This window comes from Gaetbulibacter sp. S0825 (assembly GCF_011777505.1).
Taxonomy (GTDB): domain Bacteria; phylum Bacteroidota; class Bacteroidia; order Flavobacteriales; family Flavobacteriaceae; genus Pontimicrobium.
The window spans coordinates 173,015-634,387 of record NZ_JAATJT010000001.1; the positions used below are offsets into that span (position 1 = coordinate 173,015).

429 protein-coding genes and 12 tRNA genes (2 of these 441 only partly in view) are annotated in these 461,373 nt (G+C 32.8%); 194 read left to right on the plus strand and 247 right to left on the minus strand.

Annotation, left to right across the window (positions count from 1 at the left end; translation table 11 throughout):
* The 4 genes in view from HB672_RS00795 to galK are tightly spaced (at most 5 nt apart) and all read left to right on the plus strand, a layout consistent with a single transcriptional unit that may run on beyond the window.
* A protein-coding gene (locus HB672_RS00795; protein ID WP_167606150.1) for a glycoside hydrolase family 2 TIM barrel-domain containing protein crosses the window boundary here: on the plus strand, positions 1-2,164 show its 3' portion. Its footprint begins 1,121 nt before the window's first position; 2,164 of the gene's 3,285 nt are visible here — the last part of the coding sequence; its start codon lies off the left edge, out of view; it ends in the stop codon at positions 2,162-2,164.
* A gap of 5 nt (positions 2,165-2,169) precedes the next feature.
* Positions 2,170-5,202 (plus strand): aminotransferase class III-fold pyridoxal phosphate-dependent enzyme, encoded by a 3,033-nt coding sequence (locus tag HB672_RS00800; RefSeq protein ID WP_167606154.1) that lies wholly within the window; start codon positions 2,170-2,172, stop codon positions 5,200-5,202.
* Positions 5,199-8,309 (plus strand): glycoside hydrolase family 2 TIM barrel-domain containing protein, encoded by a 3,111-nt coding sequence (locus HB672_RS00805; protein WP_167606158.1) that lies wholly within the window; start codon positions 5,199-5,201, stop codon positions 8,307-8,309. Before HB672_RS00800 ends, HB672_RS00805 begins: the two co-directional genes overlap by 4 nt.
* The gene (gene galK / locus HB672_RS00810) at positions 8,306-9,454 is read left to right on the plus strand and encodes a galactokinase (RefSeq protein WP_167606161.1); all 1,149 of its coding nucleotides are present in this window, start codon (positions 8,306-8,308) and stop codon (positions 9,452-9,454) included. The genes HB672_RS00805 and galK overlap by 4 nt, the downstream gene beginning before the upstream one ends.
* An 18-nt stretch (positions 9,455-9,472) precedes the next feature.
* On the opposite strand, the gene HB672_RS00815 is transcribed toward galK, so the two are convergent.
* Positions 9,473-9,751 (minus strand): hypothetical protein, encoded by a 279-nt coding sequence (locus HB672_RS00815; RefSeq protein WP_167606165.1) that lies wholly within the window; start codon positions 9,749-9,751, stop codon positions 9,473-9,475.
* Positions 9,752-9,902: 151 nt separating this feature from the next.
* Here HB672_RS00815 and HB672_RS00820 point away from each other — a divergent pair, with 151 nt between their 5' ends.
* Entirely contained in the window at positions 9,903-10,367 is a 465-nt protein-coding gene (locus HB672_RS00820) for a GNAT family N-acetyltransferase (RefSeq protein ID WP_167606168.1), read from the plus strand.
* Here the strand turns inward: HB672_RS00820 and HB672_RS00825 are convergent.
* From HB672_RS00825 to HB672_RS00850, 6 genes are read right to left on the minus strand one after another with little or no spacing between them, the layout of a single operon-like run.
* The gene (locus tag HB672_RS00825) at positions 10,364-11,611 is read right to left on the minus strand and encodes an FAD-dependent oxidoreductase (RefSeq protein ID WP_167606178.1); all 1,248 of its coding nucleotides are present in this window, start codon (positions 11,609-11,611) and stop codon (positions 10,364-10,366) included. The genes HB672_RS00820 and HB672_RS00825 overlap by 4 nt on opposite strands.
* Positions 11,612-11,663: 52 nt before the next feature.
* Complete coding sequence (locus HB672_RS00830; RefSeq protein WP_167606192.1) at positions 11,664-12,674, minus strand: 4-hydroxyproline epimerase; 1,011 nt, start codon at positions 12,672-12,674, stop codon at positions 11,664-11,666.
* Positions 12,667-14,388, minus strand: a complete 1,722-nt coding sequence (locus HB672_RS00835; RefSeq protein WP_167606196.1) for a DUF885 domain-containing protein — start codon at positions 14,386-14,388, stop codon at positions 12,667-12,669. The genes HB672_RS00830 and HB672_RS00835 overlap by 8 nt, the downstream gene beginning before the upstream one ends.
* A gap of 11 nt (positions 14,389-14,399) precedes the next feature.
* On the minus strand, positions 14,400-15,983 hold the full coding sequence (locus tag HB672_RS00840) for an aldehyde dehydrogenase (NADP(+)) (RefSeq protein WP_167606205.1): 1,584 nt from the start codon (positions 15,981-15,983) through the stop codon (positions 14,400-14,402).
* Positions 15,980-16,246, minus strand: coding sequence for a DUF1272 domain-containing protein (locus tag HB672_RS00845; RefSeq protein ID WP_167606211.1), 267 nt, complete (start codon positions 16,244-16,246; stop codon positions 15,980-15,982). Before HB672_RS00845 ends, HB672_RS00840 begins: the two co-directional genes overlap by 4 nt.
* 11 nt (positions 16,247-16,257) lie before the next feature.
* Entirely contained in the window at positions 16,258-17,184 is a 927-nt protein-coding gene (locus HB672_RS00850) for a dihydrodipicolinate synthase family protein (RefSeq protein WP_167606215.1), read from the minus strand.
* Between the two features lie 138 nt (positions 17,185-17,322).
* Here HB672_RS00850 and HB672_RS00855 point away from each other — a divergent pair, with 138 nt between their 5' ends.
* Complete coding sequence (locus HB672_RS00855) at positions 17,323-18,171, plus strand: AraC family transcriptional regulator (protein ID WP_167606218.1); 849 nt, start codon at positions 17,323-17,325, stop codon at positions 18,169-18,171.
* 2 nt (positions 18,172-18,173) lie between these two features.
* On the opposite strand, the gene HB672_RS00860 is transcribed toward HB672_RS00855, so the two are convergent.
* From HB672_RS00860 to HB672_RS00890, 7 genes are read right to left on the minus strand one after another with little or no spacing between them, the layout of a single operon-like run.
* On the minus strand, positions 18,174-18,752 hold the full coding sequence (locus tag HB672_RS00860; RefSeq protein WP_167606223.1) for an alkylphosphonate utilization protein: 579 nt from the start codon (positions 18,750-18,752) through the stop codon (positions 18,174-18,176).
* A 47-nt stretch (positions 18,753-18,799) separates the two neighbouring features.
* A complete protein-coding gene (locus HB672_RS00865; RefSeq protein WP_167606228.1) occupies positions 18,800-19,168 on the minus strand; it encodes an MmcQ/YjbR family DNA-binding protein in 369 nt (122 codons plus the stop codon).
* A complete protein-coding gene (locus HB672_RS00870; protein ID WP_167606231.1) occupies positions 19,168-19,776 on the minus strand; it encodes a DUF4230 domain-containing protein in 609 nt (202 codons plus the stop codon). The genes HB672_RS00865 and HB672_RS00870 overlap by 1 nt, the downstream gene beginning before the upstream one ends.
* A 1-nt stretch (position 19,777) precedes the next feature.
* The gene (locus tag HB672_RS00875; protein WP_167606234.1) at positions 19,778-20,527 is read right to left on the minus strand and encodes a cyclase family protein; all 750 of its coding nucleotides are present in this window, start codon (positions 20,525-20,527) and stop codon (positions 19,778-19,780) included.
* A gap of 31 nt (positions 20,528-20,558) precedes the next feature.
* Positions 20,559-21,707, minus strand: coding sequence for a radical SAM family heme chaperone HemW (gene hemW / locus HB672_RS00880; RefSeq protein ID WP_167610158.1), 1,149 nt, complete (start codon positions 21,705-21,707; stop codon positions 20,559-20,561).
* 58 nt (positions 21,708-21,765) lie between these two features.
* On the minus strand, positions 21,766-22,323 hold the full coding sequence (gene ruvC, locus HB672_RS00885; RefSeq protein WP_167606237.1) for a crossover junction endodeoxyribonuclease RuvC: 558 nt from the start codon (positions 22,321-22,323) through the stop codon (positions 21,766-21,768).
* Positions 22,323-22,967: an outer membrane beta-barrel protein gene (locus HB672_RS00890; RefSeq protein WP_167606239.1), complete on the minus strand. Its 645-nt coding sequence runs from the start codon at positions 22,965-22,967 to the stop codon at positions 22,323-22,325. Before HB672_RS00890 ends, ruvC begins: the two co-directional genes overlap by 1 nt.
* Positions 22,968-22,996: 29 nt before the next feature.
* On the opposite strand from HB672_RS00890, the gene HB672_RS00895 reads away from it, so the two are divergent.
* From HB672_RS00895 to HB672_RS00905, 3 genes are read left to right on the plus strand one after another with little or no spacing between them, the layout of a single operon-like run.
* Positions 22,997-23,974 (plus strand): lysylphosphatidylglycerol synthase domain-containing protein, encoded by a 978-nt coding sequence (locus HB672_RS00895; protein WP_167606242.1) that lies wholly within the window; start codon positions 22,997-22,999, stop codon positions 23,972-23,974.
* Positions 23,975-25,099 carry a glycosyltransferase gene (locus HB672_RS00900; protein ID WP_167606244.1) on the plus strand — a complete coding sequence of 375 codons (1,125 nt, stop codon included), beginning with the start codon at positions 23,975-23,977 and terminating at the stop codon, positions 25,097-25,099.
* Positions 25,100-25,116: 17 nt separating this feature from the next.
* A complete protein-coding gene (locus HB672_RS00905; protein ID WP_167606247.1) occupies positions 25,117-25,857 on the plus strand; it encodes a Bax inhibitor-1/YccA family protein in 741 nt (246 codons plus the stop codon).
* Here the strand turns inward: HB672_RS00905 and HB672_RS00910 are convergent, their stop codons facing one another.
* The 4 genes from HB672_RS00910 to HB672_RS00925 form a co-directional block, all read right to left on the minus strand.
* The gene (locus HB672_RS00910; protein WP_167606250.1) at positions 25,858-26,334 is read right to left on the minus strand and encodes a hypothetical protein; all 477 of its coding nucleotides are present in this window, start codon (positions 26,332-26,334) and stop codon (positions 25,858-25,860) included.
* Between the two features lie 39 nt (positions 26,335-26,373).
* Positions 26,374-27,507: a tetratricopeptide repeat protein gene (locus HB672_RS00915; protein ID WP_167606254.1), complete on the minus strand. Its 1,134-nt coding sequence runs from the start codon at positions 27,505-27,507 to the stop codon at positions 26,374-26,376.
* A 95-nt stretch (positions 27,508-27,602) separates the two neighbouring features.
* The gene (locus HB672_RS00920) at positions 27,603-30,260 is read right to left on the minus strand and encodes a M56 family metallopeptidase (RefSeq protein ID WP_167606257.1); all 2,658 of its coding nucleotides are present in this window, start codon (positions 30,258-30,260) and stop codon (positions 27,603-27,605) included.
* Positions 30,261-30,262: 2 nt separating this feature from the next.
* Complete coding sequence (locus HB672_RS00925) at positions 30,263-30,622, minus strand: BlaI/MecI/CopY family transcriptional regulator (RefSeq protein WP_167606260.1); 360 nt, start codon at positions 30,620-30,622, stop codon at positions 30,263-30,265.
* A 134-nt stretch (positions 30,623-30,756) separates the two neighbouring features.
* On the opposite strand from HB672_RS00925, the gene HB672_RS00930 reads away from it, so the two are divergent.
* Positions 30,757-31,254 carry a DUF456 domain-containing protein gene (locus HB672_RS00930; RefSeq protein ID WP_167606264.1) on the plus strand — a complete coding sequence of 166 codons (498 nt, stop codon included), beginning with the start codon at positions 30,757-30,759 and terminating at the stop codon, positions 31,252-31,254.
* Positions 31,255-31,513: 259 nt separating this feature from the next.
* On the opposite strand, the gene HB672_RS00935 is transcribed toward HB672_RS00930, so the two are convergent.
* The 4 genes from HB672_RS00935 to HB672_RS00950 all read right to left on the minus strand — a co-directional run bounded on the left by HB672_RS00935 (position 31,514) and on the right by HB672_RS00950 (position 37,928).
* Positions 31,514-32,185 carry a response regulator transcription factor gene (locus HB672_RS00935; protein ID WP_167606267.1) on the minus strand — a complete coding sequence of 224 codons (672 nt, stop codon included), beginning with the start codon at positions 32,183-32,185 and terminating at the stop codon, positions 31,514-31,516.
* A 5-nt stretch (positions 32,186-32,190) separates the two neighbouring features.
* Positions 32,191-34,215: a tetratricopeptide repeat-containing sensor histidine kinase gene (locus HB672_RS00940; protein ID WP_208864162.1), complete on the minus strand. Its 2,025-nt coding sequence runs from the start codon at positions 34,213-34,215 to the stop codon at positions 32,191-32,193.
* Between the two features lie 137 nt (positions 34,216-34,352).
* Complete coding sequence (locus HB672_RS00945) at positions 34,353-34,550, minus strand: hypothetical protein (RefSeq protein WP_167606270.1); 198 nt, start codon at positions 34,548-34,550, stop codon at positions 34,353-34,355.
* A 390-nt stretch (positions 34,551-34,940) separates the two neighbouring features.
* Entirely contained in the window at positions 34,941-37,928 is a 2,988-nt protein-coding gene (locus tag HB672_RS00950; RefSeq protein WP_167606276.1) for an FAD-binding and (Fe-S)-binding domain-containing protein, read from the minus strand.
* Here HB672_RS00950 and HB672_RS00955 point away from each other — a divergent pair.
* Positions 37,927-39,501, plus strand: coding sequence for a D-aminoacylase (locus tag HB672_RS00955; RefSeq protein WP_167606279.1), 1,575 nt, complete (start codon positions 37,927-37,929; stop codon positions 39,499-39,501). The two genes, HB672_RS00950 and HB672_RS00955, sit on opposite strands and share 2 nt — an antisense overlap.
* A 66-nt stretch (positions 39,502-39,567) precedes the next feature.
* Here the strand turns inward: HB672_RS00955 and HB672_RS00960 are convergent, their stop codons facing one another.
* Positions 39,568-44,556 (minus strand): LamG-like jellyroll fold domain-containing protein, encoded by a 4,989-nt coding sequence (locus HB672_RS00960; RefSeq protein WP_167606283.1) that lies wholly within the window; start codon positions 44,554-44,556, stop codon positions 39,568-39,570.
* A gap of 146 nt (positions 44,557-44,702) precedes the next feature.
* On the minus strand, positions 44,703-46,184 hold the full coding sequence (locus tag HB672_RS00965; RefSeq protein ID WP_167606286.1) for a PLP-dependent aminotransferase family protein: 1,482 nt from the start codon (positions 46,182-46,184) through the stop codon (positions 44,703-44,705).
* Between the two features lie 92 nt (positions 46,185-46,276).
* Here HB672_RS00965 and HB672_RS00970 point away from each other — a divergent pair, with 92 nt between their 5' ends.
* The 6 genes from HB672_RS00970 to HB672_RS00995 all read left to right on the plus strand — a co-directional run bounded on the left by HB672_RS00970 (position 46,277) and on the right by HB672_RS00995 (position 55,995).
* Positions 46,277-47,530: a M14 family metallopeptidase gene (locus HB672_RS00970; RefSeq protein ID WP_167606289.1), complete on the plus strand. Its 1,254-nt coding sequence runs from the start codon at positions 46,277-46,279 to the stop codon at positions 47,528-47,530.
* A 6-nt stretch (positions 47,531-47,536) separates the two neighbouring features.
* A complete protein-coding gene (locus HB672_RS00975) occupies positions 47,537-50,776 on the plus strand; it encodes a SusC/RagA family TonB-linked outer membrane protein (RefSeq protein ID WP_167606292.1) in 3,240 nt (1,079 codons plus the stop codon).
* A gap of 10 nt (positions 50,777-50,786) precedes the next feature.
* Positions 50,787-52,205, plus strand: coding sequence for a SusD/RagB family nutrient-binding outer membrane lipoprotein (locus HB672_RS00980; RefSeq protein ID WP_167606296.1), 1,419 nt, complete (start codon positions 50,787-50,789; stop codon positions 52,203-52,205).
* Between the two features lie 133 nt (positions 52,206-52,338).
* Complete coding sequence (locus HB672_RS00985; RefSeq protein ID WP_167606299.1) at positions 52,339-53,043, plus strand: hypothetical protein; 705 nt, start codon at positions 52,339-52,341, stop codon at positions 53,041-53,043.
* A 43-nt stretch (positions 53,044-53,086) separates the two neighbouring features.
* Complete coding sequence (locus HB672_RS00990) at positions 53,087-54,652, plus strand: amidohydrolase family protein (RefSeq protein WP_167606303.1); 1,566 nt, start codon at positions 53,087-53,089, stop codon at positions 54,650-54,652.
* Between the two features lie 11 nt (positions 54,653-54,663).
* Positions 54,664-55,995, plus strand: a complete 1,332-nt coding sequence (locus HB672_RS00995) for a fibronectin type III domain-containing protein (RefSeq protein WP_167606309.1) — start codon at positions 54,664-54,666, stop codon at positions 55,993-55,995.
* Here the strand turns inward: HB672_RS00995 and HB672_RS01000 are convergent.
* Both HB672_RS01000 and HB672_RS01005 read right to left on the minus strand, forming a co-directional pair.
* A complete protein-coding gene (locus HB672_RS01000; RefSeq protein WP_208864163.1) occupies positions 55,992-57,128 on the minus strand; it encodes a DUF819 family protein in 1,137 nt (378 codons plus the stop codon). The genes HB672_RS00995 and HB672_RS01000 overlap by 4 nt on opposite strands.
* Before the next feature lie 4 nt (positions 57,129-57,132).
* Positions 57,133-58,173, minus strand: coding sequence for a succinylglutamate desuccinylase/aspartoacylase family protein (locus tag HB672_RS01005; protein ID WP_167606312.1), 1,041 nt, complete (start codon positions 58,171-58,173; stop codon positions 57,133-57,135).
* A gap of 422 nt (positions 58,174-58,595) precedes the next feature.
* On the opposite strand from HB672_RS01005, the gene HB672_RS01010 reads away from it, so the two are divergent.
* Positions 58,596-59,852 carry a tyrosine-type recombinase/integrase gene (locus tag HB672_RS01010; RefSeq protein ID WP_167606316.1) on the plus strand — a complete coding sequence of 419 codons (1,257 nt, stop codon included), beginning with the start codon at positions 58,596-58,598 and terminating at the stop codon, positions 59,850-59,852.
* A gap of 197 nt (positions 59,853-60,049) precedes the next feature.
* On the opposite strand, the gene HB672_RS01015 is transcribed toward HB672_RS01010, so the two are convergent.
* The 33 genes from HB672_RS01015 to HB672_RS01180 form a co-directional block, all read right to left on the minus strand.
* The gene (locus HB672_RS01015; RefSeq protein WP_167606319.1) at positions 60,050-60,391 is read right to left on the minus strand and encodes a hypothetical protein; all 342 of its coding nucleotides are present in this window, start codon (positions 60,389-60,391) and stop codon (positions 60,050-60,052) included.
* Positions 60,392-60,907: 516 nt separating this feature from the next.
* Positions 60,908-61,486: a YceI family protein gene (locus tag HB672_RS01020; RefSeq protein ID WP_167606322.1), complete on the minus strand. Its 579-nt coding sequence runs from the start codon at positions 61,484-61,486 to the stop codon at positions 60,908-60,910.
* A gap of 15 nt (positions 61,487-61,501) precedes the next feature.
* Positions 61,502-61,855: a nuclear transport factor 2 family protein gene (locus HB672_RS01025; RefSeq protein ID WP_167606325.1), complete on the minus strand. Its 354-nt coding sequence runs from the start codon at positions 61,853-61,855 to the stop codon at positions 61,502-61,504.
* Positions 61,856-61,950: 95 nt separating this feature from the next.
* Positions 61,951-62,535: a Crp/Fnr family transcriptional regulator gene (locus HB672_RS01030; protein ID WP_167606328.1), complete on the minus strand. Its 585-nt coding sequence runs from the start codon at positions 62,533-62,535 to the stop codon at positions 61,951-61,953.
* Positions 62,536-62,695: 160 nt separating this feature from the next.
* Complete coding sequence (locus HB672_RS01035; RefSeq protein WP_167606330.1) at positions 62,696-63,508, minus strand: alpha/beta fold hydrolase; 813 nt, start codon at positions 63,506-63,508, stop codon at positions 62,696-62,698.
* 8 nt (positions 63,509-63,516) lie between these two features.
* Complete coding sequence (locus HB672_RS01040; protein WP_167606333.1) at positions 63,517-63,972, minus strand: GNAT family N-acetyltransferase; 456 nt, start codon at positions 63,970-63,972, stop codon at positions 63,517-63,519.
* Between the two features lie 18 nt (positions 63,973-63,990).
* Positions 63,991-64,389: a hypothetical protein gene (locus HB672_RS01045; protein WP_167606336.1), complete on the minus strand. Its 399-nt coding sequence runs from the start codon at positions 64,387-64,389 to the stop codon at positions 63,991-63,993.
* Between the two features lie 21 nt (positions 64,390-64,410).
* A complete protein-coding gene (locus tag HB672_RS01050) occupies positions 64,411-65,907 on the minus strand; it encodes a serine hydrolase (RefSeq protein ID WP_167606339.1) in 1,497 nt (498 codons plus the stop codon).
* 18 nt (positions 65,908-65,925) lie between these two features.
* Positions 65,926-66,222 carry a hypothetical protein gene (locus tag HB672_RS01055; protein ID WP_167606342.1) on the minus strand — a complete coding sequence of 99 codons (297 nt, stop codon included), beginning with the start codon at positions 66,220-66,222 and terminating at the stop codon, positions 65,926-65,928.
* The gene (locus HB672_RS01060) at positions 66,209-67,468 is read right to left on the minus strand and encodes an alpha/beta hydrolase-fold protein (RefSeq protein ID WP_167606345.1); all 1,260 of its coding nucleotides are present in this window, start codon (positions 67,466-67,468) and stop codon (positions 66,209-66,211) included. Before HB672_RS01060 ends, HB672_RS01055 begins: the two co-directional genes overlap by 14 nt.
* A gap of 7 nt (positions 67,469-67,475) precedes the next feature.
* Positions 67,476-68,591, minus strand: a complete 1,116-nt coding sequence (locus HB672_RS01065; RefSeq protein WP_208864164.1) for a hypothetical protein — start codon at positions 68,589-68,591, stop codon at positions 67,476-67,478.
* A 210-nt stretch (positions 68,592-68,801) separates the two neighbouring features.
* Entirely contained in the window at positions 68,802-70,148 is a 1,347-nt protein-coding gene (locus HB672_RS01070) for a serine hydrolase domain-containing protein (RefSeq protein ID WP_167606348.1), read from the minus strand.
* Positions 70,145-70,582: a MarR family transcriptional regulator gene (locus HB672_RS01075; protein WP_167606351.1), complete on the minus strand. Its 438-nt coding sequence runs from the start codon at positions 70,580-70,582 to the stop codon at positions 70,145-70,147. The genes HB672_RS01070 and HB672_RS01075 overlap by 4 nt, the downstream gene beginning before the upstream one ends.
* A 294-nt stretch (positions 70,583-70,876) precedes the next feature.
* Positions 70,877-71,860: a M1 family aminopeptidase gene (locus HB672_RS01080; RefSeq protein ID WP_167606353.1), complete on the minus strand. Its 984-nt coding sequence runs from the start codon at positions 71,858-71,860 to the stop codon at positions 70,877-70,879.
* A 171-nt stretch (positions 71,861-72,031) separates the two neighbouring features.
* Positions 72,032-72,835, minus strand: a complete 804-nt coding sequence (locus tag HB672_RS14670; protein ID WP_244306556.1) for a nuclear transport factor 2 family protein — start codon at positions 72,833-72,835, stop codon at positions 72,032-72,034.
* Between the two features lie 168 nt (positions 72,836-73,003).
* Complete coding sequence (locus tag HB672_RS01095) at positions 73,004-73,933, minus strand: PD40 domain-containing protein (protein ID WP_167606356.1); 930 nt, start codon at positions 73,931-73,933, stop codon at positions 73,004-73,006.
* A gap of 142 nt (positions 73,934-74,075) precedes the next feature.
* Complete coding sequence (locus HB672_RS01100; protein WP_244306557.1) at positions 74,076-74,462, minus strand: nuclear transport factor 2 family protein; 387 nt, start codon at positions 74,460-74,462, stop codon at positions 74,076-74,078.
* Positions 74,463-74,538: 76 nt separating this feature from the next.
* The gene (locus HB672_RS01105) at positions 74,539-75,723 is read right to left on the minus strand and encodes an alpha/beta hydrolase-fold protein (protein WP_167606362.1); all 1,185 of its coding nucleotides are present in this window, start codon (positions 75,721-75,723) and stop codon (positions 74,539-74,541) included.
* 29 nt (positions 75,724-75,752) lie between these two features.
* Positions 75,753-76,685: a PD40 domain-containing protein gene (locus HB672_RS01110; RefSeq protein ID WP_167606364.1), complete on the minus strand. Its 933-nt coding sequence runs from the start codon at positions 76,683-76,685 to the stop codon at positions 75,753-75,755.
* Between the two features lie 150 nt (positions 76,686-76,835).
* Complete coding sequence (locus HB672_RS01115; RefSeq protein WP_167606367.1) at positions 76,836-77,276, minus strand: acyltransferase; 441 nt, start codon at positions 77,274-77,276, stop codon at positions 76,836-76,838.
* Positions 77,277-77,621, minus strand: a complete 345-nt coding sequence (locus tag HB672_RS01120) for a 5-carboxymethyl-2-hydroxymuconate Delta-isomerase (RefSeq protein WP_167606370.1) — start codon at positions 77,619-77,621, stop codon at positions 77,277-77,279.
* Between the two features lie 105 nt (positions 77,622-77,726).
* Positions 77,727-78,944 carry an MFS transporter gene (locus tag HB672_RS01125; protein ID WP_167606372.1) on the minus strand — a complete coding sequence of 406 codons (1,218 nt, stop codon included), beginning with the start codon at positions 78,942-78,944 and terminating at the stop codon, positions 77,727-77,729.
* A gap of 62 nt (positions 78,945-79,006) precedes the next feature.
* On the minus strand, positions 79,007-79,510 hold the full coding sequence (locus tag HB672_RS01130; RefSeq protein WP_167606376.1) for a GNAT family N-acetyltransferase: 504 nt from the start codon (positions 79,508-79,510) through the stop codon (positions 79,007-79,009).
* Positions 79,511-79,514: 4 nt separating this feature from the next.
* Positions 79,515-80,540 (minus strand): hypothetical protein, encoded by a 1,026-nt coding sequence (locus HB672_RS01135; protein ID WP_167606379.1) that lies wholly within the window; start codon positions 80,538-80,540, stop codon positions 79,515-79,517.
* Between the two features lie 17 nt (positions 80,541-80,557).
* Positions 80,558-81,406, minus strand: coding sequence for an NAD(P)H-binding protein (locus HB672_RS01140; RefSeq protein ID WP_167606381.1), 849 nt, complete (start codon positions 81,404-81,406; stop codon positions 80,558-80,560).
* 23 nt (positions 81,407-81,429) lie between these two features.
* On the minus strand, positions 81,430-81,936 hold the full coding sequence (locus tag HB672_RS01145; RefSeq protein ID WP_167606384.1) for a DUF1772 domain-containing protein: 507 nt from the start codon (positions 81,934-81,936) through the stop codon (positions 81,430-81,432).
* A gap of 4 nt (positions 81,937-81,940) precedes the next feature.
* On the minus strand, positions 81,941-82,342 hold the full coding sequence (locus tag HB672_RS01150; RefSeq protein ID WP_167606387.1) for a DUF5367 family protein: 402 nt from the start codon (positions 82,340-82,342) through the stop codon (positions 81,941-81,943).
* Positions 82,343-82,434: 92 nt separating this feature from the next.
* The gene (locus tag HB672_RS01155) at positions 82,435-83,289 is read right to left on the minus strand and encodes a helix-turn-helix domain-containing protein (protein ID WP_167606390.1); all 855 of its coding nucleotides are present in this window, start codon (positions 83,287-83,289) and stop codon (positions 82,435-82,437) included.
* A 16-nt stretch (positions 83,290-83,305) separates the two neighbouring features.
* Complete coding sequence (locus HB672_RS01160; RefSeq protein ID WP_167606393.1) at positions 83,306-83,851, minus strand: hypothetical protein; 546 nt, start codon at positions 83,849-83,851, stop codon at positions 83,306-83,308.
* Positions 83,852-84,056: 205 nt separating this feature from the next.
* On the minus strand, positions 84,057-84,374 hold the full coding sequence (trxA, locus tag HB672_RS01165) for a thioredoxin (RefSeq protein WP_167606396.1): 318 nt from the start codon (positions 84,372-84,374) through the stop codon (positions 84,057-84,059).
* A gap of 235 nt (positions 84,375-84,609) precedes the next feature.
* Entirely contained in the window at positions 84,610-85,431 is an 822-nt protein-coding gene (locus HB672_RS01170; RefSeq protein WP_167606399.1) for a helix-turn-helix transcriptional regulator, read from the minus strand.
* A 211-nt stretch (positions 85,432-85,642) separates the two neighbouring features.
* The gene (locus HB672_RS01175; protein ID WP_244306558.1) at positions 85,643-86,218 is read right to left on the minus strand and encodes a carboxymuconolactone decarboxylase family protein; all 576 of its coding nucleotides are present in this window, start codon (positions 86,216-86,218) and stop codon (positions 85,643-85,645) included.
* 30 nt (positions 86,219-86,248) lie between these two features.
* On the minus strand, positions 86,249-86,968 hold the full coding sequence (locus HB672_RS01180; RefSeq protein ID WP_167606402.1) for a cysteine hydrolase: 720 nt from the start codon (positions 86,966-86,968) through the stop codon (positions 86,249-86,251).
* Between the two features lie 200 nt (positions 86,969-87,168).
* On the opposite strand from HB672_RS01180, the gene HB672_RS01185 reads away from it, so the two are divergent.
* From HB672_RS01185 to HB672_RS01220, 8 genes are all read left to right on the plus strand, one after another.
* A complete protein-coding gene (locus HB672_RS01185; protein ID WP_167606405.1) occupies positions 87,169-87,846 on the plus strand; it encodes a glyoxalase in 678 nt (225 codons plus the stop codon).
* Positions 87,847-87,858: 12 nt separating this feature from the next.
* A complete protein-coding gene (locus HB672_RS01190) occupies positions 87,859-88,449 on the plus strand; it encodes a Crp/Fnr family transcriptional regulator (RefSeq protein WP_167606408.1) in 591 nt (196 codons plus the stop codon).
* A gap of 76 nt (positions 88,450-88,525) precedes the next feature.
* Positions 88,526-89,146 (plus strand): hypothetical protein, encoded by a 621-nt coding sequence (locus HB672_RS01195; RefSeq protein WP_167606411.1) that lies wholly within the window; start codon positions 88,526-88,528, stop codon positions 89,144-89,146.
* Positions 89,147-89,158: 12 nt separating this feature from the next.
* Positions 89,159-89,560, plus strand: a complete 402-nt coding sequence (locus tag HB672_RS01200) for a DoxX family protein (protein WP_167606414.1) — start codon at positions 89,159-89,161, stop codon at positions 89,558-89,560.
* A gap of 10 nt (positions 89,561-89,570) precedes the next feature.
* A complete protein-coding gene (locus HB672_RS01205) occupies positions 89,571-90,020 on the plus strand; it encodes a DMT family transporter (RefSeq protein ID WP_167606417.1) in 450 nt (149 codons plus the stop codon).
* Between the two features lie 6 nt (positions 90,021-90,026).
* Positions 90,027-90,758 (plus strand): GNAT family N-acetyltransferase, encoded by a 732-nt coding sequence (locus HB672_RS01210; RefSeq protein ID WP_167606420.1) that lies wholly within the window; start codon positions 90,027-90,029, stop codon positions 90,756-90,758.
* A 2-nt stretch (positions 90,759-90,760) separates the two neighbouring features.
* Complete coding sequence (locus HB672_RS01215) at positions 90,761-91,390, plus strand: NAD(P)H-dependent oxidoreductase (protein WP_167606423.1); 630 nt, start codon at positions 90,761-90,763, stop codon at positions 91,388-91,390.
* 84 nt (positions 91,391-91,474) lie between these two features.
* The gene (locus HB672_RS01220) at positions 91,475-92,050 is read left to right on the plus strand and encodes a Crp/Fnr family transcriptional regulator (RefSeq protein ID WP_167606426.1); all 576 of its coding nucleotides are present in this window, start codon (positions 91,475-91,477) and stop codon (positions 92,048-92,050) included.
* A 114-nt stretch (positions 92,051-92,164) separates the two neighbouring features.
* Here the strand turns inward: HB672_RS01220 and HB672_RS01225 are convergent, their stop codons facing one another.
* The 22 genes from HB672_RS01225 to HB672_RS01325 all read right to left on the minus strand — a co-directional run bounded on the left by HB672_RS01225 (position 92,165) and on the right by HB672_RS01325 (position 116,262).
* On the minus strand, positions 92,165-93,058 hold the full coding sequence (locus HB672_RS01225; protein ID WP_167606429.1) for a hypothetical protein: 894 nt from the start codon (positions 93,056-93,058) through the stop codon (positions 92,165-92,167).
* Positions 93,059-93,110: 52 nt separating this feature from the next.
* Positions 93,111-94,634 (minus strand): serine hydrolase, encoded by a 1,524-nt coding sequence (locus tag HB672_RS01230; protein ID WP_167606432.1) that lies wholly within the window; start codon positions 94,632-94,634, stop codon positions 93,111-93,113.
* A gap of 86 nt (positions 94,635-94,720) precedes the next feature.
* Complete coding sequence (locus tag HB672_RS01235; RefSeq protein ID WP_244306559.1) at positions 94,721-95,392, minus strand: SDR family NAD(P)-dependent oxidoreductase; 672 nt, start codon at positions 95,390-95,392, stop codon at positions 94,721-94,723.
* Positions 95,377-95,832, minus strand: a complete 456-nt coding sequence (locus HB672_RS01240; protein WP_167606435.1) for a GNAT family N-acetyltransferase — start codon at positions 95,830-95,832, stop codon at positions 95,377-95,379. The genes HB672_RS01235 and HB672_RS01240 overlap by 16 nt, the downstream gene beginning before the upstream one ends.
* 3 nt (positions 95,833-95,835) lie before the next feature.
* Positions 95,836-96,294 (minus strand): nuclear transport factor 2 family protein, encoded by a 459-nt coding sequence (locus HB672_RS01245; protein ID WP_167606439.1) that lies wholly within the window; start codon positions 96,292-96,294, stop codon positions 95,836-95,838.
* A 149-nt stretch (positions 96,295-96,443) separates the two neighbouring features.
* Positions 96,444-96,989, minus strand: coding sequence for an NAD(P)H-dependent oxidoreductase (locus HB672_RS01250; RefSeq protein ID WP_167606442.1), 546 nt, complete (start codon positions 96,987-96,989; stop codon positions 96,444-96,446).
* 8 nt (positions 96,990-96,997) lie between these two features.
* The gene (locus HB672_RS01255) at positions 96,998-97,447 is read right to left on the minus strand and encodes a DoxX family protein (RefSeq protein WP_167606450.1); all 450 of its coding nucleotides are present in this window, start codon (positions 97,445-97,447) and stop codon (positions 96,998-97,000) included.
* A gap of 22 nt (positions 97,448-97,469) precedes the next feature.
* Positions 97,470-98,114: a hypothetical protein gene (locus HB672_RS01260; RefSeq protein WP_167606456.1), complete on the minus strand. Its 645-nt coding sequence runs from the start codon at positions 98,112-98,114 to the stop codon at positions 97,470-97,472.
* Positions 98,115-98,167: 53 nt separating this feature from the next.
* Positions 98,168-98,755, minus strand: coding sequence for a Crp/Fnr family transcriptional regulator (locus HB672_RS01265; RefSeq protein WP_244306560.1), 588 nt, complete (start codon positions 98,753-98,755; stop codon positions 98,168-98,170).
* A 32-nt stretch (positions 98,756-98,787) separates the two neighbouring features.
* Positions 98,788-98,916 carry a hypothetical protein gene (locus HB672_RS14745; protein WP_280115276.1) on the minus strand — a complete coding sequence of 43 codons (129 nt, stop codon included), beginning with the start codon at positions 98,914-98,916 and terminating at the stop codon, positions 98,788-98,790.
* Between the two features lie 128 nt (positions 98,917-99,044).
* Positions 99,045-102,215, minus strand: a complete 3,171-nt coding sequence (locus HB672_RS01270; RefSeq protein WP_244306561.1) for a M1 family aminopeptidase — start codon at positions 102,213-102,215, stop codon at positions 99,045-99,047.
* A gap of 2 nt (positions 102,216-102,217) precedes the next feature.
* The gene (locus tag HB672_RS01275; RefSeq protein WP_167606466.1) at positions 102,218-103,090 is read right to left on the minus strand and encodes an ABC transporter ATP-binding protein; all 873 of its coding nucleotides are present in this window, start codon (positions 103,088-103,090) and stop codon (positions 102,218-102,220) included.
* Positions 103,087-104,226, minus strand: coding sequence for an alpha/beta hydrolase-fold protein (locus HB672_RS01280; protein ID WP_167606473.1), 1,140 nt, complete (start codon positions 104,224-104,226; stop codon positions 103,087-103,089). Before HB672_RS01280 ends, HB672_RS01275 begins: the two co-directional genes overlap by 4 nt.
* A 10-nt stretch (positions 104,227-104,236) precedes the next feature.
* Positions 104,237-104,581 carry a 5-carboxymethyl-2-hydroxymuconate Delta-isomerase gene (locus HB672_RS01285; protein WP_167606476.1) on the minus strand — a complete coding sequence of 115 codons (345 nt, stop codon included), beginning with the start codon at positions 104,579-104,581 and terminating at the stop codon, positions 104,237-104,239.
* A gap of 20 nt (positions 104,582-104,601) precedes the next feature.
* Positions 104,602-105,681 carry a serine hydrolase domain-containing protein gene (locus HB672_RS01290; protein ID WP_167606479.1) on the minus strand — a complete coding sequence of 360 codons (1,080 nt, stop codon included), beginning with the start codon at positions 105,679-105,681 and terminating at the stop codon, positions 104,602-104,604.
* Positions 105,682-105,818: 137 nt separating this feature from the next.
* Positions 105,819-106,511, minus strand: a complete 693-nt coding sequence (locus HB672_RS01295; RefSeq protein WP_167606482.1) for a DUF4386 domain-containing protein — start codon at positions 106,509-106,511, stop codon at positions 105,819-105,821.
* 535 nt (positions 106,512-107,046) lie between these two features.
* Positions 107,047-107,120: transfer RNA gene (locus tag HB672_RS01300), tRNA-Asp, on the minus strand.
* An 80-nt stretch (positions 107,121-107,200) separates the two neighbouring features.
* Positions 107,201-108,130, minus strand: coding sequence for a DUF58 domain-containing protein (locus HB672_RS01305; protein ID WP_167606485.1), 930 nt, complete (start codon positions 108,128-108,130; stop codon positions 107,201-107,203).
* Positions 108,130-110,706, minus strand: a complete 2,577-nt coding sequence (locus tag HB672_RS01310; protein WP_167606488.1) for a M1 family aminopeptidase — start codon at positions 110,704-110,706, stop codon at positions 108,130-108,132. The genes HB672_RS01305 and HB672_RS01310 overlap by 1 nt, the downstream gene beginning before the upstream one ends.
* 89 nt (positions 110,707-110,795) lie before the next feature.
* The gene (gene trxA / locus HB672_RS01315) at positions 110,796-111,113 is read right to left on the minus strand and encodes a thioredoxin (RefSeq protein WP_167606491.1); all 318 of its coding nucleotides are present in this window, start codon (positions 111,111-111,113) and stop codon (positions 110,796-110,798) included.
* 122 nt (positions 111,114-111,235) lie between these two features.
* Positions 111,236-115,615 carry a DNA polymerase III subunit alpha gene (gene dnaE / locus HB672_RS01320; protein WP_167606494.1) on the minus strand — a complete coding sequence of 1,460 codons (4,380 nt, stop codon included), beginning with the start codon at positions 115,613-115,615 and terminating at the stop codon, positions 111,236-111,238.
* A 155-nt stretch (positions 115,616-115,770) separates the two neighbouring features.
* Entirely contained in the window at positions 115,771-116,262 is a 492-nt protein-coding gene (locus tag HB672_RS01325; protein ID WP_167606497.1) for a DUF6252 family protein, read from the minus strand.
* Between the two features lie 130 nt (positions 116,263-116,392).
* On the opposite strand from HB672_RS01325, the gene HB672_RS01330 reads away from it, so the two are divergent.
* Both HB672_RS01330 and rimM read left to right on the plus strand, forming a co-directional pair.
* On the plus strand, positions 116,393-116,905 hold the full coding sequence (locus tag HB672_RS01330) for a 30S ribosomal protein S16 (RefSeq protein WP_167606501.1): 513 nt from the start codon (positions 116,393-116,395) through the stop codon (positions 116,903-116,905).
* 60 nt (positions 116,906-116,965) lie between these two features.
* Entirely contained in the window at positions 116,966-117,490 is a 525-nt protein-coding gene (gene rimM, locus HB672_RS01335) for a ribosome maturation factor RimM (protein ID WP_167606504.1), read from the plus strand.
* Here the strand turns inward: rimM and HB672_RS01340 are convergent.
* On the minus strand, positions 117,479-117,943 hold the full coding sequence (locus HB672_RS01340; RefSeq protein WP_167606507.1) for a DUF2383 domain-containing protein: 465 nt from the start codon (positions 117,941-117,943) through the stop codon (positions 117,479-117,481). The two genes, rimM and HB672_RS01340, sit on opposite strands and share 12 nt — an antisense overlap.
* Before the next feature lie 159 nt (positions 117,944-118,102).
* Between HB672_RS01340 and HB672_RS01345 the strand changes: the two genes are divergently transcribed.
* Together HB672_RS01345 and HB672_RS01350 are read left to right on the plus strand one after the other, a co-directional pair.
* Positions 118,103-118,819 (plus strand): methyltransferase, encoded by a 717-nt coding sequence (locus HB672_RS01345; protein ID WP_167606509.1) that lies wholly within the window; start codon positions 118,103-118,105, stop codon positions 118,817-118,819.
* A 98-nt stretch (positions 118,820-118,917) separates the two neighbouring features.
* Positions 118,918-120,663, plus strand: coding sequence for a gamma-glutamyltransferase (locus HB672_RS01350; RefSeq protein WP_167606512.1), 1,746 nt, complete (start codon positions 118,918-118,920; stop codon positions 120,661-120,663).
* Here the strand turns inward: HB672_RS01350 and HB672_RS01355 are convergent.
* On the minus strand, positions 120,660-121,538 hold the full coding sequence (locus tag HB672_RS01355; protein ID WP_167606515.1) for an arginine deiminase family protein: 879 nt from the start codon (positions 121,536-121,538) through the stop codon (positions 120,660-120,662). The two genes, HB672_RS01350 and HB672_RS01355, sit on opposite strands and share 4 nt — an antisense overlap.
* Positions 121,539-122,846: an amino acid permease gene (locus tag HB672_RS01360; protein ID WP_167606518.1), complete on the minus strand. Its 1,308-nt coding sequence runs from the start codon at positions 122,844-122,846 to the stop codon at positions 121,539-121,541.
* Positions 122,847-122,923: 77 nt separating this feature from the next.
* Here HB672_RS01360 and HB672_RS01365 point away from each other — a divergent pair, with 77 nt between their 5' ends.
* From HB672_RS01365 to HB672_RS01375, 3 genes are all read left to right on the plus strand, one after another.
* Positions 122,924-124,012, plus strand: a complete 1,089-nt coding sequence (locus HB672_RS01365; protein WP_208864165.1) for an aromatic ring-hydroxylating dioxygenase subunit alpha — start codon at positions 122,924-122,926, stop codon at positions 124,010-124,012.
* 161 nt (positions 124,013-124,173) lie between these two features.
* Positions 124,174-125,352, plus strand: coding sequence for an acyl-CoA dehydrogenase family protein (locus HB672_RS01370; protein ID WP_167606521.1), 1,179 nt, complete (start codon positions 124,174-124,176; stop codon positions 125,350-125,352).
* Positions 125,353-125,417: 65 nt separating this feature from the next.
* Positions 125,418-126,314, plus strand: coding sequence for a metallophosphoesterase family protein (locus HB672_RS01375; protein ID WP_167606524.1), 897 nt, complete (start codon positions 125,418-125,420; stop codon positions 126,312-126,314).
* Here the strand turns inward: HB672_RS01375 and HB672_RS01380 are convergent.
* From HB672_RS01380 to trmB, 7 genes are all read right to left on the minus strand, one after another.
* Complete coding sequence (locus HB672_RS01380) at positions 126,311-126,643, minus strand: 2Fe-2S iron-sulfur cluster-binding protein (protein ID WP_167606527.1); 333 nt, start codon at positions 126,641-126,643, stop codon at positions 126,311-126,313. The two genes, HB672_RS01375 and HB672_RS01380, sit on opposite strands and share 4 nt — an antisense overlap.
* A 37-nt stretch (positions 126,644-126,680) precedes the next feature.
* Entirely contained in the window at positions 126,681-127,742 is a 1,062-nt protein-coding gene (locus HB672_RS01385; protein WP_167606530.1) for an NAD(P)/FAD-dependent oxidoreductase, read from the minus strand.
* Between the two features lie 71 nt (positions 127,743-127,813).
* On the minus strand, positions 127,814-128,056 hold the full coding sequence (locus HB672_RS01390) for a NifU family protein (RefSeq protein WP_167606533.1): 243 nt from the start codon (positions 128,054-128,056) through the stop codon (positions 127,814-127,816).
* 3 nt (positions 128,057-128,059) lie between these two features.
* Complete coding sequence (locus tag HB672_RS01395) at positions 128,060-129,196, minus strand: Mrp/NBP35 family ATP-binding protein (RefSeq protein ID WP_167606536.1); 1,137 nt, start codon at positions 129,194-129,196, stop codon at positions 128,060-128,062.
* Between the two features lie 153 nt (positions 129,197-129,349).
* Positions 129,350-129,679 (minus strand): MGMT family protein, encoded by a 330-nt coding sequence (locus tag HB672_RS01400; protein WP_167606539.1) that lies wholly within the window; start codon positions 129,677-129,679, stop codon positions 129,350-129,352.
* A gap of 3 nt (positions 129,680-129,682) precedes the next feature.
* Complete coding sequence (locus tag HB672_RS01405) at positions 129,683-130,312, minus strand: LysE family transporter (RefSeq protein ID WP_167606542.1); 630 nt, start codon at positions 130,310-130,312, stop codon at positions 129,683-129,685.
* A 3-nt stretch (positions 130,313-130,315) separates the two neighbouring features.
* Positions 130,316-130,990 (minus strand): tRNA (guanosine(46)-N7)-methyltransferase TrmB, encoded by a 675-nt coding sequence (trmB, locus tag HB672_RS01410; protein WP_167606544.1) that lies wholly within the window; start codon positions 130,988-130,990, stop codon positions 130,316-130,318.
* A 72-nt stretch (positions 130,991-131,062) separates the two neighbouring features.
* On the opposite strand from trmB, the gene HB672_RS01415 reads away from it, so the two are divergent.
* On the plus strand, positions 131,063-132,118 hold the full coding sequence (locus HB672_RS01415) for a glycosyltransferase (protein ID WP_167606547.1): 1,056 nt from the start codon (positions 131,063-131,065) through the stop codon (positions 132,116-132,118).
* On the opposite strand, the gene HB672_RS01420 is transcribed toward HB672_RS01415, so the two are convergent.
* Both HB672_RS01420 and HB672_RS01425 read right to left on the minus strand, forming a co-directional pair.
* Positions 132,092-133,135, minus strand: coding sequence for an ATP-binding protein (locus tag HB672_RS01420; RefSeq protein ID WP_167606550.1), 1,044 nt, complete (start codon positions 133,133-133,135; stop codon positions 132,092-132,094). The genes HB672_RS01415 and HB672_RS01420 overlap by 27 nt on opposite strands.
* Positions 133,135-133,818 carry a response regulator transcription factor gene (locus HB672_RS01425; protein ID WP_167606553.1) on the minus strand — a complete coding sequence of 228 codons (684 nt, stop codon included), beginning with the start codon at positions 133,816-133,818 and terminating at the stop codon, positions 133,135-133,137. Before HB672_RS01425 ends, HB672_RS01420 begins: the two co-directional genes overlap by 1 nt.
* Before the next feature lie 210 nt (positions 133,819-134,028).
* Between HB672_RS01425 and HB672_RS01430 the strand changes: the two genes are divergently transcribed.
* From HB672_RS01430 to HB672_RS01440, 3 genes are all read left to right on the plus strand, one after another.
* Positions 134,029-134,370 carry a T9SS type A sorting domain-containing protein gene (locus HB672_RS01430; protein WP_167606556.1) on the plus strand — a complete coding sequence of 114 codons (342 nt, stop codon included), beginning with the start codon at positions 134,029-134,031 and terminating at the stop codon, positions 134,368-134,370.
* Between the two features lie 113 nt (positions 134,371-134,483).
* Complete coding sequence (locus HB672_RS01435) at positions 134,484-136,295, plus strand: T9SS type A sorting domain-containing protein (RefSeq protein ID WP_167606559.1); 1,812 nt, start codon at positions 134,484-134,486, stop codon at positions 136,293-136,295.
* Between the two features lie 117 nt (positions 136,296-136,412).
* The gene (locus HB672_RS01440) at positions 136,413-137,393 is read left to right on the plus strand and encodes an acyl transferase (protein ID WP_167606562.1); all 981 of its coding nucleotides are present in this window, start codon (positions 136,413-136,415) and stop codon (positions 137,391-137,393) included.
* A 145-nt stretch (positions 137,394-137,538) separates the two neighbouring features.
* On the opposite strand, the gene tyrS is transcribed toward HB672_RS01440, so the two are convergent.
* Positions 137,539-138,834, minus strand: coding sequence for a tyrosine--tRNA ligase (gene tyrS / locus HB672_RS01445; protein WP_208864166.1), 1,296 nt, complete (start codon positions 138,832-138,834; stop codon positions 137,539-137,541).
* A 72-nt stretch (positions 138,835-138,906) separates the two neighbouring features.
* On the opposite strand from tyrS, the gene HB672_RS01450 reads away from it, so the two are divergent.
* Entirely contained in the window at positions 138,907-139,917 is a 1,011-nt protein-coding gene (locus HB672_RS01450; RefSeq protein WP_167606568.1) for an NAD-dependent epimerase/dehydratase family protein, read from the plus strand.
* On the opposite strand, the gene HB672_RS01455 is transcribed toward HB672_RS01450, so the two are convergent.
* The 3 genes from HB672_RS01455 to HB672_RS01465 are packed head-to-tail and all read right to left on the minus strand — an operon-like array spanning position 139,865 to position 142,423.
* Positions 139,865-140,356, minus strand: coding sequence for a DUF4296 domain-containing protein (locus HB672_RS01455; protein ID WP_167606570.1), 492 nt, complete (start codon positions 140,354-140,356; stop codon positions 139,865-139,867). The genes HB672_RS01450 and HB672_RS01455 overlap by 53 nt on opposite strands.
* Positions 140,356-141,696 (minus strand): dihydroorotase, encoded by a 1,341-nt coding sequence (locus HB672_RS01460; protein WP_167606573.1) that lies wholly within the window; start codon positions 141,694-141,696, stop codon positions 140,356-140,358. The genes HB672_RS01455 and HB672_RS01460 overlap by 1 nt, the downstream gene beginning before the upstream one ends.
* 1 nt (position 141,697) lies before the next feature.
* The gene (locus HB672_RS01465) at positions 141,698-142,423 is read right to left on the minus strand and encodes a polyprenol monophosphomannose synthase (RefSeq protein ID WP_167606576.1); all 726 of its coding nucleotides are present in this window, start codon (positions 142,421-142,423) and stop codon (positions 141,698-141,700) included.
* Between the two features lie 76 nt (positions 142,424-142,499).
* Here HB672_RS01465 and HB672_RS01470 point away from each other — a divergent pair, with 76 nt between their 5' ends.
* Together HB672_RS01470 and HB672_RS01475 are read left to right on the plus strand one after the other, a co-directional pair.
* Entirely contained in the window at positions 142,500-143,147 is a 648-nt protein-coding gene (locus HB672_RS01470) for a DUF4271 domain-containing protein (RefSeq protein WP_167606579.1), read from the plus strand.
* 24 nt (positions 143,148-143,171) lie between these two features.
* Positions 143,172-143,918: a uroporphyrinogen-III synthase gene (locus HB672_RS01475; protein ID WP_167606582.1), complete on the plus strand. Its 747-nt coding sequence runs from the start codon at positions 143,172-143,174 to the stop codon at positions 143,916-143,918.
* A gap of 78 nt (positions 143,919-143,996) precedes the next feature.
* Here HB672_RS01475 and pckA read toward each other — a convergent pair whose 3' ends face one another.
* A complete protein-coding gene (pckA, locus tag HB672_RS01480) occupies positions 143,997-145,610 on the minus strand; it encodes a phosphoenolpyruvate carboxykinase (ATP) (protein ID WP_167606585.1) in 1,614 nt (537 codons plus the stop codon).
* A gap of 67 nt (positions 145,611-145,677) precedes the next feature.
* Entirely contained in the window at positions 145,678-146,067 is a 390-nt protein-coding gene (locus HB672_RS01485; protein WP_167606588.1) for a DUF423 domain-containing protein, read from the minus strand.
* A gap of 88 nt (positions 146,068-146,155) precedes the next feature.
* On the opposite strand from HB672_RS01485, the gene HB672_RS01490 reads away from it, so the two are divergent.
* Positions 146,156-147,520, plus strand: coding sequence for a saccharopine dehydrogenase C-terminal domain-containing protein (locus HB672_RS01490; protein WP_167606591.1), 1,365 nt, complete (start codon positions 146,156-146,158; stop codon positions 147,518-147,520).
* Positions 147,521-147,579: 59 nt separating this feature from the next.
* Positions 147,580-148,050, plus strand: coding sequence for an Lrp/AsnC ligand binding domain-containing protein (locus HB672_RS01495; RefSeq protein WP_167606594.1), 471 nt, complete (start codon positions 147,580-147,582; stop codon positions 148,048-148,050).
* Positions 148,051-148,214: 164 nt separating this feature from the next.
* Here HB672_RS01495 and HB672_RS01500 read toward each other — a convergent pair whose 3' ends face one another.
* From HB672_RS01500 to HB672_RS01510, 3 genes are all read right to left on the minus strand, one after another.
* Complete coding sequence (locus HB672_RS01500; RefSeq protein WP_167606597.1) at positions 148,215-148,910, minus strand: zinc metallopeptidase; 696 nt, start codon at positions 148,908-148,910, stop codon at positions 148,215-148,217.
* Positions 148,911-149,007: 97 nt separating this feature from the next.
* Positions 149,008-149,484, minus strand: a complete 477-nt coding sequence (locus HB672_RS01505) for a hypothetical protein (protein ID WP_167606600.1) — start codon at positions 149,482-149,484, stop codon at positions 149,008-149,010.
* Between the two features lie 13 nt (positions 149,485-149,497).
* On the minus strand, positions 149,498-152,431 hold the full coding sequence (locus tag HB672_RS01510) for a class I tRNA ligase family protein (RefSeq protein ID WP_167606604.1): 2,934 nt from the start codon (positions 152,429-152,431) through the stop codon (positions 149,498-149,500).
* 157 nt (positions 152,432-152,588) lie between these two features.
* Between HB672_RS01510 and HB672_RS01515 the strand changes: the two genes are divergently transcribed.
* The gene (locus HB672_RS01515; RefSeq protein ID WP_167606607.1) at positions 152,589-153,497 is read left to right on the plus strand and encodes a DMT family transporter; all 909 of its coding nucleotides are present in this window, start codon (positions 152,589-152,591) and stop codon (positions 153,495-153,497) included.
* Here the strand turns inward: HB672_RS01515 and HB672_RS01520 are convergent.
* Entirely contained in the window at positions 153,489-154,415 is a 927-nt protein-coding gene (locus HB672_RS01520) for a 2-dehydropantoate 2-reductase (RefSeq protein WP_167606610.1), read from the minus strand. The two genes, HB672_RS01515 and HB672_RS01520, sit on opposite strands and share 9 nt — an antisense overlap.
* A 67-nt stretch (positions 154,416-154,482) precedes the next feature.
* Here HB672_RS01520 and HB672_RS01525 point away from each other — a divergent pair, with 67 nt between their 5' ends.
* From HB672_RS01525 to HB672_RS01560, 8 genes are all read left to right on the plus strand, one after another.
* A complete protein-coding gene (locus tag HB672_RS01525; protein ID WP_167606613.1) occupies positions 154,483-155,361 on the plus strand; it encodes a permease-like cell division protein FtsX in 879 nt (292 codons plus the stop codon).
* Positions 155,362-155,394: 33 nt separating this feature from the next.
* Positions 155,395-155,853 carry a hypothetical protein gene (locus HB672_RS01530; protein WP_167606616.1) on the plus strand — a complete coding sequence of 153 codons (459 nt, stop codon included), beginning with the start codon at positions 155,395-155,397 and terminating at the stop codon, positions 155,851-155,853.
* A 95-nt stretch (positions 155,854-155,948) separates the two neighbouring features.
* Positions 155,949-156,296, plus strand: a complete 348-nt coding sequence (locus HB672_RS01535; protein ID WP_167606619.1) for a hypothetical protein — start codon at positions 155,949-155,951, stop codon at positions 156,294-156,296.
* Positions 156,297-156,298: 2 nt separating this feature from the next.
* Positions 156,299-156,565, plus strand: a complete 267-nt coding sequence (locus tag HB672_RS01540; protein ID WP_167606622.1) for a DUF3098 domain-containing protein — start codon at positions 156,299-156,301, stop codon at positions 156,563-156,565.
* Positions 156,566-156,613: 48 nt separating this feature from the next.
* A complete protein-coding gene (locus HB672_RS01545; protein WP_167606625.1) occupies positions 156,614-157,408 on the plus strand; it encodes an undecaprenyl-diphosphate phosphatase in 795 nt (264 codons plus the stop codon).
* Positions 157,409-158,104: a tRNA pseudouridine(55) synthase TruB gene (truB, locus tag HB672_RS01550; RefSeq protein ID WP_167606628.1), complete on the plus strand. Its 696-nt coding sequence runs from the start codon at positions 157,409-157,411 to the stop codon at positions 158,102-158,104. It abuts the gene before it with no gap.
* 37 nt (positions 158,105-158,141) lie between these two features.
* Positions 158,142-158,684, plus strand: a complete 543-nt coding sequence (locus tag HB672_RS01555; RefSeq protein WP_167606631.1) for a hypothetical protein — start codon at positions 158,142-158,144, stop codon at positions 158,682-158,684.
* Positions 158,685-158,736: 52 nt separating this feature from the next.
* The gene (locus HB672_RS01560) at positions 158,737-159,480 is read left to right on the plus strand and encodes a hypothetical protein (protein ID WP_167606634.1); all 744 of its coding nucleotides are present in this window, start codon (positions 158,737-158,739) and stop codon (positions 159,478-159,480) included.
* On the opposite strand, the gene HB672_RS01565 is transcribed toward HB672_RS01560, so the two are convergent.
* Entirely contained in the window at positions 159,464-160,087 is a 624-nt protein-coding gene (locus tag HB672_RS01565) for a thioredoxin family protein (RefSeq protein WP_167606637.1), read from the minus strand. The two genes, HB672_RS01560 and HB672_RS01565, sit on opposite strands and share 17 nt — an antisense overlap.
* Before the next feature lie 97 nt (positions 160,088-160,184).
* On the opposite strand from HB672_RS01565, the gene HB672_RS01570 reads away from it, so the two are divergent.
* Complete coding sequence (locus HB672_RS01570; protein WP_167606640.1) at positions 160,185-160,748, plus strand: DNA-3-methyladenine glycosylase I; 564 nt, start codon at positions 160,185-160,187, stop codon at positions 160,746-160,748.
* Here the strand turns inward: HB672_RS01570 and ppk2 (HB672_RS01575) are convergent.
* From ppk2 (HB672_RS01575) to HB672_RS01595, 5 genes are all read right to left on the minus strand, one after another.
* On the minus strand, positions 160,745-161,539 hold the full coding sequence (gene ppk2 / locus HB672_RS01575; protein WP_167606643.1) for a polyphosphate kinase 2: 795 nt from the start codon (positions 161,537-161,539) through the stop codon (positions 160,745-160,747). The two genes, HB672_RS01570 and ppk2 (HB672_RS01575), sit on opposite strands and share 4 nt — an antisense overlap.
* A complete protein-coding gene (gene ppk2 / locus HB672_RS01580; protein WP_167606646.1) occupies positions 161,539-162,390 on the minus strand; it encodes a polyphosphate kinase 2 in 852 nt (283 codons plus the stop codon). Before ppk2 (HB672_RS01580) ends, ppk2 (HB672_RS01575) begins: the two co-directional genes overlap by 1 nt.
* Positions 162,391-162,448: 58 nt before the next feature.
* The gene (aat, locus tag HB672_RS01585; protein WP_167606649.1) at positions 162,449-163,075 is read right to left on the minus strand and encodes a leucyl/phenylalanyl-tRNA--protein transferase; all 627 of its coding nucleotides are present in this window, start codon (positions 163,073-163,075) and stop codon (positions 162,449-162,451) included.
* Between the two features lie 101 nt (positions 163,076-163,176).
* Positions 163,177-163,554 (minus strand): DUF3127 domain-containing protein, encoded by a 378-nt coding sequence (locus HB672_RS01590; protein WP_167606652.1) that lies wholly within the window; start codon positions 163,552-163,554, stop codon positions 163,177-163,179.
* A gap of 44 nt (positions 163,555-163,598) precedes the next feature.
* Positions 163,599-164,474, minus strand: coding sequence for a flavin reductase family protein (locus HB672_RS01595; protein ID WP_167606655.1), 876 nt, complete (start codon positions 164,472-164,474; stop codon positions 163,599-163,601).
* 127 nt (positions 164,475-164,601) lie between these two features.
* On the opposite strand from HB672_RS01595, the gene HB672_RS01600 reads away from it, so the two are divergent.
* Together HB672_RS01600 and HB672_RS01605 are read left to right on the plus strand one after the other, a co-directional pair.
* Positions 164,602-165,762 carry a HAMP domain-containing sensor histidine kinase gene (locus HB672_RS01600; protein WP_208864167.1) on the plus strand — a complete coding sequence of 387 codons (1,161 nt, stop codon included), beginning with the start codon at positions 164,602-164,604 and terminating at the stop codon, positions 165,760-165,762.
* 10 nt (positions 165,763-165,772) lie between these two features.
* Positions 165,773-166,126, plus strand: coding sequence for a hypothetical protein (locus HB672_RS01605; RefSeq protein WP_167606658.1), 354 nt, complete (start codon positions 165,773-165,775; stop codon positions 166,124-166,126).
* Here the strand turns inward: HB672_RS01605 and HB672_RS01610 are convergent.
* Both HB672_RS01610 and greA read right to left on the minus strand, forming a co-directional pair.
* A complete protein-coding gene (locus HB672_RS01610; protein WP_167606661.1) occupies positions 166,123-166,512 on the minus strand; it encodes an HIT family protein in 390 nt (129 codons plus the stop codon). The two genes, HB672_RS01605 and HB672_RS01610, sit on opposite strands and share 4 nt — an antisense overlap.
* Positions 166,512-166,988 (minus strand): transcription elongation factor GreA, encoded by a 477-nt coding sequence (gene greA / locus HB672_RS01615; protein ID WP_167606664.1) that lies wholly within the window; start codon positions 166,986-166,988, stop codon positions 166,512-166,514. Before greA ends, HB672_RS01610 begins: the two co-directional genes overlap by 1 nt.
* 260 nt (positions 166,989-167,248) lie before the next feature.
* Here greA and HB672_RS01620 point away from each other — a divergent pair, with 260 nt between their 5' ends.
* Complete coding sequence (locus HB672_RS01620; RefSeq protein WP_167606667.1) at positions 167,249-167,560, plus strand: hypothetical protein; 312 nt, start codon at positions 167,249-167,251, stop codon at positions 167,558-167,560.
* Between the two features lie 53 nt (positions 167,561-167,613).
* Here HB672_RS01620 and HB672_RS01625 read toward each other — a convergent pair whose 3' ends face one another.
* The 7 genes from HB672_RS01625 to HB672_RS01655 form a co-directional block, all read right to left on the minus strand.
* Entirely contained in the window at positions 167,614-169,971 is a 2,358-nt protein-coding gene (locus tag HB672_RS01625) for a TonB-dependent receptor (protein WP_167606670.1), read from the minus strand.
* A 265-nt stretch (positions 169,972-170,236) separates the two neighbouring features.
* Positions 170,237-170,641 (minus strand): alternative ribosome rescue aminoacyl-tRNA hydrolase ArfB, encoded by a 405-nt coding sequence (arfB, locus tag HB672_RS01630; RefSeq protein WP_167606673.1) that lies wholly within the window; start codon positions 170,639-170,641, stop codon positions 170,237-170,239.
* 1 nt (position 170,642) lies between these two features.
* On the minus strand, positions 170,643-172,193 hold the full coding sequence (locus HB672_RS01635) for a DUF4301 family protein (protein WP_167606679.1): 1,551 nt from the start codon (positions 172,191-172,193) through the stop codon (positions 170,643-170,645).
* Positions 172,190-172,759 carry an ATP-binding protein gene (locus tag HB672_RS01640; protein ID WP_167606681.1) on the minus strand — a complete coding sequence of 190 codons (570 nt, stop codon included), beginning with the start codon at positions 172,757-172,759 and terminating at the stop codon, positions 172,190-172,192. The genes HB672_RS01635 and HB672_RS01640 overlap by 4 nt, the downstream gene beginning before the upstream one ends.
* Positions 172,720-173,349 (minus strand): nicotinamide riboside transporter PnuC, encoded by a 630-nt coding sequence (gene pnuC, locus HB672_RS01645; RefSeq protein WP_167606684.1) that lies wholly within the window; start codon positions 173,347-173,349, stop codon positions 172,720-172,722. Before pnuC ends, HB672_RS01640 begins: the two co-directional genes overlap by 40 nt.
* A complete protein-coding gene (locus tag HB672_RS01650; RefSeq protein ID WP_167606687.1) occupies positions 173,346-174,068 on the minus strand; it encodes a geranylgeranylglyceryl/heptaprenylglyceryl phosphate synthase in 723 nt (240 codons plus the stop codon). The genes pnuC and HB672_RS01650 overlap by 4 nt, the downstream gene beginning before the upstream one ends.
* Positions 174,069-174,695, minus strand: a complete 627-nt coding sequence (locus tag HB672_RS01655) for a 4'-phosphopantetheinyl transferase superfamily protein (RefSeq protein ID WP_167606691.1) — start codon at positions 174,693-174,695, stop codon at positions 174,069-174,071.
* 135 nt (positions 174,696-174,830) lie between these two features.
* Between HB672_RS01655 and ahcY the strand changes: the two genes are divergently transcribed.
* Entirely contained in the window at positions 174,831-176,147 is a 1,317-nt protein-coding gene (ahcY, locus tag HB672_RS01660) for an adenosylhomocysteinase (protein WP_167606698.1), read from the plus strand.
* Positions 176,148-176,225: 78 nt separating this feature from the next.
* Complete coding sequence (locus HB672_RS01665) at positions 176,226-176,696, plus strand: DUF1569 domain-containing protein (RefSeq protein WP_167606702.1); 471 nt, start codon at positions 176,226-176,228, stop codon at positions 176,694-176,696.
* Between the two features lie 178 nt (positions 176,697-176,874).
* On the opposite strand, the gene rpmA is transcribed toward HB672_RS01665, so the two are convergent.
* The 3 genes from rpmA to HB672_RS01680 form a co-directional block, all read right to left on the minus strand.
* Positions 176,875-177,135, minus strand: a complete 261-nt coding sequence (gene rpmA / locus HB672_RS01670) for a 50S ribosomal protein L27 (RefSeq protein WP_013869859.1) — start codon at positions 177,133-177,135, stop codon at positions 176,875-176,877.
* A 26-nt stretch (positions 177,136-177,161) separates the two neighbouring features.
* On the minus strand, positions 177,162-177,710 hold the full coding sequence (gene rplU / locus HB672_RS01675; RefSeq protein ID WP_167606712.1) for a 50S ribosomal protein L21: 549 nt from the start codon (positions 177,708-177,710) through the stop codon (positions 177,162-177,164).
* A gap of 109 nt (positions 177,711-177,819) precedes the next feature.
* Positions 177,820-178,695: a DMT family transporter gene (locus HB672_RS01680; protein WP_167606716.1), complete on the minus strand. Its 876-nt coding sequence runs from the start codon at positions 178,693-178,695 to the stop codon at positions 177,820-177,822.
* Between the two features lie 89 nt (positions 178,696-178,784).
* Here HB672_RS01680 and HB672_RS01685 point away from each other — a divergent pair, with 89 nt between their 5' ends.
* A complete protein-coding gene (locus HB672_RS01685) occupies positions 178,785-179,300 on the plus strand; it encodes a heavy metal-associated domain-containing protein (RefSeq protein ID WP_167606719.1) in 516 nt (171 codons plus the stop codon).
* A gap of 54 nt (positions 179,301-179,354) precedes the next feature.
* Here the strand turns inward: HB672_RS01685 and HB672_RS01690 are convergent, their stop codons facing one another.
* Entirely contained in the window at positions 179,355-180,647 is a 1,293-nt protein-coding gene (locus HB672_RS01690; RefSeq protein WP_167606722.1) for an aminopeptidase P family protein, read from the minus strand.
* A 249-nt stretch (positions 180,648-180,896) separates the two neighbouring features.
* Between HB672_RS01690 and HB672_RS01695 the strand changes: the two genes are divergently transcribed.
* Positions 180,897-182,348: a M20/M25/M40 family metallo-hydrolase gene (locus HB672_RS01695; protein WP_167606725.1), complete on the plus strand. Its 1,452-nt coding sequence runs from the start codon at positions 180,897-180,899 to the stop codon at positions 182,346-182,348.
* A gap of 11 nt (positions 182,349-182,359) precedes the next feature.
* Here the strand turns inward: HB672_RS01695 and HB672_RS01700 are convergent, their stop codons facing one another.
* Positions 182,360-182,947, minus strand: a complete 588-nt coding sequence (locus HB672_RS01700) for a peptidylprolyl isomerase (RefSeq protein WP_167606728.1) — start codon at positions 182,945-182,947, stop codon at positions 182,360-182,362.
* A gap of 132 nt (positions 182,948-183,079) precedes the next feature.
* Here HB672_RS01700 and HB672_RS01705 point away from each other — a divergent pair, with 132 nt between their 5' ends.
* Positions 183,080-185,833: a sialidase family protein gene (locus HB672_RS01705; RefSeq protein WP_167606731.1), complete on the plus strand. Its 2,754-nt coding sequence runs from the start codon at positions 183,080-183,082 to the stop codon at positions 185,831-185,833.
* Between the two features lie 78 nt (positions 185,834-185,911).
* Here the strand turns inward: HB672_RS01705 and HB672_RS01710 are convergent, their stop codons facing one another.
* Positions 185,912-186,868 (minus strand): sterol desaturase family protein, encoded by a 957-nt coding sequence (locus HB672_RS01710; RefSeq protein WP_167606734.1) that lies wholly within the window; start codon positions 186,866-186,868, stop codon positions 185,912-185,914.
* Positions 186,869-187,143: 275 nt separating this feature from the next.
* Between HB672_RS01710 and HB672_RS01715 the strand changes: the two genes are divergently transcribed.
* The 7 genes from HB672_RS01715 to HB672_RS01745 all read left to right on the plus strand — a co-directional run bounded on the left by HB672_RS01715 (position 187,144) and on the right by HB672_RS01745 (position 195,263).
* Positions 187,144-188,403 carry a hypothetical protein gene (locus HB672_RS01715; RefSeq protein ID WP_167606737.1) on the plus strand — a complete coding sequence of 420 codons (1,260 nt, stop codon included), beginning with the start codon at positions 187,144-187,146 and terminating at the stop codon, positions 188,401-188,403.
* A 97-nt stretch (positions 188,404-188,500) separates the two neighbouring features.
* Complete coding sequence (locus HB672_RS01720; RefSeq protein WP_167606740.1) at positions 188,501-189,181, plus strand: succinate dehydrogenase cytochrome b subunit; 681 nt, start codon at positions 188,501-188,503, stop codon at positions 189,179-189,181.
* A gap of 12 nt (positions 189,182-189,193) precedes the next feature.
* Entirely contained in the window at positions 189,194-191,209 is a 2,016-nt protein-coding gene (locus tag HB672_RS01725; protein ID WP_167606744.1) for a fumarate reductase/succinate dehydrogenase flavoprotein subunit, read from the plus strand.
* 8 nt (positions 191,210-191,217) lie between these two features.
* The gene (locus HB672_RS01730; protein WP_167606747.1) at positions 191,218-191,961 is read left to right on the plus strand and encodes a succinate dehydrogenase/fumarate reductase iron-sulfur subunit; all 744 of its coding nucleotides are present in this window, start codon (positions 191,218-191,220) and stop codon (positions 191,959-191,961) included.
* Between the two features lie 86 nt (positions 191,962-192,047).
* A complete protein-coding gene (locus tag HB672_RS01735) occupies positions 192,048-193,007 on the plus strand; it encodes a M28 family peptidase (protein ID WP_167606750.1) in 960 nt (319 codons plus the stop codon).
* Complete coding sequence (locus tag HB672_RS01740) at positions 193,000-193,458, plus strand: DUF5063 domain-containing protein (RefSeq protein ID WP_167606753.1); 459 nt, start codon at positions 193,000-193,002, stop codon at positions 193,456-193,458. Before HB672_RS01735 ends, HB672_RS01740 begins: the two co-directional genes overlap by 8 nt.
* A 35-nt stretch (positions 193,459-193,493) precedes the next feature.
* Positions 193,494-195,263, plus strand: coding sequence for a DNA mismatch repair protein MutS (locus tag HB672_RS01745; protein WP_167606755.1), 1,770 nt, complete (start codon positions 193,494-193,496; stop codon positions 195,261-195,263).
* Here HB672_RS01745 and HB672_RS01750 read toward each other — a convergent pair.
* Positions 195,260-195,838 carry a thioredoxin family protein gene (locus HB672_RS01750; RefSeq protein WP_167606758.1) on the minus strand — a complete coding sequence of 193 codons (579 nt, stop codon included), beginning with the start codon at positions 195,836-195,838 and terminating at the stop codon, positions 195,260-195,262. The two genes, HB672_RS01745 and HB672_RS01750, sit on opposite strands and share 4 nt — an antisense overlap.
* Before the next feature lie 195 nt (positions 195,839-196,033).
* Here HB672_RS01750 and HB672_RS01755 point away from each other — a divergent pair, with 195 nt between their 5' ends.
* The 5 genes from HB672_RS01755 to HB672_RS01775 all read left to right on the plus strand — a co-directional run bounded on the left by HB672_RS01755 (position 196,034) and on the right by HB672_RS01775 (position 200,212).
* Positions 196,034-197,005, plus strand: coding sequence for a histidine kinase (locus HB672_RS01755; protein ID WP_244306562.1), 972 nt, complete (start codon positions 196,034-196,036; stop codon positions 197,003-197,005).
* Positions 197,006-197,088: 83 nt separating this feature from the next.
* Entirely contained in the window at positions 197,089-197,784 is a 696-nt protein-coding gene (locus HB672_RS01760) for a LytTR family DNA-binding domain-containing protein (RefSeq protein ID WP_167606761.1), read from the plus strand.
* A gap of 55 nt (positions 197,785-197,839) precedes the next feature.
* Positions 197,840-198,511 (plus strand): DUF4304 domain-containing protein, encoded by a 672-nt coding sequence (locus tag HB672_RS01765; protein WP_167606764.1) that lies wholly within the window; start codon positions 197,840-197,842, stop codon positions 198,509-198,511.
* Between the two features lie 25 nt (positions 198,512-198,536).
* A complete protein-coding gene (locus HB672_RS01770) occupies positions 198,537-199,679 on the plus strand; it encodes a methionine aminotransferase (protein WP_167606767.1) in 1,143 nt (380 codons plus the stop codon).
* Between the two features lie 56 nt (positions 199,680-199,735).
* Positions 199,736-200,212, plus strand: a complete 477-nt coding sequence (locus HB672_RS01775; RefSeq protein ID WP_167606771.1) for a hypothetical protein — start codon at positions 199,736-199,738, stop codon at positions 200,210-200,212.
* Here the strand turns inward: HB672_RS01775 and HB672_RS01780 are convergent.
* Complete coding sequence (locus HB672_RS01780; protein ID WP_167606774.1) at positions 200,209-201,366, minus strand: serine hydrolase; 1,158 nt, start codon at positions 201,364-201,366, stop codon at positions 200,209-200,211. The genes HB672_RS01775 and HB672_RS01780 overlap by 4 nt on opposite strands.
* 88 nt (positions 201,367-201,454) lie before the next feature.
* Between HB672_RS01780 and HB672_RS01785 the strand changes: the two genes are divergently transcribed.
* Entirely contained in the window at positions 201,455-202,234 is a 780-nt protein-coding gene (locus HB672_RS01785) for a nitrilase family protein (protein ID WP_167606778.1), read from the plus strand.
* Here the strand turns inward: HB672_RS01785 and HB672_RS01790 are convergent.
* Together HB672_RS01790 and HB672_RS01795 are read right to left on the minus strand one after the other, a co-directional pair.
* Positions 202,221-203,828, minus strand: coding sequence for an Ig-like domain-containing protein (locus HB672_RS01790; RefSeq protein ID WP_167606781.1), 1,608 nt, complete (start codon positions 203,826-203,828; stop codon positions 202,221-202,223). The genes HB672_RS01785 and HB672_RS01790 overlap by 14 nt on opposite strands.
* A 215-nt stretch (positions 203,829-204,043) precedes the next feature.
* Entirely contained in the window at positions 204,044-204,721 is a 678-nt protein-coding gene (locus HB672_RS01795) for a phosphoribosyltransferase family protein (protein WP_167606784.1), read from the minus strand.
* 83 nt (positions 204,722-204,804) lie between these two features.
* On the opposite strand from HB672_RS01795, the gene HB672_RS01800 reads away from it, so the two are divergent.
* Together HB672_RS01800 and HB672_RS01805 are read left to right on the plus strand one after the other, a co-directional pair.
* Complete coding sequence (locus HB672_RS01800; protein ID WP_167606787.1) at positions 204,805-205,683, plus strand: hypothetical protein; 879 nt, start codon at positions 204,805-204,807, stop codon at positions 205,681-205,683.
* A 62-nt stretch (positions 205,684-205,745) separates the two neighbouring features.
* Positions 205,746-207,287 (plus strand): glycine--tRNA ligase, encoded by a 1,542-nt coding sequence (locus HB672_RS01805; RefSeq protein ID WP_167606790.1) that lies wholly within the window; start codon positions 205,746-205,748, stop codon positions 207,285-207,287.
* Between the two features lie 66 nt (positions 207,288-207,353).
* On the opposite strand, the gene HB672_RS01810 is transcribed toward HB672_RS01805, so the two are convergent.
* The 5 genes from HB672_RS01810 to HB672_RS01830 form a co-directional block, all read right to left on the minus strand.
* The gene (locus HB672_RS01810) at positions 207,354-207,902 is read right to left on the minus strand and encodes a DUF3575 domain-containing protein (RefSeq protein WP_244306563.1); all 549 of its coding nucleotides are present in this window, start codon (positions 207,900-207,902) and stop codon (positions 207,354-207,356) included.
* A 106-nt stretch (positions 207,903-208,008) separates the two neighbouring features.
* Positions 208,009-209,139: an efflux RND transporter periplasmic adaptor subunit gene (locus HB672_RS01815; protein WP_167606793.1), complete on the minus strand. Its 1,131-nt coding sequence runs from the start codon at positions 209,137-209,139 to the stop codon at positions 208,009-208,011.
* A gap of 9 nt (positions 209,140-209,148) precedes the next feature.
* Entirely contained in the window at positions 209,149-213,465 is a 4,317-nt protein-coding gene (locus HB672_RS01820; RefSeq protein WP_167606795.1) for a CusA/CzcA family heavy metal efflux RND transporter, read from the minus strand.
* Between the two features lie 71 nt (positions 213,466-213,536).
* Positions 213,537-213,926, minus strand: coding sequence for a hypothetical protein (locus tag HB672_RS01825; protein ID WP_167606798.1), 390 nt, complete (start codon positions 213,924-213,926; stop codon positions 213,537-213,539).
* Between the two features lie 71 nt (positions 213,927-213,997).
* Complete coding sequence (locus HB672_RS01830) at positions 213,998-217,408, minus strand: DUF2460 domain-containing protein (protein ID WP_167606801.1); 3,411 nt, start codon at positions 217,406-217,408, stop codon at positions 213,998-214,000.
* A 118-nt stretch (positions 217,409-217,526) separates the two neighbouring features.
* On the opposite strand from HB672_RS01830, the gene HB672_RS01835 reads away from it, so the two are divergent.
* From HB672_RS01835 to HB672_RS01845, 3 genes are all read left to right on the plus strand, one after another.
* A complete protein-coding gene (locus HB672_RS01835; protein ID WP_167606804.1) occupies positions 217,527-218,288 on the plus strand; it encodes an exodeoxyribonuclease III in 762 nt (253 codons plus the stop codon).
* 40 nt (positions 218,289-218,328) lie between these two features.
* A complete protein-coding gene (locus tag HB672_RS01840; protein ID WP_167606808.1) occupies positions 218,329-219,288 on the plus strand; it encodes an OmpA family protein in 960 nt (319 codons plus the stop codon).
* 151 nt (positions 219,289-219,439) lie between these two features.
* A complete protein-coding gene (locus HB672_RS01845; RefSeq protein ID WP_167606811.1) occupies positions 219,440-220,474 on the plus strand; it encodes an aldo/keto reductase in 1,035 nt (344 codons plus the stop codon).
* A gap of 52 nt (positions 220,475-220,526) precedes the next feature.
* Here HB672_RS01845 and HB672_RS01850 read toward each other — a convergent pair whose 3' ends face one another.
* Both HB672_RS01850 and HB672_RS01855 read right to left on the minus strand, forming a co-directional pair.
* Entirely contained in the window at positions 220,527-222,074 is a 1,548-nt protein-coding gene (locus HB672_RS01850) for a ribonuclease E/G (protein ID WP_167606814.1), read from the minus strand.
* A gap of 323 nt (positions 222,075-222,397) precedes the next feature.
* On the minus strand, positions 222,398-222,688 hold the full coding sequence (locus HB672_RS01855; protein ID WP_167606817.1) for an HU family DNA-binding protein: 291 nt from the start codon (positions 222,686-222,688) through the stop codon (positions 222,398-222,400).
* Between the two features lie 135 nt (positions 222,689-222,823).
* Between HB672_RS01855 and mutY the strand changes: the two genes are divergently transcribed.
* The 4 genes from mutY (at position 222,824) to gldD (ending at position 226,275) form a co-directional block, all read left to right on the plus strand.
* Positions 222,824-223,864 carry an A/G-specific adenine glycosylase gene (mutY, locus tag HB672_RS01860; RefSeq protein ID WP_167606820.1) on the plus strand — a complete coding sequence of 347 codons (1,041 nt, stop codon included), beginning with the start codon at positions 222,824-222,826 and terminating at the stop codon, positions 223,862-223,864.
* A gap of 68 nt (positions 223,865-223,932) precedes the next feature.
* A complete protein-coding gene (gene ssb, locus HB672_RS01865; protein WP_167606823.1) occupies positions 223,933-224,376 on the plus strand; it encodes a single-stranded DNA-binding protein in 444 nt (147 codons plus the stop codon).
* A 21-nt stretch (positions 224,377-224,397) separates the two neighbouring features.
* A complete protein-coding gene (locus tag HB672_RS01870) occupies positions 224,398-225,699 on the plus strand; it encodes a gliding motility-associated protein GldE (protein WP_167606826.1) in 1,302 nt (433 codons plus the stop codon).
* Positions 225,700-226,275 carry a gliding motility lipoprotein GldD gene (gene gldD / locus HB672_RS01875; RefSeq protein WP_167606829.1) on the plus strand — a complete coding sequence of 192 codons (576 nt, stop codon included), beginning with the start codon at positions 225,700-225,702 and terminating at the stop codon, positions 226,273-226,275. It abuts the gene before it with no gap.
* Between the two features lie 49 nt (positions 226,276-226,324).
* On the opposite strand, the gene HB672_RS01880 is transcribed toward gldD, so the two are convergent.
* Complete coding sequence (locus tag HB672_RS01880) at positions 226,325-226,978, minus strand: T9SS type A sorting domain-containing protein (RefSeq protein ID WP_167606832.1); 654 nt, start codon at positions 226,976-226,978, stop codon at positions 226,325-226,327.
* A gap of 136 nt (positions 226,979-227,114) precedes the next feature.
* Between HB672_RS01880 and HB672_RS01885 the strand changes: the two genes are divergently transcribed.
* Together HB672_RS01885 and HB672_RS01890 are read left to right on the plus strand one after the other, a co-directional pair.
* Positions 227,115-227,771: a hypothetical protein gene (locus tag HB672_RS01885; protein WP_167606835.1), complete on the plus strand. Its 657-nt coding sequence runs from the start codon at positions 227,115-227,117 to the stop codon at positions 227,769-227,771.
* A 135-nt stretch (positions 227,772-227,906) separates the two neighbouring features.
* Positions 227,907-228,890, plus strand: a complete 984-nt coding sequence (locus HB672_RS01890; protein WP_167606838.1) for a hypothetical protein — start codon at positions 227,907-227,909, stop codon at positions 228,888-228,890.
* Between the two features lie 80 nt (positions 228,891-228,970).
* Here HB672_RS01890 and brnQ read toward each other — a convergent pair whose 3' ends face one another.
* Positions 228,971-230,254 carry a branched-chain amino acid transport system II carrier protein gene (gene brnQ / locus HB672_RS01895; protein WP_167606841.1) on the minus strand — a complete coding sequence of 428 codons (1,284 nt, stop codon included), beginning with the start codon at positions 230,252-230,254 and terminating at the stop codon, positions 228,971-228,973.
* 36 nt (positions 230,255-230,290) lie between these two features.
* Between brnQ and HB672_RS01900 the strand changes: the two genes are divergently transcribed.
* From HB672_RS01900 to HB672_RS01910, 3 genes are all read left to right on the plus strand, one after another.
* A complete protein-coding gene (locus HB672_RS01900) occupies positions 230,291-231,076 on the plus strand; it encodes an alpha/beta hydrolase (RefSeq protein WP_167606844.1) in 786 nt (261 codons plus the stop codon).
* Between the two features lie 59 nt (positions 231,077-231,135).
* Entirely contained in the window at positions 231,136-231,417 is a 282-nt protein-coding gene (locus HB672_RS01905) for a hypothetical protein (RefSeq protein WP_167606847.1), read from the plus strand.
* Positions 231,418-231,661: 244 nt separating this feature from the next.
* A complete protein-coding gene (locus HB672_RS01910; protein ID WP_167606850.1) occupies positions 231,662-231,919 on the plus strand; it encodes a hypothetical protein in 258 nt (85 codons plus the stop codon).
* Here HB672_RS01910 and thiL read toward each other — a convergent pair.
* Together thiL and HB672_RS01920 are read right to left on the minus strand one after the other, a co-directional pair.
* Positions 231,899-232,951 (minus strand): thiamine-phosphate kinase, encoded by a 1,053-nt coding sequence (gene thiL, locus HB672_RS01915; RefSeq protein ID WP_167606854.1) that lies wholly within the window; start codon positions 232,949-232,951, stop codon positions 231,899-231,901. The genes HB672_RS01910 and thiL overlap by 21 nt on opposite strands.
* Positions 232,952-233,148: 197 nt before the next feature.
* Positions 233,149-234,771: a M14 family metallopeptidase gene (locus HB672_RS01920; protein ID WP_167606857.1), complete on the minus strand. Its 1,623-nt coding sequence runs from the start codon at positions 234,769-234,771 to the stop codon at positions 233,149-233,151.
* Positions 234,772-234,929: 158 nt separating this feature from the next.
* Here HB672_RS01920 and HB672_RS01925 point away from each other — a divergent pair, with 158 nt between their 5' ends.
* The 14 genes from HB672_RS01925 to HB672_RS01990 all read left to right on the plus strand — a co-directional run bounded on the left by HB672_RS01925 (position 234,930) and on the right by HB672_RS01990 (position 247,274).
* Positions 234,930-236,162, plus strand: coding sequence for a choice-of-anchor B family protein (locus HB672_RS01925; RefSeq protein WP_167606860.1), 1,233 nt, complete (start codon positions 234,930-234,932; stop codon positions 236,160-236,162).
* A 1-nt stretch (position 236,163) separates the two neighbouring features.
* Positions 236,164-237,498: a hypothetical protein gene (locus HB672_RS01930; RefSeq protein ID WP_167606863.1), complete on the plus strand. Its 1,335-nt coding sequence runs from the start codon at positions 236,164-236,166 to the stop codon at positions 237,496-237,498.
* A gap of 118 nt (positions 237,499-237,616) precedes the next feature.
* Complete coding sequence (locus HB672_RS01935; RefSeq protein WP_167606866.1) at positions 237,617-237,946, plus strand: iron-sulfur cluster assembly accessory protein; 330 nt, start codon at positions 237,617-237,619, stop codon at positions 237,944-237,946.
* Positions 237,947-237,955: 9 nt separating this feature from the next.
* Positions 237,956-239,404 (plus strand): Fe-S cluster assembly protein SufB, encoded by a 1,449-nt coding sequence (gene sufB / locus HB672_RS01940; protein WP_167606869.1) that lies wholly within the window; start codon positions 237,956-237,958, stop codon positions 239,402-239,404.
* Between the two features lie 13 nt (positions 239,405-239,417).
* A complete protein-coding gene (locus HB672_RS01945) occupies positions 239,418-239,840 on the plus strand; it encodes a hypothetical protein (RefSeq protein WP_167606872.1) in 423 nt (140 codons plus the stop codon).
* 1 nt (position 239,841) lies between these two features.
* On the plus strand, positions 239,842-240,594 hold the full coding sequence (sufC, locus tag HB672_RS01950) for a Fe-S cluster assembly ATPase SufC (protein WP_167606875.1): 753 nt from the start codon (positions 239,842-239,844) through the stop codon (positions 240,592-240,594).
* Between the two features lie 72 nt (positions 240,595-240,666).
* Positions 240,667-241,980, plus strand: a complete 1,314-nt coding sequence (gene sufD, locus HB672_RS01955; protein WP_167606878.1) for a Fe-S cluster assembly protein SufD — start codon at positions 240,667-240,669, stop codon at positions 241,978-241,980.
* A 29-nt stretch (positions 241,981-242,009) separates the two neighbouring features.
* Complete coding sequence (locus HB672_RS01960; protein ID WP_167606881.1) at positions 242,010-243,224, plus strand: cysteine desulfurase; 1,215 nt, start codon at positions 242,010-242,012, stop codon at positions 243,222-243,224.
* A gap of 162 nt (positions 243,225-243,386) precedes the next feature.
* On the plus strand, positions 243,387-244,445 hold the full coding sequence (locus HB672_RS01965; protein ID WP_167606884.1) for a zinc metalloprotease: 1,059 nt from the start codon (positions 243,387-243,389) through the stop codon (positions 244,443-244,445).
* A gap of 84 nt (positions 244,446-244,529) precedes the next feature.
* Positions 244,530-244,988, plus strand: coding sequence for a hypothetical protein (locus HB672_RS01970; protein WP_167606887.1), 459 nt, complete (start codon positions 244,530-244,532; stop codon positions 244,986-244,988).
* 31 nt (positions 244,989-245,019) lie between these two features.
* Positions 245,020-245,442, plus strand: coding sequence for a SufE family protein (locus HB672_RS01975; RefSeq protein ID WP_167606890.1), 423 nt, complete (start codon positions 245,020-245,022; stop codon positions 245,440-245,442).
* Entirely contained in the window at positions 245,442-245,768 is a 327-nt protein-coding gene (locus tag HB672_RS01980) for a DUF59 domain-containing protein (protein ID WP_167606893.1), read from the plus strand. The genes HB672_RS01975 and HB672_RS01980 overlap by 1 nt, the downstream gene beginning before the upstream one ends.
* A 3-nt stretch (positions 245,769-245,771) precedes the next feature.
* Complete coding sequence (locus tag HB672_RS01985; protein WP_167606896.1) at positions 245,772-246,284, plus strand: DUF2480 family protein; 513 nt, start codon at positions 245,772-245,774, stop codon at positions 246,282-246,284.
* Between the two features lie 84 nt (positions 246,285-246,368).
* Positions 246,369-247,274, plus strand: a complete 906-nt coding sequence (locus HB672_RS01990) for a DUF3078 domain-containing protein (RefSeq protein ID WP_167606899.1) — start codon at positions 246,369-246,371, stop codon at positions 247,272-247,274.
* Between the two features lie 50 nt (positions 247,275-247,324).
* Here the strand turns inward: HB672_RS01990 and hflX are convergent, their stop codons facing one another.
* Entirely contained in the window at positions 247,325-248,539 is a 1,215-nt protein-coding gene (hflX, locus tag HB672_RS01995) for a GTPase HflX (protein ID WP_167606902.1), read from the minus strand.
* Positions 248,540-248,631: 92 nt separating this feature from the next.
* Between hflX and HB672_RS02000 the strand changes: the two genes are divergently transcribed.
* Entirely contained in the window at positions 248,632-249,576 is a 945-nt protein-coding gene (locus tag HB672_RS02000) for an endonuclease (RefSeq protein ID WP_167606905.1), read from the plus strand.
* Here the strand turns inward: HB672_RS02000 and HB672_RS02005 are convergent.
* From HB672_RS02005 to HB672_RS02015, 3 genes are all read right to left on the minus strand, one after another.
* Positions 249,573-249,947, minus strand: coding sequence for a hypothetical protein (locus tag HB672_RS02005; protein ID WP_167606908.1), 375 nt, complete (start codon positions 249,945-249,947; stop codon positions 249,573-249,575). The two genes, HB672_RS02000 and HB672_RS02005, sit on opposite strands and share 4 nt — an antisense overlap.
* Before the next feature lie 68 nt (positions 249,948-250,015).
* Positions 250,016-251,449, minus strand: coding sequence for a DUF5689 domain-containing protein (locus HB672_RS02010; protein WP_244306564.1), 1,434 nt, complete (start codon positions 251,447-251,449; stop codon positions 250,016-250,018).
* An 11-nt stretch (positions 251,450-251,460) separates the two neighbouring features.
* Positions 251,461-254,208 carry a TonB-dependent receptor gene (locus HB672_RS02015; RefSeq protein ID WP_167606912.1) on the minus strand — a complete coding sequence of 916 codons (2,748 nt, stop codon included), beginning with the start codon at positions 254,206-254,208 and terminating at the stop codon, positions 251,461-251,463.
* 138 nt (positions 254,209-254,346) lie between these two features.
* Between HB672_RS02015 and HB672_RS02020 the strand changes: the two genes are divergently transcribed.
* Entirely contained in the window at positions 254,347-255,399 is a 1,053-nt protein-coding gene (locus HB672_RS02020) for an endonuclease/exonuclease/phosphatase family protein (RefSeq protein WP_167606915.1), read from the plus strand.
* A 59-nt stretch (positions 255,400-255,458) separates the two neighbouring features.
* Here the strand turns inward: HB672_RS02020 and HB672_RS02025 are convergent, their stop codons facing one another.
* From HB672_RS02025 to uvrC, 10 genes are all read right to left on the minus strand, one after another.
* Positions 255,459-255,896, minus strand: a complete 438-nt coding sequence (locus HB672_RS02025; protein ID WP_167606918.1) for a hypothetical protein — start codon at positions 255,894-255,896, stop codon at positions 255,459-255,461.
* A gap of 96 nt (positions 255,897-255,992) precedes the next feature.
* Positions 255,993-258,677 carry a carboxypeptidase-like regulatory domain-containing protein gene (locus HB672_RS02030; RefSeq protein WP_167606921.1) on the minus strand — a complete coding sequence of 895 codons (2,685 nt, stop codon included), beginning with the start codon at positions 258,675-258,677 and terminating at the stop codon, positions 255,993-255,995.
* 162 nt (positions 258,678-258,839) lie between these two features.
* Entirely contained in the window at positions 258,840-260,486 is a 1,647-nt protein-coding gene (gene pgi / locus HB672_RS02035) for a glucose-6-phosphate isomerase (protein WP_167606924.1), read from the minus strand.
* A complete protein-coding gene (locus HB672_RS02040) occupies positions 260,486-261,796 on the minus strand; it encodes a peptidoglycan DD-metalloendopeptidase family protein (protein ID WP_244306565.1) in 1,311 nt (436 codons plus the stop codon). The genes pgi and HB672_RS02040 overlap by 1 nt, the downstream gene beginning before the upstream one ends.
* A gap of 40 nt (positions 261,797-261,836) precedes the next feature.
* On the minus strand, positions 261,837-262,769 hold the full coding sequence (locus HB672_RS02045) for a tryptophan 2,3-dioxygenase family protein (protein WP_167606930.1): 933 nt from the start codon (positions 262,767-262,769) through the stop codon (positions 261,837-261,839).
* A 5-nt stretch (positions 262,770-262,774) separates the two neighbouring features.
* The gene (locus HB672_RS02050; RefSeq protein WP_167606933.1) at positions 262,775-263,578 is read right to left on the minus strand and encodes a DUF3108 domain-containing protein; all 804 of its coding nucleotides are present in this window, start codon (positions 263,576-263,578) and stop codon (positions 262,775-262,777) included.
* A 148-nt stretch (positions 263,579-263,726) separates the two neighbouring features.
* Positions 263,727-264,887, minus strand: a complete 1,161-nt coding sequence (hppD, locus tag HB672_RS02055; RefSeq protein WP_167606936.1) for a 4-hydroxyphenylpyruvate dioxygenase — start codon at positions 264,885-264,887, stop codon at positions 263,727-263,729.
* 51 nt (positions 264,888-264,938) lie between these two features.
* Entirely contained in the window at positions 264,939-266,096 is a 1,158-nt protein-coding gene (locus tag HB672_RS02060; protein WP_167606939.1) for a homogentisate 1,2-dioxygenase, read from the minus strand.
* 182 nt (positions 266,097-266,278) lie between these two features.
* The gene (locus HB672_RS02065) at positions 266,279-268,513 is read right to left on the minus strand and encodes a patatin-like phospholipase family protein (RefSeq protein WP_208864168.1); all 2,235 of its coding nucleotides are present in this window, start codon (positions 268,511-268,513) and stop codon (positions 266,279-266,281) included.
* 1 nt (position 268,514) lies between these two features.
* The gene (gene uvrC / locus HB672_RS02070) at positions 268,515-270,311 is read right to left on the minus strand and encodes an excinuclease ABC subunit UvrC (RefSeq protein ID WP_167606942.1); all 1,797 of its coding nucleotides are present in this window, start codon (positions 270,309-270,311) and stop codon (positions 268,515-268,517) included.
* An 88-nt stretch (positions 270,312-270,399) separates the two neighbouring features.
* Between uvrC and rimK the strand changes: the two genes are divergently transcribed.
* The 3 genes from rimK to HB672_RS02085 are packed head-to-tail and all read left to right on the plus strand — an operon-like array spanning position 270,400 to position 272,808.
* Positions 270,400-271,275, plus strand: a complete 876-nt coding sequence (gene rimK, locus HB672_RS02075) for a 30S ribosomal protein S6--L-glutamate ligase (RefSeq protein ID WP_167606945.1) — start codon at positions 270,400-270,402, stop codon at positions 271,273-271,275.
* 4 nt (positions 271,276-271,279) lie between these two features.
* Entirely contained in the window at positions 271,280-272,248 is a 969-nt protein-coding gene (locus HB672_RS02080; RefSeq protein WP_167606948.1) for a succinylglutamate desuccinylase/aspartoacylase family protein, read from the plus strand.
* Positions 272,245-272,808 (plus strand): 5-formyltetrahydrofolate cyclo-ligase, encoded by a 564-nt coding sequence (locus HB672_RS02085; protein WP_167606951.1) that lies wholly within the window; start codon positions 272,245-272,247, stop codon positions 272,806-272,808. The genes HB672_RS02080 and HB672_RS02085 overlap by 4 nt, the downstream gene beginning before the upstream one ends.
* Here HB672_RS02085 and HB672_RS02090 read toward each other — a convergent pair.
* The 9 genes from HB672_RS02090 to panC form a co-directional block, all read right to left on the minus strand.
* Positions 272,768-273,436: a lipoprotein signal peptidase gene (locus tag HB672_RS02090; protein WP_167610199.1), complete on the minus strand. Its 669-nt coding sequence runs from the start codon at positions 273,434-273,436 to the stop codon at positions 272,768-272,770. The genes HB672_RS02085 and HB672_RS02090 overlap by 41 nt on opposite strands.
* Before the next feature lie 81 nt (positions 273,437-273,517).
* Entirely contained in the window at positions 273,518-273,901 is a 384-nt protein-coding gene (locus tag HB672_RS02095; RefSeq protein ID WP_167606954.1) for a TraR/DksA C4-type zinc finger protein, read from the minus strand.
* 4 nt (positions 273,902-273,905) lie between these two features.
* Complete coding sequence (gene ileS, locus HB672_RS02100; protein ID WP_167606957.1) at positions 273,906-277,310, minus strand: isoleucine--tRNA ligase; 3,405 nt, start codon at positions 277,308-277,310, stop codon at positions 273,906-273,908.
* Positions 277,311-277,511: 201 nt separating this feature from the next.
* Positions 277,512-278,102, minus strand: coding sequence for a hypothetical protein (locus tag HB672_RS02105; RefSeq protein ID WP_167606960.1), 591 nt, complete (start codon positions 278,100-278,102; stop codon positions 277,512-277,514).
* Positions 278,103-278,112: 10 nt separating this feature from the next.
* Positions 278,113-279,471, minus strand: a complete 1,359-nt coding sequence (gene radA, locus HB672_RS02110; RefSeq protein WP_167606963.1) for a DNA repair protein RadA — start codon at positions 279,469-279,471, stop codon at positions 278,113-278,115.
* On the minus strand, positions 279,472-280,620 hold the full coding sequence (locus HB672_RS02115) for an alpha/beta hydrolase-fold protein (protein ID WP_167606966.1): 1,149 nt from the start codon (positions 280,618-280,620) through the stop codon (positions 279,472-279,474).
* A 67-nt stretch (positions 280,621-280,687) separates the two neighbouring features.
* Positions 280,688-281,659, minus strand: coding sequence for a lysylphosphatidylglycerol synthase transmembrane domain-containing protein (locus HB672_RS02120; protein ID WP_167606969.1), 972 nt, complete (start codon positions 281,657-281,659; stop codon positions 280,688-280,690).
* 4 nt (positions 281,660-281,663) lie between these two features.
* The gene (gene panD / locus HB672_RS02125) at positions 281,664-282,014 is read right to left on the minus strand and encodes an aspartate 1-decarboxylase (protein ID WP_167606972.1); all 351 of its coding nucleotides are present in this window, start codon (positions 282,012-282,014) and stop codon (positions 281,664-281,666) included.
* A gap of 13 nt (positions 282,015-282,027) precedes the next feature.
* The gene (gene panC, locus HB672_RS02130; RefSeq protein ID WP_167606975.1) at positions 282,028-282,879 is read right to left on the minus strand and encodes a pantoate--beta-alanine ligase; all 852 of its coding nucleotides are present in this window, start codon (positions 282,877-282,879) and stop codon (positions 282,028-282,030) included.
* 106 nt (positions 282,880-282,985) lie between these two features.
* Here panC and HB672_RS02135 point away from each other — a divergent pair, with 106 nt between their 5' ends.
* The 7 genes from HB672_RS02135 to HB672_RS02165 all read left to right on the plus strand — a co-directional run bounded on the left by HB672_RS02135 (position 282,986) and on the right by HB672_RS02165 (position 293,957).
* Positions 282,986-283,795: a glycogen/starch synthase gene (locus HB672_RS02135; protein WP_167606978.1), complete on the plus strand. Its 810-nt coding sequence runs from the start codon at positions 282,986-282,988 to the stop codon at positions 283,793-283,795.
* Between the two features lie 7 nt (positions 283,796-283,802).
* Positions 283,803-285,593 (plus strand): DUF4270 domain-containing protein, encoded by a 1,791-nt coding sequence (locus tag HB672_RS02140; RefSeq protein ID WP_167606981.1) that lies wholly within the window; start codon positions 283,803-283,805, stop codon positions 285,591-285,593.
* Between the two features lie 5 nt (positions 285,594-285,598).
* Positions 285,599-287,446, plus strand: coding sequence for a glutamine--fructose-6-phosphate transaminase (isomerizing) (gene glmS / locus HB672_RS02145; protein ID WP_167606985.1), 1,848 nt, complete (start codon positions 285,599-285,601; stop codon positions 287,444-287,446).
* Positions 287,447-287,609: 163 nt separating this feature from the next.
* On the plus strand, positions 287,610-290,375 hold the full coding sequence (locus tag HB672_RS02150; protein WP_167606988.1) for a TonB-dependent receptor: 2,766 nt from the start codon (positions 287,610-287,612) through the stop codon (positions 290,373-290,375).
* Position 290,376: 1 nt separating this feature from the next.
* Positions 290,377-291,936 carry a G-D-S-L family lipolytic protein gene (locus HB672_RS02155; protein WP_244306566.1) on the plus strand — a complete coding sequence of 520 codons (1,560 nt, stop codon included), beginning with the start codon at positions 290,377-290,379 and terminating at the stop codon, positions 291,934-291,936.
* 219 nt (positions 291,937-292,155) lie between these two features.
* Entirely contained in the window at positions 292,156-293,664 is a 1,509-nt protein-coding gene (atpD, locus tag HB672_RS02160; RefSeq protein WP_167606991.1) for a F0F1 ATP synthase subunit beta, read from the plus strand.
* Positions 293,665-293,681: 17 nt separating this feature from the next.
* Complete coding sequence (locus HB672_RS02165) at positions 293,682-293,957, plus strand: hypothetical protein (protein WP_167606994.1); 276 nt, start codon at positions 293,682-293,684, stop codon at positions 293,955-293,957.
* 55 nt (positions 293,958-294,012) lie between these two features.
* On the opposite strand, the gene HB672_RS02170 is transcribed toward HB672_RS02165, so the two are convergent.
* The 9 genes from HB672_RS02170 to HB672_RS02210 form a co-directional block, all read right to left on the minus strand.
* The gene (locus HB672_RS02170; RefSeq protein WP_167606997.1) at positions 294,013-295,110 is read right to left on the minus strand and encodes a heparan-alpha-glucosaminide N-acetyltransferase domain-containing protein; all 1,098 of its coding nucleotides are present in this window, start codon (positions 295,108-295,110) and stop codon (positions 294,013-294,015) included.
* Between the two features lie 7 nt (positions 295,111-295,117).
* Entirely contained in the window at positions 295,118-296,929 is a 1,812-nt protein-coding gene (locus tag HB672_RS02175) for a sodium:solute symporter family protein (protein ID WP_167607000.1), read from the minus strand.
* A gap of 30 nt (positions 296,930-296,959) precedes the next feature.
* On the minus strand, positions 296,960-297,397 hold the full coding sequence (gene umuD / locus HB672_RS02180; RefSeq protein ID WP_167607003.1) for a translesion error-prone DNA polymerase V autoproteolytic subunit: 438 nt from the start codon (positions 297,395-297,397) through the stop codon (positions 296,960-296,962).
* Positions 297,397-298,653, minus strand: a complete 1,257-nt coding sequence (locus HB672_RS02185; protein WP_167607006.1) for a Y-family DNA polymerase — start codon at positions 298,651-298,653, stop codon at positions 297,397-297,399. Before HB672_RS02185 ends, umuD begins: the two co-directional genes overlap by 1 nt.
* 52 nt (positions 298,654-298,705) lie before the next feature.
* A complete protein-coding gene (locus tag HB672_RS02190; protein ID WP_167607009.1) occupies positions 298,706-300,505 on the minus strand; it encodes a PDZ domain-containing protein in 1,800 nt (599 codons plus the stop codon).
* 84 nt (positions 300,506-300,589) lie between these two features.
* Positions 300,590-300,796 (minus strand): helix-turn-helix transcriptional regulator, encoded by a 207-nt coding sequence (locus tag HB672_RS02195; RefSeq protein ID WP_167607012.1) that lies wholly within the window; start codon positions 300,794-300,796, stop codon positions 300,590-300,592.
* Between the two features lie 3 nt (positions 300,797-300,799).
* Positions 300,800-301,324, minus strand: a complete 525-nt coding sequence (locus tag HB672_RS02200) for a DUF2975 domain-containing protein (protein WP_167607014.1) — start codon at positions 301,322-301,324, stop codon at positions 300,800-300,802.
* A gap of 3 nt (positions 301,325-301,327) precedes the next feature.
* A complete protein-coding gene (locus tag HB672_RS02205) occupies positions 301,328-302,578 on the minus strand; it encodes a DoxX family protein (protein WP_167607017.1) in 1,251 nt (416 codons plus the stop codon).
* A gap of 118 nt (positions 302,579-302,696) precedes the next feature.
* The gene (locus HB672_RS02210; protein ID WP_167607020.1) at positions 302,697-303,212 is read right to left on the minus strand and encodes a DUF2975 domain-containing protein; all 516 of its coding nucleotides are present in this window, start codon (positions 303,210-303,212) and stop codon (positions 302,697-302,699) included.
* 387 nt (positions 303,213-303,599) lie between these two features.
* On the opposite strand from HB672_RS02210, the gene HB672_RS02215 reads away from it, so the two are divergent.
* From HB672_RS02215 to HB672_RS02240, 6 genes are all read left to right on the plus strand, one after another.
* A complete protein-coding gene (locus HB672_RS02215; protein WP_167607023.1) occupies positions 303,600-305,429 on the plus strand; it encodes a TonB-dependent receptor in 1,830 nt (609 codons plus the stop codon).
* 197 nt (positions 305,430-305,626) lie between these two features.
* Positions 305,627-306,259, plus strand: a complete 633-nt coding sequence (locus HB672_RS02220) for a hypothetical protein (RefSeq protein WP_208864169.1) — start codon at positions 305,627-305,629, stop codon at positions 306,257-306,259.
* Positions 306,228-307,640 (plus strand): flotillin family protein, encoded by a 1,413-nt coding sequence (locus HB672_RS02225; RefSeq protein WP_167607026.1) that lies wholly within the window; start codon positions 306,228-306,230, stop codon positions 307,638-307,640. The genes HB672_RS02220 and HB672_RS02225 overlap by 32 nt, the downstream gene beginning before the upstream one ends.
* Positions 307,641-307,683: 43 nt before the next feature.
* Complete coding sequence (locus HB672_RS02230; RefSeq protein WP_167607029.1) at positions 307,684-308,814, plus strand: hypothetical protein; 1,131 nt, start codon at positions 307,684-307,686, stop codon at positions 308,812-308,814.
* Positions 308,815-308,919: 105 nt separating this feature from the next.
* A complete protein-coding gene (locus HB672_RS02235; RefSeq protein ID WP_167607032.1) occupies positions 308,920-309,798 on the plus strand; it encodes a cupin-like domain-containing protein in 879 nt (292 codons plus the stop codon).
* A gap of 34 nt (positions 309,799-309,832) precedes the next feature.
* Positions 309,833-310,324 carry a DUF6646 family protein gene (locus tag HB672_RS02240; RefSeq protein ID WP_167607035.1) on the plus strand — a complete coding sequence of 164 codons (492 nt, stop codon included), beginning with the start codon at positions 309,833-309,835 and terminating at the stop codon, positions 310,322-310,324.
* 18 nt (positions 310,325-310,342) lie between these two features.
* Here HB672_RS02240 and HB672_RS02245 read toward each other — a convergent pair whose 3' ends face one another.
* Positions 310,343-310,906 carry a hypothetical protein gene (locus tag HB672_RS02245; protein WP_167607038.1) on the minus strand — a complete coding sequence of 188 codons (564 nt, stop codon included), beginning with the start codon at positions 310,904-310,906 and terminating at the stop codon, positions 310,343-310,345.
* 28 nt (positions 310,907-310,934) lie between these two features.
* Positions 310,935-311,408, minus strand: a complete 474-nt coding sequence (locus HB672_RS02250; RefSeq protein WP_167607041.1) for a regulatory protein RecX — start codon at positions 311,406-311,408, stop codon at positions 310,935-310,937.
* A gap of 202 nt (positions 311,409-311,610) precedes the next feature.
* On the opposite strand from HB672_RS02250, the gene HB672_RS02255 reads away from it, so the two are divergent.
* Positions 311,611-313,980 carry a T9SS type A sorting domain-containing protein gene (locus tag HB672_RS02255; protein WP_167607044.1) on the plus strand — a complete coding sequence of 790 codons (2,370 nt, stop codon included), beginning with the start codon at positions 311,611-311,613 and terminating at the stop codon, positions 313,978-313,980.
* A gap of 347 nt (positions 313,981-314,327) precedes the next feature.
* On the plus strand, positions 314,328-316,670 hold the full coding sequence (locus tag HB672_RS02260; RefSeq protein ID WP_167607047.1) for a T9SS type A sorting domain-containing protein: 2,343 nt from the start codon (positions 314,328-314,330) through the stop codon (positions 316,668-316,670).
* 26 nt (positions 316,671-316,696) lie between these two features.
* On the opposite strand, the gene HB672_RS02265 is transcribed toward HB672_RS02260, so the two are convergent.
* The 4 genes from HB672_RS02265 to gdhA all read right to left on the minus strand — a co-directional run bounded on the left by HB672_RS02265 (position 316,697) and on the right by gdhA (position 323,640).
* Positions 316,697-319,096, minus strand: a complete 2,400-nt coding sequence (locus HB672_RS02265; RefSeq protein ID WP_167607050.1) for a TonB-dependent receptor — start codon at positions 319,094-319,096, stop codon at positions 316,697-316,699.
* A gap of 3 nt (positions 319,097-319,099) precedes the next feature.
* Entirely contained in the window at positions 319,100-319,822 is a 723-nt protein-coding gene (gene recO / locus HB672_RS02270) for a DNA repair protein RecO (protein WP_167607053.1), read from the minus strand.
* Positions 319,819-322,173, minus strand: coding sequence for a two-component regulator propeller domain-containing protein (locus tag HB672_RS02275; RefSeq protein ID WP_167607055.1), 2,355 nt, complete (start codon positions 322,171-322,173; stop codon positions 319,819-319,821). Before HB672_RS02275 ends, recO begins: the two co-directional genes overlap by 4 nt.
* Positions 322,174-322,296: 123 nt before the next feature.
* Positions 322,297-323,640: an NADP-specific glutamate dehydrogenase gene (gene gdhA, locus HB672_RS02280; protein WP_167607058.1), complete on the minus strand. Its 1,344-nt coding sequence runs from the start codon at positions 323,638-323,640 to the stop codon at positions 322,297-322,299.
* 230 nt (positions 323,641-323,870) lie between these two features.
* Between gdhA and HB672_RS02285 the strand changes: the two genes are divergently transcribed.
* Positions 323,871-324,656 carry a glutamate dehydrogenase gene (locus HB672_RS02285; protein ID WP_167607061.1) on the plus strand — a complete coding sequence of 262 codons (786 nt, stop codon included), beginning with the start codon at positions 323,871-323,873 and terminating at the stop codon, positions 324,654-324,656.
* Here the strand turns inward: HB672_RS02285 and HB672_RS02290 are convergent.
* On the minus strand, positions 324,648-325,793 hold the full coding sequence (locus HB672_RS02290; RefSeq protein WP_167607063.1) for a cystathionine gamma-synthase: 1,146 nt from the start codon (positions 325,791-325,793) through the stop codon (positions 324,648-324,650). The genes HB672_RS02285 and HB672_RS02290 overlap by 9 nt on opposite strands.
* An 89-nt stretch (positions 325,794-325,882) precedes the next feature.
* Here HB672_RS02290 and HB672_RS02295 point away from each other — a divergent pair, with 89 nt between their 5' ends.
* Complete coding sequence (locus tag HB672_RS02295) at positions 325,883-326,590, plus strand: DUF3298 and DUF4163 domain-containing protein (protein ID WP_167607066.1); 708 nt, start codon at positions 325,883-325,885, stop codon at positions 326,588-326,590.
* On the opposite strand, the gene HB672_RS02300 is transcribed toward HB672_RS02295, so the two are convergent.
* Both HB672_RS02300 and HB672_RS02305 read right to left on the minus strand, forming a co-directional pair.
* Complete coding sequence (locus tag HB672_RS02300) at positions 326,587-327,834, minus strand: sodium:proton antiporter (RefSeq protein WP_167610208.1); 1,248 nt, start codon at positions 327,832-327,834, stop codon at positions 326,587-326,589. The two genes, HB672_RS02295 and HB672_RS02300, sit on opposite strands and share 4 nt — an antisense overlap.
* Positions 327,835-327,836: 2 nt before the next feature.
* Positions 327,837-328,304 (minus strand): DinB family protein, encoded by a 468-nt coding sequence (locus tag HB672_RS02305; RefSeq protein ID WP_167607069.1) that lies wholly within the window; start codon positions 328,302-328,304, stop codon positions 327,837-327,839.
* Between the two features lie 68 nt (positions 328,305-328,372).
* Between HB672_RS02305 and HB672_RS02310 the strand changes: the two genes are divergently transcribed.
* Entirely contained in the window at positions 328,373-328,729 is a 357-nt protein-coding gene (locus HB672_RS02310; protein WP_167607072.1) for an ArsC/Spx/MgsR family protein, read from the plus strand.
* A gap of 37 nt (positions 328,730-328,766) precedes the next feature.
* A complete protein-coding gene (locus HB672_RS02315; RefSeq protein ID WP_167607075.1) occupies positions 328,767-329,930 on the plus strand; it encodes a hypothetical protein in 1,164 nt (387 codons plus the stop codon).
* 18 nt (positions 329,931-329,948) lie between these two features.
* Here the strand turns inward: HB672_RS02315 and HB672_RS02320 are convergent, their stop codons facing one another.
* Positions 329,949-330,389 (minus strand): DUF1761 domain-containing protein, encoded by a 441-nt coding sequence (locus HB672_RS02320; RefSeq protein WP_167607078.1) that lies wholly within the window; start codon positions 330,387-330,389, stop codon positions 329,949-329,951.
* A 52-nt stretch (positions 330,390-330,441) separates the two neighbouring features.
* Positions 330,442-330,930 carry a thioesterase family protein gene (locus HB672_RS02325; protein WP_167607082.1) on the minus strand — a complete coding sequence of 163 codons (489 nt, stop codon included), beginning with the start codon at positions 330,928-330,930 and terminating at the stop codon, positions 330,442-330,444.
* Between the two features lie 106 nt (positions 330,931-331,036).
* Between HB672_RS02325 and HB672_RS02330 the strand changes: the two genes are divergently transcribed.
* From HB672_RS02330 to HB672_RS02350, 5 genes are all read left to right on the plus strand, one after another.
* Positions 331,037-331,894 carry a YicC/YloC family endoribonuclease gene (locus HB672_RS02330; protein ID WP_167607085.1) on the plus strand — a complete coding sequence of 286 codons (858 nt, stop codon included), beginning with the start codon at positions 331,037-331,039 and terminating at the stop codon, positions 331,892-331,894.
* A gap of 2 nt (positions 331,895-331,896) precedes the next feature.
* Entirely contained in the window at positions 331,897-332,475 is a 579-nt protein-coding gene (gene gmk / locus HB672_RS02335; RefSeq protein ID WP_167607088.1) for a guanylate kinase, read from the plus strand.
* A 2-nt stretch (positions 332,476-332,477) separates the two neighbouring features.
* The gene (nadD, locus tag HB672_RS02340; protein WP_167607091.1) at positions 332,478-333,056 is read left to right on the plus strand and encodes a nicotinate (nicotinamide) nucleotide adenylyltransferase; all 579 of its coding nucleotides are present in this window, start codon (positions 332,478-332,480) and stop codon (positions 333,054-333,056) included.
* An 89-nt stretch (positions 333,057-333,145) separates the two neighbouring features.
* Positions 333,146-333,379 carry a thioredoxin family protein gene (locus HB672_RS02345; protein ID WP_167607094.1) on the plus strand — a complete coding sequence of 78 codons (234 nt, stop codon included), beginning with the start codon at positions 333,146-333,148 and terminating at the stop codon, positions 333,377-333,379.
* 67 nt (positions 333,380-333,446) lie between these two features.
* Positions 333,447-334,052 (plus strand): MarR family winged helix-turn-helix transcriptional regulator, encoded by a 606-nt coding sequence (locus tag HB672_RS02350; protein ID WP_167607097.1) that lies wholly within the window; start codon positions 333,447-333,449, stop codon positions 334,050-334,052.
* Between the two features lie 48 nt (positions 334,053-334,100).
* On the opposite strand, the gene HB672_RS02355 is transcribed toward HB672_RS02350, so the two are convergent.
* From HB672_RS02355 to HB672_RS02365, 3 genes are all read right to left on the minus strand, one after another.
* Entirely contained in the window at positions 334,101-334,703 is a 603-nt protein-coding gene (locus HB672_RS02355) for a hypothetical protein (protein ID WP_167607100.1), read from the minus strand.
* A 165-nt stretch (positions 334,704-334,868) separates the two neighbouring features.
* The gene (gene lysM, locus HB672_RS02360) at positions 334,869-335,357 is read right to left on the minus strand and encodes a peptidoglycan-binding protein LysM (RefSeq protein ID WP_167607102.1); all 489 of its coding nucleotides are present in this window, start codon (positions 335,355-335,357) and stop codon (positions 334,869-334,871) included.
* A 187-nt stretch (positions 335,358-335,544) separates the two neighbouring features.
* On the minus strand, positions 335,545-336,468 hold the full coding sequence (locus HB672_RS02365; RefSeq protein WP_167607105.1) for a nicotinic acid mononucleotide adenyltransferase: 924 nt from the start codon (positions 336,466-336,468) through the stop codon (positions 335,545-335,547).
* Positions 336,469-336,597: 129 nt separating this feature from the next.
* On the opposite strand from HB672_RS02365, the gene HB672_RS02370 reads away from it, so the two are divergent.
* Both HB672_RS02370 and HB672_RS02375 read left to right on the plus strand, forming a co-directional pair.
* Positions 336,598-337,599 (plus strand): NAD(P)H-dependent glycerol-3-phosphate dehydrogenase, encoded by a 1,002-nt coding sequence (locus HB672_RS02370; protein ID WP_167607108.1) that lies wholly within the window; start codon positions 336,598-336,600, stop codon positions 337,597-337,599.
* An 11-nt stretch (positions 337,600-337,610) separates the two neighbouring features.
* Complete coding sequence (locus tag HB672_RS02375; protein WP_167607111.1) at positions 337,611-338,300, plus strand: hypothetical protein; 690 nt, start codon at positions 337,611-337,613, stop codon at positions 338,298-338,300.
* On the opposite strand, the gene HB672_RS02380 is transcribed toward HB672_RS02375, so the two are convergent.
* From HB672_RS02380 to HB672_RS02395, 4 genes are all read right to left on the minus strand, one after another.
* Entirely contained in the window at positions 338,289-338,684 is a 396-nt protein-coding gene (locus HB672_RS02380) for a hypothetical protein (RefSeq protein WP_167607115.1), read from the minus strand. The two genes, HB672_RS02375 and HB672_RS02380, sit on opposite strands and share 12 nt — an antisense overlap.
* A 6-nt stretch (positions 338,685-338,690) precedes the next feature.
* Positions 338,691-339,143 (minus strand): hypothetical protein, encoded by a 453-nt coding sequence (locus HB672_RS02385; protein WP_167607118.1) that lies wholly within the window; start codon positions 339,141-339,143, stop codon positions 338,691-338,693.
* A 57-nt stretch (positions 339,144-339,200) separates the two neighbouring features.
* Positions 339,201-340,220, minus strand: a complete 1,020-nt coding sequence (gene pheS / locus HB672_RS02390; RefSeq protein WP_167607120.1) for a phenylalanine--tRNA ligase subunit alpha — start codon at positions 340,218-340,220, stop codon at positions 339,201-339,203.
* A 61-nt stretch (positions 340,221-340,281) separates the two neighbouring features.
* The gene (locus HB672_RS02395) at positions 340,282-340,638 is read right to left on the minus strand and encodes a hypothetical protein (RefSeq protein ID WP_167607123.1); all 357 of its coding nucleotides are present in this window, start codon (positions 340,636-340,638) and stop codon (positions 340,282-340,284) included.
* A 156-nt stretch (positions 340,639-340,794) separates the two neighbouring features.
* Between HB672_RS02395 and HB672_RS02400 the strand changes: the two genes are divergently transcribed.
* The gene (locus HB672_RS02400; protein WP_167607127.1) at positions 340,795-341,313 is read left to right on the plus strand and encodes a CvpA family protein; all 519 of its coding nucleotides are present in this window, start codon (positions 340,795-340,797) and stop codon (positions 341,311-341,313) included.
* On the opposite strand, the gene HB672_RS02405 is transcribed toward HB672_RS02400, so the two are convergent.
* Complete coding sequence (locus HB672_RS02405) at positions 341,314-342,192, minus strand: AraC family transcriptional regulator (RefSeq protein ID WP_167607131.1); 879 nt, start codon at positions 342,190-342,192, stop codon at positions 341,314-341,316. It abuts the gene before it with no gap.
* Between the two features lie 175 nt (positions 342,193-342,367).
* On the opposite strand from HB672_RS02405, the gene HB672_RS02410 reads away from it, so the two are divergent.
* Genes HB672_RS02410 through HB672_RS02420 form a run of 3 tightly spaced genes read left to right on the plus strand, consistent with a single transcriptional unit; the run spans position 342,368 to position 345,850 of the window.
* Positions 342,368-344,473: a TonB-dependent receptor gene (locus tag HB672_RS02410; RefSeq protein ID WP_167607135.1), complete on the plus strand. Its 2,106-nt coding sequence runs from the start codon at positions 342,368-342,370 to the stop codon at positions 344,471-344,473.
* Positions 344,474-344,531: 58 nt separating this feature from the next.
* On the plus strand, positions 344,532-345,146 hold the full coding sequence (locus HB672_RS02415) for an HmuY family protein (protein ID WP_167607141.1): 615 nt from the start codon (positions 344,532-344,534) through the stop codon (positions 345,144-345,146).
* Positions 345,146-345,850 carry a hypothetical protein gene (locus HB672_RS02420; protein WP_167607144.1) on the plus strand — a complete coding sequence of 235 codons (705 nt, stop codon included), beginning with the start codon at positions 345,146-345,148 and terminating at the stop codon, positions 345,848-345,850. Before HB672_RS02415 ends, HB672_RS02420 begins: the two co-directional genes overlap by 1 nt.
* Before the next feature lie 48 nt (positions 345,851-345,898).
* On the opposite strand, the gene HB672_RS02425 is transcribed toward HB672_RS02420, so the two are convergent.
* The 13 genes from HB672_RS02425 to HB672_RS02485 all read right to left on the minus strand — a co-directional run bounded on the left by HB672_RS02425 (position 345,899) and on the right by HB672_RS02485 (position 359,765).
* On the minus strand, positions 345,899-346,528 hold the full coding sequence (locus HB672_RS02425; protein WP_167610211.1) for a carbonic anhydrase family protein: 630 nt from the start codon (positions 346,526-346,528) through the stop codon (positions 345,899-345,901).
* A 25-nt stretch (positions 346,529-346,553) separates the two neighbouring features.
* A complete protein-coding gene (locus HB672_RS02430; RefSeq protein ID WP_167607147.1) occupies positions 346,554-348,416 on the minus strand; it encodes a SulP family inorganic anion transporter in 1,863 nt (620 codons plus the stop codon).
* Positions 348,417-348,446: 30 nt separating this feature from the next.
* Positions 348,447-349,094, minus strand: coding sequence for a DUF2490 domain-containing protein (locus tag HB672_RS02435; RefSeq protein WP_167610213.1), 648 nt, complete (start codon positions 349,092-349,094; stop codon positions 348,447-348,449).
* Between the two features lie 139 nt (positions 349,095-349,233).
* Entirely contained in the window at positions 349,234-349,491 is a 258-nt protein-coding gene (locus HB672_RS02440) for a hypothetical protein (protein ID WP_167607151.1), read from the minus strand.
* 99 nt (positions 349,492-349,590) lie between these two features.
* Complete coding sequence (locus tag HB672_RS02445; protein WP_167607169.1) at positions 349,591-350,355, minus strand: tetratricopeptide repeat protein; 765 nt, start codon at positions 350,353-350,355, stop codon at positions 349,591-349,593.
* Between the two features lie 4 nt (positions 350,356-350,359).
* Positions 350,360-352,117, minus strand: a complete 1,758-nt coding sequence (locus tag HB672_RS02450) for a BatD family protein (protein ID WP_167607173.1) — start codon at positions 352,115-352,117, stop codon at positions 350,360-350,362.
* A 2-nt stretch (positions 352,118-352,119) separates the two neighbouring features.
* Entirely contained in the window at positions 352,120-353,004 is an 885-nt protein-coding gene (locus HB672_RS02455) for a tetratricopeptide repeat protein (protein ID WP_348272537.1), read from the minus strand.
* A complete protein-coding gene (locus HB672_RS02460) occupies positions 353,001-354,038 on the minus strand; it encodes a VWA domain-containing protein (RefSeq protein WP_167607178.1) in 1,038 nt (345 codons plus the stop codon). The genes HB672_RS02455 and HB672_RS02460 overlap by 4 nt, the downstream gene beginning before the upstream one ends.
* A gap of 95 nt (positions 354,039-354,133) precedes the next feature.
* Positions 354,134-355,141 carry a VWA domain-containing protein gene (locus HB672_RS02465; protein WP_167607182.1) on the minus strand — a complete coding sequence of 336 codons (1,008 nt, stop codon included), beginning with the start codon at positions 355,139-355,141 and terminating at the stop codon, positions 354,134-354,136.
* Complete coding sequence (locus HB672_RS02470; RefSeq protein WP_167607186.1) at positions 355,141-356,844, minus strand: hypothetical protein; 1,704 nt, start codon at positions 356,842-356,844, stop codon at positions 355,141-355,143. Before HB672_RS02470 ends, HB672_RS02465 begins: the two co-directional genes overlap by 1 nt.
* 7 nt (positions 356,845-356,851) lie before the next feature.
* Complete coding sequence (locus HB672_RS02475; RefSeq protein ID WP_167607190.1) at positions 356,852-357,718, minus strand: DUF58 domain-containing protein; 867 nt, start codon at positions 357,716-357,718, stop codon at positions 356,852-356,854.
* A gap of 96 nt (positions 357,719-357,814) precedes the next feature.
* On the minus strand, positions 357,815-358,819 hold the full coding sequence (locus HB672_RS02480) for a MoxR family ATPase (RefSeq protein WP_208864173.1): 1,005 nt from the start codon (positions 358,817-358,819) through the stop codon (positions 357,815-357,817).
* Between the two features lie 148 nt (positions 358,820-358,967).
* On the minus strand, positions 358,968-359,765 hold the full coding sequence (locus HB672_RS02485) for a DUF4382 domain-containing protein (RefSeq protein WP_167607193.1): 798 nt from the start codon (positions 359,763-359,765) through the stop codon (positions 358,968-358,970).
* A 201-nt stretch (positions 359,766-359,966) separates the two neighbouring features.
* Between HB672_RS02485 and HB672_RS02490 the strand changes: the two genes are divergently transcribed.
* Positions 359,967-360,728 carry an SDR family NAD(P)-dependent oxidoreductase gene (locus tag HB672_RS02490; RefSeq protein WP_167607196.1) on the plus strand — a complete coding sequence of 254 codons (762 nt, stop codon included), beginning with the start codon at positions 359,967-359,969 and terminating at the stop codon, positions 360,726-360,728.
* A gap of 29 nt (positions 360,729-360,757) precedes the next feature.
* The gene (locus HB672_RS02495; RefSeq protein WP_167610222.1) at positions 360,758-361,891 is read left to right on the plus strand and encodes an ATP-binding protein; all 1,134 of its coding nucleotides are present in this window, start codon (positions 360,758-360,760) and stop codon (positions 361,889-361,891) included.
* A 50-nt stretch (positions 361,892-361,941) separates the two neighbouring features.
* Here HB672_RS02495 and HB672_RS02500 read toward each other — a convergent pair whose 3' ends face one another.
* On the minus strand, positions 361,942-363,495 hold the full coding sequence (locus HB672_RS02500; protein WP_167607199.1) for an aldehyde dehydrogenase family protein: 1,554 nt from the start codon (positions 363,493-363,495) through the stop codon (positions 361,942-361,944).
* A gap of 220 nt (positions 363,496-363,715) precedes the next feature.
* On the opposite strand from HB672_RS02500, the gene HB672_RS02505 reads away from it, so the two are divergent.
* From HB672_RS02505 to HB672_RS02525, 5 genes are all read left to right on the plus strand, one after another.
* Complete coding sequence (locus HB672_RS02505; protein ID WP_167607202.1) at positions 363,716-369,277, plus strand: Ig-like domain-containing alpha-2-macroglobulin family protein; 5,562 nt, start codon at positions 363,716-363,718, stop codon at positions 369,275-369,277.
* A gap of 84 nt (positions 369,278-369,361) precedes the next feature.
* A complete protein-coding gene (locus HB672_RS02510) occupies positions 369,362-370,261 on the plus strand; it encodes an SH3 domain-containing protein (protein ID WP_167607205.1) in 900 nt (299 codons plus the stop codon).
* Entirely contained in the window at positions 370,248-370,556 is a 309-nt protein-coding gene (locus HB672_RS02515) for an antibiotic biosynthesis monooxygenase (protein ID WP_167607207.1), read from the plus strand. The genes HB672_RS02510 and HB672_RS02515 overlap by 14 nt, the downstream gene beginning before the upstream one ends.
* Positions 370,553-372,901 (plus strand): penicillin-binding protein 1C, encoded by a 2,349-nt coding sequence (pbpC, locus tag HB672_RS02520; RefSeq protein ID WP_167607210.1) that lies wholly within the window; start codon positions 370,553-370,555, stop codon positions 372,899-372,901. Before HB672_RS02515 ends, pbpC begins: the two co-directional genes overlap by 4 nt.
* Before the next feature lie 35 nt (positions 372,902-372,936).
* Positions 372,937-373,875 (plus strand): endonuclease/exonuclease/phosphatase family protein, encoded by a 939-nt coding sequence (locus HB672_RS02525; RefSeq protein ID WP_167607213.1) that lies wholly within the window; start codon positions 372,937-372,939, stop codon positions 373,873-373,875.
* Here the strand turns inward: HB672_RS02525 and HB672_RS02530 are convergent, their stop codons facing one another.
* Together HB672_RS02530 and HB672_RS02535 are read right to left on the minus strand one after the other, a co-directional pair.
* Positions 373,876-374,373, minus strand: coding sequence for a YciI family protein (locus HB672_RS02530; RefSeq protein WP_167607217.1), 498 nt, complete (start codon positions 374,371-374,373; stop codon positions 373,876-373,878).
* Positions 374,373-374,843: a CYTH domain-containing protein gene (locus HB672_RS02535; protein ID WP_167607220.1), complete on the minus strand. Its 471-nt coding sequence runs from the start codon at positions 374,841-374,843 to the stop codon at positions 374,373-374,375. The genes HB672_RS02530 and HB672_RS02535 overlap by 1 nt, the downstream gene beginning before the upstream one ends.
* 91 nt (positions 374,844-374,934) lie before the next feature.
* Between HB672_RS02535 and dinB the strand changes: the two genes are divergently transcribed.
* The 4 genes from dinB to HB672_RS02555 all read left to right on the plus strand — a co-directional run bounded on the left by dinB (position 374,935) and on the right by HB672_RS02555 (position 377,538).
* Positions 374,935-376,032 carry a DNA polymerase IV gene (dinB, locus tag HB672_RS02540; RefSeq protein WP_167607224.1) on the plus strand — a complete coding sequence of 366 codons (1,098 nt, stop codon included), beginning with the start codon at positions 374,935-374,937 and terminating at the stop codon, positions 376,030-376,032.
* A 123-nt stretch (positions 376,033-376,155) separates the two neighbouring features.
* Positions 376,156-376,782 (plus strand): Crp/Fnr family transcriptional regulator, encoded by a 627-nt coding sequence (locus HB672_RS02545; RefSeq protein ID WP_167607228.1) that lies wholly within the window; start codon positions 376,156-376,158, stop codon positions 376,780-376,782.
* Positions 376,783-376,858: 76 nt separating this feature from the next.
* The gene (locus HB672_RS02550; RefSeq protein WP_167607231.1) at positions 376,859-377,071 is read left to right on the plus strand and encodes a DUF2892 domain-containing protein; all 213 of its coding nucleotides are present in this window, start codon (positions 376,859-376,861) and stop codon (positions 377,069-377,071) included.
* Between the two features lie 2 nt (positions 377,072-377,073).
* Positions 377,074-377,538, plus strand: coding sequence for a hypothetical protein (locus HB672_RS02555; protein ID WP_244306567.1), 465 nt, complete (start codon positions 377,074-377,076; stop codon positions 377,536-377,538).
* Positions 377,539-377,665: 127 nt separating this feature from the next.
* On the opposite strand, the gene pyk is transcribed toward HB672_RS02555, so the two are convergent.
* The 5 genes from pyk to HB672_RS02580 all read right to left on the minus strand — a co-directional run bounded on the left by pyk (position 377,666) and on the right by HB672_RS02580 (position 381,952).
* Positions 377,666-379,111, minus strand: coding sequence for a pyruvate kinase (gene pyk, locus HB672_RS02560; RefSeq protein ID WP_167607234.1), 1,446 nt, complete (start codon positions 379,109-379,111; stop codon positions 377,666-377,668).
* Positions 379,111-379,590, minus strand: a complete 480-nt coding sequence (locus HB672_RS02565) for an IPExxxVDY family protein (protein WP_167607238.1) — start codon at positions 379,588-379,590, stop codon at positions 379,111-379,113. The genes pyk and HB672_RS02565 overlap by 1 nt, the downstream gene beginning before the upstream one ends.
* Before the next feature lie 110 nt (positions 379,591-379,700).
* A complete protein-coding gene (rnc, locus tag HB672_RS02570; RefSeq protein ID WP_167607241.1) occupies positions 379,701-380,447 on the minus strand; it encodes a ribonuclease III in 747 nt (248 codons plus the stop codon).
* A gap of 7 nt (positions 380,448-380,454) precedes the next feature.
* Positions 380,455-381,705: a beta-ketoacyl-ACP synthase II gene (gene fabF / locus HB672_RS02575; protein WP_167607244.1), complete on the minus strand. Its 1,251-nt coding sequence runs from the start codon at positions 381,703-381,705 to the stop codon at positions 380,455-380,457.
* Between the two features lie 13 nt (positions 381,706-381,718).
* Positions 381,719-381,952, minus strand: coding sequence for an acyl carrier protein (locus HB672_RS02580; protein ID WP_136840785.1), 234 nt, complete (start codon positions 381,950-381,952; stop codon positions 381,719-381,721).
* 181 nt (positions 381,953-382,133) lie between these two features.
* On the opposite strand from HB672_RS02580, the gene HB672_RS02585 reads away from it, so the two are divergent.
* Entirely contained in the window at positions 382,134-382,700 is a 567-nt protein-coding gene (locus HB672_RS02585) for a phosphoribosylglycinamide formyltransferase (RefSeq protein WP_167607247.1), read from the plus strand.
* Entirely contained in the window at positions 382,693-383,334 is a 642-nt protein-coding gene (locus HB672_RS02590; protein WP_167607250.1) for a ribonuclease H family protein, read from the plus strand. The genes HB672_RS02585 and HB672_RS02590 overlap by 8 nt, the downstream gene beginning before the upstream one ends.
* 2 nt (positions 383,335-383,336) lie before the next feature.
* Here HB672_RS02590 and HB672_RS02595 read toward each other — a convergent pair whose 3' ends face one another.
* The gene (locus HB672_RS02595; RefSeq protein ID WP_167607253.1) at positions 383,337-383,882 is read right to left on the minus strand and encodes a hypothetical protein; all 546 of its coding nucleotides are present in this window, start codon (positions 383,880-383,882) and stop codon (positions 383,337-383,339) included.
* A 193-nt stretch (positions 383,883-384,075) separates the two neighbouring features.
* Here HB672_RS02595 and HB672_RS02600 point away from each other — a divergent pair, with 193 nt between their 5' ends.
* Both HB672_RS02600 and HB672_RS02605 read left to right on the plus strand, forming a co-directional pair.
* Positions 384,076-385,002, plus strand: a complete 927-nt coding sequence (locus HB672_RS02600) for a PfkB family carbohydrate kinase (protein ID WP_167607256.1) — start codon at positions 384,076-384,078, stop codon at positions 385,000-385,002.
* 50 nt (positions 385,003-385,052) lie between these two features.
* On the plus strand, positions 385,053-386,951 hold the full coding sequence (locus HB672_RS02605; RefSeq protein WP_167607259.1) for an amidophosphoribosyltransferase: 1,899 nt from the start codon (positions 385,053-385,055) through the stop codon (positions 386,949-386,951).
* A gap of 518 nt (positions 386,952-387,469) precedes the next feature.
* Here the strand turns inward: HB672_RS02605 and HB672_RS02610 are convergent.
* Complete coding sequence (locus HB672_RS02610; protein ID WP_167607262.1) at positions 387,470-388,078, minus strand: superoxide dismutase; 609 nt, start codon at positions 388,076-388,078, stop codon at positions 387,470-387,472.
* 114 nt (positions 388,079-388,192) lie between these two features.
* On the opposite strand from HB672_RS02610, the gene HB672_RS02615 reads away from it, so the two are divergent.
* The 5 genes from HB672_RS02615 (at position 388,193) to HB672_RS02635 (ending at position 397,697) form a co-directional block, all read left to right on the plus strand.
* A complete protein-coding gene (locus HB672_RS02615; RefSeq protein ID WP_167607265.1) occupies positions 388,193-391,327 on the plus strand; it encodes a UvrD-helicase domain-containing protein in 3,135 nt (1,044 codons plus the stop codon).
* A 20-nt stretch (positions 391,328-391,347) separates the two neighbouring features.
* Complete coding sequence (gene kbl, locus HB672_RS02620) at positions 391,348-392,541, plus strand: glycine C-acetyltransferase (RefSeq protein WP_167607268.1); 1,194 nt, start codon at positions 391,348-391,350, stop codon at positions 392,539-392,541.
* Between the two features lie 125 nt (positions 392,542-392,666).
* A complete protein-coding gene (locus tag HB672_RS02625) occupies positions 392,667-394,034 on the plus strand; it encodes an OmpA family protein (RefSeq protein WP_167607271.1) in 1,368 nt (455 codons plus the stop codon).
* A gap of 67 nt (positions 394,035-394,101) precedes the next feature.
* A complete protein-coding gene (locus HB672_RS02630) occupies positions 394,102-396,861 on the plus strand; it encodes a PD-(D/E)XK nuclease family protein (RefSeq protein WP_167607274.1) in 2,760 nt (919 codons plus the stop codon).
* Entirely contained in the window at positions 396,861-397,697 is an 837-nt protein-coding gene (locus HB672_RS02635) for an alpha/beta fold hydrolase (protein WP_167607276.1), read from the plus strand. Before HB672_RS02630 ends, HB672_RS02635 begins: the two co-directional genes overlap by 1 nt.
* Here the strand turns inward: HB672_RS02635 and HB672_RS02640 are convergent.
* Together HB672_RS02640 and HB672_RS02645 are read right to left on the minus strand one after the other, a co-directional pair.
* Positions 397,698-397,771, minus strand: a tRNA-Ala gene (locus tag HB672_RS02640).
* Between the two features lie 5 nt (positions 397,772-397,776).
* Positions 397,777-398,571 (minus strand): universal stress protein, encoded by a 795-nt coding sequence (locus HB672_RS02645; RefSeq protein WP_167607279.1) that lies wholly within the window; start codon positions 398,569-398,571, stop codon positions 397,777-397,779.
* Between the two features lie 81 nt (positions 398,572-398,652).
* Here HB672_RS02645 and HB672_RS02650 point away from each other — a divergent pair, with 81 nt between their 5' ends.
* The 4 genes from HB672_RS02650 (at position 398,653) to HB672_RS02665 (ending at position 401,505) form a co-directional block, all read left to right on the plus strand.
* Positions 398,653-399,987 carry an MATE family efflux transporter gene (locus HB672_RS02650; RefSeq protein ID WP_167607282.1) on the plus strand — a complete coding sequence of 445 codons (1,335 nt, stop codon included), beginning with the start codon at positions 398,653-398,655 and terminating at the stop codon, positions 399,985-399,987.
* Positions 399,988-400,009: 22 nt separating this feature from the next.
* Positions 400,010-400,189, plus strand: a complete 180-nt coding sequence (locus tag HB672_RS02655) for a hypothetical protein (protein ID WP_167607285.1) — start codon at positions 400,010-400,012, stop codon at positions 400,187-400,189.
* Between the two features lie 100 nt (positions 400,190-400,289).
* Positions 400,290-400,742 carry a 6-carboxytetrahydropterin synthase gene (locus HB672_RS02660; RefSeq protein ID WP_167607288.1) on the plus strand — a complete coding sequence of 151 codons (453 nt, stop codon included), beginning with the start codon at positions 400,290-400,292 and terminating at the stop codon, positions 400,740-400,742.
* 10 nt (positions 400,743-400,752) lie between these two features.
* Entirely contained in the window at positions 400,753-401,505 is a 753-nt protein-coding gene (locus tag HB672_RS02665; protein WP_167610229.1) for a UDP-2,3-diacylglucosamine diphosphatase, read from the plus strand.
* On the opposite strand, the gene HB672_RS02670 is transcribed toward HB672_RS02665, so the two are convergent.
* From HB672_RS02670 to HB672_RS02680, 3 genes are read right to left on the minus strand one after another with little or no spacing between them, the layout of a single operon-like run.
* A complete protein-coding gene (locus tag HB672_RS02670; protein WP_167607291.1) occupies positions 401,502-402,770 on the minus strand; it encodes an MFS transporter in 1,269 nt (422 codons plus the stop codon). The two genes, HB672_RS02665 and HB672_RS02670, sit on opposite strands and share 4 nt — an antisense overlap.
* A 29-nt stretch (positions 402,771-402,799) precedes the next feature.
* Positions 402,800-404,488 (minus strand): single-stranded-DNA-specific exonuclease RecJ, encoded by a 1,689-nt coding sequence (gene recJ, locus HB672_RS02675; RefSeq protein WP_167607294.1) that lies wholly within the window; start codon positions 404,486-404,488, stop codon positions 402,800-402,802.
* A 21-nt stretch (positions 404,489-404,509) separates the two neighbouring features.
* Complete coding sequence (locus HB672_RS02680; protein ID WP_167607297.1) at positions 404,510-404,932, minus strand: OsmC family protein; 423 nt, start codon at positions 404,930-404,932, stop codon at positions 404,510-404,512.
* Between the two features lie 54 nt (positions 404,933-404,986).
* Between HB672_RS02680 and HB672_RS02685 the strand changes: the two genes are divergently transcribed.
* From HB672_RS02685 to HB672_RS02740, 12 genes are all read left to right on the plus strand, one after another.
* The gene (locus HB672_RS02685) at positions 404,987-405,589 is read left to right on the plus strand and encodes a carboxymuconolactone decarboxylase family protein (RefSeq protein WP_167607300.1); all 603 of its coding nucleotides are present in this window, start codon (positions 404,987-404,989) and stop codon (positions 405,587-405,589) included.
* A gap of 723 nt (positions 405,590-406,312) precedes the next feature.
* Positions 406,313-406,894, plus strand: a complete 582-nt coding sequence (locus tag HB672_RS02690) for a hypothetical protein (protein WP_167607303.1) — start codon at positions 406,313-406,315, stop codon at positions 406,892-406,894.
* Positions 406,895-407,029: 135 nt separating this feature from the next.
* Positions 407,030-407,102 (plus strand) — tRNA-Asp (locus tag HB672_RS02695).
* Between the two features lie 5 nt (positions 407,103-407,107).
* Positions 407,108-407,179: transfer RNA gene (locus HB672_RS02700), tRNA-Pro, on the plus strand.
* A 7-nt stretch (positions 407,180-407,186) separates the two neighbouring features.
* Positions 407,187-407,258, plus strand: a tRNA-Glu gene (locus HB672_RS02705).
* Positions 407,259-407,263: 5 nt separating this feature from the next.
* Positions 407,264-407,336 (plus strand) — tRNA-Met (locus tag HB672_RS02710).
* Between the two features lie 5 nt (positions 407,337-407,341).
* Positions 407,342-407,414 (plus strand) — tRNA-Leu (locus HB672_RS02715).
* A gap of 4 nt (positions 407,415-407,418) precedes the next feature.
* A tRNA-Leu gene (locus tag HB672_RS02720) sits at positions 407,419-407,492 on the plus strand.
* A gap of 6 nt (positions 407,493-407,498) precedes the next feature.
* Positions 407,499-407,570, plus strand: a tRNA-Arg gene (locus tag HB672_RS02725).
* 6 nt (positions 407,571-407,576) lie between these two features.
* A tRNA-Gln gene (locus HB672_RS02730) sits at positions 407,577-407,647 on the plus strand.
* 8 nt (positions 407,648-407,655) lie between these two features.
* A tRNA-Phe gene (locus tag HB672_RS02735) sits at positions 407,656-407,728 on the plus strand.
* A gap of 759 nt (positions 407,729-408,487) precedes the next feature.
* Complete coding sequence (locus HB672_RS02740; RefSeq protein WP_348272538.1) at positions 408,488-409,588, plus strand: slipin family protein; 1,101 nt, start codon at positions 408,488-408,490, stop codon at positions 409,586-409,588.
* 40 nt (positions 409,589-409,628) lie between these two features.
* Here the strand turns inward: HB672_RS02740 and HB672_RS02745 are convergent, their stop codons facing one another.
* From HB672_RS02745 to HB672_RS02760, 4 genes are read right to left on the minus strand one after another with little or no spacing between them, the layout of a single operon-like run.
* On the minus strand, positions 409,629-411,350 hold the full coding sequence (locus HB672_RS02745; RefSeq protein WP_167607306.1) for a M28 family peptidase: 1,722 nt from the start codon (positions 411,348-411,350) through the stop codon (positions 409,629-409,631).
* A gap of 34 nt (positions 411,351-411,384) precedes the next feature.
* The gene (locus HB672_RS02750) at positions 411,385-411,957 is read right to left on the minus strand and encodes a uracil-DNA glycosylase family protein (protein ID WP_167607309.1); all 573 of its coding nucleotides are present in this window, start codon (positions 411,955-411,957) and stop codon (positions 411,385-411,387) included.
* On the minus strand, positions 411,957-412,628 hold the full coding sequence (rsmI, locus tag HB672_RS02755; protein WP_167607312.1) for a 16S rRNA (cytidine(1402)-2'-O)-methyltransferase: 672 nt from the start codon (positions 412,626-412,628) through the stop codon (positions 411,957-411,959). The genes HB672_RS02750 and rsmI overlap by 1 nt, the downstream gene beginning before the upstream one ends.
* Positions 412,629-413,363, minus strand: a complete 735-nt coding sequence (locus HB672_RS02760) for a hypothetical protein (protein ID WP_167607315.1) — start codon at positions 413,361-413,363, stop codon at positions 412,629-412,631.
* 101 nt (positions 413,364-413,464) lie between these two features.
* Here HB672_RS02760 and HB672_RS02765 point away from each other — a divergent pair, with 101 nt between their 5' ends.
* The 7 genes from HB672_RS02765 (at position 413,465) to HB672_RS02795 (ending at position 421,095) form a co-directional block, all read left to right on the plus strand.
* On the plus strand, positions 413,465-414,112 hold the full coding sequence (locus tag HB672_RS02765; RefSeq protein WP_167607318.1) for a thymidine kinase: 648 nt from the start codon (positions 413,465-413,467) through the stop codon (positions 414,110-414,112).
* Entirely contained in the window at positions 414,105-415,211 is a 1,107-nt protein-coding gene (gene alr, locus HB672_RS02770; RefSeq protein ID WP_167607321.1) for an alanine racemase, read from the plus strand. Before HB672_RS02765 ends, alr begins: the two co-directional genes overlap by 8 nt.
* Before the next feature lie 70 nt (positions 415,212-415,281).
* Entirely contained in the window at positions 415,282-415,683 is a 402-nt protein-coding gene (mscL, locus tag HB672_RS02775; protein ID WP_167607324.1) for a large conductance mechanosensitive channel protein MscL, read from the plus strand.
* A gap of 118 nt (positions 415,684-415,801) precedes the next feature.
* Positions 415,802-416,791 (plus strand): aspartate-semialdehyde dehydrogenase, encoded by a 990-nt coding sequence (locus tag HB672_RS02780; RefSeq protein ID WP_167607329.1) that lies wholly within the window; start codon positions 415,802-415,804, stop codon positions 416,789-416,791.
* A gap of 127 nt (positions 416,792-416,918) precedes the next feature.
* Positions 416,919-418,013, plus strand: a complete 1,095-nt coding sequence (locus HB672_RS02785; RefSeq protein WP_167607332.1) for a hypothetical protein — start codon at positions 416,919-416,921, stop codon at positions 418,011-418,013.
* A gap of 23 nt (positions 418,014-418,036) precedes the next feature.
* Positions 418,037-420,097, plus strand: a complete 2,061-nt coding sequence (locus HB672_RS02790) for an FG-GAP-like repeat-containing protein (RefSeq protein WP_167607338.1) — start codon at positions 418,037-418,039, stop codon at positions 420,095-420,097.
* Between the two features lie 80 nt (positions 420,098-420,177).
* The gene (locus HB672_RS02795) at positions 420,178-421,095 is read left to right on the plus strand and encodes an ABC transporter ATP-binding protein (protein ID WP_167607341.1); all 918 of its coding nucleotides are present in this window, start codon (positions 420,178-420,180) and stop codon (positions 421,093-421,095) included.
* On the opposite strand, the gene HB672_RS02800 is transcribed toward HB672_RS02795, so the two are convergent.
* The 8 genes from HB672_RS02800 to pdxA form a co-directional block, all read right to left on the minus strand.
* Complete coding sequence (locus HB672_RS02800) at positions 421,096-421,545, minus strand: 3-oxoacyl-ACP synthase (protein WP_167607344.1); 450 nt, start codon at positions 421,543-421,545, stop codon at positions 421,096-421,098.
* Positions 421,542-422,684, minus strand: a complete 1,143-nt coding sequence (locus HB672_RS02805) for a saccharopine dehydrogenase C-terminal domain-containing protein (protein WP_167607347.1) — start codon at positions 422,682-422,684, stop codon at positions 421,542-421,544. Before HB672_RS02805 ends, HB672_RS02800 begins: the two co-directional genes overlap by 4 nt.
* Before the next feature lie 190 nt (positions 422,685-422,874).
* On the minus strand, positions 422,875-424,227 hold the full coding sequence (gene accC, locus HB672_RS02810) for an acetyl-CoA carboxylase biotin carboxylase subunit (protein ID WP_167607353.1): 1,353 nt from the start codon (positions 424,225-424,227) through the stop codon (positions 422,875-422,877).
* A gap of 97 nt (positions 424,228-424,324) precedes the next feature.
* Positions 424,325-424,801 carry an acetyl-CoA carboxylase biotin carboxyl carrier protein gene (gene accB / locus HB672_RS02815; protein ID WP_167607357.1) on the minus strand — a complete coding sequence of 159 codons (477 nt, stop codon included), beginning with the start codon at positions 424,799-424,801 and terminating at the stop codon, positions 424,325-424,327.
* A gap of 28 nt (positions 424,802-424,829) precedes the next feature.
* The gene (locus HB672_RS02820; RefSeq protein ID WP_167607362.1) at positions 424,830-425,825 is read right to left on the minus strand and encodes a beta-ketoacyl-ACP synthase III; all 996 of its coding nucleotides are present in this window, start codon (positions 425,823-425,825) and stop codon (positions 424,830-424,832) included.
* 180 nt (positions 425,826-426,005) lie between these two features.
* Entirely contained in the window at positions 426,006-426,206 is a 201-nt protein-coding gene (gene rpmF, locus HB672_RS02825; RefSeq protein ID WP_167607365.1) for a 50S ribosomal protein L32, read from the minus strand.
* Between the two features lie 8 nt (positions 426,207-426,214).
* Entirely contained in the window at positions 426,215-426,754 is a 540-nt protein-coding gene (locus HB672_RS02830) for a DUF177 domain-containing protein (protein WP_167607368.1), read from the minus strand.
* Between the two features lie 73 nt (positions 426,755-426,827).
* Positions 426,828-427,874, minus strand: coding sequence for a 4-hydroxythreonine-4-phosphate dehydrogenase PdxA (pdxA, locus tag HB672_RS02835; protein WP_167607371.1), 1,047 nt, complete (start codon positions 427,872-427,874; stop codon positions 426,828-426,830).
* Between the two features lie 61 nt (positions 427,875-427,935).
* On the opposite strand from pdxA, the gene HB672_RS02840 reads away from it, so the two are divergent.
* A complete protein-coding gene (locus HB672_RS02840) occupies positions 427,936-428,526 on the plus strand; it encodes a riboflavin synthase (protein ID WP_167607382.1) in 591 nt (196 codons plus the stop codon).
* Here HB672_RS02840 and HB672_RS02845 read toward each other — a convergent pair.
* The 3 genes from HB672_RS02845 to HB672_RS02855 all read right to left on the minus strand — a co-directional run bounded on the left by HB672_RS02845 (position 428,523) and on the right by HB672_RS02855 (position 432,178).
* Entirely contained in the window at positions 428,523-428,717 is a 195-nt protein-coding gene (locus tag HB672_RS02845) for a hypothetical protein (protein WP_167607385.1), read from the minus strand. The genes HB672_RS02840 and HB672_RS02845 overlap by 4 nt on opposite strands.
* Before the next feature lie 379 nt (positions 428,718-429,096).
* On the minus strand, positions 429,097-431,151 hold the full coding sequence (locus tag HB672_RS02850; RefSeq protein ID WP_167607389.1) for a TonB-dependent receptor: 2,055 nt from the start codon (positions 431,149-431,151) through the stop codon (positions 429,097-429,099).
* Between the two features lie 118 nt (positions 431,152-431,269).
* Positions 431,270-432,178, minus strand: a complete 909-nt coding sequence (locus tag HB672_RS02855) for a hypothetical protein (RefSeq protein ID WP_167607392.1) — start codon at positions 432,176-432,178, stop codon at positions 431,270-431,272.
* A 281-nt stretch (positions 432,179-432,459) separates the two neighbouring features.
* Here HB672_RS02855 and HB672_RS14750 point away from each other — a divergent pair, with 281 nt between their 5' ends.
* The 4 genes from HB672_RS14750 (at position 432,460) to HB672_RS02870 (ending at position 435,602) form a co-directional block, all read left to right on the plus strand.
* The gene (locus tag HB672_RS14750; RefSeq protein ID WP_280115280.1) at positions 432,460-432,588 is read left to right on the plus strand and encodes a hypothetical protein; all 129 of its coding nucleotides are present in this window, start codon (positions 432,460-432,462) and stop codon (positions 432,586-432,588) included.
* 185 nt (positions 432,589-432,773) lie between these two features.
* Positions 432,774-434,006: a site-specific integrase gene (locus tag HB672_RS02860; RefSeq protein ID WP_167607395.1), complete on the plus strand. Its 1,233-nt coding sequence runs from the start codon at positions 432,774-432,776 to the stop codon at positions 434,004-434,006.
* Positions 434,007-434,132: 126 nt separating this feature from the next.
* Entirely contained in the window at positions 434,133-434,444 is a 312-nt protein-coding gene (locus HB672_RS02865) for a helix-turn-helix domain-containing protein (protein ID WP_167607399.1), read from the plus strand.
* 309 nt (positions 434,445-434,753) lie between these two features.
* Positions 434,754-435,602 carry a hypothetical protein gene (locus tag HB672_RS02870; protein ID WP_167607402.1) on the plus strand — a complete coding sequence of 283 codons (849 nt, stop codon included), beginning with the start codon at positions 434,754-434,756 and terminating at the stop codon, positions 435,600-435,602.
* A 142-nt stretch (positions 435,603-435,744) separates the two neighbouring features.
* Here the strand turns inward: HB672_RS02870 and HB672_RS02875 are convergent, their stop codons facing one another.
* From HB672_RS02875 to mce, 7 genes are all read right to left on the minus strand, one after another.
* The gene (locus tag HB672_RS02875; RefSeq protein WP_167607405.1) at positions 435,745-436,830 is read right to left on the minus strand and encodes a DUF262 domain-containing protein; all 1,086 of its coding nucleotides are present in this window, start codon (positions 436,828-436,830) and stop codon (positions 435,745-435,747) included.
* Positions 436,831-436,832: 2 nt separating this feature from the next.
* On the minus strand, positions 436,833-437,933 hold the full coding sequence (locus tag HB672_RS02880; RefSeq protein WP_167607408.1) for an adenine-specific methyltransferase EcoRI family protein: 1,101 nt from the start codon (positions 437,931-437,933) through the stop codon (positions 436,833-436,835).
* Between the two features lie 82 nt (positions 437,934-438,015).
* Positions 438,016-438,252, minus strand: a complete 237-nt coding sequence (locus HB672_RS02885; RefSeq protein ID WP_167607411.1) for a hypothetical protein — start codon at positions 438,250-438,252, stop codon at positions 438,016-438,018.
* Complete coding sequence (locus HB672_RS02890; RefSeq protein WP_167607414.1) at positions 438,224-438,574, minus strand: hypothetical protein; 351 nt, start codon at positions 438,572-438,574, stop codon at positions 438,224-438,226. Before HB672_RS02890 ends, HB672_RS02885 begins: the two co-directional genes overlap by 29 nt.
* Positions 438,574-439,398 carry a hypothetical protein gene (locus HB672_RS02895; protein ID WP_167607417.1) on the minus strand — a complete coding sequence of 275 codons (825 nt, stop codon included), beginning with the start codon at positions 439,396-439,398 and terminating at the stop codon, positions 438,574-438,576. The genes HB672_RS02890 and HB672_RS02895 overlap by 1 nt, the downstream gene beginning before the upstream one ends.
* A gap of 186 nt (positions 439,399-439,584) precedes the next feature.
* Positions 439,585-439,658, minus strand: a tRNA-Ile gene (locus tag HB672_RS02900).
* Positions 439,659-439,705: 47 nt separating this feature from the next.
* A complete protein-coding gene (gene mce, locus HB672_RS02905; RefSeq protein WP_167610235.1) occupies positions 439,706-440,116 on the minus strand; it encodes a methylmalonyl-CoA epimerase in 411 nt (136 codons plus the stop codon).
* Between the two features lie 71 nt (positions 440,117-440,187).
* Between mce and rbfA the strand changes: the two genes are divergently transcribed.
* The gene (rbfA, locus tag HB672_RS02910; protein WP_167610237.1) at positions 440,188-440,580 is read left to right on the plus strand and encodes a 30S ribosome-binding factor RbfA; all 393 of its coding nucleotides are present in this window, start codon (positions 440,188-440,190) and stop codon (positions 440,578-440,580) included.
* Between the two features lie 75 nt (positions 440,581-440,655).
* Entirely contained in the window at positions 440,656-441,792 is a 1,137-nt protein-coding gene (locus tag HB672_RS02915; protein WP_348272539.1) for an FtsX-like permease family protein, read from the plus strand.
* Here HB672_RS02915 and dusB read toward each other — a convergent pair.
* Together dusB and HB672_RS02925 are read right to left on the minus strand one after the other, a co-directional pair.
* Positions 441,789-442,781 carry a tRNA dihydrouridine synthase DusB gene (gene dusB, locus HB672_RS02920; protein WP_167607426.1) on the minus strand — a complete coding sequence of 331 codons (993 nt, stop codon included), beginning with the start codon at positions 442,779-442,781 and terminating at the stop codon, positions 441,789-441,791. The genes HB672_RS02915 and dusB overlap by 4 nt on opposite strands.
* Positions 442,782-442,802: 21 nt before the next feature.
* Positions 442,803-444,029, minus strand: a complete 1,227-nt coding sequence (locus HB672_RS02925) for a M28 family peptidase (protein ID WP_167607429.1) — start codon at positions 444,027-444,029, stop codon at positions 442,803-442,805.
* A gap of 58 nt (positions 444,030-444,087) precedes the next feature.
* Here HB672_RS02925 and HB672_RS02930 point away from each other — a divergent pair, with 58 nt between their 5' ends.
* Positions 444,088-445,197, plus strand: a complete 1,110-nt coding sequence (locus HB672_RS02930) for a PD40 domain-containing protein (protein ID WP_167607432.1) — start codon at positions 444,088-444,090, stop codon at positions 445,195-445,197.
* Between the two features lie 60 nt (positions 445,198-445,257).
* Here the strand turns inward: HB672_RS02930 and HB672_RS02935 are convergent, their stop codons facing one another.
* Entirely contained in the window at positions 445,258-445,653 is a 396-nt protein-coding gene (locus HB672_RS02935) for a hypothetical protein (RefSeq protein ID WP_167607435.1), read from the minus strand.
* 17 nt (positions 445,654-445,670) lie between these two features.
* The gene (locus HB672_RS02940) at positions 445,671-448,079 is read right to left on the minus strand and encodes an outer membrane beta-barrel family protein (RefSeq protein WP_167607438.1); all 2,409 of its coding nucleotides are present in this window, start codon (positions 448,077-448,079) and stop codon (positions 445,671-445,673) included.
* A gap of 162 nt (positions 448,080-448,241) precedes the next feature.
* Here HB672_RS02940 and lepA point away from each other — a divergent pair, with 162 nt between their 5' ends.
* Complete coding sequence (gene lepA / locus HB672_RS02945; RefSeq protein WP_167607442.1) at positions 448,242-450,038, plus strand: translation elongation factor 4; 1,797 nt, start codon at positions 448,242-448,244, stop codon at positions 450,036-450,038.
* A 2-nt stretch (positions 450,039-450,040) separates the two neighbouring features.
* Positions 450,041-450,196 (plus strand): hypothetical protein, encoded by a 156-nt coding sequence (locus tag HB672_RS02950; RefSeq protein ID WP_167607446.1) that lies wholly within the window; start codon positions 450,041-450,043, stop codon positions 450,194-450,196.
* Here HB672_RS02950 and HB672_RS02955 read toward each other — a convergent pair.
* Positions 450,193-452,037 (minus strand): sodium:proton antiporter, encoded by a 1,845-nt coding sequence (locus tag HB672_RS02955; RefSeq protein WP_167607449.1) that lies wholly within the window; start codon positions 452,035-452,037, stop codon positions 450,193-450,195. The genes HB672_RS02950 and HB672_RS02955 overlap by 4 nt on opposite strands.
* 125 nt (positions 452,038-452,162) lie before the next feature.
* Here HB672_RS02955 and HB672_RS02960 point away from each other — a divergent pair, with 125 nt between their 5' ends.
* The 5 genes from HB672_RS02960 to HB672_RS02980 are packed head-to-tail and all read left to right on the plus strand — an operon-like array spanning position 452,163 to position 459,659.
* Complete coding sequence (locus HB672_RS02960) at positions 452,163-453,011, plus strand: universal stress protein (protein WP_167607452.1); 849 nt, start codon at positions 452,163-452,165, stop codon at positions 453,009-453,011.
* Entirely contained in the window at positions 453,008-455,200 is a 2,193-nt protein-coding gene (locus HB672_RS02965; RefSeq protein WP_167607455.1) for a SulP family inorganic anion transporter, read from the plus strand. The genes HB672_RS02960 and HB672_RS02965 overlap by 4 nt, the downstream gene beginning before the upstream one ends.
* A 54-nt stretch (positions 455,201-455,254) precedes the next feature.
* Positions 455,255-456,109 (plus strand): MBL fold metallo-hydrolase, encoded by an 855-nt coding sequence (locus tag HB672_RS02970; protein ID WP_167607458.1) that lies wholly within the window; start codon positions 455,255-455,257, stop codon positions 456,107-456,109.
* A 3-nt stretch (positions 456,110-456,112) separates the two neighbouring features.
* Positions 456,113-457,723 (plus strand): S8 family peptidase, encoded by a 1,611-nt coding sequence (locus HB672_RS02975; protein ID WP_167607461.1) that lies wholly within the window; start codon positions 456,113-456,115, stop codon positions 457,721-457,723.
* A 16-nt stretch (positions 457,724-457,739) separates the two neighbouring features.
* Positions 457,740-459,659: a M1 family metallopeptidase gene (locus HB672_RS02980; protein WP_167607464.1), complete on the plus strand. Its 1,920-nt coding sequence runs from the start codon at positions 457,740-457,742 to the stop codon at positions 459,657-459,659.
* Between the two features lie 42 nt (positions 459,660-459,701).
* On the opposite strand, the gene HB672_RS02985 is transcribed toward HB672_RS02980, so the two are convergent.
* Together HB672_RS02985 and HB672_RS02990 are read right to left on the minus strand one after the other, a co-directional pair.
* Positions 459,702-460,904 (minus strand): succinylglutamate desuccinylase/aspartoacylase family protein, encoded by a 1,203-nt coding sequence (locus HB672_RS02985; protein WP_167607467.1) that lies wholly within the window; start codon positions 460,902-460,904, stop codon positions 459,702-459,704.
* 8 nt (positions 460,905-460,912) lie between these two features.
* A protein-coding gene (locus tag HB672_RS02990) for a CBS domain-containing protein (RefSeq protein ID WP_167607470.1) crosses the window boundary here: on the minus strand, positions 460,913-461,373 show its final stretch. Its footprint extends 1,390 nt past the window's final position; 461 of the gene's 1,851 nt are visible here — the last part of the coding sequence; the start codon falls outside the window, past its right edge; the stop codon is at positions 460,913-460,915.

Genomic DNA, 461,373 nt, shown 5'->3' on the forward strand with positions numbered 1-461,373 from the left:
TTTGATTAATGGACAACGCATTACATTAAAAGGCGTCAATGCACATGAAGTTGACCCAGAAACTGGTCACGTCATGTCTGAGGAGCTCATAAAAAAAGACATTCAACTTTGGAAAGAAAATAACATCAATGCAGTTCGATTAGCACATTATCCAAGAGGCAGACGCTTCTATGAATTATGCGATAAATATGGAATCTACGTCATCGATGAAGCTAATATTGAATCTCATGGCATGTACTATGGTAAGTATTCCTTGGCAAAATTTCCATCTTGGGAAAATGCTCATGTAGATAGAATGTTGAGAATGGTAGAGCGCGATAAAAATCATCCTTCTGTGATTATTTGGTCCATGGGAAATGAAGCAGGAAATGGTGTTAATTTCTTTAAAGGTTATGATGCTATAAAAGCAACCGACAACACAAAGCGTCCTGTGCAATACGAACGTCCATATAAAGATTACGATGGTAGTTTGTACGATATGGATTCTAATACAGATATTATTGTGCCTCAATATCCAAGTCCTGCACGCTTTGAAGAAGTAGGAAAATCCAAAACCGACAGACCATATATTCCGAGTGAGTACGCTCATGCTATGGGAAACAGCACAGGTAATTTTAAAGATTATTGGGACATTATTGAGTTATACGACAATCTACAAGGCGGATTTATTTGGGATTGGGTTGACCAATCCATCTGGAAAACCAACGAAAAGGGCGAACGCTATTATGCTTATGGCGGCGATTTTGGCGAAAACATGCCAAGTGATAACACGTTTTTAAATAATGGCATTGTGTTTCCCGACAGAACACCTCAGCCAGCTTTGTATGAAGTTAAAAAGGCTCATGAATTTATCAATTTTAAAGATAAAGGCATTAATCGCCATGATGAATTAAGAGTACTCGTTGAAAATTTATACGACTTTACCAACCTTAATCAATTTGATTTTAAAGTGGACATAAAGGCTGATGGAAAAGTGCTAAAGACCATCAATATTGATGACATTTCAGTTGAAACACATACGGGGAAATTGATTCGTATTCCCTTAAAAGATATTGCATTTCAACACAATACTGAATATTTTGTTCACTTCGCAGCAACCACAAAAGAAGATTGGGGAATATTGCCAAAAGGCTTTGAGGTGGCTAGAGAACAAATTCAGTTAACAAATAAATTCAAAGAAGTAAAAACTGAAGTTAGAGAAAGTTCTAATGTAAATATTGCTGAAAATCGAGGTAAGATTATCTTCTCAAATAGCATCCTAAATATAGTATTTAACAAAAACGAAGGTCGAATCACTTCTTACAACATTAACGGGACTGAATTATTAAAAGACGAAAAAGGGCCAAAACCTAACTTTTGGCGTGCCGTAACTGATAACGATTTTGGCAACAAAATGCAAAATAGAAACATTGAGTGGAAACGTGCTTCTTTAGAACTAAAAGTTTCTGATGTTGATTATAAAACACTAGAAAGTGGTGCAATTTCAATGACAGTAAATTATAGTTTGCCAGGCGTTGAAACGACCTTTGTTTCTAATTACACTATATACGGAAATGGCATTATTCGTATTGAAAATACATTGAATGAAACTAATTATGAAGGTGATATCCCAAGGATTGGCATGCGTTTACAACTGTCAAAAGACTATGACAATTTAAGTTACTTTGGTCGTGGTCCTCATGAAAATTATCAAGACAGAAAAGCTTCGGCCTTTGTCGATTTATATGCATCAAAAGTAAGCGAACAATACGTGCCATATATTCGTCCACAAGACAATGGTTACAAAACTGACACACGTTGGTTAGCACTTGCAAATCAACAAAACAAGGGGTTACTTTTCGTATCAGGTTCCGAAAATTATGTGAGTTTTAGTGCATTACACATGGAAAATAAAGATTTTGATACCACTTCTGGGTTGGATTATGAAAATTCTAATAAAAGTAAACATACCATCGACATCAAAGAAAAAGATTTAGTGCAACTCAACATCGATTTAGGACAACGAGGTCTTGCTGGTGATGATAGTTGGTGGTCTAAACCTCAAGAAAAATATCAATTCAAAGGAAATAAAAAACACAGTTATAGTTTTTATATGTTTCCTTTTGAAAATAAAACTGAAACCGACTTCATTAAACTCAGTAAACAATACCAAAGTCAACATTAAAACTAATGAATTACACTGATACCAAAATTTCAATTCAAGAAGCCGAAAAAATACTTTTTGAGCAGTACAATATAAAGGGCACTGCGCATCCTTTACCTGGTTATGAAGACTATAATTTTAGAATAAAAGTTGACAATGAAGATGGTTATGTATTAAAAATTTCACGTCAAAACGTTAACAAAAATGCCATTTCATTTCTTAGAGATATCTTATTATATCTTGAAAAAAACTCAGAAGATTTAATTACCCCTAAAATAATTGCAGACACAAAAGGCGATTATATTTCTGAAGTTTTAGATAATGATAAAAATAGAAGAAGTGTTAGGCTTTTAACTTGGATTTCAGGACGTGTTTGGCATGAAGTAAATCCAAGGCTTAATAATCTTCATTTTAGTTTAGGAGAGACAAGTGGGAAAATCACAAAGACCCTTCAAGGATTTCATCATGAATCAATTGAATCTGATTTTGATTGGGATATTGCACATTCACTTTGGACAAAAAAACACATTCATCTTTTTCCAAAGGAAGAGCAAGAAATAGTCAATTATTTTCAAAACCGTTTTGAGAATGAATTGAGTACTTATACTCGACTTCGAAAATCCATAGTACATAACGACGTCAATGATTACAATATTTTGGTTTCAGATAATCTAATTAATCCTAAAGTAAAAGCTGTTATAGATTATGGAGATGCAATGCAAACACAAATAATCAATGATGTTGGCATTTGTTGTGCTTATGCCATTATGGGACAAAACGATTCTTTAGAACCAGCTTTACAAATAGTTTCTGGGTATCACTCAGTTTTTCCACTTCAAGAAGAGGAATTAGACCATTTGTACACTATAATTGCAATGCGTTTAATCGTATCTTATACTTCAGCTCTAATAAACTTAAAAAAAGAACCTAAAAACACTTACTTGCAAGTCAGTGCAAAACCTGCCTCAAAAGCTCTTAAAAAATGGTTCAACATAAGTTCTGATTTTGCACATTATAGTTTTAGAGTGGCTTGTGGTTATACAGCGCATCCTGACACCGAAAAATTCAATAGATGGGCTTCAACTTATCAATTTAAAGTAACAGAACTATTTCCAACTGCTCCAAGTGATGAATTTCACCATATCGATTTAAGTGTGTCTAGCAAATGGATTGGTCATCAAGAAAATTTCAACGATTTGGACTTGTTTCAATTTAAAATTGACAGATTACAAGCTGAATATCCTAACAAAGTACTTGCTGGAGGCTATTTAGAACCTCGACCAATTTATACTTCAACCGCATATGACAAAATAGGCAATAATGGCAGTGAGAGTAGAACCATTCACTTAGGAATCGATTTTTGGTTTCACGCCAACACTCCTGTTCATGCTTTATTTGATGGTGAAGTGGTCACTGCTTGCAATGATGCTGGTGATAAAGAATATGGTGGATTAGTCATCTTAAAACATCACCTGGAAGATTTCGAATTTTACACACTTTATGGTCATAACACAGTTGAAAGTGCTACAAAACATCAAATTGGTGACCTCATCAAAAAAGGTGAGAAAATTGCAGAACTAGGTAATTATCCTGAAAATGGAAACTGGGCTCCACATCTTCATTTCCAAGTTATGATGTCCATGTTAGATTATGAAGTTGATTTTCCTGGAGTTACTTATTTTAAACAACTCAATGTTTGGAAAGGCTTATGTCCAGATCCGAATCTACTGTTTAAGTCTGAGGCTCTTAAAAATTCAAATAATATAACCAACGACGAACTCATTGCCTACAGAAAACAGCATCTCGGTAAAAGCTTAAATCTTCAATACAAAACACCAATAAAAATGGTGAGAGGTGCTGGAGTTTACCTCATGGATCAGTATGCGCAAAAATATTTGGACACAGTAAACAACGTGGCTCACGTTGGTCATGAACATTTTAGTGTTGTGAAAGCTGGTCAAGAACAAATGGCTTTGATTAATACCAATTCGCGCTACTTGCATGATAATATTAATAAACTTGCTAAAGAACTCATTGAAACTTTACCTCCAGAATTAAACGTTTTACATTTTGTTAATTCAGGTAGTGAAGCGAACGAGTTAGCTATTAGAATGGCAAAAGCCTATTCTGGAGAAAAAGACATCATAGCTAGTGAGGTTGGTTATCATGGCAATACGAATATGTGTGTAGACATTTCTTCGTACAAGTTTGATGGAAAAGGTGGACAAGGTGCACCTGAACACACGCATATTTTTCCAATTCCTAATGCATTTAGAGGAAAATATCGAGGCGAAAATACAGCAGATAAATATGCTGAAGAAGTTAAACAATGTATTGCTAACATTCAAAGCAAAGGACGTAATGTTGCTGCCTTTATCATTGAACCGATAATTAGTTGTGGTGGTCAAGTAGAATTACCTCAAGGGTTTTTACCAAAAGCATACAAATTAATTCAAGAAGCTGGAGGTATTTGTATTTCTGATGAAGTTCAAACTGGTTGTGGTAGAATGGGAAAAACATTTTGGGGATTTCAACTTCATAATGTAGTTCCAGATATTGTTACTATTGGGAAACCTCTAGGTAATGGTCATCCTGTTGCAGCTGTGGCTTGCACAAAAGAAGTCGCAGAAAAATTTGCCAATGGCATGGAGTATTTCAACACCTTTGGTGGTAATCCTGTGTCATGTGCAATAGCCACTGAAGTGTTGTGTGTTGTAAAACGTGAAAAGCTTCAAGAAAACGCTTATGAAGTTGGTGAGTTTTTAAAAGAAGAACTGAAGAAGCTGTCAAAAGAGTTTCCTGTTATTGGAGATGTTCGAGGTCAAGGTTTGTTTTTAGGAATTGAATTGGTGGATAATAATTTAAATCCATTAGCCAAACAAACTGATTATCTGGCAAACAGAATGAAAGACCATGGCATTTTAATGAGTGTTGATGGTCCAGACTATAATGTTCTAAAAATTAAACCTCCAATAGTTTTCAATATGGAAAATGCCAAAGAATTATTATTCTATTTAAAAAAGATTTTATCTGAAGATTTTATGACATCAACCATATGAAAAAAGTCCTTCTTTTATTATTTGCTTTGATTATCTTAGGCTGTAAACAAGAACCTTTACAAACTATTGCTGAACAAACATTTCATTACAATCATGAAATTTTTGAGGACAATAAACTGAAACCCAGAGCAACATTTTTCATATTTGAAAACGACACAATTAAAGAAAAAGAAAGCTCAAAACGATTTTTAAGTTTAAATGGTGAGTGGAAATTCCATTGGGTGAAAGATCCTAAACAACGACCTAGTACCTTTCAAAACAACAATTACGACGATTCAAACTGGACAACTATTCCAGTGCCAGCCAATTGGGAAGTTGAAGGATTTGGAAACCCCATTTATTTGGACGAACGCTATCCTTTTACCACCAAATGGCCTGATGCTCCAACCGATTATAATCCAGTTGGCACCTATAGAAAATTCATCGATATAGATTCTGAATTTCTCTCTGAAGATGTCATCCTCCACTTTGCAGGCGCAAAATCTGCCATGTATGTGTATATAAATGGCACGTATGTTGGCTATTCGCAAGGCAGTAAAACGCCAGCTGAGTTTAATATTACGGATTATTTAAACGATGGTAAAAACCTTATCGCGCTACAAATGTTTCGTTGGAGTGACGCCAGTTATTTAGAAAGTCAAGATATGTTACGAATGAGTGGTATTGAACGTGAGGTTTATTTATATTCTCGACCTAAAGTTCATGTTTCTGATTTTCACGCCAACACCAATTTAGATGATTCTTTTACCAATGGCGTTTTCAAGGGGACATTTTCTATATCAAATACTAATTCAGAAAATATTTCAAAAATCATTTCTGTTGAAATTTTAGATGGTAAAAATTCAATCTTTAAAACTTCAGAAGATATCGACATACCAGCAAATTCGATAAAAGAATTTAACGCGAACACAATTATTAATGAGGTAAAACCATGGTCTGCTGAAATTCCGAATTTATATACCTTAAAAATATCATTAGATGACAATCAATTCATCACAAAACATATTGGTTTTAAACGCGTAGAAATTAAAAACAGTCAAGTACTCATTAATGGAAAAGCGGTTTACTTTAAAGGTGTTGACAGACATGAAACAGACCCTTTTTCAGGTCATGTGGTATCAAAAGCATCAATGAAAAAAGATATTAAATTGATGAAACAAAATAACATTAATGCTGTACGTTCAGCTCATTATCCTAACGACCCTTATTGGTTGGACTTATGTGACAAATATGGCTTATATGTTATTGATGAAGCCAACATTGAAAGTCATCCATTAGCTATTTCTGAAGACACTCAAATAGGTAATGAAATGCCTTGGTTGCCAGCACATATGATGCGTACACAACGCATGTACTATCGTGATAGAAATCATCCTTCCATTTATTCTTGGTCTTTAGGAAATGAAGCTGGAGAAGGTGATGTTTTTAGAGCGACCTACAAATGGCTTAAAGAACAAGATGACAATAGAATTGTACAATACGAACCTGCAGGAAAAGAAGATTATACAGATGTGTATTGTCCAATGTATCCAAAACCAGAATATCTAATCAATCATGGAAAATCAGATTCCGATAAACCATCTATCATGATTGAATATGCGCATGCCATGGGAAATTCTGTCGGAAATTTGCAAGATTATTGGGATATCATTGAAACATACCCAAATTTACAAGGAGGCTATATTTGGGATTGGGTAGACCAAAGTTTGGAGTATAAAGACGAAAATGGAAAACCTTATTTAGCTTATGGACACGATTACCATCCAGATTTACCAACAGATGGAAACTTTTTAAACAATGGTTTGGTGGACCCTTATAGAAATCCGCATCCTCATTTAACTGAAGTCAAAAAAGTGTATGAGCCAGTTCAGTTTAACTATTTAGGAAATGGAGTAATTGAAATTGAAAATAAGAATTTCTTTGCTGATTTTTCAGATAAAACACTTCAATTAAAACTATTGGTCGATGGCAAAGAAACAATACTAAAAAATGATGTTGAGCTTAATATTAAGCCACAAACCAAAGTAATAATGACTTTTCCTAAAATTCCTGAAATGTTTATTCCAGAGAGCGAGTTCATTTTAGAAGTAAGCTTAATTCAAAAAGGAGAAAATGAACTAATTCCAAAAGGACATGAAATAGCTTGGGACCAATTTGTTTTACAAGAAGGGAAAAGTTTTAATTTTCCAAAAATCGGCAAAGATTTAGAAATAATTTCTGCAGAAACTATTCAAATAAAAAATGATGTTATTGATTTAAACATCGACTCAAAATCTGGAGAAATCATATCCTGGAAACATGAGGGGAAAGAGGTAACCAATCAACCAATTCGTCCAAATTTCTGGCGTCCACCAACAGACAATGACTTAGGAAATGGTATGGACAAATGGGCTAAAGTATGGCAAGAAGCAACGTATAATTACAAAGCAGAACTAACAAGAAAACCTCAGGTTATAAAAAAACACATCACTTATGATGTGCAATACAAGTTACCAAACGATGAAGCGAAAGTTATTGCATCTTATATGATTGGTAAAAATGGGCTTATGCAAGTTACCTTAAGCTTTAAACCAAACAATAAGGAGTTGCCAAATATTCCACGGCTAGGTATGTATATGACTTTAGAAAATACATTTACTGATGCTTCATGGTACGGAAAAGGTCCCGAAGAAACCTATTGGGATAGAAAAACAGGACAAAAAACTGGTTTGTATTTAGGTGAAATTGAAAATCAATTTCATCGGTATTCTCGTCCTCAAGAAACAGGAAACAAAACAGATGTGAGATGGATGGAAGTTTCATCAAAAGATTTAAAGCTTAAAGTTTCAAGTCAAAAATTATTGAATTCGAGTGTCTGGCCTTTTGATATGAAAGAGTTGGATTTCAGCAGTGATGATGGCGCTGAATCGGCTTCAGGATTAGTACCTGTAACGACAAAACATGGTGCAGATATTAAAATTGGAAATACGGTTCAATGGAATATTGATTATCTTCAAATGGGCGTTGGAGGCGATACGTCTTGGGGACGATTGGTACATCCAGAATATACTATTCCAGCAAATAAAAACTATTCGTATTCATTTACTTTAACCCCAAGCAGCAAATGAATCAGCAACTTATAAATACTGTAAAATCTGAATTTATTAAAACCTTTAATTCTAATCCATTAATGGTTTTTTCTCCAGGCCGTATTAACCTCATCGGAGAACATACTGATTACAATAACGGTTTTGTGTTTCCTGCTGCCATAGATAAAGGTATAGTTGCAGCCATTTCTAAAAGTAATTCAGAAAAATCAACAATAATTGCTTTAAGCACTAACGAACGATTTGAGTTTTCAGTAAATAACATTGCTCCTCTTGAAAATGGAAGTTGGCAAAATTATATTTTAGGAGTTATCTCAGAGATTCAAAAAACTGAGAAACAACTTGATAATTTTAATCTTATCTTTAGTGGAGATATCCCTATTGGTGCAGGTTTATCTTCTTCAGCTGCATTAGAAAATAGTGTCGTATTCGCTTTAAACGAACTTTTTAGCTTAGGGTTTACTAAAAAAGAAATGATTTTTATTTCACAAAAAGCAGAGCATAATTATGTTGGTGTAAAATGTGGTATCATGGATCAATATGCTAGCATGTTTGGAAAAAAAGGCACTGTTTTTTTATTAGATTGTGAAAGTTTAGAGGCAAAAACTGTCATATTAAATCTTCAAGATTATTGCTTGCTTTTAATTAACACGAATGTTAAGCACAGTCTAGCAGAAAGCGCCTATAATGAGAGACGGAAAGTGTGCGAAAATGCAGCTTTAAAACTCGGTCTTAGTAGCTTAAGAGAAGTATCCTTAAACGGCTTACAAAGTATAAAAGAATCTCTTTCAGAATCTGAATATCAAAAAGCTTTATATGTAATTCAAGAAAATAGTCGTGTACTTGAAGCGTTTGAAGCAGTTAAACAAAATGACATTTCCAAACTTGGCGAATTGCTTTTTGCTTCCCACAACGGTTTACAAAACCAATACAAAGTAAGTTGTGAAGAACTTGATTTTTTAGTTGAATTTGCCAAAAACTCCAATGCAGTCATAGGTGCTCGAATGATGGGAGGAGGTTTTGGAGGATGTACAATAAATATTATTAAAAGAAACCAAATAGAAGAATTTAAAAAAGCTATTGCAAAGCAATACAAACAAAGATTTAACAACAAATGTTCATTCTATAAAGTAAACCTCTCAAATGGTACTAGTTTGTTAAATTAAACTGTCAATCCCTTAATTCTAAGCCGCACTAAATGTTTTTATATGCTGATAAAGTTCTTTACAACCTAAACCAACAATTGTTAGTTTTTTGTTGTTCGTAATAGCATTATTATGAAGCCTTGTGATAGCACTTACTCCATCCCTATCAATACTATCCAACTTTTCAATATTGATTGTAAGCTCATTTACTTTGGAGAAAATATTTTTAAAAGTATGCTGAAAAACACTGAGATTTTCTTTGGTAAGATTACCTTTAATATTGTAACAGTTATCGCAATTAGAAATTTCCAGAACCATAGGTTAGTGTTTTAGATGTATAGCTGCTGAAAATCAAATATTTAATCTAAATTCGGAAAAATAATTCTATATCTATATATTTTTCGATGAAAGGAATAAATTTTAGATTTGAATGCTGTTACAAATTAAATAATATCATCTATTAAGAAATATGACTCCAATTGTTAGGAAAGCAACATTAGAAGATCTTCCAGTTTTAATGGAATTCATGGATGGATTGGTTAATGCTGAAAAACCAATGGACCCAACTATTAAGGAAGGAAAAGTAATATACTACGACCTTTCTAAAATTATGGCAAATAAAGAATCAGATTTGTATGTTGTTGAATTAAACAACGAATTAGTTGCTTCAGGTTATGCTAAAATCAAAGATGACAGGCCTTATTTAAAACACAAAAAACAAGGGTATCTAGGTTTCATGTTTGTTCCAGAGAAGCATCGTGGAAACGGCTATAACAAACTCATTATGGATGCTTTATTGAAATGGTGTGAAGACAGAAATATCTTTGAAATTCGTTTAGACGTTTACCAAGATAATCCATCAGCTATTAAAGCTTATGAAAAAGCTGGCTTAAAAAAGCACCTTATCACTATGCGTATGAATCTGAAAGATTAAAACTTTCTATCAGGGTGAAAAGGGTTAATATCCAAAGATAGGTTTTGTTCAGAAATTATCTCAGACACCAATTTACCAGTTGCTGTAGCCATACTCCAACCCATCATTGCATGTCCAGCAGCAATGGTTAAATTATTGCATTTTTTAGATTTCCCAATATAAGGTAATCCATCTGGTGATACAGGTCGTAAACCACAAGCTGCATTATTTTTCTCCTCTTCTGTTAAATCAATATTTGGATAATATCGTTTTGCAGCATTTGCTATAGCTTCTACTCTTACTTTATTAATATTTTGATTAATTCCAGCAATTTCCATAGTACCTGCAAACCTTGTAAATCCGTTCATTGGTGTTATTGCGACCTTTGCTTCAGCTAATATTGCAGGAATAGTGATTCCTGTTTCTCTTTCAGAATTTACTCGATATCCTTTTCCTGCCTGTAACAGTAATTTAATGCCTAATTTTTTACTTAACATATTACTCCATGAGCCTGCAGCAAGTACAAATTCATCAGCTTCTATAAGCTGCTTATCAGTTTTAATTGATTGAATGATGCAATTTTTTACTTCAAGATCGACAACTCTTTCATTTGCATAAAACTGTACGCCTTTATTTTTGAGTACGTCTTTTAGCCCAGTCATAAATTCGTGTGGTGTAGTATGATGGTCACATTTAAAATACGCAGCACCAATAGCATTTATCTCAACATTTGGTTCTAATTTTTTAATCTCGGTAGCACTCACTTCTCTGGCTTCCAAGCCTAATTTATTAGCATAATGAGCAATATTTACTTCTGTTTCAAGTGCTTTTTCAGTTTGACAAAGCATAAACAATCCTTTTGTCACATAATGGGAATCTATATTTTCTCTTTCTGAAATATCTCTATAAAGATCTTGACTTAATACTGCAATATCTTTAATTACTGGTGCAGCTTTTTCTACATGGTTTTTATTACAAGATTTATTAAACGCCAATGTCCATCTTAAAAAATCTGAATCTAATCGAGGTTTTATATATAAAGGACTGGATTTATCAAACATCCATTTTATACCTTTTCGCATAACTCCAGGTGCAGAGAGTGGTATGATATGACTTGGTGATAAGTAGCCTGCATTTACATAAGATGCACCAGCATCCATATTGGACTGATCAATAACTGTAACCTGATGACCTTCATTTTGAAGGTAATAAGCAGAGGATAATCCCATTATTCCTCCTCCAATAACTACAATGTTTTTACTCATTACTATTTACTTTGAGATCTATATATTTGATAAATCTACAATAAAAAACTAATTATATCACCTGAAACCCATGTGCATAAGGATCATCTTCATCATCAATAAAGATAGTATTATATCCATAAATTTTTGCCCAACCTTGAATGCTAGGAATAATTGCTAATTTGCCATCTAAACTTGTTTCTTTTTCAACTCTTCCTATAAACTTACTTCCAATAAAACTTTCGTGAATAAATGGTTCTCCAACTTTTAGTTTTCCTTTTGCATATAGCTGTGCTAATCTTGCAGAAGTTCCAGTACCACAAGGCGAACGATCAATAGCTTTATCTCCATAAAAGACTGCATTTCTACCTGACGATGTTGGGTCGATAGGATTTCCTGTCCACAACATGTGTGTCACATCACGAATGGTTTCATTTTCTGGATGAATAAATAGGTTTGGGTATTTTTCATTAATTCGTTCTCTAACTACTTGTGAATATTGCACAATTTTGCTTGCTGTAAAATCATGCACTCCTGAAAAGTTTTGCTGAGGGTCTACAATAGCATAATAATTTCCACCATAAGCCACATCAAACATAATTTTACCTAATTCCGGACATTCAACAGTTAAACTTTCGGCAGCTAAATAGCTTTTTACGTTAGTGAGTTTTACCCAATCTACTTTTCCATTGGTTTGCTGATACTCAATTTCAACTAAACCAGCAGGCGCTTCCATTCTAATTTTTCCAGGAATTTTTGGAGTCACTAAACCTTCCTCAATGGCAATGGTAATAGTTCCAATAGTACCATGACCACACATTGGTAAACAACCTGATGTTTCAATAAATAGAATTGCAAAATCGTTTTCTGGATTGTGAGGAGGAAATAAAAAACTACCACTCATCATATCATGACCACGTGGCTCAAACATGAGTCCTTTACGAATCCAATCGAATTCTTTTAAAAAATGCTGGCGCTTTTCGCTCATGGTTGCACCAACCAAATTTGGATGCCCTTCGGTTACTACACGAACTGGATTTCCGCAAGTGTGAGCATCAATGCAAACGAACTTTGTTCTACTCATTTAATTTATTCTGAATATAACCATCCATTCGTTTTTCCATAATAGAAAGTGTCACGGTTCCTTCTTCAAGAATTACTTCATGAAATTCACGAATGTTAAATTTTTCCCCAAGAGATTCTTCAGCCTTTTTACGAAGTTCTCTTATTTTTATTTCTCCTATTTTATACGATAATGCTTGTCCAGGCCAAGAAATATATCGGTCTGTTTCGGTAGTTACTTCATGAATGGATAAGGCTGTGTTTTCAGCCATATAATCCAACATTTGTTGTCTAGTCCATCCTTTTGCATGCACGCCTGTATCAACCACTAATCTACATGCTCTCCACATTTCGTAAGTTAACTGGCCAAATTTTTCGTATGGCGTGGTGTAAATGCCCATTTCTTCAGCCAAATATTCAGAGTACAATCCCCAGCCTTCACCATAAGCCGATAAATATAGGTTTCTTCTAAATTGTGGAATGGTTTCGGGTAATTCGTTGTTCAAAGACATTTGTAAATGATGACCTGGAACTGCTTCGTGAGCTGTTAAAGCTGGAATTGTATATAACGTTCTGCTTGGTAAATTGTAAGTGTTTACCCAATAAAAACCTGCTGTTGTATCACTGTAAGATCCCGAATATCTTCCTCCTGTATAGTTAGGTGCAATTGCCGCAGGAACTGGGACAACACCATATGGTTTTCTTGGTAACGTAATAAAATACTTTGGTAGTTCAGCATCAATTCTCTTTGAAATATCACGCGCAAACATTAATAATTCTTTGGCTGTTTTTGGATAAAATTGCTCATCTGTACGAAGAAATTTTAAAAAATCTGCAAAGCTTCCTTCAAATTCTAAATCATCAATAATTTTTTGCATTTCTGCTTTAATTCTAGCTACTTCATTTAATCCAATTTGATGAATATCATCTGCTGTATATTTAGTGCTTGTAGTATAATAATTGATTCTATTTTGATAAAATGCTTCTCCATTAGGTGTAGTAGAAACCCCTAATCCTTTTCGGGTATTTGAAAAATAGTCATTCTCAAAATAGCTTTTTATTTTTTTATACTGATTTACCGCATTTTTCTGAACACTCTCTTTTGCAACTTTAATAATAGAGTCTTTTAATGCTTTTGAAAATGATTCTGGAAGTTTATGAAACGGTTTATAAAATTCGCTTTTAGTAACATCTGAAACGATGTGCTTATCATACGTAATTTCATAATTATTAAATACTGCTTTTGGTTGTGAAATACCTTCTTTAACTCCTGCTCTTAATAAATCTAAATTATAATCAACTCGTTGTGGCAACTCTTCAAGCTGTTCTAAATATTCAATTACTTGCTCTTTGTTTTTAAACCCCCTATTAGCCATTCTACTTAAATTCAAATGGAAAGCTCTCTCATTTGTAATTGGGTTCAGGTACATTTTAAACGTATGCGTATCTATTTTATCTTGTAAGACAAATAAAAGGAGCTCTCTTGAAATTTGTTCAGATTCTGATAAGCCTTCAACACTAACTTTTTCTAACTCTGCTTTAAGTGTTTTTGCAAAATCCGATTCTGCTTGATAGTATTTAATAGTGTTTTCTACAGATTCATTGCGTTTGAAATCATAATTTCTTTCTGCTTCATATTTTGCAATAATGTCATTCAATTTATCAGAACTTGAAGAGGTTTTAAAAGCTAAAATTCCAAATAAAACGAAGACAACTAAATACTTGAGCAATTTCATAATTATTCTTTTTAAATTTTTTGGCTAGTTAGTTTACCATTAACGTTTCGAGTAATTCCTAATGGATTTTCGTTCTTTAACTCGTCTGGAAGTAAGTCATTTGGCCAATCTTGAAAACTAAATGGTCTTACAAATCGTTTAATCGAATCTACACCAACCGCGGTAAATCTCGAATCTGTTGATGCTGGATAAGGACCTCCATGAAGCATTGAAGGACAAACCTCAACACCAGTTGGAACTCCATTAAATATAATGCGTCCAACTCTATTTTGAAGCGCATTAACAACGTTAGAGTATTCTGCTACTTCATTATCATCTGAAATAATAGTTCCAGTCAATTGTCCTTCTAAATTAGAAATGATTTTTTCTAATTGTTGTTTATCTTCACACTGCACAACTAACGAAAATGGTCCAAATACTTCGTGATGTAATGTTGGATTATTTAAAAAAGTATCCCCTTCAACTGTTGTCACAACTTGTCTTGCATAATTAGGTTCTACATCATTTTCATAACCAGCTAATACTTTTATTCCGCTTTGTGATAATGCTTTAGATTTATTAGTCTCGTATGCTCCAGCAATATTTGGATGCAACATACAAGACGGTTCAACTTTTACGATTTCTTCAGCTAAAGTATTCACAAAACTGGTCAACCCTTCAGATTTCACACCAATAATCAAACCTGGATTTGTACAAAACTGCCCTGTTCCTAAAGTAATTGAGCCTGCATACGTTTTAGCGATTGCTTCAGCTCTATTATTTAATGCTTGTGGCAAAATAACAACTGGATTAATACTTCCCATTTCAGCAAATACTGGAATTGGTTCATCTCGTTTTGCAGCTAAATCGTATAATGCTCGACCACCATGAATACTGCCTGTAAAACCAACTGCCTTCACTTTAGGATGCTGTACTAATTGTTGTCCAACTTTTATTCCGCTAGAATTAAGGTTAGAAAATACACCATTAGGCATACCAGTTTTTTCTGCAGCCTTAATCACTGCACTACTAACCATTTCGCCTGTTGCTGCATGCATTGGATGCGATTTTACAATTACAGGGCATCCTGCTGCAAGGGCTGCTGCTGTATCTCCTCCTGCTGTTGAAAATGCGAATGGAAAGTTTGATGCTCCAAAAACAACAACTGACCCTAAAGGCACATTCATTTTTCGTAAATCTACTTTGGGTAGTGGTTTTCTATCTGGTTGTGCAGTATCTATAGATGCATCTACCCAATTACCTTCTTCTACATGATTCGCAAAAGCATGTAATTGCCCAAGCGTTCTTCCTCTTTCTCCCATAGCTCTTCCATTTGGTAATCCGCTTTCTGAAGAATAAACCTGTAATAACTCATCGCCTAATGCCTCTATTTCGTCTGCAATAGCTCTAAGAAATTGTGCTTTTTTTGCTCCTGAAGTTTTGGAATATGTTTTGAAAGCTTCGGCAGCTAATTCTGCTGCTTGATTAACCTCATCTTGAGAAGCCTCAGTTATTTCCCATTGGTTTTCTATGTTCAACAAAGGATTAAACGTTTTAAACGTTTTACTCCCTTTGGCTGATAGTTGATTTCCTATATAATTTTTTCCTGTTATCATTGATTTTCAATTCTTTTTAGGTGAGTTTCAACATCGACAGGTTTATGTACTATTTTGGTTGAAACCGGATATTTTTCTAATAAATTTTTTGGTCTAATTGGTCGTTTTTCAAAACCACCTCCACAATTAGAACATACATGCTGTAATACACTCTCAACACAATCTTTACAGTAGGTACATTCAAACGTACAAATCATTGCCTCACTAGAATCGTTTGGCAATGATTTGTTGCAATGTTCGCATGTTGGTCTTATTTCTAACATATATTACATAACTATACTAGCTCTTGTAAATTCTTATATTCTGGAAGTGTTGGTCTGGTTCTCATTCCTTTTGCAATAATTGCTAATACTTTTGTTCTTTCTTCTCCAAAGAGAGGTAAACGAGGTGCACGCACATTTTCGGTTCCTATTCCAGTAGCTACTTCAGCAAGTTTAATATTTTGCACTAATTTAGGGTTAATATCTAACTCTAGCAACGGTAAAAACCATCTATAAATTTCTATTGCTTCTTTTATTCTACCTGCTTTTTGCAGTTCATAAATCGCAACTGTTTCTCTTGGAAAAGCACAAACTAAACCAGCTATCCATCCATCGGCTCCCATTAATAGACTCTCAAGAGCAACAGTATCGACTCCTGTCATTATTTTAAGCCTATCTCCAAATCTGTTTTTTATTCTCGTTACATTAGATATATCTCTAGTTGATTCTTTTACAGCTTCAATATTATCACATTTTAAGAGCTCATCAAACATATCTAAAGTCACTTCAATTTTGTAATCTACAGGATTATTATACACCATAATTGGCAACGAAGTATTATTGGCAACAGCTTTAAAATATTCTACGGTTTCTCTATCTCCAGCTTTATATCTCATTGGAGGCAACATCATTAAACCTTTTGCACCATCATCTTCTGCTTTTTTCGCCGCTGCAATAGCACCTTTAGTTGATTGCTCAGCTACATTCATTAACACAGGAACTTTTCCATTTACTATTTTGACTGTTTCTTGCGTTAGAATGCTTTTTTCCTCATCTAATAATGTACTTGCTTCTCCTAAGGTTCCTCCTAAAACAATACCATGAACTCCAGCATCTAATTGTGCTTTGATATTGGTTTCAAACATCTGTAAATCTAAAGTATCATCATTTGTGAACTTTGTTGTTACTGCTGGTATTACGCCTTCCCATTTTAAACTCATTGTAATTAATTTTGTTTTGATAAAATTACACTAGAAATCAAATAAAAAATAATGTCGTTTTATCCAAAATACATACAATATTATCCTCAATAAATAATTAAAATTATATATTGAATATTATTTGCATATTTTAGCGTTATGAAAGTATTACCATTTCAAATACCTAAACCTGAAAATAATGCCTTGATTTATCAAGAAGACAAAGAATTGATATTCTATGACAAGCTTCACCAACATGAAGAGATACAGGTGAGTTATATTGCTAAAGGCGAAGGTACACTTGTTGTTGGAGACACCATTAATTATTACAAAAAAGGAGATGTTTTGGCAATTGGGAGCAATTTGCCACATGTGTTTAAAAGTGAGGCAAGTACTAATATTCAATCAGAAATGTTAACCTTATTTTTTTCAAAAGATGCTTTTGGAAAAACCTTTTTTCAATTAGAAGAATTAAGAGAATTGAAACCGTTTTTTAAAAAAGTAGATTATGGTTTTAAAGTATCACCTAAATCAAAAATACTAGAAACTTATTTTTTGCAATTAGCTAAAAGTAGTAAACTAACACGTTTTATAATATTATTGGAAATCTTAAAAACGCTTTCCAAGTCTAAAACCCAAGCTTTGTCTTCTTTTATTTATGACAAAAAATATACGGATAGTGAAGGGAAACGTATGAGAAATGTTTTAGATTTTACCATGCAAAACTATCATCAACAAATTAGTTTGGACGACATAGCTCAAGTGTCGGCTATGACTAAAAATGCATTTTGTAAATACTTTAAAAAGCGCACCAACAAATCCTATTTCACTTTTTTAAACGAGTTGCGTATTGAGAACGCTTGTAAATTACTCTTATCTAAAGAAGGTTTTTCAATTGCCGAAATTGCCGAAAAATCTGGGTTTAATAATATTTCAAATTTTAATAGGCAGTTTAAATCGATAAAAAAAAGGGCACCTTCAGAATATCGAAAAGCTAAAACTATTTAAACTTATATCTTTTTAACGTAATCTGTAATAATAACGATTTGCGTTGGACCTACTTTTCCTTCGATGTATTTTTCGTTATCTCTATCTAAACGGATATTTCGAACAGCAGTTCCTTGCTTTGCCACCATACTAGAGCCTTTTACTTTAAGATCTTTTATAAGCACCACAGAATCTCCAACCTCTAAAATTACGCCATTAACATCACGATGTATTACCTTATTTGGGTCGTCTTCACCTTCACCTGTTGCTTTTGCAAACTCAAGTGTTTCTTCATCCAAATACATCATGTCTAACAAGTCCTGCGGCCAACCCTCTTTTCGTAACCTAGAAAGCATTCTCCATGCAACTACTTGAACAGCTTTATGTTCGCTCCACATACTATCGTTTAAACATCGCCAATGGTTTGCTTCTGTAGCTTCTGGATTTTCAATTTGTTCAGCACATATTTTACACGCCATAAGTGCGTTTTCTAAATTCTCGTCTTTTGATGGAGGCACTACATACACTTGAAGATTTTCATCACTTGAACATAACTCACAAACTGAATTACTTCGTTTTTTTAACTCTCTTTCTAAACTCATTTTTGAATGCTATTTTACTTTGCAATGATACATTTATATAGTTGCTTCTACAAGTTGTTCAGTTCTTCTCTTAACTTCTTTGTCATTCCTTTTACAACCATATCGTAACTATGGTCTATGAGTTCAAAAACTAATTTAGGTGATAATTCATTTTTATGAATTGCCAAAGTATTCCAATGTTTATTACTTACGTAAGGGCCTGCATAAACGCTCTCGTATTGCTCCCTAAGTTCAATTGTATATTCTGGATCGCATTTTACTGTTACTGAAGCTTCTCCTTTCTCAAACTTATCTAAAGGCGCCATTAAGAACATTTTGTTCATTACTTTAAATACAAGCGTGTTTTCGTCAAACGGAAAACTCTCAGTCGCAGCTTTTTTAGATAAACAATGGTCTCTAATTTGATCTATGTGCATTAATCTATAAGTTTTTGGTCTTTATCTTCAATTTTTAAAGATCCATAATCCAGTTTCCATCCAATAGTTTGTACAATATTCTCTATTAGCAAAATAGCCTCTAAGGCTTCTTTTTGTGCAGCTTGATATAGTCCGCTTTCTGGAATTTTATCCTTTATATGAATCTTAGCTTCGTTCTGTAAGTCTGTAAGGTCGTTTGCTTCAAATCTATTGAAATAACCATCTTTTTTATCGTAATAATCTAAAGTGGTTTCGATTGATAATACTTCTGCTTCAGGAAAATTTTGTAATACAAGTGTTTTAGTATTCGAATTTGCTTTCATTTCAACTTTAGACAAATCAAAACCAATATAGGCTTTAGCGTTAACTACGACTAGAGCTTTCTTCTTACTAGTTATAAGTTTTAAGAATTTTTGCTTGACATCTTGATAATGATAAATTTCAGCAAAATCCCCTTCAACTGTTATGAATTTGCAAACGCTTTTTACTTTATCCAATAGGATAACAGATTGTGAATTAGCCAATTTTTTTGATTGCAGATATTTGATGTAAGTAATAGCTCCAATACTTAATAAAATTCCAAAAATAGTTCCTAAAAATACTTCCATACTATTCGTATAACTTATATAACACAGGTTTACTTGGTGTCGCATCGTTTTCAAATGGTGCTATTTGAAGATTGAGAATGTATTTACCATCTTCAATATTATTTGGCACAAAAATAAACTCTGTAATGGTAGCTTCAGTACGTATTTTTCCATCGGTATTCCAAAAGGCATTGTGTGCTAGCAATTCGCCATCATCTCTTTCTCTATCAACACTTGGCAAATCAATAAGTAAGTGTTTTACACCTTTACTTTTTAAGTAAACAGCTGCTTCTTCTAATAAATATGGTGGATTTGTATTTGAGTAATGTTGCGTTAATTTTTCGGTAGTATTTGGCAATGTTCTTATAATAACTGCTTCACGCTTTTTATTTCCAATGGCAAAACGTAATTGCTTTGCCGAAATCACAAAATCATCTCCTAATTTTTCAGGTGCCACGGTTATTACCTCAGCAACAAAAAAGAACTGTTTTAAACATTGGTTAATACTGTACTTTTTTTCTGTGATATGTCCAACGCATTCGGTATGTGTACCGTGAGCATGCGGATTAAACTGAATGTTATTAAAATTTACTGGAGCTCCATGTTCAACGCTTACAATAAAATCATCCATTTTTACTGGTTCTATAATAGGCTCATCAATATACCAAGCATTTACGTTGCTTTTTGTGGCTCGCAGAGGAATGGAAATATCTAAAGGTTTATCTATATATATAGCGTAGGTACGACTGTTTACGTTTATAACTGCTTTCATGTAATATGGTTGTTAAGCGTAAATTTAAGGATTATATAAGAAAAAGACTTGATGAAATTCCATCAATTAAAAATTTCCCTTTTTGGGTTGCTTGTAGCTTCTCGATACAATTGCTATCGCAATCACTCGAAGTGACAACAAGTAATTGTTGATTAATAAATTCTTTAGAGGCTGTTAGCAAATGCTCTTTAAAATCGAGTCCGAAATCTTTTTCGATTTTCTTTAATGAAACTCCCCAAATAGTACGCAAACCTGTCATAATATACTCATTAAACCTATCCTTTTTAGAGAGCATTTCCACAGTTGAAGGTAATTCGTTTTGCTGAATAGATTTAATATATTTTGTGTTATTTGACACATTCCAACTTCGTTGATTATTATTAAACGAATGGGCTGATGGGCCAATTCCTAAATAAGATTTCCCTTGCCAATAGCTTGTGTTGTGTTTAGAGAAATAATCAAGTTTTCCAAAATTAGAAATCTCGTATTGTACAAAGCCGTGTTTCTCGGTTTCTGTTATTAAATGATTAAAATGCTCTAGTGCCAATTCTTCATCAATTGGTGGATAAGTTCCTTTTTCAATGAAGCTGTCTAAGGCTGTTTTTGGCTCAACTGTTAAGGCATAACTAGAAATATGATTAACTCCAAAATTAAAAACTATCTGTAGATTTTGATTCCACTTATCTAAACTCATGTTTGGAATACCGTAAATTAAGTCAATGGTAATGTTATCGAAATGACGAGTCGCTTCCTTCAAACATTCTTTTGCTTCTGTTGCATTATGCGCACGATTCATGCTTTTTAAATCGTCTTCGAAAAAGGATTGAATGCCAATACTTAAACGGTTAATTGGACTTTTAGATAATTGGATTATTCGATCTTTAGATAAATCATCTGGATTAGCTTCTAATGTAATTTCTGGGTTTTCTACAACTTGATAGCTTTTATAAACAGCATCAATCAACAATTTTAATTCTTCATTCGATAATAATGAAGGTGTGCCTCCACCAAAATAAATGGTTTCAATAGATTGGTTTTGAAGTTCGCTTTTACGAATCTCCAATTCTTTTACAAGTGCTTGGAGTAATTCATCTTTCTTCTTTAATGACGTCGAAAAATGAAAATCGCAGTAGTAGCATGCTTGCTTACAAAATGGTATGTGGATGTAGATTCCTCCGATGATTTAAAATTTAAGGTTAAAAATGTGGATTCCTACCTTCGCAGGAATGACAATAAAGCTACTTTTTTATTCTTTTTTCATTGTTTTTTACAAAGCTTTCCCAGCCAGAATAACTTTTACCAACCGTTACTTTTCCCGAATTATAAAAATGACACACAGCAGCTGCTAAACCATCGGTTGCATCTAGGTTTTTTGGTAGTGTTTTTAATCCTAATGTGCTTTGCAGCATTTTTGCGACTTGTTCTTTACTTGCGTTACCATTTCCAGTAATGGCCATCTTAATTTTTTTTGGTAAATATTCGGTAATTGGAATTTGTCGTGATAATCCTGCTGCCATGGCAACACCTTGCGCTCTTCCTAATTTGAGCATACTTTGTACGTTCTTTCCAAAGAAAGGCGCTTCAATTGCTATCTCATCTGGATGATGTGTATCGATAAGTTCTATGGTACGTTCAAAAATGAGTTTTAGTTTTAAATAATGATCATCATATTTTTTCAAACTGAGTTCATTAAGTTGCATAAACTGCATTTTTTTACCAACCACTTTTATGAGCCCAAAACCCATAATGGTTGTTCCAGGGTCAATACCCAATATAATTCGTTCTTTATTATCCATTAATCACAATATCTACAACCACTTAAAGCTACTGAAAGTCCTACAGTCGCATACACTAAATCTCCGTTAAATGAGAAACCATCTGCAACCGCATCATATTTGTTTTTACTTGTAAAGCTTTTTGCATAAGCAACATCTACAAAAAGAGACAACTTACGCGATAAACTAAAGTAAACATCCAACCCTACTAATCCATTTAAATAGGTGTACGTGTTTTCAGAATCATTTAATAAGGGTTTTGTAAAGCTTATTCCTGGTCCAGCATGTGCTTGAATAGTCATTTCTTGTGGCAAGAAATTCAATAAATCATAAAAATCGTACACAATCTGTGCATTAACGCGTGTGTAATTAAGTTTAAAATCTAAAGACCCTACATCGCTTTTTGACCTATTATACCCAACATCAAGTTTTGCTCCCAATTTGTTAGGCTTAAACATATATCTAATCCCAAAGTTAATGGTTGGCAAGTTAATATCTTTAGCATAATAACCATCGTTTTCACCATTATCAATTGGGTTGTTTACACCTAATGCTAGTTGTAATCGGATTTTTTCAGTATCTCCTTGAGCAAAACTAAAGGACATCACACTAAATAGGAATAAACAAAGTAAAGGTCTTTTATATTTATTTTTTATAAAGGTCATTTACAATAATAGTTTTAATTTGTGACAAAATGATTAGCGGACTTCCATACAAAACTAAGCAATTCTTTTTTGTACTTATTAAGTTAAGTATAGTTGTTGGTGCTGCCTATTTTATTTATAATAAACTTACAAATAATGATGAATTAGATTTTTCCTCATTTCTTGATTTTTTATCCAAAAACAGTGTTTTTTCGCTTAAAAACATCATTTTTCTATTGTTTTTAACCTTTTTTAATTGGTTTTTTGAAATTATAAAATGGCAAAATCTAGTGAATTCTATCTCTAAAATTTCTTTTTTTGAAGCGCAAAAACAAAGTTTAGCTTCGCATACAGCGTCTTTATTTACTCCTAATAGAATTGGAGATTACGCCGCTAAAACTATCTATTTTGGTGGACACCTAAGAAAAAAAGTAGTCCTCTTAAATTTAATTGGGAATATGTCTCAAATGCTTATGACACTTTTGTTCGGAATCGTTGGTGTTTTTATGATTACTTCTCAATATGAGGTCGATATTTCTTATTACAAATTAGTGCGATTACTCACTTACACTTTAATAGGTATTGTTGCTATTGGTTTTGGTGTGTCATATAAGCGATTTCAAATTAAAGGGTTTTCATTTTCAAAAATATGGGCTTTTGTTAAAGGGTTGCCTGCAAAAATGCATATTAAAAATATAATGTTATCACTCCTTCGATATGTAATTTTTTCATTTCAATTTTATTATTTGTTTGTGTTGTTTGGAATAGACATCGCATATATAGATGCTATGGTTTTAATAAGCACCATGTATGTAGTGGTTTCCATAATACCAACCATATTTATTTTTGATGTTGTCGTTAAGGGAAGTGTTGCTTTGTACGTCTTTGGTTTTGCCGACATCAATAATATTACCATTTTGAGCGTTACTACATTAATGTGGCTATTAAATTTTGTGCTTCCAAGTATTTTTGGAAGTTACTATGTGCTTAATTTTAATTTGCCAACAGCTTCTAACTTTGATGACTAAATGATTTTTATCATTATAATTACAACCATTTTATATGCCCTATTAATAGGCTTTTTTGTTATTGGATTTAACAGAGTCAAAACTTTCGAGGAGACATTTTTAAGGAATCAAACACGTTTTACTATTATTGTTCCTTTTAGAAATGAAGAAGAAAATCTGCCAGATTTAATCAAGTCGCTAGAGAATTTAAACTACTCCAAGAATCATTTTGAAGTGATTTTTGTGGATGATGATTCTACTGATAATTCGGTAGAATTATGCTCACGATTGTTGAGTTATTCGCAATTAGATTTTAAAATCATTAAAAACAAACGCAAATCTAATTCACCAAAAAAAGATGCTATTACTACAGCTATTAATAAAGCTAAATACTACTGGATTTCAACCACAGATGCCGATTGTGAAGTTCCAAACAGATGGCTTGAAACATGCAATTCCTTTATAAACAGTGAGGATGTTGCTATGATTGTTGCTCCAGTAACATACACATCGACAGAGACTTTTTTCAAGCAATTTCAAACCTTGGATATTTTAAGTCTTCAGGCGGCTACCATTGCTGGTTTTGGGCTTTCAGTGCCTTTTTTATGTAATGGTGCCAATTTTTTGTATCGAAAAGATCTATTTGAAGAACTTAATGGCTTTGATAATAATAACGATATTGCTAGTGGCGATGATATTTTCTTGCTTGAAAAAGCGGTGAAAAAATATCCTAGATTAGTAAAGTACCTAAAATCTGAAAACGCCATTGTACAATCTAAAGCTGAAAATTCTTTGTCTAATCTTATTCAACAGCGTATTCGTTGGGCAGCCAAAACAAGCAATTACAAAAACACTTTTGGAAAATTTGTTGGTTCATTAGTTTTATTAATGAATGCTTTAATTGTCATTACCCTCTTTTTAAGTGTCTTTGGATTATTTAACTGGGTTTATTTTGTTGGGTTTTTAATACTCAAATTATCTGTTGACTATGTGCTAATAGCTAAATCAGCAAAGTTCTTTAGCCAAACTAGTCTTTTAAGTAGTTATTTTTTTAGTGGTCTACTATATCCATTTTTTTCTGTATTTATTGCTTTTAAAGCGATGTTCTCAAAATATAAATGGAAAGGCAGAAGTTTTAAAAAATAAGTATCTTTCCAATCGATATGCAAAAACTATCCAACTACAAAACATCTAATCCTGCATTCTCAAATTATTTCTGGGAAAACAGCCCTGATACTTCAAAAACCATGAGTGTTCGTGGCATTATTGTTAAATCAATGGTTTGTATTTTAATTATTTCTATAATAACAGCTTTTGTTTGGAAATTATACGACAATGGCACTAATGTTAGGTGGTTTACAATTGGTGGTATGTTGGCTGCCATAGTCATAAGTATCGTTATTTCGGTTAGGCAGCATTGGGCAAATTTTTTAGTGCCTTTATATGCCGTTGCAAAAGGCTGTTTTTTAGGTGGCTTTAGTGCTTTTATTAAAGCTAAATTTCCTGAATTACCATTTCAAGCCATTGGCGTCACTATTGTTACTTTTTTTACCATTTTAGTGTTATACCAAACACGAATTATTATAGTTACCAAAAAGCTTAGAAGTGTTATTGTAACTGCTGCTTTTTCGATTATGATTGTTTATTTGATATCTTTTGTATTGAGCTTATTTGGCATTAAAACATTTATTTGGGGAACTTCTTGGGTAGCGATAGTGTTTAATATTATTGCTGCTATTGTTGCTACATTTACATTGCTATTGGACTTTGATTATATTGAAAAACATAAGAACAAAGCCGACAAATACAAAGAGTGGATTGCAACTTGGGGGTTATTGGTGTCGCTGGTTTGGTTATACACAGAAATTTTAAGACTCATGCGAACTTTCGCTATTAAGTTCTAATTACTCTACCTTAATTATTATTGGAATTTTAAACTCCGATTTAACCTGTTGTCCTCGTTTTATTGCTGGAGAAATTTGCGGCAAATTATTTAGACTTTCGGTTAAAAATGTGTTTATTTCTGGGATTTGAGAAGTGATTTTTGGATTATTTTTAATATTTAAAACGCTTAAGTTTCCTTTCTCAGAAATAACAAAAGACATCTCTATAGTATCATTTAAATCTTCTGTAACTACAATTTTTCTTAATGCTAATTGCGAAGTGATATGGTTGGCAAGTATCGTTTGAAAACATTGTTTACGAAGCGCCTTGGTGTCTGATGAACTACAATCATCAAACGAAGGATATTCATCTACCTCGTTCCAGTTAAATGTTTCAAGCTCTTCTTTAACAATGTCTTTAGAATTCACTTTTTTCTTGTCGAAATAATCGCAAGATGACAAGCAAACAATAAGAATTAAAAACTTTAGATACTTCATTGTTAGAAACTGAAGTGGAAAAGTACGATTTTTTTAAAATTAATCGGTCTTCATAAATTTCTCTTTTTTCAATTCGTCTATTTTATGGTTGACAAGCGTCTTGAATTTACTCTGCGGAAATCTGCTATTAAAGTTCTCAAATAGTTTAATGCGAGCATCAATATCTTCATAATATTGGTCTTTAACATAAATTGACAAAAAGTGTGCTCGCTCATTTTTTGGATTTTCATCAATCGCTTTTTTATAAGCGTCTATCGATTCTTTATATTTTTTTTGCCGACTGTAAACACCTGCTAGTTTAATGTATTCTTCATCTAAAGCTATGTCTTGTAAAATCAAAGATTGCAGCATGTATTTCTCGGCATTTTTAAAATCTTCGATACGTTGATGTAATTCGCCTTGAATAAACAGATTCTCTGTATTCTGCGAATCGAATTCTAAAACTATTTTACCGTGTTCTATGGCCTTCTCAAACTCATATTGTAACATATAACAATTACGTAATTTCTCATGTATAAACAGTAATGACTCATTAAGTGCTACTAGTTTTTCAAACCATGTAGCAGCATTTTTATAGTCTTGCTGCCTGTAAAAATTTTGAGCTTTTAAGCTAATGAGTTCCTTATTATTGGCATACGAGTTTAAACCAATATCTATGTATCTATCAACCACTTGATGGTTTCGTTTTGTTAAATGATGTTTCGCAATTTGAAAAATGGCTTTTTGATGTGTGCTATCTAAATCAAACGCTGTTTTAAATCTGTTTTGGTCTGTTGAATCTCCCAATTTTTGTAATATCAAACCGCTTTCATAGTGATAATTTGGATTTCTATAATCAATATCGATAAGCTTATAAAACACCTTTAAAGCTTCTTTGTGTTTTTTAACTCTGGTTAATAGTTTAGCATAATCAAACAAGGTTAAAGCATCCTTTGGATTATCCTTCAGGCTATTTTCATAATTAATTAAAGCCTCATCATAATTCCCTAAAGCTATATATGCCTTGGCCATTTTGTTGTAAACCTCATCTTGATTTTCATAGCTTTTATATGCTTCAATCGCTTTGGTGTAATTACCACGCAAATACAAACTATCAGCTAGATGCAATGTGGATGTTTGCGCATTTATTGTTGCAAAGCAAATTAAAATCAATATTTTGAATAGAAATTTCATATTATTTATACCTTAAAAATAAACAACGAAAAGCCAAAGTTTACACTAAGGCTTTTCAATTTACACCAATAATTTTCAAATAAACTTATAACCAACTAATTTTTCTTTTCTCCTAACTCATACATTATTGGTAAAGAATAAGGTACAATTACCGTAACTCCTTTGTGTTTTCCGGGAGTCATTTTTGGCAATGCTTTTAATACTCTTATGGCTTCTTTTTCTAATTCTGGATGTTTGGCCCTAACTCTAATAGATTCAATATATCCTGTTTTGTCTATCTTAAACATAGCCAATATTTTTTGTCTTGGTTCTATCTCGGAGTCTATATTTTTTTGTAAATTTTTGCCAAATTCTTTAGAGATGAAATTAGCTAAACTGTTTTTAAAGCATTCTTTTAGTTTATCGCTAGAAGAGGTCACATCACAACCTGGATAAATTGGTGATTCATCGAGAGCTACTAAAGGTACTTCCTTAGAGTCTTGTTTTTCTACATCCTTTTTAGAATTTGAGTTTTCCGTTGTCAAATAACTAATAATCGCATTAGGGCTCTCTTTTACTTCAAAAACAATAGGCAACGAAAAAGGCACTACCACTCTTTTACCTTTTTGTTTTCCAGGAATCATTTTTGGGAGGCTTTTAATCACTCTTATGGCTTCTTCTTCTAATTTTGGGTGTGGAGCTCTCGCTTTTATATTAACAATTCTACCTTTTTCATCTATTTTAAACATAGTTATAATTGTTTGTCTTCCTAACAAGCCTAAATCTCCAGCTAAATTTGTATTAAAGTTTTTAACCACATGCTTTTGAACAGCTTGAGACGTACACTTTCTTTGCTCTTCTGCAGAATTGAGCATTTTACATTCTTTAGACATAGGTGGTTGTTCTATATGTGAGTAAGGGACTTCAATATCTTGATTTTTATTAGGAACTTCTTCATGTTTGATTTTGTTGTTAGAAGGTTTATCATCTGTTTTGTCGGCTACTTGAAAAATAATTGGTAAGGAATAAGGTACCACTACTGTTTTACCTTTTTGTTTTCCTGGAATCATTTTTGGCAGGCTTTTAATGACTCTTTTGGTTTCTTCTTCTAGTTTAGGATGTGGAGCTCTCACCATAACATCTACAATATTTCCTTCCTTGTTTATTTTAAACATGGCTCTAATGGTTTGTCTTCCTACTAAGCCTAAATCATTAGCAAGCTTGGTATTAAAATTTTTCTGAACATGTTTTGATATAGCGTCAGACGTACATTTTCTTTGGCCTTCTTCTGGTAGCGTTTCACAATCTTCAAACATTGGTGGTTGCTCTATTGAAGCGTAAGGGACTTCTACCTCATTTAGCATTCTTAATTCACCTTCTTTTTGTTTATCACTTTCTGGACTTGAAAAAGTTGCTGTAAAATATTCAGATGCTATAACTAACTTTTCATAAAAGTCATTGTTTTTGAGTAATTCCATCTTTTCGTCATGTTCTTTTCTTTCTTCATCTGTTAAATTACTATAATCATCAATTACCATCCTAATTGTATTTGGTGTGGCTCTTTCTTCCCATTCTTTTTTTGCTTTTTCTGTTTTTTTATATGCTAAAAAAGCATCAAAGTCACCCTTAATTATTCCAAAACCATTATGAATTTTCTCTGCCAATCCATCTACAGCATCTAATGGCAATCTTCTAGGGTCTTCATCAATAAATTTCTGAAACGCCATGAACTTATAATATTCTTCTTTTGTATATATGTACTTATTATAATTTGGTAAGCACTCATCAGCTATTTTCTTCAGTGAAACGCCTTCTTTTTCTTTTTGTACTAGCTCTTTATAAAACTTTTCTTTTAGGTTTTCACTAGATACTTCTTGCAAGTTTGTATTTGAAACCGAAGTTGTTTGTGCATTTGTTGTAAACACCAACATGACAAATACTACTGGAATCAACAAAGCATATTTAAACTTTACTATTTGTTTTGATTTTGATTTTGATAACATCATGATTCGTTTTTTAATTAATGATTTCTTAAAAAATGCATTTATAAAAGATACATTTTGCGTGTCGAAAACCTGTGTTAATAAATTTTGATAATAGTCCGACTTATTTTGAGTCTTTAACGCCTCTTGGTCGGCAATAAATTCGTGTAGTGAGCGTATTCGAGCTTGATACATATACACTAATGGATTAAACCAAAATACAATACGTTGTATCTCGAAAAACAAAAGGTCTAACGTATGTTTTTGAGTAACATGTACTAACTCGTGCTTTATGATGACTTTTTGTTCTTCTTCTTTCAGGTTAGCACCTAAAAACACATAATGGAAAAATGAAAATGCCGATGTACTGTTTATTAATTTTACTAATAACACATTGCCTTTCCATTGCTTAGGATTTTTATAAATAAGTAGAAAAATATGGATGATTTTAAAAAGGAACAACAGGCTAGCAAGTACAACTCCTACGTAAAATAATGTTTCGAGATTCCAAGAAAATGCTTGTTTTGTTATTTCAACTTCAGGTAGTATTACTGCTGTTTTACTTACTGTCTGGTTTCCTATAAATACTTCTGGTAAGCTTACAATATAATCTTTAGGTACTATTTCTTTAAAAGCTGAAACTTTAACAAATGGAAGTATTAAGGATAATAATGATGTGCCAATTAAGTAAAACCTGTTCCAATTAAAAAACGTTTCCTTTTTTAAGAATACATCGTACACTAATAAAAAGAATATTTGAAAAGCCACAATTTGAATAATATACTGCATCATAACTATTCCTTTTTATTGATTTCCTTTAACACCGATTCGAGCTCGTTTAAATTGATATCATTCTTTTTTACAAAGAAAGATACCATGCTCTTAAAAGACCCTTGAAAGTAATTATCTACCAATTTATTAAGTGATTGGTTGCTATAATCTTGCTGTTGCACAAGAGGAAAGTATATATGTCCTTTGCCTTTCTTCTCATAATCCACAAAGCCTTTACTTTCAAGAATTCTAACAATTGTTGATACTGTGTTGTAAGCTGGCTTAGGTTCTGGAAGCACATCTATAATGGCTTTTACATTGGCCTTTTTTAATTGCCATAGCACTTGCATAATGTCTTCTTCGGCTTTTGTTAATTGCTTCATTTGTAACTAAGTTTTTAGTTGAATAATAAACAAATATAACTAAATATTTAGTTTGAACTAATTTTTTAGTTAAAAAATGTAACAATTAGGGTGTATCTTCGTCATACATTCAGTATTAATGACATAGATAATTAATGGATATATTATTAGTTTTTGTAGCTGCTCTATTTATGCTATTAGGCATTATAGGTAGTTTTTTACCCATATTACCAGGGCCTTTAACCAGTTGGTTTGGGCTTTTAATTTTACACCTCACAGATGCCATACCTATGAATTGGACGTTTCTTGGGATATGGCTAGCAGTTGCTATTATAATTTGGTTACTCGATTATTTTATTCCTGCCATGGGAACCAAAAGGTTTGGAGGTAGTAGGTATGGTATGATTGGTACTACCATTGGGCTTCTAGTTGGGTTGTTTTCACCTATTCCATTTGGAATTATTATTGGTGCTTTTGTAGGTGCTTTAATTGGAGAACTCATCAATAAGAATGATAAAGACGTTGCATTAAAAGCTGCTTTTGGGTCTTTTCTTGGGTTTTTAACCTCTACTTTTCTAAAATTTATTTTTGCAGTGATTTATTTAGGACTCTTCTTTATGAAAGTCTGGGAATACAAAAGTGACTTGTTTTAAAACAAAAACCTTATGACCAACAGAGTTAGTCATAAGGCGTGTCAATTGCTATTAATTCAACAAATAAATTAGAGGGATAATTTTAATTCTTCGTTGTCTTTTCAAATATAAGTAAGAGTACAAAAAATTTGTTGCGGTTTTACCGTAGACTTACTACGGTAAAACCGTAATATTCAACAATGACTAGTGTTTAAGGAAAAAAAATTTACGCAGCAAAAGTAAATTTTAACATTTAAGTGCGAATAGGTTTACGCACTTATTACAAAAAGCCTTTTTGTCTTGCTTCTTTTAATAGAGTTTCGTCTTTACCATCTTCAACGTCAAACAATAATTTTAAGTGTTTTTTACGTTTTTCAATGGCGCTCATAGATAAATCTATATGCTCTTTAAGAGATTTTGTTTTTATTCCTTGAGATAATAAATGAAGGATTTTTCTATTTGTTTCATCTAAATAGATGTCACTTGTTATAGCTGTGTTTAAAAAAGTATTGACCGTACTACTATAATATGGAGGACTAGATAATATATGTTGAAATGCTTCTGCTAATTCGCTAGACGTTAAATCGCTTTTAATTAGTAAACCTTCTGGATTTATACCTTTAATGATGTTTAAAATTCTGAAAGACTCATTAAACATAGTGAGTATAATCACTTTCGCATCTGGTAAATAGACTCTAGCTATTTTGGCTAAATCTTCTCCAGATGTAATTAAACCATCTTTTGAAGCTGGTAAGCTTATATCAAAAAAGCATATATCATAAGGTTCGTTTTTTGCTGCCTTTAATATTAGCTCATTTGCTATATCGCAATCGTGCGCAATATCTATATCTAAATGCTGATGCGGTTTTTTTGTAGCAACCAAAGTCATTTGGTAGCCTTCAATAATCATTGGGTGATCATCGACCATTAGTATTTTTAAATGTTGCTCCATAATAGCTATTTGACTGGAATAAATATTTTAATAGTTGTCCCACTATCAATTTTAGAAAATATTTCGGCTTTCCCTTCTATTTCTTTAACTCTAGAGTCAATATTTTTTAAGCCTATTCCTTTTCTGGCCTTATTGACGTTAAAGCCGGAACCATTGTCTTCAATGGCACATAAAATTACGTTATTTTTTAGTTGGAAACTAATTTTTACAAGGCTTGCATTAGCATGTTTGTAAATATTTTGCATCGTTTCCTGTAACATTCTGTATATGTGAATTTTAGTTTTGTTCGGCATTTCCTCCCAATCTATGGTATCATCATTAGAGAACTCAAACTCTAAATTATAGGCTGTGGTTTGGGTTTCTATTAATGCTTTTATGATGTCTATAAAACTTGAATCTGATACAAAATCGGAATTTAAATCATGAGATATTTTTCTAATTTCGGTTTCTATAGTCTTTAGTTGGTCTATATAATGGCTTCTATTTTTAGCAGCTTCTTCTGTTTGCACTAAGTTTAGGCTGTCTAGACTTAATCTGGTACCAAAAAGCTTACCTAAAATACCGTCGTGTAACTCTTCGGAAATTCGTTTTTTCTCATGGGTTCTCCCTTCTTCAATTTTGTCTTGTTGCGCTAACATTAAATTATAAATCTCTTCGTTTGCTTCTTGCTGTTTTTGAATAAACTGTAATTTTCTATTTCTCGCTCTTTGGGTAATAATTATGTAAATAAACACTATACTAAAAAGCAGTGCTATGGTTACTATTGTTAAAATCAATGTCTGTCTTGAAAGCTGTTCATTATCTTCTTCTAACTGGTCAGTTTCATATTCTATTCGAGCAAATTTATCTCTAATTGCTCTTTCATTCTTAAGAAGACTATCATTAAGCTTTATATGCTCATACAAATATTCTTTTCCTTTTTCCCCTTCTTCCGTGAAAGAAAGTATTTTTAAAGATCTTAATATCTCTTCTGTTAGGTTTATTTCTCTAGCGGCATTCAGGGTTTTTTTTGTGTAAAATTCAGCTAAATCTGTATTGTTATTATCTAAATAAAATTCAGCTATGTCATTACCTATATGCAAAAGGCCATATGGATCATCTAAGCTATCTGTTACCTTAAATGCTTCTAAGAAAATCCTCTCAACCTCTTTTTTATTATCTGGCTGTAATTTTATTTTTGCCAAAGCTTCATTGCCCTTTGCCATAACATACAGGCTAGGGTCTAATTCAATAAATTCTTTATTCTGAGAAATTTCAATAAAAATCTTGAGTGCTTCATTATACTTTCCAATCTGTAACAAAGAGTAACCAATATTATTTTTGCTATTAGTTAAATACCATAAATTGTCCTCTATATCTTCCCCAACTTTAAGAGCTTGTGTTTGATAATCAATAGCTTGATCATAATTTTCTAATCTAACAGATATCACAGCTAGTAAATTCAATAAATCATACGTATAAATTAAGCCTCTTTCGGAAGTTGGTAATGATCTAATTAATTTAAGCCCTTCAATAGCATTTTTCTCACTACCAATATAATCTCTCTCAGTTTCTTGAATATTTGCCATATTAAATAAGGTTTCTCCCTTATTTCTGACATCACCTATTCTGTCAAATATTTTTACTGCGTTATAATAATAATAATATGCGCTATCATTCTTTATCTGAGTTAAATGGTACCAGCCTAAATTTTGATAAGTAAGTGCAATATAAGTTGTATCCTTTAGTTTTTTTGCTAATTCCAGATTAGATTTATTTATTTCACCAAATGGAATATTCATGTCAAAATTTAAATACAAGCCAGTCAAATTCCAATTACTTTTTAGAAGGGTTGAATCGATAGATAATTTTTTGGAGTGCTCGACTGCTAAACTTGCTAATCTAATTCTTTCATCAGAACTGAGTTCAACGTTATTTGATAGTTTTCTTAACTTAATGATACTATCAAGTTGAACTTGTTGCTCAATAGACTGAGCTGTGAGAAATAAAACACTAAAAAAAGATAGTAATACAAAAATATTTTTTTTCAAACCTTATAAATTGTTGTCATTCAAATTTAAGTTAAAAAACAATAACTTATACTTAATCTAAAAGTCGCAATTATAATAATAAAAAAAGCCCATAGTAATTTATTCTATGGGCTTTTATAATTTTATTGTTTTTATTTTTACAAAACTTCTTGACCAGGCTTATTTCCTTTCTTTTTTCCAACAGAAGCAATAAATTTCGAATCTTTTTTCAACTCTTTATAGTTTTGAACTTGAGATTTAGAGAAATCTAACTCTGTTTTCGTGTCTTCACTTGTTCCAGAAATAGTTAAGCAAAATACTGCTGCTATCAATAATGTAATTTTTAGGGGCTTCATAGTTATTGTTGTTTAGGGTTTATAAATCGTCTATTTTATTAATATTATTTAAAAATTAAATACAAAATCTATCTGTAATTAAAACTACAGAGAGGGATAATAAAATGGATTAATAAATACTAAACACACTAAGTGCCTAATTGAGGGAATACAATTTTAAATACAAAAATTGCACTATAAAGGATTAATTAAATTTTCTTTAAAAGCAGAGGGAATTGTTTTGGGGCTTTTAAGAACTGTAAATTTAGAGGCAGGTACGACGAAGTATGAAAATATACGATGAAATGTATAAAATAATCGATGAAATGCTGTTGAAAGGTATTTTTCCTACAAATATTATGAGTTTATCAGAATTATTTGTTCTGTAAATATATACATTATAAAGTGATTTTATAGTATTGCCTTTTTTAATACCGAAATTGGGTGTTCTGAAACTCTACTAACACCATCGTTTATTTGATGCCTACAACTTGTTCCAGATGCAACAATAATAGTTTCACCATCTAGATGGCGAAGTTTATCAAATAAAGAATCCTCACCAATTTGCATACTTAACTCATAATGCTCCTTCTCATACCCAAACGATCCAGCCATTCCACAACAACCCGAGTTTATAATAGTAATCTTATAGTTTTCTGGTAAAGACAACATATTAAATGTATGGGACATGTTACTTAATGCTTTTTGATGACAATGGCCATGTATTTTAATAGTCTTTGTCTCTTTACTAAAACTACTTGATGTGATTTCTCCTTGTTTAATTTGTTTGTCAATAAACTCTTCTATAGTAAACGTGTTTTTAGAAATGCTTTGCGCAGATTGTTCATCATCAGCTAATCGCAAATACTCATCCCTAAATGTTAGTATTGCCGAAGGCTCAATACCAACTAAAGGCACATCTTCATTAATTTTGTCTTTAAAAATTTTAACATTCTTGTTAGCAATATCCTTTGCTTTATCTAAAATACCTTTTGAAATATAACTTCTACCACTTTCTTGGTGATTAATAACATGGACTTTATAACCAAGTTTAGTTAATAGGGTAATTGCATCTACGCCTACTTCAACATCATAATAATTTGTAAACTCATCAATAAATAAATAGAGTTCGCCTTTTTTAAATTCATTTTGTCTAAACTGCTCCTTATTCTTTTTGCACCACTTAAAAAAAGACGTTTTATACAACTTTGGAATACTTCTTCCTATAGAAACGCCCATTATTTTTTTGGCAATTGAGGTATTTAACATTGCATTAGTAACCTCTGGAAATATACTTCCTAGCCTGTTCCATTTATTATTCGAAACAAATAATTTAGTCCTAAATGGAATACCATGCGTTTTGTAATATTGATACTGAAACTCAGCCTTTAAAGCGGCAACATCCACATTACTTGGACATTCACTTGCACAAGCTTTACAACTTAAACATAAATCAAAAACTTGTTTAAGTTCTTCACTATCAAATTTATTGACTTTCTGGTTAGTTGTTAAAACTTCTCTTAAAGCATTAGCGCGAGCCCTTGTAGTATCTTTCTCGTTTTTAGTTGCTCTGTAACTCGGACACATCGTTCCGCCAGCAAAGGATGGCTTTCTGCAATCACCTGAGCCATTACATTTTTCTGCAGCTCGAAGAATTCCTAGGCTATCGGTAAAATCGGTTAAGGTTTCTATGTCTGGTTCAACTCTATCTATTTCATATCTAAGATTTTTATCCATTGGAAACGGATTTACAATCTTACCTTGATTAAAAATATTATATGGATCGAAAGTAGACTTAACTTTTTTTACTAACTCATAGTTCTTTTCGCCAATCATTATTGGAATAAACTCTGCTCTTACAATACCATCTCCATGTTCACCACTAAATGACCCTCCATATTTTTTAACTAGAAGTGCTGTTTGGTGAGTAATTTGCCGAAATAGCTTTATATCTTCTCCTTTTTTTAGATTCAAAATTGGACGCAAATGCAATTCACCAGCTCCTGCATGTGCATAATACACTGCCTTTTGACCAAATTCATCCATCATTGTTGTAAATTCTTCAATATAGTCCGGAAGGTCTGCCACTTCAACCGCTGTATCTTCAATACAAGGCACTGCTTTTTTATCACCAACAATGTTTCCTAACAACCCTAAACCTGCTTTTCGTAAACTAATGGCTTTATCAATATCATCATTAAAAAGTATTGGAAAAGCATATCCTAAATTGTGTTCTTTTAAAATATCAATTACATTATTAGCAAGTGCTTCAGTATTTTCTAAATTGTTTGCTCTTAACTCCAACATTAAAATAGCTTCAGGATCGCCTTCAATAAAAAACCTATTTTTAAGTTGTTTACGGTTGTTTTTAGTGCAATCTAAAATGGTTTTATCCATGAGTTCACACATATACAAATTATGTTTCATAGCATGAACCACGGCTCGTAAACTTTCATTAACACTTGTAAAATGGGCTGCTATTAACACGCTATTTTTAGGAGGAAGTTCATCTAACTTAAGTGTAATTTCAGTTGTAAAAGCAAGTGTTCCTTCGCTTCCACATAACAATTTAGCTACGTTTATGTGCTTTTTAGAATCACCTAATATCTCTGAATCTATTATAGTATCTAGTGCGTATCCTGTATTTCTCCGATGAATATTAGGTTTAGGAAACTCTTTGATTATTTCTATTTGAGCGTCTTTATTCGATAACTCATCATAAAGCATGTTATAAATACTACCCTCTAAATTGTTTTGCTTCAACTTTTCTTGAAAGTCATTTTTTGAAAGAGAGCCAAATGTAGCTTCAGTTCCATCGCTTAAAACAGTGTTAAGCGATAAGACCTTGTCTCTTGTTACTCCATACTGAATTGACGTTGTTCCTGATGAATTATTACCAACCATTCCTCCAATCATACAACGATTACTTGTAGATGTATTTGGTCCAAAAAATAATCCGTGAGGTTTTAAAAATTCGTTAAGTTCATCACGAATAACTCCAGGCTGCACTCGTATAGTTTTTTCTTCCTTATTAAAGTCTAGAATTTTATTGAAGTATTTTGACACATCTACAACTATGCCTTTTCCAACACATTGTCCTGCTAAAGAAGTACCAGCTGCTCTAGGAATAAGTGTGATATTGTTTTCTTTGGCAAAGTTGATTAACAGTCTTACATCATTAATAGTTTTTGGCAATGCTACTGCTTCAGGTAGCATTCTATAAGCTGATGCATCCGTTGCATAAATAGTGCGATGAAGGGCATCAAAATAAAGTTCACCAGAAAATTCTTCTTCTAACTTAATATATCTTAGATTATCTATTTGCAACACGGAATTAATTATGATGTAAATATAAGCAAGGTTTTTTGTAATTTTCTGTAAACTAAAAAACACTATCATGAATCGTCAATTACTTCTCTCTTTTTCTATTATTGCTCTTTTTGTAATTAGTTGTGCAAAAGACATTACTTACGACATTGTTATTATAAATGGACAAGTGTTTGATGGCACTGGTAGCGAAGCTGTTTCAACAGATATAGGTATAATAGATGACATTATTATAAAAATTGGCGATTTATCTAAAGCTAAATCTAATCACATCATAGATGCGAAAGGTCTTGCAGTTACTCCTGGTTTTATTGATGCACATGCACATTTAGAACCAATTTTTGAATTATCAAATTGTGAAAGCCATGTTAGGCAAGGTGTTACTACAAGCCTTGGAGGTCCAGATGGTTCTAGCCCTTGGCCTTTTGGTAAGTATTTAGATAGTTTACAGCAAGTGGGTGTTGGAATGAATGTAGCCTATTTAATTGGTCATAATACTGTTAGAAGAAATATTATGAAGCTGGACAATAGACCACCAACAGATGAAGAGTTAGAACAAATGAAAGCTCAAATATCTCAATCTATGGATGAAGGTGCTTTTGGCATTTCTACTGGATTAAAATATTTACCAGGTAGTTTTTCTGAAGTTGAGGAAGTCATTGAGTTGTCAAAAGAAGCTTCTGCCAAAGGAGGTATTTACACCTCACATTTAAGAGATGAAGGCTTAGGTTTATTTGATGCTGTTAATGAAGCTATTATTATTTCCGATAAAGCTGATATTCCTGTGGTACTTACCCATCACAAAGTAATAGGTAAACCAATGTGGGGAAGAAGTCTTGAATCTTTAGCACTTGTAGATTCAGCTAGAGTTGCTGGTTTAAATATTATGGTAGACCAATATCCTTACAATGCTAGTTATACAGGAATTTCTGTATTAATCCCTGGATGGGCAAGAGCTGGCGGAAATAAAGCTTTTATTGAAAGAGTCTCAAACAAAAAACTTAGAGATAGCATAAAAGCAGGCATTGTTTTTAATATTTTAAATGATCGTGGAGGTGATGATTTAGATAGAGTCCAATTTGCAAAAGTAAGTTGGATGCCAGAATTAGAAGGAAAAACTTTAAAATATTGGTGTGAGCAAAAAGGTTTAGAACCAACAGTTGAAAATGGTGCTGACCTTGTTATAGAAGCTCAAGTAAATGGAGGAGCATCTTGTGTGTTTCACGCTATGGATGAACGGGATGTTGAAAATATATTAAAGCACCCACAAACTATGGTTGCTTCTGATGGCAGGTTGGTTAAACCAGGTGATGGTCATCCTCATCCTAGATGGTATGGAACTTTTCCAAGAGTGCTAGGTCATTATGTTCGTGAAAAGAAAGTCATTACACTAAGTGAAGCCATTTATAAGATGACTGCATTACCAGCAAAAAACATAGGTCTAAAAGATAGAGGTGTTTTAAATGAAGGCATGAAAGCAGACGTAACAATATTTAATCCTGAAACAATTATTGATAAAGGCACTTTTGAAAAACCACATCAATACCCTGAAGGCATTCATTACGTTTTAGTTAATGGCCAAATCGCTATTGATAATAAAGAATTTAAAAATATAAAAGCTGGCAAAGTTTTAAGAAAGAACTAGAAAAAATTAGGCTTCACTATTCAACCAACCAAGAATAGCGAAGCCTTTAATTAAGTTTTAGGATTACTACTTAACTATAATTTTTTTGTTAATAATTCCATGAGAAAGTGAATTGAATTTTAAAAGGTAAACGCCATCACTTACACTAATAGCTATCTCATTAGTAGATGCATTAATATTATGGATTGAAATTTCTTGACCAGCTAAATTGTATATCGATAAATTATTTAAATCTATATTATTAGTATTGACTATTTTAATTTTTGATACATTAGAATCGTAATATGCTAATAAACCATGATTTATTTCTGTTTCACTACTTTCAACTGTAATTTCTTGTTGGAATACCAAAGAAAATCTATCATTATAAACACCAGTTTCAAGGTTTAAACTAAATACCTCATTGTTAATTTTAAAGGTTTCTTCTGTCTCTTTATCTTTTACATAAATCGACATACTTGGGTCTATATTTTTAAGTTCTTCAATTCTAATACTAATCACTCCGTTTTCGGCAACAACCAATCCCAATGGAAATTCTTGAGCATTATTTAAGGCATCTACACCTTGAATTACAAATTTGCCATTATTAATATTCCAATACATATCCTCTTCATTAACATCAACCATAAATGCATCATACCCTAAATCAAATCCTTTAGAGGCATTATTATTAACACCTAATAATAATTGTCGATGATAGCCTTTTGGTGAATCGTAAATTATTCTTATTGATGATTGTTCCACAACCTCATTACCACTTCTATTTATAGTCTTTAATTTCTTTTTGCCTGACGTTCTTAAAAAAGTAGATTCGACATCTTGTTCTGTTACAAAAACTCGTTGGCTATTCTTGAATACGATATTGCCACCTACTACATTTGTTATAGCTGCAGCTGGGTCATTATCGTTAAAATGACCATCAAGAGCAGTAGATACAAAAAATCCTTGGTTTACTGGAATATATTGTCCTGGTATTTTTGTCCCTAGTGCTGGGCCTCCAGCATTAGAGGTGTTATTAATTAACACATCATTAGAAATTGCTGCTGTACCTCCTGTTAAATTATAAGTAGCGTAACCACCAACGTAATCTCTTAAGTAGTGTGAGTTTTCTTCACCAAAATGATCCCAAAAATATAATGCTCCATTAATTACATTCACAGCATTGTTACCTCCATCAGCAACACTTAAGTTATCTAAAATAAAATCTGCTGCATCAATCGCAGATGGGTAAGGGTTTCCAATCAATCGTTCTACATCACCTGAGCTTTTATCAAGTGGCAATGTAATATCCCCATTATTTGGCAAGCCCTTAAATACATAATTTTGATTTGTAGCTATTGTTATGGACCCAGAAGTCCCTTTCATTGTGAACCCTTCTCCTGGAAGCAATGATGAAGTTTCATCAATAGAAGTCCATGCATAGTAATCATCTTGAGGGCCGTAAAATGTATACATCCAGTATGTACTAATTGTTCTTGGAGTTGTAGGTGTGTTAGAGTCAGCAGCAGTATAAGCTGTATCAAATGTTAAACTTGTATAAGCAGATGACGTAGTACCATCATTTAAAACACCAGAGATGGTTTGATTAGCATTAGTACTTGTAATTCCAATTCCTCTGGTTCCAGTATTTCCAGTTATTGGACCTACCGAAGAAGACCAATAGTTATAATTAAATCCATTAGCTGTTCCCTGTTGATCTCGCTCTATAAATCCACCACTATCTGCATCAATAATACTTCCTTCGTCTTGAACTAATTGTGACTCACCAACCAAATCTATTATACCATCTATTTCTAAATAATGTGAGATGGTGAGAGCTTGACCCAAATTAGTTTCGTCTTGAGTGCTTCCTGGATCTGCCATTGTTAGTGTTCCTGCTGTTTGTTTTAAACCTAGAAGTGAAATATCTCTGTCTCCAGAAGTAATGTCATGTCCTATTTCGACAATATTCCAATCAATAATAGTTGTTCCATCCAAGCTTAATGAATTTGGCACTACTTGATCTGTATTATTACTCCAAGTAGTAGCGGTATCCCAGGCACCATTCACTGCAGAGACATAAGGCAATGGTGTTGTTTGCGAAACAGCTAACTCCTTATCTTTATCTAAATATTTTAAACGCAGAAAATTTCTCTCATCTGTTAAACCTTCTACCGTAGAACCATAGAATGAATTAAAATCATAATATGCTTTTAAATTGCTCCATGGAATAGTAGCAACTTCATTACTTGAGCTTGCTGAAGGAATTATTTTTCCACTAACAAAATCTCCTGTTACTTTTTCGATTTCTTGATTCATTAAGTACCGAACTTGAACTTCTGTTAACTCTTGGTCCCAAACATAAATCTCATCTATTTCTCCTAAAAAGGGGTTAATAATTGTGTTCTTATCAATATACACAGCACCAACAGAAAAACGATTAAAATTTGGTGTAGGTGGTTCTACGTTTTGTTCAGATTTATCTAAAACACCATCGACGTATAAAAAGATTGTTCCACTTTTATATACAAAAGTAACCTGATGCCATTTTCCGTCATTTAGTGCCATAGATGATGTAAATCTAGGAGTTATGTCATTATCTACCATCACTTCAATTTGATCAGATGCATTTAATCTTAATTGTAATTTAGTGCCTTTAGCCATTATAGTTCTTGTATTGGCACTAGAGACACTCTTTACCCATGCAGAAATTGTAAATGCATCAATATTTAAATTCAAGGCATATTCACCTACCAAATAATCTGTGGCAGTAATAGTCACTGAGCGATTACCAGCTAATTTAGATACTTTTCCAAATGTAAAATACTTTATACCATCAAAATCATACCAGGTTTGTAGATTGGACCCACCATCAGATTTCAAAGGAATAACATCAATAATATCAGCATTTCCAAAAGTATCTGAATCTGCTACTACTAAGGCATATTCTTCATCAGTTGCTAATGTAAATCCACTAAAAGCAGCTGAAGGGATGCTCACAAATACATTTCCTACATCACCATTAACATCATCTTTAGATTCTACAATTTTCCATTGTCTTAAAATTCTCGTTAAAGATGTCGTGATTCCTGTTGTAATAGTAACTGTATTAGATCCACTTGCAGTATAGGCAGCATCGTTGCTTCCCCAAACCAAGAAATCTCCATCCTCTAAAAATTCATTAGTATTTGCAGTATTAGTTCCAAAAATACCTCCTAATCCAATAGTAACTTCATTAATTTGGTTTATTGTTTTAGACTGTTTCTGGTTTAAATCAGAAATTGAATCTTTACCAATTCCTGCTACATGATAATTATATCCTGCATTAGTAGAAATATCCCAAACGGATGTTCCAAATGAATTAATATAGTCCTTTTGTGCTTCAGTTGAAGTCCCTAATGTAATGCCATATTTAATTCCTAAATAGGATTCTATTTTTTGTCTATCTGCATCAGAAACACGCTCAGCAAATGTAAAAATTTCAGCGACTCTTCCATTAAGATTCCCTAATGTAGCATTTCTATTTCGTCCAATATTATAAGGTGTTCCTAAAACCACATCTGGATCAGGTACTGTATCAACTGACCCTACATTCTCAAAAGTAGTTATAGTTTCGGTAGATGTAACAGCGTCGTCTACACTATTGTATAGAATACGCATGCCATCAGATACTGTTGTTGTACTATTTCCAGCATTAATAATACTTGCAGCACTATATGCCCTAGTTGTAGAGCCTGGTAAAGCATAATATGGGTTTGATGTAGATGAACCTTGATTATACCATAATCTTTCACCAGTTAAATTAGTTGTGTAATTGCCTAAACCAACTCCAGTAACATCGTCAGCATCATCTATATAATTTTCTGGAGTTAAAATATCAGAAATGGATCCAGAAAAAATGGTCATCCCGTTAGAAGTTGCGACATCGACATCAGACTCCATCACTATAAATATGTCTTGGCTATAAAAGCCATTATCGTTATTATATAGATATTGACTTATTGTACTTCCATTGTTTTCAAATTCTATAACAGGATTAAAGTTAATGTTTGAAGTAGCATCATCTATATAAGTTGGTTGATTTGCAGGTGTTGCCTGTGCTGCATCTTTCCCATTTGTTCCAATATCTGCCCAGTTAGAAACCTTATCACTACCATCTTTAGTAACACCCCTTGTCGCTTTAAGCCAAAGTCTAAAATCTGCTGTAATACCTCCAGGTCCAGGAATATTATAATCAAACATTTCAGCACTAACATCAAAGGTATATGTTGTATTGTCATTGTTAGATATACTAATAGTAGATGTTAACGTCCCAGAACCAGCAATAGGCCCAGTAAATATAACTCTAAAGATTGCATAAGATCCTGGATCAATACTAGCAGTGTATGGCAATGGAGTAAAGGTCGGGGAAAACATCACTCCATCTAAGGAAAACCCATTAGATGGAACACTAGTACTAGCTGTTATGCTAGAAATTTCTAATGGACAACTTCCAGTATTACTTACAATAAAATTTCTAATTACTGTAGCACCTTCATCTACAATACCATAATAAGTTCCATTGGCTGCAGATGTATTAGTTGACCCATTAATTATATCAGCTGATGGCGTCCCTCCTAAAACTGAAATCACAGGCGACGAATTTACTACTAAAGTAAAGGTGAAGTCTGGTTGATTTCTTATTTCTATTATTACATCTGTTATTGCAGATGTACCGCAAATAGCATTTATGTTTTCTATTTCAAAATCTAAATTTTTATTCCCATTACCATTACAAGAAACTTGTTTAATATTTTTTCTGGGGTTATTTGGAGAAATATCAAAATCTGTAGTATTCGTGATATCTACATCTCTAATTCTTAATCTTTTATTATTTTTACAACTAGAAGCATCAATATTTGTAATTCTAAAATCGAGGCTTGCTCCAGCATTTATAGTAATTGTAGAGCCTTGAGTAACAACAGCACCTCCAACAACTTCTAGTTGCATAGTTTGAGAAAATGCAGATGAACCAATTAGTAGTATAAATACTAATAGTCTTAAAGCCATTTTGCTAGGGATTTGGGCTTTTTCCATTTTTATTATTTAGGGCGAATAACAACTTAAAAAATCGTTTAAGTGTGTTAAACTCTCGATAAAGATACATTTTTTTCTTAAAATTTAAAAATCATAACAAATTAAATCTCATAAGAGGATATTAAAAAGTATTCTATTTTTTATAATTATGAAAGAGAACGATAATCATCATAAGCTCCTTTCATTTTTATAATAGTCTCTTTAATTGTTTTATTATTTACCGAACAATATCCCATAACTAACCCATTTTGAGGTTTTGTTCCAAGGTAATAATTGCTTAATGGATGCGCTATAATATCTTTACTTCTCAAAAGTTTAGCCAGTTTTTTATCATCAATTGAATTGAGTAGAAATCCTGTTATATGCATTCCTGGATTTAAACTATCTAAAGAAATTTCGCTATCAAAATAGGAATTAAAAGTATCTACAAATATTTTTTTTCGTTCAATTGACACTTCTATTAATCTTCTTAAATGCTTGTTTAAAAAATCTCTTTCTATAAATTCACTTAACACTTGTTGTTGAGAAGGAGAGACAAACCTACTTGATTGTTCATATAATGATACCACCGTATCTATCAAATATTTTGGAACTATCATATAACCCAATCTAACAGATGGATGCAGTAACTTATTAAAAGTTCCTAGGTAAACCACTCTATTATCATCAAGACTATGAATAGCCGAAATTGGATTCTCCCAATTACTAAATTCATGATTATAATCATCTTCTATAATCAAAGCTCCTTTTTTGGAAGCCCATTTTAAAACTTCCATCCTCCTATCTAAAGTCATTTTAACGCCTGTTGGATATTGATTAGAAGGTGTTGTATAAATTAATTTAGGTTTTGAAGTTTTAATACTTTTAATATTAATTCCTTGAGGATCTAAATTTGCTGTTATTATTTTCGCCTTTAAGCTACTAAATAAGCTAAAAGCATGTGGGTATGTAGGGTTTTCAATTACTACTTCATCTTTAGGGTTAATTAATGCATCTCCAATTAAAGACAATGAATGTAGAGAGCCAGTAGTAATAATGATTTGATCTAAATTACAGTTAATATTTCTATTAATCTTTAAGTAATAACGAATATTTTCCCTGAGTGATTTCAACCCAACAGTATTAGAATATGATAATTGAGAAGGTTTTACATTCTTCCAATACTTATTGGTTAAAGACTTCCATTGAGAGACAGGAAAAATATCTAATGGTGGTAATCCAGGTCTAAACGCAATGCCTTTTTCACTTTCGTTATTAATAATTTGCAAGTTTTGTCTAAATGAGTTTCCTCGTCTAGATATAATAGGGTAATTTCCTTTGTCTAGTTGATTATATAATCTATGCTTTATTTTCTTTGCTTTTGAAGAAGTAATAAAATAACCAGATCCCGGTTTAGATTTTATATACTTTTCCAATAGTAATAACTCATATGCTTTAATAACTGTACTTCTTGACAATTCCAAATCCTTAGCCAATACTCTTGTAGGAGGAAGTTTAAAATTATCACTTAATGTTTTGCTAATAATTGCATTTTTAATAGATTTATAAAGATTAAAGTATTTACTTTTCTCAATAGTCCCTCTATTGTACCCATGATTTTTTAGAATGTTGCTAATGTTATAGTTCAAAATTGGTATGCGCTAATTTTTATTAATTGGTATGCATAATATACAATAATAAAGAACTAGTTTTATACTATTTCCTTTTAAAAATTAGAGCATTGAAAAAACAAACGCCATTCCTTCTTATTTTAATCATATTCCTTTTACTATTGGTAGGATGTACAGGTGCGAAAAAAGTGGCTTTTAAAACACCCGTAGATACAACTACTAAACCAATTCAAAATCAAGTAAAAAAAACATATACGATAAGTGAACTAGGTGTTTTTGCTTCAAATGAGTTCGACGGCGCTCGACTTAATGGTTTTGAAAAACTAAACGATACAACTGCAACTGTTTTTATTTCTCCTGAAAATGGACCAATAAACAATAGCCCTTATTATGCTTTTAAAACTTGGTCAAATACCCCAAAATCTTTTTATTTTAAATTTAAATATCCTAAAGGCTATAAGCATAGGTATGTTTCAAAAATCAACGAGGGAGGTAATTGGCGAATTATTGATTCTAGTAATGTTTTTACAAATGACAGTTTAGTCACTATCAAACTAGATATTGGCAAAGACCCAGTTACTGTTGCTGCTCAAAAAATACAATCGTCTACACATGTTGAGGAATGGTATACCGATTTAACTAACAAAAACTCTCAATATGTTACTCTAAAAACCATTGGCAAGACTACTTTGGGCAAAAACATACCAGCTTTAGACATTCATAATGGTGAAACCAATAACAAGGACATTATAGTTCTAATTACAAGACAGCATCCTCCAGAAGTTACAGGGTATTTTGCATTTCAAAGCTTTTTAGAAACAATTCTTAGCAATTCTAAACTTTCTAAATCTTTTTTAGACAAGTATCATATTATTGCATTTCCTATAATGAATCCTGATGGAGTCGACTTAGGTCATTGGAGGCATAATGCTGGAGGCATTGATACAAATAGAGATTGGTCTAAATACAATCAACCAGAAATAAAACAAGTAGTTAACTTTATTACAAAATCACTTAAAAAAAATAAAGCAAAACTTGTTTTAGGGTTAGACTTTCATTCTACTTGGTATGATGTGTTTTACACTAATAAAAAAAGAGAAGGGACTTCATTACCAAATTTTGTTAGTAATTGGTTCACTGCTCTAGAAGAGAATATACCTAATTATAAAGTAAACGAAGCCGCAGGAAATAGCACAAAACCAGTTTCTAAAGGTTGGTTTTTATATGGCCATAATGCTGTTGGCATTACTTATGAAATTGGAGACACAACACCAAAAAAGAATATTGAAGAAATTGGAAAAGCATCAGCCAATCAAATGATGCGTATTTTATTAAATACAAAAATGAATTTATTAACTAATTAAGAAAGTATGAACAAAAAATTATTTTATTTGACGCTTGTCTTCCTGTTTTCAAGTGCTGTAATATTTGCGCAAAAAACAGTTACAGGTACCGTTAATGACAACAATGGAGTTCCTTTACCTGGAGCAACAGTCATTGTAGAAAACACAACACAAGGAGTAAGCACTGATTTTGATGGAAACTTTGAAATAAGTGTTTCTGAAGGTGCTGTCTTAATTGTAAGCTACGTTGGTTTTAAAAACGCTAGAGTACAAATTGGAGCACAAAATAATTACGTAGTCACTCTTGAACTCGACAACACCCTTGAAACCGTTGTAGTTACAGCTCTTGGTTTTACCGAAAATAGAGATGAACAAGGGTCAACATCATCTGTAGTTGAAACAGATCAAGTTGTCCGCTCTGGAGAAACCACAATAGCAAACGCGCTTAGTGGTAAAGCTTCGGGTGTAAAAATTACACGTTCTAATGGAGATCCTGGTGCAGGAAGTGCTATTAGAATTCGTGGAGCCAATACAATTTCTGGTGCAAGTGACCCACTAATTATTGTAGATGGTGTGCCATTAAACAATACCACATCCTATGCAGGTGGAAACGCATTAACAGGTGGTCGATCTGGAGGTATTACTCAAGGTTCTCGTCTTAATGATATTAATCCAGCAGATATTGCATCAATAACAGTTCTAAAAGGCGCCTCTGCTGCTGCTATTTGGGGAAGTAGAGCATCTAATGGTGTTGTAGTAATTACTACAAAAAAGGGACAAAGTGGTGAAGCAAAAATAACTTATTCATCAACATATTCATTTGATGAGGTTTCAGAGAAAATCCCTATGCAAAATACTTATGGACGAGGAAGAAGTGGTAGCCCTGCTTTAGGCACATCAACAACTGCTGAGTCTTGGGGAGATTATATTCCTGACCGTTCTGGTGGTGCTGATATCTTTGATACTTCTGGCCAATTCTTTACAGCAAAAGATGGTACAGTATATTATCCTGTCACAGCTAAAAACTCTAGAGAAACCTTTGTAGATTCAAACTGGGATTCAGTATTCCAAACTGGAGATTTCTGGCAAAATGATTTAACAATAAGTGGTGGTGCTGATAATAACACCTATTTCTTCAGCCTCTCCAATTTACAACAAAATGGAATTATTAGAGGTGCTGATTATGATCGTACTAATTTGAGGTTAAATTATAACGCTAAACTAAACGATATCATTTCACTATCTGCTAAAACAAGTTACACATATACAGATTCCAATAGAATACAGCAAAGTTCAAATACGGCTGGTGTGATGCTAGGTTTATTAAGAACATCTCCAGATTTTGATCAAAGAGATTATATTGGTACTTACACAAATAGTAGTGGTCAAGAGTTTACTAGAAGACATCGCTCTTACAGAAGACAAATTGGTAATAGCTCTAACCCAAGCTATAATAATCCACTTTGGACTGTACATGAACAGGTAGCACAAACTATCGTTAATCGTTTTACCATGACACCCGAAATTACTATTAGACCAACAAACTGGCTTCAGGTAATTACTCGTGCAAATGCCGATGTAAGTGATGATAGAAGAATTTACTTCTTCCCAATTGGAAGTGCTGGTAGTGATCGTTTAAATGGTGCATATCAAGAAGATGAAATTGCTACTCGTGATTTAAATCTTGATGTATTAGGTAGAGCAAATCTTGATATTACAGACAACTTAAACTTAACTGCAACACTTGGATGGAATCTTAATGATAGGAAGTATAATAGAAACTCTGGTCTTATACAAGGGTTTTTAGTAAACTCTACAAAACAGACAACATCTTTGAACACATCAGCCGAGGCATCTTCTTTTGATGGTTTTAAAACACATAGAAGGTCAAATCGTGGTTATGGAATTTTAAACTTTGATTTTGCTGATGAACTATTCCTAACTGTTTCAGGTGGACTTGAAGCGTCATCAACAGTTAATGGAAGTTTCTTTTATCCAGCCGTTGATGCGGCATGGAATTTCACACAAACTGCTGTAGAGTCTGATGTACTTTCTTTTGGAAAGATAAGAGCTTCTTGGGGTCAAGTAGGTGTACAACCTGGGCCTCACAATTTTGAAACTTTAGCTGAAGGCGGGTTTACATATTCTACTTACAGCGATGGCATTAGTATTGATGGTTTTGGTGGTGGATTTAGATTGGATAATAACTTAGGAAATCCAAACTTAAGTCCAGAAATTAAAACTGAGTGGGAAATTGGAGCTGATCTTCGATTTTTTGAAGACGATCTTTCATTTGGAATCACTTATTATAATAACAAAATAGAGGATATTCTATTAAATGTTAGTTTATCTCCATCTTCAGGATTTGCAACACAGTACGGAAATTTTGGAGCAATGAAAAACAATGGGCTTGAAATTGATCTTGGTTGGAAAGCTATTAAGAAAGATGACTTTACAGTTTCAGCAAGCTTAAACTGGTCTAAAAATAATAATGAAGTAACCGATTTGTTTGGAACGGAAAGCATCAACTTATCTCCAGGAGCATCTGTGAGTTCTAGAGCTGTTGTTGGACATCCTCTAGGAGTATTATTTGGAACTGGTTCACAAAAAAATCCAGATGGAAGCTATCTTTTAGATGCTAATGGATTCCCTCAAATTACAGCAAGTCCAGAAGTTTTAGGCGATCCTAATCCAGATTGGAGAGGTGGTCTAGGATTAGACGTGAGTTATAAAAAATTCAATCTTAACGTTGTTGTAGAACATTCTCAAGGAGGCGATTTCTCACCAAGAACATTATGGGTGTTACGCCGTTTTGGTACAACTCAAGAAACTGCAGGTCGTTTAACTTTAAATCAAGATCTTGTAAATTATGCAGGTAATACAATTACTTCTGGCACTACAGTTCGAGGTAGAATAAAAGATTTTGGTGGCGGCCCAGTTTTACTAGACGAAACCTGGTATAGGACTGGAATTGGCGGAGGATTTGGTGACAATCAAGCCTATAACTTCTCCCTATTTGACGCCACTTTTACTAAGGTAAGAGAACTTTCATTAAGTTACACGTTAGATTCGCCATGGTTGAAAAACAATGTTGGGTTAAGCAGTATCATTTTTACAGCTACAGGAAGAAACTTAATTAACATAAATAAGATTCCTGGTATTGACCCTGAGGTTAACCAGTATGGTGTTGGAAATGCTTTAGGTCTAGACTATTTTACTAATCCACAGACTCAATCAGTATTATTTAAGGTAGCGTTTAATTATTAAAAAAATCATTATGAAAAAAATATCTTATATATTAACAATAGCAATAGCTTTACTGACCACTGTCTCATGTGAAGATATTGTTGATGGAATCAATGATAATCCAAATGACATTATTATATCTGACGTTGAAGAAAGATTATTTCTTACAGGTAGTATGCTCGCAAACGTCCAATTAAATTGTGGTCATTTAAATAGAATTGGTGGAATGTACACTGGTCAATTAATTGGCTATTCATCGCTATACTCAAATATTTATGGGTATAACCTTTCTACTGCAGAATCTAACGGTGAATGGAATGCCATTTATGTTGGAGTATTAACTAATACAAATCATATTATTAATAATTCTAATAATGAATTATTAGTTGGAATTGCTAAGGTTGTTAAAGCTCATGCATTTGGTACTGCAGCGTCACTTTTTGGAGATGTTCCGTTTTCAGAAGCTGGTGACCCTGAAATTTCTGATCCAGTTTTTGACGGTCAAATTTCAGTTTATACAAATGTAATTGCATTATTAGATGATGCAATTAGCACTTTAGGTTCAGCAGGTTCAGGAAGTATCCCTGAAGATATATACTATGGTGGAGATAAAGACAAATGGATAGCAGCTGCAAATACATTAAAAGCTCGTTTTTATTTACATCAAAAAAATTATCCTGCGGCATTATCTGCAGCACAAAACGGTATTTCTTCTGCCAGCGATGACATGCAATATCATCCTATTGGAACAACAGATAATAACAATTTATTTTGGACAATTTTAGAAGGCGCAAGAGCTGGTGACATAGGAAACAATGAAGGTGGTAGCGAAAGTTACTTACTTCAAATTTTAGATGGTACAAATCCTTTATCAAGGAATCATGCCAAAACAGATGAAACTGCAAGACGTGGTTATTATACGATTGATTCTTCGGGAGGTAGTGCCAACGATGGTATTATTGAGCAAGTTGAAGCGCAAAACATGGTAACTTATTTTGAAAACCAATTAATTATGGCTGAAGCTGCTGCCAGAGGTGGTACACTAAACGATGGTTTACCATATTTAAATGCTGTGAGAGCATGGATGAATACAGGCGCTCATGTAAATAGTAATTATCAAGGTATGACATATTTATATGATGCTTTTGTTGCAACTGATTTTGACAACGGTGGAATCGAAAACTCAGATAATATCGATCCAAAAACTGCATTTTTACGCGAGGTTATAGAGGAAAGATATGTGTCAGGGTTTGGTATGCATATGCCATATAATGATGCTAGAAGACTTAGAAAGAGTGATGGTGCTTTTGCGGTGCCTTATTTCTTACAAGATGGTCCAGCTGCACCATATCCAGAAAGAATGCCATATTCCACTAATGAATTGAACTCTAATTCAAATGCTCCTAGTGATGACCCGGGAATATTTGTAAAAACTTCTGTAAACCAGTGATTTAGTCAATTATATTTATAAACAAGGGAGGAGATTTTTTCTCCCTTGTTTTATTTCTATTCTAATGAAGATTTATAAATTAAGTTTAATATTCTTGATATTTTTTCTTTTCTCAATTGATGTAACAAGTCAAGTGAAAAAAGATACTATAAACGTGTTATTTGTTGGAAATAGTTTTACATTCTATAATAACATGCCTCAAATGGTACAATCGATGAGTGATGAAGGCAGCATATATCTTAAAACAAGCCAATCTACTGTTGGAGGTAGTAGTTTAAAAGATCATTGGGAAGAAACAAGAGGTACAAAAACAAGAGAATTGCTAAACAATTCTAAATGGGATTATGTCGTATTCAATAATCATAGTTTAGTAACCATAAATGATTTTGACAACTTTGTTAAATACACCAAACTTTTTGACTCCTTAGTTAAAAAGCTAGGTGCTAAGCCCATTATAATGATGACATGGCCCTATTTATCTAACCCTTTGATGCAAGAACATATATCAAAATCTTATATTGATATTGGTAAAGATTTAAATACTCTAGTCCTTCCAGTTGGAGATATATTTATGAAAGCGAGAAAGCTTCGTCCTCAAATAAATTTTTATGCTGATGATAAGCATCCCTCAGAAGATTTCTCATACCTTATTGCTTTAATTTTTTACAAATCATTTACACAAAATTCTTTAGACGAAATATCTCACCGATTAACTACTAAAGACCTCTATGGTGAAAAAACATATCTAACATTTCTATCAAAAGAAATGAGCCTTTTTCTAAAGCAATTAGTAAACAAAAGTAGCATTGTAGCATCTGAAGAATTTTATAAAAACTAGACAGCCATCGCTATTAAGTTAACCGTATATTTTATCTAATTCGATGAAAATTATAAAAAGTAACATACAACTATCACTATCATTCTTCCTCTTTTTTATCATTTTAATTTCTTGTAGCAAGAAGCCAATAGTTGCAGATATCATGATAATAAATGGAAAAGTTTATGATGGCATTTCAACAAATGCAATTGAAACTACTATTGCAATAAAAGATGATAAAATCATTTATGTTGGTACAGATTATTCATCAATTAATGCAAAAAAAACAATTAATGCCAATGGTTCAATAGTTTCTCCAGGGTTTATTGACCCTCACACACATGCAGATAGTGATTTAAGCAACCCCAAACTGTCACATAATTTGCCTTTTTTAATGCAAGGCGTAACGACTGTTGTTACTGGAAACGATGGAAATAGTTTATATCCAACTTCTAAATATATAAAGTCATACAAATCTCATGGAATTGGCACAAATATAGTGCCATTGGTTGGGCATGGAACTATTAGAAAACAAGTCATGGGAACTAGTGACAAGAAAGCAACTTTAGATGAAATTACTAAGATGCAATCCTTAATACAGCAAGAGATGGATGCTGGAGCTTTTGGAATGTCTACAGGGCTGTTTTATTCTCCTGGAAGTTATTCAAACACTGAAGAAGTTATAGCTTTAGCAAAAATAGTTTCAAAAAGCAATGGTATTTACGACACTCATTTACGAGATGAAAGCTCCTATACCGTTGGATTAATTCCAGCAATAGAGGAGGCTATTGAAATAGGTAGACAAGCTAAATTACCAATTCATTTGTCACATATTAAATGTTTAGGAGTAGATGTTTGGCATCAAAGCGACTCCATAATTGGTATTGTGGAAAATGCTCAAAAAGAAGGTATTGAGGTTACTGCCAATCAATATCCCTATAATGCTTCTTCAACAAGTTTAAAAGCTGCTACCGTTCCTCGTTGGGCAGAAAGCGGAGGTTTAGATTCTCTATTTATTCGCTATAAAAACACTGCTTCAAAAGCAAAAATTTTAAAAGAAACAAAACGAAACATAACACGTCGTGGTGGCCCAGAAAAATTATTAATATCCAAAGCAGATGATTCTACTTTGGTTGGACTAAATTTACTAGAAATATCGAAAAAATATAATCTATCCGCAGAAGAATCAGTCTATAAAGCTCTAAGTACAGGTTTTGTTAAAGTGGTCTCATTTAATATGCATGATGATGACTTAGCAAATTTTATGAAACAAAGCTGGGTGGTAACAGGTTCTGATGGAGGTTCTGGTCACCCTAGAAAATATGGCTCTTTCCCTAAAAAATATGCTCATTATGTAAAAAAGGAGAACGTAATAGATTTGGGAGAATTTGTTAATAATAGTACCTCTAAAACAGCTGAGATTCTTCAAATCTCTAAAAGAGGAAAACTAGAAGTAGGTTACTTTGCTGACATTATTATTTTTAACCCAGAAGAGTTTAAAGACATAGCTAATTACAATGATGCTTTTCAACTTGCAGAAGGTTTAGAATATAGTATAATTAATGGGGAATTATCAATTGAAAATGGTGAATTCTCTAACCGTTTAAACGGTAAAGTACTCGTCAAATAACAAGAAATATTATGTTAGGCTTAAAAATAGAACTCCTGAAAATTCATAAAGTAATTATTGCTACTACTTATATTTTACTTTTTGTTTTTAGTTGTTCCTCAGGAGGAAGTGACGATGGTCCAACTACAACAGCCGATACTATAAAACCAACTGTTCCAACAAATCTAACCTCTTCTCAAACAACGGAGACTAGCACAATGCTTTCTTGGAATACATCTACAGACAATGTAGGTGTTAAGGACTATAGTGTATTTAAAGATGATACGGTAATTGGCACATCGGTTTCAACATCATATACAGCTACAGGTTTAACTTCAGGAACTAGTTACTCATTTAAAATTAGAGCTAGCGATAACGCTGGAAACATCTCCGGTTTTAGTAACACCATTAATGTAACTACAACTAGCAATAACCAATTACAAACAGCTTCTGGTGATATTGAGAACTATATTGGAAATATTATAGATAATGCTCCTAGCAGTGGAGGAGATGATTATTCAGCACCTTCTAACTCGCAATTAGAAGTTTGTAATGATATCATCAATGCCATTCTAGCTGATGATATTAATTTAGCCGTAACTAAATCTGGTGAAATCGGATATCAAATAACTGAGTTTACGGATACTTCTTTATCTCCAAACAAGATATTTTATATTGTTGAAAAGAAAGCCCAGACATCCAATTTTTGGGGAACATACGTGTTTAATAAAACTCCAGATAGAGGTGATTTAGTAATTATGGCACCCCATTCTAAGTACGACACCAATACAGGAAAAGAAGCCATTTATTGTTTTAAAAATACACTTGCAAGAGCAGTATTTATTAACGGTACACATCGTTGTAATAGTGGAGATTTATCTTCGTGTTCAGGAACTACTAGTGCTTGTGGGACAAGTGAACCTTTTAGAATTTCAGATATGGCTCACACAACAACTTCCATGTTTCAAAGTGTGACTAAAACTGTTTTTAACTCGGTTTCAAGTTCGGTTTTCATACAACTACATGGTTTTAGCAAGCAAGCTTCTGATCCTTATGTTATCATGAGTAATGGCACAAGAGAAACACCAACCACAGATTATGCTACATTAATAAAAGATGCGCTATTATTAGAGGACAATTCGCTTACTTTTAAATTAGCGCATATTGATACTAATTGGACACGATTAATTGGGTTTACAAATACACAAGGACGTTTCATAAATAACTCTTCAGATGCTTGTAATACTTCTGCAACTAGCACTTCAGGACGCTTTGTACATATCGAACAAGAAAAATCTAAACTTAGAGATAATGCGGCAGACTGGAATAAAATGAGTAATGCTCTAAAAAGTGTTTTTAATTAAAATAACCCAAACAAATACATTGTAACCATTCCCCAGAATGTTCCAGAAACCATACTTAAGATTGCTAATAAAATCGCGTGAGGCATCCACTCTTTATTATAGGCAGCTGTTACTGCTGGAGCGGTTGAGATTCCTCCTAAATTAGCCATACTAGCAATAGGCACCCAAGCCATATGCAGTTTCATTTTTTTGGCAACTAACATCATAATAACAAAATGAGAAATCAACCATATAACAACGAACAATACTAAATTAAGGGGTATTGAGAGGTTGTTGAAGTTTAACTTTAATCCCAATATTGCCATAATACATATAATACTTAACCCACCTAGTTTTAAAACTAACGCATGATTCCATTTAGGAACAAAATTACCTATTACTAATCCTAAAATACTGAATATTACAATTTTCCATAAAAAAGAATCAACAAGTAAACTAAAAACAATAATTATAAGAAAACTAAAAATAAGAGTTAATACAATTGACTTTATTGAAAAGCTTTTAAACTCATTTTCATCTTTTACAAAATCTGGGACTTTATCTGTTATCCCAAAAAAGTTATTTAACCAATCGCTTTTCTTAATAAGCTGAAACATTAAAATAGTCCATATATTAACTAAAATATTATCAAGTACTAGTATGGTTAAAAACAGTCCCTCAGGACAACCAACCAATTCTTTAAGTACTAATTGACTTGTGCTTCCACCTATCCAACTACCAACAATAGGTACTAAGCCTTTCCAGTTTTCATTATCTATTAAAAGTGTCTGAAATTCTGGTGTAAACAGATTAATAACTAAAAGAATCACTGGTGCTAAAACAGCAATAGCAAGAGACCCAATTGCAAAAAGAATAATAGGACGAATACCAATAATTCGCAATTGTTTAAACGACAAAGCACTCATCACCATCAATATCGCGAATGGAATAATATAATCTTTACTCCAACTATGCAATTCGACTTTGCTTAAATCTAAATTAAAACTGTGAGTTACAATGGCAGGAATAACATAGGCAAATAATATTGCTGGAAACCAATTTAAGATTGTTTGAATCCATCTTCTCTTGCTCTTTTCTAATAAAAGGACTGATATAATGGTAAACAGAACAAGAACAATGGCTTTTATTAACATAAAGCTAGTCTTCTAAAATTCCTAAATGAATAATTCGACCTCCACTCATATTGACAGGGTTAGTACTCTTACCAATAACAATCCCTTTTTCTGGAGACTTGTAAGTTTTAATTATATCTCCAAATGGGTTTCTCAATATCCCTATTACATCATCTTTTTCAATAATTTGATTGAGTTTTACTGGAATTTCAAGTAAGCCTCCTTGATCAACATAAATCCAATACGACTTAGTGCAAATCTTTGCTTTATTTAATTCAGGTATTTCAAATGATTGCATATCTAACCAATTAAGTACATTTTTAATTCCAACAACACCTCTAGAAATCATTTCTGGTTGGTATATTTGAGGGTTTCCATATTCCACAGTAATAGTTGGAATTCCTTTTAACATTGCCTCAGCTCTCATCGTTCTGGTAGCTGAACTGTTTGCTCCAGCACTTGGTACGCCTTTATTTTTTAATATTATATCTGCATCTTGTAATAAAGTCATTTGTTTTATTTTGGGATTAGCCATATCACCTCTAACATATAAAGTGTTTACCCTCCCAAAACTTGCTGTATGCATATCAATTAAGTAATCCAGCTTAGATAAAATTTTATGGGTTATTTGCCAAACATATTGCTGGCTTCTATTACCTGAAGCCTTCCCTGGGAACTGCCTATTTAAATCTTCATCATCAAAAAAACGTCTTCTATCTTGAGTGATACTTACTTGATTAAGTCCAGGAATAGCGATTATTGTGCCTTTAAGGTTTTTTACATCAATGTCATCAAATACTTCTTGAATGACTTTTATCCCATTCAGTTCATTACCATGTATGGCTGCTATTAAACCTAATACTGGACCAGAAGTATCACCTTTGGCAATAATAACTGGAACAGATATTGGTTGAGACATGCCATCATCGATTATCTGCAGCCAATATTTATTGATACTATTTGAGGGAATACTATCTAAATCAATTTCGGTTATAGTTTTAGTTTCATTTTGAGATGAAACCATGACACAAAACAACAAACTCAATAAGGTAATTAAGTGTTTCATTTTCTTTTTATAAGGAAATTAAATGTAGTGAAAATATAGTATATATTTATTCCTAAAAAACAAAAAAGCCTCTCCAATAAAGGAAAAGCTTCTCAAAGGTCTGTTTCCAGACTACTGTCACATTTCTGTGACACAACACAACTTTTTTAGTTTGCTTAAAAAAAGCCTCAACTAGGTTAAGGCTTTTAGCAATCTTGCGGTCTGGACGGGACTTTGTATTTTTGTTATACAATTGACTAACAGTCATTTGAGTCAAAATAATATTGTTTTATATAATAATATTTATTCTTTACAATAATTTTTTAATAATCTTATTATCAGTTTATTATGTTAAAACACAATTTTTATTTTATTTTGCATACAATAAAAACATCCCCTGAAACGTCCCCTATTTTTTTATATATTTGTAGTAAAAAAAAGCCATGAGCAAAGTTAGCTTTTATTTAAGGAATCCTAACGCCAGTTTTAGCACGAACATTCAACTGGTTTGTCATTTTAACGGAATGAGAATTAAAATGAGTACTGGTATGAGTATTAAGCCTTCAATGTGGATTTCAAACGCAATGCGCGCTCGTATTCATAAAACTTTTAAAGAGGCAAAGGACATAAATGAAAAGTTGGATAAATTTGAAGGTGCTGTAAATAAAATTATTTATGACTTAAAAGATAAAAACCTGTTCATTTCGACGCCCAATTTCAAAGAACGTATTCATCGAGAAGTATCTTTGAATAGCTACACTAAAAATGGAAAATCCTTTTGGTTCTATTTTGACGAGTTTGTTGCACATCAAAAACTTCATTTTAGTGCTTCAATATATAAGGACTATAATAACTCCTTAAGAAAACATTTAACGGCTACTGAAAAAATTCATGACACTACGATTACTTTTTCTTCACTTAAACAATCTTCTGACAGCTTGTTTCATAAGTTCTATAATTATTTAGCCTATGAAGCCTTAAATAAAGATAATGAACCTGGTCTAGCTATTAACACCATTGGGAAAAATGTTAAATGTCTTAAAGCCTTCTTACATTATTGCTTTGAAAGAGATATATGTATTCCATTTCCCCTAAAGCACATGGTAGTTGAACAAATAGATGCTGACAAGGTTTACCTAACTGAAGAGGAGATTGAAAGGCTTTTTGACTTAAAGGAATTAGAGCCAAAAGAAAAACAAGTAAGAGACCTTTTTATTATTGGATGCGAAACAGGTATGCGTTTTGCAAACTTTATAAATATTCATAAAGATAGTTACCAAACTGGAAATCTTGTTTTTCACCAAGTAAAATCTAACGGTTTAAAAGCCAAAATAATTACTCCCTTGAGTGATAGACATATCTCTATTGCGGAATCATACAAATATGTGCTACCAAATCCGAAAATGAGTTGTCTCGAATTTAATAAGATTCTGCGCTCCCTATGTATTCAAGCAGGTATCAACGATATAATTTTAATTCAGAAGGTCACTAAAACGCAAACCTCTAAGGTCAGCTATAAAAAATTTGAATTAGTTTCTTCGCATACAGCCCGCAGGTCGTTTTGTACTAATAAATTCCTGAACGGCATGCCTGTTCCTGCCATTATGAAGTTCTCAGGGCACAAAACCGAACGTTCATTCTTCAAATATTTAAAACTGGATGCTGAGATTACTGCCGCTAAATTTAAAGAGTACTTTTAAGGAAAGTAACTAGTTTTTACTTTCGATAAAGTAAATAAAGCGTAATACTTTGATTATATAGACTATGGTCGAAAATTAGAAAAGCAATAGTTAGCCATTTCTCAATGATGAAAAAAGCCTACCTCCATTAATCTCTTTACAAAAAGCAAGGCGAGCTTCTGAACATGTCTTTTTTAACTAGTCTACTTAATAAATTTTTATTCAAAAGGAATTGATCTTTTCATTTTTTGCAGCTGAGATAAATCTTTGTGAAGCTTTAACAATTGATGTTGATATTCTACATTGAGATAAGAATTTGAATCCATTTTATCCAATTTTCTCATGATTTTTAGTTTTTCAGAAGTAAACACCTCTATTCTGGCATCAATATAGTTTAATAGCTGCTCCTTATTTTCTTGATAAAACTCGTACAACTGTTTTCTTAAACCGTTTTTGTTATGATATTCATTGTGACATGCTGTCGCACAAAATATTTTATCGCTTCGCCCTTTTAAGATTGCTTCATTACAATTTTTACACTTTTTTAGTTCTTTTTCCATTATATAGAATTTAAATTATACTGCAAGAAAAGTTGGAAAAAATTAAAATCAAAACGTTACACTAAGTATAAAAGATATGAAGCCTGAAAATCAATATTAAGACCCAAAAAAACCATTTTAAGCTAAAAACTAAGGTAAATAGTAACTTAGCAATAAGAAAATCACATGTAGAATCAAAATTGATTGAGTACCTAAAAAACATATATAGGTGGAGCCAGGATATATGGAGACAAATAATCGTTTCATTCCCATTAAACGTTTTACACCTCTATTAAGTGCGTTACACTCTTATTAAACATTTTACACACTTATTAAGCGTATTACTCGTCTCTATTTCGCCTTAAAATTTCTGTTTACTTTTGAAGTTTCTAAAATTAGTTAGAGAATAACAGGTTCGTTTTTAGTTCTACTTAATAATAAAGCAAATTATCACATTTAATATTACATAATCGCAAGAAAAAAGCGCAAGTTAAATGACTTGCGCTTTTTTTAGCTATTAATTATACAAGGTTTGTATTAAAATTCTAAATCGGCAACGAGGTCAAAATCATCGTAAATGGCTTTGTCTTTTAATCCATCAAAAAAACTTGTTGAACCATATCTTACATCGAATTTTGTTCTATCAATTTTTAGCGATGCATTTGCTTTGTTTCCATAAATAGAAATATCAAATGTAACTATATCTGTTTTTCCTTTAATAGTTATATCTCCTGTCACTTCATATGAATTTTTCCCCGTTGATTTAACTTTGGTAAAAACTAAAGTCGCTATCGGAAAATTATTTACTCCAAAGAAATCATCAGATTTTAAATGACCCTCTAATTTTTCTTTGTATTCGCCTTCTAAATCTGTATTTGAGATAGTAGACATATCTATCGTAAAATCCCCACCAGTTAGTCTGTCTTCATTGAAGGTTAGTTGTCCAGATTTAATGGCAATGACACCTTGATGAGATCCAGTAACTTTATATCCTTTCCATACTACTTTACTGTTTTCTGTTTTTATTTCTTTTCTATCTCCTTCTACTGAAGTAAAAGAAAATGTTATAAAAGCAACAAACACAACAGTTGCTAAATTTTTAATTGAATTTTTCATTTTTATTATTTTTAATTATGCTCCGTAGTAAAATTTTTCCTTAATTATTTTTCCGTCTTTCCAGTCTTGTACTGCAACTTGCGTGTAATTTTTAACTCCCCAATCTTTGTGAGTGTAGTCAAAGTGCCATTCTACCATTGTTGTGTTTTCTCCAATAGTTACTTTTAAAGGTTGAGCGCCTCTAAATTCTGTAATTGCTCCAAAAAAATCTTCTTCACGTTGTCTATTGGCTGCTTTTCCTTCGATAATTGGGTTATCATTTTCTTGCATTACGACATCGTCATGATAGAATTGATCAAAAGCTTCTAAGGCTTTTCCTTGAAGAATCATGTCATTAATTGTACTAATTTTTTCTAATAATGTGTTCATTTTTATATGTTTTAATATTATGGTACAAATGTCCCAAACATTAAAATTTTAAGAAATGAAGTAGATTATGAAATGATGTTAATCTAGATTAATATCTATTGGTCGTGAATGAGTTGACTTTTAATTTTACTTAAAAACTCTTTAGTAATGCCAAGATATGAAGCTATCATATATTGAGGGACTCGCTGCTCAATTTTTGGATATGTCCTTTTAAAAATTTGATAGCGTTCTTTCGCAGTAAGACTAAAATTTCTAATAATTCTTTTTTGTGAAGCCACAAAAGCACGTTCTACAATCTTTCTAAAAAGACGTTCCAATTTAGGAATCGCTTTATATAAATATTCCAAATTTTCGTAAGTAAATTGAATGAGTTCGGTATTCTCTATGCATTGTAAATTGAAATCGGCAGGAGTCTGTGTAATAAAACTACCTAAATCAGAAGTCCACCAATCTTCAATGGAGAACATTACTATATGTTCTTGACCTTCTAGATCCATATAAAATGCTTTTGTACTTCCAGATATTATAAAATTGACACTTTTGCAAATATCACCTTGCTGAACTATGTATTGATTTTTGAGATACTTTCTATGGACTGTTTTGGAAAGTAAAATAGTTTCTTCTTCATCAGTTAATTTGATAAAGTTCTTTATGTAATCTAAAAAAGGCTTATTATCCATAGGCTATCATTTTTGGTGTCATCTATTATCAAACACTATTTACTCTACCATTATAATTTAAACAATATTACTTAACTGCAGATCATTACAACTATTTATATTGAGATAAGTAAAGTTCTGATGCAACTTAAAGTTAATTTATTCTTCCTTAATATGTAAATCATTTTATTGATAATAGACCCTCTAAAATAAACTTTAACTCATCCGACCATAAAATTGAATAATGACCTTTATTTTCAAGTTCAATAATTTCACTTTGCATAAAGGATTGATTAACTTCTCTAGCTCCTTCAATAGGTAATACTTTATCTGATTTTGAATGAACAATCACTACTTTTTTTACATTGGAAAGTTCACTACAATAAGTTACCATATTTAGATTCTCGATACTTTCGCTAACATCTTCCTCGATTTTAGATATTAATTTTCCTGTGACACTATGGTTTAAGTTAAATTTTGTAGCTATTTCGTCAATTCGACTTTTAAAATTATTTGGAGTTGTAACCATTAGCCATAGCTTAAGATTAATATCTGGACACAACCTTAATACTCTTGCCACATTAACACTGCCAAAGGAATGGCTAATTATTAAATCTGGCTTTTCTTGGTTAAAATGATGTTTTAAGATATTTGCAAACTCAAACATTGTAGTTGTTCCAATTGAGCTTTTGCCATGTGAAGGTGCATCGATGGAAATAACTCTATAATCAGCTTTTAATAAAACAGGGATTAAGGATGCAAAATTACCTGTTTGTCCTTCCCATCCATGAACAAGAAAAGCTGTTTTACTATTCTCTTTTTCCCATTCATAACGCACTAATGAAAACCCTTTATATTCAAAAAACTCTTTGTCAGCATAATTTAGCATTAATTCTTCATGCTTAATTAACTTGCGCCCCTTTGGATGAGACATGTGATTATAAATTTTCCTTGCAACTAAACCTGGAAAAACATATTGGAGATACTTTGTCATTTTATTTTTTAATTAAAATGTAATTTCATTCCTTCATGAGAATCTATAAATCCCAATTTCTTATAAAAACTTAAGGCCTTAGGTCTTTTTTTATCAGTAGTTAATTGCAAAACATGAGCGTTTCTTGCTTTTACTCTTTCAATAGCCCATTCAAACATTTTGGTACCTAAACCTGTGCCTCTTTGATCTTTGTGTATTCTTACAGCTTCAATTTGTGCTCTTATGCCTCCTTGATAGGTTAAATACTGAATGAATGATAATTGCATAGTGCCTACAATCTTCGACGCATCATCTTCTATAACTATTAGTTCTTGGTTATTATCATTTTTTATGCTTTCAAATGCGCTATAGTATTCTTTAGGAAGCGGTTTTTTAAAATTCTCTCTTGTTTTTCCTAGCTCATCATCTGCAATCATTTCTACAATTGAAATAACATCTTTTTTTGTTGCTCTTCTAAATATCATGATATTACTATTTATACATTAATTTTTTGATTTTGTTGATTTGGCTATAAGTGTAAACACTAGCAATAAAAAAGCTATTCCAAATCCTAAAACACCTATATTAATTCCCAACAATGTTTTCTCACTTCCATCTAAGTACTTCATAGATCCTCCATAAAAATCTTGAATTATATAAGCTAGCAAAAACCCTCCTGTGATTAACATACTTAAAATAGTACTGATTTTAGTGTCTTTTTTAACCCAAACTAACCATAGGCATAAAATTCCAATACTTGAATTTGTAATTAATTGCCATACTTCATGTATCCTTACATGAGGCGTCCAGTCTGGGTTAAAAACATGGGTTGTATTAATTTCCAGAAAGGGAACTACAACTGCATAAAGTATGATACTAAATGTGATTATTGATTTTTTCATTTCTAGATATTTTAATAACTATTAATTTTTTAATTGATTAATCTTATTATTGGAATTTTTACACCAGTGACAATTATCTATTGGTTTTAATTCCAAAGCCCTAGTAAAAGCTTGAATTGCATTTTCTTTCTGATTATATTCAAAATAAGCATCGCCAAGAGAATCATAAAGATTGCCATCATCTGGAAATAATTTCACATTTAATTTTAATAACTCCAATCCCCAAGCAGCTTCTTTTTCTTTTGCCATAAGTTTGAAACCAATACGGTTGAATACAGCTTTATCATTAAATTTTGAATTTAAATTTTTATCTAAAAAAGCAGTTAACAAAATAGCATCTTCTAATTTTTTATTCCTAACAAAATCATAGACTAATTCATAGGATAATTTTGTAACGGGTTTTGGCGTGTAATTAGAATCAAAAATCATCTTTCCAATATTCCAAGACACATCTTCAGAATCTCTATTTAAAATGGAATTTGACAATACAATTACAACAGCATCGTCATCAATATATCTTATGAAATTTGCAAAATAAATACCGTTACTACCATTGTGAGTTACAATTTTAGTATCACGTTTGCTTATAAATGTTGCCCATCCATATCCATAATGAGATGTTTCTTCTTCATTCTCAGCCACAAAAGGAGTAGCAAGTAATTCTCTAGATTTTGCACTTAGCACTTTATTAGTATTCAAAGCTAGGTGCCATTTATAAAGATCTTCTACAGTAGAATGAATATCGCCTTTGCCAATACTATACCAATGTTTATTATTATAAGGTAAATGCTCTTGAGTTGTTCCCCAATCTTTCCATATACCATCTGTATAATAAAAATAATAGCCATGAGCTAATTGCTCGCTATTAAAGGAAATACTTTTATAGCCTGTATGATTCATTTTTAAAGGCTTCCAAAAATTTTCTTGTAAAAAAGAGGTGTAATCCTGATTAGAAACTAATTCAATAATAGCTGTAAGCATGATATAGTTTGCATTTGCATATCTATGATTTGTTCCAGGTGTTGATTGCAATTCTGCCTCAAAGAATTCTTTCAAGAACTGATCCTTACTCGCTTCATCATATCTAAATCCACCAGTTCTTGGTGAAACGCCTGATGTATGCGTAAGTAGCTGATGAATAGTAATATCCTTTTTATCTATTGGTGCTTCATTATAAAATAGACCAATTTTATCTGAAGTATTAAGTTTTCCCAGTTCCACAAGTTTTAAGATAGCTGCGGCTGTAAATTGCTTAGTTACAGATCCAATATTGAAAACTGATGACACTGTATTGAGAACCTTTTTTTTTCTATTAGACCAACCATAGCCTTTTGATAAAATAACCTCTCCTCTTTTAGCAACTAAGACGGATGCTGAATAGCCATTAGTTATACTATTATTTAAATAGGTGTCAATTTTAGCTTTAAGCTCATTATTGTTCATCTCTTGCCCAAATAAGGTGCTAATTCCTATTACTATTTGGATAAAAACGAGGATGAAGAATCGTCTTTTTTTCATGATTTTGATTGAATTATATTACTTATCACTTGCGTACAGTTTTTCAGTTGCCTTTTTTAGATTAGCCAATGGTAAAAATTGATCTGCTATTGTTAAGATAGCATGCAAGTTATCGCGTAATCTATCTAACTTAATTTCTTCTGGATTAATCGATGTTTGCAAAAGGTGAAGTGCCATATCTGCTAGAAGGATGCGTTGTTTTTCTAACCATTCATTGTCATCTTTATTAGCAGGATTATTCAAGTAACTAGTTTCAACTAAGCTATGTAATTCCCAGCTGGTTTTTAACATTTTTAATTTCTCATCTTCCGTCATCTTTTTTAATTTTAAGCATTTTTAGTTCTTTATCTAACCCCTCTATAGCTTTTCGATATTCATTAAAATTAGCATGCATATCAACTAACTCTAACAAGTTAATAGCTTTTTCGTAAGATTTTTTAGCCGCTCTAATATTATTATTCACTTTTTGTGCACGACCTAGATATGAATATGCTAAGTGTGATTTTGGATATAACTCTATCCAATATTGGTATAATTCAACCGCTTCATCAACTCTTTTTTGCCCCAAAAGTCTCCTTCCAATATTTTTAATACAACTCATGCTGTACAATCTGTCCATAGTAGGATAGATACTAAAGCCATACTCCTTAGAAAGTCCTTTATAAAACATATTAATGTTTTCTTTAGCATTACCTGATTGAGAAATTAGATCTTGGTAATTAACAATCCATTTCTCTTTAGGAAAAATGAAATTAAAAGCAGAAATTAGTCCTGGTAGTGCAACATCAGTATGGCCTTCACCTTTAATTATTTCGGCTATTGTTTTAAAATTAATAGAGTTTAACTTTGATAATCTTTGATTGAAATTATGAACATTGTCTTCAATATCTGGTTGATCTTCTAAATCTTTTCCCCCTGAAACGATGTAAAGAAATCCATTACGAGATGTGTTTTTAGCAGATACCTTTTCAATTACATCAATAAGTGTTTCTCCTTTTTCATATCCATCTCCAATAATGTTACCTGAGGCTAGTGCAATGTGTGCTTGAAAAAGATCTGGGTTATTAGAAAACATATGTAACGTAAATACCGACGAAGGAGAGAAGCCAATTAATGTTTTAAAATCCGCTAATCTATATCTGTTCTCTAATTCAGGTAGTAACTCATCGCTCAAAAATTGAGTAAACTCATCTTGGTGATTGCCATAGCCGTAATTACGATTCTTTATATTATCATAAAGATTTGGAGCATAGAATGCTCTATGCATTTTCCCTTCTTCAATTGTTACAATAATAGATTCTGGCATTCTTGAGATTGCACTTAACTGATTTACCAAAGCCGTAACCGTAGAAAAAAGGAATTGATTATCTAAAACAACAATTATAGGATAAGATTTAGTTGAGTGATCATACCCAACAGGTAACGCTACTTTTATTGTTCTAGTTTCATCTAATGATTTAGAATCAATGTCGAAAGAGGCAATTTTATTTTGAGCCTCTATTTGAAGAACAGTGGTTATAGTAAAAATTATTATAACTATAGAGATAAAGTTCTTTTTCATTATTTTTTTATTTGTATAAAAATTCTCCAGCTGCATCTCCCATCAACCTGTAATTATGACCAATTCCTGCAATTATTTTAAGTTCCCAGTTAAATTCTGCGTCAAGTCTTTTTGCTGTTTCTTTGACTTGTTCAAAAAAGAATTTTCCCCTTTCTAGTCTATGGTATCCTTGTTTATCAGCACTTTTTGATTGTAAAAAACTTCCCCCAGTTTCATTTTCATTGTCGAGTTCTCCCAGAAAAACAACCAAATTTTTCTTAAATGCTATTTTCAATGCTTCTTCATCCATTGGTGTGTCGTTTAATCCAAAAGGATAATTTTGATCAAAATCAAGTAAGGTGTAGAAACTTGCATTGGAGGCTAAAATTTTGTCAGCTTTAGAATTCTTATGAAAAATCGCAAGTCTGTGTAAAATATGTCCTCCAGCAGAGTGTCCAAAAAGATTATATGATGTTTGGTTAGACTTAAGTACTTTAACAGCGGTATCAAATATGCGGTCAAAATCATTAAAAATCCATTCGTTTGCATTTGGATTAGAATCGAACGTTAATTTTTCTTCAAAGAGTTTTATTTTATTAGTGTTTTCAACGCGTTCAATGCAGTCATTTAAATTGGAATTTTTTATTAGCCCACCTAAATGATACTCATCAAAGCTGTACTCCTCTTTTGGGTACATTGGTGATAGGATTAAAAGGCTATGTTTTTCAGATGCTTCAACCCACGAGTCTCTATAGGTATTGGCGTTTCTTCCAGCTCCCGGAATTACTAGTAAAATTCCTGAACCTGTTGTGAAACTTTCCGGTTTATGATAATATACTTCGATGGTTTTCTCTACTTTACCTTGTCCTCCTTCAACAACAAAGTATCCTGAACCAGTTTTAATGTCTATATTATTTATGGCTAATTCTTTTTCAGGAACGAGATTGTTCTTTTTTATGAGTTCCATACTACAATGAGGGCAATTTCCAGATTCTGAAAATATTAACTCATCGCATTCTAAATCACAAGGTGTGCAAACGTACTCTTCCTTTTCAGTTTTGCAGGAATAAAATATTAATATAAAAAATAGCAGAAATAAATATTTAATCTGCCATTTTTTAAAAATTGAATCATTTGTTTTCATAATCCTCATTTTTTAATACCCTCGCTTTATTTTAAAAACTTAACTTAAGTATATTAAACAAAGCTATTACTCATCATTTGTATCTATTTGTTCTAAATGAAATACAATTTGTTCGAAAAGGATTTTTTAAAAAAATCAGCTGTTATGATCTAATATCAATTATTTTTTGCCGTTCTTCTTTAGTCATCACTACAATTTAAATCAGCATAGTTATTCTTTATTCCGAGGTCTACCTTTATCTCCCCCTTGTTCCAGTGTAACCTGTTTACCATCTTCTGAAAAAATAAATGATATAGACTCCGCATACATCTGTTCTAAAACAAAGCGATTTTCTCCTCTATAAATTAAAGGAGCTTTAAATTCGTTTTTTATAAAATTAATTAGAGTATTATTTTCTTGTATAAATACAGACTTATCGTTTGGATCACTTTGAGAAACATAAACACCAACAAATTTCTTCAACTCATCTTCTGATATTGCTACAGGTGCATCTCCTAGAAACAATTTTAGTATTTCAGTATATATTTCGTTAATATCCATTTTCGAACCGTTTGAAATTAATGTAAAAGACAAATTCTCCTTAGAAAAATAGATTGAAGTCGCTCTAAATTCATCAATACGTCCTCGATGCCCAAATCCCTGTCTGTCATTAGTTGTATACCTAAAAAGCCCCATTCCATACCTATCTTTTATAGTTTTCATTAAAGTTAGACTTTCTGTTGAGAGCATTTTTCCAGTAAGCAAGCCTTCAAAAAAACTATTTAAATCTTTTGGTGTTGAAACTATTGAGCCAGTTCCTGTGGCAGTAGACAAATCCGTTTCAGGAAATTCAGTCCATTTTTCATTATAGTTGTATGAATAGGCTTCATTATTATTTATATTAATTTCTTTTCCTGAATATGTGTTTTTTAAATTAAGTGGCTTACAAATTTTCTCTTGCAAAAGGTTTTCATAAGAAGTGTTATACGTTTTCTCAAGAATTAGTGCCAATAAAAAATAATTAGAATTGCTATATTCTCCTTTACTATTTGGTTCAAAGTCACTTTCATACTTAGAAATTTTAGATAGCATTTCTGTAGATGATATATACTTGGTACGATTGTCAAAAAACCATTTATCTTTTGTAAAACTATGGATACCACTTCTGTGCTGTAATAACTGAGCAATGGTAATCTTATTCGCATTTTTCACATTCGGAAAATAGCTTTCTATAGTTTTGTTTATATCTAGCTTATTTTCTTCAATAGCCTTAAAAATTAGTGTCGCTGTAAAAGATTTAGTAACAGAGCCTATACGGTATTTTGTATTGGCACTAGCTTTCTTTTTTGATTTAATATCACTAAAACCAACAGTGTTTTCGTATACTGTTTTTCCATTTTGAGAGAGTATAATACTTCCCATAAATTCATTGTTTTTATCATAAGCTTCTAATAAGCTGTCGATTTTAACTTGATAGGTGTCTGGTTTTTGCTTTTCCGATTGAACAGATTTATTATTTTCTGAACAAGAAAATAGTAGTGCGATGAATGCTACTATTAGTAAAGTTTGTTTTTTCATTTTTTACAGTTTTGATTGATTTTATTTAATATGTGTTTTAGATTATTTATATCTTCGATTGTTAGATTATTTAATGCCGTTTCTCTATTCTGGTTTATAATAGGTATAAGTTGCTTTAAAGCCAATTCTCCTTTAGGTGAAGTTTTTAAAACAGATGCTCGCCTGTCATTTTCGTTAGTAGTTTTTATTAGGTAATTTTTTTTAACCATTAATCCGATAATCCTCGTCATTGAAGCATAGTCTTTAAATATTAAATCGGCAATTTCTGTTTGGGTTAGTTGTTTGTCATTTATCATTTGAAGTATTAAGGCTTGGTCAACAGTAATGTCTGATATCGCGTTTTTAATTTCTTTTAGACTTAATTTTCGATAAGCTTTTATTGTTTCTTCTATCGAGTAGAAAATTGTGTCAAAAGGAGTGTGTGAAATCTTCATTTGTTAGTGTCTTTACAAGCGAAAAAATAATAATACTTGATATATCAAGCAAAACTATTACTTGCCATCTATATCAATTTGTTCTAAATGGAGAACAATTTGTTCGAAAAGGAGTGTTTCATAAAGATTAATCCTAACCTATTTGCAATATGAAAAATGTTATGATAAAAAAATTGATATTTTAATACTTGGTGTTAATTCCCAAAGCTTTATAAAAAAAAAGGTGTTTTGGACGTCCCTTTTTTTTCCATTTAAAATCCCATAAAGCTTTTCCTGGATCGAAATATTTAGATACTAGTATGGTCTCAGAGTTATATATATATATGTATTAAAAAACTCAGTATAATCAATACCTGAGGTGATTTTTATGCCATTAATAATATCGGTAGTGTCATACAATTTTTCTGTACGTAGAAAATTTTCATATAACCACTTCATCAAATCATCCAAACTTTTTTCATTATTTGTTTTAGATCTAATATCGACATCTAAAACCATAGCTGTTATCCAACCTCCGTGATATACCAAAAAGAAGTTTTCAAATTTTGTTTTATCATCAACTCCTGCAGTACGCATTGAAATATTCCCTAACCCTTTTGATCCCGTGTAATACCCTAAAGAAAGGGCTGAAGTTGACAACATTTCTTCTGGCGAAACAATTCCCATTCTAACAGCTGTTTGAAATGTGTAAAATTCAGAAAACCCTTCATTAAACCAATGTTCTTCTCCATTTTTATAACGGATCGTTTCACCATTCCATAAATGAAAAAGCTCGTGCATTAACACCGTTTTCCATGATCCATATCCTAAAGTGTTGTTCTCAGACCAATTGAACATAATAGATTTAGCGTCAGCTTCTCCGCCGGAATCATTTGTTTTTTTAACCTTAATTGTGAAATCTGCATATGTAGCATCTAATGTATCTCTTGGATTCCCACCAAATAAATCTTTATAAAAAGTGAATGACTTAGTAATGATCTCTGTAAATTCAGCTTCTTTTTCTAATGACTCTTCATCTAAAAACTTATAGTTAATTTTTAAATCGCCAGAAATTATGGTTTGGTTCATTTTTTCTAAATCGCTTTTTTTAATGAGCGCCATATTACAGTGAGGACAAATTCCAGGTTCTGAAAATATTAACTCATCACATTCTAAATCACAAGGTGTACAAACATAGTCTTCTGTTTCAGATTTACAAGAGAAGACTATAATGGTAAAAAAGAGTAGAATACTAAACTGTTTCTTCAATGATTGATAGCTTGATTTTAATGTCTTCATAATTTTAATTTTAATAACTCTGCACTAATAGAGTTTAACTAATACTACGATTCAAAGATAAAATGAAAAATGAGCAGTAATTAATTCGAAGCGTATTAAAATTTATTCGAAAAGGATTGTTCTATATTTTCTTTGTCCATAATAGTTCTTTATGAGCAACTACCTTTACTTTTAATAGCTTTTGGATGTGAAGGATTTATGAATTATTTTCCATTCATTTTTAATTTTCAATAACAATAAATAATCAATTGCTATCCTATTTCGGTCAGGCATTATAACTTGTACTTTGGCAAGACCTGCATTATTTTCATAATCCAATGATAAAACATTCCCTAATCGGTTGTTTTTTTTGCCTTCTTTAAAGTTTCCGATGTATTGATTTCCTGGAATGATGCTCAGATTGTCATCTTTTATATAGTATAAATTGAAATCTTGGTGAAATGCCTTTCTTAATTTATTGGGTTCTCCGTTTGCTGTTCCGACAATGTAGTTTGACAAGGTTTCTTTGATTTCTTCTAACCCCTCTTTTTCAATAGAAACTAAATCTTCTACTTTATGATAATTTTTAAGGTTTATAATCTTGTGTAATATTTTCCACTGCCCTTTTATTTTTAGAAGCAAAAGATAATCCGTTGCTATTCTTTTTGTGTCAGGAAAATAAACTTCAACTTTTACAGAAGCGGCATCGTTTTCATAATCAATAGATATGATTCGTCCTATTCTGTTATATTTTTTCCCCTTTTCAACTCTTTCAATATAACCATTCCCATCTATAACCCTTAATGTGTCTCCCTGTACTATAAATAGATTAAAATCTTTATGAAATGCTTCTCGTACTTCGTCAGGATTGCCATTTGCTGTACCCTCTATATATTTCATCACAGTAGAATTAATTTGCTCTACTTCTGTTTGTGAATTTAGTTTTAATATTAAAATAAAATTAAATGCTAAAAATATTATTAATGCTTTTTTCATGTTTATTCTTTTTGTTTATTGTTTTTCTTATTACTAACGGTCTCGTGTATAATAGTAGCGGATTTCTTCTCACGAACCTTTCGGTTTTGCACTGACCTTTGTTTTATGTTTATACTTTCGCTTTATTGCTTAAACCGCTATTACTTATTCACATTGTTAGCAAATGTTTTATTCTATTTTTGCATTGAAGAGTACATCAGCGTTTACCCAATAAACTTCCCCTTTTTCAACACCTGCCCATCCTTTTTTTGCAGGGTTATTATATCTTCTGGAGTAGATAAAATATTTTCCGTCAGAAGACATATACGGACAATAATAGCGCCAGTTACTTTCATATTTTAATGGTATTTCTTTCGGTTTTGTCCATTCACCATTATCATTAAACGTTATTTGAAATTTACCTTGTCCATTAGTAATGGCATACCGCTCATCTGGTGAAACATAGGTTATTAGTTCCTTTTTCTTTGTCTTAGTGTTTACGATAACAGGTGTTTCAAATTTTTCATTTCCTAAATATTGTGCACGATATGTGTTCATTCCTCCTTCATCACTTGGTCTATTTGAGCGAAAATATAAACTCCCATCCGCCGTAACAACAGGATAGGTTTCTAAATATTCGGTGGAAACCAAAAAATCCACTTTAGAGGCTAATTCCCATTTACCGTCCACTTTTTTACTTTTATAAATGTCTGGTGGTATCGTGTAAAGTTCTTCTCGGGTAACATCATTTTCATAAAGCTTAGGGTCTACACCGAGAAAATACATTGTCTTTCCATCTTTGGTAATTGTGGGGTCACAAGCAACTGAAACTAAGACATTATCGTCATACATTTTAATGGGTTTAATGTCAGACCACTTGTCATTAATTAATTCAGAATGGTGAATAACAAAGCTGTTGTCCACAATTCTTGAAAAGAACATTTCTGTATTGTCATAATTAAAAACTACATTAAGTTCGATATTGCTAGTATTAACAATAGATGGTGCAAATAATTTAGGAATTGTAGAAGGAGGTTCTTGGTCGAAATATGAAATAGTGTTGTTCTTACAACTAAAAAATGTTACAATGATTAAGAAAAGTGATAAAAATTTATTCATTACTGTTAAAATGTTTATTAACTATTGTATAACCGTTACTTATATGCTGATACTTATAACCCTATTTTAATCAACTTGTAATAATACCCTGGTTGAAGTGTCTATCCATTTAAATGCTATATTGTAAAGCTCATAATTTTGTCTACCAGTATTCTTTAATCTTAATAATCTTACCGTCTTTAAATTCAAAAACAGCCATTTGTTCTTTTCCTTCAACAGTTTTTCCGTCTTCTTTTCTTATAAATCGCTTAGTAACCGCAATAGCATTTAGCCCTATAATCTTACTGGTCACCTTTATATCAACTGTTTTACCATTATAAGAGCCTTTTTCTTGGTTACGTTTATAGCCGTTGTAAAGATTCTCTCTCGTATAAACACCTCCACATTTAGGGTGTACATAGGTAAAGTCGTCCGTAAAAAGGTTGAATATATTATCTATGTCCTTGATAGTCGAACCTGACTGAAATACTTTAAGATTTAGTTCATAGTATTTATCTAGTATCGTATTTAAAGAATCTTTATGGCTCATCTTTACTTCTTGGGCATTAATTTGCCCAATTGAAAAAAGAACTAATACAATTGAAGAAATATTTATTACAGTTTTTTTAATCATTGTTCTTATTTTTTGAGAGTTCAATGGATTTTTTTTCAGAAAGCTCAGCTTTTATAAGCTCATTAATACTTATATATGCTTCAGAAAGTCTTTTATGTACAATTGAAGAGTTCGGGTAATAACTAACAGCTAATTCTAGGAGTTCAACCAGTTCTGGATAACGCTTACTGCTTTTTAACCGACGTCCTATACCTAATATATTTCCAATAAAATAAAAAGAGTCTTCGTTAGGAATAATATCGAAGCCATATTGTTTAGACAACTTTTCAAAATAGTGTTTTATCGTTTTTGCAGGGTTTTCTGCATTTCTAAATGATTTATAAGGAATGTTCCAAACATTTTTAGGGTAAATGGTCTCTAATCCGTGCTGTATCCCTGGAACAGACATTCCATAATGATCTTCCTCTTCTAAAACTTCTATTTTATACTTGAAATTTTGAGGATTCAATTTTTCTAATGCCTTATTTAAATTAGTATATGCTTGGTTTTCTTCTATAGGCCTATTCAATAAATCTCGTGATGCTTTCCCTATATATAAAGAGTTTCCTGAATGTTTTCCAGATTGTATTGAAGCAAAGATTTGATCTTCAATTGTTTTCCCATTACTCGTATACTGTGCCAATTCAGATGCCAAAACAATATACCCTTTAAACAACGTTGGATCACTCCAAAATGCATCTAAAACAGGTCCAAAAGTTGGTGACATTCCAATAATAGTACGATGTGAATTAGCACGATACTTTTTTTCAATAAAAGAAATAACCTCATCTTTTAAAAATGCTACATGTTCTTTGGACTTACCTCCATAGCCACCAAAAAACTCGCGCCCTTCTTTATTTTTTAAAATAAACGCCATGTCATTTCTTTTACCAGTGTTATTAGTAATCCCAACAATAATACTTCTAGGCATGTAATTTCTTTCTGCCCTTATTTTTACAATGGACTGAGTTAGGTCAAATAAAAATTCGGCATCCATGACATATATAACAGGATAGTCATGAATGTTTCTATCGTAATTTACTGGTAGAGAAATAAGTAATTGCCTCTCTTCATTAAGGATTTCAGATTTTATAAAAAGTTGTTTTCCTTTAATATAATCTGCCTCTGTTACCTGAGCAGTGGCATTACTTATTATTAGGTAATTAAGTAATAATAAGCATATTTTAATATACTTCATTTTTTATGATTTCTTTTAAGTAAAGGTTTTTAGTTATTGCTTCTATTCTCTAGTAGTTCTTTTTTTAAATGCATAAATTCTACCCAATAAATATCTCCATAATCATCTTCTCCTCTGTGAAAAAATAAATACTTCCCATCGGGTGACACACTTGGAGTCATTTCAGTTTGATCAGTATTTATTTTAGGGCCCAAATTATAAGCTTCTGTCCAAGTACCGTTATTATTGAAACTGATGTACAAATCATTATCCCCATATCCTGAATTGCTTTCACCATCATAAATAATATAGCTTTCGTCTGGTGCAATATATGGGTGAGCGATGTACTTTCCAGAGAAGTTTATTTCATTCCCCATTCTCTTAGCACTTCTATATTGACCTTCTTCCTTAACCGACTTATAAATAACCCAATCTTCTGGTTTATCTCCTTTCTCCCCAGAAGTATAATAGAGATTGCCATTCTCTGAAGATGTTAAGTACATTACAAACCTATCTACTAAGGGTTTTTCTATGGGTATTGGTTGACTCCAACCGCTTTTGTTCTTTTCGCTATACCACTGATGCAATCCACTTGGTTGAATCGTATCATTAAAAGGTCTTGTACTTCCAAAATAGAGTCTATTACCTTTAGGGTTGATATGAGGTTCAAAATCCCATCCTTGTTTTGCTGAAAAAAAAGCCAATTCAGGTTTTGTCCATTGACCATCAATTAATTTCATGGCATAAATTTCATTGTTCTCTTCTGGTTTACGGCGTGTGTAATATATTTCGTCCATTTCTGGATTGAAGGTGATTGCGAACTCATAATCGTCAGTTGAAATAACACCTTGCCCAAAAACTAAGGGAATATCTGTTGGGATTTGATCGCTGAATAAGGTAAGGTTTGATTTTTTACTGTCCTGACAAGAAATAATAAAGACTAGCAGGAAAGTCAAAACGGATGGAATTTTTACTTGTTTCATATTCTTAGTTTTCATTGACTATTGAACATTTGAGAATTTATTCAATTTAAAACAATTTCTAAAGCAAAGATGGGTTATAAAACGGGATTCGTTTAGTTCGAAAAGGAGTAGTATTTGTTCTAAAAGGATATTAAAATTTTGAAGTCACTCCTATTTGAATAGAAGAGTATTAAAAAGAATAGTAAGACTTAAACAAAACCCAATAATGGATACATTAATTAATGCACGAACGCTCCAAGTTTTTTCTTTAAAATCATGGTTTAAATATTGAGTTGTCATTACTGCTATTGCCATAAATAAAAACCAAACTGAAAAGAAAATTGAAATACTTCCCCTAATTATTGTAGTCACTACATCATGTAGAAAACCACAAAAAATAAAAGTAAGTACTAAGGCTAGTGATGCTGGGAAATATATCTTTAGGGGTTTGAAAACCCTTTTTCCTAAATAATAACCGAAGATTGGATTCCAGAAATTCCAAAATATGGTGAAACTTTTAGCACCTAAAGAACGATATAGATTGTTTTTTAAGGAACTAGAATGTCCTATAGGTACTCCGTTTCTTTTTTCTACATATTCCCTTAAAGTCATTTAAACCATTGATTTGTTACAGTAAGTTGCCTTCTCAAAATCTCTAATATTAATTGAGATAATTGGAACATCGGGAAGCATATTCTTAAGTTCTGTTATTATTGATTTTGAAAGTTGTGCTTTTTGAGAGATTGTTCTTCCTTCCATAATATTTGCAAATATGTGAATAAAATCATCTTTAGTGTTTCCAATATTATAATGTTTAAAAGGGTTGATTCTTACCTTAATATCTCCTTTGGAAAAAAGTTGTGTTGTTTCTGCTGTATCATATACTTTTTGCATAATCTCATTTGGAGACTTTAATGCAATAATATTTTCTGAACAGTCTATTATAAAATGTGGCATAATTATTATTTTCTTAAACTTTGATTAAATTAAAATTTAATCAAAGATATTTTTTTTATGCAAAGAACATTTGTTTGAAAAGGAGCAGTATTTGTTCGAAGAGAATTATCGTTTTAATGAATAATTAGTGAGTAATGCTACTTTTTTTAAATTTAGATTAGGTAAAAAAAGACAAACTATTCCTACCAAAGGAAGAAACGAACATATTTTATATACAAAATCAATTGAAGTATTATCGGCTAGAATTCCTATCAAAGCAGACCCAATAGCTGCAACTCCAAAAGCAAAACCATAAAACATCCCCGAAATCACTCCAAGTTTATTAGGTAGTAATTCTTGGGCATATGACATAATTGCCGGAAAAGCAGATGCCATTATCAGTCCTATAACTATCATAAACATATCAGTGTAAAACAGATTAACATAAGGCAGCATTAATATAAAAGGGGTTGCTCCTAAAACTGAAAACCATATAACATATAGTCTCCCATATTTGTCGCCAAGTGGACCACCAATAACTGTTCCCAACATATAGGAAAATAGATAGATAAAAAGATGTATTTGTGATTGTTCAATAGTAAGATCAAATTTTTCAATTAAATAAAAACTGTAATAATTTGATAGGCTTGCTGCGTATATAAATTTTGAAAATATTATTACTAACAGGATGCCTATTATGAGTTTTATTTTTCTTCTGGAAAAGGTAATATTGGATTTTGGTATGACACTTTTTTTCAAATTTATATTTGATAAATGCTTTTTGTACCAAGTAGCCACTTCTCTTAAAACAAAAAAGCCAATAACTAGAGGTATAACAAACAAAACAATCAACACTTGAGAGTTTGGCAATACTATTAGAGCTACTAATAAAGGCGCAATTGCTGTACCTAAATTACCCCCTACCTGAAATATTGATTGTGCTACTCCAATTTTTCCTCCAGAAGCAAGGTTTGCAATTCTACTAGATTCTGGATGAAAAATAGCCGATGCTATACCAATTAAAATACAGGATAGGATTAATGAATTAAAACCATTTGCATAAGATAAAAATACAACTCCAAAGGCTGATAATATTAACCCATAAATTTGTGCATATATTTTAGGTTTTTTATCAGTATAATGGCCAACCAATGGTTGCAAAATGGAAGCAGTAAACTGAAAAGCAAAAGTTATTAAACCTATTTGTATAAAAGATAGCTCATATTTTTCTTTTAATAAAGGATAAACTGATGGAATAACACCTTGAATTAAATCATTTATAAGATGAGAAAAGCTTATTAAGTATAGGATATGGAAATTAGTTCTAGTTAAAATTCTCTTCATCTTCTGATTTTAACTTAACTTCAAGTAAGCTTGATGCAAATTAAATGTATACGTTTCTTAAGCTAGACCAATTCGTATTTTCGCTCAACCAATTCTTTACCAAAGGAATTGGTTGAGATTTCTTTTGTGATTGTAAAGCCATACTTTGTGTACAATACAGCTGCAGTGTCAAGTTCGTCAGTAGTCCACAGATATGATGAAATATAGCCTCGTTCTTTGTAGAAATCGATAAAGAGATTCATAAGTGATTTTCCTAGTCCAACACCTCTATAATCCTTTTCTAAATAGAAATACCTTAATTGTGCTTTTCTGTTTTCTCTATGTTGAAGAAATAAGCTGCCAATTACCTTTCCATTATGCTCACAAATCCAAACTCTATCTTTTTTTGAGTCATAATTTTGATAAAACTCACAAATCCCTTTTGCAACATAAACTTCAAAAGAAACACCATGATTATACTCTTTTGCATACATAGCTCCGTGTCTATGGATTATATAACCAAAATCTCCTGGTTTAATATCTGTTCTAACATTTATATCTTCTATTGTAAATGTTTTATCTGTCATTTTTTTATTTTAAATGTATAATTATTCTATCTGCTATTTGTTTAGCTGATGTAACTTGAGATAAGTCCTTATATAACTCTCCATCTTTACCAGAATAGTGACCATGGCCAATAAGCTTCATGAGCTTATAAGTGTTTACATCAAAATCGTTAGAGGATATTTCTGTAGAATAAATTAATGATGGTTGTCCTACTTGCCCAGAGCCAGAATAAATTTTATCCTCAGGGAATTTATCTTTTGTGTAATATTCATTCCAATCGTAAGATTGATTTAGCTCAACTAATATTTTATAGTTCCCCTTTGAAATATTTATGCTTGAATTGATTATAAAGTTGCCTGTTGGCGTAGCTCCTGAAACAACATCGATATCATTAGAATTTCCTAATGGCATATAAAGTCCATCTTCGGCTTTAACACCACGCTTGTGAGACCAATAAGGTAACGCTTCAGGTCTTCTTATTGTAGCTGGCTCCCATTGACCATCTTTTTTCTTTCCAAAATCAAATGTACTGGAAGAAATGACTCTTGAAATGTATAAGGTTTGAATATAATTTCCATGAATATCTTCTATCCAAATTGCAAACAATGGATATTGAAACGCACTTCCCTTTTTTAATTCAACACTAACAAGTTTATCTCCTTCGGGTTTCTTTAAATCTATAATCTGATAATCAAAATTTACTTCTTTTTTACCAAGTTGTTCATTGCGGATTTGATTTCCAAAAGCATATAATTTGTTTAATATAGGAAGTTCAAAATAGACACCAAGCGTTAATATAATTCCTGCTATTATTATTAGTGGGCTTTGCAATTTTTTAAACTTTGATAATCGCTTGCCAAAAATGTAGTTTTTTAAAGGTAATTTATTATTGATAATATGAAAAACCATCGCCAACATAAACAATAAAGCAAAAAATGTGTGTAATGATGCTATATATTTTTTAAAAGGCAAAAAATACATTAAGATACCTGATCCTATTAAAACCAATAATAAAATCAATAAAATATTACCTAATAGTCGTCTATCCATTTAAAATAACTTAAATGTTAGTTAGCATTAACTTTAGGGTTCCAAACGTCTAATCGAGCAGTTTCTTTAACATACTCTGAAAAATCTTTAGGCTTTCTTCCTAGTACCTTTTCAATGTCGTTGGTAATTTCAGAATTATTAGGATTTCCTAGTACTTCAGAGAACAAATATTCAATTAACCAAATATAATCCGCTGGGACTCCTTGTTGCTTCATAACACTAGTATAAGCAGGCAAAGCAATAGGTGTAAACGCAATGTCTCTTCCAGTTGCTTCAGCTATGTCTTGAACTACTTCTTTAAAAGTTAGTTGTCTTGGCCCAGTGAGTTGATATATTTTATCATTGTGTTTTTCATGTAATAATGCTTCAACTGCCACATCAGCAATATCATTTGTGTCAACATAAGGTACTTTTGCCTCAGCTTGTGGCAAGGCAACAAAACCTTCTAATATTGGTTCTAAGAAAGCACCTTCCTCACTAAAATTTTGGTTGAACCAACTTGCGCGAACAATAGTATAATCTATTCCTGAATGAATAATTACTTGTTCACACAGTTCTGCCTCTCTTTCACCCTTTCCAGATAAAAGCACTAATTTCTTTACTTTACTTTTCTTTGCAACTTTTGTGAGTTCTTCAATAGCTTCCAATGCTCCTGGAACAGCCAAATCTGGTTGAAAAGTTATATAAACTTTATCCATTCCTCGAAGTGCTCGAGCCCATGTTTTAGAATCATTCCAATCAAAAACAGGGTCAACAAATCTAGAACCAATTCTAACGTTGTGTCCAGCTTCTATAAGCTTACCTGCTACTTTACGGCCTGTTTTTCCTGTGCCTCCGATTACTAAAATGCTACTTTTATTTTCCATTCGTTTTTGTGATTTATTATTTTTTAAATATTATTTTTTGTGATTTGTATAAGACTAATTATCAATATTATAAAAGAAGTGATTGACGATAATGTTCTAATTAAATGAAGACGATTCCATTTAACTTCAAACTTTTCTCTTAAGCTTTTTAAATCTTCACTACTTGCTGAACTTAAATCTGTTTTGTCCAATATTTCATTTAATGGAACATTCCCAAAAATGGTCACCATTAAAACTCCAAAAAGGTAGGCTCCTATTGCTAAAATTAATAATCCAATTATTGGGTTTGATGTGTTTTTAAAGACATATAAGTTGATTAGTCCGAGAAATAAAGGCCCAAAGAAAACAATGAAAAATACTGGATTTAATATTGTTCTATTCATTTGTTGAAAAGATGCTAAATACCCAAAGTCATTTAACCTTCCAATTCCTGGTGTAATACTATTAGACCAAGTGAAACACAATCCTGCAGATAACCCAGTTAATACTAGAAGTGCAATAATCCCTATATTTTCTATAGTTAAACCCATAGCTTTATTGTTTTGATTGGATTTTATGAGGATATACACGGATATACCAGTATAATGTGGCTACTATTAAAAATTCAAAAGCTATAATCCAGAATCCTAAAGATGTAAAAAAACTATAATGATTCCCTCCGTTAGGAACGACAAATACTGGAACAGTTATTAATGCATCCAAAGCAACAGCAGTTAACAACATTGTCTGACCAACTTTAAACCCATGTATTGTGTTTTCTCTTTTATAATAATAAGAACAGCCTAACCATACCAATGGCATAACTACAACAAACAATACAATATTTGCCTGTGAATTAGGATTTTCCAAAATGGGAACATAATAAGATGTTGAATAAAAAAGTATAGCAATAATCCATATGGCTACACCTATTAAAATGGCTCGTTTAGCTTTCATGTCTTTTCTATTTAAAAGTTACATGGCAAAACTATGGCCAAGAAGAAATTTTGGTTTGTCTTAAAAGAAATAAGATTTGTTCGAAAAGTAGTTTACTTGATTTGGCTTGGTCTATATCCAAATTTTTTGGCAAAAGCATTGGAGAAAGAACTTAAACTATCGTAACCAACATGCCATGCAGCTTCTTGAACTGTAGCTTCTTGCTTTCTTATCAATTTATGAGCTATGGTTAGACGCTCATTTTGAAGATATTTAAAAACTGGTACACCAAATAGCTCTTTAAAATCTTTCTTCAATTTAAAAGTATTTAACCCTATTTCCTTTGAAAGCTCTGTTAAAGAAGGAGGATTATCTAAGTTTTCTGAAAGAATTGTTTTTGCTTTAATTAGTTTTTCACGTTCTGAAGTTTTAATTTTTTCAGTTTTCATTGTTGCAAGCTGACCGAAAAAATGAGAGAGTAATGCTGTAATTTGACTCCTAAAAAACATCATTTTAGTTTTTCCTTCATATTGAATATTGAAAATAGAATCAACAATCGTTTGCATTTCAGGAGTCATATAAAATGCTGGTCCTTCTACATAATGATCAGAAGGATTTACTAATTGATTAAGCATTTCACTAAATAACTCACCTTCATCATTAGGCAGTGCTTCAATAGCACTAATAGATGTTGCAATTACCAAACATTCCAACTGTTTTGATGCTGAAACCGTATGTATAAACTCAACGTTATCGTCGGCATAAAATGACAGTGCTAGTCCTTTTGTATAACTAAACTCTTTCTGCTTATCGCCATATTTTACAGATAAATCTACATTACCAGAACCATAAAATGCTACTGCTATAATGGGCTCATCAAAAAAACAAGAATCAATAGTTACTTTTTCTGCTTTGGCTTCCTCGACTAAAATTATAAAATCATTTATATTAATAACATCTCTAGTCATGATTCCTTTTTTTAATTTATAATTTTCTTCTTTTTAATATAAACAAAGTAATCAAATAAATTAAGACAATAGCAAAAGGTATTGCTACAAATTTATATTCTGGTAACATATACCAAAGCACTAGTATAACTATGGTTCTTAAGACTGCATGAAAAATTCCAACCCAATGCTTAATAATCCATGAAAAGGGAATCCACATGGTTCCTGTTAATATGCCAACAGTTAAAGGCAGTGATGAATAATCTAAAATAAAAAAAGGTATAGCAATTGAATAGATTAAAACAGATTGTAAAACTGTAAATAAAAACAACCTATCAAATACATTCTTTGGTTTATTTTTATCAATAAATCGTTCGCCAGTAAATTGTGAAATAAATATTGCTAGATAGGCAATACTTCCTGTTCCCAGAAATAAGACCCATACGGCCGTTCTTACAGGAAGAAAAAGTCCAGCTATTCCAACAATTAACCAAATAATTAAGCCCGCCAACGGTGTAGCAAGAAATGGCCTATTTGTGAATTCTATTCTTTGTTCTTCAAGTGTTCTATTAATGTGATCCATTTATTTTATCGTTTCTTCCTTAAATACAAATGTATTTTTTTTAACCTTACAAATTAAGTTTTCATTAAGTCAATGACTTTTTCAAAGGATGCCTAAACCTTCAGATTAATCTATAAGTCTACCCTTTTATTAAAAATCTTCATAAAAAAAGACTAATCTATTTTGAGATTAGCCTTTTTAAGGATTATCTAATTAAATCTATGAATTAATCTAGTAAGGCGTCCAATTTTTCTCTCAAAACAGATTCGAGTTGCAAGCCATTCGTTCTATCAACTATTTTCGAGTTTTTTAGAAAGAATAATGCAGGAATACTTCGAACACCAAATTGAGCCGCCAATTCTCTGTTTTGATCAATATTTACTTTTTGCACTTCAACTTTTCCTTCGTACTCTTTAGATAGTTTATCTATAGTTGGTAATAGTGTCTGACAAGGCCCACACCAATCCGCGAAAAAATCTAAAAGTATTGGCTTATCTAGTGCTATTAATTGGCTGTAATCATCTTTGTTTTCAATAGTTTTCATATTAATCCGTTTTAATTAAATTTAAATCGAGTGATGTAAGAATTACGTCGTCTACTATTCCATAAAAAACTTTTCGTGTTTGTCATCAAATCGAAGCTTGAAATACTTGATCTCTTTTTGTTTTGTTTTACTGTTTCCATAATATATATTGTTGTGTTATTATGAAGCAAAGATCTGAAGTTAAGCCTGTTAATTGCTAGGCAAGGTTTCCCTAGTCGTTGGCAATTTTTCCCAACTACAAGTTTTCTTTGAATAAAGACGGAGATACGCCTTCTTGTTTTTTGAAAAAGCGACTAAATGCTTGAATATCTTCATAGCCAATTTCATATGCGATTTCTTGAATTTGCATATTGGTGTAGCGTAAACGGCGACGTGCCTCTAACATTTTGCGATCATGAATATATTGCAATGGAGTTTTTGAGCCTAGTTTAGAGAAAATATTCGATAAGGTTTTTGGTGATTTGTTTAATAATTCAGCATATTCAGCAACAGTATGTTTTGTTTTGAAATACTGTTCAACCAAGAAGTTAAATTCTCTAACTATATCAGTTTCCATCTTTTCCTCTGGATATTGAAATTGGGCCTTAAATAAGCGTGTGCATAAAATTAAATAACGTTTTAACATCATTTGTAACATATCAATTTGTAAGTTATCTTTAGATTGCATTTCTATACTAAACATAGTCCAAAGTGTCTCAAATTGAAGGTGATCCTTTTCTGGAATTGTTATTATTGGTAATTGTGATGCACCAAAAAATAATAATCCTTTACAGCCAACTTCAGTGTCATGATCGATGACACAATAAAATGGTCTGTTGAATCTTAAGAAACGTGTAGATTCTAAATGATTTACTGCCACCTTGTGAAACTCCGTAAGAAAAACTATTTGGTTTTTATTGAAAGTATATATCTTCCCATCTATAACCAGTTCATTGACATCACCTTGAAACCATAAAATTGTAAGACTCCCTTCAATAATTTCTGAAAACACAGTACATTCGTGTTTTTCAAGAGTCATAAACTGAAGGTATTCATTAGTGTTTCCTATAAATTTCATAGTCGTAAACGCAAAAGCAATGATTTGTTATCAAATATTGTATGCCAAGATACTAAACTTTAGATGTAACTACAGAGCAAAAAAAAGCATCAACCATAAAATGATTGATACTTTTTCGCTATTAATCAACACTTAAACTCTACAATATTTTAGATAATTGTTAAATTTTCTTCCGTCATCTGTCTAGCTGTTCATAATAACATCTAGTTTGTTAATTAGGCTTCACCCATTTTCTACTTGAAAATGCTATATCTACAGGAGTATCAAACACGTGGTTAAAATAATTACTCATTGTTTTTACACCAATTCCAGCAATCACACCTAAAATGTGATTTTCAGTATAACCAGCTGCAAAAAATGCCTCAATGTCTTCATGAGATGGATTTCCTCGTTTAGCAGTCATCACACGACTAAAAATACTTAGTGCTTTATACTTAGCATCCTCAATTTCGATATTGTTTCTAATGGCATTGGTAACACTTATTGGTACTTTACTCATTTTATCTGCTACAAAACTATGAGCCGACATACAGTAATCACATTCATTTTCAAAAGCAATAGATAAGAAAATAATTTCTTGCTCTTGTGATGTAAATCCCGCATTCTCTCTAAAAGTTTTATAAGAATGGCTGTATGCATCAAAAAGTGCTGTATTGTTTGCCATAGTAGCATACATGTTAGGAATCATTCCCATTCCTTTTTTCGCAGCTTCTAAAATTTTAGCAGAAATAAAATCTGCAGTTTCTATGGTTTTTGGCTCTAAAGCCAGTTTTGAGATGTTACTCATAATTTTTAATATTATGATTAATGATTTTTTTTACTTGTTCAATTTATCAGCTAGTTCTTTGGTGCTGTATACATGACTTGCAATAAAACGGAAGTTTGTTTGTGCTGCAGCATTACCATCATGCCCAGGTATAATTGCTGACGCTGTAGCATCACCAACTACTGCTACTTCAAAACCATCCTCGATAAGTTCTCTCATATGTGCTTCCACACATAAGTTACCAGACATACCTGCTAAAATGACTTTATCAATTTTTTGCTTTCTTAATTGCAAGCTCAAATCATTTTGCTCTGGACCAAATACTTTATGAGGTCCAACAACGGTTACAAAATCTTTTTCGATGTACTTTTTGTAAGGCTCTAAAAAATCGGCTCCTGAACCTTCAAAACCTTCTGTACTTAATTGGTCACCACGATCAAACATATTAATGTTGTGCATTAATTTTTCTAATGCGCCTTCAAATTTCCAATTATGATCATGCTTGTAATAATAGTGAGGTGAGATAAATACTTTAATACCATTTTCCTCAGCTAGTTTAAAAAGCGTTTCTAAATTCTCTACAGTGTTATTTGCTTTAACACTTTCACCAACCACTCCCCAAGTAACACCTTGTGGACTTAAGAAATCGTTTTGTGGATCTGTGATTACGATAGCTGTTACACCATCGATATCAAATTCGTTGTCGGGAAGTTGTGCAAATGCATTTGTTATTCCCATAAGTATTGTTAATGTTACAATTACTCTTTTCATGTGTTTATTTTTTATTGTTTATAAAATTTTGATACCGCAAAGATGAGATAAGAAAGAAATGATTTGCTAGGTAGAGTTTCCCGATGAGTTGGCAATTTTTCCCTTAGTCAATTTTTAAACAACTTATTAGCAAAACACTTGATTGACTCTTTAAAAAAATAGGAAATCGTTATTTTTGATATTAATTAAATTACCAAATAATGAAAATAAAAGATTTGTTTTTATATACAAATAAATTTGAATCGGAAAAAAGATTTTATTCTGAAATCCTTGGATTTAAAATCCACAAAGAAACCATTGATAGTTTTACCTTAAAAATTGGCTGGAGTAAATTAACGTTTATAAAATCTGATAAAGCTTATAAATATCATTACTGCTTTTTGATTCCTTCCAACAAATTAGAATCAGCTATGCAATGGATGGAAAAAAGAACTCGTGTAATAGATATAGAAAATGGCAGAAAAACACAGCGTTTTGAAACTTGGAATGCAGATTCATTTTACTTTTTTGATGCTAGCGGAAATATTGCAGAGTTTATTGTAAGACATGATTTAAAAAACCAATCTTTAAAATCTTTTAGTATAGAAGATGTTGTTTGTGTCAATGAAATCGGATTGCCAACAACATCAATTGAAACATCCAACACCTTTTTAGAAAAAGAATTAGATTCTTACTTTTGGAAAGGAGATAAATTAAACTTTGGAACTAACGGAACGCAAGAAGGTTTGTTCTTATTACCTAATTACAAAACTAGAACCAAGTGGTTTCCAACTAATTTGCGTGTAGAGCCATCTCCTTTTAAAGCCGTTATTGAAAGTAATAGTGTTTTATATGATTTTGAGTTTTTAAATGAAGATATTATAATTAAAAAGAAATAGTCTTTAGAACCTGTGGATAATACTCAACAACATATACAATTACTTATTAATCACATCAATCAAGATGTATCTCTTGATGAGTATGCTATTAATAAACTATCTTCTTTTCTAGTATTCAATGAGCTGAACAAGAAAGAGTTTTTAATTAAGCCGGGAGAAACCGCTAATTCCATGAATTTTATTGTGCAAGGATGTATGCGTAGTTATTACTTAGATGAAAATGCACAAGAACACACCTTACAATTAGGTATTGAGGAATGGTGGATTAATGACTTGTACAGTTATTTAAGTAGAAAACAATCTAGAATGTATGTGCAAGCCTTAGAAAAAACATTACTTATACAACTACCAAGACTAGAATTAGAGAAACTTTACATTGAAGTTCCTGAAATCTCACATTTCTTTCGGATTAAAATACAAAATGCCTATGTGGCTGTTCAAGAACGTGTCATTGATAGTATGAGTGATGATGCCTACGAACGTTACGACAACTTCAGAAAAGCATATCGCGACATTGAACAACGTGTTCCACAATACATCATTGCTTCTTACCTTGGAGTAACCCCAGAGTTCTTAAGTTATTTACGCAAAAAACACTCCTAAAACCGGTTCTTAAGATACCTTAAGTTTTTTCTTTTAGCCACTATGTAGTTTTGACCCATAGAATAACAAATGGGTTATGTTACGATTTATATATTTTTTATTTTTTATCACGTTTGGGTCTTTAACATCAAATGCCCAAAGTGTTAGTTTCTCTCCTGAAATAGTGATTGGAAATCGCTCTGCTGTGTATCAGCATTTTGTTGGATACAAATTTAATAACTCCTGGTCTATTAATAATGTGTCCTTATTTGACACAGAATATATTAATAATAAAAACAACATGTTTTTTATAAGAAACATGTTGTCTTATAATCTTAACAAAAATTTTAAAGCCAACGCTGCTATAGGACTTAAAAACCCTGGAGCATTTGCAACATTAACATCTCAATACCAATACAATACACCGAACTTTAAAATAAGTTATGCTATTGGCAGCACCTATCAAAACGGATTTACCCTAGAGCAAACATTAATACTCAATTACACTCCTAAGCTAAGTAAAACCATTCAAGGCTATATAAACCTTTTTGCAGTGGTTAACACCAATTTAAAAGTGCTTGATAGAGGTATTCAACAACTACGCATAGGAATTAAAAAAGAAAAGCTCATAACAGGAATAGCTGCAAATCTAGATCAGTTTAATAAAGCAGAAAAAACACTAGAAAACTTCGGGGTATTTATAAAATATAACTTTTAAACTTTACAAATTATGAACACAAAACAACACATCGGATTATTAGTATTAAGAGTAAGTATTGCATTTACGATGCTCATATATGGCATTAGCAAATTAACTTTTGGAATCGACTATATTAAAAATTTAGTCCATGAATATGGCCTGCCATCATTTATTAGCTATGGTGTATTTGTTGGTGAACTTATAGCACCATTACTCATTATTATAGGGTATAGAACCAGATTAGCAGCACTTGTTTTTGCAATAAATTGCTTTGTAGCGATTGTTATGGATAGGATTCCTGACCTGTTTAGTTTAAATGCACATGGTGGTTGGGCAATAGGTCTCATATTCATCTACATGATGTTTGGCATAGCAATGTTTTTTATAGGTGGAGGCAAGTACGCTTTATCAACCAATAACAAATGGGATTAACACTGTAGCTATGAGACTATTTTTTTTATCAGTATTAGGATTAGCAGGAGGCGTTTTTTTAGCGGTTCAAGCTGGATTTAACTCTCAATTGGGCAGCACTCTAAAACAACCTGTTCTTGCTGTGATTGCAAGTTCAATTAGTAGTGTGCTATTTGGAAGCCTGCTTTTGCTAATTATAAGCAGAGATAGCATTCAAAACATTACAACAACCCAAGTACCATGGTACTTATGGTTTATTGGCGGACTGTTTAGTGTTATCGGCATTGCTATTTATTTCTATAACATTCCAAAAATTGGAATTTCAAAAATGATAGCCCTTGGACTCTGTGGGCAGCTTTTATTTTCATTAATAGCAGGGAAATATGGATGGTTAAACTTACCTGTTGAACCTTTAACTACCAAAAGACTTGCAGGAACCATAGCGATGGTAGCAGGTATTATACTCTTTAACATTAAATAATTAACTATGAATACAATACAATCAAATATTATAAACTTAACTTCTTTATGGAGAAGTGCAACTCAACCGTTTAACACTTATAATGAAGATAAAAACATAGGTTACTGTTTTATACCCAACTCACAATGGCCTAATAAAATTTGGCTAAAAAAGGAGCATAATCCAGAGATTCTAAATGAAATTAAATTGCTTTTAAAATCAGAATTGGATGGTCTCACATTCACTTATTTTGATTTAGGGACTAATGGAGAAAACAAGATTTTCGATTATCATGATTTTGACGAAACCTCTATACAATTTGGAATGTCATTAAAGCTTTCTAAAAAAGTAAAAATCTCAAAGCAATTAAAGTTTAAACTAGTTACTAACATCAATGATTCTCAAATATGGAGTCAATCATTTTACAAGGCCTTTGGGTATATAATTTCAGAAGAAACCCTTAATAAAACTTTTCATCATATAAACTACTATCTAATATATGATCAAGAAAACATTATTGGAACTGTTATTAGTCATCAAACAAATTCAACCATTGGCATTCATAGTCTTGGCATATTACCCAATATGCGTGGTAATGGATATGCAACACAAATAATGCATCAGCTCCTTAATAATGGACTAGAACAGGGATGCAATCTAGCTACTTTACAAGCATCCAAAATGGCTAAATCCATGTATGAAAAAATGGGCTTTACAACGGAACTTATAATGAGAAACTATAAACTCAAAACACAATAAAAATGGAACTTATAGAAAATTTAAAATGGCGTTATGCCACAAAAAAATTCGATACTTCAAAAAAAGTATCATCTAATGACCTTCAAAAGTTAAAAGAAGCTGTGCAATTATCAGTTTCGTCTTATGGATTACAATTGTACAAAGTTTTAATTATTGAAAACTCAGAGATCAGAGAGCAATTAAAACCTGTTTCTTGGAATCAAAGTCAAATTACGGATGCTTCTCATTTATTTGTTTTTTGTAATTATACAGATGCGACTCCAGATGCTATTGACGATTTCATTAAACAAACAGCTGAAACTCGAAATCTTGATTTAGAACGACTTAATGGCTATGGTGATTTTATCAAAGAAAAGCTTAATGAGAAAATACCTGAAGAAAAAACAGGTTGGTTAAAATCACAAACTTATCTAGCACTTGGAAACCTCTTAAATGCTTGTGCCGAATTAAAAATTGATGCTTGCCCAATGGAAGGCTTTGAGCCAGAAGCCTATAATAAAATTCTAGGGTTAGAACAACAAGGACTTAATGCAGCAGTGATCGCACCAATAGGTTACAGACATGATAAAGACCATACAATTGGGCAACAAAAAGTACGCAAGCCTATGGATGTACTTTTTGAAACTGTTTAAATTAATTTTTTTTTAATTTAAAGGTTTGGGTTAGTTCCCAAACCTTTTTTAATTTAGTCATGTTTTATATCATTAACGCCATTAATGGAAAACGAAATAGTAAAATTAATATCTAGGTACCTAGAACTTACTAATGAAGAAGCTTCTGCTTTTGCTGAATGCATTCCAATCAAAACATTCAAAAAAGGCGACCTGCTTTTAAGTGAAGGGCAGGTTTCAAGAGATTCTTATTTTGTTATTGAAGGCTGCGTTAGAAAATATTATATTATAGAGGGTGAAGAACGTACCACTGAGTTTTATGTTGAAGATGAATCTATTGCTTCATTACAGAGCTATCAAAACAAAACACCAGCCAATCACTATTTTGAATGTGTTGAAGATTGCAGACTAGCGGTTTTAAACTATGAAAAAGAACAGGAATTATTTAAACGTGTTCCTAAATATGAAGCTTTATGCCGAATGTCTATGGAAAGTGATTTTGGTGAGCAACAGGAAGCTTTAGCTAAGTTTATTACTTCTAGCCCTGAAGAACGCTACAAAAATCTTTTAGAAACCAGATCTGATTTGCTACAGCGTGTACCACAATATCATTTGGCCAGCTATTTAGGTGTGAAACCTGAGTCTTTAAGTAGAATACGAAAAAGATTGACTAAAAAATGAGAAGAATGCTCCAGAAATAAATTCCAGAGCATCACAATTAACTGCTATTAACCGAGGGATTTTTATACATTGTAGGAGGCAGTAATTTTATTATAATGCAATCTTTCCAATAAACTATTGTTGGAGTCTGAGATTCTCAATAATTTTAGAATCAACCCAATATTTTGTTGATTCCCAATATGTACTTCCATTTTCACTTTCTTTTTCTTCTGACCTTGAAAAAAGCAAATATTTTCCGTCAAGTGTTAATCTCGCACCATTTTCTACTAGTTCTGAATTTATCTTTTCTCCCATATTAATGGCAGGACCCCATGAACCATCTTGCTGTTGAAAACTGATATAATTATCAGACATTCCATATCCATCGTCTCGCTCGCTACCCCATATTAAGAAGGATTCATCTGGAGCTATAAATGGGTGGGCTGTCCATTTTCCTGTATTAATATGTTTACCAAGTAATTTTGGTTCTTCACGTTTACCATCTATAATCCTTGATATTCGAATTTCGTCATTGCTTTTATAGTCATCAAAAACCATAGTCCCTTTAGAAGATACTGACATCACCATAATGCCCCAATCTTCCCTATCAAACATGGAGCCTAGACTTTTAATTTTTGACCATCCAGAATCTGTACGCTCTATGTAGTTCCATCTGGAGTATAAGATGTTACTATCGCTAGGATTATGTTTAAAGCTATACTTATTAACCCTGTAATAACTACCTTCATTCCGATAAACAACTACTTGATCCTCAAAGGGGTCGTTCCCTGAGTAAGTAAAGTAAAACTCTTGCATATCCAAAGAGTCCTTGTTCCCTAATTTCCAATCTTCAGAAGTACTCTTTTTAGGAACAAAAATTTCAGGAGTTAATCCTGGTGGCTTATACCCAAAGTATAGATTTTCCTCTATTGAATAATCATTCTTTTTTGTTTCTGATTTCTCAGTTTTACAAGCACTTAAAAATGCACAAAATACGAGTACTGAGAATTTAATAATAAGATTTTTCAATGTTCAATTTGTTTTAATTACCGACAACATAAAAATATTACTCTAAGCAGTTTTAATTATTGACTTTAGTTAATAATGAAAGCTTTTCTGAAGAATTGTCACACCAAAAGCAGTCGTCATTTTTTGGTTGTAGTTCTAAGGCTTTTGTATAGGCTTTAATAGCGTTATCGTTTACATTTGCTTTGTAATAGGCATCACCAAGCGAATCCCAACTATTGCCATCTTCAGGAAATAGTTGTGTGTTAAGCTTATAGATGGTAATGGCTTTTTCCATTTTATTTTTTCTGTAATACGTGCCTCCTAAACGATTTAAATGTCTTGGTGAGTCGATGGTATTTTTAAATTTCAGTTTTAATTGTTTTACTAAATTATCAATACTACCCTTATATGCTTCAGTAAATTTGTAAAGCTCACTAACCATATACTTTGGTAATTCTTCAGGAACATAGGCCTTATCAAATAACATCTTTTCAATTTCCATGGTCATTCTTCTTATAGGTCTAATATATGCATTAGAGGCAAATAGTATCACAACATCTTCTTCTGGAAACCATACAAATTCATTATATGAAACTCCATTAAACCCATTGTGTGTGATGACTTTAGTATTTCTTTTTGATGTAAAAACAGTCCAACCATAAGTATAGTGGCTCGACTCATCTTCATATTCAGCTACATAGGGTTTTGTGAGTGTTTCAAAGGACTCCTGAGATAATATTTTATTAGACTTTAATGCTTGATACCATTTATACATGTCATTGTTTGTGGAATGTATGCCACCATTAGCCAGTACAGTCCTTGCTATTTCTCCATCTTTTTTATACTGAGCGATATATGAACCTTCATTGGAAACATTAAGCAGATATTCATTGGCAATAGTTGTGCTATCCCATTCTGGTAACAAATAACCTGTTTGATGCATTCCTGATGGTTGAAATAAGTGTTCATTCAGATATGTTTCATAATCCTGACCAGAAACAAGCTCGATAATCCTCCCTAAAATACTGTAGCCTGAATTCGAATATGAATATTCTGAGCCTGGAGTAAATAATAGCTTCTCTTGAAACAGGTTTGAAAAATAAATATCCATTGATGTGAGATCAAAATCATCTGTACTACCATGACTAAAACCAGCTGAATGGGTTAATAACTGATGTATGGTGATGCCTTTTTTATCCTCTGGTAAATTATCAAAGAAGGTACTGATAGGGCTCTCCAGTTTTAATTTGTTGTCTTCCGCTAACTTGACAATAGCAGCACCTGTAAACTGTTTTGACACCGAACAAATATCATACACCGTATTAGGGTTATTGAATACATTATTTTCTTTGTCGGCGAACCCGAATCCTTTATTAATAATAATAGAATCGTTTTTAGCAACTAAAACAGCTCCTGAAAACCCATTAGTTTCACTTTGTTTTAAATAATTACTGATGCGATTACTCAACAAATCAGATTCATCTGTCGTTGTTTTATTCGATTGGCAGGCAACACTTAAAATAGCATTTAAACAACCTAACACAAGGAATATGCTATGTTTAACTTTTGGAATAGTTAATTGTAATTTGTTGTTCATAATAATCATTTTCATAGTTTATGATAAAAATATTGTTCTAAGTAGTTTTAATAATTGACTTTAGTTAAGAAACATTTTCTATTCAACTACCATTCTCTTATTTTTCCTTGATGCCAAAACTGTCCGCTTATAACATCAGTATGTAGTAAGTTTAAAATGTCAATAGCCACATCTTTAGGTAAGCGAGGTGCGATTTTGCCTCCCATATCGGTTTGTGTCCATCCTGGATCTAGAGACGATACTATAATATCCTTTTCCTCTAATCGTTTTGCCAACAACTTGGTGTACATATTTAAGACCGCTTTAGACATCTTGTAATGTGGCTGAAAGGCATCAAAGTTCTGCTCGCTAAAAGAGCCCCAATCAGACGTGATATTTATAATATGTGCATTAGGAGCCAAAAGTGGTAGTAGTTTTTCGGTGAGTTCAATAGTGCCAAAAACATTGATATTGAATGTTTTTTTCAATTGTTCCATATTGATTTCTGACGTATCCCATTTTTCCAGTAATACACCTGCATTATTTATTAAAAAGTTGAGCTTTATATTTTCTAAATTCTCAACGAATTTGTCAATAGAATCATTATTGGATAAATCGAGTTTTAAGCATTTAAAATTAGAATGTTCTAATAGATTATTTCCTGAGGTGGAAGACCCAATCACGTTAAAATGGGGCTGCTTTGTCAACAACTCAACCGTTGCCAAACCAATACCTCTACTGCTTCCTGTAACTATTCCATGTTTCATGTTGTATGCCATTTTACTATTGATTTATTATGTATTTGAGCTCCTAGCTTTTTATAAAACCTAATGGCTTTTTCGTTATTACTTTCAACCTCCCATTTTATGAGTTTAATATTGTTTGAAACACAAATGTCTTTTGCATGTTGCATCAATTTTTGCCCAATGTTGTTCCCTCTAAATGGTTTGCATACAAACAGGTCATCTATAGCCATGTATGTACTTCCATTCCAAATAGAATAGTTCCACATATATGTAACATAACCTATTAAAACACCTTTGTGTTCTGCTATGATAGCTTCGAATTTTTGAGGCTGAACATTTGAAAACCCTGATTCAGTTATTTGGTCTAAATCTGTTTTTAGGTATTGTAGTTGACCTTCATATATAGCAAGTCCCTTAATTAAACCTAACAACGCTTTAGCGTCTTTCTGGCTTGCTTTTCTTATGATTATCATATTTTACCAATATTCTTTAATCATAAAAATCTTTCCATCCTTAAATTCAAAAAGGGCCATTTGCTTATCACCTTTAACCACTTTACCTTCTTCTTTTGTGATGAAGCGTTTACTTACTGTAATGGCATTTAAGCCATAAATAATGTTCTCGATTTTTATATCAACAACACTTCCGTCGTAGCCTCCATTATTTTGATTACGTTTATAACCATTGTAAAGATCTTCTCTTGTATAAACACCACCATATTTTGGGTGCGCATAGGTGAAATCGTCTGTAAACAAGGTAAAAATGTTATCTATGTCTTTTAAAGTTGAGTTTTGTTGAAATACTTTTAGGTTTAGTTTATAATACTGATTTAGTGTATAGTTTAGCGAATCTTTATGAGTAAGATTATTTTGTTGGGCTTGAGCCAAATTAAGGGCACTAAACAAAAACGTGATAATTATTAGTTTTAGTTTCATATTTTTAATCTTCTGCTAAGGCATTTAAATTTTCTCTTTTTCTGTTCAAAAATCCAACAGAATCTGGCTGTCTTTTTTAAAACCCAACATATTATTTACAAGCAAATTTATAGCTTTATGGAATTAACTTCATTGACTTTAGTTAAGAATTAATATTTTGGAAAATTGATTATTGTCTGAAATTTATTAACCTTAGATTGAATTTCTGCTTTCAAACTTTCATCATTGATTTCTCCGCAATTGAAATTATCGTAGAATGAGGGTAATGAAAATGTATCTGTGATACTGGCTCCCATAAACGGAAAGTAAGCACTTGCAGATTGTAATACGCTTTCACCACCTCTACCTCCTGGTGAGGTTGCCATTAATAGCATAGGTTTTTCTCTCCATATTTTCATATTTACACGAGATAACCAGTCTATAATATTTTTAAATACCGCTGCATAAGACCCATTATGTTCTGCGAGAGATACTATAAATCCATCGGCAGTATCAAATAACTCGTCTAGTCTTTTTACCGCAGTCGGAATACCATTTTCAGTTTCAAAATCAGCACCATAAATTGGCAATACATAATCATTTAAATCAATTGAAATAATTTCTACTTTTTCTAATAAATTAGCGGTATAGGTTATTAAACTATTGTTTATAGATTTTTGACTATTACTACCTGCTATTGTGATTATTTTTTTCATAATTACTGTTATTTAGAGATTAAGTTATCTATTGACCATTTGCCACTACCATTAACTATTATCGTTAAGGCAAGACCGATTATTAAGAGCGAATATTCGTAACCTTCACCACCCTGATTACCAAACCAATTCATAAAAAAGCCATGTTCTAATTGTGTTGTATATATGATACCTATAAACATTCCTGCTAGTGATAATGACCAAAACCTACTCAAGAATCCTAGAATTAGTGAAATTGAGCCAAAGAATTCAATCATAATTATTGAGAAGGCTACAATGCTTGGTAATGCCATTTGTGTTGTAAAAAATTCTATGGTTGCCGTATAACCATTACCGCCAAAAAGACCTAATAATTTCTGTGCGCCATGCGGAAATATGACTAACCCAAGTGTTAATCGTGCAATGCTAAATCCAATATTTGGATGTGTCGTTAAAAGTGTTTTTACTAAATTTTTCATAATGTTTTAGATTTAAAATTGTTTATAAAGTTTTTCGGTAATACACACCGAAAGATGATTGTTCTAAATGTGTTTGCCCATATTGGTCAAAGTCTAAACCAATACCCAATTGGTGCCCTTTGTAAGACACACCTGCACGCAATTGCTGAAAACTCCTTGAGTGCGTTTTAAAATCGTCCCAGACTGTTAAAAACTGACAATTGAACCAAAAAGAGATTTTATCATTTATGGGTTTGTTGAATTGAAACTGTGCAAATGCTTCAGCATAGCTGTGATTGGTTTGCTCAGAATGGGCTATGGTAGGTATAATTACAAATACTATACGTGAATTTTTTAGTGTAATCTTTGCTGACAAACGTTCTGAATACCCAGCAACACTGTTGTAATATAAAGATGGCCCAATTGTAATATTCTTATTAATACTCCAAAATAGTGTTGGTTGAATTCCTACTTCATCAAAATCCTCATACTCTTTATCATTGAATTTTTGAAAGAAAGCCAACGTATTAATGTTTAGAGTCTTGCTCTCATTAATAGCATAACTTGAATATAATGTAAAATCTGTTTTATTATAACCAGAAAACAGTTCTACTTGTGTAAATTGTGCTTGCAAATAGTTGGCAAACCCAATTGTTAAAAACGATGTAATGATTATTATTTTTTTCATGCTTCAAAATTCCGATAGGAACACATGAAAAAAAATGAACTAGTTTAAGACTTTTACATTCTATTGACTTTCGATATAATTTTACTCATAAACTCTGGCGTAATACCAATGTACCCTGCCAAGTCTTTCTGGGTAATTCTATTAACAATATTTGGATATTTCTTTTTGAACTCGATATATCTTTCTTCTGCTGTTAAGGATATACCATGGTTAGAACGCCTAATGTAGCTTATGAGTGATCTTTGATAAAGTATTCGGTAAAACCTTTCAAATTTTGGTATTTCTTGAAAAAGTAAATCATAATTAGCTCTAGAAATACCTAACAACTCTGAATCTTCAGTAGCTTTAATAAAATAACGTGATGGTTGTTTGGTTATAAAACTTGCAATGTCTCCTGTCCAATAATCTTCAACCGCAAACATTGAGATATGTGGTACGCCATCTACATCTAAAGTATATGCCTTTAAGCAACCTTTAGTTATAAAATACTCGTATTTAGTAATTTCTCCCGCTTGCATTAAATAAGCCCTCCTTTTTACTTTTACTTCTGTAAGCAAAGAAATATACTTCTGCTTTTCAAGCTCGGTTAAATCAATAAATCTACTAACATTATCAATAATTAGTTTATGTGAGTCCTTCAATTTCAAAATGATTCTATATACTTTCTTTAAAATTAAGCATTTAATCCTTTTTGCTGAAAAACTTTGCTCATTTTTTCATTAGCATTAATACATCCAATTATTATAGGTTTAGATGTATAGAACCAAAGAGCCAATGGATGATAATGTTGAACTATAATCATCTCTTTCAGACCAAATTTTGAGATACAGTAAGTGAATATGACTTGTTTAAGTTTTTACAGATGCTTCCCAAACATCTACAACTTTATTATATTCAAAACTATCTATTCAGTCTATTCTATGATCCATTTTATATTGCCCTAAATAATTTATCAATTTCAGATTTGACTGCCTCATTTGGTGCTACTTTATAAAATTCCTCAAGCAAATCTAAAGTTGTAGGCTTTTTTGGGTATTTGTTATTGGCTAAAAAACTTCTTAGCGCTTGATTTACTTTATCTTCACCAATTGATTCAGATAATTCCACCATTACAATAGCGCCTTTTGAGTAAGCTATATGTGTTGCATCATAAGGCACTTTGTATAAAGGTGGATCTCCATAAAGTCCTTTTTCATTATCATAAATTTGTTGATGTACTTTAACACGTTCCATCATGCGCTCTTTCCCATACAACTTTTTGTAAATCATCATTTCAGTATACATAGCCAAAGACTCTGTGAGCATTGAAGCACCTTCTCTTTCATCTGGATTTATTTGACTATTTCCCCACCATATATGAGCCAACTCATGACCTGCTAACTCATTTATGACATCTTTGCTTGGATCACTATCTATATTAGCATGAAATATCATGTTTTCGGTCATAAAAATGGTGGCTGGATATGCTGTAGCTGCAAACCCACTCGTAAAAGATGAGATCTCAACAAAGCTTATTTTTTCAAATGGGTAAGCATTAAAATTATCTATACAATAATCTAAACTTAAAACCGCATTATTCAGTAGTCGATCTACATTTTCAAAATGCATGTCATGATAAAGTACTTCAATCTCTATGTTACGATGCTTGATAGATTGCTTTTGGTACTTAGCAGATGCAACTGCAAATCGAAATGGAATACTATCGGCTTTGTATTGGGTATTTGCCCTATCTTTTTCAGTCCAGGTTTTAACTACATCCCCAATTCCCAAAGGCGTTTGATTGCTTTCAGTGGTTACTACCATATTTAAATTTATAAAATCCTTTTTAAAGACTTTTGGTGCTTCAAGCTTCTTTAAATTTGTTGGATTACCAAGTTCATGTTCTTCTCGTTTTTGTTGATTCTCTATCTCTTTATGTGATTGGTATCCCAACAAAGGATAATGATTACTAATCCTCATGAACGAACCATTATCAACGATGGCATTAAAAGATTGATGCCCATTGACAGCGAACCATTTGTATGATAAATTAAACTCCAGAGTCGCTGTATCACTTGGCATAAAAGGTTCATCAAGTTTTACCTCTGAAACAATCTCATCAACTGAAATATCTTTATTATGCATTCTAAATGTTGCTTCATTTAATTCTAAGTCGGAATGAAAATTCAATAGAATCTTATTTATTGGTTTATCTGTTAGATTTTGAATTCTATATTTTCCTTGAATTTTATAAGAATTTTCAGAAGGATACAAGTCTATTTTTGTGTCTACATCTATAATTGTTGGTTGCGATATATTTTGATAATGACGGTAATTTTTTTCATAATTAACTGCTTCAATTATTTGTACATCTTCATTTTTTGGTAAATAGCCATTCATAAAATTAAAGCCTCCAAAAACGCCTAATGCAAAGAAAACAATGGCAATAAAAGATTTCAACTTGGTCCATTGTTTAAATTTTAAAAATGAATTTAAAACCCATATTAAGCCCAATAGGCTTATTCCAAAAAACAATCTGTTTGAAAAGGCCGACAGATAAGCACCATATCCATTTAAGTCGCTAAACACACCATTGAACCCTGAGAAAATGTGTAACAATGGATATGGCAACAACATCTTAAATAATGGTGTTGCAAAAACTACAACCGCTAATATTGAAACACCTAAGGCTACATATTTGCTATTTATAATAGTATTGACAAGAAGTAATAATGCCCCGAAAAGGAAAAGCGGAATTGTATTAAATATAATAACCCCAAAATAAGCCAACCAATCAATTTGGGTATATCCATAACTTATTTGTAACACTAATGCTAATACTATAAGTAGCGTAGTTAAGAATACCAATAGCACAGCTAATGACATTAAGTGCCCTTTTAATTTCGCTTTTGAAAAAAATGTACTGTCTTCAATTAAATAAAAATTGGCTGTAGTACTTCGCCAATACATATCATTTATAAAATACACTAAAACAAATGCTCCTATTAAGTGAAAGCTTTGAGAAATAGAAGTAGCCAAAAGTCCTGAACTGGCATAATAATTTGGTAAACGTATGCCTTTATCTATATCAGAATACATCTCTATACCAACATAGAATACTAACAGCATTGAAACGGCAACTATGGTTACGCTTTTAAAGAGGTAAACTATATCAACCTTTGCAAAGGAAATAATTGAACTGAACTCTGACTTAAAACTAAAATTAAGAGCTGGTGTTTTAACTTTTGTTAATCTTACTTTTACATCCTTAACCTTATGCTGAATACGCTTTAATTCCTTTTTACTTGTCGCTTTATTGAACACATAAAAACGATAAGAAATTACCAAAAACAATATTGACAACAACATATAAGCTATACGATTGATAGCCAAAAAGCCTTTTAATGGAACGATGAACTGATTTTTATCGGTAACACTAAAGTCTTTAGCTTCAAAGAAATATGCTGATACTCCAAAAGGATCTAATAATGATGATAGTTGCTGGGTTTCAATAGATTGTGGTATGCTTCCTGCCATAAATGGCGAATTAGAAAACACCAGTAATACCATGTAAAGCACATACAATAGTAAACCTCCAATAACCACTAATAACTTCTTGCGTGAAGTATAAGCAATCATAAACAAGAAGCTACAAACAAAAAAGCAGTTTAAAACTCCAAAGATCAAAAAAGGATAGAGATACGACCAAAAACTAAACCCTAACTGCATTTCATTTCCAGTACGCGAGTTTTGACCAATGACAAAACCTAAAATTAAGATTAAAAAACTTAGAAAAGTTTTTAAAGTAAACACTGAGAATTTTCCTATTAAATAGTTTTTAAGCGTAATTGGATATGAGAACAACATGATATCAAATTTTGTATCCCATTCCTTAAATAGAATCTCCAAGGCAAATAAAATAGCCATAAAAATTATTGATAGACTCAACAAAGCCATCATAAAGCCAATTGTGTAAGGAGAATTAAGATAAATTCCTTCACCAGCAGTTAGGTTAAACTTATAACCGCAAAACCATCCTATAAACAGTAATATGACACTTGTTAAACCTAAGACATAACGATTTCCGCTATGCTTTAATTGAAATTGAAGTATAGCATTCATAATTAATTGTTTTGAGAAAGAACATTAAAGTAAACGTGCTCTAGTATTGGTTCAACTGATGAAAATGCTTCAGGTTGTGTAGGTGAAAACACTGTGATTTGAAGTTGACGCTCTATAAGTTGTTGACTAATAACTTTTAGATTTGATTGGTAAATTTCTAGTTCATCATTATTAATAAATTTTGACCAGATTTTACCTTCTAAATCTTCAATTAAGTCTTTTGGCTTACCAGTTTTAAGAATTCTACCTTTATTCATTATGGTCATTTCAGAACATAGGTTTTTCACATCTTCAACTAAATGAGTAGATAAAATCACAACTACTTCACTACTAATATCACTTAAAAGCGTGTTAAAGCGGTTACGCTCCTCTGGGTCTAGTCCTGCTGTTGGCTCGTCTACAATGATGATTTTCGGGTTACCAAGTAAAGCTTGGGCAACGCCAAAGCGCTGTTTCATACCGCCAGAAAAGGTATGTACCTCTTTATCTCTAAAATCCCAAAGGTTGACTTTTTCTAACAAATATTGAATCTGTTTCTGACGTTCAACTTTATTATTAACACCTTTTAAAAAAGCTATATGGTTTAATAAGTCGTATGCATTTACCTTAGGGTACACTCCAAAATCTTGTGGCAAAAATCCTAGATTTTTTTTGATATAATCTGTGTCTTGTACTACATTTATATCATTAAACATAATAGAACCTGAAGTTGGTCTCTGTAATCCCACAATCGTTTTCATTAAGGAGGATTTACCAGCACCATTTGGGCCTAACAATCCAAACATTCCATTCTTTATCTCTAATGAAATATTTTTTATGGCTTCATGACCGTTTTTATAGGTAAGATTTAGATTCTTAATCTTTAGTGAGTTCATATTTTAATCTTTTTAATTGCTTTTGTCTTCTCTTTTAATAATTTTTCCGAATCTGGATACTTTTCTAATAAAACATCATACAATTCAACCGCCTCTTTAAAACGATTACTTTTTACATAAAAGTTAGCAAAGTGAGAAACGGCATACTCCATATTACCACTCATCAGTCCATCAATTATTTTCTCTTTATCTAAAGCATTGAGTAATGTTTCAAAATGATAAAAATCTTCTGCTCTCATGGCACTTCTAATGATGGTAAATTTAGACCAGAGAGAAAGTTCTGGAGAAAACCCATATCTGTTTGCTCTTTCTTTGGCATAACGATTAGCATAGTCTAAACCACCAGCATTGATAAATTTTTGAAGATTATTGGTTTCAAATTCCTGATAGTATTTATAATAGTTTCTAAGTCCATGATATAAGGTTGGGTAACCAGTTGAACGGTGTTTTTCTATATAAAGGTTTAAGAAAGTCCATTGTAATCCTTCAATATTTTTTTGAGATAATAAGGAATCTAATTTAACGGCACTGTGTTTTCCATCATACTCGTCTGGACTTATAGAAAAATAGAGGTTTGTTGGTAATGTTGAAACACCGTTTAACTTATCTATGGCTTCCATTATAGGATACGCACTTGCCATGATATGTGCATCAAACAATGTTGGGTTTGACAACATCGTGTTAAAAACTAAACTTGCACCAAACTCCCATCCAAAAAATAATTTTTCATTATTGGTTCTAAAGTTAGTATCTATATATGGTATAAGTTCAGTACTAACAAACTCAATAAATTTTTCCTTTCCTTCTCCTAAATCCTGAAATCGTTTTGGGTAATCAGTATTTATTCCAACAACTATAAACTCTGGCGTTAATTGGAACTGTTTAAAAGATTGATTTAAGCTTACTGAGTATAGAAAAAATCGCTGTCCATCCAACACATACACCACAGGATATTTTTCATTAGAATGTGCATAATTTTGAGGAAGATAAACCTGAATCTGTCTCTCCTCGCCCAACGCTTTTGATTTAATAAAATGGTTTGTCCCTATAGTATTATTAGTAGGACTATTTTGAGCGTTTACACTTACTACTAATAAGCAACTTATAAACGTTGAAAAAACTATTCTTTTTATCATATTTAAGAAATTATATCATAGCTTTATTACAATAGGTTGCTTTCTCAAAATCCCTTATGTTGATAGAGATAATAGGCACTTCAGGAAACATAGCTTTAAGCTCTGTCACAATTTGCTTTGACAGTTTTGCTTTTTGTTCCGTATTTCGCCCTTGCATGATATTAGCAAATACATGAATAAAATCAGCTTTAGTATTCCCAACAGTATAATGTTGAAAAGAATTAATCCTTACTTTAATATCGTCAGGAGCAAACAATCCTGTTGATTCTGCTGTATCATATACTTTTTGCATGATATTTTCAGGTGATTTTAGTTCTATGATCTGTTGCGAACAGTCTATTACAAAGTGTGGCATATCGTTTTATTTTAAAATTTTTACTTTTTAAACTTTTTGATTACTAAGGCCGTGATTTGCCTTGTTGCCTGCGTTGGCGAATTACAATCACAATTACTAAACCCAACAACATAAATATCTAAACTTGGCACATAAACGCCCATAGATTTAAAGCCAAATACACTTCCTCCATGTTCTCTCGTTGGCACACCATCAATATCTTTTAAACGCCAACCATAACCATAGGTAAATTGCTCTCCATTGTTTAATGTGTTTTTTCGAAATACTTTATCAATTGTACTCTGAGAAATTAACAGATTATTGTTAATGGCTTCTTGCCATTTTAACATATCGTCAACGGTTGACATTAAAGAACCAGAAGCATACGGAATACTTAAACTCACAAACATTTTGTTTGTAAACGCTCCTCTGTTATGATAGCCATAGGCTCTATTTTTTACAATCTCTCTATCACTCGCATAACGAGAATTGTTCATTGCAAGTTTTTCGAAGATGTTTGTTTCTATAAAATCTTCGTATGTTTCTCCAGAGACCAATTCTATTATATATCCTAATACTACATAACCAGAATTATTATACTCAAATTTTTCACCTGGCTTAAATTCTACAGGTTCATCTTTAAAAAAGTCAACTAGCTCTTTTGGTGCCATATCTTTTCTTGCAATTCTCAAAATGGATTTCATCTTAGTAAAATCCTTAATACCAGACGTATGCGTCAATAAATGATGAATAGTGATATTGTTTCCATTAAGGTAATCTGGAATAAATTTTGAAACAGCATCATTTACATTTAATTCCCCTTGTTCTTGGAGCATCATGATAGCAATAGCTGTAAATTGTTTGGTCGTAGAACCTATTTGAAAAACATTTTCTGGCATCATATCTACATCGAGTTCAATGTTAGATTTACCAAATGCTTTTCTGTATATTGACTCACCATTTTTTGCTACTAAAAACACACCTCCTGGTTCATCCTTCTTTTTGAACACAGTAGTTAAAACACTATCTATTTGAGTTTCTAAAGTTTGTGAATATGTGTATTGTAGAACCAAAATAGTACTGACAAAAAACAGGCTTCGTTTTAATAGTTTTAATTTCATTGTGTTCGTTTTTTATTGATTATGTATTAGATGTTCTTATTATTAATCCAAATTTAATTGGTCAGCTTATTAATAATCTTAAGGTATCTTAAGAAAATTTACCAATCTCGAATTATGACTAAAAGAGCTTCTTGGGGTTACACAAATTTTGCATTTTGTAGTCCCCTTTGTTTTTTAAACCCTTTAATTAGTAGCCAAACTGTAAAAGAAAACTCTCCAATTACTGATGGCATAATCACGATAACTTCAAAAACATCTTTATAATCAATATAATTTGGCATAAATAGTTTAGCCATACCATCTATAATGTAACCTATAGCTGCTAGAAGCAATAACAGACCTAGAGCTTTCGGGATATATTGTGATTTTAAGGCTAGATATCCTAAAACAATTAAATGGATACCAAAAAACAATAATCCAACAGTCCAAAGTGTGTCAAAATCTAATAATAGCTTCATTACACGATGCTGTAAGGTTACAGAATTACTTGCATTAAATGTTAGCTGATAAATATTCCATAGCTTAAATAAGGCAATACCAAAAAACAGGGCGTGCAATAACCTAAAAAATGAAGCTAAATAAGTGATGTTTTTACTTATTGATTTTGTTAAACCAAAAAGTGACCAAACCAGAAGTGCATCAAAAAACAACATCATAACAAACCCAAGTAATCCGTTTCCGAATTGTGAATGATTATTAATAAAGTTTGCAGTTGTAATTGACGGATTATTAATATCTAGGAGGCTTTCAAGCACGGCAAAATTGGCATAAAAGCCAGATATAAAAATCATTAAATAAGCTATTCCCGAAATTTTTGCAATTTCTTTCATAATTCTACATATTATATTCTATGCAAAATTATTGGCTCACAAAATAGATTTCATTGACTTTCGTTAAGAAAAGTATTTACTCTTGCTTTTTAACAAAAGCTAAACGAGTTGAATCTAACTACTAATATGTTTAACCCTCAATATGGTTCATAGTAACAAAATTCAATTCAAAACCATGTACGCTAACAAAGTGTTTTAACGAATCAAACTGAAAACAAAAACCCCACAGTTAAAGGAACTGTGGGGTAATGAATTTTATTGAACCCATATTTGTGACCTTAACAAGGTTAAGTTTTAAACAATGTCGAAATATATAATTGTATTAAAAAATAATTTTTATTTTTTAATACAATAGGACAAACCGTCCCCTTAAACATCCCCTCAAACAAAAAAGCATCCCAATCTTCTATAAAGAAAAAAGGAAAGCTTTCCATCGGTTTAACTACATAAACCACCCTATTTTACTAGGGACAACACAACTTCTTTAGTTTGCTTAAAAAAAGCCTCAACTAGGTTAAGGCTTTTAGCAATCTTGCGGTCTGGACGGGACTCGAACCCGCGACCCCCTGCGTGACAGGCAGGTATTCTAACCAACTGAACTACCAAACCGTTGCATTATTGCGGTTGCAAATATACATTGCATTTTTTATAACACAAATGTTTTTTAATAATTTTTCAATAAAATCGACCTAAACAAACTTTTGTCGTTCTAACATATAGGTAGTGAGTATTTTATTGAAACTTTCATTTATATCAGCCTCAACGTATTTTATTTGATACTGCGCACACTTTAATTGAATTGTCTCAAAATAGTTTGCAACTGCTTTTTCATAGTTCTCTTTAATGTTTTCGGCATATAAATCTATACGCTCGCCTGTTTCAACATCTACAAAGCGTTTAGGCGCATTATCAAAATCAAAATTGAATTCCTTTTCTTTATCCATCACATGAAACAAAATAACTTCATGCTTATTATACTTTAAATGTCTTAAAGCATCAAAAAGCTTCACCTCATCAATACCATCTTGAAACATATCTGTAAACAAAAAAATCAGCGAACGTCTATGAATTTTTTCGGCTATTTGATGAAGATATTCGTAAGTATTGGTGGTTTTTTGAACAGATTTTGAAACCACCATATTTGCTAACTGATCTAACAGCATTCTATGATGACGCTCACTCCCTTTTTCAGGTGAATAATAATCGTAAATATCACTATAAATACTTAGCCCAACAGCATCTCGTTGTTTTTTTAAAATGTGCATGATTGATGCGGCGGCTAATGCTGAAAAACCAATTTTGTTCAACGAATCGATTGAAAATTGCTTTAGCTCAGGATAGTGCATTGAGCTACTGTTATCGACTATAATATGACACCGTAAATTTGTTTCTTCATCATAACGTTTTGTGAAAAGCTTATCTGTTTTTGCAAATAATTTCCAATCTATATGACGTGTACTTTCACCACGATTGTATATTTTATGTTCAGCAAATTCTGCAGAAAATCCATGAAATGGACTTTTGTGCATCCCTGCAATAAAGCCTTCAACCACTTCCTTTGCTAGTAATTCAAGGTTTTTAAATCCTGATGTTTTATTTACTTCGTCTCTTAAATTCATTATTCTTTGGTGCTTTCAAAAATAGTTTGCGCTCTAAAAATTGGATCTGCTGCTTGAAACAATTTGTTTTTTAATATAGGACTAAAATCAGGGTTTTCTCTTAAAAACGTTTCAATAACTTCTTTTGCATACGCTGAATTATACCTTCCTACAGTGCTACTAAGCCATCTTTTGGGAAAAAATATATCTCCTGTTAGTTGAATTTCTTCTAACAACTCCAAACTCGTGTTTAAATGTTTTTGACCACTTGCTTGACGTAATGGATGGTGAATATTACCCAAGGCTCTTAACACCCAAGACTCTTTTGCTCTGTTATCAGCATCTTTAAACGATTCGAATAACTTATCGCGAGTTGCTTCATTATTTGATAAGGATGGCAATAAAAACTGAAACCTCTCAAGCTTATCTTGATTGGTAATTTCTGTTTCGGCAGTTTTTAAAATATTTTGTGTTTCTGGATGATTATATAACGCTAATGTTGAAGCTAAATTGGTATAATCATCTTTATTTAATTTTAAATTAGAAATGGTTTTAGTTTTATTCCAAATAGCATATAAAAAGTCTCGTCCTTTATCTGAATAAGCTATCGACCTATACAATCCAAAAAGTGTTTTTTTAATTCCTGATTCTTCAGTTCCTTCCAAACGTTGCCTTACATCAGTTTCTAATGTTTCTTGTATGCTTTCTCGTTGTGTTTGAGTTAAATATGTCCAGAATATACTTTGCAATTTTCCTGAAACCAATCGAACAAGTACTTCTTCTTGTTCTTCCAAAATAGCACGCTTAAATAGATTAAAAGCTACTATTGTAGACACATCATTATTCAATGTTTTCTCATATAAATTAATATATGAGTAACCTCTTGCAACTTCATTTTCAAGATTTAGAAAAGCATCCAGATTTTCTTGCTGAACTGGGAAAACACCATATCCAAATCCATTGAAATTATAAATAATATTAAGTGGTTTTGGCAACCCAACGGCTTCTTCAACAATAACATCTTGCTTTTGCATTCCCACGTTTATCACGTGTATAGAATCTGTATACACGAGCCCAATTTCAAATTGTTGCGGCCATATTTTGTCACTTTTATCCTCTGCTTTTTGAACTATTTTAAATTTAGAAATTGTATTATTTGAATCATAGGTTACATTATCAGTGATTATTGGTCTTCCAGATTGATTTACCCAAACATCACTCCAAGCTTTCATATCAATATCTGTTTTCTTATCAAGAATTGCTACTAATTCATTCCAATCGGCATTGCCATTGGCATACGTTTTTATATACTCTTGTATGCCTTCTTGAAAAGCTTGTTTACCCATGGTAGCTTCTAATTGGCGCATCATAATTGGTGCTTTGTTGTAAATAATGTTTCCATATAAAGAACCTGCGTTTTTCAAATTATCTAAATGTTGGCGGATAGATGTAGCACCTTTTGTACGATCTTCGGCGTAAGCACTAGAATAATGCGACAAAACAAACTGTAAGTCGTGGTTAAGCTCCGGAAAACTAGGATTGGCAATTTTATCTGCCATAAAGTTGGCAAATACTTCTTTCATCCAAACATCGTTAAACCATTTCATGGTCACTAAATCTCCAAACCACATGTGAGAAACCTCATGGGCTATCAATTTTCCTCTACCTAACTCAGAACTTTTTGTTGCTGTTTCATCTAAAAACAACGTAGATTCTCTATATTGAATAGCGCCTACATGCTCCATACCTCCATATTGAAATCCTGGAATGGTTGCAAAATCTAATTTTTGAAACGGAAATTTATAATCGGTATAATCTTCTAAAAAACGTACTGCTTCATAATGTAGTCTAAAGATTTCTGGAATGCTTGCAGTAACTTTTGTCGAATCGGTTTCTCTATATAACAGATTCATTTTAAAATCATCGATAGTTTTTTGAGTCGTCTCAAAAGCACCTGCAACAAAAGAAAATAAATAGGTGCTCATTTTATCGGTAGGGTTATATATGTGCTTTGTTTTATTTTCCTCTTCAATAGTGTCTTTTAATAATGCGCCACATAATACGTTCCACTCTTTAGGTGCTGCAATATTTAAATGGTAAACTGCTTTTAAATCTGGTTGGTCAAAACATGGAAACAATGTACTTGCTCTATCTGGCACAAGTAAAGTATATAAATATTCCTTATTTCTGTTTAGAGATAATTCGCCAGCATTAAAAGCAACTCCAATGGTGTTTTTACCTTGTTTTAAGTAAGTAGTATCAATTATTAAATGCTCATTTTCATGCTTAATATCAATATTGCTTCCATTGGCATTAACGCTTAAAAGCAAGGACTTGTCTGCGTTGAAATCTAAAATAAGTGGTTGTTGCAAGTTAAGAATATTGGCTTCTAGTTTCAATTTAGAAACTACAGGTGCATCTAACGATTCTGGAATATCAAAGGTTAAATGATACTCGATATTTGAAAGTTGTTCTGCTCTAAATTCTGCTAAATCCAACGATATACCTTTAGCTAATAAAGCAGATTCTGTAACTTTATCATTATTATTACATGCTACCAAAAAAAGGGCTAAAAGCCCTAAATATATTTGCTTCATAATACAACTATAAAAGTAAGAGGTACTAAAAATAGAAAAGGTTTGGCGCATTGCCAAACCTTTTCTATAAGCTTATTTGTTAAATTAATTTATAACAATGAGTCTATTGCTTCTGTGTAAGCATTTTTTGGAGCTACGCCTACTTGTCTTCCTACAACTTCTCCATCTTTAAATACTAAAACTGTTGGTATGTTTCTAACACCATATTTCGCTGCAAATTCTTGATTTGCATCTACATCCACTTTTCCAACAACAGCCTTGTCTGCATATTCTTCACTTATTTGGTCAATGATTGGTCCAACCATTCTACATGGTCCACACCAGGCAGCCCAAAAATCTACCATTACTGGCTTGTCGCTTTTTAAAACCGTTTCTTCAAACGTTGCATCTGTTATTTCTAATGCCATAATATTTTAATTTAATTGTGTATTACTACTAATTTATATGCAAAATTAGTCAAAAATTTTGCCAAAGCTTACAACTACACTATTTGTTTTGCTTATTTGGAAATTGATTGATGTTATAAGAGCTAATTTAATTTATAAAACACTTGCTGACTCTCTAATTCTTCAAGTAATTCTTGTGAGATTTTTACTTTTTGCTTTCTACTAGGCATTTGCAATTTTATTTGCTCTTTATTATCGTAAATCACAAAATTTAAATGATGATTACCTTCGTGCATTCTCAACAATTCTTTAATGCTTTTTATACGCTCTTCTTGAATGTCTTTAATATCGAATTGGATAGATAGTTTCTTTGCATAACTATCCATTACATCATGTAATAACTGGAAACTATTATATTGAATTCTTGGTTCTCCTTTCTTTCCTGTATCTCTATTTACCCACCCTTCTTTAATATAAGCTCTCACATACACAAAATTACTAACCATTAAAAAATGCCTGAATTTCAAATATTCTTCTCCAAAAATCCTAAACTCATAAGATTCCACGTAATCTTCGATAGTAAATAACGCCCAACCTTTTCCTTGTTTACTAACACGATGTTGTACATCTGTCACTACGCCACCAAAAGTCAACTCTCTATTTACATAATTTTCAAGGTCTTTAAATAAAGATACTTCAGCATTACAGAATGTGGTCATTTCAATTTTGAAATCGTCTAATGGATGACCAGAAATGTAAATACCAACTACTTCTTTTTCTCGCGCCAGTTTTTCCATAGTTCCCCATTCTTCACAAGGAGGCACTTCAGGTTCTGGAATTTGAACATCACTAGATTCTCCAAACAAACTTACTTGCGCTGAATTCTCATTTTCTTGATACTTATTTGCATATTTAATTGTTTTTTCTAGAAATGTTATACCATCTCCTTCATCAATAAAATATTGTGCTCGATGTGTTTCTTTAAAGCAATCAAAACCACCTGCATTAGCCAGATTTTCAAATGCTTTTTTATTGGCTGCACGCAAATCAATGCGTTTTGCTAAATCAAAAATGGATTTATATGGTCCATCTTTTTTCCGGTTTTCTACAATGGTTTTTACAGCACCATGACCAACACCTTTAATCGCTCCCATACCAAAACGAACTGCATTATCTTGGTTTACTGAGAACTTATAATAAGATTCGTTCACATCTGGACCAAGTACGTTCAATTTCATGCGCTTGCATTCTTCCATGAAAAAGGTCACTTGCTTAATATCGTTCATGTTATTTGATAACACTGCAGCCATATATTCGGCTGGATAATGTGCTTTTAAATAAGCAGTTTGATAAGCTATCCAAGCATAACATGTTGAGTGCGATTTGTTGAAGGCATAACTTGCAAAAGCTTCCCAATCTTTCCAGATTTTTTCAAGCTTCTCCTTGTCCATCCCTTTTGCAGCAGCTTGTTCAATAAACTTAGGTTTCATTTTATCAAGAACCGCTTTCTGCTTTTTCCCCATGGCTTTACGCAATACATCTGCTTCACCTTTGGTGAAATCTGCCAACTTCTGCGACAATAACATTACTTGCTCTTGATAGACTGTAATACCGTAGGTTTCCTTGAGGTATTCTTCCATTTCTGGGAGATCATATTCAATCTCTTCATCGCCGTGTTTACGTGCAATAAAACTTGGAATGTATTCCATTGGCCCTGGACGATACAAGGCGTTCATTGCAATAAGGTCATCAAAAACAGTTGGTTTTAAATCTTTCATGTGTTTTTGCATCCCTGGAGATTCGTATTGAAAAATCCCTACAGTTTCACCTCTTTGGAACAACTCATACGTCTTTTCATCATCTATTGGAAAATTGTCAGGATCTAAATCTACATTATGTTTGGCTTTTACAATTTTTACGGTATCCTTTATAAGAGTCAAGGTCTTTAAACCAAGAAAATCCATCTTCAACAATCCAGCATCTTCCACAACCGAGTTATCAAATTGTGTGACATACAAATCCGAATCTTTGGCTGTTGCCACTGGAACATAGTTTGTAATATCACTTGGTGTTATAATAACGCCGCAAGCGTGAATTCCTGTGTTTCTAACTGATCCTTCTAAAATTCTTGCAAGATTTACCGTTTCGGCCTCAAGATCCTCACCATCAGCTATATTTAATAGCTGATTAACTTTTTCTAAATCTTCAGCACGAAACATCCCTTTAAGTTTCTTTTCGTCTGCTCCAAAAATCTTTCCGAGTTTAGACATGGTAGGAATGAGTTTCGCTATTCTGTCAGCATCAAATAATGGTAAATCCAATACTCTTGCAGTATCACGAATGGAAGACTTTGCAGCCATGGTCCCATAAGTAATAATTTGCGCTACTTGATTAGCTCCATATTTATTAATTACATAGTCCATAACGCGTCCACGACCTTCATCATCAAAATCGATATCAATATCAGGCATACTTACACGATCTGGATTTAAGAAACGCTCAAAAAGTAAATCGTACTTTAAAGGATCAATATTTGTAATCCATAAACAATAAGCCACTACAGAACCAGCTGCTGAACCACGTCCTGGTCCAACAGACACATCCATATTTCTTGCTTCTCGAATAAAGTCTTCAACAATTAAGAAATATCCTGGATACCCAGTGTTTTCAATAGTTACGAGCTCAAAATCTAGTCGTTCTTCTATTTCTTTTGTGATTTCTCCGTAACGTTTTCTAGCACCCTCATAAGTAATATGCCTTAAATAAGCATTCTCTCCTCGTTTGCCTCCATCTTCTAAATCTTGCTCATCCTTGAATTCATCAGGAATACCAAATTCTGGCAGTAATACATCTCTAGCTAGTTCAAAAGCTTCCACTTTGTCCACAACTTCTTGAATATTAACAATAGCTTCAGGAATATCTTTAAACAACGCTTTCATTTCTTCAGAAGACTTAAAAAAGTATTCTTGATTTGGTAAGCCATAACGATAGCCTCGACCTCTTCCTATTGGAGTCCCTTGCTTTTCACCATCTTTTACACACAATAAAATGTCATGTGCATTGGCATCTTCTTGCTCACAATAATAATTGTTATTTGTTGCGACTAACTTGACATTATGTTTATTTGCGAACTCTTTTAATACTTGATTAACACGTCTTTCATCCTCTTGATTGTGTTGCATAATCTCAAGATAGAAATCATCTTTAAATTGGTCTTTCCACCAAACCAAGGCTTCTTCAGCTTGTTTTTCACCAACATTAAGAATCTTACTCGACACTTCTCCATAGAGATTTCCTGAGAGAACTATAATGTCATCTTTGTATTGTTCTACTATTTTTTTGTCAATTCTTGGTACATAATAAAAGCCATCTGTATAGGCAATGGATGCCATTTTTACCAAATTTTGATAACCGTTTTTATTTTTGGCTAACAACACAATTTGGTAACCATAATCTTTGTGTGACTTGTTTAAATGGTCTTCACAAACAAAAAATTCACAGCCAATAATTGGTTTAATTTCTTCACCAACTGCAGCTTCTCCTTTTTCAAGAGCTTCTTCGTTTTGCTCCTTGATAATTCTATTATGGTTTTTCACTTCTTTTACAAAATGAAATGCTCCCATCATGTTAGCATGGTCTGTTAATGCTACAGCATTCATGTTGTGTTTAGCTGTAGAAGCAACCAAATCTTTAATACTAATGGTGGACTGTAATACCGAAAACTGCGAGTGATTATGAAGATGTACAAAATTGGCATTTTCTAACTCTGAAACATCAACAGAGCTTTCAATGTTTTCAATCTCTTGTGTCTCCTGTAATTGCTCATGAATTTTGGCAGATGCTTTCTGGAGATTGATGTGCTTTAATCCAATAAGTTGAATTTCCTTAGGATTAGCTTCAGTAAACTTTTCAAAATAATCTGGCTGCACATCCAGTTGCTCTTTGGTGTACTGTTTTCTTCTAATTAATTCCAAAAAACAACGTGTAGTTGCCTCTACATCTGCTGTGGCATTATGAGCTTCGTTAAAAGCTTCTCCAAATAAATATTCGTGTAACTCTGTAAGTGTTGGTAATTTAAATTTACCTCCACGACCTCCTGGGAGTTTACATAATTCGGCAGTATGTTCCGTACACGTATCTAAAACAGAAAGTTCCAACAATTTAGTTGCAGTATCTTCTCGAAAAAACTCACAACCCATGATATTTAAATCAAAACCAACATTTTGTCCGACAACAAATTTCGATTTATTAAGTGCTTCGTTGAATTTTTCTAAAACCTCAGTTAATGGTAAACCTTGCTCCTGTGCCAATTCGGTAGAAATACCATGAATTTTTTCGGCATCATACGGAATATTAAATCCGTTAGGTTGTATTAAATAATCTTGATGCTCGATACAATTTCCCATAACATCATGCAGTTGCCATGCTATTTGAACAGCTCTTGGCCAATTATTAGTATCAGTAATTGGTGCATTCCAACGCTTTGGCAAACCTGTTGTTTCTGTATCGAATATTAAGTACATAAAAGCCTTTTTTAATTTACGTTTAGCAAAAAAAGTAAGACGATAAAATTACGTAGAAATAATCCTTTTTTAAAGTGAAGTTATGAACAGTTTTAAACAACAAAAGCAATCATAGATTATTGCCCTTTGCTAATGGGTTTATAAATTTTTAAATTCTATTCAATTTGCTGTAATCCACCAAGCAAAGGTACTTTGTAGAACACACCTTTATTAAAATTAATTACTTTTAAACCATCCGCAGTGTATGCATAAAACCAAAACGTCCCATAGAGATTTTTTGGGTCCTCATTATCTATGTCTTCAACAATAATTTCACCACTTGTTGGGTAAGTCCCCAAACTTGGGTCTGGGGCATTCTTGGTAGAATACCTAGTTCCGTCAGCAGCAACAAAAACGGCAACATTATCACTATTTAAATCAAGATTAAATATCTCTCTGGAGTCTGTTGTAGTGATTAACTGAATTATTTCACCAGAGTTTCTCCCCTCAATAACAAAACCTCCGTTATCAATATCTGCTGCAAAAAAATCTGAACGCCACAACTCATTATTCTTATTTGCTTGCATAGCGGGTGAATTAAATCTAATTTCATCACTACAACTTAACATTGTGAGAATAACGATAAGGACTACATTTAACTTTTTCATAACTAAGTAACGATTATAAGCCATCAAAAGTATAATAAAAAAGTAAACTAAATAATTGTGAATTAGAAAAATATAGTATCTTTGCGCACTCATTAATAATCGAGGTCGTGAACCTCACTAATTAATTTTTATGGCAGTTAAATTAAGACTACAAAGACACGGTAAAAAAGGAAAACCTTTTTACTGGATTGTTGCAGCAGATGCAAGATCAAAAAGAGATGGTAAATTTTTAGAGAAATTAGGAATTTATAATCCAAACGTAAACCCAGCACATATAGAATTAGATGTTGACGGTGCTGTACAATGGCTTCAAAATGGAGCGCAACCTACTGATACAGCTAGAGCAATTCTATCTTATAAAGGTGCTATGTTAAAAAATCATTTAGCAGGAGGAGTACGTAAAGGCGCTTTAACAGAAGAAGAAGCTGAGAAGAAATTCCAAGCTTGGTTAGACGAAAAAGCAGCTAAAGTTGACGCTAAAAAAGATGGTTTAGCTAAAGTAGATGCTGAAGCTAAGGCTAAAGCTTTTGAAGCTGAAAAAGCAGCAAACGAAGCTCGTATAGCAGCAGCAGCTCCAGTTGTAGAAGAAACAACAGAAGAGGCTCCAGCTGAAGAAGCACAAGCTACAAACGAAGAAGAATAAAAAATTATTTTTTATACTTTTAAACCCAGACCTTTGTGTCTGGGTTTTTTATTTAATAATATGAAGAAAGAAGATTGTTTTTATTTAGGTAAGATTGTTAAAAAGTACAGCTTTAAAGGAGAACTTTTAGCTAAACTAGATACAGACCAACCTGAACTATATGAGCATTTGGATGCTATGTTTGTTCAAGTAAGAAATAACTTAATTCCTTTTTTTATTGAAAGTTCGCAACTTCATAAATCTGAATTATTACGCATTAAATTTGAAGAAGTCGATACTGAAGCGGATGCTGATGCCTTACTAAAAAGCGAATTGTATTTACCATTAGAATTCTTACCAAAATTAGAAGGCAATAAATTTTACTTTCATGAAGTGATTGGATTTAAAATTACTGATAAAAACTTTGGAGAAGTTGGAACTGTTAAAGCTATAAATGATTCCACAGCACAAGCACTTTTTGAAGTAGATCGCGATGGTATTGAGATTTTAATTCCAATGAATGACGAGTTTATCGTAGAAGTAAATAGAGAAACAAAAACTATTTTAGTTGAAACTCCAGAGGGATTAATAGATTTATACTTCTAAGGTTTCCCTTACCTTTAGGCTATTCATTTTATAATGAAGTAAATCTCGCTGCTCTACCAACAGTTTACATAAAGATAAAGACAAATTAAACTCCTGTAGTAAGTCATTGTAATTATCAATACCCCATTCTTTCATACTGCATATTTGGCCAATCAATTCTGAAGTATTATTTTCCTTAAGCAAAGGCCTTAAATTTTTCCAAAAAATATAATAAGCTCTACTTAATTTGTTTAACCCTTCAAAACTTTTGGGCTTCTCTCCTAGGTTAATAGTTTCTCTTCGTAATGCTCTAACAAATTCATTTCTTTCGAAAGCGAGCTCCCTAAAAAAAGATTTTAAATTATCATCATCAACAATATCATGGGCGTCTAAATAAATTTTTTCAGCCTCATAGTTCATCATTAATAAATTATTTGCCTTAGTTATAACTTTTTCTGAATGCTTTATTTTCATATTCCTGCTTCTAAACATTTATATAAATATAACTCAAAAAGAAGGCTTAAATTATAAACTTTCACATGATTTAATAATAAGTTTTCAACATTTAAATAATTGTCCTTTCAATAAAATTGAAGTCGAAATTATTAATACATTTAACCTCAAAAACTTAACATGTCTTTTAAGCCTTTTCTTTTTAAAAAATTTAGTGTTAATCAAGATAAATGCGCCATGAAAATAGGCACTGATGGTCCATTACTTGGGGCTTGGGCATCCATAAGTCAAGATCCCTTTTCTGCTTTAGATATTGGCTCTGGAACAGGTGTTGTAGCACTAATGTTAGCTCAAAGATGTCACGCAGAACTTATTGATGCTATTGAAATTGATGCTGATGCTTATGAACAGTGTACAGAGAATTTTGAAAATTCACCATGGAACGACAGATTGTTTTGTTATCATGCCTCATTAGAAGAATTCGTTGAAGAAATCGATGATAAGTATGATTTAATTGTATCCAACCCTCCCTTTTATTCGGATGATTACAAAAGTGAAAACAATCAACGCAATATAGCTCGCTTTCAAGATGCATTACCTTTTAAACATCTTTTAGAAAGTGTCTCTACATTGCTATCTGAAACAGGAATATTTTCTGTTATTATTCCATATAATGAAGAAACAACTTTTATTAGCTTAGCAACGAATTTCAATCTATTTCCAAAAAAGATTTTAAGAGTTAAAGGCAATCCAACTTCAGAAATAAAAAGATGTCTTATAGAATTTTCGTTTACTAAAGGTCGTATTGAAACAAATGAACTTATTATAGAGACCGAACGGCATCAATACACACAAGAGTATATAAATCTTACTAAAGATTTCTATTTAAAAATGTGACTGTAATCCATTCAACAGAAAAAGTTTTATGTTTTTTTATTAACTTACAAATAGAATTTATGGCTATTATATATTTACTGCAACCAACACAAAAAAACATGAAAACTCTAAAAACAGTATTGATTCTATTTACCTTAATATTTGTATCGTGCAAAAAAAATAATGAGAATACCTCTTTATTAGTTGACGATGGAAATCCACAATTTGCAACTTCGGTTAACGGAATGGTCGCTGCTGCACAACCATTGGCTACGCAAGCAGGTTTAGAAATATTAGAAGCTGGTGGAAATGCTGCTGATGCAGCTTTAGCGACAGCATTTGTTTTATCGGTTGTTGAGCCAACTATGAATGGTATCGGAGGAAGAAATTTAATTTTAGTGAGAAAATTAGATGGGACTTTCCAAGGTTATAATGGAATGACTGAGGTACCAATCAATTATACACCTCCAGAAGTTGCAGTTAACTCAGGTCATGAAACGGTTGCTACTCCAGGTGTGGTCGCTTCATTAATGAGGCTATATAAAGAGCATGGTTCTTTACCTTTGCCTCAAATCATGGCAGCTTCAATTAAACATGCCTCAAACGGATTTGAAGTGCTTCCAGGTGAAGCCACAAGACATAAAATTGCTCACAAAAGCATGTTAGAGAATCTAGGGTTTCGTATGCATATGCTTAAAAATGATTCAATTTCATACAAATCTGGAGAGCTACTAAAACAGCCTACTCTAGCTAAAACATTACAACTAATTGCAGATACTGAAGGTGAAGATTTTTATAAAGGTGAAATTGCTAAAAAAATTGCTTCGGATATGGAAGCAAATGGAGGTTATGTAACATTAGAGGATTTAAAGAATTACCAAGCAACAGATATGAGATATGTTACGACAAACTATCGAGGTTATCAAATTCATACAATGCCAGCTCCTTCAGGAGGAGGACTTTTAGTTAAAACTTTAAACATCCTTGAAAATTTTGACTTAAGTAATATCAATGATATGCAATGGGCTGCCATAATGAATCAAGCTCTTGCTTTATCTATTAACACCATGGAAACTGATTATAAAGAAGAAAACTTAAATTTGGTTCAAAGTAAAGATTGGGCTAAAAAACAAGCTACTTCAATAGTAATTCCTAACCCAAAAACTACTAGTAATAATTTTACAAAAACTACTATATCAGAATTACTAGCCAACAATACTGACTGGAGCGGAAATTCTTGGGGAAAAGACAGTCACCATACAACACACTTTGTAACGGCAGATTGTAAAGGAATGGTAGTATCAATTACCCAAACCGTAGGCCCTTTATTTGGTTCAAAAGTTATTACCCCAGATTTAGGTTTTGTATATGCCTCAACAATGGGAACTTATTTATCAAACTCAGATCAAGCTCCAGGTTCAAGACCAAGAACAACAATAGCTCCAACAATAGTTACTAAAGACGGAAAAACTGTTATGGTTTTAGGTGCTGCTGGAGGTTTGAGGATACTTTCAGGGATTGCTCAAACTATTTCAAGGTATATAGATAGAGGTTTAGAATTAAAAGAAGCTGTGGCTGCTCCACGTATCCATCCCGAAATGGTAGTCAATAAAGAGACAGGGAAACGGAAATTTGATGGCATGCAATTTAGTGCAGAATTTACGCCAAGTAATGGGTGGACAGCAAAAGATTCAATAGCATGGAAGCATGCAGGTTTTGATATAAAAAGCATTGAGCGTTATGGAGCTTTTGCAAGAGTCCATGCTGTTACTTTTAACCCTGAAACAAATGAGTGGACAGGTATTGCTGATCCTGATTGGGAAGGCACTGCTGAAGGGCCTAAAAAATCAGATTGTGAATATTAATTACCTCTTAGCATTGGTCTTGTTAAGCAAGTTGGTCCACCACCACCCTTGACGCTAATATCCTCGCCTTTATAAGTCGTCACATTACATCCAGCTTGCTCTAATAATAGTTTAGTTTTTGGATTTCCAGCAACCATTAAACATTGTCTTGGTGCAGTTGCTAGCACATTACAACCCATAGATTCGAATTCAGCATCTGGAACTTCAATTAATTGAAAACCTCTATTTAATAATTCATTTCTAAATTTAATTGGCATTAATGGTGAATATACCACTGCCAAATCTTTATCAACAGGGCTCAAAATACTCATTAAATGAAACACGTCGCTTTTCCCTTTATAATGAGGTAATTCAGCAACAACAACATCAATGCCTTTAGGCTCTAATAAATCTTTAAGCTGCTCGATACCTTCAAGATTGGTTCGGTAAGTATGGCCAACAGCCAAGGTTGTTGAATCTAACCAAGCCACATCACCTCCTTCTAAAGTTCCAGGCGCTTCAATAGTTCCTAATATTGGAATATTATTGGCTTTATAAATCTCTAAATGTGATTGAGGCTCATTAATACGGCCTCCTTTTCCCATATTACAAATTATCATTCCAAAATCTGTAGCAATTGAGGCGTCTCTACAATACATAGAATCAATTTGTACTTTTTCATCATAAGGGAAAGTATGTGTTTTAATATTTCTATCTAAAAAATAATTCTGAAACACTTTATATTCATCCAAAGCGTTGTCAAAATTTGGACGAGATAAATAATTAAGCGCTTTCCATTGTTCACTTATATTAATATCAGAAACAAATGCATCTTTTACTGGTTTTATATAAACCTCTTGCAGTTTTAAATATTCAGAATGATAAGTTGTTTTCATTTATTCATTTCTTCGGTTCCATTTCATAATAACATACATTGGGACTCCGCACAATAATAATAAAAATCCATAAAAAACAGTATCATTACCAGAACCATAAATTGCCCATAGTGAATAAGCAATTCCAAGCATTCCAAGTGCTATTGTTTTAACCCAACTTTTTATATGAATTTTTCTTTCAATAAGAACTAATATATATGCTGCAGCCACAAATAAATAAGGTATTAAATTAGAAAACACCACAATACCAGCAATAAACTCAAATTGCTTTACAAGGCCATCCGATAAATTCATTAACATTATGAAAGAGGTTAATAACCCTCCTATAATCAACCCTTTTGCTGGCGCTCCATTTTTATTTTCCTTTCCAAATATTTTTGGAAACAGCTTATCCTGTGAGGCTGCCATCGGTATTTGGCCTGAAAATAAAATCCATCCATTTAGACAACCTATTGCAGATATTGCTATTCCACCTGCAACAAAGTATCCTCCAAAGTCACCTCCAATTAATATTGCTGCATCGGCAAAAGGTGATGGAGAAGCAGCCAATACATCCATGGGTAAAATTCCAAAGAGTACAAATGTGCCCAAAATATAAACCAAAGCAACAATTATTGTCCCTAACAATGTGGCTTTAGGAATTGTTTTTTCTGGGTTTTCAATATTAGCTGCAGGTATAGAAGCTGATTCAAGTCCTAAAAAGGCATATAATGTAGCAGCCGCAACTACTGGGAATATCGCAAAATTACTTTCAGTCGTTAAATTAAAGGCAGGGAAATTATTAATATCAAATAAAAATAATCCTGCTATAATCACAAATGCTAATGGCAGCAATTTTAAAAAAGTGGTTATAACCTGTATTTTACCGGACTCTTTAATTCCTCTAGTATTAATCCATATAAACAGCCAAATAAAGGATAGCCCTGTCAACACCCTAATTATTGGGTCATTATCAAGAATAGGGAAAAAGAAACTCAATGCACCTACTATGGTTATTGCCAATGCTGCATTGCTCACCCAAATTGAAATCCAATACCCCCAAGCTACTAAAAACCCAATAAAATCTCCAAAACCAGCCCTAGAGTAGGCATAAGGACCTCCACTTTTATTGACAATTATTTTGCTAAAATTACCAAATATTTTTGCTAAAATTAATGCTCCTATAGCCGTAAAAATCCAACCTAAAAAGCTTATACTACCGTATGATGCAAGGGTGGCAGGCAATAAAAAAATCCCTGCTCCAATCATACCACCTACAACATATGAAGTAGATGTAATTAATCCAATTTTTTGTGGTTTAGATGCCATTTATTGAGTTTAAAAAAGAGGTAACGTTTAATTGCGTAAATTAGGAGCAACCTTACGAATGTACAACTATATTATTTATGATGAAGACATATCATATCCATCCAGATATTAAAAAAGCTGAAACACTTCCTGCTAAATTTTATAAAGATGCTGAAACTTTTGAAGCTTTAAAAGAAGATGTGTTTCTAAAGTCATGGCAATTCATCGGTGATGAAAACTTGGTAAGACTTCCACAATCAGTTTATCCATTTGTACTACTGGACTCTTTTTTAACCGAACCAATGTTGTTGACTCGTGATAAAGATGAAGAGATTAGTTGCTTAACAAATGTGTGTACGCACCGTGGTAATGTTGTGGCTTTACATTCAGGGAAATCAAAAAAATTGACATGTATGTATCACGGTAGACGCTTTAATTTAAAAGGCGAATTTGAGCATATGCCAGAGTTTAATGATGCTGAAGATTTCCCCAGACCATGTGATAATTTACATACGTTTCCATTACGTAAATTTGGACCATTGTTGTTTGCTGGATTGAATCCTTCGTTCGATTTTCAACAAGTGATAGACAAAATGAACGAACGTGTTGGTTTTTTGCCTTTGGATGAATTTAGCTTAGACAATTCTCTTTCTAAAGATTTTTTAGTCCATGCTCATTGGGCTTTGTATTGCGATAATTATCTTGAAGGATTTCATGTGCCTTTTGTTCATGAAGATTTGAATGCAGTACTAGATTATGGAAGCTACAAAACCGAAGTTTACGACTATTGTAATCTTCAAATTGGTTATACAGATGAAGCTACTGAAGTTTTTGACTTACCTAAAGACCATATTGATTATGGTAAAAATGTAGCGGCATACTATTATTGGGTGTTCCCGAATATGATGTTCAATTTTTACCCTTGGGGACTCTCGATAAACGTTGTTAAACCCCTGGACATGAATCGTACCAAAGTTTCATTTATCTCTTATGTGTATGACCCTTCAAAACTTGATAAGGGTGCAGGAAGTGGTCTTGAGAAAGTAGAACGTGAAGACGAGTTTGTAGTCGAACATGTTCAAAAAGGTGTACGCTCTTCTTTTTACAAAGCTGGACGATTTTCTCCAACTCGTGAGCAAGGTGTTCATCATTTTCATACTTTAATTAGTAAGTTTATGAACGCATAAATTTCTTCTTAAAATCCTTAATGATTTGTTTTGCTTTAGTTAAATTTGGCATATTATTATGCCTAATAAAAATAAAGGTTAATTATAAATGAAATGAGGGACTAATGAAATGAGCATTTATGCGAATTACATCTGACCTCTAAAACAATATTATCTATCAGATGAAACCAGATTTATTTGAAGCTCCAGATTACTATAATATCGATGAGCTTTTATCAGAAGAACATAAATTAGTACGTGATGCAGCAAGAGAATGGGTAAAACGTGATGTGTCACCAATTATAGAAGAGTATGCTCAAAAAGCAGAGTTCCCTAATCAAATTATAAATGGATTAGCTGAAATTGGTGCTTTTGGACCATACATTCCTATGGAATATGGTGGTGCTGGTTTAGACCAAATTTCTTATGGCTTAATCATGCAAGAAATTGAACGTGGTGATTCTGGAGTTAGAAGTACAGCTTCAGTACAATCATCATTAGTGATGTATCCAATATGGAAATATGGAACCGAAGAACAACGCCAAAAATACTTGCCAAAATTAGCCTCAGGTGAATGGATGGGTTGTTTCGGATTAACAGAGCCTGATCATGGCAGTAATCCTGCTGGAATGACTACTAATTTTAAAGATAAAGGCGATCATTATTTATTAAATGGTGCAAAAATGTGGATTTCAAATGCACCTTTTGCACAAGTTGCTGTAGTTTGGGCTAAAGATGAAAGTGGACGTATTCATGGTTTAGTTGTAGAACGTGGAATGGAAGGTTTTTCAACGCCAGAAACCCATAACAAATGGTCACTTAGAGCTTCAGCTACTGGAGAACTTATTTTTGACAATGTAAAAGTTCCAAAGGAAAACTTATTACCAAATAAATCAGGATTGGGAGCACCACTAGGATGTTTAGATTCTGCACGTTATGGTATTGCTTGGGGAGCTATAGGTGCAGCCATGGATTGCTATGATACTGCTCTTAGATATAGTAAAGAGCGTATACAATTCGGTAAGCCAATTGGTCAATTTCAATTACAACAAAAGAAATTAGCCGAAATGATTACTGAAATCACTAAAGCACAATTATTAACTTGGCGATTAGGTGTTTTACGTAATGAAGATAAAGCAACCTCTGCGCAAATTTCTATGGCAAAACGTAATAATGTAGATATGGCCATTAATATTGCTCGTGAAGCGAGACAAATGTTAGGAGGCATGGGGATTACTGGTGAGTATAGTATCATGCGTCACTCTATGAACTTAGAAAGTGTTATTACTTATGAAGGTACTCACGATATTCACTTACTCATCACTGGTTTAGACATTACAGGTTTAAATGCATTTAAGTAGAAACCAAAACATATATATTCTAAAAGCGAGTTTTAAAACTCGCTTTTTTTATTGATATTTACATCATGTCTTCCAAAAAACGATTAGATAGAGCTTATAAAAATGCTAAAGTTGTCAACTTTGACGACTCTAGTAAGTTCATTCTATTTAGCGATTGTCACAGAGGTGATAACAGTTTTGCTGATGACTTTGCTAATAACCGTAACATCTACTTTCATGCGTTAAAACATTACTACACTGAAGGGTTTCAATATTGTGAACTTGGTGATGGTGACGAGCTATGGGAAAATATCTCTTTCCAACCTATTCTAGAAGCACATAAAAATGTGTATATGCTTATGAAACAATTTCATGAGCAAGAACGTTTACACATGATTTGGGGAAATCATGATATGGTATATAGAAATCCTAATTATGTAGAAAAGCACTTATCTACTTACTTTGATCCTAAAATTGGTGAAGCTGTCGAGTTGTTTTGCAACTTGCAATATCATGAAGGCATTGTTTTAAAACATTCAGAAACTAGTCAAGAATTATTTTTAACTCATGGCCATCAAGCAGATTGGTGGAATTACACCTTCTGGAGATGGAGTCGTTTTTTGGTTCGTGTACTTTGGAAACCATTGAATGTCATGGGAATTGCAGACCCAACAAGTCCAGCAAAAAACTACAAAGAGCTTATAAAAGTAGAGCGCAGAACTAAAAGATGGATTATTGAAAATAAAAATCTTTTAACTATTGTTGGCCATACACACAGACCTCGATTTCCTGAACCTGGTGATATTGCTTATTTCAATGATGGCAGTTGTGTGCATCCACGAAGCATTACAGGAATTGAAATTGAAAACGGTGCTATTTCATTAATTAAATGGCAAATTGCCACAACGGATAGTGGTACACTAAAAATTGTAAAGGTGTTGTTGGAAGGTCCTCAAAAATTGATTGATTATAAAACTGATTAACTCTCAGGAGCCAACTCTACTTCTAAACCATCCATTTCTGGTGTCATTTGAATTTGGCAACCTAAACGTGAATTATCTTTTACATAAAAAGCTTCATATAGCATAGCTTCTTCATCATCTTGCATTTCAGGAAGTTTATGATTAGAGTTTACGTAACACTGACATGAAGCACACATTGCCATACCTCCACAAATACCAATAGTTCCTTCTGGTGCAAGCTCGTAGGCACGAACTACTTCCATGAGGTTCATTGCCATATCTGTTGGCGCATCTATTGTATGAGACACTCCATCTCGGTCAATTATTGTTACTTTTATATCTTCTTGCATCAAAAAACCTTTCGACTGTGCTCAAGGTGACTTTAAGTTAATTAATCTTTTTTACAACAGCCTTTGGTGCTTCTTTCCTTGTACCATCAAAACCATCTACTCCACTTACGGTTGTATATTTTAATACATATTTCTTACCTGGATTGATAATTTGATATGCTGCTTGACACATTAGTGTAGCTTCATGGAAACCACATAAAATCAATTTTAATTTTCCTGGATAGGTATTCACATCACCAATAGCAAAAACCCCCGGAATATTGGTTTGATAGTCTAAGGCATTGTTAACTTTAATCGCATTTTTCTCAATTTCCAATCCCCAATTTGCAATTGGTCCAAGTTTAGGAGACAAACCAAATAGAGGTATAAAATGATCGCATTCAATATTAAATTCTTTGTCTTCTTCACCAGATTGCTTTACAGCAACCCCATTTACATGTCCATTACCAATAATTCCAATCACCTCAGCTGGTGTTACAAGACTAATTTTTCCTAGATTTTTTAATTCTTGAACTTTTTCAACAGAATCTAAATGACCTCTAAATTCATTTCTTCTATGGATTAAGGTTACTTCTTTTGCCACATCAGCTAAAAAAATACTCCAATCGAGAGCTGAATCTCCACCTCCAGCAATTACTACTTTTTTATCTCTATAGATTTCTGGGTCTTTAATGATATACTCTACTCCTTTATCTTCAAAATCTGCAATATTTGGAATTAAAGGCTTACGTGGTTCAAAACTTCCTAAACCACCTGCAATTGCTACTACTGGCGCTTGGTGTTTTGTTCCTTTATTTGTGGTTACAATAAACGTACCATCTTCTTGTCTTTCTATAGTTTCAGCGCGTTCTCCTAAAGTAAATCCTGGCTCAAACTGTTTACATTGTTCTAGCAACTTATCTGTTAAATCTCCTGCAAGAATTTCAGGATAAGCAGGAATATCGTAGATAGGTTTTTTAGGATATATTTCTGAACACTGACCGCCAGGTTGAGGTAACGCATCAATTAAGTGACATTTTAGTTTTAGTAATCCAGCCTCAAAAACGGTAAATAATCCTGTAGGTCCAGCTCCAATAATAAGTATATCAGTAGAAATCATTAAAAAATCAAATTTATTAAGCGCAAAAATAAAAATTATAAGTGTGGTAAAATGTGATAAAAGTCACATTCTTAGGCTTCAATATTAATAACACTCTCTATTTGAGGTGCATACTTTTTTATAGTCATTTCTACTCCCGATTTAAGTGTCATCTGGTTGACGCTACAACTTGTACAAGCGCCTTCTAACTGCACTTTTACAAATCTATCATCTTCTATGGATAAGAGTGAAATATCGCCTCCATCACTTTGCAAAAACGGACGAATTTCATCTAACGCTTTTTCAATATTTAACCTAAGTTCTTCTGTAGTCATAACTTACTTATTTACTGCTGAGCATCCAGCCATTGTGGTTATTTGTATGGCTTCAGTTGGAGGCAAATCTGTATTTCTATTTACTACTTCTTGAACCACATTTCTAGTTAAATTTTCAAAAGCTTCCTCTATAGGAGTCGCTGTTTGTAATGCTGCTGGTCTTCCAATATCACCCGCTTCCCTTACACTTTGTACTAAAGGAATTTCACCTAAGAATGGCACTCCTAAATCTTCAGCTAAATTTTTAGCGCCTTCTTGTCCAAAAATATAATATTTATTGTCAGGCAACTCTTTTGGTGTAAAATAAGACATGTTTTCTACCATTCCCAATACTGGAACATTGATGTTTTCTTGCTGAAACATTGCCACACCTTTTTTAGCATCTGCCAATGCTACGTTTTGCGGTGTACTCACTACAACTGCTCCAGTAATTGGAAGCGATTGCATGATACTTAAATGAATATCACCAGTACCTGGAGGTAAGTCTATTAATAGAAAATCAAGCTCTCCCCAAGCCGCATCAAAAATCATTTGATTTAATGCTTTTGCAGCCATTGGTCCTCGCCAAATTACTGCTTGATTTGGTTGGGTAAAAAATCCGATAGATAAAATTTTAACTCCATAATTTTCAACAGGTTTCATCTTAGATTTTCCATCAATATTTACAGCTAAAGGTCGAGCATCAGCAACGTCAAACATAATTGGAATAGAAGGGCCATAAATATCTGCATCTAGAATTCCAACTTTGAATCCCATTTTAGACAAGGTCGCTGCCATATTTGAGGTAACTGTAGATTTTCCAACGCCACCCTTACCAGATGCAACAGCTACAATATTTTTAATTCCTGGTATTGGATTACCCTTTATTTGATTTACTGAGTCCGTTTTTGGAGCATCTACCTTAACATTCACTTTAACCTTTGCTTTTTCATACACTAAATCGTGAATGGTTTTCATTATGTCAACCTCAGTACGTTTTTTTGCTTGTAAACTTGGGTTTTTAATCGTGATATCTACAATAACTTCATCTGCAAATGTCATCACGTTTTTAACTGCGCCACTTTCAACCATGTTTTGTCCTTCACCAGGTACAGTAATTGATTCTAATGCTTTTAATATGTCTTGTTTGCTTAACTTCACTATTTCTTATTTAGATTAATTCTAAGATACAAATATACAGCGAAATGTTGAAAATGAGAAGTACTTATATTGAAATGATTTATAAGTGAATTATGATTTGTTATAAACCTATTTTTGTAATTATTTGTAAATATTAAAGAGATTAATAAATAACTACAACTCCTTTGAAGGGTCCCAATACACTTTATCCAAGTTTTGAATTTGATTGTCAACGACCTCAACGCCTTCGCTTTCCAAAAGCTGTTGCATAAGGTTTGTGCCATCAAAATGATGTTTTCCAGTTAATAGTCCTTTTCTATTAACAACACGATGTGCAGGTACATCTTTACCTCCTGAACCATTCATTGCATAACCAACCATTCGTGCACTTCTAGCTGCTCCTAAATAAGTAGCGATAGCTCCATAACTTGTAACTCTTCCATAAGGAATACGTTTTGCCACTTCATACACTTTATCAAAAAAATTAAGAGTTTCAGGTTTCATTAATTATATTTCTTTGATAATATTAATTAGTGTGAAAATAGCAATGATTCCAGTGATGGTACCAATAATATAATTCATACTCTTTTGGGAAGTCAATTTTTCATTTTTAATCTTATCGAAAAAGAAAATGTATATGTAAAGCATTACAAATGTCCCTGTTGCGGCTCCTGCTACGTAGGCTATAATACTATAAATTTCAAATGTTAACCAACCAAATGAGGCTAATGTTAAGGTCATGTATGCTTGGTAGGGAATTGGAAACACATTCAAAGCAGACAGAAGCATACCTTGAAAAAATCGTCGATGCTTGCTTCGTACATTTGCTTCAACATCTGGTTTGGGTTGTTTCCTGGCTAGTAATAAAAAATAGATGGTTATTAAAACGAATATGACAAAGGCTACTCGCTGAAGAATAGTAATCACCTCGGAATGATTGCTTAAATATTTCGCAAAAATAGCTGCAAGATACGTTTGTAAACATACAATAACACAAACACCGATAGAAAATAAAATGCCTCGATTAGCATCTTCTTTTAAACTGATTTTTGCAGCTGTCATATTAAGTAAGCCTGGAGGAATTACACCAACAAATGCAATAACTAAACCTAAAAAGAAGATAAAAGTAATGTCCAACGTTTACTTAATTTTGAACCTAATATACGTAATTGGTTTGTTTTGCTCTAAATATTGGCTTTCATAAAAGGTTTGAATACTTGTAACTTCCTCAGGACTACCTTCTTGTTTATACACATTATTGTTTGCATAAATCACTTCATGGCCTTCGCCATGTAATAATCCTAGCGTATAACCATGCATAAATTCGCTATCCGTTTTAAGGTTAACAATACCTTCTGGTTTTAAAATAGATTTATAGCGTTTTAAGAACTCTGAATTGGTCATTCTGTGTTTAGTACGCTTATATTTTATTTGAGGGTCTGGAAAAGTTATCCAAATTTCGTCTACTTCATTTTTTGCAAACACATATTCAACTAATTCAATTTGTGTACGAATAAATGCCACATTTTCAATTTGCTCTTCAATAGCTGTTTTGGCACCTCTCCAAAAACGAGCACCTTTAATATCAATACCGATAAAATTCTTATTAGGATATTTTTTTGCAAGTTCAACACTATATTCACCTTTTCCACAGCCTAATTCTAAAACTAATGGATTATCATTTTTAAAAAACTCTTGCCTCCAATTGCCTTTTAATTTATAATCGCCTTCAACCAAATCTGCTCTAGATGGCTGAAAAACATTTTTAAAGGTTTCGTTTTCTTTAAATCTTTTAAGCTTATTCTTACTTCCCACGTATTATTGATATTTTGGCAAAAATAATGAAATAAATGAGAGTGTTATTATAGTTATCTTTGACTTTCAATTATGAGCAAACGAATTTTAATAGCGCCTTTAAATTGGGGATTAGGTCATGCCACACGTTGCATACCAATTATTAATGCTTTACTAATTAATGGTTTTGTGCCAATAATTGCAAGTGATGGCAATGCTCTATCGCTCTTGAAAAAAGAGTTTCCTGAATTAGAATTCATAGAGTTACCTTCTTATAATATTGAATATTCAAAGAAAGGGAGTCGCTTAAAATTTAAATTACTAAAAGATGCTCCAAAGATATTGAGAGCCATTAAAAAAGAACATCATATCATTCAAGATTTGGTGGTAAAAAATAAGATTGTAGGTATTATCTCAGATAACCGATTCGGGGTGTATTCAAAAAAGATTCCTTCGGTTTACCTAACGCATCAATTGAATGTTTTAAGCGGAAATACCACATTGCTAAGCACCAAACTTCATCAAAAAACCATCAAAAAATTTGATGAGTGTTGGATTCCAGATTATAGAGGACATAATAATTTGAGTGGTGTATTAAGCCATTCCGAAAACAGTTTGATTACAATAAAACGCATTGGTGCTTTAAGTAGATTAAACAAAATAGATTTGCAACAAAAGTATGACCTTATGGTCTTATTGTCTGGTCCAGAGCCTCAGCGAACATTATTGGAAGAGAAGCTGCTTTTAGAGTTGAATGATTACAATGGAAAAGTAATTTTTATAAAAGGAGTTGTTGAATCCGAACAAAAAGTAACCACTCAAAACAATATTATTATTTATAACTACATGATATCAACTCAGCTAGAAACAGCTATCAATGAAAGTAAACTAGTATTGTCACGATCTGGCTATACAACTATTATGGATTTAGCTAAATTGGAGAAAAAAGCATTTTTTATTCCTACACCTGGACAGTTTGAACAAGAATATTTAGCTAAATATTTAGCAGAAAAACACATTACTCCTTTTAGTAATCAAAAAGACTTTACTATAGAAAAACTAAATGATGTGATACAATACCAGGGCTTTTCAGATATTGAAAACAAGACAAACTACAAAGAATTATTTGCTCTTTTCGAGCGTAAATGAGAATTCGCTTCCAATACCATATTCACTTTCTACATATAACTTTTCCTCATGTGCTTCAATAATATGTTTTACAATGGCGAGCCCTAATCCAGAACCTCCTTCTTTTCGCGAACCACTTTTATCAACTCTGTAAAAACGCTCAAACAATCTTGGTATATGTACTTTTTCGATGCCTTCACCATTATCGGTTACCCTTACAATTACCTTGTTTTTAATTAGGTTTTCAATACTTACTTCGGTAGTTCCATTTGTTTCGCCATACTTGATAGAATTCACTATTAAATTTGATAGTACTTGTTGTAAGCGTTCCCTATCTCCATTAACCATAATGGGATTGTTATAATCCATATCAAAAGTAAGCGCAATTTTCTTTTTTGCAGCTTTCATTTCCAACAGTTCGAAAACATTTTTGACAAGTTCTACAATATCAAATGATTCAATTTCTAATCTCAAATCACCAGCTTCAAACTTGGTAATCATGTCTAAATCTTTAATAATATATATTAAACGCTCAACACCTTTATCTGCTCTTTTTAAATACTTTTCTCTTAAGGTTTCATCGTCTGCTGCACCATCAATTAAAGTAGAAACATAGCCTTGTACCATAAATAATGGTGTTTTTAGTTCATGAGACACATTCCCTATAAATTCTTTTCGGTACTGTTCTCGTATTTTAAGTGCTTCAATTTCTATTTTTTTATTCTTGGCATATTTATCAATTTCTTGAGTAAGTGTAGCCATATCTGTAGTGATTTTGCTCCTGTCGAATGTACTAGACTCTAACAAGGTAAGATCATCATAAATCTTTTTAACCCTTTTGTATATAAATTGCTGAACTCGGTACTGAATAATTAAAAACGATACCAAAAAACATACAAAAGCAAAGGTTGCAATGGCCAAAATGTCAAGGGAATAAAATGCATATAAAAAAACACTCACTAAGAGTGTTAAAATTGCGGTAATAAATAATGAAGATTTAAACGCAAATTTATACGATCTTTTAAAAGTTTTTGCCATTAATTTACAAACTTATACCCAACTCCTTTTACAGTTTTAAATGTATTGTCCCCAATTTTTTCTCTAAGCTTTCTAATGTGTACATCTATGGTTCTTCCACCAACAACAACTTCATTTCCCCAAACTTTATCTAATATTTCGTCCCTTTTAAACACCTTTCCAGGCTTAGAGGTCAATAAAGATAGTAATTCAAATTCTTTTCGTGGTAATGCAATCTCTTTGCCTTTTAACAAAATTTTATAGGCCTCTCTGTCAATAGTCAAATCACCAATTTTTAAAACATTCTCCTGTTTGTCTTCTTCCTTGTAACGACGTAATAAAGCTTTAACCTTACTAACTAATACTTTAGGCTTAATAGGTTTTGTAATATAATCGTCGGCTCCTGCATCAAATCCTGCTACTTGTGAATAATCTTCACCTCTTGCGGTTAAAAAAGTAATGATTACATCTTTAAGGTTTGGAATGGCTCTAATTTGCTCACAGGCTTCAATACCATCCATCTCAGGCATCATTACATCTAAAATAATAAGCTGTGGTTTTTCTTTCTTTGCTTTTTTTACAGCTTCTATTCCATTCTCAGCTTTAATAACCTTGTATCCTTCAGATGATAGATTATAGCCAACAATTTCTAAAATATCTGGTTCATCATCAACAAGAAGTATTTTAATGCTTTTTTTGTCCATTAATTATTGTATCGTAATTAGATGACACAAAGATAAAATTAAACAAAAAGAATAAGACCAAAACGCCGTTTAATAACATTTTGGTAATGTAGCAATGACATTATTTTAACTTTTCGATAAAAAGCAGGTTTTTTTAACACCTCTTTGGTATAACCTTTGCAACTGTTTTAGTAGTTTTACAAGGAATGATTAATAGCTGAACCCAATTTTATGAAAAAAAACTACATTTTTAAACTTTTATTTTTAATGATGCTATTTGCATCTGTGTTTACTTATGCGCAATCTAATGATGATATTGCTGCTAAGAACACCATCGAAAATATTGAGGGTTTAACCATTTTCCCTAACCCAGTTAATAATGGAAAAGTATATATAAGTACTAAGTATAACCTTGCCAAAAACATTGAAATTTTTGATGTTTTAGGAAAAAAAGTAGTTTCACAAGTACTTTATGGTAAAGAACTTAAAATACAAGACCTAAATCCAGGTGTGTATATTTTAAAAATTAAGGAAGGAAAACTCTCTGCTACACGTAAGTTGGTGGTAAGATAACTTCATAGAACGTTATATTTATGTAAAAAGCAGCCTTTTTAGGGTTGCTTTTTTGCGTTTAAACGTAAAATTCTTAGTATATTAGGTGTCTTAATTAATTAAATCCTCGTTTTATGAAAAAACTTTACTTTTTATTTAGTGCCCTTTTTATAACTTCTTTGTCTTTTGGACAATTACTCCTTAATGAAAATTTTGACTATGGAGCTTCAGCTGGAGATTTAACGACTGTGAGTGGTGGCAATTGGGCTAATCACTCTGGAAGTGGAAGTGTTTTGTATACTACTACTAGTTTATCTATGACTGGTTATCCTTCTACAGGAGTAGGAGGCTCTGCTACAATTTCATCTTCTTCAGGTGAAGATATTAATAGAACCTTCGCAGCTCAATCTACTGGAACAGTTTACTTTGGTGGTCTTATAAACATTAGCGCTATTTCTTCTGGATCTTATTTTTTCCATTTAAAAGATGCTGCCTTTAATTTTAGAGCTCGTATTGGAGCAAAAGATGATGGTTCAGGAGGTGTATTATTTGGAATTGGAGCTTCTTCGAGTACATTAACATATGGAACTACTTCTTTTAGTACAAATACCACATACTTAGTTATTGGTACTTATAATATTGGTACTGGAGAATCAAAACTATACATTTCTACGACAGTTCCCGCAACTGAACCTGGATCTCCAGAAGCATCCAATACTGGAACTTCTGGAACTACTATTAGTGCAGTAGCACTTAGACAAGCTTCTGGAGTCCCTAATGCCACTATAGATGGTGTACGTATTGGAACTTCATGGAATGATATTGTAACTGTATCTTCAAGTCCTCTTATCGAAGTTAGTGCTGCTGTAAATGATTTAGATTATGAATTTGATTCAGGTCCTTCAGCTGAAGGTTCTTTTACTGTACAAGGAAGTAATCTTACAAATGATATAACTGTTACTGCTCCCACAGATTTTGAGATTTCTGAAACATCTGGAGGCACTTTTGGAGCTTCAGTAACATTAATGGAAAGTGGAGGTAGTGTTAGCTCTACAACTATTTATGCACGTCTTAAATCTGGTTTAGCAATTAACACATATTCAGGTGATGTAACAGCTTCTTCAACTGGTGCTACTTCACAAACTGTTGCTTTATCAGGAAGTGTTTATGCAACTCTAACAAATTCTTTAGTTATCGCTGGAGTTTTTGATAGTGATTTAAGTCATGCTCCTAGAGGTATTGAAATATATGTGTTAGAAGATGTTGCTGATTTAAGTGTTTTTGGCTTAGGTTCTGCTAACAATGGCAATGGTGGCGGAGATCAAGAATTTACTTTTCCAGCTAGTGCTGCCTCTATTGGTGATAGAATTTTTATAGCGTCTGAATCTACTCACTTTACTTCTTTCTTTGGCTTTGCGCCAGATCACACGAGTGGTGTAGCTCAAATAAACGGTGATGATGCAATAGAATTATTTGAAAATGGGCAGATAATAGATACTTTTGGAGATGTCGATACTGATGGGTCTGGTCAAGCTTGGGAATATACAGATGGATGGGCGTACAGAAATAGTACTACAGGTCCTGATGGTACTACTTTTACTATTGGCAACTGGACATTTAGTGGTCCTGATGCTTTAGATGGTGAAACTACTAATGCTGGAGCTACTACACCTTATCCTAACAGCACTTATAACTTATCAACAAGAAACAACTCTATCGAAGGATTCAATTTATACCCTAACCCAACATCTGATGCGTTTGTAAACATTTCTAGTGATAATCGTGCATCTATAAAAGTAAGTGTATTTGATATTCTTGGTAAGCAAGTAATACGAAGAGAAGTTACGAATAACCGTTTAAACGTGTCTAATTTAAACCCAGGTGTGTATATTTTAAGAGCAGAACAAAACAATGCTTTTACAACAAGAAAACTAATAATTAACTAATCGTAATTAAATAGAATTAAAAAAGCGTTGCCAATGGTAACGCTTTTTTATTTTATATACTTTTGTTCTCGATATATCCAGACGTATGCGTCTGGACTCTCGAACTGATAATTTTGTATGATAGATAAAGAAGCTGTTTTTAATATTAAATCAAAACTGCAATTTGAACAATTGGCTCTTCAAGTTTTCAAGCATCAGTTTAAAAATAATAGGGTGTACCGTTCGTTTTGTGATTTATTATATATGCATCCTAGTGATGTAAAAACCATTAAGAATATTCCTTTTCTTCCTATTCAGTTTTTTAAATCGCATACAGTTATTAGCTCAAAAGAAAAAGCTCAAGAAACATTTACAAGCAGTGGCACTACAGGACAAACAACGAGTAAACATTTTGTAACTGACATCTCATTATACGAACAGAGTTTTAGAAACGGATTTAAACACTTTTATGGTAACATTGAAGATTATGTAGTGTTAGCCTTATTACCATCTTATTTAGAGCGTGATGGCTCCTCATTAATCTATATGGTTAATGATATGATTAGCAACTCCAAACAGCCTGAAAGTGGCTTTTATTTGGATGATTTAGATTCTTTAAAAAACATATTGATCGACTTAGAGTCTCAAAATAAAAAAACAATACTCATAGGCGTATCTTTTGCGTTGTTGGATTTTGTAGAGAGGTATAAATTGAAGCTCAAAAACACCATTGTTATGGAAACCGGTGGTATGAAAGGCAAACGAAAAGAACTTATTAGAACTGAATTACATGAGATTTTAAAACAAGGCTTTGGAGTAAACACCATACATAGCGAATATGGTATGACCGAATTACTATCTCAAGCATATTCCAAAGACAACAGTCTCTTTAAAACACCTCCTTGGATGCAAGTTCTAACTCGTGATACTGAGGATGCTTTAACAATTCAGTCACACGGAAAAACTGGTGGTATTAACATCATCGATTTAGCAAATATGAACTCTTGTGCTTTTATCGCCACTCAAGACTTAGGTAAAGTTTATAAAGATGGTAGTTTTGAAGTTTTAGGACGCTTTGACAACTCCGATATTAGAGGCTGTAATCTTATGGTAATTTAATTTCGAAATTATTTCTCTAAAGACTGTAAGGTGCAATTAATAAGTACGACTACAACAAGGTAGTCAAGTAAAATTGCTGCGAAAAAGAAAAATTAGGTTGGTTAGTTTTTCGAAGTCTGGTTGTAAAACAACCAGACTTCTTCTTTTATATAACTTTAAGAATATACGTATTTCGCTTTCCTTTGTTTAAAATCACATACGTATCGTTAATTAAATCTTCTCTAGTGATTTTATAATCTTCGGTTACTTTTTCTTTATTAACTGATACCGAGTTTTCTTTTAAAGCACGTCTTGCTTCTCCATTGGATGCCAAAAAGTTTGTTTTAGCGGCTAATGCACCAATCATGTCTAATCCTTCTTCAATATCAGACTTTGTGATTTCTGCTTGAGGCACACCTTCAAACACATCTAAAAACGTAGCTTCATCTAAGGTTTTAATATCTTCTTTAAAACTCTTGCTGAATAAAATGTTTGATGCTTTTTCGGCATTTTCAAAATCCTCATCTGAGTGTACCATAGACGTGATTTCTTTGGCTAAACACTTTTGCAACACTCGTAAATGTGGTGCTTCTTGATGTTCTTTTACTAAAGCATCAATGTCTTCTTTAGTTAAAAACGTGAATATTTTAATGTATTTAACAGCGTCTTCGTCGCTAGAGTTTAACCAATATTGGTAGAATTTATATGGCGATGTTCTTTTGGCATCTAACCATACATTTCCGCCTTCGGATTTTCCGAACTTTGAACCGTCGGATTTTGTGATTAATGGACAGGTAATCGCATAACCTTTTCCGCTGCCTATTCTTCTAATTAACTCAGTTCCAGTAGTGATATTTCCCCATTGATCACTTCCTCCCATTTGTATAGTACAACTGTTTGCTCTATATAAATGCAAAAAATCATAGCCTTGAACTAATTGATAGGTGAACTCTGTAAAGCTCATTCCTTCGGAAGCTTCAGAAGAAATTCTATTTTTTACAGAATCTTTACTCATCATATAATTTACAGTAATGTGCTTCCCAACATCACGAATGAAATCTAGAAAAGAGAATTCTTTCATCCAATCGTAATTATTCACTAGAACTGCGGCATTTGCTTCATCACTTTCAAAATCCAAAAAGTGTGCTAACTGATTTTTAATAGCGTCTTGATTATGACGCAATGTTTTTTCATCTAATAAATTACGTTCACTCGACTTTCCCGAAGGATCACCAATCATTCCAGTCGCACCACCAACTAAAGCCACTGGTTTGTGTCCACAGCGCTGATAATGTGCCAAAAGCATTATTGGTACTAAGTTTCCAATGTGCAAAGAATCGGCCGTTGGATCAAAACCAACATAAGCACTACGCATGCTTTCCATTAAATGCTCTTCAACTCCAGGCATGGTGTCGTGTACCATTCCTCTCCATGCTAATTCTTCAATAAAATTCTTTGCCATTTGATTTAAAAATTTGAACAAAGATAATTTTTTACATAATGATGAGAAAAGAAAAAACACTAATTTAGTTGTATGATATTAGTTACAGGCGGAACAGGTTTAGTTGGCAGTCATTTACTCTACAATTTAATTGAACGTGGAGAAAAAGTAAAAGCTATTTACCGAACAAAAGAAAAAATTAAAGCTGTTAAACGCGTTTTTTCTTATTATTCATCAAATTATGAAACCCTTTTTTCAAAAATTGAGTGGATTGAAGCTACTTTGAATGATATTCCTAGTTTAGAAGTTGCTTTTAAAAATGTGACACTGGTCTACCATTGTGCTGCCTTTATTTCGTTTGACACAAAAGACTACCAAGCCTTGAGACGTATTAATATTGAAGGAACGGCAAACATTGTTAACCTTGGTGTTTCAAATAATATTAAGAAGCTTTGCTACGTAAGTTCTATTGCTACTATTGGCAAGGAAGTGAATAACCAGCTAATTACAGAAGAAACCCATTGGAATCCTGAAGAAGACCAAGGCGTTTACTCTATAACTAAATATGGTGCTGAAATGGAAGTATGGCGTGGCACCCAAGAAGGTTTAGATACCGTCGTTGTAAATCCTGGTGTTATAATTGGTCCTGGATTTTGGAGAGGTGGTGGCAGTGGTAGTTTGATAAAAATGGTTTACAAAGGAATGTCCAGATACACAAAAGGTGTTGTTGGTTATGTAGATGTAAATGATGTTGTTAAACCTATGATTCTATTAATGGAAAAGGACATTTTTAATGAGCGTTTTATACTCATATCTGAAAATTTATCGTATCAAGATTTTTTTACAAAAACAGCTGTTCACTTAAATGTACAGACACCTAAAAAATTAGCTTCAAAAACGCTATTAAGTTTGGCTTGGAGGCTAGATTGGATGCGAAGTTTTTTATTAAACAAAAGACGAAGGCTAATGAAACAGACTACAAAAACAATTACAACAAAAGCATATTACAGTAATAAAAAAATAAAAGATGCAACTGACTATAAATTTAAGCCTATTGACGAGTCTCTAGCTGAGACGTGTCAATTTTTCTTGAAGGAATTATAGTTCCTTTAACTCCTCTTTCTTCTTTATTAATCTTATTTAGCGAATCTCTTTGATCGCGCATTTTTTTTCTTTCCTCGGCCTCTATATTGTTAAGGGAATCCAAATGCTTTTTTTCTTTAGTCAAGCGTTCTTTAACACTATTAAAAATGGCCTCATAAGTATCTAGGTCATAGGTATAATATTCATTGCTTAAAACAAATTGTAAACTATCGATTCCATATTTGTCAAAAACAAAATCTTGAGGCATAATACCGTTATTTTCAAGCAACTCACTATTAACTCCTTTTGAAGCGGTTAAAATTGCCATATCATACAATATGTTTACCATATCCTGTTTTTTAATCAAGTTTTTTGGCTTCTTTGGTTTTTCAATGCGATTGGAATTACATCCAAACCCAACCAAAACACATAGTATCGTGAGAATTTTAATATACTTCATTATCTACTAAAAGTTAATTGTTTTGCAGCATTCACTTCATAAAAATTTGAGTTTTCATATACTAGCTGTCCATTTACTAGTGTATGTGTCACTCTCGATTTAAAAGTAGTACCTTCAAAAGGTGACCATTTACATTTATACAAAACATTGTCTTTACTAACTGTCCATGGATTATTGTCATCAACAATTACAATATCGGCAAAATAGCCTTCTTTAATATAGCCTCTTTTTTCAACTTGAAATAATATTGCTGGGTTATGACACATTTTTTCTACCAATTTCTCAACAGATATTTTTCCTTTATGATATGCTTCAAACATAGCCACAAGCGCATGTTGTACCAACGGACCTCCAGAAGGTGCTTTAGCATAAACGTTATTTTTTTCTTCTAAAGTATGTGGTGCATGGTCGGTTGCAATTACATCCAGCCTATCATCCAATAACGCTTCCCACAATTGAGAACGATCTGCTTCTGTCTTTACGGCTGGATTCCACTTTATATGTGTTCCTTTTTCTTCATAATCTTTATCTGAAAACCATAAATGATGTATACAAACCTCGGCCGTTATTTTTTTGTCTTTTAATGGAATTTTATTCGTAAACAGATTAGTTTCTTTTCCAGTAGATAAATGAAAAACGTGTAGTCTTGCTCCAGTTTTCTTAGCAAGTTCAATCGCTTTGGAAGATGACAAATAGCATGCTTCTTCGCTTCTAATGATTGGATGGTATTTTATTGGAATATCATCGCCATATTTATCAGTATATAGCTTAGTGTTTTTTCTAATAGTAGCTTCATCTTCACAATGCACACTAATTAATAAGTTAGTGCTTGAAAATATCTTTTCTAACACTTCTGGGTTATCTACTAACATATTTCCTGTAGATGAACCAAGAAATAATTTTAAACCTGCTACGTTCTTTGAGTCTACTTTTAAAATCTCATCTAAATTGTCATTGGTTCCACCAAACATGAACGAATAGTTCACGAACGATGTTTTTGAAGCAACCTCGAATTTATCTTCTAACTTATCAATAGTGGTTGTTTGAGGATTTGTATTTGGCATTTCTATAAACGAGGTAATTCCACCTGCTGCAGCTGCTCTAGACTCAGTTGCAATAGTTGCTTTATGAGTTAGTCCAGGTTCTCTAAAATGTACTTGGTCGTCAATAACCCCTGGAAGTACGTACTTGTTTTTGGCGTCAATAATTTGCGCTTCTGGGCTACTTATAGATTTTTCAATTTGAACTATAAGCTCATCTTCGATTAAAATATCTCCTTTGGTAATGCATCCTTCATTTACAATTCTAGCATTTTTAATAAGTACTTTTTTCTTGCTCATGTTATCTTTTTCTAAATAAACTTTTAAATTTCATGGAAATAACTCCGAATATTGCTTCAGAAATTATGCCACCACTTAATTTAGATTCACCTTTTGTTCTATCTGTAAAAATTACTGGGACTTCGGTGATTTTATATTTTTGCAAATACGCTTTAAATTTCATTTCAATTTGAAATGCATATCCTACAAATTTTACTTTATTTAAGTCGATACTCTCCAAAACGCCTCTTTTGTAACACACAAATCCAGCTGTGGTGTCATGAATTTTCATCCCTGTAATTATCCTAACATATTTTGATGCCAAATAAGACAACAACACTCTAGACATTGGCCAATTAACCACATTTACCCCTTTTACATAGCGTGAACCAATGGACATATCGGCGCCATCAACATGACATGCATTATACAATTTAGGAAGATCATTTGGGTTATGTGAGAAATCGGCATCCATTTCAAAAATATACTCATAACCTTTTTCCAAACACCATTTAAAACCATGAATATAGGCAGTTCCTAAACCAGATTTTTCTTTGCGAACTTCTAGAAAGAGTCTTTCTTTAAACTCTTCTTGCAGTTCCTTTACTTTTAATGCTGTTAAATCCGGAGAGTTATCGTCAACAACCAAAATATCAAATTGCTTTTCTAAAGAAAATGTTGCTCTTATAATAGCCTCAATATTCTCAATTTCATTAAAAGTTGGTATGATGACAATTGCGTCCTGCATTAAAAAACTAATTTTAGCAAAAGTAAGTTTTTTACAGCATTAATTTTATAGAAATATTCTTCATAATTTAGCAATCATGTTACGCGAAATAATCTCAAACGAGTGGTACGTTATTTTCTTTGTTTTATGCCTATCAATTTTGGCATTAGCTAAACGATCTTTTTCGACAAGGTTTAATGATTTTTTGTTACTAGTAGGAAAATCAAAGTATTTGAAAATATATGCTCGTGATCAAAAATTTATTGATCAATTTGATGCCTTATTGTTTATTAATTTAATGATTTCATTATCGTTATTTTGTTTTTTAGGCTATAGCACATTTATAGATAGTATTCCTTTTAATCTAGGTACTTTTCTAAAGATTCTGTTAGGTATCGGTTCTATAATCCTAATTAAAATTTTATTAGAGCGCCTTATAGGCAGCCTTTTTGGGATAGATACACTGATGGATTCATATCTTTTTCAAAAAACTAATTACAAGAATTATACTGGGTTATTGCTGCTCCCAATTAATATATTGTTAGTATTCACTATCCCTTTAAGTGTCAATGTATTTTATGTAATATTTGGATTAATATTTATTATAAACCTAATAGGCTTTATTACATCTATTAAAACACATCAAAAAACAATAATAAATAACATTTTCTATTTTATTTTGTATCTTTGCGCTCTTGAAATTGCACCTTATGTGATTTTATATAAGCTATTTATTAATAGTTAATTAGTGTAAAAGTTAAGTCGACCTATGAAAGTGAAAACAATTTTGGTTTCCCAACCAGAGCCTAAAGTAGAAAATTCTCCTTATTTCGATTTGCAAGAAAAGCAACGTGTAAAAATTGACTTTAGACCATTTATTCATGTTGAAGGTGTTTCTGCCAAAGAAATAAGATTACAAAAAGTAGATCTTAGCAGCTATACAGCAATTATTTTAACTAGTAGAAATGCTGTAGACCACTTTTTTAGAGTAGCCGATGAAATGCGTTTTAAAGTGCCAGATGCTATGAAATATTTTTGCCAATCGGAAGCTGTTGCTTTCTATTTACAGAAATATGTAGTGTATAGAAAAAGAAAAATTTATGTTGGAAAACGTAATTTCTCAGATCTAACGCCTTTAATCAAGAAGTATAAAGACGAGAAATTTTTACTTCCTACAACAGACAAACTAAAACCTTTAGTTCCAGAAACGCTAAATAATTTAGGTGTAGATTGGAAACAAGCCACTTTTTATAAAACTGTAATTAGTGATTTATCTGATTTGGCCAATGTATATTACGATGTGTTAGTGTTCTTTAGCCCTTCAGGTATAGATTCTTTATTTCATAATTTTCCGGATTTTCAACAAAAAGATACTCGAATTGCTGTATTTGGGAATACTACTATTAAAGCAGTAGAAAACAAAGGGTTGAGAGTAGATATTGCAGCTCCAACACCTGAAACGCCTTCAATGACAATGGCTTTAGAAAAATATATCCAAACGGTTAACAAAAAATAATTTTACTGTTTTTATTAATATAAAAAAAGCGTGATTCTTTCGAATCACGCTTTTTATTTAAATTTATTTGAGATATTGCTATCTTACTTTAGGTGCACCAGCCATAATTTCATCATTAGCATAATCTTCAAATTTCTTGAAATTCTCTTTAAAAGATTTTGCTAATTTATCTGCCATTTGGTAATAGCCTTCATCATTGTTCCAAGTCGATCTTGGGCTTAACACTTGGGAAGGTACATTAGGACATATTCTTGGTTGTTGTACTCCAAATATTGAATGTGTATGGTAATTTCCTTTATTTGCTTCTTCTAAACTTCCGTTCATTGCAGCAGTAATCATTGCTCGCGTGTACTTAAGTTTCATCCTTGTTCCAACACCATAAGGTCCTCCTGTCCAGCCAGTATTAACCAACCAAACATTTACACCAGCTTCCTGCATCTTTTTACTTAACATCTCAGCATACTTTGTTGGATGTAATGGCATAAAAGGCTCTCCAAAACATGCTGAAAATGATGGAACTGGTTCATCTATTCCTGCTTCTGTTCCAGCGACCTTTGCTGTATATCCAGAAATAAAGTGATAAGCAGCTTGTCCTGGTAATAACTTTGAAATAGGAGGTAATACACCAAAAGCATCAGCAGTTAAAAAGAAAATGTTTTTCGGATTTTTAGCATATGATGGCTGCTGAATATTATCTATATGATAAATTGGGTAACTCACACGAGTGTTTTGTGTAATGCTACTATCTTCATAATCCACTTCTCCATTATCTTTAAAAACAACATTCTCTAAAATTGCACCTGGCTTAATAGCTCTAAAAATGTCTGGTTCTTTTTCTTCCGTTAAGTCAATTACTTTGGCGTAACATCCACCTTCAAAATTAAAGATGCTATTTTCAGCAGTCCAACCATGTTCATCATCACCTATTAACTTTCTATTAGGGTCAGCAGATAAAGTGGTTTTTCCTGTACCAGAAAGGCCAAAGAAAATAGCTGTATCGCCATCTTTTCCAACATTAGCAGAACAATGCATTGGAAGTACGTTTTTATCTACTGGTAAAATCATGTTCAAAGCAGAGAAAATACCCTTTTTCATTTCGCCTGTGTAGGCCGAACCCCCAACTAGTGCAATTTTCTTTGTGAAATTTAAAATTGAAAAGTTGCCTTGCCTTAAACCATGATTTTCTGGTTCTGGACATTCATATCCTGGAGCACAAAGCACTAACCATTCTTCTTCAAAATTTTCAAGTTCTTCAGCGTCTGGTCTCAAGAACATATTATATATAAACATATTAGACCAAGGATATTCTGTAATGGTTCTAACATTCATTTTATATTTTGGGTCCGCGCATACGTAACCATCTCTTACATAAATTTCTTTCCCGCTTAAATAATTTTCAACTTCAGATTGTAGGAAGTCAAAATTCTCAGGCGAAATAGCCTTATTGGTTTTTCCCCACCATACACGATCTTTTGTATAATCATCTTCTACCAAAAAACGGTCTTGAGGAGAACGCCCAGTATATTTCCCTGTATTAATGGCTAATGTGCCATTGGCAGTTTCCTTTCCCATTCCTTTTTCTACAGTAATGGCTTGCAATTGTTTGGGAGTTAGTTGATAGTTTACTTTGGCATTTTTAATTCCGTATTGATCCAACGAAATCGATTTCGAAGTTTGGGTGTTATCCACCATAATTTTGTGTGTTGTTTAGAGTACAAAAATATAAATTTTTATAAAATCATGTTTTAAAAACTTGATATTATTCTTCCTTATTTTTAACAAAGCCTATAAGCATGACTATCCATGACAAAATAAGCAATAAACCGCCTATTGGAGTTATGAAAGCAATAGACTTAAAATCAAATGATGTTAATACATTTGTTGCCAAGCCATAAATAGATCCTGAAAATAATAGTACTCCTGCAATTACAAGATAAAGTATTACTTTTTTAACATTCATTCTTAAATATGATGTTTGCGCTACAAACAAAAGTAACAATGCATGATACATTTGGTATCTCACACCTGTTTGAAAAGTTTCGATAGCATCTTCTGTCACTTTATTTTCTAGACCGTGAGCTGCAAAAGCACCCAATATTACTGCCAACATTCCTAGGATACTTGCAGAGATTAGTATTTTTTTGTTCATATTATTTATTGGTTTTAAGTTTCAAAAACAATTTCATTTGTTACATTCGTGAAACATTTAATCACAAAACTACTCAACTAATTTCACTATGCGAAACATATTGGTTATAGGTTCAGGGAAATCTGCATCGTACTTAATAAAATATTTTTTAGATAAATCAGAGTCAGAAAATTTACATATTACTATTGGTGATATAAATATTGAAAACGCTAAAAAACTGATTAACAATCACCCTAATGCGAATGCCATAACTTTAGATGTTTTTGATAAAGGCTCTCGCCAAAAAGCAATTGAAAACGCCGATATTGTTGTATCTATGCTTCCCGCACGTTTTCATATTGAAGTTGCTAAAGATTGCATTACTTACGGAACAAACATGGTAACGGCTTCTTATGTAAGTCCTGAAATGCAAGCTTTGGACTCGGCTGCAAAATCAAAAGACCTTGTTTTTATGAACGAAATTGGTGTTGATCCAGGAATTGACCACATGAGTGCCATGCAAGTCATTGATGAAATTAGGGATAAAGGAGGTGAAATTATTCTGTTCGAATCTTTTACAGGTGGTTTGGTAGCTCCTGAGAGTGATAATAATCTTTGGAATTACAAATTTACCTGGAACCCAAGAAATGTCGTAGTTGCTGGACAAGGAGGTGCCGCCAAATTTTTACAGGAGGGCACTTACAAATACATTCCTTACCATCGTTTATTTAGGCGTACCGAGTTTTTGAATGTAGATGATTATGGTCGTTTTGAAGCTTATGCTAATCGTGATTCTTTAAAATACCAAAGCGCCTATGGACTCGATAGTGCAAAAACCTTGTATCGTGGTACTATGCGTCGTGTTGGGTTTAGTCGTGCGTGGCAAATGTTTGTGTTATTAGGAATGACTGATGATAGCTACACAATTGATGACAGCGAAAATATGAGTTATCGCGACTTTATAAATGCTTTTTTACCTTACAGTCCAACAGATTCTGTTGAGCTAAAATTTAGGCATCAATTAAAAATTGATCAAGATGATATAGTTTGGGAGAAGTTAGAAGAATTAGATGTATTTAATCCTAATAAAATGGTAGAACTTAAAAAAGCAACACCTGCTCAAATTCTACAAAAAATACTTATGGATAGTTGGACTCTAGATGAAGATGATAAAGACATGATTGTAATGTATCATAAGTTTGGATATGTGTTAAAAGGAGAAAAACACCAAATAGACTCTACTATGGTAGCTATTGGAGAAGACCAAACCTATACAGCCATGGCAAAAACTGTTGGGCTCCCTGTGGCTATTGCGACACTTGCCATTTTAAACGGTAAAATAACTACTCCAGGTGTGCAAATTCCTATTTCAAAAGAAGTATATGAACCTATTTTAAAGGAGCTTGAAACTTATGATATTGCCTTTACCGAAAAAGAAGTGCCCTATTTAGGATATAACCCTTTAACAACTTAGTCTTTCAGTTTGATCTACTTTTAGTACTTTTATATTGTATTATGAAAGCCATTTAATAAATGAAGTTTATAAATCAAAACTTACATATAGACGGTATCGATAAAAAGATACTTCGTGCATTAATGAGTGATGCTCGAACACCTATTTTAGAAATAGCAAGACAAGTTGGTATTTCTGGAGCAGCCATACATCAACGATTACGAAAACTTGAAAAATCTGGTTTATTGGCTGGATCGAAATTTGTGATAAACCCTAAAGTTTTGGGCTATACCACCATGGCATTTGTTGGCATATTTTTAGACAAAGCAATGAATAATCCAGACGCAGTAAGGCAACTTAAAAAGATCCCTGAAGTGTTAGAATGTCACTATACAACTGGCAATTGGAGTGTTTTAGTGAAAATTTTATGTAAAGACAATGAGCATTTAATGCACGTTTTGAATAAAGATATTCAAACTATTACAGGTGTGTCTAGAACCGAAACTTTTATCTCATTAGATCAACAAATAGATAGACAAATTAAAATATAATGTCACTTCGAGTAATTTTTTGTGTTTCAAAAAATTGTATCGAGAAGGCTTACATAGAACCTGTTCTCGATACAAAATTGTTTCACAATTTCACTCGAACTGACAAGAATTAAAAAAGCCAGATATTTTTTATCTGGCTTTAATTATATTATAAAAATCTTGTGTTAATCTCGTCCACCAAACACTTGAAGCGCCCAATATAGTAAGGATGCTAAAGCACCAATAGCAGCAACCAAATAGGTTCTTGCAGCCCATTTAAGTGCATCTTCCGAGCCTTTATACTCTTCTTGAGAAACCATGTTTTTATTTTTTAGCCATGCTAACGCTCTATTACTAGCATCATACTCTACTGGAAGTGTAATAAAACTAAACAAAGTAGCAAAGCCCATAAATACTAGACCTGCCACAGCGACCCAATATCCCATTCCGACACCAGCAGCTCCGCCCAGAATAAGTCCTCCAATAACCAGCCATTGTGACATCCCAGAGGTTACACTAACAATAGGCACTAAAGCAGAACGCATTCCTAAAGCATTATATGCTTGTGCATGTTGCACTGCATGTCCACATTCGTGAGCCGCAACTGCTGCGGCTGCAGCATTACGTTGATTATAAACCGCCTCACTTAAATTGACGGTTTTGTTTTTAGGATTATAATGGTCTGTTAATTGTCCAGGAACCGAAATTACCTCAACATCAAAAATACCATTGTCTGCCAGCATTTTTTCAGCAATCTCTTTACCAGTCATGCCATTGCGTAATTGAACTTTAGAGTATTGCGCAAACTTTTGCTTTAATTTATTACTAACTAACCAACTTACTAGAGCTATCGCTCCAATTAATATATAATATCCTATCATTTTCTTTAATGTTTTTGTTATGTAAATTTAGACAATGTACAGCAAAAAATAAGCCAAATATTCGTTAAGAAATTTTGTCAGTTTAAGTTTCTAAAAACTAGTCAAACTCGTCATAAGGGTCGTATGGGACTCCAGTTATTTCCACTTCATCTTCATTACCATCCTCATCAACATCGAAGAAACGTTTATATCTTATTAAACTATCACTCACCTCAAGAATTTCATATTGTGCAACCAATTGTTCTCCAAAATAAAGGTCTATTTTTTTTCCAATTAATTCCCATTTTAGATTTGTAGAGCTAATCGCGCATTCTGCACAAATATCACAATTAGAAACATAATCTTCTTCAAAATCAAATAGCTTTCCTTCTTCGTTATAAAACTGAAACATGTCTTTTACACAACCTTCAGTATGCTGATACATATAAAACTCGCCATTAATTGTAACTGTATCATATGCCCAAGAGCCAATAATAGCCTCCAAAATATAAGGGTCTGGAGCTTTATCTATATCATCATCTTTTGAACAAGATGTTAAAATTATGAGCATTAAAAACCCAACTAAGTACCTCATAATTATATTTTTATTATCCAACAATATTCACAATTTTACCAGGTACTACAATGACTTTTTTAGGTTCGCGACCTTGTAATTGTTCTTTGGTTTTGTCGTTTGCTAATACAGCTTTTTCAATGTCATCTTTACTTAAGTCTAATGCCAATTCCATTGTGAAACGCATTTTACCATTAAACGAAATTGGATAATTTTTAGTGCTTTCCACCAAATGACTTTCATCAAATTTTGGAAAATCAGCTAATGAAATCGATGAGTCATGACCTAACTGATTCCATAACTCCTCAGCGATATGTGGCGCATAAGGTGAGATTAACACTAATAATGGTTCTAATATTTGCTTGCTTGTACACTTTTGAGCAGTGAGTTCATTACATGCAATCATAAAGGTAGATACAGACGTGTTGAATGAAAAGTTCTCAATATCTTCTTCTACTTTTTTTATGGTTTTATGAAGTGTTTTCAGGTTGTCTTTAGTTGGTGCAGCATCTGTAACTTTTAAACCATTGTCGTCGTTATACAACTTCCATAATTTTTTAAGGAAACTATGTACGCCTGTAATTCCAGCAGTATTCCAAGGTTTATATTGCTCTAAAGGCCCAAGGAACATTTCATAGAGACGTAAACTGTCTGCACCATAATCAATACAAATTTGGTCTGGATTTACCACGTTGTATTTGGATTTGGACATTTTTTCGACGTCTCGATTAACCTTAACAATATCTTTTTCTTGTTCTTCTTTAGTTGTTATAAATTTTATATGTTCATATTTGAATTCTTTCATCCAATTTCTAAAAGATGGAACATCTATTTCATTTGATGCATTAACGTATTTTACATCTACGTGAATTTCATCTAATTGTATTGACTCCAAAGACAATCCAGTGAATTCCTGAATAAAATTAAGAGTTTCTATTCTCTTTTCAGAATCGTTATAATTATTGAATACCTCTCCGGAAACAAAAAATTCAGGCTTCTCATTTATTCTATAAACAAAAGCACTCGTTCCAAGAATCATCCCTTGGTTAATCAGCTTTTTAGCAAACTCATCATAAGGTACTAATCCTAAATCAAACATAAATTTTTGCCAGAAACGAGAATATAATAAATGTCCTGTTGCATGCTCGCTTCCACCAATATATAAATCTACTTGTTGCCAGTAGTTAATGGCATCTTGCGAGAAGATTTCCTTATCATTTTGAGGGTCCATATAACGGTTAAAATACTGTGAACTTCCAGCCCAACCAGGCATAGTGTTTAATTCTAATGGAAAGATGGTTTTATTATCAATCTTATCATTATCAACCACAGTATTAGTCTCAGTGCACCAAGCCCAAACCGTTGCGTTTCCTAAAGGTGGTTCGCCAGTTTCGGTTGGTAAATATTTTTCTACTTCTGGAAGCTCAATTGGCAAATGCTTCGCATCAATCATTTGCGGCATGCCATTTACATAATACACTGGAAATGGTTCGCCCCAATAACGCTGACGAGAAAACACAGCATCACGTAATCTGTAGTTGGTTTTCCCTTTACCTTGACCTAGTTTTTCTAATTCGTAAATGGCTGTTTTTACAGCTTTTTTATACGTCAACCCATTTAAAAAATCACTATTAGCAATAATGGTGTTGTCTTTATCTGCAAAGGCTTCTTCAGAAATATCGACGCCTTCAAAAATATTAGGAATAGGAATATTAAAGTGTTTTGCAAAATCGTAATCACGTTGATCACCACAAGGCACAGACATGACTGCTCCTGTTCCGTAACCAGCCAAGACGTAATCGCCAATCCAGATTGGAATTGGTTTTTTGCTAAAAGGATGTTCAGCATAAGCTCCTGTAAACGCACCAGAAATGGTTTTTACATCTGCCATTCTATCACGTTCACTGCGTTTTGCAGTTGCTTCAATATAAGCCTCAACCTCAGCTTTTTGTTCTGGTGTTGTGATTTTTGATACCAACTCGTGTTCTGGAGCCAAGGTCATGAAGGACACACCAAAAATGGTATCAGGACGTGTGGTGAACACGTCAATTTTATGAGACCCTTCGACTGCGCTCAGGGTGACATTTGGCAAAACATTAAAAGTAACAGAAGCACCAACAGATTTTCCAATCCAGTTACGCTGACTCTCCTTTAAAGAATCTGTCCAATCAATAGTCTCTAATCCTTGAAGCAAACGCTCGGCATAAGCCGAAATTCGCATACTCCATTGTGTCATCTTCTTTCTAATTACAGGATGCCCACCACGTTCAGACACACCGTTTACTATTTCGTCGTTTGCTAAAACAGTTCCTAAAGCTGGACACCAGTTTACTTCTGTTTCAGCTAAATAGGTTAATCTGTATTTTAGTAAAATTTCTTGTTTTTTTTCTGATGAATAACAATTCCATTCTTCAACAGTAAACGCTTCTATATCATCATCACATTCTGCATTGACATTTGTATTTCCCTCAGCTTCAAAAATTTTAATCAGTTCTGAAATATTTTCAGCTTTATCAGAATTGTTGTTATACCACGAATTAAATAGTTGAATGAAAATCCACTGTGTCCACTTGTAATAAGAAGGGTCAGACGTTCTAACTTCACGAGACCAATCGAATGAAAAACCAATTTGATCTAATTGTCGTCTGTATGTTTTAATATTTTCGGCAGTAGTAATTGCAGGATGTTGCCCTGTTTGAATAGCGTATTGTTCCGCAGGTAATCCAAAACTATCATACCCTTGAGGATGCAACACATTAAACCCTTTATGACGCTTGTAACGCGCATAAATATCACTGGCAATATAACCTAATGGATGCCCAACATGCAAACCTGCACCACTTGGATAAGGGAACATATCCAACACATAATACTTTGGTTTGTCTGAATAATTTTCGGCTTTAAACGTTTGGTTTTCTGCCCAATATTTTTGCCATTTGGCTTCTATCTCGTTGAAATGGTATTTCATCGTATTGCTTTCGGTAATTAAAAGCGCAAATTTACGGTTTATAAACAAACTGTAAAACCTTTACATTTAATAAATACGCTAGTTTTCATAACTAAAATCAAAATAATAGATTTACTTTTGAATACATCTAACAAAAACAACAACAAACTAACCTCTATTGCTAACCAACACTCACAAAGCACACTTAGCACTTCTTGGAGCCAATGTTATTTATGGTGCTAATTACCTAATTGCAAAAGGCATTATGCCTAACAAAATTGGCCCTTCAGCTTTTGTGTTTATTAGATTGTTTTGTGGAGTAATTTTATTTTGGATTATAAAATTTTTTATAAAAGAACGCATTGCAAAAAAAGACATGCTTCGATTGGCGCTTTGCGGTTTACTTGGCGCAGCGGCAAATCAGTTATTATTTTTTAATGGTTTAAACCTAACTTCTCCTATTGATGCTTCCATTATTATTACCTCAATTCCTGTGATGGTACTTATCTTTAGCGCATTTATTCTAAAAGAAAAAATAACTTTAAATAAACTTTTAGGAATTACAATTGGAGGTATTGGGGCAGTTTTACTTATTTGGTATGGAAATACCGCCGAAGGAACTAGCTCGTTTTTAGGTAACTTATTAGTATTCCTAAATGCTTGCTGTTATGGGTTATACTTAGTTATTGTAAAACCATTAATGAAAAAATATAACTCTATTACCTTAATTAGTTGGGTCTTTTTGTTTGGGTTTGTGTTCATGTTTCCTTTTGGAATAAGTGATTTATTATCAACAGATTTTTCTTCATTTGATTTAAACACCTATTTAGTAATTACTTTTGTGGTTATTTTCACCACATTTTTTGCATACCTCTTCAATATTTATGCATTGAACTATGTTTCTCCTTCAGTGAACAGTAGCTATGTATATTTACAACCAGCTGTTAGCTTTATTATGGTGAGTATTTATGCTTATGTGCTTATGCACGATGAATATGCACAAGACATTAATCTAATAAAAATATTAAGTTCTCTATTGGTAGTTTCTGGCGTATATTTAATAAGCCGAAAAGCAAAACTAACTTAATCCACGAGCTTTTCTTTCTTGGGGCAATAAACAATGATAAATAAATGAGTTTGCTGGAGTTAAAACATGAAGTTCTTTTCCTTGTTTTACGATATAGCCATTAAAATTTTCGAGCTCACTTGGTCGTCCAGCCATAAAATCTCGTTGCATAGATGCTGTGGTTCCGTGATTAAAATTATCTATAATTTTTAATGTCATTTCAATATCACTATTTGTTAACGCAACACCTTTTGCATTCGCTATTGCTACAATTTCATTAGCTGTTTGATACATAATTTGTCTCAAATAATCATCCTTTCTAATCTCTCCATAAACCACTCGTGTGATAGCTCCAATACCACTTATTGTTGTAATAAAAAGAAACTTTTTCCAAATATCTAATTGGATGTTTTCTGAAATAGTGCTTTTAAATCCTGCTTTATCAAAAGCTGATTTCACTTTTTTTGCTCGAGACGTAAGCTTACCATCATATTCTCCAAAAACAATTTCTGGTTCAAAAGCAAAATGATTGATAACACCTGGTGCTTCAATTTTACTCACTATTTTGCACAGTCCTGCGAGTACGTTTTCATGCGGAAGTATATTTCGTAATCTATCGGCATTATCAGCACCATTTTGCAATGGTAATATCATCGTTTGTTTAGAAATCACATCTTTTAACTCTTTAGCAATAGCTTCAACTTGCCACGATTTTACACCAAGAATCACTAAGTCTGAATTTTTTAGCTCTTTAATATCATCTGTAACTTTAGGATGTACCACAAAATCGCCATTGACACTTTTTACTTTTAATCCGTTAAGTTTTATTGCCTGAAGCGTTTTACCTCTAGCTATAAACGTGACGTCAAAGCCAGCATGTGCTAATTTTCCACCAAAATAGCCTCCTACGCCTCCAGCACCTACAACAACAATGTTCATATGTTTTAGTTATTATAATTATAGATTAAAGATACTTTTATATTTTTACGCTAACAAGAAAAAATTTATGAGTTCAGCATTTGAAAAACATCAAAAACGTCGATTGATATCTTCCTATTTTTCAGTAGTGATAAGCATTGCTTTGGTGTTGTTTTTATTAGGATTGTTAGGCATGTTAGTCTTAAATGCTAAAACTATTTCCAACAATTTTAAGGAGCGTGTCGTAATGACCATTTACTTGAATGATACTGCTAAGGAGGTTGAAATTAATCAGCTAGAAAAAAGTTTAACACTTGCTAGTTACATAAAGGAAACCAAATATATTTCTAAAGAAGATGCTGCCGATTTTATGAAAGGCGAATATGGTGAAGATTTTTTGGATGATATTGGACACAACCCACTACAAAACTCTATTGAAGTTAATTTAAAAGCAGATTTTGTAACCGAGCAACGCTTGGATAGTATTTCGCAAGCTACGTTAACTAAAAAATTTGTAGATGATGTACGTTATGATAAAGATTTGGTCTCAATGATGAATAGCAACGTAAAACGTATTAGTCTTTGGGTGTTAATTATAAGTGCCTTATTCACCTTAATTGCGGTATTACTTATTAATAGTTCCATTAGACTGTCTGTATATTCTAAACGTTTTACTATAAAAACCATGCAAATGGTTGGTGCAACCAAGCAATTTATTAGACGTCCTTTTATTTGGAAAAGTATTAAACTAGGCATCATTGGTGCTGTGATTGCCTTAATTGGGATGGCAGTTGTGCTCTATTATATTGATAAAACATTTGCCGATTTAGAGTTGTTAAGCAACCCACTATTAATTACTGGATTGTTTTTAGGCGTGTTTGTACTTGGTATTGTAATAACTTGGATAAGCACATATATTGCCACGCAACGATTCTTGAATTTAAAGACGGATCAGTTGTATTATTAATGGTTGTATCCAAACTACAAGTGAAATTATAAAATGAGCAAAATTTCGTTTTTAGAAATCATTAAAGAAGAGTTTAATGTGCAATTGAATCCTTCGGAGTTGAAAAGTTTTATTGATAAAAAAAATAAAAAGAAATTCTTTGTAAAATGGTTAACCGAAAATCAATTTATGATTAGCTTAAATTTTTCGTTTGGTACTAATTATGCATTTGATATTGACTATAAATCTAAAAGTGCGATTTGTGCTAGCGTAACTATGTGTGAATTAACTGAAAACAAAACACATATTAAAATTGAGACAAAAAATAAATATGGGTTATTAGTTATACTAATTTTACCCATAATCATGATGATTTTCCAATTTGTGTTCGATTTAGAAATTCCTTTGTTTTCCTATTTTATTCCCTTAATTTTTTTCGTCTTTATCTCTTCGATTTTTAAAAGTGAAGAAAAAAGGTTAATTAGATATTTTAAAGAGTATCTCAGTCATTGAAAAAAGTACATTATAAATAGTAATCTTTCGTTATACACTTAGAAAAAATAAATTTCAATCAATTACGTTATCATAGAACTAACCAACAATTCAACATGAAACGAAAAACGCCTTTTTTTGTCCTTGCCCTTTTTCTTTCAGTATTTCTAGTATTTAAATCGTGTGTGATTAACAATCCGCAACCTGAAGATTGTGAAGTTGTAGAGGTAACTATTAAGAAAATAACCGAAGGATCGTCGTACGATATCGTGTTTCATGACACTGGAACAGACTATTATTACATTAATAGAGGTTTAGAACAAGGATTAAATTTAGAAACTCTTAACGCAAAAGTTTTAAATAAAACCGTTACTTTGCACTTACCAAAGCTATTATTAGGTACATCAGAGCATATTGCACAAATAGCCATTGGAGATGACATTATTTTTACCGAGTTTGATTAATTATGGGAGAACAAAAGCGCAAACAAGACACAAAAAGTAATTTCCTATTTGGAAAGAAGAACTATAAATTCATGCTCATTGGTATTGCTTTTATTGCCTTAGGCTTTATTTTAATGTCTGGTGGTGGTAGTGACGACCCAAATGTGTTTGACGAAAGTATTTTTAGTTGGAGACGTATTAGGTTAGCACCAACACTTGTATTAATTGGATTTGGTATTCAGGTTTATGCCATTCTACTGAATCCTGATAAATCTGATTCTCAAAAATAAAATTCTTATTCCTATTTTAAGGTCGCCCTATTTTGATACATTTGCCTCATGGAAGTAATTGACGCCATTTTATTAGGAATTATACAAGGACTTACCGAGTTTTTACCTGTATCATCCAGTGGTCATTTAGAACTTGGAAAAGCCATCTTAGGAGATAATTCAGTTCCAGAGGAAAGTCTATTATTTACAGTCGTTTTACACTTTGCGACTGCATTAAGTACTATTGTGGTTTTTAGAAAAGACATTTTCGATATTATTAAAGGCCTTTTTGCTTTTAAATGGAATGAAGACACCCAATTTGTAGCAAAAATTGCAGTGTCAATGCTACCTGCTGCCATTATTGGCTTTACGTTCGAAAGTGAATTATCGGCACTTTTTGGAGGTAACATAAAACTAGTTGGTTTTATGCTCATCATTACAGCATTGTTACTTTACTTAACCGATAAAGCAAAAAACACCAACAAAAAAGTATCGTTTTCTAACGCTTTAGTTATTGGTTTTTCGCAAGCCATTGCGATGCTACCAGGAATTTCACGTTCGGGAGCTACTATATCGACTTCAGTACTTTTAGGAAACGATAAAACCAAAGCAGCACGTTTTTCATTTTTAATGGTCGTGCCCTTAATTTTTGGAAAGATAGCTAAAGACATTTTAAGCGGCGAATTGACTTATGATAGTCAGAATTTCACTGCCTTATCTATAGGTTTTGTAGCAGCATTTATTTCTGGATTGTTTGCTTGTACATGGATGATTGCTTTAGTAAAGAAAAGTAAGCTTAAATACTTTGCCTATTACTGTGTAATTGTAGGTTTAATTGCCATTGGCGTTTCATTTTACAACTAGATGAAAACCTTAGAAGATTTCAAAAACGGTCAAGTTTTATTAATTGACAAGCCTCTAAATTGGACCTCTTTTCAGGTGGTTAATAAGTTACGATGGCATATTAGAAAGACCTTTGGCATAAAAAAAATTAAGGTTGGTCATGCAGGCACTTTAGACCCTCTAGCCACAGGATTACTAGTAATTTGTACTGGGAAAATGACAAAGCAAATCAATGAATTTCAAGCGCAAGTAAAAGAATACACTGGAACCATAACCTTAGGAAGTACCACACCATCGTTCGATTTGGAAACAGACATAGACAAAACCTACCCAACAGAGCATATTACTGAAAAGCTTGTTCACGAAACAACCAAACAATTTATTGGAGATATCGAACAATATCCTCCAGTATTTTCAGCCATTAAAAAAGATGGAAAGCGTCTGTATGAATTTGCTAGAGCTGGAGAATCTGTAGAAATTAAATCAAGAACCATTAATATTTCAGAATTTGAAATTACGCGATTTCAAAATAATGAGGTGGATTTTAGAGTGGTTTGCAGTAAAGGCACTTACATTCGTTCGCTTGCAAACGATTTTGGAAAAGCATTACAATCTGGAGGGCACTTAACAGCTTTGAGGCGTACCAAAATTGGTGATTTTCATGTAGACAATGCACTTTCTATTCAAAATTTTATAGAAAGTTTGCCTTCGGAATAATTCTTGATAATCATTTTGCTTCTAACAAAACCAATCAATGAAGCAATTACTCACAATACTTTTTCTATTTATATCACTCACCGTATTTTCTCAAGAAGATGAAGAAATCAACGGATTTTACTATAAAATATCTTTAGCAACTACCTTAACTATTAATGAAGACTACACCATTACTCAAGATGATGATACAGGCCCATTAATTCTTCCAAGCGCCTTTTTTATTAATAATACATTTGGTTATAGATTTGACGAACGCTCTGCTATTGGGCTTAATTTAGAGTATAATTGGCATTCGGAAAGTGGTTTACATTTCTTTCCCGCTCATTTAAGTTTTAGATACAATATTATTGCCGATGATGACAATGTATTTGTTAGGTCTGGTTATGGTCGCCTATTAAATTTAGGAAAATCTTTTGAGTCTGGAACTATGTATAAAGTGGGCGCTGGGGTAGAAATTTTTAATGAAGATTACACAAATTCGTTTCTAATTGGGTTGGATTTTTCAAGAAAACGGTTTGGATATAAACAGCTGGATAAACTATCAAGTATCGCTGTTTTTTTTGAATTTATGCTGTTTTAAACTATTTTCGAGAACTCTACGTATATAATAATGCGTAATTTATTACAAGAAAATGTCTGTTTCTAACACATATAAAGCCCTAATTATAACTGCACTGTTATCTACTGCGGTGATACTTCTTGGATTTACAATTCATATAAAAAAGAAATCTAAACTGGTTGCAGAAACCTTTTATGAAATGGATGCCGAGGCTGTTGAAGAAGAAGAAAAAGAAGAACTAGAAGACATTTTAAAAAGTCTTGATAATTTAATGGCAACTCCAGCAACAAATCAAGCTTTTAATGAAACAAAAACTTACGAAAATGATAAGGCTGTCGATGAGGCATTTGAAGAGCAAATGGAAGCCATTAAAAATCGCACAAGTATTGAAGAATTAAAGGCTGCCAATCAAGATAATAATGTATTAACTGCCTCTAATAGTGGTAGTAAGAAAGACAAGTCTTCTGCGTTTGGCAGCATTAATGATATAGTAAGTAAGCGTCTTGAAAGTCAGAAAAATGCCGACAATAGTGCCAATAAAAATAGCTCGGTAAGTTACTCTTTGGTAGATAGACTGCATACTTTTTTACCAACACCAATATACTTATGCGAACAAGGTGGAAAAATAGTAGTTAATATAACAGTAAATCATGAAGGCAATGTTGTGGATGCCTATATTAATGCCTCATCATCATCTGAAAATGGTTGTTTAATTGATCATGCCTTGGAATATGCCAAAGAATCTAAGTTTAATAAAAATCCGAAAAAAACTTCACAACTAGGAACTATTACGTTCTTGTTTAGAGGCAAGAACTAGGTTGTAATTCGCAAAGTAATTCCGTTAGGTCTTCTAATGTACTCTGCCCTTTATCTTTATTATACCACACTTGTAAATCCTGTTTAAAATCAGCCGTTAATACACCATGCTTCTTTTTAAAATCGTTTACCATTTGCGTTACAGTATTTGGTCTTGGACCATACGTTGAAACAATTTCATTTGTTGTATCATCAATCATTATTAACTTTGGAATAGACTTACTACCATTAGTTAAAAACTGATTCATCAATGCCTCATTTTCATCTCTAAGAACCACCTTAAAGTTTATATTTTTATTTAATTCTGCTACTTTATTTATTACAGGCATTACATGAGCTGCATCACCACACCAACTTTCGGTAATGACCAACCAAGTAGCTCTAGAGTCAATAGATATGATTTTTTCCTCAAGATTTACAGGAATTTTTAACGTTTTGTCCCAGCGCTTCATTCTCCTATCGTTTAGCTTGGTATATTCAATAAGAGCTTCCGTTTTAGAGTCTCCTGTAGTTGATTTTTCTTCAACTAATTGCTCTACTAATTTTGTGTATTTTGGATAAGAAATTGCTTTTTTTAGGCTTTCTTCAATTATATGGTTGTTCATCATATTAGCTTAGTAATTCTTTACAAATTTAATAATTATACTACTACCGTTTTGGTAACAATCATTACATTAGTAGCGCTAATTTAATAACCTTACAAATATGGAAAAACATAGATGTGGTTGGTGTGTTGGAGATTCTTTATATGAAGCTTATCACGACGAAGAATGGGGTGTTCCTGTTTATGATGATGCTAAGTTGTTCGAGTTTTTAATTCTTGAAACGTTTCAAGCTGGTTTAAGTTGGATTACCGTATTACGCAAGCGTGAAAATTTTAGAAATGCTTTTGACAACTTTGACTATAAAAAAATTGCAAATTATAATGAAAAAAAAATAGAGTCCCTGTTAAAAGATGCTGGAATCATAAGAAATAAATTAAAGGTAAATGCCACCGTAAGTAATGCGCAAGCCTTTATGAAAATTCAAGATGAATTTGGCAGTTTTAGTCATTATATATGGAAATTCACCAATGGAAAACCCATAAAAAACACCATTGTCAATTATAAAGATGCGCCTGCAAATACTGAGTTAAGCAATACAATTAGCAAGGACTTAAAAAAACGTGGTTTTAAATTTGTTGGCACTACAGTAGTATATGCTCACATGCAAGCTACTGGAATGGTCAATGACCACGAAGTATCGTGTTTTAGATATAATCAAGTTTAATGATAATAACTATCTATTTCTTGATGATTATAAGGAATAATATTTAACAAATGCTTTATAGCTTCTAATCTAGCCTTACTTTTTCTGTTAGCCTTAACAATAATCCAAGGTGCTAATTCGGTATTTGTTTTATCAAACATTGTAGTTTTATAGCCAGTATATTTATCCCAAAGTCTTTGCGCTTTCTGGTCTACAGTACTAAATTTCCATTTTTTAATTGGACTAGCCTTAATCTCTCTAAAACGCTTAGCTTGCTCAATTTTAGTTATTGAAAAATAGAATTTAACCAATCTAATTCCAGACTCTATTATCATTCTCTCAAAATCATTAACCTGATTCATAAAAATGTTATACTCCTCTTGAGTACAGAATCCGTTTACTGGTTCTACTACTGCACGATTATACCAACTTCTATCAAAAAATACAATTTTTCCTTCTCTTGGTAACTGATTTATATAACGCTGAAAATACCATTCTCCCTTTTCCTCTTCAGTTGGCTTAGGCAATGCTACAACCCTAAATTCACGAGGGTTTAAATGTTGTGTAATCCTCCTAATTGCTCCACCTTTTCCTGCAGCATCTCTTCCTTCGAATATAACGACAACTTTTTCATTGTTCCTTTTTACCCAATGTTGCAGTTGAATTAATTCTTCTTGTAATCTTTTAAGTCGAACTTCATGATTAACAATCCTTACTGCTTTGGCAGTAGTCATATTTTCTTCTGTAAGGAATAGCTTTATTCCTTTTTTAGAATTTAATCTCTTTAAACTTTTATCTGATAAACCTCTCATTAATTATCTATTTGTTTTACCATTCTATGATAGCGTTGTACAACATTTGGGTCTGGCAATATGGTTGTATTTGATTTACCTTTACCTTCATAATTAAAGCGTGATAGTACGTACCTAATACTTTCTAAACGCGCTTCTCTTTTTTCGTTAGTTTTTACAATAATCCAAGGACTAAATGTGGTGTGTGTTTTACTAAACATTTGCTCTTTATAAAATGTATATTTATCCCACAAACGTTGCCCTTCTTTATCAACTTCACTAAACTTCCAACGTTTTAATGGATTTTTTAATCGTGCATCAAAACGTTTGACTTGCTCTTCCTTTGAAATGGAGAACCAAAATTTAATAATCTCGACACCATCTTCATAAAGCATGTGTTCAAATTCTGGTACTTGCACCATAAATTTATTATACTCCTCATCATTACAAAATCCCATAACAGGTTCTACGACTGCACGATTATACCAACTACGATCAAACAGCACAATTTCTCCAGGGTTAGGTAATGCTTTAATATAGCGTCTAAAATACCATTGCCCCTTTTCTACATCTGTTGGTTTAGTTAAAGCTACAACGCGCATGGAACGTGGATTTAAATGCTCAGCAAAGCGACGAATAGCTCCACCTTTTCCTGCAGCATCTCTACCTTCAAAAATAATACATACTCGTTTTTTGTGTTTTGCAACCCATTGTTGTAAATCAACAAGTTCGGCTTGAAGTTTTATTAACTCTTTTTCATAATTTACAGCATACATGATGTCATCATAACGACCTCCATCCAGCTTTTCTTTAAGTGTTTGAAGAAATTCTTCTCTATTTGTATGTTTTTCAAAATCTTGTTGTGTTAACATAGGCATTTTTATATTTTACAAAGATTTATATATATATTTTTTTAATCTATGACTTTTGTCAATTTATGAAATTAATAAATTCTTTTCTTGATATATATTCTGCTCCTAGGCTTTCTAGATGCCTTGTATATACTTGGCAATCTATTAAATTATAATTGGAATTTTTTAAAAATGCTATTAAACCCACCTTACTTGCATTACTTTTTTTAGTAAACATGCTTTCGCCACAAAATACTTTTTCGTTTAAATCTATTCCATAAAGTCCTGCAACTAATTCTTTACCTTCCCAAACCTCTACAGATTTAGCATATCCCAAGTCATGCAAATTGCAATAGGCCTCTATCATTTCATCAGTAATCCAAGTATTGGATTGTCCTTCTCTTTTAATTTTGGCACATTCATTAATTACTTGTCTAAAATCTTTATTTATAGTTACTAAATAGTTGCAGTTTTTTAATATTTGCCTCATACTTTTTGAGACTTTCAATTTATTGGGGAAAAGCACAAATCTAGGGTCTGGAGACCACCATAAAATAGGCTGACCAGCTTCATACCATGGGAAAATCCCTTTTTTGTAGGCATCTATTAAGCGATTAACCGTTAAATCACCTCCTATAGCAAGTAAACCTTCTTCATTGGCTTCTGTAACCTCTGGAAAATCTAGATTATTTGTTAAAAAGTGCATCAAATTTATTTGTTTAATAGAACAATTAAGATAGTATAATTTAAGTCAATAAAAAAGCCTCAGTTAATAAACTGAGGCCTTGTTTTCTTTTTTGATTATACTTAAAAAGGAAGGTCGTCGTGCTCGTCTTCATTTAAACTATCAACAGGCTCAAAAGCTTCTGCTGGTGGTACTGGAGGTACATTCTCGTTTGAAGCGTCTTGTTGTACATTTTCTATTCTCCAACCTTGAATAGAGTTGAAATATTTAGTTTCACCTTGAGGATTTACCCATTCTCTTCCTCTAAGGTTTATGTTAATTTTAACTTGCTGTCCAACTTGATAATTATTTAATAAATCTGTTTTATCTTGAACAAATTCAATCATTATATGTTGTGGGTATTGCTCTTCGGTAGTGACAACTACTTCTCTCTTTCTAAACCCATTTGTCCCAAACGTTTGAGTTTCTCCAATTACTTTAATTTTACCTTGTACTTCCATCGGTTCTTACTTAATTATTTATTTCTGTTAATTTTATTTCTAATTTATTTTTCGGTTAATAAAAGTTTCCATGCGCTTTCTACATCACCATAACTCAAATAGTTTTGAGCAATTTTATGCCTTTCTCTGTGCGACATATCTCTAACATTTGGATAACGCTCACTCACATCTTTTAAAAACTCTTCTATCTCTTTATCACTTGGTAAAGCTTCAACATTTCCTAACACACCAAGATCATTTCCTGTTAAAATCATACTGTTTTTAACATGCTCAGGCATTGCATCTACACCAATACCTAGAGTAGATAGTGGCTTTGGTATTTCAAAAAACCCTTTATTGGCTCTACTGTAATAACTTCCACCAGCTCTAGCTACCAAATCTAATTGTTCTTGATTAATAGTATCATCTTCATTGAGGACTTCACTTGTTATGTGAAATTTCACCACTTCACAGATTATTAAATTTCCTGCACCTCCTTCATTTCCCAATTTAATAATATCGTTAACCTTACATTCGAATTGAATTGGCGATTCGGCTACTCTAAATGGTTTTACCAAATCGGACTCCAACATGGCTAATCCTGCTTTTTTAAATTCATTCACATTTTCAGGATATTCTGTACTAGCTAAGGACATTTGCTGAACAATGTCAAAATTCACCACATTAATAACCACTTCCTTTACCTGTTCTACATTATTTAAGGTGTGTTTTGTTGTATTCCCTCTAACGCGTCTAGCAGGTGAAAATACCATAATTGGTGGATTTGCGCTAAAGATATTAAAGAAACTAAATGGTGATAAATTAGGGTTCCCTTCAGCATCAATTGTGCTAGCAAAAGCAATAGGTCTAGGCGCAACTGCACTTAGCAAATAGCTATGTAATTTTCCTGTCGATAAGTCTTTTGGCTCTAACGAAAGCATCTCTAAAATTTTGAGTCACAAAGTTAACAATCTAAGTAGTAACTAAAAACCATTTTACTAACAACTAGAACAATAATATTAACATATTTACATTATATTTAAAATTGAAAAATCAAACTTATCTTTTTTGAGTAACAGAAACATTTTACGTTGGGTTATTACAGTAGCATCTTTTGCTATTATTTCATTAATTCTTTGGAATACTTACACATTTTTTCAACATTTTAAGGCTGAAGAACGTGTAAAAATGGAAAATTGGGCTAATGCTCAAAGAGAGATTAATAGAACTCTTGATTTAAATGCCGATTTAGGTGATCTTCCTCTTCAAATACTTTCAAGCAACAAAACAACTCCTATGATAAGGTATAATGTTGATGGAAGTTATAATTATAATAACATTGATGAAGAAAAAGCAAAGGATTCTTCATATATAAAGAAGTTGATAATACAATTCGAAAAAGAAAATGAGCCAATAGAAATGGTTTATACTGACCCCGTAACTAACGAAACAGAAAGCGCAGGCATTCTCTATTATGGAAACTCTCCTTTACTTGAAAAATTAAAATACTACCCATTAGCTTTAATTCTAATTATATTGTTATTTGGCGCAGTAGCTTTTTTCTTTTACAAAAGTTCAAAGGTAGCTACGCAAAACAAGTTATGGACAGGAATGGCAAAAGAAACTGCCCATCAAATTGGCACACCTTTATCGTCCTTAATTGGTTGGACAGAAATATTAAAAATGGAAAATGTAGATCCTAATCATATTCTTGAAATTGAAAAAGACATCAATAGACTTCAAACCATTACAGATAGATTTAGTAAAATTGGCTCTATTCCAAAGCTTGAAATTTCAAATATTGTTAATGAAACCAAAGAGTCTTTCAATTATTTAAAAACACGTTCTTCAAAACTTGTTGATTTTGAATTTACAGCTACAAATGAAATTGTTAACGTCAACCTAAACAAACAACTTTATAGCTGGACTATAGAAAACCTTGTAAAAAATGCTATTGATGCCATGAAGGGAAAAGGGCAAATAAAAATTGAAGTTGTTCCTAATGACAAATATGTTCATGTACGAGTGTCAGATACTGGAAAAGGCATACCTAAAGCGAGATTTAAAAAAATATTTGAACCTGGTTTTACTAGTAAAAAACGTGGTTGGGGATTAGGATTATCGCTTGCAAAACGTATTGTAGAGGATTATCATGATGGAAAAATTAAGGTAATTTCATCCGAAATAGGTAAAGGCACGACTATACAAGTTTCTTTAAAAAAAGTTTAGATTTAACATATTGAAAAACCAATATATACATATAAAAACAGAATCTCTAAACAATCATTGTCCTGAATGTTTTTCTACTGAAGGCTTGCAATTGTCCTTCAAACAAAAACACAATGAAACTCGTTTTTATAAGGCAATGACCAACGATATTACCTATGAATTAAAGTGCGAGACTTGTAATAGTGAGATTTTCCCTGTGCGCTGGACCAATGATATTGAACGCGTAGTAGATTACAAGAAAAAAGCATTTACACCTAAACCAAAATCCTTTAAATTAAAACGATTGGCTTGGATACTTTTAATAAGCTTAGACGCTTTAATTTTACTAGGGATATTATTTGCAGTTGGAGTAATAAAAATTTAAAGATTACTTTTAATAGCTTTTGCAATAGCTTCAAACTCTTCTTTAGTTAAAGATTCTTTACTTGTAAACCGCGCATCTTCCATTGAATTTAAAGGAATTAAATGCACATGTACATGAGGTACTTCTAACCCAATTACAGACATCCCAACACGCTTACAATCTATTGTTCTTTGAATAGCAATAGCTACTTTTCTTGAAAAATTCATTAATCCATTGTAGACAGATTCATCAAGGTCGAAAATCTTATCTACTTCTTTTTTAGTAATGCATAAGGTATGTCCTTTTGCATTAGGGTTTATGTCTAAAAAGGCCAAGAAATCGTCTGTTTCTGCTACCTTGTAACAAGGTATGTCTCCGTTTATTATTTTAGTGAAAATAGATGCCATTAGGATCTTGATATTTCTAGAATTTCAAAATTTATGATGCCATTTGGCACTTGAATTGCTGCAACATCACCAACAGATTTCCCTAACAATCCTTTACCTATTGGAGAGTTTATGGATATTTTTCCTGCTGCTAAATCTGCTTCACCATCAGCCACTAAAGTATAGGTCATTTCCATACCATTAGCTTGATTCTTTATTTTAACAATAGAAAGAGCCAATACTTTTGATACATCCAATTGAGATTCGTCTATAAGTCTTGCTCCAGCTAGTGCTTCTTCGAGTTTCGCAATTTTCATTTCAAGCATTCCTTGTGCTTCCTTAGCTGCATCGTATTCTGCATTTTCGCTTAAATCGCCTTTATCTCTTGCTTCAGCAATGGCATTTGATGCTTTTGGACGTTCAATATCTTTTAATTGTCGTAACTCTTCTCTTAATTTCTTTAATCCCTCAGCAGTGTAATAAGATACGTTGCTCATAATTCCTCTTTTAATTAAAAAAGTGCTCATAGATTATCTACAAACACAGTACATCTCATCTACGTGAAATTGTAGTACAAATATACAAAATATTACATTAATAACGTTTTTATTGTAAATTGCAACTGAATTGAATCTCTATGAAAAAGCCTATATATTGCTTCCTTTTTACTTTGCTATTAGTTTCTTGTAGTAAGAGTAATATTAATGACCGTAACTGTAGATTCCTATTAAATATAGGTGTTAACACTACTATAAACATGAGTGTTTTTCCATATAGCTCTTTAGAGTTTGTAAGTAATTCGGTATATGTACCTAATGCTGGAAATGGTGGTATAATTGTAACCAATTCTGGTACTGGATTTTTAGCCTGGGATGCAAGCGATCCAAACCATTCGCCTAACACATGCTCAAGGTTAGAAATAAACGGATTGGAAGGTACTTGTGGTTGTAGTGATGCTAACGTATATAGTTTAATTACTGGGCAACCATTAAGTGACCCTGATTTAAACTGTGGCTTAAAAGCCTATCGTGTTGAGCAAAATGGAAACGAATTAATTATAAGTAATTAATAAAAAAAGCGACTCCTAAAAGTCGCTTCTTTGGTTAAGTTTAAGGCGGAAATTTAAAATTTTAATGTCACTCCAATTAAAAAGTTAATTGTTGCTTGCGGATAATACCCTTGTTCTTCAATAGCTGTTGGTCCGCTCCAAGTATTTAAATACGTATAGCCTCTATCAACATATTCTTTACTAAATAGATTATTAACTAGTCCTTTAAAAACAATTGATTTAAAAATGTTATTCATTTTTAGTTCGTACATCGCATTGAAATCACTCACAAAATATCCATCAATTTTTGATGCTTCAGTATCAGTATTACTTAAGTATTGAGAGCTTACATATTTACCTAATAATGTCAATTGTAAGTTTTGATTTGGTTTGTAAGTGACAGAATTTCCTGAGATAAAGCTTGGTGAAAATGCAATATTTGTTTTTCCAAAGTTGTTTAAACCTCCATCTCTATCAATTATAAGTTCATTAATTTTATTCTCACTTATCGCAATGTTTGAATTAAATATCCAGTTTTCTGAAATATTCAAATTTGCATCAACTTCTATACCTAATCGATAGCTTTTATCAATATTTTCCCTTAAGTATTCTCCTGAATTATCTAAAGCTCCAGTAAGCACTAATTGGTTTTTATAATTCATATAATATACATTGGTGTTGAAACTTAGCTTATCATTAGCAAATCGCCAGCCTAATTCAAAATCGTTTAAAGTTTCGTGTTTTACTTGGTATGCATTACTCTCAAAATCATTTCTATTTGGTTCTTTATTTGCTTTGGCGTAGGATGCATACAAACTATGATGGTTATTAATTTTATAAGTTAATCCTAGTTTAGGATTGAAGAAGCTATAGGTTTCATCTACATCAATAGGTGCTCTATTGGATGTTAGTCCAACCGTTTTGTAATTAACAAATCGCCCTTGCAAATCCACAAACGCTTTTAAGTTACTAGATACTCTAAAATTAAATTTTGAAAATATGCTCCAATCGGTTTTATCAGAGGTACTAAAATAATATCTATCATTAATATTGGTATTTGGCGCTAAATCACTTCCCCAAATTAGCTCTCCAAAGTGGTCATTTTTATAAATACTAACAGATGCTCCTGAGATAATTTCTGTGGCATTTTCTTTATAAGTTACAGTCCCATTCATAACATAAAAATGATTATCTAACCAACGACGTACAATAACATCACTACCATCATTAATTAAATTATTATAATCTGCTGCATCCCTATCGTCTTTAAACTGCTCAAAATATCCTTCGCCTTTTGTGTAATTCAAGCCAAGGTTTGTTGACCATCGATTATTTAGTTTTTCATTCCAATGTAATTGATAATGGTTTTGCCAGTAATTATCAGTTTCATTGTCATAAGTATAAGGATTTTGTCGTCTATCTTCTTCTAATTCACTTGCCGATAGACCATACCAAGCTTGATATGTGTGCTCTTCACCACCAAAAGCAAGTGCTTTTATTAAAGTATTCTCGTCAAAATAACTTCCTTGTAAAAAATAAGATTTTAAATCGGTAAATGCTCTATCTACATAACCATCAGAATAAATATTAGAGAGTCTTCCAGCAAATTCAAACTGGTCGCTAATTTTGCCTGTAGTAAATTTTACTGTATGTTTTCTAGTTCCATAAGAGCCAAATGAATTTGAAATTTCTCCTCCAGCGTCATTAGAAACAGCATCAGTTAAAATATTTAAGCTCGCGCCAAAAGCTCCAGAACCATTTGTGGAAGTTCCAACACCTCTTTGTAATTGTAAACTTTGAGTTGACGATGCAAAATCACCTAAGTTTACCCAGAATGTTCCTTGACTTTCACTATCGTTATATGATATTCCATTTATGGTAATATTTATTCGAGTAGCATCCGAACCACGAACACGAAGATATGTATAACCAATTCCTGCACCAGCATCAGAAGAGGTTACTACTGAGGGTAAATAATTTAAAAGCGCTGGAATATCTTGCCCTAAATTTCGTTTTTCAAAATCTTCTTTTTTAACGTTAGAGTGGGTAATTGGGGATGTTGCTTGGGCACGAACGGCTTTTACCAGAACTTCATCCAGAAGTTCTGGTTCTTTTCCTATTTGGACATTTAATTCTAAATCTGAATCTAGATAAAAAGATCTTTCAATTACTTGTGGTGCAAGAAAGCTATAAACTAAAGTGTATTGACCTTTTGGAAGTTCTAAAGTATATTTCCCATCAAAATCTGTTTGGGTTCCAGTTGTAGTGCCTTTTACTAATACATTTACTCCTGGCAAAGGCTCTCCTGTATCATCTGTAAATATTCCATATACTTTGAATGTTTCTTGTCCTACACTTGAAAACGAAAACAATAAGACAAACAGCACAAAAGTGGATTCCTGCCTACGCAGGAATGACAATAAATTTTTCATATCGATTACATAAAATTATAATCGAATAAAAAGAGGTAATTATTCTTTTTGTTGTTTTTAAAATTTGCTTTTGAAAATGATCCTTCAACTAAGTTCAAGGTAACAGAATCAAAAAATAATTAATTGGCGATTATCGCCTTCCTAAACAGCATTACCTGTTCTAGGTTCAATGGGTATGATCTCAGCCACTTATTGGCACCCCTTTATGAGAACGCTGCAAATATAATTATGAATTAGGAATTATAGATGATTAATTGAACAAAAATTACTCAACATCTGGTTTTTTTCTATTTGCTTTTATTTCAGCTTTTTGTTTTTTGGCTTTTAATCGTTTTCGCTTTACTGATTTAGGTGTTTTTGTTGGAATACGTTTTTTTTGTTCTTTAAGTCCTTCTTCAATTAAATCTAAAAACTTAACAATTACTAATTGCTTATTTTTAAATTGACTTCTAGTTTTAGAGCTTTGAAGTATTAAAATACAATCCTTGTTAAGCTTTTTGCTTAAAGATTTTTTTAGTTTAGTTTTTTCTTCTTCGGTAAAACTTTGTGAGTTTTCTAAGTCAAAGTACAATTCAACTTTAGTCGCAACCTTGTTCACATTTTGCCCTCCACTTCCAGAGCTACGTACTGCTTTAAAACTGAGTTCGGATATGAGCTGTTCTTTTTCCAATTTATTTAATTTGATGCGGCGCTTTTAGAAGATCGTTAACTGTTTTTACTGGATTAAACGTGATTAGCGGCACTTCAACAAAAATAGTGTTCCAATACGCCATACTTCCATTCCATAAACCAGGTAGCTCCAACGCCTTTAAATCTTTTCCTGTTTTAGTTTTCATGGTAATAAATGCAGTGTTTGAGTCTACATATTTTGTAAGGTCAAATTTTTCTCCTTTATGATTTTTTACGCTGCATACTAAATCTACAGGGTTAAAATGAGTAGCATTTTTAAGAATAGTATTTTGATCTGGATTTTTTTTATCGATTTGTGCAGACTCCACAATTTGCAAAGATATATTATCAGAACTATTTTTAACCCAAAAAGGGCCTCCACCTGGTTCTCCTTCATTTTTCACCATACCACAAACTCGAATTGGTCTATTTAGCTTGTTTTTTAAATAGACTTTCTTTTCATGAAGGCTTAGATTATTGAAATTAACATCTAAAACAATATTCATTTTCGATGATAAAAAATCAGCTATCTCTAAGAGCTTTTCATTAGTAATCTCATAATTTAGAGATTCTTCATATTCAAACGCATTTTTTTGAATCTTTAAAATTACACCAGCAAGCATTTTTTTGTACTTAGCAACCTCTCCTTTATATTTATTAACAACTACGTTATCTATATTTTTAATAAAAATAATATCGGTATCAATCTCGTTAAGATTTTCAATTAAAGCACCATGACCAGAAGGTCTAAAAACCAACATGCCATTATCATCCCTAAATGGCTCGTTTGTTGTCGTTACTGCAATGGTATCGGTGGCATGTTTTTGATATGAAAATGTGATATTAAATTTTGTTTGAGTTTTTTCTTCAACATCTTCCTCAATGTATTTAAACTCTTCATCGAATTTGTCTTTATGTTTTTCTGAAATTGTAAAATGCAAATTTGCATCCCTATTAGACGATGCATATTCAGCTGCTTCAAATAAATGTTCCTCAAATGCTGTTGATGAATGCTCTCTATAACGATGAAATGGTAGCAATCCTTTAGGGAAAGAAGAATAATTTAATAGATTCTCATCCAACATTGTTTTTACAAATAATAAACGTTGCTCATCATAGGAAAGTTCATTGTAATTAGGATGTGATTTATGAATTTTGGTGACTACTTCTTCAAAAAACGGGAGCTTTTCTAATCCTACAAAAAAAACTGAAAGCTCTTTTTCCTTATTTTTATTTATATAAGAATTTATACTCTCTTTTTGTGGATTATACTCTTTCAAAAACGTAAAAAGTGTTTTAAACATCCTTGTTGCTGCACCTGAAGCAGGAACAAATTTCATAATAGAAATTGTGTCTCTTTTATTATCGAATAGTTTAATTAAGTCTTCTCTTTCTCTTTCATTGAATGCTAAAATTCCATTCCCAATTGTAGCAGTACTTTTAAGGTTAACAAATGGCACTCCCTTTTTAAAGAGTGCTATTTGAGATAAAACTTTATCTACAGTTAATCCTTTTTTTTCTATTTGATTTATGTCGTTTTGGGTAAAATTCAATGCTTATCTTTAATTAATTTGTCTATGTGTTTTACGGCTTGGTCTAGTCGTTCTTTTTTACTCCCTTTAAGCAATACATAAGGTCTATTATACTTTATTAATGCGTCTTCGAAGGCTTTAAACATGCGTTCTCTCTCATTGGGTTTGTCTCGCAAATCGTCGGCTTCCCATGGCACATCAATATAGGTTAAAAAATATAAATCGTAAGTATTTTCAACTGCGTATTTATCTAAAATTGGGTCGCAAGTCCCTGAGTAATATGCTTCGGAATACACTTTGGTTTCCAATAAATCGGTATCGCAAATTAATACAGAGTCTGTTTTTTTAGCAAGCCCGTTTTCCAATGCCATTTGACCAATAGCAATTGGTAACAAATCTTTTGCTTCGCAAGTTCGTCGTTCATTATTCCAAACATCTTGTAAATATGCTCTAGCATATTCTGGCACCCAAACAGAATTGTAGTATCTAGCCAAATGTCTAGACAATGTTGTTTTTCCTGTAGATTCGGGACCAAACAAAACTACTTTTATGCAGTTTGCTGGTTGTTGTTTAAGTTCTTTTTCCATTCAATGTATCCTAAAATAGCTAGCACTAAAAATATGGTAAATTGAATTCCTGAGAAACCCAATCCTTTTATAAAGTATAACGGAATTGAAATAATGTTACCTCCAATCCATAATAGCCAATGTTCAATTTTTTTGTTTGCCATCATCCACATAGCAGCAAAGAAAATGCCTGTGGTAAATGTGTCAAAATAATCGGTAATTCTATCAAATCTATTAAAATACAAGTAAACACAAACTACAAATACCGCTGTGCTTATAAAAATACCAATAGCTTTTAGTATATCTTTTTTTGAAGATTTCGTGATTTCAATATGTTCTCCTTGTATGAGTTTTGTCCACATATACCAACCATAAATGCTCATTAATGTATAGTAAATATTAATTATTAAGTCGCCATAAAGGGTGAACTGATAACATATATACACATAAATGGCTGTGCTAATAATACCTGTTGGATACACCCAAATACTTTCTTTTTTAGCAAACCACACACTCGCCACACCAAAAATAACAGCTAAAATTTCTAAGCTAATATCTAGAGCTGTAGCTGTTCTATAAGGTTCTAAAAAAAAATCTATGATTTCGTTCATACTAACTCATTAAAAAATGATTCATCTTCTTCAAAAGCTGTACCAATTACTACCATGTCTGCACCAGCTTGATAAGCATTGTTTAATTGTTCATTACTCCTAATGCCTCCTCCAACAATTAGTGGAATGTTTAATTCTTGTTTTACTGAAGAAATAATATCTTCAGTAATTGGATGTAATGCTCCACTTCCTGCTTCTAAATATATGAGTTTCATTCCTAGTAACTCTCCAGCCTTTGCTGTATCCACAATCTCTTGAATATTATTTCTTAGCATTGGTGTTGTTGCAGTAACTTTTTGCACAGTCGTTTCCTTGCCATTTTCAATTAACAAATAACCTGTTGGAATTACCTCAAGAATTGTTTGACGTAATTTTGAAACCGCTTCAACTTGCTTTCCTATTAAATAGTCTGGATTTCTCCCTGAGATTAAAGATAAAAACAATAGTGCATCTGCCTTTTGTGTAATTTGCGATACATCTCCTGGAAATATAATTACAGGCAAATCTGTAAGGTTTTTGATTATCGAGACTAATTTCTCAGTAACGTTCACATCAACTTCGCTACCTCCAACAAAAATATGACTCGTCATTGAGGCATTCACTTTTTTCATAAAGCCAAATACGTTTTCAGGCTTCGTTTTATCTGGGTCTATTAAAACGGCTAATAGCTTTTTATTCTTAGAAATCGAAACAAGTATGTCTTGGTAGATGCTTTTCATTTAGGCAATGACATAAGCACATGTAAATCCTTCAAACTCAATAAAAGTAGTATTGTAGCGATACTTCTTATTTTCATAATCTATCCAAGCAACAGTTTCATTATCATTTATCATAAATGGAATCACTAAAAAATGGTCTTTAAAAATCATTCCAGGCGTTGCAAATAATTTGTATAACGACTCTTTTATGCACCAAATAATAGTCAATTCGTTTATATAGGTTTCCGATTCATTTTTTAAATAGTTGAATTCATAATCTATAAACTTTGGTGCAATTCGAGCAATTTTATCTCGCTGCATTTCTATATCAATCCCAACTTCGGCATCACTCACAATTACCCCAGAATATAAAAACGAATGTGTAATTGAAATACACTTACCATCTTTTAAATGCGGTTTCCCATTGTCATCATAAAATAAATCTTGGTCTGTGTATCCTAAATCTCTAAGAATGTGCCTCACACTCAAAAATCCACGCTGATGCCATTCACTTTTCATATCTAAAACACGTTCTAAACTATTTGGTTTTAAATCTAATGGCTTTAGTAATTCATCATAAGATTCGGTAATCTTCCAGATTTTAACAGTAGTTTGTGAGTTTGGAGTAAAGGTTTTATAAAGTGGCATTTACTTTTCTGAAAGTTAATAGTTATCTTTGCAGCGCAAAGGCGCATTTGGCATTTTTAACATAGCGAATTTAACTAATTTTAAGTTCCAAACCCAAAGTTGACGCCTTTAAAATAAATAGATAAACATACTTATATGAACACAAAAACAATTCCTTACGTAGCTAACAAAGTTAAAGATATGTCGCTTGCGGCTTGGGGAAGAAAAGAAATTGAATTAGCTGAAGCTGAAATGCCTGGATTAATGAGTCTTCGTGAAGAATATAAAGATTCGCAACCATTAAAAGGTGCACGTATTGCTGGTTGTTTACACATGACTATTCAAACAGCAGTGCTAATTGAAACTTTACAAGCTTTAGGAGCAGAAGTTACTTGGAGTTCTTGCAATATTTTCTCAACGCAAGACCAAGCGGCTGCTGCAATTGCTGATGCTGGAACTGCTGTATATGCATGGAAAGATATGACTGAAGAAGAATTTGATTGGTGTATCGAACAAACCTTGTTTTTTGGTGAAGACCGTAAACCATTAAATATGATTCTTGATGATGGTGGTGATTTAACTAATATGGTTTTAGATAAATATCCTGAATTAGTTGATGGTATTAACGGTTTAAGTGAAGAAACTACTACTGGAGTTCATAGATTATATGAACGAATGGAAAATGGAACATTACCAATGCCTGCAATTAATGTAAACGATAGTGTTACAAAGTCTAAATTCGATAACAAATATGGTTGCAAGGAAAGTGCTGTAGATGCAATTAGACGTGCTACAGATATTATGCTAGCTGGAAAACGAGTCGTTGTTTGTGGCTATGGCGATGTTGGTAAAGGTACTGCTGCCTCATTTAAAGGTGCTGGAAGTATTGTAACCGTTACAGAAATTGATCCAATTTGTGCTCTACAAGCTGCTATGGATGGTTTTGAAGTGAAGAAACTTGAAACCGTAGTTGGTAATGCAGATATCGTTATTACAACAACTGGTAATAAAGATATCGTTCAAGGACAACATTTTGAGGCCATGAAAGACAAAACCATTGTTTGCAACATTGGCCATTTTGATAATGAAATTGATATGGCTTGGTTAAACAAGAATCATGGTCATACCAAAGATGTCATTAAACCTCAAGTTGACAAATACACTGTAAACGGTAAAGATGTGATTATTTTAGCACAAGGTCGTTTGGTTAATTTAGGTTGTGCCACTGGTCATCCAAGTTTTGTAATGAGTAACTCATTTACAAACCAAACCTTAGCTCAAATTGAACTTTGGACAAACAGAGATGCTTACGAAAACAAAGTATATATGCTACCGAAGCATTTAGATGAAAAAGTAGCAAAATTACATTTAGCCAAAATTGGTGTTGAGCTTACAGAATTACGTAAGGACCAAGCTGATTATATTGGTGTTAAACAAGAAGGACCTTATAAGCCTGAGTATTATAGATACTAAGAAATTTCTGCGAAGGCAGGAATCTCATTTTAATTTAAACCCTTGCAGAAATGTGAGGGTTTTTTGTTAGCTTAGAGCATGTTTAAACGAAAACCTGAAATTCTTATTCCTATAATTAAAGAATTAGAAAGCTATATTACTGTAAAAGACAAAAGGAACGATGCTGTTTCAACCTCAGACGTGGCGTGGCAAATAGACCATTCATTAAAAGTATTTAATTTAGTTTCTGAAACTTTGCTAAAATCTGATTCTGAATTACATTCAAGTAAATTTAACAAATGGCGCTTACTGTGTTTTACTATAGGTTATTTCCCCAGAGGAAGGGTAAAGGCTCCAAAATTTGTTAGACCACCAGAAATAATTTCTATTGAAGATTTAAATTCTCAACTTAAAATGGCCTATCAAAATATCGAGAAGCTAAAATCAGCACATAAACATGCACATTTTAAACATTTTATTTTTGGTGTATTACATAAAAAACGAACTATTCGGTTTTTGCAATTGCATACCACTCACCATTTAAAAATAATTAGGGATATTTTAAAGTAATTCATCTTATTGTCACTTCGAGTGATTCCGAAACATGAGGAATTGTATCGAGAAGTATTATTAAAAAGTTCTCGATACAAAATTCTTGAAAAAGAATTTTACTCGAACTGACTTGACTGAACACAAAAAACCCTCACATTTCTGCAAGGGTTTATATATTATTTAAAGAATACGCTTCTTAAGCCTCAAAAGGCTCAATAGAAACATAAGATTTATTATCTTTTTTCTTTGTAAATTTTACAAGCCCATCAACTTTAGCATGTAAAGTATGATCTTTTCCTTGGTATACATTCTCACCTGGGTGGTGTGTATTCCCTCTTTGTCTAATGATAATGTTTCCAGCTATTGCAGCTTGACCACCAAATATCTTTACACCTAAGCGTTTCGATTCTGATTCTCTACCATTCTTCGAACTTCCGACTCCTTTTTTATGTGCCATTTTATTTCGATTTTAGATTATTAAAATTAACTTAAAGCAGCAATTAAATCGGCTTTCTTCATTCCAGAAATGCCTGTAACTCCTTTTGCTTTAGCCATCTCTTTTAATTCAGCAACAGTCATTTTGCTTAAATCTTGAGTAGCTTCTACTTTTTTAGCAGCTGGTTTTGCTGCTGCCTTTGGGGCAGCTTTTGCTTTTGGTTCAGCTTTTTTAACTTCTTTTTTTACTGGAGCAGCTTTTTCAGCCTTAGCTGGTTTTGCTCCTGAAGCAACAATTCCTTCAATTTGAATTTCAGTCAAAGATTGTCTGTGTCCATTTTTAACACGGTAACCCTTACGTCTTTTCTTTTTGAAAACTATTACTTTATCACCTTTAAGGTGCTTTAAGACTTTTGCACTTACTTGTGCTCCGCCTATAGCTGGGGCGCCTACAGTAACTTTGTCACCATCACTTAACAAAAGTACGTTGTCGAAAGAAACTTTCTTACCTTCTTCTGTTTTTAAACGATGAACAAAGACTTTTTGGTCTTTTTCAACTTTAAATTGTTGCCCTGCTATCTCTACAATTGCGTACATAGCGTAACGTTTATATTAATTAATTTTGTTCAAAAATGAGTGCAAATATACTGCTAAATAATTAATCTGCAAACGTTTTAAAGCATTTAATACACTAAAAATCTAAAGCTTAATTTCGTCTATTGGCAAGATAAATGCCTAATAAAATTAAAATTGTTGCCAACGCCTGTAAAACGCTAAAATTTTCACCATCTAAAATCCCCCACATTAAAGCGACCAAAGGCATAGAGTAAGTGACTGATGATGCAAAAACTGGCGTCGCCATTTGCACTAATTTATTGAACAACACTTTTGCTAAAGCAGTTCCAAAAGCCGATAGAATGACGATATAAAGCATCGACATAGCAAAATCTTCATTACTAAAATCTGCTTTCTCAAAAAAATCGGTTGATAATAATACAATTATTGCTGGAATTATTATCGCAGTAAAATTTCCAACTGCAATTGTAATGGCTTTTACATCTTGTAAATGTTTCTTTATAATATTGACATTTATACCATACATAACAGACGAAATCACCACAAGTCCAGCGTATAAATAATTTTGGTCTGGATTTAAATCTGCTCCTTTTATAATCAACAAAGCAGTACCAATAAAACCAATAATCACTCCCATTATTTGTCTTTTAGATGACGCTATTTTAAAAATGGCAAAACCAAGCAAAATAGTATTTAATGGTGTGAGTGAATTTAAAATTGAGGCTACCGCACTATCTATTTCGGTCTCAGCATAAGCAAATAAAAATACTGGAAAGAAGGTTCCTAAAAGTCCTGAAATTACTAACCATTTCCATTGGGTTCTGGTTACATTTTTAATTGTATAAAACCCAAAAATAAAAATAAAGCATCCAGAAATAATTATCCGTAGAGCTCCTAATTGCAATGGCGTCAACCCAATTAAACTTTTTTTAATGAGTATAAATGAACTTCCCCAAATTAGAGATAGAATTACAAGGTAAAGCCACTTTTTATTTCCTGAGTGCATTGATTATTAATTGTCTATAAAATTTTCAATTTAAGTGCAAATAACAGCAATTATTAGTAATTTTGTAGTCAAATCAATATTTAAAACCTATGAAGACATTTAAAAACATTTTAGCGCTCGTTATGGTAATGGCTCTAATAATTTCATGTAAAAACGAAACAAGCCCTGAAGTAAAAACTATTGAAGCTGATATAGCTGTAAAAACAGAAAAAGTATTAAATCTTGATGCTAATTTTGTAAAGTCTGAATTCACAATCGAAGGTATGACTTGCGAAATTGGATGCGCTAAGCTTATCGAAAAAAATATTAATAAAATGGATGGTGTGAAATCTGCTAAGGTAGATTTTAACAATAAACTAGCAATGGTTGAATATGATGAAGCTATGGTTAACCATACTTCGTTAGAGGAAACAGTAACAAAATCGGCTGATGTTTATAAAGTGAGTGAAATGAAAACTGTAAAGGAGTTTTCAGCTAAGAAAGACAAAGAATGCGATGAAAATTGTACTATGGCTTGCTGTAAAGACAAAACCGAAGTTGAGAAAAAAGAATGTGCTGAAAATTGCACTAAGGCATGTTGTGCTGAAAAGAAAGGAAAAGCTTAGTTCTTTAATTTAGAATTAAAAAAAAAGCCCACTTTGAAGTGGGCTTTTTTTTATCTATTTATTCATCAAATCTTCAATCTCATCTGCTTCAATTGGAATATTTTTCATAAGGTTAATTGGCTCCCCTTTTTCTTGAATTACAACATCATCCTCCAATCTAATTCCCATACTTTCTTTTTGAATATATATTCCAGGTTCTACAGTAAATACCATATTTGCTTTCATTGGTGTTTTTAATTCGCCATAATCATGAGTGTCTAATCCCATGTGATGGGATGTTCCGTGCATAAAGTATTTTTTATATGCTGGCCATTTTGGGTCCTCGTTCTGTACATCAGCCTTATCTAATAATCCTAAGCCTAATAATTCTGAGGTCATTAATTTTCCAACCTCAACATGGTAGTCCGCCCAAATTGTTCCAGGAACCAACATTTTAGTAGCTTCATCTTTTACACGATTCACAGCATTATATACTGCTCTTTGTCTATCTGTAAATCGTCCATTCACTGGAATGGTGCGTGTCATATCACTAGAATAGTTAGCATACTCTGCACCAACATCCATCAATAACATATCGCCATCTTTACAAGCTTGATTATTCTCAATATAATGCAACACACATGCATTGAATCCAGAACCAATTATTGGTGTATATGCAAAACCTTTAGATCTATTTCTTAGGAATTCATGCATAAATTCTGCTTCAATTTCGTATTCCATTACACCAGGTTTTACAAAATCAAGTATTCGTCTAAATCCATTTTCGGTAATATTGCAAGCCGTTTGCAAAAGCTCTATTTCTTCAGGTTCTTTTACACCGCGAATATTCTGTAAAATAGGGAAGCTTTTTGCCCAACTATGCGCTGGAAATTTGTCTTTAACTGTTTTTATAAAACGAACTTCACGAGATTCTAATTCGACCGCTTGACGGTAATGTTCGTTTGTATTAAAGTAAATGGTTTCAGCTTCAGTCATTAAATCAAAAAACACTTTGTCAAAATCACTTAGCCAATACACTGTTTCTACTCCAGAAGTTTGTGTTGCTTGTTCTTTAGTAAGTTTTGCGCCTTCCCAAATAGCTATATGGTCGTTAGTTTCTCTTACAAAAAGTACTTCACGATGTGCCTTGTCCATGGCATCTGGAAATAACAGTAAAATACTTTCTTCTTGGTCAACACCACTTAAATAAAAAATATCACTATGTTGCTCAAAAGGCATTGTGCTATCTGCACCAGTTGTAAAAATATCATTGGAATTAAAAACTGCAATAGCTTTTGGTTTCATTTGAGCTACAAATTTTGCTCTATTTTTTATAAAAAGTTTGTTGGATATTGGATGGTATTTCATGTGCAAATATTTATTGTTTTTAAATGGTCAGAAGTAACATCTATAAAATTATTTTCTTGGATATCGAAAATTTTAATTGTTGATGTTTCATGTTCAAATATTTAATGAGTAACAAATGTAACCATTACCTAATAGAAATAAAAAACATACTTTAACCAAGTGTTATTTTAATTAAATACTTGGCAGTTACTATTGATTTAATTAATTTCCACTTTCTTTTTAACCAACCAAAAAAAACACTATTCAAAAATGAAAAAATTAGGAATTCTTTTAATAATTGCTTTCATCACGTTTTCTTGTGCTAAGGAAGAAAAAGCGCTTAGCAATGCCGAATTATTTGCAAAAATAGACACTGAAATTAAAGCAAATTCTCAAGCATATAAAGATTTAAAAGTAGCTTCAGAAACTATTGGTCACCGACTTACAGGGTCTGAAAATGGTGCTAAAGCAGAAACTTTTGCTTATAACAAGTTTAAGGAATATGGTTTTGACGATGTCGTATATCAACCTTTCGCAGTAGAAGCGTGGTCACGTGGTGATGTGTCATTAGAAATTGACGGAAACGACACTAAGGTTGTGACGTTAGGACATTCTCCTGTTGAAGCTAAAGTTACTGGAAACATTGTCGATATGGGAAATGGATTAGAAGCTGATTACGCAGCAAATCCTGATGCTGTTAAAGGCAAAATAGCCTTAATGTACATTGGAATTCTTCCTGATAGTGGAGAAGGACTAACCAATCTTCATCGAAGTGAGAAATCTGCCATCGCTATAAAATATGGTGCCATAGGTATTATCATCATTAATCAAGTAGATAATGGTGTTTTGCTTACTGGAACAGCATCAGTAACTGGTGCCTTATTACCTATTCCTGCTATGTGTATTGGTAAAGAAGATGGTATGGCATTAAAAGAAAAACTAAAAACATCTTCATCAACAGCAACTATTAGTATGACTAATAACAGTAGTATGATAAATGCTAGAAATGTGGTAGCAACGATTAAAGGAAGTGAGATTCCTGAAGAAGAAATTGTTATTGGAGGTCATTTAGATTCTTGGGACTTAGCAACAGGAGCGATAGATAATGGTATTGGCTCGTTTGCAGTCATTGATATTGCTCGCGCATTTCAAGCTAATAACTTAAAGCCAAAACGCACAGTAAAATTCGTGATGTTTATGGGCGAAGAACAAGGGTTATTTGGTTCTCGTCACATGGTTGCTGAAGCTGTAAAAGAAGGTAGTATTGACAAAATCAAATATATGATGAATCTTGACATGGCAGGAAATCCTGTTGGGATGAATGCTGGCGGACAATTAAACGATGAAAAATTCTTTACCGAACTAGGAGCTACCATACAGCAACAAGACAGTATTTTTAAAAATAGTTTTTCAAACAGGTCTGGACTGCATAGCGATCACCAACCGTTTATGTTAGAAGGTGTGCCAATTCTTTCGGTTCATAGCAATTTAGACCGTTCCATTTATGGATGTTATCATTCCGATTGTGATGATTTCGACTTAGTAAACGAAGAGCACATTACAAACACAGCGCGTTTTGGAACGATGATACTTTATGGACTTGCTAATGCTGAAACATTGCCAGCCACAAAAATGGACAGCGAAACCACAAAAGAGTTTATGATTAAAAATAACCTAAAGGAAAAATTAATAATTGGTGGTGATTGGAAGTGGGAGGAATAACTCTTTTCTTTTTATTCTCGTTGTTTCTGAAATTCAGGATACAAGGCTTTAAGTTCTGTTTCAGACATTGAAATCATATTTACATCTAAAGTAATTTTTGAAAGAGGCTCATCAATCGAGTCTCTTTCTACATTAACAATAGTGTCAACAACATCCATTCCTTTAATAACTTTACCAAAAATCATATAGTCTCCATCCAAACGATGCAAGCCTTCTTTGTTATGAACAATATAAAACTGGCAACGTGCAGATAGTTTTTCGGCGTTACCATCACGTCCAGCTCCAAAAGCTCCATAAGTATGTGTCAAAGAATCTACAAATTCTGGTTCTAGTAAATATTCAGGGTCGTTAAATCCTTCTGGTGTGTCTGGACACCCTCCTTGCGCTACAAAATTTGGAATCACTCTGTTAAAAGATAAAGTGTCCCAATAACCATTGTTTGCTAACTCAATAAAACTAGCTTTATGGTTAGGCGTTTCATCATACAACCAAACTAATATCTCACCTTTAGGTGTTTTTATTTGACCAATGTCATACGTTTTTTCAGTCGCACAAGAAACTATTAGGAAAACTATAAATAGTGTTGTTATTTTTTTCATTTTGGTAAGTTTAAGTCTAAAAATAGCAAATAAATGCTTCATAATGTTAAAAACATGATTTTTTCATAAGCAGTATTTGACCGTTTATGAAGTTTTAATTACTTTCATCACTTCTTAAAACAACCAACCAAAATGAAAAATTTCAAACTATTTCTAATCCTAAATCTTGCATTCATTCTTTCTATTAATGCGCAAGAATCTATTGTAAAAAATGTACCCTTCACCAATATTGGACCAACAATCATGAGTGGTCGTATTGTTGACTTTGATGTAAATCCTAATAATCCAATCGAGTTTTACGCAGCTTATGCATCAGGAGGATTGTGGTACACCAATAATAATGGCACTTCGTTTACGCCAGTTGCCGACAATGCACCAACGCAAAATATGGGAGATATTGCTGTAGATTGGAACAGTGGTACTATTTGGATAGGCACAGGAGAAAGTAATTCTTCGCGTTCATCCTATTCTGGAATTGGTATTTTAAAAAGTACTGATAAAGGTAAAACATGGACGAATGTTGGCTTACCAAATTCACAACATATTGGTAGAATAGTAATTAACCCAAATAATCCTGATGACGTTACAGTAGCTGCAGTCGGTAATTTATATACCCCAAGTTCAGATAGAGGTATTTACAAAACTACTGATGGTGGAAAAACTTGGAAAAATGTATTGTTTATAAACGATGGTACAGGAGCAATCGACTTAAGTGTATCTCCAACAAATCCTAATGTCTTGTTTGCTGCTATGTGGGAACGCGAAAGAAAAGCATGGGACTTTGATGGTGATGGTGAAAATTCAGGCATTTATAAAAGTACAGATGGAGGAAACACCTGGACAAATATGACACCTGAAGGTAGTGGTTTCCCAACAGGAACTGGTGTTGGTCGTATAGGTGTATCAGTATTTAACGACAATGTTATTTATGCTCTTTTAGATAATCAATTTAGACGTCCTGCAGGAGAACCTAGAACGTCTCAAGGGTTACAAAAAGACGATTTTAAGACCATGAGTAATGCCGATTTTTTAAAATTAGATGATAAAAGTTTAAATGGTTATTTACGTAATAATCGTTTCCCAAGTAAATACAGTGCTAAAAGCGTAAAAGCATCAGTAAGAGATGGGAAAGTAAAACCTGGTGATTTAGCATTATACTTAGAAAATGCTAATGCAGCATTATTTAATTCGCCAGTTATTGGTGCCGAAGTTTATAAATCTACAAATGGCGGAAAAACTTGGAAAAAAACACACGATGGTTATATAGATGGCATGTATAGCTCTTATGGATATTATTTTGGTGTGATTGCTGTTCATCCTTCAAATGAAAATAAGATTTATATGTTAGGTGTTCCTTTATTAAAATCTGATGATGGCGGAAAAACGTTCACTCGTATTGGGAAAGAAAATGTACATAGTGACCATCAAGCGATTTGGTTAAACCCTAAAAAAGAAGGACACATTATTAACGGAAATGATGGTGGTGTAAATATTACCTATGATGATGGTGACAACTGGACAAAAAACAATTCAACATCTGTTGGTCAATTCTATTATATAAATGTCGATAACCAAAAACCATATAATGTTTATGGCGGTTTGCAAGATAATGGTGTATGGTTTGGACCAAGTAATTATAGAGCTTCCAAAGGTTGGGAAGGTGGAGGCAGATACCCTTACCGAAGAATTGGTGGTGGCGATGGTATGCAAGTACAAATAGATAGTAGAGATAATAACATAGTTTATTCTGGATCGCAATTTGGGTTTTATTCAAGACAAAATCTAGAAACTGGAGAACGTATTAGCATCAATCCTAAGCACGAATTAGGAGATTCTCCTTACAGATATAATTGGCAAACACCTATTTTATTATCGCCTCATAATCAAGATATTTTGTACATGGGCTCTAATAAGTTATTACGCTCTATGAATCAAGGTGAAACGTTTAGTGTTATTTCGGATGATTTAACCACAGGCGGTAAAAAAGGCAACGTCCCTTACGGAACACTTACCGCTATTTCTGAAAGTCCTTTCCAATTCGGAATGATTTACACAGGAAGTGACGACGGTTATATTAACTTAACCACCAATGGAGGTAGTTCTTGGACGAGAGTGTCTGATAATTTACCTCAAGGACTCTGGGTGTCTAGAGTGATTGCCTCACAACACAAACAAGAACGTGTGTATGCAACGCTTAATGGTTATAGAAATGACGACTTTAAAGTCTATGCATATGTAAGTGAGGATATGGGAAAAACGTGGAAATCTATTACTAACGGTATTTCCAATTCGCCAGTTAATGTGATTAAAGAAGATACTAAAGATGAGAATATTTTATACCTAGGAACAGACAACGGTGTATATGCTTCTTTTGATAGAGGTAATAGTTGGCACGAATTTACAAATGGATTAACCAAAGCTGCAGTGCACGATTTAGTGGTGCATCCAGAAGCAAATGATTTAGTAGTAGGTACTCACGGACGCTCTATTTACAAAGCTGATATTTCAGACTTACAAAAATACAGTACTATTGGTACAAAGGCCATTACCGTTTTTAAACCCTCTCCTGTGCAAATGCCTAGATTTAGAGGAAGATCGTTCGAGCCTTCAGTAACAATATCATTTTATTCTAAAGCAAAAGCCACTCAAGGAATTAACATTTTATCTAAGGGAGGTGCATTGCTAAACTCCATAAAAGTAAACGCAGATAAAGGCTTTAACTATGCGAATTATGATTTAACCATGTCTAGTGGAGGCAGAAAAGACTTAATGAAAGAAGATAGCAAACTAAACATTCCAAAAGCTCAAAACGGTAAATACTATTTACCAAAAGGCACTTATACTATAGAAATTGGTAGCCAAAAAACTACTTTAGAAATAAAGTAAAAATTTTAAAACTTATTAAAAAGCTCTATGACGATCGTCATAGAGCTTTTTTTGTGGTTTATTAATAGTATAACAACGCTAATTTGGTCTTTCAAAAGTTACCTTGGCATTTTGAGATTTTTGTTTTTTATATAAACGCTGTTGTTGTTTTACGGTCATAGTACTATTATCGTGACTCCATCCTGGAGGCCCAAATACATACATTAACTTGTGTGCTAATTTTGAGGTTTTTTTGGTATCGTTCCAAATATCTTTGAATTCATGAGTCAGTATAACCATAGGGTTATACGATTGAGGAGCATGAATAACCCCATATTTTATATCTATGTTATCATCCAATTCTTTCCAAGTGCCAAAAAGTTTGTCAAAAATATTGAGAAAGCCACCATGGTTTTTATCTAAATATTCCACATTCTGGGCATGGTGAACTTGATGCATAGTATGTGTGTTAAATATCTTTTCTATAATTCCCATTTTAGGAATATACACTGAGTGCAATTGAAATTGCCATAAAGCTTCAATACCTAAACAAACAACAACCATTTCGGGAGGGAATCCAACAGCTGGCATCCACATATAAAAAAGAGGTTTATATAAAATTGTAAACCATCCATTTCTAATAGCTGTGCCTAAATTGAAATTATTAGATGAATGATGCACAATATGTGCAGCCCAGAGAATACGTATTTCATGATTTGCTCTATGAAACCAATAGTATGTAAAATCATCTGCTATTTGGCAAAAAAACCAGATGTACCAAACATATCCAAAGGACTCGTAACCAAAAATATTGGTGCGCACGCCATTTTCCACCACATTAAATAGGTCATAGGTAAAATTAAAGATAACAATAGCTGAAATAACTTTAATTAGTGGCGCAATAATAACTGAGCCTATTCCCATTACACCGCTAGCCATGAGGTCTTTCCACTCATAAAGATTATCATGTCCATGTGTTTTGCTATAGGTTAACTCTAATAAAATAAAAGCAATAAAGCTAGGTACTCCGTAAACCAAGGGGTTGGTAAAATCCATAAAGTGATTTAAAATTTTGTTAAAGGTATTAATATTAAGAACGTAAAATGTAGTATAAGTGTTTTAACTGTTCTTATTATTTAAAAATCTTTCTAAAACATACTATTACTTTTTAACAACTCTTGACACTTCTTTTGCACTTTTTTAACATTACTTCTTTTAAATCAAGGTAGTTTTACAAATAAATAAATTCTTACAAAATAAAATTCACTCTTTTTTGTTTTGGAATGGTATTTGTTGCAAAAAGGCTATTTAACTAACTAAACCATCAATCAATGTCAAAATCATCTTTAGCACTAATTTTAGTGTGTGTATTCTTTTCTTTTCAATCCTATTCTCAAGAAACAATACAAGACACTCAAACGGAAGATCTTAAAATATATTTAGATTGTAGATTTTGTGATAATAATTTTTTAAAACAAAACCTAGGTAACGTACAGTTTGTACGTGATCAAGCTCAAGGTGATGTCCATTTGTTTTTTCTTGCCCAAGGCACTGGTAGTGGTGGTAGACGTTACGATGTTGACTTTATTGGAAAAAACAGCTTTGAGGCTATTAACTATAAGCTATCGTTTACGACCGATTCTAATATGACAGGTGACGATGTTAGAAAACGCATTCTTGAGTACATCAAACTTGGTTTAGTACGTTTTTGGATAGAAAAAGGCACTTTAGAAGGTGTTTCGGTGTCAGCTCCAACTCCTGAAATAGAAGAAGAGTTGAAAAAAGTAGAAGTAAAAGACCCATGGAATTCTTGGTTTTTTAGACTTGGTGCTAATGGCTGGTTTAATGGTCAAGAAACAAATAATTCAAGTAATATAAATTTTAATATGTCGGCAAGACGAGTTACAGAAAAGAACAAGTTCTTTATGCGTGTTGGCTTTAATGAAAGTAAATCTACATTTACATACGATGGAGATGACATTGTATCTATAAATAACGGTAAATCTTTGTATGTTAATGATGTATTAAGCATAAACGACCATTGGTCTTATGGTTTTTTTGGAGGGCTAGGAACATCTACTTTTGGCAATTATGCTTTATACTGGAATTTTAAACCAGCACTTGAATACAATTTTTTTAAATACGACGAATCAGCAAACAAACAACTGGTTTTAAGTTATAGCAACGGTATTAGGTATAACGATTATATGGTGAGAACAGTATTCCTTAAAGATTCTGAATATCTATGGGAACATTCTCTTTCATTTGGTGGTAGTGTAAGGCAAGAATGGGGTGATGTAAATGGAGAAGTGTCTTTTGACCAATATTTACATGACACCACACTAAATGCCCTAAATTTCAATCTTAGAACAAATATAAGATTGTTCAAAGGCTTTAATTTTAATATTGGTGGTGGTTATAGCATTACTAGAAATCAAATTAACATCTCTTCTGGAGGTGCATCGCTTGAAGATATTCTATTGCGTCAACAACAATTGCAATCAGGTTATAATTACTTCTTTAATGTTGGAATAAGTTACTCATTTGGATCTATCTATAATACTATTGTCAACCCAAGGTTTAATTTTTAAATTAAAACCATTCTAAATAGTAAAAACATGACAAATGTTTTTGCTAGAACCTCTGCCCTGAAGTATTTTTGTGTCAACTTATAAACTACTATACATTATGAGTGGATTTTTTAAATCTTCGATTGGAAGAAAAGTAGCTATGGCTTTGTCTGCTTTCTTCTTAATGTTTTTCTTAATAATACATTTAGCTGTTAATATCACTTCACTTTTCAGTGTTGAACTTTTTAACCAATTATCTCACTTCATGGGAACCAATCCATTAATACAATTGGCTTTGCAGCCTGTTTTAATTTTTGGTGTTGTTTTTCATTTTGTAATGGGATTTGTTTTAGAAATTAAAAACAAAAATGCACGTCAAATTAGCTATGCTAAAAACAATGGTGCTGCAAATTCTACTTGGATAAGTAGAAACATGATTTACAGTGGGCTTGTTATTTTAGCCTTTTTAGTATTACACTTTATAGATTTCTGGTTTCCAGAAATGAAAGTGAAATATATTGAAGGAGACATGACAGGAATGATTGCTGGAACACAAGAGTTTAGATACTTTGATGAGCTACAACACAAGTTTCTAGAACCTTGGAGAGTAGGCGCTTATGTATTAGCATTTGTATTTTTAGCATTGCACCTATTACATGGTTTTACTTCAGCATTCCAATCAATGGGTTCTACTGCTGGACGCAAAAAAGCTTTACAAACCTTTGGGAAAATATATGCTTATGCAATTCCACTAGGATTTATAATCATCGCTGTTTGGCATCATTTTAATCACCTATAACATTTTATAACTATGAGTGTTTTAAATTCAAAAGTACCTAAGGGATCCATTAAAGATAAGTGGACAACTTATAAAGATAAAATAGATTTAGTTAATCCCGCCAACAAGCGCCATATAGATGTTATTGTTGTTGGAACTGGATTAGCAGGAGGTTCAGCTGCGGCAACATTGGCAGAATTAGGCTACAACGTTAAGGCTTTTTGCTATCAAGATTCGCCAAGACGTGCGCACTCTATTGCTGCACAAGGAGGAATTAACGCTGCGAAAAACTATCAAGGTGATGGTGATTCAACCTACAGGTTATTTTATGATACTGTAAAAGGTGGTGATTATCGTTCACGTGAAGCCAACGTATATCGTTTGGCGGAAGTATCGGCGAACATCATTGATCAATGTGTGGCTCAAGGTGTTCCTTTTGCTCGCGACTATGGAGGATTGTTAGATAACCGTTCTTTTGGAGGTGTGTTAGTTTCTAGAACGTTTTATGCCAAAGGACAAACAGGACAACAGTTATTGCTTGGAGCTTATTCGGCAATGAACCGTCAAATTGCACGTGGAAAAATTCAAATGTACAACCGTCACGAAATGTTAGACGTTGTAAAAGTTGATGGCAAAGCTAGAGGAATTATTGCACGTGATTTAATTACTGGAAAGATAGAAAGACATTCGGCTCATGCCGTTGTAATTGCTTCTGGAGGATATGGAAATGTGTATTTCCTATCTACCAACGCAATGGGGAGTAATGCTACAGCCGCATGGAAAATACATAAAAAAGGAGCGTTTTTTGCAAACCCTTGTTACACACAAATTCATCCAACTTGTATACCGCGTTCGGGAGATTATCAGTCAAAATTAACATTGATGTCTGAGTCACTTCGTAACGATGGGCGTATTTGGGTGCCAAAAAATATGGATGATGTCATAGCAATTCGTGAGGGTCGTAAAAAACCTACCGAGTTATCTGAAGACGAAAGAGATTACTATTTAGAGCGTCGTTATCCAGCATTTGGAAACTTAGTACCTCGTGATGTAGCGTCTCGTGCTGCAAAAGAACGTTGTGATGCTGGTTATGGTGTGAATGCAACAGGAGAAGCTGTATATTTAGATTTCGCAGCAGCTATAGAGCGTTATGGAAAAGAGCAAGCAAAAATTCATAATATACAGAACCCTTCAAAAGAAAAAATTACTGAGTTAGGAGAAGCTATTGTTGAAGCTAAATATGGGAACTTATTCCAAATGTATGAGAAAATTGTAGATCAAAATCCATACAAAACACCAATGATGATTTATCCTGCTGTACATTATACAATGGGTGGTGTTTGGGTAGATTACAATTTAATGACAACCATTCCTGGTTGCTATTGTATTGGTGAAGCTAACTTTTCAGACCATGGCGCCAATAGATTAGGTGCATCAGCATTAATGCAAGGATTGGCTGATGGTTATTTTGTATTACCATATACAATTGGCGATTATCTTTCGGATGATATTAGAACAGGTCCAATTCCTACAGACACAAAAGAATTTGATGACGTAGAAAAAGAAGTAAATGATAGAATTAACTTCTTTATGAACAATAAAGGCACAAAATCTGTAGATTATTTCCATAAGAAATTAGGGAAAATAATGTGGGATAAGGCAGGTATGTCAAGGAATGCACAAGGATTAAAAGAAGCGATGGCAGAAATAAAAGCCATTCGTGAAGAGTTTTGGAAAGATGTAAAAGTTCCTGGTAGTGCAAATGAAATGAATCCAGAATTAGAAAAAGCTGGTCGTGTTGCCGATTTCCTTGAGTTAGGTGAATTATTTGCAAAAGATGCTTTAATGCGTGAGGAGTCTTGTGGAGGACATTTTAGAGAAGAATCTGCTGAAGAAGATGGACCTCAAAAAGGAGAAGCAAAACGTGATGATAAAAACTTTGCCTTTGTTGCTGCTTGGGAACATAAAGGAGAGCCTGCTAATGCAGTGCTTCATAAAGAAGAATTAGAGTTTAAAGACATCGAATTAAAACAACGTTCATACAAATAAGAAAGATTATGAATTTAACATTAAAGATCTGGAGACAAAAAGACTCAAATACAAAGGGTCAAATGGTCGATTATAAGGTAAATGATATTTCAGAACATATGTCTTTCTTGGAAATGATGGATGTTTTGAACGAACAATTAGTAAACTCTGGAGAAGAACCTGTAGCCTTCGATCATGATTGTCGCGAAGGAATTTGCGGAATGTGTTCTTTATATATCAATGGTGAAGCACATGGTCCAGACAGGGCTATTACAACGTGCCAGTTACACATGCGTATGTTTAAAGATGGTGATACTATTACTATTGAGCCATGGAGAGCAAAAGCATTTCCAGTGATAAAAGATTTAGTTGTTGATAGAACTGCTTTTGAGCGCATTCAACAAGCTGGAGGTTATATTTCTGTAAACACATCTGGAAACACACAAGACGCAAATGCCATTCCTATTTCAAAACATGCAGCCGATGAGGCCATGGACGCAGCCGCTTGTATTGGTTGCGGTGCTTGTGTAGCCACTTGCAAAAACTCTTCGGCAATGTTATTTGTTGGTGCAAAAGTGAGTCAATATGCTTTATTACCTCAAGGACAAATAGAGGCTGCCGACCGAGTTAGAAACATGGTAGAGCAAATGGATGCGGAAGGTTTTGGAAACTGTACCAATACTGGAGCATGCGAAGTTGAGTGCCCTAAAGGGATTTCTTTAGATACTATTGCTCGTATGAATCGAGAACTAATGAAAGCCAATTTAAAATAGAACAAACAATTTTATATAATTAACAAAAAACCTAAGTTCTCACTTAGGTTTTTTTATTAGCTTTGGTTCCCTAATAAAATAAAAAAATGAAATTTAGACTTTATTCCCTAGCATTACTTGCCTTATTGACGTTTTCTTGTAAAGGCCAAACAAGCGAAGCAACTCAAGAGGTTGAAGTAACAGAAACAATTGAAAAAACAGCCGATTTATTTGACGCTGACGCACTTTTAGAACGTGTTAGATATTTATCATTAGATTCTCTAGAAGGCAGGCAAACTGGCACAAAAGGCAATTTAATTGCGAGAGAATATGTTATTAATCAATTTAAAAAATACGGTATTGCTCCTTTGTTGGAAGATTATACACAGCCTTTTAGTTTTGAAGGTCGTCGTGATAAAAAAACCTATGAAGGTGCTAACGTGTTAGGTGTTATTAAAGGCACAGAACATACCGAAAAATATATTGTAATATCTGCACATTACGACCATGTTGGTGTGAGAGATGGAAAAGTGTATAATGGCGCTGATGACGATGCTTCAGGGACCAGTGCTATAATTGCCATGGCTGAATATTTTAAAAACAATCCACCAAAACACTCAGTAGTTATTGCTGCTTTTGATGCCGAAGAAATGGGATTACAGGGTGCTAGTCACTTTGTAAAAGCCAACACATTACCTAAAGAGCAAATTGCCATGAATGTGAATTTAGACATGGTAGGTCGTAACGATAATAACGAGTTGTATGTTGTTGGAACCAATTTATACACACAATTACAACCAGCCATTGAAGGCTTGGAATTACCTGAAGATTTTAAACTTTCGGTAGGTCATGATGGGTTAGATGGCAAACAAAGTTGGGTGTTCTCATCAGACCATGGACCGTTTCACAGAGCAGAAATCCCATTTTTATATTTTGGTGTAGAAGACCATAAAGATTACCACAAACCAACCGATGATTTTGAAAATATCCAGCCAGAATTTTACGCAAAAGCAGTGACTGCTGTGATTGCTGTGTTTGAGAAGTTGGATGAGATGAAGTTTGAATAGACTAAATGAAATAATAGACAGAATTACTGAGTTTGGGACAAATCCTAATGTTACTTCAGAAAATAAAGAACTTGAAATCACTAAGCTTCTTGTAGATTTGTATTCAGAATATTTAGGCTTGAGTGATATAGAGTTAGATGACAAAGATTATGATGATGAACCAAGTTTTCCTTACAAAAAAATAAGAGCAAACGTAGTAGCAAATTTCCCTAGTTTTGGTTGGTATCATGAAGTTTGGGAAAGTCATAAAATAATTCCTGATGCAGATTTAGTTACTGGAGATGCTATTGATGATTTAACCGATATTATAATAGACATGCTAGCTGTAAAATGGAGAATCGTGAATACTAGTATAAATGATGCTTTATGGCATTTTAGTTTTTCCATGAAGATTCATTCAGAACAACATCTTGTTAATTTCTTAAAATATCTGAAAGATAAAAAAGGGTAATAATTTTTCGTTTCTTTATACTATAAAACCGCCTCATGAACAACCCATTACAATTTTATAATTCACAAATAGCCTTATACCAAGACCAAATCGCTGCTTTAAAAAAGAAGCTCTTGGTGTTGAGTCTATCCAGAGTGGTTATTTACCTCGCTGGTGTTATGGGAATTTACATTTGCTTTCATAATATTCCTGTGGCTGTGGTTATTGCTATTGTTGCGATTGGGCTGTTTTTATTTTTTGTGTCAAAACACACAGATGCCAAAGCGCAACGCGATTTATTCAAAGCCTTATTAAACATTAACAACCAAGAGTTAGAGATAGCTAAAGGTAACTTTCATAAACGGTTTAGCGGTAATCAGTTTCAAAATCCTGAGCACCCTTATAGTTTAGATATTGATTTGTTTGGTCGCGGGTCTTTTTTCCAATACCTCGATAGAACAGCTATAAACGAAGGTACACACGCACTTGCAGAGGTGCTAAAAGCCAACGACATTACTAATATCCCTAATCGTCAAGATGCCATTAAAGAGCTTTCTAAAAAACCTGAATGGCGACAATTATTTACTGCTAAAGCATCCTTAATAGAAACCGAAACACCAACAAATGTTATTATTGATTGGTTAAACAACTACCAACCCTTTGTGCCTAAAATAATGCGTTGGTTACCTTATGTTTTTGGAGCACTTTCAACTGTAATTATTGTTTGTAGCGTGTTACAAATTATTCCATTAGCTTATTTGGCGTATTGGTTAATCTTTGGAATTTTTATCATAGGTTTTGTATTTAAAAAAGTAAATATGTTGTCTATGCATACCTCCAAAATTAAGGATACGTTTAGGCAATATGCTTTGTTATTAGACCAAATAGAAACGGAAACGTTCACCTCAACATTACTTAAAGACAAACAACTTCAAATCGCTTCTGAAAACGAAAAAGCATCAGATATTTTGAAATCGTTTTCAAAAGCATTAGACGCTTTAGACAATAGAAACAATATCTTTTTTATCTTTTTTGGAAATGGATTTTTTCTCTGGGATTTAATTCAAAGCTATAAAATAGAACAATGGATAAAAACGTATGCTCACAAAGTTGAAGATTGGTTTGACGTCGTTGCCTTTTTTGATGCTTATAATTCCTTAAGCAACTTTTCGTTTAATCACACTGAATTTGTATATCCTAAAATTACAGCAAACAACACCGTTATAAACGCCAAAGAGTTAGGGCATCCTTTATTAGATAAAACCAAGCGTATCGCTAGTGACTTAAACATCAATAAAGAACAGTTTTTTATTGTAACAGGTGCTAATATGGCTGGGAAAAGTACTTTTTTACGAACGGTTTCCTTACACATTGTTATGGCGAATGTTGGCTTACCAGTTTGTGCAGCGTCAAGCGAATACACACCAATAAAACTCATCACGAGTATGCGTACTAGCGATTCGTTGACTGATAATAGTTCGTATTTCTTTTCGGAGCTTACACGACTTAAGTTTATTGTAGACACCATAAAAACTGAACCTTATTTTATAGTGTTAGATGAAATTTTAAAAGGTACTAATAGTACCGACAAGGCTCAAGGTTCTAGAAAATTTGTAGAAAAATTAGTGGCTGGAAACGCCACAGGCATTATTGCCACCCACGACCTTAGTTTATGTGAAATTGAAAAAGAATTAGACGACGTAAAGAACTACTATTTTGATGCAGACATCGTAAATGATGAGCTCTATTTTGACTACAAATTAAAGAAAGGTATTTGCCAGAACATGAACGCTAGTTTCCTGTTAAAAAAGATGGAGATTGTTTAATCTATTTCTTTTATAGTTTTCTCAGCTAAGTTTGTCTTTGTGTATTTTGGTATATACGCTCCTTCCAATATCGCTTTAATATCTTGTTCAAGCGTCACTTGTGGTGACTCTACAATTCTATTAACCTCTTTTCCATCTTTATAAAAAATAAACGTAGGTACTTTGATAATATTTAAGCCTTCCTCTTCGCCTGTTGGGCTTTTTTTATAGGCTTCTGGAGTTCTATCTACAGCAATTACTTCAAGTTGGTCTTCAGGGTAACTTGCTGTGTCTAGTATTTTATAAAATCGTGGCACTTCACGTTTGCTATCGCCACACCAAGTGCCTAAAAATAATTTTATGTTATAGTCCTTAAGTGACTCTTTTAAAGTAGTTATTAGCATTTCGTTGGCGATATAATTATCATAATTTTTATCAAACCAATTTTTAAAACTGTTCGATGTTAACCCTTCTCGATTAATTTGTCCAAGTAATTTCTCTTTGCCTTTGTTATCAACAACTAATTGATTGTAGGTTTGAGAGTAACTTATTGAAAGGCAAAAAAGGAGGCTTAAAATTGTAACTGTTCGTTTCATGATGTATAGATTTTAGTATCTCGAAACTAGTAGTAAAACCATGCACAGAAAACTTAGTTGGACACAATACATGCTTGATATTGCAACCAATCCATTTAAATTAACAAACAGCATAAATGACGTTTGTCACTACAAAATTGGTTTTCGTACATAATTTTTGACGTTATTCGTAATTCTAGTTACTTTTCCAAACGAATGACAATCGTAAATAAAAACATATCGCAAATTTTGGTACACATCCTGTTTTGGATGCTTTTTGTATTTGTGTCTTTGTTTGTTTTTTCAGATTATTATTGGGCGCAAAATCCGTTTTTACAATACCTTTTCATTTTGGTGGTTATTGTCTACTCAAACAACTTTTTTTTACTGCCTTATTTTGTAAAACGAAAACTGTACGTACTATACATTTTTGTGTTTGTTGCCATTTCTTTTCTTGCCACACAATTATACTGTAATGTATTTGCTCAATGTGGTTGCTCGTTTATGAAATGCTTGAGTGACTATTTATGGCAAACCTTAGTCCCTTTGATTTTCTTCTCATTTATTTGGATGCTCTACCGTTTTATCGCTGAACAAGAAGACCTTGAAAAGGTAAAAAAAGAACATACAGAAATGGAATTGAAGTTTCTAAAATCACAAATTAATCCGCATGTATTATTCAATAATTTGAATACGATCTATTCATATTCCATTGAGAACCCAAAAGAAACACCAGAGCTTATTTTAATGCTGTCGGACAATCTTAAACATGTTTTATATGAAAGTAATTCTGAGACCATTTCAATTGAAAAAGAACTACATTTTTTAGATAATTATATCAAGTTTCAAAAAATTAGAACCGAAGGCGTTAAGCATATAAATTACAATAAAAACATAGATTCAGAAGAGTATCAAATTGCTCCTTTAATGCTTATTACCATTATTGAAAATGCCTTTAAACACAGTACGCTTAATAGCTCTATCGATATTAGTATTATTATTAAGAATGGTGTTTTAGATTTTAATTGTAGTAATGATTATGATAGTAAAAAAATTGATGAAGACACTTTTAAAATCGGACTTCAAAATCTTGAAAAACGCTTAGAGCTTATTTATAAAGACAAGTATGAATTTACCATTACAAAAAACGGTATGTTTAAAGTCGTTTTGAAGTTAAAATTAAAATAAAGCTGTCATCTTGAGCGCAGTCGAAAGGTCTTTAACTAGGTCTCGACTGCGCTCGACCAGACATTAACTTTATATTTATTACAATGAATTGCATCATTATAGAAGACGAAATACCTGCGCAAAAAATCTTGCAAAGTTTTATTGGTAAAATTCCTTACCTCACCTTGCAAAACACTTTTAAGGCTGCGATTGAAGCCAATGGATATCTTAACTCCAATACTGTAGATATTATCTTTCTAGACGTGAATTTGCCAGATATATCTGGAATCGATTTTATAAAAACAGTAAAGAATCCACCAGCAATTATCATGACAACTGCATATTCAGAGTATGCAGCAAATAGTTTTGAATTAGAAAGCATTGTGGATTATTTAGTAAAGCCTTTTTCGTTCGATAGGTTTTTAAAAGCTATCAATAGAGTAAAAATTAAATCTGAAATCGCAACAGACACTACTCATGAAGATGAAAAAAAATCCATTTTTATCAACGTAGATAAAACACATCATAAAATAATTTTAGAAGATATTATTTATATAGAATCTGATAGAAATTATTTAACTGTGATTACAACTACTCAAAAACTCACCTATATAGACTCGCTTAAAAACTGGACAGAAAAACTTTGTGATGAGCAGTTTGTACAAGTTCATAAATCGTTCATCATTAATAGCAAAAAAGTCGATAAGGTTTCAGGTAATCAAGTATATATAAACGATTTAAAAATTCCTGTTGGTAGAACTTATAAGCAAGAGCTATTAAAGCAGTTAAAAATTATGTAATTTCCAGTTCACAACTTATAGTTGTTGGATATTTTAAACAAATCGCTTAAAAACAATGAATGCAGCTGAGTTTAGAAAATTAGTAGCTGAACATTTTTCACCTAAAATTCGTGAATTAGGTTGGAAAGGTTCTGGATTTCATTTCAGAAAAAAGCCTGAAAACCATATTGGAAATCTTTTTGGAATTCAAGGAAGTTGGTATGGTGGTTCCGTTTGTTGTGAAACAGCAATCTATTTTGACTTCATACCTGATTTAGCTGGTTTAAACTTTGAAAAAAGCACTTATGCAAGTTCTTTAATTAGAAAAAGGTTATCGCCAAAAGGAGATGGAGATTATCATTGGAATTTTAGTAATGACCTTGAAAAGAATATTGAATCCGTAAAATCAATTTGGAATGCTTTCGAAGAACACGGAATTAAGTTTTATAACGATTTTGGTGACTTCCCTCATCCTTTTGATAAAATAAATCCAAATGATTTAAGAAAAAGTGACAATTATTTTATTCTTGGAAAATATAATATTGGTAATAATGTTGAGGTAGCCAACCTTCTAAAAGAAGTGAATACCATAATTGGTCGTCGAGAAATAGCTCAAGAGTTTTCAGAGATAGGAATTGAAAGAGTAAATATCCTTGCAGAAAGACTATTGGTTGGTAGAAAAACTAAAACTTACAGAAAAAATGAAAGATTTATAGAAATGCAAATTGAAAAATTAAGAGTTAAATAAAATATCCATAGACAACACCAATAGCATGAACCACCAATCAAAACTTCCAAATTTAGAAACCACCATTTTTTCGGTGATGAGTGCATTGGCGCAAAAACACAAGGCTATTAATTTATCTCAAGGCTTTCCAGATTTTAAAGGCGACCAGAAATTAATAGATTTAGTAAGTGCCAATATGAACGCTGGCTATAATTATTATGCGCCAATGCCTGGAGTTTTAAAATTACGTGAAGCCATTGCAAAAAAATACGATGACCTTTATAGCTCAACATACCATCCAGATAATGAAATAACGGTTACAGCAGGTGCAACTCAAGCTATTTATACTGCTATCACAGCGTTTATTAGACCTAGAGATGAAGTGATTGTATTTCGTCCAGCGTACGATTGTTACATTCCATCGATTGAGCTTAATGGTGGAAAAGCCATTTCTATTCAATTGCATAAACCTGATTATAAAATTGATTGGAACAACGTTGCTAAGGTGATTAATAATAATACCAAAATGATTATTATTAACACACCTCACAATCCAAGTGGTACTGTGTTTTCTAAAGAAGATATGTTACAATTACAAAAACTAACCAATAACACAAACATTATTGTGTTAAGTGACGAGGTATATGAGCATATTATTTTTGATGACGAACAACATCAAAGCGTGTGCTTATTTCCTGAGTTAAAATCGCGTAGTTTTATCACAGCGTCTTTTGGTAAAACATTCCATAATACTGGCTGGAAAACTGGGTATTGTTGCGCGCCTAAAGACTTAATGGATGAGTTTGTAAAAGTGCATCAATTTAATGTGTTTAGTGTAAATCATCCTATACAATTGGCACTTGCTGAGTATTTAGAAGAGCCAAATCATTATTTAGAATTATCTGGATTATTCCAAGAAAAAAGAGATTTGTTTTTAAATTTAATTAAAGAATCGAGGTTTACGTTTACACCATCAAAAGGCACTTATTTTCAAGCCTTGGATTATTCAAATGTTTCTAATGAAAACGATTACGATTTAGCAATAAGACTTACAGAAGAACATGGTATTGCATCCATTCCTATTTCAGTATTTAACGAGAATAAGCTAGATGAAAAAATGCTACGCTTTTGCTTTGCTAAAACCGATGATACTTTAAAGCGTGGTGCTGACATTTTAAATTCAATATAAATTGTGACTTTTTATATAGAATAGAGTCCAAATAAAAGAGATAAAAAATTATAAAAATGAGATATCTATTAATACTACTATTTTTAGGAATAGGCTTTTTTGGCAATGCTCAAGAAGTAGAAAGAAACGGAAAAACATATGTTGTAAAAAAAGGTAAAATTATGCATGACGGTAACGATGTTACTTCAACATTTTCCTTAGAAGAACAAACAGCCATTAAAAAAGAGTTTTCCAAACTTGTCAACGAGTTAAAACAGAAAGAAAAAGAAGAAAAAAGGCAAAAAAAGCTTAAAAAAGACAAGAAAAGAGCCGAAAACAAACAAAAAAAGGTAGAAAAGGAGCTAAAACGTAAAAAGAACGCCGAGAAGAATTTTAGTAATGCTCAGAAAAAATTTAGCAGAGAAAAAGATAAATTTCAGAAACTTGAAGCTAAGGGTAAATTATCTCCAGAAGATTATGAAAAATGGGAGAAGAAACTTGAAAAACTGAAAGCAAGTATTAGTAAAGCTGAGAAAAAACTAAAGCGTTCTTAGTTTAAACTCTTTTCAACTTTGGTCATAAACTCTTTAATTTTAGAAGGCTCTAACCATCTTGTTACAACTACTAAGTTTTTTTCTTTATCTATTACGATAAAGTTGCCTCCAAATCCAGCTGCATAGTAGATATTTTCAGAGAGGTTTTCCCAATGTCTGCTCCCTTGTTTATTTAACCACCACATATACCCATAATTAGCATTTGGTTGAGATGGTGTAGTGGCTTTTTTAATCCAAGATTCACTAATAAGCTGTTTGTTTTTCCACTTACCATTATTTAAAAATAATAGTCCAAATCTTGCCATATCTTCTGCTGAAATAAATATGCCTCCTCCTGAGTGACCTCCTCCTGTAACAGACTTCATTTTAATGCCATCTATAACTGTCCAAGCATTATCATAACCAAACCACCTCCATGTTGTAGATGCTCCAATTGGGTCCATTATATGTTCTTTTAAAACTTGAGGAACTGGTTGTCTCCAAATATGGGTTAAGGAATACGCTAGCACATTTACACGAACATCATTATACTCCATAACTGTACCTGGTTCTTTTAGCTCTCTGTATTTCCAATCGTCAATATCGCCTTTTCTTGGTGGTCTGTCTGCCCAATCTTTTCCTCCCCAAAGCTCTCCAGACCAATCTGAGTTTTGCTGTAACAAATGCTCCCAAGTAATCTTACTGTTATGGTTGCCTCTAAAAGTGCCATCCCAAACATAGTTGGCCACTTTATCATCAGCACTATTAATTAATTTGTTATCATAAGCCAAACCAGCTACTGTAGATAAAAAACTTTTGGTGACGCTAAAGGTCATATCAACTCGCTTAATATCTCCCCATTTTGCAACAATGTAACCATTTTTAAGTATTACTCCAGCTGGACCTCCTCTCTTTTTGGTTGGCCCAGAAATTTCATGAAACGGTTCTCTAGCAAATCCTTTTAAAATGGCTATTCTTAAATCTCTTGAACCTGAATATTCATTATCGTTTGCAAATTTTACAGCCTCGTCTAAAAGCTGAGAATTTATATTTAGCTCATTTGGTGTTTTTTCTTGCCATTTAGCATGTCGTTCAGGGAAATAGGTTGTTTCTTGAGAAAAAGCATTACTAACAAATGTAATGGCAAAAACAAAAATGAGGAAACGAGTTTTCATGACTAGATTATTATGAATTGACTCTAAAAATAACTAAAATAAAAATCATTAGTATTTAAAAAATAGTTTAAATCACTACTTTTGAAATATGCAAGACGAATTAAAAATAGCCATTTTACAATCCGATTTAATTTGGGAAAACCCCGAAGGCAATAGAGCGCATTTTATAAATAAAATCGCATCGATTAAAGAGCCTATTGATATAATACTTTTACCAGAAATGTTTACTTCTGGATTTACTATGTATCCTGAGAATGTTTATGAGACTATGGATGGACCAACAATAAAGTGGTTACAAAAAATTAGTCAAGAAAAGCAAACAGCCATTGGAGGAAGTTTAGTTATTAAAGAAAATAATCATTTTTACAATCGTTTTGTTTTTGTAACGTCTGATGGGTTGATTGAAACTTACGATAAACGCCACACCTTCACCTTAGCTGGAGAAGATAAAGTCTATAAAGCTGGGACAAAAAAAATTGTTATAGATTATAAAGGCTGGAAAATTTGTCCTTTAATATGTTATGATTTGCGTTTTCCTGTTTGGGCTAGAAATGTAGAAAATTATGATGTGCTTTTTTATGTCGCTAATTGGCCAAAACCTCGAATTGATGCTTGGGATACCTTACTTAAAGCACGTGCTATAGAAAACATGAGTTATTGTATTGGTGTTAATCGTGTTGGAAATGACGATAATAACCATGAATATTCTGGACATTCGGCTGCTTATGATGGCTTAGGAACACAACTAACATCTCTGGAAGATGATGATGAAGGTATAGAGATAGTTACTTTAGATAAAAAACATATATCCACAATTAGAAATAAGCTGAGGTTTTTAGATGACAGAGACAGTTTTACTGTAAAATAAACGTTACTATTTGCTCAGAAAAAGCTCTGACTTCAATCTCTTTTGTATCGTGACTAACACGTTCTGGTTGTAATTTCTTTAAATAATTTCCTGAATCGTATTTTCTGTTTTTGTTAGAATCAAAAATAACTCTAAGAAAATAGTTTCCAGGATTTAGGCTTAAAAAATCTATTGGTTTTGAAGCGTCTTCTGCGTATTGTTCGGCTTCAATTTCACCTCTTTGGTCAACCAATTGCACAATTACTGGGTAAGTAGCATTTTGCAAATTAACACGTATTTCACCATAATCTATTTCAGCTTTCGTACGAACATTAAAGTTGAGTGTGTCGTTTCTATCCTCAAAGAAATCGGTAAATGCACCTGGAAGCAATTTAAAACTATAAGCGTTATCTTCAGTTTTATCAAAGCTAAAGTTATAGATATTGTTTAATGCGTCTAATTTTGTAGAAAAAGCAACATTGGTAGAGTCTTTATCAAGAATGGTAATCTTACTTTCATCTATTGCCGCAAATGGTGTTGTTCCTTGTAATTGAAAATCTTCTACTAATTTCAATGTTCTAGCTTCGATTGGTTTAATTATCAAAGTGTCCTTTTTTAGGTCCCTTATATTTACTTTAAAGGTGTCTTCATAGCCTTTATTCAACACTCTAAACATTAAGGAATCTACTTCAAAATTAGGTTTATACCAATAATTAAGTGTGTCTTTATCTGTTTCTTTGGTAATAACAGTTTTAAAATCTGAAGGTGCTTGAGATAATAACTCAATGGTCATTTTTTTTGCATCGCCTTCGTATCCAAAAGCAATCTTATTTCCAGAAACAAGACTAGGTCTTACTGCTTTAAAATCTGGTATTTCCTTGAATAAATTGAGTTCATAAATAGAATCAGACGGCACAGTAATAAATTCTTTTTTAAAAGCTATTTTATCTGTTTTTTGCTGAAAAGTATAGTTCCCATTTTCTTCTTTTAAAGCAATCATTAAATACTTACCAGCTTTTAAATTCTCCAATTTAAAAGTAGTAACACTATCGAGTGTATTGGTAATATACTTTGGCTTTTCTTTGTAAATAATGGAATCGTTAAAGGTCTCATTCACTTCATAAAGCATAACCGAAACAAAATCGTCTGGCTCTCTTTCAAATGAGTTTTTTACAAATCCACCAATACTCAAAGAGTCTATATAACTCCCCGTTGAAAATACATAACGATAATACGGATAAGGATTGCCTTCGTTATTATCAACTATACTTGTTCCAAAATTAATGGCATAAGTTGTGTTTTCTTGTAAAGTGTCTAGAATTTTAATAGTAATATATTTACTTGCTGAACCCAAAGGTGTAATCTCTGGTGCAGGCTCCATTGGAGGCGAAATAATTAACTGCTTCTGTAAGTCGTTAAGCTTAATATACTCGTCAAAATATATCTTAATTTCTTTAGCATTAAAGTTTATTGAGTTATTATCAGGAACAGACTTTTCAATTTCTGGTGGTGTTACATCTTTTTCTCCACCTGAAGGAGTGCCTCGGTTTGCGCAATTAAATAGCACCAAACAAATAACAAGCGAAAGAGATAAATTCGAGAAAAAACTGCGCATTAAATCAATTATTTAGGCAAATTAACGACTTATTTATATAAACGAAAAAAGTTATACCTAAAACATATAGCTTTTAAGTTTTTTCAGTTGTTCTTTTTTCCTTTCTCTGTGTTAAAACTCTAAACCGTAGCTTAGGCTATGCTTGAAAGTTTTTCCTTGATAAAGAAAAAAAATCCTGCCTCAAAATTCCCCAAAAGCTATATGTTTTAGGTATATTAAGCAATTGCCATAGTGGCAAGACTTATTTTAACATTGCTAGCTTTTACTAACTCCGTTGTACAAGCTTCAATTGTTGCTCCTGTGGTAATAATATCGTCCACCAATAATATATGTTTGTTAGTAATGATGTCAAGATTAGTGATACTAAAAACTTCGTTGTTATTATTCCATCGTGCTATACGTTCTTTAAATACTTGAGTTTTAGTAGAGGTTGTTTTTAAAAGTACGGAATCAATATATGGTACATTTAATGCTTGAGCTATTTCTTGTCCAAATTTTTCAACCTGATTATAGCCTCTCTTTTTAAGTTTCTTTTTATGTAAAGGCACTGGAATTACAGCATCAACTTGTTTATAAGCTTCAATGGTTTTTAGCTCATTACCAAGCCACTTTCCTAAAAAAACACCAATATCTTCATAACCTCTATATTTTAAACCATGCAATAAATGTTGTACCATTCCCTTTTTATGGAAATGTAAAAGTGCTGTTGCATTTTCTAATTCTACACGTCCATAAAGTACTTTTTTTACATCATCTTCAGCTTTAAAATGATAATTGGTTACAGGCAAATTATGTCTGCATTCAGTACAAACATACGCTTCATTATCGGCTAACAAATTATTGCAAGCGTAACATACTTTTGGGAAAAACAAGTTTAACAAGTTTTTTACCATTTGAACGATTAAAATTAGTTACTACAAACTTAATATATATTTTCGCATCAATTAATTAACCCTCCAACCAATAATAGTGTATAATGATAGTTAACCCTCAAGTATTTAACTATAGATTTACTATAGGAACCTTAGTGGTTGCTTTTACAGTTTTAGCTGCTTACAGTTACACTAGCTATACGTCTGCACAATCTAAAGAAGATTTTTTAAATCAAGAAAAAAAGCTTTTGGAAAATCAAATTTCTAAAGTCATATCTGGTTATGATGAACTTGACGATGCTAATAAAAATTTGAAATCGGAATTAGACAACACAAAAAACATCATTGCCCAAACTCAAGATTCTTTAAAAGAATTACAAGCTGACATGTTTTTGATTCATAAGTATCGTGATGAGTTGCTATCGCTAAAAAAACAACAATCAAACTTGATTAAGAAAGGTGACTCTTTTTTGGCTATTAATGCAGAATTATCTAAACAAAACACTTCTATTTCAAGACTATTAGATAAGCAAATTGATGTTATTTCTAATTTAAAAGAAGATAAGAAAAAACTAGATAACAATATTAAATTAGGAGCTTTAGTTACAGCAAATTCGTTTGAGGCAAACGCTTTTTCAATAAAAAACTCTGGAGAGATTGTAAAAACAACAAAAGCTAGTAAAACTAAAAATATTAGTGTGGCCTTTGTCTTAGCAGAAAACCCATTAGCAACACCTCAAGAAAAAGAATTTTATATTCAAATTATTGGCCCAGACAATAATGTAGTTGCAGATAAAGGTGCTATCGAATTTGATACATCATCTTTAATCTATAGCCACAAAACAAATGTTTTATATAATAAAGCGACTTTAGAAGTATCGGCTAATATTGAAACCAATAAAACGCTAGAATCTGGACGTTATATTGTAAATATTTTTGACAATAATAGACGAATAGGAGCTACTGAAATAATTTTACTATAATTCAATAAATAATTTTTAAGTAACCGTTCCATTTGTTTGGAACGGTTTTTTATTTTTGCACCATGGCACATCAAGACGATAAATTCAAAAAAGTAATATCTCACGCAAAAGAGTACGGTTATGTATTTCAGAGTAGCGAAATATATGATGGTTTAAGTGCAGTTTACGATTATGCACAAAATGGCGTTGAGCTCAAAAAAAATATACGTGATTATTGGTGGAAAGCCATGGTACAAATGCATGATAATATTGTAGGATTGGATGCTGCCATATTTATGCATCCAACCACTTGGAAAGCATCTGGACACGTTGATGCTTTTAACGATCCTTTAATTGATAACAAAGATTCTAAAAAACGATATCGTGCCGATGTGTTGATTGAAGACTACTGTGCCAAAATTGAAGCTAAAATTGAAAAAGAAGTCAAAAAGGCTGAAAAACGTTTTGGTGATGCTTTTAATAAAGAAGAATTTGTATCAACAAACGGCAGAGTATTAGGTTATCAAGAAAAAATAAATACCATTCTATCAAGAATGGCAAAGTCTTTAGAAAATGAAGATTTAGCAGATGTAAAAGCCTTAATTGAAGAACTAGAAATTGCCGACCCTTTAACAGGAAGTAAAAATTGGACTGATGTAAAGCAGTTTAATTTAATGTTTGGAACTAAACTTGGTGCTTCTGCTGATAGTGCTATGGATTTATACTTACGTCCTGAAACTGCCCAAGGTATTTTCGTGAATTTTTTGAATGTTCAAAAAACTGGACGTATGAAAATTCCGTTTGGAATTGCTCAAACAGGAAAAGCCTTTAGAAACGAAATCGTAGCGCGCCAATTTATTTTTAGAATGCGTGAATTTGAGCAAATGGAAATGCAGTTTTTTGTAAAACCAGGCACTCAAAAAGAATGGTATGAAAAATGGAAAGAAACGAGGCTTAAATGGCATCTTTCTCTTGGTTTAGGTGCAGAAAACTACCGTTTTCACGACCATGAAAAATTAGCGCACTATGCTGATGCAGCAGCAGATATTGAGTTTAAATTCCCATTTGGATTTAAAGAATTAGAAGGAATTCATTCACGTACAGATTTCGATTTAAAAGCTCATGAAGAACATTCTGGAAAGAAGCTACAGTATTTTGACCATGAAGACAACAAGAGTTATGTGCCTTATGTGGTAGAAACATCTATTGGTTTAGATAGAATGTTCCTTGCTGTATTCTCAAACTCATTACAAGAAGAAGAGCTAGAGAATGGTACTACAAGAACTGTATTGAAATTACCTGCGGTTTTAGCACCAACAAAAGCAGCTGTTTTACCTCTGATTAAAAGAGATGGACTACCAGAAGTGGCTCGTAAAATTGTAGAAGATTTAAAATGGGATTTCTCTGTTGATTATGATGAAAAGGATGCCGTTGGAAGACGCTACAGACGACAAGATGCTAACGGAACCCCATTTTGTATTACAGTAGATCATGACACCTTAGAAGACAACTCGGTAACTATAAGACATCGTGACACAATGGAGCAAAAGCGTGTGAAGATTGAAGAGCTACGAGATATTATTAAACAAGAAGTAGATGTGAAATCTTGGTTGATGAAGATGTAAACTTCATAAAGCAATAACAAAAAAAAGCCTCAAATTATATTGAGGCTTTTTTTATATGGTATGTTCTTAAAACCTATATCCAATAGCAATACCTCCACGACCAACAACTTCAATATCACTATTACCAAGTAAATCTCTTCCTATTCCTAAATATATTTCGGCAATAAAACCTCGTTTGGTGACAAACTTTGCACCTGCAGAAATACCAACTGCAAAATCGGTGTATTTTTCTTCAACATAAGTATCAAAAGGACCTTCATTGCTATAATAAAATTCATCTTTCCCAGAATGTAACATTGTAAATGCTTCCACAAAAAAACCTTGTGCATACTTTTTAGAAAAAAAATGTCTGTAATACGGTGTGATTGAAAACGTTCTATATTCATCTAATCCAGTATCATAATCATCCCCTAAACTAATAAGTGTCCCGACACCAAATGATGATTCTTCATTAATGATTCTTTCATAACCAAAATCTAGCCATTTAAAGCCTATTAAATTGGTCATGTTTAATTTTAATTCATCTCTTTTCGAAGTATCGAAATCATTGTTTGTTTCTTGTGAAAAAGACATCAATGTACAAAGTAATGTGATTAAGAGAATTGGTTCTTTCATTTAGTTTAGTTTTTAGTTCAACAAGATTTATCAATAATCATGCCTTTGTAAGATGTTTCTTTAATTAAAAGGTTGCGTATTATTTTTAAAGAATATTCAAGTTCTTTTATTCGCCACTAGACAAAAGCATAAAAGCACCTTTAGCAAGCACTTGCTTACCTCTAAAATCTTCAATGTTTAAAACTTCAATAAAATCTTCAGTTTGTTTTCCAACCTCAACCTTTGTTTTTTCAAAAATGTAATCGTCTTGTTGTTTTTCTAGAACTAGTGCATAAAAATCCCCATCAATTTCTGCTACTGCTCCTTTTGGGAAAGCATTCCCTTTAGAAGCATCTGTGATAATTTGAGCTTCTACAAACATGCCTGTAACAAAAGACGAGTTTTCATCATCTTCAATATGTCCATGTATTTTTATGGTTCTATTTGCTGTGTCGATTGAAGTTCCGACCAAATAAACTTCGGCAGTAAAAATATCATTGGTTGCTTCTGGAATTTTAAAACTAATTGGTTGCTCTTTCTTTATTTTTAAAATATCTTTCTCAAAAACCATTAGCTCCAAATGAATATGGTCAGTATTCACTATTTCTAGTATTTCATTTGATGCAGATACATAAGAACCATTACTTACATTTACTTTAGTAATAGATCCTGCAATTGGTGCATACAAATTTATGGTCGATGAAATTTTATCGTTCTCAACATTTTGTGGATTAATATTAAGCATTTTTAACTTTTGTTTTAAACCATTGTAATGTGCCAAATTACTTTTGTAATCACTCTCAGCTTTTAGGTAGTTTTTTTGAGAAGTGATATTCTCTTTATACAAAGTGGATTGTCTTTCAAACTCCGACTTTAAATAGGCGAGTTGATTAGAAACTTCTAAATAGTTTTGTTGCAACTCTACAAATTCTGGATTTTCTAGTGTCACTAACAATTGCCCTTTTTTAACTTCATCACCAATTAAAAGTGGCGTATTTTTAATATACCCTTCCATAAATGTAGTGATACTTGCTCTACTAGATGGAGGTACGTCTATAAAACCTGTAGCAGTTATTGTTTGATTAAAATCTTGCATGGATAGTTCACCTAGAGCCATGTTTTCTGATTCAAACTGAGATGCTGAAATAACAACCTCCTCCTGATGACTTTGACTTTCAATGCTAACTTCTGTTTCTTTTTCATTATTCCCACAAGACAAAATGACTAGTAAAAATAAAATGCTATATATATGTTTCATGTTATTATTTTATAATATTAAGTGATTAATGGCTATGACTGTTTGATTGTATTGATTTAAATTATCTAAATAACTAAGCTCAATCTCTTTTGCATTTTCAATACTTTGGATGAATTGAAAAAAGTCTATTTCTCCGTGCTTAAAGCTTTGTTCGGCTGTTTTTATAATCTCCTCGGAAAGATGCTTGCCTTGAGTTTCATAATATATAAGTGCTTCATCAAGTTGCTCTAATTTTGCTAATAGTGTACTAAACTCTGCTTCATAACTTAAACTGTAATTTTTTTGCTGTTCTTCAGCAACTTTAAGAGCCAGTTTAGAAGCTTTAATTTTTGATGAATTTCCGCTAAACAACAATGGTATTTTAAGTCCTATTTGATAACCATTTATGCTTGAGTTTAAAGTACTGTTTGTGCCTTGAAAATACTCGAAACTTACATCTGGCAATAAATTTTGCGATTCTAAATTGATTGCTGAATTGTAGTAATCTTTAGAGCTTTCAAAATATGTTAACCCAACATTAGGGCTGTTAAGTGTTCTTTCTAATTCTAGCCTATTAGGAGCTTGAGTTTTAAATGAAGATACATCAGATTGCACTACTTTATTAAGCTGATGTTGGGCAGCAATAATTTCCTTTGATGCTTGCCCTAATAACATTTCTATTTGACGTTGTTTTGATTTAGCTGAAATCATTTCTAGATAATTGGTTTCGCCTAGTTCGAAACGTCTTTCAGAAGCTTTTGCAAAATCTTTATACAAACTATCTAAATATTGAATAGTTGCAACTTTTTCGTTGGTATATACTAATTGATAATAAGCTGAATACACATCTCTTTTAACCTTTAACAATTGAATGTTGTACTCTGCTTCTGCTATGCTTTGTGCTGCCTTATTAAGCTTTTTTTGAGCAAAATACACCGTTGGAAATTTGAAATCTTGTGAAACTCCAAAGACTTTTAATGGTTCATTGTTTATGGCTAGATTGCTCTCATCATAATTATAATAAACATTTGTTTTATCAAAACTAAACGCACTGCTTACCAAAGCTTCTTTCTCTTCAACCGTTAATGCTGATGCTTTTAAAGATGCATTGTTTTCTATTGCTTTGGCTAACACTTCATCAATAGTTATTGGCTTTGTTTGTGCGTTCATTTGAAATGCAAACAATAATAGCAAAGTGCTTATTATTGTATTTTTATTCGTCTTCTTAATCTTAATAGTTTCAAACCAAGAATACAATACAGGCAACACGACAAGGGTTAGTATTGTTGCTGTAATTAAGCCTCCAATAACAACTGTTGCTAATGGACGTTGTACCTCAGCTCCAGCACTCGTAGAAACTGCCATCGGCAAAAACCCCAACGCTGCTGCCATTGCTGTAAGCAGTACAGGTCTTAATCGTTCGGTGGTGCCTTTAATAATTAGTTCTTTCATATTCGTAATTCCAGATTCTTTTAAAGATTTAAAATGCTCAATAAGCACAATACCATTTAATACTGCAATACCGAAAAGCGCTATAAAACCAACACCTGCCGATATACTAAAAGGCAAATCTCTAGCCCAAAGTAATAATACACCTCCAACTGCAGCAAGTGGAATTGCAGAATAAACCATTAATGCTTCTCTTACTGAGCCAAAAGCAAAATACAAGAGAATAAAAATTAGAAATAAGGCTACTGGAACAGCTACTTTTAATCTAGCTGTCGCATTTTGCAGATTTTCAAATTGTCCTCCATAGGTAATGCTATAACCAGCTGGTAATTTTAAGTTGGCATCTATTAGTTGACTTACATCATCTACAACCGATTGCAAGTCACGATTCCTAACATTAATACCAACAACAATACGTCGTTTGGTGTCATCTCTAGAAATTTGAGCAGGACCTTTGGTATATTTAATCTCTGCTAATTCACTAAGTGGAATTTTCAATCCATTGGGTGTGTCGACATATAAATTTTGGAGGTTTTCAATCCCTTTACGTTGCGATTGGTCAAGACGCAATACCAAATCGAAGCGTTTTTCTCCTTCAAAAACACTTCCTATAGCTTCTCCTGCAAATCCCATTGAAATAATTTGATTCAGGTCAGAAATATTTAAACCATACCTTGCAATTTTACTTCTATTATATATTACGCTCATTTGTGGTAATCCTTCAACTTTTTCAACTGTAATATCCGAAGCACCTTCAACATCATTAATTAAACTTCTAATCTCATTCGCTTTATCTGCTAGAATTTCTAAATCTTCACCAAAAATTTTAATGGCCACATCTGCTCTCACTCCAGTAACCAATTCATTAAAACGCATTTCAATGGGTTGCGTAAACTCAACTTCCATATTTGGAATTATGGCAAGTGCTTCTTTAAACTTATCTGCCAATTCATCTTTTGTGGATGCTGAAACCCATTCTTTTTTAGGCTTTAGTTTTATTATCACATCACTTTCCTCCATAGACATTGGATCTGTTGGGACTTCGGCTGCACCAATTCTTGTTACTACTTGTTCTACTTCTGGGAATTGCTCTAATAACGTGTTTTCAATTTTTGTTGTGATTTCAATAGTTTTTGTTAGTGATGTTCCTGTTTTTAAAACTGGTTGAATAACAAAATCCCCTTCATCTAACGTTGGCACAAATTCGCCTCCCATTCTAGTAAAAATCCAAGAGCTAAAAACTAAAAGAATGGTTGCTAAACCTATAACTATTTTTTTATTATTTAAGGCCCAATTTATTGTTGGCTTATACCAAGAAGTTATTTTTTTCATTAACCTATAAGAAAAATTTGTTGAGGATTTTTTAGAAGGTTTTAAAAACATAGAAGCTATAACAGGAACATAGGTTAAACACAAAATCATGGCTCCAATCAACGCAAAACTAAAAGTAAGCGCCATTGGTTTAAACATCTTGCCTTCAATACCACTTAATGACAAAATTGGAATAAAAACTATAAGGATAATCAGCTGACCAAAAATGGCCGAGTTCATCATTTTAGATGCGCTATTTAAGGTGACATTATCTATTTCTTCTTGTCTTGCAACACCGCTTAGGCTAGAAATCTTATCACTTTGCCTTACAATTTGAAACGCTATAAACTCAACAATAATCACAGCTCCATCGATAATAATACCAAAATCAATAGCTCCCATACTCATTAAGTTGGCATCAATTTTAAATATGTTCATTAAGGTAATGGCAAACAATAAACTTAACGGAATTACTGAAGCAACAACTAATCCAGAGCGTAAATTACCAAGTAATAAAACCACTATAAAAATGACTATTAAAGAGCCCAAAATTAAATTTTCGGCAACGGTCGTGGTCGTTTTTTTAATAAGTTCGCTTCGCTCCAAAAATCCATTAATATAAACACCTTCTGGCAAGGTTTTTTGGATTGATGCCACACGTTCTTTAACTGCATCAATAATTTGTTTGGAGTTTCCGTGCTTAATCATCATGATTTGTCCAAGCACTTTTTCACCTTCTCCATTTCCAGTAATAGCACCAAATCGAGTAGCACTTCCAAAGCCTACATTAGCAATGTCCTTTATATAAATTGGTAAGCCATTATTATTTTTTACTACAATATTTTCAATATCATTTAGCTTTGATATTAACCCTTCGCCTCGAATAAAAAAGGCTTCATTAGCTTTCTCAATATAGCCTCCACCTGCAACACTATTGTTTTTCTCTAAAGCTGTATATATATCAGAAATGGCAATATTCATTGCCTTAAGTTTTTGCGGATTAATGGCCACTTCGTACTGCTTTAAATGCCCTCCCCAAGTATTCACCTCAACAACTCCTGGAATACCAGACAACTGTCGTTTTACTATCCAATCTTGAATGGTTCGTAAATCGGATGTTGTGAATTTGTCTTTAAATTCAGGTTTTACATCCAATGTGTATTGATATATTTCACCCAAACCTGTAGTTATTGGTCCCATTTCAGGTGAGCCGAAGCCTTTAGGAATTTTTTCGGAAGCTGATTTAATTTTTTCTGCAATTAATTGTCTCGGCAAATACGTTCCTAAATCGTCATCAAAAACAATAGTAACAACAGATAGTCCGAACTTTGAAACCGACCTTATTTCATTAACTCCAGGTAAATTAGCCATTTCCAGTTCTACTGGATAGGTTATAAATTGTTCAACATCTAAAGTTGATAGGTTTCTGGATGTAGTTAATACCTGTACTTGGTTATTGGTAATATCAGGAACAGCTCCAATAGATATTCTTGTTAGGGAAAAAATTCCAAAACCAATAAGTATTGCTGTAAAAAGTAATATAATCAGCTTATTTTTTAAACTAAATCGAATAATATTTTCTAACATAATTCATTGTAAAATGTGATGTAAGCTATATGAAAATAGCTTATAAATAAATGATTTTAATCAGTAATGAATTATGTTAACCGTGGTGGTTGAAAAACAGAATGCTTTTCAAATAAAGAATAAGAATCTTTATAAAAGAAGGTTTTTGAAGCATCAACAAATGCATATTCTTTTAGTTCAAATGCTGTAGAATGCTGCATAAAAATAGTAGGTGAATGGTGACATGTTTGCTGATCATGCTTAAACGGAAGGTCTTCGTGTTCTTTATGTTCCTTGCTATGGTTTTTGAATTCTTCGCCATAATGTTCTGCTATGAACTCAAAAAAACTATCTCCATATTGTTCTTGATGAAAAGAAGCATGCTCCAAAAGTGTATTTAGCTTTGAAATATCATCAAAACCAATATTGAAACTTTGAAAAAGTATCAGATTTGCAAATATTATGGAAAATAACTTTGTCATATCGTTCATCAAAAGTAAACAAAAAACTGAAAACTATTGATACCTAGGTTACATTCAATCTAATTGAAGATTTAAAAATAGGCTTTTAATTGTATGGTTCCTGTATGAATGGTTTTACTCAATTCGCTTTTTCTTCCAAAATAATTAATATTTAAATCTAGAAATTTTGTTAATTTTTTTTGAGCTAGCAAGTTCCATGTGAAGTTTTTTCCTGGTTGTAAACCTTCCATCATTTGATAACCGACTGGCGAATTTGAATTGCCCTGAAACTTGTTTGAAAAGTAATTTACTTCGGCAGTTATTGCAGCCTTTTGGCTATTAGCTAGTGCAAATGACACGCCATATTTTTGTTGAGTTAATGTTTCTAAATTTCCTATAGTATTTTCTTTATTTGCATATTGGTAAAACACATCAAATCGAGTAGTGTCATTAAATAAATAGGAGAGTTTTGGATTTAGTTTTGTTTCATCAATATTATAGTTTTTACTCACAAAATTCTCACTTATACTTTCGTTGTTATTGAATGCTGAATCTAAGTTTAGTAACCATGTATTAGCAATTTTATGGTTAAAATTAAATTGGTGGCTCTTCAAATTATTTTCAATAAAACCAAACGATAATACATTTCTAGATTTGTTCGATAAATATGCATACGAAGAAGTATAATGCTGTTTCCCTCTATTGAAGAAAAATACATTTCTAAAATTTAATTGCAACCCTAATTGATTTTCTGCTTCACTCTCAAAAGGGTTTAAATTGAAATTATTGCCTTCTCTTTTTATTTTTCTATCAATTAAATAAGAGGTTTGATTATAAAAATGAGACCAAAATTTTTGGCTTGCATTTTCAGAAGACGACCAAACCGAAGGATTAATAGTTAACGTTTGACTCAGCCTATTTTGGTGTGTTTTTAAGAATACTTGATTTGGCAATAAAACTCTAATATATTGTCCTTGGTCTTGAAATTGTGCCAATTCAAATTCTTCTAATTCTTGAATCCCATTGTTGTTATAATCAATCCAAGTGTAAGCTCCTTGTCCTGGTTCTACCTCAACATAAGTAAATTGTTGTTGAGGCAAGGTTCCTGAGTTGGTTTCAAAAATGGTATTCCATAATACAATTTGCTTAAATAGTTTTTGGTTGAACTGAATTCTTGAATTTAGAGATGGCGAATCATCAATAGAATTATCCTCGCTTTTTAAAACTCGATAATTTGCGTAAATGCCTAAATTGGTGTTATTATTCTGAATAAGTTTTGAACGCACATAATATGTATTAGAGGTATTTACTTTTTGAAGCTGACCATTTTTAATACTGTCATTTACCCTGTTTTTATAACCAACTTCTACAAATACGTTGGTACTATCACCAATTCCTGTAAACACTTCATAAGATGAGAATTTTTGACTTAATGACGTTAATGTATTCGTTGCTTTTTCTTTTTGCTCGTTATCTTCAATAGCTACTTTAGTACCTACCCAACCATTTTTTAAATTATAGGCAATTCTATTAAAAGACCTTGAGAATTCAGAAGTATTTAAACTTGAGTTAGCTGTTAAAAAACTTGAATTTGAAAAGATGTTGAACCTTCCTAATCTTAAATCAACTAAAACAACATGACGATTTCCATTAAAGTTTTCAGAATATCCTAAATGCTCAAATTGATAGGTAGCTATACCTTTATTACCATGAACTAGCTGCAACCCTGTTTTAAATAATTGTTGATTCCCTAAAGGCATATCCAAGTTCCAATCTCTATTAAATTCAGCATTGTATAATCGCTCAATGGTTTTAAAGTCTTTTTGAATATAATCGCCATCTACAAAAGCGTTTAAATTCCACAGACTATCATTTTTAATAATGCTTTGCGTGATTTTTAACTTTCCAGCAAATCCATTATTGTCAGCATCATCTAATGTCGAAAATAAATTAAGGTCGTTTTTACTTGCTGAAATTTCAAAATCAATACTCGTTTTTTCTGAAGGCGTATAGGAGCCATTAACTACAGCCATTTGTAGTTTTGTCGGTGCAATTAACTGGACAACTGGCTCATAATTTCCTTGAGGTACGCCTAAAATTGGTGCTACATATTCGTAAATTGTTGTAATAGCATTGGTATTACTCACCACATAATTCCCTTGGTTTTCGCCAACTAATGAAAACCTTACATTAAATAATTCATCGTTTGGGTCATTAGAAAACACGAATGCTTCAACGCCACTTATAATTTCTTTCTTGTAAAGAATTCTATTTTCATTAAAAGCTTCTGGTACTGCTGAAGGTGCTACCATCAACCCATTATCGTCTCCAGCATCTTTTAAAACCTGTACTTGATCAGTAGATAAGTTTTGCTGTAAGGGCTGATTTTTAGCATCGTTTTCGGTGTAAACTGAAGCGCCTATTTTTAGTTTCTCACTTTGGTAATTTCCTCCTCCATAACCAACAAACCTAGAATAATTTCTATCACTAAATTGATAATCTATTACTATACGCATTTCGGAAGTAATAGGATAAGTTGCATTGAAAATAATTTCACCAGCATTGTAGTCTATGATATAGTCCTTATTTTCTCCTCGCTCTAAAGCAATCCCATTTACATAAACAGTTTCACTTCCAGATACAATTAACACAAATAATTCGCCATTTTGCCCTTGTAATTTATAGGGTCCTTGATTGCCTTCTTGCCCATTAAATTTACTACTACTAAATTGTCCTCGCACCAATGCACCAGCTGCAAAAATATTCGACTTAGAATCGTCTCCGTTTAGATTAGCATTAATGGATAGGCCTTGAACACGTTTAGAAAATCGCCCAAAATAAGACCCTGTGTTTTGTAAATCAATATCTCCAGCGCGAATGTTCCATGTGTCACTATATAACTCAATAAATATTTGATCAAACTCGTCCAATCGTTGTGAATAACCACTTTCTTGTAGCGGAATATTGGCGTCTTGTATAGAAGCCCTTAAAGAGACTTTATCATTTAACTTCCCTGAAATTTGTAAATCTAATTCACTGTTTAAAACCGAATTTTGATTATTCCCAACAGTAATACCTCTGGAAATACTTCCTGATGTTGTCAACCCATCAAAAGGAATAAAACCATTGGTTTCGCTTGGTTGTGATAACTTATATAGTTTATCTAGATTATCTGTGTTTTCAACAATAATGCTCTCATCTAATTGCTTGTACGTTTTCGTTAAAAAATCTGGATAGCGTAAATACTCAATAATAATGGAGTCTGTTTCTATGGGTTTTTTAAACGTTAAAAGTGCTTTTGAAAAATCAATACTATAGAAAGTTGAATCTAAAGTAATTCCATTTTTAAGTTTTACTAAAAATTTACTAGAATTAATACTTACACTATCAACCAAAATAGAATCCTTTACAATAACTTTTTTAGTCTTGTAATTAGAGGTTTGCTCTTGAGAAAAACTCAAAAAGCAAAAGAAAAAAAAGAAAAAAGGTAATGTTACTTTCATCTAGTATGATAAACTAAAAAGCTTGTGAAATATTTTGTTGATAGTTTTAGTTAAAACTCCTTTAAAATTATAGTGTAAAAGTACAGCATTATTTATTTTAGCTGAAACCAATATTTTAATGAAAATCATTTCTTATAACGTCAACGGAATTCGCGCAGCAATTAACAAAGGTTTTATAGATTGGTTACAAAGTGCAAATCCAGATGTAATCTGCTTACAAGAAATAAAAGCTTTAGAAGAACAGCTAGATTTATCAGTTTTTGAAGATGTTGGATACAAGCATAATTATTGGTTCAGTGCTCAAAAAAAAGGATATAGTGGTGTTGCTATTTTAAGTAAAACCGAGCCTGATCATGTAGAATATGGTACTGGAATACCAACTATGGATTTTGAAGGACGAAATATTCGTGCCGATTTTGGTGACCTTTCGGTAATGAGTATGTACTTACCTTCTGGAACTAATATGGAAAGGCTTGAGTTTAAGTTTAATTACATGGACGAAATTAAAGAGTATTTAACTTCTTTAAGGCAAAGTAAACCCAATTTAGTTGTTTGTGGTGATTATAATATTTGCCACGAAGAAATTGATATTCACAACCCTAAAATGAAAAATGTTTCAGGCTTCTTACCTGAAGAACGTGAATGGTTAGGAAGATTTATCAATAGCGGATTTATAGACTCTTTTAGGTACTTAAATAACGATTTACAACAATATAGTTGGTGGAGTTATCGTGCTAATGCTAGAGCAAATAATAAAGGTTGGCGTCTAGATTACGCAATGGTTACAGAGCCATTACAAGAAAATATTAAAAGAGCCGTTATACTCACTGAAGCAGTGCATAGCGATCACTGTCCAATTTTAGTAGAAATAAAAAAATAATCAAATCTATAAATAACCTAATAACAAAAAAACCACAGTTATGATTAAAAAAATGTCATTAATAGTAATAATAACAACTCTTGCGATTTCTTGTGTGTCTCCGAAAGTTTATAAAGAACTTGAAGATAAATACTCAAACTTAAAAAAAGAGCACAGACAATTATCGGATGATAATGAAACACTTCAAAATGCTAAAACCAAATTAGAAAATAGTCTAAAAGACCTTCAGAAAAACTATGACGATGCTGTTTCTACTCGCGATAAATTGCTAAGTGAATACAATGCGTTAAAGGCTAATTATGATAATTTAACTGCGTCGTATGATGCTTTAGAAAAAAATAGTTCGGCTGCCATAGCAGATAACGTAAAAAAGAACAGAGAATTATTAGCACAGTTAGAAGCTAAAGAGCAAGCACTTGCTGCTGAAAACTCACGATTGGAAGCACTTAAAAAACAATTAGAAGACAGATCTAATCGTGTAGCTGAATTAGAAAGTGTTATTGCGGCAAAAGACAAAGCCATGACCGATTTAAAAAATGCCATTTCAAGAGCATTAACCGATTTTGAAGGTAAAGGCTTAACCGTTGAGCAGCGTGATGGGAAAGTATATGTTTCTATGGAAAATAAACTTTTGTTTAGTTCAGGAAGTTGGGCGGTAGGAACAGAAGGAAGAAGAGCAGTACAGCAACTTGGTGCTGTATTAGCAGACAATCCTGAAATTGCCATTTTAATTGAAGGACATACCGATAATGTACCATACAAAGGCAACTCTCAACTAAGTGGCAACTGGGATTTATCAACTAAACGAGCTACTGCTATTGTTAATATTCTAAGAGAAAATGCCAATATAAATCCAGAAAACTTAACAGCAGCTGGACGTGGTGAATATGCTCCTATTGCAACCAATGATACTGCTGAAGGAAAAGCAAAAAATAGACGTATTGAAGTTATTTTAACGCCTAAGTTAGATGAACTTTCAAAATTGTTAAGCGATATATAACTAATAACGTCATTGCGAGAAGTGAGCGACGAAGCAATCTGCCAGTCATGTTCTAATACTTTGAGAGAGATTGCCACATCAAACAAGTTTGCTTCGCAATGACGGAAAACAATAATAATTAAAAAGAAGCTCCCACTTTTTGGGAAGAACTATGAAATACACCAACTTACCAAACACAAATATAAAAGTCAGTAAAATATGCTTAGGCTCTATGACTTGGGGCAACCAAAATACCGAAGCCGAGGGTCATGCACAACTAGACTATGCCTTTGACAATGGCGTTAATTTTATTGATACTGCCGAGTTATATCCTGTTCCAGCTGAAGCAAAAACTAGCGGAAGAACAAGTGAAATAATTGGCACATGGTTACAAAAAACAAGAAATCGTGATAAAGTAATTTTAGCAAGTAAAATTGCTGGAGGTGGTGACTATACGGCACATATTAGAACTACTGGCTTTGTAAAAGGAATTAAAGATGCTGTAAACAATGAGTTAAAACGTTTACAAACCGATTATATAGATTTATTTCAACTACATTGGCCAGAACGTGAAACCAATACGTTTGGCGTAAGAGATTACACTCATAATCCAAACGATTCTTGGCAAGATAATTTTAATGAAGTACTTCATGTATTGGATGATGTTATTAAGGAAGGTAAAATTAGACACATTGGCTTATCAAACGAAAAAGCTTGGGGAACCATGCGTTATTTAGAAGAATCTAAAACTCATAATTTACCAAGAATGATAACCATTCAAAATGCCTATTCGTTATTAAACAGAGTGTTTGAAGGCGATATGGCAGAAATAGCCATGAGAGAAAACATTAAATTATTAGCCTATTCACCGTTGGCATTTGGTGTGTTATCTGGAAAATATATTAAAGGTATTGCTGCTGATAATTCTCGATTAAAATTGTTCCCAAGGTTTGCACGATATAGTAGCGAGCAATCTACCGAAGCAACAAAGCAATACTTACAGTTAGCTGAAGAGAATAATTTAAGTTTAACGCAAATGTCATTAGCATTTGTTAACCAAAGACCTTTTATTGCTAGTAATATTATTGGAGCAACAACAGTTGAACAATTAAAGGAAAACATAGATAGCATTAATGTAGAATTAAGCGATGAGCTTTTAGAAAAGATTAATGCTATTCATGCAGCTATACCTAATCCTGCTCCTTAATTGAAAAAAAAATGAAACAAAAAAGCCTTACTCAATGCGAGTAAGGCTTTTTTTATAATGTAATTACGTTACCATCTTTATCTTTAAAGTGGTACTCTAGATATGTGTAAGCATCTCTTGGCAATATTTTTACCCATTTTTTATGTTCAAAATACCATTTTGAACGTTGTGATGGAAAACCTTTTGTTAAAAAGGCTGCTATAAAAGGATGTGTGTTTAATGTCACCTTTTTATAGTCTTTTTTAATAATTAAGTCCAGATCATGCTTGATTTTTTCAACAATCTTAATTGGTGCTTCCACTTCTTTGCCATTAATACCATTAGGATCTTCCTCTCTGGTTTTAATTTTCATTTCAGGTCGTACACGCTGTCTGGTTATTTGTATCAATCCAAATTTACTTGGAGGTAAAATTTTATGTTTTGCTCTATCATCTTTCATTTCCTCGCGAAGATGATTAAAGAGCTTCCTTCTATGGTCAGCCGTATTCATGTCGATAAAATCGATAACAATAATGCCTCCCATATCACGTAAACGTAACTGTCTTGCTACTTCTGTTGCCGAAATTAAATTAACTTCTAGCGCTGTATCCTCTTGGTTTCTAGCTTTATTAGAGCGGTTTCCACTATTCACGTCTATAACATGAAGTGCTTCGGTGTGTTCTATCACCAAATATGCTCCTTTCGCCATAGAAACTGTTTTTCCAAAGGATGTTTTAATTTGTCTTTCTATTCCAAACTTTTCAAAAATTGGAACTTTAGACTGATACAACTTAACTATTGATTCTTTTTTTGGTGCAATTTCTTGCACGTAATCTTTAATTTGAATGTAAAGCGATTCGTCATCTACTACTATTGAGGAAAAAGAATCATTAAATATGTCTCTTAAAATTGAAGAGGCTTTATTCATTTCTCCTAATACTTTACTTGGATGACTTGCTCTTTGTAGCTTTTTACACATTGCGACCCAACGGTCATACAAATTTTGTAAATCTTTATCTAGTTCTGCTACTTTTTTGCCTTCTGCTACAGTACGTACTATTACACCGAATCCTTTTGGTGTAATACTTTTTAATAATCGTTTTAATCTATCTTTTTCTTCTTTGCTTTCAATTTTTTGAGAAATTGAAATACGATCAGAAAAAGGGACCAACACCAAATATCTACCTGCAATGGATATTTCCGAGCTAATTCTCGGTCCTTTTGTAGAAATTGGTTCTTTAACTATTTGCACTAATGCAGATTGATTTGATTTTAAGGCGTCATTAATTTTGCCGTCTTTATCAATATCTTTTTCAAATGGGAAATCTTTTAAAGAGTAATCTTTAAGTTTACCTGTGCTTACACGTTTTATGAATTTTAAAAGGGAAGGGAGTTTAGGTCCTAAATCATGATAGTGCAAAAATGCATCTTTTTCATAGCCTACATTAACAAATGCAGCATTTAAACCTGGTACAGATTTTCGGATTTTGGCTAAAAACACATCACCAACCGAGAAATTACTGTCATCCTCATCCTTTTGTAATTCAATAAGTTTTCCATCTTTTAATAAGGCAAAATCAACATTGTTTGAACTAGATCTAATGATCAATTCTTTATTCATTTTGTTAATTTTTATCCATCACGACCATTTTAATGTCACGACAGATGGATTAAACATATTATTTGATTCACAGGATTTTAATCCAGAAAATTCATGATTATGTTAGGTAGTAACATAATTAATACATGAATTTGATATCAAAGAACGATTTTTAAATAAAACTGAAAAAGTAGTTTTGCAACTACTTTTTCAAATTATTTTTTCTTGTGACGATTAGCGCGTCTTCTCTTTTTACGCTTATGCGTCGCTACCTTGTGTCTTTTACGTTTTTTACCACTTGGCATAAATAATGTTTTTTTTAATTAATACTTTTTTTTAATGTCTTATTTAACTTCAACATTTGCTTTTACACCTTCTACAAATACTTTTGCAGGCTTAAATGCTGGAATGTTGTGTGCTGGAATTTTAATAGTCGTATTTTTTGAAATATTTCTACCTGTTTTCTCTGCTCTTGTTTTTACGATGAAACTACCAAATCCTCTTAAGTAAACGTTATCTCCTCCTTCTAAAGAGTTTTTAACTTCCGTCATAAAAGTTTCTACTGTTGCTTGTACATCTCCTTTTTCAATTCCTAATTTCTCAGAAATTTTAGCTACTATATCAGCCTTCGTCATTGTTAATTATTTTTTAGGGTTATCTATTAATTCTAAGGGATGCAAATATATGTATTTTATATTCAATATTTCAAGCCTAAATCATTAAATTTTAACCCAATAAACGTTTATTTTTGCAGCTCATATAATTTTAAAATGATTTTTAATAAAATTTTAATTGATTGGTTCTCAGTACATAAACGTGAGTTGCCTTGGAGAAAAACTAAAAATCCTTATTTAATATGGCTATCTGAAATCATTTTACAACAAACGCAGATTAAACAAGGGTTGCCATATTATGAAGCTTTTGTGAGCAAATTTCCAACTGTAAATACACTTGCAAATGCTGAAGAATCAGTGGTCTTAAAGTTATGGCAGGGTTTAGGGTATTATTCTAGAGCTAGAAATTTACATTTTTCAGCTAAATACATTTTAAATGAATTACAAGGTGAGTTTCCCAAAACTTATAAAGAACTCCTTAACCTAAAAGGTGTTGGTGATTATACCGCAAGCGCCATTGCTTCTATTTGCTACAACGAAGCAACTGCTGTGGTTGACGGAAATGTGTACAGGGTTTTATCAAGATATTTTAATATCGATACGCCAATTAATTCTACAAAAGGGATTAAAGAGTTTAAAGCTTTAGCGCAGCAGCTTCTCCCAAAAACCAATATTGGTGATTACAACCAAGCTATTATGGAATTTGGTGCTGTACAATGTAAACCAGCGAATCCAAATTGTAATGAATGCCCTCTACAAAATAGTTGTAAAGCTTTTGAACTAGATAAGATTAATTTGCTTCCTGTAAAGCTCAAAAAAACAAAGGTTAGTAAAAAGTTTTTTAATTTTTTAGTATTCCTTTCTAACGATGGAAAAACTATTATCGAACAACGAACCGAAAAAGGTATTTGGAAAAACTTATATCAGTTTCCTTTAATCGAGTCAGAAAAAAGTTTAACAATAGATGAGCTAAAATCACATTCTGAAATTAAGGCTTTATTAAATGGTAATACATATGAACTCAGTTTATATAACAACAACGCAATAATCCATAAACTATCACATCAACATTTGCATACAAAATTCTGGATTATTGAAACTCATAAGCTTCCAAAAGAGAGTATTCCAAAGTCTAAAATTAGACAATATCCAGTTCCTATATTAATTGGAAATTTTATTGAGCAATTTAATTTTTAAAAGCTTTTTTATTACCTTTAAATAAATCAATTAAAAACCACTAATTTAGTAGTCTAAAACAAATTATTATGTCTGGAACATTAAACAAAGTAATGCTGATTGGGCATTTGGGAGATGAAGTGAAAATGCATTATTTTGATGATAAGAATTGTGTTGGTCGTTTTCCGTTAGCAACCAACGAGACTTATACAAACAAGCAAACCAATGAACGTGTCACCAATACCGAATGGCACAACATTGTTGTACGTAATAAAGCTGCCGAAATTTGTGAAAAATACTTAAGCAAAGGCGACAAGGTCTATATTGAAGGTAGAATTAAAACACGTAAATGGCAAGATGACAAAGGTAATGATCGCTATTCAACTGAAATTTATTGTAACGATTTTACATTTTTAACAACCAAAAACGAAAGTGGTAATACTCAAGGTGCTCCACAACCTGAGGCTAAACAGCAAACACAAAATCAAGTAAGTGAACCTATTGGAGACGATAATGACGATTTGCCATTTTAATATTAACCAAAACGTATAAATTTGGATCCTGATCCCATTAGTTTAACAATATCTTTAACTGCCATTGATACCTCAACCGTATCTGGAATTATATTGTTTTTTATACTATTAATCTGTTCTGCTCTAATTTCTGGAGCCGAAGTAGCATTGTTTTCGTTAACACAATCAGATTTCGATAATTCAACCGAAGAATCCAAACCTCTGGAAATTATTTATAAGTTATTAGAAAAACCTAAAAAACTTCTAGCAACAATTTTAGTAGCAAATAACTTTATAAATATTGCCATAGTTATTTTGTTTGCTTATTTAAGTGAATTCTATTTTGCCAATCTATCTCCAACTTGGTTTAAGTTTTTAGTTGAAGTTGGAGTAGTAACCTTTTTAATTCTATTGTTTGGTGAAATTTTGCCTAAAATTTATGCCAGTAGAAATAGTGTGAAATTTGCCAAATTTATGGCATACCCTTTACGCTTTTTAGATGTAATTATTTCCCCTCTAAGTTTACCTATGCGCAGTATTACTATCGCTATGCATAATAAATTAGGAAAGCAAAAATCTAACATAAGTGTGGATCAATTATCACAAGCACTAGAGTTAACTAGCGAAGAAGACACAACAAAAGAAGAGCACAAAATATTAAAAGGCATTGTGTCGTTTGGAAATACCGACACCAAACAGGTTATGCGTCCGCGTATTGACATTTTTGCGCTAGATAACAATTTAAAATATAGCGATATTGTTCCAGATATTATTAAAAATGGCTATTCTCGAATCCCTGTCTTTCAAGATAATGTCGATAATGTTGTTGGTGTTTTATATGTAAAAGATTTGTTGCCACATTTAGGTAAAAAACAGTTTGATTGGACCTCTTTATTACGTGATCCATTTTTTGTTCCCGAGAATAAAAAGCTAGACGATTTAATGCAAGAGTTTCAAGAGAAAAAGGTGCATTTAGCAGTTGTGGTAGATGAGTATGGAGGCACATCTGGGATTGTATCGTTAGAAGATGTTATTGAGGAAATTGTTGGAGATATTAGTGATGAATTTGATGACGACGACCTTATTTATTCTAAATTAGATAATAACAACTTTGTGTTTGATGGTAAAACAACTTTAAAAGATTTTTACCGTATTATTAAAATTGAGGACGAAGCTATTTTTGAAGACAATAAAGGAGAGGCAGAAACTATTGCAGGATTTGTATTAGAAATTTCTGGAAATTTTCCAAAATTGGACAGTAAAATAAATTTTGAGAATTACGTTTTTACTATAGAGTCTTTAGATAAAAAACGTATTAAACAAGTAAAAATCACCATTAATTAAATGAGAAGCATTTTTCTATTAGTAATCATTGCCTTTTGTATATCGTGTGGAAACGACCCAACACCAAAACCAAAAGCTTTTTTAAGATTAAACTACCCTAAACACCAATATGTTCAAATTCAACAAGAGCTTCCTTTTACCTTCGAGAAAAATCTGTTTGCTAAAGATATTAGCAATATTAAAGTATCTGGTGACCAAAAATCATATAGTTTAGACATTTCTTATCCATCATTAAAAGGCACTATTTATATTACCTACAAAGAGATTATTAATAACAACCTAGAACCCTACTTAATAGATGCACAAAATATTACTCAAAAACATTCTCAAAGAGCCGATGAAATTATTGAGCAACCTTATTTAAATTTTGAAAATAGAGTCTTTGGAATGTTTTATGAAGTTGGTGGTAACGCTGCCTCACAATCGCAATTTTATGTTACCGATAGTGTCAAGCATTTTTTAACTGGCTCTTTATACTTTTACGCCAAACCTAACTACGATTCTATTCTTCCAGCTGCTGACTATTTAAAGAAAGATATTCAGCATATTATGGAAACCATTCGATGGAAACAATAAAAAAACCTGGAATTAACCAGGTTTTTAATAGTAATTGACACTGCTATATCTATTGATTAAGTATTTTTTTTGTTGCTACTCTATCAACAGAATTTAACCTAATAATATACATCCCTTTACTTAAGTTATTAGTTCTTAATTCAAAAACTGCTTTGTTAGGTGTTTCTTGTAAAACCAATCTTCCGCCTAAATCATAAATACTAACTTTGGTAACTGGCTCTAAAGACGTCACTTGAATTAAGTCTGTTGAAGGGTTTGGGTACAATGAAAACTCTAATAGAGAATCCTCATTATTTGAAAGCACGTAAAAGTCACAAGTTCCAGCAACTTCGTTCCAAGTTAAAGCATCCGTTTGTTTCCAAATACGGTTGGCGTAGTTTGCACCATCAGTATTTATATTTCCATTTGTATTCCTAGTAGCACATTCTCCATTTGTATAGTTATCAAGAATGTCTTCATAAACACCATCTATTATAAATTTATACTCCATATCTGCTGTAGGGGCAGGAGAAAATATGAATTGAAAACTACCATTTCCCATATCAGTTCCAATAGGTCCAGAACTAGGATCCCATCCATTCCACCAAGGGCCTCCAATTCTGCAAGAAGTTGTTCCTGGAGGAGCAACCACATTTACAACTAAATCTTGAGCAAACAAAGTCGTTGCAAAAAGTAATGTAATTAAAATGTAAAGTTTTTTCATTTTATATGTATTATAATTAAGGGTTGAATATACTTCTTTGAAAACCTCATCCCAAAAATTGCACCTATACAAAAACCATACAAACCTATAATTAATTAAAAACTTACATTTGCACAAAATGTTAATTATATAACAAATGAAAACAATTGCAAGTTGTGTAGAAGATGTGCTAATTACCCAACCATACTTAGAAGAAGCGCTGTCACGAGGTATTATTAACTATAGTGCCTTAGCCGAAGAACTCCAACAACCAATTAGCGGCATACTAAAAAAGCCTGTGAAATCGGCTGCTATAATGATGGCATTAAGGCGCTATAACTCTCCTCTTGTCCCAGGGCATTCCTTAAAGATGAAAAAAATCATCAATAACTTGGGAGATATCACGGTGCGCTCTAACCTTACCGATTTTACAGTTAAAAACTCTCATACATTAATACAAAACCACTCTAAAATACTTGAAAAAGTAAAAGGGCAATCCAAATTGTTTTACACCTTTACAAGAGGCATTCATGAAAGTAATATTATTATTTCCAGCAGTTTAAAGCCTTTTATTATGGAATGTTTTAAAGGCGAAACGTTTATAGCTATACAAGATGGGCTTTCCGCAATTAGTATTAATTTACCCGAAGAAAACTCTAAAATAGCTGGTTTGTATTATCATTTTTTTAAACGTTTGGCTTGGGAAGGTATTATTTTATACGAAGTAGTTTCAACCACTAATGAGTTTACTATTTTGGTTGAAGATGATTTTGTTGATAAAGCATTTTCGGCTGTTAAAAGGCTTAAGAAATAGATAATTCATTGTTTGATTATGGCTCAATTGGAAATTCATTCTGAATTTCCTCTGGTTCGTTTTCTTTTGCTAACTTAGTTCCAGCCAACGCAACTAACCATACTCGAACACGTTGTGCGTAATTAGGATAAAAATATGAACAAATTTCTCAGAAGGGTTTCATTTTTAATTTTTCTATCGAGTTTCTGTAATATTTCCTTTGCACAAAATATTATACAAGAATACGAACCAGTAAAAAACGATAGCATAAGAATTGGAAAAGGAGAAAACGATTTCTTGCCTTTAATCCAAAGCGGTTATACCTTAATGCTTCCAGAAGATAAGGCAATTAATGGTGTACTCATTTTTCTCGAAGATTCTGGGTATGACAAAAAAAATATGAATGCGAAACAGGTTTATAATCAAGCTTATAAAAAAGGATTTGCCGTTTTGTCTGTTTCAACCGAAATTCCTTTTGACTTTTACTTTTCTAAAACATCTATCCGTTCTACACATAATTTAATTCGCGAAGCTTTTCTCAAACATAATTTACCAAATAAAAATATTATCTTTTTAGGAGCAAGTTTAGTTGGGCATAGAGCAATGCGATATATTAAATTTATGAAAGAGATTGCTTTCCAGTTTCAACTCAATATAAAAGGTATTGTCATTTGCAATTTTACGTTGGATTGGACAAGAAAATGGTATCAACATAATCGCGATATAAGAATCAACCAAATTGACCTATGGGAACCAACTTTCATAAATTATTTGTTGGAAACTCATTTAAATGGTACACCCAAAACAAATCCAGAGAGTTATCACAATTTTTCATCGTATAGCTACTTTGATGAAAAAAATAGAAACATTTCAGTTTACAAAAATTATGCTGTAAGAGCCTATATAGAGCCAGCAATAAAATATAAATTAAAAAATCAATTAAGAACATTGTATGAAAACAATTCGACAGATATCGTTGGGTTTTTAGCTGAGCTAGAACTTGCAGGAAATGAAAACACTGAATTAATTGTAATACAACCAAAGGATAATCCAGCTCCTGTAAAGAATACACAGTCAACTTGGGATGCAATAAACAAAGACGAACTGATGGATTGGATTCTGAAGCAAGTTGAAAAATAAACTACGCAAACAACGTATACAGTTTATTGCTTCTTTTTAGCTTTGCCAAAAAGCCGTTCAAAACGGCTTATTATCTATTATTAAGCGTCTCGTTGTTTAAGAGATTGAATCAAATTAATCACAATAAAAGTAACCAATGCAGGAAGTGCCCAACCTAAATTCTCCTTTGCAAAAGGTATTATTTCTTTAACATTTTGTAACCAATCGGCTTCTATTAAAAAGCCTAAAAAATCGGGAATGCTAAAAATAAAGGTTACTAAAACAACTGTCTTAAACACTAGTTTAGTTGCATATTTCTTTGGAATCACATTTAATAAAATAAGTACAATCGTTAAAGGGTATATAAACATTAAAGCTGGTAATGCCACTACAATAATATAATGAACGTCGAATTGACCAACTAAAACACCTATAATACAGGATATAATGGCTGTAATGGTATATGCTAATTGTGATTCTTTAAATAGGCCTTTAAAGAAATCGGCAGTTCCAACAATAACACTTACTGCAGTTGTAAAACATGCTAAAGAAATAAGTACACTTAAGAATAGATTACCAATATTCCCTAAAGTTTTTAAGCTTAAACCTGAAAGTAATTCTGGTCGTGTAATTGAGGCTTCAAACTCCGTATTATGTAAAGCTCCAACAGCTATCATTCCTGCATATATTATAAACAAACCCGTCGCAGCTACTAATCCAGATTTACCAATTATGGTTTTTTTATCTTCAAAAGAAATACCTCCTTCCAGATTTAGTGAAATTATCACAACGCCTCCAATTAAAATGCCTCCAAGTGCATCATAAGTTTGATACCCTTCCAATAATCCTGCAACTAAAGCTGGTGCTTCTAAAGTTGAAGTATTCATGCTTTCAGGTGACGTGAAAAGACCAATAATTATTATAGCCAATAAAATAAGAACTATTAAAGGCGTTAAAAATTTACCAAGGATGCTCAGTATACTATCTCTTTTCATTATAAAGATAAAAGCAATACCAAAGTATAAGCTACTAGTTAAAAGCGAAGGCGTATTAAAAAAAGGCTGAATTGCCATTTCATGAGTTACAGCTGCAGTTCGAGGTATTGGCAAGGTAATAGCAATTGTATATACACATAAACAATATACTAAACTAAATAATGGTGATACCTTATTACCAAAGTCCAACATGGTTCCTTGCAATCTAGCATGACCAAATAAAGCCAGTAAAGGAATAACTGTTGCCGAAGTTACAAACCCAAGAGTCACAAGCCACCAATCTGGCCCAGAATTAAACCCTAAAAAAGGTGGCAAAATTAAATTTCCTGCGCCAAAAAAACTTGCAAACAATGCAAAACCAATTATTAATATCGTTTTCTTATTATTCATCTTATAAAATTATCTTTGTGGAAGATAATAAATTTGATGAATACTTTTGTTTTATTTAAAAATGCTAGAGTCCATTATAACGTCTATGGACAAGGAGACGTTGTGGTTTTACTGCATGGGTTTTTAGAAAACTCAACTATGTGGCATGATTTTATTTCTAAATGGTCTAAAAACAATCGCATAGTAACTATTGATCTTTTAGGTCATGGGCAAAGCGAGAGTATTGGCTATGTTCATTCTATGGAACTTATGGCAGAAGCAGTTAATAGAGTATTATCTCACTTAAAAATCCAAAAAGCTACGTTTATTGGTCACTCCATGGGAGGCTATGTGGCATTGGCATATGCAAAATCATTTTCTTCTAAAATTTCAGGACTCTGTTTAATGAATTCGACTTATAAAGCGGATGATGAAGAACTAAAGTTATTACGTGCTCGGGCTAATGAATTAGTGAAAAGTAATTTCAAGAATATGGTACAGCTGTCTTTTACCAATTTGTTTGCACCTCAAAGCAGAATCGAATACAAAGAAGCTGTTAAATCTGCTTTATCTGAAGCATTAAAAACTTCGGTTAATGGGTATATTGCAGCTCAAGAAGGTATGAGAATTAGGTTAGATAGCAAAAATGTATTTAAACAACTTAAATGCAAAAAACTAATTATTATTGGCAAAAAAGATGCTGTTATTGACGGTCATGTTTTAATAAAAGAAGCTAATGAATTACAAACAGAAACTGTTGAATTACCTGATGGGCACATGAGTCATATTGAAAATAAAGAATCTTTTTCTTACAATATTATGCATTTCATCGAAAATTTATAGTCTTTTAGCGTTTATTTGTATTTTTTTTCTAAGTTTATCTCCCCAATAACCGATAGCTTATGAAAACAACTACTTCTACCTCTCAAACTAATTATTCTAATCCAGTTTCAAAATTTTATTGTAATATCTTCGGTCATCAATACGATGTATCAAAATTAGTTACTAAACACGTAAAAGAATATACCTGTAAATGTTGCAAAAAACAGTTAACAACAAATGGCAATGGTCATTTAACCGAACTTACGCCAACATTTCAAGAAATAAATTCAATTTTAGAATATATTCACACTAGAAGAAAGACAAGACTTAAGCAAAAAATGTATTCTACAACTGCTGCTTAATTATTACTACAAGACAGTTAATTTATAGGTTTTGAAACCAACTACTTAGCTAAAATATATTTAGCTCTATTCTTCATGTCAAATAAAGAATTTGACTTTTCTAAGTTTCATTTTTAATAAAAAATGTTGCGTTCAAAGAAAAAAAGAAACTCTTTAACGAATACTTCTCGTTAAATCCTTTTATTTTTGCAAAAAAAATTACTTTTAATGATCCCTCATTATTAATTAGCTAAAACTAAAAGGTTTGAAACATTTATATTGTTCATTTTTTGGTCATGATTACACGGTAACAAAGAACGTTACATATCATGTAAAAGAATACACTTGCAAACATTGTAAAGAGCAAGTGACTACAAACGGTAACGGTAAATTAACTTTATTAACTCCAAAGTATAAAGAAATTAACGCTGTACTAGAAAGAATCCATAATAACAGACTTAGGAAAAAGAATATCCCTGTAATTGATTTAAGCGATAACTCGTTATTCCGATTGGCTAAGTGAGTTCCAACCTTGAGCTTTTAAAGGTATTTTTTCTTCTGCCCTTGTTACCAAATGCATTCCTGCATTCTTATCAGTAATATAACCTATAACCGTTAAGTTAGGATTAGCTTTTATTTTAGGAAAATCTTCTTGAGAAATAGTCATAAGCAATTCATAGTCCTCACCTCCATTTAATGCAATAGTCGTACTATCAATATTAAACTCCTCACAAGTAGTAATTACTTCAGGGTCTAGTGGAATTTTATTTTCATATATATCGCAGCCAACTTCGCTATGCTTACATAAATGAATCATTTCAGAAGATAAGCCATCGCTAATATCAATCATAGATGTTGGTTTTACATCAAGCTCTTTTAAAAGTGTTACAATATCTCTTCGAGCTTCTGGCTTTAATTGACGCTGAACGATATAAGTGTATTTATCTAAATCTGGTTGATTATTGGGGTTTACTTTGAACACTTCCTTTTCACGTTCCAACACTTGAAGTCCCATATATGCGCCTCCCAAATCTCCCGTTACTACTAACAAATCATTTGGCTTAGCACCTTTTCTATAAACTATATCTTTTTCGTTTGCTTCACCAATAGCAGTTATTGAAATTATTAGCCCTGATGTTGACGAAGTAGTATCTCCTCCTACCACATCTACCTTATATATCTTAGCGGCAGTTTCAATTCCTGCATACAATTCTTCAAGGGCTTCTAATGGAAATCTATTGGATACAGCAATAGACACAGTTATTTGAGTTGCTGTAGCATTCATTGCATAAATATCTGATAGATTTACCATAACTGCCTTATAGCCTAAATGCTTTAGAGGCATATAACTCAAATCAAAATGAACACCTTCAACCAACAAATCTGTTGAAACCACTACTTTTTTATTATTAAAGCTTAGAACAGCAGCATCATCACCAATGCCTTTAAGCGTGCTTTTATGGCTTATCTTAAAGTTTTTTGTTAAATGATCAATGAGTTTGAATTCTCCTAAATCACTTAGTGGTGTTCTTGTTTGGTTTTTATCTTCTATCATGCTGCAAAGATATGGCAATTCCTTTTATTTACTCGATAATCGAGGTTTAAATACACCAAATTTTGTCACGAAATCAAAATTAATTTCCTGTAAATACCTCATGCTCATGTACCAAGTTAGTTTACTAATAAATCATATTCTGTAAAACAAAAAAAGCACCCTATTTAAAGGTGCTTCTTCTTTCTTTAAACAAGAGATTATCGCAATTTGTAATATTTAAAAACTGGATAGGCTACAGGTTTCTTCTCAATACCCTTTTCATTAAAATAATCGTCAAAGAAATTCCAAGTTACCAAACCATCATCCGATTGTGGTTCGAGCATATAAAAAATAAGGTTAGATAACGGTTGTGCCATATCTATCCAATAATCGCCTTTTTTGAATTTCTTTGTTTTAGCAACAAATTCTCCTTTAGCATTTGCCATAAAATGTCCTTCAAATTTACGCTTTGAGAGGCTTAAATCAGACATTATAAACTCTTCGCCTACTGCTCTTTTTGATACCTTTAATTCAGTTACCATAACACCTTGTTTTCTCAAATGATCTACAATATGCTTCATGGATTTAGGCAAAAAATAACCTCTTGGCAACGTACTTTCCACCTCAGCTTCAAATTTTGAATGATTTTGAACATTAGGTATCTCGATAATCTTCCCTGAACGCGAATATCTTTGTTTTCCTTCTTTATTATAAGCAATATAATCGTATGCTCTTAAGGTAAACGTATCGTCTAAAGGCACCATTTTAAAACGCACGCCTTTTTTGACTTTCCCTGCATTTTGTTTTACATTATCAATAGCATCTTGAGTTGCTTTAGCATTAATCTCTGCCATTTCCCTTCCATTATTATGAGTAAACTCTAAAATTTCAGCTACAAAACCATAAGTGCCATTCATACGTTTGTAAAAACGATCATGTGCAAAAGCTTCACTTAAAATACCAACTTTATTTCTTAAACCCATTTGGTTTACAATATATCTTGGGTGATGATTGTATGTGTAAATAGCTTTTGTTGGCCAACCTTGACGTAACGAGTATCCTCCATAAGGCCCTAATTTTACACCATAATTCTCATCAATAGATTTAACAATACTTGGCAGCATAGTATTCCAAGTGAAATCGTAAGGTGCTTTTTGGCCTGCATAATGATAGCTTGGTGCATAAGTGACTCCGTAACCATGCCAAGTACCATTGGTAGTATGTAAATCGACCAACATTTCAGGGTCCCATTTTAATATAACATTTTGAACTAATCCTTCTGTTTCAAAAGCTTCCATTTTAACGCCATCCCTATTTAAATCAAACCCTTGACTATTGGCTCTAATCCCAACTTCAACAGGACTGTCTTCTTGCGATGGGCGCCTTCCTTTTTCCATTTTATCATTAGAATCTGTATTATATATTGGTGCAAAAATGATAATTTGATTATCTAACAAATGCTTTTTATCTCCTAATAAAATATCTCGCATTAATTGTTGCAATACTTCTTTCCCTTCAACTTCTCCAGAATGAATATTTCCTTGAACATAAATGACTGGTTTTCCTGAATCTTTCGCTTCTTGAGGTGAGTTAATTTTTGGATTTGCCATAACAACAACAGGAATTTCTTTTCCTTCCATACTTTTCCCCATAAATTCAAGATGCATTAAACTTGATTTGGCTTGAATCGCTTTTATAAAATCCATTACATCAGCATATGTTGATGTTTTTTGGTAATTAGACTTTTCTGGTGTTGTCATCAAGTCTTCACTCCAAGGTGTGTTTTGGGCTGTTAATTGGAGGCTTAGCAGAAAAACTACTAATCTTAAAAATGATTTCATATTCAATTTGGTTGGTTTATAAATTACTTTGCATAAAAATACTTTATTAAGCCACAACTATGCAATTATTTTGAGTACAAATTATCTTGTAGCTATTTTTTGTGAAGCTGACTATTAAACTATCTCGTTTTTCTTGTATTTTAGTAAAAAAGAATTGCATGAAAAATATCAAAACACAGCTTCTAGCTGTTTTATTGGGAGCTCTTATATTGTTTCTTGAACAAAGTTGCTCAAAGAATAATACATTCATTGACGAACCTACTCCCACCAGTTCTAATGCAACATGTGAAAACGGATTTGCAGGAGTGTTTCCTTGCAACGATTACGATTTGCTAGCACACATCACATTAGAAGAACTTAGAGGGGGTAGTGACGGAAACGACTCTTGGGGTTGGACAGATCCTGTTTCGGGAAAGGAATATGCCTTAATGTGTACGTCCATTGGTGTCTCTTTTGTTGATATTTCAAATCCTATAGATCCAATATTAGTGGGTAACCTCCCAACTGCCACAAGCAATAGTTTATGGCGAGATGTGAAAGTTTATAATGATTATGCGTTTGTAGTTAGTGAGGCTTCTGGACATGGTATGCAAGTATTTGATTTATCACGTTTGCGAAATGTAACTTCTCCGCCTGAGGTGTTTACTGATGATGTTCATTATACACAATTTGGTAATGCACATAATATTGTAATTAATGAAGATAGTGGTTTTGCTTATGCTGTAGGAACCAATACTTTTGGTGGAGGCCCACATTTTGTGAATATTCAAGACCCACTAAATCCTACACCAGCAGGTGGATATAGTAATGATTCTTATTCACACGATGCTCAAGTGGTTACTTATAATGGTCCTGATGCCGATTATAGTGGTAGTGAAATTTTAATTGGAAGCAACGAAAATGAAGTAGTTATTGTAGATGTAACCGATAAAAACAACCCAACTAACATATCTAGTATTTCTTACTCTAACATTGGTTTTACCCATCAAGGATGGTTTACTGAAGACCAAAAATATTTTATTCTTGGGGATGAAACAGATGAAATTAATTACAATACAAGAACTAGAACTTTGGTATTTGATTTTACAGATTTAGACAACCCAATATTTCACATGCAACATTTAGGGCCAACAACATCAATAGATCACAATGTGTATGTTAAAGGTAATTTATTGTATCAGGCAAATTATACGTCTGGTATTAGAATCATTGATATTTCTAATTTAGAAACCAACACAATGACCGAAATTGGTTTTTTTGATACTTATCCAGAAAACAATAGCACGTCCTTTCATGGTGCTTGGAATGTGTATCCTTATTTTGAAAGTGGAAACATAATAATTAGCGACATCGAAAGAGGATTATTTATTATACGTAAAAACGGAAGTTAACATGAAAAAAACAGCCTACTTATTTTGCATGATACTATGCCTTACCGTTAGTTCGTGCCATGAAGATTTCGATGATAATTACGTGTCCATTTTTAACGATATTGCCTTTATAAATACTTATGGAGGCTCACAAGAAGACCATATTGTTTCAATAGTAGAAACTTCTGATGGCAACTTAGCACTATTCGGTTATACAAACAGTATTGATGGAGATATTACAGATAAGACATTACAAGAAAACGACTATTGGTTAATTAAAATAACTCCTGATGGCAACCTTCTTTGGAGTAAAACTTATGGTGGTAGCGGTGATGATGTTGGTCAAAAAGTGGTGGCTACAAATGATGGAGGTTTTGCTATTACAGGGTACAGTATGAGTAGTGATGGTGACGCAAGTAAAAATGAAGGTTTTCATGATAATTGGCTTTTAAAATTAGATGCAAATGGCAATATATTATGGGAAAAAAGCTATGGTTTCTCAGGTCATGACCATTCTTACTCAATTATACAAACAAGTGACGGTGGATTTTTAATGACAGGCTTCTTAGATGTAACTGCTTCTGGAGGTTTAGGAAATACGAAAGTCAACAGCTCCAAACGACATGGAATTGGCGAGTTTTGGTGCCATAAACTAGACGCCAATGGCAATATAGAATGGCGTAAATATTTTGGAGGCACTAATAACGACCGCTCTTTTGACGTTGTACAAGCCAATGACGGAGGATATGTAATTACAGGGTTTTCTGAAAGTGATGATTTCGACATCACTAATAGTTACGGTTCTTACGATTATTGGGTCATAAAATTAGATACTGCTGGTAATTTACTTTGGGAGAAATCGTTGGGTGGTAGTGAAATTGACCAAGCTAGATCTATTGCTAAAACTGATGACAATGCATATATAATTGCAGGTAATTCTTTTAGTACTGATGGAGATGTTTCCTCAAACAAAGGAAATTCCGATTTCTTCATCGTTAAAATAGATGATAATGGAAAAGTGAAATGGCGAAAAAACTATGGAGGCTCCGATTTTGATTACGCAACATCTATTTCGCCATCAACTAATGGATTTCTACTTACAGGGAACTCAAAAAGCAGCGATAAGGATGTAACTTCCAACTATGGTGAAAACGATTTTTGGGTCATTAAAATAAATGCCAATGGCAAACTTTTAGATCAAAAAAACTTTGGAGGTTCTAGTTTAGATTTCGCTTTTGATGTTCTTGAAACAACAAAGGGAGACATCTTTATTGTTGGTGAAACTGAAAGCAACGATTACGACATTATAGAGAATAATGGTCTTAAAGATGCTTTAGTTATAAAGGTAAATGACTAATCTACTTTGCATAACAAAAACCTATCTAACTATTGGCTAATATAATGTTAGGTTTTCTTTAAAAACAGCACATAAATTGTATATTTGTTCTTTATTTAGAAATAATCTACATAAGAATATGATCAAGGTTTCTGAAACTGCTAAAAAGAAGGTTGTTGAGCTCATGCAAGATGATGGCTATAATGCCACAACAGACTTTGTGCGTGTAGGCGTTAAAAGCGGCGGATGCTCTGGGTTGTCGTACGATTTGCAGTTTGACAAACAACAAGAAGAAGGAGATAAAGTTTTTGAAGATAATGGCGTAAAAATTATTGTCGACAAAAAGAGTTTTCTATACCTTATTGGCACTACCTTAGAATATTCTGGAGGGTTAAACGGAACTGGTTTCGTATTTAATAACCCCAACGCAAACCGAACATGTGGTTGCGGCGAAAGTTTCTCCTTATAATTTACAAAAATGAGCAAGTATACAGAAGACGATTTAAGAGAAGAACTTAAAACCAAGGAATACGAGTATGGTTTTTACACAGATATTGAATCTGAAACATTTCCTGTTGGTTTAAATGAAGATATTGTTCGAGCCATTTCCAAAAAGAAAGAAGAGCCAGAATGGATGACCGAATGGCGTTTAGAAGCTTTCAAGGTTTGGAAAGAAATGGTAGAGCCTGAGTGGGCAAATGTACACTACAAAAAACCCGATTTTCAAGCAATTTCTTATTATTCTGCACCAAACAGCAAACCAAAATACGATAGTATAGACGAGGTTGACCCAGAATTATTGGCAACATTTGAAAAGCTAGGTATTTCTTTGGACGAACAAAAAAAATTAGCTGGAGTTGCAATGGATGTTGTAGTAGATTCTGTATCAGTTGCAACAACCTTCAAAAAGACCTTATCAGAAAAAGGAATCATTTTCATGAGTATTTCTGAAGCCATAAGAGAGCATCCAGAATTAGTAAAAAAATACATTGGCACTGTAGTGCCGCAAAAAGATAATTTTTATGCTGCTTTAAATAGTGCTGTATTTAGTGATGGATCATTCTGCTACATTCCAAAAGGCGTAAGATGTCCTATGGAATTGTCAACCTATTTTAGAATCAATCAAGCAGGAACAGGACAATTTGAAAGAACATTGGTAATTGCCGACGAAGGCAGTTACGTAAGTTATTTAGAAGGCTGTACGGCTCCAAGTAGAGATGAAAATCAGCTACATGCTGCCGTAGTAGAATTAATAGCACTTGATGATGCCGAAATTAAATACTCAACAGTACAAAACTGGTATCCTGGAAATGCCGAAGGAAAAGGAGGCGTTTACAATTTTGTAACTAAAAGAGGGTTGTGTGAAACCAATGCAAAAATCTCTTGGACGCAAGTTGAAACTGGAAGTGCGGTAACATGGAAATATCCATCATGTGTGCTAAAAGGTGATAACTCTGTAGGTGAGTTTTACTCTATAGCAGTAACTAATAATTATCAGCAAGCTGATACAGGAACTAAAATGATTCACTTAGGTAAAAACACCAAGTCAACCATTATTAGTAAAGGTATTTCGGCTGGGAAATCTCAGAATAGTTACAGAGGTTTGGTACAAATAAATTCAAGAGCAGATAATGCTAGAAATTTTTCACAATGTGATAGTTTGTTAATGGGTAATGAGTGCGGTGCACATACATTTCCATATATAGAAGCTAAAAATAAAACAGCTATAATAGAACACGAAGCTACAACTAGTAAAATTGGCGAAGACCAAATATTTTATTGTAACCAAAGAGGTATCGATACCGAAAAAGCCATTGCATTAATTGTAAATGGTTTTAGTAAGGAAGTTTTAAACAAGCTCCCAATGGAATTTGCTGTTGAAGCTCAAAAATTATTAGAAATAAGCTTAGAAGGATCTGTAGGTTAAAAATAATTAGATTATGAAAAAACTAATTTTATTATTGGCAATTATTGCATTTGTAAGTTGTAAAAAAGAAACAAAATCTGAAGAAAATACAACAGTTTCTGAACAACAAGATGCTCCTGAAATAACTGAAAAACAAAGTGATGGTTTAACACTTTTAAAAGGAGAGTTTGTATACTATGACGATGCAGCGGTTTTACAAACTCATGCTGAAATTTACGGAGTTCTATTAATTAACAAATTTGAAGATTTAAAAAATAGAGCTGAAAAGTTTAAAACAAAACCAACTGACATGGTTCAAGTTGAAGTAAGAGGTAAAATAACAAACGAAAAACACGAAAATATTCTTTGGGATAATAAAATAGAAATTTTCGAAATATTAAACGTAAGTAAGCCAAATCCTGAAGGAGGCGAAATGATAACAATAGGCAAAGATTAATATGTTAAAAATTAAAGATTTACACGCAAGTGTTGACGATAAAACAATACTAAGAGGCATTAACCTTGAGGTTAAAGCTGGAGAAGTGCACGCAATTATGGGACCAAATGGGTCTGGAAAAAGCACTCTAGCTTCTGTTATTGCAGGAAAAGAAGAATACGAAGTTGACAAAGGAAACATCATTCTTGAAGGTGAGAATATTGGAGAGCTAGAAGCTGATGAAAGGGCTCACAAAGGCATTTTCTTATCGTTTCAATATCCTGTAGAAATTCCTGGAGTTTCAGTGACTAACTTTATGAAAACTGCAATTAACGAAACTCGTAAAGCAAGAGGTTTAGCTGACATGCCAGCAAATGAAATGTTAAAGCTAATTCGTGAAAAATCAGAGCTATTAGAAATTGATAGAAAGTTTTTATCACGTTCATTAAACGAAGGGTTTTCTGGTGGTGAAAAGAAACGTAATGAAATTTTCCAAATGGCGATGCTTGAGCCTAAATTGGCAATTCTAGATGAAACCGATTCTGGATTAGACATTGATGCACTTCGTATTGTTGCAAATGGTGTGAATAAATTAAAAAGTAAAGACAATGCTACTATTGTCATTACACACTATCAACGTTTATTAGACTATATAATACCTGATTTCGTACATGTAATACATAATGGTAGAATTGTAAAGTCTGGTGGCAAAGAATTGGCCCTCGAGTTAGAAGAAAAAGGGTACGATTGGATTAAAGAAGAAGTTGGCGCATAACGCTAGTAAGAAGGAAACAGTCTCAGCAATCAATTTACTAAACGTTGCGACTGAAAACTGAAAACTAAAAACATGGAATTAAAAGAAAAATTATTATCGTCTTTTTTAGCTTTCGAAAATCAAGTAGATGTAGACACCTACGTTCACGACATTAGAAGCAAAGCCATAAAAACCTTTGAAACTAAAGGGTTTCCAAATAAGATGGATGAAGCTTGGAAATACACTTCTTTAAATAAAATTTTAAAGGAAGATTACAGCGTGTTTTCAAAAGAAGAAAACGCTTTAGAATATAGTGATGTAAAAAAGTATTTTATTCACGATATAGATTCGTATAAAATCATCTTTATAGATGGCAAATATTCGTCTCACCTTTCCGATACCACTCACGATGGAATGGATGTCTGCTTAATGTCCGCAGCATTAACAAAACCCAAATACCGCTTAGTTATTGAAAACTATTTTAATAAAGCAGCGAAAGACGATGGTTTATCAGCATTAAATACTGCCTTTTCCAAAGAAGGTGCTTATATTAATATCCCAAAAAACAAAATTGCTGAAAAGCCTATTCAAATTATTCATTTTTCTACTGGAAAAGAATCTGCGTTAATGCTTCAGCCCAGAAATTTGATTGTTGTTGGCGAAAACTCGCATGTACAAATTATCGAGCGTCATCAAAGTTTAACTTCCAATCCTGTGTTAACAAATTCGGTGACCGAAATTTTTGCGAATAAGCGCGCCATAGTAGATTATTACAAAGTGCAAAACGATGACCAAAATGCGTCTTTAATTGACAATACTTATATCAACCAGAAACAACAAAGTCATGTGTCGGTTCACACCTTTTCTTTTGGAGGGAAATTAACCAGAAACAATTTAAACTTTTTCCAAAATGGCGAGCATATTGATTCTACTCTAAAAGGTGTAACTATTATAGGCAACAAACAGCATGTAGACCACAATACACTAGTACATCATATTGAGCCAAACTGTGAAAGCCACCAAGACTATAAAGGCATTTTTGGAGATAATTCTGTTGGTGTATTTAACGGAAAAGTTGTGGTTGAAAAGGAAGCACAAAAAACCAATGCATTTCAAGCTAATAATAATATATTAGTAAGTGATAAAGCCTCCATTAATACAAAACCACAATTAGAGATTTTTGCTGATGATGTAAAATGTTCTCATGGTTGTACTATTGGACAATTGGACGAAAGTGCTATGTTTTATTTACGTTCTCGAGGTATCCCTGAAAAAGAAGCCAAAGCCTTATTAATGTATGCCTTTGCGAATAACGTTTTAGAAAGTGTAAAAATACCTGAATTAAAAAAACGTATTAATAAGCTTATCGCTAACAAATTAGCTGTAAATATTGGGTTTGATTTATAATCCTATTCTCAATTTACAAAACACAAAACATGCTAGACGTTGCAACCATAAGAAAAGATTTTCCAATACTTTCTCGTAAAGTAAATGGTAAACCTTTAGTCTATTTAGACAATGCTGCAACTTCACAAACACCTCAACAAGTTATAGATGTAATTGTAGATTACTATAGTATTTATAACGCTAACATACATCGTGGTGTACATACTTTAAGTCAGGAAGCGACTGACAAGTACGAAGAGGCTCGACATAAAATTCAAGCGCATTTTAATGCTGAAAAAGCACATGAAATCATTTTTACTTCAGGAACAACGCATAGCATCAACTTGGTTGCAAATGGGTTTGCTTCGTTAATACAAAAAGGTGATGAAGTAATCGTTTCTGCCTTAGAGCATCATAGTAATATTGTGCCATGGCAAATGCTTTGCGAAAAAACTGGAGCCACATTAAAAGTGATTCCAATGAATGAGGAAGGTGAATTAGTAATGAGCGACTACGATAATTTACTTTCAAACAAGACTAAATTGGTATTTGTCAATCATATTTCTAACGCATTAGGAACCATAAACCCAATAGAAGAAATCATCAAAAAAGCACATCACGTAGGTGCTGCTGTATTGGTAGATGGCGCACAAGCTTGTCCTCATATAAAACCTGATGTACAAAAACTGGATGTCGATTTTTATGTAGTATCTGCACATAAAATGTGTGGTCCAACTGGCGTTGGTATGCTCTATGGTAAAGAAACGTGGCTAAACAAATTACCACCTTATCAAGGAGGCGGTGAAATGATTGCCGAAGTGACTTTTGAGGAAACCACGTATGCCGATTTACCTCATAAATTCGAAGCTGGAACACCAAATATTTGTGGTGGTATTGCTTTTGGAGCAGCCATTGATTATATGAATTCCATAGGTTTTGATAATATAGCAACCTATGAAAATGAATTGCTTGATTACGCTACCAAAAAACTATTGGAAATTGATGGGCTACGTATTTATGGAAATACAAAAAACAAAACCTCAGTCATTTCTTTTAATGTTGGCAATATTCACCCATATGATATTGGTTCTATTGTTGACAAATTAGGTATTGCTGTTAGAACTGGTCACCATTGTGCGCAACCAATTATGGACTACTATAAAATTCCTGGAACTGTTCGTGCTTCATTTGCTTTTTATAACACTTTTAAAGAAGTAGATACTTTTGTAGACGCTGTTAAAAGAGCTGTTCAAATGCTTTCTTAACTTAATTATCTGAATATCATATAGTTGATTTTTCATACCGAAATTCTCAATTTTATTTAATGTGCACTTTATCGAAAAAATTGATATTTTTTGATGAAAATGTTAATTTTTTCTTAAAATATTAATATATTCTCAGCCATTAACATAAATCAATTATTTAATATGAAAAAAGTACTTTTAAGTATGGCAGCTATTGCCATGATCTTTACATCTTGTAGTGAAAATGAAAACGAAATTTCACAAGACCAAACTAATGTCGATATGAGCGACTTTTATGTTTATACTGATGCCGACATTGATGAGAGTTCAAGATCAGCAAATAGCAAATCTTGTTATAGTATGGTAAATCTTAACCGTCAACTTAATTTAAATCCAGGACTGGAGAAAAAAATGTATGATGTTGAATATCATACAAGAAAACTTATTGCTGGTAAAGGCAAACCACCAGGAACTGGTGGAGGTGGAAGTGGCGGTGGATCTGGAGATTCCGATGTTGACGTTTTACCAATTGATGACAATCTAGGAGTAATAAATATTCCTGTATATGTCCATGTAGTCTATGCAGATGCAAATAGCATAAGTAACAGTCAAATACAATCGCAAATTAATGTATTAAATAGTGACTTTAGCAATACAAATGTAAATCAGCTACCTAGTGGAACTACTTTTGAAAACGATGCAACAAATGCTGGTTTTCAATTTACACTAGCAGGTACATTTAGGCATAATGACAGCAGATCATCATGGGGAACTAATGATGCAGTAAAAAGCGCTTATCCTCCTGTGACACCAGAAACTCATTTAAATATTTGGGTTTGTAATATTGGCGGTGGAATCTTGGGTTATGCACAATTTCCAGGTGGAAATTCATCTACAGATGGTATTGTAGTTGGAGGTGATTATTTTGGTGTTACTTCTGGTGTTTATGGTGGTGGAAGAACAACTACTCATGAAATTGGACACTATTTTAACTTACGTCATATTTGGGGAGATGGAAGATGTAATAGAGATGATTTTGTAGCTGATACTCCAAAGTCTGATAGATCAAATGGAGGTTGCCCAACATATCCAACTGTACATTGTAAAGATGCTGATATGACAATGAATTATATGGATTACACATATGACTCATGCATGTATATGTTCACTGATGGACAACGTAATAGGATGCGTGCAATTTTTGCTCCTGGTGGTGCAAGGGCGTCAATGGTTGGAAGCTAGTTATTTTTTTAAATAAATAAAATTTAAAGACGCCAACTTTGGCGTCTTTTTTGTACCTTAAATTAAAACTTATATTCATAAATAATGAAACTACTATTTACAATATTCTCTTTAATTCTTATCCCAAAAGATTGTAATAATCTATCTTCAAGTTTTAAGGAGTTACAAAAACGACAAGACACGATTACAATTACATACCTAGCAGTTTCAAGAGGTTTTTTTGAAGAGATTTCAGTGTCAAATAATTCTTTTAGCATTTGTAACGATCTTAATAGAAAAGAGTATAAAACTTATGAATGTTCTAAAAAAGACTGGAACGAAAGTTTAGAGTTGCTGTCTAAAATTAATATTCAAGAGTTGCCAAAACTAGTAGCACCAACGTCTATGAGACAATATGATGGCGCAGCTCATGCAACACTTATTATTAAGGATGGTGATAATAAAATAAAGTCAAATACATTCGATCATGGTCATCCACCAGAAGAAATTAAAGCATTAGTAGAAAAGCTTCTATCTTTTAAAAAAATAGCCACAAAACAATAAGGAATTGTATTTTTGCATAAAATAAATTACTGTGACAATTAAAGATATACAAAACGACATTATTGAGGAGTTCTCCATGTTTGACGACTGGATGCAACGTTATGAGTATATGATAGAACTTGGCAAGTCTTTACCATTAATTAACGACCAGTACAAAACCGATGATAATATTATTAAAGGATGTCAAAGTAAAGTTTGGGTTCATGCCGAAATGAAAGATGATAAAGTGGTTTTTACTGCCGATAGCGATGCCATTATTACAAAAGGCATTATTGCCATTTTAATTAGAGTATTCTCAAACCAAACACCAAAAGACATTATTGAAGCTGAGACAGCTTTTATAGATGAAATAGGGCTTAAAGAACATTTGTCTCCAACTAGAGCTAATGGGTTGGTAAGTATGATAAAGCAATTAAAAATGTATGCCATAGCATATCAAACACAAGTAAAATAATGAGTACAACACAAATAGATGTAAACGCCTTGGGCGAAAAAATAGTTAGAGTAATAAAAACCATATTCGATCCAGAGATTCCTGTAGATATTTATGAGTTAGGATTGATATATGATGTTTTTGTTAACGAAGATTATGAAGTTAAAATTTTAATGACCTTAACAACTCCTAATTGTCCTGTAGCAGAAACGTTGCCAATGGAAGTCGAAGAAAAAGTAAGGTCTATCGATGAAGTAAAAAATGCAGAAGTTGAAATTACTTTCGATCCACCTTGGAGTCAAGATTTAATGAGCGAAGAAGCTAAATTAGAATTAGGGATGCTATAATTTATGGCAGAAGAAATAATAAATCGCGTCGCGAATAGTAAACTTGTAACCATCGATTTGGAAGACTATTATCCTAAAGGAAAGCGTGTGCTTTTGGATATTAAAGATTGGCTATTGGAAGGTTTAGTACTTCGTGAAAAAGAGTTTAGACAACAAGCGAGCGAGCATAATTGGGAGCAGTATAAAAATAGTTTTGTTGCTTTACATTGTTCAACAGATGCTATTGTTCCTGCTTGGGCTTATATGTTGTTATCAACCTATTTAGAGCCTTATGCTATTAAAACTGTTATAGGAGATTTAAGCACTTTAGAGACTTCAATCTATCAAGATATCATCTCAGAATTAGATGTTTCTGAGTTTGAAGACAAACCTCTTATTGTTAAAGGGTGTTCAAATAAACCTATTCCAGACAATGCCTATATTCAACTTACAACAAAGTTAAAGCCAATTGCTAAATCTATTATGTATGGAGAAGCTTGCTCATCGGTACCACTTTATAAGAAACCAAAATCTTAAAAATGTTGTGACTTACCAAACATTTTTGGGTCTTAACTATAATTCTAAATAAAAAAATCTACAAAAACAATTAACTTAAATCGAATGAAAAAAATAGTATTATTAGCCGTTTTCTTTTGTGGTATAGCTTTTACACAAGCACAAACAAAGGAAGAGTTAAAAGCACAAAAAGCCGAAAAACAAGCCGAAGCTGATGCTGCTCAAGGAGAAGCAAATGCCATTCAAGCGCAAATTGATGCCTTACCAGGTTGGAGAGTTGGTGCCTTTGGAACTATTGGCGGAAGTCTATCCAATTTCAAAAACTGGTACTCACAAGGAACACCAAATAACTCCTCAGGGAATATTGGTTTTACTGTAAATGGGTATGCAAATCTTATTGAAGATACATTCTTTTGGAGAAACTCTTTATCTACCAATTTAAATTGGGTAAAACTAGATGACAAAGACAATTCCTTAGATGATGACAGTTTTAATCCAACGACAGATGTGTTTAATTTATCATCACTTTACGGTAGAAAACTTAGCGAAAAATTTGCTATATCTGGATTGGCAGATTATAGAACGACGCTTTTAAACAATTTTAACGACCCAGGTTATTTAGACCTTGGTGTTGGAGGTACATGGACTCCAGTAGAAAACTTAATTGTGGTTATTCACCCATTAAACTATAACTTTGTGTTTAGCAGTGGCGACACCGTATTTGACTCTTCAATGGGTGCTAAAATTGTTGCCGATTATACAAGACAAATTGGAGCTATCAATTTTAAAACTAACTTCTCAACATTTCAAAGTTATAAGTCTGGAGACTTATCTAACTGGACGTGGACCAACTCTTTTGGATACACGTTGTGGAAAATGATTGGTGTTGGTTTTGATTTTGGTTTAAGAAGCAACCAACAAGAAGCAGCTAATTTTCAAGGTGTTGCTTTAGAAGACGCCGATAACGACTTACAAAGTTATTATACGTTTGGATTGAACTATAAGTTCTAATCAAACACACATAATTTAAATAAAAAAAAGCCGCATATTTCGGCTTTTTTTTATTCGTATGTTTCGTCGTAATCTGGATATAAAAATTCATTATAAGGAAAACGCTGTACATGAATTTTTCTAACTTCATCATACACGCGTTTTTTAAAATCCTCTAAATTTTCTTTATTTAATGCCGATATAAATAAGGCGTTATCACCAATTTTAGCCATCCATGTGTTTTTCCATTCTTGCAACGAATAGTTCGCTTTTGTTCGTTCGGCAATTAAATCGGTATCATCAAAAGGTTCTGCTTCATAAGCATCTATTTTATTAAATACCATGATGGTTGGCTTATCATCGCTTTTAATATCAGTTAAAATATTTTGTACCGATTCTATATGCTCTTCAAAGTTTGGGTGCGAAATATCTACGACGTGCAACAATAAATCGGCTTCGCGAACTTCGTCTAATGTACTTTTAAAGGATTCTATTAATTGCGTTGGTAATTTTCTAATGAACCCAACCGTATCACTCATTAAAAAAGGCAAATTCTTAATCACTACTTTTCTAACTGTGGTGTCTAAGGTTGCAAACAATTTATTTTCGGCAAATACTTCAGATTTGCTAATCACATTCATAAGTGTAGATTTTCCAACGTTGGTATAACCTACCAAAGCCACTCTAACCAATTTACCTCTATTGCCACGCTGAACTTCCATTTGCCTATCTATCTTCTTGATTTTGGCTTTTAGAAGTGCAATTTTATCTCGCACAATACGTCTATCTGTTTCTATTTCGGTTTCTCCAGGACCACGCATTCCAATACCACCTTTTTGTCTTTCAAGATGCGTCCACATCCCTTTTAAACGAGGTAACAAATATTGACATTGTGCCAATTCTACTTGTGTGCGCGCATAACTGGTTTGTGCGCGTTGGGCAAAAATATCTAGGATTAAATTTGTTCTATCAAGTACCTTACAGTTAAGTATCTTGCTAATATTTCGTTCTTGTGCTGGCGATAATTCGTCATCAAAAATGGCAGTTCCTACCTCATGCTCTTCAATATAATGCCTTACATCTTCCATCTTTCCAGTTCCTATAAAAGTTTTAGGATTAGGCATGTCCATTTTTTGAGTGAAACGTTTTAAAACGTCTCCTCCTGCTGTATAAGTTAAAAACTCCAACTCATCTAAATACTCTTTAGATTGCTCTTCGTTTTGATCTTGAGTAATAACTCCTATTAAAACTGCTTTTTCTAACGCTGTGTCTTTCTTTTCTATCATAAATTGAGTTGCAAAGGTACAAATAGAAATGCAGATTATAATTGTAGTTCGGCTAATAAGATTTTAGTATTTTAGGCTCATATTTGAATTAAATGATAACACCCTACCATACCATTGCTTTTTATAATCTTGAAAACTTATTTGATACGTTTGATGATAAATTCACATTCGATGATGATTTTTTACCTAACTCGGAAAAAAATTGGACTGAAAAACGCTATCGAAAAAAGGTAAGGAAATTAGGGTATGCCATTTCTAATATTGGTGTAAAAACATCGAAAAAATATCCAGCAATTGTTGGCTTAGCTGAGGTTGAAAACAAACTGGTAATTGATGACCTTCTAAATTCTAAATTTTTAAAAGATAAATCTTATGATTATGTACATTATGACTCTCCTGACGAACGAGGTATAGATGTCGCAATGATTTATGACACGACTGTTTTTGAGGTTATTAATACCGAAGTTTTTCCTTTAGATCTTTTTGATGAAGATGGTAGCAGAGATTACACTAGGGATATTTTAATGGTTGAAGGCAAATTAAATGACGAACTTATGTACTTCGTAGTTAACCATTGGCCTTCACGACGACAAGGAGCCGAAGAAAGTGAGCCAACACGACTTCTAGCTTCAGCCAAAGCACTAGAAGTTATCTCTAAAATTAAAAGTGGCAACCAACAGGCTAAAATAATCATTATGGGTGATTTTAATGATGGCCCTTTAAATAAAAGCGTCAAACAATTAGTTCATACTGAAGATTTGTTTAACCCTATGGAAGAGCTTAAATCGTTTTTTAGAGGTAGTTTGAGTCATCGTCGTCAATGGAATTTATTCGATCAAATATTATTCACAACAAACTTTTTTGAATATCAAAAAGGAGAACACAGTTTTTCTAAAGCTGATATTTTTGACAGGGAATTTTTAAGGCAATATAAAGGCAAGTATCGAGGAAACCCTTTTAGAACATTTGTTGGCCGAATATACAAAGGTGGTTATAGTGATCACTTTCCTGTGTATATTCATTTAAAACGCTCTTAAAACTTATCTAGGAGCAATACAGAAAGCGCTATACACCCTAGAGGCAACAGCCAAAGTACCCAAATATTATAAGAGCCATGTTTTTTTTTGGATTTGGCATTTACTACTAATCTCCTTTTTCCCGAATACACCATCCAGTTTTTAAAATAAATAATAACCGAGGTTATGACAAATAATGTCCATGCATTAGAAGACGACATGGTTTCAACTTTCATTTGCTTAAAAAATTCAGAGAAAAAAACACCCAACAATAATAATAAAGAGCATTGTAATAAAGACATATAGAATACAGCTATAGTATTAGCTTTTCTTTTAAATCTTGGCTTGTAATGATTGAAAATGTTTAATGCAAATTGATCAAAAATTGTCATAAATAGGTCATTAAAAAATAAGGTCTGCCTTTAAAAGCAGACCTTAAAAGTATAAAATATAATTAGGATTAGTTTGTTCCTAATACTCTAAAATCTTCAACATGATAAGCACCGTCTAATTGGGTATCTGTTCCAGAACCCACTACTTTAAATGCAACATAAAGAGTTCCGGTATAAGATGAAATGTCTATTAATCCAGAATCTTGAAATGAGTACCACGAATCGCTTTGCTTAGCTAAATTAGCTTCAATTGGTTGCCAAGTAGCAGCTAACACATCTGTGCCATTAAAATCGGTAGACACAAACACTTCTAATGTATTGTCTGGAGAATCTAAATGGTGTTGAGCTGTTTGGAAATTTAAAAACTCATTACTTTGAGCATCCATATCAATTCCTGGAGATATTAACCATCCAATATTAACATCGTCGCCTGTAAAATAACCGCTAAATTCTGCATAACCATTACCGCTAAATACTTGTTCTGTCCAAAGTTCTCCACCAACTTCAGCAAAATTTGTCCAACCTGGTAGGTCTAAATTTGTATTATCAACAGCTGCATCAAAATCTTCTTCATAAATAACTGTAAAGTCATTAATGTTTAATGGCTCGCATTTTGAATCTGTTAAATTAACATCATCTAGACTATTTAAAACCATGACTATATTACTACCATTAAATGTTTTACTAATTACACCAGCAATTGTTCCGCCAGCATCTGTTGTAAGAATTACATTTTTAAAACTTGCAAATGAACTTGTTTCTAGTGGAAAATTAACATAGCTAAATCCTTCGCAGCTTTCCATCATTCTTGAAGTATCAAAATCATCACTCTCATCTACATATGATTCTCCTTCTAAACTATTTGGAAATTGTACGTTTTCAACCATTACAAACATTCCAACATGAGAATCATTAATTTGAGAAAACGTTAATACTTTTGGTGAAATAGTTTCTGTTACTTCTGATCTAAAAACATGCTTCGGAATTTGGTTAGCGGTAATTTCTTCTATCTCTTCACCATCATCACTAGGTTTGCCACCTATACCAATAACATCATCACCTGAACGTGTTTCACCAAGATATAATCCTTTTAAATTAATATACACTTCGCGCCCAAAATTAAATTGATTGTAAGAATCGGTTAAATTTAGCACCACTTTTAAAGCTGAAGTTGGGTTTGTAGGATGGTCTTGAATAAAAAATTCTTTGTAAAAATTCCCTGTAGCATCCGAGGAGCTTACATATCCTTTTACATAAACATCCGATACTATTTCAGTTGCTTGACGAAATACAAATTGGTCTTTTAATTCGGCTATCGTCATTGGTGTTGCTGAACTAGAAAGTAATGCTGCTAATCCTTGGTTATTTTCATCGCCTAAAGACGTTGGCACTGTAAAGTCATCGTCTTGAACACAAGAAACCATAGCTGAAGTCGCTACAGTAACCATTATTAAAGTTAATATTCGATTGAATTTCATTGTTTGTGATATTATATTTTTCATAATTATTTTTTTTAAAATCTGAAGTTTAGGTTAAGAAAATAAGTAGTACCTCTACCATACCAATACTTTGGTCCAAACACACGTTTAGGATTGGCATTATCATCTCTTAACTCTCTAAAATTGGCGTTTCTCCCTTGTTCAAAACCTCCTGTTTTATATTCTTTATCTAGTAGATTATTAACACTAGCAAATAAACCAATAAAATAATCGCCAATTTTCCAAGATTTACCTCCAATGGCATTAACCGTCATGTATGAATCAAACTTTTCTTGCTTTAAAAGTTCTCTTGCCAAAGCGGGATCGTAATCGTTAAATGGCAACCCATCATTATCCAAATAGAAGTTTTGTGTTCTTGTTAAAGGACTAATATCTACATATGCATTAGAAAAGAAATTCGCTGTAGCTCCAAACCACCAATAATCTGGGTCTCTATATTCAAATCCAACCGAGGAAGCGCGTTGTGGTCCTCCAGCAATTTTGTAGTCTTTTAAATTGGCTTCTTCAAAATCTTGAAAACCATTATCAAAATCATCAGAAGTTAAAATAAGGTTTGGGTTATTGTCATACGTATATTGTCCTATTGAGGCAGCTCCTTTCAACTTGATAGTTGGTGTTACCTGAGCTTCGATACCTAATTCGCCTCCAAAGTGTTTTTTATTCACGCCTTGAAGAATCTCTTGTACAAAAGCTGTATTATCACCTCCAACACCGTCGGCAAAGAAGAATGAAATTTCATTGGCATCTTTAATGGTTGTATAATAACCTGTTAATCTTGCTTTAACTATTGGCGACCTGAATATGTAGCTAGCATCTGCTGACATTATTTTTTCTTCAGTAATGTCTACACCACTCCTGTCTCCAACAACACTATGATTTTCTCTAGAATTAGAGAACGTGTTACGTAATGAAGGGGCTTTAGAAATATAGGCCGCATTTACATCAAATAAATGCTTTCCGGTTAGCTTGTAAGTAAAGCCTCCTTTAGCACCTAATCCATTAAATTTAAGTTTTTTTCCTTTACCAAAAGAGTTGTCTTTATATGCTTCGTGTTGATATAATCCTTCTCTTTGATATTGAGTATTAGTAATGTTTCCTGCTAAGTAAAAATCTATTTTGTTGTATTTAAATATCGCTTGAACGTGCGCACTAAAAACATCAGCATGTAAGTTATAGTTGTATCTTAACTTGTCGCCTTCACCTACAACCCTATCAGGGTTTCTAAGGTCATATTGATAGCCATCAAAAGAATCTACATTTAAATAGCCCGTAGTGCTTCCTAGCATATCGGTTATTTGTGCAAAATTTTCAGACTTCAATTGTCTTAAGTTCAAAGCTCCGTTTAAAGTAATGTTATCCGAAATCTCAGTATTGAAAATCGTGTTAGCTGTGAATTGCGTATCGTCACTTCTATCTTCATAAAGTACATAAGCTGCGTTATTACCACTTGTATTATTGGTGATATTGGCGTCATAAATTCTGTTCCAATTTATTTGTCCTTTGCTTATGAAGTCTTGCTCAAACTCATAGGCATTCTCTAAATCATCTCTAGACACCCAATAACTAGGTAGGTTTTGGTAATAAGCTGGACTTGGATTTGCACCTCCAGCATAATCTAAACGACTATTACCTAACTCCCCAAATTGATATGCTAGATTGGTGTTTAACGTTGTTTTTTCACTAACATTCCAATTATGGTTTAACATGATAATTGGCTCGTCTGTACGCTTAACTCTTGAGTTACGCTTTTCACCATCTTGCCAACCCCAATATTCGTTATATTTAATGTCTTTTAAATCGTAAACTTCTTGTGTGTTTGGTGAAGATTTACCTCTTCTATTAGGCGCATAAATTCCAGTGAAGTTAATGCTGTGTTTATCGTTTATTAGTTTTTCAACAGAAGCGAAAAATGAATTAGCATCATAAAATGTTCCATCTTGGAAACCTTCATTCCCCCAACGTCTTCCAAGTGACATTGAATAAGCCCAACCACCTTCTACTAACCCAGATGCATAAGATGCCATCATACGGTTTGTGTAACTTCTGTTTGAAGATGAATAAGTAATACGGCCTCCTTTTCTATATTGTGACGCTCTTACATTAATATTGGTAGTTCCTAATATCCCTCCAAAGTTATATGCCGAAGGTGGTATACCATTTGTAAACTCTTGGTTTCTCATAGCATCATTTAAACCTCCCCAATTACTCCATTGTGGTCTTCCGTTGAACATTTTATTCATTTCAACACCATTAATAAGTATGGTTCCGTTTTCAGAATCTAGTCCTCTTACTCTAAAAAAAGACGAGCCAAATTCGAAAGCAGCAGTACGTAAAAACACATCTTGAGACGATTGTAATAATCCTGAAATATTATCGGCACCACTTGTGTCGTCGTTAAGTTCATCATCGGATAAATTAATAGTAAACAAATCAGCCGAATCCGATACATCAATTTTCAAAAACATATCGGTTATATTTACAGTACTTCCTTCGTTTACAACAATTGGATATCGTGCTGTGATATAGCCTTGCTTAGATACATTTAATACTTGCTCACCTAAAGGGACATTTCTTGTAAAGCTAAACTCACCTTTAGCATCCGTTTTAGTTGAGTGTGAAGTTTCCTCGATTGTAATAGTAACTTCGGGGATTGGCAAATTAGTAGCTGCATCTTTTACACTACCTTTAATAATAGTTTGCTGTGCAAAAGCTGTAGAGACTAGAAAAACTCCCAATAAAAAAATTAGTATGCTTTTTTTCATTTTCAATATTAAAATTAATACTCTTATCTCTTAAAAAACAAATTTTTTAAGACTAACAAATTTACATTATTTATCACTAATATTTACCTTTGGCTTAAGATTTGATTGTATCTTAACGGACTTTTAATACACATTTAAATGAAAAAAATAAATTATTTAACGGTAGCGCTTCTCTTTTTTGCTTTTATAAATGTAGATGCACAAGAAAAAAGAAAGTTTAAAGTGCACACTGTTGCTTTTTACAATGTTGAAAACCTATTTGACACTATCAACAACCCAAATAAGTTTGATGAGGCTAGTCCGATAATGGAATTGAATTTTAACAGAGGAGAAATTTATAAGAAGAAAGTCCAGAACATGGCTCGAGTTATATCTGAAATTGGTGCAGATGTCTCCAAAAATACGCCTGTAATTATTGGTTTATCGGAAGTAGAGAATAGAGAGGTTGTTGAAGATTTAGCAAATGACCCTGCTTTAGTTGCAAAAAATTATGGTATTGTACACTTTGAATCTCCTGATGCCAGAGGAATTGATGTTGCATTAATGTACCAAAAAGATTTTTTCACTCCAACCAATACTAGCAATCATGAATTAAAGATTTATGATGACAATACACGAAAACGTGTTTACACTAGAGATCAATTACTGGTTACTGGAAAACTTGAAGGAGAAACGGTACATGTAATTGTAAGTCATTGGCCTTCAAGAAGCGGTGGGGAAGCAAGAAGTAGGCCTAAACGCATTGCAGCAGCCCAATTAAATAAGCGTATCATAGATTCTTTGCAAGCCATTGATCCTTACGCCAAAATATTTTCAATGGGAGATTTCAATGATGATCCAACTAACTCAAGCTTTAAGGATGTCTTAAAAACAGAGAAAAACAAAGAAGATGTAAAACTTAAAGGTATTTATAACCCAATGGAAGACTTTTTTAAAAAGGGATTAGGATCTAATGCCTATCGAGACGCTTGGAGTTTATTTGATCAAATATTAATTACAAAACCCTTTTTAGAAAAAGATTACTCATCTTTTAGGTTTTATAAAGCTGGTATTTTTAACAAACAGTATTTAACAAATAAAAAAGGGAGGTATAAAGGGTATCCTTTAAGGAGTTTTGCAGATGGAGGTTTTACTAATGGTTTTAGTGACCACTTCCCAGTATATGTGCATATTATTAAAGAGGTTAAGTAAGAATGAACTATAAAACATAAAAAAAGCAGCAATTAAGATTGCTGCTTTTTTTAGTTCTTTTAACCTAACCAAGTACTCCACGGAATTCTTGATAAAAACAATACTAATCCTAATAAGTAAAAAATAGTAATTGTTTTAAATTTAGAAGCAGAAGTCGATTTCTTTTTATGCTTAGAGTAACCAATAGTAATTAATACCACAGCTAAAATATTTACAAATGGATGTTCTACAAGATATAATCTAGAAATAGAATCGCTCATTACTCCACCTCCTAATTCACTCCAATTACTAAACCAAGGAGATACAAAATATAATATGATCCCTATTAGCAATTGTATGTGAGATACTATTAGTCCAAACAATGATATTCTAAACGCTTTGGCATCATATTCTTTTTTGCCTGTTAGTCCAATAATAGCATTTATAACTGCTATTAATAGTATAATTAACACTAAATAAGCCCAATAAGAATGGAGCATTTTTACAGTATCGTACATAATTTATAGTTTTAGTTGAATTTCAAAAATAGTAATTTTTATCCATAAAAAAACCTGCTCTTTTTTGAGCAGGTTTTTAATATCTATAATAGGATATTAGAATTTGTAACGTAAGCTTACATTCCAAGTTCTACCTAAACCAAAGTAACCTTGGTTACGGTTGCTTATACCTTTAAAGTTAGCTTCCCCACCTGTGTTTTGGATATTAGTTCTTATGTCTGAAAGATAAATTTCATAGAATACGTTGTTAACGTTAGCTCTAATGTTTACAGATTTATCTTTATCTTTTCCTACTAACATTTTGTATGATATACCTGTATCAACAATCTTGTAAGTAGGTAATTTCAAGTTTTCTTTTACTGCTCCTACATCAGCATATAATCTGTCATAGAATCTAAAATCCGCATCCCAAGATAATCTTTCTGCTAAATCGATATCTAGACCAAATCCAAGAGTAAACTGAGCAGCATCTCCTACTTCACCACCATCAACATCAGTTTCAGATTCAGAAATAATATTTCTGTCCTCATCTGTTATTTGTGTTGTAGATGATCCCTTATATCTCCAGTTACCAGCAGACATAAATCCGTTAACTCTAAATCCATCAGACGGTCTTGCTGTAAAATCTACTTCAATACCAGAGTGTAATTGCTCAACTCCAAAATTTAATGTGTTTTGCACAAGTCCACCTACGATACGAGAAGAACTAACTACTCTATCTTTCCAAGAAGTTCTATAAGCATTTACATTAGCAGAAAATGCTCTAGTATTGTAAGAATATCCAGCTTCAAGACCAAAAATAGTTTCATTTTGGTGACCAGGACTTACTTGGTTATTAAACTGTGGGAAGATATTATCATGATAAGGTTGTCTTGAATAAAGTCCTGCATTAACATATGCTTTATTTTCTTCAGCTTCATCTAACACAAAACCTAAACCACCTTTTACATTGTATCCAACATTATTAACTTTCTCAGAATCTACAGCATCTGTTGTTCCACTAGGAAGTGGTGTTCCAGTCCATTGCGATGATGTACCATCTATAAGTGATTGGTCGGCATACTGATAATGATCAAAACGTTGGTGTGTTTGATTTGATAGTGCTCCTTGGAAGAAAGCAGAAAATCTATCAGTAGAATATTCTAACTGAGTAAACATACCTGCATAAGAAATACGCTCGTCATTACTATAAGCAATTTTCTCATCTTCATCAAAAGATGCAAACATTGCCGTCCATGGATCAGCAGCCATATCTCTAGTTGTAATTACATTTTTGTAAGTACCGAAAGAACCGTAAGTTTGGTGGTTTTCATCTCTTAAACGAATATTTTCTTGCCATGAAGTTAATCCATGAAAATTTTCAACAACTCTAAAGTGCTTACCGTAATACGTTCTTAAATCTACACCAACATTAAATGAAAGGTTTTCACTAAGTTGTGTTTGCAAATTTGAAACTACACCATACCAACTATGCAAGTTCATAGAAGCACGAGTAATATATCCTCCTTCTGCAGCAAAATTACCACCAGCACCAGAAGTACCTAAGTTATAAGCATAAATTGCATCATAATCTATACGTCCCTCATCTGTTCTAATTCGACTTCCTCTGTTTCCAGTTCCACCACCGCGTCCCCAAGATGCATATAACACAGTAGATAAATTAGTATCGTCACTAATTTTATAATCCCAGTTTATGTTTGCAACTGGTTTATGGTAAAAGTTTCTTCTTTCTGTCATGTACTTACCTTGGTAAGTTCCCCAGTTATTATTGTAACGTCGACCGTACTTCTCATAATCAGATAGTCTTTTAGAGAAGTTTTGATCATGAAACTGTGGTGCTCCAGTAAGTAAAAAGTTAAAATTATGTGTCTCGTTAGGCGTATAACCTACAGATAAGAAATATGTTTGACCAGCACCAAAGTTACCTTCGTTGTAGCCATCACCCTGCCAATGAGATAACATAAAGCTTGCTCCCCAACCTTTTTCAGATTTTCCTGTATTGTATGAGTATGTTGTTTTAATGTAATCGTTATTGGCAATTCCTGCGTATACAAATCCTGATTCTCTTTTAGCGGTTGTTCTAGTAACAAAATTTACTGTACCACCTACTGAAGATATTGCTAATTTTGAAGACCCTAAACCTCTTTGATTTTGAATCGCACTCGCAATATCATTAATTCCAGACCAATTAGACCAATACATTTTACCATCTTCCATCCCATTAATTGGTTGTCCGTTTAATAAGTAAGCTGTGTTGTCTTGTTCAAAACCACGAACTGCAATTCTAGAATCTCCAAATCCACCAGATTGTCCAGCAACATATACTGAAGGTGTATTTACTAGCGTCATTGTTATGTCTTGCGCTCCAATTTTCTTTTGAATCTCACTAGCTGTAATAGTAGACACGGCTACTGGTGTTTTTCTATCATCGGCTAAATCGATAAGTCCTGTACCAACAACAACGATTTCTTCTAAAGCGTTATCAGGAAACAAAGTAACTGTTCCTAAGTTAGTATTACCGTCAAATTTTAAAGTTACAGATTCATATCCTACATAAGATATAACAATCTGTCCTGAAGCTGCTTCAGTGGTTAATGTAAATTTACCATCAAAGTCCGTAGATGCTCCATTTGTAGTTCCTTTTTCAAGGATGTTTGCTCCTGGTAACGGAGCATTCAGTTCAGAATCCATAATGGTTCCTGTAACTGTGCTTTGAGCTATTGCGCTTGTAGTAAACACTAATGCTAAAGCAAATAATAAAAATTGAGTAGTTTTTTTCATACTGAAAAATTAAATTGATTTTTTAGTTCTAGGCAAAATTAACCATTAATTGTTATAGTTTATTAACTAATAGTTAAGAATTTTTACCGCCGCAAATATACATACTATTGTTTAATTTTAACAAATTTTAACGAAATTACGTACGTAGATACCTTTTTACAATTACTTGGCTATATTTTTATAGTGATTGATAAGGTTTTTCGTAGAAGAATCGTGACTATTGGTTTTTGTAGAACTAATCTCCTTCAATACGCTTGTAGCTAACTGTTTTCCTAGCTCTACCCCAAATTGGTCGTAACTGTAAATATTCCAAATTATACCTTGCACAAATATTTTATGTTCATACATTGCTATTAACTTTCCAAGGTTTTCAGGGGTTAATTTGTCAATAAAAAAAGTTGTTGTAGGCCTATTTCCTTCAAATACTTTAAAAGGAGTTAGTGTTTTTTGTGCGTCTTTAGGCAGTTTACTGTCTATAAGCTCATTATCTACCTCCTCTTTTGACTTTCCTTTTAACAATGCTTCTGTTTGAGCTATGAAATTGGAAATAAGCTTATCATGATGCTCATTATTACCATGTAGACTTTCTTTAAAGCCAATGAAATCAGCAGGAATTAACTTTGTTCCTTGATGTAATAACTGAAAAAAGGCATGTTGTGAGTTTGTACCAGGTTCTCCCCAAATAATGTTACCTGTTTGGTAGTTTACTTTGTCTCCATTTCGCATTACAGTTTTTCCATTACTCTCCATAATGGCTTGTTGAAGGTAGGTCGCAAATTGATTTAAATATTGAGTATAAGGTATAATCGCTTCGCTTTCAGCTTTGAAAAAATTATTATACCAAATACTCAAAAAAGCAGAAATAACTGGAATATTTGATTGAAACGGCTCGCTTTTAAAATGTTTATCCATTTTGTAAGTACCTTCTAATAAGCCTTCAAAGTTTTTATATCCAACCGATAAGCTTATACTCAACCCCACAGCACTCCAAAGTGAAAATCTACCTCCAACCCAATCCCACATTGGGAATATATTATCTTCTGAAACACCAAAATCTTTAACTTTTTCAATATTGGTAGATACAGCTACAAAGTGTTTGGAAATAGCATCTTTATTCCCAGATTGTAAAAACCATTGTCTAATCGTATTCGCATTAGATAATGTTTCTTGAGTGGTAAACGTTTTGGAAACAATTATAAATAAGGTTGTTTCTGGGTTTAACTTTTTTAAAACTTCATTAACGTGGTCTCCATCTACATTGCTAATAAAATGAGTTGCTAAATGGTTTTTGTAAAAGCTTAAGGCATCGACAACCATTGATGGGCCAAGATCGGAACCACCAATACCAATATTTACAATATCTGTAAATGGTTTGCCAGTAAACCCTTTTGACTCACCATTTACAATATTATTCGTAAAGGTTTCGATTTTTTTCTTGGTAACGTAAATCTTAGGAATGATGTTTTCGTCATCGACAAATATTTGAGCAGTTTTTGGTGCTCTTAAAGCTGTATGAAGTACTGCTCTCTGTTCAGTTTGATTTATTTTATCTCCTGAAAAATAACTTGAAATTGCTTGTTTTAGTTCAACTTCTTGAGCTAACTCTAAAAACAAATCAATAGTTGATTGTGTAATTCTATTTTTTGAATAATCCACAAAAAAATCGTCCCATTTAATTGTGAAACGATTCGCACGATTTGAATCTTCTTCAAACCATTGTGTCATGTGAGCATTTTTTATCTCATTGAAATGTTTTTCTAGCTTTTTCCAAGCTTTTGTTTTGGTTGGATCAATACTCTTTAAAGCCATTATTTTTCGGTTATTAAATCGTCTTCTACCAATATTTGATTGTCTAAAATTTTAGTGCTATCAATCTTTATTTCCAATTTTTCTCTTAAAAACTCAATACCATCTAGTTGAGCTCTAATAGGTTTAATAAATTCTAGGTATTCCGCTTTAAGACTGTCTGAAATTGGTTCAGCTTCAGGTAGTTTTTGCTTAAATGGGTCCACTTGTTTTCCATTTTTCCAAAAACGATAACATACATGTGGCCCTCCAGTGTTTCCTGTCATACCTACCCAACCAATGACATCACCTTGCTTTACAAATTGCCCTACTTTTACATTTCGGTTTTTCATATGCAAATATTGCGTGCTATAAGTCGCATTGTGTTTAATCTTTACATACTTGCCATTTCCTCTTGTATAACTTGATTTTGTAACTGTTCCGTTTGCTGTTGCCAAAATTGGTGTACCAATACCAGCAGCAAAATCAGTACCTCTATGTGGCCTAACTCTATTACCATAATAAGCAATGCGCCTTTTTAAATTATAGCGTGATGATACACGACTAAACTGTACAGGTGCCTTTAAAAAGGCTCTACGTAAATTTTTAGCCTCTTCACTAAAATAATCCCTAAAACCTTTTTCTTTATCGGTTTCAAATTCAAAAGCGTAGAAAGGTTCTTTGTTATGTTCAAAATATGCTGCTTTTATATTGTGAACGCCTACGTAAGTACTATCGTCAATATATTTATCGGTATAAATAACTTTAAATTCATCGCCTTCTTGCAGTCTATTAAAATCTATTGTCCAAGCATAAATATCATCTGCCATCATAAATGCCAATCTCTGGCTCAATCCTTGCTCATCTAATACTTGAGAAATGCTTGACCCAGGAGCTATCGTTCCTGTTGCTTCTTTCTCTACATATTTAATAGGCTTTTTATTAGTATATGCATGAATGGAATCTTGAAAATTCACAACTACATATTCTTCCTTATTAGGTTGGTAAATAAAACATGTCGGTAATTGTAAAGAGTCTTTCGTACAAAGTAATGTGTATGGTTTTCCCTCTTGAAGTCTTGCAATATTAAAAGAATCTTTGGTTTTTTCTACTATGTTGTAAATTTGAGGGTAGCCAATTTTATTACGCTCTAATATTTGACCAAAACTATCACCCCTTCTTATAGTATCTCTAACTACAATAAAGTCGTTTAGGTTAAATCCAAATTCATATTTTTCTATTTCTTTCTCTTCTTCTAAAGCTATTTCATCACTGATGATTTCTTCTTTAGGTTCATTTTTACAAGAAATAATGCCAACAACAATTGCTAGCATTAAACATATATTTTGAAATTTTTTATTCTTAAAAATCATATTAAATAGTTTCTCCCCAATTATCTATTTCTTGTTGGCTCCAAAGTTCAGGAAAAAAAATACGTTTTTGATACTTTGGATGCATATATTTTTGCCAATCGCTTCCTCCAGTTGCCTCACCATCACCATCAGGGCCTAGAATATAATGAACAGCTGCATTATAATGTGCCAATACCCAAGTAATATTAACCGTATAATCGTAATGTCTCATGGCTTTTACCAAATTTTCATTTTTTTGGTCTTCTTCTGGTAATTCTTTAAATCGTGACCATAAATTTTTAGTGTTGTAAATTTTCATAAAGGTTATAAATTCTTCTTTATAACGCTTTTCAAAATTTATAAGCAATTTAGATTTGCTACCTGTTTTATAATCTTTACCAGCAGCTTGCCAATACAAATGGTCAAAAGCATGCTCGAAAGGTGTATTTCTATTTATAGTTTTTCTAAAACGATTGTCTATGAGATTAATGAGCTCGGTAGAAGCAAATTCGATTTTTCTGTATTGCCCACTTTGAAAGCCACTTGCAGGCGTTAGTGTGTGCCTAAATTTACTATACTGCTCAACATCCATACCTTCGCGCATGATATTAAATGAAGTCGTTAACATATCGAAATAACGACTGATTCGCATCAATTTATCTTCAAAAAACTTAGCTGTTAACTGCTCATTTTCGGCAACTTGGGAAATTTCCCAAAGTATCATTTTAAAAAGCAACTCATTAATTTGATGATAAGTAATAAACACCATTTCATCAGGAAACGTAGTGCGTTGTATTTGAAGACTTAATAAGGCATCCGTATGAATATAGTCCCAATAAGTAATAGAGTTTGAATACAATAAGCCTTCTAAGTAATTTTCGGTATCTTCACTTTCGGCGTCGTACTTTTGTTGGATTTTATTTAGTAAGTGGTTATAATCTGGTTGGTTAGACATAATTATTAATCAAATTGTATTTCAAAAGGGTGCTTTAATCCTTTAAAAGCTTCTAAATCGGCTCTTAAAGAACCTATAGCTAAGTCAGCTTTTAAACGCAAAGGTATTTTATTTTTATCGGCACTTACCCATAAAGTTAAACTTTCTTCTTCTTTAAATACACGTCCAGCCATAACATATGGCCTGAACATTAAACATTTTACTTTTCCGAAATTGGTCCTAATGGTTTCTTCGCCTAAATATTTTAATTTGAAATTATAGTTTTCAAAATCAAAAAACATGGTTAGGTTAACTTCATCTCCTGGTTTTATATTTGTTGTATCGTAATTGTTACGCAAATAATAAAATGCCGATACCATATCCTGTACACCAAACTCTGTGTCGTGAACAGTTTCTCTTTTTTTCTTAATGTTATTTACGTAAGCTTTTTGATTTTCTTGGTCGAATTCTATTTCTAATTTTTTGGTATGACCTCCCTCATTGATATCTCTTATAAACTTATAAGGCAAGTTATTGTCTATATCAAAATAGCTTTCATATCTGTCTTTTACCTTAAAAAACCAGCTAATTGCTCCTGTTGTTTTTCCTTTGCCAACTACATGGAATACAGGCTTGTCATTGAGTTTCTTTTCTTTTAATTCCATAGTAGCTTCACCAGCTTTCATCCAACCACTATAGCTCATTTTAAATTTAAACCATTCTCCAGCCTGATACGCAGATTCTTTGCTTCGCCTAAGCTCAACAATCTCTTGGGCAAAAGATGGTTTACACACTAGTAATACTAATACTATAAGTAGATTCTTTTTCATAATTTGAGTAATTATATTTAAACCAATTAATTACATTTTTATTGTTACAGTACTTAAAAATACAATTACTGTTCCAAAAGTATTAAAACCAAAAAACTCTATCGATATAATCGATAGAGTTTTTACGCCTATTTTAGTTAAATATTTGTTATAATGTGCCTCTATTTGCTTGTTCACGCTCAATAGACTCGAAAAGTGCTTTAAAATTTCCCGCTCCAAAGCCACGTGCTCCCATGCGTTGAATGATTTCAAAGAATAATGTTGGTCTATCTTCGACTGGTTTAGTGAAGATTTGCAATAAATAGCCTTCTTCATCTGCATCAATCATAATTCCTAGACCCTTTAAGGTTTCAATATCTTCACGCAATTCATGACTAAATTCTTCTAACCTTCCAGGAACTGCTTTATAATATGCTTCAGGTGGTGTCGATAAGAATTCGATACCTCTTTTTCTTAGCTGTGACACGGTTGATATAATATCGTCTGTGGCAACTGCAATATGTTGAACTCCTGGGCCTTCGTAAAAATCTAAGTATTCTTCTATTTGTGATTTTTTCTTTCCTTTTGCTGGTTCGTTTATTGGAAACTTAATTCGTCCATTACCATTACTCATTACTTTACTCATTAGTGCAGAGTATTCCGTATGAATTTGCTTATCATCAAAAGAGAGGAAGTTTTCAAACCCCATAACGTCTTCATACCATTTTACCCATTGATTCATTTCGCCCCAACCTACATTACCAACCATGTGGTCTATGTATTTTAATCCTACCGAAGTTGGATTATAGTCTGATTCCCATTTTTGGTATCCAGGAAGAAATGTCCCCTTATAATTTTTACGCTCTATAAACATATGAACCGTTTCTCCATAGGTATGAATCCCTGCTTTAATAACTTCTCCAAATTCATCTTTTTCAACAATAGGCTCCATGTACGATTTTGCACCTCTACTTGTTGTTTCTTGGTATGCACTACGAGCATCTTCTACCCAAAGCGCAACTACTTTTACACCATCACCATGTTTTACAATATGGTCATTAATTGGTGAACTACTATTTAAAGGCGTAGTTAGTACTAATCTAATTTTATCTTGAACCAACACATAGCTTGCTCTATCTTTCACTCCTGTTTCCAATCCTGCATACGCTAAAGATTGAAACCCAAACGCTGTTTTATAAAAGTGTGCTGCTTGTTTTGCGTTACCCACATAAAACTCTACATAATCTGTTCCTAGAAGTGGCAGGAAGTCTTGTGCTCCTTCAAATATTTTTTCTAAACCGTAGTTTACTGATTTTATTTCTTTACTCATGATTAATCGTTTATTTGTTTAATCGTTGATGTGTTTATTTGTTTAATTATATTACTCTAGCCAAGATTTAAAATAATCTTCGTCAGCTATTTTTAATGCTTCTTCTGTTACTTGTAAAGGCTTAAACGTATCTACCATTACAGCCAATTCTTGCGTGTCTTTTTTACCAATACTACGCTCCATAGCTCCTGGATGTGGTCCATGAGGGATTCCTGCTGGATGCAAGGATATATGTCCCGCTTCAATATCGTTTCTACTCATAAAATCTCCATCTACATAATATAACACCTCATCGCTATCTATATTACTATGATTATAAGGTGCTGGAATTGCTTCTGGGTGATAATCGTACAAACGAGGCACAAAACTACATACCACAAATGCGGCAGTTTCAAACGTTTGATGGACTGGTGGCGGTTGATGTACACGTCCTGTTATTGGTTCAAAATCGTGAATAGAAAACGCATAAGGATAATTATAACCATCGTAGCCAATAACATCAAAAGGATGTGATGCATACACCATTTCAATAATTTCTCCTTGCTTTTTTACATTAATGGTAAAATCTCCGGTTTCGTTATAGGTTTCTAATTCTTCTGGTCGACGAATATCTCTTTCACAAAATGGAGAATGCTCTAATAGTTGCCCAAACCAATTCCGATAACGTTTGGGTGTGTAAATTGGGTGATAGGATTCTACAATAAACAGTCTATTATCTTCGGTATCGAAATCTATTTTATAAATCATTCCGCGTGGAATAATTAAATAGTCTCCATACTTAAAATCGAGGTTTCCATACATAGTACGCAGTTTTCCTGTGCCTTTATGGATGAAAATCATTTCGTCTGCATCTGTATTTTTATAAAAATAATCTTGTTTTTTATTTTTAGGAGCAGCCAAAATAATATTGCAATCGCTATTTGTAAGTATTGCTTTTCTGCTTTGTAAATAATCGGCTTCTGGTTTTACTTGAAAACCTCTAAAACGATATGATTGAATATTGTTAGCTTTAGCAACTTTTGGCACAATGCTATATTGTTTTTTAATAGCTTTTACTTGTGTTGGACGCTGCTCATGATAACTGTTAGTTGACATACCATCAAATCCAATGGTACCAAATAGTTGCTCGTAATAAAAATCTCCATTTGGTTTTTTAAAAATGGTGTGTCGTTTAGGTGGAATTTCTCCTAGTTTATGATAAAATGGCATTTTTTAAGATTTAAAAATTAGTCCTAAGAAGTTATATCATAGGATTTATAATTTGTTCGATTAAAGATACGAAAATGCCGCCTTATTCAGGGTTTCTCTTGATAAGGTAATGTAAAAAGATTAAATATTCAATCCAGAATGGTTTCATATTGTAACAAATATCGGGAAAATTATGCAATATTTTAAAACCAAAATCCAATGTTAAAAAACCATTTGCTTTGACTAGCTTCTGGAGACCAAGTATATTTAGCTTCTATTGGGCCAATAATAGTATCAAAACCATAACCTATTGCATAACCACTATAATCTGGAGTCGTAAACCATTCTCCCTCTGTGAAAATATTATCATCTACATTGGCATAATTCGCTGAAAAATTAAAATGGTGGTTTTTTACAAACTCATAATCCAAATTAATAAGTCCTTTTACAAAACTGTCGCCGATAATTGAAATGTGGTCATAACCATAAAATGAAATAAAATTATTGATAAAGTTATTTCCATAACCTCCCAAGGCGAAACTTAATGATTGATTGGAATTATCTCCAATTCTAAAACCTCCTTCAGAGCCAAGAAGCATTGAGAATTTGCTAGAAAAGCTAAAAACATATCCAATGTTGGCTTTTGCAAAAGAAAACTGAGAAAAATCGTTATTAAAATCTGATGATGACAAATACAAATGGAAATCGCTATCAAACAAAAACCCGCTTTTTGGAAAGTGCTTATTACTATAGGTGTCGAACTTTAATTTGCCAAACAAACTGAAGAAATCACTATTTTCAAACATGGTTTTATCTGCGTTTGGATCTGGATTATTCACAATGGTTTCAGAGGTAATTTGAAGTTTTTTGTGTTCTGCTCCCAAAACTAAAGACATATCTTTTCTAAATAATGTTTGTAAGTAAAACTGATTTGTTAAATCCTCTAGTTGAATGTCTAATTTATTTAAACCTGTTGTTGTAATTTCTGCTTCGCTTAAAAGTAATGAAGCATTAATGTCTTTATGAAATGTATTAAATCTAGACCGCAGGCCAATACTCCAATAAAATCCTTTGTCAATATAATATTCAAAATTATATCTAATATTATCTCCTAAAATCAAATCTAAACTCGCTACATCATTTCTTAATAATACTCTTTTTTGAGTAAGATTTAACAATGCAGCACTTTTATACAAATCGTCATAATGTGCTCCTAGTTTTAAATAGGTTTTTGTATCGCTTTCTTTTAGGTTTGCATATAAATCGTAACCATCATTACTCGGCTTAAATTGGTATAAAAAACTATCAAAATTATTAGTCGCTACAAGATTGTTTACACCTCTTGTAAACTCTCTATAAGTGGTTTTTTCATTACCTTTTATTTTTAATTTACCTAGCACATACGACCTTGTATACTTTTCGTTTCCTTTCAAATAAACATTATTAATCGCAATACTATCTATTTTGGGAATAGCAAGTTCTACTTTATTAGTATTTCTTACTATTTCCTTTAACTCATTAATCTTTTTTAACGCCGCTGTTTCACCTCTTTTAATTATTTGTTCGCCATCATCAAAAGACACAACTGTAAATTCTTTAATATCTGGTTTAATATAAATATCAGTCCTAGTGGACTTTTCTTTCATATCCTTGATGGTCCTATAATTATTAATTTGCAATAGTATTTCTGGTGCAGATCTTAAGTTCTCTCTAGTCGATAAGTCATCTTGCACATCGACTCCAATAATAATATCTATACCTTTTGCTTTGAGCTCATCTATCGGATAATTATTAACCACACCTCCATCAATTAAAATTTGATTATTAATAGTAACTGGTTGAAATAACGACGGGAAAGCACCACTAGCAGCAATGGCTTGTGCTAAACTTCCTTGTTCTAAAACAACAGGCTTTCCAGTTTCAATATTAGTAGCAATACAGAAAAACGGAATTGGTAAATTTTTAAACTCTCCAATATCACTAACATGAAGCGTTAGTTTAGAGAACAGGTTAAACACATTTTGTCCTCTTGAAATTGCCGAGGGCAATTGTATTTTAAGATTATTAAAAGGAATAGATATAGCATATTTCTCAGTATTATCGCGCTCATAGAATGTTTTAGAAGCTCTAGGTAAATCATCGCCTATTAACTTGTCAAAATCTATCCCGTTAAATATTCTTTCTAACTCTTTTCCTGAATACCCCGAAGCGTACAACGATCCAATTACCGCTCCCATACTTGTGCCTGCAATGTGATCTATTTTTATACCTAAACTATCAATAGTTTTTAAAACACCAATATGTGCCAATCCTTTTGCACCACCACCACTAAGTACTAAACCAATTTTTGGATTTGGGTTTTCTAGAGTCTCATTTTGTGCTTTCGCAGAAAACGAAATGAGTGTTAATAGGGTTAATATGATGGTTCTAGTTTTCAATCTATTTGTTTTGATTGTAATAATTATAAATTTTCTGAGCTCTAGACACACCTACCACATCTTCAAGTTCATCTAGCTTTGCATACGAAATACGTTTTGCCGATTTAAAATGCTTTAACAATTCCACAATGGTTTTTTCTCCAATACCTGGAATAGTTTCCAACTCCGTATTTAACGCAGTTTTACTACGTTTATTTCGGTGATGTTCAATCCCAAAACGATGCGCTTCATTACGTAATTGCTGAATAATTTTTAGGGTTTCGCTTTTTTTATCTAAATATAGTGGAATTGGATCATTTGGGTAGAATAATTCTTCTAAACGTTTTGCAATTCCAATAATGGCAATTTTTCCACGTAAGTTTAATTCATCCAAACTTTTTAAGGCTGAAGACAGTTGACCTTTTCCACCATCAATAATAATTAATTGTGGCAAGGGTTGTTTTTCGTCCAATAAACGTTTATAGCGTCTGTAAACCACTTCTTCCATGGAGGCAAAATCATCTGGTCCTTCAACTGTTTTTATATTAAAATGTCTATAATCTTTCTTACTTGGTTTTCCGTTCTTAAAAACCACACAAGCAGCTACTGGATGTGTGCCTTGAATATTACTATTATCAAAACACTCTATATGTCGAGGTTCTTCCTTGAGTCGTAAATCGGCTTTCATTTGCGCCATAATACGATTTGCATGTCTATCTGGGTCGACAATTTTTACTTGCTTTAGTTGCTCTAATCTGAAGTACTTCGCATTCCTGATAGATAAATCTAGAATATGTTTTTTATCCCCTAACTTTGGAATAGTTACTTTTATATTATCCCCAATATCAATTTTAAAAGGGACGTAAACTTCTTTAGATAGTGAATTGAATCGTTGTCTAATTTCTACAATGGCAATCTCTAATAATTCTTTATCTGTTTCGTCCAGTTTCTTTTTAATTTCAAGCGTATGAGAACGTACAATAGAACCTAAAGAAATTTGCAAAAAGTTTACATAAGCATAACTCTCATCACTAACTATCGAAAAAACGTCTACATTATTTATTTTAGGATTGACAATAGTCGATTTAGCCTGATAATTTTCTAGTATATCTATTTTATCCTTTACTTTTTGTGCGTCTTCAAAATGCATGTCCTTTGCAAGAGCATTCATTTGCTTTTTAAAGCGTTGCAGGGAATCTTTGAAATTACCTTTTAAAATCTCCCGAATAGCTTTTATATTCTCCTCATATTCGGCAACCGTTTCATGCCCTTCACATGGTCCATTACAATTTCCTAAGTGATATTCTAAGCATACTTTGTACTTTCCAGCATCAATTTTTTCTTGCGATAAATCGTAATTACAAGTTCGTAATTGATACAAGCCTCTTATTAGATCTAATAAAGTATAAACGGTTTTTACACTCGTATAGGGTCCAAAATACTCGCTACCATCTTTTATGAGTCGCCTAGTTTGAAATACTCTTGGAAAACGTTCGTTTTTTATACAAATCCAAGGATACGATTTGTCGTCTTTAAGCATTACATTGTAACGAGGCTTGTATTTTTTAATAAGATTATTCTCCAGTAGCAACGCATCTGTTTCCGTATCTACCACAATATGCTTGATGTTTGCAATCTTTTTTACTAGAATTCTGGTCTTCCCGTTTTCGTGCGTTTTAGTAAAATAAGAACTAACTCTCTTTTTTAAGTTTTTGGCTTTACCAACATAAATTATAACATCATTTGTATCGTAATATTGATATACTCCTGGTAAATTTGGTAGTGTTTGTATTTGTATTTCAAGTGGGGATTTAGCCATTACTCAAAGGTATATTAATTCCTAGATAATGTAAAAATTCATCTTGCTTTTTTAGTATCTTGCGCAATAACATTCCATATTTAACTCCATGAACATTGTTATTTTATCTAGAAATGAAAATTTATATTCTACCAAACGTTTGGTGGAAGAGGGTGAAAGTCGTGGTCATGACGTTGAAATTATTGATCCTTTAAAATGTGATATTATCATTGAAAAGGAAAAGCCAACTATATACTATCAAGATCGCTACCTAGACTATGTTGACGCTATTATTCCACGTATTGGAGCGTCGGTAACCTTTTTTGGTTGTGCTGTGGTAAGGCAGTTTGAAATGATGAATGTGTTTACTATCGCAACCTCCGATGCTATTATTAGGTCTAGAGACAAGCTAAGGAGTTTTCAGCGTTTAAGTAAAGCTGGGATTGGTATGCCAAAAACAGTATTTACTAATTATTCGAGAGATGTCGAGGAGGTTATTGCTCATGTTGGTGGAACACCAGTAATTATTAAATTATTAGAAGGCACGCAAGGCCTTGGAGTTGTTTTGGCTGAAACAAAAAATGCTGCTGAATCTGTTTTAGAGGCATTTAATGGTTTACAAGCAAGAGCTTTAGTTCAAGAATATATTGCTGAAGCTAGAGGCGCAGACATAAGAGCGTTAGTTGTAGATGGTCAGGTAGTTGGTGCTATGAAACGACAAGGAAAAGAAGGTGAATTTCGTTCTAATTTACATCGCGGAGGTTCTGCTGAAATTGTAAAACTTAATGAAGCCGAGCTTAAAGTTGCAATGAATGCATCTAGAGCTTTAAAATTACCTGTTTGTGGTGTCGATATGTTACAATCTGCTCGTGGACCATTACTGTTAGAGGTAAACTCAACTCCTGGATTAGAAGGCATAGAAAGAGCCACACATAGAAACATCGCAAGAGCCATTATCACTTTTATTGAACGTAACAGAAAATAAGAGAATGAGCGAAAAAGAAGTTTTAGATATTTTAGGGCAAAAAGTGGCACTAGGTGAAAGTGCTACAGTGTATTTTAATGTTGCTAAATTACATACACAAAACAAAATAGACGTTCCTGTTATTATTGAACGCTCAAAAAAACCTGGTCCTACCGTTTTAATGACCGCAGGAATCCATGGTGATGAAATAAATGGTGTTGAAATTGTTAGGCAGATTATTGCAAAAGGCATTAATAAGCCCAAAAGAGGGACTATTATTTGTATTCCAGTAATTAACGTATTTGGGTTTATACACATGGATAGGGAGTTTCCTGATGGACGTGATTTAAACCGCGTTTTTCCAGGAGGTAAATCTGGCTCCTTAGCGAGTAGGGTTGCCCATAAATTAATTACAGAAATTGTACCTCATGCCGACTTAATTATGGATTTTCACACTGGAGGTGCAGACAGGTTTAATTCTGCGCAAATACGAATTAAAAAAGGAGAAATCGTACTCGATGAATTAGCCGAAGTGTTTGGAGCGCCTTTTGTTTATTATTCAAAAAACCTCAACAAATCGTTCAGAAATACGAGCTACAAACTAGGTATTCCCATGCTACTTTTTGAAGGCGGAAAATCTTTTAACATACATCCAACTATTACAAATACAGGTGTTAATGGTGCTAAACGTGTGTTACATCACCTAGAAATGTTAGGTAGCAAATTTAAAGTTTCAAAGCCTAAAAAGTCATGTATCTACATCTCAGAAAGCAAATGGATTAGAGCTAAATATTCTGGGATGTTTAAAGCTTCAATTGGCATCAATGCTAAGGTTAATAAAGACGATGTCATTGGTCACATTACAGACCCATATGGGAGTTTTAATCATTTTGTAAAAGCGCCTAATAGTGGGTATATTTTTAATATAAACGAATCACCCTTGGTATACCAGGGAGACGCTATTTTTCATATTTCTACAAAACTAGAAGAATGACAAAAAAAGAGTTAAGAAAAAAATACAAAACATTAAGAAACAATTTATCTTTTAAAGACATTGATGAAAAAAGTTTAGCTATTGCTAATAAACTATTGACTATGGATATTTGGGATAAATCCTTTTACCATCTCTTTTTAACAATTGCCGAACATAAAGAAATAAATACAGATTATATACTAAACATTCTTGCCGGAAAAGATAAGCATACAGTCGTTTCAAAATGTAATTTTAAGACTATAAATCTTGAAAATTATTTGCTAACAGATAGTACTACTATTAAATCAAATGACTGGGGGATTCCTGAACCTATTGATGGTATTCCAATTGAAAACTCTAAAATTGAGGTAGTCTTTATACCTTTATTATGCTTTGACAAACAAGGACATCGTGTTGGCTATGGTGCAGGTTACTATGATAATTTTTTAGGTGATTGTAATCCAGAAACTATAAAAATTGGGGTATCATTGTTTGAAGTTGAAGACAACATAGAAGATGTTTATAAAGGTGACGTACCTCTTAATTATTGTGTGACTCCTCAGCAGGTATATCGGTTTTAACGACTTTGTGTTCTTTCGGGAACGCTTTCCTATTAAAAACAATCAATATTCCAACACCTGTGCTTATTGCCATATCTGCAATATTAAAAACAGGATTAAAAAACGTAAAATAATTACCTCCGTAAACAGGAATCCAATCTGGCAAATAACCCTTCCACAGTGGAAAATGGAGCATATCTACAACTTTTCCGTGTAATAAACTATCATAACCTCCTCCTTCGGAAAAAGCGGTAGCTATTTGTCCATAACTATCATTAAAAATAACGCCATAAAAAACCGAGTCTATAATATTTCCTAAGGCTCCTGCAAATATGAGTGAAATAGCAACTATTAACACCCTAGAACCTTTATTCTTAATTGAGTTAATAAGCCAATAACCAATCCCAACAATTGCAAACAACCTAAAACATGTTAGAATTACTTTGGCTGTTCTATCTGTAATCAAGGAAGTGAAGTCACTAAGTTTTGCTCCCCAAGCCATTCCATCGTTTTCAATAAACAAAATGCGAAACCAATTAAAAATTTTAATTTCTTCTCCTAGTTCAAAATTTGTTTTGATATAAACCTTAGATATTTGATCTATTAGCAGAATAATAATGATTATGATTGAGGCTTTTTTTAAAGACATTTTAAACTCTAGGTTTGTAAATGGTAAATATAAAAAAACGCCTCTAATGAGAGACGTTTTTAACATTAGTGTAAATGTTTATTATTTTTGCATGTTCTTAGCTTCAATACTTAACGTCGCATGAGGCACTAACTCTAATCGTTTTTTATTGATTAGTTTTCCAGTAACACGACAAACACCATAAGTTTTATTTTCTATTCTAATTAATGCGTTTTTTAAGTCACGAATAAATTTTTCTTGTCGAATTGCTAAAGCTGAGTTAGACTCTTTACTCATTACAGCGCTTCCTTCATCAAACGCTTTAAAGGTTGGCGCAGTGTCTTCTGTACCATTATTGTGGTCGTTCATATAAGCACTTTTAATCAACTCTAAATCGTGCTGCGCCTTGCTTATTTTTTCTTGAATTAATTTTTTGAATTCTGCTAAATCTTTGTCAGAATATCTTACTGTATTTCCTGCTGCCATAGTTCTAAATTTTTTGAATAAATAATTTGGTATTTACATCATCGAAAGCAATATCTATACCATTATTTAAGTCGTCTAAAATTTCCAATTCATCTGTTAATGTTTCGGTTTTTATATACTCTAAGTTTTTATTTATTGCGTTAATAATTTGTTCATCTTTTTGAAATTGTACTGCAATTCTATCTGTCAACTCAAAACCAGAATCCTTACGTAAATTTTGAATTCGGTTTACCAATTCTCTTGCAATACCTTCTTTCTTTAAATCGTCTGTTAAGGTTACATCTAAAGCCACTGTTAATGCTCCTTGACTTGCTACAAGCCAACCTTCAATATCTTGCGATGTTATCTCAACATCAGACTTTTCTAATGTAATACTTTTTCCATTAATTTCAACGTCAAAAATACCGTTTTGCTCGATATTTTTAATATCGTCTGCTGTAAAGTTATTAACCGCTTGTGCCACTGCTTTCATGTCTTTTCCAAAACGTGGTCCGAGCACTTTAAAGTTAGGTTTAATTTGCTTTACTAGAATGTCTGAAGCATCTTCTAAAACTTCAACCTCTTTTACATTCACTTCAGATTTTATTAAATCGGCAACTGCTAAGATTTCCTGTTTTTGAGTTTCACTGCTAATAGGAACCATAATCTTTTGGAGCGGCTGACGTACTTTAATCTTTTCTTTAGCTCGTAACGATAAAACTAATGATGATATTGTTTGAGCTGCTTCCATTTTGCGTTCCAAAGACTTATCGACAAAAGATTCGTCAAATTTCGGGAACTCAGCTAAATGCACACTTTCAAAAATCTCTTTTTGAGTTGCTGAATTTAAATCTAGATACAACTTATCCATAAAGAAAGGTGCAATTGGAGCTCCTAACTTTGCTATGGTTGCCATACAAGTATATAATGTTTGATAAGCCGAAATCTTATCTGCTTGATAGTCACCTTTCCAGAATCTCCTTCTACTTAACCTTACAAACCAGTTACTTACATAATCTTGGGTGAAATCTGAAATTGCTCTTGCTGCTTTTGTTGGCTCGTAGTCGGCATAGTAATCATCAACCTTTTGGATTAATGTATGCAATTCTGATAAAATCCAACGGTCAATTTCTGGTCTTTCATTTAGTGGAATATCTGCTTCAGAATAACTAAAGTTATCCAAATTAGTATATAATGTAAAGAAAGAATAGGTGTTATAAAGTGTTCCGAAGAATTTGCGCTTTACTTCTTCTATACCTTCTAAATCGAACTTTAAATTATCCCAAGGGTTGGCATTACTAATCATGTACCAACGTGTGGCATCTGCGCCATAAGTTGATAGGGTTTCAAATGGGTCAACCGCATTTCCAAGACGTTTAGACATTTTCTGTCCGTTCTTGTCTAACACTAATCCATTTGATACTACATTTTTATATGCAACTGAATCGAATACCATTGTCCCAATTGCATGAAGTGTATAGAACCATCCACGAGTTTGGTCGACACCTTCAGCAATAAAATCGGCTGGGAATGATTTGTTTTGGTCTATTTTCCCCTTATTCTCGAATGGATAATGCCATTGTGCATAAGGCATAGAACCAGAATCAAACCACACATCAATTAAATCACTTTCACGCTTCATTGGTTGTCCTGAAGGTGATACTAGCACGATTTCATCAACAATGTTTTTATGTAAATCGATTTTTGCATAATTCTCTTCGGAGTTGTTACCAACTTCAAAATCTTCAAAAATATCTTTTGCTAAAACACCCGCTTCAACAGCCTTTTGCATTTCAGCTTTTAATTCTTCTACTGAGCCTATACAAAGTGCTTCTTTACCATCTTCGGTTCTCCATATTGGCAATGGAATTCCCCAATAACGTGAACGTGATAAGTTCCAATCGTTTGCATTAGCCAACCAGTTTCCAAAACGTCCTGTTCCAGTAGATTTTGGCTTCCAGTTAATCGTTTCATTAAGCTCAAACATTCTGTCTTTAATGTCTGTTACTTTAATGAACCAAGAATCTAATGGATAATATAAAATTGGCTTATCAGTTCTCCAACAATTTGGGTAACTGTGTTTATATTTTTCAACCTTAAAGGCTTTGTTTTCTTCTTTTAATTTAATAGCAAGCTCAACATCAACCGAACGTTCAGGAGCTTCACCATCGTTGTAATATTCATTCTTCACATACTTTCCAGCAAACTCACCTAATTCTGGTCTAAAGCGTCCTTGTAAATCTACTAAAGGCACTAAATTATCATTCTCGTCTTTTACTAGCATTGGTGGTACTTCTGGTGTTGCTTGTTTAGCAACCAAGGCATCATCTGCTCCAAAAGTTGGTGCTGTATGTACGATTCCAGTACCATCTTCAGTAGTTACGAAATCTCCAGAAATGACTCTAAATGCATTTTCAGGATTATCATTTGGTAATACAAAAGGTAGAAGTTGTTCGTAAGTTATTCCAACTAAATCCTTACCAACAAACTCTTTAACAACGTAAAAAGGAATCTTCTTATCTCCAGATTTATAATTTAATAATTCTGATTTTTCTTCAACTTGACTGAACTTTCCTGAAAATTGATTGTTAACTAGTTTTTTAGCTAAAATCACATTCATTGGTTGGAATGTATATTGGTTATAAGTTTCAACTAGTACATACTCAATTTTTGGCCCAACAGTTAATGCTGTATTACTTGGTAGTGTCCAAGGTGTTGTTGTCCAAGCTAAAAAGAAAATATCTCCTTCGTTTTGTAAAAAATCAGGAAGCGAGTCTTCATTTGCCTTAAACTGAGCAACAACTGTTGTATCAGTAACATCTTGATAGGTTCCTGGTTGGTTCAATTCATGCGAGCTTAAACCAGTTCCTGCTTTAGGCGAATACGGTTGAATAGTGTAACCTTTGTAAAGTAAGTTTTTGTTGTAAATCTGCTTTAACAACCACCAAACCGATTCCATGTATTTTGGTTCATAGGTCACATAAGGGTCATCCATATCAACCCAATAACCCATTTTTTGGGTAAGGTCGTTCCAAACATCTGTATAACGCATTACAGCTTTCCGGCAAGCTGCATTATAATCTTCAACCGAAATCGTTTTACCAATATCTTCTTTAGTAATCCCTAGCTCTTTTTCAACACCAAGTTCAATAGGTAGGCCATGAGTATCCCAACCAGCTTTACGCTTAACTTGGTAGCCTTTCATGGTTTTGTATCGAGGGAAAATATCTTTAATAGCTCTTGCCAATACATGATGTACTCCTGGTAACCCATTGGCTGAAGGTGGTCCTTCAAAAAACACATAAGGTTTATTCCCTTCGCGTGTAGACACACTTTTTTCAAACACATTATTTTCTTCCCAATAGTTTAGAATTTCTTCGGCTACTTTTGGTAAGTCAAGTCCTTTATATTCAGGAAATTTAGTACTCATTATATCCTATTTGATTTCGAGCTGCGAAATTAAGGAATTTTGGTAAAATAGAGAGTGAAATTAAAGAAAAACGTAGGTGTCTTTTATCATATCATACTGATAATTATAAATGAATTCTCTCCTTCGACTGTTCTTCTATGATTAATGAATGCAGAGCATTCCAATATAGCTTCTAAAATATCTGGGTTATTTCCTTAAAAATCACCTTAACATCTCAAGAGTTTTAGAATATTCATTTACGAGTTTGTTCTCATAACTGCCTAACTCTTGTCTAATAGACCACATAAGTCGCAACGCGTCTGCATACTTAGCATCAGAATCAAAATCGAAAAACTTCTTTAAAAAAGTATCTCTAGTTTTATTTAGTGCATCTTGCACAGCATAAGTTTTTGATAATTGTGACACAATATCAATATCCATACTAGACAACATATTACTAAATTTTGCCATTTCGAACATAGCATTCGACACTTGTCCGTCACCTATACCTCTCCAATTAGGGAATCGTTCGTAAAAATTTCTGTCAAATAGATTTTCTTTTAATATGTCTTCGGTTAACAAAGGGTATAAACTATCTAAAGATTTGTTGAATTTTGTCCTGTTTTGTTGAGCACTTTTTACGATTTCTAAATTAGATTCAATTTCTGTTTTGATGTTTTTAAGAACTTCTTTCTGATTGTTTTCTAAGTTCTTAGCTGCATTCCACTCCGAGGCTAAAATTCCGAGGAATACACCTAAAACCACTAAAATGAGTTGAATAAAATATTCTGAGATTTTTAATTTCTTTTTCATAATAAAACGATTACACAATGAAATCAACCAAATCCTCAATCTTTGAAATAAGTTGAATTTTAATAGCTGTGCTTTTTAATGAAATCTTATTGTATTTAGATACAAAAATGGTAGAAAACCCTAGTTTTTCAGCCTCTAAAATACGTTGTTCCACGCGTTGTACAGGGCGAATTTCTCCTGATAAACCAACCTCAGCCGCAAAACAAAAGTCTTTTTGAAGTGCTTCGTCTTCATTGGAAGATAAAATAGCGGCAACAACAGCCAAGTCAATTGCTGGGTCGTCAACAGTAATGCCTCCTGTAATATTTAAAAACACATCTTTAGCACCTAAGCGAAAACCTGCACGTTTTTCTAAAACAGCTAAAAGCATATTTAAGCGTTTGGCATTAAAACCTGTTGCTGAACGTTGTGGTGTGCCATAAACTGCAGTACTTACTAAAGCTTGGACTTCAATCATTAAAGGTCGCATACCTTCTAAAGTCGCAGCTACAGCGTTTCCTGATAATTCTTCGTCTTTTTTAGAAATAAGTATTTCGGAAGGATTTGATACTTCTCGTAATCCAGAACCTTGCATTTCATAAATACCAAGCTCATTGGTAGAGCCAAAACGATTTTTATTGGCTCTTAAAATTCTAAATACATGATTTCTATCTCCTTCAAATTGCAAAACTGTGTCGACCATGTGCTCTAATATTTTCGGACCAGCAATGTTTCCATCCTTTGTTATATGGCCTATAAGTACAACTGGAGTAGCAGTTTCTTTGGCAAATTTTATAAGCTCAGTAGTACATTCTTTTATTTGAGAAATACTTCCTGAAGATGATTCAATATAATCACTATGCAATGTTTGAATGGAATCTACCACCACAATATCTGGTTCTAAAGCTTCTATTTGCTTAAAGATATTTTGAGTTTTAGTTTCAGTTAATATGTAGCAATTACTGCTATTTGGGTTTATACGTTCTGCACGCATTTTTATTTGTTTCTGACTTTCTTCACCAGATACGTATAAGGTTTTGTATGGCAATTTTAAAGCTATTTGAAGCAATAAGGTACTTTTCCCAATTCCTGGTTCGCCTCCTAAAAGTGTTAAAGAACCTGGAACAATTCCACCACCAAGAACACGATTGAATTCAGCATCACCAGTTTGCATACGTGCTTCTTGCGATACATCAATTTCGTTAATCAACAAGGGTTTTGAAACTCGTTTTGATGAATTTGAAGGTGTTTTCCAATCACTTTTTTCGGCTTTTTGAATCACTTCTTCGGCAATGGTATTCCACTCTTTACATGCAGAACATTGTCCTTGCCATTTTGAAAACTGATTGCCACAATTTTGGCAAAAAAATGTTGTTTTTACCTTTGCCATTTAATATCCGAAATCTCTCTTTATTGCATCTGCTCTTTCCATCATTTCATCTTTGGTGTAACCACCAATCTCTTCTAAAATATAAGCCGATTTATAGGTACGCATAGCTTTTTTAGGTTCGCCCGTTTCTTCGTAAAAACGCCCTAAATAATAATTTCCTAATAATGTGTCTGGATATTCTTTTCTAGCAAGTTTACCAAGGGATTCGTATTCATCATACGCTTTGTTTTTTTCAATAGCTGCAGCTATTGCTTTAAAGTCGTTAACGAGCACTTGTTTTTCTATATTAAACAACTCATTTATCATTTCGTATTTTTCATTCAAATACGCTACAGGTGAAGTTTCTAAAGTTAAAATACGCTCGGTATACTCCTTTTTACTAATAGGTTGAAACACAAAAAACATACTTTCTAAAGCATTTGGTATAGCATGAGCTGGCAACGAATAGTGCGTTGGTCCGTCAAACTCATTAAAACCAAAAAATATGTTCTTGTTTTCTAATGCAGATAATCTTGTATTTAAAACATTTGCGTCTTCTCTCAATGGTTTTATATCGTTAGTTGAAGTAGCCAAATAGTAAAATATTTTTCTTTCTATTTCGCTAAGCCTCGTTGGTAAATTATCAAGCATGCTTATTGCTAAGTCTGGACTTAAAGCCATATAAGCATTAAAAAGCGGTTCTTTTTTAAATAGGAAATAGTTTATAAAATTGGCTGTTTCGCCATGTCCAACTGCTACTCTAAAATTAGCTGTTCTATATTTATCTTCAATGTATGGAATAAGCTCCATACCAATAAACTCAAAGAATTTTGCTCCTGATTCTACTGGAAAATAGGTTTGGTCGGAGTAATGATTGTCTTCGCCCCTTGAATCAACTTGATTAATTCCTACCACAATTGCTTCTGGCATATCTTCCCAATAAGAGTAATAATCAACGTTTCCTGCTACAGGCTCGAATAAGTAATCCCCATCAAACACTATGAATATAGGATATAGCTTTTCTGTATTTTCTTCGTAATTTCTCGGTAATTGAATTTTTAATTCTCTTGAGGTACCTAGTTTTGCCGATTGAAACTCTTCGTATATTGTTTGTGAATTTACAAGGCCAAAACTAAGAAAGGCAATGAACGTGGTTAGCTTGATTTTCATTTTAATTCGATTTGAGATTAATAATGGCAAGGTACACATTTAGGGCTAAAAATGGAAGTGTTTTAAGTTAGCTCGTTTGTGTTTTTTCTCGGTTTTTATTGTAGATAGGTAAAAATAGTAACGATAAACCTCCCAAAACAATTACCATTAAAGTTTGTGCTGTCCACATAATCCACCCAAATGCCATACCAGCATCTTCAGCAATTCCGAAAATTGAAAAAGCTAAAAAAATAGCTACTGGATACGAACCAACACCTCCGTTTGTTGCTGCAATACTAAAACTTCCTGAAATAAAGCCAATTAAAATAGCTGCAAGCGGGATTCCCGATGTTTCGTCTACTGCAAATGTTGTCACATAAAACATTAGGACATACATAAGCCAAATAAACAATGTGTGGCCTACAAATGCCCACTTTTGCTTCATTTTAAAAATGCTTAAAACACCTTCAATTAATCCTACAACAAAACCTTTGATTTTCAATGCAAGTTTAGAATTACTTCGTCTTATAAACAATACAAAAACTATAGAAATTACTATTAATCCTGCAACTCCAATAAGGATTTTATTAGGGTCAAACCGTTCAGCAAAAAAATCATATATATACTCAAATTCCAGAAAAAGTGTTATAGCTATTATTAGTAGCATCATTACTAAATCTGCAATACGCTCAGCAACTATAGTTCCAAAACCCTTTTCAAACGGTATACCTTCATAATTGGCAACTATTGAAGCTCTTGATATTTCTCCTGCTCTTGGTATGGTGTAATTAATAAGATATGCTGCCATAACTGCCATGAAGCTATTTGGAATATGCAATTTATAACCCATTGGGTTAATCATAAACTTCCAACGATAGGCACGCGATAAATGACTTAAAACACCGAGTAAAACGCCTAAACCTATCCATGTATAATTTGCTTCTTTGAAATAAGAAAGAAGCTCAGACATTGGCATTTTTGACAAAGAATACCAGATCAATACTACTCCCAAGATTAAAGGAAGTATTATTTTAATAACATTCTTTGTTTGTTTGCTCAATGATTTATTTTAATAAATTGGTATTCTCGTCTGGGAACACCAAAGATGGTTTAAAAGTTTTGGCTTCTTCAATATCCATAAATGCATAGGTTATTAAAATAAGCGTATCACCTACAGCAACCTTCCTCGCTGCAGCACCATTTAAGGTTATTTCTCCACTATTTCTAGGGCCTGGAATAACATAGGTGTCAAGACGCTCTCCATTGTCATTGTTCACAATTTGAACTTTTTCACCTTGAATAATATTGGCAGCCTCCATTAAGTCTTCATCTATGGTGATGCTGCCTATATAGTTTAGGTCGGCACCTGTACATTTAACTCTATGGATTTTTGATTTTACAACTTGTATTTGCATTGGGCAAAGGTAATTAATTTAGTGCGATATTATCTATAAGTCTTATCTCTCCAGCATAAACTGCAATAAACGCACGGTATTTTTTTGATTGTGATTTTCTTTTTACTGGCTTTAAGGTTTCTATGTCGGCAATTATAAAATATTCTAACTCTAAAAGTTGATTTTTTTCAAATTGCTTTTTAACCCATTCCGTTACTTTTGTAGCACTTTTTGTGCCAAATTTTTTCTTGGCTTCTTGTAAGGTTCTAAAAATGAATGGTGCTGCTTTTTTATATTCTGGAAGTAGCCTTTCATTTCTTGAGCTCATTGCCAAACCTGTAGTTTCACGATGAATTTTACACCCAACAATTTTTACTGGTAAGTTATTCTTATCTACTAACTTTCTAATGATTTGTAATTGCTGAAAATCTTTTTCTCCAAAATATGCTCTATCTGGAGTCACAATTTCAAATAATCGTTTCACAATAGTTCCAACACCGTCAAAATGACCGTCTCTAAATTCACCTTCCATTTCATGTTCTAATCCATCAAAATCAAATCTTTTAGCTTTAGGATGTTTCCCATAAATATCTTCAACTGTAGGAGCATACACAAAAATTTTTGAATCGGATACTGTTTTTAAGAGTTCTACATCTCTGTCTAATGTTCTAGGGTAATTTTTAAGGTCTTTTTGGTTATCAAACTGTGTTGGATTTACAAAAATGCTCACAAAAACAACATCATTTTCTTGTAAAGCTTTCTTTATTAAAGATAAATGACCTTTATGCAATGCACCCATAGTAGGTACAAACCCAATAGAAGTATCATTTTTTCTAAGGTCCAATATTATGTCTCCAATATGTTCTTTTGAGTTTGCTACTTGCATTTTATAAAAAAATTAACAGCGTGCAAACATAATATATTACTATTAATCTGCATAATTTTTGTAATTTTGCGTGTTTTTTATTCTAAAAATTAAAGCAGAAGCGTTTATGAAAGATAAGAGAATATTGTATGTGTCCTCTGAAGTAGTGCCATATTTACCTGAGACAGAGATTTCTTCAATGTCCTTTGAGGCACCAAGAATGGTAAACAAACAAGGAGGTCAAATACGAATATTCATGCCTAGATATGGAAACATTAACGAAAGAAGGCATCAACTTCATGAAGTAATTCGCTTATCTGGAATAAATTTGGTGATTAATGACTTAGATATGCCATTAATAATAAAAGTGGCTTCTATCCCAAAAGAAAGAATTCAGGTTTACTTTATTGACAACGAAGAGTATTTTAAAAGAAAGGCAACATTAACTGACGAAAATGGTAAGTTGTTTGGAGATAATGACGAGCGCGCTATTTTCTTTGCAAAAGGTGTCATTGAAACTGTTAAAAAACTAAATTGGGCACCAGATATTATTCATGTACATGGATGGTTAGCATCATTACTTCCACTTTACCTAAAAGAATATTACAAAGATGAACCGCTTTTTAACGAAAGTAAAATAGTGACCTCATTATACAATCAAAGTTTTGATGACTCGTTAAATAAAGAAATGATAAACAAGATAAAGTTTGATAATATTGAAGAATCAGCAATAAAAACTTTAGAAACACCTACTTACAATAACCTTATGAAAGTAGCTGTAGATTATTCGGACGCATTGATTGTTGGGTCTGAAAATATGCCTGATGAATTACAAGACTATTTAAAAAATTGCAATAAACCAGTCTTAGAATATCAATACCCAGATGAATTTGCTGAAGCTTATACAGCATTTTACAACACCCAAGTTTTAAGCTAGAAAACACATGAAAAAGAATAAAATTTTATTAAAAAACATAGCCCTTTTGGCTGTAATAGTTACCATATTTGCTGCCTGTGAAAGAGATTTTGCAAGTTTAGATTCAGATGTGGTAAACTCTGAAAATACGACACATTTCAATGCAGATGTTGTAACGTACCCAATTGTGACCTATAATAAAAAGATTACACCTTTTCAATCTAATAGACTTCCTTCAAACTTAATTGGCTATTATGACGACCCTATTTTTGGAAGTTACTCTGCAAATTTTGTTGGACAACTTTCTCCAAATATCTTTAATCCTCAATTTGGCGAAAATGTTGTTTTAGATTCTGTTGTACTTACAGTGCCTTATTACAGTCGAGTTACAGGAATTAATGATGGCGGAGGATCTGACTATGTATTAGACTCAGTTTATGCTGACACTCCAATTAAACTCTCAATTTATCAAAACAACTATTTCTTAAGAGAGTTTGATCCAAATTCAGATTTAAACCAATCTCAAAAATATTATTCAAATGGAGCACTTTCAGAATCTGTTCAAATAAACTCAGCCGATTTAGAAGGACAACTTGTCTATGATGCTAACTTTATTCCAAGTGAAAAACAAATTGTTCTAAAAGGGTTTGACGAAGATGGTGAACCAGATTCTACTTTTGTAGCACCGTCCATGAGACTTCATATTAGAGATTCTTTACATCATACTTATTGGCAACAATTACTATTTGATAAAGAAGATGAACCAGAATTAAGCAATAGAAATAATTTCCTAAACTATTTTAGAGGACTTTACTTTAAAGCCGAAGGTATAAGTGGATCAGGCTCAATGGCAATGCTTAATTTTAACTCTTCAGATGCCAATCTTACAGTATATTATACTAGTGACAGGGATAATACTGATGAGGATAATGATGGAATACCTGATTATGCTGATGTTGATAGTAACGGCGATAATGTAAATGATAATGGAACAGACACAGATAATGATGGTATTAATGATACTCATGATGTAGATCAAACAGAAGGGATTGATATAAATAATAACGGTATTGACGATACCTTAGATTCTATTAAAGGTGAGTACACGATGAATTTCTATAGAAATCTAATTAATTTAATGACCAATAATTTAATTTCAATTCCTGATGGTGATGATGCCGTAGGAGACGAAAAATTATATTTAAAAGGAGGAGAAGGCTATATGGCTGTTATAGATTTATTTAACGGAACCGTTGAAGATGAAAATGGAAATCCCGAAGATGCCTTTGATAATTTTAAAAGAGTGTTTAGAGAACAAGACGGAGAAAACATTTCAAGAAAAAGATTAATAAATGAAGCTTATTTGGAGTTTTATGTGGATCAAAGTACTGTACAAGGAAATGAACCTGATAGGGTTTTAATTTATAATCTTAGTGACAATACAGCTTTAGTAGACTATTATATCGATCAATCTGCAAGTGGCACAACAGTAAATGCTAAAATTGACCATTTAGTTCCTTTAAAAAGAGAAGACGATGATCCCGAAGGTGATGGTATTAAATACAAAATAAGAATAACCGAGCATTTAAAAAACATTTTTGTTAACGATTCAACAAATGTTAAATTAGGTTTATCAGTAATGTCTGGAGTAGGTTCTGTCAATACTCAAGCACTTTTAGATGATAGTGATGCCAATGTGAAAGCAATACCTAATGGAAGCCTCTTGTCATACAAAGGAACAGTGCTTTTTGGAAACAACACGACCAATGAAGCTAAAAAAGCTAAATTAACTATATATTACACCGAACCAGAAAACTAAATTTTATGTGTGGCATTGTTGGATATATTGGACACCGAGAAGCTTACCCAATTATTTTAAATGGGCTTAAGCGTTTAGAGTACAGAGGTTATGATAGTGCAGGAATTGCTTTATTTGATGGAAACGACATCAAGCTATCAAAAACCAAAGGAAAGGTTGACGATCTAGAAAAGCGAGTAGCCAGTGAAATATCTACACAAGGAAGTTTAGGAATTGGTCATACGCGCTGGGCAACACATGGTGTTCCTAACGATATTAATTCACATCCTCATTATTCAAATTCTGGAGATTTAGTAATTATCCATAATGGAATCATTGAGAACTACGAAGCCTTAAAAAAAGAACTTCAAAAAAGAGGTTATACTTTTAAATCTGATACAGATACAGAAGTTTTAGTAAACCTTATTGAAGATATTAAAAAAAGCAACAATGTTAGATTAGGAAAAGCAGTTCAAATAGCTTTAAATCAAGTTATTGGAGCTTATGCTATTGCTGTTTTTGATAAAACAAAACCTAATGAAATTGTAGTTGCACGTTTAGGAAGCCCATTAGCAATCGGTGTTGGTGAAGATGAGTTTTTTATAGCAAGTGATGCTACACCTTTTATAGAATATACCAATAACGCCATTTATTTGGAAGATGAGGAAATGGCAGTAGTAAGAAGACATAAAGATGTTAAAATTCGTAAGATTAAAGATGATTCATTAGTGAATCCCTACGTTCAAGAATTGCAACTCAACCTAGAACAAATAGAAAAAGGTGGTTACGAACACTTTATGTTAAAAGAGATTTTCGAACAACCCCATGCTATAAGAGACACCTATAGAGGTCGTTTATTGAGCAAAGAAGCCATTATAAAAATGGCAGGAGTTGAAGATAACATGAAAATGTTTCTTAATGCCAATCGCATTATTATAGTGGCTTGTGGAACCTCATGGCATGCAGGCTTGGTAGCTGAGTATATATTTGAAGATTTAGCAAGAATTCCTGTTGAAGTGGAATACGCTTCAGAATTTAGATACAGAAATCCTGTAATCAATAAAAATGATGTTGTTATAGCGATATCACAATCTGGTGAAACAGCAGATACTTTAGCTGCAATTAAATTGGCTAAATCACATGGTGCATTTGTATTTGGCGTTTGTAACGTTGTAGGATCATCCATTGCTCGCGAAACAAATGCTGGTGCATATACACATGCTGGACCAGAAATAGGTGTGGCATCTACAAAAGCATTTACAACGCAAATTACTGTTTTAACTCTAATGGCATTAAGACTGGCCAGAGCAAAAGGCACTATGTCTAGTTCCGATTTTAGACGTCATTTAATCGAATTAGAGATGATTCCAGATAAAGTTGAGCAAGCTTTACAATCTGATGCTTATGTAAAAACAGTAGCTGAAATTTATAAAGACGCTACAAACTTTTTGTATTTGGGTCGTGGCTATAATTTCCCTGTAGCTCTAGAGGGTGCATTAAAGCTTAAAGAAATCTCTTATATTCATGCCGAAGGTTATCCAGCTGCTGAAATGAAACATGGCCCTATAGCACTTATTGATGAAAATATGCCAATTGTTGTTATTGCTACAAAAAAGGGACACTACGAAAAAGTTGTTAGTAACATTGAAGAGATTAAAGCCAGAAAAGGTAAAATTATAGGAATCGTTACCAAAGGAGATACTAGTGTTCGCAAATTAGCAGATCACGTTATTGAGGTTCCTGAAACAATCGAGTCACTTACTCCGCTTTTAACAACTATTCCATTGCAGTTACTGTCTTATCATATTGCTGTAATGTTAGAAAAAAATGTCGATCAGCCTCGTAATTTGGCAAAATCCGTTACTGTAGAGTAAATTTCTTATTTAAAATTAATCCAAATTCAAATTTTTAAGATAATCGCTATCTAAAAAGTCTTATATTGTATTATGCAACTTACTATGCGTGCATAATTGTTTTATTTTTTTATATTGCAGTGCCTAGTTAAAAGCAATTACTAAAATTTAATTAATACCCAATATGAGAACTATTCTAAAGATTTTTCTATTACTCTTTTGCGTATCATCCTATGCGCAAACGACTATCAAAGGTACAGTTACTGATGATAGCGGACAACCACTCCCAGGAGCCAACATCATTATTGTAGGCACCTCAACTGGTACAATGACAGATTTTGATGGCAAGTACACCTTAACAACAAGTCAAACACCTCCTTTCACACTTCAAGTAAGTAGTGTAGGTTTTGAAACCCAAACAAAAGAGGTAACAGCAAATAACCAAGTAATTGACTTCGCTTTAAAAGAAGGGAGTGAGTTAGATGAAATTGTAATTTCTGCATCTAGAACTCCTGAGCGAATCTTTGAATCTCCTGTAACAGTTGAACGTTTTGGTTTAAAAGAAATTAAAAACACAGCATCTGCCGATTTTTACGATGGTCTAGAAAATTTAAAAGGCGTAGATGTAAATACTAATAGCTTAACATTTAAATCTATAAACACAAGAGGGTTTGCAACTTTTGCAAATAACCGTTTTATGCAATTGGTAGATGGAATGGATAACTCAACACCTGCATTAAACTTCCCTATTGGAAATTTAGTAGGTATGACCGAAACTGATGTTCAAAGTGTAGAATTACTACCAGGAGCATCTTCAGCATTATATGGTGCAAATGCTTTTAACGGAATTTTATTCATGACCAGTAAAAGTCCATTCGATCATTCAGGAATTAGTGGTTATGTTAAACAAGGAATGACCTCTCAAGAAGCAACAGGCGATAACACTTATACAGATTTTGGTATAAGAGCTGCTTATAAGTTTAGCGAAAAATTTGCTGGTAAAGTAAATTTTGCATACTTAAAAGGAACCGATTGGGGAGCAACTAGTGAGGTTGACAAAAACTCTGATGGCGGAAACAGAGCTTCAAATATTAATTATAATGGGGTGAACGTGTATGGTGATGAAGTGGCAACCAATATTAGATCTGCTTCTGGATTAGGAATTATTCCTGATGTAGTAGTGAGTAGAACTGGATATAATGAAAGAGATTTAACCGATTTTAATGCAGAAAGTGTAAAAGCAGATTGGGGATTGTATTATAGACCTTGGGCAACCGATTTTGAAATTTCGTATGTTGGTAAAGTAGGAACAGGAACAACTATTTATCAAGGGTTAAATAGATATAATATTAGAAACTTCTTTCAAGAACAACACAAACTAGAACTTAAAAACGACAACTTCTTTTTAAGAGGTTACGTAGTAGGTGATAATGCAGGTGATTCTTACGATATGCTATTTACAGGAATTCAAATACTTAACTCATGGAAACCACATTCGCAATGGTTTGAAGAATATATTGGTACCTATGCAGGAATTGAGTTAAGTGGAAACCCACTTGGTTTAACTGAAGCTCAAAAACATGCTGCGGCCAGAGCTGTTGCTGAACAGGGAAGATATGAGCCTGGGACACCAGAATTTGAAGCTGCATTTAATAGAAGTACAAATGACCCTGATTTAAAAACAGGATCTAAATTTCAAGATGCATCAAAATATTATCATGCAGATGGTAACTATAACTTTAGCCACTTAATCGATTTTGCCGATATTCAAGTTGGTGGTTCTTATAGAAGATATAGCTTGAATTCTGGAGGCACAATATATACAGACACTCCAGAAAATGGACCTATTAATTATTCTGAGTTTGGTATTTATACGCAAATTCAAAAAGAATTTGAATTCAGTGATGACTTAAGTTTAAAATTAACGGGGTCTGTTCGATATGACAAGTCTGAATTTTTTGATGGCTTTATATCGCCACGTATTTCGGCAGGTTTAACTGTAAATGAAAATCATAATATTAGAGCCTCTGTGCAAACAGGATTTAGAAACCCAACAACTCAAGATTTATTTATTGGTTTAGATTCTGGCCAAGGATTTTTGGTAGGTTCATCACCAGACAACTTAGGGCGTTGGACAAGGGACTTACCTGTAAGTGCATCTGGACAATTATTAGGCCAACCTGCCACTATAACACAAACAGGTGCTGCGCCTTATAATAATTCATATTCTGGAGCTTCTTTACAAGCTTTTGCTGCTACTGGAAATCCAGCGGTTTTAGAAGTTGCGAATCCTGATTTAATAAAACCCGAAAAAGTATCTTCGGCTGAAGTTGGTTATAGAGGTAAAATTGATAAACTTATTGTGGACTTAAGTGTTTACTATAATAGTTATGAAGATTTTATTTCTCAACAAGGTGTTGCCGCTCCTTTATATGGAACTGCTGGTGATGGAGGATTGTCAGTTTTAGCAATAGTCAATGGCGACTATCAAGGTTATAGCGCTTATACAAATGCAGAAGCTAAAGTTAATTCTTATGGAGGTTCAATTGGATTATCTATGAAAGTTTTTGGTGATTTTGATTTAGGTGGAAGTTATACCTATTCAAAATTAGATTTCGACCAAGATAAATACCCTGATTTTGTAACAAACTTCAATACACCAGAGCACAAGTTTAAAGCATCTTTTGGAAACACCAACTTATTTAAAAACTTTGGTTTTAATGTCGCATATAGGTTTAGTGATGATTATTTCTGGGAGGCAACATTTGGAGACGGTATCGTTCCTGAGTACCACGTACTTGATGCGCAAATTAATTTAAAAGTGCCTAGTTTAAAATCAACGTTTAAAGCTGGAGCAACAAACTTATTAGGAGAGGAATATTTCACAGCCTTTGGCTCTGGATTTATTGGTTCTCAATATTACATCTCATGGACAATTAACAACTTATAAAATGAAAACAAATATTATGAATACTAAATATATATGGATGCTGCTAATCTGTTTAGGTTTTGTAGCATGTAACGACCCTGAAGATTATATTGATGACCCTATTGTGCCAGATGTAGTATTGCCGCCACTAACTGCTGGAAGTGCCGATTTTTCTAAATTTGTATCCATTGGAGCTTCTTTTACCGCAGGATATAGCGATCTTGCTTTATTTAATGCTTCTCAACTAAACTCTTTTCCAAATATAATGGCAGAGCAGTTTGCTAAAGCTGGGGGCGGTTCATTTACGCAGCCAATGATGAGTGGTAATTTTGGTGGTTTAGCCATAGGAGGAACTAGAATAGCTGATCCACGGCTTGTTTTTGGTGGCGCTGTACCAGTACCATTGGAGTCTATAATTGGACCTGTTACTGTTGCTACAGATATAGCAATTAATAACCCAACTGGCCCTTTTAATAATATGGGAGTACCAGGAGCAAAAAGTTTTCATTTATTAGCTCCTGGTTATGGAAACATTGCTGGTGTTCTTTCGGGACAAGCTAATCCATATTTTGTACGAATGGCTTCTAGTCCTACTACAAATGTTTTGACTGATGCAATGATTCAAGGCCCTACATTCTTCTCTTTATCTGAAGTTGGTGCATTCGATATTTTAGATTATGCAATTGCTGGTGGTTCAGGAATCGATCAAACTGGTAATTTTGATCCTAGTACTTATGGAGGAAGTGATATAACAGACCCTAACGTTTTTGCACAAGCATTTGGTGGAATGGTCACAGCGCTTGTTTCCACAGGTGCAAATGGCGTTGTTACTAATATCCCTAATGTTACTGATTTACCACATTTTACAACTGTTCCCTACAATGCTGTCCCTTTAGATGCTGGGACTGCTAATTTAGTGAATCAAGGCTATGCTGCATACAATGGTGGGCTTCAACAAGCATTTGCAGCATTAGCTGGAACTGGATTATTTCCTCAAGAAGAATTAGATAGAAGAACCATCAATTTTGTTGAAGGTCAAAACGCTGTAGTTATTGTTGATGAGGATCTTACAGATTTAGGTGCTATTAATCCAGCTTTCGCAGCTTTGCCTAAATACAGACAGGCTACGGCTGAAGATTTATTAGTGCTGTTAAGTTTAAACTTTATTGGCACTACCGTAGGAGGAAATCCTTTGTTAATTAACGGAGTTAGTGTTCCATTGGCAGATCAATGGGTGTTGACACCTGAAGAACAGTCTATTATTCAAGCCGCTACAGATAACTTCAATGCAACAATTTCAGGTGTTGCCTCTGCAAATGGCCTTGCTCTTGTGGATTTAAATCAAATTTTAAATCAAGCTACTACAACAGGCATTCCATTTGATGACTATACTTTAACTGGGGAATTTGTTACAGGTGGAATTTTCAGTTTAGATGGAATACATCTTAGTGCCAGAGGAAGTGCACTATTGGCGAATAAATTTTTAGAAGCTATTGATGCAACTTATGGGTCAAATTTTGTAGCCTCTGGAAGTGTAGCAAAAGCAATTGATTATAACGTCACGTATTCCCCTGGATTATAATAAAAAGTTCATTTTACAAATAATTAAAACCCAGAATTTTGTTCTGGGTTTTTTCTTTTCTAATTAAACATTTTAGTGCTCTTTTTCTAACATTAAAAAACTTGTTTTTTTTGATACTATTTATATATGGTTTTTTAATAAAAACTCATATATTTGCAGCGCGAAAAACAGCTTGTTTTTTCGGTTAAAATTTAAGCAAAAACAATAAACATAGAAGTAATGTCAAAAGTTACAGGTAAAGTTGCACAAATAGTAGGTCCAGTTATCGATGTTGAATTCGGTGCTGGTGCTGAACTTCCAAAGATTTATGATTCGTTAGAAATTAAGAACGCTGATGGTTCTATTTTAGTACTAGAAGTACAATCTCACATTGGTGAAGATACTGTACGTACTATCGCCATGGACTCGTCTGATGGTTTAAGTAGAGGTACAGAAGTTACTGCAACTGGTGCTCCAATACAAATGCCAATTGGTGACGATGTTTATGGTCGTCTGTTTAATGTAATTGGTGATGCTATTGATGGTCTTGGAGATTTACCTAAAGCTGGAGATGCTGGATTGCCAATTCACAGAGAGGCACCAAAATTTGAAGATTTATCGACATCTACTGAAGTTTTATTTACTGGTATCAAAGTAATCGACCTTATTGAGCCTTATGCAAAAGGTGGTAAGATTGGATTATTTGGTGGTGCTGGAGTAGGTAAAACAGTATTAATACAGGAGCTTATTAACAACATTGCAAAAGGACATGGTGGACTTTCAGTATTCGCAGGAGTAGGTGAAAGAACACGTGAAGGAAACGATTTACTTCGTGAAATGTTAGAATCTGGAATTATCCGTTATGGTGATGACTTCATGCATTCTATGGAAGAAGGTGGATGGGATCTTAAAAAAGTAGATAAAAAAGCGATGTTAGATTCTAAAGCAACATTCGTTTTTGGGCAAATGAACGAGCCTCCTGGAGCACGTGCTCGTGTGGCGCTTTCAGGATTAACAATTGCTGAATATTTCCGTGATGGAGCTGGAGAAGGTCAAGGAAAAGATGTTCTTTTCTTCGTAGATAACATTTTCCGTTTTACACAAGCTGGTTCTGAGGTATCAGCATTACTTGGTCGTATGCCTTCTGCGGTAGGTTACCAACCAACATTAGCAACAGAGATGGGTGCGATGCAAGAGCGTATTACATCAACTAAAAGAGGTTCTATTACATCTGTACAAGCGGTATACGTACCTGCGGATGATTTAACGGATCCTGCTCCTGCTACAACCTTTGCTCACTTAGATGCGACTACAGTATTATCTCGTAAAATTGCTGAGCTTGGTATTTACCCAGCTGTGGATCCATTAGATTCTACTTCAAGAATCCTTACTGCTGATATTTTAGGTGATGAGCATTATGACTGTGCACAAAGAGTAAAAGAGTTATTACAACGCTATAAAGAATTACAAGATATTATTGCTATCCTTGGTATGGAAGAATTATCTGAAGAAGATAAAATGGCTGTAGGACGTGCACGTCGTGTACAACGTTTCTTATCTCAACCATTCCACGTAGCTGAGCAGTTTACAGGTATTCCAGGTGTATTAGTTGACATTAAAGAAACTATTAAAGGGTTTAACATGATTATGGATGGTGAATTAGATCACTTACCAGAAGCAGCGTTTAACCTTAAAGGAACTATTGAAGAAGCTATTGAAGCTGGAGATAAAATGCTTGCTGAAGCGTAATTTAATATAATTAAAGAATGCATTTAGAAATTGTAACACCAGAAGCCACTTTATATAGTGGAGAAGTAGAATCGGTTGCTGTTCCAGGAGTGAACGGCGAATTTGAAATGCTAAAAGATCACGCGCCAATTGTTTCTTTGCTTAAAGAAGGACATGTAAAGGTGTATGGTGATATTCAACTTGATGAAGAGGTTGAAGATAAATTCACTAAAGCTGATAAAGGTGTTTGGTTGGCAATAAATTCAGGAACTATTGAAATGAATGATAATAAAATTATAGTTCTAGCGGACTAAGTTTTATTAACTCAAAATACAAAAGGCGAAACTATATGTTTCGCCTTTTTCTTTATTAAACTTTAATAAAAATCTTCTTTCTATATAATACGTTTGCTAACCACAAATAAAATCCTATCACAACTAAAGCGTACAGAAAAGAAGAGAGTTTGCTACTTAAAAAATCGTATGTAAAAAAGTTTTCATATAGCCAAGAGTGGATTCTTTGGTTTTCACCAACTTTAATTAGATAAAATGTTTTAGCAATAAAACCCGATACGAAGAAAATCGTAATTGCATTCATTCCAACTTGCTTAAAAACAGCTCCAAATTTAATCTGTTTAATATCTTGCAAATAATAAATAATAGCCAAGATTAAAGTTGCCCAACCACTAGTAACCAATACAAAACTACTGCTCCAAATTGCCTTGTTTAATGGAAACCACAAGCTCCACACGTAACCAGTAATTAATAGGATAGCAGAAATAGCAATTAAGTTCTTAACTAAATTATTCTTAGCACTCGTTAATATTCTACCAATCAAAATACCAGAAATACAGGTTGCTATAGCTGGTAAAGAACTCATAAGCCCTTCAGGGTCATAATCATTTTTCCACATATGTTCGCCAAGAATGCTTGAGTCAATGTACATTGCCCAATTATTTGCCGCTCTATCAAAAGTAGGACTAATCCCTTCTGGGTTGGGCAATGGTACAAAACCTAAAAGCAGCCAATAACCAATTAAAATTGTCATTCCTATTGCAAATAAAGTTTTCCAATTACAATTCAAATATAAAATAGCTGAAAAGAAAAATACAAACCCTATTCGTTGCAAAACTCCTGGAATTCTCACAACTTCTAAGTCTCTAAAAAAAGGGAAATAGGGTAAAAACCATGCAAGAAAAAAGCCCAAGCCAAATAGCTTTAAACTCCTAATAATTATCTTTTTATAAGTAGACGTATTCTTAGGTTTGTTTCTATAAGCCAAATGAATAGAAATGCCAACAATAAATAAAAAGAAAGGGAAAATTAAATCGGTTGGTGTTAATCCATGCCATTCGGCATGAAGTAAAGGTGCATACACATGACTCCAAGTTCCTGGATTGTTTACCAAAATCATAGCGACTATGGTTAATCCACGTAACAAATCGACAGATTCAACTCTATTACTCAAAACCAACTTATAAGATGTTTGCCTTAATTTTTTTCCAAAGCTTAACTAGAAAATATGCTGAAACCAATGCTAACGCTGACAATGCCAAAGCACTAGTATATTCACCATAAATGAAGTGACCTGTAGCGAACATGACACTATAAATCAACACACAGCCAACTAACATAGCTATAATACCAGATGGTACACTCCAACCTTCATTAGAATCAACTACTTCAATATTTTCAGCACGTGCTTCATTAACCACTTTGTTCCATCCTGGACCTCCTGGTTGGATTTTCTTATAAAACTGCTGAAGCACTTCTTTGCTTTCAGGCTGTGTTAAATACGTTACAGCAATCCAAACTATGGAAGTTACTAAAACTATAAACGGAAATTTTGCCCAAGAAGGCATAAGTGCATCATTTCCAAACAGCGTTTCCCCCAAAGAAGTAAATGTGATTAATATAGATACAAACCCAGAAACAAACATGGCAGAAATTTCACTCCATGCATTAATACGCCACCAAAACCAGCGCAAAATAAATATGAGTCCTGTTCCTGCTCCAAACATTAAAATAATATCAAATAACTGTAATGCGTTTTGCAAAACGAGGGCGAATAATGCACTAAAAACCATTAATAATACTGTTGAAATTCTACCAACTGCTACTAATCGCTTTTCTGTAGCGTTTTTATTTATTTGTTGTCTGTAGAAATCGTTTACTATATATGAACTTCCCCAATTTAAATGCGTGGAAATGGTACTCATATAGGCAGCAACTAATGACGCTAATACCAAACCTAATAAGCCACTAGGCAGCTTAGTTAACATAGCTGAATAAGCCAAATCATGTCCAAGTTTGTCTTCAGCTACATTTGGGAATGCCTCTTGAATACTAGCTATATCTGGGAAAATAACAAGTGATGCTAATGCCACAATTATCCAAGGCCATGGGCGTAAAGCATAGTGCATAATATTGAAGAAAAAAGTAGCTCCAATAGCATGATTTTCATCTTTGGCTGCTAACATTCGTTGTGCAATATAACCTCCCCCTCCTGGTTCAGCTCCTGGATACCAGCTACTCCACCATTGGACCGCTAACGGAATAATAAGCAAAGTAATGAGTGCTTCTGTATTACTAAAATCTGGTAAAATATTTAGCTTATCTGCTACATTTTCATGTTGAAGCAAACTTTCTAATCCCCCTATTTCTGGTAATCCAACTAAATAATATGCTGCTCCAATAGCTCCTGCCATTGCAGTAAAAAAAAGAATAAAATCTGTATAAACAACACCTTTAAAACCGCCTAAAGCACTAAAAATAACCGTAATAACACCAGCGTATAGAACTGTTTCTATTGGCTCAAGACCAAGCATAACACTTCCTATTTTAATGGCTGCTAATGTTACGCCAGCCATGGCTAAAATATTGAATATTACACCTAAATAAACGGCTCTAAAGCTCCTTAAAAAACGAGCTGGAGCACCTCCATAGCGTAACTCATAAAACTCAATATCTGTGTTTACTTTAGACTTTCTCCATAACTTTGCATAAACAAAAACAGTCAATAATCCAGTAATTAAAAACGCCCACCAAACCCAATTACCAGAAACACCATTATTACGTACAATATCTGTAACTAAATTTGGTGTATCTGTAGAAAATGTTGTTGCTACCATAGAAACACCCAGTAACCACCAAGGCATACTTCTTCCTGATAAAAAATATTCGGCTGAACTTTTCCCTGACTGTTTTGAAACATAAATTCCTATAAAAAGGGTAATAGCAAAAAATAATATGATAAGAGAAATATCTAATGTGGAGAGATCTACCATGTGTAGTATTAATTAAAATTTTAGCCTAAGTTATACTTTTTTAATCACATTAGTTACAATTCCCCAAATAACAAATTGATTGTCTTGGGTTATTTTAATAGGTTTATAATTATCGTTTTCTGGTTGAAGCCAAACACCATCGCTTTCTACTTTTAATCGCTTAACTGTAAACTCGCCATCTAAAAAGCAAACAGCAATTTTATTATGTTCAGGTTCTAGGCTTCTATCTATAATTAATAAGTCATTATCATTTAAACCTGCGTTAATCATAGACTGCCCACTTACACGTGCAAAAAAAGTTGATTCCTTATTTTTAATAAGCACTTCATCTAAAGATAACCGTTCTTGTTTAAAATCTTCGGCAGGTGATGGAAATCCAGCGGAAATTCCAGTATCTACTAATATTGCACCTAAACTATCTGTTTTTTGAGGTGTGAAAAAGGTTAAATTTTGAATTAATTTTGTCATTATCTTACTTTAATAATTTCATTAATATCTGTTGTATATCTTGGCGATAGTCGTTCTTGGCGCATTTTCCATGTACGTTCTAAATCTTGATTCCCAAGTTTTATTTTATAATCTTTATATCGCTTGTTAATGCTATCAATCGCTGTCATTAAAGATTTGTGCTTAGGATTCTCATGTTCAAACAAGTGTAATTGGTGATTGTTATTAGGGACTAATCCCGTTACAATAACGCCTGCTCGTTTATATTTTATACCTTCTTTAAAAATTGATGTCACAGTCTCTACTGCATATTTACATATAGTAAGAGTTGAATCTGTAGGGTATGATAGTTTTACTACTCTACTAGCACGATGTTGCTCTAGCTCTTTTTTATGTCTATCACTGCTTAAAATAACAATAATCATGTGACAGCTAGATTCTTGTTTGCGTAGTTTTTCGGCACAACTCGTTGCAAAGGTTGAGACACGTTCCTTTATATTATCAATATCTGAAAATGTATATTCAAAACTTCGGGTTGTAGCAATGGCTCGTTTTGTTTTAATCTCGTCTAGTTTTAACGTAGGGATCCCTTCTAAATCTTTTTTAAGTTTCCACTCAGTTATTGAGAAATTTTTGCGAACCCACTCATCCGATAGCTGTACAAAATCAAATGCTGTTTTACAGTTTTTTAAAGCTAATCTTTTTTGTAGTCCTCTACCAATTCCCCAAACATCTTGCAATTTAATCCATTTTAAGGCTTTTATTCGTTTTTCTTCAGAATCTATTACATAGACACCCTTAGTTTCATTTGGAAACTTTCTCGCAATTTTATTAGCTACTTTACTCAATGCTTTTGTTGGAGCTACGCCAACACACGTTGGAATTCCAGTCCATTTTAAAATACGATGCCTTATTTGACTTCCATAGTCATTAAAATTATAGGTGTCAAACCCTTTAAATTCTAAAAATGCTTCATCAATGCTATACACCTCAACATCTGGTGTATATTGTTGTAAAATTGACATAACACGACTACTCATGTCTCCATACAAGGGGTAGTTAGATGATAATACTTTTATATTGTTTGCTTTACAGAATCCTTCCCATTTAAAAATTGGTGCTCCAAATGGTAATTGTAATGTCTTGGCTTCGTCACTCATAGAAATAACACAACCATCATTATTGCTTAAAATAGCAACAGGTTTTTCGCGTAAATTAGGATTAAAAACGCGTTCACAGGAGGCATAAAAATTATTACAATCAACTAAAGCAAACATGTTTATAAAGGTACATATTTGCTTTAGTTTTTAATAGAAAGAGATTCTTAAATTATTTGCTTTTTTTTCTCAACCAAGCCTCTCTTGCTGCTTTTTGCTCGTTGTTAGCATTTTCGTCTATATTTATAGAATACGAAGGATCTGATTTAAAAGTTAGAGTTGTTTCATTTTTATTTCCTAAACGCTCATATACTATTTTAGTAACATCACCTGCCTTAAACTTGGTCATTAAAGTGTTAAAATCTAAATCATCACTTAACACATAATCTCCTACTTGGATTATGGTGTCACCATTTTCAAGTCCTGCTTCATAGGCTGATGAACCAATACTTGTATAGCCAAAAATTTTGCCCTGCCTAACACTTGCTCCAAAACTTGGTTTTGTATTGTCTTGCGTTAACGATACACCAACTGTTTCAAACAAACGTTTCATGTCTGGCATACCACTTTTATGCACATAATTATTGAAGAACGTGTCTCCAAATCCTTCGCCTGCATATTCATTAAGTGCATTCTGTAAATCTGGAATAGTATATGGTTTTTCATCCTTTCCTAATGTATTCCATACTAGCTTCATGTAATCGTCTATATTTAGATTTTTTTCACGAAGAGATAAGTCTAGAGCTAAACCTAAAGCACTTCCATAAGAATAATACGAAATAAAGGTATTCCCTCTATTTACAGGGTCTACTGAACGTGCAGCATCAACAAAAGGTGCTTGATAGCTCATTTCAATAACATTAAAAAATTGTCTCCCTGGAGAATTCCATACATAATTAAAGGTTCCTGAAAGCCCTCTTACGTAATTTTCTGGTTCCATGAGTCCTGCGCGACATAAAATTAAGTTGGTATAGTAGCTTGTAAATCCTTCGGCAAACCAAAGTTCACCACTCATATTTGCTTCTTCAAAATCGAAAGGTTCTAAAGATTGAGGGCGAATACGCTCGACATTCCACGCATGGAAAAATTCATGCGATACTGTACCAATATTACTTCTCATACCTCCATTAGCTAAACTTCTAGTAGATGTTACCACAGTTGAATTACGGTGCTCCATACCATCACCAGATGCATTAGGTATGTAACATGCTAAGAAATAATAATTATCGTAATCGAAATCTGGCAATTCACCAAAAACAGCTTCTTGCTCTAATACTACTTTCTTTACTTTTTCGAAATACTCATCCAATTCGGCATCTGTACCATTATGATGTAAAACAAGGTTAACTGTTTGTCCTTTTACATCAAACGAACGAACTCCATGGTCGCTAATTTCGGTTGGACTATCCATAAAATACTGCAAATTAGGCGCATAATATGTGCTCCCCTCTTTGTGTTTTAATTGTGTTGCCACTTTCCAGTTTAAATCCTCACGAACATTAAACGTTACTTCCATTTCGTCGTTCGCTAAACTTGGCGCATACATAAATGTTGCAGGAATATTTAAATGTGCATGTGTTTCGTCTATTTGAGCATACGTTCCACCTCCTCTATTGGCAAACAATGTGTATGATACTTTTATCGTACCATCATGACCATTTACTTTCCAAGAATAAGGGTCTGGTCTTGTCGTTTCCAGTTCGTTTCCTTGGCTATCGGTTACTTTAACTGCGTATACATTTTTCATAAACTCGTGCAATGCATAGCGTCCTGGAGAAGTACGACTCATTCTAAACTCTACTTCACCATTATTTAAATTAGTGAATGTTGCTTCGACATTTGCTTCGTGATGCACTGCATTTTCAAACGAAATATCATACGTTGTAGAAATGCCTTTTGATGCTTCTTCTGTTTGAGTGTTTTTACAATTAAAGAAGACTAAAAGTGTAAGAAATAAGAAATATTTTTTCATGGTTGAAATAGTAAAATAGTGTTTAAGCAACTAAGATACTATTTTTGTAGAATGGTAGAGATTTATAAAAAATAAAAACTTAAATTAATCTTCAACATACTCCAAAATATCACTTGGTTGACAATCTAAAGCCTTACAAATGGCTTCTAGTGTGGAAAAACGAATAGCTCTTGCTTTACCAGATTTTAAAATAGAAAGGTTGGCTGTTGTTATATCAATCATTTCAGCCAAATCTTTACTTTTCATTTTCCGTTTGGCGAGCATTACGTCAAGGTTTACAATAATTGGCATAAGTTATATGGTTAGGTCGCTATCTTTTTTGAATTCATTTGCTCGTTTAAATATCTCTGCTAATAAGTAGAAAGCCAACGCACAAGGTATCAATAATGAAAACTCTGTTTTAAGTTCTGTAAAAAAATCAAAGGAAGATTTTCCTATTAAAGCCAATAAAAATCGTAACACCAAAACATTGATGGCGTACCAAATAAAGATATTTCCAATTTTTTTAAAGTAAGAGATGTTTTTATCACTAAAGTATTGGCCTTTATCAACTTCGCTTAAAATGGATAAAAAATAAGTAAATCCATAAATAAGATAGCCTCTCCAAAAAAAGAGTCCAGCACTAATGGCATAATAACTCCACTTTATAGCGTTTTTTGATGTAAACCAGCTCTCACTTTTATCTGCCGATTTTGCCCAGTTTTGAAACTCTTTAAATTGTTGTAAATCGAACTCTCTTATATCATTTAGTAGTACTGAAACGGCTGTCAATAAAACAGCATAAGTAATTATCGTTAAAATTGTTGTGTTATCTTTCATACTTTATTTATTGTAAGGTCGCTCAATAATCCAATTAAATCCACGAGAGTTTAAATTGAATTTTTCGTGTTCTTTTCTTGAAAACATAATGTGTAACGTATCAGATTCTATAATTCCATCGAGCTGAAGAATTTTTGAATTCGGATTTTTATAGTTGAAATTATAATTTTCAAGTTCAGAATTCTTTTTATGTATTATTATTTCTTGAGACGTTGAATCTGTTATAAATTTATATTGATGCTTTACATCGTCCATTGTTTTTACTGTTGCTTTGTCTTTTAAGTCAACAATAAGATAACGCCATCTATACTTATCTGTAATTAAGGGTTGTAGTGTATCTCCATTTTTAACAAAGTGTGTAGCTTCCCAAATACCATAAAGTAATGGTTTTTTTCTGTTGTTTCCTCTATGGCTTTCTGTTGTGTAAAAATTGAAAGAGATGAAACTTACAATAATAAGTAAGCCAATAGATTTAATCCAAAAAATGACTTTATGGTATTCAGTGTTTTGAATAGGATGGTAATAATTGTTTTTTTCTACAGCTTCATTTTTTACGAATACTTTCAAAAACCTGTTGTCAGTTATAAAAATCACTAAAGTCATTAAGACTAAATGAACTGAAAATAATTTGACAGGAATATCATAACAAAAATTCATTACAGCAACTTGAGTCATTACGCCAATAACTATAAACGAGCCAAGTGTTTGTGTGCGTCTAGGGATTAAAAGCACACCTCCAAGTACTTCTAAAACACCTATAAACACATTAAATCCTTTTGAAAAACCTAAATATGTCCAAGCTAATCCCATTGGAGAAAAATTACCTAAAGGGTCAAGCAAATGTGTTAGTGAAGCTGATGGGAATTGAAGTTTAAAAATCTTTACAAATCCATAAAGAAGCATTGCAGCTACTATGACAACACGAAGAAATACTAAAAACCAGTATAATAATGTATTGTAGCTTTTGCTTTTTCTATCTAAAAGGTTCCAAAAAACAAATATTACAAAGGTTAAAACTACATTTACAAATAAAGTTATGTAAGCAAACGTATGGTCTCCACTACCATTACCACTTACTTCATATTCGTAATTTATTCCAAAAATGGTTTTGCCAATCCACCTATAAGGCGTTTCAAATAATGGACTTATAAGCGCTAATAATATATACAGTACAAAGTAAGTAAACAATAATCTGAACAACACCTTACTTAAGGTATTCCATTGTTCTTTATATTCTTGTGTAAAAATCTTCATATAAAATTAATAGCTAAATATTATAGTCAGTTACTATCTGTGTTTTTTGGTTAAATGTGTTATAACAAAAACTGCATAAGTGGCTATGATTAAATGAGTTGTATTATCTTTCTAAATATTAAATGGTTAAATCATTTTCATATTGCAGCTCCAATCCTCTTTTAAATAATAGCGAGAACACATAAACAATACCTGCTATTAATACAAATTCGCTAGAGATTAAGGTTGCTTTTATTCCTTGCGTAGCTTCTAATATGCCAACGTGAATATTATGTGCCACAACTATTGCCCACATTAGTAGAAGGCTGTAGCTAATAGTTTGCATAGCCTTTAATGCATTTAAATTAAAAGGTCTGTTTATATTTAGATTGCTCAACAGTTTCACTACAAGAAATGCAATATAAGCTTGAATACTAAACTGAATAATTCTATAGCCAACAATAATAGAATAATGTAATAGGCTATTTTGTTTATAAGCAATTAAATTCATGCCTTCGTATAAATCTTTAACAGCCCCTTCATTTCCTAAACTGACCAAGTATGATATAATAATTGCACCTGCTTTAAATGACAATCCAATCAAGGCTATCCAAGCAAAAACATGCATTATTTTAAGTATTCTTTTTGTTTTCATAATATTCTTACTTATTCATAAACCAATGTACATGACCGCAATTATTACATATATAGTTTAATGCACTCTTATTGGCCCAATCTAATTTAAAAAAGGTCATTTTTGGGGTATTCATTAAAGTCGTTCTTCCCCAAAATTTGTCATGCTTACAAATGTTGCATTCTAATTTATTCCCTTTAACTATTCTTTGTTTTACTTCTTGATTATTAGACATAACTTTGTTCTATTTTTGATTAATTGATATTACAAATATAATAAAATTATTGATAAACAATAATTTATTATTCTTTTTTAATAATATTATTATTCCAAACACATTAAATAAAAACAAAATTTCACATTGCTCATTCCACAAATTTTTTACATTTGCTCGGTCAAAACTAAGGTATGAGAACAATTAATAGCTTTATAACGGTACTGCTTTTAGTGTTAAGTGGTTACACATCGTTTGCTCAAGAAAAGCAAAACACGAAACAATTAGATTCTGTAGTAATTACTTCCAGCAGAATTGATTTACCCTTTAAAGAAAATTCTAGAACTATCACTGTGATATCTGCTCAAGAAATAGCACAAAATCCAGCAACAAACGTTACCGAATTATTACAACAAGTAGCTGGTGTTGACATGAGGCGTCGTGGTGTAAATGGTATGCAAGCCGATTTATATATTCGGGGTGGGAGTTTTGACCAAACTTTAATTCTTATTGATGGTATTAAAGTTGAAGACGCTCAAACTGGTCACCATACTATGAACATGGCTCTACCAATTGAGGTTATTGAACGTATAGAAATTATCAAAGGTCCAGCTGCTCGGGTATTTGGGCAAAATGCCTTTACAGGTGCTATTAATATTGTTACAAAAAACAGTACAGTTGATGTGAATTCTGCTGGTTTTCAAGTAGGGTCTTTTGGTCAGCAACATGTTACTGGAACTACGGGAATTGATTTTAATAGAACATCGGTTATCGCTCACGCGTCAGTAAACACATCAGATGGTTACAGACATAATACCGATTTTAAAAATCAGAACTACTTTATAAAAGGTACGTTCAATAAAAACAACACTCCAATTAATCTAATAGGCTATTTTACTGACCGTAAGTTTGGTGCCAATGGATTTTATGCATCGCCTTCAGCTATCAATCAATATGAAGAGACACAAAGTAGCTTGATTGGTGTCACGTCGACTTATAAAAAAGGAAATATCACATTAAAACCCCGTTTATATTGGAAACGTAATCAGGATATGTATTTATTTGTGAGGCATATTCCTTCCATTTACCGAAACCTACATATTACTAATAAAGTTGGTGGTGAAGTAAATGCATCGTATAAATCTGACTTAGGAATAACTGGTTTTGGAGTTGATGTTGCTAAGGTATATTTATCTAGTAATAATCTTGGAGATAGAGATCGTTTTATGACAAATGCGTTTTTAGAGCATCGTTTCACTTTTGCTAATGACAAATTAGATGTCACTCCAGGAATTGCAGTAAACTATTTTTCCGATTTCAAATTCCATGCATTTCCAGGAATTGATATTGGCTATCAAGTAAATGACAATGTAAAAATATATGCTAACGCAGGTTACACGTATAGAATTCCAACATATACCGATTTGTTTTATAGAGACCCAACCACACTAGGAAATGAACATTTAGAACCTGAAGAAGCACTTACTGAAGAACTTGGGATAAAGTATACTAAAGGAAATTTCTCTGGTTCAATTGCTGTATTTAATCGAGATTCCAATAATTTAATTGATTATGTAAAAGAAAAATCGGACGATTTATGGGAAGCAACAAATATTCAAGATTTAAACACTATTGGATTGGAAGCGAATGCGTCTATAAATTATACTATGAGTGGTTTTAATCAGAATATTACATTAGGATATACGTATTTAGATGAAGATTTAAAAACATCTAAAGTAAATTTCTCAAGATACTCCATCAACTCATTACAACATCACGCCACTGCTACTTTTAGGACACAGTTTTTAAAGAATTTTAGGCAAAGTATTGCCTATAAATTTGCAAAACGTACAGAAGGAACAGATAACGAATACCATGTTATTGATATAAAAGCAACACTGGATTTAGATTCATTTGAATTATCAATTATTGGAAATAATATTTTTAACACTGATTATACTGAAACTAATCTAGTGCCAATGCCAAAAGGGAATGTATTATTGGGTGTAAAATATAAGTTTTAGTACCCAAAATATAGGGCCTTCAATCTTAATACAATTTAGTGTTTGTAACAATTAGGTGTTTTTATATACTAATTAAATAAGAGAGAGATTAGTATCAATCAATCTTACAAATATCTCTTTACTTTAAACTTTTTTACATGAGGAAAGACCAAAAAAAGGTCTTATATTTCGTTAACATTTTAAACTAGAGTATTATTATGGAATGGTTTTCAGCTTTAGATGGATTCTCCCAATTCTTTTGGGTTATCGCACTCGTTGGCTCATTGATTTTCGTTTTTGTAATCATCACAACCTTTATGGGAATGGATGGTGGAGATGATTTTGATGGTGGAGGCTCTGAAATAGATGGCGATGCAGGAATCGGATTTCAATTTATCACATTCAAAAATCTTGTGGGATTCTTTACCATTTTTGGATGGATTGGAATCGCTTGTATAAATTCAGGCTTTTCAAAACCTTTAAGCGTTATCATTGCTTTAGTTTGCGGACTCATAATGATGACTATTATGGCTGCCATGTTTTACGGTATGCAAAAATTATCAGATAGTGGAACACTTAACTATAAAAATGCCATTGGAGCCATCGGAGAAGTTTACTTAACCATTGGTGGAAATCGAACTAAAATGGGAAAAGTAAGTGTCAGAGTTCAAGGAACCTTAAGAGAACTCGAAGCGCTTTCAGATTCACTTTCTGAACTAAAATCAGGCACAATAATTCAAGTTGTAGATGTAACCAGTAATGGCATTTTAATAGTACAAGAAACTAAAAAACCAATAGAATCAATAAAAACAGAAACATATGAACTACCTAGTGACACAACCAAGCTTTGATTTAGGCTTTCCTATTGCAGCTGTTGCCGCAATACTTTTTGTCTTTGTCTTTCTAATCATTCTTATAAAACGCTATAAGCGCTGTCCTTCCGATCGTATTTTAGTGGTTTACGGAAAAGTAGGTGGTGGGCAATCGGCTAAATGTATTCATGGTGGAGCAGCGTTTATTGTTCCTGTATTTCAAGATTACGAGTTCTTAGATTTAACCCCAATCTCTATCGAGGTAAACTTAGTAAACGCACTTTCTAAACAAAATATTCGTGTTAACGTACCTTCGCGATTTACTATTGGTATTTCTACCGAACCTGGTGTGATGCAAAATGCAGCCGAACGTTTATTAGGCTTAGGGCAAAATGAAATTCAAGAATTAGCACAAGAAATTATTTTCGGGCAATTACGTTTGGTTGTAGCCTCAATGGATATTGAAGAAATTAATAACGATCGTGATAAGTTTTTAACTAATATATCTGCAAGTGTAGAATCTGAATTAAAGAAAGTTGGTTTAAAATTAATCAACGTAAATATCACAGATATTGTCGATGAGTCAGGGTACATTGAAGCTCTTGGTAAAGAAGCAGCTGCACACGCCATTAACGCTGCACGTAAATCGGTAGCAGAAAAAACTAGAGATGGTTCGATTGGAGAAGCTAATGCTGTTCAAGATGAAAGAAGTCAGGTTGCTGCAGCTAATGCACAAGCAGTTGAGGGGGAAAATACAGCGAAAATCGCCGTTGCCAATTCAGATTCGTTACGTCGTCAACGTGAAGCTGAAGCAGAACGTGTAGCTATCGCTTCAGAAAAAGTACAAAGTGCAAAAGCCCTACAAGAATCCTATGCTGCAGAGCAAGAAGCAGAAGCTGTGAGAGCAGAAAGAGAACGTTCATCACAAATGGCAGATATTATTGTACCTGCTGAAATTGATAAAAAGAAAGTTGAAATTGATGCTGAAGCAGAAGCGGAAAAAATTAGAAGACGTGCTAAAGGTGAAGCAGATGCAATACTATTTAAAGCTCAAGCTGAAGCACAAGGATTATATGAAGTGTTAACAAAACAAGCAGCTGGTTTAGACCAAATTGTTAAAGCTGCTGGTAATAACTCTAAGGATGCTGTTCTCTTATTAATTGCTGATAAATTACCTGAATTGGTTAAAACCCAAGCTGAAGCAATTAAAAACATTAAAATTGACAAAGTTACTGTTTGGGAAAATGGTGGTGGAAAAGATGGTAAATCCTCAACAGCAAACTTCCTGTCTGGATTGTATCAATCAGTCCCTCCTTTACAAGATATGTTTAATATGGCTGGAATGGAGTTGCCTGAGTATTTAAAAGGTAAAGAACAAAAAGAAGAGACTAAAGAAGAGAGAGCTAAAAAAGAAGGATAAATAGTTTTATAAACTTTATTAGATTGTAACTTCGTAATTATAAATGAAGTCAAATTTAAAAAAGCACCTATGGTTTTATCCAATTATATTTGGGTTTCTTGGTGCTTTTTTAGGTTTAATAATTCGTTACTTTTTTACACAAACATCTCTAAGTTTTTCCTTAAAGAATCTTATCCATTCGCATTCTCATGTCATGCTCTTAGGGTTTATATTTAATGCTCTAACTGTACTTCTATGGAGTCATTTTTCAAAAGGCATTGACTCATTATCAAAAAAATACTATTTGGCATTGCAAGTGTGTATTGGTGGTATGCTCATTATGTTTATCATTCAAGGATATGCGCTGTTTTCGATAATTTTTTCAACGTTACATTTATGGATAAGCTATATCTTTTTAATTAGGTTATGGCGACGTTTAGAAGGAAACAAACAACTCGTATTACTAATAAAAATAGGAATTATATTTCATTTTATATCATCAATTGGCCCTTACTGTTTAGGGCCCTTAATGGTGCTTAATTTACAAGAATCTCCTTGGTATCAACAAGCTATTTTTTTCTATCTGCACTTTCAATATTTTGGTGCGTTTTTAGTATGGTTGTTAGTAATATTTTTAAAAAGAAACTCCATTGTCATATCCATAAAAAATGTTTTGATAATTGGAATAAGCCTAATAGGTCTTTATGCGCATTCGTTAGATTATAATTTCGATCATTGGCTAATTCAATTTGTTGGAGGTACTAGCTCAATACTATTTTTAGTGACTTTGTTTAATTTTTTAAAGCCTATTAAGCATATAAGGAGACCGTACCAAATAGTATACTATGTTCTAATAATAGTAGGTGTTTTTAATATAATAGGTAGTTCCCCTGTAATAGCATCCTTGGTTGAAAACAACCATTACTTACTTATTGCTTGGTTGCATTTTTTATTTTTAGGCTTATTTATACCTTTTATTTGGCTCGAGTTATCAACTAAAATCAATAGCAATATTTGGGTCTTTTATTCATTATTTGTTATTATTTCAGAGGCAGTACTCATCTTCCCAAATGTGCTATATGGTCTGTTAAAAATACCTATAACATGGTTATTGTTTGTTGCCTATCTTGGCGTGTTTTGTTGTATAGCTATTGTGCATTTAAAATTTGTTTTCGCTAAAAAAATTATATCGTAATTTTACTTTTTGGGATAAAATTTCCACTGTTTTTATAATTTTGCTATTGCAAAACAGTTTAATGTTTTAAGTGAGTAGTTTTTACTCAAAAAAGGTTAATAGCCCATGAAACTAAATCTTCAAGAAGTTCCTCGCGTAAAAACAATTACAAAAGAGGAATTTGTAAAAAACTACTTCAAACCACAAAAACCTGTGGTAATAGAACGTTGTATCGAGGACTGGCCAGCTTTTTCTAAATGGAATTTAGATTATATGAAAACTGTTGCTGGTGATAAAACTGTCCCACTATATGACGATAGACCTGTAGATTATAAAGATGGTTTTAATGAGCCTCATGCTACTATGAAAATGTGTGAGTATGTAGATTTACTAAAAAAAGAGCCTACAAAATACCGTATTTTTCTTTGGAACATATTGAAAGAAATTCCTCAACTCCAAGAGGATTTTAAATATCCAGATTTTGGATTACGACTCATGAAAGGGCTACCAATGCTGTTTTTTGGAGGAAGAGATTCGTACACATTTATGCATTATGATATTGATTTAGCCAACATTTTTCATTTTCATTTTGAAGGTGAAAAACAATGCATCTTATTTGACCAAAAACAAAACAAACATCTCTATAAAATACCTCATTCCCTTATAACAAGAGAAGATATTGATTTTTCAAATCCTGATTTCAAAAAATGGCCAGCTTTAAAAAATGCTAAAGGTTATATAACTAACTTAAATCATGGTGAAGTGCTTTATATGCCTGAAGGATGGTGGCACTATATGAAATATGTTACACCTGGTTTTTCTATGAGCTTACGTGCTATTGCTAGAAATCCTAAAAATTTGAGTAAAGCAATCTATAACTTATTTATAATGAGAAATTTTGACAACCTTATGAGGCGTGTTAAGGGACAAAAATGGATTGATTGGAAAAATGAACAAGCTATTTGCAGAACACACAAAAGGTTAAACAATACACTAAAAAATTGAATATATTTGCCTTCTAAAATCTAAATAAAGAATAATGAGAAAATTAATTGTAGTTGTTATGTTGTTATGTATAAGTTTTGCTAACGCACAGGCTTATCAAGGGAAAGGTGATGATAAATTTCAAGTAGGCGCAAATTTTCAAAATAATGCTTCAGGTATTAATGTAAGTTACGACTTTGGAGTTGGCGAAAATATTTCTTTGGGTCTTTCTTCTACTTATGCTTTAAGCATTGAAGACAATTTAGATGCAGATTTTGGAGACCGCTTTGATATTAAAGCCCGTTTTAATGCTAATTTAGGAAATGTTGTTAAGGTTGACGAAAATTTTGACATCTATCCAGGTTTAAGTTTTGGGCTTAAAAACTTTGGTGGTCATTTAGGAATGCGTTATTTCTTCTCAGATGGTTTTGGTATTTATACAGAATTAAACACACCTATTGCGAAATATAATTCTGAAGCGCTAACACCTGCTGAAAAAATTCATAATCAGTTTACAATGAATTTTGGAGCTACCTTTAATCTCTAAAGTTCATAAAATATTTTTTTAATCTTTCCAACCCCAAGGAGCAGGTGGAGTTTCAATTTCATTAGTTAAATCGAATGCTACTTTAAACACTCTAGGAGTTCCTAATCGTCTTAAATTATAAGTAAATTCTTTATCATTTAAGGTAATCCACCATACATTTGTTGAAGCGGCTGGAATTAAACTTTTAGTTTCTTCATCAGCAGGAAAAATTTGAATAGTAGATTGTCCTGCATTAGTTGTTTTACCACCATACATGGTAACTTTATCTTCTGTTCCATCTTTATGTCTATGGTCATGCTTTAGCAGAATTAAGTCATTTTCAAAAGTTAATACCCAAGTTCTAGATTTATCGTCTCCAACAAAAAATGGGATCTTAATAACTTTATCACTACAAGAGCGTACATGCATTACCAATTTTTTTCCTCCAAATTGTTCATCATTTTCAGGCAATAGTAAAGTTCCTTCAAACGATTTTCCGCATAATTCTTGTAGAGAATTCCAAAATTGTTTTGCTTCACTTTTTTCTTGTGAAAACATAATTGAAAAACTAAGTAATATTAAAAGTGTGATGCTATTTTTCATAGGTGCAAATCTGTTAAGAAAGATACTATTATTTAATCAATTCATTTACTTTGTCATACACTAAAAAAGATTCCCATCCTCTGTATAACAAGTAATCAGTTAATTTCTTCTTCCTTTTGTATTTATCTTTCTCTTTTATAGAGTTAAAGCGTTTTTCGGCTAAATCGTTAAAAATATCAATGTACTCATTTTCATCTATGTCTGTAAGTGCATGATTAATATTGGTTTTAGAAATATTTTTTCTCTTTAATTCTAGAATTAATCGACGTTTCCCCCATTTCTTAATCTTTAATTTACCACTTACAAATGCTTTAGTATAACGTTCTTCATTTAAAAAGTTATGCTGTAATAGGTGTACTATAATCACATCAATAGCTTCAGGAATCATATTCATATCCCTTAGCTTTTGCGAAACTTCTTTATGGCAACGTTCTTGGTAAGCACAATAATATTCAAGCTTCTTTTTAGCTTCATTTACTGTATAAGTGCGTTTATTAATCATAAATCAAAAATAGTAATTGAAAATAAATAAGAGACCTTGTCTTGCTTTTAAAAACCCTTTAAAAAACGAAACATTATTGTTAACTACGGTTTTACCGTAACAAGTTTGTGGTTTTACCACAACAAAAAGATGGAGTTTCTAGATATATTTGAACTGATTACCTAAATAGCTGCCCTTCTATTTACTATCAGATTAATAGCAAATGAAATATAAAATTACTTTTATACTCCTTTTTTGGGCTCTATACTTTAGTTATGGGCAAACTATTTTTTCCAATGAAATAACAGATACTGACCCTTCAGCTGACAATCCATATACTAATGGACAATATGTTGACCCTAATATTACGGTTTCAGGAATTGGCAGAGGTCCAGGATTAACTCGTGTTCAATCTGCACATGGAGTAAATACATATGCAGCATATAATTTTTGGACTAATAGGTTTCATGTTGATGATTATTTTGAATTTGTGTTAACACCAAATTCTGGATATGAGATTGACTTTATAAATTTTATTTACACAGGAAGAACAAGTGCTTTTTTTGCTACTCCACCCACCAATATAGTTGTTAGAAGTAGTTTGGATGGCTTTACAAATGACATAGGAACTCCTACTTTAACTGGAAACAATATAATAGACCTTACTGGAGCAGCTTATCAAAATATTACATCGGCTATTACATTTAGGGTATATGCTTGGGGAGGAGCTCCATCTGGAATTTTTGGAATTGATGATTTCGAGTTTAATGGCTCTGTAAACCCCATACCCTGTTATGGAGGGATTACCACGACATGGAATGGCAGTAGTTGGGATAATGGCATTCCAAATAATCTTACAACTACAGCAATCATTGATGGGAATTATACAACTTCTACCAGTGGAAGTTTTATTGCTTGTAACTTAACAATCACTGCAGGTAATACTTTAACTATTGCAAATGGTGATTTTATAGAAATAGAACATGATATAATAGCAGATGGAACTATTAATGTTAGACCCCAAGGCTCTGTAAAACAGAATGATGATGATGGAATCGTTGCCGAAAATGGTTTAATACATGTTACTAAAAGGACATCTTTACTAAACAATTGGTATGAGTATACCTATTGGAGTTCTCCAGTCCTTGGAGAAACCATCGGTTCTGGTTTGTCTGAATCTCAACCCGACAGGAGGTTTTCATACAATGGTGCTAATTTTTTAGATACAACAAAAGAAACTGACAATAATAACGATACAGTAAATGGTCAAGATGATATCGATGATAATGGTGACGACTGGGAATTTGTAAATGGAGCTACTGTAATGACTCCTGGTGTTGGTTATGCATCTACTCATTCACAAGCTCTTTTTATTGGGCCTCCAAACGCAACTCCACCTTATCAATTTGATTACATTTTTAAAGGTCCTTTTAACAATGGCGTTATTACCGTTCCTGTTTATAGAAATGACTCTGAAACTAATGACAATAATTGGAATCTCATAGGGAATCCGTATCCTTCAGCAATTGATGCCGACCTGTTTTTAGGTACAAATAGTACTATTGCCACAAACATACCTCATAATGCTGCTTTAGATGGTGCGTTATTTTTATGGTCTCAAAATACTGCGCCATCAAATACAGCTAATGGCAATGAAAATGAAAATTTTGCTGTTTCAGATTATGCAGTTATAAATACAATAGGGCAAACAGCTGGTGGTGATGGTGAAATACCATCGAGAAATATTCCATCAGGACAAGGGTTTTTTGTGGTTTATTCTGATGTTGCAACTCCAGATACTTTTCTTGGAGATATAAAACAAGGAACTGTTATTTTTAATAATTCCATGAGAGTTACAGGAAATAACAATCAGTTTTTTAGAACTTCAAACAAGACAAATAAATTATGGTTAAACTTAACTTCGGACAATGGTGTTTTTAACCAAATTCTTGTTGCTTATGCCAAAGGAGCAAGCGATGGCTATGATGGAATGGCTTATGATACGCCAAAAAATTTAGCTTCTGGTGCTTCGGCAATTTTATATTCTACTATTGAAAATGAAACCAAGAAATTTGTAATTCAAGGAAAAAGTGAAAATAGTATAAGTACAGATGAAATAATCAATGTTGGTTATAAAACGTCTATTAATGTTCCAACAATTTATACACTATCAATTTCTCAACTAGAAGGTGATTTTTTATCTAGTAACACTATATATTTAAAAGATAATTTATTGAATAGACTTCATGATTTAAAAGCTAGTGATTATAATTTCACCTCGGAAGTTGGTGAGTTTGACAATCGTTTCCAAATTGTTTTTAGTGAAGCTTTATTTATGAATAATGCCTTATTAAATAAAAATTCACTTTCAATTTTTGAACACAAAAACGGTGATATTCAGTTTAAACTAAATGCTAGCAATAAAATGAATAACATTAAAATTATTGATTTACAAGGACGTATTTTATATAATTTTGACATAAATGGAAACGATGAAATCTTTAAACTATCCAACTTAAGTCAAGCTCCCTATTTTGCGAAAGTAACTCTGGATAATAATTATGTAATTACAAAAAAGGCTTTAAAGAAATAAGCCTTAACCTATTGAACGTTGTAGTGGTGAAAAGCGAGGTTTTGGCTTCGCTTTTTGCTTGATAAATACTTAATTAAACCAAATTTGTCTCTTTTTCGCTTAAATCATTGAAAACATCGATATACTCCTCTGCGCCTATTTCTGTAAGTGCTTGATTTACACTAATTTTGTAAATGTCTTTTGGTATTTGATTTTTCTCAAGTTGATCTATCTTTTGGAATGTTTAGTAAAACATTCTTAATAAACACAGTAAATTAAAGCGTTTCTCGTGTAAAGATTCAATTCTGAATCATAAATCAAAAAAATGTGACCTTGAAAAAATTAAAGGTCTAAATAATAAATTAGCAATGAGAGGGATTTTAGCTTTTTTACTACTTTTTTTGGTTACTAACTTAATTAGTGGTCAAAGTATTTTTAGTAACACAATTACTGGAAACAATCCTAATAATAATAACCCTTATACAATTGGTCAAGTTATTGATGGAAATATTACTGTATCTGGAATTAGTAGAGGGACTGGTATTAATGGTCAAAACGGAAATGACAGATATAATGCAAGAGATTGGGATTTAACCACATTGGATATCAATGATTATTTTGAATTTATTATTACACCAAATGCTACATTTGAAATTGATTTTATAAGCTTTGAATATACTGGGCAGAGGTCAAATACTGGACCCATAAATATTGCTATTAGAAGTAGTATTGATGGTTTTACAAGTGATATTGGAATGTCTACAATTACAGGAGCTACAATAGATTTATCTGCTGTTAATTACCAAAATATCTCAGCTGCTATTATCTTCAGAGTTTATGCTTGGGGTGGAAGTAATACAAATGGTACATTTAGTATTAATGACTTTGCTTTTAATGGTGTCGTAAATGCTATTCCTTGTCCTACGTCGGTAACTTGGTCGGGTGGTACTTGGTCGAATGGAACTGGTCCAGATTTAACAATTGCTGCCGTAATTGACGATGTTTATAACACGTTTACAAATGGAAGTTTTAGTGCTTGTAGTTTAAACGTAAACGCTGGAAATACATTAACTATTACTAATGGGAGTTATATAGAAATTGAAAACGATATTACAGTTGATGGTAACATAATTGTTAGTCGAGAAGGGGCTGTCGTTCAAAATAATGATGTAGGTTTAGTAAATAATAATGGTTCTATTCGCGTTGACAAACGTACAGCTCCTATGAATAATTGGTATGAATATACTTATTGGAGTTCTCCAGTATCAAATGAAACTATTGGAACTGGTTTGTCTGAATCTCAAGTTGATAGAAGATTCTCATTTAATGGCGCTAATTTTTTAGATGCCACTATGGAAACAAATAATAATAACACAACCGTTTCTGGTCAAGATGATATTGATGATAATGGAGACGATTGGACTTCTGTTAATGCCTCTACTGTTATGACACCTGGTGTTGGTTATGCAACAACTCATGATCAGTTTATTTTTAGTTCTACTCCTGGAGGCCTGCCTAAGCAGTTAACCTATATTTTTGAAGGTTCTTTTAATAATGGTATTATTTCAGTTCCCGTATATAGAAATGACTCTGAAACGAATGATAATAACTGGAACCTTATAGGTAACCCTTATCCTTCTGCTATTGATGCAGATTTATTTCTTGCTGCCAATAGCAACATTGCAACAAATGTTGTGGTTGATGGTGCTATTTTCTTGTGGTCCCAAAACACTCCTCCCTCAAATACTACAAATGGCAATGAAGCCTTTAACTTCGTCGTTTCTGATTATGCAATTATTAATGCTGTAGGAGAAGTGGCTGGTGGTGACAATGTTATTCCAAATAGATTCATTCCTTCTGGTCAAGGTTTCTTTGTTGTTTATTCAGATGCGGCAATTCCAGATTCAACAGTTGGGAATATTAGTGAAGGGGCTGTTATCTTTAATAATTCCATGAGAGTTACTGGAGATAATACTCAGTTTTTTAGAACAAATGACAAAAAAAAAGACAATAAACTTTGGTTAAACCTAACCTCTGATAATGGTGTGTTCAATCAAATACTTATAGCGTATGCTACAGGTGCTACAGATGCTTATGATGGAATGGCATATGACACTCAAAAAAATCTTTCTTCCGGTACTTCAGCTATTTTATATTCAAATATAGAAGGCTCTATTAAAAAGTTTGCAATTCAAGGGAAAGCACCTAGCAATCTAACTGATGATGAGATAATAAGTATTGGCTATAAAACCTCTATTGAAATACCAACAATTTATACCTTATCTATAGCTCAACTTGAAGGGGATTTTTTAATCAATAATACTATTTATTTAAAAGATAACTTACTGTATAAGATTCACAACCTAAAAGATAGTGATTACAACTTCACATCGGAAGTTGGTGAGTTTAACGATCGTTTCGAAATTATTTTTAGTCAAGATGCGCTTTCTACAAACAATACTATTGCTAATGAAAATGCGCTTTCAATTATCGAGCATAAAAATGGTGATGTTCAATTTAAGTTAAATGCTCCTAATAAAATAAGTAATATTAAAATTATTGATTTACAAGGACGTATATTATACGACTATGAAGTAAATAGTAAGGATGAAGTCTTAAAGTTATCCAACCTAAGTCGTGCGCCTTATATTGCTAAAGTCACTCTTGATAACAATTTTGTAATCACTAAAAAAGCAATTAAGAAATATTAAAATGTGAGTGGATATACTCATTCTTTTTATAGACTGTATTTTAAAGATAAAATAACATTCGTTCCTGGAGCTGCAATTCCAGAAGAATAAGGTCTATACAACTGGTTTGTAATATTTTCAATAGTAGCAATTAAAGATGTAGATGGGCTTAAATGATATTGAGACCTAAAATTTAATGTATGCCACGAAGGTGCATAAGGTTTTCCATTAGCATCTAAAGCAAAAATATAATCGGCTAAAGACGATGCTAATTGATTGTTGGATAATTCGCTATTGTAATTTATAAAAGCATCCCACTTTAATTTATTTTTTTCCCAAACTAAGTGTGTGTTTCCAAAACTTGGGGCTACATGCCTAACTGGAACTTCTATCCCATTTTTATCCTCTTCTGTACCACCAACGATGCTATATTGAGATGTTAATTTTAAATTATCACTAAAAGATATTTTAATACCAGCTTCAAAACCATAAATCCATGCCTTAGATGCGTTTTGTATCGCTTGGATATCACTTAATTCACCATCATACATCATTTGTGTTTCTCCGGTTACAACAAAATCTCTTCTAACTAATGCATTATCGAGATATGTATAGTAGGTTGCTAAATCAAAAACAACATTATCATTAAGGTTTATAACCAAACCTAATTCTCCTCCATAAGCATATTCAGGTTTCAAATTCGTGTTAGGAACAACTACAGATCCTGGTTCAGAATCAAAAACTTTTCCCACATCATCAATATTTGGTGCCCTAAATGCGGTAGACGCGTTTAACTTCCATAGTAATGTTTTATTTGGTGCCCAACTAATTCCTGCAGTTCCTGTAAAAGCTCCTGTATTAATACTAACATCACTAAAAGGGAGATTCAAGAAGTCATTGTTTTCTTCTAAATTAGCTTTAATAGATATGTGGTTAAATCGAATTCCAGATTGAAAAGTAAACTTCTTATTTGGCTTATATTTATAACTTATATATGGTGCAATGGACTGCCAAGTAGAGCCATGAGGATACCTAGTTGCAATAGGTTGAGATGTATTTGAAGAAATAGAAGTTTCTTTTGCTTTAGAACCAACTGTATTATAAACATATTCTGCACCGTAGAAAAGTCTTGAAGTGTCTGATAAGGTTTTTTCAAAATCTAAATTGGCAGTTAGCACATCTACATTTTCTTCTCTAATTCTTCTTGAGTCTGAATATAAATTTCTATCTATCCTACTTTCTTGAAAGTTCTGATAGGCAGCAGTAATCTTAAAATTATCGTATAAATTAGATTTACTGCTTAAAGTGGTCATTTTAATGTTCGCCATAAACCACTTTTGTGGACCATAACTCCACTCTGCAGAGCGAAGTTCATTTCCTCTATACCTTATAAGTCTATCATATCGTGGATAATCTGAGGTTGCAGAATAATGTATTCCTAAATCAAAATGCAATTTGTCATTAGCTTTATAATGGATTTTCTCAAGTAAGTTTATTTGGTTGTAACCTGTGAATTTTTGTACTCTAGGGTCATTATTTTGGGTAATAACATCTATACCATTACTACTATTTACATATTCATTGCGCAAATAATCACTTGGACCAAATTTTCCCATTTTTAAATCGTCAAAATCTGTATAACTCACACTAGTTAAAAACGCCCAATTTTTATATCCTAAATTAACATCTAAATGACCAGTTTTTTCGTTTGAAGCAGAAGCATATCTCAAAATTGTATTCGTATTTAACAACAGTGAATCCGATTCTGATAGTTTTGGCTTTTTTGTGTAAAAATTCATAACACCACCAATGGCATCACTCCCATAGATAACTGATCCTGCGCCCAAAATTACCTCTGTGTTTTGAATAGCGAAAGGATCTATAGATATAACATTTTGCACATTACCTCCTCTAAAAATTGCTGTATTCATTCTAACATCATCAACAGAGATTAGGAGCCTATTTGTAGAAAATCCTCTTATTAAAGGACTACCGCCACCCATTTGACTTTTTTGAATAAATACTTGTCCTGAGTTTTGAAGCAAATCTGCGCTCGTTTGTGGATTACTAAACACTACATCTTCAGCTTTAATACTCATGATTTTTTGAGGCACTTCTCTTTTGCTTTGTTCAAACTTTGAGGCTGAAATTACAATTTCATCTAAATCTTGAGATTTGGGCTTTAAATAAACAATATTTGTAATATGCGATTTAACTATGGTTGTAGTAATATGTGTAATGTGTTGAAACGTTATTCTTTCATCTTCTAAAAAAATATCAAGTACTATTTTACCATCTAATCCTGAAATAGTGCTTTTTGATTTACTGGCATTATACGCAGCTACACCTGCGATTGGTTCGCTTGTTGTTGCATCTAAAACTGTAATTTCTTGAGCGCTAGTGAAGAGACAAAAAAAACATAAAAAAAAGAAACAAATGCTTCTCATAACTTAACTAAATACTTGATTTAAAATTGATATAGATTTTGGGTGTTTAAATCCGTCCAAATGTAACTTAAAATAGAGTAATATCATACTCAAAAAATCACGTTTTTGAGACGACGTTATCTCCAACGATTTACTATCATCAAATTTTATGCCTAAGCACTGTTTAAGTATTGTTAAATTATCGCCATTAATACAGTAAATATTTGTTTTGGTGTTTTGAAATTTACCTTCTTCTAGATTAAAATATGTACTATTTGTAATTTTAGGGCTCTCTGGATAAAACCCTAAATATTTTGTAAGTTCTGTTAAAAAGAGCAAGTGGAAATTTGTGTTTGTTTCTGTTTCATCGAACCATATCATGGTTGTTTCTAAAAAACTATAAAGTGCTTCGTTTTTTTCTTCTTCAACTAAAATACTTGACAATACTTCAGATAAGAACATCGCAATGGTGCTCTTAATAACATTGGTATGTAATGAACTGTAATATGCGCGAAGCTTTATGTCTCTAAGATATTGTAAAGAACGGTTTTCCTTATGGTCTGCTTCAATTTCCAATAAGCTTAAAGGCTGAAAATAAGCCGATTTAAACTTTCCCTTCCTTGTTTTTAAAGCGTTTCTTACTAAATAAGTAATTACTCCAAAGCTTTCGGTATAGCATTTAATAATGAGGTCATGGTCTTTATACTTGATTTTTGATAATACGATCGCTTTTGTAGAAACTATCATTGCCTAATTATCATTAGCTTTAAAACCTTTGTCTCCAAGGATTCCATGTCTGAAATCATGACAAGATATACGCCTGAAGCTACCATATTGTTTGCCATATTTTTTCCGTTCCAATAGGCTGTTCCACCATCTATTTCAAGGTTAAACCCTCTATATCTTGAGTTTGCTCTGGATTGTGCTTCGGCTACTAAATTACCTTCAATATCGGTGATTTTAATATTGACATTATCAGTAATGTCTTTAATTTTCACTTTTTCAGTAACAATATTAAAACCAGGTCTTACTGGATTTGGGTATATAAAAGCATCTACAAGTTCATCAGTAGGTGCTGATCCGCCAGATTTAAAAGACACTAACCCCTTATCTGTTCCTATATAAATAACTCCATTAGCATCGTCGATGGTTATGTCATTAACATTATTTGATGGTAATGGTGAATTATCTTTTGTGAAGTGGAAAATGGTTTGTTGTCCATCAGGTGAAAAATAAAATAATCCTGCGCCAATAGTTGCTATCCATTTATTGTTTGAGCCATCTACTTTAATGTCAGATATAAATTGATCTTGTAATAGTTCTTTTGGAATACCATTGTCCAGTATCACAATTTCATCAGTAGTCAAGTTTTCATTGTCAAAAAAACCTGAAGCATTGTAAAGAACCCTCAATCCAGTATCTGTTCCTATCCATAATTGTCCTCCCTTATCCAAAGCTATAGCTCTTACCGATTTATCAGGCAAGTTGCCATTTTCTTTATCAACGTTTTTAAATATATGATTTCCTCCATTTTCTTTAAAACCTATAACACCATAAGAAAACGATGCAATAAATATATCGCCTGAAGGCGCAAATAAAAGTTCTTTAAATCCAACATTATCAGTTAATGCATTCGGAATTAACTCGCTAAAATCAAAACTTCTCCATGAGTTTGAATTTGGATCGTAGGCTTTTAAAGGCTTTTCTATTAAACCTGTGAGTGACCACAATACTCCATTATCGTCAAATGTAGTTCCGGATAACCTAAGACTTCTATAAGTTGGTGCATTAGGTAAAATTATCGACTCTAAGCCACTATTAGTTTCATCAAGACTCTGAGTAGCTTTACCATTGTTAATTTCCAGCATACCGTTATGGAAAGAGCTTACAAATACTTGTTGTGGGTTTAAAGGGTTTATTGATATTGCATTTAAGTTTCTTAAACCAAATACATCTTCATAAGGTATATTATTCCATTGATCTTCATATAATTGGCTAACTCCTTCAGCTTTCAAAGGGCTTGGATCATAGAACCTAGTGTAATCTCCATAAGAAACCCAAACATGTCCAAACCCAGATGTAATTGAAAACACATCATTTCTTAATGGTCCATCTGGATGAATTTCTTGAAATGTTGATACATTAGTTTCCGTAGTTCTTAGAACACCAAAATTAGTGGTTCCAATATAAATACCTTCTTGCGTTGATGATGAAGCAGTAAAAGTAGTATCAAACTCTGAGGTTTGTGTTGAATTTGCCAATAAACTGAAGTTGACATCATAAACGTAAACATTATCTTGAGTTGTTACAATTAATTGGTTGTTTGAGCTTTTTAAATCTAAAACTTGATTAGAATATACCTGTAATTGATTTAGTGTCGTTCCAATTATTTCATGAATTCTACTATTAGCTGAAGTACAATATAGTTTGTCCAAAACTGCTTCAATACCATTAAAATTTCCTGTAGTTATTTGTTCCCATTCTTGAAAATCTATTAAGTTCGGGCTACTTAATAAGCCTCTTCTTATACCTTCATTGTCTTCACAAGCTGCATAGATGTAACCATTGGAAATAGCTGTCTGGTTAACTTGTATTTGCGATCCACCATTTCCAATAAAATAGGTGTCTCCAAACTCTAATCTGGATAAATCATAAACTGAAATTCCAAAATCTGTCGAAACAAAAACACTACCATCCAACTCACTAAAATGATTAATTCTTTTATTATTTGGGGGAATAGTATTTTTATCTAGAATATCAACTACAGTTGTCATCTCTTCAGTAGATTCATTAAAAATCTCCATCAATCCACTTTCATAGCCTATAACAAGGAGGTCAAAAACCTCGCTATAATGAATGGTTGAAATCAACTCACCTGACAATCCATTTATAGTTGAAATTGTTTTTAGTTCTTCGGTAATTATATCATAGCTAAAAATAGCATTTTCAGAAGCTGCGTAAATTTTTTCTTGACTTGAAACAACATCTTTAATATTTAAATACGAAAAATGTCCTTCCCATAACAAGGATGTATTTTGAGCATTTGAAAAAAGCACGCCTATGAATGCAAAAATTATTAGAAAAAACTTCTTTTTCATGTATTTATTTCAATATTCAAATATATTTATAACTAACGACAAATACTGTAAAATCATATATATTAAAAGTAAAAAAGCTTCCAGAAAACTGGAAGCTTTAAATCTTATTTGGTCATTTGTTAATTAAACAACCCCTTGGTCAAGCATAGCATCAGCAACTTTAACAAAACCTGCAATATTTGCGCCTCTTACATAATTTACATATCCATCTGCATCTGTACCATATTTTACACAAGATTCATGTATATCATCCATAATTTTATTAAGCTTTGCATCTACCTCTTCTCTTGTCCAGTTTAAACGTAAAGAGTTTTGGCTCATTTCCAATCCTGAAGTTGCTACACCTCCAGCATTTGATGCTTTTCCAGGTGAAAATAACACCTTTGCATTTTGAAGTACTTCAATAGCTTCAGGTGTTGTTGGCATATTAGCTCCTTCAGCTACAGCTATTACATTATTAGATATTAATACTTGGGCTTCTTCTTCATTTAACTCATTTTGAGTAGCACATGGCAATGCTATATCACATGAAATAGACCAAGGTCTCTTCCCTTCATGGAATGTTGCCGAAGGGTATTGAGCAGTATACTCACTTATTCTTCCTCTTTTTACATTCTTTAAATTCATTACAAATGCCAATTTATCTGCATCAATACCATCTGCATCATGAATAAATCCTGAAGAATCCGATAAAGTCACAACTTTGCCTCCCAGTTCTGTAACCTTTTCGCATGCAAACTGAGCAACATTTCCTGATCCAGAAACAACAACCGTTTTTCCATTAAAAGAATCTCCTTTTGTAGCCAACATATTTTTAGCAAAATATACTGTACCATAACCTGTTGCTTCTGGGCGAATTAGAGAACCTCCATAGCTTCTCCCTTTTCCAGTTAATATTCCTGTAAATTCGTTTCTAAGTCTTTTATATTGTCCAAACATAAAGCCTATTTCACGTCCGCCAACACCAATATCTCCAGCAGGGACATCTGTATTAGCACCAATATGACGAAAAAGCTCGTTCATAAATGATTGACAGAAACGCATTACTTCGTTATCAGATTTTCCTTTAGGGTTAAAATCAGATCCTCCTTTTCCTCCTCCCATTGGCAGAGTGGTCAACGAGTTCTTAAACACTTGTTCAAAGCCCAAGAACTTAAGTATGCTTAAGTTAACACTTGGGTGAAAACGCAACCCTCCTTTATATGGTCCAATAGCTGAATTAAATTCTACCCTAAATCCTCTGTTAACTTGGGTATTTCCGTTATCATCAACCCATGGTACTCTAAAAATGATTGTTCTCTCTGGTTCAACCATCCTTTCAAGTAGCATTTTACCTTGATATTTTGGGTTTTCTTCAATAAACGGAATTACTGTTTCCGCAACTTCATGCACTGCTTGCATGAATTCTGGTTCGCCTCCGTTTCTTTCTTTAACAAGTTCTAAAAATGCGTCAATTTTAGCTTTCATTTATATAATTTTGAAGTAATAATAAATTATTGAATTTTTTATGACGACAAATATCTTAAAAAATAACAGACTTTTTTTTATAATTTCACAATAACTTTTTAATATTTGTTGTTATTTGTATTGGGTAAGTTTTTTTAATTAACTTGTACGTTTAATCGGATTTATTTGTTCTTTCGTCGAAGTTTTTTATATTTGCTCATATTAAAGTCATAAATGGCGACAAAGATACTATGCTTAACCTTAAACAATTAGTTTCACTAATATGCTTGTTAGCCTTTGCGCAAACATCATTTTCTCAACTAGGCTTTTCCCATGAAATAGGTGTAATTGCTGGCCCTGTTCAATTTAGATCAGATTTTGGTCAGCGATTAAATGAAAATACTAATTTAAAAAATTCAGGATATGGTATTGGTATCGTTCACTATTTAAACTTCGCTTATAGCTCCGATTGTAATTGTTATACTACTTATACTTACTTTAATGATCACTTTAAATTAAGAAATGAAATTTCATATAATAAGACTCAATTAGAGCATTATGGTGAATGGGTAGCTCCATACCGAACAACAATCGAAGCTAACCAATTAAGAGCGCATAAAGGTGTGGCTGAGAATTTTGATATTGGAACGCAAATTGAATTTTTCCCTAGAAGTATTAGAGATTTTCAAGGTTTTGCTTACAGGTTTGCTCCTTTTATAAGTTTAGGTGTGCACTATACATACTCAACTCCAGAAGTATCTACAACATATGGTGATGGTAATATTAATGACCCTAATAACTTCTACTCTTTCTGGCAACCTGGTTCGGTTAGTGATGAAGCCAAAAGTGGCTGGTCACTAGTTACAAGTGTTGGAACAAGATATAAAATTGGTGTTTTATCAGATGTTATGATAGACCTTAGATGGCAATATTATGGCCATGATTGGGTAGATGGTTTAAACCACCAACTCACATCAAATAAATACAACGATTGGCTTTTATGGTTAAATGTAGGGTATATTTATTATCTAGATTAATTCTAGAGCCTGCTTTAAATCGTTTATTAAATCGTCTTCGTCTTCAATTCCGACGCTTAATCTAATTAAAGAATCTACAACACCTGTTTTTTCACGTTCTTCTTTTGGAATACTTGCATGCGTCATACTAGCTGGATGACCAGAAAGTGATTCTACACCACCTAAAGACTCAGCAAGTGTGAATATTTTAAGGTTTTCTACAATTTTAATTGATTTTTCGTAGTTATTCCCTTTAGTGGTAAACGATAACATCCCTCCAAAATCTTCCATTTGTGTTTTTGCTATATCATGATTTGGATGTGTGCTAAAACCTGGCCAATATACTTTCTCAATTTTTGGATGAGATGCCAAAAATTCAGCAACAGCTTTACCGTTTTCACAATGTCTTTGCATTCTAACATGCAATGTTTTTATACCTCTTAGGACTAAAAAACTGTCTTGTGGTCCACAAACAGCACCGCTTGCATTTTGAATAAAATAAAGCTTATCTGCTAATTCTTTGTCTCTTAACATGAGTGCTCCCATAACAACATCACTATGACCTCCTAAATATTTTGTTGCCGAGTGCATAACAATATCTGCTCCCAAATCTAATGGTCGTTGTAAATACGGTGTTGCAAAAGTATTATCAACAGCTAGTAATACTTTATGTTTTTTTGCAACATTGGCTAATGCTTTAATATCAATAATATTTAGCATTGGATTTGTAGGTGTTTCTGTCCAAATTAATTTTGTGTTTGAATTAATTTTCGCTTCTACATTCGAAACACTTTCCATCCCAACAAAATGAAATTTAATCCCAAATTTCTCGAACACGTGCTTAAACAAACGATAGGTTCCACCATATAAATCGTTTGTTGAAATAACTTCATCTCCTGGCTCTAAAAGTTTAATTACTGCATCAATAGCTGCTAATCCAGAGCCAAACGCTAAACCATAATTCCCGTTTTCAATGCTTGCAAAAGCATTCTCAAGGGCTTTACGTGTTGGATTATGTGTTCTTGAGTACTCAAAGCCTTTGTGTCCACCTGGAGTACTTTGAGCATAAGTTGATGTTTGATAAATTGGAGGCATTACTGCTCCGTAAGCAGGATCATGTTCTTGGCCTCCGTGAATGGTCTTAGTATTAAACTTCATATCTCTAATTATTTACAACAAATGTATATATAATTCGTTGTTTTAAAAAGTATGCAATACCTTTATAGTATTAATAAAACTCCATTGTATTGAAAACAAAATTTTTAGCACTTCTTTTAGTTTTAATTCTCTTTTCTTGTGAAGAGGTTACACTGGTAAACTTTACCGAAACAAACAATATTTTTAATGAGAATGCTATTGTTGAATTGAATATTCCAAAAGCAGAAGGCACTTCAACGAAAGCGCAAACAATTAACAAAGTAGTTGAGAATCACATTGCAAATATGTTGGTGTTTCTTGAAGAACCATCGGATACACTTCAATTAGATTATGCCATTGAAAACTTTGATTTGGAATACAAATCATTTAAAGATGGTTTTGGAGAAAGTGCTATGGTTTGGGATGCTAGTTTTGATGGTGAAGTCACATACCAATCACCTATGCTTATTTCAATTGCCATAAATAGCTATATAAATTCTGGTGGTGCTCACGGCAACTTAAACGTAACATTTTTTAATTTTGATGCATCGACTGGTGCATTATTACAATTTGACGATTTGTTCAATGACAAAGAAGGTCTAAAAGAGATCGTTAAAACTCATTTTGAAGAAGAAACTAAAGGCAGTGAAATAAATTATTTCTTTGGTGAACCTTTTAGTCTTCCTGCAAATATTGGGTTTAATGATGAAGGAATTGTATGCTTTTATAATGTATATGAAATAGCCTCGTATGCTGATGGTATTACCGAATTCACAGTGCCTTTTGAGGATGTTGAAGCTTATCTAAATATATACTAAGTTTTTGGTTTTGTTAATTTTTTTACGATTGGCTCTACGGTCAAACCTTGTCCGATAATCGAAAACGCTACGATTATATACGTAATTACCAAGAACAATTCCTTATGCATTTCTTGAGTTAAACTAAGTGCTAATGCAATTGAAATACCACCTCTTAAGCCTCCCCAAGTCATAATAATATTAGTGTTAGGAACAAACTCTAGCTTTTTGTCAAAGAATTTTATTGGTCCCCAAAGTGAGACAAATCTTGCTAAAAGCACAATTGGTATACCTAATAATCCAGCAATAATATAACTACCTTCAAATGTTAGTACTAACATTTCCATACCAATCATTACGAATAAAATGGTATTTAATAACACATCTATTAGCTCCCAAAACTTATCAACGTACATTTCGGTAATTTTAGACATGGCTGAGTTTCTAACTGTATCGTTTCCAACTATTAATCCAGCAGTTACCATAGCCAAAGGCGCAGACATATGCAAATTTTGTGCTACATGAGTTCCTCCCATTACAGCTGCAATAGTAATAATTACTTCAATTTCATAATCATCAATAGAGCGCATCATCCTATAAGTAACCCATCCTAAAATAGCACCAAGTAAAATTCCTCCAATGACTTCAATACCAAATAGTTTTACAATTTCTAGCACCTCAACATTTCCAGTGGGTGAAGATGCAATGTTGAATATTGTTAAAAATATAACCACACCGACACCATCATTAAAAAGAGATTCTCCAACTATTTTAGTCTCTAATTTTTTTGGCACACCAGCTTTCTTTAAGATTCCTAAAACAGCAATAGGATCTGTAGGTGAAATTAACGCTCCAAATAATAAACAATAAATAAAGTCTACTTGCAATCCAACAAGTTGAAGCACATAAAACATGATAATTCCAACCAAAAAAGTTGACATTAAAACACCTAATGTTGCAAACACAAACACAGGCCATCGTTGTACTTTTAGCTGAGTGAAATTAGTGTGTAATGCTCCAGCAAAAAGGAGGAAACTCAACATAATGTCGAGTAAAACAGTTTTAAAATCTATTTGCGAGATGAGCTCCTTTTCTTTTAGTAACAAAGTATCATCAAATTGTCCAATCACTACAACCACAAGTGTAAAGACAATGGTAATAATCATCAATCCTATGGTAATTGGTAATTTTAAAAACTTAACATTTATGTAACCGAAAACGGCCGATAAAACTGTTAAAGTTGCTGCTATTGAAAAATAATCCATCATTATAATGCTCTTTTTAATGCTCTTTTTAATGCTAAAACATATCCTAAATGTATGCCTTCATGAAAGTTGTTAAATGCTATTGCTTCTTCAACATTTGCCATTGTACTATTTGTAGAAGTAGTATATTCGTTATAGGTTTTAAATACTCCGTTTTCGTAGTCTTTTCTTGTTTGTTCTAAGGTAGAAAATAATAAGTTCTTAATCTCATCGACTTCATTTTGTGCAACATCTCCTTCTACTTTTGTACCTTTTCTATATTTAGCTACCAACTCGTCATTTGCCATCATAGGTAATCCAGATAAACCATACACTAACAATTGTTGTGTTACTATTACATGAGCTAAATTCCAAATAATATTATTATTGAAACCAATAGGAACTTTATTTAACTCCTCTAATGAACACTTCTCAAAAAATGTGTTCAAAATAGTTCTATTTTTTAAAGTAATATCGAATTGGTAATTCATTTTATTTGATTAAAAATATAAGTATTAATCTTAATTGATTTTCTTTGTAAAGTTAATGTTTGTTTATCATGAAAAAAATATACTTTTTAAAAACTTGTAATACGTGTATGCGTATTATTAAGGAGCTTAATCTTCCATCAGATTTTGTATTCCAAGAGATAAAGGAGCAGTCCATTACCGTTTCCCAGCTAGAAGAAATGTACCAACTAGCTGGTACTTATGAAGCATTATTCAGCAAAAGAGCAAAACTTTATAAAGAAATGGATTTAAAAAATCAATCGCTAAAAGAAGCCGATTTTAAACACTACATTTTAGACCATTATACCTTTTTAAAGCGTCCAGTAATTATTTTAGAAGATCAAATTTTTATTGGTAACTCACAAAAAACCATTAAAGAAGCAAAGTCGCAAATAGAAAAATTGTAGTTTGTAGGGAATTAAAAAAAATGAGACTAATACTACAATGAGTCATTTAAGCGTAGTTACTTACAATTCTGTAAACCAAATTTCATCAAAACAATGGAAAGAGTTTGAGTGTACCAGTAATGCTTACTTTAGTCCAGAATTTCTTAATTCGTTTGAGGTATCGAACCCAAACATAGATTTCAAATACATTGTTGTAGAAAAGAATAATAATGCTGTATCTATAGCCATAATTCAAACTATTGAATTAAGTGTTGATGTTATCCTAAAAAACATAAAACTAGCTAGTTGGATAAAAAAACTTGCTCACTCATTATTCTGCAATAATGTTATAAAAATCATGACAAATGGCAACATTTTTTTAAGTGGAGAGCATGGTCTTTATCTAAAAAATGAAATCGATAAAATTAAAACCATAGGTGTGATTGCAACTGAGATAAACCGAATTGCTAAAAACACTAAGCCACTTCATGCTATTGTTTTAAAAGATTTTTTAAACGACTCATTACATCTCACAAGTCAATTTGAAGATTATGGATTTACTGCAATGCATGTTGAACCAAATCTAATTTTGAAACTTGACAGTATTTGGAAAAACTTTGATGATTATAAAAAGGGTTTAAAGTCAAAATACCGAGTAAAAGTTAATAAAGCTGACACATCCAGTAGTTCTTTAACCGCACGTTTATTTACTAAGGACGATTTTGCGACTTATAAAGATGAGCTGCAAACACTTTACGAAAACACAATTGCCAATGCCAATTTTAACGCCCAAGTTTTAAACTTGGACACCTATATACATTTGCGAGAAATATATCATGAAGATTTTATAGTAAAAGCCTACTTTTTAAATGGTAAACTAGTTGGCTTTCTTTCAGCCTTAGCAAATAATAATCATTTAGACGCTCATTTTATTGGTTTGAATTATAGCTTAAATAGAGAACACGCAATTTACCCAAGAATTTTAAATGATTATGTACGTATTGGTATTGAAAAACGTGTGTCGCATATTAATTTTGGTAGAACAGCTTCCGAAATAAAAACCACTATTGGTGCTATTCCAGTTGATTTAACATGCTACATAAAACACAAAAGACCTTTTTTAAATAGCATTATTAGATTTATTATAAAACGTGTTCAATTAAAAGAGTTTAAACAACACTATCCTTTTAAAACAAAAAAAGAGGCTATAAAAGCCTCTTAATTTAATATTCTACTTTCTTTAAACCCAAGCGTTAAGCAGTCCTCCCATTAACGCAAAAGTTAAAACCCAATAACCTACATTAATTAGTACGTACTTAGCCGATTTCATTTCGAACAAGGCATTTGTTGCAAATACAGGTAACACTACCGTTATAGCAACTAAAATTCCATGAAAAGCACCATGTTTAAAGGTCATGTAAGGCTCTACTCCATGAGGTTCACCAGGTCCTCCGCCTACCATTACCTGTGCCCAAAGAAAAAACCCTGCTATAAATGCAAAAACTACTGCTAATCCATAGGTTTTTCCAGGGTTCATACTTTTAGCTTTCTCTTCAGTCATGCCAGATTCTTTCATCCATGCAGTTCCAAAAACTTTAGGATGATACCAAGTAAATCCTGTTACTAAAGGTATAATTGCTGCTACAATTAGGGCGATCCAATTAACATCAAATTCTTCCATAATATTATTTGTTTAGTTAGTATATTATGGTATCAAGTTAATAAAAAATCCTTTACAACACGCTATCAGGGAGATCGATAGGTTTTTTAATTAAGTTTTTGGTGTCTTCTGTTGTAAGAATTTTAAAGTTTTTTGTTCTTGGAAAATTTTCCATTTTTTGCAGTAATTCTTTTGGTATTCTTCCAAATCTACGTGTTTTTAAATCCATCCATGAAAACAACATTTCGGCATTCGCTAAATTTTTCCCTTGGTCATTATAAAAATTGTGTTCAATTTTAATAAAACGACCATCTTCACTCATTCCAGAGACTTCTAAACTTACTTTTATGTTATCATCAAGCCCAATTTCTTTATAATAATAGACATGTTCATACATTACAATTGGTCCTAAACCAAAACTATTTATAACGTCCAGACTCAAACCATGGCTTGTTAAAAAACTCATTCTTGTATGACTCATATATTCTACATACGTTGAGTTTCCAAGATGCTGGTTGGCATCTAAATCATTCCATCTAATTCCAAATGCTTTTATATACATATATTTTAGTTTGCTATAAAGGTAATATTTACAGTTTTATGTTTCAATTTTATAACTTCATTACTTAAGTGATTTAATTATCTTTGTGCAACTTTAAATTTTACAAATGATACAATCAATGACAGGTTATGGAAAATCTGTGCTTCAGTTTCCAACTAAAAAGATTTCCTTAGAAATAAAATCGCTTAATAGCAAAAACCTTGATTTGAACACACGTATGCCATCAGTGTATCGTGAAAAAGAATTACATATTAGAAAACTTATTGCATCACACCTTGTAAGAGGTAAGGTGGATTTTTCGCTATATCTAGAAATTACTGGCGAAGAAACTACAAGCAAAGTAAACAAACCTGTTGTAAAAACTTATATGCAGCAACTAAAGGATGTTGTTGATGGCGATGAAACTGAATTATTAAAAATGGCTGTAAGGTTTCCAGACGCTTTAAGTACCGAACGTGATGATATCGATGCAGATGAGTGGAAACAAATTGAAGATGGTATTAAAGTAACTTTAGAAAAAATTAAGGACTATAGACTACAAGAAGGAAAGGCTCTAGAAAGTGACTTTAACGATAGAATTAAAAACATTGATGATTTACTCGAACAAGTCATTGCAATTGATCCAGAACGCATTGAAAATGTTAGAGAACGATTAAGAAAAGGGATTGCTGATATTAAAGAAAAAGTAGATGAAAATAGGTTTGAGCAGGAACTCGTTTATTATATTGAAAAATTTGATATTACCGAAGAAAAAGTACGACTTCACAACCATTTAGAATACTTTGTTAAATCATTAAATTCTGCTGATTCTAATGGCAAAAAACTAGGGTTTATTGGTCAAGAAATAGGTAGAGAAGTTAATACTATAGGTTCTAAAGCTAATTATGCGCCAATGCAAAAACTAGTAGTACAAATGAAGGATGAGTTAGAGAAAATTAAGGAGCAATTATTAAACGTGTTGTAGTTATGAGTAATGGTAAATTAATTGTGTTCTCAGCACCTTCAGGCTCTGGTAAAACAACTATTGTAAAACATCTTTTAAATCAACCTGAACTCAATTTAGAGTTTTCTATTTCGGCTACTTCTAGATATAAAAGAGGTGAGGAAATTAATGGACAAGATTACTATTTTTTATCTGCCAAAGAGTTTATTTCTAAAATTAAAAAAGATGAGTTTTTAGAGTGGGAAGAAGTCTATCGCGATAATTTTTATGGCACTTTAAAAACCGAAGTAGAACGTATTTGGAAGCTTGGTAAGCATGTTATTTTTGATATTGATGTATCTGGAGGCTTACGTATAAAACGAAAATTTCCAGAACAAACATTGGCTGTTTTTGTAAAACCACCAAGTATCGATGAACTTAAAATACGACTTAAAAAGCGTAAAACTGAAAGTGAAGACAAAATAAATATGCGAGTAGCCAAAGCATCAGCTGAATTAGCCACAGCACCACTTTTTGATGTGATTATTGAAAATGATTCTTTAGATAAAGCTTTAGATGAAGCCTATACTCTAGTAAACAATTTTGTAAACCCAAGCTCTTAAAAATGAAAGTTGGTCTTTATTTTGGTACCTTTAACCCTATTCATATTGGTCATTTAACCATTGCCAACCATTTGGCTGAATATAGTGACCTTGACCAGGTTTGGTTTGTAGTTACACCTCACAGTCCCTTTAAAAAGAAAAACTCTTTACTGGACGATTACCAACGATTAGAAATGGTATACTTAGCCACTAAAGATTACCCAAAACTAAAAGAAAGTAATATTGAGTTTGGTTTACCTCAACCTAATTATACCGTAAACACCTTAAGTTATCTAGAAGAAAAATATCCTGATAATGAGTTTGCACTTATTATGGGAGAAGACAACTTAAAGAGCTTTCATAAATGGAAAAACTACGAGGTAATTTTAGCAAGACATAGCATTTATGTGTACCCAAGAATATCTGAAGGGAAAGTAGACCATCAATTTGAAGATCACCCAAATATTGTAAAAGTTGATGCACCAATTATGGAACTCTCCTCTACTTTTATAAGAAAATCTATTAAAGCTGGAAAAAACGTGAAGCCTATGTTGCCAGAACACGTTTGGCAATACCTTGACGAAATGAATTTCTATAAATAAAATTGTTAAAAGCTTAAATATTATTGTCTTTATTTTTATTAGTTAGGATTCCTTACTATATTTGTGTTAAACTTTTAAATATAAAAACTATGAGTAAGTCTATTTTTTATCACGCTGGATGCCCTGTTTTTGTAAGTGCAGAACATGACATTATTGATTTAGTTGGATCTAATAATGTTGATATTATTAACATTGGTACAGAAAGAACTAAAATTGAAGATGCTGAGAAAGCAGGTGTAAAGTCTGTTCCTGCATTAGTAACACCAACTGGAAATGTTCTGCATATTAACTTTGGTGCATCCCTAGCAGATGTAAAAGGTTAATTTTTATTTTTAAAAACAAGTTAGGATAACTAACTTTACCTGTCGATACAATTCGACAGGTTTTTTTATGAGCAATACTATTTTTAATCCAGAGCATCAAAATACTAATGTTTCCAGCAAAATTGTTGCTGGTCTAGAACGCATTTCAGAAGTGTTTAGAGTACTCCTTTGGGATAAGGCAAAAGAATTTGGTTTAAGCCCTATTCAAATTCAAATATTAATATTTATTTCTTACCATAAAACTGAGCTGTGTAACGTTAGCCATTTGGCAAAAGAGTTTAACCTCACAAAACCTACTATTAGTGATGCTATTCGTGTGTTACATAAAAAAGACCTAATCGTTAAAGATTTTTCGCAACTAGACAGTAGAAGTTATGCCATTCTTTTATCTGAATATGGCAAACAAATAGTCTCGCAAACTGAGAGCTTTGCAAATCCTTTACAACAGCAAATAAATACCATTTCTAAAGAAAATTTAGATGATTTATTTAAAACACTAAATACATTAATCTATAAATTACATAAAGTAGAAATATTAACTGTTCAGCGTATATGTTTTGGGTGCAAGTTTTATAACAAACATGAAAATATTGACTATTGTAATTTGCTTGAAAAAAAATTGATTAGCTCAGATATAAGAATAGATTGTTCCGAATTTGAAGAGAAAACATAAAAAAGCCAACTAATTTAGTTGGCTATCTTTATTTTATTCTATTAAGTGTTAATATGAAGGTGGGTCATTTTCATCACAATCAGATAATTTTGCCTCAACATACATTGCCCAACTGTTTCCTGAAAACTCAGTACCTTCGGCCCAAGCAGTCTCTCCTCCTGTAGGTCCTTTTACTTCGGCATGAGCTGCAAAACAATAGTCTTCTAAAATATCATCTAAACTAATCGTATAAGTTACTTGATTAACACCATCGGAATGTGTAGAATGGTATTCAAAATGCCCTATTTTGGGATTTCCAGAGCCAGTCGTTGGAATTGACCCATCGTCGCATCCACCAATACTTAAATGTGTTGCATCTATCGTCCAATCACCATTTGTAGTGTATGTAATAATTAAATTTTCTCCGTCATTCTCAACTGTTACTGTACCTGCAATATGATGTTGACCAGCAATTAAATTAGTGGTAAAGCATACTTCATCATTTGTACTATTTTGATTATCAGCTACAGTATTTTCAGTAACAGTATAATCTACATTATCAGTATTTGTTTTTTTATTTGTAGAAGCTTCATCATTACTAACTAGTTCAGTAGTACACCCTAGTAACACAATTAGATTTAGCGTTAAGGCTAATAACATATTTTTTTTCATAACATAAGTTTAAGTAGGTTTGGCATAAAGGTATAATAATCACTTTTAAAAACACTATTTTTTAGATGAACGGCTTGTTTTTGTAGTATTATTTTTACTTTTATAAGGCTATTATATAAAAAAACCAGCTAAAAAAGCTGGTTTTTTTATATATGTACTAAAACTCTACGAGTCTAAATGAGGAATACGCAATACTTGTCCTGGATAAATTAAATCTGGATCTTTAAGCATTGGTTTGTTTGCTTCAAAAATTACAGGATACTTCATGGCATTTCCATAAAATTTCTTAGCAATTTTTCCTAATGTATCACCACTAACAACAGTATGAAATTGTGCTTCTGGCTCTACATGCTCAACCGTCATTTGGTCGTTTACAGTTGCAATTCCGTTAGAATTACCAACAACCAATACCACTTTTTCTTTCGTTGCTTGATCGAAAGCTGCTCCTCTAACTCTTGCATTATCACCTTCAATGTGAATCTCTAAGTTTTCTACTTCTAATTGTAAATCTTTTACTGTTAGCATCATGTGCTCTGCAGCCGCTGCTTCTGCTTTTCTTTTTGCTTCTAATGCTTCGGCAGCCTCTTCAGCATCTGTTTTACCAATTCCAAAAACTTTTGCTCCTGCATTTTTAATAAATGAAAATATTCCCATTGTTTATATTTTAAGGTTAATAATTTATATTTTATAAAGTTCTTAAATTGTTATTGGTATTCCAATTATTGTTAATAACTCTATACGCTTTTTAGACACATCATTTTAAGTAAAGTCACTATAAAAAGAAACTGCTTAGAAATATGTATTCTAAGCAGTTTCAAAACTAAAATAACCAACCAAAATTTTAGCTTCTTGTGTTAACCCTTGGGTTATCTTTCTTTTCTGTTTTTTGTTTACGCTTTTTTTGAGATTTAGATGTTTTAGCATCTGTTGTTCTCATATATTCTATATACCCTCTTCCTTCAAATTCGTAGTAGGTTCCAGATGTTGGATGATATAATTCTATTTGCGCATCATTAAGAACGTTGAGTTCAAAATATTCATTGTCAAAATAATCGTAATCTAATGTTAAAGTTTTTAAGTAGTCATTATTTGCTACATCTTGCACACCATATTTCCCTGTGTAATCCCAATAAATATTGGCAACATTACTAACGTTTTCATCTTGAGAGCTTCTAAAATCTGAGTCATCTCCACCAGATAAAAATTGCAAATAGTTTTCGTAATCAAATTCATTTAATGCACCAACTTCACTAGTATATATTTTTTCCCAAGCTTCGTATTCTTGTAAGAAATAATGAATGTTGTCGTAGAATACAAAATCGTAGTCGAAGTTGCTACGTTGGTAGCCGTTTAAAAAATATGAGGTGTCGTTGTTTGGGTTATATAATTCGATGGTATTAGAATCTATTTGATACACATCAAAGGTGTTAAACCCATCAACATCATGGTCTATATCTAAAATCATATCATAAGTACCATAGCTTCCAACTGGAATACCAAAACCATTTCCTTGGCTTCCAATACCAACTAAGTTATTGTTTGCATAAAGCGTACCGTTTTTAAATGAGATTGTAAATGCAATCTGCAAAAACGTCGTTTCACCATTTCCAATCGTTTTATTAATATCTACATACCATAACTCATGAGTATTTAATAACTGATTTAAAGATATTGATGGTTCGTCATCTATAATAACCTCTGTGTAACAAGAAGTAAATAATACTGCGACTAGCGCAAATCCCGAAAGTAGTTTTAAAGTCTTCATAAGCTTTTCTTTTAACATTTATAATTAGAGCTTTTCAAATTACGTGCCATAAATGTAACTCACTGATTATCAGCCAGAGTTGAAACTTAATATTTTACGTATTTTTGAGCATACTAATTAAAATTCCTTATGGCGTCAAATTTAAAATATGCAGTATTTGGTGGTGGAAGTTGGGCAACTGCTATTGTAAAAATGTTATGTGAAAATTTAGATGAAATTGGATGGTATATGCGTAACGAGCAGGCCACAGATTATATAAAAAAACATCAACACAACCCAAGTTACTTAAGCTCTGTCGAATTTAATTTATCGCAACTAAAACTAAGCAACGATATTAATGAAACAGCTACATATGCTGATGTACTGATTTTTGTAATTCCTTCGGCATTTGTGTATAAGGAGCTAGAAAAACTAACGGTTGACGTCTCTAATAAAATTATTGTATCTGCCGTAAAAGGTATTATTCCAGAAACAGGTTTATTGGTTGGTGAGCATTTTCATGATAACTATAACATTCCGTTTGAAAATATTGGTGTTATTGCTGGACCATGTCACGCCGAAGAAGTGGCTTTAGAGCGCTTGTCGTATTTAACCATTTCATGTGCAGATGCTGCAAAAGCACAAGCCATTGCAGACGCCTTGAGTAGCGACTATATTAAAACCAAGATTAGCGACGATATTATTGGTACTGAGTACGCAGTAATGTTGAAGAATATTTATGCTATTGCAGCAGGAATTGCTCATGGCTTAGGTTATGGCGATAATTTCCAGAGTGTTTTAATGAGTAATGCCATTCGCGAAATGAAGCGTTTTATTAAGAAAATGCATAAAATGAAGCGTAATATTAATAACTCTGCTTATTTGGGCGATTTATTAGTAACTGGTTACTCGGTGTTTTCTAGAAACCGCATGTTTGGAAACATGATTGGTAAGGGTTATACTGTAAAATCTGCTATGATGGAAATGAGTATGGTGGCCGAGGGTTATTATGCAACTAAAAGTGCACATTTACTCAACGAGAAAAACGAAAAGAAAACTAAACTACCAATTATTAATGCAGTGTATAGTATTTTATACGAAGGGAAAGACGCCAGAAAAGAGTTTAAAAAACTAACTGAGAAGTTGGATTAGACACAAGCTTAATGAAATACGTTTTAATACCAATTTTATTTGTTTCTGCTTTTAGTTTTTCTCAAAACAAAGAATACAGTTTCGATTACTTACTTGAATATGAGATAACATTTCATAAAGAAGATGTTTCAAGACCAAAATATTACTTGACTAATTCCAAAGACAATAGTTATCTAGGGATAATGAAGGAAACAGATAGCTTACATTTTGAGTTAACCTTTAAGCATTACGACAAGATTTATGCTAAAGTCACATTTCTAAAATCAGATTTTTTTAAGGCAGAATATTTAAATATTGGCTGTAGAGATGTGTCATCAACAATTAAAAAAATTAAAATTAAGGATACTGTTTTAGAATCATTAAAAGACACATTAATTGACGGAACTTCATACTTTATCCATAAGTTAGAGCTAAAAAAGAAACCAAAAAAAGTAAAGAAGAAAAAAGGCCTTGTTACTAAATATTATATTATAAACAGGAATTCGATTAATCATTTACCTTTACTTGAAGACATTTATGATTATAAAAGGTGGGTAAAGTATAGAAAAATGCCAAATGGTATTTATAATCAACAAATTCAAATTAATTTACTTAATCAATCTCATGCTTCTGAAATTCTAAAATCTTACCATAAAATTGACAAAAAAGTAGCTATAGTGGGCAAGTGCCTTAAGCCTAGAAAACATAAATTACCTCACTAAAACACCCTTAGCTCCCATTAAAGGAAGTGGTTGCAACGCATTTTTATTAACCGTATTTTTTCTAAACAAGTAGGTTTTATCGAACATCTTATTGTCCTCAAAAAACGTGACTTTAAACTCATTGTTTAATGCTAGAATATCTTCTTGCATCAATTCTATTTTTGCATAACTTTTAGAAGGTAGTTTTTCTAGTTTATGACGCATTGTAGATGTTGTTTTTGTTTCAGAGTAACCTCGGGTTACAATTAACACCATTTCTAGAGTAACGTCTTTATCGTTTATAATGTATGCGTTCCAGTCGTGAGTTTTGTATATGTCGTTGTACTCATTTACAACAGCTACATACACATTTGATACTTCTGGGATTTGGATATCTTTTTTCATAGGAATCTATTTGACTTCAATTTTGTAAATATGCTTTTTTACTCTTTCCCATCTATTAGAATCATACAATCTTTGAAAATCTCTACCATCTCCTATAAAAATAGTATCCTCGTTGGTGTATATTTTAACAGATGGAGATCCGATACCTAACGCCAATCTATCACTTAACTGTGAAATCTTCACTTGAGATTTTCCAGGTATTGTTATTTTATAATTAATTGAGTCTTTCCAAGTTAAGTAATCGTTTTTTATCCAATTTTCATATTCATCCATTGATAGTGTATAAATAGATACTCTATTGGGAAGTTTATTGAAGTGTTCTCTATTGGTTAATTTACCATAAATAGTTAAAGGCGCTTCTTTTAAATTTTGAAGATAAATCTCTATTGGACGCGTACATGAAACACACAAAAGGCTTAAAGTAATAACTAGAGAGAAACTAAGAAACTTATTTTTCATGAAATTAATTATCATTCGATTAGACTCAGTGAGTCAGTGCAGAATGACAGCGCTTTTTTATAAAGCAGACTTAAACTGGTCTAAGAAACGCACATCATTTTCACTTAATAAACGTATATCACCTATTTGGTGCAATAACATAGCTATTCTGTCTATTCCCATTCCAAAAGCAAATCCAGAATACACTTCAGGGTCAATACCACAATTTTTAAGTACGTTTGGGTCTACCATACCACAACCCATAATTTCTAACCAACCTGTTCCTTTAGTAATGCGATAATCAACATCAGTTTCAAGTCCCCAATACACATCTACCTCTGCACTCGGTTCGGTAAATGGGAAATAGGATGGACGTAACCTGATTTTTGACTTCCCAAACATTTCGGTTGTAAAGTACTGTAATGTTTGCTTTAAATCAGCAAAGCTTACATTCTTGTCTATATATAACCCTTCTACTTGATGGAAAAAGCAATGTGAACGCGCCGAAATTGCTTCATTACGATATACTCTTCCTGGAGAAATAGTACGAATTGGTGGCTTGTTATTTTCCATATAACGTACTTGCACAGAACTTGTATGTGTACGTAATAAAATATCAGGATCTGTTTGAATAAAAAACGTATCCTGCATATCACGTGCTGGATGATATTCTGGTAAGTTCAGGGCTGTAAAGTTGTGCCAATCGTCTTCAATTTCTGGGCCTTCACTAACGTTAAACCCAATACGAGAAAAAATATCTATAATTTGATTTTTTACAATTGAAATAGGATGACGAGATCCAATCTCTATAGGTTCGCCTGGTCGAGATAAATCCTCAATATTTCCTTTTACTTCATCTTTGCTTTCAAGCTCTTCTTTTAAAGCATTTACTTTTTCTTGAGCTGTAGTTTTTAGTTTATTTATAGCTTGACCAAATTCTTTCTTTTGCTCGTTTGCTACGTTTTTAAACTCTGCAAAATAATCGTTAAGCAATCCTTTTTTACCTAAATACTTAATTCGGAATGCTTCTATCTCGTCCATAGATTGTGCTGAAAACGCTTCCGCTTCTTCTATGAGTTCTTTAATCTTTTCAATCATGATATCTCTCTTGTGCTGAATACATTTCAGTATTCAAAATAATGGGCAAATTTAACAAATCTTATTTTATAAACTCTGCTTGAAGAAAATAGTTTACAATCGCTTCTTTCATTAAAACGCTCTGTTCACCAGCTTTTAAATTTGGCAATTCTTCCTTTACAATATAATGCGGCCAACCTTGTTCGTCTATATAATCGAACGTATAATAGCCATAAGGTTCTAATAGTCTACAAATAGCTATATGCATAAGATTGACCTTCTCATCCTTCTTAAACTTACGATGTAATTGTCCTAATTCCTGAACGCCAATTAAATAAATAACTGCGTCTAAATCCAACGTATCTCCATCTGCAAACTGTGTTGAGAGCTTTTCAACTACTAGTTCCCATCGCTCTTTTAATTGTTCATCTCTTGCCATATTTATCTTCGTTGAAAATGGTAATTCTTATATTTTTAAGTCACAAAGTTACTGAGATATAAAATACTAAGGAAACTCTATCGTTATTATTACACCACACTTTTAATTTCTTTTTTTTGAATTAAAAATATGTAGGTTTGTAAAACACATATTTGTATGAACATATTAGACATCATTTTAGGAGCCCTAATTCTATTTGGTTTAATTCGCGGACTATCTAAAGGCCTTTTTGTAGAAGTCGCTTCTTTAGTCGCTCTTATCGCTGGTGTGTTTGGTGCTATTCACTTTAGTGATTTTGCGGCTGGTTTTTTAGAAAGCAAAGTGGATTGGAGCGAGCAAACCATTAATATTACTGCATTTGCCATAACTTTTATAATTATTGTTTTGGTAATTTCTCTTGCAGGTAAAGCATTAACTAAACTAGCTGATTTTGCTGCTTTAGGGATGCTAAATAAGTTTTTAGGTGGTGTTTTTGGTGCGCTAAAAATTGGATTAATTTTAAGCATTGCATTGATGATTTTTAGCAAAATGAATAGAACAATCCCTTTTTTAGAAGCAGACGATATGGAGAATTCGTTGCTTTATAAACCTGTGGAATCGTTAGCTCCAATGATTTTTCCTTATATCATAAAATCTGAAGAAACGCAAGAAAGTGCTTCAAATACAAGTATTTAGTTAGTTAACACTCATCACATATTGTTTTGGCGTAGTGCCATACTTTTTTCTAAATGCAGCAATAAAATGACTTGCTGTACTATAACCAACTTGTAAGCTAATTTCAGATACGTTATACTTTTTTGTAAGCAATTGTTTTCTAGCATATTCTAACTTATAATCCAGTAAGAAATTAAATACCGATTCGCCATAAATATGTTTGAAGCCTTCTTTAAGTTTCGAGATTGACAACCCTACTTCATCAGCAATTTCTTGTAATGATGGTGGCTCATCCATATTATTAATAACAACTTGCTTTGCCTTTTTGATTTTCTCAACATTGGCTTCATTTTCCAAAAAAGGACAACTTTGTTGATCGCTGCTAGCTTTACTAAAATACAAGCTTAATACCTCGTATACTTTGGCCTTTATATAAAGTTGGTGCATCCCATTTGATTTTTGATCATCGAAAATTTGATTTAAAACCAATATCTCGTTTGGTGAGAGTTCCTTATCTAAATAATACTTTTTGTTTTTGTTCTCTTCGTTTAAAAAAGGAATAATATCTGCCACTTGCGAAAAGAACGAATGAAACATTTTAATAGAAACAATAAACACCAAATATTTCCCATTTGGATTCAAACTTAAATTAATAGATAGTGCTTGGTTTGGATTATATAACAAAACAGAATTTTGCGATTTTACATCTAAACTATAATGTGGCCCATAATGTAATTGAGCATCGCTATTGATACTAAAATGGATTTGAATAACATCGCTGCTTACTTCTTTTATATATCTTAAAACTTCATTAGAGCTGTTGTCTATTTCCAATAAACTAAATCCATCCTGAACTAAATGTTCTTTAACCACTCTTTGTTCGTTATTTTTTATATTCATTTTTCTTTATCGACACTTTTTAATATTTAAAAAGAACTGCAAATATATTGAAATCATTGATGTTTTAAGCGTTTTTAAAAATTATTTTTTTAGCGACACTATTAAATCTTTAGTCGTTATTAAATTCTTTTTAATGATTCTAATTTTGCCCAGTAAAATAACCTAAATCACTTTAATGCGATTCAAATCTATATTTATTATAGCAGTGCTATTCCCTCTTTTATGCTTGTCGCAACAACAGGTTGAAAAAACAAAGGATACAGTTTTGACACAACAACTAAATGAGGTTGTGGTAACTGCTACAAGAACAATCAGGCAATTATCTTCTTTACCTCTACCAGCTCAACTTATTGCAAGAAAAGAATTAAAAGAAACCAATAGAACACGCCTCAATACTATCTTGAATGAGCAAACAGGATTAATCACCGTTCAGAATTTTATAGGTGGTGAAGGCATACAAATGCAAGGGTTAGATTCTGAATACACTTTAGTACTTATTGATGGTGTTCCATTAATTGGTCGTTCTGCTGGAACTTTAGATTTAAGTAGGCTTTCTATTGGAAACATTAAGCAAATTGAAATTGTAAAAGGCGCTTCATCTAGCTTATATGGTAGTGAAGCACTTGGTGGAGTGATTAATATTATTACTGAAAAATCTAATAAAAATGGGGTTCATGGCAATTTAATGCACCGATATGGGACGTTTAATGAAAATGAAACCAATATTAACCTAGATTACAAAAAGGAAAATGTAACCCTTGGTGCTTTTGTTAATAGAAGTAGCAGTGATGGTTATAACTTAAATAATGCTACCAATATAAATACTCTAGACCCCTATTTTAACTATACCTTTAATACAAGGTTGAATTATAATGTAACCGAAAACACCAAGTTTTTAGCATCGGCAAGATACTTTTTGCAAGACTCCGATTACATTCCTACAAGCACAGAATCTGGTGAAAGCAAAACAAGAGAGTGGAATGCACATGTAAAAGCAAACCATAAATACAACGAAAAATGGAGTAGTTACTTTGAGTTTTATGCATCAAGATATTTTGCCGAAGATTACTTAAATAATATTGAAGACAACTCACAGTTTAGTGAAAGTTTTTATAAGGAACTATTAATAAGACCAGAAATAAGAGCTGCATATAAAGTGAATGAAAAATCGTCTTTTATAGGTGGTTTAGGGCTTGATTACGAAACCTTAAAAAGAACAGATTTTAGTACAACTCCAAAATTCACTTCACCATTTGTGTATTTCCAATACGATACAAACCCTAATGAAAACTTAAACATTCTTCTTGGTGCTCGTTTCGATGGACATAATGAGTACAACTCGCAATTTAGCCCAAAAGCTGCTTTTAGATATCAAATCACAGATAAGCTTGCTGCCAAAGGGTCTATGGGATACGGATTTAAAGCTCCAGATTTTAGACAACTGTATTTTGATTTAGAAGGTATTGCTGGTTATACCATTTTAGGATATAACGTGGTTAACACTAGAGTTCCTGAAATGCTTGATAGTGGTGAAATTGAGAATGAAAATGATATTGTAGTTCCACTTTCAAACTTTAATGGTAAACTAAACCCTGAAAACTCTATCTCCTATAATTTTGGCGTAACACACAACCCTATATCAACACTTAAACTTGAAGTGAATTTCTTTAGAAACGATATTAAAGATCTAATTGATACTCAACTTGTTGCTAATAAAACAAATGGCTCAGGTGTTTATAGTTATAAAAACGTTAAAAAAGCTTTTACGCAAGGAATAGAATTTAATTCGTCATGGCGAATTTCTAACTCACTTAAAATAGCAGGTGGTTATCAGTTTTTATTAGCTAAAGACAAAGATGCCATCGAAGCTTTTAAAAATGGAGATGCTTTTGCTTCTAATCCTGGTTCAGGATCATTCAAACTTAATGAAGATGATTATTTTGGATTATTCAACCGCTCCAAACATATGGCAAACTTCAAAATTTTCTACACCAACACGCAGCATAATTTTAATACAAATCTAAGGGTTAATTATCGCAGTAAATATGGTATTCTAGATACAAACAGTAATACCTACTTAGATAGATATGACGATTTTGTAGAAGCTTACATGCTATGGAATTGCGCCATAAACAAAACGTTCAAGGAAAAATATGAATTAGGCATTGGTATAGATAACATTTTTGATTTCACTGATGAACCAACTTCAAATAACGATTTTACTTTCATTAATAATATTCCTGGAAGAATTTTTTACGCAAAACTTAATATTCAATTTTAATTATAAATACACTATGAAATCTAAAATTCACAAAAACAATTTTAAAACAAACAGTATTATGAATAAAACACTTAAATTATTATCTATTTTGGTTATCACAATTGCATTTACTTCATGTAGTTCTGATGATGATGACAGTCAGCCACAGCTTCAAATTGAAGCAGAAACTGTTAGTAACTTATATGCTCCGCAACAAGGCGGTCAAGGACAACCTGTTTCTGGGGAATTTACTAAATTCAATTTTTCAACAGGAACTACAACTACAAGTGATACAGAATGGGATATTGCTTTTAGAGGTACATCAATTATAATTAATGGAGGTACTTCTTCTGGCACTACCGATGAAGCAGAAAGAACAGGTAATGGTGGAGCTTATATTACTACTGGTACTTTTGCATCAGTGACTGAAGTTGAAACAGGCTCTTTCTTACAAGATTCTGAAACAGGCCATGTATTATCAAATTGGTATACATATGCTGGTCCACCAACACATGAAATTTCGCCAACTCCAGGAAAAATACTTGTTATTAGAACTCATGATGGTAAATATGCTAAAGTTGAAATATTAAGCTATTACCAAGATGTTCAACCTAATGCAGAATATAATAATTATCGTTATTACACTTTTAACTACGTATACCAACCTAACCAAGGAGAAACGTCTTTTGAATAATGCAGCAGTTTATAGAGTATATACCTATTGCCACCACACTCTTCTCTATCTATTTTATTAGAGAAATCTATAGCCACTATCAAGAGCGTAAGACAACTTACTTACTTTGGTGGACTATTGGTGTGTTGACTTTTGGATTAGGGACTTTGGCAGAGAGTTTTCATGCACTTTTTGGTTGGAATGAAATAAACCTTAAGTATTGGTATATTGTTGGTGCTTTATTAGGAGGCTTTCCATTAGCCCAAGGATCTGTTTATTTATTGATGAACAGACGCTTTGCACAAATAACCTCGATACTATTTGTAGCTTTAATTATTATTGCCTCTTATTTTGTAGTAGGTTCTCCAGTATCAATACCTGAAGGATTTGATTATAGACTAACTGGTTCTGTTTTTGAGTGGGATTGGGTAAGATTATTTTCACCGTTTATCAATATATACTCTTTTATATTCTTGGTTGGTGGTGCAATTTATTCAGCTACAAAGTACTACGGTTATAAGAATAAACAAGCACATTTTAAAGGTAATATATTTATCGCTATAGGTGCTTTACTACCAGGAATTGGTGGAACCTTTACAAGGTTAGGTTATGTTGAAGTACTTTTTATTACTGAACTTATTGGTTTAGTACTCATTTACTTTGGTTACCGAATAATAAAGTTAAAAAACTCTAGTTATAGAGATACAACCTCTCAATTAACTTAAATAAAAAAGCCGCTTAAAGCGGCTTTTTTATTATGGGAAAATTATGGTTTATAATAACTCTACTTTTCCGGTTGAAAGCATATAAACACCACCAACAATCTTAATTTCACCATTATCTTCCATTTCTTTTAGAATTGGACTTTTCTCTCTAATTCTATCCATGGTAAGTTTTACATTATTCTCAACTGTTTTAGCTACAAACTCATTATTAGAAGAATTTGCTTCTCCTTCAACCTCAACTGCCGATTGTTTTACTGCAGGTGTAATATTACTCAACAATGCTGTAATATTCCCTAGTTCAACACCATCACAGGCTGCTTTTACAGCACCACATGCTTCATGGCCAAGTACTAAAACCAGCTTGCTTCCTGCAACTTTACATGAATACTCCATACTTCCTAAGATATCTACATTTTCAAAGTTTCCAGCTACACGTGCTACGAAAACATCTCCAATTGCTTGATCCAAAACTGTTTCAACTGGTACTCTTGAGTCGATACATGAAAGCACTACTGCTTTTGGAAATTGTCCTCCAACAGTTTGTTCAACTAATGCTTTATTATCTATGCTTTGGGTATCCCCAGAAATAAATCTCTGGTTTCCCTCCATTAAATCAGCTAAAACCGATTGAGGAGTTAATTGGTCTTGTGCGTCTTTTGTTATTGCTTGATTTTTTATCATGATTTTAAATTTTTATAAATTATTAATATTTGTCTTCTACGTTTTCTTTTACCCAACTTGCACAGTCGTTAAAGTTCTTGAAAATGTGCTCTTCAGGAATAAAATCTGGAATGATATCAATTCGTTCCATCATATAGCGAGGCTGTTTTAATAAGTTAACGAATAACACTTCTACACCTTTGGTTTTTAGGTCCTGAAGCATATCTTCCATAGCGTATAATCCAGATTGATCCATATATTGCATTCGTCCTAACCTCATAATTACAGTACTTGCTGTATCTGGTATTTGCAATGTGAGGTTTTGGAATTCACTTGTAGAGCCAAAAAACAGAGGCCCCTTAAGATGCTTGATAAACACTTCTTCTTTGAGGCTTTCTGGGAAGCCTATTTCATCTTTCCAAGCTTCTTCTTTTATTGGTTTTACATCAGACCTTTCAGCGGTTAAATCACCTATTTTTTTCATAAACATTAATGAGGCGATTACTAATCCTACTCCAACAGCATACACTAAATTCCAGAAAGTAGATAATAATAATACCACAAGCATTATTATAACCTCAGAACTTAATTTGAAAGGTCCAAATTTAACGTCTTTTGGTAAAACTGGCATTGCTCTTAACCCTTTGTAGTCCATAACACCTATACCAACCGTAATCAAAATTCCAGCTAACACTGCTGCAGGAATTTTTGATGCTAATGGTGCTAAAGCCAATAGGATTACTAACAACATAACACCAGCTATCATTCCTGAAAGTTTTGTTTTACCTCCTGAATTGATGTTTACAACAGTTCTAATAGTTGCTCCTGCTCCAGGAATACCACCAAATAATGCACCTATTGTATTACCAATTCCTTGACCTACTAGTTCCTTATTGGGTTTATGTTTAGTCTTCGTCATATTATCTGCAACAACACTAGTTAGTAAGGAATCAATTGCTCCTAATAATGCTAATGTTAACGCTGTAAATATGTATGGCGCTATAGAGCCTAAACTAAATTCGGTAAAAATTTCGGTTTTAATAGTTGGTAAGCCTTCTGGAATTCTTTCTATTGGTTGGTAATTTAATCCAAAACCAATAGCTATGGAAGTCATAACCACTAGTGCTACCAATGTACTCGGAACTGCTTTCGTAATTCGTTTAAACCCATAAATAATAAATATGGTACCAAGAGCAAGTATTAATTCGAGCCAGTTTATGTTTTGTAAGGCTCTAGGCAAGGCTTTAAGTGCTCCAACAACGCCAGATGCATCTTTTGCAGCTAGTGTTTGAGATTCTTTAAGAATTTGATCTGGCGTTACTTTTTCGGCTCTATCAATCGTTTCTTTAAAATCTTCAAGTACTAAAATACCTTCACCAGCTTCCTCTTTAAGTATGTTTTCTAGTATTAGTTCTTCAGCAACAGGCTTAAAGCTTTCTACAAACTCTGCATCATCTTTTGGGTAATACCCTAACGAAGGAAGGATTTGAGTGACTAAAATTATGACGCCAATTGCTGTCATAAATCCTGATACAACAGGATAAGGAATATATCTTATATATTTTCCTAATCCTAAAATCCCAAGACCAATTTGCATTAATCCTGCTAGAATAAACACCGTTAATATTGCTGGCAACGCTTTGTTAACATCACCATCGTTTACGGCAATTATTCCTGCAATTACAACCATACTTACCGCCGTCATCGGAGCGGTTGGTCCTGAAATTTGTGTATTGGTTCCTCCAAAAAGTGCTGCAAAAAAGCTAATAAAAATAGCTCCATACAATCCTGCACTTGGGCCTAATCCTGAGGAAACACCAAAGGCTAATGCTAAGGGCAATGCTACAATTCCTGCTGTAACACCTCCAAAAATATCGCCTCTTAAATTCGAAAATAAATTTTTCATGGTTAGTGGTTTTTATTGTTACTACACGTTTTAAAAAGTAACAAACGTTATTAAATTTAACTGATCTCTACTTGTTGTTTCAAAAAACTGGTTCATGTACCCTAATTCAATTCTTACATTTTTATTGACATTATATCCCAAACCAGCATATACTCTATTTCTATCAAAAATAGAGCTTTTAGAATTTAGGAAAATCTCATTGTAAGCTGATAAATAAAAAGGGCTTTCTCCCGATTCATTATTCTTTAAAGGTACATTTAAACTTAAAAAATAACGGAATCTTAATTTAAAATCTTCTTCTACAAATCGTTGTTCAAAACGATAACGGTGACTTAATTTAACTTTACCTATACTTTGCTTAGTAGTGTACTGCTGAAAGATACGATGTTCATTAACTGACGCTTTATCGTCAGTATTTCCAACATAGTTTTCAGATAAAATATAACCATAGCCTAATAAAATGTTATTCTTTTCAGTAATGTTATATCCAACTCCTGTACGAAGTAATAACTGCTCCAAATCACCAACAGCATTATAATTTCGATATTGGACTTCGTTGTGAATATTCCATTTAGAGTTTAGCTTTTTATTGCCAATGTAAATTAGCCAATTTCCAAGATTACTATCTTGACTAAACCCAATTAATGGGATTGTTAGCGCAAACACCAACAAAATAATTTTTGATTTTAAATTTGTACTCGCTCTTTTCAAAACCTAGTTTTCTTTTAAAAATTAAAGACTTAGAAATAATAAATGTTTCCAACCAATAAAGTAATTGGATGAACATTTAATAAGGGTAAAAACCCTTAGATTTGAATTAAGCGATTGCTTCGGGAGGGGGTGATATTAGTTCTTTGAATAAAGAACTATAATTTTCAGAATGCGTGTTAAGTAATTTTGCTAGCTTACTGTAACTAGTATGCTCAATATTATCTCTTGAAGGTTCTTTAATTTTAAGGTCTTTAACCTTTTCTTCGCCTTTTTTCTCCTCTTCTTCACTAGAACTTATTAGGAGAGAGAGATCATAAGTATCATCAACTATAGAAAGAATACTTGGTGCCACTGTAAAGGACATAAATATTATTGAAAATACTATAGCTATGATTGTTTTTTTCATTCTAAAAATTAAGTTGCAAATATACTTTTTGGTTTTGTTAAAATTGTTAAGGAAATATTAAATATTGTTCAACAATTTAATGTCTTCTGATGGTATCCAACCTGTTTTTCCATCTGTTAGTTTAATTTTAGTCCAATTCTCATCATAAATTTCTAGAACTTGAACTTTGGTACCTTCATGTAGGGTGAAAACCACTTCACTTCGTAAATTAGGATCTGACTTTATATCCGTTTCTTTCGCAAAAACTATAGCTGGTTTATCTTTTTGTACATATTGATATTTTTGATATGCAAAAAATAAACTCACAACAGCCAGTATAATTGCAGATGAACTTACAATAAAAGCAAGTCGTTTTTTTGAAGTAGCAGATGAAAAATAATATCCTAAAAATAAAATAGCAAAAACCATAATTAAGGTAATAGATACTATTGCCCAAGTATCAAAACTAAATCTATTTATAATGCTTTTACTTATTCTTGATAAGCCAATTTCTGGCACAACCTCTATATCATCGATTGTCATATTTTGAGCAAAACTTAAATTTGCTTCTATATCTTTATTTTTTGGTGACAACTGTAAAGCCTTTTCATAATAATAAATACTAGGAGCAATTCTATTAAGTTTATAATAAGCGTTACCTAAATTAAAATACAACTCACTGGAATGAACACCTTCATTCAATATTTTTTCATAACTCTCTATAGCTTCTTGGTATTTACCCTCGTTATAGGATTTGTTTCCAGAATCAAACAACAAGTCATTTTGGGCACTTAAAGAGATGCTTAATAAAATTGCTCCTAGTATGAATATTATTTTCTTCACTCTACTATCGTTTAATTTGTTTGTCAATAATAGATATTACCCTTGCTGCTTTACTATAATCTTGTTGCATTTCTACATTAGAGAAAGGTGTATATCTTGCCAATTCACAACTTTTTAGCAAATCAATAAACTCAATTACAACACTGTTATTAACCGATTTGTTTGTTAATAATTCTTCTATTTTATCCTTACTAAAATCACTCGTTTCTATATGAAGTTTAGATTTTAAATAATTGTGTAGAGCACGTTCCATGGCATTATAAAAAGCCTCTTTATTTCCAAGTGTCTTTTTTGCTTCTCCTAAATACTTTTTTGCTAATTTATTTGCGGTTCGAACTTTATTTCCAACAACATCGCTATCTCTTTCTTCTTTTTTGTGCCTTAAGAAAATAGCTAATGGTATTGCTAAAAAAGGAACTAATAACAATGTCCAAAATAATTTAGATTTAAAGAAATATGAAGATTCTATAGGAGTAAAATTGGTAGTTGTCTTAAACGACAAGAATTGCCCACCAGATTGTGTAATTGGTTGTTTTGTTAAAGTCGATGTATTGTTTTCGATATTATTAATTGGACCTTCATTGACATTTATAACAATCTCCTTAGATGTAATTGTTTTATAGCTTTTTGTCTTTAAATCAAAATATGAAAAAGACACACTTGGTACTGGGTATTTTCCTTGGAAGGATGGTACAATGGTATAATTATCGGTTATTTGACCTTGCATTCCAGTTAAGTTTGTAGATACTTTTTCGCTGTGTTCTGGTTCATACACTTCCAATGAGCTTGGTAATGTTAATTTAGGAAGCTCAAATAATTTTAAGTTCCCTTTTCCAGAGACTTTTACAGTAGCTTGTAATGCTTCTGTTGCCTTTAACTCGCTCTTGTTTGTAGACACTTCAAAATCGAAGCTACCAACTGCTCCCGAAAAATCCAGTGGTTTTCCCGCTTCTGGTAATGGTTTCACATTAATTGTTCTACTACCAGCTGCAACTGTACGGTTTACCATTTTCACTAACCTACTACCAAAAATATCACGTCTATTTGTTGGTACTTGCACTTTAACGTCTAAAGTTAATGGTTCAATGTTTAGCTTACCCGTTTTTTGTGGGTACAATACTGTTTTCCTTAACACTACATACCTATAATCTTCGCCATTATATTTGCTTGGAACTAGCTTTAATTCTTTTACATTAATATTTTGGCTCCAAAAATCGGTATATCTAGGGTTGTCAACTTCCCGCCATGTTTCCACACCTGTGTTTGGCGATATGTATAGCTTATATACAACCGTAATAGCTTCATTTAAATAAGGATTTGTTTTAGAGACTTCGGCGACTAAATGTATACTTTGTGAAGCAATGTAATTAGGGTCATTAGGGTCTTTAGGCTTATCGATTGCAGCAGTCACTTCTATGGTTACTGGGACTGTTTTATAAATTTCCCCATCAATTTCAATGGTAGATTGGGCAATGGTAAATTTTCCTCTTTTTTTAGGTGCCAAAAAATAACTGAACGTTTTAGAAGATTTTTTAACGCCATTAAGCCATTGCGTGCTTATTGTTTGACTTGGGCCTCCAACAATTGTAAAGTTTTCAAAACTAGGTGGTGTAAAGTTATCGCCATCTTTATTCATTACAAAATCAATGCGTAAACGCTCGTTTACACCTAATTTTTTCTTACTAACCTTAGCTTCAAAAGTGACTTGAGCTGAAGCAAAACAGGTAATTAAGAATGCTACTATATGGAGCTTCCATTTCATTTTTACCAATCTTTTTCGGCCTTTACTTTCTTTCCTTTGGCTTTTTTAGCATTTATCTTTTGCTGTACCTTTTTCTCTTCATTATTCATGGCTTCTAGCAAATTTTTAACTTGTTGAGGTGAGAGTTTCCCTTGTTGCGGCTGTGGTTTCTCTCTCTTGTTTTTAGGGTCGCCATCTTTCTTTTCGTCTTCATCATCTTTAGGTTTTCCTTCATCATCCTTTTTATCGTCTCCATCTTTTTTATCTTCGTCACCTTCATCTTTATTTTCATCTTCTTTCTCACCATCATCCTTTTTTTCTTCATCCTCTTTCTTTTCGTCCTCCTCTTCTTCGTCTTTCTTATCTTTGTCCTTGTTTTCGTCTTCGTTTTGTTGCTGCTCTTCGGCACATTCCTTGGCGACTACAAAATTATACCTAGACTCTTCATCACTTGGATTATTTCTTAAAGCATTTTTATATGCTTCAACAGCTTCTTTACATTTTTTTTGCTCCATTAAGGTATTACCAATATTGTGAAAAGCTCTATGCTTTTCTTCTTTGGTTTTAGCAATATTAGCAGCCTCAATATGCCTTAATAAGGCTTCATCAAAATTTTTAGTTTCGTAGTAGGCATTTCCTAAATTGTAAGCACCTACGGCATTGCTTGGCTTTTTAGAAATGGCTTTTCTGTATTCTTTTTCTGCAGAAATAAAATCATCCTCAATTAAGGTGTTTCCTTGGTATATTAAATCGTTAGATTTTTGCAAAGCTTTATCCTTCTCTTGTGCAAAGACATTAGAAACTAATAACGTTAATAAAAAAACTAATACATACTTCATATTAAATTTTCCTTTCATTACTTTATGAAACTTACCGAATAATACTACTTTTTTATGTGAAAAAATCATAAGTTTTCGTTAAATAAATTTAAACGGTTTAACCATGCTGTTTTGCGTTCCAGTAAAAATATATCTATCAATAAAAAGAAAATGCCTAAGCCTAAAAACCATTGAAACTGGTCTTTATACTCTGCAAATTCTTTGGCTTCAAACTCTTTTTTATCCATGTTATTTAAAATATCTCGGATAGTTTCAACCACTTCGGCTGTATTGTTGCCATTAATATATTGTCCGTTAGCCTCTTTAGCGATATCAATTAATGTGTCTTCGTTTAACTTGGTTATAACGGTTTCTCCTTGATTGTCTTTTTTATAATTAAGAACAATGCCATTTCGCTTAATTGGTATTGGAGCTCCTTTTGTTTCGCCAACGCCGATGGTAAATATTTTAATACCTTCTTCGCTTGCTTCCTCGGCTATTGATGAAGCAATATTGCTGTGATCTTCACCATCAGAAATAATGATAAGCACTCTGTTTGTCTGTTCCTCGTCATCATAATATGTTTTTGCTAATTGAATAGCTTCATCGATTGCTGTTCCTTGTGAAGACAACATATCTGTATTCATGCTTTGTAAAAACATTTTAGCCGAAGCATAATCGGTTGTGATTGGTAGTTGCGGAAATGCTTTTCCAGCATATGCAATAATGCCTATTCTGTCACTTGCAAGATTATTGATGATTTGAGTAACTAATTGCTTAGACTTTTCGAGCCTGTTTGGAGCAATATCTTCAGCTAACATACTTTTAGAAACATCTACTGCAAAAACAATATCTACGCCTTGGCGCTTAATGGTTTCTAGTTTCGTTCCAATTTTTGGATTTACCATGGCAATGGTTAAGCACGTAAAGGCTAAACACAATACAATTAGTTTTAGTACTGATTTAAAAATCGACCTATTTGGGCTTAAGCGTTTTAACAAATGGTCATTTGCGAACTTTTTTTGCACATGTCGTTTCCAAATTTGAAGCACCAAAAAGAGAACAACTATCACAGGGATAATTAGCAGTAACCAAAACCATATTTTTTCTTCTAATTGAAACATTCTTTTCAGTATTCAGTTTGCAGTAACAGTATTGAGTTACTGACTAGTACATTAGCTTTTGTCTTTGTTCTTAATTCTTTTTTCTTTATTCTATTTTATACAAAACTTCTAAAAATTGTAAATCGTAATAGTAACTCTATTAGTAATAGTATGCCTGCAAATAACACCAATGGACGGTATTTTTCTTCGTAATTATAGAATTTAAACTCTTCGACATCTGTTTTTTCTAATTTATCAATCTCTTTATAGATTTCTTTTAATTTTCTATTATCGGTTGCTCTAAAATATTTTCCACCTGTAACATCTGCTATTCCTTTTAACAGTTCTTCATCAATTTCTACTTGAATTCTGCCATATTGAAACTGGCCAGTTGTTTGACTTTGAGCAATTGGTGACAATGCCATCCCGTTTGTTCCTAACCCAATGGTATACGTTTTTATACCATATTCTAGCGCTAACTCACTTGCAGTGTTTGGGTCAATAAATCCTGCATTGTTTACACCATCTGTTAATAAAATGATGATTTTGCTTTTTGCCTTACTATCTTTAATTCTATTAACTGCAGTTGCCAACCCCATTCCAATGGCTGTTCCTCCATCAATAATGGTATTGTATTTAATGTCTCTTAAAGAGCGTAAAACGATAGATTTATCGCTTGTAATTGGTGTTTTTGTATAGCTCTCTCCTGCATATTCAACGAGTCCAATTCTGTCGTTTGGTCTTCCATTAATAAATTCGGCAGCCACATTTTTTAAAGCTTCTAATCGGTTTGGTTTTAAATCTTTTGCCAACATACTTGCCGAAACATCTATTGCCATCACTATATCTATACCTCGTGTTGTCTTTGTTTTTGTAGATACATCTACTGTTTGTGGCCTTGCTAAAGCTGTAATTAATAATCCTAAAGCAACTAAACGTAAAAAGAATAAAATATGTCTAAATTTTGGCAATATTGAACTTCCTGTTTTAAACCCTTTGATACTAGAAATTTTAAACTCAGCGGTTTGTTTTTTATACTTAAAAGCATACCATAGAATAGCTAAAGGTATTGCTAAGAATACCCAAAACATCTGTTTATTTAAAAAGTCTATTCCTTCTAACATTATTCTTCGTCTTCTTCTAATTTAATTAGTTCTATAGAATCTAATATGCGTTCCATAATTTGGTCGGCATATACATCATCATCTTTCCAAACTAAAATTACCTCTTGTAATAAGTTTTGAGTTGTAAAGCCAAGAATGACATAATTACCTCTTTCTTCGTTCCCGTTTTCGGTAACAAAATCAGCTGTTCCATAAGTTTTTAAACCTTCTTGACCATTTGGTGTGATAAATTGTTCACTTTTAGTGATAATGTTTTTGGTGCCTCTACTCTCAAAGTTTTTAAGGTGCGCTTCGGCAACTTGTATGAGGTCTATTTTATTCTCGTCTTCTTTAGTTTCTTCTTGATCATGTCCTCCAGGAGGCTCAGTTGAAGCCATTTTTGTTGAAATAACTGCAATATCAAAATTAGTGCTTGCATTACCATAACCAAAAGTCGCCACTTGCACTTGATTTTTTAGATGTTCTGGCAGTTCGGTAGATTTTCGCTCTAGCACTTTAGGTGTCGTTATAATAACCCCTGGAGCTCCATATTCACTTGTCACCCAATCCTTTTCTTCCAAAAGTTCTAAGCTAGAATCCCCAAGAATAGTGTCTTTAACGTATTTGAACCCAAAATACATTCCAAAGCCAATATAAGTAGCAACCAATAGTATAATTGAAGCTACAACCGTAATAACTACTTTTCTTTTTCTTCTCTTTTCTTCTAGTTCTTCTTGATATTTCAAATCGGCTAGAAGTTCTTCTTCGGTTGGTTCTGGAAGTGCTTCTTTTACTTGATCAATCTCCATATCAATGGTATTCCTATCCATTATTGCCAGCTCTTTATCTGGTTTGGATTTTGCAAATTTTACCAAATCGGCACGTCGTAAAATAGTGTCAATATTATCGATGTCTTCTTTACTAAGGTCTATTTGATTGCCATCTCGTAATAAATTCAACCTATTTATTAATTCTTCGGTAGTGCTTTCTAAAGCGTGGTCATATACTTTTTCGTCAAGATATTTTCTTATAATACCTGTTAGTTCAGAATAATATTCTTTGATTTCATCGTTTTGCAAATATCCTGATTTATCCAGCTCTACTAATGCTAATTTTGCACGTTCATAAGGAGGTAATAATGCGACTTTTTCTTCTTCGGTCAATGGCTTTTGTCGCCAAATAAACCAATACAATAAAAACGCCACTAATGCTAAGGACACTATTATAATAAGAAAATATAGCCACCAATTACTTGGGCTTTTATCTACTTCAATAATTGGTTTTATACTATATAAAGGTTGCTGTGTTGTATCTACTTCAATAGTTCTTACCTCAACTTTTAATGAATCTGTAAAGGCCTCATAATCTCCTATTAATATCTTTTGCCTAGGGATGGTATATGTTCCAGAATCAAACTGTGTAAGTCCATATTTCTTAATTAATTTAAAACGATCTCCTAGCTTTGTAGCATCGACTTTATAGGATTCTATCATTTCTAAAGGTAGAAATGTTTGTCCTTCAGGAAAAACCACCAGACTTGAGGTATCTACTTCAACTTCAATACTATAAATTAATTCTTGTCCAATTTTTATAGATGTAGAATCTATTGATGAAGATATTTTTTGTGCAAATGAGGCGATTGAAAATAGTGCAAAGCAAAAAGACAGAACAACTGTTCTATACTTTTTTGCTTTTAAATCTATATTTTCTAATTTATAATTCATCACTCTTTTATCCTCTTCTCTTGAAATAACCTAATAGTTTTTTTACATAGCTTTCATCAACACGACAATCAATTACTCCTGCACCTGCTTTGTTGAAGCTATCTTTATAGTAGTTTACCTTCTCGTTATAAAATTTACCGTAATTGATTCGCACACTTTTCGAGGCGGTATTTACTAACATTAACTCTCCTGTTTCTTCGTCTTGCATCTGCACCATTCCTAGGTTTGGAATAGTTTCTTCATGTTTATCGTAGATTCTAATTCCTGTAACGTCGTGTTTTCTTGCAGCAATTTTTAGTGTGTGGTTATAGTCATCTGCAATAAAGTCACTTAACACAAAAACAATCGCTTTCTTCTTCATCACATTCGACAAAAACTTCAAAGCTTCAGCAACATTTGTGTTTTTACTTTTTGGATGAAACTCAATTAATTCTCGAATAATACGTAGCACATGAGACCGCCCTTTTTTAGGTGGAATATATAGCTCGACTTCATCCGAAAATAAAATAAGCCCAATTTTATCATTATTTTGAGTTGCAGAAAAAGCCAATGTTGCTGCTATTTCTGTGACAATCTCATTTTTAAACTGGTTAACTGTTCCAAACAATTCAGATCCTGAAATATCAACCATCAACATCATAGTAAGTTCTCTTTCTTCTTCAAAAACTTTAATATGAGGTTCATTGGTTCGTGCAGTTACGTTCCAATCTATATTACGTACATCATCTCCGTATTGATATTGACGCACTTCACTAAAGGTCATACCTCGTCCTTTGAAGGTAGAATGGTATTCTCCTCCAAAAATATGATCAGACAAACGACGTGTCTTAATCTCAATTTTTCGAACTTTTTTTAGTAACTCTTTAGTATCCATTTTGCAGTTAACAGTTTGCAGTTTCAGTTTTCAGTAGGTGTTATTCAGTAGCACTTACACATTTAACTGTGTACTGTGACTGAATACTGTGAACTATTATGGCACTTCAATCTCGTTAACAATTTTATTAATGATGTCTTCTGAAGTCACATTTTCTGCCTCGGCTTCGTAAGTAATGCCTATTCTGTGGCGCAATACATCATGTACTACAGCGCGAACATCCTCAGGGATTACATAGCCTCTACGCTTAATAAACGCATAACATTTTGCAGCATTTGCTAGGTTAATACTTCCACGTGGAGATGCTCCAAATGAAATAAGTGGTTTTAAATCGGCTAGTTTATATTTCTCAGGGTAACGTGTTGCAAACACAATATCCAAAATATATTTTTCTATTTTTTCGTCCATGTAAACTTCCCTTACTGCCTTTTGAGCATTAAGAATTTGTTTAACAGACACTACTGGATTCACCTTTTCAAAGCCTCCTTTTAAATTGGCACGAACAATAAGTTGTTCTTCATCCATTTTAGGATAATCAATAACCGTTTTAAGCATAAAACGATCCACCTGTGCTTCAGGTAAAGGGTAAGTTCCTTCTTGTTCTACAGGGTTTTGAGTTGCCATTACCAAAAATGGTTTGTCTAAAATAAACGTTTCGTCACCAATAGTTACTTGCTTTTCCTGCATGGCTTCTAATAAAGCCGATTGCACTTTGGCTGGCGCTCTGTTAATCTCATCAGCTAAAACAAAATTGGCAAAAATTGGTCCTTTTTTAATAGAAAAATCGTTTTCTTTTATGTTGTATATTAATGTTCCAACAACATCAGCCGGCAATAAATCTGGTGTAAATTGTATTCTACTAAAACTACCATCAACAGCTTGCGACAAGGTGTTAATAGCTAATGTTTTTGCCAAACCAGGAACTCCTTCTAGCAATATATGTCCTTGTCCGAGTAAACCAATAAGCAAACGTTCAACCATATGCTTTTGACCCACAATAACCTTGTTCATTTCCAATGTCAGCAAATCAACAAAAGCACTCTCTTTTTCTATTTTTTCATTAATCGTTTTAATGTCAATTGTCCCTGTATCTTCTATCATTTTGTTATTTTTTGGATGCGTGAATATAACTCGCATTTTTCAACACCGCAAATTGTTAAAATATTTCGTGTATTGCTGTTAATAATTGGTTAAAAAAAAGAGCATTGCTTAGTGCAATGCTCTTATAAATCAATTCTTTCTTAATTCCCTATTCAAGGTTAGCTGTTTCAATGGTCGTTGTGTTTCCAACTGTTACTTCAACATCTTCAATAATTAAAGGACTTAAACCTGAGGATACTTCAGGGGTAATTGTTAAGTCATAGGTTCCTTCATCCAAACCTACCAACACAAAATTTCCATCTTCATCTGTAAAGGTTGACACAATTTCCGCTCCAACTACCGTTGAAACCTCTACTTGAATACCTATTGGTAAAACCTGCCCTGAAATTGCTCCAGTATTTGCTTCTAGCGAAGCTCTAATAACTGGTTTCAGATTTATATTTCCTGAATTTCCTGCAATTACGATGGACTCTTCAACCATAAAATCAAGTAAAAAAGTATATGCAATGTTTGCTTCAAGGGTTTCATTTACTTTAATTTTTAATCCGCTTTGTTGTGCACTTGGTGTATTTAATGAAAATGATACGCCATCCATAACAACTGAATTATTACTACCTAGAACCAGCCTAATTTGATTTAATTCCCCTGATGGGATTTGAAAATCGTCAACTAACAATACATTGATTCCTCCAGTAAGATCTAAAAGATCATAAACTCCAGTATTTATAGCATTTAAGCTTTGCCATCCGTTTTCATTATCACTATCATCATTTAATTTTACCTCAACATCAACTACCTCAATAAATACATTATCAAAATCAGCAGGGTCATCCATTAACCTTACTGAAATACTTGAAGTTCCATTATTTGAGGAAACAGTATCTTTATTACAACTAAAAGACATTAAAATTAAAAGTAAAATAGTTGTTGATTTAAGATATTTCATTCTTTTCATATTTAAGTTTTTGGGTTATACAATAATTACGAATAACTTTAACCTTTGGATGTTTTTATAATCTTACTTTAAAACAATATTATTGTAAACTAAATAGTAACCAATGATACAATAATTTTAAAGTAATAGGTATTTTTCTATACGAATTACAGAAAACAGCCATTAACTGACTATAAATTAAAAAGCGTACTAATGATTCAAAACAAAACTGCTTTAATAACTGGAGCAACAAGTGGTATAGGTAGAGCAACAGCTCATGAATTTGCTAAATATGGCATTCGATTAATTTTATGTGGAAGACGACAAGAGCGCTTAGATACCATACAAAGTGCACTATCAAAACAAACCGAAGTCATCACTTTAAATTTTGATGTTAGAAATAAAACTGAAGTTTTCAATGCTATCGCTTCGCTTCCAGAAGCTTTTAAACATATAGACATTCTAATTAACAATGCAGGAAATGCTCATGGACTAGACCCAATTCAAACTGGAGATACTGATGATTGGGATGCTATGATGGACATTAATGTAAAAGGGTTATTGTACGTTAGCAAAGCTGTAATTCCACAAATGACCGAACGGCAATCTGGACATATTATAAACATTGGCTCCTCTGCTGGAAAAGAAGTCTACCCAAAAGGAAATGTGTATTGTGCTAGTAAGCATGCTGTTATTGCTATTACAGATGGGATGCGAATTGATCTTAATCCGTTTAATATTAAAGTAACAGCTATTAATCCTGGATTGGTTGAAACCGAGTTTTCGCAAGTTCGTTTTAAAGGTGACGCTGTTGCCAACAATGTTTACAAAGGCTACAAGGCGTTACAGCCTGAAGATATTGCAGACATCATTTATTTTGCAATTACGAGGCCTTCTCATGTTAATATTGCCGATTTGTTAGTATTTCCAACTGCCCAAGCTAATAGTGTGACTGTTAAAAAAGAGTTTAATTAACAACATTTCCTCTTTTGAGAGAAGTAAACATGATTAACAAACGCTTGCTTATTAAAAACCTATTAGCTCACAACGATGAGAATAGTTTTTATGATAAAAAACGAAAAATTAATATTAGTGAACGAGAAGGGAAAGCAAAATTTTTAAAACATATATGTGCACTTTCCAATAGCAATCCTAAAAATAATTCGTACATCGTTATTGGGGTTGAAGATGAGGATAATAACATTGTAGGAGTCGATTTTTTTGATGATAGTAAAATTCAAAATCTCATCAATGCGTATCTATCAAATCCTCCAATTGTACAGTACGAAAACATTCCGTTTCCACATTTACCAGATGACAAAGTGGTAGGCTTAGTAACCATTAGACCTATTAACGAAATTACCTCATTACGAAAAAACATCTGGAAGTATTATGGTGGCTCAGTCTTTTTTAGAGATGGCAGCATGAGTATGCCAAAAGTGTTTGACATAGAAATTAAAGATGTTAATTCTGAGATTGTTGCTGCTATAGAAAATCATGCTCAGAATAATATTGAACACACTCTAGATGGTGTGTTTGACTTTCTGCAAAAACGAAAAGATTACAATCCCAAGTACAAAGTATTCAAAGAGTACTTTGTCATGTGTTGGGCTGGACAAAGAAAAGAGGTGAAAAACGAAGTGTTTTACTCAAGAGTTGATATTGAATTGATAAACGAGCAAGTTCGATTGTTTTTTTCAACTCTTGATGAAGTATCTATTGAATATGACAACCATTCCTTTAAAATAATTGAATATGTCAACTTAGGATTGCAAGGGACTAATAAATATTTTCAGCTTGAAAAAACTATTATCAGTTTTGGTGAAAGTGCTAATTATACCATTGACACGCAATTACTTTTCGAGCCTCCACAATATGATAAAAAAGTATTGCATCATATTTATAATTCTAACAATGCCCTTTTAAAAAACATTCAACTTGGAACATCGCTTAATAAACAGCAAGAATTGGATTTAAAAAATCTTCCTGTGACCTATTTAATTTGTTATTTCAATGGATTTGAAGATGCGATTGATAAACTAGAAGAAGCAAAATCGCATTTAAAAAAGCATAGTGATGAGGTTTATCAACTTTATAAAGAGGCTATTCGAATTTTAAGAAAAATCAAGTACAATTAGAAACAAAAAGCCACATCATTCGATGTGGCTTTTACTATATATAAATACTTTTAAAGGTCAAACTTTATCCCTTGTGCTAAAGGTAATTCATCAGAATAATTAATAGTATTTGTTTGTCTTCTCATGTACACTTTCCATGCATCAGACCCAGACTCACGTCCACCACCTGTTTCTTTTTCACCACCAAAAGCGCCTCCAATCTCAGCACCAGAAGTACCAATATTGACGTTTGCTATACCACAATCTGAGCCAGCATATGATAAAAACTTCTCAGCTTCTTTCATTTCATTCGTCATAATTGCAGAAGATAATCCTTGAGCAACCCCGTTTTGTTTTTCAATAGCATTTTCTACATCACCAGAATATTTCATTAAATATAAAATAGGAGCAAATGTTTCATGCTGTACAATTTCAAAATGATTATCTGCTTCAATAATTGCTGGTTTCACATAACAACCGCTTTCGTAACCTTCTCCTTCTAAAACACCTCCTTCAACTAGTACATTTCCGCCTTCAGCTTTTGCTTTTTCAATAGCAGCTAAATACGTATTTACAGCATCATGGTCTATTAATGGTCCTATATGATTCTTTTCATCTAAAGGGTTACCAATAGTTAATTGTCCATAAGCACCAACAATAGCATCTCTTACTTTATCGTAAACAGATTCGTGAATAATTAAACGACGTGTACTTGTACAACGTTGCCCACAAGTTCCAACTGCTCCAAAAACAGCACCAGGAACTACCACTTTTAAATCTGCTGTAGGTGTAATAATAATCGCATTATTCCCACCTAACTCTAATAAGGATTTTCCAAAACGTTCGGCAACTGTCTTACCAACAATTCGTCCCATTCTAGTTGAACCAGTTGCAGACACTAGAGGAATTCGAGTATCTGTGGTTAAAAATTCACCTACTTTATAATCTCCATTGATAATGCAAGAAATACCTTCAGGTAAATTGTTTTCTTTTAAAATTCCAGCAATTATGTTTTGACAAGCAACTGCACATAAAGGTGCTTTTTCAGAAGCTTTCCACACACAAACATCACCACAAATCCAAGCTAAAGCAGTATTCCAAGCCCAAACAGCTACAGGAAAATTAAATGCTGAAATAATTCCAACAACTCCAATTGGATGCCATTGTTCTCTCATGACATGCCCTGGACGTTCTGATGGAATTGTTTGTCCATTTAATTGCCTAGACAAACCTACTGCAAAATCACAGATATCAATCATTTCCTGAACTTCACCATAACCTTCTTGCAAAGATTTACCCATTTCATATGACACCAATTTTCCAAGAGGTTCTTTCAAGTCTCTTAATTTGTTTCCAAATTGACGAACAATTTCACCACGTTGTGGTGCTGGCACATCTCTCCAAGACAGAAATGCTTTTGTAGCTGCATCCATCACTTTGTCGTAATCTGCTCTTGTCGTCGTTTTTACTTTCCCAATTAGTTGTCCATCTACAGGTGAATATGATTCAATAATTTCACCGTTCGAAAAATTATTAGACCCTGTTGAAGTTCCTTCGTTTATATCATTAACACCTAGTTGTTTAAGTGCTTCTTGTATGCCAAAATTGGTAGCAACTGCTTCCATATAATCAATATTTTAATTTGTATTTATTTAGCTGCGAAGATACTAATTTATTATATTTTTATAGTTGAATAATTGGTTTAAGATTTTGGCTTATACTTGATTTTAATACTTATTTAACATTCGTTGGAAGTCTAAACACATCAAATCTTCCGTAATTATTTAACAAGAGATTACTTACGCTCTTTTAACAAATTCGTTCAATTAAATACTATTTACAATTATGCAGCTAAAAAAATCTCTTGTCGTTTTCCTTCTCACAATAGTTGCTTTTTCATGTAAGCAAAAAGAAACTCAAACTAATAATCTTTTTAAATTCAAGAACTATATTAGCTACACAACGTCTGGGTTGGTATCTGTTACAAGCCCAATAACTATCAATCTTGTAAAAGCTGTAGATGAGTGGAAATCTAACGAAGAGGTTTTAACAAATGTGGTAAGTATTTCACCTAAAGTTTCTGGAAAACTCATCTCTAAAAGTGGCAATCAGCTTGTGTTTATCCCTGAAAATTCCCTACAACCTGATACGGAGTACTCAGTAACAGTCAATCTTAAAGATATTTACGAAACAATGCCGAAGGGTTTTGAAAGTTATACGTTTCAGTTTAAAACCATAAGACCAAATTTTTCGGTTATTACCAACGAATTACAATCTTATAGTAAAGAATGGCAATATATTCAAGGTGTTATTAAACTCGCAGATGTAGTAAACCTAGAAGATGCTAAAACACTTATTGAAGCTTCACAAAACAATAAAGATCTTTCAATAAAATGGGATGAATCTATTGAAACAGCTCGAATATTTGAGTTTAAAATAGATAGTATTCATCGTGATATTGATGACTCAAAAGTAACCATCAATTGGAACGGAAAATCCATCAATGCTAATAATAAAGGTGAAAGCACCATTACCATTCCAGGCATTAATAACTTCACAATTGTTGATGTAAAAGTGGAACAATCACCTGAGCAATACTTGTCAATTAATTTTTCCGACCCATTAAAAAAGCAACAAAACTTCGATGGTTTAGTAACATTACAAGACGTTACAAACCCAAAATATATTGTTGATGGCAATGTATTAAAGGTTTATACAGATTCACGTGTGGTTGGTAATATTCAAGTTGATGTGTTTCAAGGCATTCGAAATACAGACGATTTTAAACTAAGAATCCCTTTTTCAGAATCTATTTCTTTTGAGGCAATAAAACCTCAGGTTAGACTTATTACAGGAGCAGGAATTTTACCTAATTCACAAGATTTAAGATTCAATTTTGAAGCGGTTAATCTTAAAGCAGTTGATGTGCGTATCATTAAAATTTTCGAGGATAACATCCTTCAGTTTTTACAAGACGATAACATTGGCAGTAACAGCGATTATAGCATTAAACGTGTTGGACGACGCATTGCAAAGAAAACCATTCCACTTATAAAAGATGAAACTATAAACACAGGGAAATGGAAAGCCTACAGCATTGACTTATCTGAATATTTCAAGGTAGATGCTGGAGCTATATATCGTGTTGAATTAAGTTTTAACAAAGATTATTCACTTTACAATTGTGAGAATAATGAAACTAACTCTGAAAATGAAGACTATTATGAAGATGAATATTATAGTGACGAACGGTTAGCAGAAAGCTCAGATGAAGACCTTCGTGAAGAACAATATTGGGATAACGTTGTTTACAATTATAAGCGTTATTCGTATAACTGGAGAGAACGAGATAATCCTTGTCATGATGCATACTATAATCAAGAGCGTATGGTTTCAAGCAATCTCATGGCATCAAATCTTGGTGTAATTGTAAAACGAGGCACTAACAATTCATTTCATTTTGCAGTCACCAATATTTTAAACACCAATCCTGAAGCGAATGCAAAAGTAACATTATATAACTTCCAGCAACAACCTCTTGCTTCAAAAACAACTGATACTGATGGTTTTACCATTATAGATTCAGATACCAATGCTTATTTTGCTTTGGTTGAAAAAGGAAATAACACGACTTATGTAAAACTCAACGAAGGGAACTCGCTATCACTAAGTAAATTTGATGTTTCAGGAAAAACATTACAACGTGGATTAAAAGGCTTTATTTATGGCGAACGTGGTGTTTGGCGTCCGGGAGATTCCTTGCACTTAACGTTCATGTTAAACGATAATACCAACCCTTTACCAAAAGGACATCCAGTAAAAATGGAAGTAACTGATGCTAACGGAAAACTTGCCTACAGAAGCATTACTCAAAATGGATTGAATAATGTGTATCGCTTTTCTGTACCTACCTCAACAGAGGACAAAACAGGCAATTGGAACGCTAAAGTTTCCGTTGGTGGTGCAAACTTTTATAAAACATTAAAAGTTGAAACCGTTAAACCTAATCGTTTAAAAATTAAAATAGATTTTGAAGACGAGGTGCTTTCTAACACAAAGCCACTACAAAGTAAGCTTAGCGTGAATTGGCTTCATGGTGCACCTGCCAAAAACGTAAAAACTGAAATAAAAGCGAAATTTAGCACGACCTCTACTGGTTTTGAAACGTATCCTAAGTATGTGTTTAGTGACCCAACACGTTCATTTAATACAGAAGAAATTACCATTTTTGAAGGCAATGTAAATGCTGAAGGAATTGCAAATGTGAATAAGAAATTGAACGTTGGCAACAATGCTCCAGGAATGTTAAACGTATCATTCTTAACCAGAGCGTTTGAAAATGGAGGTGATTTTTCTATTGATGCTTTCAGTAAAAAATATGCGCCTTATAAATCGTTTGTTGGTTTGCGTTCTCCAAAAGGAAATGCGTATGGCTCGTTTTATACAGATGAAAATCAAACATTCGATATCGTAGTTGTTGATACTGAAGGAAAACCGGTAAAACGTGACAACTTAGAAGTAAAAGTCTATAAAATTGAATGGCGTTGGTGGTGGAATTCCTCTTATGATGATTTGGCTTCCTATGAATCATCACGCTATCATACACCTTTTACGAGTAGTACAGTCAATACAAATGCGAAAGGCGAAGCTAATTTCAATATAAATATTCCAGATGATGAAAGTGGTCGTTACCTTATTCGTTTGTATGACAAGGAAAGCGGTCATGCTACAGGACGCGTGGCTTATTTCTATAGAAATTGGTGGCAACGCAATTCTGGAAATGACAAAGAAGCCGCAAAAATGTTAGTCTTTGCTGCTGATAAAGAAACCTATACAATTGGTGAAGAAGCTAAAGTTACATTTCCTTCTGGAACCGAAGGTCTTGCTTTAATCAGTATTGAAAATGGCACAGAAGTACTTAGTACAAAATGGGTGAAAACTCAAAAAGGTGAAACCACTGCAAGCATTCCTATTACTAAAGAAATGACACCAAATGTGTATATCAATATTTCATTGTTGCAACCTCATGCAGTAACCGAAAATGATTTACTTATTAGATTGTATGGTGTCATTCCAATTATGGTTGAGGACAAAAATACCATTCTTGAACCTCAAATTTCAATGCCAAACGTATTACGACCAGAACAAAATATTACTGTAAAAGTCAGCGAAAAAAACAACAAAGCAATGACTTATACTGTGGCGTTGGTTGATGAAGGCTTACTGGATTTAACACGTTTTAAAACACCAAATGGTTGGGACGAATTTTACGCTCGTGAAGCACTTGGTGTAAAAACTTGGGATATTTTTGATGACGTGATTGGTGCTTATACAGGAAGTATCGACCAAGTGTTTGAAATTGGTGGTGATGGCTCTGCTTCCGAAGGCAAAAAGAAAAAAGCCAATCGCTTTAAACCAGTGGTTCAATATTTAGGTCCTTTTGAACTTAAAGCTGGAGAAACCAAAGCGCACGAAATAAAGATTCCAAAGTACATTGGCTCTGTTCGTACCATGGTTGTAGCAGGAGATTCTAAAAATGCTGCGTATGGTAGTGTAGATAAAACAACGCCTGTGAAAAAGCCATTAATGGTACTTGCTACGTTACCTCGCAAATTAAGTCCAGGTGAAAAAGTAACACTTCCAGTGACTGTTTTTGCTATGGAAAACAACATCAAAAATGTCAATATCAGTTTAAAATTGAGTGATGGTATTTCAATCGTTGGTAATAAAACTCAGCAACTCACTTTTTTAAAACCTGATGAGCAAATGGCGTATTTTGAATTGGATGTTAGCAAAGCAAAAGGGATTAATACTGTTGAAGTGATTGCTTCTGGACATGGTGAAACATCGTCATATCAAGTAGAAATAGATGTGATGAATCCAAATCCATATAGCACCAAAGCAACCGACTTTGTCCTGGAAGGAAACACATCTCAAACTATAGATGTTGAAACCTTTGGTGAAATTGGAACCAATAGTGCTTCAGTTGAGTTTTCAACCTTACCTCCAATGGATTTCACTGGAAGATTGCAATATTTAATTCGTTATCCTCACGGTTGTGTTGAGCAAACCACCTCTGGTGTGTTTCCGCAATTATATCTTTCAGATATTTTCGATTTAACTTTTGAAAAGAAAAAGACTATAGAAAATAATGTAAAAAGTGGTATTAAAAGATTGTCTCATTTTCAAAGACCAAATGGTGGTTTATCCTATTGGAGTGGACAAAATGATGTGAATGATTGGGGAACGTCGTATGCTGGACATTTTATGATTGAGGCAGAGAAAAAAGGTTATGTATTACCATTAACTTTTAAAAGCAATTGGGTACAATATCAAAAACAAGCTGCTAAAGCGTGGCGTCCAAGCTATAAGTATTACAGAAGTGACGTCGCTCAAGCCTACAGGTTATACACCTTGGCATTAGCTGGACAACCAGATTTAGCATCGATGAACCGATTAAAGGAGTTTTCGGAATTAAGTAACGATGCTAAATGGCGTTTAGCTGCTGCTTATGCACTTGCTGGACAACCTGAAGCTGCAAAGTCCATTACTACAACAGCCAATATAGAATTTGAAAGCGTACAATATGATTATTACACCTATGGTTCAGTTGATAGAAATAGAGCCATGGCACTGGAAACAATGGTGATCCTAAAAGACTCCAAAACTCGTGAATTAGCCGAATTAGTTGCAAAACGTTTGTCATCAAGTCAATGGATGAGTACGCAATCTACTTCATATAGTCTATTGGCTATGGCAAAAATGGTCAACGAAAATGGTGGCAAAGATTTGAGCCTAACATTCAAACTTAATAATGGTAACCAAGAAATTATTGACACTAAAAATGCCATTTCACAACGTGATTTAAACATCAACGATGGTAATAATCAAATTGTGGTCAACAATACAAAAAATAATACCATTTATGCTCGTGTGATGACTTCTGGAAAATTACCATTAGGAAAAGAAATTTCAGAGCAAAGAGGATTAAAAGCCTATTTGACTTATAAAGATTCACAAGGCAATACTATAGATATTACTAAGTTACAACAAGGTCAAGATTTTGTTGCAAGCATACAAGTTACTAACCAGAAAAATGAACCAATCAACGATGTGGCACTCACCCAAATTTTCCCTTCCGGATGGGAAATAGTAAATACGCGTTTTACTGCATTTGGAGAGGCAGCCACGAATCAAGCTGATTATACAGATATTAGAGATGACCGCGTAAATTTCTATTTCAATCTGAATAAAAGCTCGAGAGATGGAAGCACAAAAACCTTTAATGTGCTATTAAACGCTTCGTATTTAGGAACCTATTATTTATCAGGAACACAAGCCGAAGCGATGTATGATAATGACTATTTCGTGAGGACGAAAGGTCAGTGGATTGAAGTAATTAAATAAACAAATCGGTCATTCTGAAATTGGTTCTGAGAGCCAAAAAAATTTCTGGAACTTTTTCGGAGTGACTTTTAACACCTTAAAAAAATGAAAAAATTAATAAGTATAATATTAGTATTCGTAGCATTTGGCTACGCAGAAGCACAAGACATTCAATACGTTAATGCAGAAAACGGATTAATAGTTAGAGAAAGACCTAGCCAAGGTGCCATTAAAGTAGGCATGTTAGATTATGGAACAGTCATTGAAATTACCGAACACACCAATTTAAAACTCGAAGTTATGGATGGTGGTAAAAAACTTACTGGTGAATGGGTAAAAGTAAGAGGCATTGACGCTTACGAATTTTTTGAAGAAGGCTATGTTTTTAATGGTTATTTAACCGAAGAAACATTAGAAAAACGCTTTAAAGCAGCATATGACGAATTCACTGTAACCATTGAAGGAATCACAGAAAAAGAAAGCAGAAAAGATGATGTTAATCCAGATTTTAATGGCGTGTTATTCTATAAGCTAAATGACAATGAAACTTTAGAAGACAAAACAGTTAGGGTAAAACATCATCAAGAATTTAGAACTATTGAAGTATTTCAAAAGCATGAAAACAGCATCGCTATTTCTGATGATAAGTCGCACTGCGATATCATTAACTGGCAGCATTACTACTCTAGCTGGAAGCCTTTAAAAACCATTTCAAGCAATAAGAAGTTTGAAGCTTTGTCAATTTCAGAAAAAGAAGCAAGCAGATTTATAGATGTAAATATTGAAGAATTAAAAACGGTTGTTAACGATGCGTGTGGTGAAACTTGGAGTGACGCTATAAAAGATGTTGCCTCTTTGAATGACTATCCTACAAAAGTTGTGGTAAGCAAACTATATTTACGCATTTTAATGACAGATATTGATGGTTATAAAACAGAGAAGATAATTATCTTTGAAGTACCACTTAATAGTCAAACAAAAAAAGAGTCTTATGCAAAACTTTAAACCATACTACGCAGTAATATTTACATCCACTTTAACTAAAAACAATGAAGGCTATAGTGAGATGGCACAAAAAATGGAAGATTTAGCCAAAACCCAATCTGGATTTTTGGGTATTGATAGTGCACGAGAAGATGTAGGTATTACTGTGAGTTATTGGGAAAGTTTAGAAGCCATAAAAACTTGGAAACAAAATACTGAGCATTTAATAGCACAGCAAAAAGGACGTGAGCAATGGTACAATTGGTATAATACAAGAATTTGCAAAGTGGAGCGTGAATACGAATTTGAAATTTGAAAATAATAAGCTACATAAAACGTAACAAAATAAAATCAGCAGTTGTAACAATACTGTTGATTGCTTATTATTTCTGTTTGCCAAAACAACTATTTACAAACCCAACAGCCACTGTTATTGAAAGTCGTGATGGAGAATTGCTTGGTGCTATTATTGCTAAAGATGGTCAGTGGCGATTTCCTCATAACGACAGTATTCCGCAGAAGTTTAAAGACTGTTTAATTCTATTTGAAGACGAATATTTTTACAAACATCCAGGATTTAATCCAATATCAATTTACAAAGCCTTACGAGATAATATAAGTTCTGGTGAAGTGAAACGAGGCGGAAGCACACTCACGCAACAAACCATTCGTCTGTCTCGAAAAGGAACATCAAGGACTTATCTCGAAAAAATCAAAGAAATTATACTTGCCACTCGTTTAGAATTAAGATATTCAAAAGACGAGATATTAGCTTACTACTCAAGTAATGCATCTTTTGGTGGTAACGTAGTTGGACTTGACGCAGCCTCATGGAGATATTTTAATAGAAACGCTAACGACTTGTCTTGGGCAGAAAGCGCTACACTAGCAGTGTTGCCAAATGCACCAAGTTTAATTTACCCTGGGAAAAACCAAGAACGTTTACTCAAAAAACGAAATGCGCTTCTTGAAAAACTATTAAAAAACGAGGTTATTGACACCTTAACTTATGAGTTATCGATTCTAGAAGAATTACCTCAAAAACCCCATCCTTTACCGCAAATTGCACCTCATTTATTGCAAAATGTTGCCAAGAGCAATTATGGCAAACGCATTAAAACAACCATCAAAAAACACGTGCAGGAGCAAACTAATGCCATTGTAAAAAATCATTACAATCAATTACGTCAAAACGAAATTCATAACATTGCGGTCTTGGTTTTAGATGTCAACACACGAAAAGTGGTGTCATATGTTGGCAATGCTCCAACTAATAAAACACATCAAAATGCAGTAGATGTCGTTACCAAACCACGAAGTACAGGAAGCATTTTAAAACCCTTTTTATATGCTGCTATGTTAGATGCTGGCGATTTGTTACCAAATACCCTAGTACCTGATGTGCCAACACAATTTGGAAGTTACAATCCGCAAAACTACAGTAAGGAATTTGATGGTGCAGTTACTGCCAAACGTGCTTTGGCTCGTTCGCTCAATGTACCTTCTGTGAGATTGCTTCAGCAGTTTGGTTTGGACAGATTCTACCATTATCTCAAGCAATTAGAATTAAAAGACATAAAAAAGAATGCCAACCATTATGGCTTATCCTTAATTCTTGGTGGTGCCGAAAGCAATCTCTGGGATTTATGCAAAAGTTATGCTGCTATGGCCGGAACAGTTAATCATTTTAATGAAAACTCAAGTCAGTATTATACCAACGAGTTTTTAGAGCCTACTTTTTTAGCAGATGCAGAAATAGATTTTGGTAACCTCAATGATGAAAAAACCATTTTTGATGCAGCTTCCATTTACCTCACGTTTGAAAGTATGAAAGAGGTCAATAGACCTGAAGGTGACGAAAACTGGCAATTTTTTGATTCCTCTAAACAAATAGCTTGGAAAACAGGAACAAGTTTTGGCTTTCGAGATGCTTGGGCAATTGGTGTGACTAAAGATTATGTAGTTGGAGTTTGGGTTGGAAATGCTGATGGCGAAGGTCGTCCAGGATTGGTTGGTGTGCAAACTGCTGCACCTATTTTGTTTGATGTGTTTGATATTTTGCCGTATAGCGACTGGTTTAGTAAGCCTTTTGATGAAATGCAAGAAGTAGCCATTTGCTCCAAAAGTGGCTATAGGGCATCGCCTAATTGCAGCGACATTGAACAGAAATTCATTCAATTGAGTGGCTTAAAAACTAAGCCTTGCCCTTATCATGTATTGGTGCACTTGGATACTTCAGAACAATATCAAGTGAACACTTCTTGTGAATCGTTGGCAAATATTAAAAACACCTCGTGGTTTGTGTTGCCTCCTTTAATGGAATATTATTATAAGTCTAAAAACCCATTTTACAAACCCTTACCTCCTTACCGAAGTGATTGTGTGGCTGAAAGAGCTATAACCATGCAGTTTATTTATCCTAAGCAATCGGGCAAGTTCTTTTTACCAAAAGATTTTGACGGAAACACGAATGAGCTTATTTTAAAAATTGCCCACTCCAAACCAGAAACAACCGTTTTTTGGTATCTGGATGACAATTTTATTGGCAGTACTAAAGCCATTCACGACATGGCTATTTTACCAAAATCTGGACAACACTTGATTACAGTTGTTGACGAATTTGGGAATGAAGCTAAGCGGTTAATTGAAATTTCGGAATAAATTCTTAACTTTTGTTATCTCTAAAACAATAACTTATGCCTGCGTTTCCAAAACCTAACTTCGTATATAATTTTGACCTCAATGCTGAACTTCAACATTTAATTAATCATAAAGTCACGCGTCAAGTTCCAGAAAAATCTGATGACAAATTACTCATTGCTACTTGGAATATTGCTAACCTCGGGCTTCAAGATAGATGGAACGAACACTACAAACTTATTGCCGAAATTATTAGTTGGTTTGATGTGATTGCCATTCAGGAAACCAATGATAATCTTATAGGTTTAGATAACATAGAGTTGGAATTACCTAATTACTACGATGTCATTTTTTCGGATAAAGGTGGTAATAATGAGCGTTCTGTTTTTGTGTTTAATAATGAAAAAGTGAGTTTATTGCAGCTTATTGGGGAGGTTTCAATTCCACCTAAAGACCATCGTCATATTAAATTAGCTGACGTAGATTCAAAATTTACTGGATTTGATAGAAATCCTTATTTATGTTCTTTTGAATGGAATAATGAAAAATTGATTTTTATAACCGTTCATTCATTTTTTGGAAGCGAAGCAAAAGCAGATATAGAACGAAGAGCCCTTGAAGCCTATGCCATTTCTAGATATGCCGATTTGAGAAAAAACTCGAAGTATGCTTTCTCTAAAAACATCATAACAATGGGAGATTTTAACATTCCAAAAGTAGAAAAAGGCGACCAAACTTATGATGCGTTAATGAAACGTGGTTTAAAACTTCCTGAGCATTCCACACAAATTTATTCTAACATAAACAACGACAAACAATACGATCAAATAGCGTTTCTTCCAGATTTAAAATCTAAAATTACAGCCCACGGTGTGTTTGATTTCGATAATGCTATTTTCCCAGATTTATGGCAAACGAATGTCTCGAATTTTAAAAAATATTTGAAGTATTATATTTCTGACCACAGACCAATGTGGATTGAATTGGAGTTGTAATTACCTCAACGGAAACCCTTTTGCTGCCCACCAAGGATGCATTTCTATTACTAAACGACCAGCTTTCACCATTGGGTCAGCATTTGCTAAACTATCTGCCATTTGTAATGTTGGCACATTGTAAATGGTAATACCGCTTATATCACTATCGTCCTCAAAAGGTCCAGAAATATCAGCATAACCAAGTTCGTACATTTTACCTAAATGAGCCATGTGTGCTGCTTGTAGTTTGTTGGCTTCCTCTTCTGGCTGAGAACGGTTTGGTCCTTTTTTTAAAAACGCAATAAAATACTTCTGCATGATGACTGTGTCTTGCGTTTTTTCATCTACATAATCAAAAAGCTCAAAGCCTTTGCCTAATAGCTCTTCTTTTAACTCTTTAGTAGATTTTCCTTTGTTTTCTATTGGCTCTTCAACAACTACAAGATTGTCTTTTGTTTCACTTTTACATGCTACAAAAACCAATAGAATTATAATGCTCAAAATTCCTTTTTTCATTATTCCCAAGTATTAAATGGTTGTTTACTCAATTGTGAATTATAATATCTTATGTTTCCTGTGACTTCTTCTCCCAGCCATTCTGGTTTTGTAAAGGTTTCTTCTTCTGTTTCTAATTCCACTTCTGCAATCACTAAGCCTTCATTGTCGCCATAAAATTCATCTACTTCAAAAATATGGTTATTAACCTTTACCTCAAAGCGTAATTTATCAATAACACCTTCCACACAAAACTCTAACAAAGCTTTTGCATCCTTTTTTGAAATATCCTTTTCCCATTCAAAACGTGATAAACCATCATTGGACGATAACCCTTTGACTGTTAGCATACCTTTATTATCTTTTAACCTTATTCTAACTGTTCTCTCAGGATCACGATTTAAAAATCCTTGTATGATTCTAAATTTTTGATGTGATTCTTCTTTAAAAGCATCAGAGGTTACTAAAAATTTACGTTCTATTTCTATCATAATAATGTCCACAAATTTGGGTATCTCATTATTGTTATTTAAATCTCAAAAATGAGATACCTGCCTTCTCAGGAATTCATAAATTTACACTATGTCAAACGATTTACCAATAAGAAAAATTATTCATGTGGATATGGATGCATTTTATGCCTCTGTGGAGCAAATGGATAATCCTAAGCTTAAGGGGAAACCACTTGCTGTTGGCGGCGGAGGAAAACGTGGTGTGATAAGTGCTGCGAGTTATGAAGCACGACAATTTGGTGTAAAAAGTGCCATGTCTGGAAACTTAGCTATTAAACTATGCCCAGAACTTATTTTTGTGAGACCTAATTTTGAACGTTATACTGAAATTTCTAAACGAATACGGAAGATTTTTTTTGATTATACCGATTTGGTTGAGCCTCTATCATTAGATGAAGCCTACTTAGATGTAACACAAAACAAAAAAGGAAATCCAAGTGCATCATTAATTGCCAAAGAGATTAGACAACGTATTTTTGAAGACGTTGGATTGACAGCTTCCGCAGGTATTAGTGTCAATAAGTTTGTGGCAAAAATTGCAAGCGATTATAATAAACCTAATGGACAGAAAACCGTAAATTCTGAAGAAATTATTGAGTTTTTAGAGGATTTAGACATCAGGAAATTTTATGGTATCGGAAAAGTAACAGCTGAAAAAATGTATCAAAAAGGAATTTTTACTGGAAAAGATTTAAAATCAAAATCAGCAGACTATCTAGAAAAACATTTTGGAAGGTCTGGAAAATCCTATTACTACATTGTTAGAGGTATTCATAATAGCGAAGTGAAACCTCACAGGATTAGAAAATCGTTAGCAGCCGAACGTACGTTTTATGATAACCTTACAAGTGAAGTGTTTATGCTTGAAAAACTAGAGCATATTGCTGAAGAAGTTGCCAAACGCTTAAATAAAAGTAAAGTAGCTGGAAAAACAATTACCTTAAAAATAAAGTATAGCGATTTTACCTTACAAACGCGTAGCAAAACGTTGCCTTATTATGTAAGTGATAAAGACATTATTCTAGACACTGCAAAAAATTTGTTGTATCAAGATACGTTAAAAGAATCGGTTAGATTATTAGGTATTTCGCTCTCCAACTTAAATACCGAAACCAAGAAAAAGCCTGAAACCGAAAGCGTGAGTGTACAATTGAAGTTTGAATTCTAATCTACTTATTATTTGACTTTATTTGAAAAAACAGCTACTTTCGTTTAAGGTCATGTATCAAATATTAAAACGACTTCATACACGCATAAGTTGTATTTAACCTAAAAATCCAAGGAACAATCAATGGAATTTGATAAAAAAATATTGTCTTTTTTAAAACCAAAATTATTAGATGAGTTATTAAAGGAATCGACGCTTAAAGAATTCTCAAAAGGCACTGAAATTTTAAGAGAAGAACAATATGTAAAAGTTTTACCTATAGTGATTAATGGACTTGTAAAAGTTTATTCTAGATTTGATGAAAAGGAATTACTGCTTTATTATATTGAGCCAGCTCAAAGCTGCGTAATGACTTTTTATGCTGCCCTGAAGAACACTCCAAGCAAGGTTTTTGCAACAACTGAAGAAGATTCTAAAATTCTTCTAATTCCTGTACAGTATTTACCAAATTGGCTTAAGGAGTACCCTGGTTTTAATGACTTATTTTATAACCAATTTAATTTACGCTATTCTGAGCTTTTAGACACAATTCGTCATTTACTATTAGACAAAATGGATAAGAGACTTTATGACCATCTTAGAAAGAAATCAGACTTAACCAAAAGTAACTCTGTAAAAATGAGTCATAGCCAAATAGCAAATGAATTGGGAACTGCACGTGAAGTAATTACTAGAGTATTGAAAAAACTTGAAACTGACGAAAAAGTTATTCAAAATGCAGGTGAAATAAAAATTATTAACGAGTGGTGACCACAGTCACTGCATACATCTATTATAGTACTTACCTTTGTAGAGCAATAATGCCACAATATTTTAATTTAAAAAGATGAAAAAAAACATGGGAAGTGCAGATAGAATTATTAGAATAATAATCGCTGCAATAGTTGGAATTCTTTATTTTACAGGAATCATTTCGGGAATCTTAGGCCTAATCCTTATAATTCTTGCAGGAATTTTCGTTTTAACTAGTTTAATTAGTTTTTGCCCACTTTATGCACCATTTGGTATTCATACCTGTGCTTTAAAAGAAAAAATATAATTATGAAAAAAAGGATTTATTTCAGCTTTTTAGTAATGCTATGTTTCTCGTTAATGTCTTTAACATGCTCTAATGACGATGAAAATGTAAACGATAATAACCAACAAATATCTCAAATTGAAAATATTGTTGAATCTGGAACTTGGCGTATAACGAATTATATAGATTCGGGAGAAAATGAAACATCAGATTTTACAGGATATAATTTTTCATTTAATTCTGATGGTTCTCTTATTGCTTCAAATGGAACAAATACTTTAACTGGTACTTGGTCAATTACAGATGACAGTAGTAGCAGTGACGATGATATTGATTTTAATATTTTCTTCCCTGTATCTGATAATAATGATTTTGAAGATTTAAATGACGATTGGGATATAATATCAAATACCTCTACTAAAATAGAACTCATTGATATAAGTGGTGGAAATGGAGGTACTGATAATCTGACTTTTGAAAAAAACTAAGACAGTAAACAATAGCGGTTTATGTTCTTACTTAAACCGCTTTGCTTTAAACAAGTATCTTAATTACCGAAAAGTTAGCGTTCATTAATCCACAACTAATAATACACAATCTACGTTAAACAAAACTTTAAAAACTACAACTAGTAATCTCAGTAACACGTAATGTGTTTACCATCCCTTTATCTTTTATTGGCATTGCTGCTAAACTAATAAGCATATCGCCTTCTTCTAAATACCCTTTTTTACAGGCAATGGCGTTTACATCTTCAATGGTTTCGTCGGTACTTACAAACTTGTCGTAATAAAAGGCATTCACTCCCCAGAGCAAGCTGAGTTGTGTTAATATGTTTTTATTGGAAGTAAATACTAAAATATGTGCATCTGGTCGCCATGCCGAAATTTGAAACGCTGTGTAACCACTATTAGTTAATGTAGAAATGGCCTTTGCACTTATCTCATTAGCCATATTTGCAGCGTGGTAACAAATAGATTTGGTAATGTATCTATTTGTACGAATATGAGGTGGTTCTTGTGGTACAGAAATTAAATGCGAATCCTCAACGCTTTTAATAATATTAGACATTTGTCTTATTACTTGCACAGGATAGCTCCCAACCGATGTTTCACCAGAAAGCATTACAGCATCGGCACCATCCATAACCGAGTTGGCAACGTCGTTAACTTCGGCTCTTGTTGGTGTTAAGCTATTAATCATGGTCTCCATCATTTGTGTAGCAATAATCACTGGGATTCTTGCTTTTTTAGCACGCAACACTAATTGCTTTTGAATCAATGGGACTTCTTCTGCAGGAATCTCCACACCTAAATCACCACGAGCTACCATTAAACCATCACAATACGCCACAATTTTATCAATGTTTTCAACAGCTTCTGGTTTTTCGATTTTGGCGATAATTGGAATTTTATGCGCACTATGTTCTTTGATAAGTTCTTCTAATTGCATTAAGTCTTCGGCATGACGCACAAAAGATAAGGCAATCCAATCTACCTGTTGTTCAATTGCAAAAATCGCATCTTCAATGTCTTTTTGGGTTAACGCAGGTTGAGAAATATTTGTGTTTGGAAGGTTAACCCCTTTTTTAGATTTTAAGGGCCCTCCTTGTATCACCTTAGCAGTAACTTCACTTTTCTTATCCGTTGAAACCACTTCGAAAATTAGTTTTCCGTCGTCTAATAATATGCGCTCTCCTGGTTTTGCATCTTGCGGAAATCTGTCATAGGTCATGTATACACGATCCTTTGTACCTTCAAATTTTTTACCTGTAGAAAATATTATTTCATCACCTTCATTTACTATAACTTCCTCCTGCATTTTGCCCACACGCAATTTAGGGCCTTGTAAATCGCCTAAAATTGCGGCATTGTAACCATATTCTTCATTCAACTCTCTAATAAGGTTAATTCTAGTTTTTACATCGTCATAATTAGCATGTGAAAAATTAATACGAAACACATTAACGCCTTCATCTAACATTGCTTTAAGTGTTTCCTTTTTGCTTGTTGCAGGTCCTAAGGTTGCAACTATTTTGGTCTTTTTTCTTTTATTGGTCATTAATTAAAAATTAAATTGTCTTTAGATTTTAACTGCGAGGCATCAATGCTAAATACAGCTGCTATCTGAGATATTTTTTGAATTTTGTGAATAATTTTTTTTTCGTCTATAAAATTTCCATCATTATCAATTTTCAACAAATAATTCACTTTTTTATATTCTGGAATTAAATTATATGTCCTTAATATGTTGCTTTGCGCTTCAAATAATGATCCTGTATTTGCAATACTTTCTTCTTTTTTACAAATATTAGATACCAAATTCCAAATCATTTGTTGCTTTTCATCTTCCCATTCAAAAATAGAAAATGACGAAGCGGTATATTGAACATCTAAGTCTTGAGGTTTTCTTTGTAAATTTATTTGAAGCTGTTTATTTAAAAGGTAAGCAACTCGATAGTCTTCAATTGTGCAATGAATTGCTAAAAGAGAATATGTTTCAGTATCAAAATCATCAACAAGTAGCTTGTGTAACGCCATAACCTTTAAATTATGAAATGTAAATATAGCATTTTAACACTATAATTGACTATAGTTTTTTATTACTTAACAATTAAATAGCACGAAAACGTTTTAGTTCTGATCTAAACTTAAATAGCTCTGGAAATTTTTCCTTGCAAAGCAAAAAAAGCACGTTTTGATGCTTTCTCTTCGGCTTTCTTTTTGGAAGTAGCTCTAGCTTTAGAAATTATTTTATTATTTATTGAAAGCTTTACGGAAAAATGTTTTAATTGATCATTTCCTGTGTCCTCATACACATTATAGCTAAAGTTTTTCTTTTCTTTTTGGCACCATTCAATTAATAAGCTTTTGTAACTAATAACCTTACCTTCTAACTTTTCTATATCTACGTGAGGTGTAATAACACGTTTGAAAATAAATTTCTCACAAGCAGCATAGCCTTTATCTAAAAAAATAGCACCAACCAAAGCTTCAAATAAATTACCATGAATATTATTGCCAAAATTATCTGTTGGAATTCTACTTACAACCAAATCTATAAGGTTTAACTCTTTTCCCAATTCGTTAAGATGCTCTCTACTCACAATTTTAGAGCGCATTTTTGTTAAGTAGCCTTCATCGCCTTGAGGTACTTCTTTAAACAAATGTGTTGCAATTACTGCACTTAACATGGCATCTCCAACAAATTCAAGTCGCTCGTAATTTATAGCAATACCATCATCATCACGTATATTCATAGATCTATGAGTGAAGGCTTTTTTATAGAAGTTGATGTGTTTCGGTTGAAATTCTAATATCTTTTGTAATTGAATAAAAAAATTCCCGCCTTCATCAGAACGGGAATTTTTTTTCAATATGTTACGAATGAATTTCATTCGGGATTTAATCTAATTTCTTGAATAATACACAAGCGTTGTGTCCGCCAAATCCAAATGTATTACTCATTGCTACTTTAACTTCTCTTTTTTGTGCTTTGTTTAGAATTAAATTCAAACTAGGGTCAATATTCTCATCAACCGCAGAGTGATTTATTGTTGGTGGTATGATACCATGTTCTATTGCAAGAATTGATGCAATAGACTCAATAGCACCAGCTGCACCTAATAAATGACCAGTCATGGATTTAGTAGAATTTATACTAATGTTTTTAGCATGCTCTCCAAACACTTCACTAATCGCTTTTAACTCAGCCACATCACCTAAAGGTGTCGATGTGCCGTGAGTATTTATATGATCAACTTCAGAAGGAGAAATTCCAGCATTTTCTAAACAATTTCTCATTACAGCCATAACACCAATTCCTTCAGGGTGAGGAGCTGTCATGTGATGAGCATCAGAAGACATTCCGCCTCCAACAACCTCAGCATAAATCTTAGCACCTCTTGCCTTAGCATGTTCGTAATCTTCAAGAATAATAGCTCCTGCTCCTTCGCCTAATACAAAACCATCTCTGGTTGCATCAAATGGTCTAGAAGCTGTTTCTGGGCTTTCATTTCTTGTTGATAAAGCATGCATAGCATTAAAACCACCCATTCCAGCAATGGTTACTGCTGCTTCACTTCCTCCAGTAACAATAACATCACAATGTCCTAAACGTATATAGTTTAAAGCATCGATCATTGAGTTTGCTGAGGAAGCGCATGCAGATACCGTTGTATAGTTAGGTCCCATAAATCCATGTTTAATAGATATGTTTCCTGGTGCAATATCTGCAATCATTTTAGGGATAAAAAACGGATTAAATCTTGGTGTTCCATCTCCTTGTGCGAAGTTTAAAACTTCGTTTTGGAATGTTTCCAAGCCTCCAATTCCTGCTCCCCAAATAACACCTACTCGTAGTTTGTTTATTTCATCTAAGTTTAGCTTAGCATCTAAAATAGCTTCATCTGAAGCTACCATTGCGTACTGTGCAAACCTATCCATTTTACGAGCTTCTTTTCTATCAAGAAAATCTGTAGCGTTAAAGTTTTTTAATTCACAAGCGAACTTAGTTTTGAACTTTTCAGTATCAAAATAAGTTATAGGTGCAGCACCACTTTTACCATTAACAAGGCCATCCCAATATTCATCTTTGGTATTTCCTATAGGTGTAAGTGCTCCTAACCCAGTAACTACTACTCGCTTTAATTCCATAAATAAATGTTACTTATTTAGCGTCTTCAATATATGATACTGCTTGACCTACTGTTGCAATGTTTTCAGCTTGATCATCTGGAATTTGAATATCGAATTCTTTTTCGAACTCCATAATTAATTCTACAGTGTCTAATGAATCTGCTCCTAAATCGTTTGTGAAGCTAGCTTCAGTTACAACTTCGTTTTCATCAACACCTAATTTGTCTACGATAATCGCTTTTACTCTTGATGCAATGTCTGACATAATCTTTAAATTTTAAGTTTTAATTAGATGGCAAAAATAAAAAACTTTATTTTAAAAATCACTTTTACCGATAAAATGTGCTTTTAATTTATTAAAATCGGTATAAGTATTTTTGTTTTACCCTAATTGTTAATTATTATTCTTTTTTTTGTTTGAATAATATAACATTGATTGTCTGTAAATGAAACGAATTGTAATCTTTGCTTCCGGAAGTGGAACTAATGCTGAAAATTTAATAAAGTTTTTTCACAACAGAGAAAATGCTTCTGTTATTCAAGTATTAACTAACAATCCTCATGCCAAAGTTATTGACAGATGTAATAATTTAAAAACCAGCTGTTTGTGTTTTAATAGAACGGCTTTTTACAAAACATCTCATGTGTTGGATATTTTAAAAAATACCAACCCAGACCTTATTGTTTTAGCAGGGTTTTTGTGGAAGTTTCCAGAAAATATTTTAAATGCATTCCCTAATAAAGTTATTAATGTGCATCCTGCTTTATTGCCAAAATATGGCGGAAAAGGCATGTATGGAAGCTATGTTCATAATGCTGTTGTTGGAAATAATGAAAAAGAAACAGGTATTACAATTCACTATGTGAACGAACATTATGATGAAGGCGCTATAATTTTTCAGGTAGAATGCGAGGTTTTACCTACGGATTCAGCTAAAGATGTGGCTGCAAAAATTCATGAATTGGAGATGGAGCATTTTCCGAAAATTGTGAATTCTCTTTTAGATGAGTAAGAAAATGAAAAAATATTACACCGTTTGGAAAGGCCAAAAAATAGGCGTATTTGAATCTTGGGACGATTGTAAAGCACAAATAAAAGATTTTCAAGGCGCTCAATATAAATCATTTGCAACTTTTGAGGCTGCAAAAAAAGCTTTAAAAGGTAATTATAAAGACTATATTGGAAAAGCTAAGAGATTTAATTCAGAGCTCTCTGAAGCACAACTTAAAAAAATTGGTCAACCTAATTATAACTCTATTGCTGTTGATGCAGCTTCTAGCGGAAATCCAGGAAAAATGGAATATAGAGGTGTAGACACCAAAACCAAGAAGCAACTATTTATTCAAGGACCTTTTGAAGAAGGTACCAATAATATTGGTGAATTTTTAGCTTTAGTACATGGTCTTGCTTATTTAAAACAGCGAAATAGTAATCGTATTATTTATACGGACTCCAGAACGGCATTGAGTTGGGTGAGGAAGAAAAAATGCAATACAAAACTTAAGCCTTCGGAAAAAAACAAAGATATTTTTGAATTGGTAGATAGAGCTGAAAAATGGTTAACAACAAATAACTACACCACAACTATTGTGAAATGGGAAACCAAAGCTTGGGGAGAAATTCCTGCAGATTTTGGTAGAAAATAACCCTACTGCCTCCACTTTAACCAAACAGTTAATATAAGATCTGTAACATTTCCGCCAGCACTCCCAATTCTAGCAATTAAATATTCTCCAGCATTTATATCTATGTTTAAAGCGGTATTAATATATTCACTAGCAGCGAGATTATAAATTGTTGAACTTACAAAACCTGCTCCATTCCTAATCTCTAAAGAAAACTGTTTAGTGCTATTGCCTCCACGAGCTCTTGCAGAAATATGTACTATAGTTGCATCCATTGGAATAAATGCACCACTGTTTTGATTTCCAAAGTTACCCATTAAACGTAATACTTCATTAGTCCTACTACCTGTTCTACCATAAAGCAACGTGGTGCTTTCGATACTTAACCATTTTGCTCTGGTTAAATCGTACATATACAACTTATCACCTATAACAGATAATTGACCATCTGCTGTTCCAACCGGTGCTGTTTGCGGATTTATTTCCAGGGCGGGAATCCCTGTATTTGAGGTCTCAATTTCTAATTCGGATGTAGGGTTAGTTGTACCGACACCCACCTGACATAGCATAATGTTAGTACTAAGACACAGAAATAGTGTCATAGATCTGGATATTTCCATCTAAAATATATAAATTAATAACAATTGACACTGCTAAGATAAAAAAAAATAATGTAACCGTTTCTTTTAGAATACAGTACGTAATTTTGTAGTGTTTTATAATTAATCATATTATATTTGCACTGGATTTTTAAACCACTTTATGAGTAAATTAGTAATTGTAGGGACTGTAGCTTTTGATGCTATTGAAACTCCTTTTGGAAAGACTGATAAAATACTTGGTGGCGCAGCAACCTTTATAGGTCTAGCAGCGTCTCAATTTCATGTTGATTCTGCAGCAGTATCTGTTGTTGGAGGAGATTTTCCAAAAAAATACTTAGACCTTCTTGAAGATAAAAATATCGATATTTCTGGCATAGAAATAGTAAAAGAAGGTAAAACCTTTTTCTGGAGTGGCTTATATCACAACGATATGAATTCTCGCGACACACTTGCTACAGAATTAAATGTATTAGCTGATTTTCAACCTGTAGTTCCTGAAAACTATAAAGACGCAAAAGTAGTTATGTTAGGAAATCTTCATCCTTTAACACAATTAAGCGTTTTAGAGCAAATGAATGAAAAACCTAAATTAGTAGTATTAGACACTATGAATTTTTGGATGGATAACGCGCTTCAAGATTTACATAAAGTGATGAAAAAAATTGATGTTATCACAATTAATGATGAAGAGGCTAGACAACTTACTGGAGAATACTCATTAGTAGTTGCAGCAAGAAAAATACATGAAATGGGACCACAATATGTGGTTATAAAAAAAGGAGAACATGGCGCTTTGTTATTTCATGACGACAATGTGTTTTATGCACCAGCGCTTCCGCTAGAAGAAGTGTTTGACCCAACAGGGGCAGGAGATACGTTTGCTGGGGGTTTTGCAGGCTATTTAGCTAAAACCGAAGACCTTTCTTTTGAGAATATGAAAAATGCTGTGATTTACGGTTCAACATTGGCCTCTTTTTGTGTGGAAAAATTTGGCACTGAACGCATGGTGAATTTAGAAAACGAAGAAGTTCACAAACGACTTCAAGAATTTAAGGCCTTAACACAATTTGAAATAGAATTAACATAAACCAACGCGCTCATAAATAGAGCGCGTTTTTATTTTTATAAATAACAGCAATGAGCGACGCTTTAAAACACGAATGTGGAATTGCCCATATTAGACTTTTAAAACCCTTAGAATATTACAAAGAAAAATATGGTAGTGCCTTTTATGGTGTGAATAAAATGTATCTGTTAATGGAAAAACAGCACAATCGTGGACAAGATGGTGCTGGTTTTGCCAGTATTAAGTTAGATACCAGTCCAGGTGAACGGTACATAAGCAGAGTACGCTCCATACAACAGCAACCTATTCAAGATATCTTTGCTCAAATTAACGAGCGTATTAATAAAGAAATTACCGAAAATCCAGAATATGCAAATGATGTTGCTTTACAAAAAAAGCACATCCCATATATTGGTGAAGTATTACTAGGGCATGTTAGATATGGAACATTTGGTAAGAATAGCGTAGAAAGTGTACATCCTTTTTTAAGACAAAATAACTGGATGCATAGAAACCTAATTATGGCAGGAAACTTTAACATGACCAATGTTAAAGAGCTTTTTGGCAACTTAGTGGACTTGGGACAGCATCCTAAAGAATATACCGACACTATTACCATTATGGAAAAAGTTGGTCACTTTTTGGATGATGCTGTTAGTAAAATTTATAAAAATTTAAAGAAAGAGGGATATAGTAAAAGCGAATGTTCGCCATTAATTGCTGAGCGCTTAAATATTGCTAAAATCTTAAAAAGAGCAGCAAAAAATTGGGATGGAGGTTATGCTATGGCTGGTTTAATAGGTCATGGTGATTCGTTTGTACTTCGTGATCCTGCTGGAATTCGTCCAGCATATTATTATAAAGATGATGAGGTTGTCGTGGTGGCTTCAGAGCGCCCAGTAATTCAAACAGTTTTTAATGTTGATTTTGATGATGTAAAAGAGCTAGATCCTGGTCATGCTATTATTACAAAAAAATCTGGAGAAGTTGCTATTAAACAAATATTAGAACCTTTAGAAAGAAAAGCATGTTCGTTTGAACGTATTTATTTTTCAAGAGGAAGTGATGCTGAAATTTATAAAGAACGAAAATTGCTTGGTAAACTCATTATGCCAAAAGTACTTGAGTCTATAAACAATGACATAAAAAATTCAGTCTTTTCATATATCCCAAATACTGCAGAAACATCCTTTTTTGGAATGATTGAAACAGTCGAGGACTTTTTAAATAAAGAAAAAACTAAAGCTATCTTAAGTGGTGGTGGTAAAATGTCGGCAAAACGAGTTACAGATATTTTATCTGAGCATCCAAGAATAGAAAAAATAGCAATTAAGGATGTAAAATTGAGAACTTTTATTACCGAAGATAGTAGTCGTGACGATTTGGTGGCACACGTTTATGATATTACATATGGTGTCATAAAACCAGAAGATAATCTAGTAATAATAGATGATAGTATTGTTAGAGGAACAACTTTAAAGAAAAGTATTCTAAAAATGATGGATAGATTACGTCCTAAAAAGATAGTGGTGGTTTCATCGGCTCCTCAAATACGTTATCCTGATTGCTATGGTATTGATATGGCTAATCTTGAAAGCCTTGTCGCTTTTAGAGCAGCTTTAGAGCTTTTAAAAGACATTAATAGTTTTGATACAGTTGAAAAAGTTTATAATAAATGTAAAGCTCAAGTTAATTTAGAAGATAAAGAAGTTGAAAATTTTGTAAAAGAAATATACGCTCCTTTTACTGATGAGCAAATTTCTGATAAAATATCTGAACTTTTAAGTGACGATTCTTTAAATGCTGAGGTTAAAATAATTTTTCAAACAGTAGAAAACTTACATAAAGCGTGTCCAAAGAACCTTGGAGATTGGTATTTTACTGGCAATTACCCAACTGTTGGAGGTAACAGAGTGGTTAACAGAGCTTTTATTAATTTTTACGAAGGAAATAAAGAACGTGCATATTAGCGAAAAAATGTGTTTTTGGTCTTTTTATCTATAAAATTAGGTCTTTAAACTAAAAAAAATGCAGTTCGTCTAATATTTATAGCCTTTCACCAAATTACATATACTTTAGTATCACCATAACATAAGTAGGTTAAGTTCATGGTAGATTTGGGGCAAAAAAAGGTGAACTCTCGTTCACCTTTTTTTATGCGCATAACTTAAATCCTAACTTACTGAAAATAAAATTTTTACCTCTGCTTTTTTGAGCTAATTTCCTCCTATCTCTTGATATACGCTGTTTTCCAAGAATCACTGTTAGACTAATTTATAAGTATTTTATCTAATAAATTAAATTATTAGAAATAAACGCCCTTATATTTACATCACCATAACATAAGTAGGTTAAGTTTATGGTAGATTTGGGGCAAAAAAGGTGGACATCTCGTTCACCTTTTTTATTTTTATATACCTACTATTTTTCAATAAAAAAGACAACCTAAATTAGGTTGCCTTTTAAATAGTATAATAAACTATTATTTTTATTTAGCCTCAGCATAACGCCTTTCAACCTCATTCCAATTAATTACATTAAAAAACGCTTCAATATAATCTGGTCTTCGGTTTTGATAGTTTAAATAGTATGCGTGCTCCCAAACATCTAACCCTAAAATTGGTGTACCACCACATGATACTCCTGGCATTAATGGGTTATCTTGATTTGGTGTTGAGCAAACCTCAACTTTTCCTCCTTTATGAACACATAACCAAGCCCAACCTGAACCAAATTGAGTTGCAGCCGCTTTGCTAAAAGCTTCAACAAAAGCTTCCTTAGAACCATAGGCTGCTTCAATAGCATCTTTCAATTCTCCAGATAAATATCCTTTTCCTTCTGGATTCATTACATCCCAAAATAATGAATGGTTATAAAATCCTCCACCGTTATTTCGTACTGCACCATTGTTCATATCTAAATTAGTAAGGATATCCTCAATAGATTTTCCCTCTAAGTTTGTTCCTGCAATGGCTGCATTTAATTTAGTTGTATAACCATTGTGGTGTTTTGAGTGATGGATTTCCATTGTGCGTGCATCAATATGAGGCTCTAAAGCATCGTAAGCATATTTTAATTTCGGTAATTCGAAAGCCATAATTTTAAGTTTTTATATTAATATTTATTTTCAAACCAAATTTACAATAAAGCTTTAAGTTTTATATAATTAAGTTATTAAGTTTCCTTATTTTGGTATAAAAATTTTCTTTTCTTGAACTCACCTTCATTTAATATATATAATGCTTCTGCTGGAAGTGGTAAGACCTATACCATAGTAAAAGAGTATTTAAAAATACTGTTTAAATCGCCTTATAAAGATACTTATAAAAACATACTCGCCATCACATTTACTAATAAAGCTGTTGGGGAAATGAAAGAGCGAATTATTGATATGCTCAAAATATTTTCTTCGGAAGCGGTTATTGAAAACCCTAATAGCATGTTTACGGATATTTGTGTAGACCTTAATATTAGTCCAAAAGAGCTCACTAAAAAAGCTCAAGATATTTTAGAAAACATTATCCATAACTATGCTGCTTTTGACATTTCAACCATAGACAAGTTCACGCAAAGGGTTATTAGAACATTTGCTTACGATTTACATCTTCCCTTAAATTTTGAAGTTGAACTGGATACAGACACCCTTTTAGCAAAAGCTATTGATAATTTAATTGCTCGTGCAGGAACAGAAAAAGAGCTTACAAAAACCTTGATTGACTTTGCCATTGAAAAAGCTGATGACGATAAAAGCTGGGATGTAACTTATGATTTTAATCCAATAGCCAAGTTGTTGGTCAATGAAAACCATGTGCCTTATGTTGAGCTGCTAAAAGACAAAACCTTAAAAGATTTTAAATCGCTAAAAAAATTCGTAAAAGAAGAACTCAAAAGGACTTCTAAAATAATACAAGAAGAATCACAAGCTGTTTTAACTCTTATAAATGAAGCTGGTTTAGAGTATAACGATTTTAGTAGAAGTTCTCTTCCAAATTACTTCATTAAATTAATCAACAAAGATTATAAAGTCTCTTTCAATTTAAATTGGCAAAGAGATTTGATTAAAGGAGGGACTCTTTACCCTAGTCGAGTTACACAAGATGTTTCAAGCATTATTGATAATATACAACCAGAGCTAATTTCAGGATTTTTAAAGACAAAACAAGGTGTTGTTAATTATATTTTTCTACAAAATTTTTATAACAATATTACACCTCTTTCTGTGCTTAACGAAATAAGCAAAGAGGTAGCTAAAATTAAGGAGGACAAAAATATACTACTTATATCGGAGTTTAATTCAATCATCAGTAAGCACATCAAAGAGCAGCCTGCTCCATTTATATATGAACGTATTGGCGAAAAATTTAAGCATTATTTTATTGATGAGTTTCAAGACACTTCTAAAATGCAATGGCAAAATTTAGTACCTCTTCTAGAAAATTCATTATCAGGTGAAAATGGCAGTGTGATGCTTGTTGGAGATGCAAAACAAGCTATTTATAGGTGGAGAGGTGGAGAAGCAGAACAGTTTATTGATTTATATAATGGCAACAACCCTTTTCATCTTGAATCGAAAGTAGAAAAACTCCCTGTTAACTATAGAAGTTATAAGCAGATAATAACATTTAATAATGCTTTTTTTAAACATTTATCATCCTTTGTTTTTAGTGATAATGGCTATACCGAATTATACCAAAACAGCCATCAGGATACGTTTAAAAACAATGAAGGCTATGTAAATATTAACTTTTTAGAACTTAGTAGAGAGGATGATAAAGACACCGAATATCCAAAAGAAGTATTAAAAACCATAAATAATTGTTTAGAGAATGGCTTTGACCTAAAAGACATTTGTGTACTTGTAAGGAAGAAAAAGGAAGGCGTAGCTATTGCTAATTATTTGTCGGAATGTGGCATAGATATTATTTCTTCGGAAACATTGCTTGTTGGTAATTCTCCTGAAGTAGCATTTATTATCAATCTTTTAAAGTTTATACTTGAACCAAATAATCTTCAGGTAAAAATAGAGGTTCTTAGTTATACTGCAACTCATAAGCTTCAAGTTGATGATATACATTCATTTTATAAAGAGTTTATTGCACTAAACATCAATGACTTCTTTTTAAAGTTCAATACCCTTGGCTTTAATTTTAACTACAAAGAAGCGCTTCAAACTTCAGTTTATGAAGTTATAGAAACAATAATTTATGGGTTCAAACTTGTGGATATATCTAATGCCTATGTCCAATTTTTCTTAGACTATGCTTTGGATTATGTAAACAAAAAGAATTCTAATTTGGCTGATTTCATTACTAGCTTCGAAACAAAAAAAGAAACTTTAACTATTGTCTCTCCCGAAGGTCAAAATGCTGTTAATATTATGACCATTCATAAATCTAAAGGATTGGAGTTTCCCGTAGTTATTTTTCCTTATGCCGATTTAGATATTTATAAAGAAAATAACCCTAAAGTTTGGTTCCCGTTAAATCCTGAAAAATATCAAGGTTTTAAAGCTGCTTATTTAAATTATAATAAAAACATTGAAACTGTAAATGAAGATGGAGAAATCTTATATGCACAACATCAATCGGAATTAGAATTGGACAACATTAATCTTCTTTACGTTGCCTTAACAAGACCTATTGAGCAGCTGCATATAATAAGCAATAAAAAGCTTCCTAAAAATGGTGCCGAAAATCTAAACAGCTACAGTGGTTTATTTATAAATTATTTAAAGCACGTTAATCAATGGAATGATAATCAATCACACTATTGTTTTGGCGAACAAAAAAGAATGCCTATTCCTGATGAAAAAGTTGTAGCATCCCAAAAACAACAAGCGTTTATTTCAATTCCAAAAAAAAATCATGGTATTAATATTATAGCAAATTCAGGTTACCTTTGGGATACTAGTCAAAAAGATGCTATTGAAAGAGGGAATCTGATTCATGGTATTATGTCTCAAATAAAAACCAAAGACAATATCGATTTTACCATAGAAAATTTTATTTCGGAAGCAATAATTAACCCTTCTCAAGCAATAGAATTAAAAACAGTCGTTGAAAATATTGTCAATCATCCTTTACTAACATATTTGTTCAGTCCAGAGGTAACTGTTTACAATGAAAAAGATATTATTACAAAACAAGGAGAGATATTACGTCCTGACAGAATCGTAATAAATACTAAAAACGAAGCTACAATTGTAGATTACAAAACAGGATCTCCTAATAGCAGCCATGTAAAGCAAATAGAAACGTATAGTAGCGCTTTAAGAGACATGTTATATAACGTAAAAAAGGGAATACTAATTTACACAAACGATTCTATAGAAATAAAAGAAGTGTAACTTTGCAAAAAAATAAAATCATGTACGGAAAAATAAAAGAACATTTACAAAAAGAAATTCAAGATATTAAAGATAACGGCCTTTATAAAGAAGAGCGCATAATAACCTCAGCTCAAGGTGCCGAAATCACTCTAAACACAGGAGAAACCGTTTTAAATTTTTGTGCCAACAACTATTTAGGGTTATCAGCGCATCCCGAAGTTATTCAAGCTGCGAAAGACACTATGGATACTCATGGTTTTGGAATGTCGTCTGTACGTTTTATTTGCGGAACGCAAGACATACACAAAGAATTGGAGCAAAAGATTGCAGATTTTTATGAAACTGAAGACACCATTCTTTACGCAGCTGCTTTTGATGCAAATGGAGGGGTTTTTGAACCTCTTTTAAGTGCTGAAGACGCTATAATTTCAGATTCTTTAAACCATGCTTCAATTATTGATGGTGTTCGTTTGTGTAAAGCGGCAAGATATCGTTACAAAAACAATGATATGGTTGACCTTGAAAAGCAACTTCAAGACGCTAATGTCAATGGAGCTCGATTCAAAATTATTGTTACAGATGGTGTGTTTTCAATGGATGGCTTAGTAGCGCCTTTGGATGAAATATGTGATTTAGCAGATAAGTATGATGCCATGGTCATGATAGACGAATGCCATGCAACAGGTTTTATAGGAAAAACAGGAAGAGGAACCTTAGAAGAAAAAGGTGTTATGAATCGTATAGATATTATTACTGGAACCTTAGGAAAAGCCATGGGAGGTGCTATGGGAGGTTATACTACTGGTAAAAAGGAAATTATAGAAATGTTACGTCAGCGTTCTAGGCCTTACCTTTTTTCTAACTCATTAGCTCCAGCAATAGTAGGAGCATCAATAAAAGTATTTGACTTACTTGCTAATGACACAACTTTGCGTGATAAATTAGAATGGAATACAAATTACTTTAAAAAAGGAATCAAAGACGCTGGTTTTGATATAGTTGATGGCGATTCGGCGATTGTTCCAGTGATGTTGTATGATGCCAAATTATCTCAAATAATGGCTAACAAATTACTTGAAGAGGGCATTTATGTTATTGGCTTCTTTTTTCCTGTAGTACCAAGGGAAAAAGCTAGAATTAGAGTACAGTTGTCTGCAGCTCATGAAAAAGAACATTTAGACAAAGCAATTGCTGCCTTTATTAAGGTAGGGAAAGCACTTGAAATTGTTTAGAACCTTTATAGATACTGACATTTTAATTTAAAAAAGGCAATATTTTCCTATATTTGTCTTTGTTAATAAATTTTAACAACTTACTTTTGCTTACAATTAACACTTAAAATTAAAAATTATAGAATATGAAAAATCTTAGCAGATTAATGTTCGCTTTGTTGCTAGTAATTGGTTTTAGCAACGTAAACGCACAAGACGAGAATAATCCCTGGCAAATAAGTGTAGGGTTTAACGCCGTTGATTTTTATCCAGTTGGAGACAATGCTCCTCTTGGTGGAACATTTGAAAAGTTCTTTGATACAGATCATTACAACATGTTACCAACTCTATCTACTATTTCAATTTCGAAATATTTAGGAGATGGCTTCTCATTAGGTTTTATTGGGTCTCTTAATAAGATCAACTCTTTTGGTGATTCTGATGTAAACGGATTAGCTTATTATGGTACTGATGGTATCATTAAATATAGCTTAGGTGAAGCATTAAACTGGAAAACTCTTGAGCCTTATTTAGCCGTTGGTGGTGGTTACACTTGGATTGATGATGTAGGAGCTGGAACAGCAAACGGTTCTTTTGGATTAAACTACTGGTTTAACGATAATATTGGTGCTACATTACAATCTAGTTATAAGCATTCTTTTGAAGATTATTTAGCCAAACATTTCCAACATTCATTAGGGCTTTCAATTAAATTTGGAGGAAAAGATACTGATGGTGATGGTATCTACGATAAAAACGATGCGTGTCCTGAAGTTCCTGGTTTAGAAGCTTTCAATGGTTGTCCAGATAGCGATGGTGATGGTATTGAAGACTCAAAAGATACTTGTCCTAACGAAGCTGGTTTAGCTGAGTTTAATGGTTGTCCAGATAGCGATGGTGATGGTGTATCAGACAATAACGATAACTGTCCTAACGTTGCTGGTTTAAAATCTTTAGCTGGTTGTCCAGATGCTGATGCTGATGGTGTAGCTGATAAAGATGATAGATGTCCTAACGAAGCTGGTCCAGCTGCAAATAATGGTTGCCCTTGGCCTGATACTGATGGTGATGGCGTTTTAGATAAAGACGATCAATGTCCTAACGAAGCTGGTACAGCTGCAAATAATGGTTGTCCAGAAATAGTAGTTCCAACAGTTGAGGTTCAAAACCAATTAACTGAGTATGCAAGAACTATTAACTTTAATACTGGAAAATCTTCATTTAAATCTGGTACTGAAGAAACTTTACAAGCAATTGCTGCGATATTAAAAGAATATCCAAAAGCTAACTTTACTATTGAAGGTCATACCGATAGTACTGGTGGTAAAGCTTTAAACCAAAGGTTATCTGAAGCTAGAGCAAATGCTGTTATGGATTATTTAGTAAATAACGGTATCTCTGCTGCAAGATTATCTGCAAAAGGATTTGGACCAGATATGCCTATAGATAGCAACAGAACTAGATCTGGTAGAGCTGCAAACAGACGTGTTGAAGTGAAGCTTGCAGACATGTAATAAAATATATAATTCAATTATATAATAAAAACGCTCCGAAATTCGGAGCGTTTTTTATTTTTACACAATGCCAAGCTTTATAAATGATGTTTTAAAAGATCTTGAAACCCAAAAGGTAGATTTATCCAAACTAACCTTTGTACTCCCAAGCAAACGTGCTGGCGTGTTCCTTAGGCACGAAATAGCATCTAACGTCTCAAAAACAATTTTTGCGCCAACACTAATAAGCATTGAAGAGTTTGTTGAAGAACTTTCTCAACTTCAAAAAATAAATAATACTGAATTGCTTTTTGAGTTTTATAACGTATACAAGACTCAAACCCCTAAAGAACACGTTGAAAATTTTGAGGATTTTTCTAAATGGGCTCAAATACTCCTACAAGATTTTAACGAAATAGATCGATACTTAATAGAGCCCAAATTAATTTTTGACTACTTAAGTGCTATTCAAGATATAAATCACTGGTCTCTTGAGAAAAATCAAACACCTTTAATAAAAAACTATTTAGTCTTTTGGAGGCGGTTATTTACTTATTATTCTATTCTTCAAGATGAGCTTATTCAAAAAGGGAAAGGATATCAAGGCTTAATTTATAAAGAAGCAGTTGAGAATTTAGAAAGTTATATTCAGCTTAACCCAAATAAACAGCATGTTTTTTTAGGGTTTAACGCCTTAAACAACTCTGAAAGTGTTATAATCCAAGAATTGCTCCAAATGGGTTTAGCTTCTATTTATTGGGATATTGACAAGACTTTCCTTAGCAATGTGAATCATGATGCTGGCTACTTTATTAGAAGACATAAAAAAGAATGGTCACATTTAAAAAACAAGCTCTTTCAATGGTCGCATAATCTCTATACGGCCAATAAAAACATTTCTATTATTGGTATTCCAAAAAATATTGGACAAGCAAAATACGTGGGAGAATTGCTTTCAAAATTAAAACTTGAGAAAGGACACCTTAACAGTACAGCAGTGGTTTTAGGAGATGAAACATTATTAACTCCTGTTTTAAATTCACTTCCAGAAAATATAGATGCACTCAACATTACAATGGGATTTCCTTTAAAATCCATTCCTTTAGCATCTTTATTTGACCAACTATTCTTGTTTCATAAAGAGAGTAAAACATCTTTTTACTATAAAGATATTATTGCTGTAATTTCTCATCCCTATATCAGATTACTATTTATAGATAATCACCAAGATTTTGGAGAAATTATTATAGATACCATTCAAAAAAACAATTTGGTTTTTATAAATCTTGAAAACCTTGTTAATCTAGCCCCTCAACTAGAAACAGTTTTAAATTTATTATTTAAATCGTGGTTAAATAGTCCAAAGATTGCTTTACAAAACTGTTTGACTATTATTCTTGAAATCAAGACGTTTTTAATAATAAATAAAAACGACAATTTACTTGCGCTTGAATATCTTTATAGGTTTAATGAGGTATTTAACATTTTAAACGCTCTTAATTCTAAATACAAATATATTGCTTCAATAAGTGCTTTGTATGGTGTTTATAATGAATTACTTGCTGTTGAAACCCTCGATTTTAAAGGCGAACCCTTAAAAGGACTACAAATAATGGGGATGCTAGAATCTCGAGTTTTAGACTTTGAAACGGTTATTATTACATCTGTTAACGAAGGTGTGCTGCCATCTGGAAAAAGTAACAATTCTTTTATTCCTTATGATGTAAAACTAGAAAACAAGCTGCCAACTTTTAAAGAGAAAGATGCTGTTTACACCTATCATTTTTATAGACTCATTCAACGTGCAAAAAACGTTTATATTATATATAATACCGAGCCAGATGTAATTAATGGTGGTGAAAAAAGCAGGTTCATAACACAATTAGAGATTGAAAACACTCATAATCTAAAGCATAAAATAATTACACCTGTTACACCTAAAATACCTCAAGAATTAAAATCAATACCAAAAACTAATCATGTAATCACAGACTTAAAAGCATTATCAAACAAGGGTATTTCGCCTTCCTCCTTGACCAGCTATATTAGGAATCCCTTAGATTTTTATTATCAAAAAGTACTAGGTATTAAAGAAATAGATGATGTTGAAGAAACGGTCGCTGCAAACACTCTGGGAACTGTTGTTCACAATGCCCTTGAAGATCTTTATAAGCCTATTGAAGGTGCAATGCTAAGCATAGATTTTGTAAAAAAGATGAAAGCTAAAGTTGAGGCAAGAATACTATATCACTTTAAAACTATTTATAAAGAAGGAGATATTACCAAAGGCAAAAACCTTATTATCTTTGAAATTGCAAAGCGATATGTAAATAATTTTTTAAAACAAGAACTTGAGAGCTTAGAACAGGGAAACACTGTGAAAATTATCGAAGTCGAGGCAGATTTAGCTGTTAAAATCAACATCGACACATTAGATTTTCCTGTGATACTAAAGGGAAAAGTAGATCGTATTGATGAATATAATGGCACACTACGAATTATTGACTATAAGACTGGAAAAGTAGAACAACGCCAGGTTGAAGTTGTCGATTGGGAAACTATTTGTACTGATTATAAAAAATATAGTAAAAGTTTTCAGGTACTCATGTATGCATACATGATGAATGCACAAAAAACCTTTAAACAGGATGTAGAAGCTGGCATTATTTCGTTTAAAAATCTAAGTGAAGGATTTTTAAAATTTGGCAAAAAGGAAACAACTAATAGCAGAAATAAAAATACAATTATTGATGTAGAAACACTTCATAATTTTGAAACCGAGCTTAAAAAGCTTATTCTAGAAATATATGATCCTAATATAGCTTTTATTGAAAAAGAGGTGGATTAATGCAAATTTTAAAAAACCATATTGTAGAGAGGAACAAAAAGAAACCTATACTAATGGATGCTTTTTATTCTAAAGAGCAAACAAATCAACCCATTGTTATCTTTTGCCATGGCTATAAAGGATTTAAGGATTGGGGAGCGTGGAATATTATGGCTGAAGAAATAGCCAAATCTGGATGTTGTGTTGTTAAATTTAATTTCTCACATAATGGAGGTACTATCGAGAATTCTATTGATTTTCCAGATTTAGAAGCCTTCGGTCAAAATAATTACACAAAAGAACTAGACGATTTAAATGATGTTATTAATTGGGCTCAAAACTATTTTAAGAATAAACCCCTTATCAATATTAATGATATTTGTCTCATAGGTCATAGTCGTGGTGGTGGTATTTGTATAATAAAAGCTTCAGAAGACAACCGAATTACAAAACTCATAACATTAGCTAGTATTAGTGATTTCGAAAAACGTACAGCAACTGTTGGAGATTTAAAAAAATGGAAAGAAAAAGGTGTTAAGTATGCTTTAAATGGACGCACTAAACAGCAAATGCCTCATTATTATCAGTTTTACGAAGATTTTATGGCTAATAAAGATAGATTGAATATAAAATCCGCAGCAAAGAAATTAACCATTCCTCAACTAATTATTCATGGAGATAATGACACGTCTATTAATATTAAAGAAGCCGAAGTACTGCATCAATGGAATCTGAAAAGTAAATTAAAAATTATAAAAGGCGCAAACCATGTGTTTAACACCAAACACCCATGGAACAGCAACAATCTTTCACCTGAGCTTGAAACTGTTGCAAAACAAATTGTAAGTTTTTATTAGTGGAGAAGATCGGGCTCGAACCGACGACCTCTTGACTGCCAGTCAAGCGCTCTAGCCAACTGAGCTACATCCCCTTTTATTATCTCATTCCACTCAATACCAAAACTGGTCTTGGGCTATGAAAATCTTTTTTCAAAATCGTGTTTTTTTCCCATTTCTTAGTAAAGAAACCTCGTTTACGACGCACCACGCATAGCATGTCAGGATCGTTAGACTTAAAATGTTCTAGCACACCTTGAAATGTTGTAGCATTTTCAGTTTTGGTAATATTTGTGACCATATCAGAAAGCTCTTCATTCACTCCAAAATCACCCTCATTATAATACGTTGTTTTTACTAATAGCAAGTTAACAACAGACTTAAATTGGTTTTGAATTGATTTTAATGGTTCTAAGACACCTTTCTTTTTTATTATTGCAGATTTAATAGCCATTAATATTCTAGTAATAGGTTTAAAAACATATTCTTCGGGAACAATTAGTGCTGGTATTTGAGTTCTTTTAATAATTTTTCCTGAAGTTTTTCCTAGAAACACCTCATCTTTAATCGAGTTTGTTCTTGGTTCAAGAATAATTAAATCAATCTCTCCTTTTTTACAAGCCAAGTCGATGGTATCAATTAATTTGCCCTTAAGAGTTCTTGTGTGAACCTCTACCCCTTTAGTATCAATTTGAGCGACAAGATTTTTTAAAAACTCTTGACTTTCACGTTCTAAAATATGATCAATTTTAATCATGGTTCCTGCCTTAGTATACACATTATACACTTGGACTATATAAAGTTTTGCCCCAAATGCTTTAGCAAAATCAACCGAATATTGTAAATGGCTTTTTGCGTTTTTTGAGGATCCTACAGGAACTAAAATATTCTTCATAATCAAAATTTTAAAGACTAAATTTACTGAAAATTATACTGCAAAAATAAACATTAATAATAATTAGTTCTAAAAAGACTTTTGAGTACAAGTATTTCTTTAAAACAAATTAATAAACTAGCAATTCCAGCATTGATTTCTGGAGTTTCTGAACCCATCTTATCATTAACCGATGCTGCCATTGTTGGAAATATTGAGATAAACGCAACCGAATCTCTGGCTGCGGTTGGCATCGTTACCACATTTTTATCCATGCTTATTTGGGTACTTGGTCAAACACGAAGTGCTATTTCATCATTAGTATCTCAATATTTGGGTGCCAACAACCTAGAGGCCATAAAATCACTTCCGGCCCAAGCTATTTTTATAATCACATCTTTAAGTGTATTGATAATTATTACAACATATCCATTTGCAGAGAGCATTTTTAAACTCTATAATGCGTCCAATTTAATATTGGATTATAGTGTAGATTATTATCAAATTCGTGTCTTTGGGTTTCCTTTCACCCTTTTTACAATTGCTGTTTTCGGTACTTTTAGAGGGCTTCAAAACACCTATTACCCTATGCTAATTGCTATTGTAGGAACCATAGCAAATATTATTTTAGATGTTGTTTTAGTTTATGGCGTCGATGGATTAATCCCTGCAATGCACATCAGAGGTGCTGCTTACGCAAGTGTTGCTGCTCAACTAATCATGGCATTATTGTCAATTTATTATTTATTAAGAAAAACCGAAATCTCTCTAAAACCAACATTCCCATTTAATAAAGAAATAAAGACCTTTATTATTATGATTCTAAACTTGTTTGTTAGAACATTAGCATTGAATGTTACCTTGTATTATGCAAGTGCTTTTTCTACAAGTTATGGAAAAGAATATATTGCGGCTTATACAATTGCCATAAACTTATGGTTTTTGGGTGCTTTTATTGTAGATGGTTATGCAAGTGCTGGAAACATTTTATCAGGTAAATTATATGGTCAAAAAAACTATAAAATCTTGGTCGAATTGAGCAATAAACTTATAAAATATGGTGTCTTCCTTGGTATTATCATTGCCGTTATTGGAGGGTTTCTATATTATCCTATCGGAAACATATTCACAAACGATCCTGAAGTTCTCAATCAATTTTACAATATTTTCTGGATTGTTTTAGCAATGCAACCACTTTGCGCACTTGCATTTATTTTTGATGGGGTATTTAAAGGTCTTGGTAAAATGAAATATTTAAGAAATGTATTGCTGTTTTCAACCTTTATCATTTTTGTGCCAATACTCTTTTGGTTAGATGCTTTAGATTATAAACTATACGCTATTTTTATAGCGATTACTTTTTGGATAATTGCTAGAGGAGTACCTTTAATTATAAAATTTAGACGACAATTTTTGCCTCTTTCACAAAAGACGTAACTTTGACATAATAATGTAACGTATGATAGTAACAACAATTCTTCAGGAAGTAAATATTGAAGAAAAAATAAAAAATGCTCCTAATGATGATTACAGTATAGGGATTTTAATAGGAAGCTTGATTCCCTTTGTTTTTTTAGTAACCGTAGCTTATGTCATATATTACTACAATAAGAAAAGAGCAAACAAAGACGAAGAATAATGATGGATATATTAAATTTTTTAAGTGGCAATGGCTTATTTCTAATTCTAGGAATAGGGTTAATAGTCATTTATTTTATTAATAGAAACAAAAGACGCTAATGAGTAACATTCGCATTACAAAACAATTTTCATTTGAAACTGGTCATGCACTTTATGGTTATGACGGCAAATGCAAAAACGTTCATGGTCACAGTTATAGATTAAATGTAACCGTGATTGGAAAACCTATTTCAGATAACTCTAACGTGAAATTTGGAATGGTCATCGATTTTGGTGATTTAAAAAAAATAGTCAAGGAAGAAATTGTCGATGTGTTTGACCACGCAACCGTATTTAATAAAAACACGCCTCATGTTGAATTGGCAAAGGAACTTGAAGATAGAGATCACAATGTACTACTCGTTAACTATCAACCTACCAGCGAAATGATGGTTATAGATTTTGCATCAAAAATAAAAAAACGATTACCCAGTAATATTGAACTTTTCTCATTGAAACTGCAAGAAACTGCTACCAGTTTCGCCGAATGGTTTGCAAGCGATAATGAATAAAGCTACGCACATAAAGGTTCCTGAAGGTAAGAAAATTTATTTCTCATCCGATAATCATCTAGGTGCACCAACACATGAAACGTCGCTTCCTCGTGAAAAAAAGTTTGTAGCTTGGTTAGATGAGATTAAAACAGATGCTGCTGCCATTTTTCTTTTGGGAGATTTATTTGATTTTTGGTTTGAATATAAAAAAGTAGTCCCTAAAGGCTTTACAAGAACTTTAGGAAAACTTGCCGAAATTTCTGATTCTGGCGTTCCAATTTATTATTTTGTTGGGAATCACGATTTATGGATGAGTGGATATTTTGAAGAAGAACTTAACATTCCTGTGTTTCATAAACCACAAGAATTCTTCTTTAATCAAACATCTTTTTTGATAGGTCATGGTGATGGCTTAGGCCCTGGAGACAAGGGTTACAAACGCATGAAAAAAGTATTTACCAACTCGTTTAGCAAATGGCTATTTCGTTGGTTACATCCAGATTTAGGTGTGCGATTAGCGCAATATATGTCTGTAAAAAACAAATTGATTTCTGGTGATGAAGATGCCAAATTTTTAGGCGAAGACAACGAATGGTTGGTGCAATATTGCAGGCGTAAACTTCAAGAAAATCATAGAGATTATTTTGTCTTTGGACATAGACATTTGCCTTTAGAAATCGATTTAGAACCTAATTCAAAATACATCAATCTTGGTGATTGGATACAGTATTACACCTATGGTGTTTTTGATGGTGAAAAAATGGTGTTAAAAAAATATTAGCTCTCTTCCTCATAAGCTTCAATATCTTCTCTTAGATCTAGGCCTCGTAATGGTTTATTTTTAATATTTATTACAATCACAGTAATAAGTGTTATGGTTCCACCAAGAACAACTGCCAAAGGAGCACCAAAAAGCCTTGCTGCAATACCACTCTCCAAAGCTCCAAGCTCATTAGAGGAGCCAACAAACATAGAGTTAACAGCACCAACTCGTCCTCTCATATTATCAGGTGTTTTTAACTGAAGAATTGTTTGGCGAATAACCATTGAAACTCCATCAAACACACCCGAAAAGAACAATGTTAACACACTTAGCCACATTAATTTTGAAGCTCCAAAAATTATCATACAAACTCCAAATCCAAAAACTGAAACAAGTAATTTTTTCCCTGTGTTTTTGGTAATAGGTATATAGGTTGTCGCCAGCATTGTAATAATACTTCCTGTTGAAAGCGCAGCGTTTAATATTCCAAATCCTTTTGGTCCAGCATCTAATATGTCTTTGGCAAATACGGCAAAAATTGCAACAGCTCCACCAAACAAAACTGCAATCATGTCTAGGGTTAGCGCTCCTAAAATTACTTTGTCATTAAAAACAAATCTAATTCCAGCCTCTAAGCTTTCTTTAATTGATTCGTTAGTTACTTTATTTAAAATCGGTTTCTTTTTTATTTGAGTAACAAACAACAATGCAATCATCACTAGTATAAAAATAATCCCAAGTGTATAATTAACACCTATCCAAGCAATCAAAAATCCACCACACAAAGCGCCAAATACAGTAGCTCCCTTCCAAGTGCTGCTACTCCATGTTGCAGCGTTAGGGTATATTGCTTTAGGAACAAGAAGGGCGATAAGTGAAAAAATGGTTGGTCCAAAAAACGCTCTCAAAGCACCTCCAAAAAAAACTAAACCGTAAATACAAAATAAGATTGCTTTTGTTTCCCAAGTGGTTTCAATATGCTCAGATGTTAACCAGAATAACCCAAAACTTATAATGGAAAACAAGGCAATACAAAGAGTAAATAGATTTCTCTTTTCTTTTTTATCAACTATATGTCCAGCAAAAGGTGCCAATATAAATGCTGGTAAAAATTCACATAAACCAATAATTCCAAGTGATAAAGGATCTTTAGTCATTGCATAAACTTGCCATTCAATCACAACAAACTGCATGGACCATCCAAAAATCAATGCAAACCTTACTAATAGAAAAATATTGAATTCTTTGTAACGTAGTGCTGCGTAAGGATCTTTTCTTGCCATATTTATTCCCTGCGAAAGCAGGAGCCTAATTATTTAATATCTCTCAATTTCAATTGTAAGGACACATTTCCATTCCAATGGTTTTCATCAACAGAATAGACTGCTTTAAAAGGTTTCTTATTAGAAATTATATCAAGCTTGTCCCCTAAACCAAAACCTATACAAACTAACTTTTCTTTTCCAGACTGAGTGACTGTTATTCGTAAGTGTTTATCATCTTCACCTACGCATTTACCATAACCAGTATCTCTTAAGTTATTTGTCATAAAAATGGGTGTCATATTTCCTGGGCCAAAAGGTGCAAACTGCTTAATAATTCGCCATAATTTATCATTTACTTGAGGTAAGTCTATTTGCATATCAACCTTAATCTCTGGTGTTAACAATGAGTTGTTAATTGTCTTTGAAACCTCATCTTCAAAAGCTTGTTTAAATACTTCGTAGTTTTCTTCTTTTAAAGTTAAGCCAGCAGCATATTTATGCCCTCCAAATTGTTCTATGTGTTCTGAGCAGGCTTCTAAAGCATTATATACATCAAAGCCTGAAACTGAACGCGCTGAAGCTGCTAACTTGTCGCCACTTTTTGTAAACACTAAGGTTGGTCTGTAATAGGTTTCTATCAATCGGGAGGCTACAATACCAATAACGCCTTTATGCCAAGTTTCATGGTAAACAACGGTAGTAAAGCGTTCCTGCTCACCTTGTTTATCAATTTGCTGAAGTGCTTCTTCTGTAATTCGTCTATCTGCCTCTCGTCTATCTGTGTTAAATTCTTCTATTTCAGCAGCGTATTCTTGCGCTTGCTCAAAATTAGTTTCGGTCAATAACGTAACTGCATAATTGCCATGTTTCATGCGTCCAGCAGCATTAATTCTTGGAGCAACGATAAACACCACATCTGTAATAGTAAGTTCTTCTTTTTTAACTTGATTAATTATTGCTTTGATTCCTGATCTTGGGCTAGAATTAATCACTTGTAAACCAAAATATGCTAAAGCTCTATTTTCACCTGTAATTGGGACGATATCTGCACCAATTGCTGTTGCAACCAAGTCTAAATACTCGGACAATTCTTCAACAACTTTTCCTTCTTTTGAAGCCAATGCTTGTATGAGTTTAAAGCCAACACCACAACCGCACAATTCTTTATAAGGATAGTCACAATCATCACGTTTTGGGTCTAAAATAGCGACCGCTTCTGGTAATTTATTTCCTGGCCTGTGGTGGTCACAAATAATAAAATCTATGCCTTTCTCTTTTGCATAAGCGACTTTATCAATGGCTTTGACTCCGCAGTCTAAAGCAATAATAAGCGTAAAATCGTTATCATGGGCAAAATCGATACCTTTAAAAGACACGCCGTAACCTTCGTCATATCTGTCAGGAATATAAGTTGCAACATTATCTGTTCTTGTTTTTAAATAAGAAGACATCAAAGCTACCGAAGACGTTCCGTCTACATCGTAATCACCAAACACCAAAATATTCTCATTCTTAAAAAAAGCAGTTTCAATGCGCTCAACAGCTTTATCCATATCTTTCATCAAGAATGGATTGTGTAAATCACTTAAACTTGGTCTGAAAAAGGTTTTTGCCGCTTCATAAGTTTCAATTCCTCGTTGTAATAACAATGTTGCAACGATATCGTCAACTTGAAGTGCCTCTTTTAATAATACTACTTTCGCAGCTTCTGGTTTTGGCTTAAGCGTCCAACGCATAAATTATTTTTGAATAAATTCTTATTTATTATGATAATGGATTTCAGTCTCTAACTTGGCAAACTGACGAAACATTTCCATCACGCCGCAGTACTTATCAACTGAAAGGCCAACTGCTTTTTTTATTTTCTTCTTATTTAAATCTTTTCCATAAAAATGATAATCCAATTTCACCTTATGATAATACTTTGGGTGCTCCTCAGTTAATTCACCAGTTACATCCATTTTAAATTCATAATCAGTTACTTTCATCTTGTCAAGTACAGATATTACATCCAATCCTGTGCATCCAGCTAAAGCCGATAGCATTAGCGATTTAGGTGCTAATCCTGCACGCTTATCAGCGCCTTCAACTTTATCGTCAATTAAAAAAGTATTACCACTTGGGTTATCAGATTCAAAAGTCACTCCGTCTTTCCATTCTGTGGTGATTTTATTTATCATATTCAAAGATTTTTCGTTTATTGTTACTTCAAAAATACCAATAAAAAAAAGACTATGCCACTTGTAACACCATTATCCGCAGACCACGATTTAGAGACAAAAGAATTAGCAGAATTCTTTAACGAAACACTTGGCTTTTGTCCAAATTCGGTATTGACTATGCAACGTCGTCCAGCCATTTCTAAGGCTTTCATTAACCTAAATAAAGCTGTAATGGCAAACGAAGGTCGTGTGACTTCAGCATTAAAACGCATGATTGCTTGGGTAAGTAGCAACTCAACTGGTTGCAGATATTGTCAAGCGCATGCAATTCGTGCAGCTGAACGTTATGGTGCTGAACAAGAACAACTAGATAACATATGGGAATACAGAACACATCCTGCTTTTAACGAAGCAGAACGTGCTGCTCTCGACTTTAGTTTAGCAGCAAGTCTAGTACCAAATGCTGTTAATGAAGATATTAAAAAACGACTACATGAGCATTGGACTGAAGGAGAAATTGTTGAAATGTTGGGAGTTATTTCACTTTTTGGTTACCTCAACCGATGGAACGATAGTATGGGAACAAGCATTGAGGAAGGTGCTGTTGAAAGTGGTGAGCAATACTTAGGAAAACATGGTTGGAATGAAGGGAAACATGATGGGTCGCAATATTAAATTTGCTTTATATTAAATAAAAATCACATATTTGCAACAAGAAATGAAAAACACAATAGTACATATTGCAACAAAATCACTGTTTTACCAGTGGGATTATCGAGGAATGAATGAATTATTTCTACGACAAGGACGTTATGTATCTATTTTTAATCATTAATAAGAGATGATTTAAACACAAAAACTATAAATAGTACGAGCGTCCAAGAAATTGGACGCTTTTTTTATGAAAAAAATCAAAGAATTTGAAAATAAATTTTAAAAACTAAAATATTAAGCATTGAAGAGTAAGCAACTGGGAGACAAACACTTGCGCACAAACTCAAGTATCCGTTAAAAAACGGACAGGAATCCCTTTGTTTAAATTTAAATTTAACTAATTGATTTTCAGTAAATTAAATTACAAAATGTTTGTTTTTTTAAAAATAGTTTTCATCTTTGCATCGCAGTTTTAAACAACTACTGCAACAAAATATTAATAATTAAAAACAAGAAGCCATGCTAAAATATATGATAGCATTACAACCTTTAAGTTATGACCTCGAGTCATTTACAAGGCTTCGGTATTTTCTGTAGATAACTTTCCAGAAAAGAATCCGAAGCAAACAAACTGTTTCGGATTTTTTTATTCCAAAATTTTAAGAGTACAACAATCTGATCAGTTTTAAGAGCATCATAAAAACATGCATTTAAGACAGTAATAATCTATTTAATAAAACGAAAATGGAAACAAATTTATATAACAACTACTTATTTAAGGCAATTGAAAACTATCCATACGAATTGGAAAAGGCAATTGAGGCATTAAACTATGCACTATCATACAACCCAAAAAGTGTTAAAGCGCTTTGCTTAATGGCGAGAATACAAAATGAACAATTAGGTGATTATGAGTTAGCAAAAGAGTATTACGAAAAAGCTTTGATGAGTCGTTTAGATATTCCAGATGTGTATCCAGACTATATAAGACTTTTAATAAATAATGAAGATTATGAAGAAGCTCAAAAATTAATTGACTTTGCTAGACAAGTAAAAGGAATTGATAAGGCTGGAATAGAACTTGCTCAAGCAAGCTTATTTGAAGCTAATTTAGAGTTTGATAAGGCTGGAAAATCTTTAAATGATGCAAAACTTTTAGGTATGAACAATGACTTTATTAATTATGTTGATGAAGTAATCTCTCGAGTTAATAAAAAACTTAAAATTCAAAACAAAATAAATCAAGAGGCCGAAAACAAAAAAACTGAAACTGTAGACAAACCAGAGACAAGCTGGTTTCGTAATCGGTTGAATAATTTATTATAAAAATGAAAGGAGTAATAAATCGGCAATCTTGTCTTGCCGATTTAATGGGAACTCGTCAACGTTGGAGAGTTGGTGCAGATTGTAAACCTGTTGCTTAAATGCTAAGAAAGTTCGAATCTTTCAGTTCCCACAAATAGTATCGTAGCTCAATGGCTAGAGCGCTCGGTTGTCTCCCGAGAAGTTGCGAGTTCGAATCTCGTCGGTACTGCAAATCTGGGAGGATAACGATGGTTGTTTACTCGCTTTGGAAGTGAGAGGTTGTAGGTTCGAATCCTGCTTCTCAGACAAAGCTGCTCTATGAGCATAGTGGTTAGTGCATCTGGTTTTCTCCCAGAAGACAAGGGTTCGATTCCCTTATAGAGTACAAAATGAGATATAGCTTAATAGGTAGAGCATCGCTCTCATAAGGCGAGGGGTTTAGGTTCGATTCCTAATATCTCAACAAATGCAGGAATGGCGAAACGGTAAACGCACTCGACTTAGAATCGAGAAACTGGGAGTTCGAATCTCTCTTCCTGTACGATGCTCCACTAGCCCAATTGGAAGAGGCAACAGTTTTAAGCGCTGTTAAGTCCAAGTTCGAATCTTGGGTGGAGTACAAAATAAGCTTATGGTGTAATGGAAAGCATACAAGGCTACGAACCTTGGGGTATGGGTTCAAGTCCTATTAAGCTTACAAAAATAATCTGTGGTGTAATGGTAACACTCAAGATTTTGATTCTTGTATTATAGGTTCGAATCCTATCAGATTATCTTAATATGGAACAGTAGCAAAGTTGGTCAATGCAATGCACTGAAAATGCAAAGATATAGGTTCGATTCCTGTCTGTTCCACACTAAAGTATCAAGCTAGTCTTGTTGAGTGTTTCGGTATAGCACTATTGCATAATACGATGCAGAGATGTATTTCGTCTTATGTTCAACTAGACTTGAAGGTTTGTTGATTACCAAAAATCAACTCAAGTTCGTGTGGGTTCGAATCCCACTGTCCTTATATAGGATATGGCGGAACGGAAGACGCGCTAGATTTTGGTTCTAGAGAACAGTTGACATTCTGTAAAATGTCCACAAGCACAGGTTCGATTCCTGTCGAGGTCACTAAAGTTAGATCTCGTAGCTCAGTCTGGTTAGAGCACTACACTCATAATGTAGGTTGAAAAAGCCCATCATCTTTTAAAACTGATTACCAACGCAGATTGTCACTCTGCTCAAAAAAAAGACAAAAATAGTGAATAGCAAGTCAGCTTTAAAAACATTAGTGTTTAATAAAAGTAGTCTTGAAAGTGCTTTGAAATACTGATTTTTAATAGTAGACATTTTTACTGTTTTGTATTAAGAGAATTGTATTAATCTGAATATCGATTCATATTGTTGTCACAATACTTAACACCAATTATAGACGCTATTAATATGAGTATTTCCGCACCAGAAAGATGATTTGCTTTCTACTATTTTAATGATGAAGAAAGTTTGAAAAATATACTTCAATTAATAATGAACTCGTCATTATATGTTGAAGTTGGCAACCCTTCCGTTACAGGTTTTGCCGCGTCCATAGTGGACAAATTATATTGTTTAATTTAAAATTTAGAAATGATGAAACGAGTAAGAATTAATGCGGGAAAAGTAGGATTGGTATTCAAAAAAGGTGATTACAAAAGAGTAATTACTCAAGGAAAACACTGGCTTGGCTTTAATGAGCGTGTGTTGGTGTATAACCTTGCAAATACCTTTGTGGCTCCAATAGCGTTAGAACTCTTACTAAAAGACGAAATGTTGGAAGCAATGTTAGACATTATTGAAGTTAAAGACAGTGAGCTAGTTTTAGTTTACGAAAAAGGAAACTTCAAAATCGTTTTAACAGCTGGACGTTACGTGTACTGGAAGGGTTTGATTAAACGTGAATTTGTGCATGCCGATTTGAGCAAAATTTATATTACTGAAAAAATTGACAAATCATTATTCAGTAATTATGAATTGAGCAAATACATCAGAACTTTTGAGGTCGCCGCTTACGAAAAAGCTGTGCTTTTAGTTGATGATGTGTACACAAAAACTCTAGATGGAGGTACATACAGATTCTGGAGAAATGATACTACAATTAAAATTGCTAAAGCTGATTTACGTCAGTTGCAATTAGAAATTGCTGGACAAGAATTGTTAACGAAAGATAAAGCTGCTATTCGTATCAACTTTTATACACAGTATAAAGTGACTGATATTGAAAAAGCTTTACTAGAAAACAAGGACTATGAAAAGCAGTTATACATTGCTATGCAATTAGTATTACGTGCTTACATTGGTGCTTACACATTAGATGAATTGCTAGAGCGTAAAGAAAATATGGCAGAAGCAGTATTTGAAGATGTTAAGGCAAGTGCATCAAAATTAGGTGTCAATGTTTTAAGCTGTGGTATTAGAGATGTGATTTTAACTGGAGATATGAAAGAGATTATGAATCAAGTTTTAGTCGCACAAAAGAAAGCTCAGGCTAATACTATTACAAGACGTGAAGAAACAGCTTCAACACGTAGCTTGCTAAATACGGCAAAGTTGATGGAAGAGAATAACATGCTGTACAAGTTAAAAGAAATGGAGTATGTTGAAAAAATCGCTGAGAAAATTGGTGAAATCACTGTCTCAGGTAATGGTGGAATTGTAACACAATTGAAAGAGATTTTCTCAGGAAAATAAGTGGGTGTTTAAATGCGCTAGTTTAAAACTAGCGCATTTTTTATATAGTTTCTAAAGCTTCTAAAACACTCTTCGCTTTATCACTAATAGCTTTTTGAGTCGCTTCAATGTTAGATTTAATTTGGCTTTCATCATTTACCATATCACTTGTGGTACTTGCTGCTTTTATATACCAATTTTTCCAGGTGTTAATAATTTCGATTTGCTCTTCTAGAGTGTCTCCATTTTCAATAGCTAACTCGCTTTGTTTTTGCTCTTCTTCTAAACGGCTCATTGCTGCTTGTTCTATGCTTTCTAAAACTCGTTTTGCAGTAGTTTCATCTGAATTTACCAACTCAATGGCAGATACTAAAGCACCAGTTGCAACATTCTTTAAAGTAGTTTTAGAAACCTTGTCGATTCTGTCGTTATCTGTGTGGTAAAACTGGTCGGTGAAATGCCAAAACAACACACTTGGAATATTACCTCGTAAAAATGGTACGTGGTCACTTCCACCTTCATAAGGATTAGTATTCACGATCCAGTTAGCACGTCTTCCTTGTTCTTTAAATTTTTCGATTACAAAATCGTTTAAATAATGAGGCGTCATGTCTTCAACTTTTAACGGTCGTCCTCCCCATTCTGTATGTTTATCATTTCCTCGTGTCCAAATAGCACTTGGGTCTGGCATTTTTTCAATTAAAAAGGAGCCTCCAGTTTTTTCAGTATCTTCACCAACCATATCCAGAGATATTCCCCATTTTATATCTTTAGCTCTTATACTATCTTCCTCAACATATCTCCTTGTGGATACAATTTCATCTCCCCAAAGAAAGGTTAATGTTCTTCTTGGTAAGAATCTCCCATCTTTAAATAATTTAGCTGCAACAGAAGCCATTTCCAATGTAGCTCCAACACCTGAAGCATTGTCATTAGCTCCTGGTTCTTGTATATGAGCGCTAAAAGCCAAACGTTCTTTAGGCAATTCTCTACCCTTAATATCTGCGACAATTGTTAATTCTTCCGATGGATATATGTTGGTTTCAACTTTTACATTTAAGGTGGTTTTTCCTTTAGATAAGCTATTTTTTAATCGCTCCTTAGCCTCAAAAGACATAGCAATTCCCCAAGCTTTACTTACAGAGTCTAATGGAATGGAGCGAAACTGGATAGATGTTGTGTTTTTTTCTGGTTGTAAATAGTCTGGATTATTATAGGTAATGATACCAACTGCGCCTCCTTCGGTAACTGCAGTTTTAAATATTCGCCCTGGATGAGTTTCAGCAAACACAATTTTTCCTTTTACATCTGTTTCTCCTAGCTTTTTTATGTCTTCTATATAAACTACCTCAGCTGTATCGCCTTCTTCGGCTGTGCTATAGGAGTTTAAAGCAATCATATTTCGGTTAGTATCATGAGTAAGCAGTGGGTTTTCCTCTCCATTGATGGTTACCGTGGCATCAACCGATTCCCACGTTGGTCTTTTTAATGGCCTTGTTTCAATTCTGTAAGTTAAAAAGTCATCTTCAATAGCATTTTCTTCTAAAACATAACCGTCTTTTTCGAGCTGTTCGGCAATTCTGTAAACACTTTTATTAAATCCCGTATTCCCAACAACACGCCAATATTTTTCTACAAATGCAGTAGTTTCATAGGCTAAATCTCCTGTAAGCTCTTGATTTACAATATCAAAATATTCTTGAGTAGTTATTTCGTTGGTCTTTTTACATGAAAAAAAGATGATTGTAAATGCTGTTAATAGGTAAATGAATTTTTTAGACATAATCGTGAAGTGTTTAGACTATAATATTACAACTTTATGAGATAATTTTAGCAACTTTATTTTTTAGTATTGGAACAACCTCAGCTTCAAACCAAGGGTTTTTAGTTAACCAAAATCGATTTCTAGGTGATGGGTGAGGCAGTACAAAATGCTGAGGTAAATATTTTGAATAGTTAGCAACCGTTTCGGTAAGTGTCTTTTTAGCTGAATCTTTTAAATAATACTTTTGAGCGTACATCCCGATTAAAATAACAAGTTTAAGGTTTGGCATTAAATTAAATAATGAATCATGCCATTGTGGTGCACATTCTGGTCTAGGTGGCAAATCGCCTGTTTTTCCTTTTCCGGGATAACAAAACCCCATAGGAATTATGGCAAATTTTGTTTCGTCATAAAAATCTTCATCCGATACATCTAGCCACTTTCTAAGTTGCTTTCCACTAGCATCATCCCAAGGAATCCCAGAATTATGAACTTTTGTTCCAGGTGCTTGACCAATAATTACGATTTTTGAATCTGGATGTGCTGATACTACAGGTCTTGGACCTAATTGTAAATGCTTGGAACAAATAGTACATTGACTGATATTATGAAGTAATTCTTGCATTATTTAAGTCCTGCGACAACAATCACAATTTCACCTTTAGGTGGTTTATTTGTATAGTGTTCAAGTACTTCTTTAGCTATTCCTCTAATTGTTTCTTCATAGAGTTTAGTCAATTCTCTAGATACAGAGAGCTGTCTGTCTTCACCAAAATACTCACAAAAATGAGTCAAGGTTTTAATAAGTTTGTGAGGAGATTCATAAAAAATCATGGTTCTGGTTTCTTCAGCTAGTAGTTTCAATCTTGTTTGACGTCCCTTTTTTACTGGCAGAAATCCTTCAAACACAAATTTATCATTTGGTAATCCTGAATTCACCAAAGCTGGAACAAATGCCGTTGCTCCTGGCAAACAGTCTACTTCAATATTATTTTCAATACACGCTCTTGCGAGCAAAAATCCAGGGTCAGATATTGCTGGTGTTCCTGCATCGCTAATTAAAGCAATAGTCATTCCTGAATTTAGTTTTTGAATAATCGCCTCAACCGTTTTATGCTCGTTATGCATGTGGTGAGACTGAGAAGGCGTATTAATGTCGAAATGTTTTAAGAGTTTCCCAGAAGTTCTCGTGTCTTCTGCTAAAATTAAATCGACTTCTTTTAAAACCTCAATAGCCCTTAAAGTGATATCTTTTAAATTTCCTATTGGTGTTGGAACAATATACAGTTTGCTCATTTACTCAAACTTACTTTGAATAACTCCCATGAAGCGCTCTTCAAACTCTTCTTTACCTTCCCAATGGTTATAGTCGGGTTTAACAATGTTATGTATTAACGTATTGGCCTCCTCAAAAGTTTGAGAGGTATTAATTTGAGATATAACGCGTTCAAAATCTTCATTATTACCATCAAATAAGTGCTTTATAAAGGCTATTTTATCGTTTAACCCAAAAGTCAAAGCTTTTCCTTTTAAAGCATCATTTAATGTTTTTTTAGTATCTTCTTTTGCCTTAGTTTTTGTTTCCGTAACAGCTTCAAAAACTGGCATATCTTTAAATCCTGCTGTCAATTCTTCAAAGTCGTTTTCAGGAGGTATTACCGTTTTTAAAAACTCATCTACTTCTTGTGTTTCTTGTGGCATTTGAGCAACGATATCCTTAATTTTTTCGATTGCTGGCTCCATGATACCATCATCTTCTATCTCATCCAGATTAACATATATTCTGTCTTCTACTTCAATATTATCACTTACCGTGTTGTTGAACGCTTGGTCCAACATTCCAAAGAAAGATGAATCACTACCAATTGTTGGTATATCATCTTCAAAATTTTCGTGAGCAAATTTTAAAACAGTAAGCTTTTCATACAACGCTGAAACTTCTGCATGCATTTTTAAAACATCTTCTTTTCCTTTTAGTTTAAGAATTCTATGCGCTATACTGATTAAGTCTGATTCTAGCTTCTTCTTCATAACTTTTAAATTTAATGCGCTTTTGGTTTTTGATTTTTAATAAATTTACGCCACCTTTATACAAACGAATATTTGCATTATTTTAGTGTTAAAATTACAAAATGTTTCTTGAAAATACAGTAAATCATAAAGAACAATTTGGTTGGATTGAAGTTATTTGTGGCTCAATGTTCTCTGGAAAAACAGAAGAATTGATTCGCAGACTTAAACGTGCGCAATTTGCAAGGCAAAAAGTAGAAATTTTTAAACCTACTGTTGACGTACGTTATGATGAAGACAAAGTGGTGTCACATGATGCTAATGAAATTCGTTCTACTCCTGTTCCAGCAGCTGCTAACATCCCTATTTTAGCAGATGGTTGTGATGTGGTTGGGATTGATGAAGCTCAGTTTTTTGATGATGAAATTGTAAGAGTCTGTAATGATTTGGCCAACAAAGGTATTCGTGTAATAGTTGCTGGTTTAGATATGGATTTTAAAGGAAATCCTTTTGGGCCAATGCCAAATTTAATGGCAACAGCAGAGTATGTCACTAAGGTTCATGCGGTTTGTACTAGAACAGGAAACTTAGCGCAATACAGCTATAGAAAAGCCAAAAGTGATGATTTAGTTTTGTTAGGCGAGGTTGATGAGTATGAGCCTTTAAGTAGAGCAGCATTTTACAAAGCTATGTTACGAGACAAGGTGCGAAACATAAAAGTTAATGATGCCGAAGAAGTTTCTACTAAACTAAAAACAGGTAATGGCTAAAGCTGAGGAAACAGTTCTTGAAATAGACCTCAATGCGCTTACGCATAATTTTGAATACCTCAAATCAAAACTTAAAAAAAACACTAAGTTTTTAGCAGTCGTAAAAGCGTTTGCTTATGGTAGTGATGCGGAACAAGTCGCACTTCATCTACAACAATTAAACGTCGATTATTTTGCCGTAGCTTACACCTCAGAAGGTGTTGCACTTCGTAATGCAGGTATAACAAAGCCTATTTTGGTTTTGCATCCACAGCCTATAAATTTTAAAGCAATTATTGACCACTGCTTGGAGCCAAGTTTGTACAGTGCTCGTGTTTTAAAAAGTTTTATTTCTTGCGCAGAAAAAGAAAATCAATCAAGCTACCCTGTACATATTAAATTCAATACAGGCTTAAATAGACTTGGGTTTTGGGAAAATGATGTTGACTATATAGTTTCTCAGTTAAAAAATAATAGCTCAATAAAAATAGTGTCTGTTTTTTCTCATCTTGCTGCTAGTGAAGATTTAAGTGAAAAAGAATTTACAAAATCGCAAATATCTAGTTTCAAAAATACTTCAAAAAAATTAATTGATTCTTTAAACTACAAACCCATTCTCCATCTTTGTAATACGTCAGGTGTTTTAAATTATCCCAAAGCACATCTAGATATGGTAAGATGTGGCATTGGACTATGTGGTTTTGGTAATTCAGCAAGCGAGAATAAAAACCTTAAGCCAATAGCTACTTTAAAATCTGTTATTTCTCAAATACACCTCATAGAAAAAGGAGAATCCGTTGGCTACAATAGAGCTTTTAAAAGCACTGCTTTTAAAAAAACTGCAACCATCCCAATTGGTCATGCTGATGGTGTTGGTAGGCACTTTGGAAATGGTAAAGGATTTGTGTTTATCAATAAAGAAAAAGCCAATATTATTGGGAATGTTTGTATGGACATGATTATGGTTGATATTACACATATCGACTGCAATGAAGGAGACGAAGTAATTATCTTTGACAACCAACATACGGCAGAAAATTTAGCAGAATCTGCTAATACTATCTCTTATGAGTTAATCACCTCTATTTCAAGACGCATTAAGCGAAAAATTATAAAATGATTTTAAGATTATTTTAACATTTAATTTTTTTCGTATTTTAGTCAAGAATTAACTAAAACATTAAACTATTATGCTTAAAGAATTTAAAGAGTTTGCCATGAAAGGCAATTTAGTTGACATTGCTGTTGCCTTTGTGATGGGTGCTGCTTTCAACAATGTTGTAAAGTCATTTACAGGTGGAATTGTTTCGCCTTTAATTGGTTTAATTTTCGATACAGATTTTAAAGCTTTAAAATATGTAGTGAAGGAAGGAACAGCGAATGATGCAGGTGAAATTGTAGGTGAAGTGGCTGTACTGTATGGTGATTTTATTACTAACTTACTAGACTTTATTATTGTGGCATTTGTAATGTTCATGTTAATTAAAGGCATTAATAGTATGAAGAAAAAAGAAGAGCCTGCTCCTGAAGCTCCTGCTGGACCATCAGACAATGACTTATTGGCTGAGATTCGTGACTTGTTAAAGAAATAACATTTAATACAAACTTGTTAAAAAGGGTTGATATCAAAAAATCAACCCTTTTTTGTTGGTTTATTTTTACTTCAAAAATGAATTAATGCATACTTTTGCTTTTTAATCTATCAATTATATGAAAGTAGCTGTTGTTGGCGCAACTGGAATGGTTGGCAATGTTATATTAAAAGTTCTAGAAGAACGTAATTTTCCTGTTTCTGAATTAATCCCTGTTGCTTCAGAAAGAAGTGTGGGCAAAACTATTGAGTTTAAAGGGAATTCCTATAAAATAGTTGGGCTTAATGCCGCGGTTTCTATGAAACCGAATATAGCTCTATTTTCTGCTGGTGGAGATACTTCTTTAGAGTGGGCTCCAAAATTTGCTGAAGTTGGCACCACAGTGATTGACAATTCTTCTGCTTTTAGAATGGATTTAGATAAAAAATTAGTGGTTCCAGAAATTAATGCTCAAGCACTTACAAAGCAGGATAAAATTATTGCAAATCCAAACTGTTCCACCATTCAATTGGTTCTAGCCTTAGCCCCATTACACAAAAAGTATAAAATGAAACGTGTAGTTGTGTCTACCTATCAATCCGTTTCTGGAACAGGTGCAAAAGCAGTACAGCAGCTTGAAAATGAAATTAATGGTATAGAAGGCGACATGGCTTATCCTTATCCAATTGGAAGAAATGCTTTGCCTCATTGCGATGTTTTTCTTGAAAATGGCTACACAAAAGAGGAAATGAAATTGGCCAGAGAACCCCAAAAAATATTAGATGACAGAACTTTCTCTGTGACTGCCACCGCTGTAAGAATTCCAACAGCTGGAGGACATTCTGAGTCGGTAAATGTACAATTTGAAAACGATTTCAACTTACAAGATATACGTGAAATACTATCTAATACTGAAGGCATCATTGTACAAGATAACCCAAGTACAAATACCTATCCAATGCCAATTTTAGCACATGGAAAAGATGATGTTTTTGTGGGCAGAATTAGAAGAGACGAAACACAGCCAAACACATTAAACATGTGGATTGTTTCAGATAATTTACGTAAAGGTGCAGCAACTAATGCTGTTCAAATCGCCGAATACTTAAACACAAACAAACTATTTTAGTTGAATCCCTGTCGTTTATAGAAAAAATCTGCCTTTAAACATATCATATGGAAATTTTGGCATTATAACTAATTAATTACTAGCAGGCTCTCATTTTAAGTAAATTAGCTTTCCAAATTTTCTATAAATGACAAAAAATTACTCCTGTTTATTAGGGCTTTTGCTATTTGTATTTTCTTGTACATCGTGTTCCGAAGACGACAACTATGTACAAGTTAAACCTACGCCAACATCTCCGGTTTCTCTCAACCTAGAGAGCATACCTTATCCTACACTTTCAGAATACAATTTTTTTGAAGGTGAAATGTCTGATTTAAAACCTGTTTATGGGGTTTTACCATACAAAATTACAAGCGGATTATTTATCGACTATGCTAAAGCGCAAACATTTGTATGGATGCCAAAAGGCTCTAAAGCAAATTATGTTAATGACCATAGTGTGTTAGATTTTCCAGATGGTGCGGTTTTAATAACCAATCATTACTTTGAAAATGTCTTGCCTAAGAAAAATAGAAAAATGATTGAAACACGCCTTATAATAAAAAAAGAAGGCGAATGGGTATTGGTTAATTATAAATGGAATGATGATCAATCTGAAGCGGTTTACACAACCGAAGGCAGTTTTGTCAACGTTAAGATTGAAGACAATAATGAAACAAAAGCTGTCAATTATAAAATACCTTCATATAACGAGTGTTTTACTTGCCATAATAAATATGATGAAATATTGCCAATAGGTCCAAAACCACAAAACATAAATGAAGATTTTTCTTTTAAGGATGGCATTAAGAATCAATTAAAGAAATGGGCTGAATTTGGGTATTTAAACACCTCAAACATTCCTTCTGAAATTGTTTCAGTAGTCGATTGGTCAGATATTTCACAGCCATTAGATTTAAGAGTTAGGTCTTATTTAGATATTAATTGTGCACACTGTCATTCAGACAAAGGTTATTGCGAATATGCGCCAATGAGATTTTCTTTTAAAGACACAGATGATTTTAAAAACATAGGAGTTGGTGTTGAACATAATTTTGAGCTTGAAGAAGGCTTGTCACACATTGTGGCTCCAGGGAAATCAGAAGAATCAGCTTTACTGTTTAGGCTTAAATCAACCTTAGATGAATATAAAATGCCAATTATGGGGCGAAACCTTCAGCATAAAGAAGGTGTTAAACTTATAGAGCAATGGATTAACTCATTAGAAAACAAAATTGAATAAAATATTATAATATCCCAATCATTATGAAAACAAAATTACTTTTTTTAATCATTTGCTTAGCGCCTTTCGCTATTAAGGCACAAAGTAGCTCTGATACTTGTTCGGCAGCTGATAGTGCAACACATATAACAAGTGGCGGAACATATTCTATAACTTCATTTAATGGAACCGCGCCAGTTGCTGGTTGTTCTTCCGGTAGTACTGCAGACAATGGAGAGTGGTTTGCATACACACCTGTTAATGATTACCAGGTTGTAATTTCTTCGGATATTAGTGGAAATAACGGTAAAGATACTAAGCTACAGGTTTATGATGGAAGCTGTGCGTCTTTAAATTGTTTGGCAAATAGTGATGATGATGGCGAAGATGTTTACAGTCGTTTATCTGTGGTTCAATTTAATGTTGAAGCAAATAAAACATATTATATTGCCTGGGATAACAGATGGGATTCTTCTGCTTTCGATTTTATATTAACCGAAACAGTACAACAACCTATAAGTTTTACTGAAGACCCAAGGAATGGTGGTGGTACCGTAAGAGGTGCTGTAGATATGAACAATGACGGTTTAGACGACATAGTCTCTATCGTTGCTAAAAATGTAAACGACAGTAATGTTTATGATATAAATATCCAAGAACAAACTGGTGGTGGAAGTTTTATTGGCCACGATTATCCTGTATCAGCTCCTTATAGCGCCTCTTGGAGTTTAGCAGCTGGTGACTACAATGGGGATGGCTATACTGATCTTGTTTGGGGGAATGGTTCAGGTGTAAATATTGTTAAGGCTATTAATAGTGGAACTGATTATGCTATTGCCGAAACTCAAAGCGGCATCTTTACACAACGTACAAATTTTGTTGATATTAATGAAGACGGCCGTTTGGATGTTTTTATATGTCATGATATCGCACCAAATATATATTATATGAATGAAACCAGTGGATTAGAATACTATCAAGGAGCTGATCCAAATGGTGTCCCAGAAGGTCTAGGTATTTACCCATCTGGAGGTAATTATGGATCTGTTTGGGTAGATTACGATAATGATGGTGACATCGATATGTTTATGGCAAAATGTGGTGGTGGTGAAGCTAGACGAACAAACCAGTTGTTTAGAAACAATGGTAATGGCTCATATACTGAAGTTGCTGGTGCTGCAAATTTAGCCGATCCAATCCAAACATGGTCTGGAGCGTGGGGTGATTATGATAATGATGGTGACATGGATGTTTTTATTGGTGGTTACAATGGTACTTCACATAAAATGATGCGTAATGATGGGAATGGTACTTTCACCGATATTACTCCAACTACCAATTTAGGTTTCTTTACCTATACAGGTATCGATAATGTTCCAGCAGATTTTAATAACGATGGCTTTATAGACATTCTCTCTAACGGAAACATTCTGGTTAATGATGGGAATCCAATAAATATGTCTTTTACTGCCTATACTTCAGGTGTGCCACCTCAAGGTGCAATTGGCGATTTAGATAATGATGGGTTTTTGGATGTAGTAAGTGGTTCTAAAATATATTATAACAATGGAAGTACTAATAAGTACATTAAAATTAAATTAAATGGGAATGGCCTTAACAAGGCTGGAATTGGAGCTAGAATAGAAATTACTACTAGCTCTGGAATTCAAATACGTGATGTTAGAAGTGGTGAAGGGTTTAGATACATGAATAGTTTAACTACACATTTTGGTCTTGGTGTTGATACAAGTGTTACATCGGTTAAAGTTTACTGGCCTTCAGGTATAGTTGATGTAGTAAATAATCTTAGTGTAAATCAAACAATTACTGTTGCAGAAGGAACCACTTTAGGAACCGAATCAAAAACTTTTGCTCAAGATTTAACATTGTTTCCTAATCCAGCAAAAAGCACACTATATGTAAAAACAAAATATAACTTAAGTGACGCTATTTACACTGTTTTTGATATTTCAGGTAAGCGTGTTTTAAACAGTAAATTTGGCAGAAACAATACGGTGAATGTGTCTTCTTTAAGTACTGGAACTTATTTCCTAAGAGTGATGCAAGATGGACTATCTCATACTCAAAAATTTATTAAAGAATAATACTTTTAATTGAACTTTTATATCAAAGCCATCTATAGTAGATGGCTTTTTTTATACTATTTTTGTTTTCAAACATTTTTATGTTAAGTGTTCAAAACATCTCATTTGGGTATCATAAAGAAAAGGTTTTAAAAAACGTTAGTTTTTCTGCACATACTGGAGAAAATATCTCTATTATTGGCGAAAGTGGTTCTGGAAAAAGCTCATTGTTAAAATTGATTTATGGTGAATATGATTTAAATAAAGGTTCCATTTCATGGCAAGATCAAGCAATTCTTGGTCCAAGCCATAACTTAGTGTTTGGCTACCCTTTTATGAAGTATGTTGCTCAAGAATTCGATTTAATGCCCTATATAACAGTAGAAGAGAATATTGGAAAATTCTTGTCAAATTTTTATCCAGAAGAAAAACAAAAGCGAATCAATACACTTATTGACGTAGTTGAGCTAAAGGAATTTGCTAAAGTTAAAGTACAATATCTAAGTGGTGGGCAAAAACAACGTGTTGCTTTAGCAAGAGCCATTGCTTTAAAGCCTGAAATTATTCTTTTAGATGAGCCTTTTAGTCATATTGATAATTTTAAAAAACAATCTCTAAGACGCAATCTATTCAAGCACTTGAAAGAAAATAATATTACATGTATTGTTGCCACTCATGATAAGAATGATGTGTTACCATTCTCCGATAAAATGATTGTACTTCATAAAGGAGAGCTTATTGCTAAAGGAGCTCCTTTTGAGTTATACAATAATCCTCCATCGCCCTTAGTTGCCTCATTTTTTTGTGAATTCAATACAATAGAGCCTTACGGAATTTTGTATGCACATCAACTAGTAGTTGTTGATTATTCTAAAATCAAGGCTACGGTAAAACAAAGTTATTATAATGGCAATCATTATTTAGTTGAAGCCATTTTAAATGACACAACTATTTTTTTTGAAACACCTCATACACTAGAAATAAACCAAGAAATTTGCTTAAAAATTAATAATAGATAGTTATTCTATTTTTTTAATTTCAATACTATTTCCGTTAAAGTCAATATTATCTCCTTTTGTTTTACCAATAAGCAATTTACCAATAGGTGTATTTGCTGAAATCGCATAAAATGATTCATTATCAATAACTAAGTTTCCTGCACTTATTGCTATAAAATAGTTTGACTGGCTAGTATATACTAAAGACCCAAGTGTAACAACATTTGATTGTTTTCCAAGATTCACTTTCGATAAAACTATTTTTGTTTTATTGATTTCGGCTAATTGCTGGCCTGTTTTTTCTCGTTCAAGTTGTAGCATAGCCCTTCCTGTTTCATGCTTATCACCTGCGCTACTTTTGGTTTCAGAAAGAAGCGCTTTTTGTAGCTCTTCAATTGTTTTTTGTATTGCTTGAAACCTCTCTTCAATTAATGTTTCACATGATTGATACAACTTTTGTTTTAAATTCATTCTAACAGTCTTGACGTTTTTTTATAGACAACACCTCGTTCTTTCAAATAGCTTAAAAAATAATTAAAACAGACTTCATGTTTTCCAACGAGTTCTGGTGGAAAAACACCTTTTTCTATAAACAGTCCTTCCAAGAATAGGTTTGCTGCTGCAGTTGCTGTATATCCTGTAGATCTAGACATTGAAGATGTTTCTGTTTTTGGGCAATACTCATCGTAAAGGTTATATATAACTTCTTCTGTTTTTCCATTATCGTTTTCGCCTTTAACCGTTACGCGCATAACAGTAAGCTCTTCTTCGGTTTCCCCAAGCTTCCATTCGTTAAATAATACTTTACTCGTAAAATCCAGTGGTGTTACTTTATTGCCATTTACTTCAATAGTTTCTTCACTAAAAAAACCGCTTTCTTTAAGTACTTTAATATATTCTACATGACCTGGGTATCGCAGGGTTTTTTCTTTCATATTAGGAATGTGAGGCATGGTATAAATTATCGACCGCAACCCATCTGAATTAAAAGATTCTAGTGTTCCAATATTGTCAAACTCCAAATACTCACAATCGGTTAATGCTTCTCGAGTTATTACTTGGCTATTTTCTACATAACGAGCTGGTCTTGTATACTCTTCTATAACATCGACTGGAGAGAATGGTGCTTTATAGCAAAAAGGCCATTTTTTAATTTTTGGTAAACCACCAACCAAACACTCAAAATCGGTGAGTTTCATTTTTTCATTGTAATATCCAAGAATAACGTTATCCATTCCTGGGGCAACTCCACAATCTACAATAGCAGTTACATTTTTCTCTTTAGCTAAAGTATCTAATTCTAAAGAGTTTTCTGGAAAAAAAGAAATGTCAATTACGTTTTTTTCTGCTTTAATAATTGCTTTAAGAGTTTCATAACCTAAAAAACCGGGAACTGCACAAATCACCAAATCAAAATCTTTAATCATGGATTTTAATGCTTCTTTATTTGTTACATCTAATAATAAGAAGCTAATGTTTTTGTGTTTTTGTTTTACTTTTTCCAAAGTGTGTAAATTAACATCGGTTAAAGTAACCTTATGTCTTTTTGCTAAGTCAATAGCCATTGCGCTGCCAACCATACCAGCACCCAATACAATAATGTTTTTCATGAGAAAATTTTAAAAAAGTTAAAAAAGAAATTAAGAGTTGAAGTAAACGAAAAGGAAGTTAAAGCCCGGGAATTAATACCCAAGGCATTTCATTGGTCTTTAATATTCTTTTTTTTGTCATGAGTTAAATGTACAATTAAAAAAGTACAGCATAAAAAAACTCCGAAAATAATTTTCGAAGTTTTTTTACTTAATCTTTATACTTTTCATCCATTTCGAAATCTTCCATGAATTTAGTAGTATAATTTCCTGCTAAATAATCTGGATGATCCATTAATTGTCTATGGAATGGAATGGTAGTTTTAATGCCTTCAATAATAAATTCATCTAAAGCACGCTTCATTTTATTAATTGCTTCTTCTCGCGTTTGAGCCGTTGTAATTAGTTTGGCTATCATCGAATCGTAATTTGGAGGAATAGAATATCCTGCGTAAACGTGCGTGTCTAAACGTACACCATGACCTCCAGGAGCGTGTAGCGTTGTGATTTTTCCTGGTGAAGGTCTAAAGTCGTTAAAAGGATCTTCAGCATTAATTCTACATTCAATAGAGTGTAAATTTGGCGTATAGTGCTTTCCAGAAATAGGTACGCCTGCAGCGACCAATATTTGTTCACGAATTAAGTCGAAATCAATAACTTGCTCCGTAATTGGGTGTTCCACTTGAATACGCGTATTCATTTCCATGAAGTAGAAATTTCGATGTTTATCAACCAAGAATTCAACAGTTCCTGCACCTTCATATTTAATGTACTCGGCAGCTTTTACTGCTGCTTCTCCCATTTTTTTGCGCAAAGCATTTGTCATAAATGGGGAAGGAACTTCTTCAGTTAGTTTTTGGTGACGTCGTTGAACTGAGCAATCTCTTTCTGATAAATGACAAGCAACTCCACGAGAATCTCCAACAATTTGAATTTCTATATGTCTAGGTTCTTCAATAAGCTTCTCCATATACATATCGTCATTCCCAAAGGCTGCTTTAGATTCTTGTCTGGCAGACTCCCAAGCTTCTTTTAATTTTTCTGGTTTCCAAACGGCACGCATTCCTTTTCCACCACCTCCAGCAGATGCTTTAAGCATAACTGGGTAGCCTGTTTCTTCGGCAAGTTTTTCACACTCTTCAAAATCTTCAATAACACCTTCACTCCCTGGTACGCAAGGTACTCCTGCTGCTTTCATGGTAGCCTTTGCATTAGCTTTGTCTCCCATTCTATCAATCATTTCAGGAGATGCGCCAATGAATTTAATATCATGCTCGCCACAAATTTTAGAGAATTTGGCATTTTCAGATAAGAACCCGTATCCAGGATGAATTGCATCTGCGTTTGTTATTTCTGCAGCAGCAATAATGTTAGACATTTTTAAATAAGACTCACTACTTGGAGCTGGCCCTATACAAACAGCTTCGTCTGCAAATTTCACATGAAGACTTTCGGCATCAGCTGTAGAGTAAACCGCAACTGTTTTAATTCCCATTTCTTTACAGGTTCTAATAACACGTAGTGCTATTTCCCCTCGATTGGCTATTAATATTTTTTTAAACATCTTTTTCGAATTAGATAATTAGACAATTGGATTATTGGATTATTCGATTATTAGTATAACATGCATCTAACAATCAAGGGATCTAATAATCTAAAATTTAAGATGGGTCAACCAAAAATAATGGTTGGTCAAATTCTACTGGAGAAGAATCGTCAACTAGTATTTTTACTATTTTTCCTGAAACTTCAGATTCTATCTCATTGAATAATTTCATTGCCTCAATAATACAAAGCACATCGCCTTCAGCAATAGTTTGCCCTACCTCAACAAATAACGGTTTATCTGGTGATGGTTTTCTATAGAAAGTTCCTATGATTGGTGATTTTATTGTAATATATTTTGAGTTGTCCTCGGTTGTGGCCGCAGGTACAGCATCTTGCGCAGGAGCTGGAGTTGCAGCTGGTGCTGCTGCCTGTGGCATTTGTGTTTGAACTGGAACTTGTTGTACTATTGTGGTTTCAGAATCTGATCCTGTTTTAATGGTGATTTTAATGTCATCCATCTCCAATTTAACCTCACTTGCACCTGATTTGGCGACAAATTTGATTAAGTTTTGAATCTCTTTTAAATCCATAATTTGCTATTTTAATTTAGTTAGTTTGTTAAGAATTATAGGCCCATTTTAAGTAAATTGAACCCCAAGTAAAGCCGCCTCCAAAAGCAGCAAAAATTATATTATCTCCTTTTTTGAGTTGCGATTCATAATCATGTAATAATAACGGAAGCGTTGCCGATGTAGTATTACCATACTTTTCGATATTCATCATTACTTTATTATTGTCTAGCTCTATCCTATTGGCTGTAGCATCAATAATACGTTTGTTAGCTTGATGAGCTGCTAACCAAGCAATATCGTCTTTTGTTAAGTTGTTCCGTTCTAATATTTTTACTGCAACATCGGCCATATTAAATACGGCGTTTTTAAATACCGTCTTCCCATCTTGAAACACGTAATGTTTTCCCTCACTAAAAGCTTCCTGGGTCATAGGGTAAGACGAGCCACCATAAGTAGCTTGTAAAAATTCTCTTCCAGAGCCATCACTTCTTAAGTATTCGTCTTGAAGCCCTAAGTTTTCATCGTTTGGTTCAAATAATACAGCTCCTGCTCCATCTCCGAAAATAATACAAGTAGCTCTATCTTCGTAATTTATAAATGATGAATTCTTATCTGCTCCTATTAAAAGTACATTTTTATACCTCCCTGATTCAATATATTTTGCAGCTGTTGACATTCCAAACAAAAAGCTTGAACACGCCGCTTCTAAATCAAAAGAAAATGCATTTGTTGCGCCAATTTGTGTAGCAGTATAGGCAGCTGTTGATGCGGCTTTCATATCTGGAGTTGCAGTTGCAACAATAACCAGTTCTATGTCTTTTGGATCTATTCCTTTTTTGTTTATTAAGTCTTGTGCGGCTTTAATGGCTAAAAAGGAAGTCCCCTTACCTTCGTCTTTAAGGATTCTACGTTCCTTAATTCCTGTTCTAGTTGTAATCCATTCGTCATTTGTATCAACCATTGTTTCCAATATTTGGTTGGTTAATACATATTCTGGCACGTATGCGCCAACAGCTGTAATTGCTGCTGTGATCTTACTCATAGTTATAGTTTAGTTTTGAACAAAAAAATCACAAAATTGACGTAAAACGTCAAAAAAGTGATGAAAAATACCACTTTTTGAACAAATATGGTGCAAAATAGGTGTTTTTGGCTTCAAAAAAAATTTATCATAAAAAAAACGCTCACAAGTGAGCGCTTAATTATTATGTTGGCATAATGCTTATGCTATATTTTCTTCTTGAGAATTATCTACCAATACTTGACCTCTATAGTAAAGTTTTCCTTCGTGCCAATGAGCTCTGTGGTATAAGTGCGCTTCTCCTGTAGTAGGACACGTAGCAATTTGTGGTACAGTTGCTTTGTAATGTGTTCTTCTTTTATCTCTTCTTGTTTTCGAGATTTTTCTTTTAGGATGTGCCATTTTCTATATTATTTATCCGTTAATAGTTTTTTTAATGTATTCCAACGAGGGTCAATGTCCTCATTTTCTGTTTTTTCTTCTAAGCTTTTAGGGCTTAATTCTTCAAGTTTTTTAAGTATTTCTGAATTTAAAGACCCATCTTTTACGCCTGGGTGAACTCTTTTAAATGGTACTGATAACACAATTAATTCATAAATATACTGCGCAATATTAACTTCATATTCTGAATGAGGTATAATTAAAATTTCCTCGTTTTCATCATTATACTCATCTCCAAACTTGACAACCAAGTTAAAATCATCTTCAATGACTTGGTCGAAGGGTTCGTTTGTTAAATCACAGTTTATATTAACTGTTCCAGACACCATAAAATGCAATTCCAAAAGTGTAGTTTTTTTATTTAAAACAACCTTTACATTGAGATTTGCATCATTAAATTCGTCGTACTCAAAATGGTTAAAGAACTTATTGTCAATTTTATACTCGAAATTGTGTTCTCCTTGTTTTAATCCTATAAATTGAATTATAAACTCTTTCAGTTTCTTCATCTCCACATTTATTTCGAGCGTGCAAATATATAAAATTATATTTACCTATATGCGGTTATAAACATTTTTTTGTTTATATCTTTTGTCTTTGTTTTTTTAATGGATTGCTGTTAATTCTTTCAAACTCTTGGCGGTTTTTAAAAATTTGAATTCCAGCAAATAATGCTTCTTTAAAAGAACTGTTATCTGCTTGCCCTTTTCCTGCAATTTCATAAGCAGTTCCGTGGTCTGGAGAGGTTCTAACACCATTAAGTCCAGCAGTAAAATTTACGCCTTGCCCAAAAGAGAGTGTTTTAAATGGGATGAGTCCTTGGTCGTGATATGCAGCAATTATTGCATCAAAGTTTTTATAGTTGTTAGATCCAAAAAAACTATCGGCTGAATAGGGTCCAAAAACGAGTTTTCCACTTTTACGTATGTCTATTAAAGTTGGCTTTAAAATATCGTCGTCTTCCGTTCCAATTACACCACCATCTCCTGTGTGTGGATTTATACCTAAAATAGCTATCTTGGGTTTTCTAATTCCAAAATCTATTTTTAATGTTTTATTAATGGTTTCTATTTTAGATGTAATTAGTTCTTTGGTTATTTTTGATGATACCTCACTAACTGGAACATGGTCTGTTAAAAGGCCTACTTTTAAGTTTTCAGTAATCATAAACATTAGTCCTTCACCTTCAAGTTCTTGAGATAAATAATCTGTATGTCCAGGGAAACTGAAAGATTCCGATTGGATATTTTGTTTATTTATAGGTGCTGTGACCAAAACATCTATTTTTTTATCTTTTAAATCGTTTGTTGCTGCCTTAAAAGATTTAATAGCATACTCACCTATTTTCAAGTCTTCACTGCCAAAATTAATAGCGATATTTTCCTTCCATACATTTAACACATTTATTTTTCCATGCATAGCTTGTTCTGGCTTATGAATACCATTAAAGTTTATGTTGCTATTAAAATGAGCTTTTAAGAAAGCTATTGTTTTGTTAGATGCATAAATAATGGGGGTGCAAAAATCAAGAATTCTTTCATCCTCAAAAGTTTTAAGAATTATTTCACCACCAATGCCATTAAGATCACCAATAGATATCCCTACTAAAATTTTTTCATCTCTTCTCATTAATAATGATGACTTTGTTTGTAATTTTGATGCTACAAATTTAACTAAATAAAATCGTTATATGTTTACTGGTATTATAGAAGATCTTGGAATAGTTAAAGACTTAGTGAAAAAGGGAGAGAATATTAATATAACTGTTGAAAGTAATATTACAAATGAGCTGAAAATTGATCAAAGTGTTGCACATAATGGTGTTTGCTTAACTGTTGTGAATATAAAAGATAAAGAATATACAGTAACTGCCATTAAAGAAACTCTAGATAAGTCAAATATTGGAGCATTAAAGATTAAAGATTTGGTAAATCTTGAAAGAGCTATGAAGCTTGGAGATAGGCTTGATGGACATATTGTTCAAGGTCACGTAGATCAAATTGCAACATGCATAAATGTAGAAGAACATGATGGAAGTTGGCAGTATGCTTTTAAATATGATGCTTCATTAGGAAATATTACCATCGAAAAAGGCTCTATAACAATTAACGGTGTTAGCCTAACGGTTGTAGGCTCTAAAAAAGACACCTTTAGTGTTGCAATAATACCTTACACATACAAGCACACAAATTTTAACAGCCTTAAAATTGGGTCCATTGTTAATTTAGAATTTGATGTAATAGGGAAATACGTAAGTAAGCTTCAAGAAATAAAACTTTAATTCTTAGGTTTTGATTTAATAAAACCAAGGTGTTTAATTACTCCATATAAAAGAGCTAACGCAAAAACAAAAACAACAGCACCATCAATAGGTAGTCCTGGTGGTGGTGGTCCAGATGGCGGCGGCGGTATAGGCCCTTGATAGGCATACACTACATTAGTAAAAACAAATAAGATTTGGGCTAATTTCATATTGTTTTTTGAGTCATTTTGATGTAAAAGTATGAAAAAAAGCCAGTTATCAAAATATTTACCACAAAAAACACCTATGAAGTGTTTAAAAACGTCGATGAAATACGTTTTTAAACTGCAATTGACACTGACTAATTAATTAATTTTTTGAAAGAATTAATTAAACTTATAACTCTTTCATTATCCCTTTATTATGCGAAAATAAAGTTTGTATGTATTTTCTGCAATTTTTTTCGGTATTATTAATTGTTTTAACAAAAATCCACTCTTATTTCTGCTTAGTGGCTAATGTTTTACAAAATCATTTATGGTGCTATTTACTAAAAGAAAAAACCTACATTTCTGTAGGGCTTAATTTTATTATGCTAAAAAGGGTTTGTTAGAGTATATGCATTAATCTTATGCCTCCAAAAATATTTATTCCAGGAGCTGGCTCGTAATATCGTCCACCAAAGGCATTTATTCTAATATTGTCGTTGTATTTAGTGTTAAATAGATTATTAATTCCAACAAATGGGATTAAATGTAAATTTTTGAATTTTTTTTCATAACCTATATTTAGATCGGTTTTCAAATAATCTTGATCCTTAACAGAATTAGCATCATTCACAAATAACGCACCCACAAACTGATTAACAAATCGCGCTTTAAGTCCATTTTTGTTATGGTATAAAAATGTAATTGCTCCCATATGTTTTGGAATCCCAGGAAGTTCGTTACCATTAAAATCATCATTAGATGTAGAATAGGTATCAAAGTTAAAATCTGAATATGTGTAATTCACAGTGATATTAAAACTAGAGTCTATGCTAATTACTCCATTCATTTCCAATCCTTTCCTAATGGTTTTCCCTGCATTCTTATAAAATGTACGTCCTGGAAACATTTCTAATTCATACGAAATAATATCATCTTTAGTTATTATATAAAACAAAGCTAGTTCTCCACTTAAATTTTTACTCTCCACTTTATATCCAATCTCAAAGTTTCTAGCTTTTTGCGGATTTAAAGATTTATTAAAACCGCCCTCATCTATCACATTAGCAGAAAGCTCGCTCATAACTGGTGTTTCAAAACTTGTAGAGAAATTTCCATAGAGGTTCTGATTTCGATGTAGTTGATAGCTCAGGCCAATGCTGGGATTAAATGAATTTAAATATATCGTTCCTGATTGATCTCCGTTAGCCAGAAAATTATCATTTGCTTCAATTAAGTTGTGATCGAATCGCATCCCAAAATTTAATAACACCTTTTCTAATTTAACATGATTTAAAGCATAGACACCAAAAGTTGCGTATGACTCAAGTTGATCTAGCACCTTAGCTCCTGTTTCTCCTTGCAAATTATCAAATCGTTTTCTCGTATCATTTTGATTTGCCAAATCAAATCCTACTTGAAACGTGTTTTGGAATTTATTTATGTCACTCTTATGGTTATAGCTACTCCCAAAACCATAATATTTCCTTTCCAAATCAACGATTCCTCCATTCTCAAAAGGCAGCTTTCCAAAAAAATCACGAGACGAAAAAAATCCATAAGCATTAAAGATGCTTTTCGACCATTTATGTTTAAAATTCGTTCCTATTTTAAATTGATTAATAGATTCTTCGGTTTCAAAGTCCAAATTTCTTCCTCTTGCCTGTTTCCGATCTTCTTCTACCTCCTCTAAGGTGAGTCCACCAGAATCTCCAGCAAAAGGGCTATTGCTATAGTTAATTTGAGCGTTTAATTTAGAGTTATTAGAAAATACATGTCGTATTTTTAAATTTAGATTATTACTTTTAAATCCACTCGTAATCCTATAACCATCAGATTTGGTATTTGTCTCTTGCATAAGGACATTTGTTTTTCCAAATAGGAATCCTGCATTTACTTGATATTGTTTAAACCCATAACTTCCATATGTAAGTCCAGCTTTTACAAAATTAGTTTCAAATTGATCTTTTGTAAGTATGTTAATTACACCTCCAGAAGCATTGCCGTATAATGAAGAAGCGGGACCTCTAATAATTTCCATTTTATCTATTGTTCCAATATTAAGGTTATCTATTTGGCCCTGACCGTCTGGTGTGGTCTCTGGGATGCCGTCAACTATTATTTTAATGCCTCTAATTCCAAATGCAGATCTAGCGCCAAATCCTCGAATAGACACTCTCAAATCTTGTGAAAAATTATTTGCATTTAGCGCGAATAACCCAGGAATGGTGTTTATGTAATCATTTAATGAAAGTTGTTGGGAAATATCGCTTCTAGTTGCAATATCCACAGTAGATATAGCCAGTGGCATCTGTTTTTTAGATGCCACTATTTTGGAAACGTTAATTAATATAGTTGGAAGCGTATCAGTTTTAGTATTATTTTCCTGTGTATAAATAGGCGAACTTATTATTAAAAAAAGTACTGAAAATACAGTTGTGTTGAAGAATTTAATCATTGATGTTTAGTTAGTATTTCTAAAGATACAGAATTTCTAAATCTTGAGTTTTGGGTATAAAAAAGAGCTACATTTCTGTAACTCTTTAATAGTATTCCTTGTTATTGAAGTTAATTGTTTACTTTTCCCAAACAACAGGCTGATTCTGACCATTCTGGTTGTACAATACACCGCCGACCTCTCCAGAATCATTGATACAATATGCATAGCCTTCCAAATAGTCTCCCTTTGACAAAGTAATAAGTTTGCCTTTTTTCCACATTGCTGGTGTAGAAATACCATCGGAAAAGACGTATCCAACGATTGTACCGTTATTGCTAATTGAATAGGTATATCCTCCTGTATATTCGCCAGTAGGTAGCACAGTAAGCTCACCGTGCTTCCAATAAGCTGGCTGATTTTCAACCGCACCAACAATACCACCATTGTTATTGATGCCATTAGCTTGTCCTCTAGAATATGTGCTTATTGGCAACTCCTGCATTTCCCCATTAATCCAAGTCACAGGTCGACGGCTACTTCCACTATTAACAGTTCCAACAATATGACCTCTATTGTTAATAGCTCGAGCCACTGATCTTGAATAATTTCCAATCGGTAGTACCGTTAACTGATCATTATCCCATAATGATGCCCGTCTTAACCCAGTAAAAAAGTCTTCTACAAATCCAACAATTTGGCCCTCATCATTAACCCAATAAGCGTAACCAATATGAAAATTACCAGTCGGTAAAATTTTAGGTTCATTGTCATATTGTTCCCAGTATGCTGCTTGAAAATAGGTGGAAAAATCAGTTACAAATCCTACAATATTACCTTGGTTATTTATATGATTCCCTTCTGAGTATTCATTTGTTCCGCCCAAATAATTATTCAAGTAAGTGTATGAGCCATCAACCCAAACACCATCCCCAACAATCTTTCCTTGATTATTAATACCCAGAACAAGTCCATAGGTAAACGAATCTCCTGGCAATATGGAAAGGTCAAGGTTTGATTTCGTTTTCACTTTTGATTTCGTTTTCATAGATTCCGTCTGGGATTGGTCGTTTGATTCAACTGGATCAAAAGAATCTACCTCACAGGAGACCATTAAAACAATTGAAAAAAATAATGCTGACATGTTTTTCATAATATAGAGTTGTTTAGTTAATAAGTATATAATATACGTATTAATTTTTAGCTAACTAATTGAAAAACAAAATCCTACTATTTCTAGCAGAGTTTTTTAACTTACTCCTCCCTAAGACTCAAACTAAGGTCGCTCTGATTATGAATCAGATACTCTAACCAACTGAGCTATAGATAATGTTACAGGTCTTAGTGATTCCATTTAATACATGTGCAAAAAACCTTAGAAAAGTAACAGTTGTCTGGTTCTCTAGAATTGTAGAAACCATTAGAAATAAAAAACCTGCTGAAGATCAACAGATTTAAAGTGGTCCCACTTGGTCCACAGTAAGTTTTATTATATTTTATTCTATTTTATTGAATTTTAGTCTTTTAAACGCTGTAAACAGTAACTTTTACAATTAAGCGAGATAAGGTGTAATTAAACGAAATTAAAATTATTCGTCCCCTCATTCGTCCCCTACAAATACATTTTATTATATATTTGCCATATGGCTAAGGCAAAATTTATTTTAAAAGAACCTAACGCAAAAGTAGAAACTTTAATATATCTATTTTACAACTATAAATATAAACGTTTTAAGTATTCTACAGGAGAAAAAATACATCCTAAATTTTGGAATAAATCTTCACAAAGAGCAAAAACTTCAAAACAATTTCCAGAGTACCCAGAATTCAATTCAAGATTAGATAAAATTGAAAATGGTATAAACAATGCTTTTAGAAAATTACTCAATGACGGAATACAACCTAATAATTCTTATCTGAAAGATGCTTTACAAATTGAATTATCAGATAATTTATTAAAACCTAACAAACTAACACTTTTTGAATTTATAGAAAACTACATTGAAGAAAGTAAACTTAATAAATCGATAGGCACAATTAAAGTATATAAAACTACATTTAAGTATCTCAAAGAATATGCTCAAAAGTATAAACCATTAGATTTTGAAACAATAACTCTTGAGTTTTACAATCACTATTTAGGTTTTCTAAAGATTGAACACAATCTATCTAACAATACATTAGGAAAACATATAAAAACACTTAAATCTTTTATGAATGAAGCGACTGAAAGGGGCTTAAATAATAATTTAGAGTTTAAGAATAAGCGGTTTAAAACTATTAGGGAAGAAGCAGATACTGTTTATTTAAATATTGAAGAATTAGGGAAAATTGAAAAACTAGACTTAAAAGCTAGTCCCAGATTAGAAAGGGTAAGGGACTTATTTTTGATAGGTTGTTATACGGGACTAAGGTTTTCTGACTTTACTCAAATTAACCCCGAAAACATAGTTTCTGACAACACTGTAATAGAAGTAAGAACAAAAAAAACAGGGCAAAGGGTTTCTATTCCACTACATAAAACCGTAAGACTCGTACTTAAAAAGTATAAAAACAAACTACCTAAAGCCTATACAAATCAAAAAATGAATGAATATCTAAAAGAGGTTGTATGCTTAGCGGGAATAAAAGAGTTAGTAGAAACGACTATTACAAAAGGTGGGAAAATTGAGAAAAGTGTGTTGCCGAAGTTTAAACTTGTTTCAACTCATACCGCTAGACGTAGCTTTGCAACCAATTTATACTTAGCTGAAGTTCCTACCATTTCAATAATGAAAATAACAGGACATAAAACAGAGAGGTCATTTTTACAATATATAAGGGTTTCTCAAAAAGAAAATGCAGATAAATTACTAACTCATCCTTTCTTTAAATGATAATGAACATACTTTATCAAAAGTGTCAAAAATGCGCAAAAATGCGCAATAATGCGCAATAATGGGAAGTCATTAATTTAATCTAGTTTTCATTTGTACCATATTAATAATTAAATAATATTAAATATGGGAAACATCCAAATCAACAATTTCAAATTAGAGGACTTAGAAACTGCCATTAAAAATGTTCTAAAAGAGACAGTGACAAACGCTGTAAAGGAACAAATCACGCCAAATCGTACAATCATTTCTTTGTTTTCAAGAGAAAGCACTGCTGAAATGCTTTGTATTTCACTTCCTACTCTTCATGAATGGACTAAAAGTGGAATCATAAAAGCAAACAGAATTGGTAATAGAGTTCTCTACAAATTAGAGGATATTAATGATGCTTTAACCGAGGTAAACACCTCAATTAAGAAAGGGGGTTTATCATGCTAAAAAAGAAAAATGATTACTCTGTTATCGTATTCCTAGAAAATGAAACCAAACCTAAAAAATGGGAGTATGTTCATAAATTAAATGGCTTTTCAATGTTTCTAAATAAAAAGCATCCTAGTTGGCTCTATATGAATGTTTACAACCGTCGAACTAGTGCATTTATGAAACAATTTCGCAAGGGGGCTTTCATCCCTCCGTTCATCGAGTAGTTTTTCTTTTTTTTAACCTTTAAAAACTAAAAACCTTTATATAATAACCTTTAATAAATAACCTTTTAATGGTTTTAATTAATGTACAACGATTCAGATTATGGTAGTTAAAAATACTTACGGAATAAGTGTTGCTTTTTCAACAAGCAAATACGGAATAACTCCAAAAAGTGAATTTACTGGTTCAGCTTTACAGAGGAAAAAACAAGAAAAGTCAAAATACACAAAAGCAAAAAAAAAGGAAAGCAAGGACGAGGAGCGAAAAGAACGTTCCTTGTCCAAACGTTCGAAACAAAAAATTAGAAAAAAGCTGACCTGTTTTGCGAGAACTCAAAAAAAGCTAAGTTTTGTTACTCTTACCTTTTTAAATAGTGTAACAGATGAAAAAGCAATAGATATTTTAAGAAAGTTTATTGACAACGTAAAAAAAAGAAGTGACAATTTTCAATACTTATGGGTTGTAGAACGACAAACAAAGAATAATGAATTTAAGGGAAATCCACATTTCCATATGATAACCAACAAATATTGGCAAATTGAAAAATGGTGGAATTATTGGTTAACACTTCAACAAAAAAATGGAGTAATACCAAGAGAGGGAAATTTTAAACCATCTTCAGCTTTTGATGTAAAGCAATTAAATGCAAATAATATTAAAAGAATTTCGTCTTATATAACAAAATATGTTACTAAAAATAATGCAAAGTTTAAATGCCAAGTATGGAATTGCTCAAGACAGGTTTCAGAGTTATATACAGATTTTTACACTACAACTGAATTTACAGACCAATTTAAACGACTCAACGCTGTTTCAAAAGAGTTTATAGACAAAGACCGGAAAAGCCCTGTAATTAATGTTAAAATGATTGATTTAAACAGGCAAACCATACCTCTTTATAAAAGGCTTGATGAGAAAAATCGAGCTGTTATTCATGAAAAATTATATTAACTTTAAGTTATGGTAAATAAACCAAGTAAAGAGGAGTGAGTATTAATTATTTTAATAATAATAGTTGTTATTTACTCCTTAGTATTGTCTTTTGAGGTGGCTTCATAAGATTGAATTAAGTCTTTAATTAAATACTTACAATTTATTTTCCTGATTTCCTTCTATTACAATCCTTACAAAGCATTTGACAGTTTTCCTCCACTGTTTTTCCATTTTCATGCCAAGGTGTAATGTGGTCACCTTCCATAAATTCTATCTCAAAATTTTCTTCACACATGACACAAATTCCTCTCTGCTTTTCATACACTTTTTGTTTCATAGAGTCTGTGAAAGCTCTAATTCCTAAGTGTCGTTCATCACGGGTTAGAATGTATGGGTAAATTCCTTTCTTTTTTTCTACATCATCATCAGCAATTAATCTAGCGGTTTCTTTTTCAATTGAATCAGTATTAAAAACCTCGTCTTTAAACTCATTGTAAAGCACCCCCCAATCAACACCTTTCATGAATTTTTTTCTTTTAATAGTAAATGTTGCTTCAACCCAAGAAATTACATCTTGAAAATATCTCCATAAAGCGCTTGCATTTTGGTCGTGTTGATGATTGGCCATGTAGACTTCAATGTTGCCATTTGATATCCATTTAATTGCTGTCTCTAAGTAATCTTGTCTAATTGGAGTGCCTTTCAAATAATCACTACCTATTTGATATGCTACACAACTATTTTTACTAAAGTAACGCTTTGCATCAGTAACCCAAGAACCAGAGTATACAGCATTTCTTAGCTCTTGTTCGTATAACCTTTCACCAGCTATATTAATTGTCTTAAACCATTCAAGCTTTTCACTATCAGAGCCACTGCATATATAAATCATTAATTTATAATTTAGTATTTGCTCTTTTTCATCTTCTTGTAAATTATGAAAGTATTTAAACATATATGCAAAATCTCCATTTACATACTGACAAATTGAAATAGTTCTTTGTTGGCCATCAATTACTTCAAAATTCCCATCCTCTCTTAAAGCCCAGTACATAACATTTAGTGGGAAATTTTTTGTGAGAGTGTTTATAACTGCATCTCGTTGTTTTCCGCTGTAAATAAATTCTCTTTGATATGGTGGGCGAATATCTAGCTTACCACTAAAACCTATCACTCCATTTTCTTCATTGTCAACAAAGCCATTTGTTAATTCTCTAACTGTGACTTCTTTTAATTCTATTTTCATTATTATGCTTTCTTGTTTTTTATCAAAAATCTTGTGTAAAGAACTTTTAAAAAACCATTAACATTATCTGCAGTATAACAAACTCCCTCTGGTTTTGTTTTGTACAAGATTGTTGAACTTGTGTTTGCTTTACTCCCATTTTTAATTGACCCATCTGGGTTTATTTGTTTAGGATTAATATATTTTTTAATCGGCCTTGCCTCAAACTCATCTCTACCAGAAGTCATTCCAACAATTTCAAATTGCTCAGGATTATATTTACTCAAAAATGTTATAGGTACCCCCATCACACCATCATAATCTATCGGTATATCTTTCGTTTTACTAACTTCAATCGCATCATAATTGTCATATTTAGGGTAATCTTCTGGTGTGTATTTTTTAAACAAAATCAAATCTTCTTGTCGCTTGGTAATATCTAAATTCGTCAGCCAAATCACTCCAGAAACTCTTATCATCCCTTCTTTACGGTCACTTGCTGTTGCATAATCCTCATAATGTTTGTTTATAAAATGTGATGCTCCTCCTTTAAAACCATATCCTAACCAAATTTTATTCTCAAGAACAAGTTTAAAAATCTCTTTGTATTTTGTTGCGTTTTGGTGACCAACAATTATAAACTTTTTGTCATGTTCAATTAGCTGAGCAATATATTCTCTAAACAAAGAAAAAGGTGGGTTTGTAACAACAATATCAGACTGTTTTAAAAGCTCTATACTTTCATCGCTTCTAAAATCACCATCTCCTTTTAGATGACCGATTCCTATTTCCTCTAAATCCGGAATATTATTCCCGTTTTTATCTCCATTATATTCTAAATAAATAGCTTGCTCAGAATCATTTTGACTAAATAAATCTGCGTTTTGATTTTTGTAGCATGTGGTAATTAGTTTTTTTAATCCTAATTTTTCAAAATTGTACGAAAAGTAATGAAAGAAATTACTAATTCTGGGGTCGTCACAATTGCAGTAAATAGTTTTATCTTTAAAATGCCCCCTATAGTTTTTTAGCTCTCTTTCAATGTCAGAAAGCTGAGTATAAAACTCATCTTTTTTATTATTTTTTGCTTTTGTTAAATTTCTGTTTTGGGATTTAGTAGGCATTTCAATTTTGTTGGTTCTTAGATTTAGAAATTATTTTGTTTTATAATGGATAATTAAATTTTAACACAAAAGGTTATATTTATTACTCTTTTGAGTTTCCGTTTGGAAAATAGTGAGCAAAAACCTTATATACCGTAAATGATAAAATCGCTTCTAAGGCAACTAATATTCCTTTATCTTGCCAGTCACATTCAGTTCTAAGTATCTTGTTTAAAATTATAAAAAAAGCCACCAAGGCAGCAATTCCAAAAAGGAATTTAAGCCCAATATCAACTAATGCCTTTATTGTTTTAGTTTGCCGTTCTGTAACTTCTTTCATCTAAAAGTTGATAAAATTCAATAATTTCAATTTCGTCTTTTGTGAACTCGTATTTTTCTTCTTCAAGGTTTTGACATATTTCACAAGTAAAAAAATCTTCAATTTCAGATTTTCTATTATAGGTTTTTAATAGTCTCCCGCATGAATTACAATAAGCGCCATATCTTTTCCTAAATACTTTATCCTTTACCGCCAGCTCGCATAAAAGTTTTGCTGCTTTTTTAGGAATGTGTAAAATGCTTCTAACATTTTCAACATATATTCTATCGGGATTTAATTCACTAATTAAATCAGCTTGCTTGTCAATGAATTTTAAAAACATCACCTATTATTTGTTAATATTAAATCAACGAGATTTTGAATTGATTCAACCCTGTTAGGAAATCTTGTAAAGGCTAGTTTTCCTTTTCTTGGCTCTATTGCAAAAGTAGGCATAAAACTAACTACATCTCTCTTGATTCTAAATACATTTTTATCTAATGGAGCTCCTGTAATTTGAGCGTATACATCTGGCATATGCTCTTTTAAAGTATTTTCCTCATCCATAGATTCAGTTGTTGTGCTTACGCTTTTTTTAAATTTCACAAAAGCTGCATCAATAAAATCATCTTCCCATAAATACTTTATTCCATCTGTTAGGTCAATGTTTGTTATTGTAACAGAAGAACCAAATGCTGTGTTTAATCTTTCAATAATATCATTGTCTTCAATATCTTTACCCGTCATAAAAACTCTGTGCTGAAAATAATTATTTACATTTCTTTCTAAAATATTTATCGACAATATTACTTGACTAGTTGTTGCTCTTATCATAACTGGGCATCTAAAAACTAGTTCTTCTTGTTGTCCAGAATGAGGGTTAAAAAAGGTATAGGCTGTATCAATAGTTAAAAATATTTCTCTTACTCCGTTAGTAGTAGTGTCTGAAAAAATATTCCCTCCTGCTAAATTAAGTGTTGAGGGGATGCTGTTGTTTATTGAGAAAACATAAACATGTTGATGAAGAAAGCCAAAATTTACTGTTGCAAAATTTAATATGTCGCTTTCGCTTTCGGAGTTTATGACATCACTTATTAAATCTTCTTGCTTTAATCCGGTCAATTCGAAATGCTCCTTAAGAGATTTAACCGGGTAGGATTTAAGCATTCTGCTTAAAATATTTTCTTGAGAATTCAAATTATTAAGAGTTAGGTTGAATAAATATAGACAAAATGTAAGAATTTTTAACAAAAACAATAAATTAAATTATTGGTGTTCGTCCCCTTATTCGTCCCCCTAAATTAAAAAAACCCTGTAAACATCTTATTTACAAGGTTTTAAAGTTTAAAAAAGTGGTCCCACTTGGGCTCGAACCAAGGACCCTCTGATTATGAGTCAGATGCTCTAACCAACTGAGCTATGGGACCAAATTAGGCTGCAATATTACTACTTATTTTATTTCTCCGCAAGTAAATTATTCTTTATTAATGCGCTCTTGACATAGCTCTATAAGCACTCCGTTAGTTGATTTTGGATGTAAAAAAGCCACCAACTTATTGTCTGCGCCTTTCTTTGGTTTTTCGTTTAAGACCATAAAGCCTTCTTTTTTCAATCGCTTTATTTCTTTCTCAATATCATCAACATCAAATGCTATGTGATGAATGCCTTCACCCTTTTTGTCTATAAACTTTGCAATGGGGCTTTTTTCGTTTGTAGCCTCTAAAAGCTCAATTTTATTCTCTCCTACTTTAAAAAACGACGTTTTAACGCCTTCGCTTTCCACGTCTTCAATCTTATAGTGTGATTCTCCAAAAAGTTTTTCAAATAAGTCATTTGAATTTTTTATGCTTTTAACTGCAATACCTATGTGTTCAATTTTGTTCATCATACTGCAAATTTAATTTAAAAGACTAACGTTTTAAAGCTTTAACAATTGAAATGTATTATTTTTGTGCCATGGAAAGTAATAGACAAAAAAAAATAGCTTCGGTTTTACAACGAGACTTGGTAGATGTGCTCCAAAATGCAGCCACTCAAGGTGGTATGAAAGGTGTAATTATTTCGGTAACAAAGGTTAATGTAACAGTCGATCTTTCTATCGCTAAAGTGTATTTAAGTATTTTCCCAATTGATAAAGGTCCTGAATTACTGGAAGGTATACAGTCTAATGCTTCTTTAATTAAGCATGAATTGGCACAGCGTACTAAGCATCAATTAAGGCGTATGCCTCAACTTACTTTTTTTATTGATGATTCGTTAGAATATATCGATCAAATTAATCGTTCCTTAAAGGGATTGGATAATCCTTTAGAAAATCCTGATTCATTAGAAAAAAGAAAGAAAAAATAGTTGAGTTTTCCTTTTTATATAGCAAAGCGCTATCTGTTTTCTAAAAGCAGCAATAATGCTATTAATTTTATTACCATGATTGCGGCAATAGGTGTTATTATTGGTAGTGCATCCTTATTTATTGTGTTATCTGGGTTTGCTGGTTTAAAAGATTTTAGTCTTCAGTTTACATCGTTTGTGGATCCTGATCTTAAAGCAATTCCTGCTCAAGGAAAGTCCGTTACGCTATCTGAGGGTATGTTAAGCAAAATCAATGAGATTGAAGGGATTGCCTCATATTCTAAAATTATAGAAGAGCGTGCTGTATTAAATTTTAAGGATAAACAACTTATTGTAACCCTAAAGGGCGTAGATAATAACTATCCAAAGTCGACCATTGATTCTCTAAGTGTTATAGGGCAATGGTTTGAGCGTGGTACTGATCAAATAGTTGCTGGCTCTGGTGTTTCTAATTATTTGTCGTTTGGTATTTTTGATTATGGAGAAACCATCAAGATTTCTGTTCCAAAACCAGGAAAAGGACAACCTTCTTCTCTTAATTCCATTTTTAAATCGGTTAATGCTTTAAATTCTGGAATTTTTGTGGTTAATGAAGATCTTGATAATTCTATGGTTTATGCTAATTTAGAAACAGCACAGTACTTACTTAACTACAATCAAAATCAAATAAGTGGTATTGAGTTTTTGCTTAAAGATATTGAGGATATTGAGGCTGTACAAGAAGAGCTTGAGCTTGCTTTGGGAGGTGCTTTTGTACTTAAAACTCGAGAACAACTTAACGACGCACTATACAAAATGCTAAATACCGAAAACTTGGCTGTGTATTTAATTTTTACTCTGGTATTGATTATTGCTCTTTTCAATGTGATTGGTTCCATAATTATGATGATTCTAGACAAGAAAAACAACCTTAATACCTTGTATAATGTTGGCGCTACAGTAAAAGATATTAGAAAAATCTTCTTTTTACAAGGAAGCTTAATGAGTGTTTTGGGTGGTATTATTGGAGTTATTATTGGCTATCTATTAGTGCTTAATCAAGCTTATGGTCCAAATGCTCTAAAAGTGATGATAACCACTAATTTTCCTTATCCTGTAAGCATACATTTAGAAAACATTTTTATTGTATTTATTACCATAACAATTTTAGGAGTCTTGGCTTCAAAATTAGCTTCTTCTAGAATTACAAAACGATTAATTGTTGAGGCTTAAACAAACTGAAAGTCTGAAAACTTATCTTCAACTTCATTAAAAGCTGCAAAGACATCTTTTGCATCGTCGCTAGTAACCATTTTCATTCGGTATTCTTTAAAATGCGGAATCCCTTTAAAGTAATTGGTATAATGTCTTCTTGTTTCAAAAACACCTAATTTTTCGCCTTTCCAGTCTATTGCCATTTGCAAGTGTCTGCGGGCTGCTTCCACGCGTTCAGCTAAAGAAACTGGAGGCAAATGTTCTCCTGTTTCAAAAAAGTGTTTTACTTGTCTGAAAAACCACGGATTTCCAATGCTTGCACGACCAATCATTGCACCATCTAACCCAAAACTATCACGCATTAACATGGCTTTTTCTGGTGAATCTACATCACCATTTCCAAATACAGGAATATGCATTCTCGGATTGTTTTTCACCTCAGCAATAGGTTTCCAATCGGCTTCGCCTTTATACATTTGTGCTCTTGTCCTACCGTGAATTGCAATAGCTTTACAGCCAACATCCTGAAGTCTTTCAGCAACCTCAACAATTTTTATGGAATCATGGTCCCAGCCCAAACGTGTTTTTACAGTTACTGGCAAATTGGTGCGTTTTACCATTTCGGCAGTAAGCTGCTCCATTAAACATATATCTTTTAAAATACCTGCGCCTGCACCTTTGCTTACCACTTTTTTTACAGGACAGCCAAAGTTGATGTCTATAATATCTGGATTGGATTTTTCAACAATATCAATGGTCTGCAACATGCTTTCCATATTAGCACCAAAAATTTGGATGCCAACAGGACGTTCTTTTTCGTAAATATCGAGCTTCATAACGCTTTTGGCAGCATTACGAATTAAGCCTTCGCTCGAGACAAACTCAGTATACACGACATCTGCGCCTTGTTCTTTGCACAACGCACGAAAAGGAGGGTCACTAACATCTTCCATTGGCGCTAAAAGCAATGGGAAATCTGGTAACTCAATGCTGCCTATTTTAACCAATATAAATAATCGTTATTTGTACTAAAACTTTATTTCAGCAGACGCTTCTTTGCCATCTCGCTTGTAAGTAACCTTAGTAGTGTTTCCAGCTTCAAATACAGACAAAGCTCTCATGTAACTCATCATGTCTGTAATAGTACTATCTCCTAATTTTATAATAACATCTCCTTTTTTAAGTCCAGCTAAAATGGCAGGTTTATCTTCGGTTACACCATCTACGCGCATGCCTTCGCCGTCATATAAATAATCAGGTACAACACCCAAGCCAACTTTAAACCTTGGAGTTTCTTCGCTTTCGTTTTTAGTTTTTCTAAATGCTAGTTCTCCATTGTCATCTAAATCAGTAATAATATCAAAAATGTATTCCGAAATCATATTCATTCCGTCATAATTCAACTTCTCCGAATCATCTCCAGGTTTGTGGTAATCTTCATGTTGTCCTGTGAAGAAATGTAACACTGGAATATCAACTAAATAAAACGATGTGTGATCTGAAGGACCAACACCAGATTCGTTTTCAATAATTTTAAAGCCTTTATTACTAGAACTAATTACTTGCTTAAAATAAGGTGATGTCCCAACACCATAAACAGCCAATGTGCTATCGGCTTTTAAACGACCAACCATATCCATATTAAACATGTAATTAATAGAATCTGTTGGGATTGTTGCATTTTTTGCAAAGTAATTAGACCCTAAAAGCCCCATTTCTTCACCTGAAAAAGCCATAAACAAATAGTTGTTGCTTGTATTGGTTTCTTTTAGTTTGCTTGCTAAGTTTAGCATGACAGCAACGCCACTTGCATTGTCGTCTGCACCATTATGTATGGCTTTTTCTTCAGATCTATCAAGAGAGCCCTCGCCTCCATAACCAAGGTGGTCATAGTGCGCGCCAATTACTACAGTTTGCGATGCGTTATTATCAATAAACCCTAATACGTTTCTTCCTGTAATGCTACCATCTTCATTTACTGTTGTAAATTTTGCTTCAGAATGTGGGTCTGTTTTTGGTGTAAACGTAAAATCTTGAAAATAACCATTAGTACCTTTGCCTTCAAGCCCCAAGTCTTCAAAGCGTTTTGCAATATAATCTGCTGCTGCTTTCTCTCCTTCTGTACCTGTACCTCGACCTTCTAGCTTGTCATCAGCTAAAAAAGTAACGTCTTCTTTAATTTTATTTTCTGGCGTATATTCCTTTTTACATGCTACTAACGATAAAAAAAGAACTAAAAGCGATATTTTTTTCATAATATAAATCTTATTTTTGCGCAAAATTAGGCATTAAATGCCATTTATATAAAAAATCATGAAAAAAATAAGTGCATTTATTATCCTTCTAGGATTGTTAATAGTATCATGTAAATCAGAAAAGAAAGGAAACTCTACAGATGCGGCTTCTGGCGCAACTAACCAATGGGTAGATTCTTTAATATATCCTGAAGAAGTTCACTTTAAATCTATTCGTCAAGTAACCTTTGGAGGTGACAATGCTGAGGCTTATTGGAGTTTTGATGATAAGCAAATTGTTTTTCAATCTAATAACACAAATTGGGATGTTGAGTGTGACCAAATGTTTTTAATGAATGCCGATGAAACTTTTGATGAAACAATTCCACCAATGGTAAGTACTGGTTTAGGAAGAACTACTTGTGCGTATTTCTTACCAGATAACAAACATTTTGTTTATGGATCAACACATTTAGGTGGCGATGAGTGTCCTCCAGCTGCTTTGCGTAGAGAAGGAAAATATATTTGGCCTATCTACGAGAGCTACGATATTTTTGTTTCGGATTTAGAAGGAAATATTACAGCCCAATTAACAAACGAACCTGGATATGATGCGGAAGCTACAGTGTCTCCAAGGGGAGATAAAATAGTGTTTACATCTATGCGAACTGGTGATTTAGAGTTGTTCACCATGAATATTGACGGTACCGATGTGAAGCAAGTGACTCATGAATTAGGGTATGATGGTGGTGCATTTTTCTCACCAGATGGTACAAAGTTAATTTTCCGTTCTTCTAGACCTAAAACAGAAGAAGAAATTAAAGAGTATAAAGATTTATTAGCTGAAGGATTGGTGCAACCAACCGAAATGGAATTGTATATATGTAATGCTGATGGGAGTGATTTGCGTCAATTAACAAACCTAGGAAATGCTAATTGGAGTCCATTTTTTCACCCAAGTGGTGAGAAGATTTTATTCTCTTCTAACTTTGAGGCAGAAAGAGGGTTTCCTTTCAATTTATACATGATTGATATTGATGGGAAAAACCTAAAACGTATTACTCATGGCGAAACGTTTGATGCCTTTCCAGTATTTTCTAATGATGGAAAAAAGTTAATCTTTTCTTCAAACAGAAACAATGGTGGTGGTCATGATACCAACTTGTTTATTGCTGAGTGGCAGGATTAAAATAAAAGGGTTTGGCTATAAAAGCCATAGTGAATTACAACTGTTACTGTGTGGGGTTTTTTATTCGTATTCCGTCTTATGAAATTCCAACATTTTGTTAGTCAATAAGTTTATTTCTTTTTTCTCTTTTAGTTTAAAATCCACGAAAATTATAAGTCCAAAAGCAATAAGCGAAATTGGCAAAATCCAATTCCCCTTAATTATCGAAATAGTGGAAGTTAGTGTTCCGAATCCAATTAAAACTTTTAAAGCAGTATTCATTGGTGGTTTAAAATCGAATTTTAAATCATAATTTCCACTGTCATTTAAAAACCCTATTAGTCTGTGATTATTTGGAAAACGATTCCTCATTAATTCAAACTTTTCGGGTCCGATATAACCAGTATAAAACCCGTTCACAATTAACTTGTTTAAAATTCTCAAGTTTTTGTCGCTTCTGGTTATTGTTTGTCTCATTTCTTGAATAAACTCAACTAATGCTTATTACTAAGTCGCTCCCGCTCTTCTACAGAGCTAGTACGCTCATTGGTTGATAGCTTGGTATTTCCAAACTTGTATCTAAAACCAAGGCGAATATAACGGTCGTCAATATCAATATAGTTTGTATGCTTTTGGTAATTAGGGTTTCCTTGGTCAAACAATTCTGTGGCGACAAAAAAGTTTTGCTCGTTCAACAGATCTGAAATAGATAATGACAAAATACCTTTACCCTTAAACATCGACTTCCTAATAGAGAAATTTGTAAAAATAGTGGTGCCTACATCTTGGAGTCCTTGAACGTTTTTGTGAACATATGTTAGGGTGAAATTAGCCGTTAAGCTATTATCTTTTAAAAATGTAAAATCGTTTTGAAGAATGCTATAGTTGGTCCATTTTCCTTTTGAAAATGTTGAATTAAACAATGTTGCGTTGTCTTGGTATTTATAAAACGATGTGCCAAAATAAGTACTCCATTTTTGTGTCACATCAAAATAGGCTTCAAAATCCAATCCTATCTCTTCTGTGTGGTTAATGTTTACCGAAGTATGTGCAAGTGTGTTATTGGTGTTATCTTGAATTGGCAACTCAAAAATATTATTCTTGTATTTTTTATAATAGGTTTCAACAACAAACATGTCGTTTATAGAAAACCCCAATTTATATTGATCAGTAAAAAAAGGTTTTAAATTAGGGTTTCCAGTTACATAAGTGTTGTCGTTTAAATAATACCTAAACGGATTTAAATGACCATAATTAGGTCTTGTAATGCTTCGCTTATAGTTAACATATATGTTTAACTTCTCAGAAGCTTGAAGTCCTAAATTTGCTGTTGGAAACCACTCTAAGTAGTTTTGGTTATTGTTTTCGGTTACCGATTCAGACTTTGCTTCAATATTAGTTTGTTCAGCTCTAAGACCTGTGCTTAACGTCCATTTCTCCCAGTTTTTATCATAGCTTATATAGCCAGCAAACACTTTTTCATTGTAATTAAAGGCATCGTTTTTTGCTGGGTCTTTAACTGATGAGTTGTTAATTATGTCGTAATGCTTTATTTCACTATTGGTAGTGATGTCGGAATACTTTGCTCCTATTTCAAAGGTTGAAGACTCACTTAGCGGTACAAAATAATCTGCTTGTGATGTAAAAATTTCAGTGGCTTGGTCCGAGCGTGTCTTAAATGTGTTATTGCTATCAAACGAGCTATTGCCTAAAAAATAATCAGTGGTTACACCTTGTTTCCTTCTGTAATCGTAATTTGTATAATGTGAATTAAAAGAAAGTTTGGCTTTGCTGCTATATTTATGAACTAAATCTAAGTCGAAACCCATATTATGTTTAACGTCCCTTGAAATATTGTTCGAAAAAAAGTGCGCTATGTTGTTGGGGTTGTTGGGTAAAACCTCGGTTTTACTTTTGGTCAATCTTTTGTAATATGGCACAAACTGAGTGTTGGCTGCTGCGCTTAAAGTCGTGTTCTCGTTTATATCCCAGTCAAAATTTGCATTGGCATTATGTGTTTCAACCCAAGTATTTCTATCAATATCTGTATTCCAAAATTGATTATTCGAAAAGTCGATAGTTTCCTTATCTACACGATCAATTTTCTGCCTACCGTAGCTGTAGTTGGCAAAAAAGCTAATGTTTTCACCTTTAAAATAATTTGTCATACCATAATTGGCACTTGGAAACACACCTTGAGTTACCCTGCTAAACACACTTCCGTTATAACCAGAAATTACATTTTTAGCCATCACAATATTTAAAACAACACCGCTTTCTGCATCATAACGAGCTGGTGGATTTGTGATAACTTCAACCGATTTAATATTAGATGCCGAAGTGCCCTGAAGCAGTTCTACAATCTCGCTTGACGAAATATGCACTTTTTTATCATTAATATATACTGTTGGTTGCGATCCTTTAACCGTAATTGCATCGTCCATAACAATAACACTTGGAGTGCTCCTTAAAACCTCCATTAAATTTCCTTCACTCAAGGCAGTGCTCTCAACATTAAACACCAATCTATCAACCTCTCGTTTAAGTGTTGGTTTTTTATAAACCAGTTCAATTTCTGATAACGCTTCAATAGATTCTTCTAAAATAATTGTTGGGGTTTGAGTATCTTGAGAAATTATAATGCTTGAATAATTGTCAATATAACCTATAAAACTTGCCTTTAAGATGTAGTTATTTGGAGCAACGTTATTAAAAATAAATTTACCGTTATCATCTGATGTTGTTCCAGAAACTATTGTTGAATCTTGACTTTGGAGTAATAAAATATTTGAATACGCAACTGGACGATTTGATTCATCAACAATATTCCCAGATAAAGTAAAGGATTGAGACCAAATGGTTGTTGTGCTTAAAAAAAGTAAGGTTATATAAAAAATCCTCATATTCAATTTAATAGCTTTTGCATTTTACAATCACAAACTTATAATAATAAATCGAAACCATATTACGTGTTTTCCGTAATCTTTAAAGCACTCGTTTAGGGTTTTACAAAATTTATTTTGTGTATTTTTGCGATCTGGTAAAAATACCTCCTAAAAGGATAGATGAAAAAGATTAGAAACTTCTGCATTATTGCACATATAGATCACGGAAAAAGTACGTTAGCCGACAGGCTACTGGACTTTACTGGTTCGGTTACTGAGCGTGAAAAACAAGATCAGCTTTTAGACAGTATGGATCTTGAAAGAGAGCGTGGTATTACTATAAAATCGCATGCCATTCAAATGGATTATAACTATAAAGGTGAGGATTATGTCCTTAATCTTATAGATACTCCTGGTCATGTGGATTTTTCATACGAAGTATCAAGATCTATTGCTGCCTGTGAAGGCGCCTTACTTATTGTAGATGCTGCACAAAGCATACAAGCGCAAACCATTTCTAATCTATATCTTGCTCTAGAGAATGATTTAGAAATAATTCCTGTGCTTAATAAAGTAGATTTGCCAAGCGCAAACCCTGAAGAGGTTACTGATGATATTGTTGACTTATTAGGCTGCAAACCAGAAGAAGTTATTCATGCAAGCGGAAAAACTGGATTTGGAGTTGATAAAATATTGGAAGCTGTTATTGAGCGTATTCCTGCTCCAGCTGGAAATGTAGATGAGCCTTTGCAAGCATTAATATTTGATTCGGTTTATAATTCTTTTCGTGGTGTTGAAACTTATTTTAGGGTTATTAATGGCTCTATAAAAAAGAACCAACAAATTAAATTTATTGCTACTGGTAAAACTTATGGTGCAGATGAGGTTGGTACTTTAAAGCTCAAACAAGTTCCAAAACAAGAAATAAAGGCAGGTGATGTTGGTTACGTAATTACTGGAATTAAGGAAGCCAAAGAGGTTAAGGTTGGAGACACCATTACTGATGCAAAAAATCCAACTACAAATGCTATTGAGGGTTTTGAGGATGTAAAGCCAATGGTATTTGCTGGGATTTACCCTGTTGATACTGAAGATTACGAAGAGCTTAGAAATTCCATGGAAAAGCTACAGCTTAATGATGCCTCTTTGATTTTTGTTCCTGAAAGCTCAGCAGCTCTTGGGTTTGGTTTTCGTTGTGGTTTCTTAGGAATGCTGCACATGGAAATTATTCAGGAGCGTTTGGAGCGTGAATTTAACATGACCGTTATTACAACCGTGCCAAATGTTAGTTATCATGCTTTTACAAGAAAGTATCCAGACCAACCTATAATAGTAAATAATCCTACCGATTTGCCTGAACCTTCTGGTTTAGATCATGTTGAAGAGCCATATATTAAGGCAACCATAATTACAAAAGCTGATTTTGTAGGAAATGTGATGTCCTTATGTATTGAAAAAAGAGGTCAAATTACTAATCAAACATACTTAACTACTGAGCGTGTTGAATTATCGTTTGACATGCCTTTAGCAGAAATTGTTTTTGATTTTTATGATCGTTTAAAAACAGTCTCTAAGGGTTATGCTTCTTTTGATTACCACCCAATTGGAATGCGAACTTCTAAATTAGTACGCGTAGATATTCTATTAAATGCTCAGCCTGTAGATGCGCTTTCGGCATTAATTCATGCAGATAATGCACATCATATTGGTAAAAAAATGTGTGAAAAACTAAAAGAGTTAATTCCTCGTCAACAATTTGATATTCCTATTCAGGCTGCAATTGGTGCAAAAATTATCTCTAGAGAAACAGTAAAAGCACTTAGAAAGGATGTAACAGCAAAATGTTATGGTGGTGATATTTCACGTAAGCGTAAATTGTTGGAAAAACAGAAAAAAGGTAAAAAACGTATGCGTCAAGTAGGTAATGTAGAAATACCTCAACAAGCGTTTATGGCTGTTTTGAAGCTAAATGACTAGCCATGAACAAAAGACAAGTCATTGGATTGATATTATTAATTGCAGCAATTACATGTTATTTTTTGCAACCTTTTAAATCGGATATGTTTGATTTCTTCTCTGGTATTATTGCAGCAATTGGTGTTGGATTATTAGTTGGTTGGATTAGAAAAAATTAAGCAATTTCAGTAACTTCAACGTCAAAAGGTCTCCCTAAATACACTAGTTTACTTCCTTCATCTACATCTTTAACGTCTTTGTTAAAAGATGATATAATATGCAACTCGCCTGTATGGTCTTTTACAAATAAAGGAATGACGTCTTTATCATTATTGGTTATTTCAATAAGTTCAAGGTAATGGGCTTCATCTTTTAAATTAATTTCTTGAATCGATGGAAATTTTTGGGTTAGCTCAAAAAGTGTGTTATAATCATCTGTTTGACTAAACAGTCCTTCTTTTGGATTGTTCTGGTCGTCTAACATTTCATCTTTTGTGACGAGTCTAAATGACCCGTTTTCACCAAATTGCTCTCCAAACTTATCAATAGCATATTTGTTAATATCGGAATTACCTGTTAAAGCCATTAAATACCCAATATCGTTTAATTCAATGTTATCTGTCAGTGTTTCAGAATAAATATTAGTATCAAAGGCCTCTAGCCCAAGCTCTTTAGCTTTTTTAATATTGGTTTGATTGCTATCTATTAACACAACGTGTCTTCCGTTGTTTTCTAAATAATGTCCTAAAAGGCGTGATATTTTGGAGGCTCCAACAATTAAAATTCCATCAGATTTTGTTAAAAATACCCCAACAATTCTTGCAAATAATCTTGCTGTAGTAGCATTTAGCAAAACAGTCCCCAGCACAATCATAAATACCAGCGGCGTAATATATTCTGCTCCTTCAACTCCTTCTTTTATTAACTTACTACCGAAAAGAGACGCAATACCTGCAGCAACAATTCCTCGTGGTCCAACCCAGCTAATAAATAGCTTTTCGTTGAGCTTAAGATTTGAGTTGTAAGTGCTTAAAAACACTGCTAAAGGCCTGACTACAAATACTATTGCGGCAAATAATATGCCTGTTTTCCAGCTATATAGCAGCTCTAAATCTTCAATATTTATATTAGCGGCCAATAAAATAAATAGTATGGATATTAACAATACACTTAGAGATTCTTTGAAATACAAAAGTTCTTTCAAGTTTTCAAGTTTTCCGTTACCGAGTACCATTCCCATGACAACAACCGCCAGTAGCCCTGATTCGTGAGCAAATATTTCAGACTCTACAAACACCAGTAAAACTGTTGAAAGTGACACCACATTAAGCAAATAATGAGGGATTAGTTTCTTGTTTATAGCAAAGGCTAAGGCGTGAGCAAAAGTGAATCCGAATGTCGTTCCAAAAAGAATGATTTTTCCAAATTCCATAAGTGCCGTTTTTGTAAAACCACTATCACCACCAACACTTATAAACTCAAAAACTAATACAGCTACCAATGCGCCAATAGGGTCAATAAGAATGCCTTCCCACTTTAAAACTGCAGACACGTCTTTTTTAAGGGGAATGTTTCTCAAGATAGGTGTAATAACTGTTGGGCCAGTTACAATAATTAGCCCAGAAAATAAAAATGAAATTTCCCAACTTAAATCAAAAACAAAATGTGCTAAAATACCTGCAGCAAAAAATGTAACAGCCGATCCTAGAGTAATTAACTTGGTAATTACTGGTCCAACATTTCTTATTTCAGAACGCTTTAATGTTAAGCCTCCTTCAAATAAAATAATACTTATGGCTAACGACACAAAATAGTATAATCCTTCTCCGGGAAAAAGACCTTTTTCTCCATTCCATATTGGTTCTATCCATTTTGCTCCGTCTTCACTTAAAAATTCTGCTGCAATTGGACCTACTAATAAACCAATTAAAATCAGTGGTAATATTGCAGGAATTTTAAAACGCCATGCAACCCATTGAGCTAAAATTCCTAAAATAATGATTCCTGCTAGTTCTAACATTTTTATTACTTTTTTGTGAAAATACTAAACAAATATAATAGTAAAAACGACCTAAAGATTTAAATAGTTGTAGTTTTTGAAAAAGTACTATCTTTCAAAACTTATTAATATAAGATTAAATAGTATTGTCTCTAAAACCATTTAAAAAAATAGGAATTGGTGTTACCTTTTCCCCAAATCTCAAAGCCAATATTCATGAAGCCTCAAGGCTAGCATTAAGGTTAAGGTCTAATTTAGTATTGATACATGTTGGAGAGCAATCAACTGATAAGGACGCTAAGTTTAATGCTATATTAGAGCCTTTTGTAAAAAAAGGGCTTGTTTTTGAGATAATTTTTAAGCCAGGAAACCCTGTTGATGTCATTTTGTCTATCACTAATGAAAAAAATATAGATTTATTGATTCTTGGTGCGCTTCAGCGAGAGAATTTTTTAAAATACTATGTTGGGTCAATCGCTAGAAAAATTACTAGAAAGGCACAATGTTCTGTTTTATTACTAATCAATCCTTCTGTTGAGCATATAGCTTGTCAGCATATAGTTGTAAATGGATTAAAAGACCCAAAGACTACTCAAACAATTAATACAGCTTTTTATGTTGCGCATCAACTTAATTCTGAACGTATTACAATTGTAGAAGAAATTAATCAGGATGAAATAGCTATTAAGGTTGATGACGATAAGTCCTTAAGAAAAACTAATATTTTAAAAGAACGGATTAGACAACGTGAAGCTTCTAGAATAAATGAAATTATTAAAACCATAGATAGTGAATACACTAAAAACATATCTATAAAATCCCAACCAATTTTTGGAAAGCAGGGATACTCAATAGGTCATTATGCTCAAATAATGCGAGCTGATTTATTAGTGATGAACGCGCCTTCAAAAATGACGTTTTGGGATAGATTATTTCCCCATGATATAGAACATATTTTAACCGAATTACCAACTGATGTATTAATCATTCAATGAGTCCAAAGAAAAATATTCTGATAGATTTTTTAAAATCTATGCCAAAAAACATTTTTTCTGGTTTTGTGGTAAGTCTTATTGCTTTGCCATTAGGTCTTGGACTAGCCATGGCAAGTGATGCTCCTCCTATTGCTGGAATCATCGCTGCAATAGTTGGAGGTTTATTGGTTTCTATTTTAGGTGGAAGCCATGTAACCATTTCAGGGCCTGGTAATGGGTTGGTTGGTGTTTTATTGGTTGCAATATCAACGTTAGGGTTGGAAAGCGCTTATGCTGCAATTATTTTTTCTGGAATCTTGATGATTCTTTTGGGGTTTCTCCGTTTGGGTAAACTGGCTGATTTCTTTCCCTCTTCTGCAATTCAAGGTATGCTTGCTGCTATTGGTTTGATTATTCTGGGAAAACAATTTCACATTATGTTAGCTCATAAGATAGATAGAGCCGATACAATCGATTATTTATTGGAGATTCCTTACACAATTAATGATGCCATTCACTATACAAATCCAGGATTGATTTATGCAGCAATCATAGGTGTTTTAAGTTTATGCATCATGTTGTTCTATCCTAAAATTAGAAATAAATACCTACAATTAATACCTGCGCCAATGTGGATTGTTATTTTATCAATTGGTTTTAGTTATTATTTTGAGTTAGTAGCGCATGAGGCTAACCCAATAGATAAAAATTACATGATTTCAGGAATACCCAATATCAGCACTATTATATCTGAAATACCAATCATAGATTTTAGCAAAATTGGAACAACTGCTTTCTGGGCAAGTGTTGTTGCTTTAACTCTTATTGCTAGTATTGAGTCGTTGTTAAGCATAAAGGCGGTTGATAAGCTCGACCCTCAAAAAAGACGCTCTAATGTTAATAGGGATTTAAAGGCGCTTGGATTAGCTTCAGTTGGTAGTGGTTTCTTGGGAGGGTTAAATGTTGTAACGGTTATTGCAAGAAGTTCTGTTAATGTAAACAATGGAGGAAGCAATCGTTCGTCAAATTTTTTCCATGCGCTTTTTTTAGTCATTTTTATAGTGCTTTTTAGTACTGAATTAAAACGAATTCCGTTACCAGCACTAATGGCAATACTAGTGTTTACTGGCTACAAACTAGCCTCTCCCAAAACCATCAAAAATATATTTTCGATAGGTAAGGAACAGCTTATTATATTCTTTGTAACTCTATTTGTAACGCTAAAGGTTGGTTTAATTACTGGAATCACTTCTGGTGTTGTTGTAACATTTATTATTCATATAATTATGAATAAAGGAGTGTCATTATTTGCTAGAAATGTTTTAAAGCCAAATGTTCTTATGTTTAAAGAAGATGAAGGAGGCAATTATTATGTGAGTGTTAAACACTTTTGTAGCTTCTTGAATTTTTATAGACTAAAAGAAAAGCTAGATGCCATTCCAGAAGACCAAGATGTTGTAGTAGATTTCTCTTTATGTCAATTTGTTGACCATACGGTGATGGAAAACCTTAATGATTATCAAGAATTATTCACTAAAAGGGACGGTCATTTTGAGGTAATTGGTTTAGATATGCACGATACCGATTCGAAGCACCCTTTTGCCATGAGGCGTCTGTTACCTGTTCCTAATTTAATCAAGAACAGTTTGACTAAACGACAATCTGCAATAGAGGGTTTTGCTAAGGATTATGGGTTGAATTATAATGCTGACAAACAAAGGGAAACGCATTTTTTAGATTATTTTTTATTTTTTAGAACCAAAAAAATCAATCACATCTACAATAAGCAATCTGAAAAAAATCTAGCAATAAAACTGTTTGATATTGAGTTTTCTGAAGGGGAGTTTATAGCAAAAGAAGTTGTGCGTTCAACTATGCTACATATTCAATTAGATAAAAACATTCCTGAATTTACCTTAGATAGAGAAGGTTTTTTAGAAAAAGTATATGCATTTGCGGGATTCAAGGATATTCCTATTCAAGACCATAGTGATTTTTCCAAACGTTTTTATCTTCTTGGTGAGGATGTTGAGGCTATAAAAACATTTTTCAAAGACGACATTACTCATTTCTTCGAGAGCAATCCATATTATCATATTGAAAGTAACGGAAATGCTATTTTAGTGTTTGGTAAAGAGCGGTTAGCTAGCATAAAAGAGATAAAAGCACTATTTGATTTTGGAAAGCGTCTAAAAGACGTTATCTCTTAATATATTCTTAACTTTTTCTTGTAATTCTTCTCATTTTATTACTTTGCAATAACTATGAAATTATATCCTATAAACGCCGGAAATTTTAAATTAGATGGAGGGGCTATGTTTGGTGTGGTGCCAAAATCTCTATGGCAAAGAACCAATCCTGCCGACAGTAATAATATGATTGATATTGCGGCACGCTGTTTGTTAATTGAAGATGGAAATCGATTAATTTTAATTGATACTGGAATGGGAGATAAACAAAGTGATAAATTCTTTGGGTATTATTATTTGTGGGGAAACGACAGTATTGATGCCTCATTGAAAAAATATGGCTTTCATCGTGATGATATTACCGACGTGTTTATGACACATTTACATTTTGACCATTGTGGTGGTAGTATTCAGTGGAACAAAGATAAAACTGGTTATGAGCCTGCTTTTAAAAATGCTGCGTTTTGGAGCAATGAAAATCATTGGCAATGGGCTATAAAACCCAATAAAAGAGAAAAAGCATCGTTTTTGACTGAAAATATTATTCCAATGGAAGAAAGTGGTCATTTAAAATTTGTTGACCTTCCAAGTGACAAGGTTTTAAAAAATTCACCGTTAGGTTTTGATATTTTCTTTGCCGATGGTCATACCGAAAAACAAATGATTCCACTTATTAAATATAAAGATAAAACCATAGCTTTTATGGCAGATTTATTACCTACGGTAGGCCACTTACCTATACCATTTGTAATGGGTTACGATACTAGACCGCTTTTAACACTTGATGAGAAAGATGTGTTTTTAAATATGGCAGCCGATAACAGCTTTTATTTATTTTTAGAACATGATGCACATCATGAAATAATAACAGTACAGCACACCGAAAAAGGTGTTCGCTTCAAAGAAAAACTTACTTTAAATGATTTATAAAAAATGAAAAAACTTAACCTCTTTATTTTAGGCATACTAACAATGACTTTGTTATTTGGCTGTGGCTCTTCTGCCGCTATTTTGTCTACACCTATTGAAAATATTGACAATACACCCTTAAAGTATACTGAGCTTTCGGAAAACGAATCTAAAAACTGGATGCATCTAGATTTGATGAAAGATACCATTCCTGGAATGAGCGTTAATAAAGCTTATAGCGAAATCATTAAAAACAAAAAAGGTCAAACCGTTATTGTAGCTATAATTGATGCTGGAATAGACACAAAACACGAAGATCTCGATGATGTAATCTGGATAAATAAAAAAGAAATACCCAACAACAATAAAGATGATGACAAAAACGGTTATGTAGACGATATCCATGGCTGGAATTTTTTAGGAGATACCTATGATGAACAATTCGAATATGTTCGGATATTAGTAAGCGGCGACAAAAGTCATCCAAGATATGCTGAAGCCCAAGCTGAGTACAATAAAGAATATCAAGAATACAGCAGCCTAAAAGCACAATACGACCAAATAATTCAACAAGTGGTTGCTTCTCACCAGGCTATTTCGAAACATTTAAAAAAAGAGGATTATACCAAAGAAGAGGTGTTAGCTATTAAAACAACAGACCAATCTTTGTTGAGAGATGTATCGGTTATTAAGCAAACATATGGCTTTGGTATTGGCGACATAAAAGAAACCATTGAGGCTTTTAAAAACGATCTTTCCCAAATTAATGATCGATTAAATGTTAATCTAAACAAAAGCCTAAAAGGAAGAAAAACAGGAGACGACCCTAACGATTTTACTCAAACAACATACGGTAACAACAATGTTAACCCTGTTAAAAAAGAAGAATTACATGGTACGCATGTAGCTGGCGTTATAGCTGCAGAGCGTAACAATGGTAAAGGAATGAATGGTATTGCTAATCACGTGAAAATAATGGCATTAAGAGCAGTGCCGAATGGTGATGAGTATGACAAAGATATCGCTTTAGCAATTAAGTATGCGGTAGATAATGGTGCTAAAATCATTAACGCAAGCTTTGGTAAGTACTACTCACCACATAGTGATAAGGTACAAGAAGCGCTTGTTTATGCGGCCGATAATGATGTGTTATTCGTTGGTTCGGCAGGAAATGAAAGTTTAGATCTTGATAAAAAACCAAGCTATCCTAATGATCAAAAAAATGATGGTTCAGAGATAATGGACACCTATTTATCGGTTGGTGCTACAGATTCTAAATATGGTTCCAATCTTGTAGCATCCTACTCTAATTACGGAAAGAAAAATGTTGATGTATTTGCTCCTGGATCTCAAATTTATTCTCCTAAACCAAATAATGAATACGATTTTATTGATGGTACATCGTTTGCTGCACCAGCTGTTTCAGGTGTAGCTGCCTTAATACGTTCGTACTATCCAAAACTTACGGCAGTACAAGTAAAACAAATCATCATGGATTCTGGTTTACAACTTCCAGCAAAGGTTACGGTTCCTGGTAGTCAAAATTCTGTCAAATCATTTGGAGAACTGTCAAAATCTTCTAAACTTGTAAACGCTTATAACGCTTTGATTATGGCAAGCAAAATATCAAATTAATATTACACTATATTTTATGAAAACTTTATTCTCAAGAATTCTTTTAATAGCCATCTTTTTAGTTGGTGTTAAATCAAACTCACAAAACAATCCTAATCCTGGTTATTGGCAACAACACGTTGATTATACTATGGAAATTGATATGAATGTTGAAACATTTCAATATCAAGGAAAGCAAAAATTAGTTTATACCAATAACTCCCCTGATGTTTTAGATCGTGTGTTTTACCATTTGTATTTAAATGCATTTCAACCTGGAAGCAATATGGATATGCGCTTACAGAACATTGCAGATCCAGATGGAAGAATGGTAACAAATGTTGGTACTAAAGAAAATCCGATTATTGAAAGTAGAATCAGTAAACTAAAACCTAATGAAATTGGTTATATTAAAGTCGCTTCGTTAACACAAAATGGAAAACCGCTTGAATATGATGTTGCTGACACTGTTTTAGAGGTTAAGCTAGCAACTCCAATAAAACCAGGCGAAAAAGCAACATTCGATATGGTTTTTAGTGCGCAAGTGCCTTTACAAATCAGAAGAAATGGTAGAAATAGTCGTGAAGGTATAGATTTATCTATGGCACAATGGTATCCTAAATTAGCAGAGTATGATTTTGAGGGTTGGCATGCTGATTCATATATAGCAAGAGAATTTCATGGTGTTTGGGGAGATTTTGATGTTAAAATATCCATAGACAGAAATTATGTTATAGGTGGTACTGGTTACCTTCAAAACCCAGAAGAAATAGGGCATGGTTATGATGCTAATAAAACAAAAGGGCCAATAGGTTCTGGCGAGAAATTAACATGGCATTTTAAAGCTCCGAACGTTCATGATTATACTTGGGCCGCAGACCCAGATTATAATCACGAAAGTCTTCAAGTACCAGACGGACCTATGCTTCATTTTCTTTGGAAAGACAATCCTGAAACCAACGAAAATTGGAAAAAATTACAGCCCGTTACAGCGCAATTAATGCAATTTTTTAGTGAAAACGTTGGTAAATATCCTTACGAGCAATACTCTGTTATTCAAGGTGGAGATGGAGGTATGGAGTACGCTATGTGTACTTTAATTACTGGCGGTAGAAGTTTAAATGGGTTAATTGGTGTGACATCGCATGAAATGGCACATACATGGTTTCAATTTTTACTGGCCACAAACGAAGGTAAACATGAGTGGATGGACGAAGGGTTTGGAAGTTACATAAGCGCTTTGGCAATGACCGAAATTTCTGGACGAACAAGTGAAAATCCTCACCTTGGATCCTATAGAGGCTATATTAGATTAGCAAATTCGGGATATGAGCAACCACTTACTACACATTCTGATCGTTACGACCTTAATCGTGCTTATGGTACTGCTGCTTATAGCAAAGGTGCTGTTTTTATGGCTCAATTAGGCTATGTAATTGGTGAAGATAATTTAAAAACGACCATCAAAAAGTATTTTGATGACTATGCGTTTTCTCATCCAACACCAAATGATATTATTCGTACTGCTGAAAAAATTTCAGGCTTAGAATTAGATTGGTACTTAATAGATTTTGGACAAACCACAAATACTATTGATTATGGAGTTACATCGGTAGAAGCAACTGATAAAGGAACAACTATAACATTAGACAGAAAGGGGTTAATGCCAATGCCTATTGATTTAAGAGTTGAATATGTTGATGGAACTTTTGAAGATTTTTATATTCCATTAGAAATGATGCGAGGCGAAAAGCCAACTCCTGAATCCACAAAAGTATTGTCGGATTGGTCTTGGGCTAATAAAAGTTTTAGTTTTGGTGTTGCAGTAGATAAAAGTAAAATAAAGGCTGTAACTATTGACCCTATTAAGAAAATGGCAGATGTTGACGATTCAAACAATTCTTTAACCTTGGTTAAAGATGATGAATTAAAGAACAAGCCGAAAATTAAAGGTTAAAAGGTTTTAATATATAATGTTAGTTTTAAAAGGGTGTCTTAGTTAAGACACCCTTTTGTACCATTTTAGGTTTTTATACATCTCTTTTTTTGAAGTTCTTTCTCTATTAAAAAGCAACATATGCGTGGTGTTTTTTTGTTTATTTCTATAGCCAAATAAGTGAAATATTTGTTTGGCAAGGTATTTAGTTACTTTTAAATTTACTCGTAAAACTCCTCGTTGTTTATCCATCCACGTGATGCCTGGAAGCATGGTTATTAAGGTGTCCATTTTCCATTTTCTAATAACCTCGGAAAGACTTAAGAAAAACGGATGTATTTTTTTAATAATAAAAAATCCTTCGCTTCCTTTTTTTTGATAAAGAGGCATGAAAATTTTTGCACTATATGGCGATTCAATGGTTTTATTCTCCTCTGTTGCTAGTTGCTCCCCTTTTTTGACATTTTGAAAACTCTTAAAATTTGGTTTCATTTTAAAATTTTTCGTTTTTAAAAGTCTATGGAGGTAAACCACTTCATAAACTTCTTTATCTTTATCGGAGGCATTTACTAAAATATCGTAATAATCATGAAAGTTTTGCACTTCGCCTTGCTCTAAGGCGCCTGCATAAATCAAACTTAAAAAGATAAATGCTACATTGTTTGTTATGGCACTTAAATCGTCATGTTGACCAGACTCAAACCCAAGCGACACATAGCCAAGTTGATTGATATAACTCAGCAGCGGTCCATCTAAATACTCTTCAATACCTAAAACTACTGGAACTGGGAACAAGCTTGAAAATTTTCTGTTAATTAAAGCATCGTTAATAGTAATAAAAGGCAGAGTTTTACTCGAGGTTGTGTGTAAGTCTATAAAATAAAATGGCCCTTCTTCTTCTTTTAAAATATGTTTTAATATTCTATACAACTCTTGTTGCTCCCCTTCTTCGTTATTGAGATTTGTTTTATTTTCTAGCTGGCTTAAGTTTTCTTTTAACCAAACCCTATTAAGATCCTTATCTATAAATCTTTGGTTAGTTTTGAGAGCTTTTAGGTTTCCAGAAATACCATATATTGTGCCTTGTACTTGAGTTTCTTTTATTTTCTCAAAAACTTCTTTAAGTGCAAATACTCCTGCTGTTTCGTTGCCGTGTATTCCACCAAAAAAAACTATGGTAGGTCCATTGGGTTTTCCTTTAATTTTTCCAATTAATCTATCAACTAAAATAGACGTGTTTAATGCTTTGCTATAAATTTCCACCATCTAGTTTTTTAAACGTCTTTTGAAGTTATAATTCCTATTAACCTATTTTTTTCTACAACAGGAAGACTATTTATATTGTGCTTTTTCATAAGTTTTTTTGCGTCTTTTGCGCTTGAATATTGGTTAATAGTAACAATGGTTTTTTGCATGATTCCACTAATAGTACGTCTCCCATTGTGAGAATTACTTATGTATTTCTCCATATCTGTTGATGATAATAAGCCAACCAATTCCTTATCATTGTTAATTACAGGCATGTGATTAAATTTTTTCCACTTCATAATATTAATTACTAAATCAAGACTATCATTTTCATCTACAGAGAAAATATCCGAACTCATAAGGTGCTTCACTATTTTTTTTGGAGAGAATTCTGGCATCGTGTCTTTTTTAACAATATTCCATGATGATATTGGATATTCCTTTTGCTGCTTTGCATACATCTTAGAGGTTAATATTTGAATGGCTT

Excerpts from the sequence above, each read along its gene's own strand:
- sufC (WP_167606875.1), top strand. The coding sequence starts at position 239,842 with ATGTTAAAAATTAAAGATTTACACGCAAGTGTTGACGATAAAACAATA.
- HB672_RS00895 (WP_167606242.1), top strand. The coding sequence starts at position 22,997 with ATGATTAGCGGACTTCCATACAAAACTAAGCAATTCTTTTTTGTACTT.
- pdxA (WP_167607371.1), bottom strand. The coding sequence starts at position 427,874 with ATGAGAAGAGATGAAAAAATTTTAGTAGGGATATCTATTGGTGATCTT.
- panC (WP_167606975.1), bottom strand. The coding sequence starts at position 282,879 with ATGCAAGTAGCAAACTCAAAAGAACATATTGGAGACATAATATTGGAC.
- HB672_RS02430 (WP_167607147.1), bottom strand. The coding sequence starts at position 348,416 with ATGAAAAATTTATTTTCGAATTTAAGAGGCGATATTTTTGGAGGTGTT.
- HB672_RS01795 (WP_167606784.1), bottom strand. The coding sequence starts at position 204,721 with ATGGTAAAAAACTTGTTAAACTTGTTTTTCCCAAAAGTATGTTACGCT.
- HB672_RS01945 (WP_167606872.1), top strand. The coding sequence starts at position 239,418 with ATGAAAAAACTAATTTTATTATTGGCAATTATTGCATTTGTAAGTTGT.
- HB672_RS01750 (WP_167606758.1), bottom strand. The coding sequence starts at position 195,838 with ATGAAACGAACAGTTACAATTTTAAGCCTCCTTTTTTGCCTTTCAATA.
- HB672_RS02195 (WP_167607012.1), bottom strand. The coding sequence starts at position 300,796 with ATGCCAATTATTGTAAACCTTGACGTAATGCTCGCCAAACGGAAAATG.
- HB672_RS01595 (WP_167606655.1), bottom strand. The coding sequence starts at position 164,474 with ATGCTTTCGTTAGAGCCAAAAGACTTATCGACAGGAAAATTACATAGC.
- pyk (WP_167607234.1), bottom strand. The coding sequence starts at position 379,111 with ATGACCAATAAAAGAAAAAAGACCAAAATAGTTGCAACCTTAGGACCT.
- HB672_RS00980 (WP_167606296.1), top strand. The coding sequence starts at position 50,787 with ATGAAAAAAATATCTTATATATTAACAATAGCAATAGCTTTACTGACC.
- HB672_RS02165 (WP_167606994.1), top strand. The coding sequence starts at position 293,682 with ATGCATTTAGAAATTGTAACACCAGAAGCCACTTTATATAGTGGAGAA.
- HB672_RS01345 (WP_167606509.1), top strand. The coding sequence starts at position 118,103 with ATGTCTTTTAAGCCTTTTCTTTTTAAAAAATTTAGTGTTAATCAAGAT.
- HB672_RS01240 (WP_167606435.1), bottom strand. The coding sequence starts at position 95,832 with ATGATAATCATAAGAAAAGCAAGCCAGAAAGACGCTAAAGCGTTGTTA.
- HB672_RS01780 (WP_167606774.1), bottom strand. The coding sequence starts at position 201,366 with ATGAAAACTCGTTTCCTCATTTTTGTTTTTGCCATTACATTTGTTAGT.
- HB672_RS02025 (WP_167606918.1), bottom strand. The coding sequence starts at position 255,896 with ATGTACGATACTGTAAAAATGCTCCATTCTTATTGGGCTTATTTAGTG.
- HB672_RS02580 (WP_136840785.1), bottom strand. The coding sequence starts at position 381,952 with ATGTCAGACATTGCATCAAGAGTAAAAGCGATTATCGTAGACAAATTA.
- HB672_RS01725 (WP_167606744.1), top strand. The coding sequence starts at position 189,194 with ATGAGTGTTTTAAATTCAAAAGTACCTAAGGGATCCATTAAAGATAAG.
- HB672_RS01455 (WP_167606570.1), bottom strand. The coding sequence starts at position 140,356 with ATGAAGTATATTAAAATTCTCACGATACTATGTGTTTTGGTTGGGTTT.
- HB672_RS02625 (WP_167607271.1), top strand. The coding sequence starts at position 392,667 with ATGAAAAATCTTAGCAGATTAATGTTCGCTTTGTTGCTAGTAATTGGT.
- HB672_RS01735 (WP_167606750.1), top strand. The coding sequence starts at position 192,048 with ATGAAATTTAGACTTTATTCCCTAGCATTACTTGCCTTATTGACGTTT.
- HB672_RS01330 (WP_167606501.1), top strand. The coding sequence starts at position 116,393 with ATGGCAGTTAAATTAAGACTACAAAGACACGGTAAAAAAGGAAAACCT.
- HB672_RS01620 (WP_167606667.1), top strand. The coding sequence starts at position 167,249 with ATGAGTGTTTTTCCATATAGCTCTTTAGAGTTTGTAAGTAATTCGGTA.
- HB672_RS01925 (WP_167606860.1), top strand. The coding sequence starts at position 234,930 with ATGAAAAATATCAAAACACAGCTTCTAGCTGTTTTATTGGGAGCTCTT.
- HB672_RS01720 (WP_167606740.1), top strand. The coding sequence starts at position 188,501 with ATGAGTGGATTTTTTAAATCTTCGATTGGAAGAAAAGTAGCTATGGCT.
- HB672_RS02085 (WP_167606951.1), top strand. The coding sequence starts at position 272,245 with ATGACAAAAAAAGAGTTAAGAAAAAAATACAAAACATTAAGAAACAAT.
- HB672_RS02780 (WP_167607329.1), top strand. The coding sequence starts at position 415,802 with ATGAAAGTAGCTGTTGTTGGCGCAACTGGAATGGTTGGCAATGTTATA.
- HB672_RS02655 (WP_167607285.1), top strand. The coding sequence starts at position 400,010 with ATGATAGTAACAACAATTCTTCAGGAAGTAAATATTGAAGAAAAAATA.
- HB672_RS01625 (WP_167606670.1), bottom strand. The coding sequence starts at position 169,971 with ATGAAAAATTTATTGTCATTCCTGCGTAGGCAGGAATCCACTTTTGTG.
- HB672_RS02670 (WP_167607291.1), bottom strand. The coding sequence starts at position 402,770 with ATGGCAAGAAAAGATCCTTACGCAGCACTACGTTACAAAGAATTCAAT.
- HB672_RS01215 (WP_167606423.1), top strand. The coding sequence starts at position 90,761 with ATGGAACTTATAGAAAATTTAAAATGGCGTTATGCCACAAAAAAATTC.
- HB672_RS01340 (WP_167606507.1), bottom strand. The coding sequence starts at position 117,943 with ATGAAAATAAAGCATTCAGAAAAAGTTATAACTAAGGCAAATAATTTA.
- HB672_RS02830 (WP_167607368.1), bottom strand. The coding sequence starts at position 426,754 with ATGAAGAAACTGAAAGAGTTTATAATTCAATTTATAGGATTAAAACAA.
- HB672_RS01030 (WP_167606328.1), bottom strand. The coding sequence starts at position 62,535 with ATGGATAATAAGCCTTTTTTAGATTACATAAAGAACTTTATCAAATTA.
- HB672_RS01350 (WP_167606512.1), top strand. The coding sequence starts at position 118,918 with ATGAAAACTCTAAAAACAGTATTGATTCTATTTACCTTAATATTTGTA.
- HB672_RS02455 (WP_348272537.1), bottom strand. The coding sequence starts at position 353,004 with ATGATTTTTTCACATAAAAAAGTAGTATTATTCGGTAAGTTTCATAAA.
- HB672_RS01390 (WP_167606533.1), bottom strand. The coding sequence starts at position 128,056 with ATGACTACAGAAGAACTTAGGTTAAATATTGAAAAAGCGTTAGATGAA.
- HB672_RS01510 (WP_167606604.1), bottom strand. The coding sequence starts at position 152,431 with ATGAAATACCATTTCAACGAGATAGAAGCCAAATGGCAAAAATATTGG.
- HB672_RS02840 (WP_167607382.1), top strand. The coding sequence starts at position 427,936 with ATGTTTACTGGTATTATAGAAGATCTTGGAATAGTTAAAGACTTAGTG.
- HB672_RS01375 (WP_167606524.1), top strand. The coding sequence starts at position 125,418 with ATGTCTTCCAAAAAACGATTAGATAGAGCTTATAAAAATGCTAAAGTT.
- HB672_RS02785 (WP_167607332.1), top strand. The coding sequence starts at position 416,919 with ATGACAAAAAATTACTCCTGTTTATTAGGGCTTTTGCTATTTGTATTT.
- HB672_RS01155 (WP_167606390.1), bottom strand. The coding sequence starts at position 83,289 with ATGACTAGAGATGTTATTAATATAAATGATTTTATAATTTTAGTCGAG.
- HB672_RS02115 (WP_167606966.1), bottom strand. The coding sequence starts at position 280,620 with ATGAAAATCAAGCTAACCACGTTCATTGCCTTTCTTAGTTTTGGCCTT.
- truB (WP_167606628.1), top strand. The coding sequence starts at position 157,409 with ATGAAAACCTTAGAAGATTTCAAAAACGGTCAAGTTTTATTAATTGAC.
- HB672_RS02950 (WP_167607446.1), top strand. The coding sequence starts at position 450,041 with ATGAACAAAAGACAAGTCATTGGATTGATATTATTAATTGCAGCAATT.
- HB672_RS02605 (WP_167607259.1), top strand. The coding sequence starts at position 385,053 with ATGAGCGACGCTTTAAAACACGAATGTGGAATTGCCCATATTAGACTT.
- HB672_RS02490 (WP_167607196.1), top strand. The coding sequence starts at position 359,967 with ATGATTCAAAACAAAACTGCTTTAATAACTGGAGCAACAAGTGGTATA.
- HB672_RS01220 (WP_167606426.1), top strand. The coding sequence starts at position 91,475 with ATGGAAAACGAAATAGTAAAATTAATATCTAGGTACCTAGAACTTACT.
- rsmI (WP_167607312.1), bottom strand. The coding sequence starts at position 412,628 with ATGAGCAAACTGTATATTGTTCCAACACCAATAGGAAATTTAAAAGAT.
- sufB (WP_167606869.1), top strand. The coding sequence starts at position 237,956 with ATGAGCAAGTATACAGAAGACGATTTAAGAGAAGAACTTAAAACCAAG.
- HB672_RS01680 (WP_167606716.1), bottom strand. The coding sequence starts at position 178,695 with ATGCACTCAGGAAATAAAAAGTGGCTTTACCTTGTAATTCTATCTCTA.
- HB672_RS01690 (WP_167606722.1), bottom strand. The coding sequence starts at position 180,647 with ATGAAATACCATCCAATATCCAACAAACTTTTTATAAAAAATAGAGCA.
- alr (WP_167607321.1), top strand. The coding sequence starts at position 414,105 with ATGGCTAAAGCTGAGGAAACAGTTCTTGAAATAGACCTCAATGCGCTT.
- HB672_RS02545 (WP_167607228.1), top strand. The coding sequence starts at position 376,156 with ATGGAATTTGATAAAAAAATATTGTCTTTTTTAAAACCAAAATTATTA.
- HB672_RS01500 (WP_167606597.1), bottom strand. The coding sequence starts at position 148,910 with ATGATAGGATATTATATATTAATTGGAGCGATAGCTCTAGTAAGTTGG.
- HB672_RS01415 (WP_167606547.1), top strand. The coding sequence starts at position 131,063 with ATGAGCAAACGAATTTTAATAGCGCCTTTAAATTGGGGATTAGGTCAT.
- HB672_RS02300 (WP_167610208.1), bottom strand. The coding sequence starts at position 327,834 with ATGGATTATTTTTCAATAGCAGCAACTTTAACAGTTTTATCGGCCGTT.
- pgi (WP_167606924.1), bottom strand. The coding sequence starts at position 260,486 with ATGGCTTTAAAGAGTATTGATCCAACCAAAACAAAAGCTTGGAAAAAG.
- recJ (WP_167607294.1), bottom strand. The coding sequence starts at position 404,488 with ATGCGTTGGACGCTTAAGCCAAAACCAGAAGCTGCGAAAGTAGTATTA.
- HB672_RS01970 (WP_167606887.1), top strand. The coding sequence starts at position 244,530 with ATGAAACTACTATTTACAATATTCTCTTTAATTCTTATCCCAAAAGAT.
- HB672_RS01985 (WP_167606896.1), top strand. The coding sequence starts at position 245,772 with ATGGCAGAAGAAATAATAAATCGCGTCGCGAATAGTAAACTTGTAACC.
- HB672_RS01705 (WP_167606731.1), top strand. The coding sequence starts at position 183,080 with ATGAAAAATTTCAAACTATTTCTAATCCTAAATCTTGCATTCATTCTT.
- HB672_RS01000 (WP_208864163.1), bottom strand. The coding sequence starts at position 57,128 with ATGTTAATAAAAGCCATTGTTCTTGTTCTGTTTACCATTATATCAGTC.
- rnc (WP_167607241.1), bottom strand. The coding sequence starts at position 380,447 with ATGAAATTCATTCGTAACATATTGAAAAAAAATTCCCGTTCTGATGAA.
- HB672_RS01790 (WP_167606781.1), bottom strand. The coding sequence starts at position 203,828 with ATGCGCAGTTTTTTCTCGAATTTATCTCTTTCGCTTGTTATTTGTTTG.
- HB672_RS01990 (WP_167606899.1), top strand. The coding sequence starts at position 246,369 with ATGAAAAAAATAGTATTATTAGCCGTTTTCTTTTGTGGTATAGCTTTT.
- HB672_RS01255 (WP_167606450.1), bottom strand. The coding sequence starts at position 97,447 with ATGAAAAATTTAGTAAAAACACTTTTAACGACACATCCAAATATTGGA.
- HB672_RS01380 (WP_167606527.1), bottom strand. The coding sequence starts at position 126,643 with ATGCAAGAAGATATAAAAGTAACAATAATTGACCGAGATGGAGTGTCT.
- HB672_RS01035 (WP_167606330.1), bottom strand. The coding sequence starts at position 63,508 with ATGACAAAGTATCTCCAATATGTTTTTCCAGGTTTAGTTGCAAGGAAA.
- HB672_RS01370 (WP_167606521.1), top strand. The coding sequence starts at position 124,174 with ATGAAACCAGATTTATTTGAAGCTCCAGATTACTATAATATCGATGAG.
- HB672_RS01015 (WP_167606319.1), bottom strand. The coding sequence starts at position 60,391 with ATGGAAAAAGAACTAAAAAAGTGTAAAAATTGTAATGAAGCAATCTTA.
- HB672_RS00905 (WP_167606247.1), top strand. The coding sequence starts at position 25,117 with ATGCAAAAACTATCCAACTACAAAACATCTAATCCTGCATTCTCAAAT.
- HB672_RS01365 (WP_208864165.1), top strand. The coding sequence starts at position 122,924 with ATGATGAAGACATATCATATCCATCCAGATATTAAAAAAGCTGAAACA.
- HB672_RS01055 (WP_167606342.1), bottom strand. The coding sequence starts at position 66,222 with ATGACGGAAGATGAGAAATTAAAAATGTTAAAAACCAGCTGGGAATTA.
- HB672_RS01650 (WP_167606687.1), bottom strand. The coding sequence starts at position 174,068 with ATGAAAAGCATCTACCAAGACATACTTGTTTCGATTTCTAAGAATAAA.
- HB672_RS02940 (WP_167607438.1), bottom strand. The coding sequence starts at position 448,079 with ATGAGGATTTTTTATATAACCTTACTTTTTTTAAGCACAACAACCATT.
- HB672_RS01385 (WP_167606530.1), bottom strand. The coding sequence starts at position 127,742 with ATGATTTCTACTGATATACTTATTATTGGAGCTGGACCTACAGGATTA.
- HB672_RS02680 (WP_167607297.1), bottom strand. The coding sequence starts at position 404,932 with ATGATAAATAAAATCACCACAGAATGGAAAGACGGAGTGACTTTTGAA.
- HB672_RS00825 (WP_167606178.1), bottom strand. The coding sequence starts at position 11,611 with ATGAGTAAAAACATTGTAGTTATTGGAGGAGGAATAATGGGATTATCC.
- HB672_RS01420 (WP_167606550.1), bottom strand. The coding sequence starts at position 133,135 with ATGGCAAAAACTTTTAAAAGATCGTATAAATTTGCGTTTAAATCTTCA.
- atpD (WP_167606991.1), top strand. The coding sequence starts at position 292,156 with ATGTCAAAAGTTACAGGTAAAGTTGCACAAATAGTAGGTCCAGTTATC.
- HB672_RS01260 (WP_167606456.1), bottom strand. The coding sequence starts at position 98,114 with ATGAAAAAAATAATAATCATTACATCGTTTTTAACAATTGGGTTTGCC.
- HB672_RS02135 (WP_167606978.1), top strand. The coding sequence starts at position 282,986 with ATGAAAGATAAGAGAATATTGTATGTGTCCTCTGAAGTAGTGCCATAT.
- HB672_RS01825 (WP_167606798.1), bottom strand. The coding sequence starts at position 213,926 with ATGACAAAGTTATTTTCCATAATATTTGCAAATCTGATACTTTTTCAA.
- HB672_RS02380 (WP_167607115.1), bottom strand. The coding sequence starts at position 338,684 with ATGAAAAAAGATATCCAAATCCCAGAAGTATCAAATGTGTATGTAGCT.
- accB (WP_167607357.1), bottom strand. The coding sequence starts at position 424,801 with ATGGATTTAAAAGAGATTCAAAACTTAATCAAATTTGTCGCCAAATCA.
- HB672_RS02420 (WP_167607144.1), top strand. The coding sequence starts at position 345,146 with ATGCAGCAGTTTATAGAGTATATACCTATTGCCACCACACTCTTCTCT.
- rpmF (WP_167607365.1), bottom strand. The coding sequence starts at position 426,206 with ATGGCACATCCTAAAAGAAAAATCTCGAAAACAAGAAGAGATAAAAGA.
- HB672_RS02760 (WP_167607315.1), bottom strand. The coding sequence starts at position 413,363 with ATGAAGAAGAAGCTAGAATCAGACTTAATCAGTATAGCGCATAGAATT.
- HB672_RS02645 (WP_167607279.1), bottom strand. The coding sequence starts at position 398,571 with ATGAAGAATATTTTAGTTCCTGTAGGATCCTCAAAAAACGCAAAAAGC.
- HB672_RS02150 (WP_167606988.1), top strand. The coding sequence starts at position 287,610 with ATGAGAACTATTCTAAAGATTTTTCTATTACTCTTTTGCGTATCATCC.
- HB672_RS01730 (WP_167606747.1), top strand. The coding sequence starts at position 191,218 with ATGAATTTAACATTAAAGATCTGGAGACAAAAAGACTCAAATACAAAG.
- HB672_RS01145 (WP_167606384.1), bottom strand. The coding sequence starts at position 81,936 with ATGGGTTTAACTATAGAAAATATAGGGATTATTGCACTTCTAGTATTA.
- HB672_RS01520 (WP_167606610.1), bottom strand. The coding sequence starts at position 154,415 with ATGAACATTGTTGTTGTAGGTGCTGGAGGCGTAGGAGGCTATTTTGGT.
- HB672_RS01890 (WP_167606838.1), top strand. The coding sequence starts at position 227,907 with ATGAACAAATTTCTCAGAAGGGTTTCATTTTTAATTTTTCTATCGAGT.
- HB672_RS02955 (WP_167607449.1), bottom strand. The coding sequence starts at position 452,037 with ATGTTAGAACTAGCAGGAATCATTATTTTAGGAATTTTAGCTCAATGG.
- HB672_RS01775 (WP_167606771.1), top strand. The coding sequence starts at position 199,736 with ATGAGATATCTATTAATACTACTATTTTTAGGAATAGGCTTTTTTGGC.
- rpmA (WP_013869859.1), bottom strand. The coding sequence starts at position 177,135 with ATGGCACATAAAAAAGGAGTCGGAAGTTCGAAGAATGGTAGAGAATCA.
- HB672_RS02220 (WP_208864169.1), top strand. The coding sequence starts at position 305,627 with ATGGAATGGTTTTCAGCTTTAGATGGATTCTCCCAATTCTTTTGGGTT.
- HB672_RS01745 (WP_167606755.1), top strand. The coding sequence starts at position 193,494 with ATGAACAACCCATTACAATTTTATAATTCACAAATAGCCTTATACCAA.
- HB672_RS02485 (WP_167607193.1), bottom strand. The coding sequence starts at position 359,765 with ATGAAATATCTTAAATCAACAACTATTTTACTTTTAATTTTAATGTCT.
- HB672_RS01020 (WP_167606322.1), bottom strand. The coding sequence starts at position 61,486 with ATGAAAAATTCAATTAAAAATTTAGCAACTGTTGTGTTTGTTGCTTTT.
- HB672_RS01845 (WP_167606811.1), top strand. The coding sequence starts at position 219,440 with ATGAAATACACCAACTTACCAAACACAAATATAAAAGTCAGTAAAATA.
- HB672_RS02185 (WP_167607006.1), bottom strand. The coding sequence starts at position 298,653 with ATGTTTGCTTTAGTTGATTGTAATAATTTTTATGCCTCCTGTGAACGC.
- HB672_RS02855 (WP_167607392.1), bottom strand. The coding sequence starts at position 432,178 with ATGAAAACGAAATCAAAAGTGAAAACGAAATCAAACCTTGACCTTTCC.
- HB672_RS02505 (WP_167607202.1), top strand. The coding sequence starts at position 363,716 with ATGCAGCTAAAAAAATCTCTTGTCGTTTTCCTTCTCACAATAGTTGCT.
- HB672_RS01960 (WP_167606881.1), top strand. The coding sequence starts at position 242,010 with ATGCTAGACGTTGCAACCATAAGAAAAGATTTTCCAATACTTTCTCGT.
- tyrS (WP_208864166.1), bottom strand. The coding sequence starts at position 138,834 with ATGGCAAAGAATTTTATTGAAGAATTAGCATGGAGAGGAATGGTACAC.
- mutY (WP_167606820.1), top strand. The coding sequence starts at position 222,824 with ATGATTTTTAATAAAATTTTAATTGATTGGTTCTCAGTACATAAACGT.
- dnaE (WP_167606494.1), bottom strand. The coding sequence starts at position 115,615 with ATGTACTTAATATTCGATACAGAAACAACAGGTTTGCCAAAGCGTTGG.
- HB672_RS01935 (WP_167606866.1), top strand. The coding sequence starts at position 237,617 with ATGATCAAGGTTTCTGAAACTGCTAAAAAGAAGGTTGTTGAGCTCATG.
- HB672_RS00990 (WP_167606303.1), top strand. The coding sequence starts at position 53,087 with ATGAAAATTATAAAAAGTAACATACAACTATCACTATCATTCTTCCTC.
- HB672_RS02005 (WP_167606908.1), bottom strand. The coding sequence starts at position 249,947 with ATGACAATTTTTGATCAATTTGCATTAAACATTTTCAATCATTACAAG.
- HB672_RS02685 (WP_167607300.1), top strand. The coding sequence starts at position 404,987 with ATGCCACTTGTAACACCATTATCCGCAGACCACGATTTAGAGACAAAA.
- HB672_RS00925 (WP_167606260.1), bottom strand. The coding sequence starts at position 30,622 with ATGAAGCAATTAACAAAAGCCGAAGAAGACATTATGCAAGTGCTATGG.
- HB672_RS01930 (WP_167606863.1), top strand. The coding sequence starts at position 236,164 with ATGAAAAAAACAGCCTACTTATTTTGCATGATACTATGCCTTACCGTT.
- HB672_RS14750 (WP_280115280.1), top strand. The coding sequence starts at position 432,460 with ATGTTACAGGTCTTAGTGATTCCATTTAATACATGTGCAAAAAACCTT.
- HB672_RS00910 (WP_167606250.1), bottom strand. The coding sequence starts at position 26,334 with ATGAAGTATCTAAAGTTTTTAATTCTTATTGTTTGCTTGTCATCTTGC.
- HB672_RS02385 (WP_167607118.1), bottom strand. The coding sequence starts at position 339,143 with ATGAAAAATAAGTTTCTTAGTTTCTCTCTAGTTATTACTTTAAGCCTT.
- HB672_RS01095 (WP_167606356.1), bottom strand. The coding sequence starts at position 73,933 with ATGAATAAATTTTTATCACTTTTCTTAATCATTGTAACATTTTTTAGT.
- HB672_RS02045 (WP_167606930.1), bottom strand. The coding sequence starts at position 262,769 with ATGTCTAACCAACCAGATTATAACCACTTACTAAATAAAATCCAACAA.
- rimK (WP_167606945.1), top strand. The coding sequence starts at position 270,400 with ATGAACATTGTTATTTTATCTAGAAATGAAAATTTATATTCTACCAAA.
- HB672_RS02080 (WP_167606948.1), top strand. The coding sequence starts at position 271,280 with ATGAGCGAAAAAGAAGTTTTAGATATTTTAGGGCAAAAAGTGGCACTA.
- HB672_RS02465 (WP_167607182.1), bottom strand. The coding sequence starts at position 355,141 with ATGTTAGAAGGAATAGACTTTTTAAATAAACAGATGTTTTGGGTATTC.
- HB672_RS02290 (WP_167607063.1), bottom strand. The coding sequence starts at position 325,793 with ATGAAGTTTAATACTAAGACCATTCACGGAGGCCAAGAACATGATCCT.
- HB672_RS01880 (WP_167606832.1), bottom strand. The coding sequence starts at position 226,978 with ATGAAAAAACTTTACATTTTAATTACATTACTTTTTGCAACGACTTTG.
- HB672_RS01815 (WP_167606793.1), bottom strand. The coding sequence starts at position 209,139 with ATGAAACATATATATAGCATTTTATTTTTACTAGTCATTTTGTCTTGT.
- HB672_RS01275 (WP_167606466.1), bottom strand. The coding sequence starts at position 103,090 with ATGAACTCACTAAAGATTAAGAATCTAAATCTTACCTATAAAAACGGT.
- HB672_RS01175 (WP_244306558.1), bottom strand. The coding sequence starts at position 86,218 with ATGAGTAACATCTCAAAACTGGCTTTAGAGCCAAAAACCATAGAAACT.
- rbfA (WP_167610237.1), top strand. The coding sequence starts at position 440,188 with ATGGAAAGTAATAGACAAAAAAAAATAGCTTCGGTTTTACAACGAGAC.
- HB672_RS00820 (WP_167606168.1), top strand. The coding sequence starts at position 9,903 with ATGACTCCAATTGTTAGGAAAGCAACATTAGAAGATCTTCCAGTTTTA.
- ahcY (WP_167606698.1), top strand. The coding sequence starts at position 174,831 with ATGAACACAAAAACAATTCCTTACGTAGCTAACAAAGTTAAAGATATG.
- HB672_RS01460 (WP_167606573.1), bottom strand. The coding sequence starts at position 141,696 with ATGAGCAAGAAAAAAGTACTTATTAAAAATGCTAGAATTGTAAATGAA.
- HB672_RS01920 (WP_167606857.1), bottom strand. The coding sequence starts at position 234,771 with ATGAAATCATTTTTAAGATTAGTAGTTTTTCTGCTAAGCCTCCAATTA.
- HB672_RS01565 (WP_167606637.1), bottom strand. The coding sequence starts at position 160,087 with ATGATGAACAACCATATAATTGAAGAAAGCCTAAAAAAAGCAATTTCT.
- HB672_RS02040 (WP_244306565.1), bottom strand. The coding sequence starts at position 261,796 with ATGCTAGCAATTGTTGTTGGCATTATTTCTTGTAAAAATGAACCTAAA.
- HB672_RS01905 (WP_167606847.1), top strand. The coding sequence starts at position 231,136 with ATGAAAACAACTACTTCTACCTCTCAAACTAATTATTCTAATCCAGTT.
- HB672_RS01290 (WP_167606479.1), bottom strand. The coding sequence starts at position 105,681 with ATGAAATTAAAACTATTAAAACGAAGCCTGTTTTTTGTCAGTACTATT.
- HB672_RS02010 (WP_244306564.1), bottom strand. The coding sequence starts at position 251,449 with ATGAAAAATATAATATCACAAACAATGAAATTCAATCGAATATTAACT.
- HB672_RS02795 (WP_167607341.1), top strand. The coding sequence starts at position 420,178 with ATGTTAAGTGTTCAAAACATCTCATTTGGGTATCATAAAGAAAAGGTT.
- HB672_RS01140 (WP_167606381.1), bottom strand. The coding sequence starts at position 81,406 with ATGGAAAATAAAAGTAGCATTTTAGTAATCGGAGGCACAGGAAAAACA.
- HB672_RS02970 (WP_167607458.1), top strand. The coding sequence starts at position 455,255 with ATGAAATTATATCCTATAAACGCCGGAAATTTTAAATTAGATGGAGGG.
- HB672_RS01835 (WP_167606804.1), top strand. The coding sequence starts at position 217,527 with ATGAAAATCATTTCTTATAACGTCAACGGAATTCGCGCAGCAATTAAC.
- HB672_RS02880 (WP_167607408.1), bottom strand. The coding sequence starts at position 437,933 with ATGCCTACTAAATCCCAAAACAGAAATTTAACAAAAGCAAAAAATAAT.
- HB672_RS02410 (WP_167607135.1), top strand. The coding sequence starts at position 342,368 with ATGCGATTCAAATCTATATTTATTATAGCAGTGCTATTCCCTCTTTTA.
- HB672_RS01130 (WP_167606376.1), bottom strand. The coding sequence starts at position 79,510 with ATGACAGATAAAACATTTACAATAGAAGATATAAATGTTAGAACAGAT.
- HB672_RS01430 (WP_167606556.1), top strand. The coding sequence starts at position 134,029 with ATGAAAAAAAACTACATTTTTAAACTTTTATTTTTAATGATGCTATTT.
- HB672_RS01125 (WP_167606372.1), bottom strand. The coding sequence starts at position 78,944 with ATGAAGAGAATTTTAACTAGAACTAATTTCCATATCCTATACTTAATA.
- HB672_RS01075 (WP_167606351.1), bottom strand. The coding sequence starts at position 70,582 with ATGAAGATTTCACACACTCCTTTTGACACAATTTTCTACTCGATAGAA.
- HB672_RS02535 (WP_167607220.1), bottom strand. The coding sequence starts at position 374,843 with ATGATAGAAATAGAACGTAAATTTTTAGTAACCTCTGATGCTTTTAAA.
- rimM (WP_167606504.1), top strand. The coding sequence starts at position 116,966 with ATGAAGAAAGAAGATTGTTTTTATTTAGGTAAGATTGTTAAAAAGTAC.
- HB672_RS01180 (WP_167606402.1), bottom strand. The coding sequence starts at position 86,968 with ATGAAAAGAGTAATTGTAACATTAACAATACTTATGGGAATAACAAAT.
- HB672_RS01555 (WP_167606631.1), top strand. The coding sequence starts at position 158,142 with ATGAAGCAATTACTCACAATACTTTTTCTATTTATATCACTCACCGTA.
- HB672_RS02255 (WP_167607044.1), top strand. The coding sequence starts at position 311,611 with ATGAAATATAAAATTACTTTTATACTCCTTTTTTGGGCTCTATACTTT.
- HB672_RS00930 (WP_167606264.1), top strand. The coding sequence starts at position 30,757 with ATGGATATATTATTAGTTTTTGTAGCTGCTCTATTTATGCTATTAGGC.
- HB672_RS01855 (WP_167606817.1), bottom strand. The coding sequence starts at position 222,688 with ATGACGAAGGCTGATATAGTAGCTAAAATTTCTGAGAAATTAGGAATT.
- hflX (WP_167606902.1), bottom strand. The coding sequence starts at position 248,539 with ATGATAGAAAAGAAAGACACAGCGTTAGAAAAAGCAGTTTTAATAGGA.
- HB672_RS02475 (WP_167607190.1), bottom strand. The coding sequence starts at position 357,718 with ATGGATACTAAAGAGTTACTAAAAAAAGTTCGAAAAATTGAGATTAAG.
- HB672_RS01485 (WP_167606588.1), bottom strand. The coding sequence starts at position 146,067 with ATGAACAAAAAAATACTAATCTCTGCAAGTATCCTAGGAATGTTGGCA.
- HB672_RS01465 (WP_167606576.1), bottom strand. The coding sequence starts at position 142,423 with ATGCAGGACGCAATTGTCATCATACCAACTTTTAATGAAATTGAGAAT.
- HB672_RS00975 (WP_167606292.1), top strand. The coding sequence starts at position 47,537 with ATGAACAAAAAATTATTTTATTTGACGCTTGTCTTCCTGTTTTCAAGT.
- HB672_RS02870 (WP_167607402.1), top strand. The coding sequence starts at position 434,754 with ATGGTAGTTAAAAATACTTACGGAATAAGTGTTGCTTTTTCAACAAGC.
- nadD (WP_167607091.1), top strand. The coding sequence starts at position 332,478 with ATGAAAGTTGGTCTTTATTTTGGTACCTTTAACCCTATTCATATTGGT.
- HB672_RS00865 (WP_167606228.1), bottom strand. The coding sequence starts at position 19,168 with ATGCACATAGATCAAATTAGAGACCATTGTTTATCTAAAAAAGCTGCG.
- HB672_RS02205 (WP_167607017.1), bottom strand. The coding sequence starts at position 302,578 with ATGAAGATTTTTACACAAGAATATAAAGAACAATGGAATACCTTAAGT.
- HB672_RS01135 (WP_167606379.1), bottom strand. The coding sequence starts at position 80,540 with ATGGATAGACGACTATTAGGTAATATTTTATTGATTTTATTATTGGTT.
- HB672_RS02230 (WP_167607029.1), top strand. The coding sequence starts at position 307,684 with ATGAAGTCAAATTTAAAAAAGCACCTATGGTTTTATCCAATTATATTT.
- HB672_RS02635 (WP_167607276.1), top strand. The coding sequence starts at position 396,861 with ATGCAAATTTTAAAAAACCATATTGTAGAGAGGAACAAAAAGAAACCT.
- HB672_RS01710 (WP_167606734.1), bottom strand. The coding sequence starts at position 186,868 with ATGGATTTTACCAACCCCTTGGTTTACGGAGTACCTAGCTTTATTGCT.
- HB672_RS02250 (WP_167607041.1), bottom strand. The coding sequence starts at position 311,408 with ATGATTAATAAACGCACTTATACAGTAAATGAAGCTAAAAAGAAGCTT.
- glmS (WP_167606985.1), top strand. The coding sequence starts at position 285,599 with ATGTGTGGCATTGTTGGATATATTGGACACCGAGAAGCTTACCCAATT.
- HB672_RS02610 (WP_167607262.1), bottom strand. The coding sequence starts at position 388,078 with ATGGCTTTCGAATTACCGAAATTAAAATATGCTTACGATGCTTTAGAG.
- HB672_RS01530 (WP_167606616.1), top strand. The coding sequence starts at position 155,395 with ATGAGCAAAATTTCGTTTTTAGAAATCATTAAAGAAGAGTTTAATGTG.
- HB672_RS02400 (WP_167607127.1), top strand. The coding sequence starts at position 340,795 with ATGAACATATTAGACATCATTTTAGGAGCCCTAATTCTATTTGGTTTA.
- HB672_RS02495 (WP_167610222.1), top strand. The coding sequence starts at position 360,758 with ATGATTAACAAACGCTTGCTTATTAAAAACCTATTAGCTCACAACGAT.
- HB672_RS01360 (WP_167606518.1), bottom strand. The coding sequence starts at position 122,846 with ATGGCATCTAAACCACAAAAAATTGGATTAATTACATCTACTTCATAT.
- HB672_RS02285 (WP_167607061.1), top strand. The coding sequence starts at position 323,871 with ATGCTTAACCTTAAACAATTAGTTTCACTAATATGCTTGTTAGCCTTT.
- HB672_RS00900 (WP_167606244.1), top strand. The coding sequence starts at position 23,975 with ATGATTTTTATCATTATAATTACAACCATTTTATATGCCCTATTAATA.
- HB672_RS02845 (WP_167607385.1), bottom strand. The coding sequence starts at position 428,717 with ATGAAATTAGCCCAAATCTTATTTGTTTTTACTAATGTAGTGTATGCC.
- HB672_RS02480 (WP_208864173.1), bottom strand. The coding sequence starts at position 358,819 with ATGATAGAAGATACAGGGACAATTGACATTAAAACGATTAATGAAAAA.
- HB672_RS02510 (WP_167607205.1), top strand. The coding sequence starts at position 369,362 with ATGAAAAAATTAATAAGTATAATATTAGTATTCGTAGCATTTGGCTAC.
- HB672_RS01285 (WP_167606476.1), bottom strand. The coding sequence starts at position 104,581 with ATGCCACACTTTGTAATAGACTGTTCGCAACAGATCATAGAACTAAAA.
- HB672_RS14745 (WP_280115276.1), bottom strand. The coding sequence starts at position 98,916 with ATGATTATAGTTCAACATTATCATCCATTGGCTCTTTGGTTCTATACA.
- HB672_RS01980 (WP_167606893.1), top strand. The coding sequence starts at position 245,442 with ATGAGTACAACACAAATAGATGTAAACGCCTTGGGCGAAAAAATAGTT.
- HB672_RS00850 (WP_167606215.1), bottom strand. The coding sequence starts at position 17,184 with ATGAGTTTAAAATGGGAAGGCGTAATACCAGCAGTAACAACAAAGTTC.
- HB672_RS01050 (WP_167606339.1), bottom strand. The coding sequence starts at position 65,907 with ATGAAAAAAAGACGATTCTTCATCCTCGTTTTTATCCAAATAGTAATA.
- HB672_RS02600 (WP_167607256.1), top strand. The coding sequence starts at position 384,076 with ATGAGTAAATTAGTAATTGTAGGGACTGTAGCTTTTGATGCTATTGAA.
- gldD (WP_167606829.1), top strand. The coding sequence starts at position 225,700 with ATGAGAAGCATTTTTCTATTAGTAATCATTGCCTTTTGTATATCGTGT.
- pnuC (WP_167606684.1), bottom strand. The coding sequence starts at position 173,349 with ATGAACGAAATCATAGATTTTTTTTTAGAACCTTATAGAACAGCTACA.
- HB672_RS01715 (WP_167606737.1), top strand. The coding sequence starts at position 187,144 with ATGTCAAAATCATCTTTAGCACTAATTTTAGTGTGTGTATTCTTTTCT.
- HB672_RS01040 (WP_167606333.1), bottom strand. The coding sequence starts at position 63,972 with ATGATATTTAGAAGAGCAACAAAAAAAGATGTTATTTCAATTGTAGAA.
- HB672_RS02325 (WP_167607082.1), bottom strand. The coding sequence starts at position 330,930 with ATGTATATAAAAGCATTTGGAATTAGATGGAATGATTTAGATGCCAAC.
- HB672_RS00845 (WP_167606211.1), bottom strand. The coding sequence starts at position 16,246 with ATGTTAGAAATAAGACCAACATGCGAACATTGCAACAAATCATTGCCA.
- sufD (WP_167606878.1), top strand. The coding sequence starts at position 240,667 with ATGGAATTAAAAGAAAAATTATTATCGTCTTTTTTAGCTTTCGAAAAT.
- HB672_RS01475 (WP_167606582.1), top strand. The coding sequence starts at position 143,172 with ATGAAAGTGAAAACAATTTTGGTTTCCCAACCAGAGCCTAAAGTAGAA.
- HB672_RS01540 (WP_167606622.1), top strand. The coding sequence starts at position 156,299 with ATGGGAGAACAAAAGCGCAAACAAGACACAAAAAGTAATTTCCTATTT.
- HB672_RS01210 (WP_167606420.1), top strand. The coding sequence starts at position 90,027 with ATGAATACAATACAATCAAATATTATAAACTTAACTTCTTTATGGAGA.
- HB672_RS02765 (WP_167607318.1), top strand. The coding sequence starts at position 413,465 with ATGTTTCTTGAAAATACAGTAAATCATAAAGAACAATTTGGTTGGATT.
- HB672_RS01545 (WP_167606625.1), top strand. The coding sequence starts at position 156,614 with ATGGAAGTAATTGACGCCATTTTATTAGGAATTATACAAGGACTTACC.
- HB672_RS02215 (WP_167607023.1), top strand. The coding sequence starts at position 303,600 with ATGAGAACAATTAATAGCTTTATAACGGTACTGCTTTTAGTGTTAAGT.
- HB672_RS02550 (WP_167607231.1), top strand. The coding sequence starts at position 376,859 with ATGAAAAAAAACATGGGAAGTGCAGATAGAATTATTAGAATAATAATC.
- HB672_RS00840 (WP_167606205.1), bottom strand. The coding sequence starts at position 15,983 with ATGATAACAGGAAAAAATTATATAGGAAATCAACTATCAGCCAAAGGG.
- HB672_RS01280 (WP_167606473.1), bottom strand. The coding sequence starts at position 104,226 with ATGATAAAAAGAATAGTTTTTTCAACGTTTATAAGTTGCTTATTAGTA.
- mce (WP_167610235.1), bottom strand. The coding sequence starts at position 440,116 with ATGAACAAAATTGAACACATAGGTATTGCAGTTAAAAGCATAAAAAAT.
- HB672_RS01235 (WP_244306559.1), bottom strand. The coding sequence starts at position 95,392 with ATGGCATACAACATGAAACATGGAATAGTTACAGGAAGCAGTAGAGGT.
- HB672_RS01310 (WP_167606488.1), bottom strand. The coding sequence starts at position 110,706 with ATGAAGCAAATATATTTAGGGCTTTTAGCCCTTTTTTTGGTAGCATGT.
- HB672_RS01810 (WP_244306563.1), bottom strand. The coding sequence starts at position 207,902 with ATGAAAGAACCAATTCTCTTAATCACATTACTTTGTACATTGATGTCT.
- HB672_RS01355 (WP_167606515.1), bottom strand. The coding sequence starts at position 121,538 with ATGAAAACAACTTATCATTCTGAATATTTAAAACTGCAAGAGGTTTAT.
- HB672_RS01765 (WP_167606764.1), top strand. The coding sequence starts at position 197,840 with ATGAATGCAGCTGAGTTTAGAAAATTAGTAGCTGAACATTTTTCACCT.
- HB672_RS02660 (WP_167607288.1), top strand. The coding sequence starts at position 400,290 with ATGAGTAACATTCGCATTACAAAACAATTTTCATTTGAAACTGGTCAT.
- HB672_RS02370 (WP_167607108.1), top strand. The coding sequence starts at position 336,598 with ATGGCGTCAAATTTAAAATATGCAGTATTTGGTGGTGGAAGTTGGGCA.
- HB672_RS02095 (WP_167606954.1), bottom strand. The coding sequence starts at position 273,901 with ATGGCAGCAGGAAATACAGTAAGATATTCTGACAAAGATTTAGCAGAA.
- HB672_RS01785 (WP_167606778.1), top strand. The coding sequence starts at position 201,455 with ATGCAAGACGAATTAAAAATAGCCATTTTACAATCCGATTTAATTTGG.
- HB672_RS00860 (WP_167606223.1), bottom strand. The coding sequence starts at position 18,752 with ATGAGTTTAGAAAGAGAGTTAAAAAAACGAAGTAATTCAGTTTGTGAG.
- HB672_RS02020 (WP_167606915.1), top strand. The coding sequence starts at position 254,347 with ATGAAAAAAATAAATTATTTAACGGTAGCGCTTCTCTTTTTTGCTTTT.
- recO (WP_167607053.1), bottom strand. The coding sequence starts at position 319,822 with ATGATAGTTTCTACAAAAGCGATCGTATTATCAAAAATCAAGTATAAA.
- HB672_RS01170 (WP_167606399.1), bottom strand. The coding sequence starts at position 85,431 with ATGAAATTTATAGGAAACACTAATGAATACCTTCAGTTTATGACTCTT.
- pckA (WP_167606585.1), bottom strand. The coding sequence starts at position 145,610 with ATGGTGGATAACACCCAAACTTCGAAATCGATTTCGTTGGATCAATAC.
- HB672_RS02930 (WP_167607432.1), top strand. The coding sequence starts at position 444,088 with ATGAAAAAAATAAGTGCATTTATTATCCTTCTAGGATTGTTAATAGTA.
- HB672_RS00890 (WP_167606239.1), bottom strand. The coding sequence starts at position 22,967 with ATGACCTTTATAAAAAATAAATATAAAAGACCTTTACTTTGTTTATTC.
- HB672_RS02345 (WP_167607094.1), top strand. The coding sequence starts at position 333,146 with ATGAGTAAGTCTATTTTTTATCACGCTGGATGCCCTGTTTTTGTAAGT.
- HB672_RS01115 (WP_167606367.1), bottom strand. The coding sequence starts at position 77,276 with ATGACTTTAAGGGAATATGTAGAAAAAAGAAACGGAGTACCTATAGGA.
- gdhA (WP_167607058.1), bottom strand. The coding sequence starts at position 323,640 with ATGAAAGCTAAAATTGACGCATTTTTAGAACTTGTTAAAGAAAGAAAC.
- HB672_RS01195 (WP_167606411.1), top strand. The coding sequence starts at position 88,526 with ATGTTACGATTTATATATTTTTTATTTTTTATCACGTTTGGGTCTTTA.
- HB672_RS01295 (WP_167606482.1), bottom strand. The coding sequence starts at position 106,511 with ATGAAAGAAATTGCAAAAATTTCGGGAATAGCTTATTTAATGATTTTT.
- HB672_RS02915 (WP_348272539.1), top strand. The coding sequence starts at position 440,656 with ATGATTGCGGCAATAGGTGTTATTATTGGTAGTGCATCCTTATTTATT.
- HB672_RS02330 (WP_167607085.1), top strand. The coding sequence starts at position 331,037 with ATGATACAATCAATGACAGGTTATGGAAAATCTGTGCTTCAGTTTCCA.
- uvrC (WP_167606942.1), bottom strand. The coding sequence starts at position 270,311 with ATGGCTAAATCCCCACTTGAAATACAAATACAAACACTACCAAATTTA.
- HB672_RS01760 (WP_167606761.1), top strand. The coding sequence starts at position 197,089 with ATGAATTGCATCATTATAGAAGACGAAATACCTGCGCAAAAAATCTTG.
- HB672_RS01900 (WP_167606844.1), top strand. The coding sequence starts at position 230,291 with ATGAATACTTTTGTTTTATTTAAAAATGCTAGAGTCCATTATAACGTC.
- HB672_RS02105 (WP_167606960.1), bottom strand. The coding sequence starts at position 278,102 with ATGAAAAAGAAATTAAAAATCTCAGAATATTTTATTCAACTCATTTTA.
- HB672_RS01060 (WP_167606345.1), bottom strand. The coding sequence starts at position 67,468 with ATGAAAAAGAACTTTATCTCTATAGTTATAATAATTTTTACTATAACC.
- HB672_RS01120 (WP_167606370.1), bottom strand. The coding sequence starts at position 77,621 with ATGCCACATTTTATAATAGACTGTTCAGAAAATATTATTGCATTAAAG.
- HB672_RS00805 (WP_167606158.1), top strand. The coding sequence starts at position 5,199 with ATGAAAAAAGTCCTTCTTTTATTATTTGCTTTGATTATCTTAGGCTGT.
- HB672_RS02320 (WP_167607078.1), bottom strand. The coding sequence starts at position 330,389 with ATGGAAGAATTTGATGTTAATTGGATCGCCCTAATTGTAGCAGCAATT.
- HB672_RS02395 (WP_167607123.1), bottom strand. The coding sequence starts at position 340,638 with ATGGCAAGAGATGAACAATTAAAAGAGCGATGGGAACTAGTAGTTGAA.
- gmk (WP_167607088.1), top strand. The coding sequence starts at position 331,897 with ATGAGTAATGGTAAATTAATTGTGTTCTCAGCACCTTCAGGCTCTGGT.
- HB672_RS02265 (WP_167607050.1), bottom strand. The coding sequence starts at position 319,096 with ATGAGAAGCATTTGTTTCTTTTTTTTATGTTTTTTTTGTCTCTTCACT.
- HB672_RS02850 (WP_167607389.1), bottom strand. The coding sequence starts at position 431,151 with ATGATTAAATTCTTCAACACAACTGTATTTTCAGTACTTTTTTTAATA.
- lysM (WP_167607102.1), bottom strand. The coding sequence starts at position 335,357 with ATGGGAATATTTTCATTTATTAAAAATGCAGGAGCAAAAGTTTTTGGA.
- trxA (WP_167606491.1), bottom strand. The coding sequence starts at position 111,113 with ATGGCATTAGAAATAACAGATGCAACGTTTGAAGAAACGGTTTTAAAA.
- HB672_RS01185 (WP_167606405.1), top strand. The coding sequence starts at position 87,169 with ATGAAAATAAAAGATTTGTTTTTATATACAAATAAATTTGAATCGGAA.
- ileS (WP_167606957.1), bottom strand. The coding sequence starts at position 277,310 with ATGAGTACTAAATTTCCTGAATATAAAGGACTTGACTTACCAAAAGTA.
- HB672_RS01245 (WP_167606439.1), bottom strand. The coding sequence starts at position 96,294 with ATGAAACTAAAACTAATAATTATCACGTTTTTGTTTAGTGCCCTTAAT.
- HB672_RS02515 (WP_167607207.1), top strand. The coding sequence starts at position 370,248 with ATGCAAAACTTTAAACCATACTACGCAGTAATATTTACATCCACTTTA.
- HB672_RS02890 (WP_167607414.1), bottom strand. The coding sequence starts at position 438,574 with ATGTTTTTAAAATTCATTGACAAGCAAGCTGATTTAATTAGTGAATTA.
- HB672_RS01150 (WP_167606387.1), bottom strand. The coding sequence starts at position 82,342 with ATGAAAGCTAAACGAGCCATTTTAATAGGTGTAGCCATATGGATTATT.
- HB672_RS02690 (WP_167607303.1), top strand. The coding sequence starts at position 406,313 with ATGGAAACAAATTTATATAACAACTACTTATTTAAGGCAATTGAAAAC.
- HB672_RS00875 (WP_167606234.1), bottom strand. The coding sequence starts at position 20,527 with ATGAAAGCAGTTATAAACGTAAACAGTCGTACCTACGCTATATATATA.
- HB672_RS01205 (WP_167606417.1), top strand. The coding sequence starts at position 89,571 with ATGAGACTATTTTTTTTATCAGTATTAGGATTAGCAGGAGGCGTTTTT.
- HB672_RS02805 (WP_167607347.1), bottom strand. The coding sequence starts at position 422,684 with ATGAAAAACATTATTGTATTGGGTGCTGGTATGGTTGGCAGCGCAATG.
- HB672_RS01100 (WP_244306557.1), bottom strand. The coding sequence starts at position 74,462 with ATGAGCCATAAAGATTCTTTAAATACGATACTAGATAAATACTATGAA.
- HB672_RS02200 (WP_167607014.1), bottom strand. The coding sequence starts at position 301,324 with ATGAAAGATAACACAACAATTTTAACGATAATTACTTATGCTGTTTTA.
- HB672_RS01005 (WP_167606312.1), bottom strand. The coding sequence starts at position 58,173 with ATGAAACACTTAATTACCTTATTGAGTTTGTTGTTTTGTGTCATGGTT.
- greA (WP_167606664.1), bottom strand. The coding sequence starts at position 166,988 with ATGAGCAACGTATCTTATTACACTGCTGAGGGATTAAAGAAATTAAGA.
- HB672_RS02315 (WP_167607075.1), top strand. The coding sequence starts at position 328,767 with ATGAGTCATTTAAGCGTAGTTACTTACAATTCTGTAAACCAAATTTCA.
- HB672_RS02305 (WP_167607069.1), bottom strand. The coding sequence starts at position 328,304 with ATGAATTACCAATTCGATATTACTTTAAAAAATAGAACTATTTTGAAC.
- HB672_RS01770 (WP_167606767.1), top strand. The coding sequence starts at position 198,537 with ATGAACCACCAATCAAAACTTCCAAATTTAGAAACCACCATTTTTTCG.
- HB672_RS01270 (WP_244306561.1), bottom strand. The coding sequence starts at position 102,215 with ATGAATGCTATACTTCAATTTCAATTAAAGCATAGCGGAAATCGTTAT.
- HB672_RS02595 (WP_167607253.1), bottom strand. The coding sequence starts at position 383,882 with ATGCTATGTCAGGTGGGTGTCGGTACAACTAACCCTACATCCGAATTA.
- brnQ (WP_167606841.1), bottom strand. The coding sequence starts at position 230,254 with ATGAATAATAAGAAAACGATATTAATAATTGGTTTTGCATTGTTTGCA.
- HB672_RS00835 (WP_167606196.1), bottom strand. The coding sequence starts at position 14,388 with ATGAAATTGCTCAAGTATTTAGTTGTCTTCGTTTTATTTGGAATTTTA.
- HB672_RS00855 (WP_167606218.1), top strand. The coding sequence starts at position 17,323 with ATGAAAGTATTACCATTTCAAATACCTAAACCTGAAAATAATGCCTTG.
- HB672_RS02260 (WP_167607047.1), top strand. The coding sequence starts at position 314,328 with ATGAGAGGGATTTTAGCTTTTTTACTACTTTTTTTGGTTACTAACTTA.
- HB672_RS01010 (WP_167606316.1), top strand. The coding sequence starts at position 58,596 with ATGAGCAAAGTTAGCTTTTATTTAAGGAATCCTAACGCCAGTTTTAGC.
- HB672_RS02745 (WP_167607306.1), bottom strand. The coding sequence starts at position 411,350 with ATGTCTAAAAAATTCATTTACCTATTAACAGCATTTACAATCATCTTT.
- HB672_RS02555 (WP_244306567.1), top strand. The coding sequence starts at position 377,074 with ATGAAAAAAAGGATTTATTTCAGCTTTTTAGTAATGCTATGTTTCTCG.
- HB672_RS02415 (WP_167607141.1), top strand. The coding sequence starts at position 344,532 with ATGAATAAAACACTTAAATTATTATCTATTTTGGTTATCACAATTGCA.
- HB672_RS01160 (WP_167606393.1), bottom strand. The coding sequence starts at position 83,851 with ATGGATCACATTAATAGAACACTTGAAGAACAAAGAATAGAATTCACA.
- HB672_RS02790 (WP_167607338.1), top strand. The coding sequence starts at position 418,037 with ATGAAAACAAAATTACTTTTTTTAATCATTTGCTTAGCGCCTTTCGCT.
- HB672_RS00830 (WP_167606192.1), bottom strand. The coding sequence starts at position 12,674 with ATGAGTAGAACAAAGTTCGTTTGCATTGATGCTCACACTTGCGGAAAT.
- thiL (WP_167606854.1), bottom strand. The coding sequence starts at position 232,951 with ATGATAGAAGATAAAAACCAAACAAGAACACCACTAAGTGATTTAGGA.
- kbl (WP_167607268.1), top strand. The coding sequence starts at position 391,348 with ATGTACGGAAAAATAAAAGAACATTTACAAAAAGAAATTCAAGATATT.
- HB672_RS02740 (WP_348272538.1), top strand. The coding sequence starts at position 408,488 with ATGATGAAACGAGTAAGAATTAATGCGGGAAAAGTAGGATTGGTATTC.
- galK (WP_167606161.1), top strand. The coding sequence starts at position 8,306 with ATGAATCAGCAACTTATAAATACTGTAAAATCTGAATTTATTAAAACC.
- HB672_RS01505 (WP_167606600.1), bottom strand. The coding sequence starts at position 149,484 with ATGAGGTACTTAGTTGGGTTTTTAATGCTCATAATTTTAACATCTTGT.
- HB672_RS02060 (WP_167606939.1), bottom strand. The coding sequence starts at position 266,096 with ATGCCATTTTATCATAAACTAGGAGAAATTCCACCTAAACGACACACC.
- HB672_RS00915 (WP_167606254.1), bottom strand. The coding sequence starts at position 27,507 with ATGAAATTTCTATTCAAAATATTGATTTTAATTTGCTTTGCAACAATA.
- HB672_RS02155 (WP_244306566.1), top strand. The coding sequence starts at position 290,377 with ATGAAAACAAATATTATGAATACTAAATATATATGGATGCTGCTAATC.
- HB672_RS01850 (WP_167606814.1), bottom strand. The coding sequence starts at position 222,074 with ATGAATAAAGAATTGATCATTAGATCTAGTTCAAACAATGTTGATTTT.
- HB672_RS01685 (WP_167606719.1), top strand. The coding sequence starts at position 178,785 with ATGAAGACATTTAAAAACATTTTAGCGCTCGTTATGGTAATGGCTCTA.
- HB672_RS02210 (WP_167607020.1), bottom strand. The coding sequence starts at position 303,212 with ATGAAAACAAAAAGAATACTTAAAATAATGCATGTTTTTGCTTGGATA.
- umuD (WP_167607003.1), bottom strand. The coding sequence starts at position 297,397 with ATGACAAAATTAATTCAAAATTTAACCTTTTTCACACCTCAAAAAACA.
- HB672_RS00800 (WP_167606154.1), top strand. The coding sequence starts at position 2,170 with ATGAATTACACTGATACCAAAATTTCAATTCAAGAAGCCGAAAAAATA.
- HB672_RS02865 (WP_167607399.1), top strand. The coding sequence starts at position 434,133 with ATGGGAAACATCCAAATCAACAATTTCAAATTAGAGGACTTAGAAACT.
- HB672_RS00960 (WP_167606283.1), bottom strand. The coding sequence starts at position 44,556 with ATGGAAAAAGCCCAAATCCCTAGCAAAATGGCTTTAAGACTATTAGTA.
- HB672_RS00920 (WP_167606257.1), bottom strand. The coding sequence starts at position 30,260 with ATGATGCAGTATATTATTCAAATTGTGGCTTTTCAAATATTCTTTTTA.
- HB672_RS01525 (WP_167606613.1), top strand. The coding sequence starts at position 154,483 with ATGAGTTCAGCATTTGAAAAACATCAAAAACGTCGATTGATATCTTCC.
- HB672_RS02225 (WP_167607026.1), top strand. The coding sequence starts at position 306,228 with ATGAACTACCTAGTGACACAACCAAGCTTTGATTTAGGCTTTCCTATT.
- HB672_RS01820 (WP_167606795.1), bottom strand. The coding sequence starts at position 213,465 with ATGTTAGAAAATATTATTCGATTTAGTTTAAAAAATAAGCTGATTATA.
- HB672_RS02525 (WP_167607213.1), top strand. The coding sequence starts at position 372,937 with ATGCCTGCGTTTCCAAAACCTAACTTCGTATATAATTTTGACCTCAAT.
- HB672_RS01065 (WP_208864164.1), bottom strand. The coding sequence starts at position 68,591 with ATGAAAACAAATGATTCAATTTTTAAAAAATGGCAGATTAAATATTTA.
- HB672_RS02895 (WP_167607417.1), bottom strand. The coding sequence starts at position 439,398 with ATGCTTAAATCCTACCCGGTTAAATCTCTTAAGGAGCATTTCGAATTG.
- HB672_RS00945 (WP_167606270.1), bottom strand. The coding sequence starts at position 34,550 with ATGAAGCCCCTAAAAATTACATTATTGATAGCAGCAGTATTTTGCTTA.
- HB672_RS01025 (WP_167606325.1), bottom strand. The coding sequence starts at position 61,855 with ATGAACACATTATTAGAAAAAATTAGTACAATTAATGACATGATTCTT.
- HB672_RS02365 (WP_167607105.1), bottom strand. The coding sequence starts at position 336,468 with ATGAAGACTTTAAAACTACTTTCGGGATTTGCGCTAGTCGCAGTATTA.
- accC (WP_167607353.1), bottom strand. The coding sequence starts at position 424,227 with ATGTTTAAAAAAATATTAATAGCCAATCGAGGGGAAATAGCACTACGT.
- HB672_RS02405 (WP_167607131.1), bottom strand. The coding sequence starts at position 342,192 with ATGAATATAAAAAATAACGAACAAAGAGTGGTTAAAGAACATTTAGTT.
- HB672_RS00995 (WP_167606309.1), top strand. The coding sequence starts at position 54,664 with ATGTTAGGCTTAAAAATAGAACTCCTGAAAATTCATAAAGTAATTATT.
- ssb (WP_167606823.1), top strand. The coding sequence starts at position 223,933 with ATGTCTGGAACATTAAACAAAGTAATGCTGATTGGGCATTTGGGAGAT.
- HB672_RS01490 (WP_167606591.1), top strand. The coding sequence starts at position 146,156 with ATGCGAAACATATTGGTTATAGGTTCAGGGAAATCTGCATCGTACTTA.
- HB672_RS01665 (WP_167606702.1), top strand. The coding sequence starts at position 176,226 with ATGTTTAAACGAAAACCTGAAATTCTTATTCCTATAATTAAAGAATTA.
- HB672_RS02885 (WP_167607411.1), bottom strand. The coding sequence starts at position 438,252 with ATGAAAGAAGTTACAGAACGGCAAACTAAAACAATAAAGGCATTAGTT.
- HB672_RS01885 (WP_167606835.1), top strand. The coding sequence starts at position 227,115 with ATGAAAACAATTGCAAGTTGTGTAGAAGATGTGCTAATTACCCAACCA.
- HB672_RS01590 (WP_167606652.1), bottom strand. The coding sequence starts at position 163,554 with ATGGAAGTACAAGGTAAAATTAAAGTAATTGGAGAAACTCAAACGTTT.
- HB672_RS01105 (WP_167606362.1), bottom strand. The coding sequence starts at position 75,723 with ATGAAGTATATTAAAATATGCTTATTATTACTTAATTACCTAATAATA.
- HB672_RS01045 (WP_167606336.1), bottom strand. The coding sequence starts at position 64,389 with ATGAAAAAATCAATAATCACATTTAGTATCATACTTTATGCAGTTGTA.
- HB672_RS01070 (WP_167606348.1), bottom strand. The coding sequence starts at position 70,148 with ATGAAAAAACAAACTTTACTAATAGTAGCATTCATCGCACTACTATTT.
- HB672_RS02985 (WP_167607467.1), bottom strand. The coding sequence starts at position 460,904 with ATGGTGGAAATTTATAGCAAAGCATTAAACACGTCTATTTTAGTTGAT.
- HB672_RS02190 (WP_167607009.1), bottom strand. The coding sequence starts at position 300,505 with ATGAAAAAATATTTCTTATTTCTTACACTTTTAGTCTTCTTTAATTGT.
- HB672_RS01425 (WP_167606553.1), bottom strand. The coding sequence starts at position 133,818 with ATGGACAAAAAAAGCATTAAAATACTTCTTGTTGATGATGAACCAGAT.
- HB672_RS02860 (WP_167607395.1), top strand. The coding sequence starts at position 432,774 with ATGGCTAAGGCAAAATTTATTTTAAAAGAACCTAACGCAAAAGTAGAA.
- panD (WP_167606972.1), bottom strand. The coding sequence starts at position 282,014 with ATGCAAATACAAGTTGTAAAATCAAAAATCCATAGAGTTAAATGTACA.
- HB672_RS02975 (WP_167607461.1), top strand. The coding sequence starts at position 456,113 with ATGAAAAAACTTAACCTCTTTATTTTAGGCATACTAACAATGACTTTG.
- HB672_RS01440 (WP_167606562.1), top strand. The coding sequence starts at position 136,413 with ATGATAGATAAAGAAGCTGTTTTTAATATTAAATCAAAACTGCAATTT.
- HB672_RS02750 (WP_167607309.1), bottom strand. The coding sequence starts at position 411,957 with ATGCAAGAATTACTTCATAATATCAGTCAATGTACTATTTGTTCCAAG.
- HB672_RS02820 (WP_167607362.1), bottom strand. The coding sequence starts at position 425,825 with ATGAGTAAGATCACAGCAGCAATTACAGCTGTTGGCGCATACGTGCCA.
- lepA (WP_167607442.1), top strand. The coding sequence starts at position 448,242 with ATGAAAAAGATTAGAAACTTCTGCATTATTGCACATATAGATCACGGA.
- HB672_RS02530 (WP_167607217.1), bottom strand. The coding sequence starts at position 374,373 with ATGAAAAAAGGAATTTTGAGCATTATAATTCTATTGGTTTTTGTAGCA.
- rplU (WP_167606712.1), bottom strand. The coding sequence starts at position 177,710 with ATGTACGCAATTGTAGAGATAGCAGGGCAACAATTTAAAGTTGAAAAA.
- HB672_RS02925 (WP_167607429.1), bottom strand. The coding sequence starts at position 444,029 with ATGAAAAAAATATCGCTTTTAGTTCTTTTTTTATCGTTAGTAGCATGT.
- HB672_RS01805 (WP_167606790.1), top strand. The coding sequence starts at position 205,746 with ATGGCACATCAAGACGATAAATTCAAAAAAGTAATATCTCACGCAAAA.
- HB672_RS02440 (WP_167607151.1), bottom strand. The coding sequence starts at position 349,491 with ATGTCCTTTACAGTGGCACCAAGTATTCTTTCTATAGTTGATGATACT.
- HB672_RS00870 (WP_167606231.1), bottom strand. The coding sequence starts at position 19,776 with ATGGAAGTATTTTTAGGAACTATTTTTGGAATTTTATTAAGTATTGGA.
- HB672_RS01640 (WP_167606681.1), bottom strand. The coding sequence starts at position 172,759 with ATGGAAAAAGAACTTAAACAACAACCAGCAAACTGCATAAAAGTAGTT.
- HB672_RS01840 (WP_167606808.1), top strand. The coding sequence starts at position 218,329 with ATGATTAAAAAAATGTCATTAATAGTAATAATAACAACTCTTGCGATT.
- HB672_RS01655 (WP_167606691.1), bottom strand. The coding sequence starts at position 174,695 with ATGCCACTTTATAAAACCTTTACTCCAAACTCACAAACTACTGTTAAA.
- HB672_RS00950 (WP_167606276.1), bottom strand. The coding sequence starts at position 37,928 with ATGATAGTGTTTTTTAGTTTACAGAAAATTACAAAAAACCTTGCTTAT.
- HB672_RS01080 (WP_167606353.1), bottom strand. The coding sequence starts at position 71,860 with ATGAAGACATTAAAATCAAGCTATCAATCATTGAAGAAACAGTTTAGT.
- HB672_RS02000 (WP_167606905.1), top strand. The coding sequence starts at position 248,632 with ATGATAACACCCTACCATACCATTGCTTTTTATAATCTTGAAAACTTA.
- HB672_RS02350 (WP_167607097.1), top strand. The coding sequence starts at position 333,447 with ATGAGCAATACTATTTTTAATCCAGAGCATCAAAATACTAATGTTTCC.
- dinB (WP_167607224.1), top strand. The coding sequence starts at position 374,935 with ATGTCAAACGATTTACCAATAAGAAAAATTATTCATGTGGATATGGAT.
- HB672_RS01700 (WP_167606728.1), bottom strand. The coding sequence starts at position 182,947 with ATGAAAAAAATAACAACACTATTTATAGTTTTCCTAATAGTTTCTTGT.
- fabF (WP_167607244.1), bottom strand. The coding sequence starts at position 381,705 with ATGGAATTAAAGCGAGTAGTAGTTACTGGGTTAGGAGCACTTACACCT.
- HB672_RS01570 (WP_167606640.1), top strand. The coding sequence starts at position 160,185 with ATGGAAAAACATAGATGTGGTTGGTGTGTTGGAGATTCTTTATATGAA.
- HB672_RS02090 (WP_167610199.1), bottom strand. The coding sequence starts at position 273,436 with ATGTCTTTAAAAAAAGCCTCAATCATAATCATTATTATTCTGCTAATA.
- HB672_RS01755 (WP_244306562.1), top strand. The coding sequence starts at position 196,034 with ATGACAATCGTAAATAAAAACATATCGCAAATTTTGGTACACATCCTG.
- HB672_RS02565 (WP_167607238.1), bottom strand. The coding sequence starts at position 379,590 with ATGGCGTTACACAAGCTACTTGTTGATGATTTTGATACTGAAACATAT.
- ppk2 (WP_167606646.1), bottom strand. The coding sequence starts at position 162,390 with ATGTTAACACAACAAGATTTTGAAAAACATACAAATAGAGAAGAATTT.
- HB672_RS02800 (WP_167607344.1), bottom strand. The coding sequence starts at position 421,545 with ATGAATTTAAAACAAAAGTTGTATCAATCATGTGAAACATTAATTGAA.
- HB672_RS01230 (WP_167606432.1), bottom strand. The coding sequence starts at position 94,634 with ATGAACAACAAATTACAATTAACTATTCCAAAAGTTAAACATAGCATA.
- ruvC (WP_167606237.1), bottom strand. The coding sequence starts at position 22,323 with ATGGATAATAAAGAACGAATTATATTGGGTATTGACCCTGGAACAACC.
- HB672_RS01800 (WP_167606787.1), top strand. The coding sequence starts at position 204,805 with ATGATAGTTAACCCTCAAGTATTTAACTATAGATTTACTATAGGAACC.
- HB672_RS02030 (WP_167606921.1), bottom strand. The coding sequence starts at position 258,677 with ATGAAAAAAACTACTCAATTTTTATTATTTGCTTTAGCATTAGTGTTT.
- HB672_RS00955 (WP_167606279.1), top strand. The coding sequence starts at position 37,927 with ATGAATCGTCAATTACTTCTCTCTTTTTCTATTATTGCTCTTTTTGTA.
- HB672_RS02590 (WP_167607250.1), top strand. The coding sequence starts at position 382,693 with ATGAGTAAGAAAATGAAAAAATATTACACCGTTTGGAAAGGCCAAAAA.
- mscL (WP_167607324.1), top strand. The coding sequence starts at position 415,282 with ATGCTTAAAGAATTTAAAGAGTTTGCCATGAAAGGCAATTTAGTTGAC.
- pheS (WP_167607120.1), bottom strand. The coding sequence starts at position 340,220 with ATGATTGAAAAGATTAAAGAACTCATAGAAGAAGCGGAAGCGTTTTCA.
- HB672_RS14670 (WP_244306556.1), bottom strand. The coding sequence starts at position 72,835 with ATGAAAAAAGCATTAATAATATTTTTAGCATTTAATTTTATTTTAATA.
- HB672_RS01560 (WP_167606634.1), top strand. The coding sequence starts at position 158,737 with ATGTCTGTTTCTAACACATATAAAGCCCTAATTATAACTGCACTGTTA.
- HB672_RS00815 (WP_167606165.1), bottom strand. The coding sequence starts at position 9,751 with ATGGTTCTGGAAATTTCTAATTGCGATAACTGTTACAATATTAAAGGT.
- trxA (WP_167606396.1), bottom strand. The coding sequence starts at position 84,374 with ATGAAAACTATTGAAAACAAAGATGATTACAGCCAATTAATAGCACTA.
- HB672_RS00935 (WP_167606267.1), bottom strand. The coding sequence starts at position 32,185 with ATGGAGCAACATTTAAAAATACTAATGGTCGATGATCACCCAATGATT.
- HB672_RS01535 (WP_167606619.1), top strand. The coding sequence starts at position 155,949 with ATGAAACGAAAAACGCCTTTTTTTGTCCTTGCCCTTTTTCTTTCAGTA.
- HB672_RS02355 (WP_167607100.1), bottom strand. The coding sequence starts at position 334,703 with ATGAAAAAAAATATGTTATTAGCCTTAACGCTAAATCTAATTGTGTTA.
- HB672_RS02310 (WP_167607072.1), top strand. The coding sequence starts at position 328,373 with ATGAAAAAAATATACTTTTTAAAAACTTGTAATACGTGTATGCGTATT.
- HB672_RS01450 (WP_167606568.1), top strand. The coding sequence starts at position 138,907 with ATGATATTAGTTACAGGCGGAACAGGTTTAGTTGGCAGTCATTTACTC.
- ppk2 (WP_167606643.1), bottom strand. The coding sequence starts at position 161,539 with ATGAGAGGTTTATCAGATAAAAGTTTAAAGAGATTAAATTCTAAAAAA.
- HB672_RS01435 (WP_167606559.1), top strand. The coding sequence starts at position 134,484 with ATGAAAAAACTTTACTTTTTATTTAGTGCCCTTTTTATAACTTCTTTG.
- HB672_RS01610 (WP_167606661.1), bottom strand. The coding sequence starts at position 166,512 with ATGGCATCTATTTTCACTAAAATAATAAACGGAGACATACCTTGTTAC.
- HB672_RS02500 (WP_167607199.1), bottom strand. The coding sequence starts at position 363,495 with ATGGAAGCAGTTGCTACCAATTTTGGCATACAAGAAGCACTTAAACAA.
- HB672_RS01200 (WP_167606414.1), top strand. The coding sequence starts at position 89,159 with ATGAACACAAAACAACACATCGGATTATTAGTATTAAGAGTAAGTATT.
- HB672_RS02175 (WP_167607000.1), bottom strand. The coding sequence starts at position 296,929 with ATGGTAGATCTCTCCACATTAGATATTTCTCTTATCATATTATTTTTT.
- HB672_RS02050 (WP_167606933.1), bottom strand. The coding sequence starts at position 263,578 with ATGAAAAAGAATCTACTTATAGTATTAGTATTACTAGTGTGTAAACCA.
- HB672_RS02980 (WP_167607464.1), top strand. The coding sequence starts at position 457,740 with ATGAAAACTTTATTCTCAAGAATTCTTTTAATAGCCATCTTTTTAGTT.
- HB672_RS02275 (WP_167607055.1), bottom strand. The coding sequence starts at position 322,173 with ATGAAAAAGAAGTTTTTTCTAATAATTTTTGCATTCATAGGCGTGCTT.
- HB672_RS02630 (WP_167607274.1), top strand. The coding sequence starts at position 394,102 with ATGCCAAGCTTTATAAATGATGTTTTAAAAGATCTTGAAACCCAAAAG.
- aat (WP_167606649.1), bottom strand. The coding sequence starts at position 163,075 with ATGCACTTTTTAACAAATAATCTAGATTTTCCAGAGGTTACAGAAGCC.
- HB672_RS02965 (WP_167607455.1), top strand. The coding sequence starts at position 453,008 with ATGAGTCCAAAGAAAAATATTCTGATAGATTTTTTAAAATCTATGCCA.
- HB672_RS01695 (WP_167606725.1), top strand. The coding sequence starts at position 180,897 with ATGAAAAAATTAGGAATTCTTTTAATAATTGCTTTCATCACGTTTTCT.
- HB672_RS01305 (WP_167606485.1), bottom strand. The coding sequence starts at position 108,130 with ATGAATTTAAGAGACGAAGTAAATAAAACATCAGGATTTAAAAACCTT.
- HB672_RS01400 (WP_167606539.1), bottom strand. The coding sequence starts at position 129,679 with ATGAAACCTGAAACTCTTAATTTTTTTGATAAAGTGTATGAAGTGGCA.
- HB672_RS01965 (WP_167606884.1), top strand. The coding sequence starts at position 243,387 with ATGAAAAAAGTACTTTTAAGTATGGCAGCTATTGCCATGATCTTTACA.
- HB672_RS02015 (WP_167606912.1), bottom strand. The coding sequence starts at position 254,208 with ATGAAAAAAAGCATACTAATTTTTTTATTGGGAGTTTTTCTAGTCTCT.
- HB672_RS02235 (WP_167607032.1), top strand. The coding sequence starts at position 308,920 with ATGAAACTAAATCTTCAAGAAGTTCCTCGCGTAAAAACAATTACAAAA.
- HB672_RS02470 (WP_167607186.1), bottom strand. The coding sequence starts at position 356,844 with ATGAATTATAAATTAGAAAATATAGATTTAAAAGCAAAAAAGTATAGA.
- HB672_RS02450 (WP_167607173.1), bottom strand. The coding sequence starts at position 352,117 with ATGAAATGGAAGCTCCATATAGTAGCATTCTTAATTACCTGTTTTGCT.
- HB672_RS02140 (WP_167606981.1), top strand. The coding sequence starts at position 283,803 with ATGAAAAAGAATAAAATTTTATTAAAAAACATAGCCCTTTTGGCTGTA.
- HB672_RS02935 (WP_167607435.1), bottom strand. The coding sequence starts at position 445,653 with ATGAGACAAACAATAACCAGAAGCGACAAAAACTTGAGAATTTTAAAC.
- HB672_RS02460 (WP_167607178.1), bottom strand. The coding sequence starts at position 354,038 with ATGTTTCAATTAGAAGAAAAAATATGGTTTTGGTTACTGCTAATTATC.
- HB672_RS02245 (WP_167607038.1), bottom strand. The coding sequence starts at position 310,906 with ATGAAAAATAGCATCACACTTTTAATATTACTTAGTTTTTCAATTATG.
- HB672_RS01470 (WP_167606579.1), top strand. The coding sequence starts at position 142,500 with ATGTTACGCGAAATAATCTCAAACGAGTGGTACGTTATTTTCTTTGTT.
- hppD (WP_167606936.1), bottom strand. The coding sequence starts at position 264,887 with ATGAGTAAAGAAATAAAATCAGTAAACTACGGTTTAGAAAAAATATTT.
- HB672_RS02375 (WP_167607111.1), top strand. The coding sequence starts at position 337,611 with ATGAAATACGTTTTAATACCAATTTTATTTGTTTCTGCTTTTAGTTTT.
- HB672_RS02240 (WP_167607035.1), top strand. The coding sequence starts at position 309,833 with ATGAGAAAATTAATTGTAGTTGTTATGTTGTTATGTATAAGTTTTGCT.
- HB672_RS01250 (WP_167606442.1), bottom strand. The coding sequence starts at position 96,989 with ATGAAAAAAATAATCACAATAGCAGGTAGTAATAGTCAAAAATCTATA.
- HB672_RS01495 (WP_167606594.1), top strand. The coding sequence starts at position 147,580 with ATGAAGTTTATAAATCAAAACTTACATATAGACGGTATCGATAAAAAG.
- HB672_RS01325 (WP_167606497.1), bottom strand. The coding sequence starts at position 116,262 with ATGAAAAAGTTAAATGTAGTCCTTATCGTTATTCTCACAATGTTAAGT.
- HB672_RS01830 (WP_167606801.1), bottom strand. The coding sequence starts at position 217,408 with ATGAAAGTAACATTACCTTTTTTCTTTTTTTTCTTTTGCTTTTTGAGT.
- HB672_RS01110 (WP_167606364.1), bottom strand. The coding sequence starts at position 76,685 with ATGAAACAAGTAAAAATTCCATCCGTTTTGACTTTCCTGCTAGTCTTT.
- radA (WP_167606963.1), bottom strand. The coding sequence starts at position 279,471 with ATGGCAAAGGTAAAAACAACATTTTTTTGCCAAAATTGTGGCAATCAG.
- HB672_RS02585 (WP_167607247.1), top strand. The coding sequence starts at position 382,134 with ATGAAACGAATTGTAATCTTTGCTTCCGGAAGTGGAACTAATGCTGAA.
- HB672_RS02875 (WP_167607405.1), bottom strand. The coding sequence starts at position 436,830 with ATGAAAATAGAATTAAAAGAAGTCACAGTTAGAGAATTAACAAATGGC.